Below are 451,461 nucleotides of genomic sequence, written 5' to 3'. Positions count from 1 at the left end.
TGGGCGTGCGACTCCACGGCCTCGACGATCCGGGCGATCGCCTCGGCGATCGGGACTCCGTTGTCCTGACGACCGTCACGGAACCGGAAGCTGACGGCACCGTTGGCGACGTCATCGGCACCCGCGATCAGCATGAAGGGGATCTTCTGCAGCTGTGCGTTGCGGATCTTCTTCTGGAACCGGTCGTCGGACTCGTCGACCTCGACCCGGATGCCGAGCTTCTTCAGCTGACCGGCGATCTCGTAGAGGTGGTCGGCGAAGGCGTCGGCGACCGGGATCGCCTGCACCTGGACCGGGGCGAGCCACGGAGGGAACGCCCCCGCGTAGTGCTCGACCAGCACGCCGAGGAACCGCTCGATCGAGCCGAACTTGGCCGAGTGGATCATCACCGGCTGCTGCTTGGAGCCGTCGGGGCCGACGTACTCGAGACCGAACCGGGCCGGCTGGTTGAAGTCGTACTGGACGGTGCCCATCTGCCAGGTGCGACCGATCGCGTCCTTGGCCTGGACCGAGATCTTCGGGCCGTAGAACGCAGCGCCGCCCGGGTCCGGGACGAGCTCGAGGCCGGTCTCGGCCGCCACCTGCTCCAGGACCGCCGTGGCCGTGGCCCAGTCGTCCTCGGAGCCGATGAACTTGTCCTTCTTGGCGTCGTCGCGGGTCGACAGCTCGAGGTAGAAGTCGTCGAGCCCGAAGTCACGCAGCACGGTCAGCATGAAGTTGAGCAGGTGCTTGACCTCGGCCGGAGCCTGCTCGGGCGTGCAGTAGGAGTGCGAGTCGTCCTGGGCGAAGCCGCGCACCCGGGTCAGACCGTGGATGACGCCGGACTTCTCGTAGCGGTAGACCGAGCCGAACTCGAACAGCCGCAGCGGCAGCTCGCGGTAGGACCGCCCTCGCGAGGAGAAGATCAGGTTGTGCATCGGGCAGTTCATCGCCTTGAGTTGGTAGTTCGATCCCTCGAACTCCATCGGCGGGAACATCGTGTCCGCGTAGTGCGGCAGGTGGCCCGAGGTGTGGAACAGGCCGTCCTTGGAGATGTGCGGGGTGCCGACGTAGGAGAAGCCCTCCTCGATGTGGCGCTGGCGGACGTAGTCCTCCATCTCGCGCTTGATCACACCACCCTTGGGGTGGAAGACCGGCAGGCCGGAGCCGAGCTCGTCGGGGAAGCTGAACAGGTCGAGCTCACGGCCGAGCTTGCGGTGGTCGCGACGCTCGGCCTCCTCGATCTGGTGCAGGTGCGCCTCAAGCGCCTCGGTGGTCTCCCACGCGGTGCCGTAGATCCGCTGGAGCTGTTTGTTCTTCTCATCGCCGCGCCAGTACGCCGCCGCGGACCGCATCAGCTTGAACGCGGGGATCCGCTTGGTGGTCGGCAGGTGCGGGCCCCGGCAGAGGTCCTTCCAGGCGATCTCGCCGTTGCGGTCGAGGTTGTCGTAGATGGTGAGCTCGCCGGCGCCGACCTCGGCACTGGCACCCTCGGCCGCCTCACCGGCGTTGCCCTTGAGCCCGATCAGCTCGAGCTTGTAGGGCTCGTCGGCCAGCTCGACGCGGGCGTCGTCGTCGTTGGTGACGCGGCGGGAGAACTTCTGGTTCGCCTTGATGATCTTCTTCATCGCCGACTCGATCTTGACCAGGTCCTCCGGAACGAAGGGGGTCTCGACGTCGAAGTCGTAGTAGAAGCCGTTCTCGACCGGCGGCCCGATGCCGAGCTTGGCCTCCGGGAAGAGCTGCTGGACGGCCTGAGCCATCACGTGCGCGGCGGAGTGCCGCAGGATGTCACGACCGTCGGGCGAGGAGATCTCCACCGGCTCGACGACGTCACCCTCCGTGATCTCCGTCGCGAGATCCTTCAGCTGGCCGTTGATCCTGGCCGCGATGACGTCGGGGTTGTCGGCGAATTGCTCCCATGCCTTGCTCACCCGCAGATGCTATCGAGCGAAGGGGCCGACAACGCACTCGGTTACCGGGCGACCCCGATGAACCGCTCCAGCTCGTCGCGGCTGAGGCCGGGCGAGAACAGGAACCCCTGACCACCCTGGCAACCGCGACTGCGCAGGTAGGCGGCCTGCTCCTCGGTCTCGATCCCCTCAGCCAGCAGGGCGATGCCGAGCGAGCGGGCCAGCGCGATGATGGCGTCGACGATCGCGTCGTCGGCCGGGTCGGCGCCGAGCCTGGCGATGAAGGACCGGTCGATCTTGAGGGTGTCGAAGTTGAACCGACTCAAGTAGGCCAGGCTCGAGTAGCCGGTCCCGAAGTCGTCGATGGCGACCGCGACACCGAGGGAGCGCAGCCCCTCGAGGACCTCGGCACTGCGGGTCGGATCGGTCATCAAGGTGCCCTCGGTGACCTCGATCTCCAGCCGCGAGGGGTCGAGTCCGGTCTCGGCGAGGACCTCACGGACCAGGCCGACCAGCGGCGAGATCAGGAACTGTCGGGGCGAGACGTTGATCGCGACCCGCATCCCGCCCGGCAGGTCGGCGATCTGTCGACAGCCCTCACGCAGCGTCCACGCGCCGATCGCGCCGATCAGGTTGCTCTCCTCGGCGATGGCGATGAAGTCGGTCGGTGAGACCGCCACGCCGTCGAGGTCCCAACGCACGAGTGCCTCGACGCTCACCACGCTGCCGTCGGCGAGATTGACCTGGGGCTGGAAGACCATGTGCAGATCCCCGGCCTCCAGTGCTCCGTTGAGCGCCTGCTCGAGGTCGATGCGCTGCCGCGAGGCGTAGAGCATCGCCGCTCGGAAGCGCGCCAGTCCGCCCTCGCTCGCATCGGCAACGCTGGCGGCCAGCTCGGCCTCGTGCAACAGCTCCGCCGGTTCGGTCGCATCCTCCGGGTAGACCGACATGCCGATCCCGACGTTGACCCGGAGGTCCCGTCCCTCGACCGACACCGGGTGTCCGGCGATGTTGAGCACCGCCTCGATCCGCGGGTCGAAGGTCTGGTCGTCGCCGGTCGCCGTCGTCGGGATGGCGACCGCGAAAGCCGGAGCAGCCAAACGACCCACGACGGCACCCGGGCCGGCGGCCTCCTTGACCCGTCGACCGAACTCACGCAGGATCGCGTCCCCACCGGAGGCGCCCAGTGCTTCGTTGAACCGGGCCAGACCCCGCACCCCCACACGCAGCATCGCGATCGAGCCGGCGGATTCGGTCAGGGTCTTCGTCTGCAGGAGGAAGGCCTCACGGGTGGGAAGACCGGTCAACGGGTCGTGGTTCGCGGCGTGCTCGAGTCGCCGATCGACGGCGGCCTGCAGGTCCGACTCGCGCCGCTTGCGCTCGGTGATGTCGGCGACCGCGGCGACCACCACTCGCTCACCGTCGATCACGACGGGACTGAGGCCGATCTCGACCGGGATGTCACGTCCCGAGGAGTGCCGGGCGAAGAGATCGCGGCCCGATCCCATCGGGCGTGCCGAGGGATGGGCGAGGAAACCGGCCCGGAATCCGGGATGGGAATCGCGGAACCGCTCGGGGATGAGGTCGGACAGCGCGCGGTCGACGAGGTCGCCGCGCGGGTAGCCGAACATCGCCTCGGCCTGGTGGTTCGCCACCAGGATCCGACCCGATGCGTGCACCATCAGCATCGCGATCGGGGATGCCTCGATGAGCAGATCGACATTGGTCTGCTCGACGGACATGGGAGGGAGCCTAGGACCTTTCGCCCTGGTCGTCCTCTGCTCGGGGCAGATCCGCTCTCGGGCGATCCCCTGGTCCGGGTGCGAGGCGTGAACCAGGCTCGAAGCATGACCTCCGAACCCCTCGCCCCCAGTGCGCTCGACGACCAGATCGTCGCCCGCCTCCAGCACCAACGCGTGATCGTCCTCGGCCGTGAGGTCGACGACGCGATCGCCAACCGGATCTGCGCCCAGCTGCTGCTGCTCAGTGCCGAGGACCCCCACAGCGACATTCACCTCTACATCAACTCCCCCGGCGGATCGGTGACAGCCGGGATGGCGGTCTACGACTCGATGATGCTGATCCCCAACGACGTGTCCACGCTGGGGATGGGTCTGGCCGCCAGCATGGGCCAGTTCCTGCTCACCGCCGGCACCCCGGGCAAGCGCTTCGTCCTGCCGCACACCGAGGTCCTCCTGCACCAGGGCTCGGCCGGCTTCGGTGGATCGGCGAGCGACATCGAGATCCAGGCAGCTCGTCTCGAGCGGATGAACGACCGGATGCTCACCATCACCGCCGAGCTGAGCGGGCAGGCGGTCGAGCAGGTCCGTACCGACTCGATGCGGGACAAGTGGTTCACCGCCACCGAGGCCGTCGCCTACGGTCTCGCCGACGCGGTGCTCACCGACCCCACCGTGGTGACCGGCGTCGCTCGCCCCGTCGTCGGACTGGCGGGTGTCCGATGAGCAGCTACACCATCCCCTCGGTCGTCGAGAAGACCCGCCACGGCGAGCGCGCCGTCGACATCTACAGTCGCCTGCTGAGCGATCGGATCGTCTACATCGGCACACCGATCGACGACGGCGTGGCCAACGTCGTGATCGCCCAGCTCCTTCACCTGGAGTCAGCCAACCCGGACGCGGAGATCAACCTGTACCTCAACAGCCCCGGTGGCGAGCCGACGGCGATGTTCGCGATCTACGACACGCTGCAGTTCATCCGGGCACCGATCGCCACCGCCTGTGTCGGACAGGCGGCCTCGACCGCTGCGGTCCTGCTCGCGGCCGGGAGCCCAGGCCGCCGCACCGTTCTCCCGCACGCCCGGATCGTGCTCGACCAACCCTCGGCGGGAAGCCGTGGCACCCTCCCCGATCTCCAGGTGGAGGCCAAGGAGGTGGCACGGCAACGCTCCGCCCTGGTCGACCTGTTGGCCGCTCACACCGGTCGAAGCGTGGACCAGGTCCGTGCCGACACGGAGCGGGACCTGGTCCTCAGCGCGTCCGACGCGGTGGCGTACGGCGTCGTCGACCGGGTCCTCGCGAGCAGGAAGGTGGCGACCGGTCAGGCCGCCATCGCCAGCGGACCGCTGGGAGTGACCGTGTCCTGACCGCGCAGGGTGCGGCTGACCCGTTCGGTCAGGTCGAGCAGGCCGAGCCCGAGTGCGCCGCCGATCGCCTCGACGACCTCGGAGCTCGGGTCCTTCCGGCCACGCTCGACCTCGGAGAGGTACTGGGTGGAGACTCCGGCAGCACCGGCGACGTCGGCCAGGGTGCGGTCCTGCTCGGTCCGCTCGGCGCGCAGCTCGCGGCCGATCAGCTCCCGCAGCAACGGCGCGGGCTGGCCGGGGTCAGGAATCGGTGTCGTCCGCGGAAACTGGATCAGGTCACCCATGCAGCCACCGTAGTACGCACGAAGCCCCGATCAAGTCTGATCGGGGCTCCGTGTTCGGTGGACGATACTGGGATTGAACCAGTGACCTCTTCCGTGTCAGGGAAGCGCGCTACCGCTGCGCCAATCGTCCGTGCGTATTCAGTTGTGGTCCTGCGGGTTGTGCTGTGAGGTGGGTACGGGATTTGAACCCGTGTACACGGATTTGCAGTCCGTTGCCTCGCCTCTCGGCCAACCCACCGTGGAGGCCTACCACTCACTACAAATCTGAGTGTTCCTCAGAGCGGACGACGAGACTCGAACTCGCGACCCCGACCTTGGCAAGGTCGTGCTCTACCAACTGAGCTACGTCCGCATGCTTACTTCCCCGGGGTTTCCCCCGGCTGGGCTTGCGTCGAGAACATTAGCGGATCGCCCCAGGGGCACCAAATCCGGGGTGTCGGAGGCCCGATTCACGCGTGAAACAGGGCTAACGGACTGGGAGAACTCAGTTCGACGCCGTGCCGAGGAGGTCGGCGACCAGGGCATCGAGATCGATGTGGTCGCTCTCGGTGCCGACCGGCACGGCGACGAAGGTGCGGGCGAGGAAGGACTGGATCTCGGCGGACTCGGCGTGCGCGACCAGATGGCCGTCGGGCGAGGAGAAGTCCAGGATCACGACGGCGCGACCGTCGGGCTCGACGTGCGGGTGCACCTTGAAGTCACCCTCACCGCACGAGGTGGCCAGACCCTGGAGCAGGGCGGTGCGCGAGACGATCCACTCCACGTCGCCGGCGGCGGAGTGGAAGACCATCGACAACGCGTACGGATCGTTGCTGCGGTAGCCCAGCGTCGTCGGCACCGTGACCTCGCGACCCCACGGGTCGAGGCAGGTGAGCGTGATGTTGTGAGAGAACTCGGTGTTCACGTGCGGCTCATACATGGGACTCCCCCTTGTTCAGGCGTTTCCCTTTCAACGACGGTCGAGCGATTTGGATCCGAGACTTAGGTCCCGAATTTCACTGTCGATTTGTACTGCGCTACTGTTCTGACTCGCATCACGGGTGATTGGCGCAGTGGTAGCGCGCTTCGTTCACACCGAAGAGGTCACTGGTTCGAACCCAGTATCACCCACCGTGGCAAGGACGGCCCCTGGCTCTGCAGCAGCAGATTCGGGGGCCGTTCTGTTTTCCTCCCGCCGTCGGGACCTGCTGGGGAGCAGACTGACGCCCATGCGGTTCAGCCTCGCGCTCGCCCAGCTGCGCCACCTGGGGTGGCGGTGGCTGGTCGCCGCCCTCGGAATCGCCGTGGTCGCGACCCTGCCCGTGGTCGCCGCCATCGAGGCCGATCAGGTCCGACGCGAGGTGGTCGCCCAGGCCGTCGACGCCCTGTCCCCGGCCGACCGGCTGGTCGCGGTGACCGGCGAAGCCAAGGATCCTCGACCGCTGCTGAGCGAGCTGACCCCCACTCCGGCGATCCGCCAGCTGGAGTTCCGCCAGCTGAGCAACCGGGGCGAGGCCTTCCAACCCGCCGCCGTCGACGATCTGCGCGACCGGGCCGACCTGACCGGCGGGCACTGGCCTGCGCCGTGCACCGCGACCCGCTGCGAGGTCCTCCTCGCCGGTCGCGGACTCGGCGCCGCGGCGCTGGAGCCGTTGCGCAGCGCCGTCGCCGAGCTCGGCCTCGCGGTCGTCGGAACGGCGGAGCTCACCGATCCCCGGGTCGCGACCGGCCCGTTCGACCCGGCGACCACTCCCCTGCTGCTCGGGACCGACGTCGACGGCCTCAGGTCGCTGCCCGCCCTCGCGGCGCTGACGTCGCACCTGGACTGGATCACGACCCTCGACCCGGACCGGGTGGCCGAGCTCGGCGTTCCGGACTTCCTGGACCGGGTCCGGTCCGTCAGCGCGGAGCTGGCGGCAGCCGATCCCGCAGGACAGCTCCTGATCACCACCACCTCGCTGAGCGCGGCCGATGCGCGAGCGGGCCGAGCGACCTCCACGTTCCCCCTGGTCGACGGCCTCGCGGCGGCCCTGATCATCGGTTTCGCCCTGGTCGGAGCCGCCGGCCTCGTACTTCATCTCCAGACCCTGGGCGGCGTGCTCCGGCGGCGCGGCGCCACGGAGCGGACGAGTCGCTCCGTGCTGCTGCTGACGTTGGCTCTCGTGGTGCTCGGGGGCGCGGTCGCGGGTCTGCTGGTCGCCGTCCTCGTCGCTCTGCTCCGGGGCACCCCGGCCGCGCCGCTCGGCCCCGCCGTCGCGATCGGCGTCGGCCTCGGCCTGCTCGCCCTGGTGGCCGCGGCAGCGGTCGTCGTGGTGGACCCCGGCCGTGCAGGTGGCCTCCGGCGCGGCGTGGAGACCGCGATCGTGCTGGCCCTGCCAGCCGTGGCCCTGGCCGCGGCACGGGGGAACGACTCCGGCGGAGACCCGTTGGTCTGGGTGCTGCCGGCGGCCGTCTGCCTCCTCGCCGGCCTGATCGCCGCCCGCGGCTGGGCTCTCACCCGTCCCCTGGCCCGGCGACGTCTGCCGCTCCCCCTCCGACTCTGCCTCGCTCACGGCGGTGCGCTGCGCCCAGCGGCGACAGCCGGGCTGCTCGCGGCAGCGGTGACCACGATGGTCTTCGCCGGCGGGTACGGCGCCACCCTGGCTGCGGCCGCCCAGGACCAGGCCGCCTGGCAGGTGCCGACCGGCGTCCGCCTGGACCCGGCCGGCAGCACCCCGCTCACCACCACCGTTCCCGCGCCGATCTCCGGGCTCGAGGGCGTGCTCCGCAGCGCGGGCAGCGTCGAGTCCAGTCCGGGGGTCCACGACACCGTGTCAGTCCTCGGCGTACCGAGTGACCTGGTCGCCGGGATCGACCGCTGGTCGCGCACGACGGGCTCGGACCGGTCGGCTCCCGAGGTCGCTGCGGCACTCCGCGGCTCCGGCACCCCCCGGACCTACCCGTTGACCGAGGGCGCCCTCACCCTGCCCGTCACGGGCTGGGACGCCGCCCTCCTCGGACGCCTCTTCCTCCGTGGCACCGACGGACGCGCGGGCACCGTGGCGCTCCGACCGAGCCGGACCACCGGGAACGAGCTCACCGGCCCCCTTCCGTCGGGCGGACCGTGGCGAGTGACGGCCTTCGTGGTCACCGAGCAGCCCGACCACCTCCAGCAGCGGCTGCACGCCAGCGGCGAAGGCACCACCGACGTCGCACCCCCGGCCGGCGACCTCACGTTCGGCGAGAACACGCTCGGCCTGCCGGTCCGGACGACGCCGTACCGACTCGACGGCGCGCCCCTGGTGATCACCCCGGGTCCCGCCCCGGTCGTCCCCGTCGCCGTCGATCCGGCGACCGCGGCCCTGGCGCGCAACGGCACCCTGCAGATCACCGTCGGCGCCCCCCTCGAGGTCCGCGTGGTGGCCGTGATGCCCCGGCTGCCCTCGGCCGGGCCGGCGTTCGTGCTGGCCGACCGGGACACCCTCGCCGACGCGCTGGACGCCGTCCAACCGGGCCAGCAGGTCGCTGAGCTCTGGGGGCGCACGACTCCGCCCGAGCTCGCCACCGCGCCGACCCTGCGGACCCAGCACGAGGTCGCGCAGGCGCTGCGCCAGGACCCGGCGGCCCGCGGTGGCCGGACGTTGCTGACGGTGCTCGGGTACGGCGGCCTGGCCCTGGCCGGGCTCGCCGTCATCGTGCTCGTCCTCGCCGAGCGGCGCGACGGCGCCCAGGCGCTGCTCACCTGGGAGTCCGAAGGTGCCACCCCGGCGACCCTGCGCAGGATGCTGGCCCTCCGACCGGTCCTGGTGGGCGTGATCGCCCTGCCGGTCGGCCTGGTCGCCGGACTGCTGCTGGTGCGCGGGGTGGCCGGGGTGATCGCCGTGGAGGCGTGGGGACGGGCGATGGAGCCTCCGTTGATCGCCACCAGCGGGGCCGGTGCGGCGATCGCGGTCGCGGGCACGCTGGTCGCGGTGGCGATCGCGTGCACCTGCACGGCGTTCCTGCTGCGCGAGCCGACCCCGGCGGGGGTGACCCGGCGATGATCGAGATCCACGACCTGTTCTGTCTCTACACGCTGCCCAGCGGCGACGCGGTCGCGGCGCTGCGCGGCCTGAGCCTCACCGTCGCGGCGGGTGAGGCCGTCGCCCTGGTCGGACCCAACGGCGCCGGGAAGTCCACGCTCGTCCGGGTCGTCACCGGGGAGGTGAGCGCGAGTGCCGGCGCCGTCAGCATCGACGGGCGCGCGCCCGGGACCGCGGTGCGGCGCGACCTGCTCGGCATCATCGACCAGCAGTCGCTGCGGACGCTGCGTCCCGAGCTGAGCGTGCTGGAGAACGTCGCGCTCCAGTCCCGGCTCAGCGGCGTCGGCCGGGCCGAGGCCCGCGACCGGGCGGCCGCGGTGCTGGCCGAGCTCGGGGTGAGCGAGACCGATGCGTTCGCGGACGGCGAGGTCCACCGGGTCGCGATCGCCGCCGCGCTCGCCCACGGCCCGCGGGTGATCGTCGCCGACGAACCCACCAGCGGGCTCGCCCCCGAGGCGGCCGCGGCCGTCCTCCAGCACCTGCGTCGGGCGGTCTCCGATCGGGGCGCGAGCCTGCTGCTCGTCACCCACGACCCGACGACGGCCGCGATCGCCGACCGGGTCGTGCGGATCCGCGACGGCCGGATCTCGGAGGAGTGGCGGCCCGGGCAGCCCGAGCGCAGCGTGGTCGACGACCGCGGCTGGTTGCGCCTCCCGGAGCCCGAGCGCGCCCGGATGGGACGCCTGGTCGTGAGCGAGCCCGTCCCGGACGGGGTGCGGCTGACCCCGGCCGAGGCAGCGACCGGTGCGGCTGACCCCGGCCTGGCGGTCCCCCCGACCGCAGCGTCGCCGGTCGGCCCGCTGGTCGAGGCGACCGGGCTCCGCGTGCACCGCGGCGGCCGCCCCCTGCCGCTGCCGTCGGAGCTCCGACTCGACACGGCTGGGGTCACGGTCGTCTCCGGCGCCTCCGGGGCGGGCAAGTCGACGCTGCTCGACCTGATCGCCGGCTTCGAGGACGCGGACGAGGGCGACGTCCGCGTGGCGGGAGAGTCGTGGCGGGCGCTGTCCCGGTCCGACCGGGCCGTCCTGCGACGGCGCTGGGTGGCGATCGTGCAGGACCGGACGACGGTGGCCGACGAGCTCGACGCGGCGGCCAACCTGGTGCTGGCGCGCCAGGTCCGCGGGCTCGGGCACGGCTCGGTCGACGCGGTGCGCGAGGTGCTCGACCTGCTGGATCTGACCGCACTGGCCGGCCGCCCGGCGGGGGTGCTCTCCGGCGGCGAACGTCAACGGCTGATGCTCGCCCGGGTGATCGACTCAGGGCGTCCGTTGCTGCTGCTCGACGATCCGACGTCGCAGCAGGACGAAGCGCACGCCGGGCTGGTCGCACAGGTGCTCCGGGAAGCGTCAGCGGTCGGACGGACGATCGTCGTCGCGACTCACGATCCGCTGGTGGCGGCCCTCGCCGATCAGGCGATCGTCCTGGAGAACCCCGCCCCTTCGACGTGATGCGGGTCGTCGCTGAAGTTCACGGTGCGACGGACGTTGCCCAGCGCGCTGATCGTGACCGTGCCGAAGGTGCCGCCCCGGTCGAACACCTCGGCCACCCCGGCCGCGACGCCGTCGGAGGAGACGTGGTCGATGGCGCGCATGCCGAGCTCGCCGGTGAGCGGTCGTCGGCTCAGGGTGATGACCAGATCGGTGTTGATCCACTCCACGCCCGCGTCACCCCAGTTGGTGAGCATGCTGGCCGTGTCCGCGATCGCGGCGACGGTGACGAACGGGGTCATCGGTTCACCGAGCACGGTGGGGACCGGGGTCTGCCAGGTCTCGTGCCGGCCGGCGTTCTGGTGGGCACCGAAGTCGGTCGACCAGTCGGTCGCGCTGCGCCACAGCGGCAGTCGCAGCTCGGTGCCGACGGGAGCCACGTCGAGGGACGGCGGGGTGCCACGGTCCGTGCCGGACCAGACGGGGCCGGTCGGCTGGGCACCGGGCTGCAGGAAGGTGGCGCTGCCGCGGGCCACGACCCGGTCGATCGTCTCCCCGTCGACCTCGGCGTGCTGGTGCACCTCGGCGTCGATCAGCAGGATCCGGGGACCCTCGCGCACGATCGTGGTGGTCACCCAGGTCGGGGTCATCCGGGCGGCACGGAACAGGTCGACGCGGTAGCGCGCGGGCACCATCTCCGAACGGCCCTGCGCGTCGAGCCGTTCCTCGATACCCTTGGCCAGCAGGCCACTCACCGCGACACCGTGCATCTGGTCCGAGCTCCACAGGCTGGCCGCGATCGGCAGGGGCGTGAAGGTGTCGCCGGTGCGGGTGAAATAGGCCGCCTCACTCATATCGACACCCTAACCCAATTTCTAGAACGTGTTTCAGTTCTGGGATAGGATCACCGCATGACATATGTCATCACGCGTTCCTGCTGCAACGACGCCTCCTGTGTCGAGGTCTGTCCGGTCGACTGCATCCATCCCACGCCGGACGAGCCCGGTTTCGGTACCGCCGAGATGCTCTACATCAACCCGGACGACTGCATCGACTGCGGCTCCTGCGTCGACGCCTGCCCCGCCACCGCGATCTACGCCGAGATGGAGGTCCCGCGACACCTCGCGGACTATCTCGCCGTCAACGCCGACTACTTCGAGTTCACCGGCGAGCAGCCCGCTCCCGGCTTCCCGCCGCGCTCCGGCCCGAAGGCCACCGACCAGGCCTCTCCGCTGAAGGTCGCCGTCGTCGGTTCGGGCCCCGCTGGGTGGTACGTCGCCGACGAGCTGTCCACGAACCGCCGTGCCGACGTCGAGGTCACGGTGATCGACCGGTTGCTGACCCCCGGCGGCCTGGTCCGCTTCGGTGTCGCGCCGGACCACCTCGACACCAAGGGCGTCACCGAGACGTTCGACAAGATCGCCAACCACCGCCGCACCCGAACCGCCTTCGGCCTCGAGATCGGCACCGACGTCACCCATGCCGAGCTGATGGAGCACTTCCACGCCGTCGTCTACGCGACCGGCGCCTCCCGCGGCCGCTCGCTCGGCCTGGCCGGGGAGGACCTGCCCGGTTCGGTCGCGGCTGCTGAGCTCGTCGGCTGGTACGCCGGCCACCCGGACCGTGCCGCGCTCGACCCCGACCTGTCGCACGCGCGCGCGGTCGTGATCGGCAACGGCAACGTCGCCCTCGACGTCGCCCGCCTGCTGCTCGCCGGACGCGACCACCTCGAGGCCTCCGACGTCACCGCCGCCGCCCTCGAGGCGCTCGACGCGAGCTCGATCGAGGAGGTCGTGGTGATCGCCCGGCGCGGTGCCGCCGAAGCAGCGTTCACCAGCCCCGAGTTCCGTGCCCTGGTGGACCACCCCGACTTCGACGTCGTCGTCGAGGCGTCGGAGACCGAGGGTCTGGCCGAGCTGCTCACCCCCGACGAGCGCACCCCGGCCACGTTCGCGCTCAAGGAGAAGGCCTCGCTGATCCTCCAGGCCGCCGCGTCGACCGGCAGCAAGGCCAAGCGGATCGTGTTCCGGTTCGGCCTGACCCCCGAGGCAGTCCTGGGCACCGACCACGCCACGGGACTCCAGGTCGTCCCGACGACCGGCGGTGCCGCCGAGGTGATCGAGGCAGGTCTGATCGTCCGGGCGACGGGTTACCTCTCGATCGCGGTGCCGGACGTGCCGTTCGACGAGAACCTCGGCCGTTTCGCCCACGAGGGTGGCCGCGTCCTGGACCCGGCCGAGGGTTCGCGCGTCCCGGGCACCTACGTCAGCGGCTGGGCCAAGCGCGGTCCGAGCGGCGTGATCGGGACCAACCGCGAGTGCGCCGCCGAGACCGTGCGGGCGGTGCTCGACGACTACGTCGCCGGGGAGCTGGCCGAGCCGTCGGCCAGCGCGTTCAGCGAGTTCCTCGCCGAGCGCGAGATCGCCGCGATCGCCTACCGGGACTGGAAGGTGATCGACGCCGCCGAGATCGCCGCCGGCAAGGCCGTCGGCCGTCCCCGGCTGAAGATCTCCGACCCCGAGGCCCAGCGTCTGACGTTGAACGGCTGACCCGGTTCCGTAACCTTCGGGAGTGGCCCCGACCTTCCGCATCGAGCCTGCACGCCCGCAGGACCACCACGACATCGTCGCCGTCCTCGACGGCTGGTGGGGTCGTCCGATGCGGCACCTGCTGCCGTCGCTGTTCCTCGACCACTTCCACCCGACGAGCTTCACCGCCCGGTACGCGGACGACACGCTGGCGGGCTTCCTGGTGGGGTTCCTCTCCCCCGCGCGGCCGGACGAGGCCTACGTGCACTTCATCGGCGTCGACCCGACGCTGCGAGGTTCCGGGCTGGGGCGCGAGCTGTACGGCCGGTTCTTCGAGCTGGTCCGTGCGGCCGACCGGCACGTCGTCCGCGCGGTCACCTCGCACGTCAACACGGCATCGGTGGCCTTCCACGAACGCATCGGGTTCAGCTCCGACCACGGGAGCAGCGAGGAGTACGTGCTGTTCGTCCGGCGGCTGGACTGAGACGGCTGACCGAGACGAACGAGGGGGCGGGGGTGCCGAAGCACCCCCGCCCCCTCTCACTCTCCGCGGACACCCCACCTGACGCCGTGGAGAGAGTCTGTGGCGCTCAGGAGAACGCGGCCCGCACCTGGTCCTCGGTGAGCCCGTAGTCGGCGAGCGTGTAGACGTGCGACGGCTTGGTCTTGCCGTGCTTCGACTCCTCGTCGATCAGCGTCACCTCGGCCTGCGCCTCGGCGCTCCACGTCATCCCGAACCGGTCGTAGATCGCGGCCACGGTGCCGAACGGGTCGGCGACCAGGGACTTGAAGTCGACGTCGATGAACTGCGCCTGGTCGTACTTCGCCCGCGCCGTGGTGAAGGTCTTCCACGAGCGGGAGAGCATCTCCAGCTGGGTCGACCCGATCGTCTCGCCGACGAACGTGGTCGACATCCCCACGGTCGCCTCGGCGGAGAGGGAGCAGGCCGAGGCCATCAGCGTGACCGGGTCACGCTGGCAGTTCACGATCAGCGCGTCCGGGTAGATCGCCATCAACGAGTCGAGCGCGGCCAGGTGCGACGGGTTCTTGAGCACCCAGCGCTTCTCGGGGTCGTTGAGTCCGATCAGCTGGAGGTTCTCCTTGTGCCGGGCATAGGCGTCGTTCCAGTCCTGGCCGGCGAGCCACGTCGAGTAGCGCGGCACGTTGGCCAACGACTCGAAGCTGATCGACTTGCCGGTCTGGCGCAGCAGCCGCCAGCACTCCTCCACGCTGGTGGCATCCATGTAGTGGATGCCCATGAACTCGGGGTTCTCGATGTGGTGGGACTGGAACGCCCCCTGCATCGCGTTGAAGATCGGGTCGTCCTCCCAGGTCGACCGGGGAGGTCGCGGCTGGGGGAACTCGGTGAGCCACATCTCCAGGCCCTGGTGGCCGGGGTCGGCCGCCAGGAGGCGGTGCAGGGCCGTCGTACCCGTGCGCGGCAGGCCGGTCACGAAGATCGGTCGCTCGATCGGCACGTCGGCGTGCTCCGGGAACTCCGCGAACCGGGCCTGGGTCATCAACCGCCCGACCAGGGCGCTCTTGACCTGGGCGCGGTGGAAGTAGTTCCCGATCGGGGTCAGGCCGGCCTCGGGCGAGGCGAGGTCCTCGACCAGGATCGAGAAGCCCTCCTCGAACCCCGACCCGGGCTCGATCCCGAAGTCGGTCAGCCCGGTGGTCCGGATCGCCGCTTCCTTGATGTCGTCCAGGCTGCCGACGTCCGCGCGCTGGCGGGGGCCCTCGACGGTCTCAGTTGGCATGGAACTCTCCGCAGTCCACGTTGAGCATCGTGCCCGTGATCGCGCTGGCCAGGTCGCTGGCGAGGAACAGCGTCGCCTGGGCGACCTCGTCCGGGCTCGCGAGCCGCTTGAGGTCGGTCGGTGCCGCCTTCTCCGCGTAGACCTCTTCGTGGGTCCGCCCCGACTCGGCGGCGAGCCAGTCGAAGTAGGCCTTGTTCACGTCCTCGTAGATGTACGACGGCGCGACGCTGTTGACCCTGATCCCCCGCGGCCCCAGCTCGGTGGCCAGGCTGGAGGCCAGGTGCGCGAGACCGCCCTTGGAGAGCTTGTAGCCGGCGTACTCGGGCTGGCTGGAGTACACCACGCAGGAGTTGAGCATGATGATCGAGCCGCCCGGCTTCTCCGGGGTCTCGGCCAGGGCGTCGGCGAAGAGGGCCGAGAGCCGCAGCGGCGCGAAGACGTTGGTCTCCTGGGCGATCCGGAGACTGTCCACGCTGAGGCTGGTCAGCGGGTCCATCGGCGGGATCGCGAAGGCGTTGTTGATCAGGCAGTCGACCCGGCCGAACTCGTTGAGCGCGGCCTCGACGAGGCGCTCCCGTGCCACCTCGTCCTGGATGTCGGTGGGGACGACCAGGGCGCGACGGCCCATCTCACGGACGGTGGCCGCCATCTTCTCCAGCCGCGACTCCGTGCGGCTGACCAGCACCAGGTCGGCCCCCATGGCAGCGGCCTGCTCCCCCAGTGAACGGCCCAGACCGGGTCCGACACCGGAGAGAACGATGACCTTGTCCTGCAGAAGTGGAATCAACTGAGCATCCTCCGTGCGATGGCCCGCTGGCGGGCGGTGATTCGGTCGGCCCACTGGCCGGCCGTCAGGGGTGCAGCTCCCGCAAGGTGTGCGGGGACATCGGCGAGCTTCACGACCTTGGCCGTGGGTCCGTCAGCGGCGGTGAGATCCCGCGTGAGGTGCTGCCAACGCAGCATGATCGGTCCCGTCTGGTGACCGGTGGCCTCGAGCCAGTTGGCGACCGCGCGCTCGTGCACCGGCGGGCGTTCGGAGATGACGAACCGCATCACTCCGTCGGCGTCGGTGACGGCCTGCGCCTTGGTCAGGCTGGTCTGGTGGGTCTCGTAGTCCGTCGACGCGTACCAGTCCGAGCCGATCTGGATCGCCTGGTAGGCGGCGTCGTCGCAGCGTGGGACCTCGACGATGAGTGCCTCGTCGTCGGCGAGCTTGTAGTGCCCGATCGAGGAGAACTGGCTCGCCAGCCCGCCCGGCGTGGAGGCCGGGACGGTCAGGGTGTTGGCCGGCTCCTTGTACTGGAACCAGTGCGGGAACGCGAGCCAGGTCTGGATCGACCCGGTGAGCAGGCGGGCCGCGACGTCGTACTTGCGCTCGAGCCGGCTGCGGACCAGCGCCTTGGCCGGCTTGCCGACCGTGTCGGTCCGCTCGATCCAGAGCGTGCCGCGCTCCTCGGTGTTCCAGTCGTTGAACACCTCACGGATGATCAGCGTCTTCGCGCCCTGGTCGTACGGACCGAGGTGCAGCTCGAAGGTGCCGTCGGGGGCGATCTCGAGCTCGCGGTCGTCGAACGCGGCCAGGGACGGCGGCGCACCGTTGACGTCGTACCCGCCGCCCATCACCTGGAAGGACAGGTCGGCGCTGGTGCCACGCTTGCCGCGCAGCACGTACGACGCCCCGTCGGTGATCCAGGCGTGGAAGTAGACCGCGTCGGGGTTGTCGAGGCCCTGCTTGGAGAACTGGTGCGTGGAGTTGATCAGCACCGGTCGGTCGAGGTCGTAGTCGAAGCTGAGCTGGAGCGAGGCCCGGATCCGGCCCGACAGGTAGTCGTAGCCCTCGAGCAGGTCCTGCTCGGTGTGGATGTTGGGCGCGGTCTCGATCAGTCGCTCGGCCTCGGCGATCGCGTCGATGAAGGGTTGCGTGATGCGGGCCCTGTCGACGGCCTGGTCGGCCGCCTGGTCGGCCGCGTCGTCGCTGGTGTCAGCCATCAGTTCACCTTCTCGATGATGGTTTCCGCGTACTTGTTGAGGTGACGGATCTTGGTCTCCAAGGGCTCGGTGTCGTCGCCGACGATGTAGGGCACCCGGAATCCGACGATCACGTCGGTCACGCCCTTGTCCTCGAGGCGCTTGATCCCGTCGGGCGTGTAGGCGTCGTAGGAGATGACGTGGATCTCGAACTCGTCGGGGCCACGGGTGTCGCCCTCGGCCTTCCGGATCTCGGCGAGCCGGTCGAGCATCCGGTCGAGCTCCTCGCCGTCGCCGCCGGCGTGCATCCAGCCGTCGCCCTTGCGCACCGCCCGCTTGAGGGCCGCGTCGGAGTGACCGCCGACCAGCAACGGGACCGGCTTCGTCGGAGCGGGGCACTGCTGGAGCGGAGGGAAGGAGTAGAACTCGCCGTCGAAGCCGAAGAACTCCCCTGAGTTGAGCCCACGCAGGATGTCCATGCACTCGTCCATCCGCTTCCCGCGCCGCTCCCACGGCACGCCGAGGGCGAGGAAGTCGTCGGGCCACGGGCTCAGCCCGACGCCGAGGCCGAGCCGGTTGTCGCTGATCACCGCCAGCGAGGAGACCTGCTTGGCGAAGAGCACCGGCTGTCGCACCGGGAGCTTGTAGACGAACGGCGTCAGCCGGAGCGTGCTCGTCACCGCGAAGAGCTGGGCGCAGAGCACCGTGGCCTCGATGAACTCCTTCCCCTGCAGGAACTCCCGGTCGCCGGTGTCGGTGTAGGGATAGGTCGAGTCGGACTCCTCCGGATAGAGGATCGAGTCCGCGACCGTCATCGAGGTGTAGCCGGCCGCTTCGGCGGCTTGGGCGAGAGGCACGTAGTAGGCCGAGCGCGTCATCGCCTCGGCGTAGGTGAACCGCATGACCGTCACACTAGAACGTGTTCTAGAAATGTGCCAGAGTTCACACCATGGGACTTCCAACCGCTCGCCCCGACGGCCTCGACTCCCCGGCGACGGTCACGCTGATCAAGTACGGGTCCAAGATCAACACCCGGCTGTTCAGGCTGACCAACGGTCGCGTCGGCGGGAAGTGGCGGATCGGAGCGGGCTGGAAGAAGCCGGTCCCGGTCCTGCTGCTCGACCACGTCGGCCGCAAGAGCGGCGCCACCTTCACCGCTCCGCTGCTGTTCATGGCTGACGGTCCCCGGTTCGTGATTGTCGGCTCCCAGGGCGGACTGCCGAAGGACCCGCAGTGGGTGCGCAACCTCGTCGCCCAACCCGACACCACCGTGCACGTCCCCCGCCAGGGCCGGATCGCGGTCCGGGCCCGGATCGCCGACGAGACCGAGCGCGCCGAGCTGTGGCCGCGCCTGGTCGACCTGTACGCCGACTTCGCCACCTACGAGGCCTGGACCGACCGGGTGATCCCGGTGATCGTCCTGGAGCGCAGCGACGAGACCGCACCAGACCGCCGCGACACGACTGGAGAGAACGCATGATCGACATCGAGAGCCGCACCGAGATCACCGACGCCCTGATCCGCTACACCCTGGCCGTGGACCTGGGCACCTGGGACGACCTCGACACGGTCTTCACCCCCGACGCCCAGATCGACTACACCGAGTCGGGCGGGCTGTCGGCGACCTTCGCTGAGGTGAAGCCGTGGCTGGCCGAGAACCTGCCCGCGTTCTCCACCAAGCGGATGCACACCCTGGGCCAGGTGGCCTTCCGGGTGGACGGCTGGCCGGCCGACCAGGCTCAGGTGACGGCGTACTTCCACAACCCGATGCTGATCAGCGACGGGGCCGGCGGTGAACGGCTGGTCGAGGTCGGCGGTTTCTACCACCACACCTTCATCCGCACCGGGGTCGGCTGGCGCAGCGAGAAGCTGCACGAGCAGGTCGTCTGGACCCGCGGGTTCTGAGTGCGACGCTTCGCGGTCGCATGCGGGCTGGCTCCGGCCGCTCTGGCCCTGTCCGGGCTCGCCGCCTGCGGCGAGAGCGACGGTTCCGCGGCTCGCGACCCGCTCCCGTCCGTGGGACCGGTCCCTGACTCGTACCGCTTCGTGCTGGAGTCGTCGTGCGGCGAGCGCACCCTCATCGGCCGGTTCGACGTGGTCGTGCGCGACGGACGGGTCGCGTCCGTCGAGAGCCTCGACCCGACGTCGTCGTACCGACCCGACGTCACCGACGTGCCGACGCTGGCCGGACTCGCCGAGCTGGCGGAGTCCGCCGAGCCCGGGGCCGAGGTCGACCTGCAGCTCGATGAGGCCGATCTCCCCCGGTCCTTGTCGATCGACCACGACACCCGGGCGATGGATGACGAGGAGTGCTACGAAGTCAGCGACCTGGTGATCGCGCCCGCCTAGCGGCGCCGATCAGCCACATCCCGAGGAACACGACCGCCGTCGTAGCGAGGGCAACGGGCCACGCTGAGGATCCGCAGTCGACCTCGCCTCCCACGTGGTTCCAACAGGTCGGTGGGCTGCTGTCCTGGCCGCTGGCCGGGTCGAGCAGCAGGAACAGGACGACGCCGCCGAGAGCAGCCACGGCGACATCGCGAACGCGTGGACCAGTCACATCGGCCACCCCTCCCCCGACTGCGCCCCATGCCCAGCTCGGTCACTAGTTTCTTCCCATGGACTCGCCTCGCCAAGCCTCGTGGACGGGTCCGCTGCGACACCGCGACTTCCGGTTCCTCGTTGCCGGCGCCTCGGTGAGCTCGTTCGGGAACGCGATCACCCCGATCGCGCTCGCGTTCGCCGTCCTCGACCTGGGCGGCTCGGCCACCGAGCTCGGCCTGGTGGTGGCATCGTTCGCGGCGGCCGAGGTCACCACGACCCTGATCGGCGGCGTGCTCGGGGACCGGGTCTCACGCAAGCTGATGATGGAGGGCTCGGCCGCGGCGAGCGCCGTCGTCGAGGTCGCGATGGCACTGACGTTGCTCACCGACGTCGCGACCATCCCGATGCTGGCCGGGCTCGGCATGGTGACGGGTGTCCTGTCGGCACTCAGCCAGCCGTCGGCCCAGGCGATGACCCGACTGGTCGTCCCGGCCGACGACCTGGGTGACGCGGTGGCGGTCCGGGCCCTGTCCCAGCAGCTCGGCATGGTCGTCGGAGCGGTCGCCGGCGGCGTGCTCGTCGCCGTCGCCGGGGTCGGGTGGGCGGTGCTGATCGACGCCGCCACCTTCGCCTTCGCGGCGTTCGCCTACTCCCGGCTGCGGGTCGAGCACACCCGACCGGACGGCCCGCGACCGTCGATGCTGGCCGACCTCGGCGAGGGTGCTCGCGAGGTCCTGCGGCACACCTGGCTCTGGCTCCTCATCGGCCAGGCGCTGGTCTACCACCTGTTCTACGGCGGCGCTCAGAACGTCCTCGGACCCGTCGTGGTCGGGGAGGGCATCGGCCGCGGAGCCTGGGGCCTGGCGCTCGGGGCGATGATGACCGGGTTCGTCGCGGGCGGGCTGGTCTGCCTGCGCTGGCGACCCCGCCGAGCTCTGTTCGCGGGAGCGGTGATGCTGACGTTCACCTGCCTGTTCCCGTTGGCGATGGCGCTCTCGGACCAGCTGCCCGTGATCCTCGCCGGCGCGTTCCTCCACGGCCTCGGCCTGTCGATCTTCTCGGTCTTCTGGGACCTCTCGATCCAGCAGAAAATCCCGGAGGACAAGCTCGCCCGGGTCTACTCCTTCGACCTGGTCGGGTCGTTCGTCGCCCGCCCGATCGGGCTGGCGCTCACGGGCCCCGCCGCCGCAGCGGTCGGGGCCCGCACGTGGCTGCTCGTCGTGGCCGGCGCGCTTGCAGTCGTGGAGGTGGCCGCCCTCTTCTCACGCGACGTACGGCGCCTCGAGATAGCTGCGCCGACGGTCAGCGCCTGATCAGCGGCGAACCGCGCGAGCGACCTTCTTGACCGCGTCGGCGCCAGCCCCGACCCCGCGCGGGATCAGCCGCAACGGCTTGCGGTTCGCCAGGTCGAGGACCGAGTCGGCGATCCCCCAGGGGAGCTTGCCCTCGGACAGCTCGACCAGGGTCTCCAACGGCAGGCCGAGGGTCATGTCCTCCAGCTCCTGCCGCTCCTTCTCGGTCGCGACCGGCGGGAGCTGGCGCACGATCATCGCCTTGAACCCGCGCCCGGGCAGCGTCGTGGCCAGCTCGGCCACGGTGGACTGACGCGTGAAGGGCCGGACGGGCGTCGACGGATTCTGGTCGTTGGTCATGGGGTCTCCTGTCGGGGCTTCGGACCGCGGCGCGGCATCGCCGCAACGTACCGCGGATCCTCGATCCCGGTCGGCGATCGAGATCCGGGTGTAACTTTCGTCACGTCACCAGAAGGGGATCAGGCAATGACCGACTCACCGCTCATCAGCATCGGCCTCCCGATCGCTCTGGCCATCATCATGTTCGGCCTCGGGCTCGGCCTGACGGTCGGCGACTTCAAGGCGGTGGCCCGGAGCCCGCGGGCGGTGGTGGTCGCGCTGGTCATGCAGATCCTCGTCCTGCCCGCGATCGCCTTCGTTCTCGTCCTCGCCTTCGACATCGACCCGCTGCTCGCGGTCGGCGTGATGCTGCTGGCGTCGTCGCCGGGCGGTACGACGGCCAGCCTGATGAGCCACCTCTTCAAGGGCGACGTCGCACTGAACATCACGTTGACGGCCATCAACTCGGTGATCGCGGTGGTCACCATCCCGGTCATCACGAACCTCGCGATCAACCACTTCGAGGCGGACCAGGACCTCGGACTCCAGTTCGGCAAGATCCTGCAGGTCATCGCGATCGTCCTGATCCCCGTGGTGATCGGGATGTACGTCCGCTCACGCGCACTCGGGTTCGCCGTGCGGGCCGACCGTCCGGTCCGGATCTTCTCCATCACGGTCCTCGTGGTGGTCTCGATCGGCGCCATCCTCGGCGAGAAGGAGCACCTCGGCGACTACCTCCAGCAGGTGGGACTGCTGATGGCCCTCTTCTGCGTGCTGAACCTGACCCTCGGCTATCTGGCGGCCCGCACCCTGAAGCTGAGCGAGCGGCAGTCCATCGCGACCTCGTTCGAGATCGGCATCCACAACACCACCGTGGCGCTCACGATCGCCCTCAGCGTGCTCGACAACGAGGAGGTCGCGATCCCCATCGCCGTCTACTCGATCCTCATGTACCCGATCGCCGCAGCCTTCGGGGTGGCCATCACTCGCGTTCGCACACGCAGCGACGCCCCAGCGACCGCAGCGCCCTCAGGATCGGAGAAGTAGCTCGTGATCATCGTGTCGACCAACGACGTCCCCGGTGCCCGCATCACCCACACCTTCGGGGAGGTGTTCGGGCTCACCGTCCGGTCCCGCAACGTCGGTTCCAACATCGGGGCAGGGTTCAAGGCGCTCGCCGGCGGCGAGCTCAAGGGCATCACCCAGCTCCTCCAGGACTGCCGACGGGAGGCCCTGGCTCGGCTGGCGGCAGAAGCCGAGACCCGTGGCGCCAACGCCGTGGTCGCCTTCCGCTTCGAGACCACCGAGTTCGCCGGGACCGGCATCGAGGTGTGCGCCTACGGCACCGCCGTCAGCATCGAGCCGCTGGGCTGAAGGTCGGCTAGGCCTTGGTCGCCACCACGGTGTAGTTCTCGGCCTCGAGGCTGAACGTGCTCAGCTCCGTCCTGAGGCCGACCCGGTGCAGGTCGGCCTCGAGCTCGTCGTGCCGGTAGGGCCAGCACGACAGCAGCTCCGAGCGGACCAGCACCGACCCAGGCGGATCGACCTGCGCGACGGCGATCTCGATGTGGTGCTCGTCCTCCCACTGCGGCGCGATCTCCCAGCGGTAGACCAGGACGGCATCGCGGCCGTTCCGGCGGACCAGTCGGTCGCTGATGTCCAGCCGGGACCCTCGGGCCCGCACGAGCTCCCAGGTGCGGGAAGTGAGCACGAGACGGCCGCCAGGGCGCAGGAGCAGTGCCATCGCGGCCAGAGAAGCGAGCCTGCCGCTCGCACCCTCCGCGTGGTGCAGCGAGTTGCCGACGCAGAACACCAGGTCGAAGGTGGCGTCATCGAAGTGGTCGGGCAGCTCCTGCCACGCCGCCCGCACCGTCCGGACCCCTGCCCCGAACTCCTCCGAGAGCTCCGCGGTCCGACGCACCATCGCCTCGCTGGCGTCGGTCGCGACGACCTGCAGGCCACGACCGGCGAGACCGACGGCCAGCTGTCCCGTTCCGCAGGAACAATCGATAACACGAGCCTGCGACGGCAGATCGCTGATGAACTCGTCGAAGGAGGCCGCGAAGTCGGCCGGTGCCAGCTTCGCGTCCGAGATCAGCCACTCGTACACCTCGGCCAGCTCGCCGTAGCCACTCATGGCTCAGACCGTCTCCAGGACGAAGAACAGGAAGCAGATGAACGACTGGCCAGGCTCCAGGCCCGGGGGCAGAACATCCTGGGGTGTGTCCGGCGCAGGAGGCGGTTCGCTGACGGCCGTGATGCGGAAGCCGGCCTTCGCGAAGGAGTCCGACACGGCGCTCAGGGGTCGGTGCCAGAAGGTCAGCCACGTCACCTGACCGTCGAAGACGTAGTCCTCGGAGTACTTGGTCACCGCGAAGTAGTCGGCCTCGGGGTAGTTGATCGGGTACGCACAGGGGTGGTTCACCGAGACCAGGAGGCGCCCGCCCGGTTTCAGCACACGTCGCAGCTCAGCGAGGGGACCTTCCCAGTCCTCCAGGTAGTGGAGGACGAGGGAGGCGATGACCGCATCGAACTCGCCGGCGGCGAACGGCAACGGCTCGGCGAGGTCGGCTACGTGCAGGTCGGCATCCTCGCCCAGCCGCTGGCGGGCCAGGTCGACCATCGCGGCACTGGAGTCGACGCCCGTGACCACGGCTCCCCGTGCACGGAGAGCGGCCGTCAACGGCCCGGACCCGCACCCTGCGTCGAGAACCCGCTGGCCGGTGACCTCGCCGGCCAGGTCGAGCATCGCCGGGCGCTCGTAGTAGGCGTTGAAGAGACCGGACTCGTTCTCGGCCGAGTACGCCACGGCGAACTCGTCATAGTCGCTGGCAGTCACGCTTGGACACTATCGAGCCGTCAGCGGCGGGTGAAGGTCGCGACCCCGTCGGGCCGGCAGAAATGCAACGAGCCCCGACCGCCGAAGCGGTCGGGGCTCGTCTACGCGAAATCAGATCGCGCGGACGTTCTCAGCCTGCGGACCCTTGGGGCCGGAAGCGAGGTCGAACTCGACCTTCTGGTTCTCGTCGAGCGACTTGAAGCCGTTGGTCTGGATCGCGGAGTAGTGAACGAACACGTCCTCGCCGCCGCCGTCCTGCGCGATGAAGCCGAAGCCCTTTTCAGCGTTGAACCACTTGACGGTTCCCTGAGCCATGATTGTTTCCTTTGTTCGTACCGGAGGGCACTGTGCCCTCTGGCTGCTGAAGACATCCCCGGTGCTGATGTCCAGCGAACCGAAAACCAGGAGAGTGAGATACAAACCGCGCATCTGTTGTGCGGCCAGGACGGCAACAGCCGCCCCTTCAACACCACCACGGTACGCCATCTAGGTCGACATCAACAGATCCACGCCCCGACAACCCCAGTGCAATGCGAGAGTTGAGGCGTGAGCCCGCGGATCGCCACCCCTTCCGACGCCGCCGTCGTCGCGACGCTGCTCGATTCCTTCAACCGCGAGTTCGACACACCGACGCCGGGGATCCCCGTCCTGACCGAGCGACTGAGCACCCACCTGGCCGGTCGGACGATGTTCGCCGTGCTGATCGGCGAGCCGGCCATCGGCGTCGCCCTGGTCTCGCTCCGCCCCACCGCTTGGTACGACGGCCCCGCGGCTCTGCTCGACGAGCTCTACGTCGACCCCGACCATCGCAACCGCGGACTCGGCACGATCCTGCTCGGCGCCGTCGAGGACGACGTACGGCGACGGGGCGGCGATGTCCTGGAGATCAATGTCGACGGGGAGGACGTCGATGCGCGCCGGTTCTACCTGCGACACGGCTACACCGACACCGAGCCGGGACAGAGCGAGCCGATGCTCTACTTCTTCAAGGAGTTCGGCGCGGGCACCCCCGAGTGAACCCGCTAGGTTGCCGCCCATGCCTGAGACCGGTGTCGTCGCGCTCAACCACGTCGGAGTGAGCGTCGCCGACCTCGCCCGCGCTCGTGCCTTCTGGATCGACGGCCTCGGCGCGATCGATCACGGCGGCTTCGGCTGGCCGGTCGGGACCGCTCCCGCCGACGAGTCCCTCGCCACCGAGGGCACCTCGGCCGAGGTCGTGCTGCTGCGCACCGACACCGCCTTCCTCGAGCTCTTCGCGTTCAGCACTCCCACCCCGGCCCAGCGCGCCTCGGACGCGCCCGGGGTGGCCGCGCTGACCTGGGCGGTCCCCGACGTCGCCGAGGTCCGAGCCCGACTGGGCCTCGACGACACCGCCCCGGTGATCTGCCCGGACGGGACACCGATCGAGCTGGTCACCGCCGAGCCCGGAAGCGCCGGCCTCGTCGGCGTCCGGCTCCGGGTGGCCGACGCCGGCACCCACCCGCTGCCGACGATCCCGGGCCCGGTCCGGGTCGAGCTCCAGAACGGCGGCTCTCAGGAGCCTGCCCGTCCGGTCGACCTGGGCGTCAACCACCTCTGCCTCGACGTCGCCGGGATCGCCGAGCTCCGGGCGGACCTGGACCGCGTGCGCTGGCACCACCCGGTCACCGAGTCCAGCGGCGGGATCGCCGCGGTCTGCTACGGCACCACCGACGACGGCGTCCTGGTGGAACTGCTGGAGAGCAGGAGCCCCGAGGCGTTCCTGGCCCGCTGCCGACTCACGGCGGGCACCTCTTCCACAACCGACTGAGCGGTGGCACCGTGAAGAGATGTCATTCGAGGTCTCCGGAGGTCTCTACGACCGGTTCATGGGTCGGTACACGGCCCAGCTCGCTCCCCTGCTCGCCACCGCCGCGGGGATCGCTCCCGGCATGCGGGTGGTCGACGTCGGGTGCGGGCCAGGTGGCCTGACTGCTGTCCTTGCGCAGCGGGTCGGATCGGCCGAGCTGGTGGCCGGGATCGACCCGAGCCCACCGTTCGTCGCAGCGTGCCGCGCAGCCCTCCCGGCCGCCGACGTCCGGCAGGGGTTCGCCGAGCAGCTGCCCTGGCCGGACGCCCACTTCGACGCCGCGCTGTCCTCGCTCGTGATCGGCTTCATGGACGACCCGCAGCGGGGCATGGCCGAGATGGTCCGCGTGACCGTCCCCGGCGGGACGATCGCGGCCTGCTTCTGGGACGTGCCCCGGCACGGGATGCTGGACCTGGCCGCCCGAGGGATCCGGTCGGTGCGTCCGGACGTCGAGCCGCACCCGCCGATCGTCGGGACCGCCCGGGCAGACATCCCGAACCTGATGCGCGCCGCCGGCCTGGACGTCGAGGCGTCCGGGGAGCTCGACGTCGTCGTCGACTACGCCGACGCGGACGACTTCTGGGAGCCGGTGAGCGTGGCGCCCGGGCCGATCGGGGAGGGTCTCGCCGCCCTCAGCGCCGACGAGCGGCGCCGGGTCGAGGAGTTCGTCCGCGCCGAGCTGCCCACGGGCGGGCCGTTCAGCCGTTCGGCCGTGGCGTGGTTCGCCGTCGGCCGACTCAGTGCGCCAGCTTGAGCCCGATCACGCAACCGATCAGGCCGGTGATGAGCAGGATCCGGACGAGGTTGACCGGCTCGCTCCCGCTGACCATGCCGAAACCGACGGTCAGCGCAGCACCGATCCCGACCCAGACGGCGTACGCCGTGCCGACCGGCAGGGTGCGCAGGGCATAGGCGAGGCCGCCCATGCTGAGGGCGAGTGCACCGGCGAACAGCACGGTGGGGCCGAGGCGGGAGAATCCCTCGGAACGACCGAGCGCGACGGCCCAGACGGCCTCGAGCGCTCCCGAGAGGACGAGGACGAACCAGCTCATGACGGACTCCTAGAAGGCCGTCTTGTCGCGCTCCGGGTACGGCTCCCTCGTCCGGTGAACCCGAGAATGAGTTCGCCCCCACGATCTCACCAGGGATCGCGGGGGCCAACTTCTAGTGGTACGTCGCCTTGACCGAGTCGCTGGTCGGGAGCGCCTGGCAGGCCAGCCGCAGGCCGTCGGCGAGGTCCTCCTCGTCGAGGACGTCGTTCTTCAGCATCTTGACGTCGCCGCTGAGCAGGCGGAAGGCGCAGGCACTGCACTCCCCCTCCTCGCACGAGTACGGCGCCTTGACGCCCTTGGACTCCAGGTGCCGGAGCATCGTGGTGTCGGCGGGCCAGTCGTCGAAGGTGTAGGTGGTGCCGTCCAGCTCGACCTCGAGCGCCGTCGGGCCCTGGGCCGGCCCCGGGACGGAGTCCGGCTCGGCCTCGGCCACGACGTGGTCCAACGCCTCGGCGACCGGTTCACCGAACGGGTTGCCGCCGAGGGAGACGAACTTCTCCTGGTGGCGACGTGCCCGCGGGAACTCCAGCTCCTTGAGCGCGTCCACGGTGGCCTTCATGAACGGGGCCGGACCGCAGACGAACGCGTCGAAGTCGAGGTACTGCGCGGCGAACGCCTTGAGCTGCGCCTGCGAGGGCAGGCCCTGCACGGACTCGAGCCAGTGCACCACCAGAAGCCGCTCGGGGTGCTCGGACGCCAGGGCGGTCCACTCGTCGGCGAAGATCACCGACGTCTCGTCGCGGTTGGCGTAGAAGACGACGACCCGACCGGTGCCGACCGCGAGCGCGTTGCGGGCGATCGAGATGATCGGGGTGACCCCCGAGCCGCCGCCGAAGAGCAGCAGGTCGGCGTCCAACGACGCCGGCGTGAAGATGCCGGCGGGCGGCAGGACCTGGAGCGAGTCACCGACCTTGAGCTCGGAGGTGAGCCAGCCCGAGGCGAAGCCGTCGACCGTCCGCTTGACCGTGACCGCGAGCGGGCCCGGCTCGTGCGGGCTCGACGACAGCGAGTAGCACCGAGCCGCGATACCGGTCTGGTCGCTGGGGATCCCGACGGTCAGGAACTGACCGGGGCGGTAGCCGAAGTCGGCTGCGTGCTCACCCGGATCCAGGACGATCGTGCGGGCGTCCACGGTCTCCTCGACGATGTCGAGGACGGTCAGCCGGTAGGACTGCTCAGTCAACACCTAATCCGATCGGGAGGGAGCCGTCGGCGACGGCTGCATTGATGGTTGCGGTCATTCTCGGGCAGGCCGCCTGGATGGACCGTCGGGGACCCTCGGGCACCCGCCGGGTGAGGTCGGGGCAGGCCTCCCGAGCCTCGGTCGTCCACTGCACCGAGGTCATGTGCTCGCTGTTCTTGCGGACACCGACCCGCGCCAGGCAGTCCAGGCAGGCGACCTCGGTCAGCCCGCTGGCGACGTACCGCTGCTGGTCGGCGAGTGTCTCAGCGCTCGTCGGCGCGAAGGAGGCCATGAGGGGTCACCGATCTCAGTGGCCGGAGATCTCGCCGGCCGCCGCCATCGCCTTGAGGTTCTCGGCGACCTCGGCCTGCCAGTACTCGTTGGCCTTGGTGGTGTCGACCTCGAACTCGAAGCGAGCGCCCATGTCCGGCTCCACGTCGGCGACGTCGACGTAGAACTGCTCGTACCAGCGACGCAGCTGGTAGACCGGCCCGTCCTCCTCGCACAGCAGCGGGTTCTGGACCGGCACCTTGTTCTGCCAGATGTGGACGTCCTGGAGGAACCCGGAGCCGAACATCTCGGAGTACTTCGAGGCGATGATCTCGATCGTGTCGTCGTCGAGGCCCTCGGGCTTCTTGACCGCCAGCCCGTACATCAGCGTGAACGAGTCGTTGCCGGTCGGGATGTGGCAGTTGACCAGGATGACCTCGGTGATGAAGCCCTTGTAGTCGACCTCGAGCCAGTTGATCATGTAGCTCGGGCCGTAGTACGTCGCCTCGGACTTGAGGATCAGGTCGGCCGAGCCGTAGCCGCCGGAGACGTCGGGGCGTCCCTTCGACTCCATGAACTGGGTCGCCTGGGTGCCCTCGAAGACGTTGCGGAACGACGTCGGGAACGCGCCGTGCACGTAGTAGAAGTGCGCCATGTCGACCACGTTGTCGACCAGCTCACGACAGTGCGAGCCCTCGATCGGGACGACGTGCCAGCGCCAGTCGGAGTAGAGCCCGTCGGCGATGCCGTCCAGCTCGGGCGGCAGGATGTCGTGATCGGCGGCCGAGCCCTCGGGGTCGTGCCAGATCATCAGCTGCCCGTTGCGCTCAGCGGTCTCGTAGCGCTGCGTGCGGGCACGCAGCGGGACACGCCGGGCGTACGGGATCTGCTTGCACTTGCCGTCGCCACCCCAGCGCCAGTCGTGGAAGGGGCAGCCGACCTCGTCACCCTTGACCGCGCCCTGGGTGAGGTCACCGCCCATGTGGCGGCAGTACCCGTCGAGCACGTTGAGCTTGCCCTGGGTGTCGGCCCAGACGACCAGCTTGGTGCCGAAACCCTGGACGGCGTGCGGCCTGCCGTCGCGGAAGGTCTCGGACAGGCCGAGGCAGTGCCATCCGCGGGCGAAGCGCACGGGCTGAGACCCGTGGTCGAGGCTGCGGGCCGGCGAAACTGAGACGTCGCTCATCGGATCTCCATCATGGACGGGAGGTAGAACTTGTTCTAGTTTTATCACATGCAGATCGCGTTGACACCTGCCCAGGAGAAACTCAAGGCAGAGTTGCAGGACTACTTCGCCCACCTTGTCACCCCCGAGATTCGCGCGGGATTGGCTTCCGCCACCGGCGAGTTCGGAGAGCGAGGTGTCTATCGCGATGTCATTCGCCAGATCGGGTCCGACGGCTGGCTCGGAATCGGCTGGCCGACCGAGTACGGCGGCCAGAACCGTTCCATGGTCGAGCAGCTGATCTTCACCGATGTCGCTGCCGTCGCCGGCGTGCCGATCCCCTATCTGACGCTCAACACCATTGGTCCAACGATCATGCGGTACGGGAGTGACGAGCAGAAGGAGTTCTTCCTGCCGAAGATCCTCTCCGGCGAGCTGCACTTCTCGATCGGCTACTCCGAGCCGGCCTCGGGCACCGACCTGGCCTCGCTCAAGACCCGCGCGACGCTCGACGAGGGCACCGGCGAGTGGGTGATCAACGGCCAGAAGATGTGGACCTCCCTGATCCAGTACGCCGACTGGATCTGGCTGGCCTGCCGCACCGAGCCCGACCAGCCGCGACACAAGGGCCTGTCGATGATCCTCGTCCCGGCGAACGCGGAGGGCTTCTCCTACACCCCCGTGCACACGGTGGCCGGGGTCGGCACGTCGGCGACGTACTACTCCGACATCCGGGTCCCCTACGAGAACCTGGTCGGCGAGCGCGGCGGCGGCTGGAAGCTGATGACCACCCAGCTCAACCGGGAGCGGGTCGCGCTGACCTCCTCGGCCGCGACCGTGCACTCGCTCCACCTGGTCCGCGAGTGGGCCACCGAGACCAAGCGCCCCGACGGCTCCCGCGTGATCGACGCCGAGTGGGTGCAGATCCTGCTCGGTCGCGCCCACGCCCGGGTCGAGGCCTCCACGCTGCTCAACTACAAGCTCGCCACCGAGATCGACACGATGTCGCCCGCCGACGCCTCGGCGACGAAGGTCTACGGCTCCGAGCTCAACACCGAGATCTACCGCACCCTGATGGAGATCGTCGGGCCGAACGCCCTCGGTGGCGGTCCCGCTGCCGTCCTGCACGGACGCCTGGAGCGCTACGCCCGCTCCTCGCTCGTGATGACGTTCGGCGGCGGCACCAACGAGATCCAGCGCGACATCATCGGCTACGTCGGCCTCGGCCTGCCCGCCGCGAAGCGCTGAGAAGGAGAGAGACCATGGACTTCAGCTTCAGCACCGAGGCCGACGAGGCCGCCACCCTGACCGCCGAGATCGTCACGGCGAAGGTCACGCCCGAACGCATCCGCGAGCTCGGCTCCCCCGCCACCGGCCGTTTCGACCGGGAGCTGTGGACGACGCTCGGCGAGGCCGGCCTGCTCGGCCTCAACCTGCCCGCCTCCCAGGGCGGCGCCGACCTCTCCCTGATCGAGACCGCCCGAGTGGTGGTCGAGCTCGGCCGCCTGGTCGCACCGCTGCCGGCGCCCACCCACATCGCCGCCGCAACCGTGCTCGCCGAGAGCGGGGATGCCTTCGCCGACCTGGTCACCGCCGCTGCCGACGGCGCGACGGTGCTCACCGTCGCGATCGCCGAGGAGCACGACGTCGACCCCACCTACCCCGAGACCTCGGCCACGCGAGCGGACGATGACTGGGTGCTCCAGGGTGCCAAGGTCCAGGTCCGGGCCGGACTGACGGCCGACGCCTTCCTGGTCACGGCCAGCACCGACACCGGCACCGCGGTCTTCCTGGTCCGGTCCGACGAGGCCGGCCTCAGCGTGACGGGTCAGCCGATCATGGACGGGGACGTCCTCGGCCTGCTCGACCTCGCCGGCGTCCGGATCCCGGGCGACCGCCTCGTCGGTACCGCCGACGGCGTGACCGCCGCGCGGCTGAGCCAGGTCGCCACCGCTCTGATCTGCGCCGAGCAGCTCGGCGTCTGCGAAGGCGCCCTGGCTCTCACGGCGACGTACGCGAAGGAGCGGGAGCAGTTCGACCGCCCGATCGCGACCTTCCAGGCCGTCTCCCAGCGGCTGGCCGACGGCTTCATCGACACCCTCGGGGCACGACTGACCCTGTGGCAGGCCGTCTGGCGGTTGAGCGAGGGACTGCCCGCGGCGGTCGAGGTCGCCACCGCCAAGCTCTGGGCCGCCGACGCGGGCCACCGACTGGCGCACACCACGGTCCACATCCACGGCGGCGTCGGGATCGACCTCGACGGGGTCGCGCACCGCTACTTCACGGGTGCCAAGCGGCTCGAGTTCACCGCCGGCGGCGCCACCGACCAGGCCCGCCGCATCGGTGCGGCCATCGCGAGCGGAGCGGTCCAGTGACCCAGCCGACCAGCACCCGCGCCGCGGTGGTCTCCTCCCCCGGCGGCCCGTTCACCCTGCAGGACATCCAGGTCGACGCCCCGCGCGCCGACGAGGTGCTGATCAGGATGGTCGCCACAGGGATCTGCCACACCGACCTGACGATCCGCTCCTTCCTGCCGGCCGAGATGTTCCCGAGCGTCTTCGGCCACGAGGGTGCGGGCGTCGTCGAGGCCGTCGGCGACGACGTCAACGGCATCGAGGTCGGCGACCACGTCGTGCTCAGCTACCGCTCCTGCCGGACCTGTGCCGCCTGCAAGGACGGCCGGGTGGCCTACTGCGAGAACACACTGATGCTCAACTACATGGGCATGCGCCTCGACGGCAGCACGTCACTGTCGGCCGACGGCTCGCCCGTGTTCGGCAACTTCTTCGGTCAGTCCAGCCTGGCCGGCTACGCGCTGGCGTACGCCGACAACTGCGTGGTGGTGGACAAGTCCCTGGACCTCGCTCGGATCGCGCCGTTCGGCTGCGGCTTCCAGACCGGCGCCGGGACCGTGCTCAACCTGATCCAGCCGGGTCCGGAGACGGCGCTCGCGGTCTTCGGCGTCGGTGCCGTCGGCCTGGCCGCCCTGGCGGCGGCGCAGAACAGCGGGGCCGGCACCCTGATCGCCGTCGACCCGAAGCCGGAGCGGCGCGAGCTCGCGGCCCGGTACGGCGCCATCGGGATCGACCCGATCAACGAGGACCCGGTCGCTCGGATCAAGGAGCTCACCGGCGGCGCCGGGGCGACCCACGCGATCGACACCACCGCGATCAGCGACGTGGTCCTGAACGCGCAGCGCTCGCTGCGCACCCAGGGCGAGCTGATCGCGTTGGGCCTGGGCGCGGCGGAGTACACGATCGACGCGATCGACCTGCTGCAGTCGGGCAAGACGATCCGGTCCTCGCTCGAGGGCGACTCGGACCCGAAGGTGATGGTCCCGGAGCTCCTGGCCCTCGCAGCCGCCGGGAAGTTCGACGTCGACCACCTGATCCAGACCTACTCCGTGGACCAGCTCGACGAGGCGTTCGAGGCGGCTCAGACAGGAACTGTGGTCAAACCCGTAATCCTCTGGTGATTTCGTCGTTGTCTTCTATGTGATCGCTGTCACTCATACGCTACGCTCCTCAAAACTGATACGTGTTCTAGTTTTGGAGAGTGGGATGACCCACGTCATGGGGACCAAGGCTGGCCGTCGAGGCCTCGCCGCAATGTCAATCGCCGCCGTACTGCTGCTCACAGGCTGTGGCTCCGCGCTCGATCCGAACACCGTCGCCGACGCGAACGGGAACCAGATCGGCGCCGGGACCGGGGACGGTTCGGGCGATGGCACCGGGGACGGCTCCGGCGTTCCGGGCGCGGGGACGGGTGACGGAACCGGGACCGGCACGGGAACGGGCACCGGGACCGGCACAGGTACCGGAACCGGCACGGGAACGGGCACCGGCACAGGTACCGGAACCGGTACGGGTACGGGAACGGGCACCGGGACCGGTACCGGTTCGGGCGTCAAGGGCGTCAAGGCCGGCTCCTGCGACGGGTTCAAGAACGGTCCCGGGATCACCGCGTCGACGATCACGATCAGCAACGCGAGCGACCTCTCGGGCCCGGTCCCCGGCCTCTTCCAGGCCGCGCAGGACGCGGTCCGCGCCTACATCCAGTACTTCAACTCCACCGACAACATCTGTGGCCGCAAGCTGGCTCTGGCCGGTTACGACAGCCGCACCGATGCCGGTGCGGACCAGCAGGCCTACGCCAACGCGTGCACCAGCTCCTTCGCGGCGGTCGGCTCGTTCAGCGCCTTCGACTCCGGGGGCGCCGCCACCGCCGAGAAGTGCGGCATCCCGGACATCCGAGCCACGATCATCACCGGCGCTCGGGCCAACTGCTCGAACTGCTTCGGCACCCAGGCGATCAACCCCAAGATCTTCCACAACGCGGTCTCGAACTACATCAAGTCCAAGGCTCCGGCCGGGGTGAAGAACGCGGCGATGCTCTACCTCAACGCCGGCGCCGCGGCCGAGAACGCGATCGCGCAGAAGAACGCCAACACCCGTGCCGGCATCACCTACACGGTCTTCCAGCCGATCGACGTCACCGAGTTCAACTACGCGCCCTACGTGCAGAACCTGCAGCGCAAGGGGGTCAAGGTCGTCCAGTTCCTCGGCGCCTACCAGCAGGCCGCCCGTCTCGCCGCGGCGATGAACCAGCAGGGCTACAAGCCGGACATCTACATCACCGACCTGTCGTCCTACGACCCGAAGTACGTCGAGGCGGCCGGCGCCGGTGGCGACGGGACCCGGCTGTTCACCTCGTTCGTCCCGTTCGAGGAGTCGGCGAGCAGCCCGGCCGAGAAGCTCTACCTGAAGTGGCTGAACCAGGTGAAGCCTGGCGCGACGCCCGACTTCTCCGGCATCTACGGCTGGTCCGCGGCCGAGCTCTTCGTCCAGCAGGCCAAGAAGCTCGGCGGGAACCTGACCCGAGCGAACCTGATCGCTGCGGTCAGGAAGGTGAACGGGTGGACGGGCAACGGCCTGCACTCGCCCATGCCCGTCGGGTCCAAGGGCACCGGCGACTGCTACCGCTGGCTGAAGCTCAGCGGCGGCAAGTGGGTTCCCGACGGTCCGACGAAGTACTCCTGCAGCGGATTGACCTCGGCGAAATGACCGCCTTCCTCGCCTTCACGATCGCCGGCATCATCACCGGAGCGGCGTACTCGATCGCCGCGTCGGGCCTGGTGCTCACCTACGCGACGACGCGCATCTTCAACATCGCGCACGGCGCGATGGGGATGGTGATGACGTTCGTCTACTGGGACTTCGCCTACCGCCAGGGGATTCCGACCTGGTTGTCCCTGGCTCTGGTGCTGCTCGTCGTCGCCCCCGCGATGGGCTGGTTCGTGCAGCGCTTCCTGATGCGTGGACTGGGTGAGGCACCCGTCCGGATCTCCCTGGTGGTCTCGGTCGGTCTCTTCGTCGGTCTGATCGGACTGGCACAGCAGGTCTGGCCCCCGGCGGCGCGGATCATCCAGCCGTTCTTCCCGAGCGTCTCGATCAAGCTCTTCGGCGTCGTCGTGACGGGCCACGACATGCTGATCGTCACGGTCGCCGCCCTGACGGCCGTGCTGCTCTACCTGCTGCTCGACCGCACCCGGATCGGCACCGCGATGCGGGCCTCGGTGGACAACGCCAGCCTGCTCGAGCTCTTCGGCGGGCGTCCCGAGGCGGTCGCGGCCCTGTCCTGGGCGATCGGCTCCTCCCTCGCCGCCCTGGCGGGGATCCTGATCGCTCCGACCATCGGCTCGCTCGACTACTACCAGCTGACGATGCTCGTGATCAACGCGTACGCCGCCGCCATGCTCGGCCGCCTGATCAACCTGCCGATGACCTTCGTCGGCGCGATGGCACTCGGCGTCATGCAGGCCTACGCCGTCGCCTACCTGCCGACGATCGGGTTCCTCTCGGGCCTGCGTGCCTGCGTCCCCGCGGCGTTCCTCCTGATCATCATCATCGCGCTGCCGACCGAACAGCTCCGGATCGGCCAGGTGAAGGGTCAGGTCTCGGTCAAGGTCCCGAAGCTCGGACGATCGCTGTGGGTCGGTGCCGCCGCCTGGGTGGCCACCCTGCTGGTCGTCGTCACGCTCTCCCCCGGCAACCTGTTGCTGGCCGGCGCGATGGCGACGTACGCGATCGTGATGCTCTCGATGGTGCTGCTCACCGGGTACGGCGGCTACCTCTCGCTCTCCCAGTACACGTTCGCGGGTGTCGGCGCCGTCGCCTACATCAAGCTGGACCAGCCGAACCTCGTCGGCCTCCTCGTCGCTGCCGTCCTCGCCGGGATCGTCGGGGCCCTGGTGGCGCTTCCGACGCTGCGCCTGACCGGCCTCTACCTGGCGCTGAGCACGCTCGCCTTCGCCGTGGTGATGGACAAGCTGGTCTTCCAGGCGCCGTTCGCGTTCGGCACGGCCGGCTTCCTGGACGCGCCCCGACTGACGGTGCTCGGGTCCGAGATCAGCAGCAACGTCGTCTACGTCATGCTGATGATCGGCTTCTTCCTGCTGGCGGGGATCCTCCTGCTCGCCGGTCGCCGTGGCCCCCTGGGTCGACTGCTGATCGCGATGCGCGACAGCCCGGCGGCGTGCAGCACGCTCGGCGCGGACCAGCGTTGGTTCCGGGTCGGCATCTTCGGCGCCTCGGCCGGCATCGCCGGCTTCGCCGGTGCCCTGCTCGCGGGGCTGCGCGGCAGTGTCTCGGCGGCGGAGTTCAACGTGCTGGCCAGCCTGCCCCTCCTCCTGGTCGCCGTCGTCTGCGGCGTCACCAGCGTCACCGGGGCCGCGCTCGGCGGCATCGTGCTCGCCGAGATGGGCGTCTTCGCCTCGAGCAACCCGAACCTCGCCGGCATGGTCTTCCTGGTGATCGGCTTCGGTGCGGTCGCCCTGGGTCGCAACCCCAACGGTCTGGCCAACTTCGGCTTCATCGGCGGCTCGTGGCTCTGGGGTCGGTTCGGAAGCAGGATCCCGCGACCGTTCGGGCGTGCCTACCAGGACGCGCACGAGGCTCCCGGCACTCCCCTCCCGGCCGCGGCGGACCAGGTGTCCGGCCAGGCACCGACCCACCCTGAGGCGGTGAACGTATGAGCATCCTGGACGTCGACCACGTCGTGGTCCGCTTCGGCGGCGTCACGGCGGTCAACGACTCGACCTACTCGATCGCCGAGTCGCAGATCACCGGCCTGATCGGGCCCAACGGTGCGGGCAAGACCACGTCGTTCAACGTGATCACCGGCTTGCAGAAGCCGACCCAGGGCACGGTCTGGTTCCGCGGGGAGGACATCTCGAAGCTGCCGGTGCACAAGCGGTCGCAGCTGGGCATCGCCCGCACCTTCCAACGCCTGGAGGCCTTCGGGTCTCTCACCGTGGCGGAGAACGTCAAGGTCGCCCGCGACATCCACGCCGGCTGGCGGGGCGTGTTCCGCTCCGCCGATGCCGACGTCCTCCCCGTGCTCGAGCGGGTCGGGATCGCCGGTTACGCCCAGGACCGCGCCGACTCGGTGCCGACCGGCGTGGCGCGGCTCCTGGAGCTGTCCCGGTGCCTGGTCCAGGACCCGAAGCTGCTGCTCCTGGACGAGCCCTCCTCCGGCTTGGACGAGTCCGAGACCGAGGACTTCGGCAAGCTCCTGCTGGAGCTGGCCGGTGAGGGTCGCGCCATCCTGATGGTGGAGCACGACATGGACCTGGTGATGTCGGTCTGCGACGAGATCCACGTCCTCGACTTCGGCAGCATCATCGCCACCGGCACCCCCGCCGAGATCCGGGAGAACCCCGAGGTCCAGGCGGCCTACCTTGGAGCGAGCGTCTGATGGTCCCGATCCTCGAACTCACCGACATCCACGCGGCCTACGGCCGGATCGAGGTCCTCCGTGGCGTCGACCTGACGGTCCCCCGCGGCGCCGTGATGGCGCTGCTCGGCCCCAACGGTGCGGGCAAGTCGACCCTGATCAAGGTGATCAGCGGCCAGATGAAGGCCACGGCCGGCGACGTGCACCTCGGCGGTGTCCACCTCACCAACCCGAAGCCCTCCGAGCTGGCCCGCCTCGGGCTGTGCACCGTGCCCGAGGGTCGCAGTGTCTTCCCGAACCTCACGGTCGAGGAGAACCTCGTCCTGATGTCGTACGCCGGGGTCTCGGCCGAGCTGGTCAAGGACACGGCCTTCACCTACTTCCCGCGGTTGGAGCAGCGTCGCAGCCAGCTCGCCGGGACCATGTCCGGCGGTGAGCAGCAGATGCTGGCGATGGCCCGCGCACTCGCCTCCGACCCGGCCCTGCTGCTGCTCGACGAGCTGTCGATGGGCCTGGCCCCGTTGATCGTCGAGGAGCTCTACGAGACCGTCGCCCAGATCGCGGCCACCGGCGTGGCGATCCTCTGCGTCGAGCAGTTCGCTCGGACCGCACTGGCCGTCTCCGACCACGCCGCCGTCATGGTCGGCGGTCGCATCGTTGCCACGGGTGAACCCGATGAGATCGGCCGGACCATGGCCGACGTCGTTCTAGGAGGTGCCGCATGAGGCGCTCGACAGCAGTCCTCGCCACGACCGCCGTCCTCGGCGTGTGCGTGCCCCTCGCCGCCTCGCCGACGGCCCACGCCGAGGACGCGGCCACGACCAGCGCGCCGGCGTACGGCGGCTATCAGGCCGACGCCGAGGCCACCCCGGTCCGGATCGAGATCTACGAGCCGACCATCCCGATCCCGGTCAACCCCGGTGAGCCCGAGCTCGAGCTCGACCTCTCCTACACCCGGGTGCACAGCCAGGTCGGCACCCAGCAGAGCCTCGGCAGCTGGATGTGGCCCGGCGACTCGGTCGGTCAGGGACTGGCGACGTTCGGCGGCCAGCTCGGCCTGCCGCCGGAGCTGCTCGCGGGCGGCTACCCCGTCCAGGTCAACGCCCAGTTCCCCGGGGACGTGACCGATCAGCGCCAGGAGCCGCTGCCCGGCCTCGTGATGCGGGCGCAGGCGAGCGAGAAGGAGATCCGCGCCCAGGCCGGCTTCGCCACCGACGGTGACGTCAGCGAGGGCGAGGCTCCCGCCGGGACCGCGACCCCGCCGTCGGCCACCGACCAGCTCAAGAACCTCCCGCTGCTGGGCCAGGTGCTCGGTGGCTCCTCGAAGAGCACCGCCGCCGACCCGACGGTGCCGGGCATCCCCACGCAGTTCACCGGCCTGATCAAGCTGGGCGGCGCGAGCTCGACCAGTCGGGTCACGCTCGGCGACAAGGAGGTCACCACGGTGGCCCGCAGCGCGCTCGGCGAGGTCTCGCTGCTCGGTGGCGTGATCAAGCTCGACGGTCTCACCGCCACCGCGCGGAACACCTCGAACGGCACCTCCTCGACCAGCAGCGCCTCCACCGACGTCGGTGCCGTCTACCTGATGGGCCAGAAGCTGGCCTTCAACGAGGAGGGCTTCGTCGCGGCCGGCCAGAAGTTCGCGATCCCCGGCCTGCCCGCCCAGGCCACCGACCTGCTCAAGACGCTCGGCATCACGTTGAAGCTCGTCGACGCCACCCACAGCACCAAGGGCTCCACGGCCACCGCGGAGTCCAAGGGCCTCGTGCTCGGGGTCGACGTGGGCGCGCTCAAGAAGCTGCTCCAGCTCGACCCGCTGATCGCCGCGATCCGGAACCTGACGGGCATGTTCCCCGAACAGCTCCAGCAGCTCGGCTCGCTGATCGACACCGCCACCCACCTGTCCCCGAAGATCGTGGTCCGGCTCGGCAACGCCTCGGCGTCGACCCAGACGGTGCCGCAGATGGACTTCGGTTCGGGCGGGACGCCGACCACGGCCGGCTCCGACACCTCGACCGGCACCCCGTCGGCGGTCTCCGGCCCGCCGGCCGGTGGCACGGGCGTGACCACCCTGCCGACGAGCACCGGCGGCGACCTGCCGACGTCGCCCGGCCTGACCACGGGCGGGTTGGGGCCCAACACGAAGGTCTCGGCCACGCCCGGCCTTCCCCCGTTGAACAGCGTCCCCGGCCTGATCTTCTGGGGTGGCCTGGCGGCTGCTGCGCTCGCGGGAGTCTGGCTGCGCCGGATCGGCCTGATCGCCCTGGGTGGCGGCGCCACCTGTGCCCACGGCTGCGAGAGCGGCCTCCCCGACCTTCGTGCTCTCTGAGCACATCCAGCGCGTGCTCTCTGAGCACCTTCGACTAGGAGAATCCAGTGACCACCACCCCCCTCGGTGACCCGAACCCGCTGACCCAGGAGATCCCGCCGCTGCCGCCGGTGGCTCCGCCGGCGCCGGCGCCGGAGAAGCTCACCCTGCTCCCCCGCGCCCGCACCGCCGGGAGCCGGGACGGCGCGGCACCGCTGAAGGACAACGGCTACAAGACCCTCCAGCTGGTGCTCTTCTGGGCCGGCGCGATCCTGCTTCCCACCGGCCTGGTCGTGATCCTGCTCGGTTGGTACGGCGCCGCCCACACGCCCTACCAGTACGACCAGCTCTCCTACCTGGTCTCCGGTGGCCTCCTCGGCCTCGGCCTGACCTTCTGCGGCGGGTTCCTGTACTTCGGCGCCTGGTTGGCCCGGATGACGACCGACCAGCAGATCGCCTCGCGTCGGCTCAGCGACACCCTGCTGCAGCTGGCCGAGGTCACCTCCCGCGCCGCGGCCCAGGCCGAGCCGGAGCGCCAGCTGATCGTGGTGGCCGGTGCCGGCACCACGATGCACCGCCGGGACTGCCCTCTCGTCGCGCACCGTGACGACCTGACCGCCGTCGGTGACGAGGCCGCCGCCCGGCTGGCTCCCTGCCGGATCTGCAACCCCTGACACCACCGAAGAGGGGCCCCACGCCACTGGCGTGGGGCCCCTCTTCGGTGCTGGTTCAGCCCAGCGAGTTGAGCCGCTTGACGGTGGCCTCGTACTCGGCGATCAGCTCGCGCATGACCTGCTCGACCGGCTTGACCTCGTTCATCCGGCCGACGATCTGACCGACCGGCATCGACACCACGTCGGGGTCGCCGGCGGCGTTGATCCGGTTGTGCGCGTCGGAGACGAGCAGGTTCTGCAGCGGCATCGGCAGAGCTGCGGGAGCACCTTCCTCGGCCCAGGCGTCGGACCACTTGGACTTGAGCAGGCGCGCCGGCTTGCCGGTGTAGATCTTCGCCCGGACCGTGTCCGAGGACGTCGCGCGGGTGAAGGCCGTGACCCAGCCGGCGTGCGAGTTGAGGGTCTGGTACTCCTCGGTGGACAGCCACAGCGAGCCCGTCCATGCGCCCTGGGCGCCGAGCGCGAGCGCGGCGGCCAGCTGACGACCGGAGCCGATACCGCCGGCGGCGAGGACCGGGACACCCGGTCCGACCGCGTCGACGATGTCGGGCACGAGCACCATGGTGGCGACCTCACCGGTGTGGCCACCGGCCTCGTAGCCCTGGGCGACGATGATGTCGACACCGTTGGAGACGTGCGAGGCGGCGTGCTTGGCAGCACCCGCGAGAGCGGCCACCTTCACCCCGGCGGCGTGCGCCTGCTCGATCACGTCGGCCGGCGGCGTCCCCAACGCGTTCGCGATCAGCACCGGGCGGTGCTGCAGGGCGACGTCGACGTGCGAGCGCGCCATCGAGTGCAGCCAGCCGAGGACACCCTCGCGGCCCTCACCCTCGGGAAGCGGCGGGATCCCCAGCTTGAGCAGGGTCTCGTCGACGAACTTCTTGTGCTCCTCGGGGATGTACGACGACAGGTCGGTCGAGGTGCCCTCGGTCGGGACGGTCATCGGCATCACGACGTCGACGCCGTACGGCTTGCCGTCGGTGTTGTCGTCGAGCCAGGTCAGGGTCTCGTCGAGCTCGGCGGAGTCGTTGAACCGGACGGCGCCGAGGACACCCAGGCCGCCCATCCGCGACACGGCCGCGGCGACGTGCTGGGAGGGGGTGAACGCGAAGATCGGGTATTCGATCCCGAACAGTTCGCAGATGTCGGTGCGCATCAGACGGGTGCTCCTGTCGTGGTGATCGCAGCCAGGGCGAGCTCCTTGGCGGCGGGGTACTGGGCCTTTCCGGTGGCGTTGCGCGGCACCTCGTCGACGACGGCGAGGAAACGGGGCAACTTGTAGCCGGACAGGTGGGTGCGCAGGAAGGTGCGCAGCTCGTCGAGCTCGACGGTCGTGCCCTCGCGGGGCTGGACGACGGCGGCGACGGTCTGGCCGTACTTCTCGTCGGGCAGCCCGACCACGAGCGCGTCGTAGACGTCGGGGTGGAACTTGATCGCGGCCTCGACCTCTTCGGGGTAGACCTTCTCGCCACCGGTGTTGATGCAGTTCGAACCGCGGCCGAGCAGCGTCAGGCGCCCCTCACCCTCGATCCGAGCCATGTCGCCGGGGATCGAGTAACGGACCCCGTCGATCTCGAGGAACGTCTTGGCCGACTTCGCCGGGTCCTTGTAGTAGCCGACCGGGACGTGGCCCTTGCGGGCGGTGCGACCGACCTGGCCGATGTTGGCCGGGTCGTTCAGGTCGATCGGGTGGTTGTCGTCACCGATCACCGCAGTGTCGGGTCCGGCCGTGATCACCGGGCCGTCGGTCGAGAGCGCGCTGGCGTCCTGCAGGCCGGTGCCCTGGAAGCCGGTCTCGGTCGAACCGACGGAGTCGGTGAAGACGGCGTTCGGGAAGGCGGCCATCCAACGGGCCTTGACCGGCTTGGAGAAGATCGCGGCGCTCGAGGCGATCGCGAACAGGGTCGAGCCGTCGAAGCCGTGCTCGTCGTAGGCGTCGATCAGCGGGAGGGCCATCGCGTCGCCGGTCATGAACAGCATCTGGACGCCGTACTTGTCGATCAGCTCCCAGGTCCGGACCGGGTCGAACTTGGGCTCGAGGATCGTGACCTGGCCGGCGAAGAGGTGCATCAGGAGGCTGGCCTGCGCGCCGCCGTGCATCAGCGGGCTGAGCGGCAGGGTGATGAGCTTGTCGTCGTGCGCCTTCTTGGACTGGTCGTACTCCTCCAGCGGGACACCCGTCATGAAGTCGATACCGCCGCCGAGCACGCGCCAGAAGTCCTCGTGGCGCCACATGACGCCCTTCGGGAAGCCCGTGGTGCCGCCGGTGTAGATGATGTGGATGTCATCGGCGCTGCGCGGGCCGAAGTCGCGAGCGTCGGACTGCCCCGCGACGGCGTCGGCGAGCAGCACGCCGCCGTACGACTTGATCGTGGCGAGCTCGGCCTCGCCGACCTCGTCGATCTCGTTCGGGACAGCGACGATGGTCCGGAGGCGGTCGAACTTCGGCGCCACCTCGCTCACCAGGTCGCCGTAGATCTCGTCGTGCACCAGGCCGACGAGCTCGGCGTTGTCGAAGATGTACTCCAGCTCTCCGGCGACGTAGCGGTAGTTGATGTTGATCGCCGTCGCGCGCACCTTGAAGATCGCCATCAGGGCGATCACGTGCTCGGCTGAGTTCTTGGAGTAGAGACCGACGTGGTCTCCCACACCGATGCCTTGAGCGGCGAAGTAGTGGGCCAACTTGTTGGCCTCGGCCTCCAGCTCGGCGAAGGTCACCGTGTGGTCCCCCACCTGGACGGCGGCATTGTCAGGAGCCGCGTCGACGGCGTGCTCGAAGAGATCGGCAATGTTCAGGGCCATGACCGCGAGACTAGAACACGTTTCAGTTTTTCGCTACCGTCTTGGGTATGTCCACCACTGATGTTGCTCAGCCCGAGGCCACGCCGGACCACGTTCCCCACGCCCTCGTCGAGGTCGACGGTCACAAGCTGATCGTCACCATGAACCGCCCCGAGTCCCGCAACGCCCTGTCGGGCGAGATGCTCTCGATCATGGAGTCCGCCTGGGACCGGGCCAACAGCGATCCCGAGATCCGGGTCGTCATCCTCACCGGGGCCGGCGGCTACTTCTGCGCGGGCGCCGACCTGAAGTCGATGAACAAGCGGCCGCCGTCGGAGAGCTTCGAGTCCGGCGAGTACGACCCGACCGTGATCAAGGGCCTGCTCAAGGGCTTCCGGCTGACCAAGCCGCTGATCGCGGCGGTCGAGGGTCCGGCCATCGCCGGTGGCACCGAGATCCTCCAGGGCACCGACATCCGGGTCGCCGGCGAGTCCGCGAAGTTCGGTGTCGCCGAGGCGCGCTGGTCGCTCTACCCGATGGGTGGCTCCGCGGTCCGGCTCCCCCGCCAGATCCCCTACACGGTGGCGGCTGAGCTGCTGCTGACCGGTCGCACCCTGCTCGCCCCGGAGGCGAAGGAGCTCGGCCTGATCGGCCACGTCGTTCCCGACGGCGAGGCACTCACCAAGGCGCACGAGATCGCCGACATGATCGCGGCCAACGGCCCGATCGCCGTCCAGGCCATCCTCAAGACGATGCGCGACTCCGAGGGCAAGCACGAGAACGACGCCTGGGCCGACGACGCCAAGGTCGGCGCCGCAGTGTTCAAGAGCAACGACGCCAAGGAGGGCCCCCGCGCCTTCGCGGAGAAGCGGAAGCCGAACTTCACCGCTTCCTGACCCGCCGAGGTGGCCCGTCCCGGAGCTCCGGGCGGGCCACCTCGAGGTGCTACTTGACCTTCCCGAAGCGGATCGACTTCACCTTCGGCTTGTAGCCGGCGCGACTGAAGGTGACCTTGGCGATCAGCGTGTGCCCCTTCGCGCTGGCCGGCAGCTTGTAGGCCTTCCCCGTCTTGACGACCTTGCCGTCGAGCAGCCACTGGTAGCTGACCTTGAGGCGGTACTTCGCGGCCGAGGGCTTGGCACCGGCGATCGAGACCTTCTTGCCGTGCTTGGCGGTGCCGTGCTTCTTGCCGTAGGACTTGATCCACGACTTCGGGATCGTCGCCAGGCGCGGGGTGCAGGTCGCGGGGTTGCCGACCTGCCCGATGTATCCCCGACCGGACCACGCGATGTACCCCGGCAGGGTGGCCGACATCCGCACGAAGAGGTGCTTGGCGACCAACGAGCCACCCGGGGTGTAGCTCGCCCGGGTCGCGCCCGCGATGGTGTGGACCGTCGTGCTGCTGCCGATCACGCTGCTGTCGGCCCACAACCACTGGTAGCTCAGGTGGGCGCTCGACGGACTGAACGGCGTCGGCTTCGCGGTCGTGGTGTGCCCGGCGCACGGCAGGTAGCCGACCGACCCGGTGGTGCTCTGGGTGAACCGCGCCTGGGCGTTGGTCACGGGCGGCTCCAGCGTCGGGCTGAAGGTCAGGTTGGCGGAGCCGACAGTCAGCTTGGTGGCCTCGGCGAAGCTGGTCGTCACCGTGTACTTCGATCCGTCGAGCTTGAGGTACGCCGGATCGTCGGCGAAGTCGTAGCCGGGCTGGTCCGACAGGTAGTAGACGACGACCGCGTAGGTCCCCGTCGACGCCGACATCGAGTAGCTGCCGAGACTGTCGGTGAAGTCGCTGGCGGCCGGATCCGAGGAGCTGTTGACGCAGTCCGCTGCGCACAGCAACACCTGGAGGTCGTCGGCCGCGACGACCGGTGAGCCCAGCTTGACCGTGCCGCTCACCGTCACCGTCGCCGCCTCGGCCGGTGCGACCGCGACCGCGGTCATCGCCAGAACGGCCGAGGCGGTCAGGGCCGCTGTCGTCGTACGCCGGAAGTTGATCCCCACAGGTGTGTCTCCGTTCCCGAGGACCGAGCCCGATGCCCGGTTCTTTACGTTGAGAACGAGACCACACCTGCGGGGTTATCGACCACCTTTTCAGGAGAACTGGGCGCGCAACGCCTTCTTGTCGGGCTTCCCGAGCGCGGTCATGGGGATGGCGTCGGCAGCGACGATCCGCTTGGGGACCTGGACCGAGCCCTTCTTGTCCTTGACCAGCGCCTGCAGGTCCTCGACCAGCGCGTCGCTCAGGTCCGCACCGTCACGGAGCACGACGACGGCGGTGACGGTCTCGCCCCAGTGCTCGTCCGGGGTGCCGATCACGCTGACCTGGCCGACCGCGGCATGGGTCGCGATCACGTCCTCGACCTCGCGGGGGAAGACGTTGAAGCCGCCCGTCACGATCATGTCCTTGGTCCGGTCGACGATGTACCAGAAGCCGTCGGCGTCGGCCTTGGCCACGTCACCCGTGCGCAGCCAGCCGTCGCGGAACGTCTCCGCGGTGACCTCGGGCAGGTTCCAGTAGCCGCCTGCCAGCAGGGGGCCGGCGACACAGATCTCACCGGGCTCGCCGACGCCGACCTCGTTGCCCTCGGGGTCGAGCAGGGCAGCACGGATGAACGCCGACGGCCGCCCGCAGGAGGTCAGCCGCTCGGGCGTGTGGTCGGCCTTGCCGAGGTAGGAGATCACCATCGGGGACTCCGACTGGCCGTAGTACTGGGCGAAGATCGGGCCGAACCGGTCGATCGCCTCGGCCAGTCGAACCGGGTTGATCGACGCGGCGCCGTAGTACACGGTCTCGAGCGACGACAGGTCGCGGGTGCGTGAATCGGGGTGGTCCAGCAACGCGTAGAGCATCGTCGGCACGACCATGAGCGAGTTGATCCGCTCCCCCTCGATGATCCGGAGCACGTCGGCCGGGTCGAACTTCGACTGCACGAAGAGCGTGCCGCCCTTGAGCACGACGGGCACGAAGAACGCGGCGCCGGCGTGCGAGAGCGGGGTGCACATCAGGAAGCGCGGCTCGGTCGGCCACTCCCACTCGGCGAGCTGGATCTGCGCCATCGTCGCCATCGTCTGCGCCGTGCCGATGACGCCCTTCGGCTTGCCGGTGGTGCCGCCGGTGTAGGCGATCGACACCACGTGGTCGGGGGCCAGCAGGCGGGCCTCGACCGGGGCCGGGGTGAACGTCGCGGCGAGCTCGATCAGGTCGGTTCCGACGGCCTCGAGTCCGGCCGGGACCGGACCGATGGTGAGGACCTGCTTGAGGCCGGGGCACCGCTCCAGCAGGTCGATCGCACGAGCCGCGAACACCGGGTCGACGATCAGCGCGGTGATGCCGGCGTCGTTGATCACGTAGGCGTGGTCGTCGAGGGACCCCATCGGGTGCAGGGCGCTGCGCTGGAAGCCCTGGGTCTGACCGGCGCCGAGGATGAAGAGCACCTCGGGACGGTTGGGCGCGAGCAGCGCCGAGGCCGATCCGGTGCCGACACCGTGCGCCTCGAACGCCTGGATGTACTGGCTGATCCGATCGGCGACCTGGCCGCCGGTCAGGGTGACGTCCCCGAGGTGGATGACGGGACGGTCGCGGTGACGCTTGAGGGCGGCGGCCATCAGGTGGCCGTTGTGGGTGCCCCAGCGCAGGGTGTCGTTCATCAGTTGGCTCCAGTCTCGTCGGTCTCAGCGCGGGCCCGGTAGGCATCGCGCGGAATGAAGGGGTTGGGACGGGGTTCGGGCAACGCGTCGCCGCCGACCTCGGCAGCCTGCTTGGCGGCCTCGATCTGCTCGCGCGCCCAGCGCGGAAGGATCATGATCGCCTCGGCCTCGACACAGACCTCGCGGTCCTCGCCCTCGCCGATCACCGACCAGGCCCGCACCAGCGTCTTGACCCCGACGCTCGGCTCCGCCTTCGCCTCGAACCGGATCGGACCCAACGGGGTCGGCCGGAGGTAGCGCAGGCTGAGCTTGCCGGTCATCCCGGGCGCACCGACCGCGGAGGCGGCCTCCCCGACCATCTGGTCGAGCAGCAGCGAGCTGACCCCGCCGTGCACCATCCCCGGGGGGCCCTCGAAACGGGCACCCAGCACGGTCTCGGCCCAGACCAGGCCGTCGGGCTCCTTGACCGTCACCAGCGGCGGCGACATGGCGTTGCGCAGCCCGACGACCGGGTTGCCCCAGGCACGCCCTCGGCCCTGGCTGATCCTGACGCCGAAGGCGCCGGGCAGCTGCTTGACCCGCAGCCGCTCGGTGAGCACCTCGATCTCCTTGCGGACCGACTCCATCTCCTCGGGGTCGACCTCGGAGCGGATCACCGCATCGATCAGCTCGCGCACGCTCTCAGCAAGGGGCCCGACCACGGCGGCCTGCCGGGCGACCTCCTCCGGGCTGGCGTCGTCACGGGTGTAGCCGGTCTTCATCGACGCGTAGGGATCACTCATCGGGCTACCTCCGGGCGGATCGGGATCGGGACGCCGTACACGTGGTCGGGATCGAGGTGGCAGTGCGTGCCCGGGTAGATCGTCGACATGCACACGTTGCAGTGGATGCAGGCCGAGCGCGTCCCGCGATCGGCGGCGATCCGGTTGACCAGGTCGGGCTCGCGCAGCAGGGCGCGCCCCATGGCGACGAACTCGAACCCTTCGTCCATCGCCGTCTCCATCGCCGGCAGGTCGGTGATCCCGCCGAGCAGGATGAGCGGCAGGTCGACGGCGGCGCGGAACTGGCGCGCGTACTCGAGGAAGTACAGCGGCTCCCACGGGTAGGCCTTGAAGAAGCCCTTCCCGACCGCCTTCATCCCGACCCGGATCACGCCGGGCAGCGGCATCCGCTCGGCCATCTCGGCCACCGGGGCGTCACCCCGGAAGAGGTACATCGGGTTCATCAGGCTCGACCCGCCGGTCAGCTCGATCGCGTCGAGGTGCCCGTCGCGCTCGAGGGTCTGGGCGAACGGGATCGAGTCGACCAGGTCGAACCCGCCTTTGTAGCCGTCGCGCATGTTGAGCTTGGCGGTGACAGCGATCCGGCCCTGCGCCGCCTCGTGCACGGCGGCCAGGATCCGCCGCGGGAAGTCGGCCCGGTTCACCAGCGATCCACCGAACTCGTCGCGGCGCTTGTTCAGCTTGGGGCTGAGGAACGCGCTGGCGAGGTAGTTGTGCCCGAGGTGCACCTCGACGGCATCGAAGCCGACCTCGATCGCCATCCGGGTCGCGGCACCGTGCGCGGCGACGACCCGGTCGATGTCGTCGTGCGTCGCGGCTCGGTTGAACTTGAGCGAGAGCGGGTTGAAGCTCCGGCTCGGCGCGAGTGACGGCACCCCGTTGGAGGCGGCGTTGGCCACCGGACCGGCGTGGCCGATCTGGGCGCTGACCTTGGCCCCTGCCCCGTGCATGGCGTCGGTCAGCTTCCGTAGTCCCGGGAGCGCGTCGGAGCGCCACCAGATCTGGTCGGCGTGGGTGCGCCCGTCGGGAGCGACGGCGAGGTAGGCGACCGTGGTCATCCCGACCCCGCCCTCGGCCACGGCGAGGTGGTAGTCGATCAGCCGGTCGCTGGCCAGCGCCTCGGGGCAGGCGCCTTCGAACGTGGCGGCCTTGATCACCCGGTTGCGCAGGGTGATCGGACCCAGCTGCGCGGGCGCGAGCGGATCGGGAGCTGTCACGCGAGGACCTCGGCGACCCGGCGGATCTCGTCGGCCGAGCGGAAGCTGAGCAGCAGCGTGGTCACGCCGGTCTCCTCCCACTGGGCGACCTTCTCCTTGACCTCACCGATCGTGCCGACGATGTGCATGTCGTCGACGAGCTCGGTGGGGATCAGGCCGACCGCCTCGTCCTTGCGGCCGCCGAGGTAGAGCTCCTGCACCTTGTCGGCCAGGGCGCCGTGGCCCATCCGGGTGAAGACCTCCTTGTGGAAGTTCGCGTCCTTGGCCCCCATCCCACCCATGTAGAGCGCGACGTAGTGCTTCATCGTGTCGAGCACCTGCTGCTTCTGCTCGGCGTTCTCGACGATCTGGAGGTGACAGGTCGCGGCGATCTCGAAGTCGGCGCGGGTGCGTCGGGCGCCCGGGCGGGCGAAGCCCTCGTCCAGCCACGGCTGGTACATCGCCGCACTGTTGGGGGTGTAGAAGATCGGGATCCACCCGTCGGCGATCTCGGCGGTCTGGGCCACGTTCTTGGGACCCTCGGCGCCCAGCCAGATCGGCAGGTCCGCTCGCAGCGGGTGCACGATCGGCTTGAGCGGCTTGCCGAGACCGACCGAGCCGGGGCCGTTGAACGGCAGCGGGTAGTGCGGACCGTCGTTGGTCACCTTGTCCTCGCGGGCGAGGACCTTGCGCACGATCTCGACGACCTCGCGGGTGCGGGCCAGCGGCTTGCCGAACGGCTGGCCGTACCACCCCTCGACCACCTGCGGTCCGCTGACGCCCATGCCGAGGATCGCCCGACCACCGGTGAGGTGGTCCAGGGTCAGCGCGTGCATCGCGATCGAGGTGGGCGCACGGCCCGACATCTGGACGATGGAGGTGCCGAGCCGGACCCGAGAGGTCTGGCTGCCCCACCAGGCCAGCGGGGTGAACGCGTCACTCCCCCACGCCTCGGCGGTGAAGATCGCGTCGAAGCCCGATTCCTCAGCGGCGGCCACGAGCTCGCCGACTCCGGTGGGCGGCTGCGCGCCCCAGTAACCCAGCTGTAGACCCAGTTTCACGCGAGCTCCTTTGCCACGAATGCTTGCTGGCAATACTAGAACGTGTTTCACTTTCTGTCATGGCCCGAACCTTGTCGGCACCTGTCACGGTTGCCTTCGACTACACCCGATCGGTCGGCCCCGTGCTCGGCCACTTCCTCACCGGACTCCGCGACGGCTACTTCACCGGCGCTCGTCTGGCCGATGGCCGCGTCGCCGTCCCGCCGCCGGAGTTCGACCCCGGCACGCACGCCGCGGTGACCGACTTCGTCGACCTGCCCGACACCGGCGTGGTCACGTCGTGGACCTGGGTGAGCGAGCCGGTCGACGGCCAGCCCTTCAGCCGCCCCTTCGCGTTCGCGCTGATCCAGCTCGACGGCGCCGACACCTCGCTGCTGCACGCCGTCGACGTCGCCTCGGCCGCCGAGATGAGCACCGGCATGCGGGTGCGCGCCCGTTGGAACGACGAGCGCACCGGCTCGGTCACCGACCTGGTCTTCGAGCCCAGCGACGGCAACGACCTGCCCGCGGTCAGGCTCTCCAGCGACGAGGAGCCGGTCACCCGGATCGTCACGCCGACCAGCCTGGACTACAACTACGCCGCCTCCCCCGAGGAGTCCGCCTTCTTCCGGGGCCTCGCCGAGGGCCGGATCGTCGGCCAGCGCTGCCCCACCTGCGAGAAGGTCTACGTGCCGCCGCGGCCGGCCTGCCCCGTCGACGGCGTCCCCACGGTCGAGGAGGTCGAGCTCGGCCAGACCGGCACGGTGACCACGTTCTGCATCGTCAACGTGCCGTTCCTCGGCCAGAAGCTGACGCCGCCGTACGTCTCGGCCTACATCCTGCTCGACGGCGCCGACATCGCCCTCCAGCACCTGATCCTCGGCCTGCCCGCCGACGAGGTCCGGATGGGTCTGCGGGTCAAGGCGGTCTGGAAGCCCGAGGACGAGTGGGGCACCACGATCGAGAACATCGACCACTTCGCGCCGGCCGACGAGCCGGACGCGGACTTCGACACCTACAAGCACCACCTCTGAGAAAGGGGACACAAGTCATGCGTGACGTCGCGATCGTTGGATTCTCCCAGCGACAGCAGAAGGACTACGACGGCTCCCCGACGATGGCGGAGCTGTTGGTGCCGATCTTCGGTGACATCTACGAGCAGACCGGCTGGACGAAGAAGGACGTCGGCTTCTGGTGCTCGGGCTCCTCCGACTACCTGGCCGGACGCTCGTTCTCGTTCGTCTCGGCGATCGACGCGATCGGGGTGCTGCCGCCGATCAACGAGTCCCACGTCGAGATGGACGCCGCCTGGGCGCTCTACGAGGCCTGGGTGAAGATCCAGACCGGCGAGATCGACACCGCGGTGATCTTCGGCTTCGGCAAGTCCTCGGCCGGCCAGCTCCGTCGCACCCTGACGATGCAGCTCGACCCGTACACGATGACCCCGATGTGGCCCGACACCGTCTCGTTGGCCGCGCTGCAGGCGCGTGTCGGCATCGACGCCGGGCTCTGGGACGAGGCGGCGATGGCCGCGGTCGTCGACCGCTCCCTCACCGACGCCGAGAAGAACGAGTACGCCGTCCGCGCCGGTGGGTCCTCGGTGGCCGACCTGCTCGCCCGGCCGATGTTCGCCGACCCGCTGCGCAAGCACGACTGCGCGCCCGTCACCGACGGTGCGGTCGCGATCGCGCTCGCCGCCGGCGACCGTGCCCGCGACGTCCGCGAGCGTCCCGCCTGGATCACCGGCCTCTCGCACTTCAGCGACGGCCTGCAGCTGGGCAACCGCGACCTGACCGCGTCGGTCTCCGCGGCCAACGCGGCCCGCGCCGTGGGCGGCCTCGACCACGTCGAGCTCGCCGAGCTCCACGCCCCGTTCTCGCACCAGGAGCTGATCCTGCGTCGCTCGCTCGGCCTGGCCGACGACGTCCGGATCAACCCGTCCGGCGGCGCGCTGGCCGGCAACCCGATGTTCGCCGGTGGCGCGATCCGGCTCGGCGAGGCAGCTCGCCGGGTCTGGGACGGCTCCGTCGACATCGCCCTGGGGCACACCACCAGTGGCCCCGCCCTGCAGCAGAACCTCGTCTGCCTGCTCGACTCCAACCCGAAGGGAACCCGCTGAGATGGGTAAGCAGCCTGCCGCCGTGATCGGTGTCGGTCAGACCCACCACCGCGCCCTGCGTGGTGACGTGTCGATGGCCGGCCTGTGCCGCGAGGCGATGGACCGGGCCCTGGCCGACGCCGGGATGACGATGGACGAGATCGACGCCATCGTGATCGGGAAGGCGCCCGACCTGTTCGAGGGCGTGATGATGCCCGAGCTGTTCCTCGCCGAGGCGCTCGGTGCCGCCGGGAAGCCGCTGCTGCGGGTGCACACCGCCGGCTCGGTCGGTGGTTCGACCGCGATCGTGGCGTCCTCGCTGGTGCAGTCCGGGATCCACCGCAAGGTGCTCACCGTGGCCTTCGAGAAGCAGTCCGAGTCCAACGCGATGTGGGCGCTGTCGGTGCCGGTCCCGTTCATCATGCCGGTGCACGCCGGTGCCGGTGGCTACTTCGCCCCGCACGTGCGTTCCTACATCCGCCGCTCGGGCGCGCCGAACCACATCGGTGCGATCGTGGCCGCGAAGGACCGCAACAACGCGCTTCTCAATCCCTATGCGCACCTGCACAACGAGGGCACCACGGTCGAGTCCGTGCTGGCCTCGCAGATGCTGTGGGACCCGATCCGGTACGACGAGACCTGCCCGTCCTCCGACGGTGCCTGCGCGATGGTGATCGTGTCCGAGGACATCGCGAAGTCCTCGCCCAACCCGGCCTGGATCCACGGCACCGCGATGCGCTCGGAGCCGACCACGGCCGCCGAGCGTGACCAGGTCAACCCCCAGGCCGGCCGCGACGCTGCCGCGTCGGTGTTCAAGCAGGCCGGGATCACCAACCCGATCGAGGAGATCGACTGCGCCGAGGTCTACGTGCCGTTCTCCTGGTTCGAGCCGATGTGGCTGGAGAACATCGGCTTCGCAGCAGCGGGTGAGGGCTGGAAGCTGACCGAGGCCGGCGAGACCGCGATCGGCGGCAAGATCCCGTTCAACATGTCCGGCGGCGTGCTCTCGTCCAACCCGATCGGTGCCTCCGGCATGCTGCGCTTCGCCGAGGCGGCGCTGCAGGTCCGCGGCGCCGCGGGCGAGCACCAGGTCGACGGCGCACGTCGGGCCCTCGGGCACGCGTACGGCGGCGGCTCGCAGTTCTTCGCGATGTGGGTCGTCGGCGACAAGCCGCCGGTCTGATGACCGACCAGTTCCTGATCATCGAACGACCGCGGCCCGAGGTCGCGGTCGTTCGGTTGAACCGTCCCGAGCGGATGAACTCGATGTCGTTCGACCTGATGCTGCCGCTGCGGCGCCAGCTCGAGGAGCTGTCGGACGACAACACGGTCCGGGTCGTGATCCTCACCGGCGAGGGCCGGGGCTTCTGCTCCGGCGCCGACCAGAGCGGCGAGAAGGGCACCATGCCCAACATCTCCGGGCTGACCGGTGTCACGATCGCTGTGCGGGCGATGGAGCTGCTCGAGGAGCTCGTCACCACGCTGCGCTCGATGCACCAGCCGGTGATCGCCGCGATCAACGGCGCCACCATCGGCGGTGGGCTCTGCCTGGCACTGGCGTGCGACGTGCGGATCGCCGGGGAGTCGGCGTACTTCCGGGCGGCGGGGATCAACAACGGGCTCAGCGCCTCGGAGCTGGGCCTGAGCTTCCTGCTCCCCCGCGCGATCGGCTCCTCGCGGGCCGCCGAGATCATGCTCACCGGACGCGACGTCGACGCCGTCGAGGCGTCGGCGATCGGGCTGGTGTCGCGGGTCGTGCCGGACGCCGACCTGATGGACTCCGCGCTCGAGACCGCCGACGCGATCGTCGGCTGGAGCCGTCCCGGGATCGAGCTGACCAAGCGCACCCTGATCGACGGCCAGGAGGCGACCTCGTTCGCCGGCCACATGCACAGCGAGGGCATCGGTCAGCTCCTGATCCGGCTCCTCACCGGCAACTTCGACGAGGCCATCCGGGCTCGCAAGGAGAAGCGGCGCCCGTCCTTCAAGGACTGATGGCAGCACCGGCGGCAGAAGCTGTCGCGCTGACGCACAAATGAACGATTCTGGCCGGCGAGTTGCCCGACTCGCCGGCCAGAATCGTTCATTTGTGTGCTGACACGCCAGCAGCCGAGGAACGACGACGGCCCTCCCGGTCAGACCGGGAGGGCCGTCGTACTGCGTGAGTGAGGCTGTGTCACGCGTAGGTGACAGGGAGCTCCTTGATGCCGTTGATCCAGGAGTGGCGCAGCCGCTTCGGCTCGCCGGCCTGCTTGATGTTCGGCATCTTGTCGGCGATGGCGTCGAAGACGATCTTGATCTCGAGGCGGGCGAGGTTGGCGCCGATGCAGTAGTGCGCGCCGTGACCACCGAAGGCCAGGTGCGGGTTGTCCTGACGCTCGATGTTGAACTCGCGCGGGTTCTCGAAGACGTCCTCGTCGTTGTTGCCGCTGGCGTAGAAGAGACCGACGCGCTCGCCGGCCTTGATCAGCTGGCCACCGATCTCGACGTCGTTGATCGCGGTGCGCTGGAAGACGGAGACGGGCGTGGCCCAGCGGATGACCTCGTCGATCATCGTGTCGGGGCGGTCCTTGACCCAGATGTCCCACTGCTCCGGGTTGTCGAAGAAGGCGATCATGCCGTGCGTGATCGCGTTCCGGGTGGTCTCGTTGCCGGCGACGGCGAGCAGGATCACGAAGAAGCCGAACTCGTCGTCGGTCAGGGCGCCGTGGCCGTCGAGGTCGGCGGTGACGAGCTTGGAGATGATGTCGTCGCCCGGGTTCTCCTTGCGCTCCGCGGCCAGACCCATCGCGTAGCCGAGGATCTCGGCGGCAGCGGTCTCCGGGTCACCGGGGACGTCGGGGTCGTCGTAGGAGAGCATCTGGTTGGACCAGTCGAACAGCTTGATCCGGTCCTCCTGCGGCACGCCGAGGAGCTCGGCGATCGCCTGGAGGGGCAGCTCAGCGGCGACGTCGACGACGAAGTCGCCCTCGCCCTTGGCCAGCGCCTCGGAGACGATCTTGTCGGCGCGCTCGATCAGGGCCTCGTGGAGGGCACCGATGGCGCGCGGGGTGAAGCCGCGGCTGATGATCTGGCGGAGCTTGGTGTGGTCGGGAGCGTCCTGGTTGACCATCATCACGTTCTGCAGCTCGACCTGGTCGCGGGTCATGTCCTCCGCGAACCGGATGATGACGCCGTTCTGGCCGTTGGCGAAGTCCTTGGAGTTCTTCGAGATGTCCGAGATGTCGGCGTGGCGCGTGATCGCCCAGTAGCCCTCGTCCAGGAAGCCGGCTCGACCCGCGGGGGTCTGCTTGACGAACCAGGCCGGGGCGGTCTTGCGCAGTTCTGCGAACTCGGCGAGCGTCACGCCATCCTCACGGACGCCCGGGTCAGTCGGGTCGAAGCCGATGGGGAGGTCAAGGTCAAGCGCGGTCACGGGAGCTCCTTCGCACGGGGTGGGACCGAGGTTTTCAGCGGTGAGACAGGGAATAACTGAAACACGTTCTAGTTCATCGTACACGCGTTTCGCGGCCGGACAAGCCTTGCGCAAATCGAGAACACGTTCTAGTTTTATAGATGATCTACGGGTGAGACCCGTCACGTCTGCGTGTTGATCATCTCTCTAACGAGCGAGGAGCCAATGGGAAACCCCGTAATCGTCGAAGCAGTCCGGACTCCGATCGGGAAGCGACGCGGCGCACTCGCCGGTCTCCACCCCGCCAACCTGCTCGGGGCGACCCAGGTCGAGGTGCTGAAGCGGGCCGGAATCGACCCGAACATCATCGATGAGGTCATCGGCGGCTGCGTGTCCCAGGCCGGCGAGCAGTCGAACAACATGGTTCGTCGTGCGTGGATGAACGCGGGCCTGCCGAACCACACCGCCTCGACGGTGATCGACGCCCAGTGCTCCTCCGCACAGCAGGCCACGCACCTGATCAACGCCATGATCGCCGCTGGCCAGATCAAGGCCGGTGTCGCGTGCGGCGTCGAGATGATGAGCCGGATCCCGCTGGGCTCCAACGTGCCCAAGGGCACCGGCAGCCCGCGCCCCGACGACTGGAACATCGACCTCCCCGACCAGTTCACCGGCGCCGACCGGATCGCCAAGGACCGCGGCTTCTCCCGCGCCGACGTGGACGCGTTCGGCCTCTGGTCGCAGACCAAGGCCCGCGCCGCTCAGGATGCCGGCCACTTCGCCAGCCAGATCTTCGCCGTCGAGGCCCCCGTCCTGGACGAGGAGGGCAAGCCCACCGGCGAGACCCAGGTCGTCACCGCCGACCAGGGCATCCGTGAGACGTCGCTGGAGAAGCTCGGCACGCTCAACCCCGTCCTCGAGGGTGGCACCCACACCGCCGGGACGTCGTCCCAGATCTCCGACGGCGCCTCGGCTCTGCTGCTGATGGACTCCGACCTCGCCGACGAGCTCGGCCTCAAGCCGCGCGCCCGGATCGTGGCCAGCTGTCTCGTCGGCGCCGACCCGTACTACCACCTCGACGGTCCGGTCCAGGCGACCGAGAAGCTGTTGGCCACCACCGGAATGAGCATCAGCGACATCGACATCTGCGAGGTCAACGAGGCCTTCGCGGCCGTCGTGATGTCGTGGGCCCAGTTCCACCAGGTCCCCGAGGACAAGATCAACGTCAACGGTGGCGCGATCGCGCTCGGCCACCCGGTCGGCTCGACGGGCACCCGGCTGCTGACCGCCGCGCTGCACGAGCTCGAGCGTCGTGACGCCTCCACCGCCCTGATCTCCATGTGCGCCGGTGGCGCGCAGGCGTCCGGCACCATCATCGAGAGGATCTGAGATGGCACGACCGAGCAAGAGCAACGCCGACGTTCGTTCCGGCGCCGTCGTCTCCGAGGCGGAGTACGTCGTCGTCGGCGGCGGGTCCGCCGGCTGTGCCGCGGCCGGTCGCCTGGCGGCGGCGGGCAAGCGCGTCATCCTGATCGAGGCCGGCAAGAACGACGCCAAGAACATGATGCTCAACATCCCCGGGATGATCGGCCCGATGCACGCCGAGCCGAAGCTGAAGAAGCTCGTCGACTGGGGGTACCACACCACCCCGCAGGCCAACGCCAACAACCGTGAGCTCCCCCAGCCGCGCGGCAAGGTGCTCGGTGGGTCCTCCGCGATCAACGGCGTGCTCTGGGTCCGCGGCAACCGCGCCAACTACGACTCCTGGGCCGCCGAGATGGACGCCACCGGCGCCACCTGGGGCGCCGACGGCGTCAACGACGCCTACCGCCGGATCGAGGACTTCGAGGACGGCGCCAACGACTTCCGCGGGAAGGGCGGCCCGATCAAGGTCACCCGCCACACCCAGCCGACCGAGGCCTCGATCGCGTTCAAGAACGCCGCCGCCGACACGCTCAACGTCAAGGTGCTCGACGACTACAACGCCGAGGAGCAGGAGGGTCTGTCGACCTTCCAGCAGTCGGCGTTCGACGGCCTGCGCTACTCGGCCGCTCGGGCCTACCTGCACAACCAGAACCTGCCGACCCTCACCGTGCTGGTCAACCTGCACACCTCGAAGGTGATCATCGAGAACGGCCGGGCCACCGGCGTCGAGGTGATCGACGCCAAGAAGCAGAAGCACGTGATCCGGGCCAGCGCCGAGGTCATCCTCTCGGCCGGTGTCTTCGGTTCCGCCCAGATCCTGCAGCTCTCCGGGGTCGGCCACGCCGACGAGCTCTCCGCTCTGGGGATCACCCCGGTGCACGAGCTGCCCGTCGGGGACAACCTGCACGACCACCTCTTCGTGCCGACCACGTTCGAGATGCCGAGCGCCGTCCACCACGGCACGGCGCCGTACTTCGCGAAGGGGCTGACGAAGCAGCTCACCCGCGGGCACTCGTTCCTGGAGAACACCGTCTTCGAGACCGTCGGCTTCGTCCGGACCTCGCAGGCGACCAACGTCCCCGACCTGCAGCTGCACGTGCTGCCGTGGGCCTACCCGTCGCCCAACCAGGACGCGCCGATCCGGCACGAGGTCGACAAGCGCTCGGCGCTGACGATCATGAGCTCGCTGATCTACCCGCGCTCGCGGGGGTCGTTGAAGCTGCGCAGCAACGACCCGTTCGCCGAGCCGCTGATCAACTTCAACTACCTCGCCGAGCCGGGCGACCGCCAGGTGCTGCTCGAGGGCGTCGCGATGATCCGCGACATCATGGCGAACCCGATCATCAAGCCCAAGGTGCGCTCGGAGATCCACCCCGGGCCGGCGTTCGACCTCGAGGCGATGAAGGCCGAGATCAGCAACCGGGCCACCTCGATCTACCACGGTGTCGGCACCTGCCGGATGGGCACCGACGAGCGGGCCGTGGTCGGTCCGGACCTCAAGGTTCGCGGGATCGACGGCCTCCGCGTCGCCGATGCCTCGATCATGCCGTCGATCACCGGCGGCAACACCAACGCACCGTCAGTGATGATCGGCGACCGGGTCGCCGAGTTCATCCTTGGAAAGGCGTGATCTGATGGCCGGCCTGACCCGACCGAGCACCGTCACCGATGCTCTGCTGACCTCCTTGGTCTCCCGCGTACCGTCCACGGCCGGTGGCGCCTGGAAGCTGACCGAGGTGTACACCGGTGAGGTGCTCGTCGAGCTCCCCCAGTCCACCCCGGCCGACGTCACCGAGGCCGCAACGCGGGCCCGGGCGGCGCAGAAGCAGTGGGCGGCCACCCCGTTGAAGGAACGGCTCGCCGTGTTCGAGCGGGCGCACGAGCTGATCATCGCGAACCAGCACACGATCGCCGACCTGATCCAGGCCGAGTCCGGCAAGGCTCGGCGGATGGCGTTCGAGGAGGCGTGCGACCCGGCGATGATCATCAGCCACTACCTCAAGCGCGCGCCCAAGCTGCTCAAGCCGCGCAAGCACGGTGGCCCGGTCCCGTTCCTGTCGTACTCGACCGAGATCCACCCGGCCCGGGGCCTGGTGGGGATCATCGCGCCGTGGAACTTCCCGTTCGCGACGGGACTCTCCGACGCGATCCCGGCGCTGATGGCCGGCAACGCGATCCTGCTCAAGCCGGACAACAAGACTGCCCTGTCGCCGCTCTACGGGATCAGCCTGCTCGAGCAGGCCGGTCTCCCGAAGGGTCTCTTCCAGGTCGTCTGCGGCGAGGGTCCGGACATCGGCCCGACGATGATGGACTCGATCGACTACCTGATGTTCACCGGCTCCACCGCGACCGGTCGCACGCTCGGTGAGCAGGCCGGCCGCAACCTGATCGGCGCCTGCCTCGAGCTCGGTGGCAAGAACCCGATGATCGTGCTCGACGACGCCGACCTGGACGAGACGGTCAAGGGTGCGCTCTTCGCCGTCTATGCCAACACCGGCCAGGTCTGCATGCACATCGAACGGATCTACGTGCACGACTCCTTGTACGACGCCTTCCGTGACCGGTTCGTCGCGGAGGCGGGCAAGCTCGAGCAGTACGCCGCCTACGACTTCGGCCCCGAGCTCGGTGGTCTGATCTCGATCGAGGCGATGGAGCGGGTCACGTCGCACGTCGAGGACGCGGTCGCCAAGGGCGCGAAGGTGCTCCTGGGTGGCAAGCAGCGCCCCGACCTGGGTCCGACGTTCTTCGAACCGACGATTCTCGAGGGCACCACCAAGGAGATGCTGCACGGCAACGTCGAGACCTTCGGTCCCGTGGTGTCGCTCTACAGGTACTCGACGGTCGAGGAGGCGATCGAGCTGGCCAACGACACGCCGTACGGCCTGAACGCCTCGATCTGGACCTCCGACATCGCCCGGGCGGAGCAGATCGCGCTCCGGATCGAGTCGGGCAACGTCAACATCAACGACGGCCTCGCCACGGCGTACGCCTCGAAGGGGACGCCGTCCGGTGGCATGAAGCAGTCGGGCGTCGGCGCCCGGCACGGTGACCAGGGTCTGCTCAAGTACACCGAGACCCAGAACGTCGCCGTGCTGAAGAAGCAGGTCATGGGCCCCCAGGGCAAGCAGACCTACGACGACTACGCCAAGCAGATGCAGACGTCGCTGCGCTGGATGCGCAAGCTCCGCCTGCGCTGAGCCTGATCAACGACGAAGCCCGCCCCCGTCACTGAGGGGGCGGGCTTCGTCGTTGCGTGCTGACGGTCAGCGCTTGACGAACCAGCCAGCGCGGATGGCCTTGCTCCGGTTGCCGGACGCGTCGACCGCGTAGACCCGGATGTGGTGCGTCCCCTTGGCGACGCGGACGGTGAAGCGGGCGGTCCGGGCAAACCCGGAGGTGCAGGGGTAGGCGGCTCCACCGTTGAGCTGACACACGAACCGACTGGCCTCCCCGGCGCTCACCACGATCGTCACCCGCATCTGCTTCTTTCCACGCAGGTGCTGGGTGCGCGAGGGGTTGCCGACAAAGGTCACGACCGGGGAGGTGTCGTCGACGTCGAAAGTTCGGACGGTGCGACCGACGTTGCCGAGTGCGTCCTCGGCGGACAGCTCCAGCGTGTGGCGTCCGTCGCGGAGCCCCGTGGCGACGAACCGGGTCGCACAGTCCACCCACGGACCGGCGTCGACCCGGCAGCGCTCGGCCTTGGCGGTCAGGTCCGTGCTGACCACGAACTCACGCTGGCGGAGCGCGGGCCGCGTCGGAGCCGCGATCGCGACACTCGGAGGCGTGGCGTCGTAGGTGAACTTGAAAGCCGAGGTGCCCTCGTTGCCGACGGCGTCGGTCGTCTTGACCCGGAAGTAGTAGACGCCGCTGCCAGTCGTCGGCGTGGCAGTGTAGGAGAAGAGACTGGCACACGGAGACCACGACGGAATCGCGCCGTCCAGGGCCACGCTGCATTGGGGCACCGCGTCGGTCGGGTGCGCCTCGACCTGGATGAAGCTGAACTTCAGCGGACCGCCCGCCGGGCCGACCGTGGTCTCCTTCCAACGGGTGATCAGGTAGTAGGGCGCCGTCAGGTCGGCCGAAACGCTCTGGTAGTTCGACGGCCCCTTGGAACCGTCGGGATAGACGACACGCACCTGGAACGGGTATCCGCCCGACGCGGGGTAGTGGACAGTGAGCGGGCTGGTGCAGACCGCCCAGACCAGGGCGGTGCCAGTCCGGCACTCGAAGGTCGCTCCCGCAGCGATCGAGGAGAACGTGAACTCGGCATCCGCGGCCGCCACGAGCGGTCCGGAGATCGTCGGTGCATCGGGGTGGAGGGTGTAGGTGAACGGCAGCTGGACCGACGTCTGGTTCCCCGCCGCGTCGGTGGCTGTCACGTCGAGGGTGTAGGCACCGTAGCCGTAGAAGTAGGGCGCGAAGGATCCGCCGTTGCACACCCCTCCGTCACGCTGCCCCTGCGCGTTGATGACACCGCACGACACCTTGACGTCCGTGGCGTCGGCGGAATCGACCGCCCACACCGGCGGGCGGACCTGGGCGTAGAAGACGGAGTTGTCGGCGTCCCCGTCCGCCGGCGTGACGCTGAGCGTGGGCGCCGTCCGGTCGATGACGAAGCTGGCCTGGGCCTCGTCACCGTCGACCGTCCCGTGGAGGACGTGCTGCCCCTCGGACAGACCACTCACGTCGGCTTCGAAGTCCCAGCTCGCCGATGTCTCGGGTGCCTCGTCATCGAACCAGTACGTGAGTGCGGTCATCCCGCCCGAGCGGAAGACCCTGATGTTCACCGTCGACTGGGCTGCCTGAGTGACGCCGAGGCTGAGCGGCGGGGACACCTCAGCTCGCGCGGTTCTCGGGGTGGCGACAACCATCCCGGTACCGAGAAGCGCAGGGATGACCAACGCCGCGACCACACGACCACGGCTCGAGATGCGGACCACGAACATTCCTCCAGACCCCGCCGACGCCGGATGCGCCGCTGCGCGAGGGACGCGACACGGTACCGGAGGAACCAGCCGACCGCTCAGCTCACGGAGACCACCGGTAGCGAGAGCCGCGGTTCCACGACGAAGTCGACACCCGAGCTGAACATGGTGACCGCGACCTCGTCGAACCCGGCGGCGGGCTCCTCGGTGACGACGACACCGATCGACCAGCGGCCGTCGGCTTCAGCGACCACGTCGACGCTGAAGTGCGGGTCGAGCTGGCGCACCGCGGCGTCGAGCGGGCGGAACCACTCGGGGCCGAGCAGGCTCACCCAGGCGCCGTCCTCGTCGGCCGGGCCGGCACCGACGACCAGCCGGTCGCCGACGCGCTCGAGGGCGACGTAGGCAGCCGGGTTGAACATCGGGTGCAGCTCGAGGAGCTGTAGCGCACCGGAAGGTGTGGCCTCGATCCGCAGCGTGCGAGCGATCCGCAGCGCGGCGATGCCGGCGAACCCGGTCAGCTGCTTGCGGCGCAGGTCGAGCACGCCGTCGAAGTCGGTCCGGGCCTCGATGGCGAGCACGAAGGAACGGTCCAGCAGCGCCATTTGGAGCGCGACCTCGTCGGCGATCCTGACCAGGGCCGATTGCGAGAAGGACGCGAAATTGATGTCGGTGAGCAGCGGTCCGGCGTAGTCGGCTGCCCCTTCGTCGGTCGGGTCGATCGGCGCCAGCTCCAGCGACGCGGCTCGGGAGGCCTCGTTGACCGCGAGCGCCGGGATCCCGACCGCGTCCGGGTAGGACTCGTCGATGATCACCGTCCACGCGCAGACCGGACCACCCTCGGGGTGGCCCTCGGGACGCCCCGGCGGCCGGTGGATCGGCCGGACCTGGGCCTTCGGGTTCGCCGCCACCGCGGTGGCGTCGAAGGTCGGGTCCTCGATGGTGTGGCACATCCCCTGGACGTAGCTCTCCCCCATCGGCTCCACGTCGACCAGCGCACCGCAGTGCGCCAGCGCGAACTCCCCGTGCCACGGGTCGGTCACCGTGAAGCGGAAGTCGAGGAACTGCGGCGGGGCGCCGATGTCGAGCTGCAGCCCCTTGAAGATCGTGACGATGTCGCCCTGGCCGGCCACGGCGGGCGCGTAGCCGAGCGCGTGCTGCATCCGGCGGGTGTAGATCGGGCTGGAACCCGCCCACTCCTCGATCGCGATCTGGACCATCTCGTCGCGCCCGAACGTGGAGATGCACCACGCCATCCCGGATCGGTCGATCATCTGACCGACCAGCAGCAGGTCGGGCATCAGCGTGATCAGCTGCTGACGGCTCAAGGCGGCGTAGCGGCTCACTCCGCCGCCTCCTGCTCAGCCGCACGCGCGGCCCTGCGGGCGGCCCGCTCGGCGTTGGCGATCGTGGTCTCGACCAGGCTGTTGAGCCGGGACCCGTCGGGCCAGCCGGCGTAGTGGCACAGCAGGATCACGACCTCCCGCAGCTGCACGGCATCGAGCTCACCGGCGGCGTAGGCGGCCGGGATCTGGATCTCGAGAACGTCATGAGCACCGCGGCCGGTGAGCATCCCGATCAGCAGCAGGCGACGGTCGCGGTCCGAGAGCCCGGGCCGGTTCCAGATGTCGCCGAACAGGTGGTCGGCGGTGTACCGGAAGAAGTCGCCCTCACCGTCGGTCATGTCGAAGCCGTAGACCTGCTCCATCTTGAGCAGTCCGGTGCGACGCACCTCGGGCAGGTCGGCGAACTTGTCGTCTGTCGAGTCAGTCATGCGGCAACCCCAATCCGGGTGCCAGGCCGGTCAGGGCCTGGCGGGCGAGCGGTACGTCGACACCGAGCCGGTCGGCCAGCTCGATCGCGAAGGTGAGGTCCTTCTCCCCTAGCGCGACCACGTGTCCGAAGACGCCGTACCAGAAGTCGTCGGGCTCGATCGGGGCGGTCGTGTTGCGGTAGAGGATCGCGCCGGGACCGCCGGTGAGGCTGTCGGTGTGACGGATCACGTCGCCCAGCGCCACCAGGTCGAGCCCGGCCGCCTCGGCCAGCCGCGACGCCTCGGTCGCGGCGGTGAAGGAGACGAAGTGGAGCAGGTTGCGGGCCAGCTTGAACTGCGTCCCGGCGCCGAGCTCGCCGGCGTGGATCACCTTGGCGCCCATCACCGACAGCACCGGCTCGACGGACTTGAAGCCGCCGTCGCTGGCGCCGACCATGATCGCCAGCTTCCCCTCCGCCGCCCCCATCGGGCCGCCGGAGACGGGGGCGTCGATGATCTCGACGGCGAAGCCGCAGACCTGACGCACCTCCTCCACCAACGCCCCCGGGGTCTCCGGGGAGACGGTCGAGTGGATGACGAAGGAGACGGGGACCATGTCTTCGCGCGGCTTGAGATCCACGAGTACGTCGGCCAGGACCGAGCGCACCTGGGCATCGTCGCGCACCATCACGCAGATCACGTCGGCCCAGTTGCCCAGCTCGCCGACCGAACCGGCGGCCTGCCCACCGGCGGCGACGACCTCGTCGACGGGTTCGGGCGCGAGGTCGAAGACCCGCAGGTCGATGTTCTCGGCCGCGGCGAGCTGCAGCGCCATCGGCTTGCCGATGTTGCCCAGGCCCACGAACCCGACACGGGTACGGATGCTCATGGCCGGAAGGTCTGTCCGCCGTCGACGGCGATGACCTGGCCGGTCACCCACGACGAGGAATCGGAGAGCAGGAAGGTGGCGGCACCGACCATGTCGGAGGGCTTGCCCATCCGCTTGATCGCGAGGTTCTTCACCAGGTCCTTGGCGGCGTCGCCGGCCTGGGTGCGGGTGGCCTCGGTGTCGGTCGGGCCGGGGGCGATCGCGTTGACCCGGATCTTCTGGCCGCCGAGCTCGTGGGCGAGCTGCTGGGTCAGACCGTTGACGCCCGACTTCGCCAGACCGTAGAAGCCGGAGTAGAGGTAGGCCGCGGTGGAGGACTGGTTGACGATCGAGCCCCCGCCGCGCTTGGCGATCTCGGGGTAGACCGCACGAGTCATCACCAGGGCGCCGTCCATGTTCACGCTCATGAACTTCTTGTAGTAGTCCCAGTCGACCGTGATCAGCAGGTCGAACTGCATGTTTCCGTAGATCGCGGCGTTGTTGACCAGGCCGTCGATGCCCCCGAGCTGCTCGACGGTGGTGGCGACCAGTGCCTCGGCCGACGCGGCGTCGGAGACTTCGACCGGCACGAAGATCGCGCGGCCGCCGTCGGCCTCGATCTGCTTGGCGACCTGCTCACCGAGGTCGGCGTTGAGGTCGGCGACCACCACGGCCGCACCCTCGGCGGCGAAGCCCTTGGCGTAGGCCTCCCCGATGCCCTGGGCGGCCCCGGTGACGACGATGACCTTGTTGTCCAGCTGTCCCATGATCTGTCCTTCTCTGAAGTCGTGTGCGTCTGTGTCGGACGAGCTAAGGAGCTCAGGCGAGCTCGGCGATGGTCTTGGTCTCGAGGTACTCCTCGAAGCCGGCCACCCCCATCTCGCGACCGATGCCGGAGGCCTTGTAGCCGCCGAAGGGGGCGTCGGGAGCGAACCACTGGCCGCCGTTGACGCCGAGGGTGCCGGTGCGGATCCGGCGGGCGACGGCGCGGGCGCGCTCGGGGTCGCCCGAGTCGACCGAGCCGGACAGCCCGAACGGGGAGTCGTTGGCGATCCGGACGGCGTCGTCGTCGCCGTCGTGGGCGATCACGACGAGGACGGGCCCGAAGATCTCCTCGCGCGCCACCCGGGCGGTGTTGTCCAGGCCGGCGATGACGGTCGGCTCGATCCAGAAGCCGCCGGCGAGGTCGCCCTCCTGCTCGGCGATCCGACCGCCGGTGGCGAACGTGCCGCCCTCCTCCTCGGCGAGGCGGAGGTATCCGGCGATCCGGTCGCGCTGGACCGCGCTGATCACGGGGCCGCAGACGGTGCCGCCGTCGGCCGGGTCCTTGGCACCCAGGCTCGCCATCGTGGCGGCGGCGATCTCGACGGCTTCGTCGTAGCGCTCGCGAGGCACCAGCAGTCGGGTGGTGAGGGCGCAGCCCTGGCCGGCGTGGACGCTGACCGAGAAGGCGGCCATCGAGACGGCGCCGCCCAGGTCGGCGTCGTCGAGCACGATGGCGGCGGACTTGCCGCCGAGCTCGAGGAAGACCTTCTTGAGGGTCGGAGCCGCGGCGGCCATGATCGCGCGACCGGTGTTGGTCGAGCCGGTGAAGGAGACCAGGTCGACGCGCTCGTCCGTGGTCAGGACGGCGGCCACGGTGTTGTCCAGCGGCGTGACGACGTTGAAGACACCGGCGGGGATGTCGGTGTGCTCGGCCACGATCCGGCCCAGCTCGGCGGCCAGCCACGGCGTGTCCGGGGCCGGCTTGAGCACGACGGTGCAGCCCGCGGCCAGCGCCGGGGCGACCTTGGCCAGGTTGATCTGGTTCGGGAAGTTCCACGGCGTGATCGCCGCGACGACGCCGACGGCTTCACGACGCACGGTGCGCCGCGACTCCAGGCCCATCGTGACGCCGATGCCGAGGTCGGTCTCCCAGGCGTAGGTCTCGGCCAGGTCGGTGACCCACTTCAGGCCCTCCACCGGGGAGTCGTACTGCGGCCCGGCGGTGAACATCGCGGGGGCGCCGACCTCGGCCGTGGTCAGGGCGCGCATCGAGTCGCCCGCCTCGACCAGCGCGGTGTGGAGCTGACGCAGGCAGCGCACCCGGAACTCGACGTCGGTGGACCAGTCGGTCTCGTCGAAGGCACGCCGGGCGGCAGCGATGGCGGCGTCGACGTCGGCCGCGGTCCCGGCCGGGGCGAGCCCGATCTGGACGCCGGTGGCCGGGTTGAGGATCGGGAAGGTCGCACCGTCGGAGGCACCGACGAGCTTGCCGTCGATCAGCTGCTGGGCTGGGGCGTTGTCAGGGAGACGGGCGCTCATGCGGTCACCTCGCTGGCGGGAGCCGGGGCAGCCGCCTGGGTGACGTACTCCCCCGCCTCGACCGGCGGCGGCCAGACGGTGCTGGGCAGGTCGGCGTGGTGGTAGTGGCCGGGCACGCCGTGGCCGCCGACCGACATCCGCTTGAGCAGGGTGTCGGGGGCCTTGTTGGCGCCGACGATCTCCATGAAGGTGTGCGCGGTCGAGGGCATGTCGAACCAGTCGCGCTGCCAGTCGACCTTGATCAGACCGGCGTCGGCGCCCTCGGTGACCCGCTTGAGACCGAACCAGGAGCCACCCAGGCCGAGGATCTCGTACTCCTTGCCGGTGGCGTCGTTGATGATCCCCGAGCGCTGCTTCCAGAAGCCGATCACCATCGCCTTCTGCTCGTCGATCACGGTGCAGACGTAGTCGTAGTGCCAGCCGTCGAGGCCGTCCATCTCGATCCCGATCGCCCAGTCCCGGATCTGGTCGCGGCCGACCGCCATGAAGTGCTCGTCGGGCGAGTACATCCAGCCGTAGGTGGCGTCCTCGGCGTACCACTCGGCCATCGGGCGCCAGTCGCCGGTGATCTCGACGTCCCGGTTGATCTGGAGCCAGGTGCCCCAGAACTCCTCGATCTCGGCACGGGTCAGGATGGTGTCACTCATTTCAGTCCTCCTCGACTGACAGGGCGAAAGCAGGGCAGTACTTCACGGCGGTCATCACCTCGGAGCGACGCTCCTCGGGGACCGGGTCGAGGGCGATGACGACCTGGTCGGTGTCGTCGTCGAAGTCGAAGATGTCGGAGGCCTCGGCCAGGCACATCTGGTGTCCCTGGCACAGGCCGAGGTCGGCGATGACGCGCATCAGACGCTCGCCGTACGGCGGCGGTAGCGGACCTTGCACGGCTGCTCGAGCTGGATCACCATCTTGGAGCAGTCGTCGCGGTAGGAGTCCAGCGGCTGCGCGGCTTCGAAGGTGAAGTCGCGCAGGATGACCGAGAAGATCGCCTTCATCTGCATCATCGCGAACGCGTTGCCCACGCAGCGGTGCCGGCCGGCACCGAACGGGATCCACGTCCACTTGTTCTGCATGTCCTCCTGGCGCGGGTCGAGGTACCGCTCCGGGTGGAACTCCGATGCGAGCGGGAAGTCCTCCTCGATCCGGTTGGACACCCGCGGTGACGCCGCCAGGATGGTGCCGACCGGGATGGTGTGGCCGAGGATCTCGAGCTCCTCGCGCACCAGACGCATCAGCACGATCAGCGGCGGGTGCAGGCGCAGGGTCTCCTTGAAGGTGGCCTCGAGGAGCGGGATCTCGCGCAGCGCCTGGAAGGAGACCTCCGGCACCTCACCGGAGTCGTCGGGGGCGTAGAGCGCGTCGAGCTCGGCGACGACCTCGGCCATCGTCCCGGGGTTGCGCAGCAGCTCGATCATGTTCCAGGACGCGGTGCCCGACGACGTGTGGTGACCGGCGAACATCATCGAGATGAAGATGCCCGTCACCATGTCGGCGTCGTACCCCACGGCGATCAGCACGTCGAGCAGGTCGCGGTCCTCCTTGGGGATGCTCCCTCCCAGAGACTCGGCCCGGGCGACCCGGTCGTCGATGATCCTCTGGATCTTCTCCACCAGCTCGGCGCGAGCCTGGTCGCGCATCCGGAAGTTCTCGATGTCGGCGTACTCGTCGACGTAGGCGATCGCGTCGGTGCCGTGCTCGAGGCGGTGGTAGACCTCGGCGAAGGAGCTGTCGAGCTGCTCGCGGAACGGGCGGCCGATCAGGCAGGACGACGTCGTGTAGATGGTGAGCTCGGCGAAGAAGTCGAGCAGATCGATCTCGCCCTCCTCGCCCCAGTGGGCGACCAGGTCGCGGATCTCGCGCTCGATGGTCTGAGCGTGCCCGCGCATCATGTCGCCGCGCAGCGCCTGGTTCTTCAGCATCTGCTGACGCTCCTCCGGCGAGGCGTCGAAGACGACGCCCTTGCCGAAGATCGGGGTCATGAACGGGTACGCGGCAGCCTGGTCGAGCACGTCGTCGGATGCCCGGAAGAACTCCTCGTTGGCTTCGGCACCGGTGACCAGGACGACCTCCTTGTCGGCGAGGCGCAGGCGACCGACGTCACCGCACTCCTCGCGCACCCGGGTGAGCAGGCCGATCGGGTCGACCCGCAGCTCGGGCAGGTGGCCCGTGCCTGCCAGGAACTCACGGACGTCATCGGCGATCAGGTCGGAGTTCTCGTCGACGACGATCGAGACTTCGGGGATACCGGCGAGCGCGGCCGCCAGGTCGGTGGTGATGGTCATCAGAACTCCACGGGTGCTTCGGGGTTGACGTCGATCAGGCTGATGTGGACGCCGCGCGGCGCAGTGACGATCGTGGTGATCGCCTGCGCATGGGCGCGGGCCTTGAGGAAGTGCGGGTGACGGGCGAAGCCGAACTTCACCCACTGGTTGAGCACGTCGGCGCCGAGCTCGGCGTCCCAGTCCGACCCCATCCCGGTCCAGGTCGGTCCGGGGCGAACGATCGAGGCCCGCACTCCGGTGCCCTCGAGCTCCATCTGGAGCGCGGCAACCATGCCTTCCAGCCCCCACTTGCTGGCCGAGTAGGCAGCCATAAAGGGCCGGGCTCGAACCGCGACGTCGGAGGAGACGAAGACGATGTCACCCCGCTTGCGCTCGGTCATGCCGAGGCCGAAGGTGCGCACCAAGCGGTGGGCGCCGACGATGTTGAGGTTGATCTCGCTCGCGAATCGGGTCGACTCGATGTCGACCAGCGCGCCGGGAGCCACGACGCCGGCGTTGGCGATCACGATCTCGATGTCGCCCAGCTCGGCCGTCGCCTTGGCTGCGAAGTCGGCCACCGAAGCGTCGTCGGTCAGGTCGAGCGCGATCGCCACCGCCTCGCCGCCAGCGGAGCGGATCTCGGTGGCGATCTCCTCGCACGCCTCGACCCGGCGCGCGCCGAGGGCGACGGGGAACCCAGCGGCGGCCAGCTCACGCGCTGTCTCGGCTCCGATGCCGGAGGAGGCACCGGTGACCACCGCGGGACGGCGGTCGGGGTGGACGGGCTTGGGCATCAGGCGTCCTTCGGATCGGCGACGGTGAACGAGACCGGCAGCGCGGCCAGGCCGCGCACGCTGGTGGAGTGCACGCGAACCGCGCGGTCGGCGTGCACCGCGAAGTCGTCGACCCGGGCGACCAGGCTCTCCAGCACGACGCGGGCCTCCAGGCGGGCGAGGTGGGCGCCGAGGCAGAAGTGTCGACCGTTGCCGAAGCTGAGGATCCTGGCCCACTCGGCGCGCTCGCGGTGCAGGTCGAACGTGGTCGGGTGGTCGAAGACGTCCTCGTCGCGGTTCGCCGAGCCGAGCAGGAGCACCAGCTTGGAGCCGGCGGGAACGGTGCGGCCGTGGATCTCGACGTCGTTGGCGACGTACCGGGCGACCATCTGGCTGGAGGTGTCGTGCCGCAGGGTCTCCTCGATCCACGACTCGACCAGCTCGGGGTCGGCGAACACCTGGGCGCGCTGGACCGGGTCGGCGCCGAGGTGGAGCAGCGCGTTGCCGAGCAGCTTCGTGGTGGTCTCGTTGCCCGCGACCACCATCAGGAAGAGGAACGCGATGATCTCGGAGTCGGTGAGCTTGTCGCCGTTGATCTCGGCCTGGACCAGCTCGGAGGTGAGGTCCTCGCTCGGCGTGATCCGGCGCTGGGCGACCATCGCGCTGTAGTACTCGATCAGCGCGAACGCGGCCTCCATGCCGGCGACCGGGACGTCGCGGACCCCGTCCTCGCGGTGCACCACGAGGTCGGCGAGGCGCCGTACCTCCACGCGGTCCTCGACCGGGACGCCCATCATCTCGGAGATGACGTCCATCGGAAGGAGCCCGGCGAAGTCGGCGATCCAGTCGATCTCGCCCTCGGTCTCGTTCTTGATCAGAGCCGCGTCGAGGTACTGGTCGGCCAAGCGCTGCACGGTGGGGCGCAGGTCCTGGACCCGACGCGGAGTGAAGGCGGCCGAGACCAGCTTGCGCAGCCGGGTCTGCTCGGCGCCGTCGAGGGCGAGGAAGCTCATCACCCGGTGGGCCTCGGAGTTCCACGCGCTGGCGTCGAGGGAGACGCCCATCTTGTTGGACAGGTCCACGTCGTCGCGCAGCGCCGCCAGGATGTCCTCGTGCCGCGAGAGCACCCAGAGGTCGTCGGCGGGGGCGTAGTGCAGCGGGTCCTCGTCGCGCAGGCGCGCGTACGTCGGGTACGGGTCCTCGTGGAAGTCGTAGTCGTACGGATCGAAGACCAGGCTGGACTCGTTGGTGGTCGCGGCGGTCATGCGTTGCCTCTCACGATGACCGCGACCGCTGAAGCGAGCCGGTCGGCCATCTGCTCGTAGGTGAAGATGCCCATCCCGGCCTGCAGCAGCGCACCGGAGAAGGCGAGGACAAGGGCTTCCAGCAGGTCGGGTGCGGACGCGGACCCGAGGGCGTCGTCGAAGCGGCGCAGGAACTCGGCGCCGATCACCAGGCGCAGGCGAGCCACGTCGGGGTCGGTGCTGAGCAGGGCCGGCGTCACCGCTGCCGCCAGCTCGGGCTCGGCCGCGATCCGGCTGGTGATCGCGCGGACCGCCTCCTGCACGCGAGCGGTGGCGTCGGCACCCGTCGGGGTCGGCGGATGCGGCTCGGCGGTCAGGTGGCGCCAGAAGAGCTCGGCGAAGAGGTGGTTCTTCGAGGCGAGGTAGGTGTAGGCCGTGGCCGCCGAGACACCGGCCCGCTGGGCGACGGTGCGGATCGTCAACGCCTCGTACCCGCTCTCCCGCAGCTCGACCAGGCCGGCGGCGAGGAGCCGCTCGACCGTTTCGACCTGGCGCGGGTTCAGACCCTGGCGCGGCGCAACGAACACCTGACTGGACACGTGTCCAAGTTAGAACGTGTTCCACTCCGATGCAAGCGTTTTCGCGGTGTTTTCTTCATCGCGCCCGGACGGACGGGCAGACTCGGCTCATGACCCGTCGATCGCTGCCCGCCCTCGCCGCCTCTCTCCTGGCGGCAGCCGCACTGAGCACCTCCTGCGGCGGGACGTCCGACACCTCAGCGACCGACACCGATCCCGTCGACGAGCTGGCCCAGCACGACGGGGAGTACTGCCCCGCGCAGCTTCCGCGGGCATCCGAGGCGACCGGTGGCTTCGGCACCACCACGCCCGCCACGACCGAGCCGACGTTGCCGAAGCCGGAGGAGGCATGGCTCTGCGGCTACTACTCCACCGACGTCGACTGGGTGATGCAGGGCGATCCCCTCCAGCTCGACGCCACCCAGCTCGCAGCCTTCTCGACAGCGATCACCCACCTGGCCCCGGCCGATCCCGCACGGATGTGCACCGCCGACCTCGGGCCGCGCTACCTCGTCTCCTACTCCACGGGCACCGACCTCACCGGGGTCGTCATCGACGACTTCGGATGTCGGGACATCCGCCTGTCCGACGACCCGTTCAGCACCGTTCCCGGCGAATCCACCGAACCCGGGATCGTGCCCGGTGTCTTGACCGGACCGCTCGGCCTGCTCGACCAGCTTCCTGTCGCCCGATGACGACGGCGATCGACCGCGTACTCGGCGTCATCTTCCAGGACCTCGCCGCCACCGGCGTCGCCCTGCCCCGGGTCGACCCCACGCCCTGGCAGGTGGAGCCGTCGGAGTCCCTCATGCTGTTCGCTCCCGACGGGAGCGGCACCGGCGTGTGGCTGAACCCCGGGCCGTCCGAAGCGGACGGGCTGGCGCACCTGGCCGATCAGGTCCAGGAGTGGGTGATCGAGGAGCGCGCCCGCCTCGGGCAGCCGACGAACTGGCCCGCCTGCGCCGCCCACCCGTCGAACCATCCGCTGCGAGCCGTGGTCGAGCAGGGCCGCGCCGTCTGGGCCTGTCCGGCCGGCGCCCCAACCTCGACCCCGATCGGCGAGCTGGCCTGAGCCGCGGTCACCAACCCAGCTCGTGCAGCCGGTCGTCGTCGATGCCGAAGTGGTGGCCGATCTCGTGCACGACGGTCGTGCGGACCTCGTCGACGACCTGGTCCTCGCTGGTGCAGATCCGGCAGATCGCCTGCCGGTAGATGGTGATCCGGTCGGGCAGGACGCCGGCGTAGTCCGTCGTACGACTGGTCAGCGGGATGCCCTCGTAGAGGCCGAGCAGACCCTTCGGGCCACGTTCGTGCTGGACGACGACCGCGACGTTGTCCATCAGGGCACCGAGCTCGTCCGGGATCCCGTCGAGGGCTTCGGAGACCATGGCTTCAAAGCGTTCGGGCTCGATCTCGATCACTCCACGATTGTGCGTGAGGGCTGGTGATCAGCTCCCGACGCGCTCGGCGAGCTCGCGCCGCTGCTTCTCGACGAACCCGGTGCCGGCCCTCACCAACAGTCCGGGAGCCAGGCGGCCGAAGCGCCAGACCCAGCGGGCCTGGGCAGGGGCGATCACCCAGCCACGGTTGCGACGTACGCCGTCGAGGACCGCGGCGGCGAGGTCGTCGGGGTCGACGGGACGCTTGATGCCCTGCCCCTTGAGGTAGTAGTCCCGCCCCTTGAACCCGGAGATCTCGCCCTTGTCGAGGATCGGGGTGTCCACGGCCGACGGGCAGACGACCGTGACACCGACGTTGTGCGCCGCCGCCTCCTGGCGCAGCGACATCGACAGTCCCACGACGGCGTGCTTCGTCGCGACGTACGACGCCATCAGCCCGCCCGGCACCAGGCCGCCCATCGACGCGGTGTTGACGATATGGCCGCCGCCGGCGGCGATCATCGCCGGGTAGGCGGCGGCGATGCCGTGCACGACGCCTCGGAGGTTGACGTCGATGATCTGGTTCCACTGATCGAGCGTCAGGTCCTCGGTGTTGCCGAAGAACGTGATCCCGGCGTTGTTGAACAACAGGTCGAGCCGACCGTGCTCAGCGACGATCCGGTCGACCATCGTCTGGACGGCGGCGGCATCCGTGACGTCCATCCGCTCGACACCGGGGAGGTCGTCGGTCACGTCCGTTGCCACCACGTGCACTCCGTCCGCCTTCAGCGCGCGGACCAGCGCCGCACCGATCCCCGACGCGGCGCCGGTGACGAGCGCCGTGCGCGTCACGCGAAGGCCTTGGTGATCAGGCCGGGGAGGTCGGGGTAGCGCAGCAGGTGCGCCCCGCCGTTGATGTCGAGGGTCTCCCCCGTCACCCAGGCCGCGCCGAGCAGGTACTGCACGGCCTCGGCGATCTCACTCGGCTCACCGGAGCGACCGAGCGGCGTGTTGGCGAGGTACTCCTCGCGCACACCGGGGATGTCCATCGCCGGCGCGGTCAGGGGCGTGACGACCAGACCCGGAGCGACGGCATTGACCCGGATGCCGCGCTCGGCGAGCTCGAGGGCGGAGACCTGGGTGAGCGAGATCAGACCCGCCTTCGCCGCGCAGTACGCCGACAGGCCGGCGCCGGGCTGGCGACCGTTGAGCGAGGTCAGGCTCACGATCGCGCCTCCGGGACCCAGCACGCGTCCGGCGTGCTTGATCACCAGGAACGAGCCCGTCAGGCAGACGTCGACGACGCGGCGCCACTCGGTGACGTCGTGGTCGACGACGGCGGCGAGCGTGCTGGTGCCGGCGCAGTTGACCACCGCACCGACCCCGGCCACGACCTCGGAGTCGAAGACGGCGGCGACGGACTCCTCGTCGGTGACGTCGATCGCGACACCGGCATGTTCCGGCCCCAGGCGAGCCGCGGTGGCGCGCGCCGCGTCGGCGTTCAAGTCGGCGACGACGACCCGGTCCCCCGCCGCAGCCAGGGCTTCGGCGATGGCCTCACCGATGCCCGAAGCGCCACCGATCACCAAGGAAATTCTCTGGAACATGTTCTACTCCTGACGTTTGTCTGGAACTGTTGACGCGTGTCAACTCGACACATAATGTGATGTGGACCACACGATGCGCAAGGAGTTCTGATGAATCGACCGACCGTCGCAGTGATCGGTGCAGGGATCAGCGGCCTGACCACGTCGAAGATGCTGGCCGACTACGGGGTGCCCTTCACGACCTTCGAAGCATCGGACCGGGTCGGCGGCAACTGGGCCTTCGGGAACCCGAACGGCCACTCGAGCGCCTACCGCTCGTTGCACATCGACACCTCGAAGCACCAGCTCTCGTTCCGGGACTTCCCGATGCCCGAGGACTACCCCGACTTCCCGCACCACACCCTGATCAAGGACTACCTCGACGCCTACACCGACGCGTTCGGCCTGCGCGAGAAGATCGAGTTCTCCAACGGTGTGGTGAAGGCGACCCGGCTGCCCGGCGGCGGCTGGGAGATCCTCGACCAGCGCGGCGCCACCCGGCACTTCGACCTGCTCGTCGTCGGCAACGGCCACCACTGGGACCCGCGGATGGCCGAGTTCCCCGGCGAGTTCACCGGCGAGTCGATCCACTCCCACGGCTACATCGACCCCTGGACCCCGCTGCACCTGATGGACCAGCGGATCCTCGTGGTCGGCCTGGGCAACAGCGCGGCCGACATCATCGTCGAGCTCTCCCAGCGGGCGCTGCGCAACGAAGTCACCCTCTCCACCCGCAGCAGCGCCTGGATCGTGCCGAAGCTCGTCGCCGGCAAGGCCGCCGACATGAACTACCGCACCATCCCGCAGCTCCCGCTCGGGCTGCAGCGCAAGGTCGCCCAGTGGGGTCAGCGCTTCACCTACTCCGACCCGACGCTCTACGGCCTGCCCACGCCGAACCACAAGTTCTTCGAGGCGCACCCGACCCAGTCCGGCGAGCTTCCCCTCCGCCTCAAGTCCGGCGACGTCACCCCGAAGGGGAACATCGCCCGGCTGGACGGCGAGACGGTGCACTTCGAGGACGGCACCAGCGCCGACTTCGACGTGATCATCTACGCCACCGGCTACAACCTGACCTTCCCGTTCTTCGACCCGGAGTTCCTGTCGGCTCCCGACAACCGGATCGACCTCTACAAGCGGATCTTCTCCCCCGGCATCGACGACCTGATGTTCGCCGGCTTCGCGCAGTCGACCCCGACGCTCTTCCCGTTCGTCGAGGCGCAGGCCCGCCTGATCGCCGCCTACGCGATCGGCGAGTACGTGCCGCCGTCGGTGCCGGACATGCACGCCACGATCAAGGCCGACGACCAGCTGTACATGGGCCACATGCTCGACCGCCCTCGGCACACGCACCAGCTGGACTACTTCGTCTACGAGCACGACCTGCGGACCAAGGAGATCCCGGCCGGTCGGCGGCGAGCCCGGGCCGCCCGAGGCGTGGCGTGAGCAGTCCCGTGACGAGCAGCGGGTGGGACCGGCTGGTGGATCGCCGCGGTGACGCCCGTGGCGACGCGCGCCGCTCGGCCCTGCTCGAGGCGTTGGACGAGCTCCTCATCGAGCAGTCGCTGGAGGAGATCAACGTCGCCCAGATCTCGACGCAGGCCGGCGTCACCCGGTCGGCGTTCTACTTCTACTTCGAGTCGAAGGCGATCGCGGCGATGGCCCTGCTCGCCGACCTGTACGACGCCGCCGCTGCTGCGAACGCCCTGCTGCTCGACGTCACCCAGGACCCGGAGACGCGGATCCGGACGGCGCTGGGCCTGCTCTTCGACTCCGTCGACGCCCACCCGCACCGCTACCGCGCCCTGCTCGGCGCCCGGTTCAGCAGTGCGCAGGTGCGCGACATGTGGGACGAGGGTCTGGTGGCGTTCTCCCGCGTGATCGCCGACCTGATCCGCGACGAGCGGGAGCGGGGCGCCGCAACCGCCGGGCCGCCCCCGGACGCCCTCGCGACGGTGCTGCTCGACGTCAACAACCACGCCCTCGAACGGCACGCGCTGGGCCGAGGCCCGGACCGCGACGAGCACGTCACCACCTTGACCTTCCTCTGGATGAGCAGCATCTACGGCACCAGGAGCACCTCATGACGACCGACCAGACCAGCCCCCTGATCACGACCACGACGTTCTCCGTCCCGATCGCCGGGGTCCGCCTGGCTGCGACCCACTACACCGGCACCGACGCGCTCGCCTCGCCGGCCGGGCGCCCGGTCGTCGTGCTCGCCCACGGTCTGGCCGGCACCCAGGACAGCGGCCTGGAGGCCTTCGCCGCGGGGTTCGCCGCGGCCGGGATCGACGCCGTCACCTTCGACTACCGCGGCTTCGGGCTCAGTGACGGCAGCCCGCGCCAGGTGGTCTCGTTGTCCGCTCAGCTCGAGGACCTCGCCGCCGTCGTGGACGCGGCCCGTCGCCTGCCCGGGGTCGACGCGACCCGGGTCGCCCTCTGGGGGATCTCACTCGGCGGTGGACACGTCCTGACTACGGCCGCTGCCGACCAGGACGGCGTGGCCGCGGTCGTGGCCGCCGTACCGCTGGTCGACGGACTGGCTGCGGCCAAGCACGCGCTGGCCGTGCACAGCGTCGGCTCGATGGCGCGGGCCAGCGTCACCGGGTTCGCAGGACGGATCCGGCGCTCGATCGGCCGCGACCCGCTGATGATCCCGGTGGTGGCCCGACCCGGCGAGGTCGGTGCGCTCACCGTCCCGGGGGCGTTGGAGGACTACCTCGCGATGGCGGGTCCGAGCTGGCGCAACGAGATCGCGGCCGACGTGACGCTCGAGCTCGGTGACCGCAGCGCCGCCAAGGCGGTGCAGACCCTGCGGGTGCCGACGCTGGTCCAGATCGCCGACTTCGACCGGAGCGCGCCGCCGCACGCCGCCGCCAAGGCCGCGTTCGCCGCCCGCGCCGAGGTACGGCACTACCCCGGCGACCACTTCGAGCTGTTCCCGGGCAAGGACTGGCACGAGCCGGCACTGGCCCATGCCACCCAGTTCCTGACCCGCGTCCTTGCCCCTGCTGCCGCCGAGGAGACCCTGTGAGCAACCCCGAGTCCGTCCAGGCGATCCTGCGCGGTCACGCCGAGCGCGACACCGTCGCGCTCGCCTTCGACGACCGGCGGTGGACCTGGCGCGAGTTCGTCGCCGGTGCCGCGGCCCGCGCGCACCACCTCGCCGACCTGATGAGCGGCGCGCCCGCCGACGCGCCGCGGCACGTCGGCACGCTGCTGGAGAACACCCCCGAGATGGCGTTCGCCCTCGCGTCGGGCGGCATCGGCGGACACGTCACCGTCGGGGTCAACGCCACCCGGCGGGGTGCCGGCCTGGCCTCCGACATCGCCCGCACCCACGTCCAGGTGCTGCTCACCGACACCGCCCACCTGCCGCTGCTCGACGGGCTCGACCTCGGCGCGGTGCAGGTCGTCAACACCGATGACGCAGCGTGGACCGACGCCGTCGCCGCCGCCCCGACCACGGTGGACGGGTTCCCCGAGGCCGGCATCTTCGACACCTTCATGCTGATCTTCACCTCGGGCACCAGCGGTGACCCGAAGGCGGTGCAGATCAGCAACTTCACCGTGATCATGTCGGGCTCGACCCTGGTGGAGCGCTTCGAGCTCACCCCGGCCGACGTCTGCTACTCCTCGATGCCGATGTTCCACTCCAACGCCCTGCTGGCCTGCATCGCGCCGGCCTGGTGGGCCGGTGCGGCGCTCGCCCTGGGCCGCAAGTTCAGTGCCTCGGGCTTCCTCGCCGAGATCCGCAGCTACGGCGCGACCTACATGAACTACGTCGGCAAGCCGCTGGCCTACGCCCTGGCCACTCCTGAGCAGCCCGACGACGCCGACAACCCGTTGCGGGTCGCGTTCGGCAACGAGGCCTCCGACCGCGACATCGCCGAGTTCGGCCGCCGCTTCGGCTGCACGGTGTGGGACGGCTTCGGCTCCACCGAGGCCGCGGTCATCATCATCCGTCCCGACGACACCCCCGCCGGATCGGTCGGGCAGCCCTTCGACGGGGTCGCGGTCTTCAACCGGGAGACACTCGAGGAGTGCCCGCGCGCGATCTTCGGGGAGCACGGCGTGGTGACCAACCTCGACGACGCCGTCGGCGAGCTGGTCAACACCTCCGGTGGTGGCTGGTTCGGGGGCTACTACAACGACGAGTCCTCGACCGCCGAGCGGATGCAGCACGGGATGTACTGGTCGGGCGACCTCGCGTACCGCGACGACGCCGGCTTCGTCTACCTCGCCGGCCGGACCAGCGACTGGCTCCGGGTCGACGGGGAGAACCTCGCCGCGGCGCCGATCGAGCAGATCCTGCTGCGCCACCCGGCGATCAGCCAGCCGGCGGTCTACGGCATCCCCGACCCGATGGTCGGCGACCAGCTGATGGTCGCCGTGGTGCTGCGCGACGGTGCGTCGCTCGAACCGACCGAGTTCGCCGACTTCCTCGCCAGCCAGGAGGACCTGTCGGCCAAGGCCTGGCCGCGCTACGTCCGGATCGCTGAGAAGCTGCCCTCGACCGCCACCAACAAGGTGCTCAAGCGCGACCTGGTCCGTGAGGCCACCGACGTGGGCGCCGACGTGCTCTGGGAGCGCGGCGCGCGCGACCGGGTCTACGCGGTCAGCAGCTGAGGCGTCGGGATGGGAGTGGTCAGCGTCGCCCGCTTCGACTTCCGGGCGCCTGGGGCGAAGGCTCCGAAGCGGTCCGAGCTGTTCCGCCGCGCGGTGGACCAGGTCGCCTACCTCGACGGCACCGCCCTGGGTGCGGTGATGGTCTCCGAGCACCACGCTTCCCCCGACGGCTACCTGCCGTCCCCGCTCGTGGTCGCCTCGGCGTTCGCGGCGGTGACGACGAGGCTGCCGATCACGGTCTCCGCCCTGCTCGCACCGCTGTACGACCCGATCCGGCTGGCCGAGGACATCGCCGTCCTCGACCATCTCTCGGGCGGCCGGGTCAACTACACCCTCGGGATCGGCTACCGGCCCGAGGAGTACGCGCTGCACGGTCGCGAGTGGGCCACCCGGGGCCAGCAGCTCGATGCGGTGATCGAGGCGCTGCAGGAGGCCTGGCTGCCGGACTCCGCGGTGCACCCGAAGCCGCTGAGTCGGCCGCACCCGCTGCTCTTCATCGGTGGCGGCTCGCCAGCCGCGGCGCGGCGGGCGGCGCGCTACGGCCTGCACTTCCAGCCGCAGTCCACCGATCCCTCGTTGGTCGACCTGTACCGGCAGGCGTGTCGCGACCTGGGTCGTGAGCCCGGGTTGGCGCTGGTGCCACCGCCCGGTCCGCTGAGCGTCTTCTGCACCCGCGACCCCGAGCGCTTCTGGGCGGAGTACGGCGACCACCTGCTCGCCGACGCCCAGGGCTACGAGGCCTGGCGTCCTGCAGGGATGACCCACGTCGTCGCCGACGGGTCACGGACCGTGGCCGACGTACGGGAGAGCGAGATGTACCTGGTGGCCACGCCCGAGGAGCTCAAGGACCGGATCGGGTCCGGCGACCTGGGTCTGATCTCGTTGCACCCGCTCTGCGGCGGGCTGCCGGCCGAGCCGTCGTGGGAGTCGGTCCGGCTGATCGGCGACGAGGTGCTGGTGTGACGGCCTTCAACGAGCTCGGCTTCTACGGGCTGGCCGGGCACACCACCTCCCCCGCCGACCTGCTCGACGAGTGCCGCCTGGCCGAGGAGCTCGGACTCGGGTCGGTGTTCCTCTCCGAGCGGTTCAACGTCAAGGACGCCGGCGTGCTCGCCGGTGCCGCCGCGGCTGCCACGACCCGGCTGGGCATCGGCACCGCGGCGACGAACCACTCCACCCGGCATCCCCTGGTGACCGCGACCCTGGCCACCACCGCTCACCGGCTCTCCGGCGGTCGCTACGCCCTGGGGCTCGGCCGCGGCTTCGACCTGCTGTGGGACGTGATGGGCCTGCCGCGGATCACCAGCGCACAGATGGCCGACGCGATCGGGATCTACCGCACGCTCTGGCACGGCGGCGCCGTGATGGGCCACGCCGGTCCGGCGGGTTCCTACCCCTATCTGTCCCAGGACTCCAGCTTCGACGAGGACATCCCGATCCTGATGATGGCGATCGGTGACGCGACGTTGCGGCTGGCCGGCCGGGTGGCGGACGGGGTGGTGCTGCACACCTTCTTCACCGACGCGACCCTGGCCCGCGCGGTCGACATCGTCCGGACCTCCGCCGCCGAGGCCGGCCGCGATCCTGCCTCGATCCGGATCTGGTCGGTCCTCGCCACCGTCGACGACGGCCTGCCCGAGGAGGTCAGGCTGCGCAAGCTGGTCGGCCGGCTCGCCACCTACCTCCAGGGGTACGGCGCCGCCCTGGTGCGCGCCAACGGCTGGGACGCGGTCGACCTGGAGCGGTTCCGCTCCGACCCGCTGCTGCAGGGCTATCCGGGCGCGCTCGACGCGATCGGGACGGTCGAGGAGCTGACCTACCTGCGCGACTCGGTGCTGCCCGCAGCCTGGCTGGCCGCGTCCGCCACCGGCACCCCGGTGCAGTGCGCCGAACGGATCGCCGACCAGTTCACCGCCGGCGCCGACTCGGTGATCCTGCACGGCGCGACGCCGACGGAGCTGCGCGGCGTTCTCCAGGCCTGGGCACCGCTGCGCGAGCAACGCTTCGGCACCGCCTTCGACCACCTGCCCGCCAACCCCGGATGGAGCCACCCACGATGAACGTCCGCGCCACGCGACCGATCTCGACCGCCGACGAGATCACGCCCGACTGGGTCTCCGAGGCCCTGGGGACCCCCATCACCGACCTCGTCGTCGAACGGATCGGCGCCGGGCAGATCGGCTCCTGCTACCGACTCGGGCTTCACGGTCCCGACATCGGCCCGCACGCACCGGCGAGCGTGCTGGTGAAGCTGCCCAACCCGGATCCGGCGACGCGGGCGATGGTGGCGGGGACCTACCGCACCGAGACCCGGTTCTACGGCGAGCTGCTGCCCACCCTGGCCGTCCGCACCCCGGCCTGCCTGCACGCGACCGGCGTCGCCGACGACGGGGCGTTCGCCCTGGTGCTGGAGGACCTCGCCCCTGCACGGGCCGGCGAGCAGATCGCCGGCTGCACGGTCGAGGAGGCGCAGATCGCCGCGCTCAACCTGGCCGGACTGCACGGCCCGCGCTGGTCGGACCCGACCCTGCTCGAGCTCGGCTGGATCACGGCGAGCGACGCCGAGCAGGCCGCCACCCTGGGCGAGCTCTACGGCCCGACCGTCGAGCTGTTCGTCGCCCAGCTCGGCGACCTGCTGGCACCTGAGGACGCGGCCACGCTGCGCGAGGCGGCCCCGCTGATCGCGACCTGGGAGCTCGGCCGCGGCGGCCGGTTCGCCCCGGTGCATGGCGACTACCGGCTGGACAACCTGCTCTTCACCGAGTCGCGCGATGGTTCGGGCTCAGCGGTCGACGGCGTGTTCGCGGTCGACTGGCAGACGCTCAGCATCGGCCTGCCCGCCCGCGACCTGGCCTACCTGCTGGGCACCGGCCTGTCGGTGGAGGATCGGCGGCTCCACGAGAAGGGGATCGTCGAGGCGTACCGCGCCGCGCTGGCGACACACGAGGTGGAGATCTCGGCCGAGGTGGCGTGGGACGACTACCGGTTCGCGATGCTCGCCGGGCCGTTGGTGGCGGCGTTCGGCTGCGCGTACGGCACCCGGACCGAGCGCGGAGACCGAATGTTCGCTGCGATGGCCCACCGTTCCGCGACGGCGATGCGGGACCTCGACACGCTCGCCCTCATCAGCTAGTCGCGGGTGGTGCGGTTCAGTCGGCCTGGACCACCCAGACCCAGTTGCCGTCGGGGTCGGTGAGGGAGAACATCCGCGGGACGGGGCCGTCCCCGCCCATGATCTCTCCGACCTCGACGCCGAGGGCGGACAGACGATCGCGCTCGGCCTGGACGTCGGAGGTCTCAACGCCGACCGAACCTCCCCCGGGCTCGCCGCCCATCGGAGGGTTGAGGGCGAGCACCGCCTCGGATCCGGCCGGAGCGACCTCGACCCAGCGGCCCGACTGGTCGCCGTCGCCGAAGGCGATGTCGTCGCGGAGCTCCCAGCCCAGCGTGGTGGTGTAGAAGCCGATGGCGGCGTCCTGGTCGGCGACGCTGAACATGGCCGTGGCGATCTTGGTGATGGTGGTCATTCCTCCAATCTGGCACCCGTTCCGCTGGAACGACAGCCCACCTAGAACAGGTTCCAAAAACTTCGTCGAAATGGTGGACGCCCCGACGCTCCCTTTGCCAGGCTCCAGGGATGACGCGGCCACTCACGCTGGGCGACCTCCTCGAAGCGATGGCGGACGCCGTCCCGGACCGGACAGCGGTCTTCACGATGGACCGCCGCCACACCTATGCCGAGCTCGACGAGCGTGCGACTCGGCTCGCGAACCACCTGGTGTCGCTCGGGATCGAGCCCGGGGAGCACGTGGCGGTGCACTCGAAGAACCGGATCGAGTGGGTCGAGGCGCTCTACGGCTGCCTCAAGGCGCGCGTGGTGCCGATCAACGTGAACTTCAAGTACCTCGCCGACGAGCTCGCCTATCTCTACGACAACGCCGACTGCGTCGCTGCGATCGTCGAGCCCGAGTACGTCGACGTGGTCGCCGCGCTCGACCTGCCGAAGCTGCGCGCGGTGCTGGTGCTGGGGTCCGACTACGAGGCGGCGCTGGCCGCGGCCTCGACGGACCGGGCCCTCGGCGGTCGAGCTGCCGAACGCACCGGCGACGACCCGTACATCCTCTACACCGGCGGCACCACGGGCCGACCGAAGGGCGTGGTCTGGCGCAACGCCGACATCATCCCCGCGGCGATGAACGAGGCCCGGTTCAAGGCGCCGATCACCTCGGTCGAGGACCTCGCCACCGAGGCGGTGGCGAACCAGAACCCGATGACGATGCTCGCCTGCGGCCCGATGATGCACGGCGGCAGCCAATGGATCCTCGGCAACGGGCACGTGTCGGGGCAGTCGGTGGCGCTCTACACCGAGCCGCACTTCGAGGCCACCACCCTGCTCGACCTGGTCGAGGCGGCCGGCGTGGTCTCGTTGACCTTCCTCGGCGACGCGATGGGGCGCCCCGTCGCCGATGCGATCGCGGCCGAACCCGACCGCTGGGACCTCTCGGGCCTGATGGCGATGTCGAACGGATCGGCGCCGCTCTCCGACGCGGTCCGGACGCAGCTGCGCGAGGTGCTGCCCGGCCGCTTCATCCTGGACACGATGGGCTCCTCGGAGTCCGGCGCGGCGGCGAACCGGATCGACTCCGGTGAGGACGCCGGCGCCGGAGCGCCCCGGTTCAACGCCTCGCCCGAGGTGCGTGTGATCCGGCCGGACCTGACCACCGCCGACGTCGGCGAGGAGGGGCTGCTGGCCCGGACCGGGTACCTCCCGCTCGGCTACTACAACGACCCGGTCAAGACCGCGGCCACGTTCCGCGAGATCGACGGCCAGCGCTGGTCGATCCCCGGCGACGCCGCCCGGCTCGAGGAGGACGGCACGATCACGCTGCTGGGTCGCGGGTCGGTGTGCATCAACACCGGCGGCGAGAAGGTGCACCCCGAGGAGGTCGAGGCGGTGCTGCTGCGCCACTCGTCGATCCTCGACGCGGTGGTCGTCGGCACGCCGCACGAGCGTTGGGGGCAGCAGGTGGTGGCGCTGGTCGCGGCCCGTGACGGGCACACCCTGACCACCGACGAGGTGCGCGACCACTGCCGAGCCCTGATCGCGAACTACAAGGTGCCGAAGGAGATCATCTTCGTGCCCGAGGTGCCGCGGACCGTGGTCTCCAAGGTCGACTACCCCGCCAGTGCCGCGTTGGCGCGGGAGAAGCTGGGCGTCTGAGCCAGCGGTCAGACCTTCGACCGTCGGTACCCGGCCTTCTGAGCGGCGGCCTCGGTGGCGAAGCACTCCTCGGGGTGGGTGTCGGCGTAGTACTGCTGACCCGGCAGGTGATAGATCCAGCCGTTCGAGCCGCGGTTGCCCTTGATCGGGGCACTGCTCGGGCAGTCCCAGCCCTGCGGCGAGGAGGACCCTCCACCACCCTGGGGCGCCTTCGTCGACGCTGGGGCGTTCCTGCAGCCCTTCAGCTTGTACTTCCGATCGAGGCGAACATAGGCGGACTGCTTCGGGTGGTGGTCGTAGCCGGTGCGTGAGTCGTACCGAGCACGGGCACCGCGCTTGATCTGCGCCTTCCCCACGTCGGTGCCGTCGCGGTTCACGACGTACAACAGCAGCCGCCCGTAGTCGTCCTCGTCCCGCACCGATCCTGGGTTGACGACCTTGATCATCGATCCTGCCGGCGCCAACCGCTGCGCATACTTCTTGAGTCGGGCGGCACCGCACGTGCCCATCTCCGGTGTGTCCACCCCGATCAGTCGGACCCGTCCGATCGAGGTCGTCACGGTGTCGCCATCGGCCCAGTGGTCGACCTTCACCCAGCGGGACGCGGACTCCGATCGCGCCGCGAGCGCCGTGCCCTGGGCCTCCGGGAGAGCCACCAGCACGAGAGCCAGCATCGCCAGGACACCAGGAAGTGCCATCGGTCGTCGTCGAGTCACGCGCCACACCGTAGGAGAGGACGCGTCCGCCCACACCGGATTTGGCTCAACGGCGGCCGCCGTCAGGGGCGGTGCAGACCTGCCTGAACCACCCTCACCGTGGAAGCCGGGTGCGCCTCGAGGTGAGCAGCGGGTCGAACGGGGCGACGCTCAAGCCCTCCGCCGCAGTTCGGGCAGCTGCCGCCCAGGCACCGGTCGACACACCGGGCACACCAGGTGCACTCGAAGGTGCAGATCATCGCCACGTGCGACTCGGGCGGCAGGTCGAGATCGCAGCACTCGCAACTCGGACGCAGCTCCAACATGGCGTCAGTCTCGCAGCGAGGTCGCCTTGAGACCGTCGTAGAAGGCGCGCATCCACGGCTCGATCTGCATCAGCTCCACGTACGGCGTCCCTCAGCTCGCGCCGTCGAGGTAGGCGTACCGGATCGCCCCGTCGGCCATGCTGCCGCCCTGCGCGACCGACAGCCCGGCAGCGGCGGCCCCGGCGAGGTCGACGTCCAGGTCGGCCGACTCGATCGCGACGTGGTGCAGTCCCGGTCCGCCCGCCGCGAGGAAGTCGGCATAGATCGAGGCGCCCGACGTCGGCTGGATCAGCTCCAGCTGCAGGTCCCGGGAGTAGGCCAGGCCGATGTGCGCGGCGAACTCGGCCGGCTGGCCGCCGTACTGGTTGTGCTCGGCGTCGAAGACGACGTCGCGCATCACGGTCCACGGGCCGGAGCCGAGCGCGGCCTGCGCCTCGACCGCGGCGTCGATGTCCTCGACCACCCAGCAGACCTGGATGAGCGGCCGGTCGCTCAGCACTCCGCTCATCGCGTCGGGTCCACGAGGACCTTGGTGTGCGCGGTGGCACCCGAGTGCAGCTCCCCGAGTACGTCGCCGAGCTCGGCGAGGCCGATGGTGCCGGTGTGCAGGGGCGCCACGTCGACCGACCCGTCGGCGATGAACCGCATCGCGGTGAGGAAGTCCTCGTGGTGGTAGGTCGTGGAGGCGACCACGCGGAGCTCGCGCACCACCCAGTCGGTGTAGTTGACCTCGGAGAGCCCGGTGGCCACCCCGAGCAGGGAGAGCGTCCCGCCGCGGCGGACCAGCTCGGCCGAGGGCTGCAGCAGGGCGGCGACGCCGCTGCACTCGTAGAGCACGTCGGCGCCGAGTCCCTGGGTGAGCTCGGTGAGACGCGTCCGGACCTCCGGGCCCGGCGCCAGGACGTCGGTGAACCCGAGAGCCCTGGCGACATCCCGGCGCTGCTCGTTGGGCTCGACGACCAGCACGTGGCCGGCGCCGGCGTGGCGGGCGACCTGGGAGGTGAGGAGCCCGATCGGTCCCGCACCCTGGACGACGACGACGTCACCGAGCCGCTGTCCGGTGCGCTTGACCCCGTGGACCGCGACGGCGACGGGTTCGACCATCGCCGCCGCAGCGTCAGTGAGCCCGGGCAGCACCGGCATCACCTGGCGGCGTGCCACGGTGAGCGTGCTGGCGAACGCCCCGTGGGGCGGGCTGTTCGGGGCGAAACCGATCCCTTCGTAGAAGGCGAGCTCGCAGTGCTCGGCGTGGCCCCTCACGCACGGGGCGCAGGTCCCGCAGGGCGGCCCGACACACGTGATGACCCGGTCCCCGACGGCGAGGTCGTCGACGCCGTCACCGAGCGCCGCGACGGTGCCGGTCCACTCGTGGCCGAAGATCGCGGGCGGGTAGACGTCCCCGTCGACGTAGTTGTGCACGTCGGACCCGCAGATGCCCGAGTACGTCACCGCCACCCGGACCTGGCCCGGCCCGGGTGCGGCCGCACCCTCGACGTCGTCGACCACGACGACGTCGAGGGGTGCGTGCACGCGGGCGAAGCGACCAGCTGTCGGCTGGTCAGCCAAGGATGAACTCCGCACACCGCTCGCCGATCAGGATCGACGGGGCGTTGGTGTTGCCGCTGGTCACGCTCGGCATCACCGAGGCGTCGGCGACCCGAAGACCCTCGATGCCCTTCACCTTGAGGTCGGGCGTGACCACGGCGCGCTCGTCGGTCCCCATCCGGCAGGTGCCGACGGGGTGGTAGACCGAGTGCACGATGTTGGGCAGTACCTCGCGGATCTTCGCGGGGTCGGCGTAGTCCGGACCGGGCGCGATCTCGCCCTCGCTGTCCCCGACCCCGACCATCGCCTCACGGATCCGGGCGATGCCCTCGAGCAGCACCTCGGTGTCGTCGGGGTGGGAGAGGTAGTTGGGGTCGATCAGCGGCGCGGCGAGCGGGTCGGTGCTGGCCAGCTTCACCGTGCCCCGGCTCTTGGGGTGGATCAGGGTGGGCAGGATGCACAGACCCGGCTTGGTCGTCGGCGGGCGGACCGGCTCGTCGGCGTCCTGGTTGGGGAACGGGTAGACCCAGTAGAGGACGTGCATCTGCAGGTCGGGCGACTCCGTGGCGAGCGCGGACTTGATGAAGCCGGACGCCTCGAACTGCGAGCCCGCGGCCCAGCCCTTGCGGGTGATCCGTGCCTTGAACAGGCCGCGGAGGAAGTACCCCGGCGTGGGCCGGCGCAGCGCGGAGTCCATCCGGAACGACACCGGGACGTAGAGGTGGTCGTGCAGGTTCTCCCCGACCGGCAGGTCGGCCAGCACGGGAATCCCGAGGCGCTGGAGCTCCTCGGCCGGACCGATGCCCGAGAGCATCAGCAGCTTGGGCGAGTCGAAGACACCGGCGGCGAGGACGACCTCGCGGCCGGCGCTGATGATGAGCTTCTTGCCGTCGGCGTCGAGCACCTCGACGCCCGTGGCTCGGTTGCCGTCGAGCACCAGCTTGGTGGCGCGGAGCTTGGTCAGCAGACGCAGGTTCTCCGGTGCGCCGCGGAGGTAGCCCTTCGCGGTGGAGTAGCGCCGGCCCTCGGCCGCGCTGATCTGGATGACGCCGAAGCCCTCCTGGGACTTGCCGTTGTAGTCGTCGAGCACGGGCACGCCCAAGCGTGCGGGCACGGTGTCGAGGAAGGTCTTCGCCGCGGGCGTGAGGTTGACCTGCTTGCGCACCTTGATCGGGCCGCCGGCGCCACGGAACTCGTCCTCGCCGCCCTCCCAGTCCTCGATCTTCTTGAAGGTCGGCAGCACGTCGTCGTAGCCCCAGCCGGTGGCACCGTCGGCGGCCCAGTCGTCGTAGTCGGTCCGGTTGCCGCGCACCCAGAGCATCCCGTTGATCGAGCTGGAGCCGCCGACCACCTTGCCGCGCAGCATCGGGATCTCACGGTTCAGCGCCGACTTCTGCGGAACGGAGCGGTAGCCCCAGTCGAACTGTTTCTTGAGCTGGGGCGTGGACAGCATCACCGAGACGCCGCCGGGGACCTCGAGCATGTTCTTCACGCCGAAGCGGGTGTCGGAGTCCCCCGCCTCGATGACGATGACCGAGGCGCCGGAATCGGCCAACCTCCGCGCCGTCGCCGCGCCGGCACTGCCGGCCCCCACCACCACGTAGTCCGCCTGCAAACCGGCCTGCGCCATTGCGTGCCTCCCTCAGATCCCCTGCTGATGATCGCCCGGACACGTGTCCAGCCGAAGTGTTCCCCAAACCTAGAACAGGTTCTATTGTGGCGTCCATGCGCAATGGCATCGTTCTCTTCACCTCTGACCGCGGTATTCGGCCGGCCGACCTGGCCAAGGCTGCGGAGGAGCGTGGCTTCGACACCTTCTACGTCCCCGAGCACACCCACATCCCGGTCAAGCGCGAGGCGCTGCACCCCACGGGTGGCGAGGAGCTTCCCGACGACCGCTACATGCGCACCCTCGACCCGTGGGTCACGCTCGGCACCTGTGCCGCCGTCACCTCCCGTATCGGTTTGTCGACAGCGGTCGCCCTGCCGGTCGAGTCCGACCCGATCACCCTGGCCAAGACCCTGGCCACCCTCGACTTCCTCTCCGGCGGCCGGGTCACGCTCGGTGTCGGCTTCGGGTGGAACACCGACGAGCTGACCGACCACCACGTCCCGGCCGACCGCCGCCGGACGGTGCTCAAGGAGTACCTCGAGGCCATGCGCGCCCTGTGGACGCAGGAGGAGGCGTCGTACGACGGCGAGTTCGTGAACTTCGGACCCAGCTGGGCCTACCCGAAGCCGCCGCAGGGCCGGATCCCGGTCATCGTCGGCGCCGAGCTCGGCCCGCAGACGGCCCGATGGATCGCGAAGAACGCGGACGGCTGGATGAGCACGCCGCGCTCGGACGGCATCGGCGACAAGGTGAAGTCGCTCCAGGTCGCCTGGGAGGAGGCCGGTCGCGAGGGCAAGCCCGAGATCAAGGTGCTGGTCGCCAAGAAGCCGACCCCCGAGGACTTCGTCGAGTGGGCCGTCGCCGACGAGCTGATCTGGGGCGTCCCGGACGCCGAGCCGGAGATCGTGCTGCCGTACCTGGACAAGCTGGCGGGGCGCCTCGGCCTCATCTGACCTCTGACCGAAGGAAGGGGTCGATCATGGGGACGACCACCACCTCGAAGTTCCGCGTTCTCGCGGTCGCCGCGCTCCTCGCCGGCGGCGTGATCACCGTCGGCGTGCTGGGTGTCGTCGGCAGCGGCAGCTCGGTCGCCCGCAGCTCGCTGGCCGGCGTCCCGCGCGCGGTCTGCGGACCGGGCGATCGGCCCGAGTCCGGGATGCAGGGCCGGGTGCCGAGCGCCGACTATGCGAGCGGCCGGGCCCAGCGGGGCTACACCTGCAACGCGGTCCAGGTCGGCCACACCGGCAGCTCCGGCGCGTTCAAGGTGCAGCGCTACGTCGACACCACCGGTCGGGTCTGCGCCTACTACGACCTGGCCGCGATCATCGGCACGGCTGCCAACGAGAACGGCCTCAACATCGGGGTCGCCGCCGTCGACATGACGGACCCGGCGCACCCGGTCCAGACCGCCACCCTGCTCTCCCCCGCCATGCTCAACCCGCACGAGTCGGTGCTGGTCAACCAGAAGCGCGGACTGCTGATCGGCATCCTCGGCACCGCGGCGACCGCGCCCGGGATCATGGACGTCTACGACGTCAGCGCCGACTGCCGCCACCCGGTCCTGAGGTCGACCGGGATCGCCCCCGTCCTCGGCCACGAGAGCGGCTTCTCCCCCGACGGGAAGACGGTCTGGGCCAGCGGCACCGCCGGTTTCACCCTGACCGCGATCGACGTCTCCAACCCGTCGCTGCCGGTGCCGCTGTCACTCAGCTTCCCCGGCGTCTACCACGGGCTGCGGCTCTCCGACGACGGCCGGACGATGTACGTCGCCAACATGGGCAACCCCAGCGGCAACAGCATCCTCGATCGGCCGAGTATGCGGATCCTCGACGTCTCCGACATCCAGGACCGCAAGCCCAACCCGCAGATCCGCACCCTGGGCGAGGTGACCTGGTCGGAGGCCTCGATGCCGCAGGTCGCCGAGCCGTTCACGCGCGACGGGCGGACGTACGTGCTCGAGGTCGACGAGTTCAACGACTGGTTCGGCGACAACTGGAAGATCGACTTCCAGGCCAACCAGGTCGGCGCAGCGCGGATCATCGACGTCACCGACCCGACCAAGCCGTACGTCGTCTCCCGGCTGCGGCTCGAGGTGCACGACCCCGCGAACCGCACCGGCGACGTGATGGCCGACCCCGGCGCCAACGGCGTGCTCAAGTCCTACGCCGCGCACTACTGCTCGGTGCCCACGCGCAACGAGCCGCGCCTGGCCGGCTGCTCGATGATCGCCTCGGGCCTGCGGATCTTCGACATCAGCGATCTGTCGCACCCGCGCGAGGTCGCCTACTTCAACCAGCCGGGGTCCGACGGCGCCGATGCGTTGTCCCAGCCCGCGTGGGACCTGCAGCGCGGCCAGGTCTGGTACTCCGACGGCGAGGAAGGGCTCTTCACGGTCAAGCTGACCGGCCGGGCCGGCGCGCTGTTGAAACCCGGCGCGTGTGCCGCCGACCGCCGGATCCCGACGCTGGACTCCGACGGCGACGGACTCTCCGACGCCGCCGAGGCTCGCGGAACACGTCTGGCGCAACGCGTCGGTCGTCTCGGCCGCCCCGGCCGCGCCATCGGCCTGGTCCGCACCCACGCCTGCCTGGCCGACACCGACCGTGACGGGCTCAGCGACGCCCAGGAGATCGCCGGCACCCGGATCCGGGTCCGCACCTCGGGCGGGTCGAAGGTGATCCTCCGCCGGACCGATCCGACGAAGGCCGACACCGACCGCGACGGCCGCACCGACGGCTTCGAGGTCCGCCACCACCGGGACCCCACCCGACGCTGACAACTCACGCCGAGTCCCGGGTTTTGGTGGGCCGAGTCGCGGGTTCTGGGGCGTCCAGCCCCCAGAACCCGGGACTCGAGGCCCGAAAACCCGGGATTCGGCGAAGGGGTGGTCAGCTTCCGTAGACGGGCTCTGGGGCCGGGGCCTTGGCGATCAGCTCGGTCAGGGCGGGGCCGACCTCGGCGGCGGTCCAGCGGCGGCCGAGGTCCTGGGCGGGGCCGTGGGACCAGCCGTTCTCGACCGTCAGCAGCGAGCCGTCGATCTCAATGACGCGACCGGTCACGTCGGCGGCCTCGACCGAGGCGAGCCAGGCGACGATCGGCGAGTTGTCCTCGGGCAGCGCCATGGCGGACGTGTCGAAGGCACCCTCGGTCATCCGAGTCTTGGCCACGGGAGCGATCGCGTTGACCGTGACGCCGTACCGGCCGAGCTCGGCGGCGGCGACGAGGCTCATCGCCGCGATCCCCGCCTTCGCCGCGGAGTACGTCGTCTGGCCGATCGATCCCTGCAGGCCGGCGCCCGAGGAGGTGTTGATCACGCGGGCGGCGCGGGTGCGGCCCTCCTTGGCCTCGTTGCGCCAGTAAGCGCCGGCGTGCCGCAGCGTGGCGAAGTGTCCCTTGAGGTGGACTCGGATGACGGCGTCCCACTCCTCCTCGGCGGTGTTGACCAGCATCCGGTCGCGGACGAAGCCGGCGTTGTTGACCAGGATGTCGAGGCCGCCGAACGTGTCGATCGCCTGCTGGACGAGGTCGCGGGCCTGGTCGAAGTCGGCCACGTCGGCTCGGTTGACCTCGGCCTCGCCACCCAGGGCGCGGATCTCGGCGACGACCTCATCAGCGGGCGTCTCCACGGTGGTCTCACCGTTGTTCGTGACGCCGTAGTCGTTGACGATCACCTTCGCGCCATGGCGAGCGAGCTCGAGCGCGTGCGCGCGACCGATGCCACGGCCGGCGCCGGTGACGATCGCGACGCGGCCCTCGAGGAGGCGGGGGGTGGTGGTCATGCGTTCTCCTTGGTGATGTGCGCCGCTGCCGCAGCGAGGAAGGCGGGAGACTCTCCCCCGCCGTGGAGCTCGATCGTGGAGCCGGTGGCGTAGGCCGCCAACGGGCTGGCCAGGAACGCGGCGACTCCCCCGACGTCGGACGGGGTCGCGAAGCGGCCCAGCGGCACGGTGGCCGCGACAGCGGCGACGCCCTCGGGGCCGCCGTAGTGGTCCTCGGTCTGCTCGGTGGCGACCATGCCGACGTTGATCGCGTTCACCCGGACCTGGGGCGCCCACTCGATCGCGAGGCTGCGAGTGAGTGAGTCCAGACCGGCCTTGGCGGCGCCGTAGGCGGCGGTGCCGGGCGAGGGTCGGATGGCGCTGACGCTGGAGATGTTGACGATCGACCCACCGCCGGGCTGGTCCTGCATCACCGCGTTGGCGGCCTGGCTGAGCAGCAGCGGGGCGAGCAGGTTGAGCTCGACCACCTTGGCGTGCAGCCGCGGGCTCGCCGTCGCCGCCGGGGCCGAGGGGGCGCCGCCGGCGTTGTTGACCAGCACGTCGAGGCGACCGAACTCCTCGACGATCCCCGCGACGAGCGCCGAGACGGCGTCGGGGTCACGCACGTCGCAGACCCGGTGGACGCTGCCCAGGAGCGGCTCGGCCTCGCTGCGCGAGCAGGTGACGACCTGCGCGCCGGCAGCGATGAAGGTCTCGCTGATGCCGCGTCCGATGCCGCGGGTCCCGCCGGTGACGAGCACGACGAGGCCGTCGAGATCGAGTGAGAGTGGCATGTTGTCAGGCTAGCGCCGAAACGCTATTTTTGAAACACGTTCTAGTTTTGACGGTAGGTTGGAGACAACCGAACTTTGGAGGACCTTGATGTCTGTCAGCAGCGAGATCCGGGACGACGGCATCGCCATCGTCACGATGAACGCTCCCCCGGTCAACGCCCTCACCGTCCAGGGCTGGTTCGACGTGGCCACGGCTGTCACCGAGGCCGGCCGCGTCCCGAACGTCCGGGTCGTGATCCTCCGCGCCGAGGGCAAGGGCTTCAACGCCGGGGTCGACATCAAGGAGATGCAGAACACGACCGGCTTCGACGCGCTCCTGGGCGCGAACCACGGTTGCTACGCCGCGTTCAAGGCCGTCTACGAGTGCGAGGTCCCCGTGATCGCCGCGGTCAACGGCTTCTGCGTCGGCGGTGGCGTTGGTCTGGTCGGCAACGCCGACATCGTGATCGCCTCGGACGACGCCTACTTCGGCGTGCCCGAGGTCAAGCAGGGCGCGCTCGGCGCCGCCACCCACATGGCCCGCCTCGTCCCCCAGCACCTGATGCGCACCCTCTACTTCACCGCGCGCACCATCCCGGCCCGCGACCTGGTCACCCACGGCTCCGTGGTCGAGGTCGTCCCGCGCGACCAGCTCGACGAGGCCGCCCTCGCGCTGGCTCAGGAGGTCGCCGACAAGCACCCCCGCGTGATCCGCGCCGCCAAGGCCGCGCTCAACGGGATCGACCCGATCGACGTGAACAAGTCCTACCGGTTCGAGCAGGGGTTCACCTTCGAGCTCAACCTGACCGGCGTCTCCGACGAGCTGCGAGACGACTTCGCCGGCACCGACAAGTCCGACAAGGCAGGAACCAAGTGAGTACCCGACCCGCTGACAAGACCACCTCGATCGAGGCGATCATCGACTCCCTCTCCGACGGGATGACGATCGGGATCGGCGGTTGGGGCCCGCGGCGCAAGCCGATGGCCCTGGTCCGCGCGCTGTACAACAGCGACCTCAAGGACCTGACGATCGTGGCCTGGGGCGGCGCGGACGTCGGCCTGCTCGCCCGCGCCGGCAAGATCCGCAAGCTGGTCTACGCCTTTGTCTCGCTGGACTCGATCCCGCTGGAGCCGAACTTCCAGCGCGCCCGCCAGACCAAGGCGATCCCGCAGGTCGTCGAGCTCGACGAGGGCATGTTCAACCTCGGCCTCCAGGCCGCCGCGCAGCGGGTGCCATTCCTGCCCGCCCGCGCCGGACTCGGCTCGGACGTGCTGGTGAACAACCCCGAGATCACCACGATCACCTCCCCGTACGCCGACGAGAACGGCGACTTCGAGACCCTCGTCGCCGTCCCCGCGCTGAAGCTCGACGTCGCCTTCGTGCACATGAACCGCGCCGACGTGCACGGCAACGCCGTCTACCTCGGCCCCGACCCGTACTTCGACGACCTGTTCTGCATGGCCGCCGACCGGGCCTACGTCAGCTGCGAGCAGATCGTCGACACCGCCGGCCTCACCGCGGGCACCGAGCAGTCGCCGGCCGTCGACGTCCAGCGCCTGCTGATCAGCCGTCTGCTGGTCGACGGCGTCGTCGAGACCCCGAACGGCGCCCACTTCACCACCTGCACCCCCGACTACGAGCGCGACGAGCGGTTCCAGAAGGCGTACGCCGCCGCGGCTGCCGGCTCGGACGAGGACTGGCAGGCCTTCCACGACCGGTTCCTGGCCGGCGACGAAGCCAGCTACCAAGCGGCCGTTGCGGCCTGGCGCCAGGAGATCAGCAAGGAGAACGCCCGATGAGCACCTACACCCGCGCAGACGTCTGCGCCGTCGCGATCGCCGACGCGTTCGCCGACGCCTACGCCGGCCGACGCGAGTTCTTCGCCTCCCCGATGGGCCTGCTGCCCACCGTCGGCGCTCGCCTGGCCAAGCTCACCTCGAACCCGGAGCTGGTGATCTCCGACGGCGAGTCGATCTGGCTCGGCGGCGTACCGCCGATCGGGGGCACCGACGTGGTCGAGGGCTGGATCCCGTTCCGCAAGGTCTTCGACATCGTCAACCACGGCCGCCGACACGTGATGATGGGCGCGACCCAGGTCGACCGCGACGGCAACCAGAACATCAGCGCCATCGGCGACTTCGCCCAGCCGACCCGCCAGCTGCTCGGCTCGCGCGGCGCTCCGGGCAACACCGCCAACAACCGGACGTCGTACTGGGTGCCGAAGCACTCGCCCCGCGTCTTCGTCGAGCAGGTCGACATCGTCACCGGGATCGGCGCCCAGCGTGCCGCCGCGGCCGGCGTCGGCGCGACGAAGTACCACGACCTGCACCGGATCATCAGCAACCTCGGCGTCTTCGACTTCACCGGCCCCGACGGCACGGTCGCGCTGCGCTCCGTGCACCCCGGCGTCACGGTCGACGAGGTCGTCGCCGCGACCGGCTTCGAGCTCACCCTCCCGGCGGACGTACCGGTCACGCGGGAGCCCACGTCGGAGGAGCTCACCCTGATCAACCACGTGATCGACCCCAAGGGCCTGCGCCTGCGCGAGGTTCCCGAGCCCGTCGTTGAGGCTGCTTCATGATCGACCAGCTCCTCTCCACCCCGCTCACCGAGCTGGCCGGGATCAAGCACCCGGTCGTCCAGACCGGGATGGGCTGGGTCGCCGGACCGCGCCTGGTCTCGGCGACCGCCAACGCCGGCGGTCTGGGCATCCTGGCCTCGGCCACGATGACCTTCGACGAGCTCGAGAAGGCGATCATCGAGACGAAGAGCCGGACCAACGCGCCGTTCGGCGTGAACCTGCGCGCCGACGCCGGGGACGCCGCGGATCGCTGCCTACTGCTGATCGACCACGAGGTCAAGGTGGCCTCGTTCGCCCTGGCACCCAAGCCGGAGCTGATCGCGATGCTCAAGGAGAAGGGGATCGTCGTGATCCCCTCGATCGGTGCACCGAAGCACGCCGCCAAGGTGGCCTCCTGGGGCGCCGACGCGGTGATGATCCAGGGCGGTGAGGGCGGTGGTCACACCGGCGCCGTCCCGACCACGCTGCTGCTGCCCTCCGTGCTCGACGCCGTCGACATCCCGGTGATCGCTGCCGGTGGCTTCTTCGACGGCCGCGGCCTGGCCGCCGCCCTGTCGTACGGCGCCGCCGGGATCGGCATGGGAACCCGCTTCCTGCTCACGGCCGACTCCGCGGTGCCCCAGGCGGTCAAGGAGCTCTACCTCGGCTACGGCCTGGACGGCACCGTCGTGACCGACAAGGTCGACGGCATGCCGCACCGGATGCTGCGCACGGACCTGGTCGAGTCGCTGCTCGACGCCTCGTGGGCCAAGCGCGCCATCCCGACCGCGAAGCGGACGCTGGAGTTCAAGAAGTCCTCCGGGATGACGTGGCGCCAGCTCGCCGCGGACGGCAAGGCGATGAAGCACGCCCAGGGTCGCTCGCTGGCCCAGCTCGCGCTGGCGGCGAACACCCCGACGATGCTGAAGTCCGGCCTGGTCGAGGGCGACACCTCGGCCGGCGTGCTGGCCTCGGGTCAGGTCGTGGGTCTGCTCGACGACCTGCCGACCTGCGAGGCGTTGATCGACCGCGTGGTGACCGAGGCTGCTGCGAGTCTCAAGCGCACGGCGTCGTACCTCAGCTGACGGCGGCCCGTGCGCGCCCGCGGACGAAGAAGAGCGACCCGATCCCGACCAGGATCACCAGCACCGTCGCCAGCACGGCGAGCGCTGCGGCGCCGCCGGCCTGCTCGGTGACGCCCTTGTCCAGCCCGCCGGCGGCGAGGAACGTGGTCGGGTCGGTGAACCCGTGCAGGATGATGGCCGCCCAGATCGTCCCGGTGACGCGCATCGAGAGATACATGCAGGCACCGAAGCCCAGCGTGTAGACCACGGTCGCCAGCACGGTGGTCACGGCCATCCCGGAGATCAGGTTCGTCATGTGCATCAGCGCGAAGAGCAGCGACGCGATGAAGGCGACGAACTTCTCGCCGTGGCCGGCGTCGCGCAGCATCGTCACGACGATGCCTCGGGTGGCGATCTCCTCGGTGAACCCGACCGCGGCACCGACGAGCGCCAGGCCGAGGATCTGACCGGCGCTCCAGTCGCTCCACTCCGTGCCGACCACGTGCGCCACGATCGCCAGCACCACCAGCATCGGCGCGATCCACATCCAGCGCCGTCCCTCCACGGGCTGGCGCCCGAAGATCTCCGCCGCCCACCCCTGCCACCGGGCGAACAGGAACAGCGCGGTGCCACCGATCGCGATCGGCAGGGCGAGGCCGAAGAAGAGCGTGCTGAAGTCGGCCAGCGGGTCGTCGTCGTCGATCGCGCCGGAGAAGACCCACGCGATGAGCCGACTCACGGCGACGAAGAAGACCAGGTAGCCGAGGACCAGCAGCACCGCCTTGGCGAGTGTCGGTCGGTTCCAGAAGCCTTGACGAGCACTCGTGGTGGCGGTCATGCCCGGCATGCTGCCAGGGATCGCCACCGAGCAGAAGAGGCGGTCAGTCCAGTGAGCCGATGGGGGCCCCGACGCCCTCCACGGCCCAGCGCGGCACGATGAACAGGCCGTCGGCCACGATGGCGGGCTCCGAGCCGGGCTCCCCGGGGCCGATCTGGGCGGTGACGGAGATCTTGCGCCCCTCCTCGCCGGCGATCCAGGCCTTCAGCCAGATCCGACCGAGCGGCAGCGGCTGGGAGTACCGCAGCGACAGCGTGCCGGTCACCGTCAGACGGGTGTGGGCGGCGCTCGCGGTCTCACCCATCAGGTGGTCGAGGATCAGCGCCGAGACCCCGCCGTGGACGCAGCCGGGCGGCCCTTCGTACGCCGCGCCGAGGTCCACGGTGGAGCTGACCACGCCGTCCTCGTCCCAGGCCAGGGTCACCGGCGGGGCGATCGCGTTGCGCACCCCCACCACGGCGTTCCCCCAGTTCCACGACCGGCCCTCGTGGTTGAACCGGACCCCCGCAGGCTCGGGCGAGATCCGCTCGGCCAGCAGTCCCTCGGCCTGCTGCAGCAGCTCGCGCACCTGCGCTACCCGGTCCGCGTCGGCCTCGGTCCGGATGGTGAGGTCGATCAGCCGCCGGACGTCGTCGGTGAGTCCGCCGTAGAGCCGCTCGGCCGCTTCGACCTGCTCGGTGGACCACTCGGAGGCATGGAATGAGGTGGAGAAGAGCCCTGACACGGGACCACGCTAGCGGCTGCTGGTCCAGCGCAGGCTCCGGCCGTGGCCGTGTGTCTGGGCGATGGCCTGTCCGTCGAGGCCGAGCACGAAGGTCTGCTTCTCCGGCGGGATCTCGGGTCCGGTCGCGGTGATCGACGGCAGCACGTTCTTGGCCTCGTTGCTCACCCAGTGACACCGCCCGTCGGCGACGAGCCCCCGGATCAGGGCCTCGAACCGCTCCCGGTCGGCCTGCTCCAGGTAGGCGATCACGGCGGAGTGGAAGACCACGACCTCACCGTGCTGCGCGGCCTCCTCGACCAGGCCGGGCAGCTGGTCCAGGAGGTCCCCGGCGACCAGCCGCGGCGGATCGGCTCGAGCGATCTCGATCGCCGTGGTGAGTCGCTGCCGGCGGTCCTCGTGCTCGGGCCAGACCAGCGTGGTCAGCCAGGCCATGTCGGCCTCGTCGGTGACGTCGAGCGGATTGAGGTCGATCCCGCCGCGCCACGCCACGTCGGGTACGACGCCGGGCAGCGTGCCTTCGCCCTTGACCCGCGCCTCCAGGACCGGACCTGATCCGGCCTCGACGACTCCCCCGTCGGTCGCCCACGCGTAGCTCCACCGGTCGGGGTAGAGGCACAGGCCCGCCGAGGCACCGATCTCGAGCAGCGCCAACGGTCGGTCCGTGCTCTCTGCGATCGTCGCGAACGCCGGCACCAGGGTGGCGAGCCGACCCACCTCGTTGGTCTGGGTCGCGTGCGTCAGGATCGTGTCCCGGAGGGGGCCCGGGTCCTCGAGCAGAGCCGTGCGCAGGGCGTCGTACGGGCCGGGGGCGGGGACGCCGTGGAGCCGCGCCGCGGCGAAGACCAGGTTGGGCTGGTGCTTGATCGGCGGCAGCTCGGCGAGCCACGCGAGCAGCTCGGCATCGTCGGCGGCGCGGGTGGCCCAGTCGGCGAAGCAGGGAGAGTCTCCGGCGGCGTACGCAGCGAAGTCTCGATACTCTGAGGCGATGTCGTCGAAGAGCAGCACCTCTTCATTGTGGCTCGCGGTCGCCGCGATGGTGTCGGCGGCCTTCGTCCTGGTGGCGCCGACGACCGCACCGGCCCACGCCGAGACCACAGCCACCCCACGGTCGAACCAAGTGGTGGAGAAGCGGGTGATCGGCCGCTCGGTCAAGGGTCGCCCGATCGTCGCCTACCGCAAGGGCAACCCCGACGCGCAGCGCAAGGTCGTGCTGCTGGGCTCGATGCACGGCGACGAACGCGCCGGCGTGCGGACGGCGAGGTTCGTGATCGACCACGTCGCGGTGTCGACAGCGGCGGACGTCTGGATCATCCCGACGATGAATCCCGACGGGCTGGCCAGGAACAAGCGGACCAACGCCCACGGCGTCGACCTCAACCGGAACTGGCCGATGAACTGGCGCAAGGGACCGCACGGCCGGAAGTACCCCGGGCCGCGGGCGGCCTCCGAGCCCGAGACCCGCGCGATGATGGCGTTCCTGACCGAGGTGCAGCCGGTCTTCCTGACCTCGATCCACCAGCCGTTCGCCGCCGTCGGTCTGTACCGCGACAAGCCCCGGCCCTTCCAGCGCCGCCTGGCGCGTCAGCTGAGGCTGCCGCTCCGCGCGATCCCGATCAACGGGTCCGGCAGCAGTCACGTCAGCCCCGAGAAGGCCAAGCACCTTCAGCCGCACGGCGGGGACAACGACCCCACCCTGACCGGTTGGTACAACGCGCACTTCCCCGGGACTGCCATGACCGTCGAGTACTCCGCGCACCCCAGCAGGAAGTACACGACCAAGCGGGCTGGCTTCGGGGTGATGAAGGCGTCACTCGCCCGCTAGTGACGTGCCACGCTGAGCAGGTGGACGACGACGAGTTTCTCACCCAGGTGCTCGAGGTGCTGCCCGAGTACCTGATCCCCGACGTGGTCGTGACGTCGTTGCGCCCCGTCGACGGCCGCCCCTGGTTGCGAGCGGAGGCCACCTTCGAACGCAGCTGGGCACCATCGGGCCGGCCTCGATCCCTGGCGGGATCGGTGTTCACGCCGCTCGACCCGCAGTGGCGATACGACACGGTGCACGACCTGCCTGACGACTACGCCCGACTCGTGGCGAGCACGGTTCACCGTGAGGTGCACAAGCTGACCGGCCGCCGCAGGCCCGTCGTTCACCTGACCGCCGACCACGTCGACGAGCGCTGGCAGTGGCTTCTCGAGCGCCTGGCGCTCAGCGGGTCGGTGAGCGAGATCGGGAAGGGCCAACTCCTCGTCACACCCTCCGGCGATCGACCCCCGTTCACCGTTCTCGCGACCCCCGACGAGTGGGCCTCGATCGCCGAGCCGCTCAACCACGACGCTGATGATCCGCAGGACTTCAGCCGCCTCTTCGACGACACGTTCCTCGTCTTCTACGAGGACCGGCTGGCATGGTCCATCCGAGCGGAGCTGCCCCCGGTTCGTTGGGGAGCAGAGATGCAGCGCGAATCGCGAGACGCACGACTGGAGGGTCGGGAGCCGCCGTACCGCTGGGTCCCGTCGAGCCGGAGGTGAGCCCCACAACCCGGGACTCGACGCCCCAGAACCCGGGACTCGGCTGCAGGAACCCTCAAGTCGGCTGCAGGAACCCTCAAGTCGACTGCAGGAACCCTCAAGTCGGCGGAGGGAGATCGGTCAGAGGCGCTCGATGATCGTGACGTTGGCCTGGCCGCCGCCCTCGCACATGGTCTGGAGGCCGAAGCGGCCGCCGGTGCGCTCGAGCTCGTTGAGCAGGGTGGTCATCAGGCGGGTGCCGGTGGCACCGATGGGGTGGCCGAGCGAGATGCCGCCGCCGTTGACGTTGACCTTCTCGTGCGGGACACCGAGCTCGTCCTGCCAAGCGAGCACCACGGAGGCGAACGCCTCGTTGCACTCGAACAGGTCGATGTCGTCGACCGTCATCCCGGTCTTCTCCAGCGCGTGCCGGGTGGCACGGATCGGGCCGGTGAGCATCCACACCGGGTCGTCACCGCGGACGGAGAGGTGGTGGATCCGGGCGCGCGGGGTGAGCCCGTGCTCCTTCACGGCAGCCTCGGACGCGATCAGCATCGCCGAGGCGGCGTCGGAGATCTGCGAGGCGACGGCGGCGGTGATCCGACCACCGGGAGCCAGCGGCTCGAGGCCGGCCATCTTCTCCAGCGACGTCTCGCGGACGCACTCGTCGGTCTCGAAGACCCGGCCGTCGGCCAGGGTGATCGGCGCGATCTCGTTCTTGAACCGGCCCTCGTCGATCGCGGTGCGGGCACGCTGGTGCGAGGCGAGCGCGAACTCCTCCATCCGCTCCCGGCTGATGTTCCACTTCTCGGCGATCATCTCCGCGGAGTTGAACTGCGAGACCTCGGTGTCGCCGTAGCGCGCGTTCCAGCCGGGCGACTCGGCGAACGGCGTGGTGTAGCCGTACTGCTGACCGACCAGCATCGCCGCGGAGATCGGGATGGAGCTCATGTTCTGCAGGCCGCCGGCGATGACGAGGTCCTGCGTCCCGGACATCACGCCCTGCGCGGCGAAGTGCACCGCCTGCTGCGACGAGCCGCACTGGCGGTCGATCGTCACACCGGGCACCTCGTCGGGCAGCCCCGCGACCAGCCACGCCGAGCGGGCGACGTCGCCGGCCTGCCCGCCGATGGTGTCGCAGCAACCCATGATCACGTCGTCGACGCGCACGGCGTCGATCCCGGTGCGCTCGACCAGCGAGCGCAGCACGTGCGCACCGAGGTCGGCCGGGTGGATCGCGGACAAGGAGCCGCCGCGCTTGCCGACCGGGGTGCGGACGGCGTCAACGATGTAAGCAGTACTCATCAGGTGCGGCCTTTCAGGCGTGCTGGCTGGAGACGGAGACGACCTCACCGGTCATGTACGAGGAGTAGCCGGAGGCCAGGAAGACCATCACGTTGGCGACCTCCCACGGCTCGGCGGCGCGACCGAAGGCCTCGCGCGAGGTGAGCTCGTCGAGCAGCTCGTCGGAGGTCACCTTGGCCAGGAAGGCGTGCATCGCCAGCGACGGCGAGACGGCGTTCACCCGGACGCCGTACGGCGCCAGGTCGACCGCTGCGCAGCGGGTCAGCGCCATCACGCCGGCCTTGGCGGCGGCGTAGTGGGCCTGGCCCTCCTGGGCACGCCAGCCGATCACGGAGGCGTTGTTGACGATCACGCCACCCTTGCCGGAGTCCTTCATCCGGGTGCCCGCGGCGCGGATGCAGCGCATCGTGCCGGTCAGCGAGATGTCGAGCACCCGGCCCCACTGCTCGTCGGTCATCTCGAGGATGTTCGCGGTGCCGCCGAGGCCGGCGTTGTTGATCATCACGTCGACCCCACCGAACTCGTCGGCGGCGTCGAGCAGCGCCTGGACGTCGGCCTCCGACGTCACGTCGGAGACGAGCGTGCGGACCCGGTCCTCCCCGAACTCGGCTCCGAGCTCCTCGGCCGCTTCCTTGAGTCGACGCTCGTGGGTGTCGCCGATGACGACGGCGCGGGCGCCCTCCTCGAGCGAGCGGCGGACCACGGAGGCACCGATCCCGGCCCCGGCTCCCGCGGTCACGACGACCACCTTGTCGTTCAGCAACCCGTGCCCGGGCACGTAGGTGGGAACGTTCTTGAGATCAGCGGGGTGGTTCATCAGACGCCTCTCGGCTCGCGGGGAAGGCCGAGCACACGCTCGGCCAGGATGTTGCGTTGAACTTCGTCGCTGCCGCCGTAGATCGTGTCGGCGCGGGAGAAGAGGAAGAGGCGCTGCCACCGGTCCAGCTCGTAGGGCGCCTCGGCCACGGGCAGACCGCCGGTGCCGAGGACGTCCATCGCCAGCTCGCCGAGATCCTTGTGCCAGTTGCCCCAGACCAGCTTGGCGATCGACTCGGCGGCCACGGTCGGCGCGGCGAGCGAACGCAGTGCGTTGACCCGCATCACGTCGAGCTCGATCCGCGCGCGCCGGAGCCGGTCGGCGAGGATCGGGTCCTGGTCGGCGCCGTTGGCCGCAGCGACGGCACACAGGTCGTCGAGCTCACGTGCGAACCCGACCTGCTGGCCCAGCGTGGAGACGCCGCGCTCGTAGCCGAGCAGACCCATCGCGACCCGCCAGCCGTCGCCGACCTCACCGACCACCAGGTCGGCGGCGGTGCGGGCCTCGGTGAGGAAGACCTCGTTGAACTCCGAGCCGCCGGTGAGCTGCTCGATCGGGCGGACCTCGACACCGGGCTGGTCGACCGGCACGAGCAGGAACGACAGGCCGGCCTGGCGCGCGGAGCCGGGCTCGGTGCGGGCGATGACGAAGATCCAGTCCGAGAGGTGCGCCAGCGAGGTCCAGATCTTCTGGCCGTCGATGACCCACTCGTCGCCGTCCGGCCCCGGCTCGAGGCGCGCCCTGGTGGCGACGTTGGCGAGGTCGGAGCCGGCACCGGGCTCGGAGTAGCCCTGGCACCACAGCTCCTCGACCGCGAGGATCCTCGGCAGGAAGCGGGCCTGCTGCTCCGGGGTTCCGGAGGCGATCAGGGTCGGCCCGAGCAGCTGCTCGCCGAGGTGGTTGACCGTCGCGGGAGCATCCGCACGCGCGTACTCCTCGTGGAAGATGACCTGCTGGGCCAGACTGAGACCGCGGCCGCCGTGCTCGACGGGCCAGCCGAGTCCGGTCCAGCCGTGCCGGGCGAGGTAGCGGTTCCACTCGAGCCGGGCTTCGAAGGCCTCGTGGTCACGTCCCGGGCCCCCGAGACCGCGCAGGGCAGCGAAGTCGCCGACCAGGTGGTTCTCGAGCCAGGAACGCACCTCGAGGCGGAAGTCGTCGTCGCTCACAGCAGTCACACCGCAATAGTAGAACTTGTTCTAGTTTCGCGCTAGCGTGGCCCTGTGAGTCCCGACACGATCCCCGCTGTCCTCGAGGACGCCGCCCGGCGTTTCGGTGGACGTCGCGCCTACGTCGAGGCCGGCGTCCCGACGACGTACGACGCCCTGCTCGCGCGAGTGCGTGAGACGGCGCGCCGCTACGTGGCCATCGGCGTCGAACCCGGCGACCGGATCGCGATCTGGGCACCGAACTCGGTGAACTGGGTCGTGGCCGCGCTCGCCGTCTCCTACGCCGGGGCGACCCTGGTCCCGGTCAACAGCCGCTACACCGGGCACGAGGCCGCCGAGCTGGTCGCCCGCACCGGTGCCCGCGCGATCGTCGTCGACGACGGCTTCCTCGGTCGCAGCCAGGCCGCCGACCTGGAGGCCGCGCTCGCCGCACGGTCGGACACCGCTGCCACCCGGATCGTCACCCTGCACCCGAGCGAGACCCACCTGGCGCTCGGCGCGATCGACGCCAGCCACGTCCCCGTCGACGAGGTCAGCGACCGCGCGCACGCCGTCTCTCCCGACGACGTCGCCGACATCCTCTTCACCTCCGGCACCACCGGCAGGCCCAAGGGAGCGCTGAGCGCCCACCGCCAGAGCGTCGGCGTCGCGCGGGCCTGGGGCGAGCTCGGCGGCGTCACCGCCGAGGACCGCTACCTGGTGGTCAACCCGTTCTTCCACTCCTTCGGCTACAAGGTCGGCATCATCACCGGGCTGATCACCGGCGCCACGCTCTACCCGGTCGCCACCTTCGACCTGGACGCCACCATGGAGCTGATCGACGCCGAGCGGATCACGGTCCTGCCCGGCGCCCCGACGATCTACCAGTCCCTGCTCGCCGCCCCGGGCCGGGACAAGTACGACCTGTCCTCGCTCCGGCTGGCCGTCACCGGCGCCGCCGTCGTCCCTGTGGTGCTGATCGAGCAGATGCGCGCGCCGGTCACCTCGGGCGGGCTCGGCATCGACCAGGTCGTGACCGCCTTCGGCATGACCGAGGCCGTGGTCGCGACGATGGCCCGTCAGGGAGATTCGGCCGAGCTGGTCGCCTCCACCTGCGGCCGCGCCATCCCCGGCATGGAGGTCCGGCTCGGCGACGGGGACGAGCTGCTGCTCCGCGGCGAGTTCGTCATGCTCGGCTACCTCGACGACCCGGCCGCCACCGCGGAGGCGATCGATGCCGACGGCTGGCTGCACACCGGCGACATCGCGACCCTGGACGAGGCCGGCAACCTGCGGATCACCGACCGGCTGAAGGACATGTACATCTCCGGCGGGTTCAACGTGTACCCCGCCGAGGTCGAGCAGGTCCTGCTGCGCCTGCCCGGCGTGCAGGACGCGGCCGTGGTCGGCGTACCCGACGAACGGATGGGCGAGGTCGGCAAGGCCTTCGTCGTCCTCGCCGTCGACCACCCGCCGACAGACGCCGAGATCATGGCCCACGCGCGCGAGCACCTCGCCAACTTCAAGGTGCCGCGCACGATCGAGGCGATCAGCGTCCTGCCGCGCAACCCGTCAGGCAAAGTGTTGAAGAACGAACTCAGGAAGTGACCGAATGAACCTCGATCTCTCCCCCGACGAGCTCGCGTTCCGTGAGGAGGTGCGGGCCTGGCTCGCGGCCAACGTGCCGACCACGCCGCTGCCGTCGATGGACACCGAGGCCGGCTTCAAGGCCCACCAGGAGTGGGAGGCCAAGCTCGCTGCCGAGCGGCTCTCGGTCGTGTCCTGGCCGCGCGAGGTCGGCGGCCGCGAGGCCTCGCTGATCGAGTGGGTGATCTTCGAGGAGGAGTACTACCGCGCCGGCGCGCCCGGCCGGGTCTCGCAGAACGGCATCTTCCTGCTCGCCCCGATCATCTTCGAGCACGGCACCCCCGAGCAGCAGGCCCGCTTCCTGCCGTCGATGGCGACCGGTGAGGTGATCTGGGCCCAGGGCTGGTCCGAGCCCGAGGCCGGCTCCGACCTGGCGTCCCTGCGCTCGACCGCCGTGCGCGACGAGGTCCGCGGCGGCTGGATCCTCAACGGCCAGAAGACCTGGTCCTCACGTGCCACCCACGGGCACTGGGGCTTCGGCCTGTTCCGCTCCGACCCCAGCGCCGAGCGGCACCGCGGTCTGACCTACTTCCTCTACCCGCTCGACGCGCCCGGCCTGACCGTGCGCCCGATCGCTCAGCTCGACGGCGAGGCCGGCTTCGCCGAGCTCTTCTTCGACGACGTCTTCGTGCCCGACTCCGACGTCCTCGGCGCACCCGGCGACGGCTGGCACGTCGCGATGAGCACGGCCGGCAACGAGCGCGGCCTCTCGCTGCGCTCCCCCGGCCGGTTCTGCGCGGCCGCCGATCGGTTGGTCGACCTCTACGCCACCGCACCCGACCCGCGTCTGGGTGACGGCGTCGTGGACGCCTGGATCGGCGCCGAGGCCTACCGGCTCTACACCTGGGGCACCGTCACCCAGCTCGCCGGAGGCGGCGACATCGGGGCCGCCGGGTCGATCAACAAGGTGTTCTGGTCCGAGCTCGACATGGATCTGCACGCCACCGCGCTCGACCTGCTCGGCGCCGCCGGGGAGCTGGAGTCGACCTGGAGCGACGGGTACCTGTTCTCGCTGGCCGGCCCGATCTACGCGGGCACCAACGAAGTCCAACGCAACATCATCTCGGAACGAATCCTGGGCCTGCCCCGCGAGCCGAAGGGGGCCGGACGATGAAGTTCACGTTGACCGAGGAGCAGCTCGCCTTCCGCGAGGCACTCGACGACCTGCTCGGCTCCGCCGACACCCCGGCCGCCGCACGCGCCTGGGCCGAGGGCGACCACGCCGCCGGCCTCGGCATCTGGAAGCAGCTCGCCGACCTCGGCGTGACCGCGCTGCTCGTCCCGGAGGAGTACGACGGCCTCGGCGCCTCCCACGTCGACCTGGTGGTCGCGCACGAAGCGCTGGGCCACCACGGTGTGGTCGGCCCCTGGATCGAGACCGCCGCCCTGTCCGGCCTGCTCGAGGGCGCGGCCGCGACCTCGCTGGCCGAGGGTGCGATCGCGACGCTCGCGCTGGCCCCGATCGCTCCGCTGGCCCTCGACGGCGACATCGCCGCCACGGTCTACGCGAGCACCGAGGACGGGCTGCACGTGGCCAACACCGGGCACGTCCGGACCAGCGTCGACAGCACCCGCCGACTCGTCGAGGTCGACCCGCACGACGGTGCGATCGTCCCCGCCGAGGAGCTCGGCCGGGCCGCAGACGTGGCCGCCCTGGCCTGCGCCGCCCAGCTGCTCGGTGCCGGGGAGCGGGTGCTCGCCGAGGCGGTCTCCTACGCCGGCCAGCGTCAGCAGTTCGGCCGCGCGATCGGTTCCTACCAGGCGGTCAAGCACCAGCTCGCCGACGTCCGGATCGGGCTCGACTTCGCCCGGCCACTGATCCTCGGGGCCGCCCTGGCGCTCGACGGCGACGTCGCGACCGCGAGCCGCAGCGTCAGCGCGGCCAAGGCGTTCACCAACCAAGCGGCCCTGCGCGCGGCGCGCACGGCGCTGCAGGTGCACGGTGCGATCGGCTACACCCGCGAGCTCGACCTGTCGCTCTGGCTGCTCCGGATCCAGGCGTTGCAGAGCGCGTGGGGCACGACCACGCACCACCGCCAGATCGTGCTCGACTCCCTCGTCGCGGCCGCCGAGGAGCGCGAGCGATGAGTTCCCTGGCGACCGGGATGGAGCTCGACGCCGAGCAGGAGGCGTTGGTCAGCACGATCGGTGCCCTGCTCGACAAGCGCGCCGACTCGACCGCGGTCCGCACCGCGATCGCCTCCGAGGCCGGCTTCGACACCGGCCTGTGGGAGACCCTGGTCGAGCAGATCGGCGTCGCCGCCCTGATCGTCCCCGAGGAGTACGACGGCGTCGGGGCCAGCCTCGTCGAGGCGGCGCTCGTGCTCGAGCAGCTCGGCGCGGCCCTGGCGCCGACCCCGCTGCTGTCCACCCTGATCACCACCTCGGCCCTGCTGGCGTCCGGCAACGGCGACGCCTGTGCCGAGCTGCTGCCCGAGATCGCGGCCGGCACGCTGGCTGCCGTCGTCTTCGACGGCGCCGACGATCGCGTCCTCGACGGCGACCGCGCCGAGATCGTGCTGTCCCTGGCCGACGGCGCCCTCACCCGGGTCGATCCCGTCGACGCCACCTGGGTGCCGACGATGGACCAGACGATCCGGTTGGCCCGGCTGGGATCGACGACCGGCACGGCGCTGGCCGGCGATGCCGATGCTGCCGCAGCCGCGGGACGCCGTACCGCCCTGATCGGGATCGCCGCCCTGGCGACCGGCGCCGCGCAGCGCGCCCTGGACCTGACCGTGTCCTACTCCAAGGAGCGGGTGCAGTTCGGTCGCACGATCGGTTCCTACCAGGCGCTCAAGCACCGGATGGCCGACATGCTGGTGCTGGTCGAGACGTCCCGCTCGGCGAGCTGGGCCGCGGCGCGCGGCCTGATGGACGCCGCCGACGCGGCCGCGTACTGCACCGAGTCGCTGAGCACCGTGGCCGGCGAGATGATCCAGCTGCACGGCGGGATCGCGATCACCTGGGAGCACGACGCTCACCTGGTGTTCAAGCGGGCGCACTCCTTGCGTCAGCTCGCCCGCGCCCTGTCCTGACCGACCACGACGAACGAGCCCCGGACGGTGTCCGGGGCTCGTTGCTCGTGCGTGTGGCTCAGCGGGCGAGGATGACCGACGAGCCGTGGCCGAAGAGGCCCTGGTTGGCGGTGATGCCGACCGTGGCGCCCTCGACCTGGCGGTCTCCTGCCTGGCCGCGCAGCTGCCAGGTGAGCTCGCAGACCTGTGCGATCGCCTGGGCCGGGACCGCTTCGCCGAAGCACGCCAGACCGCCGGACGGGTTGACCGGGATCCGGCCGCCGATGGTGGTGTCACCGGCACGCAGCAGCACCTCGGCCTCACCGGGCTTGCACAGACCCAGGTCCTCGATCCAGTCCAGCTCGAGCGCCGTGGAGAGGTCGTAGACCTCGGCGACGTCGACGTCCTCGGGACTGATGCCGGCCTCTTCGTAGGCCGCGTGCGCGATCGACTCCTTGAAGGTCCGCTCGGGGGTGCCGGAGACCGCGGAGCACTCGGTGGAGAGCAACGGCATGTCGATGATCGTGTTGGGGAACGTCGGCGTGACCGTCGAGACCGCCTCGACCCGGACCGGGTCGAGGAGTCCGTGCCGACGCGCGTAGTCCAGGCTGGTCAGCACGACCGCGGCGGCACCGTCGGAGGTGGCGCAGATGTCGAGCAGGTGCAGCGGGTCCGACACCATCGGCGAGGCGAGCACGTCGGCCACGCTGGACTCGGCCCGGAAGCGGGCGTTCGGGTTGTTCAGACCGTGCCGGGCGTTCTTCACCTTCACCGCCGCGAAGTCCTCGCTGGTGGCGCCGTAGAGGTCCATCCGGCGACGGGCGTAGAGCGCGAAGTAGGCCGGGTTCGTCATCCCCAGCAGGCGGAACCGCAGCCAGTCCGGATCGCTCCAACGCTCGCCCGCGTTGGGGGCCAGGAAGCCCTTGGGGGTGGTGTCGGCACCGACGACCAGCGCGACCTCGCACAGCCCGGCGAGGATCCGGGTGCGGGCGGTGTCGATGGCCTGAGCACCCGTCGCACACGCGGCGTACGACGTCGCGATCCGCGCCCCGTTCCAGCCCAACGCCTGGGCGAACGTGGACCCGGCGACGTAGCCGGCGTACCCATTGCGCACGGTCTCACCACCGACGACGAAGTCGACGTCGCGCCACGGGATGCCGGCGTCGGCCAGGGCCGCACGGGCGGCGTGGACGCCGTACTCGATGAAGTTCTTGCCCCACTTGCCCCAGGGGTGCATGCCGACACCGGCGATCGCGATCGCGTTGCTCATGCGGACACTCCTTCGCTCGCCTGGACCGGCTTCCACCGATAGATCGTGCGCTCGCCCGTCTCGTCCACGTTGAGCGTCTCGACGACCACCTCGACCGTGCACCCGACCGTGAGGTCACCGACGCCGAAGCCCTCGGCGACCTGGCCGAGGACGACCAGGCCCTCGGGCAGCTCCACTGCGGCGAGCGCGAACGGCTCGAACGGGTCGCTCTGCGGGATGTACGGCGCCGGCGGCTGGTACTGGGCGTCGGTGTAGGACCAGACGGTGCCGCGACGCGACAGCGGTACGGCGTCGTACTCGGTGCCGTCACACTCCGGGTTGCGGCAGAAGAAGGCCGGAGACCCTGCGTCCGCGGAGACGGGCGGGAAGACGACGTTGCTGCACGACGTGCACCGGGAGGCGAGGAGCCGCGGCTCCGCGTCCGTGGTGAACCAGCCGTCGATGACGGGGGTGGCGGTCATGGGACAGCCTTTCAGTTGAGTCGGGAGGCCTCTCGGGCCTCAGGACAGGGCGCGGTAGGCCGAGCGGTAGAAGACGAGCGGCTCGGCTTCCTCGTGCTCACCGACCGTGAGCGCCTCGACGCGGCCCAGGACGACGTAGTGGTCGCCGGCGTCGTGCACGGCGTGGATGGTGCAGTCGATCCAGCCCAGGCAGCCAGCGAGCTGCGGGTCGCCGAGCTTCGACGTGGTCCACTCGACACCGTCGAACTTGTCCCCGCCGGACTTGGCGAACTGGTTGGACAGTCCCTCCTGACCGGCGGCGAGCAGGTTGATCGTGAAGTGACCGGCACCGCGCATCAGCGGCCAGGCACGCGACGACTTCGCCGGCACGACGAGCACCAGCGGCGGCTCCAGCGAGACCGAGGAGAACGACTGCAAGGTCATCCCGACCAGGCCGTCGACACCGGTGGCGGTCAGGATCGTGACGCCCGAGGCGAACCGTCCCAGCACCGTCCGGAACTCCTTGGCCGCCTCGATCTCCGCCGGGGTCGGCTCGTGCACGCCGTCGCCGAGCGTGGAGAAGTCGAAGTTGCCGAGGAAGTCCGAGATCATCGCCGGCGGCGGCCAGGTGGCCGCAGCGTCGTGCGCCATCCCGTCAGGGATCTCAGCGCCGGGGAACTCGGTGTCGCGGGTGGTCATGCTGCCTGCCGTTCTTGGATCTGATCTGTTCTCAGCCCGAGAACTGGTGGCCCCAGTAGGACACGGCCGTCGATTCGCGTGCCACCCAGCGCTGGTCGTCCACCTGGAGGCCCTCAGTGCCGAACTCGATGTCGAATCCGCCCGGGGACTTCACGTAGAACGACACCATCTCATCATTCATGTGCCGACCGAGGGTGGCCGAGAGCGGCGCGCCGTTCTTGCCGACCCGCTCCAGCGCGCGGCCGACGTCGTCGAGCTTGTCGACCTCGAGCATGATGTGGACGCACTTGCCGGCGCGCGGCATCGGCAGGAACGCGAGCGAGTGGTGGCGCGGGTTGATCCCGAGGAAGCGCAGCCAGATCTTCGAGCCCGCCTCCTTGCCCACGAACTCACCCGGCATCGACATCGAGTCGCGCAGCCGGAAGCCGAGCACCTCGGTGTAGAACCGGAGCGCCTCGACGTCGTCGGTGACCGGGAGGACCACGTGGCCCAGGCCCTGGTCGCCGGTGACGAACGTCGCGCCGTACGGCGTCACGGCCGGCACCCGCTCGTAGGAGATGCCGTGGAAGAGCTCGAAGACGTTGTCGAACGGGTCGGTGAAGCGGATCAGCTCCTGGACGCGACGCTCGGCCAGCTCGGCCGGGGTGCCCTCGGTGAACTCGACCCCTGCCTTGGTGAGGTGCTCACGCGCCTCCTGCAGGGCGACGTGGTCGGCCATCTCCCAGCCGACGCAGCTGAGCTCGTCGGCCTCGCCCGGGGTGATCACCAGGCGCGCCGAGACGGCGTCGATCCGGTAGTACAGGTTGGCCGGGTCGGGCCCGCGTCCACGCATCAGTCCGAGGACCTTCTCGGCGAACTTCTCCCACGCCGCGAGGTCGGTGGAGGAGACCCGGACGTAGCCCATGGACTTGAGCTCGATGGTCATGAACGCTCCTTGTGTCGTGCCAAGAACGCCGTCGTGAGCTCCGCGAACTCCTCGGCGGCCTCGATCTGGGCCCAGTGACCGCACGACGGGAAGACGTGCAATTGTGCCTTGGGGATCGTCTTGAGCCCGACCAGGGCGCCGTCGAGCGGGTTGACCCGGTCCTCACGGCCCCAGGTGAGCAGGGTGTGCTTGCGCAGCGTGTGGGCCTCGCGCCAGAGCATGCCGTCCTCGGCCCACTCCGGGTTGTAGAAGCTCATCCCCATCGAGCGCATCGCCTCGAGCGAACCCTCGGCGGTGGCGTCGGCGAACCGCTCCTCGACCAGCTCGTCGGTGACGAGGGACTGGTTGACCACCATGGTGGAGATGAACGCCCGCAGCGCCTCACGGCTGGGGTTCATCGAGAAGTCCATCAGGCGCTGGACGCCCTCGGTCGGGTCGGCGTGGAACAGGTTGAGCGACAGCCCACCCGGCCCCATCAGGACCAGGCGACCGACCCGGTCGGGGTACTCCAGCGCGAACCGCATCGCCGTACCGCCGCCCAGGCTGTTGCCCAGCAGGTGGATCCGCTCGATGCCGAGCTCGTCGAGCGCCTTGAGGACGTACTCGGCGGAGAACCGGAAGTAGTTCGCCGTCACCGCGGGCTTGTCGGAGGCACCGAAGCCCGGCTGGTCGATCAACAGGGTGCGGAAGGTCGAGGCGAAGTGCGGCAGCGCCCTACCGAAGTTCGACCACGCCGAAGCACCGGGGCCACCACCGTGCAGCATCACCAGCGGCAGTCCGCCACCGACGAGCGACACACCGCCCTCGGGGGCCGCCTCGTAGTAGTTGAGCGTGAGGTCGCCCGCCTTGACTGAGCGGCGGACGTCTTCTTGTGCGTAGGTCATCTGTGCTCCCCTCCCGATCAGCTCAGTACATGCCCGGGTCGACCTTGTGGCCGAACTCCGAGGCACCGAACAGCTGGAGCGCGCGCTCGGGGTCGTTGGCCGCGTGCACCCGACCGGCGTGCGCGTCACGCCAGGCCCGCTGCAGCGGCGTGCCGGTGGCCAGGGCTCGCCCACCGGAGGCCTCGAAGAGGGCGTCGATGGCGTCGATCGAGCGCTGGGTGCCGAGCACCTGGTCACGCCGGACCCGCAGGCGCAGGGAGAGCGGGATCTTCTCGCCACGCGCGACGTGGGCCTGCTCCTCGCGGATGTTGTTGATCAGCAGCGCCCAGGCGGCATCGATCTCGCTGGAGGCACGGGCGATCCGGACCGCGGCGAAGGGGTCGAGCGACGCCTTCTCCCCGATGTAGGAGGCACGGACGCGCTTCTGCTGCATCTCGACGTGCTCGGCGTAGGCGCCGGTCGCCATGCCGATGATCGGCGTGGTGATGGTCGAGGTGAAGAGCGAGTGGAACGGCAGCTTGTACAGGTCGGAGGTGTTGACCGCCTGACCCGGACCGAAGCAGCGGCCGGTGTCGCTCATCGAGAGCGTGAACGCCTCCGGCACGAAGGTCTCGGCCACGACGATGTCGTTGGAGCCGGTGCCGGCCAGGCCGACGACGTTCCAGACGTCGACGATCTCGTACTTGTCCCGCGGGATGAGGAAGGTGCGGAAGTCGACGACCTGCCCCTCCTCGTTGAAGACCAGACCGCCGAGCAGCACCCACTGGGCGTGCGCGCAGCCCGAGGAGAAGCTCCAGCGACCCGAGAGGTTGAAGCCACCCTCGGTCAGGACCGCCTTGCCGGTCGGCGCGTAGGAGGAGGAGACCCGGACGCTGGTGTCGCTCCCCCAGACCGCCTGCTGGGCCTGGTCGTCGAAGAGGGCGATCTGCCAGGGGTGCACACCGAGGACGCTGGAGATCCAGCCGGTGGAGCCGCAGGCGCTCGCGATCGCGCGGACGGCGGTGTAGAAGTCGACCGGGTCGGTCTCCAGACCCTCGTAACGCTTCGGCTGGAGCATCCGGAAGAACCCGGTCTCCTCCAGCTCCTTCACCGAAGCGTCCGGGACAGCACGCAGACGCTCGGTCTCGTCGGCTCGTTCTGCGAAGGTCGGGAGCAGGTCGCGCACGCCCTCAAGCACCTTGCTGGCATCAGTCATGGGTTAAGACTAGAACACGTTCTCGTTTTGAGGGAAGAGGTTGTGGAATAGAACCTGTTCTAGTTTCATGGTCCTATGCAGCGTGAGTATGACGTGATCGTCGTCGGAGCCGGTGGTGCCGGCATGACGGCGGCCCTGGCCGCGAAGGTCCAGCACGGCCTCGACACCGTCCTGATCGAGAAGAGCCCGTACTTCGGCGGCTCGACGTCCCGCTCGGGCGGTGGTGTCTGGATCCCGGGCAACTACGCGCTCAAGTCGGCCAAGCAGGTCGACGCCGGCGACAACGAGGCCGCCAAGCTCTACCTGACGTCGATCGTCGGCGACGCCGTCCCGGCGAACCGCCGCGACACCTACATCGACCGCGGCGCCGAGGTCCTCGACTTCGTGCGCGCGAAGACCCCGGTCCGACTGCAGTGGGTCCCTGACTACGCCGACTACCACCCCGAGGCACCCGGCGGCCGACTCAAGGGACGCTCGGTGGAGCCGTCCCCGACCGACGCCCGCCTGATCGGCGACGAGCTCAAGCGGCTGCACCCGCCGTACACCAAGGCGCCGGCCAACATGGTCGTCAGCCAGGCCGACTTCCGGAAGATGGCGACCGGGTTCCGCACGATCAAGGGCCCGATCACCATGATCCGGGTGGGTCTGCGCAAGATCGTCTCCACGCTGCTGGGCAAGAAGCTCTACGGGATGGGCGCCGCGCTCGCGATCGGCCTGCGCAAGGGCCTGATGGACGCCAACGTTCCCGTGCTCTACGAACACGAGCTGGTCGACCTGATCGTCGAGAACGACCGTGTCGTCGGCGTCCGGGTCACCACCCCCGACGGTCCGGCGGAGCTGCGTGCCCGTCGCGGCGTGATCCTGGGCAGCGGTGGCTTCGAGCACAACCAGGAGCTGCGCGACAAGTGGCAGCCCGCCCCGCAGAACGTGGAGTGGTCGACCGGAGCGGCGAGCAACACTGGTGCGGGGATCCTCGCCGGGATCGCGGCCGGTGCCGACACCGACCTCCTCGACGAGGCCTGGTGGGGCCCGACGATCATGCTTCCGGGCCGCTCGTGGTTCCTGCTCTCGGAGCGCAACCTGCCCGGCTCGTTCTTCGTCAACGCTCTCGGCAAGCGCTTCATGAACGAGGCGCTCCCCTACGTCGAGGCCGTGCACGAGATCCAGAAGAACCAGGCCGCGTTCAACGCCAGCACCGGCGGTGAGCCGACCCCGACCTGGATGGTCTTCGACCAGACCTACCGCAGCCGCTACATCTTCGCTGGCATCCCCGGACAGCAGCCGATCCCCGGCCGCTGGTTCAAGGAGGGCTTCGTGATCAAGGCCGACTCGATCGAGGCGCTGGCCGAGAAGCTCGACCTGCCCGCCGACAACCTCGCCGCCACCGTGAAGCAGTTCAACGGGTACGCCGCGACCGGCAACGACGAGGACTTCCACCGCGGGGACTCCGGCTACGACAAGTACTACGGCGACCCGACGGTGAAGCCGAACGTGACGCTGGCGCCGCTGACCAAGGCGCCGTACTACGCGGTCAAGATCGTCCCCGGCGACCTCGGCACCAAGGGCGGCCTGGTCACCGACGAGGCGGCCCGCGTGCTGCGCGCCGACGGATCGGTGATCCCCGGCCTGTACGCCGCCGGCAACGTCTCCTCGGCCGTGATGGGCCGCACCTACGCCGGCCCCGGCGCGACCATCGGTCCCGCCATGGTCTTCGGCTACCTGGCCGCCGAGAACATCGCCCAGTCCGCGAAGGCCGGTGCCTGATGCCGATCGACGTCGAGAAGGCGCGCGGCGCCCAGCTCCCCGAGCAGCAGCTGTCCTGGTCCTCCTCGGACGTGATGCTCTACCACCTCGGGATCGGAGCCGGCGTCCGCACGGGTGACGCCACCAACACGGCGGCGCTGCGCTACACCAACGACTTCCCCGACGAGTCGAACCTGCAGGTGCTTCCGTCGTTCGGGATCGTGGCACCGATGCTCGGCCAGACCGAGGCGCCCAGCGTCGCGTGGCCGGGGTGCGACATCGACCTGGCCAACATCCTGCACGGCGGCCAGGCGATCCGGGTGCACGGTCCGATCCCCCCGTCGGGCTCGGGCGTGCTGCGCACCACGATCAGCGAGGTGTGGGACAAGGGCAAGGCCGCGGTGATCGTCCAGGAGGCGACCGCGACCGCCGCCGACGGCACCCTGCTGTGGACCGCCGAGTCCTCGATCTTCGTCCGCGGTGAGGGTGGTTGGGGCGGCGACCGTGGGCCCTCGACCGCCGTGGAGCTGCCGGACGGGGCGCCCGACCGCGTCGTCGACTTCGCCACCTCACCGGCCCAGGCCCTGCTGTACCGCCTCTCAGGTGACCGCAACCCGCTGCACTCCGACCCCGGCTTCGCTGCCGGCGCCGGTTTCCCGGCTCCGATCCTGCACGGCCTGTGCTCCTGGGGCATCGTGCTGCGCGAGGTCACCGACGCGCTGCTGTGCGCCGACGCCACCCGCGTGGCCGGCTTCTCGGCCCGCTTCGCCGGCGTGGTCTTCCCCGGCGAGACGATCCGGATCGAGATGTGGGAAGCACCGACCGAGATCCTGGTCCGTGCCACCATCGCCAACGGTGAGCGTGCCGGCTCGCCGGTCCTGGCCGACTGTCGCGTCACGAAGGCGAGCTGATGAGCACCGAGATCCCCGACGTCATTGATGCCGCGTCCGTCGAGTCGTGGAGCGATGAGGTCGACGTCCTGGTGATCGGCTTCGGCATCGCCGGTGGTTCGGCTGCGCTCGAAGCCGCCCGCGCGGGCGCCCGCACCCTGCTGATCGAGCGGGCCGCGACGCCGGGCGGCACCACCTCGATGGCCGGCGGCCACTTCTACCTCGGTGGCGGCACGGCCGTGCAGCAGGCCTGCGGCATCGAGGACTCCGCTGAGGAGATGGAGAAGTACCTCCTCGCGATCGCCGCCGACGGCAGCGCCGACGGAGAGGTCGATCCGGAGACGGCCGCGAAGATCCACGCCTACTGCACCGACTCGGTGGCGCACTTCGACTGGGTCGAGTCGCTCGGCGTGATCTTCGAGCGTTCCTTCTTCCCGGGCAAGGCCGTCATCCAGCCCGGCACCGAGGGCGTCATGTTCACCGGCAACGAGAAGGTGCACCCGTTCCGGGACCTGGCCAAGCCGGCTCCGCGTGGACACAAGGTGCCCAAGCCGGGCGACACCGGCGGCGCGGCGATGGTGATCGACGCGCTCGCGGAGAAGCTGGCCGAGACCTCGGCGGAGATCCGCTACGAGGTCGGCGCCACCAACCTGGTGGTCGAGGGCGACGGCCCCGATCAGCGAGTGGTCGGCGTCGCCTGGCGGCAGTACGACGACCGCGGCTTCATCCGCGCCAAGTCGGTGATCATCGCGGCCGGCGGATTCGTCGGCAACGCCGAGATGGTCGCCGAGCACGTGCCGCTGCTCGGGTCCGGCAAGCTGTTCCCGCTCGCGTCGACGTACGACGACGGGCTGGGCCTGCGGCTCGGGAAGTCCGTCGGCGCGCAGTGGCGCGGGATGGACAAGGGCTTCCAGACGGCCCCGTTCTACCCGCCGTCGATCCTGATGACGGGGATCATCGTCAACAAGCACGGGCGTCGGTTCGCACCGGAGGACTCCTACCACTCGCGGATGTCCGCGTTCGTGCTCGAGCAACCGGAGTCTGCCGCATTTCTTATCGTCGACGCCGAGCACTACGAGGCGCCGTCGATGCCGCTCACTCCCCTGCTCGACGGCTACGAGACCATCGCCGAGATGGCCGAGGGCCTCGGGGTGCCGTTCGACGCGCTCGAGCAGACGCTGACCGACTACAACAAGCACGCGGCAGGAGGCGAGGACCCCGAGTTCCACAAGTACCCCGACTGGATCGCCGCGCAGGACACCGCGCCCTGGGCCGTGCTCGACCTGCGCCTGGGCAAGGCGATGTACGCCGGCTTCACGATGGGCGGCATGCGGGTCGACCTCGAGGGCCGCGTGCAGCGCGAGGACGGCTCGGTGATCGAGGGCCTCTACGCCGGCGGCGCTTGCGCGACGAACATCGCCCAGGACGCCAAGGGCTACTGCTCCGGCATGCAGCTCGGCGAGGGCTCGTACTTCGGACGACGCGCCGGGAAGCACGCCGCCTCGGCCTAGCCCGGCCTGGCTGGGCTTAGCTCGACGTCGGGGCGAGCGACCCGATCGCCCGGACGAGCGGGGCGAGCTCGGGGATCTCCGCTGCCGCCTCGACCGCGTCGCGCAGTGCCGCGTCGTGGGTCGGGCGGGCCGCGGCGAGCAGCTTCTCCCCCGACTTGGTCAGCTCGGTGTAGATCCCGCGACGGTCATCGGCGCACAGGACGCGGGTGAGAAGTCCGCGGTTCTCCAGCCGCGTGACCAAGCGCGTGGTCGCGCTGGCCGACAGCGCCGCGGCACGGGCGAGCTGCTGCATTCGCATGTGCCACCCGTCCTGGCGGTCGAGCGCATCGAGGACGGTGTACTCCACGACGGAGAGCTCGTGCGCCGCCTGCAGCTCGCGCTCCAGGCGGGTCTCGAGGAGGCCGTGCACGGCGGCCAGCGTGCGCCATCCCTGGGCGCGGATCTCGACCGCGTCATCGGCGATACCCATCTCGCCCCTCCTCACTCGGACTCGTCCACATCGTGTTCGTCACACCCAGCATAGCCGACTTGCGCGGATATAACGCGTGTGCAATCGTTTGATTGCGCCTGCAACTACTGCACACGCCTTCTATCCGCTTTCGCATCTAGGGAGTCACGCCATGCCCGCCGCTCTGCTCGCCCTCGCTCTCGGGGGCTTCGGGATCGGCCTCACCGAGTTCGTCATCATGGGCCTCCTGCCCGAGATCGCCGACGACTTCGGAGTCAGTGAGACCTCCGCCGGTTACCTGATCTCCGGATACGCCCTCAGTGTCGCCATCGGGGCGATCCTGCTCACCCTCGCCCTGACCCGGGTCCCCCGCAAGACCGCCCTGCTCGGCCTGATGGTGCTCTTCATCGCGGGCAACCTGATCAGCGCCCTCGCGCCGTCGTACGCGATGTTGCTGACCGGTCGGATCGTCGCGGCCCTGTGCCACGGCGCCTTCTTCGGCATCGGCGCGGTCGTCGCCGCCGGCCTCGTCCCGCGTGAACGCCGCGCCCAGGCGATCGCCCTCATGTTCGGCGGGCTCACGGCGGCCAACGTGCTCGGCGTCCCGCTCGGCACCCTGCTGGGCCAGGCCGCCGGATGGCGTTCCACGTTCTGGGCGATCACCGTGATCGGTGTCATCGCCTTCGTCGGGATCACCCTGCTCGTTCCGGCGCACACCGGTCGTGACGAGGTGCCGACTCGGATCCGGCACGAGGTCGCCGCGTTCCGTGAGCCTCAGGTCTGGTTCTCGATCGCCGTGACGATCCTCGGCTACGGCGGCATGTTCGGCGCCTTCACCTACATCGCCTACACCCTCACCGAGATCGGCGGGTTCGCCGACGGGGCCGTGCCGTGGCTGCTCGTCGTCTTCGGGCTCGGCCTCTTCGGCGGCAACCTGCTCGGCGGCCGATGGGCCGACCGGAACCTGCTCCGCACGCTCAGCCTCGTGCTGGCGGCACTGGCCCTCGTCCTGGTCGTCTTCGCGCTGGTCGCGGGCAACCAGGTGCTGACCGTCATCTCGCTGCTGCTGATGGGCTTCTTCGGATTCGCCACCGTGCCCGCCCTGCAGATGCGCGTGATGGCTCACGCCGAGCAGGCGCCCACGCTTGCCTCGGGCGCCAACATCGCTGCCTTCAACCTCGGCAACGCCTTCGGCGCCTGGCTCGGCGGCCTGACCCTCGCCGCCGGACTCGGCTACACCTCCCCGCTCTGGGCCGGAGCCGCGGTCACCCTGGCCGGACTCGTCGTCCTGCTGATCGCCGCTCGCTCCCGCGGCGGCGAGCTCGCCCACCCCCACCTCCCCCAACCGATCAAGGAGTTCGCATGACCATCCCCGCCATCCCCACCGTCACTCTCAACAACGGCGTCGAGATCCCCCAGCTCGGCCTCGGCGTCTTCCAGGTCCCTGACGCCGAGACCGAAGCAGCGGTCACGGAGGCCCTCGCGGCCGGCTACCGCAGCATCGACACCGCCGCCATCTACGGCAACGAGGTCGGCGTCGGTGCAGCCCTCGCGGCGTCGGGCCTCACCCGCCAGGAGCTCTTCGTCACCACCAAGCTGTGGAACACCGACCACGGCCGCGACAGCACGGGGCCGGCGTACGAGACGAGCCTGGACCGACTCGGCCTCGAGTACGTCGACCTCTTCCTGATCCACTGGCCCGCGCCCGCGGCCGGGCGGTTCGTCGAGACCTGGGAGGCGATGGAAGCGCTGTACGCCGCTGGCCGGGTTCGCGCGATCGGCGTCTCGAACTTCCTGCCGGAGCACCTCCAGCCGATCCTCGACCTCGGCGGCACCGTGCCGGCGGTGAACCAGCTGGAGATCCACCCGCGGCTGCACCAGGCCGAGGTGACCGCGTTCGGCGAGGCCCACGGGATCGCCAGCCAGGCGTGGAGCCCGCTCGCCCAAGGCGCGATGCTGGCCGACCCGACGATCACCGCGATCGCCGACAGGCTGGGGCGCACGCCGGCTCAGGTGATCCTGCGCTGGCACCTCCAGCAGGGCCGGATCGTGATCCCCAAGTCGGTGACGCCCGCCCGGATCCAGGCGAACCTGGACGTCGTCGGGTTCGACCTCAGCGACGAGGAGCTGGCCCGGATCGATGCCCTCGCACCGCGCGACGGGAGCGGTCGGATCGGCCCGGACCCGCGCCAGTTCAACGGCTGATCGCCCGAGCAATCCGGATGCGTGCCCTTCCCCGATGACGGAGAATCCTCCGTTGTGGGACATGTGCACGTCGCTGGCGTGAGGTACGAGCTGCCGGACGGGCGGGTGCTGCTCGACGACGTCAGCTTCCGGGTCGGCGAGGGCCAGAAGGTCGCGCTCGTCGGCGCCAACGGTGCCGGCAAGACCACGCTCCTGCGGATCGTGACCGGCGACCTGGCTCCCCACGGCGGGTCGGTCACCCACTCCGGCGGGCTCGGCGTGATGCGCCAGTTCGTCGGCCACGGCAGTGGCGACGAGACCGTCCACGACCTGTTGCTCTCGGTCGCTCCGCAGCCGGTCCGTGCGGCCGCGGAAGCCGTCGATGCCGCCGAGCTGGCGCTGATGGACGTCGACGACGAACGCACCCAGATGGCCTACGCCACGGCGTTGGCCGAATACGCCGACGCCGGGGGCTACCTGACCGAGGTGGTCTGGGACGTGTGCACCATCGCATCCATGGCACTGCCCTTCGACCGTGCGCGGCACCGGCTGCTGTCGACCCTCTCCGGCGGCGAGCAGAAGCGGCTGGTGCTCGAGTACCTCCTGCGCGGCCCGGACGAGGTGCTGCTGCTCGACGAGCCCGACAACTACCTCGACGTGCCCGGCAAGATCTGGCTCGAGGAGCGGATCCGTGAGTCGGCCAAGACGATCCTGTTCATCAGCCACGACCGCGAGCTGCTCAACAACACCGCCACCCGCATCGTCACGGTCGAGCTCGGCAGCGCCGGCAACCTCGTCTGGACCCACCCGGGCGGCTTCGCGAGCTATCACGAGGCGCGCACCGACCGCTTCGAGCGCGTCGAGGAGATGCGCCGCCGTTGGGACGAGGAGCACGCCAAGATCAAGGCGCTGGTGCTCCGACTCAAGATCAAGTCCGAGTACAACGACGGCATGTCCTCGCAGTACCGAGCCGCCCAGACGCGGTTGAGGAAGTTCGAGGAGGCCGGTCCGCCGATCGAGCAGCCGCGCGAGCAGCAGGTGACGATGCGCCTGGCGGGCGGACGCACCGGCAAGCGCGCCGTCGTCGCCACCGACCTCGAGCTGACCGGGCTGATGAAGCCGTTCGACCTCGAGGTCTGGTACGGCGAGCGGGTGGCAGTGCTCGGCTCCAACGGGTCGGGCAAGTCTCACTTCCTGCGGCTCCTCGCGGCCGGAGGCAGCGATCCCGACGTCGAGCACCGTCCCGTCGGCGAGCCGCCGGCACCGGTCGCCCACACCGGCGCGGTCAAGCTCGGCGCCCGGGTGCGGCCCGGGTGGTTCGTGCAGACCCACGCCCACCCCGAGCTCGTCGGCCGCACGCTGCTCGAGATCCTGCACCGCGGAGACGACCACAGGGACGGAATGGGCCGCGAGGCGGCGAGCCGGGTGCTGGATCGCTACGAGCTCGCACACGCCGGGGAGCAGACGTTCGAGTCACTCAGCGGCGGCCAGCAGGCCCGGTTCCAGATCCTGCTGCTCGAGCTGTCGGGTGCGACCCTGCTGCTCCTCGACGAGCCGACCGACAACCTCGACGTGCAGTCGGCCGAGGCTCTGGAGGCGGGTTTGGAGGCGTTCGAGGGCACCGTGCTCGCGGTGACTCACGACCGGTGGTTCGCCCGAGGCTTCGACCGATTCCTGGTCTACGGAGCCGACGGGGAGGTCTACGAGTCGGACGGTCCGGTGTGGACCGAACGTCGGGTGAGTCGGGCACGCGACTAGGACGCCTCGCCGAGTCGTCCAGGGAGGAGCGCGCCGAGCAGGCTCGACAGGGCGTCGTTGTTGATGTCCACGCCGTGCTGGTCCGGGCGGACCAGGCACGACGCCGTCATGTCGGGCGTGACGAGGAAGACGTCGGGGCTGATCGGGTACGGCTCCTGGGCGTAGGTCTGCAGGGCGAGCCAGGCCATCCTGACCGCGGCACTCACCGCGTCCTCGTCGACCGGCACGTGCACCCAGAGCTCGAACTTCGTCGGCACGCAGACGAGCACGCCGTGTGCCGGGAAGTCGATCCGCATCCTCCGCAGCAGGTCCGGAAGCACCACGATCCGCGCCGCACCGTAGGCATCAGGGGCATCGAGGAACTCGACCCACGTGTTGCGTGCCCGCGGATCGACACGGCGACGGGTGTGGCGTGGACGTGGGAGGTCGATCATGTTGCGCAGCGCGGCGTCGTAGGCCTGATCGCGCTCGCCGACCAGGTCGAGCTGGCCGAACTCCCGGCTGCAACCGTCGCCCTTGGCGGCCAGGACCGCGACGAGTCCGGGCAGCGGGTGGAGGGCCTCGTAACGGAGCATCTCGTCAGCCCGCGCCTGCGGCCACAGCTTCACCCGCAGGTCCTCGACGGCAGGCGGCTCGTCGGGTCGGGCGGCGCACAGCGCGGTGAGCTGTTCACGGACCGCCTGCGCACGCCTTCCGCGCGGCATGCTGCTGATCGTCCGGGCGAGGTTGTCGAGGCCCACGGTCAGTCCGTCGTCGGTCTTCAGGGCGACGCCGTCCAGCACGGTCGAGCCACGGCCGAGGCAGGCAAGCACGCGTTGCGCCTCCTCGACCAGCCATCGGGTGTCGGAGGCGGAGAGTCCAGGTAGTCGTTCCTCGTCAGGTGTCATGCCTTCGATGGAAACAGGATTCTTCGAGCGCCGCTGGCGTCATCCACAGGCCTCGGTCAGCGGCCGCGGACCAGCTCTCAGGCCCACTCGAAGAGCGGACCCCAGCAGACCACGATCACGCCCGCCCAGGCGGCGTACACGGGGAGGTAGGCGGCCTGCCACGCCTCCAGCTCGGCGAAGGGTCGTTGGCGGCGGACGAACCCGATGCCGAGCCACGCCGACCCGACGAGGTTGATCAGCAGGACGAGGTTGAGCCCGAGCGCCGCCGAGCGGTTGGGGGTGAGACCGAGGTCGGTGATCCGCGCCACCATCGCCATCATCACGACCAGGTCGACCACGATCGCGGTCACCACGAGGACGACCTGCAGCCAGTCGGCGAGACCGACCGGGGTCTCGGGTGGCCGGGCGGAGACGGCGTACAGCCACAGGGCGAGGACCAGGACGAGGATCACCGTCATCAGAATGAGCAGGTCGCGGTCGACGCCGATCAGGTCGGCGCTGGTGGCGAACGCGATCAGAAGCGAGCCGAGCAGCAGGATCGTCAGCGGCGAGAAGACCCGCGCCAGAACGGGCGCGATGTTCTCGATCACGTTCTGCTTCGACTCCACCAGCCAGGCCGCGACCAGGACCGCTCCGGCGGCGCCGCACGGCAGCACCCACTCGAAGAGGAACGTCGTGACATCGATGCCCGCGGCATCGAACGTGCCGGCAGCCAGGGCGAGCAGCAGCCCACCTCCGGCGGCGATCAGGAAGTAGTAGACCGCCCACTCACCGGTGAACCGGATGAAGTCCATCCGGCGCCGCGCGGAGCGCCACTCACCCCCGACGTACGTCACGCCCATCAGGAGCCAGAGCAGGACCGGGGTGTGGATGATGACGAGGTCGAGGGTGTCGCTCTCGAACTCCGGGAACGGGTAGACGAGCAGGAGCACCAGGACCGCGACGTACCCCGTGGTGAGCACGGCCAGGGTGCGTCCCGCGAGGTCACGGCGCCAGACGAAGTACGCCGCCAGCCAGGGCAGCACCAGGGCCGAGGCTGTCCGCGCGATGACGCCCTCGTCCATCCACGCCAGCCCGGCGCGCAACGTCAGCGCCGCACCGATCCCGAGCAGGATCGCGACCCACAGGCTCCGGTCGGGCGCGCCACCGCGGGAGGGGTCGTCGGAGCTGAGGACGAGCTGCTTCCAGAGCCGCTCGGAGTGCTCGCGGGCGAACTCACGGGAGAGGTCGTCGACGCTGCCCATCCGCTTGACCGCGATCAGGAACGCCTCGTCGTCGGCCAGACCGGCGGCGACGAGGTCGTCGACCTGGCCGCGGAGGTGTTCCTCGAGCTCGGCGACGTCGTCGCTCGTGATGGTCGCGCGGCGCTGGACATAGCCGCGCCACTGCTCGATCTGCTGCTCGCTCATGCGATCACCGCCTGGGTGAGTGGCACGGATGGGACCGACTGCTGCCAGATCCGGTCGAGCGCCGAGCTCACGACCGCCCACTGACTCTGGCGTTCCTCGAGAGCCTGGCGCCCCGCGTCGGTGAGGGCGTAGTGCTTGCGCCGTCGTCCCTCCGCCGAGACCTGCCAGGAGGCCTGCACCTGGCCGAGGCGCTCGAGCCGGTGCAACAGCGGATAGAGCATCCCGTCGGTCCACTCCAGCTCGCCGGCGGAGAACTCCCGGATGCGCTTGAGGATCGCGTACCCGTAGGAGGAACCCTCCTCGGCGAGGATGCCGAGCACGAGTGGTGTGGCCGAGGCGGCCACCAGGTCCTTGTCGATCCGCATCACGTCTCCTATGCCTAGAACTGCAAGGTAACTCATGCCTAGCAGTTCTAGGTAACGAAACATTCTCCACCGCGCTCGAAGAATCCCTTGACCCGAACGTCAGTTCGAGGGACAATGGAGGCTCCAGGACGACGACCCCGGATGGCCGCAAGGCCGTACGTCGACGTGTCGCGATGCCTGGAGGTGCCTGATGAGCGTGGTCTCGTCCCCACCCCTGCACCCGAGTGTCGCCGCTGTGGCTCGCGCCCGCGAGGCGCTGTCAGAGGCCGGCGAACGCGATCCGATCTACCTCTCCCCCGCTGAGCACGGCGCACTGCTGCGCGAGCTGGTCGCGCTGAACTCGCAGGTGGCCGAGCTCCAAGCCCGCGTCACGATCGCCGCCGGCCCGGCCGGGGTGGATGACGACTCCGGTGCGCACGACGTCACCGCCTGGATCGCTGGCGGACTCGGCGTCGGGCACTCGCAAGCCCGAGCAGCGACCCGCTTCGCCGAACGTCTCGACCGGTCAGCGTCGGTGGCCGAAGCGATGCGCGAGGGCACCATCACCGTGCCGCAGGCCGACGTCGTCACCCGCGCCCTCGACGCGCTGCCGACCGACCTGGATCCCACCATCGTCCTGCAGGCCGAGCTGCAGCTGGTCGACCTCGCCTCCGCCCACGACGCGCGCGAGCTGCGGGTCCTCGGACGCCGGATCCTCGAGGTCGTCGCCCCTGAGATCGCCGAAGCCCTCGAGGCTCGTGCCCTTCAGGACGAAGAACGAACTGCCTGGGAGAAGACCCGACTCACCGCACGACGCCGCGGCGACGGGACCTCGTCGGCAACCGTCGTTGCGCCCGACCTGACCATCACCCGGCTGCTGAACTACCTGCACGCCTTCACCAACCCGCGGAAGCATCACGACGGGGCCGACGGGGCCGACGGGGCCGACCCGAACGACGACGACGTCTGGCGGAAGCTGTCTTACCCCCGCAAGCTCGGTCAGGCGTTCTGCCAGCTGATGGAACGGATCGACCCCAAGACGCTGCCCGACCACGGCTCCACCAGCACCGAGCTGATCGTCACGATGACGCTGGAGAGCCTCCGCACCGAGCTCGCGACCGCCACCGTCCTCGGCCCCGAAGGCGCGAGCCTGATCAGCGCTTCGGAGGCCCGAAGGCTCGCCTGCAACGCCGGGATCATCCCCGCCGTCCTCGGCTCCAAGGGCGAGGTCCTCGACCTCGGCCGCTCCGCCCGCCTCGGCAGCCGGGCACAGAAGCGAGCGCTGATGGTCGCCCACGCGACCTGCCAGGGCGAGCACTGCGACACCCCCGCCGCCTGGTGCGAGATGCACCACCTCAAACCCTGGGAATCAGGCGGCAAGACCGACCTCAAGGACATGGCCCTGGTCTGCAACCACGACCACCAGCGGCTCCACGACGCCCGATACACCCACGAGCTCCTCCCCCACGGGAAGATCCGGTTCACCCGAAGATGCTGACGGCTCCACGCTGGGACGGGTTGGATGAAGCCGTGGAACATGAGGAGTGGGACGTCGGCCGCAGGGTCCGCATCATGTGGGACGGCCCCGGCATGCCGCTGTGGGACGACGTGAATGGTCGAATGCCGGAAGAGATCGAGTTTTTGGCGGGGTTCCTCCTGCTGAGCCAGAACCTGATCGACGACCTGAGGTCGTGGGGCGAGGCCGAACCAGGGCTGGCCGGTTTCGACATCGAGGATTGGGACAGCCGTGCCCTCATTCTTCGAGACCGACTGCAGGGCGAGCTCGGGCCTGACTTCACCGTTGCCTACCACCCAATGACGTGGTCGAGCGAGTAGGAGGAGGGCGGGCCGGTGGCTTGTCGCTTACCGGTCAGTCGCGAACGGGCAACCACGCTTGCGCGCCCGTGTCCCAGGCGTCGAGCAGCTCCCAGCGCAGCGACAGCTCACTCCCCGGCACCTCGGCGGGAACGTCGAGGTGCATCACGAACCGCTGCTCGTCGCCGGGCGCGAGCTGACCGACGTCATCACAGGGAAGACGCCACTTCGCATCGACCAAGGGCTCCTCGTTGAGGTCCGGGTCAGCCGTCAGCTCCTGGAAGTAGCCAGGACACGGGGTGAGATCCATCGACCGGTCGCCGACGTTGCGCACCGTGACGACGTACTCAAGGACCTTCCCCGGCGTGATCGTGGCGGGCACGTCCAGCGTCGTCGCGACGCCCATCCAGCGAGCAGGCGGGTCGACGTAGCCCTCGGGATTGGTGGCCGGCGGCGGCACCCACTCCTCGTAGTCGGCCCTCACACTCCAAGGCACCGCGCCACTGGTGTCCACAACATCCACCACTGAGGGCGCCGGTGTCGCCGACTGCGCCTCAGGCTGGCCGCACCCACTGAGGAGGCTGAAGGCCGCGCCGAGGAGGATGGCTCCCACCCCCTGGCCCACGCTGAGTCTCATCCGCTACTCCTCGAGATGCACGAGCTCGCCTGGGGCTCCGATGACTGGGTCGGAGGCATTCTTGGCGAGAACCGGCCACGCTCACCGCTCTTTCAGAGAAACGGGCGCTGGCACCAGGTGGCCGTCAGTCAGGAGACGGCGCTGTCCATCGCCGCCAACGGAGCTGCCCCGGCACGGTCAGCAACGCCACGCTCGAGGACAGCGGTAGCACCGAACAGAGTCCGGTTCCCGTGACCGTCGAGTTGGTACCAGCGGATGCCCAGCAGCTCGTGCGTCGTTCGGTCGAAGACCCACGTCGTCGCGAGGTGGTACGCCGTGTCGGTGCGGCTCACGCCGATGCCCGGCCGACCGATGGCATCGGTTGCTTCCGCGGTGAGCTCGACACCCGGGATGCGGGTGGCGGCCTCGAAGAGGGCCGAGGCCGTACGAGGCGGGACGAGGTTCTCCCCGATCAGCGCCCCGACGACGTCGAACAACGCTTGCTCCGGCTCCTGCCGGTCGGCCACCACCGCCTCCCTCATGAGCACGTCGAGGAGTTCCTCGGGATCGGCCGGCAGGCTCGAGAGCCAGGCGTACGTCGGGCGGAAGGCGCCCGCCGGCGTCGGGGTGCCGCCGCCCAAGGGCCAGTCCTGACCGAACTCACGGATCACGCTGCCGTCATCGGTGACTGCGTCCGAGCGCTGGCCGAGCCAGATCTCTCGCTCGTGCACGCTGCCGAGCGTGACGCCCTCACCGAACCGCCCCTCGTTGGTGATGACCTGGCTACGTACGTAGGCGAACTGATCGGGCCGCACCCTCACGGCCGGCGTCTCCAGGGCAACGGTCGAGGCGGCGCGCAGGACCTGGACGGCACCGGGCGTGGCGGCGACGGGGTGGCTGGCGACCGGCACCGCCGGCCGCTCGCCGATGCCGATCGCGACCAGGGCGACCACCGCGGCTGCGCACGCCGTGAGCAGCGCGGTCGCCCCGATGGTGGCTTGTCGGCGCCGCCGTACGTCGTCGTGCTCGATGCGCTGGAGGATCCGGTCCTCGAGGAGCGTCTTGTGCCGTTCGGACAGCTCGATCGGTCTCGGAGCCGGCGCGAGACGGGCCAGGTCGTGGATGTCGGTGTCGTTCACTGGTGGACCTCGCAGGCTCGATCTTCGGGGGATGGCGCGTCGACGATCTCGCGTAGACGGCGACGCGCTCGGGACAGACGGGAGCGGACCGTGCCGACAGGTACGTCGAGCTCGCGAGCGGCCTCGACGTAGCTCAGGCCCGACCAGACGCACAGGCCGAGGACCTCGGCGTCCGCGCGGCTCAGACCGGCGATCGCCTCGGCCGCACGGGCCAGGGTGCGGGCATCGTCGAGCCGGCTGGCCGCCTCGTCGGCGAAGTCGTCGACCACGTCCGGTTGCGGGCGCGAGAGGAACGCCAGACGTCGTCGAACGCTCCGGCGGGAGTTGAGTGCCTGCCGTGCTGCGATGCCGAGCAGCCACGGACGCAGCGGCCTGTCGTCGTCACTGAGCTGAGCCCGCGAACGCCACGCCACCAGGAACGTCTCGGACACGACGTCTTCCGCGCTCGCCCAGTCGCCCGTCAGCCGGTGGGCCAGGGTGAAGACCGTGTCGACGTTGTCGGCGTACATCGCCGCGAACGCGCCCCGGTCTCCACTGCGCAGCTGCCGTCGCACGGCGCGCATGTCGGGAGTGGTCACACCATGTACTGTCCACGACCCCTGCCGGGTTCCACGAAGGGAAGGAACACGATCACCGGAGATCCACGTTGGCTCCCCCGGCCGCCATGACCGGCTGTCGCGCTGCGGCATGCGGTGCGGACCAGTCAGGCGAACGCGTCTCCCCATTCGACGTCTCCGTGGGCGAACACGACCGACCCGCCGTCGCCTTCCCAGAGGTCGATCCAGGTCGGGGAGCCGTGCCCCTTCACGAATCTCGGCCGTATCAGCCCCAGCTCAACCGACGTAGCCGCGTCGATCCACCGTGCCGCACAGCCGGCCCACCCACCGCAGCCACAGCCTTCGAACGCCACCGTCGCGCCGTCAGCGACCAACTCCTGGGCCTGCTTCGGGGTGACCCCACGGATGCGGGCGAGGAGGTTGCCCGAGAGGTCGAAGAAGTCACCGTGGTCGTTGAACGTGCCCGGGCGGACGACTCGCTCCTGCTGCGGCTCGGCCATGGCCTCCGCCGCGATCTCCGCGAATGTCTTGGCACGCTTCACAGCTTCATGATGACGTCGAACACCCCTCCGGGCGAGCGAGTTCCGTGACGCGACCTACGCGCTCCGCCCTGCGCGGCGCCATGGTTGGGGCAAGCGAGCCGATAGCGTTGGCGGATGCCCAGTCGCCGCTCCGCCAGCACCCGCCGCGGCGGATCCACGCGCCGGAGCGGGTCACGCGCGTCGCAGCGGCCATTGCCGGCGACCGGTCCGGGCGAACGGCTGTGGGTGCTCGACGTTCCCTACGGCACCCAGGTCGACGGCGCCGTCTGGCACCCGGCGGTCAAGACCCACCTGTACGTCGGCCGCCTACTGCCGGCGCACCTCGCGCCCTATGCGCCGGGGCCGTACACGCTGGGCCGGTTCATCGAGAACACCCTGAACCCCGGGGATCCGCGCCCCAATCCCGAGCCGACCGATGCGCTCGAGCCGCGCCGACTCCAGTTCGAGGCGGCCGATGCGATCGCGGCGCGCGCCGAAGCGGGTGGGCGGATGTTCCTGCTGGCTGACGAACCCGGGGTCGGCAAGACCATCTCCGCCGTCCTCGGCGCGACCGCCGTCGGCGACCTGCGTGGTGCGCAACGCGTGCTGGTGGTGGCCGACCGTCCCGCCGCGATCACGATCGGGCACTGGTGCCGCACGATCACGGCGTTGGGCGACGGCGGTCTGGACTGGGTCGTGATCACCTGGGACCGGTTGGAGAAGGTCAAGGACCACACCTGGGACGTGATCATCGCCGACGAGGCGCACGCGCTGCGCCGGACGACGACGAAGCGGTGGAAGCTCTGGGCGAGGATCTCGGGGCACGGGAAGCCGCACGACAAGGCCCCGTTCGTGATCGCGACCACCGCGACACCGGGGCACACCCCGCTCGAGCTCCCCTACCTCGCGCCGGCCTACGCCGAGATCCTCGGCGAGCCGATGAAGGAGTGGACCTCGGCCACGCAGCCCGGCATCGCGTTCGCGACCGCGCTCGAGCGCCATGGCGTCGAGGTCGAGCAGGGCCGGCACGGCGCCACCTGGACGACGGACGCGGCCCGACGTGCGGCCGACCTCAAGCTGGTGCGCGGCTGGCTCGCCGACGAGCGACCGGCCGCGATGCTGCACCGCGCAGCCCCGTGGGGCCCGGTGCCGATCTCGGGCATGCCGGTGGCCCTCACCCCGGCCGAGCGTGCGGCCTACGAGGCCGAGTGGGGTGAGTTCTGCCGCGAGATGGACATCGCGCGACGGGGCCGCAACACCGCGAAGGGCCGGGCCGCGCTGCTGCGGCTCCGGCAGAAGGCGGGGCTCATCCGCGTCGACTCGACAGTCGACTGGATCGCCCAGCAGGTCAGCGCCGAGCGCCAGGTGGCGTGCTCCGTCGAGTTCGTCGCGACCGCCGCCGACCCGATCGCCGACCGGTTGCGTGAGGCAGGGATCGAGGTCGCCACGATCTACGGCCGCGACCGGTTCGACGTCGAGGCCGAGCGGCTCCGGTTCCAGACCGGGCAGGCGAAGGTGTGCGTCTTCACCACCGTCGCCTCGATCAGTCTGCACGCCGGCGAGACCCTCCCGGACGGCAGCCAGGCGAGCACCGAGCCTCGGGTCGGCGTCTTCCACCAGGCTCGCTTCTCGGGGATCGCCGGCCGACAGGTGACCGGCCGCACGCACCGCGACCACCAGGTCTCGCCCTGGCACATCGCCTACGCCGAAAGCACCGTCGAGGAGCAGGTCGGGAAGGTGATGGTCGAGCGGATCGCCGCAGCCTCCGACACCGTCGGCAGTGACACCACCGGCCTCGCCGACCTCGCCCAGCTGCTGGGAGCCGACTGGCTTCCGGCGGAGTCCTTGACCGAAGGCGTTGCCTGACGTTCGGATGGGTACGTGAAGGTCGTGGGTTCACGTCGGCGGTACACGATCACCGAGGTGCGGCCGTCGCAGACCGAGCGGCTGCGTCGACGGCAACGGTGGTACTTCGTGCTGATGGGCACCTGCCTGGTGCTGATCACGGTCGCCTGGACGCTGGTCCGACTGTGGTCACCGACCGCAGCAGTCGTGATGTCCGGCGTGGCCGCCGTGCTCGCACCGATCGCTGTCATCGTCGCCAACCAAGACTGGCGATGACCGAGTCAGGAGGAAGAACGATGACCGACGCCAAGACCAAGCTGTCCGCGACCGAGGTGCTCGATGCCGACCTGGTGGACTGGCGACAGATCCTCGGACGTCTCAAGGCCCGATTCCGGACGGGTGACTTCAACACCGGCCTCAACTTCGTCGACCGGATCGGTGCGGCCGCCGAGGTCGCCGACCACCACCCCGACATCCAGCTCACCTACCCCGAGGTCATGGTCACGTTGAGCAGCCACGACGTCGGCGGCCTCACCCGTCGCGACGTGGATCTGGCACGCGAGATCAGCGCGCTGGCCGCAGACCTCGGGATCTCGTCCGATCCGAGCGGTCTCACCGAGATCGAGCTCGGGCTCGACACCTCCGACGGTTCCCGGCTCGGTCCGTTCTACGCGGCCCTGCTCGGCAGCAAGCTCGAGCACGGCGAACCCACCGACCCGACCGACCAGGTGCCGGGCGTGTGGTGGCAGGAGCCCGACGAGGGCGCCACCGCGGCCCTGCCTCCGCAGCCGTTCGAGCAGCGCTGGCACCTCGACGTCTGGGTCGCCCACGACGAGGCCGAGCAACGCCTCCAGGCGGTGCTCGACGCCGGCGGGCAGCTGATCAGCAACCGGGCGGCGCCGTCCTACTGGGTGGTCGAGGACGCCGACGGGAACCGCTCCTGCCTCTGCACCTCCAGCGAGCGCTGAGCGCGCCGACCGGAGGGTCAGACCGCGGCGAGGATCAGCCCGGACGTCGGCACGCCGGTGCCGGCCGTGACCAGCACGGGCGAGCCCGTCGCCGCAGCCGCGACCTGGTTCACGGAGGTGCCGCGGACCTGGCGGACGCCCTCGGCGATCCCGTTCATGCCGTGGATGTAGGCCTCGCCGAGCTGGCCGCCGTGGGTGTTGATCGGCAGCCGACCACCGATCTCGATCGCCCCGTCGGCGATGAAGCCCGGAGCCTCACCGCGGCCGCAGAAGCCGAGCTCCTCGAGCTGCATCAGGACGTACGGCGTGAAGTGGTCGTAGAGCACGGCCGTGGCGACGTCGGCGGGACCGACGCCGGACTGGCGCCACAGCTCGTTGCCGACCACGCCGATCTCGGGGATGCCGATGTCGTCGCGGTAGTACGACGTCATCACGAACTGGTCGCGGGCACTCCCCTGCGCCGCGGCGGTGATCAACGCCGGGGTCTGGGCGAGGTCGCGCGCGCGTTCCGGGGTGGTCACGACCAGCGCGACCGCACCGTCGGACTCCTGGCAGCAGTCGAGCAGGTGCAGCGGCTCGGCGATCCAGCGGGAGGCCTGGTGCTCCTCGAGCGTGATCGGCTTGCCGTAGAAGAAGGCGTTCGGGTTGGTCGCGGCGTGACGGCGATCGGCCACGGCGACCCGACCGAAGTCGGCCGAGGTGGCGCCGTACTCGTGCATGTAGCGGCGGGCCTGCATCGCGACCGTCGCGGCGGGCGTGGAGAGCCCGAGCGGGTAGGTCCAGGCGTTGTCGAGGCCGTTGGTGTTGACCTGGGTCGCGGCCCAGCTCTGCACCTGACCGAACCGCTGGCCCGAGCGTTCGTTGAAGCCGCGGTAGGCCACGACGACGTCGGCGACACCGGTCGCGACCGCCATCGCGGCCTGCTGGACGGTCGCGCACGCCGCGCCGCCGCCGTAGTTGATCCGGCTGAAGAAACGCAGGTCACCGATCCCCAGCTCGCGCGCGACGGCGATCTCCGAGGAGTTGTCCATCGTGAACGTGACCAGGCCGTCGACGTCGGCCGGCGTCAGACCGGCGTCGGCGAGGGCCGCCTGGACCCCCTGGACGGAGAGCTGCAGCTCGGAGCGGCCGGAGTCCTTGGAGAAGTCGGTCGCCCCGATCCCGACGATCGCGGCCTGGCGGCTCAGCGAACGGGTGCTCATGCGACCGCCCCGTCCAGCGCGACCTTGACCGTGCCGGACACGTGCGCGCCGAGGGAGACCGCGCCGGTGACCTTGATCGTCGCCACGCCGTCCTCGATCGCTTCGACGCTGCCGGAGAAGGCGAGCGTGTCGTAGGGGTACGCCGGAGCGCCGAGGCGGATCGAGATCCCCTTGATCTGCACGTCGGTGCCGGCCCAGTCCGTCACGTACCGCTCGCAGAGCGCGGTGGAGGTGAGGATGTTGACGAAGATGTCCTTGCTCCCGGCGCCCTGAGCGCGGTCGCGGTCGTGGTGGACGTCCTGGAAGTCACGCGTCGCCAACGCCGTGGAGACCACCATCGTGGGCGTGATCGGGACCTCCCAGGCGGGCAGCGTGTCGCCCACGGCGAGCGTCTTCATGCAATCCTCCAGACCGGGAGCGTGAGCTCCTCGTCGATCACGTTCCATTCCACGGCCACCCGGTCGCCGATCTTGATGTCGGAGCCGGCCACCATCTCCCCGACCATCCGGACGCCCTCGTCGAGGTCGAGCAGGGCGATCGTCAGGGGCAGCTCCTTGCCGGGCAGCTGCGGCGCGTGGTGCACCACGAACGAGAACACGGTCGCGTTGCCGGCGGCCACGACGTAGCCGCGGTCGAACGCACCGCACGCCGGGCAGGTCGGGCCGGGCGGGTGCCGCAGCACGCCGCAGGCGTTGCAGGTCTGGATCCGCAGCTCACCGGCGCGGGTCCCTTCCCAGAAGTACGTCGTGTCGCGGTTGATCACCGGCCGCACTGGCCCGCTCACGAGGCGGCTCCCTGGGGGATGAACTTGAGCACCCGGAAGAGCATCGTGGCGACGACCTCGCTGCTCCCGTCCGGAGCGTCGACGTACCAGGTGTTGCGCGAGGTGACGAAGTAGCCGACGCCCATGCCCGTGGCCTTCGGCCCGACCACGGAGTCGAGGGCCGTGGTGACCCGGACCGACTCACCGACGCGGAGGTAGCGCTCGTAGCTCTGCTCGCAGTTGGTGCCGAGCACCGCGGTGAAACCGAGGTCGGTCAGCGACCGCATCATCGAGTGCAGCGGGTCGTCGGCACCGGGCTTGCCGCCCAGGCCGTACATCGTCCAGACCTGCGCCATCGACGGCGGCGCCTCGCCCTCGGTGAACCGCGGTGAGTCCAGGCCCATCGCCTCGAGCCAGTTGTTGATCGTGGGCTGGTTGACCGGGTCACGCGAGATCCGCTCGGCGGCCTCACCCCAGCCCTTGATCTCCTCGGCGCGCGCCATCACGGCGTCGTGCACGTCGGGTGCGACCAACGCCTCGGCGTTCACGGGGGCGCTCATCGGGGCACCTTCGGCAGGCCGAGCCCGAACTGGGCGATCAGCTCGCGCTGCACCTCGTTGACGCCACCACCGAAGGTGAGCACCAGGTTGCGCTTGGCGGTGGCGTCGAGCAGCCGGTGCAGCCAGGCGGTGTCGGGGTCGGCGAGGTCACCGTAGGTGGCGACCACCCCCATCAGCTCCAGGCCGAGGCGCTGGACCTCGACCGAGGAGAACACCTTGCAGGCCGAGGCGTCGGCGACCGCGTCAGCACCGGTGGCGGGGCGGGAGGCGACCTGCCAGTTGAGCAGCTCGTTGACCCGGAACGACGCCGTGGTCCGCGCCAGGACGTCGCGCACCGCGGGGAGGTCGGCGACTCCCTGGGCCGTGGCCCAGTCGGCGACCAGGTCACGCAGTCCCTCGAGCCGGCCGGCCGGTCCGAGCATGACGCGCTCGTGGTTGAGCTGGGTCGTGATCAGGCGCCAGCCGCCGTTGACCTCGCCGACGACCATGTCGGCGGGCACGCGGACGTCGTTGAAGTAGGTCGCGTTGACGTGGTGCGAGCCGTCGACGGTGCGGATCGGGGTCCAGGAGAACCCCGGGTCGCGGGTGTCGACGATGAAGATCGTGATGCCCTTGTGCTTGGGCGCGTCCGGGTCGGTGCGGGCGGCGAGCCAGATGTAGTCGGCGGCGTGACCACCGGTGGTCCACATCTTCTGGCCGTTGATCACCCACTCGCCGGTCGACTCGTCGAGCCGCGCCGAGGTGCGCAGCGACGCCAGGTCGGTGCCGGCGTCGGCCTCGGAGTAGCCGATCGCGAAGTGCACGTCACCGGTGAGGATCCGCGCGAGGATGAGCTCCTTCTGCTTCTCCGTGCCGTAGGTCTGCAGGGTCGGTCCGACGGTCTGGAGCGTGACGGACGGCAGGTGCACGTCGGCCCGCGCGGCCTCGTTGGCGAACGCCTGCTGGTGGAGCCCGTCGAGCGCCTTGCCGCCGTACTCCACCGGCCAGCCGACGCCGAGGTAACCGTCGGCGCCCATCTGCTTGATCAGGCGGTGGTAGGCGTCGCCGTGCCGGTCGGTGAGGAGCTCCTCCCGGTCCGTGCGCGAGGCCAGGCCCTCGAAGTAATCGCGCACGGTCGCCTTGAAGGCGCGCTGGGCGTCGTCGAGCTCGCTGTTCTTGCCGGTGGTCTCCCCCGCCGGCACGGCGGCCAACGTGGTGATCAGACCGCCGAGGCGGCGACCGAGGTCGAAGACGGCCGAGGTGTAGGCGGCGAGCGGGTAGGTCTCGTCGACCCCCATCCCGCCGTGCAGGTGGTGGCAGGTCTGGAAGGCGGCGGGCACCCGGTCGGTGAGCCAGAACGCGGCGATGGCGAGGTCGTCGGCGGCCGGTTCCCCGGCGACGAGGCGGCGCACCGACTCCTCGGCGGCCAGCGTCATCATCCGGGAGGTCACGTAGACGTCGGCGATCTGCTGGGCGACGGCCTGGAACTCAGCGAGCTTGCGCCCGAACTGCTCCCGCTGGGCGATGAAACCGGCGGTCAGGTCGAGCGCACCGGCGAGCAGTCCCGCGCCGCGCACGGCGGCGGCGACCACGGCGTGCTCACGCAGGGCCCGGGCGCCGTCGAAGACACCCAGGACGGCCGCGCCCTCGAAGACGTACGTCGCCTCCGCCGTGCCTTCGGAGGTGAGCGTGCTGGTCGCGGTGACACCGTCGGCGTCCGCGGCCACGACCGCCACGGCCGGCCCCTCGGGTCCGGTGACGGAGACGAGCAGCACCGCGTCGACCGCCGGCACCGGGACGGCGACCTTGCGGCCGGAGACGCGGCCGTCGACGAGGCGGGTGGCCGGGGCCACCGGCAGGGCGGAGCCCGGCTCGTTGAGCGCGGCGACCAGGGTGGCCTCGCCGGCGATGACGCGCGGGGCGAGGTCGGCGACCAGGTCGGCGGGAGCCGAGGCGAGGAACGGGATGAGTCCTGCGACGACGACGTCGGCGAACAGCGTGGTGTCGCCGCGACGGGCGGCCTCCCGCACGATCACGGCGGCACCCTCGAGACCGAGGCCCTCACCGCCCAGTGCCTCGGGGGCGACCAGCCCGATCAGTCCGGCCTCCGCGGCGGCCCGCCAGGTCTGAGCAGGGTCGCCCGCGCCGGCCTGACCGGCACGGTCCAGGACGTCGGCGAGCACGCCCGCGATCTCGCCGGACAGCTCCTCATCGAGCATCGGTGCACCTCATCATGTCAGTTCTTCACGCTCATTTCTGTAACGTGTTCTAGTCTAGCCCAGTGACGCTGCCGACCGCACGGTTCACCGAAACCCTCCGTCGATCCGCGCAGGAGCACTCCCGCGTCCCGCAGGTCGAGATCCCCGAAGGGCGGTGGCTGGAGCTCCCCCGCCGCGGTCGCACGTGGCTCACCGACATCCCTGGTCCGACGCCTGACGCCCCGGCGATCGTGCTGCTGCACGCCGTGGGCTGCACCGGCCTGCTGACCTGGTTCCCGGCCCTGGAGGCGTTGAGCGAGCGCTACCGGGTGATCACCTTCGACCAGCGCTGGCACGGCCGCGGGATCATGTCCGAGGGCTTCTCGCTGCACGACTGCGCCGACGACGTCGCGGCGGTGATCCTGGAGCTCGACCTGGAGATGCCGATCGTGGCGGGCTACTCGATGGGTGGCGTGATCGCCCAGCGCACCTGGCGCCAGCACCCCGACCTGGTCGGCGGTCTCATCCTCGCCGCGACCAGTCCGCACTTCCGTGCCACCGGCGCCGAGGCATGGTTCATGCAGGGCATGGAGATCGGCATGGGTGCCACCCGCGCGCTGAGCCGGTCGCGGGTGGCGCGGTCGGCGGGGCGCCGTACCGCCGAGGCGTTGGCCGTCGGACCGACCGAGACCGGCCAGTGGGCACTCGCGGAGTGGCGCTCGACCAGCCCGTGGGCCGTCGCTCAGGCGCTCGCGGCGCTGGGTCGGCACAACGCCAAGCCGTGGCTGGGCCGGATCGACGTCCCGACCGCGGTCGTCCTGACCGCGCACGACCGGGTCATCCCTCCGGCGCGACAGCGCGACCTGGCGGCGCGGATCCCCGGTGCGACGGTGCACGAGGCCCCGATCGGTCATGCGGGCTGCGTGCTGGAGTCGGCCGGGTTCATCCCGGCGCTGCTCGAGGCGGCGGCGACCGTGCAGGCCCGGATCAGCTGACCCCCACGGCGGCGGCGAGCGCGGCGAGCTCCTTGTCGAAGTGCTCGGCGAGCTCGACCGGGTGCGGCATCGACTCACGGCACGCGATCACGCCGAAGTGCAGCTTGCCGTTGTTGCTCACCACGGTGATGTTGAGGCCGGCGCCGTGGAAGACGGGGCCGAGCGGGTACATGCCCTCGACCTTGGCGCCGAGGAAGTAGAGCGGCACCGGCGGGCCGGGCACGTTCGAGATCACCAGGTTGTGGATCACCGGGCCGCGCTCGGCCAGGCGCAGCCCCGAGACCACCCGGACCGCGAGACCGAACGTGCGCGGGGCGGCGAACTGCGCCCAGTCCTGCAACGTGTCGGCGGGGATGGCGTGGTGGTGCTCCTTGGCGTTGCCGTTGGCGACCGCGAGCGCCTCGAGCCGCTCGCGGGGGTCCTCGATGTCCGTGCCGAGCCGGGCGAACATGGTCGAGACCTTGTTGCGGCCGCCCTCGCGCTGCGAGGTCTCGTGCACCGAGACCGGCACCGAGGCCAGCAGCGAGGTGGTCGGCAGCTCACCGCGATCGCTGAGGTAGCGGCGCAGGGCGCCGCCGCACAGCGCCAGCACGACGTCGTTGACCGAGGCGCCGGGGACCGCCTTCTTCACCGCCCGCACGGTGTCGAGCGGCAGGTCGGCGAACGCGACGGTGCGGTGCCCGGTGATGGTGCCGTTGAACGAGGTCCGCGGAGCGGTCAGCGGTGCGGCCATCGCCACGCCCATCCGTGCCCGCTGGGCGGTGCTGGCGACCGCGGTGACGGTCGGGGTGACCATCGAGAACAGCCGGAAGGGTCGGGCCAGGGTGGAGGCGGTGCCGCGGACGAGCAGCTCGCGTCGGCCGGGCTCGCGCCCGCCCGACGGCGGCGGGAGGACGTCGAGCAGGTCGGCGTCGGGTTCGAGGCTGCACAGCACCGAGAGCGCGTTGGCGCCGTTGACCCCGTCGACGCTGGCGTGGTGCAGCTTGGCGATCACGGCGACCTGGCCGCTGGCGAGGCCCTCGACGACCCACATCTCCCACAGCGGACGGGACTGGTCGAGGCTGATCCCCGCGATGTGGCCGACGAACTCGTTGAGCTCCTCGGGGCCACCGGGCGCGGGCAGCGCGGCGCGGTGGACGTGCCGGTCGATGTCGAAGTGGGTGTCCTCGACCCAGATCGGGTGGTCCAGGCCGAGCGGGACGCGGCGGATCCGGCGGGTGAACATCTCGGTGTCGCGGACCCGGGCGCCGAGCCGGTCCCGGAAGCGGCCGAACTCGTAGCCGCCGGGGATGGTCGCAGGATCGAGCACCACCAGGGCGCACACGTGCATCAGCTGCTCGGGTGACTCCAGGTAGAGGAAGCTGGCGTCGAGTCCACTGAGTCGGTCCACGGGCGGCACTCTACGACTCGAGGTGGAACACGTTCCAGTACTGGGCGCGACTGTGTCGAACGCCATGCCTAGGATCGGTTCATGCCTTCGGCCTACGTGCTCCGCCAGGTGATGCTGGCTGCCGCCACCGCGATCGTGACCCGCCCCTCCCACCACCGACTCGGTTCGGTCGGTTCGTTCGCCGTCGGCTGGCCCGTCGGCGAGCTCGCCCCGCAGCTGATCACCGCCTCGGCCATCGATACGGCCACCGCGCTGCGGCGGGGGCGCGCCACTCCCCTCGGCGTCGCGCTGTCGGTCGCCTCGATCGCCGGCCTGGGCTGGGCCGTGCGTCAGGCGGGACGCTCCTCGGCGGTCTTGAGCCAGGCGTTGGCCGACGGCACCGGGACCGATGCGCTGGCACTCCCCCGGACCCCCGCCTCGACGTTGGCCCGGCCGTTCAACTTCCGCGACTCCCGGGTCCGGGTCGAGCGCAACGTCGCCTACGGGACGCACGGACGCCGCTCGAAGCTCGACATCTACCGCCCGGCCACCGGCGTGCTCAGCAACGCCCCGGTGCTGGTCCAGGTCCACGGCGGCGGCTGGACGATCGGGACCAAGGAGGAGCAGGGCCGGATCCTGATGAACCGGATGGCCGCCCAGGGCTGGGTCTGCGTGGCGATCAACTACCGCCTCGCCCCGAAGTTCCGCTGGCCCGCACAGATCGACGACGTCCGCGAGGCGCTGGCCTGGGTGCGGGAGAACATCGCCGGGTACGGCGGCGACCCGGATCACCTGGTGCTCACCGGCGGCTCGGCCGGCGGCCACCTGTCCTCGCTCGCGGCGCTGACCGCCGAACCCGGCACGATCGCCGGATGCGTGCCGTTCTACGGCGTCTACGACATGCTCGGCGAGGACCAGGACGTCTACACGGTCGGGCTGCGCGACGACTTCCTCGGCCCGCGCGTCTTCGGTGCCGGCGCGATCGACGAGGACTTCCGCGGGGCCTCACCGTTGTGGCAGATCACCCCGGACGCACCCGACTTCTTCGTGCTGCACGGCAGCGAGGACACGTTGGTCTCGGTCCGCCAGGCCCGAGCGTTCGTGAACCGGCTCCGTGACCTGTCGAAGCGGTCGGTGACCTACGCCGAGCTGCCCGGCGCCCAGCACGCCTTCGACATCTTCGGCTCGATCCGCGCGCACCACGCCGTCGACGCGGTCGAGCGCTGGCTGAACTGGCACTACGACCAGCGGCACCCGGTCAGCTGATCAGCTGATCTGCGGGCGGGGCAGCAGCTCCTCGACCTGGTAGCCGAGGTCGAGCAGCGTCGCCTCCTCGCCCCGACGCCCCGACAGGTGCACCGAGATCGGGATCCCGGCCTCACTGAGCGCGACGGGCATCGCCAGTCCCGGCGCTCCGGCGACGTTGTGCAGCGGCGTCGTGACGACGTACTGGGTGAGGCGGTGCAGCAGCTGGTCGAACGGTCGGTTGGGGCTCAGCCAGCCCAGCTCGGGGGCCGGGTGGCCGACCGTGGGGCTGAGCACGGCGTCGTAGTCGGCCATGGCGGCGTCGTACTGCGCCGGGACGGCCGACAGTCGACGCATCGCTCCGGGGAGTCGGTGCAGGCGACGCAGGGCGTAGCCGCGCAGTCCGCGGGTGAGCCCGTCGAGACGGCCCTGGTGGAACGGCAGCCCGAACTGCGGGGCGCCGACCGTGGTGCTTAGCACCGCCAGCAGGCCCCAGTACAGCGTGAAGTCGTCCTCGAACGAGGGCTCGACGGGGACGCCGATCAGCTCGACCCGGTGGCCCGCGCCCTCGAGCGCGGCGGCCGTGCGGTGGACGGCGGCGAGCACCTCGGGGTCGATCGGGGCGCCGTTGATCGTCTCGACCAGGAGACCGATCCGACGCGAGGTGTCGCTCGGTCCGTCGACCTGCCCGATCGGCGGCAGCGCCGGGTTGGTCCAGCCGCGTTCCATCGCCGCGTGGAAGGCGGCCTGGTCCCGGACGGACCGGGTGACCACGCCGTCGCTGACGATGTTGATCGGCAGGGTGCGTGACATCGCGGAGTCGATGTGTCGACCCCGGGTCGGCTTGAGCCCGACCAGGCCGGCGGCCGCGGCCGGGATCCGGATCGACCCGCCGCCGTCGTTGGCGTGCGCGATTGGCACGACGCCCGCCGCGACGAGGGCCGCGGAACCGCCGCTGGAGGCGCCGACCGAGTAGGCCGGGTTCCACGGGTTGTGCACGGGCTCGCCGGTGCGGAACTCGGTGCTGGCGTTGAAGCCGAACTCGGGCAGCCGGGTCTTGCCGAGCAGGGTCAGACCGGTGCCGAGGAGCTGGGTGACGTAGGGGTCGTCCTTCGTGCGCACCTTCGGGGTGAAGGCCTCCGAACCGTGCCCGGTGGGCAGTCCGGCGACGTCGACGTTGTCCTTGAGGTACGTCGGCACGCCGGCGAGCGGGGCCGGTTCTCCGGGCCCGTGCTGGGTGACCCGCGGTGCCGCCAGCGTGGCCGCGACGGCAGCGAGGTCGGTGACCGCGGTGGCGCGGGCCAGCGCGGCCGCGGCGAGCTCCTGGGCCGTGACCTCGCCCTGGGCCACCCGCCGTCCGAGCTCGACGGCGTCGACGCTCTCGTCGCCCAGCAGGTCGTCACAGAAGGCATGGATGCGGCCGCCGGGAGTACTCACCGCGCCAGCCTCCCAGAAAGAGTGCCCGGAATCAGCGAGGCAGACCGAGGATCTGCTCGGCCACGACGTTGCGCAGCACCTGGGTGGTGCCGCCCGCGATCGAGAGGCAACGGGTGAGGAGCATCTCGTGCACGTCGGCCTCGAGCACCGCGGGGTCGGCCAACAGGTCGTAGCCCTGCAGCTCGACGACCAGCTCCGAGGCGTCCTGCCGACTGCGCACGCCGAGCAGCTTGGAGACGCTGGACTCGGCGCCCGGCCCGCGGCCGGCGAGGCTGCGGCGAGTGACCCGCGCACCCAGCTGGGCACAGGTGGTCGCCAGTGCGACCGCCCGGCCGACCTGGATCAGGTCGCCCTCGCTCATCTCGGGAGCGCCGGTGGCGACCTCGACCGCGCGCTCGACGCTGGCGCCGAGCTTGGCCGAGGCCATCGCGACCCGCTCGTTCGACAACGTGGTGCGGGCCAGGGCCCAGCCGCCGTCGATCTCGCCGACGACGTACGCGTCGGGCACGAAGACCCCGTCGAGGAAGACCTCGTTGAACAGGGCGTCGCCGGTCATCTCGCGCAGCGGGCGGATGTCGAGCCCGGCCGAGGTCATGTCGACCAGGAAGTAGCTGATCCCCTTGTGCTTGGGCACGTCCGGGTTGGTCCGGGCCAGGCAGATGCCCCAGTCGGCCTGCGCGGCCAGCGAGGTCCAGACCTTCTGCCCGGTGAGCTTCCAGCCGCCCTCGACCCGCTCGGCCTTGGTGCTGAGCGAGGCCAGGTCCGACCCTGCGCCCGGCTCGCTGAAGAGCTGGCACCACTGCAGGTCGCCGACCAGGGTCAGGGTGACGAACTGCTCGCGCTGGGCATCGTTGCCGTGGGCCAGCACGGTCGGGACCGCCCAGCCGCCGATCTTGAGGTCGGGACGACTCACCCCGGCCGCGGCGAGCTCCTCGTCGATGACGAGCTGCTGCAGCGGGCTCGCGCCCAGGCCGTACGGCGCCGACCAGTGCGGCATCAGGTAGCCGGTCTCGACCAGGGCGCGGCGCTGGTCCGAGGCAGCGGCGATGGTGGCGGCGGTGGCGCGGATCTCGTCCCGGATCGCGTCGGCGCCCTCCAGGTCGACCTGGAGCTGGCGGCGGGTGCCGGCCACGGCCTGGCGCGCGAGGTCGAGGGCTGCGGCTCCCGAGGAGCCGGCCAGGGCGCGCAGGGCGGTGGCGCGACGGAGGTAGAGGTGGGCGTCGTGCTCGAAGGTGAAGCCGATCCCGCCGAGGACCTGGATCGCGGCCTGGGCGACGTGGACGGCCCGGTCGAACGCGTGCGCGGCGGCGACGCTGGTGGCGAATCGCGCCTGCACCGGGTCACCGGCCACGGTCGCGGCGGCGGCGTCCCAGGCCGAGGCGGTGATCGCCTCGACGTCCTCGGCCATCTCGGCCATCAGGTGCTTGAGGGCCTGGAACTTCCCGATCGGCTGACCGAACTGCTCGCGCACCTTGGCGTAGTCGACGGCGGTGGCCAGGCACCAGCTGGCGATCCCTGCCGCCTCGGCGGCGGCGAGGACCACGGTGAGGGCCTGCACCCGGGCCGCGGTCAGGCCGGGCAGTGCCACGACTCCGTCTGTGCCCTCAGGGCCAGCGGCGAGGTCGAGGGTGGCGACAGCGGTCCGGCGGCTCAGGTCGAGTCCGATCCGCGGGTCGAGGGTGGTCGCGGTGCCCGGCACGACGTACCAGTGCTCGGTGCCGTCGGCGTCGCGCGCGCCGGCCAGGATCCAGGACGTCGTACCGTCGGCGGGGGCGTCGTAGACCCAGGTGCTGCCGGTGAGGCGGTCGCCGCGGGTCAGGGCGGGTTGCGGGGCGAGGCCGACGGCGGCACCGGCGGCGATCGAGGCGAGCACCTCGTCCACGCCGGCCAGGTCGGCGAGCTCGGCCAGCACGGTGGCGGCAACAGCGGTGCCGAGGATCGGCCCGGGCACCAGCTCGGCGGCCGTGGCCTCGAGGGCGACGGCGAGGTCGAGCACGTCGCCACCGCCGCCTCCGACCCGGTCGGGCACGGCGATGGAGGCGATGCCCTGCTTGGCGAGCTCGGACCAGACGTCGGTGAACCCGGCCGCCGGGTCGGTCTCAGCGGCGTGGATCAGGCCCGACACGCCGAGGCCATGACCCCATTCGCGCACGCTCTCCGCGAGAGCCTGGTGGTCATCACTGATTCCAAGCGGCATACACGCATACTAGTCGGATTTTCTAGAACGTGTTTCACTTATGATCTGTAACACATTCGCAATCGAGAACGTGTTTCATGAATGCGGTTCAGGACGAACTACCCTGATGCCACATCCACTCGGAGGAGGACTGAAGCGTCGTGAGCACGACAGCAGTGACAAGCACGGAGGACGTCGACCGTGCCAAGGCGGGTTCGCCTGCGCAACGGGAGCGGCGACGCCGGATCCTGGACGCGACGATCGAGCTCGCCTCGGAAGGCGGTTTCGACGCGGTGCAGATGCGCAGCGTCGCCGAACGCGCTGACGTGGCACTGGGAACGCTCTACCGCTACTTCCCCTCCAAGATCCACCTGCTCGTGGCGGCGCTCGGTCGTGAGTTCGAGGGCACCGACGCCCGGACGTCGGTCCGCGCGGTGCCGGGCGACGACCCGCACGACCGCGTGATGTACATCCTGTCGCGGATGACGAAGGGCCTGCAGCGCCAGCCGCAGCTCACCGAGGCGATGGTGCGGGCGTTCATGTTCGCCGACGCCTCCGTCACCGACGAGATCCACGTCGTCGGCATGCGCCTGACCGCGGTGATCTCGCGCGCGATCGCCGGCACCCCGGACCACTCCGAGGCCAGCGAGGAGGAGGCGGCGCTGATCCGCGTCATCTCCGACGTCTGGCTCTCCGCCCTGGTCTCCTGGGTCACCGGCCGGATGGCCGCGAAGGACGTCGAGGCCTACCTCGACCGCGCCGTCCGCCTGATCCTGCCCTGACACAGAGAGACACCCCGCACGCCTTTCGGCGTGCGGGGTGTCTCTCTGTGTGTGTGGACGGTCAGCCGCCGAACGCGTGGGTGGCACTGGCGCCACCGTCGATCGCGATCTCAGCGCCGGTGACGAAGCTGGACTCGTCGCTGGCGAGGTAGACGTACAGCGGCGCGATGTCCTCAGGGTGCCCCACCCGCTTGAGCGCGACCCGGGACGCACCCCAGGCCATGGCACCGTCGTCGGCGCCGACGCCGCGGGTCATGCCGGTGTCGATCATGCCGGGGTGGATCGAGTTGACCCGGATGCCGCGGGCGCCGAGCTCGAGCGCGGCCGCCTTGGTCAGGCCACGGATCGCGAACTTGGTCGAGGTGTAGCCGGCCACGACCGGCATCCCGGCCAGGCCCTCGATCGAGGAGGCGTTGATGATCGACCCGCCGCCAGCGGCGGTCATCGACTCGATCACCGCCTTGATCCCGAGGAAGCAGCCCAGCGTGTTGACCCGCCAGAGCAGCTCGAACTCCTCGATCGGCTGGTTGATGATCTCGTTGAACCGCAGGATGCCAGCGTTGTTCGCCAGCACCGTCACCGCACCGAAGGCCTCGGTGGCCTGCTCGATCAGCGCGGTCCAGGAGTCGGCCGAGCTGACGTCGTGGTGGACGAACAGCGCGGCGTCGCCGAGCTCCTTGGCCAGCAGGGTGCCCGGCTCGTCGGCGACGTCGGCGATGACGACCTTGGCGCCCTCAACGACGAAGGAGCGGCTGATCGCCTCACCCTGGCCCTGTGCGCCACCGGTGACGATGGCGACCTTCCCTGCAAGACGTCCGCTCATGCCTGTGCTCCTCGTGCTGTCAGCTTGCCGATCTGGTCCGCCGCGAAGGTGATCGCGGGGTCGTTCTCCTCGAAGTAGCTCCCCACCGACTTGGCGAGGTCGTCGACGTCCCACACACTCGGACCGTCGACGTCCCAGCGGGCTGCCACGGTCGGGGCCGCGAGCAGGGCGACCATGCCGCCGTACACGACGAAGACCTGGCCGGAGACCGCCGAGGCGGCCGGGGAGGCGAGGTAGGTGACCAGCGGCGCGACGTGGTCGGGCGAGTACGGGTCGACGGCGAGGCCGGACTGGTCGGAGCCGAAGACCTCGGCCGTCATCGCGGTCCGGGCCCGGGGGCAGATCGCGTTGGCGCGCACGCCGGAGCGACCCAGCGACCGCGCGGTCGACAGCGTCAGCGCGACGATGCCGGCCTTGGCGGCGGCGTAGTTGGCCTGTCCGGGAGGCCCGAAGAGGAAGGCCTCGGAGGCGGTGTTGACCACCGCGGCGTCCACGGGAGCACCGTCGGCCTTGGCCTTGTCGCGCCAGTAGCCGCCGGCCCGCCGGGAGAGCAGCCAGTGTCCACGCAGGTGGATGTCGAGGACGAGGTCGAACTCGTCGTCGCTCATGTTGAAGAACATCTTGTCGCGGGTGATGCCCGCGTTGTTGACCACGATGTCGAGGCCACCGAAGGAGTCGAGGGCAGTGGACAGCATCAGGTCGGCGGTCGCGGCGACGGAGACGTCGCCGGGCGCGATCGCGACCTCGCCACCGAAGGCGCGGATCTCCTCGGCCGCCTCGGCGGCCGCGTCGGCGGTGAGGTCGTTGAGCACGACCCGCGCACCCGCGCGAGCCAGCGAGACCGCCTCGGAGCGCCCGAGACCCTGACCCGAGCCGGTGACGATCGCGACCTTGCCGTCCAGGTTTCCGGGGAGCGTCATCAGCCCTGCTCGACGATCCGGAGCGCGGACTTCGGGCACGAGCCGACGGCGCGCTGCACCTGGTCGCGGTTGGCGTCGGTGACCTCGGGGTCACTCACCTGGAGCATGTCGTCGTCGTCGAGCTCGAACATCTCGGGGACGAGTGCCTCGCAGATCCCGTTCGACTCGCACAGGTCCCAATCGACGGTCACCTTGCTGACCATGGTGGCTCTCCTTCGAAACGTCGCCCGGCGCACATGGCCAGTCCACGGCAGGGCGGTAGAACGTGTTCTACTTTACAGCCGTCGGCGTTCCGGGCGCCACCATCTCGTCGATCAACCATGCGTGTCCGTCGCGGACGAGCGTGACGAGCTCCCAGGTCGGGGACAGCACGGTCTGCTTCTGGCTGGTCGAGGTCGCGCTCTGGTTCACGTACAGCAGCGCGACGACCTTCTCCTCGGTCGCCGAGATCAGCGAGACCGCACACTGCTGCGGGGTGCAGGTCTCGGGCTGCTCGGTGCTGGCCGTGAGCGGCGCGATCACCGCCGTCACCTCGACCTTGTTCGCGGCCTGGGTGGGCAGCTCGTCGGCCGACGGCAGGGTGGCGTCGTACTCCTTCTGCATCGACGGCGTCATCACGGCCTTGGCCGCGGCCTGGTCGTCGGCGGCGTGCGCGGCACGCCAGGACATCGCGAGCGTGGTCAGCCGGGCCGCCTCGGCCATCACGGAGGCACGCTCCCCCGACGCGGTGATCTCCCCGTTCGGGGCGATGTCGTCGTGGTGCGCCCGGAGCCCGAGGAGTACGACGGCCGCGAGCGCGACCGCCAGCACGACCGACAGGACGGGGATCAGCACCCGGGGCTTCACCGCGTTCACGCCGCACCTGCCAGGTCGGAGAGGAGCCAGTCCGACCCGACCTTCGTCACCGAGACGATGAACCGGTACTGGTCGCACCGGGCGCCCGCGTGCGGGCAGTCCTCCGACGCCTTCAGGTCGGTGGTGTCCAGGTTGGAGACCACGTTGCTCGCGGTCACCAGCAGGATCGCGGTGTCGTCGGTGATCCGGTTGATGCCGATGTGGGAGACGCTGCCCTTCGAGACGGCCTTGGCCTGCTCGGCGGCGGCCTTGAGGTCGGTCTCCGCGGCGGCGTACTGCTCCTTGAAGGTGCCGGTCGAGAGGCTCTTCACGGTCTCGATCCGGGAGTCCATGTCGTGGTAGTCGACGTCGAGGAAGGCGAGCACGCCCGCCTCGGCGCCGGCCGTGGCGGCGTCGTAGTCGGCCACCCGGGACTCGGCCTCGGTCTGCCAGGGCAGCGCCGTGGCGCCGAGGACGGCGATCGCGCCGGCCCCCAGCACGGCGAGGACGACCAGCACGGCCAGCACCCGGACGGTCACCCGTGCGGCTCGCGACTCACCGGCCACGCTGCACCGGTCCGATCAGGATCGACTGCCACGCCGACGTACCGAGGATGGAGAGGGGGCCGGCGTTGGCGGCTGCGGCACCTGTGGGGTTGATCGTCACGGCGGACCCATCGGCTGTGGTGGCCCTCCGGTTGAGGGAGGCGTACGGCTGAACGTGGAAGAGCGGGTCGCTGTCGTCGACCGCCGGCGCCATGTTCACGCCGCGCTGCACGATCGGGTCGCTGCCCGTGTAGCCCGGCTGCGCCCGCGCGTCGGTGCACTTGGCCTGATAGGCCTCACCCTTGCTCAGGTCGCTCGGGAGCGCCCACTGGTTCGGCGGCATGTAGCCCTTCGTGCACGGCGGCGCGGTGTAGGTGAACTGCAGGTTGATGTGGCCGTAGCCGTCACCCGGGGTCCCGATCAGGCCGTTCTTGACCACGATCGGGAAGGTGACCAGCACCTGCTCGACGGCAGGGAGTCGGGCGGTCAGCACCTGGTTGGTGGTGATCAGGTTGGACATGAAGACGGGGAGCACCGGGTTGAGCCCGTCGACCAGCGACTGGACCTGCTTCACCGTGGCGGGTCCGCCCTGCAGGATCGAGCGCAACTCCGGGTCCGAGCGCTTGAGCGAGCCGGTCAGCTTCTTCAGTCCGGCGGCGAAGCTGCGGATGTCGCCGGCGTGCCGCTGCTGGGTCTTGAGCACCTGCTGACCGGTGGTGAGCAGCGCGATGGTGGCGTCCTGGTGCTCGACCGCCTCGTCGACGAACTCGCTGCCCGAGTCGACCAGGGTGCGCAGGTTCTCGGCGTTCCCGGCGAACATCGTGCCGAGCTCGCTGACCACGGTGGCGAGGTCGTCGGGGTCGACCGAGGTGGTGAAGCTGTCCAACGAGGTGAGCAGCTTGTCCGTCGACGGCGGCAGGCTGGCCTGGCTCGCCGGGATCACCGACCCGTCGGCGAGCCACGGGCCGGAGTCCTCGGCGGGCAGGAAGTTGACGTACTGCTCGCCGACGGCGGACAGGTCGGCGACCTGGACCTTCGCGTCCCTCGGCACCTCGGTGCCGTGCTGGAGGGTCATGATCACGCGGACGCCCTCGGGGGTGAGCTCCATCTCGGAGACCCGGCCCACCTTGACGCCCCGGTAGTCGACCTCGCTGCCGACGTAGAGGCCGCCGGAGGACGGCAGCTCGAGGGCGACGCTCAGGTTGCGCCCGAGGAGCTTGTCGACCACGCCGAGGTAGGTGCCGCCGATGTAGGCGATGCCGACCACGGCGAGGGTGGCGAAGAGGGCCAGTCGGAGCTTGACGTTCACTTCTTCCCCCCTGACTGCGCTCCGCCGAGCCCGCCGAGCCCACCGAGCAGCTGCCCCAGTCCCCCGGTGACGCCGCCGACCGTCTGGCCGACGATCTGGCCGAGCACGTCGGTCAGGGTGGCGGGCGTGCCGTCGGCGTTCTTGCCCTTGATCGTGATCCCGAGGCCCTTGAGCGGGCCGCCGGTGTCCTGCTTGCCGACCAGGGAGCAGACCAGGTCCTCGTGCAGCAGGTCGCACAGCGCGCCGACCAGCGGCTGGATGGCCTCGCAGCCCTGGGCGTAGGTGCGGCAGAGCTGGAGCACCTGCGGCAGACCGGTGTTCTGCCCCGTCAGGAGGCCGCTGACCACCTGGTTGAGGTCGATGTCGAGGTGGAAGAGCGCGTTGGAGTACTCGCCCCGGGCCAGGTCCTCGGCCTGCTTGGGCCAGGGGAAGCTGGCCGCCATCATCAGACCGCGGGGCAACGAGTCGCCGGCCTCGGCGAGCTTGGTCAGGGTCGGCTGGAGGTGGCGCAGTGCCGCCACGAGGTTGTCGCCGCTGGTGTCGATCACCCGGGTCGCGACCTTCGAGAGCTTGTCCAGCGAGGTCAGCATCGTCATCAGGTCGCGGTGCTGGTCGTGCAGCACCTCGAGCGCCGGGCCGAAGGAGTCGAGCGCGTTCGCGATCGTTCCGGTCTCGGCGTTCAAGGTCCTCGCCAGACGGTCGACCTGGGTCATCGCCTCGATGATCGACCCACGGTTGGAGTTGAGCGAGGTGACCAGCGTGCGCAGCTGCCCGAGGACGTCGCGCATCTGGCCCTGCCGGTCCTCCATCATCGCGTTGAGCTCGGTGCTGATCGTCTTGAGCTGACCGACACCGCCGCGGGAGAGCAGGAACGAGAGCGCGCCGAGGACCTCCTCGACCTCCGGGTTCCGGCCGGAGCGGTCCAGCCCGATGTGGGCGCCGTCCGTGAGTCGGCCGGCGGTCTCGACGGTGGAGCCGGTCGGGGCGGTGAGCGAGATGTACTTCTCCCCCAGCAGGCTGGTCTGCTTGATCGAGGCGACGGCGTCGGCCGGGAGCACGATGTCCTTGCGGATCGTCATCTCGATGCTCGCGTTCCAGCCCGTGCGCTCGACCGACTCGACCTGGCCGACGGCGACGTCGTTGGCCATCACGATGGTGCGCGGCACCACGTCGACGACGTCGGCGAACTCGGCGGTGACCCGGTAGCCGTCGGAGGCCTTCACCGGCTTGCCCGGAAGCGGCAGGTCGTAGGCCTGGATGGACCCGCACCCGCTCAGGACGGCGGCGAGCAGGAGCGCGAGAAGCGCGCCGATGGCGCTGCGCGGCCGGCTCACTTCTTCCCCTTCTTGGTCTGCGAACCGGAGACCTGGTCGGCGAGGGAGCCGATCCCGCCACTCTGCAGGCCAGGGATGCCGTGCAGGCCGAAGGCGTCGGTGACCCCGGCGCCGATGTCGTTGGTCACGGCGGCAGGGACCAACGCCTTGATCAGGGCGCACAGCTGGGTCGCGGCCGGGACCTTGTCGACGGAGATGATGTTGCACAGCACGCCGGGCAGGTCGGAGGCCAGCGGCCCGAACTGGAACCGGGCGCCCTCGGTGCCGGAGACGGTGTCGAAGCCGTCGGCCAGGTTGGCCAGCCCGAGCGGGGCCAGCTGGAGGGTCGTCCCGAGGGACTCCTTCTGCTTGGCCAGCACCTCGAGGGTGGTGCTCAGCTTGGTCAGGTTCTCGATCACGCGGCCCTTGTTGTCGGTCACGAAGCCGCGGGTGACCTGGACGGCGTCGGCGATCGCCGCCAGTGCGGTCTCGAGGTCGTCGCTCTCTCCACCCAGCTGCGTCGAGACGGTGGAGAGCTGGTCGAGGAAGGCCGACACCGTGGTGTCGTTCTCCTGGAGGGTCGCGGTCAGGGAGGAGAGTGCCTCGACGGTGGCGAAGAGGTTCTCCGAGTTGCCGCCCAACGTCTCGGCGGCTGCGGAGAGGTCACGGATCATGTCGTGGCCGACCTGGCCGTTGCCCTTGAGCGCGCCGGCGCTGTCGTGCAGCACGCTGCTCAGCGCGCCGTCCTTGTTGGCGCCGTTCGGTCCGAGGGCGTCGGTGAGCTGCTGCAGGCTGGAGTAGATCTCGTCGACCTCGACCGGCGTCACCGAGCGCTCCACCGGGATGTCGCCGTGGTCGGCCAGGGTCGGGCCGCCGCTGTAGGCCGGCACCAGCTGGACGTAGCGGTCCGAGACCAGCGTGGGCGTGACCAGGGCGGCCTTCACGTCGGCCGGCAGCTTGTACGCGTCGTCGTACGTCATGGTGACCTTGACGGTGCTGCCCTCCGGCGTCACCGAGTCGACGGTGCCGACCCGCACCCCCATGATCGTCACCTCGGATCCCGCGTAGATGCTGATCGCGTTGGAGAAGTGCGCGGTCACGGTCCGCTCCCCTCCCCCGAACGGGATCAGCAGGAACGCGACCAGGGCGAGCGGCACGCCGATGGCGGCCATCATCTTCGGGCTGACCTTGGGACTGGGCTTGCGCAGGGCCATCTCAGCGCTCCATCCCGGGACGGTAACCGGGGATGAACTCCCCGGTCGCGATGCCACCCAGGTTGGGCACGTAGGCGTCGAACCAGGGACCGGACCCGATGATGTTGGTCAGGATCGAGGCGTACGGCCCGTAGTACTTCACGGTGTCGCTGAGCTGCTGCTTGCGGGCGTTGAGGAAGTCGATCGCCTTCTCCAGCTCGTCGAGCGCCGGGCCGATGGTCTTCTCGTTGTCCTTGACCAGACCGCGCAGCTGGGTCGCCATCGCGGTGGCGGTGACGAGCAGCTGGTGGATGTCGTCGCGACGCTGGATGAGGGTGGTGAAGATCTGGTTGCCCTGCTTCATCAGGGTGACGAGCTCACCCTTGTGGTTGTTGACCAGGTCGACCACGGAGCGGGCGTTGGTCAGCAGCGTGGACAGGTCGTCGTTCTTGGCCGCGATCGTGCGGGAGAGCCGCGCGATGCCGGCGAAGCTGTCCTGGATCTCGGGCGTGGACTGCTGCAGCGTGTCACCCAGCAGCGTCAGCGAGTCGGCCAGCTGGTCGGTGTTGATCCCCTCGCTGGTCTCGGTGAGCTGGTCGAGGGTGGAGACGATGTCGTAGCTGGCGGCGGTCTGCTTGAGCGGGATCGTCGCACCCGCGGCGAGCGCCGTGGTGCCCTTCGGAGTGAGGTTGAGGAACTTCTCCCCCAGCAGGTTGAGCACCTCGATGGTGACCGTGGTGTCGGTGCCGAGCGTGGTCCCGTCGACGTCGAACGCGACCCGGACCTTGTCCCCGTCGATGCCGATCTCGTCGACCCGGCCGACGCGGATCCCGGCGACCTCGACCCGGGCACCGACGTGCAGACCGGAGGTGTCGGAGAACTCCGCGTGGTACGTCGTCCCCTGCATGCCCGGCAGGTGCTGCAGGTTGAACACGGCGATCAGCAGGACGACCAGCACACCGGCGGTGATCATCCCGACGCGTCGCATCTGGGCGGGGGTGTGGGTGGCCATCAGGGCACGCACCGTTCGGCCGTGCTGTAGATCGCGAGGTTGTTGAGCTGCTCCTGGAGGGCCTTCATCACCGGCGAGTTGTCCAGTGCGGCGCCCAGCTTGGGCAGCACGAGCTTCATGTCGAAGTCGCAGAGGTAGTAGTTGTACCAGCTGCCGTGGGTGCCGATCCGCGCCTGCGCCTTGAGCGTCTCGGGCAGGCGGTTCATCGTCTCGTCCATCACGGCCTGGTTGGCCGGCTTGTTCAGGATCGTCATGACCTTCTTCAGCTGCACGATGTCGGCCTTGGTCCACGGGCGGGCGTTGGTGAGCAGCCCGGCGAGCGAGTCGGTCAGCTCGCCGATCTGGGTGACCGAGTCACCGATCGCGCCGCGGTCGCCGGCCAGGTCGGTCATCCAGTTGCTCAGCTGGGTGATCAGCTCGCCCAGCTCGGTGCGGTGGGCGTCGACGGTGCCGAGCGTGGTCGACAGGTTGGTGATCACGCTGGAGATCAGCTGGTCGCGGTCGGCCAGGGCGCTGGTCAGCGACGCCGTCTGGGAGAGGAGCGACTCGATGGTCCCGCCCTCGCCCTGGAGCACCTTGATCAGGTTGCCGGCCAAGGTGTTGACGTCGTCGGGGTTGAGCGCCTGGAAGAGCGGCTGGAAGCCGTCGAAGAGCTCGCTGAGGTTGATCGCCGGTTGGGTCTGGCCGACCGGGATGGTGCCACCGGCAGCCAGGCTCGGTGCCCCGGCGGTGCCCTGCGTGAGCGCGAGGTAGCGGTCGCCGACGATGTTGAGGTAGCGGATCTGCGCCCCCGACCCGGTGGTCAGCGGCACCCCGGCGTCGGCGACGAAAGTGACCTCGGCCTGGTGGTCCGGGGTGATCACGATCTCCTTGACCTGCCCGACCGAGACGCCGGCGACGCGGACGTCGTCGCCGCTGCGCAGCTGGCTCGCGTTGCTGAAGATCGCGTGGTACTCGTTGCGGTCCGAGCCGCCGAGGCGACCCATGATCGCGGCCAGGGTGCCGGTGACGAGCACCGAGACGACCAGGAAGATCGCCAGCTTGATGCCGGCCGAGATGGTGCGGGCGTTGCGCGGGTCGACCACCTGGTGCGTGCTCGCGGTCGCGCTCGTCGGCGTGGGTGTGGTGGCGGTCGCGGTCATCACGGCACCCCCTGCAGGAAGTGCTGGGCCGGGTTGTCCTCGGTGCCGTCCTTGATCGCGGGGCGGCCGATGATCGGCTTGTTCGGCAGTCCGAGGCACCACGGTCCGTGACCCATCTCGCCGTAGATCGGCCGGTCCTGCGGGGTGTAGGCCGGACGCTGGGCCGCACCCAGGCTCATCGTCTGTCGCACCCGGGAGTCACGGAAGGTCTGGTTGAGGCCGTAGGTGTTGTTGTCCAGGCCGCCGAGCAGGCAGGGGTACTCCGGGGAGTAGGTGTCGAGCAGCTTGAGCAGCGGCACCGCGAGTCGGCTCTCGACCTCGATCCCCTGCTCGTTCTGCTTGAGCAGCGTGGTGGCCGAGCCGGACAGGCCGGTGACGGCGGAGAAGATCCCGGCGAGCTGGGCCTTCTGGTTCGCCACGGTGGTGGCGGTGGTGGTCGCGTTGTTGAGCACGTCGAGCAGGTCCGGCGCGGTGAGGGCGTAGGTGTGCGCCACGTCGGCGAACCGGTTCAGGTCGTCGGTCAGGGTGGGCAGGTGCACGTTCATCGTGCGCAGGTAGCCGTCGAGCTTCTCGATCGTCTGGCCGAGCTTGGCGCCGTTCCCGGACAGGGCGGTGGCGAGGGCGTGCAGGGTGATGTTGAGGTCCTGGGGGCGCACCGCCGTCAGGATCGTGTCGAGCCGGGAGAGGACGTTCTGCAGCTCGACGGTGGTGGTGACCCGCGAGGCGGGGATGACGGTGCCTTCGGCCATCCCGATCGGTCCGGTGCTGGCCCCGTCGGCCGCGGTCGGCACGACGAACTCGACGTACTTCTGGCCGAAGAGGGTGGTCGGCTTGATCGCGACGGTGACGTCGGCCGGGACCTGCTTGGCGCGCTCGGGGTCGAGGCCGAGCTTGATCACGGCCTGGCTGCCGTCCTGGGTGACGTCCCGGATCTGCCCGATCACCATGCCGTGCATCCGGACGTCGCCGAACTTCGGCAGCTGCAGGCCGGCGCGCTCGGCCTTGACCGTCACCCAGGTGACCGGGGTGAACGCCTTCTGGTAGACCGCGATGGACAGGCCGATCAGCAGCACGATCACGGCCAGGAACACGATCCCCGACACCGCCAGCCGGTTGTGCTCGGCACGGGTGTCGCGTTGGACGAACATCAACACGTCGCGACCCTCACGTTCCGCCCGTGATCCGGACCGTGGTGGTCGAGCCCCAGATCGCGAAGCTGAGGAAGAAGTCGGCCACCACGACCGTCACGATCGAGGTCCGGATGGCTCGACCGACCGCGACACCGACACCGGCCGGACCACCGGAGGCGGTGTAGCCGTAGTAGCAGTGCACCAGGATGATCGCGACCGCCAGGATGATCAGCTTGAAGAACGACCAGAGGATGTCCTGCGGCGGCAGGAAGGCCAGGAAGTAGTGGTCGTAGGTGCCGGCGGACTGGCCGTAGAGCAGCGTCGTGATCAGCCGCGGCGAGAGGTACGACGCCGTCAGCGCGACCACGTAGAGCGGGATGACGGCGAGGAAGCCGGCCAGCATCCGGGTCGTGACCAGGTACGGCAGGGACGGGATGCCCATCGACTCCAGGGCGTCGATCTCCTCGGAGATCCGCATCGCGCCGAGCCGCGCGGTGTAGCCGCAGCCGACGGTGGCGGCCAGCGCGATCGAGGCGATCAGCGGGGCGACCTCGCGGGTGTTGAAGAACGCCGAGACGAACGCGGTGAACTTGGCGACACCGATCTGGGAGAGCGAGGCGTAGCCCTGGACGCCGACCTCGGTGCCAGCGAAGAAGGCCATGAACGCGATCACGCCGGCCGTCCCGGCGATCATGGTCAGACCACCCGCCCCGAAGGCGACCTCGGCGAGGATCGCGAAGACCTCACGCCGGTGGTGCCGGATCGTGTGCGGTGCCCAGGCCAGGGCCCGGACGTAGAACAGCAGCTGGTCGCCGTACTCCTCGAGCTTGCCGCGCTGGCTCTTGACCACGCCGCTCGCGGCCGACGTCGAGGCCCGGCCGGCGGCCCGCATCAGGCTCATCAGAGGCCGTCCTGGGGGACGATCTGGAAGTAGAGCGCCGTCATCAGGGAGTTGAGGACGAAGAGCAGCATGAACGCGATGATCACCGCTTCGTTGACGGCGCGGCCGACGCCGGAGGGGCCACCGCCGGCGGAGAGGCCTTTGTAGGAGCCGACCACGGCGGCGAGGAAGCCGAAGATCCCGGCCTTGGCCATGCCGATCCAGAGGTCGTTGATCGAGGCCAGCGCGGTGAACGAGGAGAGGAAGGCGCCTGCCGATCCGCCCTGGACGATGACGGTGAAGAAGTAGGCGCCGAGGATGCCGGCGGCGACCACGATCCCGTTGATCATGATCGCGACGAAGAAGCAGGCCAGCACGCGCGGGGTGACCAGGCGGGCGACGGGGTCGACCCCGAGGACCTCCATGGCGTCGATCTCCTCGCGGATCTTGCGCGAGCCGAGGTCGGAGCAGATCGCGGAGCCGGCGGCGCCGGCGATGATCAGCGCGGCAGCGATCGGCGCTGCCTCGCGGACGACGGCGAGGACCGCGGTCGCGCCGGCGAAGGACTGGGCGCCGAGCTGGCCGGTGAGGCTGCCGACCTGGAGCGAGATGACCGCGCCGAAGGGGATCGAGACCAGGATCGAGGGCATCAGCGTGACGCTGATGATGAACCATGCCTGCTCGATGAACTCCCGGAACTGGAACCGCGTGGTGACGCTCGCCTTCGCGACCTCGGCGGTCATCAGACCGATGCCTCCGAGTCCTTCGAGGAGGGCTCCCCCACGCACCGCCATGGCCACCTCTCGTCGTCGCAGTCCGGCTGATCACCGGAAACCAAAGTAGAACACGTTCTAATTCTGTGGCGCAAGCCACGTGGGGTTTAACGACACGGCGTGTCCGAGGTGACGCACGTCTCACCTGCTCAACGGCAGGCGGAGGCCGCACATTAGGGTGTCGGCTCGTGAGCGCGAATCCGATCTCCGACCAGATGTCTGCGGACCTGCTGGCCCACGCCGTCGCCGCGAAGGGCTTCATGCCCGAGGACGAGGGCGCCATGCTCCACAGGCTCGCGCGCGAGCGTCTCCCGCACGGCCCCGTCCTCGAGGTCGGGACGTACGGCGGCAAGTCGGCGATCTACCTCGGCGCCGCGGCCCGCGCCGTCGGGGGCACCGTGTTCACGGTCGACCACCATCGCGGCTCGGAGGAGAACCAGTCCGGCTGGGAGCACCACGACACCGAGCTGATCGACGGATCAGGCCGGATGGACACGCTGCCGTTCTTCCGCCGCGCGATCGCCGGTGCCGGTCTCGAGGCCGAGGTGATCGCGATCGTCGGCGCCTCCACCACGGTCGCCCGGTTCTGGTCGACTCCCCTGTCGCTGCTCTTCATCGACGGCGGCCACGGCGAGGAGCCTGCCCGCGCCGACTACGAGGGCTGGGCCCACCACGTGATGCCCGGCGGCCTGCTGGTGATCCACGACGTCTTCACCGACCCCGCCCTCGGCGGCCAGGCCCCCTACGAGCAGATCTACCGCCCCGCGATCGCCTCCGGCGACTTCGAGGAGGTCGAGGTCACGGGTTCGATGCGCGCCCTCCGCCGCTTCTGACCCGAAGGGGGAAGGAAGGGAAGGGGAAGGGTCAGTCCTTGACCAGCTCGGTGTCGACGGTGGGGCAGCCGCACTCGAGGGCGAGCTCGGGGAAGTCGGCGGCGAGGGTGTGGCCGCGGTAGATGCCGGAGCCGGGGGTGCAGGAGCCGTAGCGCTCCCCCAGGGCGTCGGCGGCCAGGATCACGGCCGCCGCCGTGTACGTCGGCCGCTCGACCGGCCAGAAGACGTCGCGCGGCTCACCGGGAGCGCCGGTGCCGTCGTCGTACACCCAGCCGGTCCAGTACGAGCCGTCCGTGTGGCGCAGGCGCTGCACGCCCTCGAACAGGGAGAGCGCTCGGTCGTGGTCACCCAGGCCGTCGAGCGCCATCACCAGCTCGCAGGTCTCGGCACCGGTGACCCAGGGGTTGGTGTCGACGCAGCGCACCCCGAGGCCCGGGACCACGAAGTCTCCCCAGCGGGACGCGAGCAGGTCGAACGCGTCGGACCCGCGGACCGCACCACCGAGGACCGGGTAGTACCAGTCCATCGAGAAGGTCGCCTTGTCCTCGAACAGATCGCGGTGCTCCCGGACGGCGTGGGCCAACCGGCCGCCGGCCAGCTCCCACTCGGGCTGCGGCTCGCCGAGCAGGTCGGCGAGGGCGACGCCCGCGCGCAGCGAGTGGTGGATCGACGCGTTGCCGGTGAGCAGGCAGATGTCGTCGACCGGGGTCCACTGGATCCCACCGAACGGCTTCTGCAGCCCGACGACGAAGTCGAGCGCGGCGCGCACGTTCGGCCAGAGCAGGCGCACGAAGTCGAGGTCCTGACGGACCAGCCAGTGGTGCCAGAGGCCGACCGCGAGGTAGGCGCTCATGTTCACCTCGCCGCGGTCGTCGACCACGACGCCGTCGACGATCTGCTTCGGCCACGATCCGTCGGCGCGCTGGAACTGTGGCATGAAGAGGTAGGCGCGCTCAGCGGCCTCGACCTCTCCCCCGACGAGACAGGCCATCGCCGCCTCGACGTGGTTCCACATGTCGGCGTGCTCGTCCCCGATGGAGAGGAAGCCGTGCCGATCCTGGACGGCAGCGATCGACGCGGCGGTCGCCCGCACGTCGTCCTGCGTCAGGATCCCGTCGACCGACGGAAGGGTGAGCACCAGTCCTACTCCGGCTTCGTGAAGTAGAGGACCATCGACTTGCCGATCAGGGGGTCGAGCACCTTGCCGGCGGCCTGGAGCACCTTGGGCTGCTTCATGATCTCCCAGACCAGCAGCTTGTGGTATGCCTTCGCGGCCGGGTGCTCGTCGTTGTTGACGCCCACCGCGCACTTGATCCACCAGTACGGCGCATGCAGCCCGTGGGTGTACTCCTTGCCGGTGAAGATCATCGCGTCACCGTTGGTGCCGTCGTTGAACCGTCCGCCCTTGGTGACCTTGTCGATCAGCTCGTGGTCGGTGTAGATCCGGATGTGGCCGCCGGTGGCGTTGTGGTACTCGTCGGAGAGCCGCCAGTTGATCACCTCGGGCAGCCAGCGCGGCACGGAGACCGCCATCGTCCCGCCCGGGCGCAGCACCCGGATCAGCTCCTTGATCGCGTCGACGTCGGCGTGGATGTGCTCGAGCACCTCCGAGCAGACGATCCGGTCGAACTCGCCGTCGGCGAACGGGAGGAAGAGCGCGTTGCCCTCCTTGACGTCGGCCTCAGCGCCCTCGGGGACCTCGCCGGCCTCCTTCATCGCGACGAACAGGTCGCGCACGTTCGCCAGCTCGTCGGCGTCCATGTCGAAGGCGATCACGTCGCCACCGCGGCGGTAGGCCTCGAACGCGTGCCGGCCGGCGCCGGCACCCATGTCGAGGATGCGCTCGCCCGGCTGCAGGCCGAGGCGGTCGAAGTCAACGGTCAGCACGGGCGTCCTCCTGAGACGTGATGGCATCGGCGAGTACGACGGCGGTGTTCTCCGCCACGGCACTCCAACTGAACAGCTCCTGGACCCGGACGCGACCGGCGGCACCCATCCGGGCACGCCGTTCGGGGTCGTCGAGCAGTGCGGCGATCGCTCCGGCGAGCTCGCCGACGTCGCCGGGCTCGACCACGTCGGCGCACAGCCCGTCGGGGCCGACGACCTCGGGGATCGCTCCAGCGCGGGAGACGACGAGCGGGGTCTCGCAGGCCATCAGCTCCGCGGTCGGGAGCGAGAAGCCCTCGTACAGCGACGGCACGACGGCGAGCTCGGCCGAGCCCATCAGCGCGACGAGCTCGTCGTCGGTCAGCCCGCTGGCGAAGGTGACGTGGTCACCGATCCCGAACTTCTCGATCAGCGTCTCGGTGACACCGCCCTCCTTGGGCTTGGTCACGAGCACCAGCTCGAGGTCGCGCTCGGTCAGCAGCTTGGCCATCGCCTCGAGCAGGATGTGGATGCCCTTCAGCGGGGCGTCGGCGCTCGCCATCGCGAGCAGCCGGCCCTTGACCCGCGGCTCGGTGGGCGGCACGAACCGGTCGTCCACGCCGAGCAGCACGGTGGTGATCGCGTCGGGGTTCACGTCGAACTCCCGGATGATGTCGCGCCGCGAGGACTCCGACGGCACCAGCACGCTCTTGAGGTGCGGAGCGACCTGCTTCTGCCACTTCAGGAACGTGTACCAGCGCATCACGCCGAACTTCGGGAAGTTGAACGGCCAGTACCACTTGTCGGACCGCTTGACCCACGGCGCGGTCTCGAGCTCGATCCGACGGTCCATCGTGATCGGGTGGTGGATGATCGCGACCAGCGGCAGCCCGAGCTTCTCGATCTCGAGCAGCTCCGGCGTGAGCGTCTGGTTGTCGAGGACGACGTCGAAGTCGTCCTTGCGCTGGGCGAGCACCTTCAGCACCCGCTTGGAGAAGGTGAGCGGCTCCGGGAAGGCACCGGAGCGCATCCGGAGCCATTCCTCGACGTCGATCAGGTCGCGGTACTCCGAGAGCTTCGGGTTCCGGAACTCATCGCCGGGCGCGTACAGGTCCAGGCTGGGGACCTTGGTCAGCGCGACACCTTCGTCGAGCTCCGGGTACGGCTGACCCGAGAAGACCTCGACGGTGTGGCCGGCCGCAACCAGCTCCCGGCTGAGACGCCGGATGTAGATGCCTTGGCCTCCGACATGAGGCTTGCTGCGATAGGACAGCAGCGCGATCCGCATCGTTCCCCCTTGAGCACCCGGGCGTGCCCCGGGAGAGTGACTGGAGGGACAATCTAGCACCTGTTCTAGTTTTGCCCGACCCGAACAGGACGATCCTGTCACCCCGTGACCGAAGCACCCAGACCGGCCCGGGGCATCGCCACACGGGCCCGCTTCCGGAAGCGCAGGATCTGCACGACCCCGACCGCCCAGAGCACGTACTGGAACGACATCGCCCAGCGGAAGGACTCGGCGGAGTACGCCGCCCCCGAGCCGCCCGAGCGCCAGTCAAGGATCCACCCGATGGCCAGGACGAGGATCAGCGAGGCGAGGAAGCCGCCCTGGTTGGTGATCCCGCTGGCGCTGGCGTAGCGCTCGGGCGGGTTGGAGGTGCGAGCGACGTCGAAGCCGATCATCGACCCCGGGCCGCCGAGACCGACCGCGAGTGCGAGGGTGACGAGCAGCCACAACGGCGCCTCGCCCGGCCAGGCCAGCACGGCGGTCCAGGTCAGGATCGCGCCGCCGATCAGGATCAGCCCCAGGGTGGAGCGGTGCCAGGGTTCGTAGCCGACCATCCACCCGATCGCCGGACCACCGATGATGGCCGCCACCGTGATCGTGGAGATCAGCAGGCCCGCAGCGTGGTCGCTCTGCCCCTCGGCGCGGACGAAGAACGGCAACCCCCACAGCATCGCCATCGCGTTGGCGCTGAACGGCGTGGTGAAGTGCAGCCAGAACGCCAACCGGGTGCCCGGGTGGCGCCAGGAGACGGCGAGCTCGGAGAGGAGCTCCCGCGGCGGCCGCGCGACACCTCGCACCGACCGCGCTCCGGGGGCGTCGCCGAGCACGGCGATGCCGATCAGCAGCATCACGACGGCCGCGAGCGTGGAGACCAGGTAGGCCTTGGTCCAGCCGAGATGGCCCAGCGCCCACGTCATCGGCACGGCCGCCAGCACCGCGCCGAGCTGACCGATCGACCCGTTCAGGGTGGTCATCAGTCCGATCCGCCGGGGCGGGAACCAGGAGGCGGTCAGGCGGAGCAGGCAGATGAAGGTGAGGGAGTCACCGATCCCGACCACGACACGGGCCGCCAGCGCGGTCGGATAGTTGTCCGCCAACGCGAAGCCCGCCTGGCCCAGGCCCACGACCACGGCTCCGGTGAGCATGACGCTGCGCGGCCCCCACCGGTCGACGAGCAGCCCGACCGGGATCTGCATCGCGGCGTAGACCAGCAGCTGCAGCACCGTGAAGGTCGCGAGCTGGCCCGCGGTGATCCCGAACCGGTCGGTGGCGACGAGTCCCGCCACCGCGAGGGAGCTGCGGCTGAAGACCGCCAGGAAGTAGAGGGCGAGCGCCACGACCCAGACCGTGTACGCGCGCCGCATGGGGCCACGCTAGTCCCGCGGAGTCGGGCGCTCCCGGCCACCCTCGCAGGGATGTCACCTGGGTCACATCGGTCAGCTCAGGAACCGCCGGCGACCGGGTGCGACCGGTCGTCGCACTCGCCCTCCTCGCTGACGAGCCCGATGTCGAGCGGCGCGCTCACGGTGTGCTCGGCACCGCCGGCGTCGAGATAGGTGAGGGTGACCCCGGAGATCGTCGCCGATTGTTGGAGTGACACGTCCGGCAGCCAGCGCACCATGACCTCGTAGAGGGGAACCACTCCGGCCGGTGACGGCGCGAACGTCTGTCCCACCAGCGCGGTCCCTGAGCCGGCGACGAACGGCTTCTCGGTCGGCTCGACGTCCTTGATGCGATTGCCGACGTACCCGACCGTCGGCGCCTCCGGGCTTGGCACGTAGCGCACCGCACCGGTGGCCGTCAGCCGTAGCGTCGGCGATCCTTCGATGGTCGCCCCCGTCACCGTGATCGGGCCCGACACGAGCTTGAGGCCCGGGCCTCGGAAGGCAACGGTGTCGCCGTCGGCGATCGGGTAGTAGCACGCCGACAGGTGGTAGCGATCGACCTCGGCGGCCGTCAGCGGGCTCTCCGACGAGGCCGAGGACGGTCCGGGCCGGGGATCCGACTGGGACTCGGAGCTGCAGGAGCCCAGCGCCCCTGATGCCACCAACGCCCCCATGGCGATGAACACGCGCACTGTCATGGATGGGATCGTGGCAGATCTCGGACCGCTACTTCGTGGCTTCCATCATCTGCCGCAGCTCCTTCTTGAGCTCGCTGATCTCGTCACGCAGCCTCGCGGCGACCTCGAACTGCAGCTCGGCGGCGGCAGCCCGCATCTGGTCGGTGAGCTGCTGGATGAGCTCGGCCAGGTCCTGGCTCGGCATCCCGGCGACCATGGTGGCGTGCTTGGCGGCATCGCCGAGGACCGGGGTCGGCGCGACCTTGCGACCGCCGGCGCGCCCCTTCGCCTCGGTGCCGGCCCAGGTGTCGAGCAGCTCCTGGGTCGACTCCTCCTCGCGGGCGAGCATCTCGGTGATGTCGGCGATCTTCTTGCGCAGCGGCTGCGGGTCGATCCCGTGCTCGGTGTTGTAGGCGACCTGCTTGGCGCGACGCCGGTTGGTCTCCTCGATCGCCGACTCCATCGACGGCGTGATCCGGTCGGCGTACATGTGGACCTGGCCCGAGACGTTACGAGCGGCACGACCGATGGTCTGGATCAGCGACTTGTCCGAGCGCAGGAAGCCCTCCTTGTCGGCGTCGAGGATCGCGACCAACGACACCTCCGGCAGGTCGAGGCCCTCACGCAGCAGGTTGATCCCGACGAGGACGTCGTACTCCCCCAGCCGCAGGTCGCGGAGCAGCTCGATCCGCTTGAGCGTGTCGATCTCGGAGTGCAGGTACCGGGTCCGGATGCCGGCGTCGAGCAGGTAGTCGGTCAGGTCCTCCGACATCTTCTTGGTCAGCGTGGTGACCAGCACCCGCTCGCTCTTCTCGGTCCGGAGCCGGATCTCGTGGATCAGGTCGTCGATCTGCCCCTTGGTCGGCTTGACGATCACTTCGGGGTCGATCAGGCCGGTCGGGCGGATGATCTGCTCGACGACGTACGGCGGCTTGTCACCGCCCGCCTTGTCGAGCTCGTACTTCCCCGGGGTGGCGGAGAGGTAGATCGTCTGGCCGATCCGCTCGAGGAACTCGGCGAAGGTGAGCGGCCGGTTGTCCATCGCGCTGGGCAGCCGGAAACCGTGGTCGACCAGGTTGCGCTTGCGGGACATGTCGCCCTCGTACATCCCGCCGATCTGCGGGATCGCGACGTGCGACTCGTCGACGACGAGGACGAAGTCCTCCGGGAAGTAGTCGAGCAGGCAGTTCGGCGCGGTGCCCCGACCCCGACCGTCGATGTGCATCGAGTAGTTCTCGATCCCGGCGCACGACCCGACCTGACGCATCATCTCGACGTCGTACGTCGTGCGCATCCGCAGCCGCTGCGCCTCGAGCAGCTTGCCCGAGCCCTCGAACTCCGCCAGCCGCGCGGTGAGCTCGGACTCGATCCCCGCGATCGCCCGCTCCATCCGCTCCGGACCCGCGACGTAGTGGGTGGCGGGGAAGATGTAGAGCTCGTTGTCCTCCGTCAGCACCTCACCGGTGACGGGGTGCAACGTCATCAGCCGCTCGATCTCGTCGCCGAAGAACTCGATCCGGACCGCGTGCTCCTCGTAGACCGGGAACACCTCGAGGGTGTCGCCGCGCACCCGGAACGTGCCGCGGGTGAAGGCCAGGTCGTTGCGGGTGTACTGGATGTCGACCAGGCGGCGCAGGATCGAGTCGCGGTCGTGCTCCTCCCCCACCCGCAGCCGGATCATCCGGTCGACGTACTCCTGCGGGGTGCCCAGACCGTAGATGCAGGACACGGTCGAGACCACGATCACGTCACGCCGGGTGAGGAGCGAGTTGGTCGCCGAGTGCCGCAGCCGCTCGACCTCCTCGTTGATCGAGGAGTCCTTCTCGATGAAGGTGTCGGTCTGCGGGACGTACGCCTCGGGTTGGTAGTAGTCGTAGTAGGAGACGAAGTACTCCACCGCGTTGTGCGGGAACAGCTGGCGCAGCTCGTTGGCGAACTGCGCGGCCAGGGTCTTGTTGGGCTGCAGCACCAGCAGCGGACGCTGCAGCTGCTCGGCGACCCAGGCGACCGTGGCCGTCTTGCCGGTGCCGGTCGCGCCGAGCAGGACGACGTCGGACTCGCCGCCCTGGATGCGCTTGGTGATCTCCGCGATGGCGGCCGGCTGATCACCACCCGGGGAGTAGTCGGAGACCACGTCGAAGGGGGCAACCCGGCGCTCGAGATCGGTCACTGGACGCATGCGTCCAGCCTACGTGCGACCACCGACACAACAGTGGGCACCAGAACCCGGGCACCCGCCGTCTAGGGTGGAGACGTGATCGGCGGACGGCTCTGGACCTGGGTACGGCGGACCCTGCTCGTCGCCTTCGGGTTGCCCGTCGCGGTCGGCGTGGGGCTCAGCCTGGTCGACGCCTACCGCAGTCGCGGTCGCCGCGCACGCCCGTTCCCGACCCTGCCCCCGACCCACACGCGGCTCGGCGACGGTGAGCTGACGACGTACTCCTTCGGGTCCGACCTCTACGAGGACATGCTCGCCGCGATCGCCAAGGCCGAGCGTCAGATCCTGCTCGAGACCTACATCTGGAAGGGAGACGTCCTCGGGGAGCGGTTCAAGCGCGCCCTGATCGCCGCCGCCGATCGCGGGGTCGAGGTCCACGTGATCTACGACAGCCTGGCCAACCTGGTGGTGCCGCGGCGGTTCAAGCACTTCCCGGCCACGATCAAGGTGCTCCGGTTCCCGGTCTACACCGCCGGCTGGCGGTTCTGGGACCTGTCCCGCTACGGCCGCGACCACCGCAAGATCCTGGTCGTCGACGACACCGTCGGCTTCGTCGGCGGCTACAACATCGGCGGGCTCTACGCGACCGAGTGGCGCGACACCCACGTCCGGGTCACCGGCCCCGGCGTCGCCGACCTGGAGCGGGCCTTCGCCGACTTCTGGAACCTCAACCGCAAGCACCGCGGCAGCACCCGGCCGCTGCTGGTCCAGGCCAGCACCGAGTGGGAACCGCGGCTGCGCTTCCACCGCAACGTGCCCCGGTTGTGGATGTTCCCGATCCGGTCGATGTACCTCGAGGCGATCAACCGAGCCTCGAACAACATCTACCTCACCACGGCCTACTTCCTCCCGGACCAGGACTTCGTCGACGCGCTCAAGGACGCCGCCCAGCGCGGGGTCGACGTCCGACTCCTGATCCCGCTCAAGTCCAACCACGTCGTCACCGACTGGATCGCGCGCGGCTACTTCACCCAGCTGCTCGACGCCGGGGTGCGGATCTTCCGGTTCAACGGCGCGATGGTGCACGCCAAGACGTGCACGGTCGACGGCAGCTGGAGCACGGTCGGCACAGCCAACATCGACCGGGTCAGCCTGACCGGGAACTACGAGATCAACGTCGAGGTGATCGACGACGCCTTCGCCGCGGTGCTCGAGGAGATCTTCGCGACCGACCAGACCAACGCCCTGGAGCTGACCAGCTCGGAGTGGCTGGCCCGCGACCTGCACCGCAAGTTCACCGAGTTCGTGCTCTCCCCGTTGCGTCCGTTTCTCTGAGCGGTGGGGCGCGTCCGTAAGGTAAAGGAATGCTCGGACGCCTGGCCCTCCTCCTGACCGTGGTGGTCGCGACGTTCGCCCTCCCGGCCCCCGCCGAGGCGAAGGTCGTTCACCGGAAGGCGCCGACCAGCTCCCAGACCCGGCCCCTGGCGGGCGAGCCGTTCACCCTCGCCGGCAGCCTCGGGAAGTCCGTCGCCCGGACCGCGGCGCTCCAGCGCCGGTCCGGGTCGAGGTGGGTCACGACCAAGCGGGCCGCGATCGGTCGGACCGGGCACTACCGGTTCACGGTCACCCAGCAGTCCCGGTCGGTGTCGTGGCGCGTGGTGGTGGCGAAGGTCCGCAAGCACGGCCGGACCTTCGCGCGCCGCGAGAGTGCGAGGCGCTCGATCACCCTGGCCCAGCAGTCGGGCTCGGTCGCCGGCGGTTCGGGGCCGCTGAAGATCGGCCAGCGGGTCACCCTCACCGCCGCCTTCTCACCCGTACGTCGGGGCCGCCCCGTCGAGCTCCAGGTCAACGATGGCGCGGGCTGGCGCACCGCTGCGACCGCGACGCAGGGTCCCGCCGGGCGGGCCAGCTTCGCGTGGTCGAGGTCGACCAACGGCGTGTTCCAGGTGCGGGTGGCCGCCGCGGCTCGGGGAGGGGCGGCCCGCTACACCTCACCGGCGCGCAAGCTCACCGTGCTGCCCACCGAGCGGATGAAGGTCGCCGCCCACCGCGGCTTCTCCGCGTACTTCCCCGAGAACACGCTGCTCGCCTACAGCGAGGCGCTCAACGACGATGCTGACTTCGTCGAGACCGACTGGCAGCGCACCGCACCCGACGACCCGGCGGAGTTCGACCCGGTCACCGGGACGCCGTCGTGCATCCCCGACGCGGGCGTCACGGACTGGCGTTCGACCCAGTCCACCGACACCGAGAAGAACACCCACTTCATCGCGCTGCACGACGAAGGGTTCAGCCGCACCACCGACGTGCTGAAGAAGTTCCCGCCGGTCAACCGGGCGACAGGACAGACCGACCCGCGCTACAAGCTGAAGAACGGCCAGCTGATCCCGGTGGTGGAGCGCTTCACCCTGTGCGAGATCAAGCAGCTCGACGCAAGCTCGTGGAAGCGCCCGGGTTCCGCCGTCGAGCGGGTCCCGACCCTCGAGGAGGCGCTGACCCTGATCTCCGCGTCCTCCCACACCACGTCGAAGATCATGGTGGAGCCCAAGCTGGGCACGGCCGAGGAGGCCGAGCAGCTCTACGACACCATCGCCGCGTTCGACCAGGCCCACCTCGGCGACTGGGGCTACCAGCGGTTCATCACGATCGGTGACAACGACCGGGCCGTCTTCAACACGTTCAACAAGGACGTCGCCGACGCTCTGCACGCGATCGGCACCCTCCCCTACGGCGACGCCGAGATCGACATCATCGCCGACTCGGTCGACCCGATCAACGAGACCGATCCGGCGCGCGTCCCGTACGCGAACGCGCTCTTCCTCAAGGACAGCCTCGTCACCCAGGCCAGGATCAACGCGATCCACCGGGCCGGTCAGGAGGTCGTGGTCTGGACCCCGAACCAGGAGACCCGCTGGTGGGAGCTGGCCGCGATGGGGGTCGACGTGGTCGTCACCGACCGCTCCCGGGCGGCGCGCGCCGTACTTCCCGGAACCGACTGATCCAGCAACTGTTGCAACCCTGGGTTTCACGACTCGTACACTTCCGCTGTGAGCACCCGAGCCCCGGAGTCAGATGGCCGTCGATCGGCCGCTGCAGCCCGCCGCCGCGCCCGGGAGGTCGAGATCCTCGGCGCGACCCGGCGGCTCTTCGACGAGCGCGGCGTCCGCGACGCCCAGATCGAGGACATCGCCAACGCGGTCGGGATCAACCGAGCGATCGTCTACCGACACTTCACCGGCAAGGAGGAGCTCTTCGCTCTCACCCTCGTCGGCTACCTCGACGAGCTGCGCGCCGAGCTCGTCGCCGGGGCCGCCACGACCGGCACGGTCCGGGACCGACTCTCGGCCGCTGTGGTCCGGTTCGTCGACTACGGCCTCGCCCACCCCGCCTTCGCCGACTGTGCCCAGTCGTTGATGCGCCGCACCGGCCCCGAGCTGCTCGACGAGATCAGCGAGAGCGCGCTCCTGCGGCTCGGCCGCGGGATCAGCGGCTGCCTGTCGGTCCTCGTCTCCCTCTTCGAGGAGGGGAACGCCTCGGGCGAGTTCAGCGTCTCCGACCCGGTGCTGCTCGCCAACATGCTCTACGGCAGCGGCCTGGGCGCCCTTCAGCAGGCACGGGTCGGGCTGCTCGTGGCCGAGTCCGCCCCCGGCGTCCCCGAGATGAGCGCGGTCAGCACCGACCAGGTCCGCGACTACCTCGTCGCGACCGCCCTCGCCGTCACCCGCTGACCCTCGGTGAGCAGGCAGAAGTTTTCACGCGAAACGCAAACTTCCGCCCGCTCACCGGGCTGTGGGTGAGAACTTCTGCCTGCTCACCGTTCCACAATGGCCACGACACCCTGACCACCGGCGGCACAGACCGAGATCAGGCCGCGGCCCGATCCCTTCTCGTGCAGCAGCTTGGCCAGGTTGGTGATGATCCGACCGCCGGTGGCGGCGAACGGGTGACCCGCGGCGAGCGAGGAGCCCTTCACGTTGAGCTTCTCCCACGGGATCGCCCCGAGCGGCGCGTCCAGACCCAGCCGCTCGCGGCAGAACACAGGGTCCTCCCAGGCGGCGAGGGTGGAGAGCACCTGCGAGGCGAACGCCTCGTGGATCTCGAAGAAGTCGAAGTCGTCGAAGGTCAGGCCGTGCCGGGCCAGCAGCCGCGGGACCGCGTAGGCGGGCGCCATCAGCAGCCCCTCGCGACCGGTGACGTAGTCGACCGCCGCGACCTCGGAGTCGACGAAGTAGGCCAACGGCTCGAGCCCGTGCTCGGCCGCCCACTCGTCGGTGCCGAGCAGCACCGCCGAGGCGCCGTCCGTCAGCGGGGTGGAGTTGCCGGCCGTCATGGTGGCGGCCTCCCCCTTGCCGAAGGCGGGCTTGAGCTTGGCCAGCTTCTCCGCCGTGGAGTCGGCGCGCAGGTTGTTGTCGCGGTCGAGCCCGCGGAACGGCGTGATCTGGTCCTCGAACCAGCCGGCCTCGTAGGCGGCGGCCAGGTTCTGGTGGGAGCGGGCGGCGAGCTCGTCCTGCGCCTCGCGGGTGATCCGCCACTCCAGCGCGGTCAGAGCGGCGTGGTCGCCCATCGACAGCCGGGTGCGCGGCTCCACGTTGGCGGGGATGTTCGGCACGATGTCTCCGGGTCGGACCTTGAGCAGCGCCTTCACCCGAGCCCCGGTCGACTTCGCCCGGTTCGCCTCGAGCAGGATCTTGCGCAGGTTCTCCCCGAGCGCGATCGGGGCGTCGGACGTGGTGTCGGTCCCGCCCGCGATCCCGGAGTCGATCTGCCCCAGGGCGATCTTGTTCGCGATGTACGTCGCCGCCTGCAACCCGGTCCCGCAGGCCTGCTGGATGTCGACGGCGGGCGTCTCGGGGCCGAGCTTGGAGCCGAGCACCGACTCGCGGGTGAGGTTGAAGTCGCGGCTGTGCTTGAGCACCGCGCCGGCGGCGACCTCGCCGAGCCGCTCTCCTTCGAGACCGAACCGGGCGGTGAGGCCGTCGATCGCCGCAGTCAGCATCTGCTGGTTCGAGGCGGTCGCGTAGGCGCCGTTGGAGCGCGCGAACGGGATCCGGTTGCCGCCGAGAACGGCGACCTTGCGAATGGGGCCGGAGGAAGTCATGTGATGGATCCTACGAAATGTGGACACTGAGTTACACGCATAGTTACATATGTCTCATGGCCGATCAGTATCAGTCCTTCACCCACTCTGCCCTCGGCAAGCTCGCCGTCAAGAACCTGGGCCTGCCGAATCCGGCCCGGCTCGAGCGGTACGTCGACGGCGCCGCCCTGATCCAGGGCACCGTGCTGACCGGCGGACGTGGACGCGTGGTCGAGTCGCTGCCCGCGACCCTGGCGCTGCTCGGCGCCGAGGACGTGCACGCGGCGCGGCAGGACGAGGCGACGTACAAGGCGCTGGTCTTCGACGCCACCGGTCTCACCTCGCCAGCAGAGCTCATCGCGCTCCAGGAGTTCTTCACCCCGACGCTGCGGTCTCTCTCCCCCTGTGCCCGCGTCGTCGTGGTCGGAACTCCTCCGGAGAACGTCGCCGGCGAAGAGCGGATCACGCAGCGAGCCCTCGAGGGCTTCACCCGCAGCCTGGGCAAGGAGATCGGTCGCGGCTCGACGGTGCAGCTGGTCTACGTCGCCGAGGGCTTCGAGTCCTCGCTCACCTCGACGCTCGGCTTCCTGCTCTCGGCGAAGTCGGCCTACGTCAGCGGCCAGGTGGTCCGGATCGGACAGCACGGGGCGAGCCCGGCCACGTCGGCGGACGAGCAGGTCCCGGCGAAGCCGCTGGCCGGCAAGGTCGCGCTGGTGACCGGGGCGAGCCGCGGCATCGGCGAGCAGATCGCCCGGGTGCTGCACCGCGACGGCGCGACCGTCCTCGGCATCGATGTGCCCCAGGCGGCCAGCGAGCTCCAGCAGGTCACCCGCGAGATCGACGGCGACTGGCTCACGCTCGACATCACCGCGCCGGACGCACCGCAGCGGATCGCGCAGCACCTGCTCGAGCACCACGGCGGCGTCGACGTCGTGGTGCACAACGCGGGCATCACCCGGGACAAGAAGCTGGCCAACATGGACGAGTCCCGCTGGGACTCCGTGATCGCGGTCAACCTGATCGCGCCCGAGCGGATCACCGCGGAGCTGTTGGCGCAGAAGGTGATCAACGCCAACGGTCGGATCATCGGCGTGGCCTCGATCGCCGGGATCGCGGGCAACGTCGGCCAGACCAACTACGCCGCCTCGAAGGCCGGGGTGATCGGCACGGTCGACGCGCTGGCGGACGAGTTGACCGACGGCATCACGATCAACGCCGTCGCTCCCGGGTTCATCATCACGGCGATGACGGCGGCCGTCCCGCTGGCCACCCGCGAGGTCGGCCAGCGCCTCAACGCGCTGGCCCAGGGCGGCCTCCCGGTCGACGTCGCCGAGACGATCGCCTGGTTCGCCAGCCCGGCCTCGACCGCCGTCAACGGCAACGTCGTTCGGGTCTGCGGCCAGATGATGCTCGGCGCCTAGGGTTCTCCCGTGACATCTTCAGCGCGCGTCGTGTCCGGCGAGACCGGGATCGGCACCCTGGCCAAGCTCGCCCTCCCCGCGATTCCGGGGGTCAACGCCCTGCCGGGGATCCGGAAGAGGGGCGGACCCTTCGAGGGGCTGGCCTTCACCCGTCCGCCGGTCACGGTCGAGCGCGCCGCCGTCGAGGCCTACGCCGAGGTGTGCCACTTCGACGTCCGCGACACCGTCCCACTCCCCTGGCCGCACCTGCTCGCCTTCGGGCTGCACATGGCGATGATGTCCGACCCCGCCTTCCCCGCCCCGGCGATGGGGATGGTGCACCTGGAGAACTCGATCGTCCAGCACCGACCGATCGCGATCGGCGAGACCCTCGAGGTCGCCGCGAGCGTGGGCGCCGGCAGTCCGCATCCGCGGGGCACCCGGTACGACCTGCTCAGCACCGTCTCCAGCGACGGTGAGGTGGTCTGGGAGGAGACCTCGACCTACCTGCGCCGCGGCCGCGGCGACGAGTCGGCGTCGTGGGGACTCACGCTTCCCGAGGTCGCCGAGCGCGGCACCGGTTGGAAGCTCCCCGCCGACCTCGGCCGACGCTACGGCCGGGTCTCAGGTGACCTGAACCCCATCCACCTCTACCCGCTGAGCGCCAAGGCCCTGGGGTTCAAGCGCCAGATCGCGCACGGGATGTGGACCCTCGCCCGTTCCGTCGCCGCGCTGGAGAACCGGCTGCCCGACGCGGTCCGGGTCGATGTCGCGTTCCGCAAGCCGGCGTTCCTGCCGAGCACGGTGATGTTCGGCGCCCACGAGATCCCCTCCGAGACCGGCACCGGTTGGGCCTTCGCTCTCGGCAAGGCCGGCTCCGACACCGTGCACCTCAACGGCGTGACGACCGCGCTCTAGCGATCAGGACTGCCGGGGCGGACGGATGAGACCCTCCTGGGTCACCGTCGCGCCCAGCACCCCGTCCTCGGTGAACACCCGTCCGACCGCCAGCCCGCGGCCGCCCTGGGCCGAGGGCGAGATCTGGTCGTAGAGCCACCACTCATCGGCACGGAACGGCCGATGGAACCAGATCGAGTGGTCGAGCGAGGCCATCTGGATGCCGGAGTGGTCCAGCGAGTGCGCGGCCAGCGACGCCCCGAGCAGCGTGATGTCGCTCATCCAGACGAAGGCGCCGAGCTGGATCTTCGGGTCGTCGGGCAGGCGCCCGTTGAGCTTGAGCCACATCCGCTGACGCGACGGGTGGTCGGGGTCGTGCGGCAGACCGCGTTGCGAGCTGCCGATGGCGCGTGCGTCGACGACACCCCACTCCTCGGCGAGCGCCTTCCCCTCGGGGTCGGTGCGCGCCTTGAGCAGCGAGGTCAGGTCGAGCCCCATCTCGGGCGGGATGACGTCGGGCATCCGGTCCTGGTGCTCGAAGCCCTCCTCGTGCCGGTGGAAGTTCGAGGTCTGGTAGTAGATGTCGCGGCCGTGCTGGCGCGCGGCCACCCGACGGGTCGCGAACGAGCGGCCGTCCCGGATCCGCTCGACGTCGTAGATGATCGGCTGCGTCGGGTCACCCGGCAGCAGGAAGTACGAGTGCATCGAGTGCAGGTAGTACTCGTCCTCGACGGTGCCGATCGCGGCCATCACCGACTGCGCGGCGACCTGGCCACCGAAGGAGCGGCCGCGGCCGTTGTCGGCGCCGGTCCCGCGGAACAGGTTGTCGTCGAGCTGTTCCAGGGTCAGAACATCCAGGAGCGCCTTCAGCGCGGCGCCTTCCGACTCACTCGTCGACTCACTGGTCTGGGTCATGGTCCTCATCTTCGAGCCCTGCCAGGAATCGCTCAAATTCCAAGCCCAGCTCCTCGCCGGTCGGGAGCGGCTGGTTCGCCGCGAGCAGGTTCTGGCCCGACTCCTCGGCACGGGTGAAGGCGTCGTACTGCCGCTCGAGCGCCTCGACGACCTCGGCCACCTCGGGGTTCTGCTCGAGGTAGGTGCCGATCTCGGCGATCCGCGCGGTGGCCTCGACCTGCAGGTCGGCGAGGTCGAGGGTGAGGCGCGCGGCGTACTCGACCTGCTCCAGCAGGCTGACCGCCGCCGGCGGGTAGTCGAGCTGAGCGAGGTAGTGCGGGATGTGGGCGACGAACCCGAGGGCGTCGTGGCCCCACTCGCCGAGCCGGAGCTCGACCAGGACCTGCGCACTGGACGGCACCCGGAGCTCGCCCTGCCAGGGGCTCTCGGAGGTGAGCAGCTCAGGGTCGTTGGCGTGGTGGGTCAGGGTGAGCGGACGGGTGTGCGGGACCGCCATCGGCACCGAGCCGAGGCTGACCACGGTATCGACGCCGAAGTGCTCGATCACGGTGCGCACGGCACGGGCGAACGCCTCCCACCGGTTGTCGGGCTCCGGACCGCTCATCAGGAGGTACGGCGTCCCGCCGGTGTCGTGCAGCAACCGCACCACCAGGCGGGGTGCGTCGTAGTCGGTGTAGTGGTCGCGCGCGAACGTCACCGTGGGCCGGCGGGCGCGGTAGTCGTGGAACGCGTCGACGTCGAACGTCGCGACGACCGGCGCGGAGGCAGCCGATTCGACCAGGTAGCGGGCCGCCCGCGCCGAGGCGTTGCCGGCGTCGAGGAAACCGTCGAGGACCTGCAGCATCACCAGCGGGCCGTCGTAGGACTCCAGTGCGTCGACCTCATCGACGATGTGGACCAGCTTCGACTTCGCCATCTCGGCCCCCGTTCCCCGTCTGCGCAACACACCGCCCTAACCGTGCGTGAGGTAGACCCTATTCCCCGAACAAGTTACCGACGAGTAATGTAGCCGTGGTGGCTCCTTCCGGAGTCCCGTCCCCGCCCCTCTCATGCAGGAGAACTCGTGACCCGAGAACTGCGCGAAGTCGTCTTCGTCGACGGCGTACGCACTCCGTTCGGCAAGGCCAAGGGCCAGTACGCCGAGACCCGCGCCGACGACCTGGTCGTCAAGCTGATCCGCGAACTGGTGCGCCGCAACCCGTCGCTGCCGCCCGAGCGGATCGACGACGTGGCGATCGCTGCGACCACCCAGATCGGCGACCAGGGCCTGACCCTCGGCCGCACCGCCGGCCTGCTGGCCGGCCTGCCGCAGTCGGTTCCCGGCTACTCCATCGACCGGATGTGCGCGGGCGCCATGACCGCCGTCACCTCCGTCGCGGGTGGCATCGCCTTCGGTGCCTACGACATCGCGATCGCCGGTGGCGTCGAGCACATGGGCCGTCACCCCATGGGCGAGGGCGTCGACCCGAACCCCCGGATCATCTCCGAGAAGCTGGTCGACCCGTCCGCGCTCGTGATGGGCAACACCGCCGAGAACGTCCACGACCGCTACCCGGCGATCACCAAGGAGCGCGCCGACGCCTACGCCGTCGCCTCCCAGGAGAAGGCCGCCCAGGCCTACGTCGACGGCAAGATCCAGCCCGACCTCGTCCCCGTCGCCACCCGTTCGGTGGAGAAGGGCTGGGGCCTGGCCACCACCGACGAGCCGATGCGCCCGGGCACCACGCTCGAGTCGCTCGCCGGTCTCAAGACCCCGTTCCGTCCGCACGGTCGGGTCACCGCCGGCAACGCCGCGGGCATCAACGACGGTGCCACCGCGTCGCTGCTCGCCTCCGAGGAGACCGCGCTCGAGCTCGGTCTGCCGATCAAGATGAAGATGGTCACCTACGCCTACGCCGGGGTCGCCCCCGAGGTGATGGCCGTCGGCCCGATCCCGTCGACCGAGAAGGCGCTGGCCAAGGCCGGCCTGACCATCGACGACATCGACGCCTACGAGCTCAACGAGGCGTTCGCCATCCAGGTGCTCGCCTTCCTCGACCACTTCGGCATCGACCAGGACGACCCGCGGGTCAACCCGTACGGCGGCGCGATCGCGTTCGGTCACCCGCTGGCGTCGTCCGGCGTCCGTCTGATGATCCAGCTGGCCCGCCAGTTCGAGGAGGACCCGTCGATCCGCTACGGCCTGACCTCGATGTGCATCGGCCTGGGCATGGGCGGCACCGTGATCTGGGAGAACCCGAACTGGAACGGCGAGAAGAAGAAGGTTGGTGCCTGAGATGACTGACATCAAGCAGCTCCTCGTGGACATCGAGAAGGTCTACACCGACGACGAGGTCGTCACCCAGGCCCGCCTGTCCAAGGTCACGTTGCCCTCGGGCAAGGTCCTCGGTCTGGTCACCCTGGACAACGGCCTGGACCACACCCGACCCAACACCTTCGGCCCGAAGGGCCTGGTCGAGCTCAACACGGCGTACGACGCCGCGCTGGCCGACGACACCATCGACGCGATCGCGGTGACCGGCAAGCCGTTCATCCTCGCCGCGGGTGCCGACCTGAACACGTTCAAGCAGGCTCCGACCGAGGGCGTGCGCACCATCGCCGAGCTCGGTCACGCGGTGTTCCGCAAGCTCGCTGACGGCAACGGCGTAGCCAAGAAGCCGTCGTTCGGCTTCATCAACGGTCTCGCCCTCGGCGGTGGCCTCGAGGTCGCGCTGCACGCCGACTACCGCACCGTCATCGAGACCGTGCCGGCCGTCGGTCTGCCCGAGGTCATGCTCGGCCTCATCCCCGGATGGGGTGGCGCCTGGCTGCTGCCGAACCTGATCGGTCCCGAGCGGGCCGCGAAGGTGTTCATCCAGAACCCGCTCAACAACGGCACCGTGCTGCGCAACGGTGCCGAGGTGGTCGAGCTCGGCATCGCCGACGTCGCCTTCAACGGTGCCGACTACCTCGAGCAGTCGCTGATCTGGGCCGACCGGGTCCTCACCGGCGAGATCGTCGTCGAGCGGGCCCCGATCAACCGCGAGGCCGGCTGGGACGAGGCGGTCAAGAACGCCGGGTTCTTCGCCTGGGCGAAGACCGGCAACGCCTCCCCCGCCGCGGCCAAGGCCGTCGAGCTGCTCACCCTGGCCAAGACCGCGTCCAAGGACGAGGGCTTCGCCGCCGAGGACGAGGCACTCACCGCCGCCGTCTCCCAGCCGGAGACCCTGGCGAGCCTCTACTCCTTCGACCTGGTGCAGAAGCGGGCCAAGCGTCCCGCCGGCGCCCCGGACCGGTCGCTGGCCCAGCCGATCACCAAGGTCGGCATCATCGGTGCCGGTCTGATGGCCTCGCAGTTCGCGCTGCTCTTCATCCAGCGGCTCAAGGTGCCGGTCGTGCTGGTCGACCTCGACCAGGAGCGGGCCGACAAGGGCGTGGCCTACGTCCACGCCGAGCTCGACAAGCGCCTGGCCAAGGGCCGTGCCTCGCAGGACGCCACCAACCGGCTCAAGGCGCTGGTCTCGGCGACGACCGACTACGAGGTCGCCTTCTCCGACGCCGACTTCATCATCGAGGCCGTCTTCGAGGAGCTCGGTGTGAAGAAGACCGTCTTCGCGAACGCGGAGAAGGTCGCACCCGCCACGGCGGTCTTCGCGACCAACACCTCCTCGCTCTCGATCACGGAGATGGCCGCCGACCTCGAGCACCCCGAGCGGGTCGTCGGCTTCCACTTCTTCAACCCCGTCGCGGTGATGCCGCTGCTGGAGATCATCAAGGGCGAGCAGACCTCCGACGCCGCGCTGGCCACGGCGTTCGCGGCCGGCAAGGGTCTGGGCAAGACCACGATCCTGGTGCAGGACAGCCCGTCCTTCATCGTGAACCGGCTGCTCGGCCGGTTCATGGGCGAGGTCGCCAAGATCGCCGACGAGGGCACCCCGATCAACGTCGTGGACCAGGCCTTCGCCGGGGTCACCCCGATGCCGCCGTACATGTTGATCGCGCTCGTCGGACCGGCGATCGCCTACCACAACAACGAGACGCTGCACGAGGCGTTCCCGGAGCGGTTCTACCTCTCGGAGAACCTGCACAAGGTGGTCGAGGCGAAGAAGGGCTCCTTCTACGCCGCCGACGGCACGACGGTCGACCCCGAGGTCGCCGCGCTGCTCACCGTCGGTGACACCGTGCTGACCCCGGAGCAGGTGCGCCGCCAGACCCTCGAGGCCCTGGCGGACGAGACCCGGCGGATGCTCGACGAGGGCGTCGCCGCTGCTCCCGAGGACATCGACCTGGGCATGATCACGGGCGCCGGGTTCCTGTTCTGGAACGGTGGCCTCACCCAGCTGCTCGATCGCGAGGGGATCTCCGAGGCCGTCACGGGCCGCACGTTCCACTGAGCTCGGGATCTCTAGACTCCTCCGCATGACTGCGGAGGAGCTCAGCCTCGAAGCCGCCACCACTCTGATGCTCTGCTTGGGCGTCGGGGTGGTGGCGGTGGTGATTTCGGACATCGTCGGTCGCTGGATCCCGGTCCCCGCGGTCGTGCTGGAGATCCTCGGCGGGATCCTGATCGGCCCGGCTGTGCTCGGGATCGCGCACGACAACACCGTCGTGTCGGCGTTCTCCGAGCTGGGCCTGACGCTGCTGATGTTCCTGGCAGGGTACGAGATCCAGATGTCGAAGGTCGCCGGTCGGCCTCTGAAGTCGGCGCTGGCCGGGTGGACCGGTTCGCTGGTGCTCGGCCTCGGCACCGGGGTGCTGATCATGACCTCGATGCGACCCGAGGACGACCTCACCGCCGGGTTCGTGATCGGGATGCTCTTCACGACCACCGCGCTCGGCACGATCCTGCCGATCCTGCGCGACACGGGCGATGCCGACACCCGCTTCGGCGCTTTCATCCTCTCGGCCGGCGCGGTCGGCGAGTTCGGCCCCATCGTCGCGATCGCGGTCCTGCTCAGCGGTGACGCGGTCTGGTACACGCTCCTGGTGCTGGCCGCGTTCGTGCTGGTCTCGGCGACCGTGCTGCTCCTCGCCCAGCGTCGGCACCCCGACCGGTTGCGCCGCCTGATGGAGCGGACGCTCTCCTCCAGCGGGCAGCTCGGGGTGCGGACCGCGATGCTGCTGGTGCTGTTCATGGTCTGGGTCGCCGCCGAGCTCGGTCTCGACGTCCTGCTGGGCGCCTTCACCGCCGGGCTGGTGGTGCGCTACTTCCTCTCCGGGACGAGCGAGGAGACCCACGAGGGCACCGTGGCCCGGATCGAGGGCGTCGGCTTCGGCCTGCTGATCCCCATCTTCTTCGTCGTCAGCGGGATCCGTTTCGACCTCGACGCCCTCCTCTCCGACGGCCGCGCCCTGGCGCTGGTCCCCATCGCCCTCGTGCTGCTCCTGGTGATCCGGGGCGGCCCGATCTGGTTGACGCTGCACGGAAGTCTCGCCGGGAGGGACCGCCTGGGGGCGTCGGTGTACGCCGCCACGGCGCTGCCCCTGATCGTGGTGATCACCGGGCTCGGCGTCGCGGACGGCACGTTGAAGCCGGCCACGGCTGCCGCGTTCATCGGCGCCGGGATGTTGTCGGTCCTGATCTTCCCGCTGCTGGCCACCCGGATCCGCGGCGTCCACGTCGACCCGGACGTCTATCACGACGCCCCCGAGGGCCTGTAGCGTCCGTGACATGCGCCGCCTGGTCGCCGTCGTCGTCGTGGTCGTGTCGTTCGTCGGGATGCTGCTCGCCTCCCCTGCTTCGGCCGATCCATCGACCACCGTGCGCCAGACGCAGCAACGGCTGAACCAGCTGGGCTGCGACGCGGGCCCGGCCGACGGCCGTCGCGGCCGGCACACCGAGACGGCGGTCGTCCGCTTCCAGACCCGTCTGGGCCACGCTGCCACCGGTCGGCTCACCGATCGCGAGCGGTCGTCGTTGGTCGACGCGTCTGCGCCCCGCTGCGACGTCCGACCCGTCCCGGCCCACACCGGTCAGGGCCGGCGGATCGTGATCTCGCAGAAGCAGAACTGGATCTGGCTGATCGGTTCCGCGGGTCGCGTCGTCGCCCAGGCGGGGATCGTGGACAACCCCGGCGTGCTGGAGAAGGGCCGCTGGCACACCGGCTCCTACTGCGGTCGTCCGTCCCGGGTGAAGCTGAACAGCTCCGGCTCCCTGCGGATGCAGAACTTCGTCCGGTTCGCCCCCTGCGGGATCGGCTTCCACCGGATCCCCACCCGCGGCGCGACCGGCCCCCAGATCCACCCCGACTGGTACCTCGGCACCAACCTGGCCGGGAACTCCCACGGCTGCATCCGGGTCAGCAGGGCGATGAGCCAGCGGATCTGGGACTTCACCTCCGGCCGCCGCACCCTCGTCGTCGTCCGCTAGCCGACTTGAGGGTTCCGACCGCCGACTTGAGGGTTCAGGGCGCCGAGTTGAGGGTTTCCGCGGCCACCCGGCTGCGGCGGTAGCCGTAGCTGAAGTACACGACGAAGCCGATCGCCATCCACACCAGGAACCGCAGCCAGGTCTCGATGCTCAGGTTGAGCGCGAGGTAGAGGCAGATCAGCGCGGACAGGAGCGGCAGCCACGGGCTGAGCGGGACCCGGAACGGACGATGCAGGTCGGGGCGGCTGCGGCGCAGCACCGGAACCGCGATGCTGACCAGCGCGAACGCGGTCAGGGTGCCGATGTTGACCATCTCCTCGAGCTTCCCGATCGGGGTGAACCCAGCGACCACCGCGACCACGGTGCCGACCGCGAGGGTGATCCGGACGGGCGTGCCGGAGCGGGCTGAGGTCTTGCCGAACCCCGGCGGGAGCAGCCGGTCCCGGCTCATCGCGAACAGCACCCGGGAGGTGCCGATCAGGAGGGTCATCACCACCGTCGTGAGACCGGCGACAGCACCCGCCGAGATGAGGGTGGCGAACCCGTCCCTGCCGACGTCTCGGAACGCGGTCGCCAGCGCGGCCGACGTGTCGATCTCGTCGTAGGAGACCATGCCCGTGATGACCAGGGCCACGGCGACGTACAGGACGGTGCAGATCACCAGCGAGCCGATGATGCCGCGGGGCAGGTCGCGCTGCGGGTTCCTCGCCTCCTCGGCCGTGGTGGCGACGACGTCGAACCCGATGTAGGCGAAGAAGACGACCGAGGCCGCGGTCACGATCCCCAGCACGCCGTACGTCGCCGGCTCGAGGCCGAACGCCCACTGGATCAGGGGCTGGGTGATGCCGTCGACGCTGACCGGGTCGGCGCGCGGCGGCACGAACGGGTGGTAGTTGTCGGCGTTGATGTAGAAGAGTCCGGCCACGATCACGAACAGCACGACGAAGAGCTTGACCGCGACCAGGACGAGGTTGACCCGCATCGACTCCTTGATCCCGTAGGCGACGAGCGCCGTCAGGACCACCACGAGGAGCAGGGCGGGCAGGTTGAGGTGACCCCACGTGAACGCGTCGGACTCGACCGGGCCGATCCCGCTCGGCCAGGTCAGTCCGATCTGGTCGAGGAAGGTGACGAAGTAGGCGCTCCAGCCCTGCGCGACGACCGAGGCACCGAGCATCAGCTCCAGGACGAGGTCCCAGCCGATGATCCAGGCGATCAGCTCACCCAGCGTCGCGTAGGAGAACGTGTAGGCCGATCCGGAGACCGGAACCGTCGAGGCGAACTCGGCGTAGCAGAGGGCCGCGAGGCCACAGCAGATCGCCGCGATGATGAAGGAGAAGACCACCGCCGGTCCGGCGTACTGCGCCGCGGCGCGGCCGGTCAGGGTGAAGATGCCGGCGCCGATGATGACGCCGATGCCGAAGACGGTGAGGTCGAGGGCGCTCAGCCTGCGCTTGAGCTGGTACTCCGGTTCATCGGCGTCGGCCAGCGACTGCTCGATCGATTTGCGGCGCATCAGATCCATGGGCGTCTCCTTCGGCAGCGTTGCCTTCGGCCAGTTCCTCCACGATGGACAGCGCGATCGCCTGCGCCGTCAGTCCGATCCGTTCAAGGATCTTGGGTCGCTTCGCGTGGTCGAGGAACTCCTGCGGGATGCCGTGGATCCGCACCGGCGTGCCGATCCCGGCGGCCGACAGGGTCTGCAGGAAGACCGCGCCGACACCGCCGATCACCCCGTTGTCCTCGATCGTCACGACCAGGCGGTGCTCGGCAGCGAGCTCGACCAGGGCGGGGTCGACAGGCTTGACCCAGCGGGGGTCGACGACGGTGACGCCGAGGCCCTGGGCGGTGACGCGTTCGGCGACCTCGACGCCGACGCCGGCCATCGAACCGACGGCGACGACCAGCACGTCCTGGGCGCCCTCGCGGACCAGGACGTCAGCCGCGCCGACCCGTCCGATCGCCTCGAGGTCCTCGGGCGGCGGGCCCTTGGGGTACCGGACCACGGTCGGGGCGTCGTCGACGGTGACCGCCTCGCCGAGCAGCTCCCGCAGCCGGGCCGCGTCACGCGGAGCGGCGAGGCGGAGACCCGGCACGACCTGCAGCACCGACATGTCCCACATGCCGTTGTGGCTGGCGCCGTCGTCGCCGGTGACACCCGAGCGGTCCAACGCGAACGTGACACCGGTGCGGTGCAACGCGCAGTCCATCAGGACCTGGTCGAAGGCACGGTTGAGGAACGTGGCGTAGAGAGCGACGACCGGGTGCATCCCGCCCATCGCGAGGCCCGCAGCGGCGGTGGCCGCGTGCTGCTCGGCGATGCCGACGTCGAAGGTGCGCTCGGGGAAGCGCTCCTGGAACGCGTCGAGTCCAACGGGGTGCATCATCGCGGCGGTGATCGCCACCAGATCGGGGCGCTCCTCCCCCAGTCGGAGCATCTCGGAGGCGAAGACGTCGGTCCACGAGGAGGCCTTGGGGTGCTCGACACCGGTCTCGACGTCGAACGGACCCGGGGCGTGGAACTGGTCGGCCGCGTGGTTCTCCGCGGCGTCGTACCCGTTCCCCTTGCGGGTCAGGGCATGCACGATCACGGGGCCGCCGAAGCCCTTGGCCTGGCGCAGGGCCTGCTCCATCGCGGCGCGGTCGTGACCATCGACCGGGCCGACGTACTTCAGGCCGAGGTCCTCGAAGAGACCCTGGGGCGCGATCGCGTCCTTGATCCCCTTCTTGACCGCATGCAGCACCTCGTACGTCGCCCCGCCGCCGGGCACGGTCGGCAGCTTGCGCTTGACGGTGTCGAGGACGCGTTCGTAGCGCGGGTTGGTCCGCAGGCTGGTGAGGGCGTTCGCCAGACCACCGATGGTCGGCGTGTAGGAGCGACCGTTGTCGTTGACCACGATCACCAGCTTGGAGTCCCGGGCGATCGCGATGTTGTTGAGCGCCTCCCAGGCCATCCCGCCGGTGAGTGCGCCGTCGCCGATCACGGCGACCGTGTGCCGGTCCTCGCCCCGGATCGCGTAGGCCTTGGCGAGGCCGTCGGCGTACGACAGAGCGGTCGAGGCGTGCGAGTTCTCGACCAGGTCGTGCTCGGACTCGGCCTGCGACGGATAGCCCGACAGGCCACCCTCCTGGCGCAGCGTGTCGAACCGCTCGACCCGCCCGGTGAGCAGCTTGTGCACGTAGGACTGGTGGCCCGTGTCCCACACGATCCGGTCGCGCGGCGAGTCGAAGACCCGGTGCAGGGCCAGGGTGAGCTCGACGACACCGAGGTTGGGTCCGAGGTGGCCGCTGGTGCGGGCGGTGGTGCGGATCATGAGGTCTCTGATCTCGCTCGCCAGGACATCGAGATCGGCGTCGCTGAGCCGATCGAGGTCGCGCGGTGAGGAGATCCCCGTCAGAACACGCATAGCGGCCAGACTACCCGGATCGGACGGGGATCTTTACGCCGGCGAAACCTCGCCACCGCGAGTGTCGGCCAGAGTTCGGGGGCATGGAGATCCTCTCGAAGGCGTGGCAGTCCGATCTCGCTCTGCGTGCCGCTGCCGGGAGCGAGATCGAGGACCACGGCACCTGCCTCCTCGTCCGCACGCCCGAGAATCCGGGATTCGTCTGGGGCAACTTCCTGCTGCTGCGCCGCACGCCGCTGCGCCGCGACCTGACCACCTGGGAACGGGTCTTCGACGAGGCCTTCCCTGACGCGGAGCACCGCGCGTTCGGGATCGACGATCCCACCGGCAGCGTGGCAGACCTGGCGCCCTTCGCTGCTCGCGGCTACGAGGTCGAGGTCACGCACGCGATGACCGCCAGTGAGCTGACGCCGCGGCGCCGACTCGACGCCGACGTGGTGATCCGCCAGCTCAAGACCGACCAGGACTGGGAGGAGCGGATCGCGCTGTCGCGGGCCGTCGACGAGGCGACGTACGGCGCCGGGTTCGTCGAGTTCCTCATCCTCAAGGCGGCGGCGGAGAGGGCGATGGCCGAGGCAGGGACCGGAGACTGGTTCGGCGCCTTCGTCGGCGACACGATGGTGTCGGGGCTCGGGATCTTCGCCACCGGGCACGGACCGTGCACGGTTCCAGGACGTCGTGACCCGGCCCGACTGGCGCGGTCGGGGCCTGGCCTCCGCTCTGGTCGTGCACGCCGGCACCTATGCGATCGACGCGCTCGGCGCCGAGTCGCTGGTGATCGTGGCCGACCCGCGCAACCCGGCCTACCGGCTCTACCAAGCGGTCGGGTTCACCGCGGTCGAAACGCAGCTGCAGGCCACCCTCCGGGGAGGGTGACCTGCAGCCAGGTCGTGCTGGTGATGGTGCGATCAGCTGGTGGGGGCCGTGGTGTCGTTGTCGGCGATCACGACGGTCGTGGTGGCACGGCCACGCGGGCCCGCGCACCAGGCCCTGGAGGTGCCCTCGCGCTTGGAGGCCTTGCGGGCCGCGGCCTTCGTGGCCGACGTCGCCTTGAACCGGACGAAGAAGCGCTCCTTCTTCTCCACGGCGGTGTCGTCGAGGATCGGGACGGTGACGGTCGCGGTCCGGGTGCCGGCGGCGATGGTCACGGTGCCGGAGCTGGCGGTGTAGTCCTGCCCGGCGACGGCGAGGTGGTCGGACCACTTCCCGCCGGAGCGCCGCTGTGCCGGCGCGGACGGCGCGGGTGCGGGGGTCTTGTCGAAGGTGGCCCAGGTGAAGGTCGCGTCGGCCGGCGCCTTCTTGCTGAGCCGGAGGGTCACGGTCGCGGTGCCGGCGCCTTCGTCGACGACGACCCGCGAGGTCTTGATGTTGGCGTGCCCCCATGCGTGGCCACGGTGATGCCCGTGGTTGGTGTGCTCGTGCCGCGCGTCGCGTGAGTCGCCCTTGCCTCCGTGGGCCGAGGCCGCCGGAGCGGTCAGACCCAGGGCAAGTGCACCGACGGCGGTGGTAACGAGGACCCGAGTTGTTGTTTTCGTTGCCATGCCCACGACGCTAACAGGGTGGTCTAGACCAGTCCAGTCCTCCCCGAAATTGGTGAGAAATGTGAACCGGGGGGAAGTAACGCGCTCAGCGTTACTTCCCCCCGGTTCAGCAGGTTCGTGGGGTTACTTTCCCCCAGTTCACCGATCAGCCAGCGTTGACCAGGTTCCGCAGGACGTACTGCAGGATCCCGCCGTTGCGGTAGTAGTTCGCCTCACCGGGGGTGTCGATCCGGACGACCGCGTCGAACGTGATGCCGGTGTCCGTGGTGACCTTGACCGTCTTCGGCGTGGTGCCCTCGTTGAGCGCGGTGATGCCGGAGATCGAGAACGACTCCTCACCGGTCAGACCGAGCGAGTCGGCGTTCTGGCCCGCGGGGAACTGCAGCGGGATGACGCCCATGCCGATCAGGTTCGAGCGGTGGATGCGCTCGTACGACTCCGCGATGACGGCCTTGACGCCGAGCAGCGAGGTGCCCTTGGCGGCCCAGTCACGCGACGAGCCCGAGCCGTACTCCTTGCCCGCCAGGACGACGAGCGGGGTGCCGGCGGCGATGTAGTTCACCGAGGCGTCGTACACGGCGACGACCGGGGCATCGGCCTGGGTGAAGTCACGCGTGACGCCACCCTCGGTGCCCGGGGCGACCTGGTTCTTGATCCGGATGTTGGCGAAGGTGCCGCGGATCATGATCTCGTGGTTGCCGCGACGCGAGCCGTAGGAGTTGAAGTCGCGCTGGGCGACGCCGTTCTCCGCGAGGTAGCGACCGGCCGGGCTGTCGGCCTTGATGTTACCGGCCGGCGAGATGTGGTCGGTCGTGACCGAGTCACCCAGCTTGAGCAGCACCCGGGCACCGTCGATGTCGGTCACCGGCGACGGGGTCAGGCTCATCCCGTCGAAGTACGGCGCCTTGCGGACGTAGGTCGAGTCCTCGTCCCACGTGAACGTGGAACCGGTCGGGGTCGGCAGGTTCTGCCAGCGCTCGTCACCGGCGAAGACGTCGGCGTAGTCGCGGGTGAACATCTCGGTGTCGATCGCACCGGCGATGGTCGACTCGACCTCGGCCGGGGTCGGCCAGATGTCCTTGAGGTAGACCGGGTTGCCGTCGGTGTCGGTGCCGAGCGCGTCGTTGAACAGGTCGATGTCCATCGTGCCGGCGATCGCGTAGGCGATGACGAGCGGCGGGGACGCCAGGTAGTTCATCTTCACGTCGGGGTTGATCCGACCCTCGAAGTTCCGGTTGCCGGACAGGACCGAGACGACGGCGAGGTCGTGCTCGTTCACCGCGGCGGAGACCTCGGGGATGATCGGGCCGGAGTTACCGATGCAGGTGACGCAGCCGTAGCCGACGAGGTTGAAGCCGACCTTCTCCAGGTACGGCGTCAGGCCGGCCTTGTCGTAGTAGTTGGTGACGACCTTGGAGCCGGGCGCCAGCGTGGTCTTGACCCACGGCTTGCGGGTCAGGCCCTTCTCGACGGCCTTCTTCGCCAGCAGCGCCGCACCGATCATGACGCTCGGGTTGGAGGTGTTGGTGCAGGAGGTGATCGACGCGATCGTGACGGCGCCGTTCTTCAGCTCGAACGTCTCACCGTTCTCCAGGGTCACCGGGATGGTGGCCTCGGGAGCCGAGGTGTACGTCGGCAGGTGGCCGGCGAACGACGTCTTGGCGTCGGTCAGCTCGACACGGTCCTGCGGACGCTTCGGGCCGGCGATGGACGGGACCACGGTGGAGAGGTCGAGCTCGAGCTTCTCGGAGAAGCGCGGCTCGGCGGCCGGGTCGAGCCAGAGGCCCTGCTCCTTGGCGTAGGCCTCGACCAGCGCGAGCTGGTCCTCGGAGCGACCGGTCAGGCGCAGGTAGTTGATCGTCTCGTCGTCGATCGGGAACATCGCGACGGTGGAGCCGAACTCGGGGCTCATGTTGCCGATCGTGGCGCGGTTGGCCAGCGGCAGGGCCGCGACGCCGGCGCCGTAGAACTCGACGAACTTGCCGACCACGCCGTGCTTGCGGAGCAGCTCGGTGATGGTGAGCACCAGGTCGGTGGCGGTGGAGCCCTCGGGCAGGTCGCCGGTGAGCTTGAAGCCGACGACGCGCGGGATCAGCATGGAGACGGGCTGGCCGAGCAGGGCCGCCTCCGCCTCGATGCCACCGACACCGAAGCCGAGGACGCCGAGGCCGTCGACCATGGTGGTGTGCGAGTCGGTGCCGACGCAGGTGTCGGGGTAGGCCAGCAGCTCACCGTCGACGGTGCGGGTGAAGACGGTGCGGGCCAGGTGCTCGATGTTGACCTGGTGCACGATGCCGGTGCCCGGCGGGACGACCTTGAAATCGTCGAACGCGGTCTGGCCCCAGCGCAGGAACTGGTAGCGCTCCTTGTTCCGGTCGTACTCGATCTCGACGTTCTTCTCGAACGCCTCCGGCGTGCCGAAGACCTCGGCGATGACGGAGTGGTCGATGACCATCTCGGCCGGGGAGAGCGGGTTGATCTTGGTCGGGTCGCCACCGAGGTCGGCAGCGGCCTCGCGCAGGGTGGCCAGGTCGACGATGCAGGGCACGCCGGTGAAGTCCTGCATGATCACGCGCGCCGGCGTGAACTGGATCTCCTTGTCCGGCTCGGCGGTCTCGTCCCAGCCGGCCAGCGCCTTGATGTCGGCGGCGGTGATGTCCGCGCCGTCCTCGGTGCGGAGCAGGTTCTCGAGCAGGACCTTGAGCGAGTACGGCAGTGAGGCGACGTCGAGGCCCTCACCGGTGACCGCATCGAGGCGGAAGATCTGGTAGTCGGTGCCGCTCACCGACAGGGTGCTCTTGGCACCGAAGCTGTTCTTGCTGGCCAACGCCGTCATCTCCTCTTGGCACGCGGTCGCCACGACCGCACGGTGGTTGCACAGGCAGGTGGGGTCAATCCTGCCGCCTGTGTTCCCCACCCGGAAAGTAAGGCTTACCTTGCTCGCCCGGGCTGGGATCCAACCGAATATCTCTCGATATCAAGATACACGATGTCGAGGGGTTTGGCTGAACTCTCAGGCGGCGGGTCGGGTGAAGGCCCAGGAGATCTGCGCGAAGGTCCATCCCTCCGCCGGCGGGGTGTACTTCAAGGTGAAGCCGAGGTTGGAGTAGTCGAGAAGGCTCGCCGTTCCGGGGTTGTTGCCGGGGTCCGCCTTCACGTAGAAGCAGGCGACTCCCTCGGAGGCAGTCGGGCTCTGGAAGGACCCGGTGCACCGCCCGTCCCCGGAACCGGCGACACCGACGATGCTGGTGACCGGCTTCGGGAAGCTGACCGCAAGGCCGCGGACCTCAGGACCCTCGAAACCGGTGCCGTCAGCCGGATCATGGCCGGCGACGTACGCGATCGAGGCGTAGCCCGTCACGGTGCTCCCCTTCGAGATCGCGCCGGTGTCGGAGTAGTGGGTGAGCGACTCCACCGCCGCCGGGTCGAGGTTGCCGAACCCGATCGTCATGGGCGCGATGTTCTCGCCCTTGATCGTGAGCGGACCGATGTTCTCCGAGGTGATCGCGTTCTCCGCGAGGTCGAGGTTGGTGATCGTGCCGTTGGCGATGTCGGAGCTGGTGATCGAGTTGTCCCGCAGCACACGGCTGTTGACCGACCCGGTCGCCATGTTGGGATCGAAGATCTGGCCGACTCCGATGTCCTGGCTGCCGATCGAGCGGTCGGCGATGTCGATGCCGCCCAGCGAACCGTTCTTGATGTCCGCTCCTCCGAGCGATCCGTCCTGCACCTTGATGCCCGTGACCGCGTTGTTCTTGAGGTTCTTGGTGCCCACCGAGTTCGGCGCCAGCTTCTTCACCGCGCTCGCGACGGCGCTGGGTCCGCCGGCGAACCCGACGACGGCGATGAGCAGCGCGAGGGTGGCGACGACGTTGGCGTAGGTCGGCCGGAAGGACGGTCGGCTGAAGGACATGACCTCAGTCTCTCCCGGGATCTCTACTCTGATCGCATTACGTCGCGATCGTCGACCACTACAGCACCCGGAGGAACCATGTCCTGGACCATTCACGGCGACGGCAGGTCCGTCTCCCCCGGCGACGTCGTCAAGCCGGGTGAACGGCTGTCCTGGCCCCGCACCATCGGCCTCGGCGGCCAGCACGTCGTGGCGATGTTCGGCGCGACCTTCCTGGTGCCGATCATCACCGGCTTCGACCCGAGCACGACGTTGCTCTTCTCCGGTCTCGGCACGCTCCTCTTCCTGCTGCTCACCCGGAACCGGCTGCCGAGCTACCTGGGCTCCTCGTTCGCCTTCATCTCCCCCGTGCTGGCCGCGAAGAACGGCGACGACATCTCGACCGCGCTGTTCGCCATCATCGCGACGGGATTCACCCTCGCCCTGGTCGGCCTCCTGGTGATCAAGGTCGGCACCGGCTGGATCCACACCCTCATGCCGCCGGTCGTGATGGGTGGCGTGGTCGCCCTGATCGGCTTCAACCTCGCCCAGGCGTCGTGGAACAACGTGATCAACCTCGACGCAGGCGGCCTCTACCCGCCGGGCGGGAAGCCGGTCGACGACCAGCACCTGTTCCTGGCCACGGTGACCGTGCTGGCGATCGTCGTCATCGCCGCGCTCTTCCGCGGGATCCTCGGCCGGATCGCGGTCCTGCTCGGCTTCGTCGTCGGTTACCTGGTCTCGATCCCGATGGGCGTGCCGAACTTCGACGGCGTGAAGGCGGCCGACTGGTTCGGCCTCCCGAACCTGACCGCACCCTCGGCCGACTGGTCGACCCTGCCGATGTTCCTGCCGGTCGTCTTCGTCCTCATCGCCGAGAACGTCGGGCACGTCCGCGCGGTCGCCCACCTGGTCAAGGACGACTCGATCAACGACCTGACGGGCCGAGCGCTCCTGGCCGACGGTGTCGCGACCATGATCGCCGGTTCCGGTGGTGGCTCCGCCACGACGACGTACGGCGAGAACATCGGCGTCATGTCGGCCACGCGGGTCTTCTCCACGGCCGCCTACTGGGTGGCGGGCATCGTGGCGTTCGCCCTGGCGATGTCACCGAAGTTCGGCGCGCTGCTCTTCACCATCCCGAACGGTGTCATCGGCGGCGCGACCCTCGTTCTGTACGGCGTCATCGGACTGATCGGCGTCCGGATGTGGATCGACGCCCGTGTCGACTTCGGCATCCAGAAGAACCTCTTCCCGGTCGCGGCCGCGCTCATCATCGCGATGGGGATGGGCAACGACGTGATCACGTTCGGCGACTTCACCCTCGGCGGGATCGCCGTGGCGACCGCCGCCATCCTGGTGCTCTACCACCTGATGAACGGCTGGAGTCCCTGCGCGGTCAGGCCTCGGAGTCGCCGGCAGCCTGACCCAGCGGCTCGGCGAACTGGGTCCGGTACAGCTCCTCGTACCGGCCGCCGGCGGCGAGCAGCTCCACGTGGGTGCCGCGCTCGACGATGGCGCCGCCCTCGACGACGAGGATCTGGTCGGCGGCGCGCACGGTCGAGAGCCGGTGCGCGATCACCAGCGCGGTCCGTCCGGCGAGCGCCTCGGTCAGCGCCGCCTGCACCGCTGCCTCGGAGGTGGAGTCCAGCGAGGCGGTCGCCTCGTCGAGTATCACCACCCGCGGCTGCTTCATCAGCAGGCGGGCGATGGTCAGTCGCTGACGCTCACCGCCGGAGAGTCGGTAGCCGCGCTCCCCCACCACCGTGTCCAGACCGTCCGGCAGGGCGCCGACCAGATCGGCGAGGCGGGCCCGGCCGAGCGCGTCCCACAGGTCGGCCTCGGTCGCCTCGGGGCGGGCGAGCAGCAGGTTGCCGCGGATCGAGTCGTGGAAGAGGTGGCCGTCCTGGGTCACCATGCCGACCGCACCGCGGATCGACTCCGAGGTCAGGTCCCGCACGTCGGTGCCGGCGAGCCGGACCGACCCGGAATCGACGTCGTACAGGCGGGAGACGAGCTGGGCGATCGTCGACTTGCCGGCCCCCGAGGAGCCCACCAGCGCCACGACCTGGCCGGGCTCCGCGCGCAGCGAGATCCCGTGCAGCACCTCGTCGCCGCCACGCGCGTCGAGCGTCGCGACCGCCTCCAGCGAGGCGAGCGAGACCTTGTCGGCCGACGGGTAGGAGAACCGGACGTCGTCGAACTCGACGGCGACCGGGCCGTCGGGGACGGCGCGGGCCGTGGGCCGGTCCACGATGAGGGGCGCGAGGTCGAGCACCTCGAAGACCCGCTCGAAGCTGACCAGGGCACTCATCACCTCCACCCGGGCACTCGCCAGCGAGGTCAGCGGCGCGTAGAGCCGGGTGAGCAGCAAGGACAGCGCCACCACGTCGCCCGCGTCCAGGGTGCCGTCGAGCGCCAACGAGCCACCGACGCCGTACACGACCGCGACGGCCAGGGCGGAGACCAGCGTCAGCGCGGTGACGAAGGTGGTCTGCACCATCGCGGTCCGGACCCCGATCTCGGCGACCCGGCTGGCGCGGGCGGCGAACTCGACGGACTCCTGCTCGGGACGGCCGAACAGCTTGACCAGGGTGGCGCCGGGCGCGGAGAAGCGCTCGGTCATCTGGTTGCCCATGGCGGCGTTGTGGTCGGCGGCCTCGCGCTGGATGCCGGCCAGACGGCGACCCATCCGCCGCGCGGGCACGACGAACACCGGGAGCAGGATGAGCGCCAGCAGGGTGACCTGCCAGGAGATCCCGATCATCACCACCAGCGTCAGGGCGAGGGTGACCAGGTTGCCGACGACGCCGGAGAGCGTGGAGCTGAAGGCCCGCTGCGCGCCGATCACGTCGTTGTTGAGCCGGCTGACCAGGGCGCCGGTCCGGGTCCGGGCGAAGAAGGCGATCGGCATCCGCTGGACATGGTCGAACACGGCGGTGCGCAGGTGCAGGATGAGCCCCTCACCGATCCGGGCCGACAACCAGCGTGACCACAGACCGATCCCGGCATCGAGCACCGCGATCCCCGCGATCGCCAGGGCGAGCCGGACGACGACCGCCTGGCTGTCGCCGGCGACGATCGCGTTCACGACCTTCCCTGCGAGGACCGGGGTCGCCACCGCCAGGGCCGCTCCCACGACGCTGAGCAGCACGAAGCCGGTCAGGTCGCGCCACTGCGGCCGGGCGAAGGCGAGGATCCGACGGGCGGTCCGTCCGCTGAACGCGCGCCGCTCGTCCGACGAACCGTGCATGCGGTACATCTGGCTCCACGCGATCTGCTCCATGCTCATGGAACGGACAGTAGGTCCTCCAAGGCCGAAGCGACGGATCAGACGTAGATGTTGTCGTGCTCCTCGAAGAACGCCTCGAGCTCGTCGTGACTCGGTTTCCACCGCCCTTCGGCGAGCTCGACCAGCCCCTCGAAGTAGGCCTCCCGCGGCGCCCCGGGCGCGAACAGGATCAGCAACGACACCGGCTCCCCGGATCGGTTCTTGAACCCGTGCAGTCCACCCTCGGGCACGTGGTCGAAGTCCCCCACGCGGGCGTCGAACCACTCCGTGCCGCTGTACAGCTGCACCGTCCCGGACAGCACGAAGAAGGACTCGCTCATGGTGCGGTGGAAGTGCGGGTCAGCACCCGACACCTCGGGTCCCATGTCCCACCGGTAGAGCCCGAACCGACCCTTGGTCGTCGCGCCCGTGGCCAGGTAGCTCGCAGCGCCGCCGGGACGCGGGAGATCCGGGGGCGTGTCCACTGGACGGAAACGGGCTGTGACCTCACCCGTGGTGCCGAAGTACTGGGGCGGCGGGTAGCTCATCTCCCGACGGTAGCCCTGCCGCCCTCAGCCTGTCCTCTCCAACAGCGCGACGCACTCCAGGTGGTGGGTCATCGGGAAGAGGTCGAAGGCGCGCAGCGAGACCAGCTCGTAGCCCGACTCCGCGAAGAGGGCGATGTCGCGGGCCAGGGCGGCCGGGTCGCAGGCGACGTAGGCGACCGCGCGCGGCATCCGGCCGACGACCTGGTCGACGACCGCCCGCTTGGCGCCCTCGCGGGGCGGGTCGAGCACCACCAGGTCGAACCGGCCGGGGAACGCGTCGCCGAGGACGGAAGCCACGTCGCCGGCCCGCGCCTCCAGGCCCGGCACGTTGTCGAGCGAGAGCTGGCTGGCGGTGCGGTCACCCTCGATCGCGACCACCCGGCCGCTCGGGCCGACCCGGTCGGCGAGGAAGGCGCTGAACAGCCCGACGCCGGCGTACAGGTCCAGGACCGACTCCCCCGCGGCGGGCTGCAGGAGGCGCAGGACCTCACCGACGAGCGTCGTCGGCGCACCGGGATGGACCTGCCAGAACCCGCGCGCCGAGACGGCGAAGGTGTGCGTGACCCCGTCGACGGTGACGGTCTCGGTGACCGTGCCGGGCCCGGGCTCGCGGGCGCTCGGCGCCGCGATCAGGCACTCCTCGACGGCGACCAGGTCGTGCGAGCGGTACTTCCGCATCGAGCGCTGCCCGGTAGCGGGGTCGATCACGTAGCTCTGCCGGGTGCGCCAGTGCAGGCCGGCGTCGTCACCCGGCACCGCCTCGACCTCGACCGTGGCCGCGACGCCGGAGTCCAGGCGCGCGATCCGGCGCAGCTGCTCGCGCAGCACCTCCGTCTTGAGCCGGCGCTGAGCCGGTACGGCGACGTGCTGGAAGTCGCAGCCACCACAGCCGCCCGGCCCGGACACCGGGCAGGGGGCCGGTACCCGATCGGCGGAGGGGGTGAGCACCTCGATCGCGTCGGCGCGCCAGAACTTGTCGCCGTCGTTGCCGTCGGTGAGCTCGATCACGACCCGTTCACCGGGGATCGCGTGCCGCACGAAGACGACGCGCTGGTTCTCCCCGTCCGGCACCCGGGCGACGCAGTGCCCGCCGTGGGCGACCGGACCGATCTCGACCTCGAAGCGCTCGCCGATCCGGGACCGTCCGCGGGGGCGTCGGGTCCGGACCTGGCGGCTCATCGGCCGACTCGCCGGTCGGTGATGTCGCCGCCCCGGACGCTGCGCGGGCCGACCCAGTCGGTCTCGCGCAGCTCACGCGCCTTCTCCAGGCCCGACTGCAGCTGGTAGGGCACCGAGATCACCATCACGCCGGGGGTGAAGAGCAGACGACCCTTGAGCCGCAGCGCGGACTGGTTGTGCAGGAGCGACTCCCACCAGTGGCCGACGACGTACTCGGGGATGTAGACCGCCACGACGCCGCGCGGGTTGGCCTTCCGGATCGCGGTGGCGTAGTCGACGATCGGGCGGATCAGCTCGCGGTAGGGCGAGTGCAGCACCTTGAGCGGGACGTCGAGGTGTCGGTCGTCCCACTCCTCCAGCAGTCGCGAGGTGGTCGCGTCGTCGACGGAGACGGTGACGGCCTCGAGTGTGTTGGGGCGCGTGGCCTGGGCGAAGGCGAGGGCCCGCAGCGTGGGCTTGTGCACCTTGGAGACCAGCACCATCGCGTGCACCCGGGTCGGCATGACCTTGTCCTCGTCGCCGGCCTCGAGCTCCTCGGCGACGGCGTCGTAGTGGCGCCGGATCCGGCGCATCACGATGTAGAAGAAGATCATCGCCAGGATCGTGATCCAGGCGCCCTCGAGGAACTTGGTGAGCAGCACGACCACCAGCACCACGGCCGTGAAGGTCAGCCCGATGGCGTTGATCGCCCGGGACCGGATCATCTTGCCGCGACGTGCCGGGTCGGTCTCGGTGCTCAGCTCACGGGTCCAGTGCCGGATCATGCCGAGCTGGCTGAGGTTGAAGCTGACGAAGACGCCGACGATGTAGAGCTGGATCAGCCTGGTCGTCTCGGCGTCGAAGGCGAGGATGAGAACACCCGCCCCGACGGCCAGGAAGACGATGCCGTTGCTGTAGGCCAGCCGGTCACCCCGGGAGCCGAGAGCACGCGGCGCGTAGCCGTCGCGGGCCAGGATCGAGCCGAGCACCGGGAACCCGTTGAAGGCGGTGTTGGCCGCGAGGACCAGCACGAGTCCGGTGACGACCACGACGAAGTAGAACCCGGGCGGGAAGTCGCTCCAGATCGCCTTCGAGATCTGGGCGATCACCGCGTTCTGGGTGTGCGAGTCACCGAGCGGGACGCCGTTGAGGGTCAGCCGGTGCTGGTCGGCCGGATCGACGAAGCGGAGCCCCATCTGCTTGGCCAGGACGATGATCGAGAGCATCATCGTGATCGCGATCATGCCGAGCAGCAGCAGCGTCGTCGCCGCGTTCTTCGACTTCGGCCGCTGGAAGGCGGGCACCCCGTTGGAGATCGCTTCCACCCCGGTCAGCGCGGCACACCCGCTGGAGAAGGCCCGGGCGAGCAGGAAGAGCAGCGCGATGGTGTTGAGCGGCGCCTCCATCCCCGGCGCGGGCGTGATGTCGTACTGGGCGCTCTCGACCTGGGGCAGGTTGCCCGAGAACATCATGAAGAAGCCGACCACCGCCGTACCCAGGATGGCGAACATGAAGGCGTAGGTCGGCAGTGCGAACGTCGAGCCCGCCTCGCGGATGCCGCGCAGGTTCATCGCGGCGAGGAGGACGATCAGCAGGATCGCCAAGGACGCCTCGTGCCCCTGGAGGGACGGGATCGCGGCACTCGCGTAGTTGGCCCCCGACGAGATCGAGACGGCCACCGTCAGCATGTAGTCGGCCAGGAGGGCGCTCGCCACCGTCGTCCCGGCACGGGCCCCGAGGTTGACCGTGGCGACCTCGTAGTCGCCACCGCCACTGGGATAGGCGTGCACGGTCTGCCGGTACGAGGCGATCACCGCGGTCATCACGATCGCGACGGCGACGCCGATCTTCCAGGAGAACGCGTACGCCGAGACGCCCGCCATGGACAGCATGATGAAGATCTCGTCCGGGGCGTAGGCCACCGAGGAGAGCGCGTCGGAGGCGAAGATGGGTAGCGCGATGCGCTTGCTGAGAAGAGTCTCCCCCAGCTGATTGCTGCGCAGCTTCCGGCCGACCAGAATGCGCTTCGAGACGTCTCCGACACCCACGGGGCGCAACGCTATACGCTGCTGCGGTGCATGTTGTGATCATGGGCTGCGGCCGCGTCGGTTCCACGTTGGCGCGGAGCCTGGAGGACCGCAACCACACCGTGGCGATCATCGATTCCGAGCCGGATGCCTTCCGCCGGCTGGGTCCGGGATTCAACGGGGACAAGATCACCGGCATCGGTTTCGACCAGGAGGTCCTCGAGCGCGCGGGCATCCGGCGAGCCGACGCCTTCGCCGCCGTCTCCAGCGGTGACAACTCGAACATCATCGCCGCCCGCGTGGCCCGCGAGACGTTCGGCATCCAGCAGGTCGTTGCCCGGATCTACGACCCGGGCCGCGCCGAGGTCTACCAGCGGCTCGGCATCACCACCGTCGCGACGGTGAAGTGGACCGCCGACCAGGTGCTGCGCCGGCTCCTGCCTGCGGGCGCTGAGCCGGACTTCCGTGACCCCTCGGGCACGATCCGGCTGGACCAGGTGCCGGTCACCGAGGTCTGGATCGGTCAGCGCACCATCCACCTCCAGGAGCAGTCCCGGTCGCGGATCGCCTGGATCGACCGGCTCGGGGAAGGCGTCCTGCCGACCCGCGAGAGTGTCATCCAGGAGGGCGACCTGCTGCACCTGGTCATGCGCGAGGAGAACGCGCAGCACGTCTACGACACCCTCGCCCACGGGCCGCAGGAGAGCTGAACCATGCGCGTTGCCATTGCCGGAGCCGGCGCCGTCGGCCGCTCGATCGCTCGCGAGCTGATCCAGAACGGTCACGAGATCCTGCTGATCGACAAGAACCCGGACTCGATCAAGCCCGAGCGGGTGCCCGACGCGGAGTGGCTGCTGGCCGACTCCTGCGAGCTGTCCTCGTTGGAGGAGGCCCGCCTGGAGCGGTGCGACGTCGTGATCGCGGCGACCGGTGACGACAAGGTCAACCTGGTCACCTCGCTGCTGGCCAAGACCGAGTTCGGCGTCCCGCGCACCGTCGGTCGGGTCAACCACCCCAACAACGAGTGGCTGTTCACCGAGGCCTGGGGCGTCGACGTCAACGTCTCCACCCCGCGGATCATGTCCGCCCTGGTCGAGGAGGCGGTGACGGTCGGTGACCTGGTCCGTCTGTTCACGTTCCGCCAGGGCAGCGCGAACCTGGTCGAGCTGACGCTGCCGCCGGACTCGCCCTACGTCGGCAAGCAGGCGGGCCTGATCCCGTTGCCCGAGAACTGCGCGCTGGTCACGATCCTGCGCGACTCGATGGTCTACACCCCCGACCCCAAGCTTCCGCTGGAGTCGGGCGACGAGCTGCTGTTCGTCGTCCCCGCGGACCAGGAGGACGTCCTCGAGCGTCTGCTGGCCCCGGGGCGCCACCCCGGCTGAGCCGCCTGAGCGGCCTGGGCGGCCCGAGCCGGCGGGTTCAGGCCGCGGCGGGGTCGACCGGCGTGGCGTTGCGGGCCAGTAGCCAGATCATCGTGCCCCAGGCCGCGATCCGGAGCGCCCAGCCGAGGCCGTAGCGCAGCACGGTGATGATCGCGACCGCGGTCGAGGCGCTGATCACGTCGGCGTGACCGAGCAACCAGATCGGCCCCTGCAACGCGACCCCGATCGCGCCGGGGGCGAGGAAGAGCCAGGTCAACCGCTGGCACAGCCGCACGATCTGCTTGTCGTCGTGCCAGGCCAGCGCATCTCCGGTGACCGAGCCGACCATGAAGCCGACGATCGGCCACCCGAACGCGCACAGCAGTCCGAACGCGATCGTGGTGGCACCGGTCCAGAGCAGGCCGGGCAGGAAGAACGCGAGCGCCTGGTCGGTCTCGGAACCGCCGCCGTTGGCGGCCAGTCGGACGAACACGAAACCGATCGCGATCCCGACGATCGCGTTGAGCACGTACTGCGTCGTGGACCGTTGCACCAGCCGGATCACCAGGGCGCCGACCGCGATCAGCCCGGAGGAGATCAGGGCGAGCTGGAGATCCTTCGTGATCAGCCACAGCAGGGTGAAGACCAACGACGGGATCCCGGCCTCGGCCATGCCACGACGGCCGCCGAGCGAGGCAGCCATCTGACGCCGTACGACGGCCTCGACGGTGTCGACGCCGGGGTGGTGCGGATCCACCGACTCCAGGTCCGGCAGCTCGGCCTCGTTCACGGGATCAGCTCGTAACGCGGGTTGTAGAGGATGCGGGCGCCGTCGTGCACGCCGATCCGACCGACCACCTGGATCGACCGTCCGGGGACGATCCCGGCGATCCGCCGCCGTCCGAGCCAGACGACGGTGACCAGGCCGGTGCCGTCGAAGAGCTCGGCCTCCAGCGCCGGGACCCCGCCGCGGGGACGCAGCGTGACGGTGCGCAGCGAGCCGCGGAGCCGGACGACCTGACGGTCGGGGGCCGCCCCGATGTGGGAGCACCCCTGAGCCTCGTAGGCGACGCGCAGGTCGCGTGCCTCCTGCTCGTCGTGGTTGGCCCAGGAACTGAGCCTCTCGCGCCAGCTCATCGTGATCAGGCCTCGGTGGCCCCGGCGGGCATCACCAGCGGCAGTGCCTCACCGACGGGAAGGGCCTGGCTGCCCCGGCGGACGGCGCTGGCGGCGATCGCGTGCAGCCAGGTGGTGGCGTAGGGGCCGTCGACGGCCGGGCGACCGATCAGGGTGGCGCGCAGCATCCAGCGCGAGCCGTTGATCCCGATGATCCGGGAGGGCTGGATGCCCTCGGTCCCGTCGGGGAGCTGGACCTTCATCTGGGTGAGCAGGTGGGTCCCCCACGTGCCCTCGACCTCGTCGGCCTGACCGCCCCGACGGACCACGTCGGCGGCCAGCTGCGGACGGACGTCGCCCCAGAGGTCGCCGCCGCGCGGCGCGGCGAAGGCGCGCAGCTCGAGGGCGCCGTCCTCCGCCGTCAGCAGCACGGCCTGGATCTCCTGGGTGCGCTCGTCGATCTGGAGGCGCAGCTCACCGTTGGGGATCGGCGCGACCAGGATCGAGCCGAGGTCGACCCGGTCCACCCCGGCGAGCTCGGCCGGGATCGCGTCGACGTCGAACGGGCCGAGCGGAACCTCGGTGACGGCGTCCGGGGTCTCAGGAGTCTCCGGGGTGTTCTCGGACGTGGTGTCGACGGCGGACTTGCGGCGGAACTTCAACGGAGGACTCTCTGATGGATGCGGGTGGAACGGTACGGCTCACCGTCCGGTGGAACCGTACCCCCCGTCGCCACGGACCGAGTCGGGCAGTGCGTCGACCTCGCGGAAGGTCGCCCGCTCGACCCGCTGGATCACCAGCTGGGCGATCCGTTCGCCACGGGACAGCTCAATCGTTTCTCGCGGATCGTGATTGATCAACAGCACCTTGATCTCGCCCCGGTATCCGGCGTCGACCGTGCCCGGGGTGTTGACGATCGACAGCCCGTGCCGGGCGGCGAGACCCGACCGCGGGTGGATCAGCGCGACGAAGCCCTCGGGCAGCGCGATCGCGATCCCGGTCGGGACCAACGCCCGTTCTCCGGGCTCGAGGCGGACGTCGACCGTCGTGCACAGGTCGGCTCCGGCGTCGCCCGGGTGGGCGTACGACGGCAGGGGGAGCTCGGGATCGAGCCGGGTCAAGGCGATGTCAACCACGCGCGGACCCTATGGGAAACTCTCTCCTTGTGACCACTAGGGAGGGATCCGTCCACGGATTCAGCGAGCGTCTCTACGTTCCCCTGCGCTGGTGGGTGCAAGGAGTGATGCTGATCGCCACGCTGTGGCTGGCGATCGTGGTCGCCGTGCCCGGCACCTGGGCCTGGGGCATGACCGCGGCCATGCTGGGCCTGGCGGCGCTGGGGTTCCTCAGCTACGGCTCGGCCGAGATCGTGGTCGAGGACGGCCGACTCCGCGCCGGCACGGCCAGCATCGACGCGAAGTGGCTGGGCGAGGCCTTCGCCCTGACCGAGGACGAGGCCCGTCGTACCGCCGGGGTCGACGCCGATGCCCGCGCCTTCCTGCTGCTGCGCCCCTACCTGCCGCGTGCGGTCAAGGTCATGATCGAGGACCCGTCCGACCCGGCGCCGTACTGGCTGCTGGCGACCCGCCGGCCCACCGAGCTGGTCGCCGCCCTCGAGGCGTTGACCGCCCCGAGCTCCAGCACGAGCTCCGACCGCTGATCCTGCCTGCCCGGTCGTTCCCCGACGGCTAGGGTGAGGCCATGGCGAAGAAATCCCAGACCCCTGCTCCGGTGACGCCGACCGAACCGGCCATCCTGGTGGCCGTCGTGACGGCGGCGGCCCTGGCCGCAGCGGCGGGCGCGAAGTTCGCGCTGGGCAAGCTCTGGCAGCTGGCGACCGGCCGCAAGCCGCCGGCGAACGCGTCCGACCCGGCTCTGCACACGGCCGAAGCCGTGATCTGGGCCGCGATCGCGGGGGCTGCCGCAGGTCTGGCGCGGATGCTGGTCCAGCGCAAGGCGAACGCCTACTACCTCAAGTCAACGCAGGAGCCGCCGTCGAACACCCCGTGACGGGGGTCGACAGCGGCTCCGGTGACGTCTGCTGATCGCGCCTGAGCTCAGGCGCAGTCGCGGCAGATCATCCGCTTGGCGTCAGCCAGCTGGCTGCGGTGGTGCACCAGGAAGCAGCTCATGCAGGTGAACTCGTCATCCTGCTTCGGCTTCACCTCGACGGCGAGCTCCTCGTGCGAGAGGTCGGCACCGGGGAGCTCGAAGGATTCAGCCGCTTCAGCCTCGTCCTCGTCGACCTTGCCGGAGTTCTTGTCGTGCCGGCGGGCCTTGAGTTCCTCGATGCTCTCCTCGGACTGCTCTTCCTCGGTCTTGCGCGGGGCGTCGTAGTCAGTGGCCACTTGGCATCACTCCCTCTCTGTCGGGCGGTGATTGTGCACCATCAACACCCTGTTGTGCACACCGTCCCCGATTGTCGTCCGATGAACATCGGGTGACAGTTGCCTATTCCCCGGTCCCGGAATTCATTTCGGCCGCACCATACCCAGCGTTGAGGACCGCCGCGAGAACCTCGTCGAACGAGGCCTGCGGCGCGCACACGACGAGGTCCCGGCCGCCCATCCCGGGCAGCACCTGCCAGCGGGCTCCTGCGGCTTCGGCGACGAGGACACCGGCGGCGTAGTCCCACTGGTTGACCCCGACCTCGGCGTAGGCGTCGGCCTGGCCGCAGGCCACCCGGCACAGCTCCAGGGCCGCCGAGCCGTGCCGACGGATGTCGCGCACCAGCGGCAGCAGGCGGGTCAACGCCTGAGCCTGGCGCTCCCGCATGCCGGGGTCGTAGGAGAACCCGGTGATGAGCAGCTGCTGCGCCAGCGGGACCCGGGCCCGGACCCCGAGGACGGGCAGCGGGCTGAGGGCGTCAACCGGGGCCGGCCCGCCGACCTGGACGACCTCCCCGCTGACCGAGCCGTCGCCGGCCCGGACTGCGAGATATCCCACACCGGTCGCGGCGTTGAGCACGACGCCGGCGACCAGGACGCCGGCCCGCTCCGCGGCGATCGAGATCGCGAAGTCGGGGAGGCCGTAGAGGAAGTTCACGGTGCCGTCGATCGGATCGACGATCCAGCGCACGTCACTGTCCCCGACCGCGTCCTGCCCCTCCTCGCCGCGGAAGGAGTCACGCGGGCGGGCGGCCAGGATGAGCGAGCGGATCAGGGTCTCGGAGTCCCGGTCGGCCTGGGTGACGACATCGATCTCGCTGGTCTTGGTCGCCGCGACCTGGACCCCGGCGGCGGCGCGGGCCCGGACCAGCTCGGCGGCGCGGGTCGCGGCTTCGAGCGCCACCTCGAGCAGGACGTCGTTCACGCGCCGGCTCCGGTCGGGACGCCGCACAACGCCGGCCGGTCCACGCGCCCGGCGCAGCAGCCGACCGGGCACAGGTCCGGCAGCGCTCCCAGGCTCCCGACGCTCACCCGGTCCGGGGTCTCGCCCCGTTCGGCGGCGGCTCGTTCGACGAGCAGCTCCCGTACGGCGGCCACGAACCGCGGATCCGTTCCGGCCGTGGCCGATCGCCGGACCTCGAGGCCCAGGTCGGCGGCGGTCCTGGTCGCCTCGGTGTCGAGGTCGTAGACCACCTCCATGTGGTCGGAGACGAAGCCGAGCGGGATCAGCACGACCGAGCGCACGCCCGCGGCGGCCAGCTCGGTGAGCCGGTCGTTGACGTCGGGCCGCAGCCACGGCAGCCGGCCGTCGCCCGACTCGGAGCAGAACACCAGCTCCGACCTGTGCGGGTGGCCGGTCGCGGCCCGGACCTGCTCGGCCACCTGCGCGGTGAGGTCCTGGTGCTGGCGCAGGTAGACCTCCGGGCTCTCGGGCGGGCCCGAGGCCTGGTTCATCTGGTCGGGGATCGAGTGCGTGACGGCGAGCAGGACCGTCTCGGCGCGCAGCTCGGCCGGCAGGTCGGCGATCGCGGCGACCGCGCCGTCGACGACCGGGGCGACGAACCCGGGGTGGTTGAAGTAGCCGCGCAACCGGTCGAGCACCGGAGCGTCGGGCACGGCCTCGGTGGCGTCGTACAGGTTCTCGCGGTACTGCCGGCACGAGGAGTACGACGAGTAGGCGCTGGTGGTGAAGACCGCGGCCCGCCGGACGCCGTCGGCCGCCATCTGGGCCACCACGTCGGCGAGGTAGGGGTCCCAGTTCCGGTTCCCCCAGTAGACCGGCACGTCGATGCCGGCGGCGTCCAGGTCGGCCCGGATGGCCGCCAGGAAAGCTCGGTTCTGGTCGTTGATCGGGGAGCGGCCGCCGAAGCCGAAGTAGTGCTGGCCGACCTCCACCAGTCGCTCGCGCGGGATCCCGCGTCCCCGGGTGACGTTCTCCAGGAACGGCACCACGTCGTCGGGCTTCTCGGGTCCGCCGAACGAGAGAAGGAGCAGGGCGTCGTACGGGCGGACGTCGGGGGCGACCATGCTGCTCAGCCTAGTGACCGCGGGTCTGCGCGACGTGCACGCACCGGCCTGTCTAGCCTGTCCCCCATGGAGTGGAGGAACTGGTCAGGCCTGGAGTCCGCGACACCGCACCGGGTGGTCACGCCGACCTCGGTCGAGGATGTCGTCACCGCGGTCACGCAGGCCGCGGACGCGGGCCAGCGGGTGAAGATGGTCGGGACGGGGCACAGCTTCACGGCGATCTCGGCTCCGGTGGACCTGATGCTCTCCCCCACCAACATGACCGGCATCCTCGCCGTCGACCGCGAGGCGATGACGGTCACGGCCGCCGCCGGCACCCAGCTGAAGCACCTCAACGCCGCGCTGGCCGAGCTCGGCCTGTCGCTGCACAACATGGGCGACATCGCCGAGCAGACCCTGGCGGGCGCGATCTCCACCGGGACCCACGGCACCGGTGGGCGCATCGGCGGCATCGCCGGCCAGGTGGTGGGGATCGACATGGTCACCGCCGACGGCACGATCGCCCGGGTCAACGAGACCGACCCGGCCCTGCTGGACCTGGTCCGGGTGGGCCTGGGCGCCCTGGGGGTGCTGGTCTCGATCACGTTCCGGGTCGAGCCGCTCTTCGGTCTGCGTGCCACCGAGTCCTCGATGAGCTGGGACGAGTTCTCGGGCCGGTTCGAAGAGCTGATCGCCGAGGAGAACGGCGCCCCGGCGCACCTGGACAGCTACTGGTTCCCGCACACCGGGACGATCGCGACGAAGCGGAACGTCCGGGTCGGTCTCGACGAGCTCGACCCGCTGCCGCGCTGGCGGCACTGGCTCGACGACGACCTGATGCAGAACACCATCTTCGGCGGACTGTGCCAGGTGACCAACCGGATCCCCTCGGTCATCCCGCGGGTCAACCGGGTGGCGACCAAGCTGCTCTCGGACCGGACGTACGCCGACATCGCGCACCGGGTCTTCGTCGGCGAGCGTCGCGTCGTCTTCCGGGAGATGGAGTACGCCGTCCCGCTGGCCGACGGCCTCGCGGTGCTGACCGAGTGCCGCGACGCGATCGAGGCGTCCGGCCTGCAGATCAACTTCCCGGTCGAGCTGCGGACCGCCCGCGCCGACTCCCCCGCGCTGTCGACCGCCAGTGGCCGGGACTCGTTCTACCTGGCGTTCCACGTCCACCGTGACGTCGACCACCTGCCCTACTTCGGGCTGCTGGAGCCGATCCTCGCCGCCGCCGGCGGACGTCCGCACTGGGGCAAGGTGCACACCCGCACCGCCGCCGACCTCGCGGAGCTCTACCCGCGGTTCGAGGAGTTCGTCACTCTGCGCGAGAGCCTCGACCCGAACCGGATCTTCTCCAACCCCTACCTCGACCGGGTCCTCGGCGCGTAGACCAGGCGTCCGCGACGGGACGCGGCATCGGCGCGTGCCAGTCCCGCAGGAACGCCAGGATCCGCCAGGTGCCGCACACGACGCCGCCGATCACGGCCGCCCAGGCCTCGGGGGTCCCGGCGTACAGCAGACCGATCGCCAGCGCGGCACCGGCCGCGGCGGGCGTGGCGTAGAGGGTGCCTCGGAAGATCTCCGGGACACGGTCGCTGAGCAGGTCGCGGACGACGCCGCCACCGATCGCGGTGACCAGTCCCATCAGGACCGCCGAGACCGGGGAGAGGCCGTAGTCGTGGGCCTTGAACGAGCCGGAGACCGCGAACAGCGAGAGTCCGACCGCGTCGATGACCCCGATCCAGGTCTCGGCACGGGAGACGGCCGGATGGAAGTAGAAGACCAGGAGACCGGCCGCGAGGACAGCGACCAGGAACCGTTCGTCGGTCAGGGCCACCGGAGGGATCGCGCCGATCATCACGTCCCGGATCACGCCGCCGCCCAGGCCCGTGGTGGCGGCCAGGACGAGGACTCCGAAGATGTCCATCCCGAAGTTCACCGCGACCAGGGCGCCCGAGAGCCCGAAGACGAAGATGCCGACCAGATCGAAGACCTCGATGAGCAGGGTCGGATCCGCGTCCATGGGCTGAACGCTACTGGGCGTGGCACCGCGAAGCCGAAGAGCCGACGCCGTAGGCTTGCCCTCATGTCGGCCGACCCAGCAGCCCACGAGGCAGCACGAGACCTGTCCGGCCCGGTGCCGGAGCACCAGGCCTGGACGGTCGCCTCCATCAGCCGCAACGGCACCCGGATGCTGCTCGTTGATGCTGACGGAAACGAGATGTCCGTGGCGGTCGCGCCTGACGCGCTGCCCCGGCGATCGGAGAGAAGCCCTGTGAACCAACCGACGACACCGAGCCTGCGCCCGCGTGACATCCAGGCCCGTATCCGGGCCGGCGAGAGCCCCGAGTCCGTGGCCGAGGCCGCGGGCACGACCCTCGAACGGATCATGCCCTTCGCCGCGCCCGTCATGGCCGAGCGCGAGCACATCGCCGACCGCGCCCAGAAGGCGAGCGTGCGCCGTCAGGCGACCGACTCGACCGCCCGCACCCTCGGTGACGCGGTCGCCGTCCACCTCGCCCAGGCCGCGCCCGAGGAGCCGACCCTGATCGACACCGTCGAGTGGGACGCCTGGCGTCGCCACGACGGCCGCTGGTCGTTGGTCGCGCTCTACACCGCCCCGACGCGCGCGGGCGCCGCCGAGTTCACCTACGACCCGCCGGGCAGCTACGTCGCGCTCGAGAACGACGACGCCCGTTGGCTGGTGGGCGACCTGCCCGAACCGCCGGCCGCACCCGAGACAGCCGCCCCGAGCGACGACCTCGCCGCCGTCCGTGAGCGCCGTGAGGCGATCGCGGAGCCGGTGCTGCCGACGTCTCCGCCGCCCACCTGGACCCCGGCGCCTCCCGCTCCGGTCGTCGAGACCCCCGCCCCGGTCGTCGAGGAGCGCCAGCCCGCGCCTGCCGCACCCGCGGTCCCTGCTGCGCCTGCTGCGCCCGCAGCACCTGAGGCGGCCGAGCAGCCCGCTGCTGCGCGCAAGCCCAAGCGTCGTGGCCGGGCCTCGATCCCGTCGTGGGACGAGATCATGTTCGGCGGCGGGGACAGCGCCGACTCCTCGGACTCCGAGGACACCGGGAAGGGTTCGGCCTGAGCCTCTTCGCATGGCCGAGCTTCGCTTCTACACGGGCCCGATGGACTCCGGTAAGTCCACGCTAGCCCTGCAAACTGACCACAACCGTGCTGCCCGCGGCCTCTCCGGCCGCCTCTTCACGGTCCACGACCGCGCCGGCAACGCCCTGGTCTCCAGCCGTCTCGGCCTGACCCGGACCGCGATCGAGGTGCCGCCGGACTTCGACTTCTGGCACTACTGCGTCGACGCCCTGACCCATGGCGCGCGGATCGACTACCTGATCTGCGACGAGGCGCAGTTCTACACGACCCGCCAGATCGACGACCTGGCGAAGGTCGTCGACGAGCTGCAGATCGACGTCTACTGCTTCGGCATCCTGACCGACTTCAGGACGAAGCTGTTCGAGGGCAGCGCGCGGCTCGTCGAGCTGGCCGACTCGACCCAGCTGCTCCAGGTCGAGGCGCTGTGCTGGTGCGGCAAGCGAGCCACCCACCAGGCCCGCCTCGAGGACGGGATCATGGTGACCGAGGGTGACGTGATCGTGGTCGGCGACGTCGACCAGACCGTGATCGGCGAGGTCACCTACGAGGTGCTGTGCCGCCAGCACCACCGGCGCCAGCTCACCGCCGGTCGGGCGAAGGCGGTCTCGTTGACCGCCGAGCCGCTCCCCTTCGACTAGGTCAGTCGACGACCTGGATCGTCGACTCAGTCGACGAGGATCGGGATCAGCATCTCGTCGGGAGTCAGCGAGCCGTGCAGGCCCACGAGCGTGGTCTCGTAGGGGAACGAGACCGACGACATCACGGCGTGCGTCCCAGCACTGGCCACGACCACGTCGCCGAGGCGCGGCAGCACGGACCCGGCCACGGAGCCGAACCAGCCCCGCTGGACCGCGTCCTCGCGGGCGAGCACCTCGGCGTTGTCCCCGAGCACCTCGCGCCAGGTGGCGAGCACGTCCTCGACCGCACCGCCGCGGCAGTAGAGGTGACGGAACCGCGCCTCCCCACCGAGCAGGAAGACACCGTCCCGCATGCCGTCGACGGCGTCGATGTCGGTGCGGTCCTCGACGCCGGAGTCGACCATCCCGTGGTCGGCGACGACCAGGAGTCGCACCGACGACGGCAGTGCTTCGCGCAGCTGCTCGGCCTCGGCGTCGATCATCGACAGCTGCTGCAGCCAGGACATCGAGGCCACACCGTGCCGGTGGCCGGTCCAGTCCAGGTCGCCGTCGTAGAGGTAGGTGAGGGAGCCGGGCTCCGACGACGACTGCTGGGCGGCAGCGATCCGCTCCCCCGCCTTGTCGGCCCCGATGTACTCCGCGCCCCGCTGGGAGGCGACGGTCAGCCCGCTGCCGGAGAACTCACGGCGGTTGATCACGGTGGCCGAGCCGCCGGACCGTTGCAGGTGCTGGAACGCGGTGGGGTGCGGCTGCCACTCCTGCGGATCGACGTCCTTGCTCCACTGGAGCGCGTTGAGCAGGTGGTTGGTGCCGGGCACCCGGGAGGTGTAGCCGACCAACCCGTGGGTGCCCGGGGTCAGCGCGGTCCCGAGCGAGGTCAGCGAGGTCGCCGTCGTCGACGGGACACCCGCGGTGCCCGGCCTGGTCGCGAGGCTGGACAGGTACGGCGCGGCGTGGGCGTAGCGCTGCAGCAGGTTCGCGCCGAGGCCGTCGATCAGGAACAGCACGTACGCCGACGCGTCCGGGAGGTCGAGGTCGGTCGGCGTCTCCCAGCCCGACGACGGCAGCCCGAGCGCCCGACCGACCGCCGGGACGACGTCGCCGAGCGAGCGTTGGCCGTAGGCGGGCGCGACGAAGAGCTCGCTCACGCGTGCGTCAGCGTCGAGAGTGCCTCGGCGAAACCGAGCAGGCTGGTGACGGCCTCCGGCCCCTCCGCAGCGGCCGAGACCCGCAGGGAGAAGTCGTCGGAGTTCACCACGCCGGTGTAGCCGTGGTCGGCTTCGCAGTTGGGGTCCGAGCACCCGGCCGGCTCCAGGTCGATCCGGGAGACCGCACCCCAGCCGAGGGTCACGACCGCCTCGGCGACCGCCGGTCGTCCTGAGGTCGGGTTGGCGCTCATCCGGGTCACCACGACCGAGGTCAGGCTGGACAGTCGGATCGCCTCGGTCGAGGTCGACGTGTAGGGCTCGGGGAGCAGGTCGTCCCCGGGGTGCTCGTCGGTGTGGGCGAGGATCAGCCGCGACGGGGTCAGGACCAGCACCGACAGGTGCCGCCGTACCTCGTCGTGGTCGAACGTCGGCTCGTGGTGCAGGAAGAAGTCGACCACCCGCTCCCCCGCGACAGCGGTCAGCACACCGTCGGCCACGACGTCGGGGTAGTAGCCGGTCAGGTCGATGGCGTGCCGCAACTCGCTGGATCGGTCGGAGGCTCCGACACGGGTGGTGCTCATGAAGGGATTGTGTCAGACGGTGCCGAGGGCAACCGACGCACGAACCAGTCCGACCGGGTGTCCCCGGTCGCCTCCACCCGAGCGTTGGCCGTCAGCACGCTGGCGCCCTGCGGCCCGGCCAGCACGAGGTCGAGGGCGAGAGCACCGATCTGCGGGAGGTCGTTCTGCAGCTGCGCGACTCGGCGGATGAGCCGTTCGATCTCGTCGACGTCGGCGATCTCGGAGCCGCGGTAGCCGAAGAGCATCGGGGCGGCCTTGACCTCGCGGATCATCGCGGCCGCGTCACGTTGGGTCAGCGGCGGGATCCGGTAGCTGCGGTCACCGACGAGCTCGCTCAACGGTCCGGCGATCCCGAACGAGATGACCGGGCCGAACAGCGGGTCCTCGATCGAGCGGATCATGACGGGCACCCCCGGTGGCGCGACCCGCTGGACGACGAAGTCCCGGCTCCCGCCCGCGAGCCCGAGATCACCGGTGAACCCGGTCAGCGCGCGCCACGCCTCCTCCATCGTGTGGTCGTCGTCGATGTTGCGCCACACGTGCGCCATGTCGGGGCGCTCCCGCAGGTGGTCGGCGGTCGACTTGAGCACGACGTCCCAGCCGAGCCGTGCCGCAGCGTCGCGCGCCTCGGCGAGGGTGGAGACCGCGGCGGTCGGCCACACCTCGACGCCGTAGCAGCCCAGCACGGTGGCGAGCTCCTCGGCGGTCAGGTCACCGCCCAGGGGCATCCGCTCCAGGGCCCGGTTGACCACGGTCCGGGCGCCGATGACGTCGATCTCCTCGGTCTCCTCGCCGGGCCCGTCGGGGGTGCGCAGCCAGACGGCGTACTCGACCACCCGGGCCAGCGCCCGCACCGCGCTCTCCACCGAGGAGTACGACGGCACCGAGCCGCGACCGGCGGTCGACCCGGCCACGTCGGGCACCCGGAGCAGCTCCGGGACACCCTCGGCACCGAGGAAGGACGAGACCAGCGGCTTGTGCGACTGCTCCCCGACGGCGGCGAGGACGTTGGCGATCTCCTCGCCGCTGACCGACAGCGGCGGGATGTAGACCGCGACCACCGCATCGACCTCGGGGTCGTCGATCGCCTGGTCGAGGGCGTCCTCGAACTCCTCCGCGGTCGGGATCGTGGCCAGCGCGATCTGCCGGTTGACCACGAGGCCGGCCCCGGCCGCCGCGTCGGCGGCGAGCAGGCCGAGGGCGTCGGAGTTGCCGACGATCGCCACCCGACGTCCGCGCGGCAGCGGTTGGTGAGCGAGCATCTGGGCGACGTCGAACATGTCCTCGAGGGTGTCGACCTGGATCACGCCGGCCTGGCGGAACATGGCGTCGACGGCCTGGGGCGGCGCGGCGATCTTGCGCACCGCGTGCCCCATCGGGACACCCTGCGTGGTCCGGCCGGAGCGGACGACCACGATCGGCTTGCGCAGCGAGACCCGGCGCGCGATCCGGGAGAACTTGCGCGGGTTGCCCAGCGACTCGAGGTACATCATCACGACCTCGGTCGACTCGTCCTCCTCCCAGTACTGGAGGAGGTCGTTGCCGGAGACGTCGGCGCGGTTGCCGGCGCTGACGAAGGTCGACAGGCCCAGCCCGCGGCTCTGCACCTTCTCCAGGATCGCCGTGCCCAGGGCACCGGACTGGCAGAAGAACCCGGCGCGACCGCGCGGCGGCATCACCGGGGAGATGGAGGCGTTGATCCGCACCCCGGGGTCGGTGTTGATGATCCCGAGCGCGTTCGGGCCGATGACGCGCAGACCGTAGGACCGGGAGAGGCCGACCAGCCGGCGCTGCCGGGCCCGACCGTCCTCGCCGGTCTCGGCGAAGCCCGCCGAGATGATCACGAGGCCGTGCACGCCCTTGGCGGCACAGTCGAGGACGACGTCCTGGACCGCCTCGGCCGGGACCGCGACGATCGCGACGTCGACCGGGCCGTCGATGTCCTGCACCCGCTTGTAGGCGGGCATCCCGGAGACGGCCGCGGTGTTCGGGTTGACCACGTAGACCCGACCGGTGAAGTCGGCGTTGACCATGTTGCGGACCAGGATCTGTCCCAGCGTCTCCTGACGCCGGGATGCGCCGATGATCGCGACCGAGCGCGGGTTGAGGAAGCGGCTGATCGACGCCGCTTCCGCGACGTGCTCGCGGTCGAACATGACCCCGATCGCGGTCTCGGTCGACTCGATCGGGAACTCCAGCCGGATGACGCCGTCCTCGTAGCCGGACCCGACCCGGTAGCCCGCGTCGCGGAAGGTCTGGATCATCCGGACGTTGTCGGGCAGCACCTCGGCGATGAACGTCCGGATCCCGCGTTCGCGACCGGCCTGGGCCAGGTGCTCGAGCAGCAGCTGCCCGATCCCGCGCCCCTGGTGCTCGTCGCTGACCAGGAACGCGACCTCGGCCTCGCCGGGCTCGACCTCGTCGTAGCGACCGATCGCGATCATGTCACCGCCGAGGGTGAGGACGAAGGCGACCCGAGCGACGTTGTCGACGTGCGTGAACCGGGTGACGTCGCGCTGGGACAGGTGCGGCATCGGGGAGAAGAAGCGGTAGTACTTCGACTCGTCGCTGACCCGGTTGTCGTAGAAGTCGACCAGCAGCTCCTCGTCGTCGGGAGCGATCGGCCGGATGTGAGCGGTCCGACCGTCCCGCAGCACGACGTCGCCCTCCCAGTGGGCGGGGGCGACGGAGTCGACTGCTGCTTCAGCAGCTGGGTCAGCAGGATCGGCCGAGGTCACAGCCCGCAATCTACCGGCCCGTCGAGGCCCGCGGGTCGATCCCCGGCGTGCCTGCTGACTCCCACGACGCCCCGCACGAGAGAATGTCCCCCATGGCTAGGCGCACCACGGCAGAACCCCCCGAGGACTTCGAGGAGCACATCCTCGACACCGACATCAAGGACGAGATGGAGTCCTCGTTCCTGGAGTACGCCTACTCGGTCATCTACTCCCGGGCGCTGCCTGATGCGCGTGACGGCCTCAAGCCGGTCCAGCGCCGGATCCTCTACACGATGGCGGACATGGGCCTGCGGCCCGACCGCGGCCACGTGAAGTCCGCCCGTGTGGTCGGTGAGGTGATGGGTCGCCTCCACCCGCACGGTGACGGCGCGATCTACGACGCCCTGGTCCGGATGGCTCAGCCGTGGTCGATGCGGCTGCCGTTCATCGACGGTCACGGGAACTTCGGTTCGCTCGACGACGGTCCCGCCGCGATGCGGTACACCGAGTGCCGGATGGCCACCGCTGCGGTCGCGATGACCGCCGACATCGACGAGGACACCGTCGACTTCCGGCCGAACTACGACGCTCGGGAGAACGAGCCGACCGTGCTGCCGGCGGCGATCCCCAACCTGGTGGTCAACGGCACCACGGGCATCGCGGTCGGGATGGCGACCAACATGGCGCCGCACAACCTGGTCGAGGTCGTCGCCGCGCTGCGCGAGATGATCCGCCGACCGCAGATGTCGGTCGAGGACCTGATGCGGTTCATCCCCGGCCCCGACCTCCCCACCGGCGGCACCATCGTCGGGCTGGACGGCATCCGCGACGCCTACGAGACCGGCCGCGGGTCGTTCAAGATCCGGGCCACGGCACGGATCGAGCAGATCGGCCGCCGGCGCGGCATCGTGGTGACCGAGCTGCCCTACACGGTCGGCATCGAGAAGGTGATCGAGCGGATCAAGGTCCTGGTCCAGGCCAAGAAGCTCGACGGCATCGCCGCGGTCAACGACTTCACCGACAAGGACAACGGCCTGCGCCTGGTGATCGAGGTCAAGAACGGCTTCGTCCCCGAGGTCGTCCTCGAGCAGCTCTACAAGCAGACCCCGATGGAGGACTCCTTCGGGATCAACAACGTCACGCTGGTCGACGGCCAGCCCTGCACGCTGGGGCTCAAGCCGCTGCTCGAGGTCTTCCTCGAGCACCGCTACACCGTCGTCCGGCGACGCAGCCAGTTCCGCCGGGACAAGGCGGCAGCCCGGCTGCACCTGGTCGAGGGACTCCTGCTGGCGATCCTCGACATCGACGAGGTCATCCAGCTGATCCGCTCCAGCGACAACGCGGGCGAGGCGAAGGAGCGCCTGATGGGCGTCTTCGACCTCTCCGAGCTGCAGGCCGACTACATCCTCGACATGGCGCTGCGCCGGCTGACGAAGTTCTCCAAGATCGAGCTGGAGAAGGAGAAGGACGAGCTCGAGCGCACCATCGAGCAGCTCGACGCGATCCTCAACGACGGGAACCTGCTGAAGAAGGTCGTCTCCGACGAGCTGGCCGAGGTCGCCAAGACCTTCGGTACGCCGCGCCGCACCGTCCTGCTGAGCAGCGCCGGCAGCGCTGCGATCGAGGCGGCCAAGATGGCCAGCGTCTCGGCCGAGGTCCCGGACAGCCCCTGCTTCGCGCTGCTCTCCTCCACCGGTCTGCTGGCGCGCAGCGAGGGCGACGAGCCGTTCGTCACCGGAGGGCAGCGGGCCCAGCACGACGTGGTGACCTCGGTGATCGCGACCAGTGCCCGCAGCGAGATCGGTGTCCTCACCTCGCGCGGTCGGGTGCTGAAGGTGGCGGTCCACGACCTGCCCGGGATGCCGGCCACCGCCGGCGAGCCCAACCTCCAGGGCGGCGTACCGCTCTCCGCACTGCTCTCCCTTGATCCCGGCGAACGGGCGCTCGCGCTGATCCGGCTGACGGAGGAGGGGCCCGGCCTGGCGCTGGGCACCCGCCTCGGCGTCGTGAAGCGGGTCAACCCCGAGGTCCTGGGCAAGGACGAGTGGGACGTGATCAACCTGGCCGACGGCGACGAGGTCGTCGGCGCGGTCGAGCTGACCACGGGGTCCGAGGAGCTCTGCTTCATCACCTCCGACGCCCAGCTGCTGCACTTCGGCGCCGACCAGGTCCGGCCGCAGGGCCGCAACGCCGGTGGCATGGCCGGGGTGCGGGTCGCGCACGGCTCCCGGGTGCTCTTCTTCGGCGCCTTCGACCCGACGGCCGGGGACGGCGCGAGCGTGGTGACGGTGTCGGGCTCCTCCGACGCCCTGCCGGGCACCGAGACCGGATCGGCGAAGGTGACTCCGTTCGCGGAGTACCCGTCGAAGGGCCGTGCCACCGGCGGCGTCCGCTGCCACCGCTACCTCAAGGGCGAGGACACCCTGGTGTTCGCCTGGGCCGGCCGCGGCCCCGCCCGGGCGGCCGCGAACTCCGGTGCCCCGGTCGACCTGCCCGAGCCCGACCCGCGTCGCGACGGCTCGGGCATCCCGTTGAGCCAACCCGTCGATGCCTGCGCCGGCCCGGTGGGATCATGAGCCGCATGCGCACCTCCACCGCCGCCGGAATCGTCGCGGCCTCCGTCCTGCTGCTCACCGCCTGCGGAGGCGGTTCGGAGGGCTCGACCGCGACGGCTGACCCCGCCGAGGCGATGGCCGCCGCGAAGGCGACGCTGGACGAGACCAGCGGACTCACCTTCAAGCTCAGCTCGTCGGGGGTGCCCAGCTCGGTGAACGCCCTGATCGCGGGCGACGGGACGCTCACCCACGCGCCCGCCTTCGAGGGTGCGGTGACGGTCCAGGTCGCCAGCCTGACGCCGCAGGTCCCGCTGATCTCCGTGGACGGCAAGGTGTGGGCCCAGCTGCCCCTCACCACCGGCTGGCAGACCATCGATCCCGCCGAGTACGGCGCCCCCGACCCGGCAGCCCTGATGGCCACCTCCGGCGGGATGAGCGACTGGCTGACCGCGACGACCGAGCTCAAGCAGGGCGAGACCGTGCGCGGCGGCGCGGGCAACAAGGAGATCCTCACCTCCTACACCGGCGTGCTGCCGGCCGCCTCGGCGCAGGTGCTGATCCCGACCGTGGCGACCGACCTCGACGTCACCTACACGGTCACCTCGAAGGACGAGCTGCGCGAGGTCGTGCTGACGGGTGACGTGTACGGCACCGGCGACAGCGAGACCTACACCGTGAACCTCGACGACTACGGGACGACCAAGGACATCAAGGCCCCCGCATGACGGGTCGGCGTCACGGCGGGCTGTTGCTGCTGGCCGGCCTCGCCGTCTGCTTCACCGCGGCCGACACCTACGTGGTCGTGCTCGCGCTGCCCGACATCATGCACGGCGTCGGGCTCTCCGCCCAGGACCTGCAGAAGGGCGCCCCGATCATCTCGGGGTTCCTCCTCGGGTACGTCGCGATGCTCCCGCTGATCGGTCGGATCGCCGACCAGCGTGGCCGCCAGCCGGTGCTCGTCGCCGGGCTGGTCCTGTTCGCCCTCGGCTCCTTCCTCACCACGCTGTCGGTCGACCTCACCTCGATCGTGATCGGCCGCTTCGTCCAGGGCGTCGGCGCCGGCGCGTTGGTCCCGGCGACGCTCGCGCTGGTGGCCGACCTGTACCCGCTGGAACGGCGGGCGGTTCCGCTCGGCCTCGTCTCGGCCGCGCAGGAGCTCGGCGCCGTCCTCGGACCGCTGCTCGGGGCGGCGGTGCTGGCGGTCGCCGACTGGCGGGCGATCTTCGTGCTCAACCTGGTCGTCGGGGCCGGGTTGGCCCTGGCGATCCGACGTCAGAGCCCGGATCCGCTGCGCTGGCCCAGCCCGGTCGGCGTGGTGCTGCTCCTGGTCACCGCCGTCGCCGCCAGCCTGCTGGTGCTCAAGCCCGCTGCGCTGGTGCGCGACCTCACCTGGGGCCAGCTCTACGTCCCCGTGGTCGGGCTGAACGACTGGATGACGCCGCTGGGGTTGACCGTCCTGGTCGGCACCGCGCTGGTGATCGGGCAGTGCCTGGCCGGGCGTCGTCCGCTGGTCGACCTGCGGCGCTGGTGGGGCGATGCCCGGGCGGCCGACCTGCCCGGCGCCGTACTCCTCGCGATCGCGCTGGGTGGCGTGGTGCTCGCCTTCGCGAGCACCGACCCGCAGATCTCCCTCCTGACCCCGCTCGGCGGCTGGTACCTCGCGATCGCCGGCGTCGCCGGCGTCGCCTTCGGTGTCCACCTGCGGCGCACGCCGAACCCGCTCATCCCGCCGGCGGCCCTACGCGCCCGGCCCGCCTGGGGCGGGGTCCTGGTCAGTCTCTTCGTCGGCGCCGCCCTGGTCGTGGCGCTGGTCGACATCCCCCTGGTCGCCCGCACCACGGTCTACCCGGACTCGCAGCTCTCGGCGGCGCTGGTGCTGGTCAGGTTCCTGATCGCGCTGCCCGTCGGTGCCGTCGTCGGCGGCTGGCTGGTGCACCGCTGGGCGCCGTCGATCGTGGCCTCGCTCGGCCTGCTCCTCGCCGCCGTCGGTTTCGCCTGGATGGCGACCTGGGACATGAACTCGCTCTCCTCCCCCGTGGCGACGCTGCCGCTGCTGATCGGCGGGTTCGGCTTCGGCCTCGCGCTGGCCCCGATCAACCATGCGGTGCTGGGCGCGACGCCGGCCGACGTGCACGGCCTCGCCAGCGCTGCCACCGTGGTGGCCCGGATGGTCGGCATGCTGGTCGGGATCTCGGTGCTGACCGCGATCGGACTGCGTCGGTACTACGCCGAGCAGTCCGACCTCCCGCCCGTGCAGGAGGTCTGCGACGGACGATCGCGCTGCGCGGCCTTCACCGACCTGCTGCAGAACGCGGCGATCGCCCAGGAGCATACCGTCTTCGTCGGAGCAGCGATCACCGCCGTGATCGGCGCGGTCCTGGCCGCCGTCCTGCTGGGTCGGCGCACCCGCTAGGGTCCGAGGCATGCCGAACTTCGACGACCTCCTCGCCGCCAACGCGGACTTCGCCGCCGACTTCGCCTACTCCGGGTTCGATGGGATCGCCAAGGCCGGAGTCGCGATCGTCACGTGCATGGACAGCCGGATCGACCCGCTGCGGATGCTCGGCCTCCAGGCCGGCGACGCGAAGATCTTCCGCAACCCCGGCGGCCGCGTCACCCCCCAGGCCCTCGAGGCGCTGGTGATGGGCGTGCACCTGCTCAACGTCAACCGGATCCTGGTCGTGCCCCACACCCGCTGTGCCGTGGCCTCCAACTCCGAGGAGACCATCCGGGAGCGGGTCGAGGCCTCGGCCGGCGTGGATGCGTCGTGGCAGCCGTTCAACGTGGTCACCGACCAGGCGAAGGCCCTGCGCGAGGACGTCCACAAGGTCTCCAGCCACCCGCTGATCGGTGAGCGCGCTCTCGTCGGCGGATTCATCTACGACGTCGACAGCGGTCTGCTGAACCCGATCGTCTGAGTCAGCGACCCAGCAGGTCCTTCATCGCGGCGTCCAGGTGGGCGCCGTCCAGGTCCGCAGCGCGGAGCGCGTCGACCGTGCCGAGCCCCCGAAGCTGGTCGAGCAGCGCCTCCGTGGCGACGGTGACGTCGACCCGGACCGGAACGTCGAGCAGCAGCGGGCAGTCGCACGCGCCGCCCTCCGGGTCAGGTCCGGTGCCCGGCACCCAGGCGCCGACCTCGAAGGCCAGTGCTGCGTCGGGTCGGGGCGAGTCCGAACGCAGGTCGATCCACCAGGTGACCTCCTCGCCGTCGAGGCGCCAGTGCCCCTTCCGCATCGGCACCTTGTGCGTCCGGAACGCGCGGGCGACGGCAGCGCGCCGTGCCTTCTGATCCTTCATCGCCTGCCCTCGTCGTCGCTCAGAAGTCGAGCTCGGCGTCCGAGAGGTGGTTGGCGCCCGCGGTGATGAACTCCTTGCGCGGAGCCACCTCGGTGCCCATCAGGAGCTCGAAGACCCGCCCGGCGGACTCGGCGTCGTCGACCGTGAGCCGGCGCAGCGTCCGGTGCCGCGGATCCATCGTCGTCTCCGCGAGCTGGTCGGCGTCCATCTCACCGAGACCCTTGTAGCGCTGCGGCGTGCCCTTGACGTTCACGTTGCGCTTCTTGAGCTCGGCGAGCCGGCGCTGCAGCTCGTCGTCGGAGTAGGTGTAGATGTACTTCTCCATCCCCTTCTTGGGGTTGGACAGCTCGATCCGGTGCAGCGGCGGGACGGCGGTGTAGACCCGACCGGCACGCACCAGCTCGGGCATGTACTTCATGAACAGCGTGGCCAGCAGGGTGCGGATGTGGGCGCCGTCGGCATCGGCGTCGGCCATGAAGATGATCTTCCCGTAGCGGGCCGCGTCGAGGTCGAACGTGCGCCCCGACCCGGCGCCGACGACCTGGATGATCGAGGAGCACTCGTTGTTCTTCAGCATGTCCGCCACGCTGGCGCGCTGGACGTTGAGGATCTTGCCGCGGATCGGGAGCAGGGCCTGGAACTCGCTGTTCCGGGCCAGCTTGGCCGTGCCGAGCGCCGAGTCACCCTCCACGATGAACAGCTCGGTGCGCTCGTTGTCGTTCGCGCGGCAGTCGGCCAGCTTGGCGGGCAGCGCCGAGGACTCCAAGGCGTTCTTCCGCCGCTGGGTCTCCTTGTGCTGGCGGGCCGCGATCCGGGTCTTGGCGGCGCCGAGCACCTTCTCCATGACCAGCTTGGCCTGGGCCTTCTCCTTGGCCTTCGTCGAGGTGAGGAACGCCTTCAGCTCGGCGGCGACGACCTTGCGCACGACGGAGCGGGCCGCGGGCGTGCCGAGGATCTCCTTGGTCTGACCCTCGAACTGCGGCTCGGCCAGACGCACGGTGACCACGGCGGTGAGCCCCTCGAGGACGTCGTCCTTGGTCACGTCGGTGTCGTTGACCTTGAGCACCTTGGCCCCACGCATCGCGTCGTTGAAGGTCTTGGTGAGCGCGGTCTCGAAGCCGCTCACGTGGGTGCCGCCCTTGGGGGTCGCGATCACGTTGACGAACGAGCGCAGCTCGGTGTCGTACCCGTCGACCCAGCGCAGGGCGACGTCGACGCCGAGCTCGCGGACGACGTCCTGCGGAGTCATGTGGCCCTGGGCGTCGAGCATCGGCACGGTTTCGGTGAACGTGTCGGCGCCCTGCAGTCGGAGCACCTCCGTCACCGGCTGGCCGATGGAGAGGAAGTCGACGAACTCGGCGATGCCCCCGGCGTGGAGGAACTTCTCCTCGACCGGGAGGTCGCCGCGCAGGTCACGCAGGACGAGCTCGAGGCCGGGGACGATGAACGACGTCTGCCGCGCTCGGCCGACCAGCTCGTCCCAGACGAAGCCGGCGTCCTTCGTGAAGATCTGACGGTCGGGCCAGAACCGGACCAGGGTGCCGGACTTGCCCTTGGCCACCCGCGAGCCCTTGCGGCTCAGTCCGCCGCCGGGGGCGAAGGACGAGTCGGGAGCCGCCGTACCGAGATCGTCGAAGACGCCCGGGACGCCGCGCTGGAAGCTGATCCCCTGCCGGGCGGGTGAGCGGTCGACGTCGATGTCCATCCGACTCGACAGCGCGTTGACCACCGAGAGACCGACGCCGTGCAGACCACCGGTGGCGGCGTACGACGACCCGCCGAACTTGCCGCCGGCGTGCAGCTTGGTCGCGACCACCTCGACGCCGGTGAGCCCGGTCTTCGGCTCCTTGTCGGTCGGGATGCCACGACCGTTGTCGTAGACCTCGACGGAACCGTCCGCGTGCAGGGTCACCTCGACCCGGCTGGCGAAGCCCGCCAGGGCCTCGTCGACACCGTTGTCGATGATCTCCCAGACGCAGTGCATCAGACCGCGGGTGTCGGTCGATCCGATGTACATGCCGGGGCGCTTGCGCACCGCCTCGAGACCCTCGAGGACCAGCAGGTGCGCGGCGTTGTAGGTGTCGCTCATGATCGTCCCAATCTACCTGCGACACGCCGGGACGGCTGTGCCGCCACGCCTCGTCCGGCGGGGCTAGGTTGGGCGTACTTCCCGGGAACCGTGCAGGACCAGGTGTCAGCGCTGACACTGCCGAAGAATCATCGAAGTTCGCGAAGTTCATCGACCGGAATGCCGATGTAACCATCGCCAGTCCATGATTGGATGACGTGACAGGTACCACGTTTCGGAGGGAATCTTGGGTCCCCCTACTACGTTGCATCTGTCACCGAGACAGAAATGAGGCCCGACAATGAGTGCAGCGACTACTGCCCCCTTCTCGCCCGCGCTGACCGCTGCCGACCGCTGCGACCGCTGCGGAGCCCAGGCCTACCTCCGCGTTGAACTGCAGTCCGGCGGAGAGCTCCTGTTCTGCGCCCACCACGCTCGCGAGCACGGTGACAAGATCAAGGAGCTCGCGGCGAACGTCGTCGACGAGACGCACAAGCTCACCGAGAAGCGCCCGATCACCGACTGATCCGGCACCAGTCCCTGTCGCGAAGCCCCCGGTGATCCGGGGGCTTCGCGCGTTTCTGCCCCTCCTCACCACGAAGTGATCCGTGACCGTCACCTTCGCTCTGCTGTCCGCCTTCCTCTACGGCACCTCCGACTTCATCGGCGGGTTCCTCACCGCTCGGTGCTCGGTCTGGAAGGTCGCCTTCGCGACCCAGGTGGGTGGCAGTGTCGCGATGGCGGCGCTCGCACTCCTCACCAGCGGTGACCCGACCGCGACCGACCTGGCCTGGGGCGTCCTCGCCGGGCTGGGCACCGCGGTCGGCGTGGTGACCCTCTACCTCGGGCTCGCCGTGGGCCGGATGGGAGTGGTCGCTCCGCTGTCGGGCCTGACCGGCGCCGTCGTCCCGGCCGCCGTCGGTGTGCTCACCGGGGATCGCCCCACGGAGCTCGCCTGGCTCGGTCTGCTGGCGGCCCTGCCCGCGGTGATGATGGTCGCCGCCACCCCTCGCACGGCTGCGGAGTCAGGACGGGGCTCGGGCGCCCTGTACGGGCTCGTCGCGGGCGTCGGCTTCGGGATCGGCTTCGCCGCCATCGCCCAGGTCTCCCCCGACGCCGGGAACTGGCCGATCTCGCTCGAGATGATCGTCGGAGCAGCCGCCACCGCCCTGGCCGCGCAGGTGGTGCACGAGGCGTGGTGGCCCCGACGGGTCGAGGAGTGGTGGTCCGCGCCGAGCGGGGTGCTCGGTGCCGCCGCCCTGGTCCTCTTCGTCGCCGCGACCACGCACGGCATGCTCGCCGTCGCCGCCGTGATCGCCTCGCTCTACCCGGCCGCCACGGTCGCGTGGGCCGTGATCCTGCTGCACGAGAGGATCCACCGCACCCAGGCGATCGGCCTGGGCTTGTGCGCCGCGGCCGTCATCCTCGTCGCCGTCGGCTAGCGAGCGGGCTAGTCTGCGGTCCGTGCACCGCAGACCACGCAGCCGCCAGGAGACGGTCCGGCTGCTCGTCACGGTCCCCGTCGTGTACGCCCTCCTCGTGTGGCTGGACATGGCGCTGCTCGGGAAGAGCCTCGTGCAGGCCATCGTCTTCGTCACCTTCATGTTCCTGTGGGGCCTGTACTTCCCTCAGGTCCAGGACGCGTTGCTGAAGCGGCTCGATCTCGGCACCTCTGAGACCTTGGATCCGCCGGGAACGCCGGTCGGCGCTCCGCGCCAGGTGCAACCGCTGTCCGACGTGATCTCGGCCGTGGTCCGGCGGGATCCACCCCCCGCCTAGGCGCCGGCGGCACGAAATGGAAGAACCCCCGATCCGCCTGCGCGGAGTCGGGGGTTCCTTGAGCTCGTGACTCAGTCCAGGTAGTCCCGGAGGACCTGCGAGCGCGACGGGTGTCGCAGCTTCGACATCGTCTTGGACTCGATCTGGCGGATCCGCTCACGCGTCACGCCGTAGACCTTGCCGATCTCGTCGAGGGTCTTGGGCTGACCGTCGGTCAGACCGAAACGCATCGACACGACGCCGGCCTCACGCTCGGAGAGCGTGTCGAGGACCGCGTGCAGCTGCTCCTGGAGCAGGGTGAACGAGACCGCGTCGGCCGGGACGATCGCCTCGGAGTCCTCGATCAGGTCGCCGAACTCGGAGTCGCCGTCCTCACCGAGCGGGGTGTGCAGCGAGATCGGCTCGCGGCCGTACTTCTGGACCTCGATGACCTTCTCCGGGGTCATGTCGAGCTCCTTGGCCAGCTCCTCCGGAGTGGGCTCGCGGCCCAGGTCCTGAAGCATCTGGCGCTGCACACGAGCGAGCTTGTTGATCACTTCGACCATGTGCACCGGGATACGGATGGTGCGGGCCTGGTCGGCCATCGCGCGGGTGATCGCCTGGCGGATCCACCAGGTCGCGTACGTCGAGAACTTGTAGCCCTTGGTGTAGTCGAACTTCTCGACCGCGCGGATCAGACCGAGGTTGCCCTCCTGGATCAGGTCCAGGAACAGCATGCCGCGGCCGGTGTAGCGCTTGGCGAGGGAGACGACGAGTCGCAGGTTGGCCTCGAGGAGGTGGTTCTTGGCACGGCGGCCGTCCTCGGCGATCCACTCCAGCTCTTCCTCGAGCTTGGCGGTGATCTTGCCGCCCTTGCCGAGCTTCTCCTCCGCGAAGAGGCCGGCCTCGATCCGCTTGGCGAGCTCGACCTCCATCTCGGCGTTGAGCAGCGCGACCTTGCCGATCTGCTTGAGGTAGTCCTTGACCGGGTCGGCGGTCGCACCGGCGACCATGACCTGCTGCTCGGGCTCGTCGGTGTCGTCGGAGTTGGAGACCACGAAGGACTCGGACTCCTTCTCGACCTCCTTGATCTCCTCGGAGTCCTTCTCCTGCTCGAACTGCGCGTCGGAGAGGTCGGGCAGGATCTTCTTGCCGTCGGCGTCGACCTTGACCTCGGCGACCTCGATCTCGACCGCGAGGTCGACGACGGCCGCCTCGACGACGGTGGTCGAGGCGGCAGCCTTCTTGGCGGGGGCGGCCTTCTTGGCGGGCGCGGCCTTCTTCGCCGGAGCCGCCGCCTTCTTGGCAGGGCTGGTCGTCGTCTTCTTGGCCGGCGAACCGGCCGCGGCGACGCGGCCGGTGACCACGCCGAGGTCGACGGAGATGCCGAGCTCGCTGAGGTGACCCATCAGGCCCTTCAGGTGGCGCGGCTCGACGGCCGCTGCCTCACTGGCCTGGCGCACCTCCTCCGGTGTGACACGACCAGTCGGCTGAGCGCGGTCGATGAGTGACACGACGGCCGGGTGGGAGAGCACCTCGGCGGGGAGCTTGCGTGCGTTCGAGGACACGAACACCTCTCGTGAAACTGAGTTCGGGGCGCGGCGAGGCCCGCTAATGTCAAGAACCGCGTCGTCCATTGTGCCACGGCCCTCCTGAGCTTCGAGCATCCCCCGCACTCAAGGCGCGTCACGTCTCACTCGGTCGCCGCGGCGCGCTTCTTCTCCTTCTTGAAATCGCGCACCTTCTGCAGGGACTCGGCGTCGACGACGTCAGCCACGGAGCGGTAGCCCTCGAGCGCGTAGTCCCCCACCACGGTCTCCCACCCCTCCGGGCGGACACCGACCTGCTTGGCCAGCAGCGTCACGAAGATCTGCGCCTTCTGCTTGCCGAACCCGGGCAGCGCCATCACCCGCTTGAGCAGGTCCGGCCCATCGGCGGCCTCGGTCCACAGCCGGGTCACGTCACCGTCGTACGTCGTCGCGACGACCTTGGCCAGCTCCTGGAGCCGGGCCGCCATCGAGCCGCCGTACCGGTGGATCGCCGGCGGGGTGCGGCACAGCTCGGAGAACGACTCCGGGTCGGCGGCGGCGATCGCGGCCGGGTCGAGGGTGCCGAAGCGCTCGAGCACCTTGGCCGGCCCACGGAAGGCGTGCTCCATCGGGTACTGCTGATCGAGCATCATGCCCACCAGGAGGGCGAACGGGTCCTCCGAGAGCACCTGGTCGGCGGCGGGGTCCTGGGCGATCACGTAAGCCATAGGGCCATCCTGCCGCAGACCTCGGGGCCGGGATCAGCCGAGCGCCAACGCGTCGCTGGCACGGTCGATCGACTCCGGGGCCAGGACGTGACCGATCGCCAGCGCAGCGGCACCGAGGACCCCGGCCCGCTCACCGGCCTGGGACGTGACGATCCGGAGATGCTCGGTCGCGAGCGGGAGCGAACGCTGGTAGACCACCTCGCGGATTCCGGCGAGGAGGCTCTCGCCGGCACCTGCCAGTGCGCCGCCGATCACGATCACCGAGGGGTTGATCACGTTGACCAGGGTGGCGACGACATCACCGAGATCGCGCCCGGCCTGGCGCACCACCTGGGCGGCGACGACGTCGCCGCACCGCACCAGGTCGACGACATCCTGGCCGTTCTCGGCCTCGATGCCCGCCTCCTGCAGGGCCCGGGCCAGAGCGGGACCCGCGGCGATCGCCTCCAGGCAGCCCTCGTTCCCGCACCGGCAGCGGACGTCCGCAGCCCGAACCACTCGGACATGGCCGAGATCACCGGCGGTCCCCTGGGCGCCGCGCTGCAGCTCACCTCCGGAGATGAGCCCTGCTCCGATGCCCGTCGAGACCTTGATGAAGACCAGGTCCTGGACGTCCGACAGGTGCGCGTGCCGCTCGCCGAGCGCCATGATGTTCACGTCGTTGTCGATGAGGACCGGCACCGGAAAGGCGCGCTGCACGTGCGCCGGCACATCGAAGTGGTCCCATCCCGGCATGATCGGCGGGTTGATCGCGCGGCCGGTCGAGTGCTCGACCGGCCCGGGCAGGCCGATTCCGATCGCCGCCAGCTCGACCACGTCCCGTCCGGCCTGGCGAAGGAGATCGTCGATCACCCGCTCCACCCAGCCGAGGACGAACTCCGGCCCGGACGCCACGTCCAGGTCGGCACGGCGCTCGACGAGGATCGTCCCGGCGAGGTCCGCCAGGCAGGCGGTCGCGTGCGAGGCCCCGACGTCGATGCCCGCGACGACCCACGCCTTGGCGTTCATCGCGAGCAGGGAGGGCGGGCGACCACCCGTCGAGACACCACCGCCGTACGGTGCGACCAGGCCGAGGCGGAGGAGCAGGTCGATCCGGGCTGCGATCGTCGAGCGAGCGAGTCCTGACGCCTCCGCGAGCTGCGCCCGGGTACGCGGAGTCCCGTCCCGCAGAAGCTCGAACACGTCGCTGGTCCGCATGGTCGAAAAGTGAACCACCTGGAGTTCCGTGCGTCCAGCAACGAACTTCTGCCGACCTATCGACAAAAGAATGTGACGGGTGTCACAGTGACTAGGTGCCCCACCCGCAACCTCTCCTCCGCGTCCGCGGACTGAGCAAGAGCTTCATCGGCCACCGCGTGCTCGACGACGTGAGCCTCGACCTGCACCCGGGCCAGGTCCTGGGCCTGGTCGGCGAGAACGGTGCGGGCAAGTCGACGCTCATGAAGATCCTCGCCGGCGTCCACCAGGCCGACGCGGGCACCGTGGAGCTCGGCGCGGACCAGGTCTCGTTCAGCCACCCGGTCCAGGCCCAGCAGGCCGGACTCTCCACGGTCTTCCAGGAGTTCAACCTGCTCCCCGAACGGACCATCGCCGAGAACGTCTACCTCGGCCGCGAGCCCCGGCGTCGCGGGTTCGTGGACACCGGCCAGATGCAGCGCGACACCGATGCCCTGCTCGCGGAGCTCGGGGTCACCGGCCTCCGAGCCGGCCAACGGGTGCGCGCGTTGAGCGTCGCCGAGCAGCAGATCGTCGAGATCGCCAAGGCCGTGAGCTACGACTCGCGCATCATCCAGATGGACGAACCGACCGCTGCGCTGGCCGAGCACGAGGTCGACCTGCTCTACACGATCATCCGCCGGCTGACCGCGCGCGGCGTGGGGATCCTCTACGTCTCGCACCGCCTCAAGGAGATCTTCGACCTCTGCGACACCATCACGGTGCTCAAGGACGGCACCCAGGTGACGACCCGACCCGCCGCTGAGCTCGACGATGCCGAGCTGGTCCGGCTGATGGTCGGCCGCTCCATCTCCTCCTTCTTCCCCGACAAGGTCGCCGGCACCGAGGTCGGAGAACCGCGGCTCGAGCTCCGCGGGGCCGGCAACGGCTACGTCGACGGGATCGACCTCACGCTACGAGCAGGCGAGATCGTGGGCGTCTCCGGACTTCAGGGTTCCGGTCGGACCGAGCTGCTCGAGGCGGTCTTCGGTGCGAACGGATTCAGTCGGGGCGAGATGGTGCTCGACGGGAAGCCACTGCGCACGCGTTCACCACGGGAGGCGATCCGGTCCGGCATCGCGATGATCACCGAGGACCGCAAGGCCACGGGCCTGGCACTGAACCAGTCGATCCTCGACAACGCCCTCGGCGTCGTCAGCAGCGTCTTCCCGAGGCGGACAGGGCCTGCCCGCCGCGCGGTTCCCGGACTGCTCTCCTCCCTCGAGGTCTCCGCCCGAGCGCTGGACCAGGAGGTCCAGTTCCTCTCCGGCGGAAACCAGCAGAAGGTGGTCCTCGGCCGGTGGCTGGCCGCTGACCCGCGGGTGGTGCTGATGGACGAGCCCACCCGGGGCATCGACGTCGGCGCGAAGCACTCCATCTACGAGCTGATGCGCACGCTGGCCGCCCAGGGCGTGGCGGTGCTGATGGTCTCCAGCGAACTGCCTGAGGTGATCGGCATGTCCGACCGGATCCTGGTCATGCGTGACGGTCGCCTGGCCGGGGAGCTTCCCGCCGGAAGCTCGGAGGAGACCGTCCTCCAGCTCGCTACCGGAGTCGCTCCGCGGGAGGTGGCATGAAGCGCCGCCCGCTCACGTCGACCGGGATCGTCTACCTGGTCCTGCTCGCGGCGATCGTGATCGGCGCGGTCCTCGTGACCCTCCACGATCGGACCTTCTTCAGCACCGGCAACATCCAGGCGATCCTCACGTTCACCAGCGTGCTCGGCTTCATCGCGATCGGGCAGACCCTGGTGATCCTGGTCGGCAGCCTGGACCTCTCGGTCTCCTTCGTGGCCAGCCTGAGCAGCGTGGTCGCCGGCGGGATCATGGCCGGGCAGTCCGGCAACATCGCGCAGGCAGTCGTCGTCACGGTGCTGATCGCGGCCGGGATCGGGTTGGCCAACGGCCTGATCGTCAGCCTGCTCAAGGTGCACGGCTTCGTCGCCACGCTCGGCACCGGCCTGATCATCAGCGGCTACCTGGCGACCAACTACCAGGGCAGCTACGGCTCTGCCCCGCGGGCGTTCCGGGCCATCGGCTCCAACGAGATCGGTCCGATCCCGGTGTCCACGATGATCATGCTCGGCTGTGCCGCGTTGGCGATCGTGCTGCTGCGTCGCACTCGGGTCGGACACCACCTCTACGCCGTGGGCGGCAACCGTGAGGTCGCCCGACTCTCCGGGATCCGTACGTCGGTTCCGGTGGTCGTCGCGCACGTGCTCTGCTCGGTCCTGGCTGCCCTGGCCGGCCTCCTGCTGCTCGCCCGGCTCAGCGTGGGCAGCCCGACGATCGGCTCCCAAGGTGGCTACGACCTGATGTCGATCGCCGCGGTGGTGCTCGGCGGCACCCTGCTCTCGGGCGGGAAGGGCACCATCGTCGGCACCCTCGGCGGAGTCGCGATCTTCGCCGTGATGGACCAGGTGATGAGCGTCATCGAGGTGGAGTCGTTCCTGCAGGACGTCGTCCGCGGCCTCGTCATCGTGCTCGCCGTCGCGGTCTACGCCCGTCGCGAAGTGGTCCGCAGACCCGCACCGTTCGAACGCCCGACCGGCCTCGACGCCGCGCTGGAGGGGGCCCGATGACCGACCTGACCCTGAGCGACGTGGGCCCCGGCCGAGCGCGCACGGCGATCCCCCTGCACGAGCGGGCGCTCCCGCGGCGGGTCCTCGCGGCGCTGATCACACCCGGCGGCGCGATCTACCTGCTCGCGCTCGCCCTGCTGATCGCCACCATCGTGGCCAACCCGAACTTCGGGGACCCCGGCGTGCTGATGCGCTTCATCGGTCGGACCGCACCGATCGCGATCGCCGCCATCGGCCAGTACTACGTCATCGTCTCCGGCGAGTTCGACCTCTCGATGGCCGCCGTCATCGCGATGCAGGTCGTGCTGGCCGGCAACTTCATCGGCGAGGACACCAGCCGGATCGTCCCCGGCATCGTGCTGATGCTGCTCCTCGGCGCCGCGATCGGGGTGATGAACGGGCTGGCCACCACCGTGCTGAAGGTGCCGAGCTTCATCGTCACGCTGGGCATGATGCTGGCCCTGTCCGGCATCGTCGACTACGCCACCGGCGGTGCGGCCAAGGGGAACCCGGCTGACGAGTTCCGTGAGATCGGTCGTGGCGCGATCGACAACGTCCCCGTCGTCGAACTCATCCCCTACCCGCTGCTGATCCTGCTGGCGATCGCGACGGCCGCAGCCTGGCTGATGCGCCGACCGTTCGGGCGCAACCTGATCGCTGCCGGCGACAACCCCGAGGCGACCCATCTCGCTGGAAGCTCGCTCGTCTGGCTCAAGACCCGGGCGTTCGTGCTCTCGTCCTTGTCGGCGACCGTCGCCGGGATCCTGCTGGTCGGCTACGCCGGGGTGCACCCCTCGGTCGGCGAAGGCTACGAGTTCACCGCGATCACCGCGGTGGTCCTCGGCGGTGTCGTCCTCGGTGGAGGTCGGGGCTGGGTCCTGTCGGCCGCAGCCGGCGCCTTCACCCTCGAGCTGCTCTTCGTCTTCCTCACCGTTCAAGGCGTCGAGTCCACCTGGAGGCCAGCGGTCCAGGGCGTGATCATCATCCTCGCCGTCGCCGTCTCGAGCCGTGCCTGGGCCGTCGGCAGGCGCCCGTCACGCCGGGGACGCAATCGCGCCGGTCGCGGTTCCGACGACCCCCACGAACCCACCACACCCCCAACCGCCCACCCGGGCACGACAACAGGAGAAGCTGATGCGTAGAACCAGGCTCATCGCCGGGCTCGGGGCCGCCGTACTGGTGGCCACCATGACGGCGTGCGGATCCGACGGATCCGACGGTGACAGTGCGGAACCCACCGACAACGAACCGACCAGCGAGTTCTTCAACCAGGCCGACATGGACGAGCAGGACGCCCAGCGCACGGCGACGTTCGAGGGCGACCCCGAGACCCCCTGGCTGCAGTACATCGCCGGCGACATGACCGACACGGCGAAGTTCAAGACCCAGGAGTCCCAGAAGGCCTGCTTCGCCAACGCCTCGATCAGCAACCCCTGGCGACAGACCGGTTGGATCACCATGAACCAGCAGCTCAAGGTCCTCCAGCAGAGCAAGGTCATCTCGCAGATGGAGACCCGCGACGCCAAGGACGACGACAACAAGCAGATCGCCGACATCGACTACTTCATCGCCGATGGCGACTGCGACGTCTTCATCATCTCGCCCAACTCCACGGCCGCGATGACCCCGGCGGTCGAACGTGCCTGTGCGACCGGCAAGCCGGTGATCGTCTTCGACCGCGGCGTCCAGACCGAGTGCCCGACCACCTTCATCCACCCGATCGGCGGCTACGCCTGGGGCATCGACACTGCCGAGTTCCTCGTCGACAAGCTCGACAAGGGCGACAAGGTCGTCGCTCTCCGGATCCTGCCCGGCGTCGACGTGCTGGAGACCCGGTGGGCCGCGGCGGAGAAGATCTTCAAGGAGAACGGCATCGAGGCGGTGGACTACTTCACCGGTGCCGACCCGACCAAGATCAAGTCGATCATCACCGACGAGCTCACCAAGGGTGACGTCCAGGGCGTCTGGATGGATGCGGGCGACGGAGCGGTCGCCGCGATCGAGGCCTTCGAGGACCAGGGCGTCGACCTCCCGGTGATGACAGGTGAGGACGAGATGTCCTTCCTCCGCAAGTGGGAGGAGACCAAGCTGACCGGCCTGGCCCCGGTGTACTCGAACTTCCAGTGGCGGACGCCGCTCCTGGCGATCGAGAAGATCGTCAAGGGTGAGGCCATCCCGAAGGAATGGGTGCTCCCGCAGGTCCCGATCACCGAGGAGGAACGCGGTGACTACCTCGAGGCCAACGAGGGCATGCCCAACGGCCACTACGCCAAGTTCGGCGGCGAGGACCTGCCCGGCTACCCGACCGTGTGGCAGGAGCGGCAGATCCCCTGACCGATCGCTGAACCAGGACCGGTGAACGTCCGGTCGGGCACATCGACTCCCGTGCCCGACCGGGCCACCCGCCGCGCTCTCACCACTGCAGGAAGGCAGGCTCGTGCGCGCCATCGGGATCAACACGTGGGTCTGGACCTCGCCGCTGACCGCGGCCAACGCCCCAGATCTGTTCGCAACCATCGCCGACCTCGGCTACGACGGCGTCGAGCTGCCGCTGGAGAACCCCGGCGACCTCGACCCGGAGAGGACGGCGGCACAGCTCGCCGGGCTCGGGCTGAGCGCATGGGTGGTCGGAGCGATGGCGCCCGGTCGCGACCTCGTCGCCGCCGATCCGGGCACGGTCGCCTCCACCCAGGCCTACCTCCGGTCCTGCATCGACCTCGCCCGAGCCGTCGGCGCCACGACAGTCTGCGGCCCCTTCTACGCCCAGACCGGCCGGGTCTGGCGGATGGACGCCGAGGAACGCCGCGCCGCGTACGCCGAGTGGCGCGAGAACCTGTCCCCCGTCGCGGCCTACGCCGGGGAACACGGGATCACGATCGGCATCGAACCCCTCAACCGCTACGAGACCTCGCTGATCAACACGGTGGACCAGTGCCTCACCGGCCTCGGCTCGCTCCTCGAGGACGGCGTCGGCCTGGCCCTGGACACCTACCACCTCAACATCGAGGAGCGCAGCAGCGCGGACGCGATCCGGGCTGCCGGCCCACACCTGGTCCACCTCCAGGTCTGCGGCAACGACCGCGGCGCACCGGGGGGCGACCAGACCGACTGGAACGAGGTCGTCCAGGCACTCGACGAGATCGGGTACGACGGCGCGCTCACCATCGAGAGCTTCACCCCTGACAACGCTTCGATCGCCGTGGCGGCCTCGATCTGGCGGCCGCTCGCCGACTCCCCCCTCGACCTGGCCCGAGACGGCCTGGCCTTCCTGCGCTCGCTGGACGGAGAATCCCATGACGACTGAGAGCAGCACACCCCCGACGCCCCAGGCGCTCGAACGCCCCCTGGGAGTGGCTGTCATCGGCTACTCGTTCATGGGGAAGGCGCACTCGAACGCCTGGCGCAACGTCAACGCGTTCCGGCCGGACACCCCGTGGGTCAGCCAGCAGGTGCTCGTCGGTCGCGACGACACCGCGGTCAAGGCAGCCGCCGCCCACTACGGCTGGGCCGAGTCCGCGACGGACTGGGCGTCCGTGATCGACCGCGACGACATCGATGTGGTCGACATCTGCACACCGGGCGAGACCCATGCCGAGATCGCCCTCGCCGCGCTCGCCGCAGGCAAGCACGTCCTGGTCGAGAAGCCACTGGCGAACTCGGTCGCCGAGTCCGAGCAGATGGTCGCCGCCGCCGCGGCCGCAGCCGTCGGTGGCACCCGGTCGATGATCGGCTTCAACTACCGCCGTGTTCCTGCCTTGGCCCTCGCCCGCGACCTGATCGCCGAGGGCCGGATCGGCACCGTGCGGCAGGTGCGCGCGGCGTACCTCCAGGACTGGCTCGTCGACGCCGACGCACCGATGACCTGGCGCCTTCGGAAGGAGAGCGCCGGCAGCGGCGTCCTCGGCGACCTCGGATCACACGTGGTCGATCAGCTGCACTTCCTGCTCGGGGAGCCCGTGACCAGCGCGTCCGGGCGTCTGCACACCTTCGTCACCGAGCGCACCGGACCCGACGGCACCGAACCGGTCACGGTCGACGATGCGGCCTGGGCGACGCTGGAGACGGCCTCAGGCGTCCTCGCGAGTGTCGAGGTGAGCCGGATGGCGACGGGCCGGAAGAACCGACTCACCCTGGAGGTGTACGGCGACCGGGGGTCGATCGCCTTCGACCTCGAGCGGCTCAACGAGCTCGACGTGCTGGACGGCGCCACCGCGGAACGCGCCTCCGGGCCGCGCCGGGTCCTGGTCACCGAGCCCGACCATCCCTACCTCGACCAATGGTGGCCACCGGGGCACATCCTGGGGTGGGACACCACCTTCACCTCCCAGGCCGCCGACTTCCTGGCCGCGATCGCCGCCGGAACGGATCCGGCGCCCTCCTTCGCCGACGGACTCGCGGTCCAAGAGGTACTCGCCGCGGTCGAGCGGAGTGCGGCAGGCTCAGGGGCACGCGTCGATGTCGGCGCTCCCGGACGGAAGGACTGACATGGGCAAGCAGTTCACCCTCTTCACCGGCCAATGGGCCGACCTGACCCTCGATGAGGTCGCCGGCCTGGCCGCAGGCTGGGGGTACGACGGGCTCGAGATCGCGGTCTCCGGTGAGCACCTCGACGCCTGGCGGGTCGACGAGCCCGGATACGTCGAGGAGCGCCTGGCGCTGTTGGAACGACACGGGCTGAAGGTGTTCGCGATCAGCAACCACCTCACCGGACAGGCCGTCTGCGACGACCCGATCGACGAGCGGCACCGGGCGATCGTCCGGGAGCGGGTCTGGGGCGACGGCGACGCCGAAGGTGTCCGCGAGCGGGCAGCCGAGGAGATGAAGCTGACCGCCCGACTGGCCCGGAAGCTGGGGGTGGACACCGTGGTCGGGTTCACCGGCTCCTCGATCTGGCAGTACGTGGCCATGTTCCCGCCGGTCCCGGCCGACCGGATCGCTGCCGGCTACGAGGACTTCGCCCGACGATGGAACCCGATCCTCGACGTCTTCGACGAGCACGGTGTCAGGTTCGCCCACGAGGTGCACCCCTCAGAGATCGCCTACGACTACTGGTCGACGGCCCGCACCCTCGAGACGATCGGTCACCGGCCGGCGTTCGGACTCAACTGGGACCCGAGCCACATGATGTGGCAGGGCCTCGATCCGGTCGCCTTCATCACCGACTTCGCCGATCGGATCTACCACGTCGACTGCAAGGACACCCGGATGCGGATGGGCGGCGGCCGCAACGGCATCCTCTCCTCACACCTTCCCTGGGGCGACCCTCATCGCGGCTGGGACTTCGTCTCCACCGGGCGCGGGGACGTGCCCTGGGAGGACTGCTTCCGGGCCCTCGCCGCCATCGGGTACGACGGACCGATCTCCGTCGAGTGGGAGGACGCCGGCATGGACCGCCTGCACGGCGCCCCCGAGGCACTGGACTTCCTCCGCCGCTTCGACTTCGAGCCACCTGCGGCTGCCTTCGACGCCGCATTCGCGAGCGATCGGCCGACCCCGCCCGATTGAGCCCAGTCCTGGGCGCTCCCGTCTGCGATCCGGTGCGACTTCAAACGACCGGTGGATGAGCCCCGTGAAGGCGCCGATGGAGCCACGGCCACCAACTCGGCCAGGCCCGCTCCCACTCCTGCCTGAAGACCTGGTTCGCGACGTCTCGCGGCTCCTCAGGTTCACCTTCGTATCCCCGGGTCCTGGCGAAGGCATCAAGGCGATCACGGAGATGGTCGAGGTCGGCCGCCTCACCGTTCGACTGGAGTTGAACCTCCCCGGACCGGACATCCACCACCACCGCATTCAGTCTCGTGCCATCGAGACCGATGAACGCGTCGTACTCCCCGCCGGCAACGTCGAGGGCTTCGACCCAGCCGGCAGCCAACTCGTGCGACTTGAACAGGTGGACGTATCCGTCGCGGTCGAAGACGAACACGGGACGCAGCGTCTGATCCATGGCTGACGGCCGCTCTACTCGGCCACGAGCCGGGGCGTGCAGGTGACCGTGAAGCGCGAGCCGACCTCCTGCTGCAACCGATCGACGAGCACTGCCGCGCGTTGCTTGAGCTCGCCGTAGGTCGCTTGATCGACCTCCTGGGACGAATCACCGTGGAGCTCGCTCATGGCATCCCCCCATGCGACGAGGTCCCGGATCAGCGGGTCGCTCAACCCGAGGGCGTCGCGCAGCCACGGCGGATCCTCGGGAACCAGGCGATGGTCGATCCACAGGGGCACCACCACGCCGTAGTCCCACATGAACAGCAGAGCATCACCCGTGATGCAGTGATGCCGCCGCGGCTCCTGGCTTCCCGCTTCGTTCATGGCGCCATCCGACCACACGCGACCTGTGGATGACGGGCACGTGGGAGGAGCGAGCTGGGGCAGGCTGCGGTCATGGCGCCACCGGAACCGACTCGCGACCTCGACCGCGCCTTGCGGCTGGCCGTGTTCGACCATGCCGCGACCGAATCGCGGCGGGTCTTCCCTGCCCGCCTCCACGTCGGGGAGCCCGGCGGAGCCACGATGGTGCGGGCGATCAGCGGGACCGACGAGGACCACGGTCTGCGGGCCGACCTCGTGGCGGCGATGGTGGTGCGGTGCGGCGTGCAGCGCCCGCTGGTCTGGCTCACCCGCACCGGCGATCTGCACGAGGCGCAGGACATCGACCAGGTGTGGCTGGCGGCGGCGGTCGCCGCGTTCGCGGAGGCGGAGCTCCCGTTGGTCTTCGTGCTCGTCAATCGGCACGGCTGGTGGGATCCCCGCACCGGCGCCGAGCGGACCTGGGTCCGGGCGCGGGAGCGCCAGCGCTGAGCGTCAGCAGGCGAACCCCTCCAAGGCATCCCAGTCCTCCGGTCCCGGCGGAGGCGCTCCACGCTCGAGCATGATCCGGACCAGCCCGACCAACGAGTGCTGGGCCGGGGTCCCGTTGGCGTCGGCGCGGTCGATCGCGCACCACGCCAGGGCGCCGTCCCCCGTCAGCCAGGCCACCATCGCCGTCACTCCGGCGACGTGGAACAGGTCGCACTCCGGGGTGCGGCGCAGCAGGTCGCACCACAGGTCGAGTCGTTCCTGAGCCTCCCCCGAGGTGAGCCGCCACCAGCAGGAGTCGCGCACCTCGGGGTCGGTGACCGAGGCGATCAGCCAGGCCGCTTCGTCGTCGTCGAGCAGACCCCGAGCCCCCGACCGGCCCTCGACCAGGGCTCGCGCCTCCTCGATGTCGAGGAACGACCCGACCGGCCCGACCGCTTCGACCCGCGCGGCGCCCTCGGGGTCGGGTGCCACCCGAGCCGCGACCGCCGCACGCGAGCCGAGGGTCACCTTGCCAGCGGCGACGGCCTCGGCCAGGAAGGGATGACTGTCGACGAGATAGGGATGGCCGGGCGCACTCGCCGGAGCACCGACGGACCACCAGCACCCGTCGTCGACCCGCAGCGTGTGCAGGACCCGGATCTCACTGCGCCGGCAGGCCGCGGTCAGGATCCGGTGGACCCGTCGACAGGTCACCCGGTCGTCGCTGTAGAAGACGAACAGGGCAGCGTCGGCCCGCTGCGCGATCGCCGGACCGACCAGCATCTCGGTGAGGAGACCGAGGTCGCGGTCGGTGGTCCCGGCAGGCGGGAGGTCGATCCGCGCGTTGACGCCACGGGCTCCGCCGAAGGTCATCATCACCAGCGAGTCGGACGGATGGAACCCGAGCATGATCGGGACGGCGGCCAGTGCGTCGACCGGCGAGCGGACGGTGAACGTGGTCAGCGGGGCGAGCGCGCCCGAGGAAGGGTGAGGAATGGACATGGGTCGACGCTCGCCCACTCCACGCCCGGTCGGCTCGGCTCGACCAGGTCGCGGTGCACATCGTGCGTCGGCGCGCGACCGGTGGATGACTGGTGGCCCCGATCCCGTCGGCCGCACGCACTAGGGTCGTCCCGTGCGCCGGCACGCCAGCATCCTTCACCTCGACCTCGACGCGTTCTTCGCCTCGGTCGAGCAGCGGGACAAACCCTCCCTGCGCGGCAAGCCCGTGATCGTCGGCGGGACCGGTGGACGCGGGGTGGTGGCGGCGGCGAGCTACGAGGCGCGGGCGTTCGGCGTGCGGTCGGCGATGTCGACCCGCGAGGCCCGGTCGCGGTGCTCCAACGCCGCCTTCCTCTCCCCGCGATTCGAGGCCTACCGGTCGACCTCGGAGCGGGTGATGGCGGTGCTGCACGAGGTCTCACCCCTGGTCGAGCCACTGTCGTTGGACGAGGCGTTCGTCGACCTCGCCGCTTCGCCGGTCGACCTCGACCTCTCCGAGGAGGGCGTCCGGGCGTTCGCCGAGGAGCTGCGCGGGCGGGTCCGCGAGGTGACCGGTGGCCTCACCGCGAGCGTCGGCGCCGGGTCGAGCAAGTTCATCGCCAAGATCGCCAGCGACCTCGACAAGCCCGACGGCCTGGTGGTCGTGCCGCCGGGGACGGAGCTCGAGCTGCTGCGCCCGATGTCGGTGCGCGTCATCCCCGGCGTCGGGCCGCAGACCGAGGAACGTCTTCGCCGCGCCGGCATCCACCGGGTCGAGGACCTGGAGGTGGTCAGCCTGGAGGAGCTGGTCGGGCTGCTCGGGAAGGCGCACGGCACCGGCCTGTTCCACCTGGCCCGCGCGGAGGACGACCGCCCGGTCGTGGCGGAACGGGAGACCAAGTCGGTCAGTGTCGAGGCGACGTACGACTCCGATCTGACCGACCGCACGCTGATGGACAGCCTGGTCTCCCGGCAGGCCCGCGAGGTCGGCGAACGGCTGCGCCGGCACGGGCTCTCGGGGCGCACGGTGACGCTGAAGGTGCGGCGCCACGACTTCAGCACGCTGAGCCGTTCCGCGACGCTGCCCGAGCCCACCGATGCCGACGCGACCATCATGCGATTGGCCCGCACCCTGCTCACCGACCTGATCGAGTCGGGCGAGACCGCCGGCGGCGTGCGTCTCCTCGGCGTCGGCGTGAGCGGCCTCGCCGACTGGATCCAGGACGATCTGCTGTCGGTGCTGGAGGCCGACACCGCCGCTGCGGCCGCCGCCGACGAGGGCGAGGCGCCCGCGCCGGAGGTCCAGCCCGTGCCGGACCGATCGGGCCGACGCGTCGGTTCCTGGTGGCCCGGGGCCGACGTCGTCCACACCGTCCACGGTCAGGGGTGGGTGTGGGGCGCCGGGCGGGGCGTGGTCACGGTCCGGTTCGAGACCGCGGAGAGCGGTCCAGGGCCGGTGCGGTCGTTCGCGGCCGACGATCCCGAGCTCAGCCGCTGGACGCCGGAACGAACCGCAGAGTCTCCCCCGGCCTGACCTGGGCGCACTGCCACAGGTCGTCCGGGTGGACCACCGCGATCACCGGGTAGCCGCCCGTCGGGCCGTGGTCCGCCAGCAGGATCACGGGCTGCCCGTCCGGGGGCACCTGGATCGCGCCGAGCACCATCCCCTCGCTCGGCAGCTCACTGCCGTCCCGGTGGAGCGGCTCGCCGTCGAGGCGCAGCCCGATCCGGTCGGACGTGCTCGAAACCTGCCACGCCGTCCCGGCCAGTCGCTCGATCCCGTCATGACCGAACCAGTCGGAGTGAGGTCCGGGCAGCAGCCGGAGCGGGCCGGCCCGAGGTGGCCGAGGGGCATCGAGGAACGCAGGCACGCCCGCCGGTACGCCGACGGGCACCCGGTCCCCGGCAGCGACCCGGGCCGGACCGACCCCTGCCAAGGTGTCGGTGGACCGGGAGCCGAGGACGGCCGGGATGTCGACACCCCCGCCGATGGCGACGTAGGACCGCATGGCCGTGGCCGGTGTGGCGAGCGCGAGCGTCTCCCCGGCGTCGAGCCGGACCGGCTCCCCCAGCGCGACCGGGCGACCGTCGACGGTGGCCGGCGTCGGTGCGCCGGTGACGGCGATCCAACGCGCGACGTCGGTGCGTACGGCGAGTCCGCCGAGCAGCACCTCCAGGACGGCCGACCCTTCCGGGTTGCCGACAAGCCGGTTGGCGAGGGTCGCCGCCGGCGCATCGAGCCATCCTGCGCGCGGAACGCCGAGGTGGGCGTACCCGACCCGGCCCCCGTCCTGGACCAGGACCTGCGGTCCGACCGCGAGGACGGTCAGCATGCGCGGAACACCACCCGGGTGCCGGGCACGAGCAGGGCCGGTGGCTCCGACTCGACGTCCCACAGCACGGTCTCGGTCCGACCGACGATCTGCCAGCCGCCCGGGGACGCGGAAGGGTAGATCCCGCACCAGGCACCGGCCAGGGCGACCGAACCCGGCTCCACCCGAGCGCGCGGACTCGCCAGGCGCGGCACCGACCAGGCCGGCTCCAGCCCCGCGAGGTAGGCGAACCCCGGGGCGAAGCCGCAGAAGGCGGCGACCAGCTCGACCGACGTGAGGCGCGCGACGGCCTCGTCCTCCGTGACCGACCAGTGCGCGGCGACGATGCCGAGATCGGGGCCGTCGAAGCACACCGGGATCTCCACGGAGTCCGCGGCCGGCGGGACCGCCTGCGACTCCCATCCGGCCAACAGGCCCGGCAGCGCGGCGACGTCGACACCGTCGAAGAGCACCGTGACGAACGCCGGCACGACCTCCTCGGCCGGCACCCCGGCGGCACGCGCCCAGGTGGCGAGCTCGGCGGCCTCGACCGGTGAGCCGACGTCGACGAGCGCTGCCCGCAGCCCGACCGGGCGGACGTGCAGGGTCACAGGTCCAGCTCCCCGGCCCACCGCTCGAGCAGCGCGGCCAGCTGCATGCGCTCGGACGCGCTGAAGCCCGCAAGCAGACGGTCCTCGTTGGCCAGGTGGTCGGTGAAGGCCGCATCGATCAGCTTCCGCCCGGATCTCGTCAGGGCGATCACCCGCCCACGCCCGTCCGCCTCGCTCGGCACCCGGGTGACCCACCCGGCGGCGAGGCACCGATCGACCCGCTTGGTGATCGCTCCCGAGGTCACCATCGTCTGGGAGGCCAGCTCCCCCGCACTCAGCGCGTACGGCGCCCCGGTCCTGCGCAACGTCGCCAGGATGTCGAACTCGCCCTCGCCCAGTCCGTGCTCGGCGTAGACGGCCACCAGCTCCTCGGTCAGCCGGCCGGCGATCCGGTGCAGGCGCCCGATCACTCCCTGCGGCGAGGGATCGAGGTCGGGCCGCTCCTGGCGCCACTGCGCCATCACCCGGGCCACGTGGTCGGTCATGACTGGAATATATCTTCCCTGGAAGGAATTATGTCTTCCATGGAAATCAAATGGGTGGCGGCGACAGCGATCGCGCCGATCGCCTGGGGCTCGGGCTACTACGTCACCGCGACCTACCTCCCACCCGATCGGCCGCTCTTCGGCGCCGCCGTCCGGGCGCTCCCGTTCGGCCTGCTCCTGCTGGCCCTCCGCCCGGCGTGGCTCAGCGGCTCCTGGTGGTGGCGCACGGCGCTCCTCGGAGCGCTCAACTTCGCCGCGTTCTTCACCCTGATCTTCGTCGCCGCCGAGCGCCTCCCGGGCGGTGTGGCCGCGACCCTGACCGCGACGTCGCCGCTGATGATCATGCTCGCCGCCTGGGCGCTGGCCGGCGAGCGACCGCGGACCGCCTCGCTGGTCGCCGGCGTCGTCGGCCTGCTCGGGGTCGCGCTCCTGGTCGGCGGCACCGGCAGCCTCGACCCGATCGGCGTGCTCGCCTCCCTCGGGGCGGTCGCGGTCTCCTCGCTCGGCGTGATCCTGGTCAAGACCTGGAAGCCGCCGGTGGACCTGCTCCCCTTCACCGCCTGGCAGCTGGTCTTCGGCGGGCTCCTGCTCACCCCGATCGCGTTCACCGTCGAGGGCCCCGCGCCGCACCTCGACGCCGCTGCCTGGGCGGCCTTCGCCTACCTCGGCCTGATCGGCACGGTGCTCGCCTACATCGTGTGGTTCCAGGGGATCCGCCGCCTGCCCGCGGCCGCGGTCTCGCTGGTCGGGCTGCTCAACCCGGTGACCGGCTCGATCATCGGCGTCGCCCTGGCCAGCGAGGCCTTCACCTCCAGCACTGCGGCGGGAATGGCGCTCGTGCTGGGCAGCATCGTGCTGGGCCAACCGCGCTCACGCGCACGGACCGAGCGCCCACCCCGCACGCTCGAGGGCAGCACGGACGGCGCGCGCGTGCTGGACCGCGCCAGCTGAATCGCCGTGCAGGCAGAGTGAGTCGACACCGGCCGCGAGGGTGAGCGCGTTCGCGACGATGTCGGCCTCGTCCTCGACCAGCGCCCCGGGTGCGGTCCTCGGCAGCAACCGTCCGTCGGCGCCGTACCCGCGGTCGGGGAATCCCTCCAGACGCACGCCGCGGCCGGCTCCGACGGCCAGGTCCCACAACACGCCCGGCATCCCGAGGACCGGGAGTCCCGGGGAGCCGTCGAGCACCGCCCGCGCCTGGTCGAGGTCGTCCATCGTGCGGTGGTAGAGCGCCCCGTGCGGCTTCACGTACGTCACCGCGACCCCCTCCTCGACCGCGATCGAGGTCAGGGTGCCGACCTGGTCCTCGACCTGGTCACGCAGCGTCGTGTAGTCGACGTCGAGGGCGACCCGACCGAAGTTCTCCCGGTCCGCGTAGGAGACCTGAGCCCCGACCGCGACCCCGAGCCGTGCGGCCTCGGCACAGACCGACCGCATGATCGCCGCGGTCCCCGCGTGGTAGCCGCAGGCGACGTTGGCGGACGTCACCACGGCCAGCAGCCCGGCGTCGTCGGTGATCTCCTCCCCGAGGTCGGCGTTGAGGTCGACGCGGAGGTCGACACGTCGGAGAACGGCCATGCCCCGAGGATAGGGTCGACCGCATGCAACCCCCCGTCGTCGAGGCGCGCCCCGTCACCACCACTCACCACGGCCGGACCCGGACCGACGACTTCGGGTGGCTCAAGGAGAAGGACGACCCGGAGGTCGTGGCGTGGCTCGAGGCCAACAACGCCTACACCGACGAGCGCACCGCACACCTCGCCGAGACCCGGCAGCGCCTGTTCGACGAGATCAAGGCCCGCACCCTGGAGACCGACCTCTCCCTGCCCGTCCGACGCCGTGGCTACTGGTACTACGGCCGCAGCTTCGAGGGGCGCGAGTACGGCGCCAGCTGCCGTGTCCCTGTGACGGACCCGGACGACTGGACCCCGCCGACGCCCGACACCTCCCTCTCCCCCGAGCAGCCGGCGCTGCCGGGCGAGGAGACCCTGCTCGACCTCGACGCCCTGGCCGAGGGTCACGACTTCTTCAGCCTCGGCGGGGCCGCGGTCTCGCCCACCACGACGCTGCTGGCCTGGGCGACCGACGTCGTCGGCGACGAGCGCTACACGATCCGGGTCAAGGACCTCACCACCGGCGAGGCGCTGCCCGACGTGATCACCGGCAGCATGGGCGGGGCGACCTGGGACCACGACGGCACCTCGTTCTTCTACTCGACGGTCGACGAGTCGTGGCGGCCGGACAAGATCTGGCGGCACCGCCTCGGCACCGAGCAGGCCGAGGACGAGCTCGTCTTCCACGAGCCCGACGAGCGCTTCTGGACCGGGCTGGGCCGTAGCCGCAGCGACCGCTTCCTGATCATCGAGTCGGCCGCCAAGGTGACCTCGGAGGTCCGTTACCTCGACCTCGACGACCCGGACGCGACCTGGCAGGTCTTCCACCCCCGGACCGAGGGCCTGGAGTACTCCCTCGAGCACGCCGTCCTCCCCGGGACCGACGGTCCCGACGACGTCTTCCTGGTGCTGCACAACGGCACGGGCGCCGACTTCGAGATCGGTCGCGCCCCGATCGCCCCGACCGCGCCGGAAGCCTGGGAGCCGCTGATCCCGTTCGACCCGACGGTGCGCCTGGAGGGTGTCGACGCGTTCGCGACCCACCTCGTCGTGCACCAGCGCAGTGGTGGTCTGACCCAGCTCCGGATCCTCGACCTCGGCGCCGAGGGCACCGGCGGCGTCACCGACGACTACCTGGTGAAGTTCGCCGACCCGCTCTACACGATCGGAGCCGGCGGCAACCCGGACTTCCACCAGCCGACGGTGCGGATCGGCTACACCACGATGCGGACGCCGAGCTCGGTCTACGACTACGACGTCGCGACCCGCACCCTCACCCTGCGCAAGTCCCAGCCGGTGCTGCCGCTCGACGGGCTCGACTACGACCGCGACGCCTACGAGGAGCACCGGCTCTGGGCCACGGCTCCCGACGGCGAGCAGGTCCCGATCTCCCTCGTGGTGCGCCGCGACGCCCGCATCGGCGGCGGTCCGGTCCCGGTGCACCTGTACGCCTACGGCTCGTACGAGGCGTCGATGGACCCGGGGTTCTCGATCGCCCGGCTCTCCCTCCTCGACCGCGGCGGTGCCTTCGCGATCGCGCACGTCCGCGGCGGCGGTGAGCTGGGTCGCCGCTGGTACGACGAGGGCAAGCAGCTGACGAAGCGGAACACGTTCACCGACTTCATCGCCTGCGCCGAGCACCTGGTCACGACCGGCTGGACCGAGCCGGGACGGATCGTGGCCGAGGGCGGCAGCGCCGGTGGCCTGTTGATGGGCGCGGTGGCCAACCTGGCGCCCGCCGGGCTCCTGGGCGGGATCGCCGCCGGGGTGCCCTTCGTCGACAACCTGACCACCATGCTGGATGCCTCGCTCCCCCTGACCGTCGTGGAGTACGACGAGTGGGGCAACCCCGAGGCCGATGCTGAGGTCTACGACTACCTGGCCTCCTATGCGCCGTACGACAACGTCGCCGACCAGCCCTACCCGCCGATCCTGGCCGAGACCAGCCTCAACGACACCCGGGTGCTCTACACCGAGCCGGCCAAGTGGGTGGCTCGGCTGCGCCAGGTCGCGGGCGCCGACGTCCTGCTGCGCACCGAGATGGCGGCCGGTCACGGCGGCGTCTCCGGGAGGTACAAGAGCTGGCACGAGCGTGCCTTCACCCTGGCCTGGATCCTCGACCGGCTCGACCTGGCCTGAGCCGGTGCTCGAGGCGACGGTCGCGCGGGCCGGGCTGTCCCCGATCAAGGGCACCCGGCACCTGGACCTGGCCTCGATCACCTTCGATGACGACGGCGTCGCCGGTGACCGTCGGTACTGCCTCGTCGACGTCGAGCGCCGCCGGGTGCTGCGCACCGTCCAGCACCCCGGACTGGTCGCTGTCGAGGCGGTGGAGCAGGCCGGCGAGCTGCGCCTGACGGTGCCCGGCCACGGATCGCTGGTCGCCCGACCCGAGCCGTCCGGCACCACGATCGCGTGCGACTACTGGGGTCGCACGGTCGAGCTCGAGCTCCTCGACGGTCCCCACGCCGAGCTGCTGTCGGCCTACCTCGACATGTCGGTGAGCCTGGCTGCGGCACCGCCCGGCGGCGTGATCTACGGCGCGGGAGTCTCCCTGATCACCCGGGCGTCGATCGACGAGCTGGCGCACTTGTGCGGCCACCCGGTCGATCCGGCCCGGTTCCGAGCGAGCCTGCTGCTCGAGGGCGGTGCCGACGAGAGCGAGTGGCAGGGCCGCGAGCTCAGGGTCGGCGACGCCGTACTCCGGGTCGAAGGCCCGATCGGCCGGTGCGCCGTGGTCGACATCGATCCCGTCACCGGGGATCGCGGGACCGCGATACTCCGGACCCTGGCTGGGTACCGACCCCGTAACGAGGCTGACGAGCCGTGCTTCGGCCTGTACGCCACGGTGGTGCGCCCGGGAGTCCTGAGAGTTATCTGAGATTCCGAAATCTCGGAAACCTCCGCGGCACGCGACGCGTCTTTACTTTCAAGAGACGCCACGGAGCCTGGGGAATCCCGCAGGCCCACGGCGTGTTTGAACTCAGTGCAGGAGAACCCTGCATCGAAGGAGGGGTCCCATGGCTACACGTAGTGCCTCCCGCGAGATCGAGGGCCGCGATGGCGTCGGTCTGTATCTCGACGAGATCTCCCGTACTCAGCTCTTGGACGCGGCCCAGGAGGTCGAGCTGTCCAAGACGATCGAAGCCGGTCTGATGGCGCAGTCACTGCTCGACCAGGGTCTGGTCGGAGCGAAGGCCCCGGGCCGCGCCTCCCGTGCCGAGCTGGAGTGGGTCGCCGAGGAGGGCGAGCGCGCCACCCGGCTGTTCATCCAGGCGAACCTCCGTCTGGTGGTCTCGATCGCCCGGAAGTACGGCCGTGCCCAGATGCCGATGCTGGACCTGATCCAGGAGGGCAACACCGGCCTGATCCGCGCCGTGGAGAAGTTCGACTACACCAAGGGATACAAGTTCTCGACCTACGCCACCTGGTGGGTGCGTCAGGCGATCACGCGTGGCATCGCGCAGCAGGCTCGCGTGGTGCGCCTGCCCGTCCACGTGGTCGAGGAGCTGAACCAGATCGGCGGAGCCCGCCGCGGGCTGGAGCGCAAGCTCGGTCGCGACCCGGAGCCCGCCGAGATCGCCGCCGAGCTCGGCATGGACCTGGAGCGGGTGCTCGACCTGATGGCCTGGGGCCGGGAGCACGTCAGCCTTGACGCCCCGGTCGATGAGGACGGCGACACCTCGCTCGGTGACCTGATGGCCCTCGAGTCCGGGCCGGGCCCCGACCTGGAGGTGCTCGACAGCGAGTCGCGCCGGCTTCTCGACGAGCTGGTGGACAAGCTCGATCCCCGCGCGGCCGACATCATCCGCTCGCGCTACGGGCTCTCCGACGGGCGTCAGCACAAGCTGGCCGACATCGGCGTCAAGCACGGGATCAGTGCGGAGCGCGTCCGCCAGCTCGAGCGCGAGGCCCTGCAGAAGCTGCGCCGCCTCGGCGATCCCGAGATCGCGGCCTGATCCGCCTCAGGAGCCGATGAGCTCCGCGACGACCTCCGCCACCCGCCGGCGGAGGTCGTCGAGATTTCCGGTGTTGTCGATCACGTGGGTGGCCGCGGCCAACCGCTGCTCCCGGTCGATCTGGGCCGACAGCCGGGACTCGGCCTCCTCCAGGCTCATCCCCCGGTCCTGGACCATCCGGTCGATCTGGACCTGACGGGGCACGTCGACCACGAGGACCGCCTCGAACGTCGTCTGCTGCCCGGTCTCGACCAGCAGCGGGATGTCGTGCACCACCAGAGCATCGGCCGGCGCGGCGGCGAGGAGCTCAGCCGACCGGGCTGCGACCCGCGGCCACACGATGCCCTCGAGGACCTGGCGCCGGGCCGGGTCGGCGAAGACCACGGCGCCCAGCGCCGGACGGTCGAGCGAGCCGTCGGCGGCCAGGATCTCGGGCCCGAACGCCGCGACCACCTCGGCCAGGCCGTCGGTGCCGACCGCGACCACGTCACGGGCGATCTGGTCGGAGTCGATGATCACCGCCCCGTGCTCGGCCAGCATCCGCCCCACCGTCGACTTGCCCGCGGCGATGCCGCCGGTCAGACCCACTCGCATGGGGAGCACCCTAGTGGCGGCTCACCCGCGGTCGGCGTCGAGCAGGCGTCGCAGCAACCGGTCCAGCTCGGCGCGGTCGGGCTCGGAGAGGACCGAGACGTAGTCGTCGGCCAGCTGGCGGCGGGCACCGTCCAAGGTCTCGTCGAGCGCGAGGCCCGCCTCGGTGATCGTCACCGTGACGGCCCGCCGGTCGTCGGGGTCGACCGACCGACTGACCAGACCCTTCGCCTCCAGGGCGTCGACCACCTCGGTCGCCGAGCGTGGCACGATCCCCAGCGCGTCAGCGACGGCGGAGAGCCGCAGGCCCGGGCGATGCCGGATCACCCGGAGTGCCCGCGCCTTCCCTGGACTCAGGTCGTACGGCGCGGTGAGATCGATGTAGCGCCAGCGCAGCCGCCGGGACGCGGCCATCAGCAGGTCGCCGGTGGTCTCGTGCTGCGTCGCGTTCACGGGAACAAGACTAACGAACCAGGTGTTAGCCTCATAGTGAGTTAACCTCAGCATTCTTGGAGGTGTGTGAGTGAGCACGATGCAGACTCTCGGCCCCGGTCACGGAGGCGGTCGACCGACCGCTGGCCCCGGTGACCGCGACGGCCGCAACCCGAACAACCGCCGCAAGGACCGCGCCCAGCTGAACGAGCATCCCGTTCAGCTCCGCCGGATCGGCGCCCTCTTCGCTCCCCACCGGCGCCAGCTGGCCGTCGTGATCGCCCTGATCGTGGTGAGCTCGGTGGTCTCGTTGACCCAGCCGTTCCTGGTCCGGCACATCATCGACGTCGCCCTGCCGCAGCAGGACCTGGCGCTGCTGACCTGGTGCGTGGTCGGCATGGTCGCCGCGTCCGTCGTCGCCGCCGGGCTCGGCGTGGGCCAGACCCTGATCTCGACCCGCGTCGGCCAACGGGTCATGCACCGCCTCCGCAGCGACCTCTTCACCCACCTGCAGCGGCAGAGCGTCGAGTTCTTCACCCGCACCCGGGGCGGCGAGGTCCAGTCACGGATGGTCAACGACATCGGTTCGATGCAGAGCGTCGTCACCAGTACGGCGACCTCGATCGCGGCCAACGTCACCGTCGTGATCGGGACGATCGTGGCGATGTTCGCCCTGAACTGGCAGCTCGCCCTGGTCTCCCTGGTCGTCCTTCCCCCGGCCGTGCTCACCACCCGCCAGGTGGCGCGGACCCGCTACAAGATCACCAACGAACGCCAGCGCCGCTTCGCCGACCTGCACGTCCAGGTCGAGGAGGGCCTCTCGGTGAGCGGCATCCTGCTGGCCAAGACGATGGGGGCCGGGCCGGCGCTCGCCTCCCGGTTCAGCGACACCTCCGAGGACCTGGTCGACCTGGAGGTGCGCAGCCAGCTGGCCGGACGCTGGCGGATGGCGACGATGCAGGTCATCTTCGCCGCCGTACCCGCCGCCCTGTACCTCGCCGCCGGCCTGCCCGCGACCCGCGACAGCGTCACGATCGGCACCCTGGTGGCGTTCATCTCGCTGCAGGGCTCCCTGTTCCGCCCGATGATGGGCCTGCTCAACGTCGGCGTCGACGTGACCGCCTCGCTGGCGCTGTTCAGCCGGATCTTCGAGTACCTCGACCTCCCGGTCGCGATCGACGACCCGGCCGACCCGGTCGACCTCTCGCACCCGCGGGGCCACCTGCGGTTCGAACACGTCTCGTTCGGCTTCGACCCGAACCGGCCGGTGCTCGCCGACGTCAGCCTGGACGTCCCCGCCGGATCCTCGCTCGCCCTCGTCGGTGCAACGGGGTCGGGCAAGACGACCCTGGCCGGTCTCGCCGCGCGGCTGCACGATCCCGACCACGGAGCCGTGACGCTGGACGGCGTCGACCTGCGGGACCTGCGGCTGGCCGATCTGGCCGCCGTGGTCGGCGTCGTCACCCAGGAGACCTACCTGCTGCACGCGACCGTGCGGGAAAACCTGCGCTACGCCAAGCCTGAGGCGAGCGACACCGAGATCGAGCAGGCCGCCCGGGCCGCCCAGATCCACGACCTGATCGCCGGCCTGCCCGACGGGTACGACACGGTGGTGGGTTCACGGGGCCATCGCTTCTCGGGCGGCGAGAAGCAGCGCCTGGCGATCGCTCGCACGTTGCTCCGCGACCCGCAGGTCCTCGTCCTGGACGAGGCCACGAGCGCGTTGGACACCAGCACCGAGCTCGAGGTGCAGCGGGCCCTGGACGAGCTGGCTCGAGGGCGCACGACCATCACGATCGCGCACCGCCTCTCCACGGTTCGCAACGCGGACCAGATCGCCGTGCTCGACCACGGCCGGGTGGTCGAGCTCGGCACCCACGAGGAGCTCCTGCTGGCCGGCGGCGCCTACGCCGACCTGGTCAGGGCGGGTCTGCCGGAGCCGGCGTCAGCCTGATCAGCGGACGCGGAGACAGGTGGCCGATCGCGCGGCGGTCGCTCCGGGAACCCCGCCACGGACGGCGACCCAGCGCACCCAGACCGCTGTCGACGTGGTCCGGAAGGCGAGCGACGGGCGCGCGACGGCGGCCCCTGCCCGCCGGAAGGCGGTGTCGCGAGGCAGCGTCCGACAGGCCCGGACCGGAGCGATCTCGAGCCGGTACGCGGTCGCGAACCTCACGGCTGCGGCCGTGGTCCGTACCTTGTCCCGCCGGGGCGATGTGGCCGACACCCGCTGCACCGCGCCGACGACGGGGACCGTGAAACGGACCACCGACGAGGTCGCCCCGAGGATCGGGCCGTGGTCCGCCCGGACTCGGAGCTCATAGCTGCGACCGGAGACCAGGTCCCCGGCCGACCAGCTCGGCTTCGCCACCGACCACTCCTTCGACGATCCCCGGGCGAGGTCACGCAGCGTCACCACGTAGCCCGTGGCATCGGCGACGGCCGGCCAGGCCAGGTTCGCCCGGCCACCGGCGTCGACCTGGGGGCCTGCCGGACGCGGGGCCGTCGGACGCGGTCCGGGGATCACCTCGACCTCGGCCGAGGTCAGCACGGCGGAGGTCGCCTCCCCCTTTCCGGGGCGGAGACGGAACTGGTACCGATGCCCGTCCGCCAGTCCCCCAGCGGCCCAGGTGCCGGCACCCACACCGAAGGCGATCGGGAACCTCTCCCACCGTCCGCCGGCGTTCAGGTCGCGCTGTTCCACCCAGATCTGGTTCACGCCCGGGACGTCTCCCCAGCGGAGCTCCGCCTTCCCGATGCCGGCCACCACCTGGAGGGCCGGGACCTGGGTCGGACCGTTGGCGACGACGGGCAGCATCCCCGACGGTCGCCCGATCCCGGCCCGGGCCAGTGCGTCGTCGACCACGCGGGCGATCTTGACCTCCCCGCTCGCCGCGGGATGGGTGCCGTCCCAGGTGTCCGCGGCGCGGTCGAGCCGGGCGAGCTCGGTCGTGACGACCCGAGAGTCGGGGGTGTCGAGCTCGTCGCTCAGCTCCAGCAGTCGTTGGTTGTACTCCGCCACGTGGTCGTACCAGGTCCCCGGCACCTGGACCAGGACCAGGTCGATGCCCGGCCGCTGCTGCCGGGCCGCGGCGATCTTCTGCCGCCAGACGTCGGCGAGCTCGTCCGGGCTGCGCTGCAGGAAGCCCAGGTCGTTCTGACCGATCAGCGCGACCACGACGTCGGGCGTGTAGTCGGTGACCAGGTCCGGCTCGTAGGTCGTGTTGGCCAGGTCGTAGGTCGGCCAGGTCAGGGCCTGCCCCCAGACCGCGCCCGAGTCGGAGTCGAAGTCGGGATCGGCATAGGCCAGGTCGTCCGGGAGGCCGGCGTCCCCGCCGGGGTCACTGAGCGGGTGCAGCCCGCGACGCGGCCCGACGAAGTCGACGTTCGAGCCCGCCTCACGCAGGTGCTCGGCCACGAAGTAGCGCCAGGTCCAGTCCCCGCTGGAGCCCTGGGTCATGGAGTCGCCGTAGATCAGGATCCTGAGCGGCGCGGTCGCGTCGGACCGGCTGACCGTGAGCGCGGGGGCGAGGAGACACAGCAGCGCCACCGCGAACCGCACCCACCTGCGCAACGAACCGTCCCTCTGGTCGAACGAACCCCAGAAGAGTAAAGGAATATACGATCAGTCGCAGGAGAATCGACTCCAGGTGCAACAAATGGTCCGAAGAGTGCCGGCACCTAGGCCGTTCGACCCAGCTCCCCCGTCACCGACGTCAGGTCGGCACAGGCGAAGCGCTTCCGGTAGGCCGCCGGACTCAGCCCGCGCGCCCGGAGGAAGTGGTGCCGCAAGGTGGCTGAGTTCCCGAACCCGACCTCGCCGGCGATCCGCTCGATCGGCACGTCGGTGGTCTCCAACATCTGCTCGGCCCGCAGGAGGCGCTGCCGCGTGATCCACGCGTGCGGCGTCGCCCCGGTCTCGGCCCGGAACCGCCGGGCGAAGGTGCGCGGCGACATCAGCGCCCGCTTCGCCAGGCCCGGCACGTCGAGCTCGTCGTGGAGGTTCTCCGCGATCCAGGCAAGCAGCGGACCGAAGGACTCGGTGGCCGTCTCCACCACGGGTCGGGAGATGAACTGCGCCTGTCCCCCGTCACGCTGCGGCGGAATCACCATCCGCCGGGCGATCTGAGCAGCAACGGCGGCGCCGTACTCCTGACGCCAGATGTGCAGGCTCGCGTCCAGCCCGGCCGCGGTCCCGGCACTGGTGACGATCTGTCCGGCATCGACGTAGAGCACCTCCGGCACCACCGTCGCCTCCGGGAACCGACGCTGCAGCTCGTCGGTGTGCTTCCAGTGCGTGGTGCACTCGATCCCCTCGAGCAGGCCCGCCTCACCGAGCGTGAAGGCGCCAGAGCAAAGCGTCATCAGCCGGGCGCCACGCTGGTGCGCCTCCTGCAGCGCGTCGGCCACTCCCGGCGGCAGCGGGTCGCCGTGACGGCCGTAGCTCAGTGCCGGCACGACCACCAGGTCGGCCTCGCGCAGCCGACCGAGGTCATGGGTCGCACCGACCGTGAATCCCATCGAGGTCGTCACCGGGCCGACCCTCGGAGCACAGACGGCGAAGTCGAGGACCGGGATGCCGTCGTCGCTGCGATCGAGCCCGAAGGCCTCGCACGCGACCCCGAACTCGAACGGGTTCAGGCCGTCGTAGACGAGCGTGGCGACGTTGGTGAGCATGGCACCACTGTAGGTGGCAGGAATTCATCGAACAATGGCTATCCTGCCAATGGCGGCAGGATCTTGCGGTGACGAGACTTACTGCCATGAACATCGTCGACCGCGTGATCCACCACCTGAACCGCCCGTTGCACGGCAACGGCCCGCGCCCCGCAGCGCACCAGCCCGACAGCTCCACCTGGGGCCTCTTCCGTTGAGACAGACACCAGCCTCTCCCCTGCGTCCAGCACAGAAATGCAGATCAGCCCCGGCCGAGGCCGGGGCTGATCTGTTGTTCAGGTCTGACTAGCTCAGTTGCCGGTCAGCTTCTCGCGCAGGGCCTGGAGAGCCTCGTCGCTCGCGAGCGAACCCGCGGTCTCGGTGGTCTCGCTGCTGTACGACGTACCCTCGGCAGCCTCGGCGTCGGCAGCCTTGGCGTCGGCCTGCTGCTTGACGTGAGCCTCCCAGCGAGCGTGAGCCTGAGCGTACTGCTCCTCCCACGCGGCCTTCTGGGTCTCGAAGCCCTCGAGCCACTCGCCGGTCTCCGGGTCGAAGCCCTCGGGGTAGATGTAGTTGCCCTGGTCGTCGTAGGTCGCGGCCATACCGTAGAGGGTCGGGTCGAACTCTTCGATGTCGCTCGCGGTGGCCGTCTCGTTGGCCTGCTTGAGGGACAGCGAGATCCGGCGACGCTCGAGGTCGATGTCGATGATCTTGACCATCGCGTCGTCGTTGACCTGGACGACCTGCTCCGGGATCTCCACGTGGCGCTCGGCCAGCTCGGAGATGTGGACCAGGCCCTCGATGCCCTCCTCGACGCGCACGAACGCACCGAACGGGACGAGCTTGGTGACCTTACCGGGAACGATCTGGCCGATCTGGTGGGTCCGGGCGAAGTGCTGCCACGGGTCCTCCTGCGTCGCCTTGAGCGACAGGGACACGCGCTCGCGGTCCATGTCGACGTCAAGAACCTCGACGGTGACCTCGTCACCGACGGCGACGACCTCGGACGGGTGGTCGATGTGCTTCCAGGAGAGCTCGGAGACGTGGACGAGACCGTCGACGCCACCCAGGTCCACGAACGCACCGAAGTTGACGATCGAGGACACGACACCCTTGCGGATCTGGCCCTTCTGGAGCTGGGTCAGGAAGCCGTGGCGAACCTCGGACTGGGTCTGCTCGAGCCAGGCACGGCGCGACAGGACCACGTTGTTGCGGTTCTTGTCGAGCTCGATGATCTTGGCCTCGAGCGTCTGACCGACGTAGGGCTGCAGGTCGCGGACGCGACGCATCTCCACCAGCGAGGCGGGCAGGAAGCCGCGCAGGCCGATGTCGATGATGAGACCGCCCTTGACGACCTCGATGACGGTGCCCTCGACGACGCCGTCCTCTTCCTTGACCTTCTCGATGGTGCCCCAGGCACGCTCGTACTGAGCGCGCTTCTTGGACAGGATCAGGCGACCTTCCTTGTCCTCCTTCTGGAGGACCAGGGCCTCGACCTCGTCGCCCACGGAAACGACCTCGTTGGGGTCGACGTCGTGCTTGATGGAGAGCTCGCGGGAGGGGATGACACCCTCGGTCTTGTAACCGATGTCGAGGAGGACCTCGTCCCGGTCGACCTTGACGATGGTCCCGGAGACCAGATCGCCGTCGTTGAAGTACTTGATCGTCGCGTCGATTGCCGCGAGGAAGTCGTCCTCGGACCCGATGTCGTTGATCGCCACCTGGGGGGCGTCGTAGTCCGGAAGAACAGAAAGAGTCGTCATGGAGTAGTAGGAACCTTGAGTGTTGGGTGAGCCTCCGAAGAAGCAGGACAGTCAAGAGTACGTCGCCCCCACCGCGAGAGTCCAACCGGGAGTGACCGACGTAACCCCGGGGTATCCCCATCGTTGGGGATGACAAGCGCCGGCACCCCGAGCCCGGCACAGCCCCGCCAGGAGCATTCATGTCACTTCGCCCCTCGATCGCTGCTGCGGTCGGCTTGAGCGCCTTCGCGCTCTCGAGCATCATCACGCCAGGTCTCGCCGAGGCCGCCGTCACGCCGGTCACGCCGACCCCCGCTCCCCCCGCGACGTCGACCCACACGGCGCTCGCCCAGGCCGACGTCCTCCAACTCAAGGCGCTCGCCTTCGGTCCGCTCTCCCTGCTCGACGCCGCCGTCGGGCAGGCCAAGGGAACCGTGGACAGCAACGGCGCCAAGGACAGCAAGGGCAACATCGTGAAGTCCAAGGCGTACGGCGCCTCGGTCTCGCTCAAGGTCGGCGGCGCCCCCGCCTACGCCCTGCAGACCGCGCCCGAGCCCGGCGACGCGCTGCCCAACTACGGCACCTCCGTCGACCTCACCGCGCTCTCCCCGGTGGCGTCGGTCAAGTTGATCGACACGATGGCCCACGCCGAGTGGAACGCCAAGGCCGCCTGCGCCCCGACCTCCTTGGTGCCGACCACGTCGAGTGCCGAGGTGGCCGGCCTGACCGTCCTCGGTGGCACGCTCCCGATCCCGGGCGCCCCGGCCCTCCCGTCGCTCCTCTCCCTCAACGGCACCGCCCACGTGGACGAGACGATCACCCAGGTCGAGGACACCACCACGGCCGATGACGACCGCAAGCTGGTCGCCACCACCAAGGGCACCGTCGCCGGCCTGGAGCTGCTCGGCGGCGCGATCAAGATCAGCGTCTCGAAGCAGCCCCAGCTCGTCGCCACCGCCACCGGCAAGCCCGGCGGCGCCTCGGTGACCTACACCTCGCCGGTCCTCACCGTCCAGGTGGCTGGCGCCCCCGCCCAGACCCTCAACGCCACCAACAGCTCGTTCAGCCTGGCGAACATCCCCGGTCTGAGCTCCCTGGTCGGCGTCGAGCTGAGCCTCGGCCAGCTCGGCGACGACAACAAGACGGTCAAGGCCGACGGCACCCACGCCGCCGCCGACGTCTCGCTGCTGCACGTGAAGATCAGCCTGGCCCCGGCCGTCGCCGGTGGCGTCACCGTCCTCGAGACCGACCTCGTCCGGCTGCAGTCCGAGGCCACCGTGGCCGCCGGCGGGATCAACTGCACCACCGACCCCGACGGTGACGGCCTGCCGACCGCCGTCGAGACCAGCCTGGGCCTGAAGCCCTACGACCCCGACACCGACGGGGACAAGCTCGCCGACGGCGCCGAGGACTACGACGGCGACGGGCTCACCAACCTCGCCGAGATCACCCGCGTTCCCCCGACCGACCCGAAGAAGTCGGACACCGACGGCGACGGGCTCAGCGACAAGCAGGAGGTCGTCGCCGGCACCGACCCGACGAACCCCCTCGACCCCGGCCTGACCCTCGACACCGACGGCGGCGGCACGCCCGACTGGTGGGAGATCAAGCTCGGCACCGACCGGACCAACAAGGCCGACGACGACCACGACTTCGACGGTGACGGCGTGCCCAACAACGCCGAGATCCAGGGCCAGCCGCCGACCGACCCGACCAAGGCCGACACCGACGGCGACGGCCTCTCGGACAAGATCGAGAAGTCGCTCGGGACCGACCCGACCAAGAAGGACACCGACGCCGACGGCATCGCCGACGGTGACGAGGACTTCGACGGCGACACCTTGGGCAACCTGGCCGAGATCAACGGCAAGCCGGCCACCGACCCGACCAAGAAGGACACCGACGGCGACGGCCTGCCCGACAACACCGAGTTCGCGATCGGCACCGACCCGCACGAGGTCGACTCCGACGGCGACGGGATGGACGACGGCAAGGAGGTGCGTTGGCACCTCGACCCGACCGACAACGACCAGGACAACCTGAACGGTTCGGACGGCGACGACGACTTCGACAAGGACGGCCTGAGCAACAAGGCCGAGGTCGACGCGGTCCCGCCGACCGACCCGCTGGACAAGAACTCCCCCGGGACGCCCCCGACCGGCCCGGTCGACACCGACGGTGACGGCCTGACCGACACCTACGAGGTGACCATCACCAGGACCGACCCGACCAAGAAGGACTCCGACAACGGCGGGGTCGACGACGGCAAGGAGGTCGCGAACGGGACCAACCCGCTCGACCCGACCGACGACGCCAACGTGGTCGACACGGACAAGGACGGTCTCAGCGACAAGACCGAGGCCCAGCTCGGCACCGACAAGACCAAGCCGGACACCGACAACGACGGCCTGACCGACTTCGAAGAGGTCACCACCTACAACACGAGTCCGAAGGTGAAGGACACCGACGGCGGCACGGTCAGCGACGGTGACGAGGTCAAGAAGACCCACACCAACCCGCTGCTCGGCTCCGACGACGTTCCGGCTCCCAACCAGGACCCCGACGGCGACGGACTCTCCAACGCCACCGAGGCGACCGTCGGGACGGACCCGGCCAAGGCCGACACCGACGGCGACGGCCTCAAGGACGGTGCCGAGCTCCTCACCCACCGGACCGACCCGCTCAACCCCGACAGTGACGCCGACGGCCTCACCGACGGTGCTGAGGTGAACACCCACCACTCCAACCCGGTCGCCTCCGACACCGACGGCGACAGCCTGAAGGACGGCGCCGAGGTCAAGACGTACCTGACCTCGCCGATCCGTCGCGACACCGACGCCGACGGTCTCACCGACGGCTCCGAGGTCAAGGGGTTCCGGATCGTCTCCAAGCTGCGGCTCAAGGGGACGAAGGCGAAGGACGGGAAGAAGGTGGTCTGGGTGGTCAAGACCAACCCGCGCAGCCGCGACACCGACGCCGACGGGCTCAGCGACCGCGCCGAGGTCATCGGCTCGTCCAACCGGTTCAAGGCACGGCCGAGCAACCCGCTCGTGGCCGACACCGACAAGGACGGCCTCAAGGACGGCCAGGAGGAGCTGCGTTACAACACCAACGCACTCAACTGGGACACCGACCGCGGGGGTGTGAGCGACGGGACCGAGATCCGTCGCGGCACCAACCCGCTGCGCAGCGCGAAGGCCACCCGGAAGGCCTGAGCGCACCTAGACCGCACCTTGGCGGGGCGGGGCAGGCGCGGATCCCAGTGATGGGGTCCGCGCCTGTTGCATCTCCGGCTGACTAGCCTGAACCCATGAGCGAGCCCGAGGGACCGATCGTCTACTCCGAACGACGGACGATCGACGAAGCAGCGTCTCGCCGGGCCAACGGGGCCGACTGGGACCGGTACGCCGACGAGTACCAGGCCACCCACGGCCCGTTCCTGGGTGACGTCGGTTTCGTCTGGGGGCCGGAAGGGTTCACCGAGGCCGAGGCCGGGATCCTCGGCTCGCTCGACGGACGAACCGTGCTCGAGCTGGGCTCCGGAGCCGGCCAGTGTTCCCGATGGGTCGCGACCCAGGGCGGCCACCCGGTGGGGCTCGATCTCTCCCACCGCCAGCTGCAGCACTCGCGCCGCCTGGACGCTGCCACCGGGATCCGGGTGCCGTCGGTGCGTGGCACCGCCACGGCACTCCCGTTCCGGTCGGCGTCGTTCGACGTCGTGTTCTGCTCGTTCGGCGCCCTGCAGTTCGTCGCCGACATCGAGGAGACCGTCCGTGACGTCGCCCGGGTCCTGCGCCCCGGGGGCCGCTTCGCCTTCTCGATCACCCACCCGACGCGGTGGATGTTCCCCGACGACCCCGGCGTCGAGGGGCTGACGGCGAGCCAGTCCTACTGGGACCGCACGCCCTACGTCGAGGTGGACGTGGAGACGAGCGAACCGTCCTACGTGGAGCACCACCGCACCCTGGGCGACTGGGTCGGCCTCCTGGCCGGCACCGGCTTCCGGATCACCGATCTGCTCGAGCCGGAGTGGCCCGAAGGACACGAACGCATCTGGGGCGGATGGAGCCGTGCCCGGGGCGTCATCGCCCCGGGCACGGCCATCTTCGGTGCGGACCTCGCAAGGTCCTAGCGTCTGATCAGACGGTCGTGAGCTCGCGCTCGTTGTCGCTGGTGTCCTGCTTGCGCGGCTTGCGCAGGACCACGATGCCCACGACGATCAGCACGATCCCGATGACCGGCGCGATCCACTTCATGAAGACGTCGAGGATCCAGAGCAGACGGATGTTGCCCTTGGCGTCATCGGCGTTCGCGGTGACCGTGTCAGCGGTGTAACGCAGGTCGGCGTCGAAGACGACGGTGCCGTCCGGCAGGCCGACGGCCTGCTTGACCGACTGGTCGATGTAGGCGCCGGTCTTGGGCTCCACCCAGAGAGTCTGGTGGCTCTCGTAGGTGCCCTGCGTCCCCTCGGAGATCTCAGCCGTCGTCTTCGGGACGTCGACGTCGAACTGGTAGGTCTCGACGCCCTGGATCTCCTTCGTGGCGACGTACGTGGCGGTGACCGTGGTCTGCAGCGTGCCGTCCCAGTACTGGTAGTCCTTCTTCTGGGTGTCGAAGGGGAACTTGGTCACCAGGCCCTCGTAGGGCTGGATCGCGTCCGGGTCCTTGATGTACTTCGCCTGGTCCTCGACCGGGTATCCGGTGGAGCGGTCCAGGGCGTACTTCTCGTCGCTGATGCTGACGATCCGCTCGTCACCCTCAGGGAAGATGACGTTCCCCTTCTTGTCGAGGCAGAACTCGGTCCCGGTGGCGACGCAGCCGAACTGCGACATCGCGACGACGTCGTTGGTCGAGGCCTCCGGGTCGGCCCGGGTCAGCGTCGCGTTGGTGACGTCGACGGCCGTGTCCGACTTGGCCAGCAGGCCCGAGCCGGTGCCGGTCAGATAGGTGAAGTTGTCCACACCGATCGGGATCCGATGCGCTGCATCGCTCCCCCAGAAGACCACGACTCCACTAGCAACAAGCGTGAACGCACCCAGCAACAGCGCCAGGCGTCCCCAAATAGCACGCATTACTTCACCCCTCCCAAGGCTCCATGAAACGCAGGAACCGTAGCAGCAGTTCCCCGTTCATTGTGCATCACATCACATTCCGATGCGATCACGACGGAATCCGCATGCCATAGTTCGCGCGTGTCCGAACCGCGTTCCACCACTGTGGAGACCCTCGACAAGGGCCAGCTGGTGCTGCTGACGGGGGTCGGTCTCATCGTCGCGCACCTCCTCTTCCGCGGCTGGGCGTCGCTGAACGGTTGGTTCTACACCGACGACCTGCACTTCCTCGCCGACTTCACCGATCGACCGCTCTCGTTCGCGTTGCTCTGGGAGCCGCACGACAGCCAGTTCATGCCGGGCGGACTGCTGGACGCCTGGCTGGTGGCGCACGCCGGGACCTACCAGTGGGCGGCGGCCGCGGTGTCGATGACGCTCTTCCAGCTGGTCGCCGACGTCGCCTGCCTGTGGATGCTGCTCAGCCTCTTCGGGCGACGTTGGTCGAGCATCGTGCTGCTCGGCTTCTATCTGTTCTGCACGATGACGCTGACCGCCTTCATGTGGTGGGCGGCGGGGCTGAACCAGGTCCCGACCCATGCGGCGTTCTTCGCCTGCGTGGCACTGCACGTGCGCTACCTGCGCACCGGCCGGGTGCGGTGGCTGGCGGCCGCGATGCTCGCGATCGTCATCGGTGAGTGCTTCTACGTGAAGGCGGCCCTCTTCGTCCTGCCGCTGGCCGTGCTGACGCTGGTCTGGTTCGTCCCGACCGGGAAGGGGTGGCTGCGCCGCGCTGCCCGGCTGCACGGTCGGGCGGCACTGGCCTATGCCGCACTCACGGTGGCCTTCGGGATCCTCTACGTCCGGCACGTGCCGAACCCGCTGAGCTCGGGCGACATCCACTGGGTCGATCTCGCCGAGGCGATGTTCGGCCGGTCCCTGTCCGCGGTGCTGCTCGGTGGTCCGTGGCACTGGACGTGGGCGGTCGACCCCGCCGGCCAGGTCGGCACGCCACCGGTGGTGTCGGCGCTGTGCTGGGTCCTGATCATCGGCGTGGTGGTCTGGCTGCGGGTGCGCCGTCGCGCGACGCTCTGGGCGATCGCGGTCGTGCTGCCCTACGTCGCCGTCACCTACTACCTCACCGCACGCGGCCGCGGCATGCTCGGTGGGTTCGTCGGCGTGGAGCTGCGCTACCTCGCCGACGCTGCGCCGGTCTTCACCCTGGCGGCCGGGCTGCTCGTCCTCCCGCTGATCGGCGCGACCCGCCAGCCGCTCGGTGCCAGCCAAGGCCCGCCGCTCCCCCGGACGCGAGGCGGCCGAATCGCGCTGACGGGTGTCGCCCTCCTCGCCGCGGCCGGCTGTGCCTGGTCGAACGCGACGTACGTCGTCGGCTGGCACGAGTTCCCCCAACGGAGCTACATGGCCCACGCCATCAGTGCCGCCGAACGGAGTCCGCTGCGGCTGCTCGACATCGCCGCCCCGGAATCGGTGTTCCCAGCGGTGGACCACCCATACAACCTGCCTGGGGAGTTCCTGCGGCCGCTGGGCGAACGGGCGCAGGTGCTGACCGCCGGCACCGACCTGCAGGTCCTGCGTGAGGACGGCCGTCCCGGCACCCTGATCACCGCCGCCGACGGCGCCGCGAGCACCCCGGGGCCGGTGGCCGGCTGCGGGCACCCGGTGAGCGGCACCGAGCTGGCCATCGACACCACGGGCTCGCCGCAGGACTTCTTCTGGCACGCCGTCGTCCGCTACCTCGCGAAGGCCGACGGCACGGTCTCGCTGACGATCGGCGACGACCACGTCGAGATGCCCGTGCTCGAGGGCGCCCACACCTACGTCTTCGACGGAAGCGGAGCCTTCGCTGGTGTCACCGCGACCGGGACGGCGGACAATGTCGTATGCATCGACGCCATCACCGTCGGTGACGTCGCAGCCCTGGAGGACCAATGACCAGCACGCCGACCGCCGTGAGTGGTCGACTCGCCCGCCCGAGCACCATCCCCGCGCTCGACACGATGCGCTTCCTCGGAGTGCTCGCCGTGATGGGTACCCACGTCGGGTTCCACGCCGGCATCTACACCAGCACCGGGGTGCTCGGCTTCCTCGCCAGCCGCCTCAGCGTCGGCGTGGCGATCTTCTTCGTGCTCTCCGGATTCCTGCTCTCCCGTGAGTGGCTGGTCCGAGCCTCCGCCGACCAGCCGGCCCCCTCGGCGCGGGAGTACTACCGCAAGCGTTTCTGGCGGATCTACCCCGCCTACCTCGTCGTCGCGCTGATCGTGCTCTCGGCCACCGCCGAGAACCGGGCTCGGTGGCCCGAGGGCTGGATCTCGACGTTGCTGATGGTCGACCCGTACACCACCAACGGTCTGCCCGAGGGATTCACCCAGACCTGGAGCCTGAGCACCGAGGTGGCGTTCTACGCCGTCCTGCCGCTGCTGATGTGGCTGTTGCTGGGTCTGTCCCGGAGCTTCTCCCCCACCCGGATCGTCGCGGTGCTGGCGGGCTGTGCGGTGCTCACCGTGGCGTGGCTCGGGTTCATCGGCGGTCAGCTGTCGCTGGACGGTGTCCCGGTGTACGAGTGGTTGCCGGCGTACCTGTCCTGGTTCGCCGCGGGGATCGGGCTGGCCGTGCTGCACACCGCCCCCGAGGTCTTCCCCCGCACCACCGCCCTGGTGCGCTCCCTGGCCGCCAGCCCCGGCGTGTGCGGGGTGCTGGCGCTGGTGTTCCTGCTGATCTCCAGCACGCCGGTGGCGGGTCCGTGGCTGCTGGAGCCGATGACCCGCGACGAGGAGATCACGCGCCACGTGCTGTTCCTCGCCGTCGGCGTGCTGCTGATCATCCCGGCGGCGTTCAACGACTCGGGTGAGTCGGCCTGGATCCGGATGCTCGCGCACCCGGTCGGACGGCACGTCGGACACATCTCCTACAGCGTGTTCCTGACCCACATGGCCGTGATCCAGGTGATCGCCCACGTCTTCGACTACCCGCTGTTCGGCGGGAACTTCGTGCCGTTGTTCGCGCTCACCCTGGTGGTCTCGATCCTCGTCTCCGAGGTCCTCTACTACGCGGTCGAGCGCCCCTTCACCCGCTTGGGTCGCCGCCAGAGGACCGCGCCGACGGTCACCCCGAGCGCGGCCACCGTCAGGTAGGACGGCCACCCCCAGTCGCCGGCCCAGCCGTTGACCGACAACCACGGCCGCAGGGCGTAGCCGAGTCCGACGGCACCGATCAGCGCGGTGATCGCAGCGAACGCCGGCTCGTCGGCCCGGTAGCGGGCCATCAGGGCCGTGCCGCCCATGGTCACGGCGACCAGGGCCACCCCCAGCCAGCCGGTCATCAGGCCGGCGGCGAGCAGCGCTGCCCCGATCAACGCCACCCGGCTCGGGCGTTCGGACAACCCGGCCATCGACTCACCGCCCCAGCGGCGACGCAGCGCGGCCAACCAGACCAGGCCGAGCCCGATCAGGCCACCGAGCAGGACCAGGCGGTACGTCGGGTCGGGCGCGTACCGGACGGTGATCGGGTCCTCGCCCTCGCTCAGCCAGCCCTGGCGCCACCCGTCCAACGTGACCGGGGTGGCAGCGGCGCCCGCCTGCGTGGCCCGCCAGCCGGCGTTGGTGTTCTCCCGCTGGTCGGCGATCGCGACGCCGGAACCGAAGTCGCTGAGCGTCCGGGTCACCTTGTCGGGGTCGGTCCGGGTGATGGTGCCGGCTGAGCTCGCCGCGATCGCGGAGTCGCTGCGCTGCAGCAGCAGTCGAACGGGGGTGAGGGCGTCGGTCGCGTCCACGGCCACGGTCTGGGTCCCCGGGTGGAGGTCGACGGGACCGCACAGGGTGGCGGGCACGGCCTTCATCGCCGCCAGGTCGGCCGGAGCGGCGACGAGGCGGGTCTGGACCCGTCGGCTGCCGACGCTGACCGTCGGCCCGGAGCCGCAGCCCCAGTCCCGGACCTGCGTGGACGGGGCGAGCAGCCGTCCGGGGAGCCCGCGGAGGCGGAGCCGGCTGATCCCGATCGGGAGGTCGTGCCACGTCCCGGCCTCGTCGGACCACATCGCGGTCCGCGCCTCCGAGACGGTGATCAGCAGCTGGTCGGTGACGATCGGGGTGGTCAGCTTCACGAATCCGGAGGCGTCGAGCCGGACGATCCTGCTCCCTCCGGGCCAGGTCAGCGTGAGCTCGGTCGGTGCGCTGGCCGGCGCCGTGGCGACGACCTTCGCCGTGACCGCCGTGATCGGGCGGGCCTCGAGCCAGTGCATCTCGATCGAGGGCGCGGTGTCCTCGGCGTCGGCGATCCAGGTGGTCCCGTTCTGGCCGTCGAGCGCGGCGATCACCGAGGCACGCGTGTCCGGGACACCGGCCGACGAGGCGGTCGCACCGGTCAGGTAGTCCTGCGTCAGCAACGCGTCGATGGCCGCGCCCGGGCGCGCTCGGACCAGCAGGTCGCCCTGCCAGGTCGACGCGGTCGGCAGGGTGAGCACCCGTTCGAACCCGGCGGGCTCCTCGGCGGGACGCGCCCGCTCGGCGAGACAGGAGACCGAGTCCCGGATGTCGACGCAGCCGGCGCGCGCGTCCGTCAGTGCGCGGAGCAGGATCGCGTCCGGCGGGAGCTGGTCGTCCAGGGTGGGCAGCACCAGCTGGCGGCGTACGGCGACTCCGTCGACGGCGACCTCGGCGAGCGCGATCTGCTCCCCGTCGAGGCCCTCGACCCGGAGCCAGTCGGTGGTGCCGTCGGGCAGCTCGAGGGTGGTGCTCGCCCCGGGCGTCACCGCCACCCAGGGTCCGGTCCCTCCGGCGGTGCGGACGCGGACCTGGACCGCGGTCGCGGGCAGGGCGGTGCGGTCGCTCACCGTGACCTTGACGGTGCTCGCGGGGATCTTCCGGCCGAGCTCGAGCCGCCACCACGGTGCGCCTCCGGCGCCGACCCCGGAGACCCAGGCCGTGGCCGGGTCACCGTCGAGGGCGGCCAACGGCAGGTCGCCCGGGACGGCACCGCCGAACGCGTTGGCGTCCGACATCGACGACGAGGCGGTCACCGACTCCGCCCCCGTCAGTCGGGTCGTCGTACGCCACCGGTCGTCGGTGATCTCGTACCCCTGGACCCGGTTCCCGGTCCGGCGTACGTCGCCGGGCGAGCGCACCGCCGAGGCTGCGTCGTGGACGCGGCCGAAGGTCTGCTCCCGGTCCAGCATGCCGTCGGTCAGGAGGACGGGGCCGGTCGGGATCTTCGCCGCCTGCTTGCTGTTCGCGCCGGAGTCGAGGTCGCTGGCGAGCACCGTCGGCTGGTCGCCGATCAGGCCGGCGTCGGTGAGGTCGAGCAGGTCCTCGGGACCTCCGACCACGACGGGCGCAGCGGCGGTGGAGACCGACCGGGAAGCGTCGGCGCCGTCGACGGCGTAGATCTCCAGCGCGGGCCGGTGCCGCTGCCATCCGCCGTCGGGGAGCAGCCGGCCCTGGTCGGTGGCGAGCACCGGGTCACCGCCGACGTCGGGCCCGAAGCTCTGCACCAGCCTCAGGCCGGGCGAGCCGGTGAGGGCCTGTCGGACGAGGGCGTCGGCGGGAGCCTCGACGGACAGGGCGAGGTCGTTGCGCACCACGAGCAGGCCGACGCCCGCGCGACGCAGGTAGCGCGCCAGCCCGGCCGAGGGCTCACCCTGGGCGAGCCGGTCCTCGATCGCGTTCAGCATTCGGATGTTGCCGGCCGGAGCCAGCGGGACGGCACCACGGACGGCCCAGGAGTCGGCGTCGAGGTACTGCATCGGCTCGTCGTCGGGCGAGCCCCACAGGTAGTGACCGAAGGAGGAGCCGGGAAGGAGCAGGGCGACACCGCGGTCCTGCCGGTCGACCCAGTCGACGGCCTGCGACCAGTACCCGGGGGTGGAGAGCACCGGCGAGGTGGGGGTCATCCGGCCCGCCCAGGCAGGCAGGGCCCCGGCGAAGACCACGAGGCAGGCCAGTCCTGCGATGGCGGCGCCCGGTCGCCACTGCACGGTCCTGCTCCCGAACCGGGCCTCGACCCGGTGCCGGGCGTGGACGGCGACGTCGACCGCCCAGGCGAAGCCGATGATCAGCGGCAGCCGGATGATCGGATCGAACTTGTGCAGGTTGCGGATCGGAGCCAGTGCGGCGTCGAGCGAGTCGTTGATCGATCCGGCGAACCACCCGCTCACGGCCCCCTGGTGCCCCAGCGAGGTGAGCACGAGGCCCACCAGGACGCTGCTGATCAGGAAGACGCGGTGCGGCTGGCCCCGGTGGGCGATGCCGATCAGACCGAGCCCGATCACCACGGCGAAGTCGAGGGCGAGGAAGCCGGTCGTGAGCAGCTCGCGTCCCGCCTGCCAGCTGCCGTCGAGGTAGGGCACCCAGTGCGTGGTGCCCCGCAGTGCGTCGGCGGCGTTGTTGGCGAACGTGGTGGTGTCGGCACTCTCGATGAAGTCGAGGAACGGCGGTGAGTACGCACCCAGCAGGAGCAGCGGGCCGGCCCACCAGAGCGTGCCGAGCACCGTCGCCAACACCCACCACCCGAACAGCGACCAGCGTCGACGGCCGCCGGTGCGGGTCAGGAGCCAGACCACGCCGAGCGGCAGCACGGCGGCGGTCGCGACGGCGTTGATCCCGCCGGCCATCGAGACGGCAACGCCGGCGAGGATCCCGGCCCGTCGCGGCGAGGTCCCTTCGCGGGAACCGAGCACCAGCGGAAGCAGCACCCACGGCGCCATCGCGATCGTCCAGGCCTCGCTGGAGATCGGGCCGATCTTGGTCAGCAGCGCGGGCGAGAGGGCGTAGGCGAACCCGGCCACGATGACGGCGAGGTCGCTGCGCACCCCGAGGGCACGAGCCACCTTGGCGGTGCCGACGAACGCGGCCGACAGCACCAGCCCGAACCAGAGTCGTTGGATGATCCAGGCCGGGATGCCGAGCACGTTGCCGAGGACGAAGAACGGTCCGGTCGGCCAGAGGTAGCCGTAGGACTGGTCCTGGACCTGGCCGAACGACGCCGTCGGATCCCACAGGTGCAGAGCACGGGCGAGGAACTCGGCGGGGGTCACGGCCAGGTCGAACTTGGTGTCGGCCACCATGAATCCGGGCACCTGGATGAAGGCGATGCCCACCAGGAGGGCGACGCCGGCGATCAACCGGAGCCGGAAGCGGCCCGGGGTCTCGTCGTGCACCGGCGCACCATACCCGACGCCCGGGCGGCTCCGCGTATGTGCGACAACTCACATCGTCCCGTACGCTGTGGTAATGGGTCTCTGGGGAGGGACGACCATGTCAGGCATTTCAGGCCGGCATGTCGTGATGACGTCGTGGCGGGATTCGGGCAACCCTGAAGGTGGTGGCGCCGAGCTCTATCTGACGCGCATCGCCGAAGGGCTGCGCGACGAGGGAGCGCGGGTCACCATCGTGACCGCCGCCTATGAGGGCGCCCCCGAGCGCGAGGTGGTCGACGGGATCACCTACCGCCGCCGCGGGGCCAAGTTCTCCGTCTACCTGTTCGCCATGCTCTCCCTGCTGACGGCTCGACTGCCCGGCGGGATCGGCAGGTTCGACATCGTGGTCGACGTGCAGAACGGTCTGCCGTTCTTCACCCGCATGGTCACCCGCAAGCCGGTGGTGGTCCTCGTGCACCACCTGCACCGCGAGCAGTGGCCGGTCGTGTACCCGGGACGGATGGGGCAGATCGGCTGGTGGATCGAGTCCTGGTTCGCGCCGCGGCTCTACCGGCACTGCCACTACGTGACCGTCTCCGAGGCGACGAAGGTCGAGCTGGTCGCCCTGGGGATCGAGGGTGAGCGGATCGACGTGGTGCACAACGGCACCGACTCCGCCGTCGAGACGCCGCCGGAGCTGTCCGCGCACCCGAGCATCTGCGTGGTCGGACGACTCGTCCCGCACAAGCGGGTCGAGCTCGCGATCGACGCCGTCGCCGAGCTGCTCCCCGACATGCCTGACCTGCGGCTGACCGTGGTCGGGTCGGGGTGGTGGGACAAGGAGCTCGACGCCTACGCCGCCCGCAGCAGCGCCTCGCACGCGGTCGAGTTCACCGGCTTCGTCGAGGACGACGTGCGCGCCTCGATCTACGAGCGTTCCTGGGTGATGGCGCTGCCGTCCCTCAAGGAGGGGTGGGGACTGGTGGTCTCCGAGGCCGCCCGGTTCGGCACCCCGACGGTGGCCTTCCGCGCCGCCGGCGGCACCCAGGAGTCGGTGGCGCACGGCGTCTCCGGCCTGCTCGCCGAGGACTACGCCGAGTTCGTCGACTACCTCCGTCTGGTGCTGACCGACGACGTCGAGCGCAAGGAGCTCTCCCAGGGCGCCGTGGCCCATGCCGGCGAGTACACCTGGGGACGCTCCGTCGCCGCGTTCACGACGGTGCTGAGCAACCAGCTCCGCTGACTCCACCGAGTCCGAAATGACAGAAGTCCCCGCCCCGAAGGGCGAGGACTTCTGCTGTTGAGTGCCGTTGCGGAACTCTCAGCGGGTGGAACCGTAGACGGGCGTCGTCGCCTGAGAAACGTTGCCCACGTTGGCTCCGGGCGTCTCCACCGAGTTGTTCACCACGCCGACGACCGTAGCCGTGGCAATGGCGCCACCAGCGATCACGCTGGCAGCCGTTGCAAAGAAACTGAAACCAAACACAGGGTTCTCCCTCCCAATATCCCTACCAGCCTAGCAGCGCGAAGGCGTTGTGTGGCTATCGTCACAACTTCGTCGGAGCGCGCCCGCGGATCCTGCGGTAGACCCAGGTCGATGGACCGGCCAGCAGCGCCAGCAGCGCCGCGATCCAGGCAGCGCCCTGGGCGACTCGGCGCAGGGCCGAGACCTCGGCCACCACGACCGTGCCGTCCAAGCGAGTGACGGTGATGGACTCCTGGGTGAGGACCACGGTCCCCGCCACCTCGACGGCGCGGGTACCGCCCAGCGCCTCCGCCTCGACGACGACCCAACCGATCCCCTCCGCACGCAACGCCGCAGCCCGCGCCGCCGGCGTCGGTAGCGCGAGCGCCGCCCGGGTCGACCGCACTCTCGGGTCCTCCCCGGGCACGACGAGGTCGTCGACGATCAGGTCGTCGTCGATCACCGTGGGGACGCGGAGCAGTCGACCCATCGGGTCGATCACGGGCCTGAAGCCGTTCCACGACGGGGCCCGGTAGTTCGCGGCCGGCAGCACGATCGCGTCGCCGTGGTCGGTCCCGACCACGGCCCGTGCCGCCAACCAGGAGGCGGGGTAGGGCACCGGCTCCAACTGTCGTCCCAGCCCCCAGGCCGCATCGGGCATCAACGCGACCGGCACCAGGACCAGCGCGACCAGCGAGGGCAGCCGTGCCGGACGAGGCAGGACGTCGAGCAGCCGCTCGCTGCCACGGGCGGCGAGGCCGACGAGGAGCGGCAACGCCAGGGCCAACGACCGGCTGCCGTCGCGGAAGAGACCGACGCCCGGGACCACCTCGGCGATCGCGGCGAGCGCCTGCGGAGCCGCAGCGCTGAGGATCGCCAGCCCGATGCCCACGTCCCAGAGCAGCAGGTGGGCGATCATCTGCCGCCGGCCGAGGCTCTCGGCCCACCGGCGGGCCCCGAGCACGGTGAGCAGGATCAGGAAGGCGAGGCCGCACCAGGCGGCCAGGGTCTCCCGGGAGTCGGGCACCACGGTGGTGTTCCAGATCCCACCGAGGGTGAGCACCGACAGCGGCGCCGGGAGCGCGTCACCCCCGGTGCGGAAGAGCTCGAAACCGGATCGGTCCGTCGCCGCGACACCGTGGGCCAGTCCGGCCACGATCCACGGCGCGTTCAGGGCGAGGACGACCGCGACCACGGTCGCGAGGCGCCGTACCGACGGGCGGGCTGCCGCCACCGTGACCAGCAGGGTCAGGGCGCTGACGATGCCGGCGTTCGCGCTCAGGCTTCCCGCGGCCAGGACCGGGACGACCCACCACTCCCAGCGGCGGCCGGCGCCGAGCCGGCGTCCGGCCAGCGCCAGCCACGGGACCGCGGCGTAGCCGAGCAGGATCGGCCAGTGGCCGATTCCCAGGCGTTCCGCCACGAACGGGCTCCAGACCGCCACGCTCGCGGCGACCAGCCGCCCGCTGAGTCGACCTCCGACCAGGGCGGCCGCACCGGCACCGGCACCGATCAGGGCGGCGAGCAGGACGAGGATCGCCAGCCAGTGCCCGCCGAGCACCTCGTCGAGCGCCGCGACGACGGCGTCCGACGGCACCGCGCGGGGCAGCGCGCTCCCCCAGCCCAGCACGTCGGCGCGCCCCAGAGTGAGGTCGGGGACCCACACCATGTCGCGAACCAGCAGGTAGCCGGGGCCGAGCGCGGGGCCGAGCATCAGCACGGCGAGGGCGGCGCTCCAGAGCGTCGGGGCCCAGGCACGCCAGTCGCGGAACGCGCTGCGCCCGACCGGTCCGCTCGATGCCTCCACGCAGCGCACTGTAGCCAGAGCGCGGCTTGGAGTGGGCGGCGTCGCCCGGGGTGAGCTGTGTCATAGGCTCGTCCACCGTGACGATCACCCGAGTCGAGCCGAGCCGGTTGCGGCGCCTGATGGAGAGCGGCGGCATCATCGCCGTCGCCGTGGTCGTGATGAACCTGTCGACCTACGGGTTCCAGATGGTCGCCGCCCGTCTGGTCGGCCCGACCGCTTACGGCAGCATCGCCAGTCTGCTGGCGATCCAGTTCGTCTGCTCGGTGCTGGCGCTCGGGCTGCAGACCACCGCCGCACGCCGGATCGCCGCCTCCCCCGAGGGTGTCGGCGACGTCGAGCACGGGATCCTGACGCTGGGGTGGCGCAGCTCGCTGGCCCTGGCGCTGGTGCTGCTGGCCGCCTCGCCGCTGATCGAGCACCTGCTCCAGCTGCAGAGCGTGATCCCGGCGATCCTTCTCGCCGTCGGCACGTTCCCGATGAACATGATGGGTGCCCAGGCCGGAGTGCTGCAGGGTGAGCGCCGGTGGCGAGCCCTCGCGGCCGTCTACCTGGCCGCCGGCGTCCCCCGGCTCGTGATCGGCGCCGTCGCGCTGAGCATCCGGCCGACCGAGGGCGCAGCGATGGCCGCGGTCGCGCTGGGCTGGATCGCCCCCTGCGTGGTCGGCTGGTGGTACCTCACCCGGGGCAGCGAGGCCCGCGCGCGTCGCACCGGCCGCCCGGTCGCGCTCCGCACGCTGACGGTCGAGGTCGCCCACGCCTCGTTCGCCCTGCTGGCCTTCTTCGCCCTGTGCAACGTCGACATCGTGATGTCGCGCCACATCCTGACGCCGCACGAGTCCGGCCTGTACGCCGGTGGTCTGATCCTGACCAAGGCGGTGCTGTTCCTACCGCAGTTCGTCTCGATCATCGCCTTCCCCGCGATGTCGACGCCTCGCCAGCGCCGCACGGTGATGCTGCGTTCCCTGGCCATGATCGGCGTGGTCGGCGTCGGCTGCGTCCTGGGCGCGATCGTCCTGGACGACCTGGCGATGATCTTCGTCGGCGGGTCCGCCTACGAGGCGATCAAGCCCTACCTGTGGCAGTTCGCCCTGCTCGGCACGTTCCTGGCGGCCCTGCAGCTGCTGGTCTACTCGGTCCTGGCCCGGCAGAGCCGTCGGTCGTCGTGGCTGCTGTGGGGCGCGGTGGTCTTCGTCGTGGTGGTCGGCTGGTGGGGAGTGTCGACGATGTCGCAGCTGCTCACCCTGATGACCGTCACCGATGCCGTGCTGTTCGGCCTGTTGTTCGGCTTCAGCCTGTGGACGATGCGCGGCGACCGGACGATGGAGGACCCCGACGACTCAGTGGGCGGCGTCGTGCCAGCTGCGGCCGGTGCCGACGCTGACGTCGAGCGGGACGCGTAGGTCGGCCGCACCGCCCATCTCCCGGCGGACCAGCTGCTCGAGCTGCTCCCGCTCCCCCGCGGCGACCTCGAGGACGAGCTCGTCGTGGACCTGGAGCAGCAGTCGCGAACGCAGCCCCTCGGCCTCGATGGCCGCCTGGGTGCGGAGCATCGCGACCTTGATCAGGTCAGCGGCCGAGCCCTGGATCGGCGCGTTGAGCGCCATCCGCTCGGCCATCTCGCGGCGCTGACGGTTGTCGCTGGTCAGCTCGGGCAGGTAGCGACGGCGCCCCATGATCGTCTCGGTGAAGCCGGAACGTCGGGCCTCGTCGACCACGGAGGCGAGGTAGTCGCGCACCCCACCGAAGGTGAGGAAGTAGTCGTCCATCAGCCCGCGGGCCTCGGACGGCTCGATCCCCAGCTGCTGGGAGAGCCCGAACGCCGACAGGCCGTAGGCCAGGCCGTAGTTCATCGCCTTGATCTTCGCCCGCTGCTCCGTGGAGACCTCGACGTCGTCCGGGACGCCGAAGACCCGGCGGGCGGTGATGGTGTGGAAGTCCTGACCGGAGCGGAACGCCTCGATCAGCTGCTCGTCACCCGAGAGGTGGGCCATGATCCGCATCTCGATCTGGCTGTAGTCGGCGGTCATCAAGGACTCGAAGTCCTCACCGGCCGCTGAACCCACGACGAAGCCGGCCCGGATCCGCCGGCCCTCCTCGGTCCGCACCGGGATGTTCTGCAGGTTGGGCTCGGTGCTGGACAGCCGCCCGGTCGCGGCGATCGTCTGGTTGAAGGTGGTGTGGATCCGACCGTCCGGCTGCACCGTCTTGAGCAGTCCCTCGATGGTGACCCGGAGCTTGCCGGCCTCGCGGTGGCGCAGCAGGTGCAGCATGAACGGGTGCTCGGTGGCCTCGTAGAGCCACTGCAACGCGTCGGCGTCGGTGGTGTACCCGGTCTTGGTCTTCTTGGTCTTGGGCATGTCGAGCTCGTCGAAGAGGACCACCTGCAGCTGCTTGGGCGAACCGAGGTTGATCTCCTTGCCGATCACGTCGTACGCCGCCTCGGCGGCGGTCCGGACCTCGCCCGCGAAGTGCGTCTGGAGCTCCTCGAGGTAGTCGGCGTCGACCGCGATGCCGGTGCGCTCGACCTGCGCCAGCAGGTGGAGCAACGGCTGCTCGATGTCGGTCAGCAGCGCGGTGCCGCCGGCTCGCTCGACCTCACCGGCCAACGCGTCGGCCAGATCGAGGACGGCGCGGGCGTGCACCATCGCCGCCTGCGCCTCGTCCGTGCCCGGCTCGTCGAAGAGGGCCCCCTGGTCGGGGGTCTCGTCGCGGCGCAGCTCCCGCTTGAGGTAGCGCAGGCTGAGGTCGCCGAGGTCGTAGGAACGCTGGTCCGGGGCCACCAGGTACGCCGCCAGCGCGGTGTCGGTCTGCAGCCCGGCGAGCGGCCACTCCCCCTGGCCCCACAGCGCCAGCAGCGGGCCCTTGGCGTCGTGCAGCACCTTGGGCCGGGTGGCGTCGGCGAGCCACGCGCCGAGGGCCTCGAGGTCCTCCGCACCGAGGTCGGCGAGCGGCAGGTATCCGGCCGTCTCGGCCGACGCGAGCGCGATCCCCTCGACCGACCCGGTGCCGGCACCCCAGGCGCCACGCAGGTGCAGCGCGACCGGAGCGGTGCCGAGATCGGCGAGGAAGCCACCGACCTCGCCGGCGGCCAGGGTGGCGCCGTTGACCTCGAACCCTTCCGCGGCACCGGCGGGCTCCTCCGCACTTCCGCCACCGACGACGTCGAGGATCCGGGTGCGGAGCTCGCCGCGGAACTCCATCTCGTCGAGGAACTCCAGGGCACCGGCCCGGTCCCACTCGGTCCGCGCCATCTCGGTCGGGCCGAGCGCGAGCGGCAGGTCGCGGACCAGCGCGTTGAGCCGACGGTTGCGCAGCACGTCGCCCAGGTGGGCGCGCAGGGACTCGCCGGCCTTGCCGGTGACCTGGTCGACGTGGGTGATCAGGTTCTCCAGGCCGTCGAAGGTCGAGATCCACTTCGCCGCCGTCTTGGGACCCACCCCGGGGACACCGGGGAGGTTGTCACTGTCCTCGCCGACGAGGGCGGCCAGCTCGGGGTAGCGCGCCGGCGGGACGCCGTACTTCTCCTCGACCGCGGTCGGAGTCATCCGAGCGAGGTCGGAGACACCGCGCATGGGGTAGAGCACCGTGGAGTTCTCGGTGACCAGCTGCAGGCTGTCCCGGTCACCGGTGAGGACGAGCACCTCCATGCCGGCGTCCAGCGCCTGGGTGGTGAGGGTCGCGATGATGTCGTCAGCCTCGAAGCCGTCGACCTTGAGGAACGGGATCCGCCACGACTCCAGCAGCCGCTCGATCAGCGGCAGCTGGGACTTGAACTCGTCGGGGGTCTTGTTCCGCTTGGCCTTGTACTCGCCGTACTCCGCGAGCCGGAAGGTCTGCCGGGAGACGTCGAAGGCGACGGCGACGTGGGTCGGCTTCTCGTCGCGCAGCACGTTGGTGAGCATCGAGGTGAATCCGTAGACCGCGTTCGTGTTCTGACCGGTCGCGGTGGTGAAGTTCTCCACCGGGAGGGCGAAGAACGCCCGGTACGCCAGCGAGTGGCCGTCGAGGAGCAGGAGGCGGGGGCGCACATCAGACACCCCGAAAGCCTAGCGTTGACCGCCGACAGGAGAATGGGCCCATGACCCAGCCCTCGGCCGACCACCCGACCGCGAACCTCTCGATCGAGGAGTTCCTCGCCGCTCTCCCCGAGGGCGCCGGTCGCCTGAACGAGAAGATGGGGGTGGAGATCCTCGAGATCTCCCCCGAGCGCGTCGTCGCCACGATGCCGGTCGAGGGCAACACCCAGCCCTACGGCCTGCTGCACGGCGGCGCCTCGGTGGTCCTCGCCGAGACGCTCGGCTCGATCGGCTCCGGCCTGCACGGGATGACGCTCGGCAAGATCGCCGTCGGGGTCGACATCAACGCGACGCACCACCGTTCGGCCACCGCGGGGATCGTGACGGGAGTCGCGACCGCGATCCACCTCGGTCGTTCCTCGGCCGCCTACGAGGTCGTGATCAGCAACGAGCAGGGCAAGCGGATCTGCACCTCGCGGATCACCTGCGCCCTGATCGACCGGGGCTAGCCGGCGTTCTGCGCCCGGCGGACCCGCCGGGCCGCAAGTACCCGCTGCGGGCGGTAGCCCGGAACCCGCTGGCTGACCGGGATCTGCTCGGTGAGCCGGTCGCGGACGACCTGCGCCGCCCCGATCCGGTACGTCGCCGTCCCGCTGAGGCCCAGCCGCGCGAACCAACGGTTCGCGTCGCGGGAGCCGGTGGTGGCGGCACCGCAGATGTGCCCGATCCCGTTCTCCTCCGCCCAGGTGACCCCGGCGTCGACCAGGGCGTGCCCGATCCCCTTGCGCCGGAAGCCCGGGATCACGTACGGCGCGGTGACCAGGACGGCGGGGGTCAGGTTGATCGCGGAGACCGTGATGATCTGGAGGTGGACGGCACCGACGGCCCGGCCGTCGTACTCGGCCACCACCAGTCGCTTGGTGTCCGAGCCCGCCATCGCGGCCAGGACGGCCTCCATGTCGCTGACGTGATCGGTCCGCTCACCCCGCCGCATCATGTCGGCCCACATCCCGGCGAGGAAGCCCGCATCCGCCGAGGTCGCCTCTCTCAAGGTCACCGCCGAGCGCATCGCGCGGGAATTCATCGGTACTTACCCTCCCAGGTAGGCCTTGGTGATCTCCGGATCGTTGCGGAGATCCTTGGCCGCGCCGGTCAGTTTAAGCCGACCGGACTCCAGGACGTACGCGCGGTCCGCGATGCTGAGCGCGGCACGGGCGTTCTGCTCCACCACGAGCACCGTCGTGCCGGACTCCCGGATCCGCCGGATGGTGGCGAAGATCAGGTCGACCAGCACCGGCGCCAGACCCATCGACGGCTCGTCGAGGAGCAGCAGCTTCGGTCGGGTCATCTGCGCCCGAGCGACGGCGAGCATCTGCTGCTCGCCCCCGGACAGGGTGCCCGCCTTCTGGTTGAGCCGCTCGCGCAGGCGAGGGAAGAGCTCGAGCATCGCCTCCATGTCGGAGGCGATCTCCGCCTTGTCGTCACGCAGGAAGGCACCGAGGTCGAGGTTCTCGGCCACCGTCATCCGCGGGAAGATCCGGCGCCCCTCGGGCGACTGGGCGATCCCGAGGGTGACGATCTTCTCGGCCGGAACGCCGTCGATCCGCTTCCCCTCGAAGCTGATGTGCCCCCTCTTGGGACGCAGCAGGCCCGAGATGGTGCGCAGGGTCGTGGACTTGCCGGCACCGTTGGCCCCGATCAGGGTCACGATCTCGCGCTCGTTGACCTCCATCGAGAGGCCCTTCACCGCAGCGATGTTGCCGTAGGAGACGTGGACGTCTTCGAGTTGCAGCATGGTTGGTCTCTCAGTCACTCGTCGTCGGCGATGGTGATGTGGTCGTCCCCGGCTGCCGAACCGAGGTAGGCCTCGACCACCCGCGGGTTGGTCCGGACCTCCTCCGGCGTGCCTTCGGCGATCTTCTCGCCGCGGTCGAGGACCGTGATCCGCTCCGAGACGCGCATCACCACCGACATGTCGTGCTCGATCAGCAGGACCGAGACCCCCCGCTCGTCACGCACCCGGTGGACGAAGCGGACGAAGTCGGCCGACTCGTTCGGGTTCATGCCGGCGGTCGGCTCGTCGAGCAGGAGCACCTTGGGCTTGAGCGCCAACGCCCGTGCGACCTCCAGCCGGCGCTGGTCGCCGTACGACAGGTTGCGGGCGTAGTCGTGCGCGGACCGGCCGATCCCGACGAAGTCGAGCAGCTCGAGGGCGAAGTCGTGTGCCTCGACCTCCTCGCGGCGCTGCCGCGGCAGCTTGAAGACGGTGCTGAAGACCCCCGAGCGCAGGTGGGAGTGCATCGCCACCTTGACGTTCTCCTCGGCCGTCATCAGACCGAAGAGACGGATGTTCTGGAACGTCCGCGCCAAGCCGAGCGAGGCGATCCGGTGCGGCTTGAGCCCGGTCACGTCCTTGCTCCCCAGCACCACCCGACCACCGGGGTCGGGCTGGTAGAGACCGGTCAGGGCGTTGAAGAACGTCGTCTTGCCAGCACCGTTGGGACCGATCAGGGAGACGACCGACTTGTCGGGGACGACGAAGTCGACCTTGTTCACGGCGACCAGGCCACCGAAGGTGACACTGACGTTGCTGGCGACCAGCGCAGGCTGTGCGTCGGTCGCGGGGGCCGACGGGGTCGGCATGGTCTCGGCGCTCACGGGGTCTCGTCCTTGCTGATCTCGACGATCTCATCGGAAGGGGTCTCGGCGAACGGGTCGTCGGCCTCCCCCTCGTGCATCACCGCACGGGTGCGGCTCTCCGGGAAGAAGCCCTCCCGACGGAACAGCATCATCAGGACGAGCGAGCCACCGAAGATCAGGAACGTGTACGACGAGAAGTCGATCGAGGTCCCGAACGAGTCGTTGACCGTGGAGCCGATCTCGCCCAGGCCGGTGCTGTTGAACCAGGACAGGAAGAGCGCACCGATCAGGACGCCCCAGACGTTGCCCATGCCACCGAGCACGACCATCGCCAGCAGGGTGATCGAGACCGAGAAGCTGAACGGGTCCGGCAGCAGCCGGCCCAGCTGGAGGGCGTAGGCGACACCGCAGAGACCACCGGCGGCGGCGCCGACGGCGTACGCCGACAGCTTGGCCTTGACCAGGGAGACCCCCATCGCGCTGGCGGCGAGCTCGTCCTCACGGATCGCGAGCCAGGCCCGGCCGAGACGGCCGCGCCGGATCCGCAGCGAGACGAAGATGATGATCGCGATCAGGATCGCGAAGATCACGAACCGTCCGATGTGGTCGAAGGCGAGCAGTGGCCCCCAGGTGACCTCACCGTCGCTGACCTTGATCCCGTTGATGTTGTCGATCGGCCCGATGCCCTGGGCACCGTTGCTGATGTTGTGGCCGGCGATGTCGTCGCCGTTGAGGAAGAACTGGGCCGTGATCTCACCGAAGCCGAGGGTGACCAGGGCCAGGTAGTCGCCGCGCAGTCGCAACGTCGGGGTGCCGATCAGGATGCCGATGAAGGCACAGACCACCGCCGCGGCGATGATCACCAGGACGACGTTCATGTGGACGCCCTGGGTCGCTCCTGCCGGCACGTTGCCACCGAGGTCGATCGGCTTCGACGTCGGGATGAACGAGGACATCAACCAGGCCGTGGTGTACCCACCGAAGGCCCAGAAGGCGACGTACCCGAGGTCGAGGAGGCCGGCGTAGCCGACCACGATGTTGAGCCCCAGCGCGCTCATCGCCCAGATCAGCGCGAGGTTGATCTGGTCGAGCGGGAGCCAGTTCCGGAAGACGTCCTGGATGGACTCCCCCAGGTTCGGCAGGATGAAGCCGTAGAAGACGAAGACGACGACGGCGGCGATCGCGAATCCGATCGGCCAGCGCAGGTTGGTGCGATCGACGGAGCCGCCGATCGTCTTGGGTGTCTTCGGCGCTCGCGGCGCCGCGGTTGCGGAGGCCATCGCTATACCTTTTCTTTCACGTTGACACCGAGCAGTCCGGCCGGTCTGAAGACCATCATCAGGATCAGCACGCCGAAGACGACGCTCTGTGTCCAGCGCTGTCCGGCCCCGTAGGCGGCGCCCTCGTTGAGCGCCTGGATGATGCCGATCAGGAAGCCGCCGAGCACGGCGCCCGAGAGCGATCCGATCCCACCGAGGACCGCCGCGGTGAAGGCGATCAGACCCAGCTGGAGGCCGAGGCTGTAGCGCACGGTGCCGATGGTCTGGGCGTACATCACGGCCGCCACCCCGGCGAGCGCTCCACCGAGGGCGAAGGTCAGGGAGATGATCCGGTTGACGTTGATCCCCATCAGGCGCGCGGCTTCAGGGTCCTGGGCGGTGGCGCGCATGGCCTTGCCCATCCGGGTCTTGGTGACCAGCCAGCTGACCGCCAGCAGGACCGGGATCGTGAGCAGGAACGCGATCGTGTACGACCAGTAGAAGTCGATGCCGGCGATGGTGAAGCCGCCCGAGGGAAGCACGGAGGCGACCGACTTCGGCGAGGAGCCGTTCCACTTCAGGCCGACGAACTGGAGCACGAAGCTCATCCCGACGGCGGTGATGAGGGGCGCCAGCTTGGGCGCGTGCCGCAACCGGCGGTAGGCCAGGAACTCGATCGCGACGTTGATCAGCGCACAGAAAGCGGCGCAGAGCACGAGTGCCGCTACCAACGCGAGCCAGCCGGTCAGGCTGGTACCTCCGGTCTGGTCGAAGAGCGTGCCGATCACGAAGGCGCTGAACAACGTGCCCAGCATGAACAGGTCGCCGTGGGCGAAGTTGATCAGCTCGATGATCCCGTAGACCAGCGAGTAGCCCAGGGCGAGGAGCGCGTACAGCGCCCCGTTGCTGATGCCGAAGACGATCGCCGAGGCGAACGTCGACGGGCTCTTGAACGCGTTGGCGAGAAGCCAGACCACGATGGCGGTGATCACTGCGTAGGCCGAGGCCCGCTCCAGGATCACGCCGACGCGGAGGGGCGCCTTGGGCAAGGCGGGTGCGGCGGATTGGGCCACAGGAACTCTCCCTCGAAGACTCATAGGTGCAGGACGGAGGCGCTGAGCCGATCATCGTCCGCGGTGGTGGCAAAGGGAAGGGGGAGCCGGCGCTCGCGCGCGAATGCCGGCTCCCCCGTCACTTCAGTGTCAGGACACGGGCCAGGGCTTGACCGTCGCAGCCTTTCCACCGGTGATCTGCTGGATGGTGATGTCGATCTGGTTGACGTCACCGCTCGCGGGGTCGATCTTGATCTCCTTGCCGAGGATGGCCTCAGCAGCGGGGATGGTGACATCGGCACCGTCACCGAGGACCGCCGCGTTGACGCCCTTGCGGGTGCCGTCGGAGTCCGCGATACCGGCCATGATCACCTGCAGCGCCTGGACGCCGTACAGCGCGTAGGGGCTGGCCGGCGGGCCGCCGTACTCCGCCGCGTAGTCGGTCAGGAACTTGCCCGTGACCTCGGTCTTGGCCAGGTCGTCGAGACCCAGGCCCGGGAAGGTCTGGTAGACGCCCTCGGACTCGGGGAGCGCCTCGAAGTCCGGGTAACCGACGAAGCCGTCAGGGGTGATGACCTTGACCTTGGCGTTGTCGCCCATGATCTTGACCTTGTCCTTGATCAGCTGGGCACCGTTGTTGTCCTCGATGCCGCCGAAGTAGACGCAGTCGACGCCGTCAGCCTTGGCCTTGTTGAACAGGGCGTTGTAGTTGGCGGCCTTGCCGTCCCAGGCCTCCTCGGTCACCTTGATGCCGAGGTCCTTGGCGGTCTTGGAGAACTGACGGGCGACACCCTTGCCGTAGACCTCAGCGTCGTCGAGGACGAGGCAGTTGGTCACCTTGAGGTCCTGGACGGCCATCTGGGCGCCAGCGGTGCCCTGGTAGTCGTCGGTCGCGACGACGCGGGCGTAGTTGCGCACGCCGGTCGGGTAGTACTTGTCCGGGTCACCCGTGTCCCACGCCTTCGTCAGGCCGGGGTTGGTGTTGGCCTCGGAGACCATGAGCAGCGGACCGTCGGGGTCCTGGTTGAGGATCGGGACCTCGACCTGGGCACAACCGGAGTTGTAGGTACCCATGACGGCGACGAGGTCCTTGGTGCCGACGGCCTCGTTGGCGTTCTTGGCGCACTGCGCCGCGTCCCACTTGCCGGCGGCAGCGGTGGCGTCGTCGAACTTCTGCAGCTTGATGGTGTAGTCGCCGGCCTTCGGGTGGCTCTTGAGGTAGAGCTCCATGGCGTTCCAGATGGAATCGGCAGCGTCCTTCGAGGCGCCGGTGAAGGGCTGGTCAACACCCACGATGAGGGTCTTGCCGCCGTCGCTCGAACTGGAGTCGTCCGAGCCGCACGCCGAGACCGTGGCAGCGGTCGCGGCCGCGGTGGCCAGAAGGGCTACCGCCTTGATGCGCGTGTTCATGCGTTTCCTCTCAAACTGCTTCAGAAGCGGGGCGCAGGAGGAACCAAGAACCGTCCCCCGTTGCACTGGTGACGGCGAACTTAGAAGTTGCTGAGGGGGGTGTCAACGACCGTTGCCGGACCGTTACGCGACGAAATCAAGTGTTAATAGCGCCACTCAGACGCGAAATTCAGCCTCAAATGACGCAGGGACCACGGTCCCCGCGTGGTGCGGAGGCCGTGGTCCCGTGCGAAGGAATTTAACTTCCGGAAGCGATCTCCGGGCCGTGCTCGATCACGCCGTCGGCGACCTGGCGCATCGAGAGACGCAGGTCCATGGCCGTCTTCTGGATCCAGCGGAAGGCCTCGGGCTCGGAGAGCTCGAGGCGTTCCTGCAGCACGCCCTTGGCCCGGTCGACCGCCTTGCGGGTCTCGAGCCGTTCGGTCAGCCCGGCCACCTCGGCCTCGAGCTGGGACAGCTCGGTGAACCGGCTGACCGCCAGCTCGATGGCCGGCACCAGGTCCGAGGCGTTGAACGGCTTGATCAGGTACGCCATCGCCCCGGCGTCACGCGCCCGCTCGACCAGCTCCCGTTGGGAGAACGCGGTCAGCATGACCACCGGCGCGATCCGCTGGCGGGCGATCACCTCGGCCGCCGCGATCCCGTCCAGGACCGGCATCTTGACGTCGAGGATCACCAGATCGGGGCGGTGCTCGGTGGCCAGGTCGATCGCTGCCTGCCCGTCACCTGCCTGTCCGACGACCGTGTAGCCCTCCTCGGCGAGCATCTCGGCGAGGTCCATCCGGATGAGGACCTCGTCCTCAGCGATGACGACCGTACGGCTGATGGGGGGCTGACTCACGAGCACAGGCTATCGGCTAGGGTGATCCGGCTACAGCGCCCCGGTAGTCCAACGGCAGAGACAATGTGCTCAAACCACATCCAGTGTCGGTTCGAATCCGACCCGGGGTACCCGCCGAATCCACCCCGCGGTCATGTCGGTGCCGCATGGCAGCCTGCGAATTGTGTACTCGTGGGCGGTACGGCAAGACGTCTTGGAACTGAGCGAACGGGGCTTTTCCGTCGCGGCGGTCGCCGAGCTCACGGGCGTGAGTCGCACCTCGATTCGGCGCTGGCAAACGACGCCCTCGAGACCGCACCCCGCCGAGTGCCCTCGGTGTGAGTCCGTCCCCCTCGACGAGGCTGCGTACGCAGCCCTGCTGGGCTACTACCTCGGGGACGGGCACATTTCTCGGGCGCCCAGGTTCTACGCTCTCCGGATCACCTGTGACCTGAAGTGGCCCGCGATCATTCTCGATGTCGAGGACATCTTGCGACGTGTCCGACCAGGGATGCGCGTCTTCCGCGTCCGGAAGACTGGGGGCATCGACCTCCAGGCGCATTGGCAGCACTGGCCGTGCCTGTTCCCTCAACACGGACCAGGCAGGAAGCATCTGCGTCCGATCGTGCTTGACGACTGGCAGCGCCGGATCGTGTTTCGTCATCCGGCTGCGTTCCTCCGCGGACTCTTTCACTCCGATGGAGCGCGGTCGAAGAACTGGGCAAGCAGAATCGTCGCGGGCGAGAGAAGGCGCTACGACTACCCTCGTTGGCAGTTCACCAATGTCTCCGAGGACATCCTGAACCTTTGTTGCTGGGCTCTCGACCTGGCCGAGATCGAGTGGAAGCGCTCGAACGCGAAGACGATCAGCGTGAACCGTCGAGAACACGTCCAACGGCTTGACCTTCTGATCGGGCCGAAGGGCTGAGTATCTCTCCCGCCCGACTCGTGGTCAGTCCCGCTTGTAGGCGGGGCTGACCTCGTTGATCGCGTCGCCCATCCGGTGGATCCGCAGGGCGTTGGTGGAGCCGGGGATGCCCGGAGGCGCACCGGCGATGATCACCACCAGGTCGCCCTCCTCCACGCGCCCGATCTGCAGCAGCGCCTCGTCGACCTGGCGGACCATGTCGTCGGTGTGCTGGACCTCGTCGACGCGGAACGACTCGATCCCCCAGGCCAGAGCCAGCTGGGAGCGCACGATGACGTGCGGGGTGAAGGCGAGGATCGGGATCGGTCCGCGGAGGCGGGAGAGCCGCTTGGCGGAGTCCCCGGTGGTGGTGAACGCGACCAGGTACTTCGCGCCGACCCGCTCGGCGACCTCCTCGGCGGCCTTGGCGATCACGCCACCGCGGGTGTGGGGGTCCCACTCGATCGAGGCGAGGTGGCCGATGTTGCCCGAGTCGAAGGCGTGCGCCTCGGTGGCGGAGATGATCCGCGCCATCGTCTCGACGGTGTGCACCGGGTAGTCGCCGACCGAGGTCTCGGCCGAGAGCATCACCGCGTCGGCACCGTCGAGGACGGCGTTGGCGACGTCATTGGCCTCGGCGCGGGTCGGCGCCGGGCTGGAGATCATCGAGTCCAGCATCTGGGTGGCGACGATCACCGGCTTGGCGTTGAGCCGGGCCTTGTTGATGATCTTCTTCTGCAGGAACGGGACCTCTTCGAGCGGGCACTCCACACCGAGGTCACCACGGGCGACCATGAACGCGTCGAACGCGTCGATCACCTCGTCGAGGTTGTCGATCGCCTGCGGCTTCTCGATCTTGGCGATCACCGGGACCATCCGGCCCTCCTCACGCATGATCGCGCGGACGTCCTCGGCGTCGGCGGCGTTGCGGACGAAGGAGAGCGCGATGTAGTCCACGCCGAGGGCGAGCGCGAAGCGCAGGTCGTCGATGTCCTTCTCCGACAGCGCCGGGACGGAGACCGCGACGCCGGGGAGGTTGATCCCCTTGTGGTCGCTGACCGGTCCCCCGACGAGGACCTCGACGTGGACGTCGGTGCCATCGGTGACGCCGGTGACGCGGAGCCGCAGGCGACCGTCGTCGACGAGCAGCATGTCGCCGACCTTCACATCGCCCGGGAGGCCCTTGTACGTCGTCCCGGAGATGGTGTCGTCGCCGTCGATGTCACGGGTCGTGATCGTCCAGGCCTGGCCACGGCGGAGCTGCCACTTCGAACCGTCCGGGGTCGGCTTGAACCGCTCGAGGCGGATCTTCGGCCCCTGCAGGTCGGCGAGGATGCCGACCGCCTTGCCGCTGGCGTCAGCGGCCTCCCGGACGACGCGGTACTGCTCGGCGTGGTCCTCGTGCGCCCCGTGGCTCATGTTGAGCCGGGCGATGTCCATGCCGGCGTAGACCAGCTCCTTGATCCGCCGTTCCGAAGCCGTTGCCGGCCCGAGGGTACATACGATCTTCGCTCGCCTCACGAACCCACCCTAGCGGGTGTGATCGATCAAATGACCAGCGCCCCGGGGGTCTCCCGGGGCGCTGGTTCGGTGCTGAGTCGGTGCTGACCGGCTGGGGTCAGACGACGAGCGGCCGGTCGGTCGGCTTGATCGGCGTCGGCAGCGCCGAGGAGCCCGTGAGGAAGGTGTCGACGGCGGCTGCGGTCGAGCGTCCCTCGGCGATCGCCCAGACGATCAGCGACTGGCCGCGGCCAGCGTCACCGGCGACGAAGACGCCGGGGACGGTGGTCGCGAAGGCGCCGTCGCGGACGATGTTCCCGCGGGCGTCCAGCTCGACGCCGAGCTGCTCGAGCAGGCCCGGCTTCTCCACCCCGACGAAGCCCATCGCGAACAGGACCAGGTCGGCCATGATCTCGCGCTCGGTGCCCTCGACCTCGGTGAGCTTGCCCTCGACGAACTCGACCTCGACGAGCTTGAGCGCCCGGACGTTGCCGTCGGCATCGCCGAGGAACGCCTTGGTGCTGACGGCGTAGACCCGCTCGCCGCCCTCCTCGTGAGCCGAGGAGACGCGGTAGATCATCGGGTACGTCGGCCACGGCTGGCTGCCCGGCCGGTCGTCGGCACGACCGGTGGAGTCCGCCGGTCGGGGCATGATCTCGAGCTGGGTCACCGAGGCGGCGCCCTGGCGCAGCGAGGTGCCGAGGCAGTCCGCACCCGTGTCACCGCCACCGATGATCACGACGTGCTTGCCGGTGGCGAGGATCTGCTCGCTGCCGTCGGTCGTGGCCGGCTTGCCGACCGCGACCCGGTTGGCCTGCGGCAGGAACTCCATCGCCTGGTGGATGCCCTTGAGCTCACGGCCGGTGGCCGGCAGGTCGCGGGCCTCGCTGGCGCCGATGGCGAGCACGACGGCGTCGTACCGCTCACGCAGGTCGGTGCCGGTGACGTCCTCACCGACGTGGACGCCGGTCCGGAAGACCGTGCCCTCCCGCTGCATCTGGTCCAGACGCCGGTCGACGTGGGCCTTCTCCATCTTGAACTCGGGGATGCCGTACCGCATCAGCCCACCGATGGCGTCGGCCCGCTCGTAGACGGCCACGGTGTGGCCGGCCCGGGTGAGCTGCTGCGCCGCGGCGAGGCCGGCCGGGCCGGACCCGATCACGGCCACGGTCTTGCCCGAGAGCCACTCGGGCGCCTGGGGACGGACGAATCCGGAGTCCCAGGCCTTGTCGATGATCGAGACCTCGATGTTCTTGATCGTCACCGGGTCCTGGTTGATCCCGAGCACGCACGCGGTCTCGCACGGCGCGGGGCAGAGCCGACCGGTGAACTCCGGGAAGTTGTTGGTCGCGTGCAGGCGCTCCATCGCGCCTTCCCAGTCACCGCGCCAGGTGAGGTCGTTCCACTCCGGGATGATGTTGCCCAGCGGGCAGCCCGAGTGGCAGAACGGGATCCCGCAGTCCATGCAGCGGCTGGCCTGCAGGTTGATGATCGGCAGCAGGTTGCGACCGATCCCACCGTCGGCGTAGACCTCGTTCCAGTCCCCCAGTCGCTCCTCGACGGGACGACGGGTACCGACCTGGCGGCCTTCCTTGAGAAAGCCCTTCGGGTCAGCCATGCAGCACCTCCATGATGCGGGCAGCGGCCTCGTCCTCGGACAGGCCCTCCTCGCGGGCCTCCTCCTGGGCTTCGATGACGCGCTTGTAGTCAGACGGCATGATCAGCGAGAAGCGACCCACGGACGCCTCCCAGTCGGCGAGAAGGTCGCGAGCGACCTCGGAGTCGGTCTCGTCGAGGTGGCGCTGGACGAGCTCGTGGAGCTCCTCGGCACGCTTGCCCTCGACGGGCCCGACCTCGACCAGCTCGCCGTTGAGCCGGATCTGCTTGAAGTCGAGGATGAACGCGTAGCCACCGGACATGCCGGCAGCGAAGTTGCGGCCGGTCTTGCCCAGGACGACCACTCGCCCACCGGTCATGTACTCGCACCCGTGGTCGCCGACACCCTCGGTGACGACGGTGGCACCCGAGTTGCGCACCGCGGCACGCTCGCCGACGCCACCGCGGACGAAGATCTCGCCCGAGGTCGCACCGAAGGCGATCGTGTTGCCCGCGATGATGTGCTCGTCGGCCTTGATCGTGGCGGCGCGGTCCGGCCGCACCACGATCCGGCCACCGGAGAGCCCCTTGCCGACGTAGTCGTTGGCGTCGCCCTCGAGGCGCAGCGTCATGCCGCGCGGGATGAAGGCGCCGAAGGACTGACCGGCGGCACCGATGAAGGTGAGGTCGATCGTGTTCTCGGGCAGACCGGCACCGCGGTAACGCTTGGTCACCTCGTGGCCGGTCATCGTGCCGACCGTGCGGTTGATGTTGCGGATCGCGAGCTGGGCGCGCACGGGCTCGCCGGACTCGAGGGCCGGCTGCACCAGCGGCAGGATCGTGGTGACGTCGAGCGACTTCTCCAACGCGTGGTCCTGGCCCTGGGTGTGGCGCAGGTCCTGGTCGGCGAACTGCTCGGGGAGCTCGACCTGGTGGAAGATCGGCGCCAGGTCGAGACCCGAGGCCTTCCAGTGGTCGATGGCGTCACGCGCGTCGAGCACGTTGACCTGGCCGATCGCCTCGTCGAGCGAGCGGAAGCCCAGCGACGCCAGGATCTCGCGCACCTCCTCGGCGAGGTAGGTGAAGAAGTTGACCACGTACTCGGCCTGGCCGCTGAACCGCTCGCGCAGCACCGGGTTCTGGGTGGCGACACCCACCGGGCAGGTGTCGAGGTGACAGACCCGCATCAGGATGCAGCCCGAGACGACGAGCGGAGCGGTGGCGAAGCCGTACTCCTCCGCGCCGAGCAGCGCGGCGATGACGACGTCCCGACCGGTCTTGAGCTGGCCGTCGGTCTGGACCACGATCCGGTCGCGCAGGCCGTTGAGCAGCAGGGTCTGCTGGGCCTCGGCGAGGCCGAGCTCCCAGGGACCACCGGCGTGCTTGAGCGACGTCAGCGGCGACGCCCCGGTACCACCGTCGTGGCCGGAGATCAGGACGACGTCGGCGTGCGCCTTCGAGACACCCGCAGCGACCGTGCCGACCCCGACCTCGGCGACCAGCTTCACGTGGACCCGAGCCGCCGGGTTGGCGTTCTTCAGGTCGTGGATCAGCTGCGCCAGGTCCTCGATCGAGTAGATGTCGTGGTGCGGCGGCGGCGAGATCAGACCGACACCCGGGGTGGAGTGACGGGTCTTGGCGACCCACGGGTAGACCTTGTGGCCGGGCAGCTGGCCACCCTCGCCGGGCTTGGCGCCCTGCGCCATCTTGATCTGGATGTCGTCGGCGTTGGTCAGGTACTCGCTCGTGACGCCGAAGCGTCCGGAGGCGACCTGCTTGATCGAGCTGCGACGCTCCGGGTCGTAGAGCCGCTCCGGGTCCTCGCCGCCCTCACCGGTGTTGGACTTGGCGCCCAACCGGTTCATCGCGATCGCGAGGGTCTCGTGCGCCTCCTTGGAGATGGAGCCGTAGGACATCGCACCGGTGGAGAAGCGCTTGACGATCGTCTCGACCGGCTCGACCTCGTCGATGGAGATCGGCGCCCGGCCGGTCGTGTCGGCGTCCTTGAACTTGAACAACCCACGCAACGTCATCAGGCGCTCGGACTGCTCGTCCACGCGCGAGGTGTACTGCTTGAAGATGTCGTAACGACCCTGCCGGGTGGCGTGCTGGAGACGGAAGACCGTCTCCGGGTCGAAGAGGTGCGGCTCGCCCTCGCGACGCCACTGGTACTCGCCACCGATCTCGAGCTCGCGGTGCGCCGGGGCCACGCCGTCACGGGGGTAGGCCTGGGCGTGGCGCAGGGCGACCTCCTCGGCGATGACGTCGAGCTCGACGCCGCCGAGCTTGGACGACGTGCCGGCGAAGTACTTGTCGACGACGGACTGCGACAGACCGACGCACTCAAAGAGCTGGGCGCCGGTGTAGGAGGCCAGCGTGGAGACGCCCATCTTGGACATCACCTTGAGCACGCCCTTGCCGAGCCCCTTGATCAGGTGCTTGACGGCGACCTCGGGGGCGACGGTGACGTAGTGACCCTCGCGGGCGAGGTCCTCGACGGACTCCATCGCGAGGTAGGGGTTGACCGCGGCGGCGCCGTAACCGATCAGCAGCGCGACGTGGTGCACCTCGCGGACGTCGCCCGCCTCGATCAGCAGACCGACCTGGGTGCGGGTCTTCTCCCGGACCAGGTGGTGGTGGACCGCGGCGGTGAGCAGCAGCGACGGGATCGGCGCCAGCTCGGCCGTCGAGTGACGGTCGGAGAGCACGACGATGCGGGCACCCTCGGCGATCGCTGCGCTGACCTCGGCGCAGATCTCCTCCAGGCGCTCGGCCATCGCAGCCCCACCGCCGGCGACCTCGTAGAGGCCGCGCGAGACGTGGGTGATGAAGCCGGCGTGGTCGCCCTCACGGTTGATGTGCCGGATCTTGGTCAGGTCGTCGTTGGAGATGACCGGGAACGGCAGCACGATCTGGCGGCACGAGGCCGGACCCGGCTCGAGCAGGTTCGACTCCGGGCCGATCGATCCGGCCAGGCTCGTGACGAGCTCCTCGCGGATCGCGTCCAGCGGCGGGTTGGTCACCTGGGCGAAGAGCTGGGCGAAGTAGTCGAAGATCAGGCGCGGCTTCGACGACAGCGCCGCGATCGGCGAGTCCGTCCCCATCGACCCCAGCGCCTCGGCGCCGGTGTTGGCCATCGGGGTGAGCAGGATGCGGAGCTCCTCCTCGGTGTAGCCGAAGACCTGCTGGCGACGGGTGACCGAGGCGTGCGAGTGGATGATGTGCTCGCGCTCGGGGATGTCGGAGAGCTTGATCACGCCGGCGTGCAGCCACTCGGCGTAGGGCTGCTCCGAGGCGAGCTGGTCCTTGATCTCGTCGTCCTCGATGATCCGGTGCTGCTCGGTGTCGATCAGCAGCATCTTGCCCGGCTGGGTGCGACCCTTGCGGACGATCCGGGCGGGGTCGATGTCGTCGAGGACACCGGCCTCCGAGGCGTAGATGACCAGACCCTCGTCGGTCTCCCAGAAGCGGCCGGGGCGCAGACCGTTGCGGTCCAGGACGGCACCGATCTGGGTGCCGTCGGTGAAGACGACGTTGGCCGGGCCGTCCCACGGCTCCATCAGGGTGGAGTGGAACTCGTAGAAGGAGCGGCGCTTGGCGTCCATCTCGGCGTGGTTCTCCCACGCCTCGGGGATCATCATCAGCACCGCGTGCGGGAGGCTGCGTCCACCGAGGTGGAGCAGCTCCAGGACCTCGTCGAAGGAGGCCGAGTCCGAGGCACCGGGAGTGCAGATCGGGAAGAGCCGCTCGAGGTCGCCGGGGATGACGTCGGAGTCCAGCAGCGCCTCACGGGCGCGCATCCAGTTCCGGTTGCCCATCACCGTGTTGATCTCACCGTTGTGCGCGATGTAGCGGAACGGGTGCGACAGCGGCCAGCTCGGGAACGTGTTGGTCGAGAACCGGGAGTGGACCACCGCGATCGCGGAGGCCATCCGCTCGTCGCGCAGGTCGGGGAAGACGTCGGCGAGCTGGCTCGTGGTGAGCATGCCCTTGTAGACCATGGTGCGGCTCGACAGCGACGGGAAGTAGGCGTCGGTCTCGCCCTCGACCCGGCGGCGCAGGCAGAACGCGAGCCGCTCCAGCGCGAGGCCGGTCTGGCGGGCGCCGGCGGCGGCGACGAAGAGCTGCTCGAAGGCCGGCATCACCGCGAGCGCGGTCTGTCCCAGCGTCTCGGGCTCGACCGGCACCGTGCGCCAGCCGAGGACGTCGAGTCCCTCCTCGGCGGCGATCGTCTCGATCAGCGCCTTGGTCTTCGCGACGTGGGTCTCCTCGCCCGGGAGGAACGCCGTGCCGACGGCGTACGCCCCGGCCGCGGGGAGGTCGAACCCGGCGACGGCCCGGAGGAACGCGTCGGGGACCTGGATCAGGATGCCCGCACCGTCGCCCGAGTTCACCTCGGCGCCGGCGGCGCCACGGTGATCGAGGTTCTCCAGGGCGGTGATGCCCTGGGCGACGATCTGGTGGGTGGGAACTCCGGTCAGGGTCGCGACGAAGGCGACGCCACAGGCGTCACGCTCGAAACGCGGGTCGTACAAGCCCTGCGGAGCCGGGAACGAGTGCTGATAGGGCACAGGAATGCTCTCCTGTTCGGTCGTCCATCTATTGCGCTATTGCTGCACGGGACGGCGTTGGCCCAGCGAGGCGTTACGTTACCACTGTGTGAACTGGCGTCGCACGCTAGTTCCCGGGGAGATCCGATTCGACACCGTGTGCCGCGTCACGTCCCGCACGCTCGCCCCGGTAGACGCTCTCCTGCCGCCCGGGATGCCGGCTCTGGCTCACCAGGAAGTAGGTGAGGGCGGCGACGAAGAGCACGATCGAGGTCCACACGTTGAACCTCAGACCGAGCACGTGGTCGAGCTCGACGGTGTCGATCCGGAGCATCTCGATCCAGCCGCGTCCGGCGGTGTAGAACATCACGTACAGCGCACCCACCCGACCGAAGCCGATCCGGTAGCGCTTCTCCAGCCACAGGATGATCCCGAAGGCGGCCAGGTTCCACAGGCACTCGTAGAGGAACGTCGGGTGGAAGGTGGTGAAGTTCTCGTACCCCGGGACGCGGTGCTCCAGGTCGATCTCCAGCCCCCACGGCAGCGTGGTCGGGCGGCCGTAGAGCTCCTGGTTGAACCAGTTGCCCCAGCGCCCGATCGCCTGCGCGACGAGCAGGGTCGGCATCACCACGTCGGCGAGCGCGGAGAAGGAGATGTTCTTGCCGCGGGCGCCGAGCCAGGCGCCCAGCGCACCCCCGGCCACGCCACCCCAGATCCCGAGCCCACCGTGCCAGATGTAGAGCATGTTCCAGGCGCTCGCGCCGGCCCCGAAGTACAGGTCGTGGTCGGTGGCGACGTGGTAGAGCCGGGCTCCGATGATGCCGAACGGCACCGCCCACAGGGCGATGTCGGTGATCTCCCCCGCTGTCCCGCCGCGCGCCGCCCAGCGTCGCTCGGAGAGCCAGACCGCCACGACGATGCCCAGCACGATGCACAGCGCGTAGCCGCGGACCGGGAGCGGACCGAGGTGCCAGACCCCGTTGTCGGGACTCGGGATGTTGCTGGCGAGGAGCGGCAGCAGGGTGCTGGACGGGATCATGAGGCGGCGGGAGCCTTTCCGTGCAGGATCGCAGTGATGTCGGCCGCGAACTCGGCCGACGAGGTCGACATGGTCCACAGGATGGAGGACGTTCCGTCCGCTGCCAAGGCCGAGACGGTCGTGCTGTGCGAGGTGAGGTCGTAGCCGCCGTCGGGCAGCTTGGTGCCGTCGTCGACGGAGACGGCCAGCGACTTGGCGACCGTGACGATGTCGTCGAGGTCGCCGGTCAGACCGATGAAGTCCTCGCCGTACCGGCCGAGGTACTTCTCCAGCACCGGACCGGTGTCGCGGGCCGGGTCGCTGGTGACGAACGCCAGGTCGACCTTCTTGCGGTCGGCGTCGTCGAGCCGGGTCAGCGCCACCGAGAGGTTGTTCATCACCAGCGGGCAGTAGTCCTCGCAGTGGGTGTAGCCGAAGAAGACCAGGGTGAGGGGCTTGCTCGTCGCGTCGAGCGACATCGGCTCCCCGTCGGTGTCGGTCAGCGGCGTCGCGGCCACGGTGTAGGGCGCGTGCACGACCCCGGTGAAGGCAGTGGGCTCGGAGCCACCGCAGGCGGTGAGGGTCGCGACGAGCACAGCCACCAGCGCCGCGGCGCCGCCCTTAACGGGCCCGAACACCGGTGGCGAGCTCGTCGGTGAGGGCGCTCAGCGCGGCCAGACCGGCACGACGGTCGTCGAGGTTGTCCAGCAGGGTGCGCACGAACGCGCTGCCCACGATCACCCCGTCGGCGAAGGCGCCGATCTCGGCGGCCTGGCGACCGGTGCTGACACCGACACCGACCCCGACCGGAAGGCCGGTGGTGGCCTTGGTCCGGGCGATCAGCGGGGCGACCAGGTCGGCCGAGGCCTGCTTGCCGCCCGTCACGCCCATCACGCCGGTGGCGTAGACGAAGCCCCGGCTGGCCGCCGTGGTCAGCGCGATCCGCTCGTCGGTGCTCGACGGGGCGACCAGGAAGACCTTGTCCAGCCCGTGCGCATCCGCGGCAGCGATCCAGGCGTCGGCGTAGTCGGGGGTGATGTCGGGCGTGATCAGGCCCGCTCCCCCGGCGTTGGCCAGGTCTTTCGCGAACCGCTCCACCCCACTGAGTCCATCGCTACGTCGGCTGGCGCCTCCGTAGTGCTCCACCGGGTTCCAGTAGGTCATCACCAGCGTGGGCGTGCCGGTGGCGGCGACCGCCTCGACCGTGCGCAGCACGTCAGCGGTCCGGACGCCGCCGTCCAGCGCCATCTGGGCGGCTGCCTGGATCGTCGGGCCGTCCATCACCGGGTCGCTGTAGGGCAGCCCGATCTCGATCACGTCGCAGCCGGCGTCGACCATCGCCTTCAGTGCGTCGATGCTGCCCGCCACGTCGGGGAAGCCCGCCGGCAGGTAACCGACCAACGCGGCACGGTTCTCCGACGCCGCCTTCTCGAAGGCGGCCTTCGTCGTGTTGCTCACAGTTCGAACCACTCCATCGCCGTGCCCATGTCCTTGTCGCCGCGGCCGCTGAGGCTGACCAGGATCGTCGATCCCTCGGGCAGCGTCGGGGCGATCCGCAGTGCTCCGGCGACCGCGTGCGCGGACTCGATCGCCGGGATGATGCCTTCGGTGCGGGCCAGGAGCGCGAACGCGTCCATCGCCTCGGTGTCCGTCACCGGCTCGTACGTCGCCCGGCCGGCCTTCGCCAACCAGGAGTGCTGCGGTCCGACCCCGGGATAGTCCAGGCCGGCACTGATCGAGTGCGACTCGATCGTCTGGCCGTCGTCGTCCTGGAGCACGTAGGTGCGCGACCCGTGCAGCACGCCCTCGTCGTTCTGCGTGATCGTGGCGGCGTGCCGGCCGGTCTCGAAGCCGTCACCGCCGGCCTCGAAGCCGTAGATCTTCACGCTCGGGTCCTCGAGGAACGCGGTGAACAGTCCGATCGCGTTCGAACCGCCGCCGATGCAGGCCGCGATCGCATCCGGCAGGGCGCCGTACTGCTCGAGGACCTGGGCCCGGGCCTCGTCACCGATGCCGCGGGTGAGGTCGCGGACCAGGGTCGGGAACGGGTGCGGGCCGGCAGCCGTGCCGAAGAGGTAGGCGGTGTGGTCGACGTTGGCGACCCAGTCGCGGAACGCCTCGTTGATCGCGTCCTTGAGGGTGGCGCTGCCGGTGTCGACCGGGATCACCTCGGCGCCGAGCAGGCGCATCCGGGCGACGTTGAGCGCCTGTCGCTCGGTGTCGACCTTGCCCATGTAGACGGTGCACTCGAGACCGAAGTAGGCCGCGGCGGTGGCGGTGGCGACCCCGTGCTGACCGGCGCCGGTCTCGGCGATCACGCGGCTCTTGCCCATCCGCTTGGTCAGCAGGGCCTGGCCGAGGACGTTGCGGATCTTGTGCGCGCCGGTGTGGTTGAGGTCCTCCCGCTTGAGCAGGATCCGGCGGCCCCCGGTCAGCTGGGTCTCGCTGAGTCGCTTGGCCTCGTAGAGCGGGCTGGGCAGGTTGGCGTACTCGCGCAGGATCTGGTTGAACTCGGCGACGAACGCCGGGTCGGCCTTGGCCTCGGTCCAGGCGACGTCGATCTCGTCGAGGGCCTTCATCAGGGCCTCGGGCATGAACTTGCCGCCGAAGCCGTCGGCCGCCCCACCGAAGAAGCCGCGCGCGTCGGCGTCGAAGCTGGTGGTCTCGTGCAGGTGCGTGGTCATGCTTCGATTCCTGTCATCGCGCGGACGGCCGCCTCGGGGTCGCCGTCCTTCACCAGTGCCTCGCCGACGAGCACCGCGCGGGCGCCTTCGCCGACGAAGCGCTTCACGTCCACCGGGCTGAAGATCCCGGACTCGGCGACCTTCACCCGGTCCGCCGGGATCAGCGGGGCGAGCCGGCCGAAGACGGTGTCGTCGATCTCGAGGGTCTTGAGGTTGCGGGCGTTCACCCCGATCAGCTCCGCGCCGATCGCGATCGCCCGTTCGGTCTCCGCCTCGTCGTGCACCTCGACCAGCGGCGTGAGTCCGAGCTCGCGGGCGTAGTCGTGCAGGTCGCGGAGCTGCGCGTCGCCGTCGTGGCCGGGGTCAGGGAAGTTGGCCACCATCAGGAGGGCCAGGTCGGCGCCGTGGGCACGTGCCTCGAGCAGCTGGTAGCGCTCGACGATGAAGTCCTTGCGCAGGATCGGGATGTCGACGGCGGCACGGACGGCGGCCAGGTCGGCGATGGACCCGCCGAAGCGGCGCTCCTCGGTCAGCACGGAGATCGCCCCGGCACCGCCGCGTGCGTAGGCCTGCGCCAGCACGGCCGGGTCGGGGATGTCGGCCAGGGCACCCTTGCTGGGGCTGCGCCGCTTGACCTCGCTGATCACGCTGGAGCCGGCAGTCCGGAAGTGCGGCATCGGGTCGAGGGCGGGCGCGACGTCGGCCGACCGTGCCCGCAGCTCAGCCTCACCGACCTGCTCCCGGCGGCCGGCCAGGTCCTCACGAACCCCGGCGAGGATCCCGTCGAGCACAGTTCCAGACATGGGCTCCAGTCTGCCATTAGGGTCGTGACACCCGCTGGTCGGCACTGACCGGTGAGACCCGCCGAAAGGACGTCATGAGCTACGGAACGACCCCGCCCCCGCCCCCGTACGGCGCGCCGCAGCCGTACGGCGGCATGCCGGTGCCGCACCCCAAGGGGACGTTGATCCTGGTCTTCGGGATCCTCGGCCTGCTCTGCTGCGTGCCGTTCGGCATCGCCGCGTGGGTGATGGGCAACGGCGCGCTGCGCGACATCGACGCCAACCCTGCGGCCTACAACAACCGCGGCACGGTCAGTGCCGGGAAGATCTGCGGCATCGTCTCGGTCGCCCTGTGGGTGGCCAGCGTCGTGGTCGGCGTCGGTCTGATCGCGCTGAGCATGGCCTTCAGCACCAGTCCCTGACGGATCCCCGTCGAGGGGTGTGGTTCGGCCGGCTCAGGGCGCAAGCCAGGAGCCGGCCGGCGTGTTTCTGAGGACCGTGAAGCCGAACGCGACCACGGCGAGCGCGGACCAGGCCAGGGTGGCGACCCGGGCGGGCAGCCGCGGTCGGGGCCGGTCGTACCAGGCGCTCCACAGCCCCAGGCCGAGCACCAGGATCGCGATCGGGATGCCAAGGGTGACCAGCAGGTTGCTCGACAGTGCGGCACCGACCTCGCCCTGGGTGAGGTCGTTGACCGCACGCAGACCGCCACATCCCGGGCAGTAGATCCCGGTGACGGCCTGGAGGGGGCAGTAGCCCCAGGAGCCCGAGTGGTGCGGGTCGCGCAGCCGCAGCGCCAGCGTGGCGGCACCGAGCGCGGCGATCGTGAGGACCGGGCCCTTGAGCCGCGCAGTCCGCTCGGACCGGTCGCTCTGCGTCACCGTGGCCATCGCGGCACGGTCAGTGCGACTCGACGTTGTAGCCCAGCTTGTTGAGCACGACGAACGCGACACCGGCGAGGGCGACCAGGGCGACACCGATCCAGAAGATGAGCATGTCGATCGGGTCGAGCATGAGGCCGACGCTGCCGACGATGAAACCGAGCAGCGCGATCACGACGGCGGTCCAGGCGGCGGGGGTATTTCCGTGATTGTCAGCCATGGCCGAGATCTTAGTGGCTGCCCGGTGCCGGCGGCTCGTCGGTCGGGTCCCGACCCTCGTCGAGGGCCTTCCACACGTCCAACGGCGTCTCGGGGGCGGCCGGCAGCGGCGCGGCGGCGGCCTCACCGACCGGGGCGTCGTACTTGCGTCCCATCTCGGGCCAGCTGCGCACCGAGCGGACGGCGATCACTCCGGCGAGGGTGGCGAGCAGGGCGCCGGCGAGGGCGACCCAGCCCCAGAACGTGCGGGTGAGCTCCTGGGGCCCGTCGGCGCTGAAGGACGTCCAGTCGAACCCGCCCTCGATCTCGGTGGCGTGGATCAGTCCGATCACGGCTGCGGCCAACGTCGCTGCGCCGGCGAGCGCGGCCAGCACGGCGATCACACGGCGGAACCACCCGCGGGTGACCAGCAGGACCCCCCAGCAGGCCAGTGCGACCAGGGCGAACGCGGTCACTTCCGGCCGCTCGCCCACCGGAGCGCCGTTGATGCCGGAGAGGGCACCGTCACCGGCAGTGACCCAGGAGCGGTTGCCGGCGACGGCTGCCGTTCCGGCCCCGACCAGGCCGACGATGACGGTGGGCCAGAAGCCGCGTCTCACGCCGGTCCCGCGATGACGTCGGAGCCGCTGTCGAGCCGGTCGGCGTCGAAGCAGGTCCGGTCGCCGGTGTGGCAGGCACCGTCGACCTGGTCGACCTTGACCAGGAGCGTGTCGCCGTCGCAGTCCAGGCGCACCTCCGTGACCGCCTGGGTGTGGCCCGAGGTGGCGCCCTTGACCCACAGCTCGTTGCGGCTGCGGCTCCAGTAGGTGGCCTGTCCGGTGGTGAGGGTGAGGGCGAGCGCCTCGTCGTTCATCCAGGCCAGCATCAGCACCTCGCCCGTGTCGTGCTGCTGCACCACGGCGGGCACGAGACCGTCACCGGTCCTCTTGAGGCGGGCGGCGATGGCGGGATCGAGCTGAACAGGCACGACGGCCATTATCCCTGCCGCCCCTCGGGCTGCGCGCGGTGTGCGACCCAGGACCGGTACAGCCGCTCGTACGGCGTCCCGGCCTGCCCCACCAGCTCGGTGTGCGGCCCCCGTTGGGCGATCCGGCCCCGGTCGACGACGATCACCTCGTCGGCGGCCTCGGCGGTGCTCAACCGGTGGGCGATCGTGATCGAGGTCCGTCCCGTCATCAGCCGTTCCAGTGCCCGGTTGATCCGCATCTCGAGGTGCGGGTCGACCGCGCTGGTGGCTTCGTCCAGGACGAGCAGGTCGGGATCGGCGAGCTGGGCGCGGAGCAGCGCGACCAGCTGGCGCTCGCCCGCGCTGAGCGCCTCACCGCGTTGCCCGACCCGGGTGCCGAGACCGGCGGGGAGCCCGGCGAGCCAGTCCCCCAGGCCGAGTGCCTCGGCGGCCTCGCGCATCCTGTCCTCGGTGGCCACCAGGTCGCCGTAGCGCAGGTTGTCGGCCAGGGTCGCGTCGAAGAGGAAGCCCTCCTGCGGCACCAGCACGACGCTGCGGCGCAGGCTGGCGACCCTGATCTCGCGCAGGTCGATGTCGTCGAGCAGCACCGTGCCGCGGGTCGGGTCGACGAGTCGGGTGACCAGCTTGGCGATGGTCGACTTCCCGGAGCCGGTCTCCCCCACCACCGCGACCCGGGTGCCGGGTGCGAGCCGGAGGTTGAGGTCGTGCAGCACCGGCGCCCCGCCGGGGTAGGCGAAGGTGGTGCCCCGGAGCTCGACGCTCAACGGGCCGCGCGGCAGGGTCGCACCACCGTCGCCGGCGTCGACCAGGTCGGCCGGGGTGTCCAGGACACCGATCACCCGACGCCAGCTGGCGATCGCGTTCTGCGCGTCGGTGAGGATCTGGGTGCCCATCTGGACCGGGTTGACGAAGAGGCTCACCAGGAACGCGAAGGCGAGGATCGTGCCCGCCGTCATCGACATGTCCGTCTGCTCGGCCAACCAGACGCCGCCGAGCACGACGGCCGCGTTGGCCAGGCCGCCGCTGATCCCACCCAGGCTGAAGCTGACCACCGTGTATCCCTGGGCGGCGGTCTGGGTGGCCTTGTTGGCGGCGATCGCGGCATCGATCCGTCGCTGGGTGCGCTCCTCGATCGCGTACGCGCGCACCACGCCGGCGCCGACGACGGGTTCGCTGATCGCCGACAGCATCACCGCGACGGTGCCGCGGACCCGGGTGTAGGCGTCGCTCAGCTTGCGCTGGAACCACCGGATCGAGCCGAACACCGGGGCGAAGCAGAGCCAGACCGCGATCGTCAGCGGCCAGTTGTAGAACGCCATCACGACGGTGGCGACGAGGATCTGGCCGGTGCTGATCACCAGCATCAGGCCGCCGAAGACCAGGAACTGACTGATCTGGTCGACGTCGCTGGTCACGCGGGCGACCAGCGCTCCGCGGCGCTCGGTGTTCTGGGTGAGCATCGGCAGGTCGTGGATGTGCCGGAACGCCTTCGTGCGCAGGGTGGCCAGGCCACGTTCGCTGGAGGTGAAGAGACGGCGGGTCATGGCGTAGGAGGCGAACCCGGTGAGGACGACCGCGAGCAGGCCGAGCAGGGCCGCGGTGACGGTGAATCCGATGTCGGGGCCACCGGCGGCGTTGATCCCCCGGTCCAACGTCTGCTGCACCGCGATCGGGACGACCACCTGCCCGGCACTGGCGATCAGGGCGAACACCACCGTCAGCCCGAGGCCCTGCGTGATCTCGGGGCTGTGCCGCAGCCCGTGCCGGATGGTCTGGATCGCGCCGAGGTTCTCGCCGGTCCCGACCCCGGTCGACGCGGCCCGGATCTCGCTCATCGGGTCGCCTCCACGGTCTCGTCGGTGTCGTCGGTCTCGTAGGCGTTGACCAGGCGGGCGTACGCCGGGGACCGCCTCAGCAGGTCCTGGTGGGTGCCGCGGTCGGCGATCCGGCCGTCGACGAGGTGGACGACCTCGTCGGCCAGGCCGATCGTCGCCTTGCGGTAGGCGACGAGCACCATTGTCGGGCGGCTCCCACCCGCAGTGCCGATCGCTGACAGGATCCGTTGCTCCACCTCGGGATCGACCGCGCTGGTGGCGTCGTCGAGGATCAGCAGCCGGGGCCGGCGGACCAGGGCCCGCGCCAGCGCGAGCCGCTGCCGTTGCCCACCCGAGAGGCTGGCGCCGCGTTCCCCCAGGCGGGTGTCGAGGCCGTCGGGCAGGGCGGAGACGAATGCGGCGGCCTGGGCGACCTCGAGGGCCTGCCAGATCTCGGCGTCGCTGAGGTCGGCACCGAGGTCGACGTTCCCGCGCACGGTGTCGTCGAAGAGGAACGCGTGCTGGGGCACCAGCGCGACGGTGCGGGCGAGGTCCCCCTCGGCCAGGTCGCGCAGGTCGACACCGTCGAGCAGCACCGCCCCGCTCGCCGGGTCGACGAGGCGGGTGAGCAGGGTGGTGAGGGTCGACTTGCCCGACGCGGTGGCGCCGACGACCGCGGTGGTCCGGCCCGGGGCGACCTCGAAGCTCATCCCGTCGAGGATCGGGCGGGAGGTGCCGCCGTCCGTGGCGTCGTACCCGAAACCGACCCGGTCGAGCTCGAGCGAGGCGGGCTCCGTGCCGGCCAGCTGCCTCGTCCCGTACGTCGTCCTGCCCGGTGCGTCCAGCACCGCCCGGACCCGACGCCACCCGACGACGCTGCGCGGGAACTCCCCGAGCAGCCAGCCGATCGAGCGGATCGGGAAGCTCACGATGGTCAGCAGGTAGGCCACGGTGACCACGTCGCCGGCCTCGATCGCACCGGAGCGCACCCGGATCGCGCCGACGACGAGCACGACCAGCACGCCGATGCTGGGCAGCGCGGCCAGGGCAGGATCGAAGGCTGCGCGGATCCGTCCCGCGCGGATGTTGAGGTCGCGGAGCCGGTCGGCCGTGTCGGAGAAACGGGCGGTCTCCTCGACCTCACGCCCCAGGGTCTTGACCACGAGCGCGCCCTCGAACGATTCGTGCGCCACCTCGGAGAGCTCGGCCCGGAGCTGCTGGGCCTGCGTGATCAGGGGGCTGCTGGCCCGCTGGTAGGCGAGGTTCGCCGCGATCACCGCGGGGAAGACGAGCAGTCCGACGCACGCCAGGACGGTGTCGGCCAGGAACATCTGGACGACCGCGATCACCATCATCACGATCGTGCCGACCGCCATCGGCAGCGGTGCGATCGGCGCCCACGCCGCTTCGACGTCCGCATTGGCGTTGGAGAGCAGCTCACCGGTGGGGTGGCGCTGGTGCCAGGCCATCGGCAGCTCGAGGTAGCGCCGGGTGACGGCGCGGCGGGTGCTGGCCTGGAGCCGGAACTGCATGATGCCGGCGCCGAGGCGACGGGCGACGATGGCGACCGCGCGCAGCAGCGCCACACCGATGAAGAGGGCGGCGACGGCGAGGTAGAGGCCGGCACCGACGTCATCGCCGTCGAAGTAGGGCACCAGCACGTGGTCGGTGGCCCAGCCGAGCACCCAGGCGTCGGCGACGGTGAGCAGACCGAAGAGGGCCGCACCGAGGGTGGAGACGGTGAACAACCAGGGCTCGCGCTTGATCCCGACCCAGAGCACGGCCAGACCGTCACGCATGGTGGCTCGGCTTCCCGGATCGACTGCCGTCCCGGATGCCTCAGTGCCACTCACGTCGGTCCACCCTACGGGCGAGTCGGGGCGAATCCTGAATGCAGGCTGAGGAAGTCCGTAGGGTGTGACCCGGCGCGCATGGGGGCGCGCCCCGGCGATGGGTGCGCCGTGGACGAAGAGGTTCGACATGATCCGTAACGACCGACCGAAGATCTCCGGCCTGCGGCTCGCGCTGCCGGCGGGACTGGCGCTGGCCACCGTGCTCGCTGCGCTCACCCTGCCCGACGGCCGGGGAACCCCGGCCGAGGTCGAGGCCGACACCGCCCGGGTGAGCATGGCCGGCTCCGTCGAGCAGGCGAAGGCGGACCTGGGCCTCCCCCACGACGACACCCTGCTCCCCGTGCACCGGCACGACGACCCGCGGACCAAGAACGCGATCTCCCGCGATCTCACCGCCTCGGCCGCTGCCCGCGACACCACCACGGCCACCCAACGGGTCAGCGCGACCTCGGCGGTCGAGCGGCAGCGTCGGCTGCGCGCCCCGAAGCTCACCACCGTGTCCGCCTACCCGAAGCGGGCGGCGTACCCCGCCACCAAGTACGCGATGGCGGGCGGCTGCTACTCCCTGACGGCGCCGAACGGTCGCTCCTCGGGCACCTTCTACTTCAAGGCCACCCGTCTGGGGCGGTACCTGCTGCACACCGCCACCGGCGAGGTGACCGCGGCACGCAACGGATCGGTCACGCTGGCCGGAGCCAGCCAGGACGCGAACTGGGCGGTCGCCCAGGCGGGCCGACGCTTCACGTTCGCCGTGGCTGCGGGTCGGTCCCTGGTCGCGACCCCCAGCGGCGGGCTCGCCGTCGGGTCGAACCCGACCCCGTTCCTGCTGCGCTCGGTGCGCACCTGCCCCGCCTACCCCGAGGCCGGGGTCGACGTGACCGGTGAGCCGTTCGCCGGGGTGAGCCCGTTCCAGGAGGTCCGAGGCTTCGTCGACGCCCACACCCACGGGATGGCGTTCGAGTTCCTCGGCGGCCAGGTGCACTGCGGGCGCCCGTGGCACGAGTTCGGGGCACCGTCGGCGCTCGTCGACTGCCCCGACCACCGCCTCACCGGCGGGAACGGTGCCCTACTGGAGACGCTCCTGTCCGGGAAGCCGTCGCACGACCCGGTCGGCTGGCCGACGTTCAAGGACTGGCCCGCTCCGCACTCGCTCACCCACGAGGGCACCTACTGGCGTTGGCTGGAGCGCTCGTGGCGCGGCGGCCAGCGGCTCTTCGTGAACCTGCTGGTGGAGAACAACAAGCTCTGCCAGGTCTATCCGCTCAAGCGGAACTCGTGCGACGACATGGACTCCATCCGGCTGCAGGCCAAGGACATGTACGCGATGCAGGACTACATCGACGCCCAGTTCGGTGGCCCCGGCCAGGGCTTCTACCGGATCGTGCGGAGCCCCCAGGAGGCCCGCCGGGTGATCAACGCCGGCAAGCTGGCCGTGGTGATGGGGATCGAGACCTCGATCCCGTTCGGCTGCACGTTCAAGGCCATCGCCGGCACCGACCGGCCGGCCTGCTCGGCCGCCGAGATCGACGCCAACCTGGACGAGATGCACCGGCTCGGCGTCCGCCAGATGGAGCTGGTCAACAAGTTCGACAACGCCCTGGCCGGCGTGGCCGGTGACGGTGGGGCGATCGGCCCGATCATCAACGGCGCGAACTTCCTCGAGACCGGCACGTTCTGGGCGATGGAGCACTGCGACCCCGCCGACGGCGAGTCGCACGACAACGACCAGATCACGGTCCCCGACGTCTCCGGGGGCCAGCAGGACGCCCTCTTCGGCGCGATCGGCCAGCTCGGCGGGCTGGTTCCGGCCCTGCCGGTCTACCCGCAGCCGCACCACTGCAACCGGCGCGGCCTGAGCGCGCTGGGTGCGCACACGATCAAGGCGATGGCGAAGCGGTCGATGATCTTCGACCCTGACCACCTCTCGGTGAAGGCCCGGTCGGCGTCGATGGACGTGATCGAGGCGATCCGCTACCCCGGCGTGGTGTCGAGCCACTCCTGGTCGACGCCGGACACCTACCCCCGGATCTACAAGGCCGGTGGCTTCATCACGCCGTACGCCGGCGACTCGACCGGGTTCGTCGACAAGTGGCGTCGTCACCTCGGCTGGGCCGACCCGCGCTACTACTTCGGATTCGGGTACGGCGCCGACATCAACGGTCTCGGCGCCCAGGGCGATCCGCGCGGGACCACGGTGAAGAATCCCGTCCGCTACCCGTTCAAGGGCCTGGGTGGGGTCACCGTCAACAAGCAGCGAGCCGGCCAGCGGGTCTGGGACATCAACGCCGACGGCGTCGCCCAGTACGGCCTGTACCCGGACTGGATCGAGGATCTGCGCAAGGTCGCGGACGCGAAGCACGTCGGCGACGGGGGCCGGATCGTCAGCGACATGGCGCGCGGCGCCGAGGCCTACCTGCAGATGTGGGAACGGGCCACCGGCATCAGGCCCGACTCCTGCCGCAACGCGAACCTGCGTCGCGGCCCCGGGAAGTTCCGGCACCTGGTCCGGCGCGGGATGAGCACCGACGCCGTCATGCGCACCGTCGGGCAGCCCTACGAGCGGCTCGGCCGGACCTACGTCTTCTGCACCAGGACGCCGAAGCGCGCCTCGGTGCGGACGACGGTCACGTTCACGAAGGTGGGCAAGGTGAAGAAGGTGGCGTTCGCCCGCCGCTCCTGAGCGCCGACAGTCAGCGTCAGTCGCGTCAGTCGCGTCCGCGCAGGAAGGAGACCCGCATCTCGCGGAGCTCGCCGGTCATCATGCCGGAGGCGACCGCGGGGTCGGCCTGCATGATCGCGGTCGCGGCTGCCTCGTCCTCGGCCTCGATGATGGCGACGCCGTCGTTCATCGGCTGTCCCCAGGTCGGGCCGGCCAGGACGAGGGTCCCCTCCTCGAAGAGGCGGGTCAGGTAGTCGGAGTGCGCTCCGGCCATGATCGCGCCCTCCTCGGGCGTGATCGTGGCGATGAAGTCGGGGCGCGGCGGGTGCACGAGATACATCCAGGTCCTCACCCCTCCGACCTTAGGGCGTGCGGAACTCCGGGTGGTAGGGCCGAGCGGCGGCGAGCACGGCCGCGAAGACCTGCTCCGGGACGGCAGCGCCCTCACGCCGTACGTCGGCCTCGGGAAGCAGCAGCAGCCGGTCGAGCCGGACCTCGGAGGGGCGACGCTCGCGGTCCCAGCCGCCGGTCCCGATGTCCATCCAGTGCCGCCCCGCCCGCGTCTCCTGGGCGGCGTCGCGGTCGTGGTCCTTCGAGGTCAGGTACAGCCCGAGGAGCTGGGAGCCCTGTCGTCCGATCAGCAGCACCGGACGGTCCTTGCCCTGGCTCGGGTCGTCCTCGAACGGGACCCACGCCCACACCACCTCGCCCGGGTCGGGGCGACCGTCGTGCTTCGGCGCGTAGGTGATCTGCACACCCGACGGCGCGGGGGTCTCCGAGCTCCGTCCTCCGAAGAGGGTCTTGAGTCGAGCGGTCCAACCTCGTGGCGTCACGTGGCCAGACACTACCCAGGCGGTGATGCGTTCAGGCGGCGTTGGCGAGCGCGCGGGTGCCGGTGGCGTCGACGAGGTAGACCTGGCCGCCCGGGTCGCGCCACAGGAAGATGCCCACGAACGGCTGCTTGACGTCCCATCTGCCGTGGGTCTTGAGCAGGTGATGCTGGATCGAGAGGGGGCCGAGGTTGCCGATCCCGGTCTGGCCCGGCGGTCCCCCGAGGGGCCGGATCGCGCCAAGGGACGGTGTGGTCGATCTGTGCGCTCGGGCCCGCACGGTTGCCCCAGGGGAACAGATCCGCCGGCATCGTCAGCGCGACCGCACGGCGGTGTCGTGCGGGGATCTCGTAGGAGTCGACCGGGGCGAGACCCTCGATGTCGAGCACCGGCCGAATCGTGATCCGGGCGGCCGGGTCGGCCCCGAAGACCTCGTTGACCCAGCTGTTGGTCACCATCGCGGCATGGTCGATCCGGGAGAACCCCGCTTCCTCGGGGTGCGCCGGGCAGGCGGCGTACGCGTGCAGGTGCACAGTGGTGTCCGAGCCCGAGGACTCCCCCGTGACCATCGCGAGTGCGACTGCGACACATCGGTCGTCGTGGGAGAGGTCGGGACGCCCCGCCTCCAGGTCCTTGGCCCCGCGGGTGACCGCGGCCTCGATCCGGTCGATCACGTTCACGCTGGCACGGATCAGGAACGACGCCATCCCGGACTGCACTCCGGGCAGCCGCCTGGCGAACGGTGCCTTCCGACGTCGCAGCTCGGCCTCCCGTGCTCGGGCCAGATCACAGGTGGTGATCGCTGCCTCGACCAGGTCCGCGTACCGGCTCCACGGGATCCGGCCGTCGGCCGACTCGGCGACCGTGCGGTCGACCTGGGCCATCTGTGTCCGGTCGAGGTCGGCGGCACGGCAGGACTTCACCGCATGCCGCGCGTAGGAGGCCTTCACCTCGAGCCGCTTCACCCGTCCCCACAGCTCCGGGAAGAACCGGGCCAGGTCGACGGCGTCAGCCATCAGCTCTCGCGCGGCGTGGGTCGTCATGCCGAGCCGTGCACCCAGGGCCGCGGGAGAGAACTCGCCGACCGTCTCTGACGCACCCTCACCCCCGTCGGCACCGAGACCGAGGATGCGTTCCCTCCGGACGTCGGTGACGTCGCGCAATGGGACGGGAGGGCGTTGTGAACGGACGGCCCAGGCATGGGCGACCTCAAGGATCCGGACGTCGATCTCGCGCTGAGCGTGTCCGAGCGCACCGACATGGTCGAGGAACAGACCCTCGCCCATGTCGTCGATCGGGAGGTCCAGGAGACCAGCCAATCCATCGCCCGAGTACATGCAACAGACGCTAGACGGAGCCACCGACATTTCTGACGGATGGAGGACCAGAGCGCTGTGGATCAGCGAACGGGGTAACCGGCTCCGGAAAGTGCTGCCTTCGCCTCGGCGATCCTGACCTTGCCGAAGTGGAAGATCGTAGCGGCGAGGACCGCGTCGGCGCCGGCCTCGACGGCCGGCGGGAAGTGCGCCGCTGAACCAGCGCCACCGGAGGCGATCACCGGGATCGACACCTCGCGGCGCACGGCGCGGATGATGTCGAGGTCGAAGCCGTCCTCGGTGCCGTCGGCGTCCATCGCGTTGAGCAGGATCTCCCCCGCACCGAGCTCGGCGGCCCGGGCGGCCCAGGCGATCGCGTCGAGGCCGGCGGACTGGCGGCCGCCGTGGGTGGTGACCTCGAACCCGGAGTCGGTGCCGGGAGCACGACGGGCGTCGACGGAGAGCACCAGCACCTGGTTGCCGAACCGGTCAGCGACCTCGGCGATCAGCTCGGGGCGACGGATCGCCGCGGTGTTCATCGCGACCTTGTCGGCCCCGGCCCGCAGGAGGCGGTCGACGTCCTCGACCGAGGAGACTCCCCCACCGACCGTGAGCGGGATGAAGACCTGCTCGGCGGTGCGGGAGACGATCTCCATCGTGGTGGCTCGGCCCTCGTGCGAGGCCGAGATGTCGAGGAAGGTCAGCTCGTCGGCGCCCTCGGCGTCGTAGACCTTGGCCAGCTCGACCGGGTCCCCGGCGTCACGCAGGTCCTGGAAGTTGATCCCCTTGACCACCCGGCCGCCGTCGACGTCCAGGCACGGGATCACCCGCACCGAGAGGCTCACGCCTGACCCTTGGTGACGGCCAGTGCTTCCTCGAGGGAGAGCGACCCGGTGTAGAGCGCGGTCCCGGCGATGGCGCCCTCGACACCGATCTCGACCAGCTCCATCAGCGCGCGGATGTCGTCGATCGTGGTCACGCCACCGGACGCGACGAGCGGGCGGTCGGTGAGCGCGGCGACGTCGCGGAGCAGCTGCAGGTTCGGGCCCTGGAGCATGCCGTCCTTGTTGACGTCGGTGACGACGTACCGGGCGCAGCCCTCCGCGTCGAGCCGGGCCAGGGTCTCGTAGAGGTCGCCGCCGTCCTTGGTCCATCCGCGGGCTGCCAGGGTGGTGCCGCGGACGTCGAGCCCGATCGCCACCCGGTCGCCGTACTCGGCGATCGCGCGGGCGCACCACTCGGGGTTCTCCAGCGCGGCGGTGCCGATGTTGACCCGGCGGCAGCCGGAGTCCATCGCGGCCTTGAGCGAGGCGTCGTCGCGGATGCCACCGGAGCGCTCGATCTTGATGTCGACCGCGCGGGTCACCTCGGCGAGCAGGTCGGCGTTCGAGCCGTGCCCGAAGGCGGCGTCGAGGTCGACCAGATGGATCCACTCCGCGCCCATCTCCTGCCAGCGCAGCGCGGCCTCGATCGGGTCACCGAAGACCTTCTCGGAGCCGTCGACGCCCTGGACGAGCTGGACGGCGCTGCCGCCCTTGATGTCGACGGCGGGAAGCAGTTCGAGGTAAGAGCTCACAGCGTGTTGATCCAGTTCTTCAGGAGTTGGGCTCCGGCGTCGCCGGACTTCTCGGGGTGGAACTGGGTCGCCCAGAGCGGCCCGTTCTCGACGGCGGCGACGAAACGATCGCTGCCGTGCTCGGCCCAGGTCACCAGCGGTGCCTTGGTGCGGTCGTTGGTCTTCAGGGTCCAGTCGCGCACGCCGTAGGAGTGCACGAAGTAGAACCGCTCGTCCTCGATCCCGGCGAACGCCTGCGTGCCGGGCACCGCCTCGACGGTGTTCCAGCCCATGTGCGGGACGACGGGCGCCTGCAGGCGCTCGACGACGCCGGGCCACTCGCCGCAGCCCTCGGTGTCGACGCCGTGCTCGATGCCGTGCTCGAACAGGATCTGCATCCCGACGCAGATGCCGAGCACCGGGCGTCCGCCCGAGAGTCGGCGGGCGATGATCCGCTCGCCACGGATCGCGCGCAGCCCCGCCATGCAGGCGGCGTAGGCACCGACGCCGGGCACGAGCAGGCCGTCGGCCTCCATCGCGGCGTCCATGTCACCCGTGAGCTCGACCTGCGCACCCGCGCGCTCGATCGCCCGGACCGCGGACCGGAGGTTCCCCGATCCGTAGTCCAGGACGACGACGCGCGGCTGAGCGCTCAGAGCGCACCCTTGGTCGAGGGGATGCCGGACTCACGCGGGTCGGGCTCGATCGCCTGACGCAGTGCGCGGGCGAACGCCTTGAACTGGGTCTCGACGATGTGGTGCGGCTCGCGTCCGTCCAGCACCCGGATGTGGGTGGTGATGTAGGCGTGGTGCGCGATCGACTCGAAGACGTGCCGGGTCAGCGACCCGAGGTAGGGCACGCCGGAGCCGTAGATCAGGACGTGCTCCTGGCCGGCCGGCTCACCGGAGTGGACCAGGTAGGGACGGCCGGAGACGTCGACGACGGCCTGGACCAGCGCGTCGTCGAGCGGCACGGTGGCGTCGCCGTACCGGCGGATGCCCTTCTTGTCCCCCAGAGCCTGGCGGATGGCCTGCCCGATCACGATCGCGGTGTCCTCGACGGTGTGGTGCGCGTCGATGTGCAGGTCGCCCTCGGACTTCACCGTCAGGTTGATCAGGGAGTGTCGCGCCAGCGCGGTCAGCATGTGGTCGTAGAAGCCGACACCGGTGTCGATGTCGTGCTGGCCCGTGCCGTCGAGGTCGACCTCGACGATGACGGTGGACTCGCTGGTGACGCGCTCGATGCGAGCAGTTCGACTCATGACTTCGTGACCTCTGTCAGTGCGGTGCGGAAAGCGGACATCTCATCCGGGGTGCCGACGGAGACCCGGAGCCATCCGTCGGGGCCAGTCTCGCGGATCAGCACACCGCGATCCAGCAACCCCCGCCACACGGCATGGCGGTCGGCGAAGGTGCCGAAGAAGACGTAGTTGGCGTCGGAGTCGGCGACCTCGTGGCCCGCCTCGCGCAGCCAGACGACGAGCGCGTCGCGCTCGAGGCGAAGCTCGTCGACCTTGCCGAGCAGCTCGTCCTGGTGCCGTAGCGCGGCCAGCGCGGTCGCCTGGGTGACGGCGGAGAGGTGGTACGGCAGCCGCACCACCCGGATCGCGTCGGTGATCGCCGGGTGCGCGGCGAGGTAGCCGAGCCGCAGCCCCGCGCCGGCGAACGCCTTGCTCATCGTGCGGGACACGACCAGGTTCGGGTACGTCGGCAGCAGCTCGAGCGCGCTCGGGACCCCGGCGCGGCGGAACTCGCCGTACGCCTCGTCGACGACCAGGACGCCGGACTCGCCCAGCGCCTCGGCGAGCGCACCGACCGCCTCGGGCGGCAGCGCCGTCCCGGTCGGGTTGTTCGGGCTGGGCAGCAGCACGACGCTGGGGCGGACCTCGCCGATCAGGGCGACGGCCTTCTCGAGGTCAAGGCTGAAGTCGCTCTCGCGGTGCCCGGTGACCCACTCGGTCATCGTGTCCCGGGCGTACTCCGGATACATCGAGTACGTCGGCGCGAAGCTGAGCGCGGTCCGGCCCGGACCACCGAAGGCCTGCAGCAGCTGCAGCATGACCTCGTTGGACCCGTTGGCGGCCCAGACCATCTCCGGCGTCACCGGCGTGGGGCCGGAGTCGCGGGTCAGGTACGTCGCCAGCTCGGTGCGCAGCTCGGTGAACTCCCGGTCGGGGTACCGGTTGAGGCTGGCAGCGGCCTGCGCCACCGACGCCGCGATGTCCGCGATGCAGGCGGCGCTGGGGCCGTACGGGTTCTCGTTGACGTTGAGCTGGACGGGGACGTCGAGCTGCGGCGCGCCGTAGGGCTCGATCCCGGCCAGCTCCGGGCGGATGGGTGCGGTGTAGCTCAGCGCGTCACTCATGGCGGGCCCGCTCACTCGTCGGCGAAGCGGACGGAGACAGCCGCACCGTGGCCCGGCAGGTCCTCGGCGTTCGCCAGCCGGACGACGTGGACCTTGACCTCGGCCAGACCGTCGCGGCTGTAGTCGATCACGTGGATCGACTTGGTGAAGGCGCGCACCGACAGCCCCGAGCTGTGGCAGGCGCATCCGCCGGTGGGCAGTACGTGGTTGGAGCCGGCGCAGTAGTCGCCGAGGCTGACGGGTGCGAAGCTCCCGACGAAGATGGCGCCCGCGTTGCGGATCCGCCCGGCGACCGCAGCGGCGTCGCGGGTGTGGATCTCGAGGTGTTCGGCGGCGTAGGCGTCGACCACGCGGATGCCCTGCTCGACGTCGTCGACCAGGACGATGCCGGACTGGGAGCCACCCAGCGAGGTGCGGATCCGGTCGACGTGCTTGGTCACCGAGACCTGCTTGTCCAGCTCGGCCTCGACCTCGTCGGCCAGCGCGACCGAGTCGGTGACCAGGACCGCGGCGGCGAGCGGGTCGTGCTCGGCCTGGCTGATCAGGTCGGCGGCGACGTACGCCGCCTCAGCGGTCTCGTCGGCCAGGATCGCGATCTCGGTCGGACCGGCCTCGGAGTCGATCCCGACCGTGCCCTTGACCAACCGCTTGGCGGTGACGACGTAGATGTTGCCCGGGCCGGTGATCAGGTCGACCGGCTCGACGACCGGCCCCTCGGCGTCACGGACCCCGTAGGCGAACATCGCGATCGCCTGGGCGCCGCCGACGGCGTAGACCTCGTCGACCCCGAGCAGAGCACAGGCGGCCATGATCGTCGGGTGCGGGAGACCGTTGAACTCCTTCTGCGCGGGCGAGGCCAGCGCGATCGAGCGCACACCGGCGATCTGGGCCGGGACGGTGTTCATCAGCACGCTGGAGACCAGCGGGGCCAGGCCGCCGGGGACGTAGAGACCGACGCGGCCGACGGGGACCTTGCGGTGCGTGACCCGGGCGCCGAGTCCGAGGTCGGTGACGGCGTCGACCTCGAGCTCGTTCGCGCAGGTCGCACGCAACCGACGGATCGACTCCTCCAGGCCGGCGCGGATCTCGGGGTCGAGCTCGGCCAAGGCCCGGGCGAGCGTCTCGACGGGGACCCGGATGTCGGTCTGCTCGACGCCGTCGAAGCGGGCGTTGAAGTCGAGGATCGCGGCCAGACCGCGCTCGCGGACCTCGTCCAGGATGGGCTGCACCACATGCGTGGCCCGCTCGATGTCGAACTCCGCGCGCGGCACGGCCGCGCGGTAGTCGAGGGTGCGTTCGGCACCACGGAGGTCGATTCGGCGGATCATGCCCTCAGTCTAGGTAGGGTCGATCCCGATGAGCGACGCGGTTAGTGGGCCTGAGACGTCCACCCTCCCGATGTTCCCGTTGAACACGGTGGTGTTCCCCGGGGTGAGCATCCCCCTGAACGTGTTCGAGGACCGTTATCGGGCCCTCGTCCACCACCTGCTCCGGACCGAGGACCCTGCGGAGCGGGTCTTCGGGATCGTCGGGATCCGGGAGGGGTACGAGGTCGGCGAGCGTGGGGCCCAGTCGCTGTACCGGATCGGGACCCGGCTGCAGCTCACCGACGCCGTCCCCCGACCGGACGGAACCTTCGCGATCACCGCGGTGGGGCGCGACCGGTTCCGGCTGGAACGGCTCGACACCTCCGGCGACTTCCCGCGCGGCACGGTGACCACGCTCCCCGCCGACTCGGCGCCCGTGTCCGAGGAGGTCGACATGATCGCCCGGGCCACGTTCACGGCCTTCCGCTCGATCGTCAGCCAGTGGCGGGAGGACCCCTTCCCGGGTGACCTCCCCCGCGACAGCGCCTACCTGTCGTGGACGCTCGCCGCGGTGACGCCGCTCCCGATGGCGGAACGGCAGTCCCTGCTGGAGGCCGACGATGCTTCCGAGCGGTTGGCGCTGATCATCGACTACCTCCGCTCGGAGGTCGAGGCGATGAACGTGATCCCGTCCCTGCCGGCCACCGAGGTGGCTCGGACCGGCTGGTCCCCGAACTGACCGGTCCGCGCGCCTACTTGGCGCGCAGCACCAGCTGTCCGTGGGCGATCTCGTCCTCGGTCCAGCCGGAAGCACCGAGCGCGGCCAGCTCGTCGAGGTCGTGCTCCAGGTCGGATCCGCCGAGCAGGGTGCCGAGGGCTCCCTTGATCGCCGCGATGTCGACGTAGAAGACCGCGGAGGCGTCGTCGGCATGCGGGACGACGTCGCGGAAGGTGTCGTTGCGACCCAGCCGGCCGCCTGCGGCCACCTCGGAACGCCACGCCTCCTGGAACCCGACGGTGACGGAGTCGTCGCCCGCCTCGGTCTCGAAGAAGGGGGCACCCGGCGCCAGGGCGCCGAGCTTGTCGATCACCGGCTCGAGCTCGGCCGGGTCGCCCATGATCCGCAGCGCCAACGGGAGCGAGTCCGCCGACGACGAGTTGAGCATCGCCTCGACGTCGAGGTCGGGGCCGAGGGCCAGCTGAGCCGAGCGCTGGGTGAGGGTCTCCAGGTCGTCGGGGACGTCCAGCCCGGTGAAGGCACTGACCATCGCGAAGATCGTGGACGGGTCGAAGCCCTCCCCACAGGTCTCCTCGAGGCCGCTGAGGAGGCCGTCGACCCAGCCGTCCGCGAATCCGACACCGATCGCGGCACCGACATCGTCGGGCAGCGAGGTGACGTCGGCTGTCTGGGTGGTCTTCGCGCGCTTGCCGGCGTCGGAGGCGAACTCGAACTCCAGTCCGGCGTCGTTGAACCGGAGCGTCGCCCCGGCGCCGCCGAAGTCGCCCAGCGCCGAGGAGTCCTGGCTGTCGGAGTCGGTCAGCCCCGGGCAGAACGCCGAGGCGCCCAGTCCGAGACCCATCCCGAGTCCCGGCCCGAGGCTCGAGCCCATGCCGGCCTCGTCGCCCAGCTCGGCACCGAGGTCGGCACCGAGCCCGGACCCGAGGTCGGTCAGGCCGCCGACCGCGTCGAACAGGGCCGCGGCCGAACCGGGGGCGGCGTAGGCGGTCAGGATGCCGGGGTCGCCGGCCGCCTTCGTCCAGTGGGTGTAGTCGTCGGAGGTCGCCAACGGCTTGTCCTGGGCACCCGCGAGGACCCGGGCGGCCTCCTTGTCGTCGGAGGCCACGACGAGCCAGTCGTTCGCGACGACGATGCCGGGCGACGGAGCCTTCAGCCCCACCTGGGACCAGTTGTCGGCGAGGCACTTCTCCAGGAGCTTCGCCGCGGCGCGAGCCTTGGTCTCGTCGGTGACGGCCAGCGCCAGCACCGGCTTCGGGTCGGTCCGGCCCACCACGCCGACACCGGCCGAGGAACCGATCCACGGCTCGACGTCGTCGTCGTAGTCGAGGTCGCACTCGCTGTCGATCAACCCGTCGAAGAGCTTGCGGCGCAGGTCGTCGCCGCTGTGCAGACCGAGGTCGTCCTTGAGGCTCGGAACCCGGTTGGCCAGCTTGAAGGCCGCGACCTTCTGGCTCGCGCTCGGGTCGAGGTCGATCGAGACCAGCGCGAGGGTGTCGGCGGGGAACGCCTCCGCCGCCTGCGGACCGCTGTTGAAGAACGAGAAGGCAGCCCAGGTGGTCGCTCCCGCCCCGACCACGACCGCTGCCACGCCGGCCCCCACGATCCAACCCTTCACAGCTGTTCCTCCTGCACGTCGAGCGAATGGACGTCACCCGCTGCGGGACGGGAGAGCATCAAGTACCAGATGACGAAGATGATCGCCGCCCCCAAGGGCAGACAGGCTCGCGCAGACCAGCCAGGGACCGCAAGGGTCCCGAGCAGCGCGGTGCCGTCGGCGGCGGTCTTGGCGGCGGCCGCCGGATCCGGCGGAGCGACCGCGATCCCGTAGCCGAGCATCAGGGCGGAGGCCAGGCAGGTGCCGACGATGACGGCGCCGAGGGTCACCAGCTCCCCGACCCGCGTGACCGCGATCGCGAGGATCGCGGTGATCATGCCCGCGGCGATCGCGATCAGGACGAACCATCCGGTGGCCGCGAAGTCGTCCTTGCTGCCCGCCTCCCACGGCACGGGGTACCAGGCCTGCTGGTAGGCCTGCCCGGACGCCGGCTCCCACACCGCCATCCAGAGCCATCCGCAGAGGAGGCCCAGCAGGGCGCACCAGACCAGGATCCCGGCCACCCAGGCCACGTTCGTGCGAGTCATCCTCACCCTCCCAAGCATCCGGGACCGAGCAGCTGCTTCAGATCCGCGAAGAGCGCACCGCTCGGCGTCACCCGCAGCTTCTCATCCAGCCGCAGGACCCGGGTCTCGGACCGGGTCAGCAGCCGCAGCCGGACCTCGGTCATGCCGGGGTGGGTGGCCAGCACGTCCCGCAGCTGCTGGACCACGGGCGGGGTGCAGCGCGTCGACGGCATGCTGATCACGACCGGACCTCCGGTGGAGCTCTCGGTGAGATCGGGGACGCTCACCTCGAGACCACGCAGCTGGACGGTCTCCCGCTCCTTGTCCACGCCGGCCTTCACCCGGATGATCGCGTCCTGGGCGAGCACCGAGCTGACCTGGACGTAGATGCTCGGCCAGAGCAGCACCTCGACCTCACCCTCGAGGTCCTCGACGGTGATCGTGGCCCAGGGGTCGCCCTTCTTGGTGATCCGTCGGTTCACGTTGGTGATCAGGCCCGCGATCGTCACGTGGTGGCCGTGCGCGACGGACTCGTCGGAGAGCAGACGGCCGATCGTCATGTCGGTGCCGTTGGCGAGCACGTGCTCGAGACCGAGCAGCGGGTGGTCGGAGACGTAGAGCCCGAGCATGTCGCGCTCGTGGGCGAGCAGGGTCATCTTGTCCCACTCGTCGAGATCGGGGATGGTGACCGAGATGCCGAAGCCGGCACCCCCGTCCTCGCCGCCGAGGTCGGCGAACAGCGAGTCCTGGCCGATCGCCTCGTTCTTCTTGATGTCGACGAACTGGTCGACGGCCGTCTCGTGCACCGCGATCAGGGCCCGGCGGCGGTGCTTGAGGTCGTCGAACGCGCCGGCCTTGACCAGCGACTCGATCACCCGCTTGTTGCACACCACGGCGGGGACCTTGTCGAGGAAGTCGTTGAAGTCGGCGTAGCGGCCCTTCTCGGTCCGCCCCGCCACGATGCCTTCGACCACGTTCAGGCCGACGTTGCGCACGGCGGTGAGACCGAACCGGATGTCGGCCCCGACGGCGGCGAAGTCGACGACCGACTCGTTGACGTCGGGCGGCAGCACGTTGATCTTCATCCGGCGACACTCGTTGAGGTAGATCGCCATCTTGTCCTTGTCGTTCTTCACCGAGGTGAGGAGCGCCGCCATGTACTCGGTCGGGTAGTTCGCCTTGAGGTACGCCGTCCAGTAGGTGACGACGCCGTAGGCGGCCGAGTGGGACTTGTTGAAGGCGTAGTCGGCGAAGGGGACGAGGATCTCCCACAGCACCTTGACCGAGTCCTTGGGATACCCGCGCTCGAGCATGCCGGCCTCGAAGCCGGCGTACTGCTTGTCGAGCTCCTCCTTCTTCTTCTTGCCCATGGCGCGACGCATGTTGTCGGCCGCACCGAGGGAGAAGCCGGCGAGCACCTGGGCGATCGCCATCACCTGCTCCTGGTAGACGATCAGGCCGTAGGTCTCCCCCAGCACCGGCTCGAGTGCCTCGGCCAGCGCGGGGTGGATCGGCTCGATCGGCTGGCGACCGTTCTTCCGGTGGGCGTACTTGTTGTGCGAGTCCGCACCCATCGGGCCTGGCCGGTAGAGCGCGGAGACAGCCGTGATGTCGGCGAACTGGTCGGGCTGCATCGAGCGCAGCAGGGCACGCATGCCGCCGCCATCGAGCTGGAAGACGCCGAGCGTGTCACCGCGTCCCATCAGCTCGTACGTCGCCCGGTCGTTGAACGGCACGTCCTCCAGGACGACGGTCTCGCCGCGGTTCGCCTTGATGTTGGCGACCGCGTCCTCGAGCGTGTGCAGGTTGGACAGTCCGAGGAAGTCCATCTTGACCAGGCCGAGCTCCTCGCACTTCGGATACTCGAACTGCGTGATGATCTGGCCGTCCTGCTTCGGATCCATCAGCGGGACGATGTCGATCAACGGCTCGCTCGACATGATCACGCCGGCCGCGTGCACACCGGTCTGCCGGATCTGGCCCTCGAGGCCGATCGCGGTCTCGTAGATCCGTCGGACCTCGGGGTCGGAGTCGTGCAGCGCCCGGAACTCCGCGCCCTCGCCGTACCGCTTGGAGGTGGTGTCGAAGAGCTCCTTGAGCTTGACCGACTTGCCCATCACGTCGGGCGGCAACGCCTTGGTGATCCGGTCACCGATGGCGAACCCGTGGTCGAGGATCCGCGCGGCGTCCTTGATCGCGGCCTTGGCCTTGATCCGGCCGAAGGTGGCGATCTGGGCGACCCGCTCGCTGCCGTACTTCTGGGTGACGTACTGGATGACCTCGCCGCGACGGTGGTCGTCGAAGTCGATGTCGAAGTCGGGCATCGAGGGACGTTCCGGGTTGAGGAACCGCTCGAAGTAGAGGCCGTGCTCGAGCGGGCACAGGTCGGTGATCTTCAGCGCGTACGCCGCGATCGAGCCCGCACCCGAACCACGACCGGGGCCGACCCGGATGCCGTTGTCCTTGGACCACTGGATGAAGTCGGCGACCACGAGGAAGTATCCGCAGTAGCCCTTCTGCGAGATGACGTCGAGCTCGAAGTCGGCCCGGTCGAGGACCTCCTGGGTGAGGCGTTCCCCGGGATAGCGGAACTCGAGACCGCGCCGGACCTCCTTGCGCAGCCACGACTCCTCGGTCTCGCCGGCGGGGATGTCGGCGCGGGCCATGTAGCCGCCGGTGGACTCGGTGAACTCGACGTTGCAGCGCTCCGCGATCAGCAGCGTGTTGTCGCACGCCTCCATCAGGTCCTGCCGGCCCCAGAGCTCGCGCATCTCGGCGGCGGACTTGATGTAGTAGCCGGCACCCTCGAAGGCGAACCGCTTCCCGCCCTGGGAGTACGGCGGCTCGGCCATGCGGCTGCCCGACTGGACGCAGAGCAGCGCCTCGTGGGCGCCGGCGTCCTCGGGGTTGTTGTAGTGCGAGTCGTTGGTGGCGATCGGCTTGATGCCCATCGTCTTCCCGAGCTTGAGCAGGTCGTCGCGGACCCGCTTCTCGATCGAGATGCCGTGGTCCATCAGCTCGAGGAAGACCGAGTCGTGGCCGTAGATGTCCTGCAGCTCGCCGGCCTCGCGGAGCGCCTCGTCCCACTGGCCCAACCGCAGTCGGGTCTGGATCGCGCCGGACGGGCAGCCCGTGGAGACGATGATCCCCTTGCTGTGCTCGGCGAGGATCTCCTTGTCCATCCGGGGCTTGTAGAAGTACCCCTCCATGGACGCGCGGGAGGAGAGCCGGAACAGGTTGTGCATGCCCTCGGTGGTCTCGGACCACATCGTCATGTGGGTGTAGGCGCCACCACCCGAGACGTCGTCGCCGCCCTCCTGGGCGCTCTCGCCGCGACCCCACCGCACCCGCTTGCGCTCTCCACGGGGAGTGCCCGGGGTGACGTAGGCCTCGATCCCGATGATCGGCTTGACGCCGTACTTCTTCGCCTTGGAGTAGAAGTCGTAGGCACCGTGCAGGTTGCCGTGGTCGCTCATCGCGATGCTGGACATCCCCAGCTCGCTCACCCGGGAGAAGAGCCCGTCCAAGAGGCTGGCGCCATCGAGCATCGAGTACTCGGTGTGCACATGGAGGTGAGCGAAATCGGCGTTCGTCACGGCTGGGCCAGCCCTCCTCAGGGGTCGGTGGAACGGTCGATCAGTATCCCGGGGAAGGAGACCCCAGCGTACGCGAAGCGACCGGGAGAATCCTCCCCGACACCACCGACAGATCCACCACCGGCACCCCGTCCGCGGACTCAGGGCCCCGACCTACACTCGGCCACGTGAGCATCACCGCACCCGGCCGTCCGACGCCCGCCCTGGACGTACTCCGCGACGGGATCGTCGTCCTCGACGGCGGCCTGTCCAACGCGCTCGAGGGCCGCGGACACACGCTCGGCGGGGACCTGTGGACCGCCCGTCTGCTGCGCGACGAGCCCGAGGAGATCGCCGCGGTGCACCGGGCGTACTTCGAGGCCGGCGCCCAGGTGGCGACCACGGCCAGCTACCAGGCGAGCATCCCCGGCCTGGTCGCCGCCGGTGCCGACGAGCGGGAGGCCGAGCGCCTGATCCGGCTCAGCGTCCGGCTGGCGAAGGAGGTCGCCGCCGAGGGCTCCGACCGTCTGGTCGCGGCCTCGGTCGGCCCCTACGGGGCGATGCTCGCCGACGGTTCGGAGTACCGCGGCTACGAGGGCCGGGTCCCGGCGCAGGTCCTGCGCGAGTTCCACGGGCCGCGCCTGGACCTGCTGCTCGAGGAGGAGCCGGACCTGATCGCGGTCGAGACGGTCCCGGACCTGATCGAGGCCGAGGTGCTGGCCGAGCTCCTGCTGGGCGTCGACGTGCCCACCTGGGTGAGCTTCTCGGTCGCGGACGGCCGGACTCGCGCCGGCCAGCCCTGGGACGAGGCGTTCAGCGCCGTCGCCGGGGTCGACAGCGTGGTGGCGGTCGGGGTGAACTGCTGCGATCCGCGGGAGGCCGCGGCGGCCCTCGCGGCAGCGTCCGCTGCGACCGGAAAGCCCGGCGTCTGCTACCCCAACACCGGCCAGGACTGGCAGAGCGGCGACGGCGACGCGGCCGGCACCTGGACGGGTGAGGTGTCGTGGTCGGTCGATGCCGCCGCTTCCTGGGTGGCTGCGGGCGCCGGGATGATCGGCGGCTGCTGCGGGGTCGGCCCGGATCAGATCAGGGCCGTGGCCGGGTCCCTGTCGCGCTGACCAGTCCGCCGCCACGCGCCGCCAACGCCTGGTTGATCCGGATCGGGTCCAACCGGGTGGCGGCCGCCAGCCGGTGGATCACGGTGAGCGCGTAGGCGTAGTCGGCGGTCGGCCAGTCGGCCCCGGCGATCGGCGATCCGGGAAGCATCTCGTTCAACGCCTGGGCGACACTGGGGTCCAGGACGATCGCCTGCCCGGAATCATCGGCGGCTGCGAGGAACCGGGTGAAGTGGCTCGGACCCCAGCCGTGCAGGTGCCCCTCGTTGTTGAGCAGGTAGTACGCAGCGATCGGGCCGGCCGAGTCGAGTGCGTTGATCGCCGCACGCAGCCGGAACCGGGCCTCAGGGATCGCCGCGGTCCGCGACGTCCGCCACGCACCGAACGAGCTCTCCCCGAACCCGGCCGCATTGGCGTGGACCAGCAGCGGGAGCCAGTCCGCCGACGCGCGTCCGATCCGGGCGGCAGCGGTCAGGTCGTCGGGGCCGATCGCGAGGCTGGCCCGCAGTGGAGCGGGCAGCAGCGGTTCCGCCCGCCAACCGGGATGGAGTCGTACGACGCCGTCAGGGCCGTCGGCTCCGTCCGGGCGCGCGGTGACGAGGTCGAGGACCGCACCCTCGATCTCCACCGCTTCAGCGCGCTGCCGAGCGCGCGCGACGTCGCCGTCGACCTCCAGACCCATCAGGTCTCCCTCCCCAGGAAACGACTCCGACGGCGCCCTCACACCGTCGTGTCGATGGGACGAGCGTAGTGGTCCGGAGCAACGGGGACCGGCGGAGGAGCGATCTCGGTTCAGAGAAGGTCGCGGACGACCTCGAGCGCGTGCGCCAGGTCGTCCGGGTACGGCGAGCTGTACTCGACGTACTCCCCCGTCTCGGGGTGCTCGAAGCCCAGCCGGACGGCGTGCAGCCACTGCCGCTCCAGACCGACCCGCTTGGCCAGGGTGGGGTCGGCGCCGTACTGGTGGTCGCCGACGCACGGATGGTGGGTCGCACTCATGTGGACTCGGATCTGGTGGGTGCGTCCGGTCTCGAGGTGGATCTCGAGGAGGCTGGCGAACCGGTGCGCCTCGAGGGTCTCGTAGTGGGTGATGCTCGGCCGGCCGTCGGCGATCACGGCCATCTTGTAGTCGGCCTTGGGGTGACGGCCGATCGGCGCATCGATCGTGCCCACGTGCGGGTCGGGGTGGCCCTGGACGAGGGCGTGGTAGACCTTCGTCGGTGTCCGGTCCCGGAAGGCCTGCTTGAGCACGCTGTAGGCGTGCTCGGACTTCGCGATCACCATCACGCCGGTCGTGCCGACGTCGAGCCTCTGCACGATGCCTTCGCGCTCCTTGGCGCCCGACGTCGAGATCCGCACGCCGGCGGCTCGCAGGTGGCCGACGATCGTCGGTCCGGTCCATCCCGGGCTGGGGTGGACCGCGACGCCGACCGGCTTGTCGATCACGACGATGGCATCGTCCTCGTGGATGATTCGGATGCCTTCGACGATCTCCTCGTGGATCTCGAGGGGATCGGCCAGGACCGGGATGGTCACGTCCAGCATCGCGCCGGAGTGCACCCGGTCGGACTTGCCGACCTGCTTGCCGTCGAGCATCACCAGGCCGTCGGCGGCGAGCTCGGCCGCTCGGGTCCGGGAGAGGCCGAACAGGCGGGCGATCGCCGCGTCGACGCGCTCGCCCTCGAGACCGTCGGGGACGAACAGGGTGCGCTGCTCCGAGCTGGTCACGCCGAAGCGACCTCGTCGCGGACCTCGCGGGTGCCGTCGAGGCGGATCCCCCGCCACGACAGGATCACGATCAGGACGGCGGCCGCCGAGATGCAGATGTCGGCGACGTTGAAGATCGGCCAGTGCGGCAGCTCCAGGAAGTCGACGACGTGTCCACGCAGGGGTCCGGGCGCGCGGAACAGTCGGTCGGTGACGTTGCCGAGGATCCCCGCACCGAGCAGACCGAGGGCGATCGCCCAGGTGAGCGAGCGGACCTTGGTCACGACCACCCAGCCGACGACGCACGCGGCAGCGATCGCGAAGACGGAGAGCGCCATCGTCAGGCCCGTCCCGGTGCTGAAGGCAGCGCCCGGGTTGCGGGTCAGGTGCAGCCGGAGCAGCGACCCGATGAGCTGCTGGGGGTCGCTCGGATCGAGCCGCGCGACGGCGATGGACTTGGTGATCTGGTCCAGCGTCACGCCGGCCAGGGCGACCAGGCCCGCGACGGTCGCGGCCCGGGCAGCACTGAGCGATCGATCCGCGGTGGCCATTGCAGGGGCGGCCGGCTCACCGGTCACGTCGTTGTCGTCCATGTCGTTGCCAAGGTTCTCATGCACGGCCCGAGCGACGAACTCGACGGACGGATCAGCGGCGCTCTTCACGGGTCTTGCAGGCCATGCAGAGCGTGGCGCGCGGGAACGCCATCAGGCGCAGCTTCCCGATCGGCTCGCCGCAGGACTCGCAGACGCCGTAGGTGCCGTCGTCGATGCGGCCGAAGGCACGCTCGATCTGGGCGAGCTTGTCCTTCTCGGAGTTGACGACGCTGAGCTCCTGGTCGCGCTCGAAGCTGGTGGCGCCCATGTCGGCCTGGTCCTGGCCGGCGCCGTCGCCGCTGTCCTTCATCAGCCCGGAGAGCTCGATCTCCTGGGCCTCGAGGAGGGCGAGCGCGTGGGTGCGCTGCTCGGTGAGCTCGGCGACGATCTCCGCCAGCTCGGCCTTGGTCCAGGCCCCTTCGCCGTCCTTGACCACCAGGGCGGCGGGGGTGTTTCCAGTCGAAGCCTTCTTCGTCACGGGAGAATTCTGCACCGTCGCCTTCTTCGCCGCCCGAGCGGGGGCTGCCTTCGTGGCGGGCACTGCGGCCTTCTTGGCAGGGGCTGCGGCCTTCTTCGCAGGGGCTGCGGCCTTCTTGGCGGGAGCAGCCGCCTTCTTGGCGGGTGCAGCCGTCTTCTTCGCGGGTGCCGGGGCCTTCTTCGCGGGCGCTGCGGCCTTCTTCGCGGGCGCTGCGGCCTTCTTCGCGGGCGCTGCAGCCTTCTTCGCAGGTGCAGCCGCCTTCTTCGCAGGGGCTGCGGCCTTCTTGGCGGGAGCAGCCGCCTTCTTCGCAGGGGCTGCAGCCTTCTTGGCGGGTGCCGGGGCCTTCTTCGCGGGCGCTGCGGCCTTCTTCGCTGGCGCTGCAGCCTTCTTGGCAGGCGCTGCGGCCTTCTTCGCTGGCGCGGCCTTCTTCGCAGGCGCGGCGGCCTTCTTCGCGGGCGCTGCGGCGGGGCGCGCGCGTCCCGTTGCCTTCTTGACCGCCGTAGCGACCCGTCCGAGCGGAGTCCGAGCCATCTCTGCCTCCTCAGTGGCAACGAGCCCGTCCCCCATGGATGAGGCCGTTGCGCCTTGGTTCGCCGGGACTGTAGTCCCTTGTTGCACCGCGCTTCAATGCACCACACCGCAACGGAGGGTGCCGAAATGCCCGGAGCCAGCACCGCCCGAGGGCGGTACTGGCTCCGACGTGGACCGAACGAACCGGTCTCAGACCGGGCTTTCGTCCTCACCGAGGATCGAGCGGAGACGCTTCGGCGCGCTCGGCGCCTCGTCGTTGCCGGCCTCGCCGCCGAAGCTGTTGAGGGACTCGAGCTGCTGGGTGAAGTAGCCCTTGAGCCGCGAGCGGTACTCGCGCTCGAACGAGCGCAGGTTCGCGACGTCGAGGTCGAGCTTGTCCTTCTCCCGCTCCAGGTCACCGAAGAGCTGGGTACGACGCTCCGCGGTCTCCTGGTCGAGCATCTGCGCGCGCTGGCGGGCGTCGGACTCGAGCCGGTCGGCCTTCGACTTCGACTCGGACTCGAGGCGCTCGGCCTTGGTCCGGGCCTCGCCGATGATCTTGTCGGCGTCGTCCTTGGCGGACTCGACCAGCTCGTCGGCGTTGCGGGTGGCGATCTCGAGCAGCTTGGCCGCAGCGTTGGACGCCTCGGGCACCGTCTCGACGCGCAGCGTCTGGACGGGCGCAGCGACGGCAGCGACCTCGGGCTCGGGGGCCTTGACCGGCTCCGGGGTGGGGGCAGGAGCCTCGACCACCGGCTCGGGCTCGACGACCGGTGCCGGAGCGGCGGCAACGGGCTCACCGGACTGGGCGGCGGCGACCTTGGCTCGGAGGTCGTCGTTCTCCTTGTTGAGACGGGCCAGCTCGGCCTCGACCTCGTCGAGGAACTGGTCCACCTCTCCCATGTCGTAGCCCTCGCGGAGACGGACGGGAGTGAACCTCTTGTTGCTCACGTCCTCTGGCGTCAGTGGCATGACCCCACCTATTCGTAGTCGCAGTTTCGTGCGGTTTTTGGGAAGAACAACCTGTCACCAGGCTGAATGTTGCTGTTGGTAATACTGAGACGAAACCATAGCGCGTGTCGAGACACAGCACCGGGCTCGTCCTAGAACCCCTCTCGCGGGACCTGGCTCAGAGCAGCGTCGAGGCGACGACGCGAAGCAGGATGTAGGCCGCGAGCAGGACGATCAGGAAGCTGAGATCGAGCGCGATGCCGCCGATCCGCAGCGGCGGGATCACCCGGCGCAGCGCCTTGATCGGCGGATCGGTGGCGGTGTAGACCCCCTCCAGCAGGACCAGCAGGACTCCACGAGGAGACCACTGCCGGGCGAAGACCTGGACCCAGTCCACGATGAACCGAACCCAGAGGAGCCCGATGAAGGCATACAGGAGGATGTAGAGAACCTCCCCGACGATCTGCATGGTGCTGAACCCTACGGGGTGCGCCTAGGACTGGTTGAAGAACCCGCCCTGAGCGATCCGCGCCTTCGCCTCTGCCGCCACCGTGACGTTCGCCGGGGAGAGCAGGAAGACCTTGCTGGTGACCCGCTCGATCTCGCCGCGGGTGGCGAAGATCAGACCGGCGGCGAAGTCGACGAGACGCTTGGCGTCGGCGTCGTCCATCTCGTTGAGGTTCATGATCACCGGGATGCCCTCCCGGTAGTTCTCGCCGATGGTGCGGGCGTCGTTGTACGTCCGCGGCTGCACCGTGACGATCTTCGACAGCTCCACGTCGGGGGCCGGAGCCGGCACCGGACGGGGACGTCGACGCTCGGAGAGGTCGGCGACGGGAGCGGTCTCGCCCGCGTCGTACGCCGGCACTTCGTCGGTGTAGTCGTCGTATCGACCGGTGTCCTCGAGCAGGCCGAGGTATTCACCGATCCTGCGCATTCCGCCGCTCATGAGATCTGACCTTCCGGTTGTTCGTTGGACATGACACTAAGGGACCTGGGGACGTGATCCGAGGACCGCGGAGCCGACACGCACGTGTGTCGCGCCGGCGGCGACCGCCTCCTCGAGATCGCCGCTCATCCCGGCTGACAGCACGTCCGCGTCGGGGTGCTGGGCCAGGAAGTCGGCACGGATGAGAGCGAGCCGGTCGAAGGCTTCGCGGGGGTCTCCCCCGAGCGGCGCGACGGCCATCAGGCCGCGCAGTCGGAGGTGCTCGGTGCCGGCGACGAGCCCGGCCAGGGCGTCGAGCCCGGCGGGCTCGATGCCGCTCCGGGCACCGGGATGATCCGGCGGGTCGAGACTGACCTGCAGGAGTACGTCGACGTCGCGCTGCGCCTCGGCGGCACCGCGCGCGAGCGGGGCGACGAGCTTGGCCCGGTCGACCGACTCGACCACGTCGGCGTAGGCCGCCACGGCTGCGGCCTTGTTCGACTGGAGGCCACCGATGAAGTGCCAGCGCAGGGCGAGGTCGGCGCAGTCCGCGGCCTTGGCCTCGGCATCCTGGTGCCGGTTCTCCCCCACGTCGGTCACGCCGAGACCGGCGAGCAGCCGCACGTCGGAGGCGGGGAAGAACTTGGTGACCACGACCAGGTGGACGTCGCCCGGGGCGCGGCCGGCTGCCGCCTCGGCAGCGTGGATCCGTGCCTGGACGGTCTCCAGGTTGGCGGCCAGCTCGGCCCGGCGCGACTCGGCGTTCGACGTGCTCATGCGGCATCACCGCGGAGTCGGATCAGGCCGGCGTGGCGCCCGGCGCCTTCGCCGTCGCGTCGGAACGAGTAGAGCTCGGTGTGCTCGCGGGTGCAGACCCCGGCCTCGACGACGGCGACGTCGATCCGCTCCAGCTGCGCCCGCACGCCGGCCACGACGTCGATCGCGGGGGTGCCCCACCGCGTCGTCGCGGCGCTGGCCGGCTCCTGGTCGGCGACGGCCTCACGCAGGTCGGCCGGAACCTCGTAGCACCCGCCGCAGATGGCCGGGCCGATCCAGGCGGTGACCCGCTCCGCGCCGCGCGCGCGCATCCGCGCCACCGCGGCGGGAACGACGCCGGAGGCCATCCCGGCGCGTCCGGCGTGCGCAGCCCCGATCACGCCCCGGTCAGGGTCGGCGAGCAGCACCGGAACGCAGTCGGCGGCACGGATCATCAGCACCACGCCGCTGGCGTCGGTGACGATGCCGTCGGCTTCGGGGCGGGTGCCGGGCTCGGCGTCGACGACCGTGGCTCCGTGCACCTGCACCAGGTCGGCCAGGTCGGCGCCGGGGGCGAAGTCGGCGAGCAGCAGCTCGTGGTTGCGTGCCACGGCCTCACGGTCGTCCCCGCCGGCGAGCGCCAGGTTGAGGGAGTCCCAGGGCGCACCGCTGACCCCGCCGATCCGGTCCGTGAAGGCCAGATCGACGGGGCCGAGCGAGGTGCGGAAGTGGTACACGGACCTACTTCAGGAAGTCCGGGACGTCGAGGTCGTCGTCGGCGAAGGTGACCGAGGGAGCAGCGGCCGGAGCAGCGGTGGGCTGCGCGGCCAGGGTCTCCGGACGGGTCGCGACCGCGGCGGCGACCGCGGCGCGGGTCTCCTCCTGGGTCTGGACCGGGCGACGCAGCGCCTCGGACTCGACCTTCTTCTTCGGCTCGCCGCCGTCGAAGCCGGCCGCGATCACGGTCACCCGGACCTCGTCGCCGAGGGCGTCGTCGATGGTCGCGCCGAAGATGATGTTGGCGTCGGGGTGGACCGCTTCGGCCACCAGCGCGGCGGCCTCGTTGATCTCGAAGAGGCCGAGGTCGGAACCGCCGGAGATCGAGAGCAGCACGCCGTGGGCGCCGTCGATGCTCTCCTCCAGCAGCGGGCTGGAGACGGCCGACTGGGCCGCGACGACGGTGCGGTCCTCGCCCCGGGCCGAGCCGATGCCCATGATCGCCGAGCCGGCGTTGGACATCACGGACTTCACGTCGGCGAAGTCGAGGTTGATCAGGCCGGGGGTGGTGATCAGGTCGGTGATGCCGGCCACACCCTGCAGCAGCACCTGGTCGGCCTGGCGGAAGGCGTCCATCACGGAGACGTTGCGGTCGGAGATGGAGAGCAACCGGTCGTTCGGGATGACGATGAGGGTGTCGACCTCGGCGCGCAGTGCCTCGATGCCGTCCTCGGCGGACTTGGAGCGTCGCTTGCCCTCGAAGGCGAACGGACGGGTGACCACACCGATGGTGAGGGCGCCCAGCGAACGGGCGAGCTTGGCCACGACGGGTGCGCCGCCGGTGCCGGTGCCGCCACCCTCGCCGGCGGTCACGAAGACCATGTCGGCGCCCTTGATGACCTCTTCGATCTCCTCGGCGTGGTCCTCGGCGGCCTGCTTGCCGACGTCGGGGTTCGCGCCGGCACCCAGACCGCGGGTGAGCTCACGCCCGATGTCGAGCTTCACGTCGGCGTCGCTCATCAGCAGCGCCTGGGCGTCGGTGTTGATGGCGATGAACTCCACGCCCTTGAGACCGACCTCGATCATGCGGTTGATGGCGTTCACGCCGCCACCACCGATGCCGACGACCTTGATGATCGCCAGGTAGTTCTGTGCTGCTCCCACGGCTGCGCCCCGTTTCGTACGTCGTCTGGAGGATTCCCTCAACCATGACCCTCATCCTGAGGGTTATAGTTATGTCAACCTGTTGTTGTGGAAGACAGTAGGCAGCGCGATGGGTGATTCCGGGCCGACACGCGGGTGTGTCGCGAATGTGTCGCTAAATAAGGTCAGCGGGTGGTCGGCTGACCGGGCACGGAGACGTCGTACACCGTGGCCTTGTGCCGCAGGAGGGCCAGGAGGACCTCGGCCTTCTGCGCCGAGTCCGCGGAGCTCCCCCACTCGACGGTCCGTCCCTTGGACAGGTCGAGCGAGATCTCGTCGGCCGTCCGGACGGCGACGTGGTCGGTGATCCGTGCGATCACGGGCGGCAGCGCGGCGACCACCCGGGCGGCTTCGCGCAGCGCCTTGGCATCGGTGCCGGCGGGGCTGACCACGGTCGGCAGCGCGGCCGGCGCCTTCCGGTAGGAGTCGAAGACGACGCCGTCGCGGTCGAGGGCGCGCAGCTGCCCACCCAGGTCGATCACGGCGATCGGGGTGCGCTCGACGATCTTGATCGAGAGCTGGTCGGGCCAGGCACGCGAGACGCTCACCGACTCGACCGCCGCGAGGGCGGCGACCCGGTCACGGACGTTGCCGACGTCGACGCGTACCAGCTGCGTTCCCGGGGTGACCGCGGCCGCGGCCCGGACCTGGGCGGGGTTCAGCCGCGCCGTACCGGTGACCACGACCGACTGCACGGCGAGGTAGGAGGAGAACCAGATCGTCCACACGGCCGCGCCGATCCCGGCCAGGACGACCAGGGTGATCAGGATGGGCTTGAGCCGCAGCCATCGGCGTCGCCACTGCCGGCGGGCGAAGCGGCGTTGGGTGCGCCGGGCGGTCCGCTCGGCACGGTCCGGCTTCGGCTCCGGCGGCGCGGTGATCGCTTCAGGCACCGGTGCCTCGCAGGGCCTCGAGGACGAGCGGGCCGACCTGGGTGATCGTGCCCGCCCCCAGGGTGAGGACCAGGTCGTCGGGGCGGGCCCGGGTCGCGAGCGCGGCGGCCGCCTCGGGCAGCCCGGAGACGGAACCGACGAGCGCGGGCGGCAACCCGACGGCGTCGGCGACCAGCGCCGAGGTCACCTCCGGATCGGGCTCCTCCCGGGCCAGGTAGATGTCCAGCACGACGACCTCGTCGGCCGCGCCGAGGGCGCGTCCCATCTCTGCGCCGAAGATCCGGGTGCGGGAGACCAGGTGCGGCTGGAAGGCGACCAGGACCCGCCCCTCCCCTGCCAGCGACCGCGCCGCTTCCAGGTCACCGGTGATCTCGGAGGGGTGGTGGGCGTAGGAGTCGTAGACCCGGATCGACCCGCCCGCGACCGGGGCCTCGCCCTTGAACTCCATCCGGCGGCGGGTGCCTCCGAAGGACTCCAGGCCGCGGGCGAGAGCGTCGAAGGCGTAGCCGAGTCGCAGTCCGAGGGTGAGCGCGGCGAGCGCGTCGAGCACGTAGTGGCGGCCGGGGATCTGGAGGGTGACGCGGCCGAGCTCGATCCCGCCGTCGATCACCGTGAACGCGGAGGTGGAACCCTCCAGGACCACGTCGACGGCCCGGACGTCGGCCGACTCGAGGGTGCCCACGCCGACGAAGGTGCGGCCGGTCGCGGCGGCGACCGTGCGCAGCTCGGCGGCGCCCGGGTCGTCGATGCAGGCGACCAGGACGCCCCCGGCCTCGGCCGGGTCGATCCGCTCGACGAACTCGGCGAACGCCTGCTGGTAGGCGGCCTCGGTGCCCCAGGAGTCGAGGTGGTCGGCCTCGACGTTCGTCACGATCGCGGCGTGGGGCCGGTAGACCAGGAAGGCCCCGTCGCTCTCGTCGGCCTCGGCCACGAAGAGGTCTCCGGAGCCCTCGCCGGCGTTCGTCCCCGTGGTGGTGAGCTCGCCGCCGATGGCGTACGTCGGGTCGGCACCTGCGGCCTGGAGGGCGACGGTGAGCAGTGACGTGGTGGTGGTCTTGCCATGGGTGCCGGCCACGGCGAGGACCCGCCGGTCGGCCATCACCGAGGCGAGTCCGGCGCTGCGCGGCCAGATCCGCAAGCCCCGCCGCTGCGCCTCGACGACCTCGGCGTTGTCCTCCCGGACGGCCGTGGACACGATCACGGTCTCCGCCGCTGCGACCTGCTCGGCGGCGTGGCCGACGTGCACGGTCGCGCCGAGCTCGCGCAGGGCCTCGAGCACCGGTGAGTCGGTGCCGTCGCTCCCCGAGACGGCGATGCCGCGGGCCAGCATGATCCGGGCGATCGCCGACAGGCCGGCACCGCCGATGCCGATGAAGTGGACGTGGCCGAGCCCGTCCGCCGCAGGGATCACCTCGGGCACGGGAACGCGCATCAGGCGCCCGCCTCGAGCAGGATCGTGGCGAGCCGCTCGTCGGCGTCACGGGGCACCAGGGCGGCGGCCTTCGCCCCCATCGCGGAAAGCCGGGCCGGGTCGCCGAGCAGCGCCGGGACGGTCCGCTCGACCCAGGACGAGGTGAAGGCCGCGTCGGCGACCAGCAGGGCGCCCCCGGCGTCGACGACGGGACGGGCGTTGAGCTCCTGCTCGCCGTTGCCGTGCGGGAGGGGGACGAAGACGGCCGGTACGCCGACGGCGGCGGCCTCGACGACGCTCGAGGCTCCGGAGCGGCAGACCATCAGGTCGGCGGCGGCCAGCGCGAGGTCCATCCGGTCCACGTAGGGCAGGACGTGATAGCGGTCGCCGGGTGAGGCGAGCTCGTTCTTCGGGCCGATCACGTGCAGCACCTGGATCCCGGCCGCGTCGAGGGTCGGCCAGGCGGCCACGACCGACTCGTTCAACCGGCGTGCCCCCTGGGAGCCTCCGGTGATGACGAGGGTGGGTCGGTCGGGATCGAGGCCGAACTCGGCGCGGGCCCGGTCCCGCAGGGCGGCCCGGTCCAGGGTGGAGATCATCCGGCGGATCGGCAGGCCGACGTACTCGGCCCGTGGCAGCGGGGTGTCGGGGAAGGAGACCGCGACCCGGGTGCCGTGACCGCCGAGGCGGGCGCCGACCTTGTTCGCCAGGCCGGGGACGGCGTTCTGCTCGTGGATGACGATCGGCAGCTTGCGCCGCTTGGCCGCGAAGTAGACCGGCAGGCTGACGTAGCCGCCGTAGCCGCAGACCACGTCGGGGCGGACCCGGTCGAGGATCTCCCCCGCCGCGGCGACCGCGCCGCGCAGGCGACCGGGAACGCCGAGGAGCTCCTTGTTCAGGGAGCGGGGCAGCGGCACCGGCGGGATCAGCTCGAGCGGGTAGCCGGCCTCCGGGACGAGCCGGGTCTCCAGCCCCCGAGCGGTGCCGACGCAGGTCACCTCGGCCTCAGGAGCGAGGCGTCGTACGGCGTCGGCGGTGGCGAGCAGGGGGGACGTGTGGCCGGCGGTGCCGCCACCCGCAAGAAGGACCTTCATGGTGAGACTCAATCTAGCCGGGCTCAGCGGGTGACCGAGAGCCCGGCGGAACGGCGCTGCTGACGGGCGGCGAGGGCTGCCGCGGCCTCGGGCTCGCGACGGGCGAAGCCGATCACGAGTCCGATCGCGACCAGCGAGGGAACCAGCGCGGAGCCGCCGTAGGAGACCAGCGGCAGCGGGATCCCGATGACGGGGAGGACGGCGAGCACCATCCCGATGTTGATCAGGGTCTGGCCGAGCAGCCACACCACGATGCCGAACGTCATGTACCGCACGAACGGGTCCGTGGTCTGCCGGGCGACCCGGACGGCGGCGAAGGCGATGGTCAGGAAGAGCCCGAGGACCAGCAGCGTGCCGACCAGCCCGAGCTCCTCGCCGAGAACGCCGAAGATGAAGTCGGTGTGGGCCTCGGGGAGGCTCCCCCACTTCTCCTTGGAGGCGCCGATGCCCTCCCCGATCCACCCGCCCGAGCTGAGCGCGTAGAGCCCGTGCACGGCCTGGTAGCCGTCGCCCAGCGGGTCCTTGAACGGGTCGGTGAAGTTCGCCAGTCGTGCGAGCCGGTGCGGGCTGGCCACGGCCAGCGCTCCGACACCGACGGCCATCAGCGCGGCCAGGGCGCCGAAGACCCGCAGCGGCAGGCCGACCACCCACAGCAGCCCGGCCGCGATCACCGCGAAGACCAGGCCGGTGCCGAGGTCGTTGCCGGCCATCACCAGGAAGAACGCGAGCAGCATGCCGGGGCCGAAGGGGACGAGCATGGCGTGCGTCGCGTCCTTGGTGTTCGGCGAGGAGAGCCGGCGCTCCTTGTTCGCGAAGATGTTCGCCGCCCAGAGGACGAGGCCGAGCTTGGCGATCTCCGAGGGCTGGATCTGGAAGGAACCGACCCCCAGCCAGTTCTGGTTGCCGTTGACCGCGTGACCGAGGAAGACGGTGGCGCCGAGCAGGGCGAGGGAGACGGCGAAGGCGGGGTAGGCCATGCCGCGCACCAGGCGCAGCGGCAGTCGGCTCGCGAGCCAGGCCGCCGGCAGTCCGATCGCCACCCACATCAGCTGTCGCTCGACCACCGAGTAGGAGTTCCCGGTGTACTTGAGGCTGTAGATGCTGGAGGCGCTGAGCACCATGATCAGGCCGATCGTGAGCAGCAGCGCGGCCGAGACCAGCAGCAGGTAGTAGTTGGTCAGCGGCCGGTCGAGGGCCTCGCCGAGGGCGCGGAACCAGGGCAGGCGACGCAGGCTCCGGGCGGGTCGCGCCAGGTCGAGCGGGGGCCGGACGGCGGTGTCGTCACTGCTGACCGTCGTCATCGGCGACCCCGCTTCCATCCGACCCGTGGCTAGGCCTTGCTGACGTACTCCTGAACCGCCTGGGCGAACGCGTCGCCCCGGTCGGCGTAGTCACGGAACTGGTCCATCGAGGCGCATCCAGGGGCGAGCAACACCGTGTCTCCGGGTTGGGCGAACCTGGCGGCGGCCTCGACGACCGCACGCATGACTGCCACACCAGTCTCACCGGTCCCAGCCTCGACCACCGGAACATCCGGCGCGTGTCGCGCAAGTGCCCCGGCGATCACGTCCCGGTCGGCGCCGGTGAGGACGACCGCCCGCAGGCGCTCCCGCACGGCGGGGACGAGCTCCTCGAACCGGGCGCCCTTGGCCAGCCCGCCGGCGACCCACACGACCGAGTCGTAGGCCATCAGGCTGGAGCGGGCCGCGTGCGGGTTGGTCGCCTTGGAGTCGTCGACCCAGGTGACGCCGCCCGCCTCGGTGACGGTCTCGATCCGGTGACCGCCCGGCCGGAAGTCCCGCAGGCCGTCGCGAACCGCCTGCTGGCTGACGCCGTGTGCGCGGGCCAGCGCCGCGGCGGCGAGCGCGTTGGCGACCACGTGCGGCGCGGGCGACCCGAGGTCGGCGACGGTGCAGAGCTCGGCGGCGCTGGTGGAGCGCTCCGGGATGAAGGCCCGGTCGACGAGGATGTCCTCGACCAGGCCGACCATGCCCACGGACGGCATCCCGAGGGTGAAGCCGATCCCCCGGGCACCGTCGGCCACGTCGGCCTCCTCGACCAGGGTGCGGGTCGCGGCGTCCTCGACGTTGTAGACGCAGGCGCGGCTCACGCCGGAGTAGATCCGGCCCTTGTCGGCCGCGTAGCCGGTCATCCCACCGAGCTCGGAGTACCAGTCCAGGTGGTCCTCGGCCAGGTTGAGCACGACGGCCGACTCGGCCTGCATCGACGAGGTGTAGTGCAGCTGGAAGCTGGAGAGCTCGACCGCCAGGACGTCGTACGGCGTCGGGTCCATCACCACCTCGACGATCGGCCGACCCAGGTTGCCGACGGCCGCCGAGCGCAGGCCGGCGGTGCGCAGGATCGCGTCCAGCATCTCGGTCGTCGTGGTCTTGCCGTTGGTGCCGGTGACGGCGAGCCAGGGGGCGGGATGGTTCGGGTCGCGCAGCCGCCAGGCCAGCTCGACCTCGCCCCACACCGGGATGCCCCGGGCCGCGGCCTCGGCCAGCAGGGGGGCGTCGGGGCGCCAGCCGGGGCTGGCGATGAGCAGGTCCACGTCCTCGGGCAGCCGCGCGGTCGAGCCCGGCTCGAGCCGGATCTTCGCGCCGAGCTGCTCGAGCAGACCGGCCCGTTCGGCCCGCTCGCCCTCGCCGGGGCGCTCGTCGAGCGCGGTGACGTCGGCCCCGAGGAAGAGCAGGTTGTCAGCGGCAGCGATCCCGGAGACACCGAAGCCGGCGACGACCGCCTTCACGCCGTCCCACGAGTCGTGGCGACCCAGCGCGTCGGGCGCCGTCAATTCGCCACCACCCATTCGGCGTAGAAGATCCCGACGCCGACGGCGACGAAGAGGGCGGTGATGATCCAGAACCGGATCACGACCGTGACCTGCTCCCAGCCGAGCATCTCGAAGTGGTGGTGGATGGGGGCCATCCGGAAGATCCGCTTGCCCTTGGAGAGCTTGAAGAAGCCGACCTGGAGGATCACCGACAGGGTCTCGATCACGAAGATGCCCCCGAGCACGACGACGAGGAGCTCGGTCCGGCTGAGCACCGCGAAGCCGGCCAGGGCCGAGCCGAGGGCGAGCGAACCGGTGTCGCCCATGAAGATCTGGGCCGGTGAGGCGTTCCACCAGAGGAACCCGATGCAGGCGCCCATGATGCAGGCGGCGATCACGGCGAGGTCGAGCGGATCGCGGACGAGGTAGCAGTTCGCGTTGCTGGTGTTGCCGCAGGACTGGTTGGACTGCCAGATGCTCACCACGACGTACGCGGCGAAGACCAGCGCACTGGCGCCGGTGGCGAGGCCGTCGAGGCCGTCGGTGAGGTTGACCGCGTTGCTGAACCCGGTGACCAGGAACCAGATCACCGCGATCGCCACGATCGTCGGCAGCGTCCAGCTCCAGTCGCGGAGGAAGGAGATGCTGTGACTGGCCGGGTCGCGGCCGCGGTCGTCGTCGAGGCCGTCCCACAGCGCGAGCACACCGAAGATCACCGCGACGACGGTCTGACCGATGAACTTCGCCCGCGAGCGCAGGCCGAGGTTGCGCTGCCGGAAGATCTTGATGAAGTCGTCGAGGAAGCCGACCAGGGCCGTGCCGACGAAGAGGAAGAGGAGCAGCCACGCGCTCGCGCTGGGCGCGATCCCGGTGAAGAGCCGGGCGCCGAAGTACCCGAGCACGGTGGCCAGCACGATCACGACGCCACCCATGGTGGGCGTCCCGCGCTTGGACAGGTGCGTGGTGGGTCCGTCTTCGCGGATCTCCTGGCCGTAGCCGAGCTTGGTGAACTGGGCGATGGCCACACGTGTCCCCAGGAGGGAGATGATCAGGGCCAGACCGCCGCCGAGGAGGATCGCTCTCATAGCGGGACCATCTTGTCAGGCCGGAGCGCTCAGGTCCCCATCCGACGTGCCGACGCGCGCCGCGAGCATCTCGCGCAGCGTCTGCCGGGCGACGTCGCGGTCGTCGAAGGGGTGCACCTCACCGGCGATCTCCTGACCGGTCTCGTGTCCCTTGCCGGCGATCAGGACGATGTCGCCGGTCCGGGCGGCCTCGACCGCGGTGGTGATCGCGGCGCGCCGGTCACCGATCTCGAGGACCTCGGCACTCCCCCGCCGGGCGCCGGCGATGACGGCGGCACGGATCGTGGCCGGGTCCTCGGTGCGCGGGTTGTCGTCGGTGACGACGACCAGGTCGGCGAGTCGACCGGCCAGCTCCCCCATCACGGGGCGCTTGCCCTGGTCCCGGTCGCCGCCGGCGCCGAGGACGACGATCACACGGCCCGAGGTGAGCGGTCGCAGGGTGCGTACGGCGGCCTCGACCGCGTCCGGCTTGTGGGCGTAGTCGACGACGACGGTGAAGTCCTGGCCGACGGCGATCCGCTCCAGCCGCCCCGGGACGCCGGAGGTGGCGCCGATCCCGGTGGCCACGCGGCGCTCGTCCAGCCCCGCCTCGGCGGCCGCGGCGATCGCGGCGAGGGAGTTGGCGACGTTGAAGTCACCGGCCAACGGGCTGCGCGCCTCGAACCGGCGTCCGTCGGGTCCGAGCACGGTGAACGTGGAGCCGTCGGGTCCGAGCACGACGTCGTGGGCCTCCCAGTCGGCCTCGCCGTGGGTGGACATGGTGACGATCGGGATCCGGGCCTCGGCGGCGAGCCGACGGCCGTGCTCGTCGTCGATGTTGACCAGTCCGCGACGGGCCCGCTCGGGGGTGAACAGCGACGCCTTGGCGGCGTAGTACTCGGCCAGGTCGTGGTGGAAGTCGAGGTGGTCGCGGCCGAGGTTGAGGAAGACCGCGACGTCGAACCGGACGCCGTCGACCCGGCCGAGGACGAGCGCGTGGCTCGAGACCTCCATCGCGCACGCCTTGACCTTCTTCTCCCGCATCTGCGCGAAGATCGCCTGCAGGTCGGGGGCCTCGGGCGTGGTGAGGCTGGTCTTGACGTCCCGGCCGGCGATCCGGGTGCCGACGGTCCCGATCACCCCGGCGGTGATCCCGCCGGACTGCAGGCCCGCCTCGAGCAACCGGGTGGTGGTGGTCTTCCCCTGGGTGCCGGTGACACCGATCATGGTCAGCGCCTCGGCGGGCCGGCCGTAGATCTGCGCGCTGAGCCCGCCCAGGAGGGCCCGCGGATCGTCGGTGACCAGGACCGGGGTGCCGGCCAGGTGCGGGGACCCGGGCCGGATCCGACCCGCGCCGACCTCGTCGGTCAGGATCGCGACGGCGCCCGCGTCGAGGGCGTCGACGACGAAGTCGATCCCGTGCACCCGCTGGCCGGGCAACGCCGCGTAGAGGTCGCCGGGCAGGAGCCGCTGGGAGCTGAGCGAGACCCCGGAGACCCGGACGTCCGGGTCGCCGACGAGACGGATCTCGGGGGCGAGGAGGTCACCGATCCGGGTCTGGCCCGGGCGTTGCGGGCGAGTCGCGGCGACGGCGGCGCGATCGACGGGAACCATTGACGCAGGCTAGTACCGGAGCGCGCCCTTGCCCCATTCCACCGGCAGGTGGGAGGGCGTGGTCTCGGTCGGGGGGACGCCGTACTTGCGCAGCAGGAAGCTCATGATCCGGGAGAACACCGGGCCGGCGTTGGAGCCACCGCCCTGGTTGGACTTCGGGTCCTGGACGGCGACGTACACGGTGAACCGGGGGTCGTCGGCCGGGGCGAACCCGGCGAAGGAGACCGTCAGGCTGCCGTCGTAGCACTTGCACTTCGGGTTGGCGCGCTGCGCGGTCCCGGTCTTGCCCGCCACCCGGTAGCCGGGCACCTGAGCCTTGGGTGCGGTCCCCGTCTTCGGGTCCACGACACGTTCCATCATCTGCATCATCTGGGTGGCGGCCTCGGCGCTGACCACCCGCTGGGACGTCGTGTGGTCGGTGCCCACGGCCTGGCCGTCGTCGTTGGTGACCGAGCCCTTGATCAGGCTCGGTGAGACCCGGACGCCCCCGTTGGCGACCGTGTTGACCGCCGCGGCCATCTGGAGGGCGTTGACCGAGAGGGACTGACCGAAGTCGATCCGGTCCTCGATCTGGGAGTTCCACTGCGTGGTGCTGGGCAGGATCCCCGGGGACTCCCCGGAGACGCCGATGCCGGTGCGGACGCCGAGACCGAACTGGACCAGGTAGTTGCGCAGTTGGCCGGGCTCGAAGTGGTCGGCGGCGAGCACGGTGCCGATGTTGGAGGACTGGGCGATGACGCCGGCCAGCGTCCACTTCTTCGTCGGGTGGTCGAACCAGTCGTGGATCACGCGGTCCTGACGGGCCAAGGTGTTCGGCACGGTCAGCTTGGTCCGGTTGGTCACCTTGCCGGCGTCGATCAGGGCGGAGAGGGTGAGCACCTTCTGCACCGACCCGGGTTCGTAGACGTCGGAGAGCGAGCGGGCGCCGAGGTCCGCCTTCGGGAAGGCCGTCGGGTTGTTGGCGTCGAAGGTCGGGTAGTCCGAGAGCGCGAGGATCTCCCCGGTGCGGGTGTCCTGCGCGATCGCAACGCCGGACTCGGCACCGGAGCTGGCCACCGCCTCGGCCAGCGCCTTGTCGGCGTACCACTGCACGTCGCGGTCGATGGTGGTGGTGATGTTCTGCCCGTTGACGGCCTTGACGGTGGAGGACTCCCCCAGCGGGACGCGGACACCGCCGGCCATCTCGTAGGTCTCCGAGCCGTCCTTGCCTGCGAGTACGTGGTCGAAGGAGCGCTCGAGGCCGCCGAGGGACTCGTCGGTGCCGACGAACCCGACGATGTTGGCCGCGAGGTCGCCGCCCGGGTAGTCCCGGATCGGGTCGCGCTGGGTGCTCAGTCCCTTGAACCCGAGCTGGTCGGCCTGCTCGACCGCCTTGGTCGCGACCGTGGCGGGGATCCGGCGCGCGACGTAGGCGAACCGGGAGATGTCGTCGCCCTCACCCTTGCCCCGCAGCGCCTTCAGCGCGTCGAAGTAGTCGACGTCGAGCTTGTTGGAGAGGAACTTGGCCAGCTGGGGGGCCTGGGCCCGGGTCAGCTTGGGGTCGGCGATCACCATCAGGCCGTCGACCGAGTCGGCCAGCGGCTCGCCGTTGCGGTCCAGGATGTCGCCGCGTTCGGCGGGCAGCACGATCGGCACCAGGTCGGCCTCACGGGCCGCGGCGGCGTACGCGTGCGGGTCGATGCCCTGGAGCTGGATCAGCCGGGCGGCGAAGAAGGAGACGATCATCGCGATCACCAGGAACCCGATCCGCAGACGGACCTGGGGTGCCCCGCGCTGCGACCCTCGCTTGACCTTGCCCTGACCCACTCGCACAGTCTGGTGGACGTCCATCGCTCTGCCCGGTTGCTCGACCGCGTGTCGTCAGCGGAAGGACGGCTTGCGGACCTTCACCCACAGCGGCGGGGTGTACGCCCCGTCGGCGGGTGCGGTCACACCGGAGACGGCACCGCTGCCGAGCTGGAGCATCGCGACGTTGGACGGGATCACCATGCCCAGGTGACGCGCCGCCTCGGCGACCTGCTGCGGGTCACGCAACGACTCGAGCTGCATCTGCAGGGTCTGCTCCCGGGCGTCGAGGGTGGTGGCCTGCTTCTCAAGGCGGGACTCGGTAAACGAGGCGGCCTGCATCGAGGTGTTGAACATCAGCAGCGCGACGACGCCACCGACCAGGATCGCGCTGACCAGCAGCACGAACGGCAGCTCGGAGGAGCGGACACGGCGGCGCGGGACCACCTGCAGCCGGGCACGTTCGAGGAGCTCCGGCTCCAGCCAGGCGCGACGACGGGTCGAAGGAGCGACGTTGCTCATCGGGCAGTCCTCATCGGGTGGGGCTCATCTCGGATCGGGGAAGACGTTCAACGGCTCGGAGGCGGACCGAGGCGGCTCGGGGGTTGTGAGCGCTCTCGGCCTCGTCGGCCTGCTCGGCGCCCCGGGTGACGAGGCGGTACTCGGGCTCCATCCCCGGCGGGACGAAGGGCAGGTCCGGCGGGACGTCGAGCTTGGTCACCTTCGTGAAGGACTGCTTGACCAGCCGGTCCTCGAGGGAGTGGTACGACTCGACGACGACCCGACCGCCGACGCCGATGACCTCCAGCGCGGCCGGCATCGCCCGACGGAGCACGGCGAGCTCGTCGTTGACCTCCATCCGCAACGCTTGGAAGGTCCGCTTGCCGGGGTGCCCCCCGGTCCGGCGGGCCGGAGCGGGGATCACGTCGTAGAGGAGCTCCACCAACGGTCCGCTCGTCGTCCACGGGGTGGTCTCCCGGCGGGCGACGATCGCGCGGGCGATCTGGCGGGCGAACTTCTCCTCGCCGTACTCGCGCAGCACGCGGGTCAGCTCGGGGACGTCGTAGGTGTTGAGGATCTCCGCGGCCGTCAGGCCGGCGGTGTCGTCCATCCGCATGTCGAGCGGTGCGTCGTCGGCGTACATGAAGCCGCGCTCGCGCAGGTCGAGCTGCATGCTCGAGACGCCGAGGTCGAAGAGCACCGCGTCGACGTGGTCGAGGCCCTGGTCGGCGACCACGTCGGCGATCTCGTCGTAGACGGCGTGCACGCCGGTGAACCGGTCACCGAAGGGTGCCAGCCGGTTCCGGGACATGCCGAGCGCGTTGAGGTCGCGGTCGATCCCGATCACGCGGGCCTCGGGGAGACGCTGCAGGACGGCCTCGGTGTGACCGCCGAGGCCGAGGGTGCAGTCGACCATCACCGATCCCGGCGCCTGGAGGGCGGGCGCGAGGAGCTCCACGCAGCGGTCGAGGAGGACGGGAACGTGGCGGGGGTTCTCCCCCGCGGCGCTCGACCCTGCGCTCATCTCGACCCTCATCCGTGACGGTTACTGCTCGTGGTGGTGCTCAGAAAATGCGGTGCGGCTCCATAAAGCGGGGACTCATGCCCGCTCCCGGGGAAGTGCCACCTGGAACCGGGGAAGTGACCCCAGCTGGCAAGGGAGCGGGTCTGAGACCTCGTCCTACGGAGCCGCTGTTCAGTTGCGTTAGGTGTTCGGGTTCTCGTCCAGCTCGGCGAACTTCGCCTGCGCCGCCGAGTTGTACTCGTGCCACTTCTGCGGATCCCAGATCTCGACCCGGTCCATGACGCCGATGACGACCACGTCCTTGTCGAGGCCTGCGTAGGCCCGCAACAACGGGGAGAGACCGATCCGACCCTGCTTGTCCGGCGTCCCCTGCTCGGCTCCGCCGAACAGGACACGGGCGTAATCGCGTGCCCCCCGATTGGTCATCGGGGTCTGCTGCGCGCGCTGCGCCTCGGCCATGAAGACGTCCTCGGGCCACACGACCAGGCAGTTCTCCTGGCCTTGCGTCACGACGACTCCTTCACTCAGTCGCTCCCTGAACTTCGCTGGGAGGAAGAGGCGTCCTTTGTCATCGAGCTTCGGCGTGTAGGTGCCCATGAAGAACATCTCCGGGCACCTCCTGCCTCCACATCAGTGGCCTCGTCCTCCACTTTGCCCCACGCTACCCCACTTTCCTCCACCGTCAACCACCATTCCCCCCTTTGCACCCTTTTTCTCCCCCCATACCTCGACTTCGGCAGGCTGGACCGGACTTGCCGCGGCCACGACCGCCTTCCGGGTAGGTTTCGACACGTGACGGATGTGGAGTCCCGCGTCGACATCGCGGCCATCGCCCAGCGACTGCGGAGCAACATCACCCAGGTCATCGAGGGCAAGCCCGAGGTGGTCGAGACCGCCCTGGTCGTCCTGCTGGCCGAGGGGCACCTGCTGCTGCAGGACGTGCCCGGGGTGGGCAAGACCCAGCTGGCCAAGGCACTGGCCCGTTCCATCGGGGGGACGGCGCGTCGGATCCAGTTCACGCCCGACCTGCTGCCGTCGGACATCACCGGGGTGTCGGTCTTCAACCAGGAGACCCGCGAGTTCGAGTTCCGCCCCGGGGGTGTCTTCGCGCACGTCGTGATCGGCGACGAGATCAACCGGGCCTCGCCCAAGACCCAGTCCGCCCTGCTCGAGTGCCTCGAGGAGCGCCAGGTCACCGTCGACTCGCACACCTATGTCCTGGAGTCGCCGTTCATCGTGATCGCCACCCAGAACCCGGTGGAGATGGACGGGACCTATCCCCTCCCCGAGGCCCAGCGCGACCGCTTCATGGCCCGGGTCTCGATCGGCTATCCCGCCGTCGAGGCCGAGCTGGCGATGCTGACCCGGCACGCGGCGAACAATCCGCTCGACTCCCTGGTGCCCGTCACCACGGTCGAGGAGATCCGGGCCGCGATCACCGGAGTCTCCGAGGTGCACGTCTCCGACGCCGTCCAGCGGTACGCCGTCCTGATCACGTCCGGGACCCGGACCCACCCCGACCTCGCTCTCGGAGCATCCCCCCGGGCGACGCTCCACCTGGTCCGGGCCTCGAAGGCGCGGGCCGCGTTGGCCGGTCGCGACTACGTCATCCCCGACGACATCGCGAACCTCGCCACCAGCGTGCTCGCGCACCGCCTCGTCCCGACCGTGCAGTCCTCGCTGGCGGGCCGGACGCCGGAACAGGCTCTCGGCCGGATCATCGGCTCGACGACGGTCCCCCGGACCTGACCATGGCTGACCGGCGTCGGCTGAGCCCGCGTGGCACCGGCATCACCGCCGGCGCGGCGACCTGCCTGGTCACCGCCCTCGCCACCGGTCAGGCGCTGCTGCTCGCCGCGGCGACCATGGGTCTGGCGCTCGTCCTGCTCGCGTTCCTCGCCATGCGGACCCGGCCGACCACCCCGGTCACCGCGGTCAGCCGGTCGCTGGCGAGCCCGGTGGTGCCGATCGGGACGGTGCTGGCCGTCGAGCTGGGCGTGACCGCCAGCGAGCTCTCCGGCCTGACCACGCTGCGCTGCTCCGAGGAGCTCCCGGAGGCACTGGGTCTGGAGAACCCGAGCTGGATGGTGCCCGGCTCCCACCACGTCGCGTTGACCTACCAGGTGACGCTGCCGCACCGCGGTCGCTTCGAGCTCGGCCCCCTCGCCCTGCGCCAGACCGACCCGTTCGGCCTGGTCGCGCGCACCTCGACCGTCGGTTCGACCGCACCGATCCTGGTCACCCCGCGGGTGGTCGGCCTCCCCCGGATCACGATCGCCGGCGCCTCGGCCGCCTCGGGCGAGCAGCGACCGCGCAGCTTCTCCTCCGGCAGCGCCGAGGACGTCACCGTGCGCGAGTACCGACGCGGTGACGACCTGCGCCGGGTGCACTGGCGCAGCACCGCGCGGGTCGGTGACCTGATGGTCCGTCGCGAGGAGCAGCCCTGGCAGGCCCGGGCCACCGTGCTGATCGACAACCGCACCGGCGCCCACACCGGGACCGGCCCCGACTCCCCGTTCGAGCTCGCGGTCAGCGCTGCGGCGTCGGTCGCCTGCCACCTGCTCGAGCAGGGCTTCACCGTGCGGCTGGTCTCCGCCGCCGGCGTCCTGGTCGCGAGCACCCAGGTCAACGACGCCCTGCTCGAGGCGTTCGCCGAGATCGAACCCACTCCGGCCCGGGTGATCGACCCGACCGCGGTCGCGGAGCCGACGGCCGTCACCTTCGCGATCGTCGGTGGGGCGACCTCCGAGGGGCTCGATGCGCTGCGCCGCGCCCGACTCGGCTCCAACACCGCGCTCTCGATCGTGGTCGACGACCGCGCCTCGGTCGCCGGGATCCTGCACGACGGCGGTTGGCGGACCACGGACCTGGCCGAACCGGCGGGCCTCATCCCCGCCTGGCTCGGGTTGGGAAGCGGTCGCGGATGAGTCCCCGGGTGCGGAGCGAGATCTGGTGGCCGCTGCTGCTCAGCGCCGTCAGCGCCTGGACCGCGGTGACGGCGGCCAGCGCCTGGTCGGTGCTGACGCTGCAGGACCTGGCCTGGCTGTGGCGGGCCGCGGTCATCGGCCTCGTCGTCGCGCTGGTCGGCGCCGGGAGCCGGATCGCCTCGGGCCCGGCCTGGCGGCCGTGGCAGGCGGCAACGACCGTCGTGGCTCAGGTCGGGCTCGGTCTGGTGGCCGGGTGGTGGCTGGTCGCCGGCACCGCACTGCCGTGGGGCGCTCCCCCGTCGCAGGTCCTCGACCGGGTCGGCGACGCGATCCAGGTCAGCCTGCACAACCGTCCCCCGGTGCCCTCGGCGGACGTGCTGCCGGTGCTGCTGGCCGGGGTGCTGGCCGCGGCGGTGGTGATGGACCTGGTCGCGGTCGGCCTGCGCCGCCCCGCACTCGGCGGGCTGGTCGTGGTCGCGATCTGGGTCGCCACCTTCTTCGACGCCCCGGTCGACCCCACCGCCTGGATGGTCGCGCTGCCCGCCGCCGGCTGGTGCGCTCTCCTGCTCGCCTCCGGTCCCGCGGGCGGCGGTCCCCGGGGCCAGTCCACCGAGACCTGGGCGGGTGACGCCCTGCGGCGCGCCTGGCTCGGCGCCGCCGGTCTGGCGGCGGGCGCCATCACCGCCTCGGTGGTGCTGACCTCGATGGTGCCGGTCGGCCAGCTCAAGGTGATCGACCTGACGGGCGGCGAGGGTACCGGCGGGAACGGCCTGCGGGTGACCAACCCGATGGTCGACATGCGCAATCAGCTGGTCCAGGGACGGGACACCACCCTGCTCTCGCTCCAGACCGACGACCCCGACCCGAGCTACCTCCGGCTCACCGTGCTGACCACGTTCCAGGACCTGCAGTGGACCCCGGGCACCCGGACGGTGCCGTCGACGAACCGGCCGGGCGACACCCTCCCGCCGCTGCAGGGCGTGAGCCAGGAGATCCCCCGCACGACGTACCACTACGTCGTCACGGGTCTGCGCGGCTTCGACGCGCGGTGGCTGCCGACGGCGGCACCGATCAGCTCGATCGAGGCCCGCGGCGACTGGCGCTACGACACCAGCACGATGGACTTCCTCGCCGCCGACGGCGGGTTGACGGTGCAGGGTCAGCGCTGGGAGATGGAGGCCGTCGATCTCGACCTGCGCGAGGCTCGGCTGGAGTCGCTCTCCCCGTCCGCGCTCGTCGGGGTCCGTTACAGCGAGCTGCCGAAGTCGTTCCCGCAGAGCGTGCGGAAGCTGGCGCGTGCCATCACCGCCGACGCCTCCTCCCCGTTCGGTCGGGCGGTCGCCCTGCAGTCCTGGTTCCGGACCAACGGCGGCTTCACCTACGACACCTCGGTGTCGCTCGGCGACGGCACCGACGCGCTCGAGGAGTTCCTGACGGTGGGCAACCGTCGGGGCTTCTGCCAGCAGTTCGCCTCGGCGATGGCGGCGATGGCCCGCGCCCTGAACATCCCGTCCCGGGTCGTGGTCGGGTTCCTCAAGCCGGACAAGCTGACCGACACCGGCACCGCGACCGACACCTGGGTCTACTCCGCGCACGACCTGCACGCCTGGCCGGAGCTGTACTTCCAGGGTGCCGGGTGGGTCCGGTTCGAACCGACCCCGAGCGTTCGCGCCGCCACCGTGCCCAACTACACCCGCAACGTCACCGAGGTGCCCGCGGCCGAGCCGACCGAGGCGCCGAGCGCGTCCTCGTCGGCCCAACCGCAGGGCCCCTCGCCGCGTCCTGCCGATCAGGACGGGACGTCGCAGTCGTCGGGGAGCTCCTCAATCGGACGGGTGGCCTGGATCACCGTCGGCGTCGTCCTGCTGCTCCTGCTCGGCGCCGTGCTGCCGTGGGCGGTCCGGTCGTGGCGACGTCGCGGCCGGCTGCGGCTCGCCGGTCCGGAGGACCTGTGGCAGGAGCTGCGGGACACGGCGGTCGATCTCGACGTGGCCTGGCCAGATCACGCCTCGGTACGGCGCCAGGCCGACTCGCTGCCCCCATCGGCTGCGGGCTCGCCGGGGGTCGGTGACTCGTTGACCCGACTGCGCACCGCGGTCGAGGTGGAGCGCTACGCCCGGCCCTCGGGCACGGCCACCCTGGAGGCGACCCGGGACGGGGCACGGCAGGACCTGGATGCGGTCACCTCGGCGTTGTGGGAGTCGGCGGGACCGCGCACCCGTCGGCGGGCGCGGTGGTGGCCGGCTTCCCTGCGGATCCGGCGCTGATCAGCTGACGGCCGGAGGCCGGTCACCAGTCGCGGCGACGACGCTCCCAGCGCATCTCCATGCGCTGCATGAACGTGCCGGTGCGCTGCTGCTTCGTGCGACCGAAGACCCGGTGCGAGGACTTGCCGCCCTGGATGAGGGTGAAGCCCTCGGGCTGCTCGGGCGTTGCGGCCGGCAGGTTCGGTCGGGCGCGCAGGACGCTGAGACCGATCGTGCCTGCACCGAGCATCACGACGAAGCCCAGCACGCTCACGAACGGGAGCTGGGTGATGACGCCCGTCATCAGCAGAGCGATGCCCGCGACGAAGGCGACCCCGGCGATGATGGCGCGACGACGAGCGGATCGACGAAGGTTCGTGCCCCTCAACGTCGAGGCGAACTTCGGATCCTCCTGCAGGAGGGCGCGCTCCATCTGCTCGAGCAGTCGCAACTCCTCTTCAGAGAGTGGCACCTGTTCCTCCCACCACCGAAACCAACGTGTTCTCCAGTGTAGGCAGGCACACCCGCCCCACGGTAGGGAGCGGCAGAAAATCAGCCCTGAACCGGGACATCGAGCCCGACCGGAGTAGCCATCAGGTGGAGCTGGGTCGCCAGCGCGAGGAACTCCGGCCGCGCCGCGACGGCGCGTTCCAGCTCGAGCAGCGCCAGCGTGGCGTGGTGGTCGGCGTCCTGGAGCGACCCCGGAACCAGGTCGGCGAAGACCCGGACGCCGTGCAGGGAGGTGAGCTCGAACCCGGCAGCGAGGACCAGGTCGGTGACCTCCTCGGCGGTGAAGCGGCGACCCACCCGTCCCTGGGGGCCGGCCGAGTCGAGCAGGGCGAGGGCGTCGTCGAGGTGGCCGGCCATCGCACGGGCCACCACGGCGGCGTACCGCTGGGCGACGACCAGGCTGAGGATCCCGTCGGGGCGGAGCACCTCGGCCAGCGAGGCCAGGGCGACGGCCGGGTCGCTGACCACCTCGAGCACGCCGTGGCAGAGCACCACGTCCACGCTCGCCGGCCCGAGTCCGAGGCGGGCCAGGTCGCTGAGGTCGCCCTGGTGGGCGGTGACCGTGACACCGATCTCGCGGGCGCGCCGGTCCAGGGCGGAGAGCGCATCGGGACTGGGGTCGACCACGGTCACCCGGTGACCGGCCTCGGCGATCCGGACGGCGAAGCCTCCGGTCCCGCCGCCGATGTCGAGCACGTCCCGCGGCGCTGCTCCCAGCAGGGGCTCGAGGGTCTCCCACACAACGCTGGCACGGGTCCGGCTGGCCGACATGTCTGGCAGCCTAGCGGGCCTGCGGGGACGGGTCGGGGTCAGCCGGCGTCTCGGATGCGCGCGCCGGTGGAGAGGTCCAGCGGCGGGTGCGCGACCACGCCGAGGGACTCCTCGACGACCGCCAGGAATCGATCGGCGGCTTCGAGGAGGGTGATCGCCTCGTGCTCGCTGACGGCACCGGTGGCACCGGCCTCGGCGGCCGCACGCTGCGCAGCCCCCGAGGCGAAGTAGCTCGCCCAGGACGCCATCTCCTCCGACGTGTCGGCGAGCAGCACCCAGGCGTTGCGCTGGCGGCGCGAGCCCGGCGTGGGCTTGGCCCGGGCGGCGAGCCAGGCCGCAGCCGCCCGGAGCGCGGCGACGTGGGCGGCGGAGAACCGGCGGGCCGGGTCGGAGGCGTCGAGCGCCTCCGCCAACGAGTCCGCGGAGCGGGCCAGGTAGACGTGGGTCGTCGCCGGGAGGAAGCCGGTCTTCGAAGCGTCAGCGGTCATGGATCGGAGTCTGGGCCGACCCACCGACATTTCTGCGAGCTCGCCTGCTACCGCTCGAGCGGATCGGGTTCGCGCGGGTGGATGTAGGCGGTCGTCAGCGGGTGCCACAGCGGCACCATCAGCGCGATCGCCAGCACCAGCATGCCGACGGCACAGACGGTGAACACGCCCGGCTGACCCACCCGGAAACCGGCGATGCCGGCCACGGCGGCGAAGAAGAGCAGCAGGGTGATCCCGATCCGCGCCCACTCGAAACCGTTGCGAAGGAAGACGGCCAGGATGCCGGTCAGGCCCGCGAGCACGATGAACTCGGTGATCCCGACGGGGATGAACCGCGGCGGCGGGATGGAGCCGTCCTTGACCGCCTGCAGACCCCGGGTCTCGAGGATCTCCCGGACCGCGGGGTTGCCCTGGGCCCAGACGGTGATCAGGTCGTCGTGGCGGATGATCAGCAGCACCAGGGTGAACGCCCCGGCGATGATCATCACGACGATCAGCCGGATCGCGAGGTTGAGGGTCCAGGGACGCTCGTCGTCGGCGAAGTCGGTCTGGTCGTGTGCGGTCACCTCGGTCATGGCGCGGCCATCCTACCGGCGCACTCGCTAGAGTCGCCGCCGTGGCACGGGTCGTGGTGGTCGGCGGAGGTCTGGGTGGCATGGCGAGCGCCGCTCGGCTGGCCAAGCAGGGGCACGAGGTCGTGGTGGTCTCACCGGACCTGGGCGGCGCCCTGGTCCCCTTCGAGGCCGACGGGTTCTCCTGGGACTTGCAGTCGGTGACGCTGCTGCCGGCCGTGATCCGCGACCTGGCCCGCAAGTCCGGGCGACCGCTGGAGCGTGAGCTCGATCTCGAGCCGGTCGACATCGTCCGTGAGCACCGCTGGCGCGACGGCACGGTGCACCAAGTGCCCGGTGGGTCACGGGCGGCCCAGCTGGAGTCGCTCGGCCAGCCGTGGGTCGATCACGTGGCGCCGTACGGGGAGACGTGGGAGCTCACCCGGCGCCACCTCTTCGAGACCCGGTCGAGCATCCTTCCGCAGGACCTGGTGAAGCTGCTGCGTCGGCGCGAGTCCTTCCAAGGACGGTTGCGGCGCGACTTCCGGGACAAGAAGCTGCGCGAGGTCGCGGCCACCCCCTTCCTCCTCGCAGGGCACCTCCCCCGCGACATGCCGGCCTGGGCCGGGCAGTCGGCCTACCTGGAGCAGCGGTTCGGCGCCTGGCGCCCCGTGGGCGGGATGGCGGCGCTGCGCGAGGTCCTGGTCCGCAGGCTCGAGACCCGCAAGGTCACCCACGTCGCCGAACCGGTCCTCGACCTGGTCCTGCAGGGCGACCGGGCGGTCGCCGTCCGGACCGCGACGGGCGACGTCGACGCCGACCACGTGGTGGTCGCCATCGACCCGCGCGGGCTTGGTTCCCTGGCTCCGTTGACGACGGCCACCCTGCCCGCGATACCGGCCACCGTGATCCACCTCGGCCTGACCGGTGACGTGCCCGAGCTCACCCACGACGTGGTGCTGCACGGCGACCCGATGATGATCGTCCGCCCGGCCGGTCGCGGCCCGGAGGGGACGACGGCCTGGACCGTGCTCGTCCGCGGTCAGCTGCTCGAGGACATCGACCTGGCGCTGTGGCGGCACAAGATCAAGCTGAAGCCCGAGCAGATCCTGAGCCAGCACCGTCGCTCCCCCGCGGCCCTGGTGGCGCAGTGGCACGGCTCCCCCAACGGCGTGGCGTGGCGCGGGCGGTCGACGGTCCAGCACCGGATCGGACCGCGCACCCCGTTCTCGAACGTGTACGCCGCCGGGGCGGCGAGCATCTCCGGCGACGGGCTGCCGTTCGTCGGGCTCTCAGCGGCGCTGGTGGCCGCCGCGATCGGCGAGGCCTGACTCAGGCCCGGACGTTGAGCCGGTCGAAGATCTCGAGCGTCGCGGTGCTGCGGTTGAGCGTGTAGAAGTGCAGGCCCGGTGCGCCGCCGGCGAGCAGCTCCTCGCAGAGCTCGGCCGCGATCGCGATGCCCTCGGCCCGCACCGCCGCCTTGTCCTCGGCGAGCGCTTCCAGCCGGGCGACGATGTCGGCCGGCACCGAGGTGCCGATCAGCTCGCCCTGGCGACGGATCGCGGCCAGGTTCAGGATCGGCATGATGCCGGGCAGGATCGGGATCTCGACGCCACGAGCGCGGACCCGCTCGACCAGCCCGAAGTAGTCGGCGGCCCGGAAGAACATCTGGGTCACCGCGAACGTCGCACCGGCCCGTGCCTTGGCGACGAGGACGTCGGCGTCGGCGTCCAGGGACGCGGCCGACGGGTGGCCCTCGGGGAAGGCGGCCACGCCGATGTCGAAGCCACCGCGGCGCTGGACTCGCTCGACGAGCTCCTGGGCATAGGTGAATCCGCCCGACGTCGAGACCCACGCTGCGCGCGGGCCCTCGGCCGGATCTCCGCGCAGCGCCAGCACGTTGGCTACGCCCGCGGCGGCGTACTGGTCGAGCAGCGCATCGATCTCAGCGGTGGACAGCCCGACGCACGTCACGTGGGCCAGCGGAACCATCGAGGTCTCACGAGCGATCCGCTCGGTGACCCGGACGGTGCCCTGCTCCCCCACACCCGTCCGCGTCACGGAGACGAAGGTCGGGCGGTAGGGCTCGAGGGCCTCGATCGCGGCCCAGAGCTGGGCCTCGCCGGCCTCGTCCTTGGGCGGGAAGAACTCGAACGAGAAGGACGGTCCGCCCGTGCGGATCAGCTGGCCGATGGGGGCCGCACTCGCCTGAGACATGCGCCCATCCTAGGGTTGCCGGGTGACCCGCTGGGACGACGTGACATTCCGTGGACAGGTCCAGAGCGAGCTCGACTCGTTCCTCGATCGTCAGGCCCAGGTCCTGGCTCCGCTCGGGGCCGACGCCGCGCTCCTGGTCGACCGCGCCCGGGTGAGCGTCAGCGGCGGCAAGCGGTTCCGTGCCGCCTTCTGCCTCTGGGGGTACGGCGCCGTCGCCGGCGTGGACGCGGCCCTGGAACCGAGCGCCGAGCTGGTCCGTGCCTGTGCGGCCCTGGAGATCCTGCACGCCTCGGCACTCGTGCACGACGACTACATGGACGGCTCCGACACGCGTCGCGGTGAGCCGTCGAGCCACCGGTTCTTCGAGCGCGAGCACGCCCGCGCCGGCTGGAACGGTCCCTCGACGACGTACGGCGCGGCCGGCGCGATCCTGCTCGGCGACCTGCTGCTCGCCTGGGCCGACGAGATGCTGCGCACCTCGGGCTTCGGCTGGGAGGTGCTCGGGCCCGGCCTCGAGGTGCTCGACGTGTGTCGCACCGAGGTGATCGCGGGCCAGTTCCTCGACGTGTCGGTCCAGGCCCGGGCCGCGGCCGACGTCCGGACCGCGATGACGGTGCTGCGGTTCAAGTCGGCGAAGTACTCCGTCGAGCGTCCACTGCACCTGGGGGCCGCGCTCGCCGGTGCGAGCGCCGACCAGCTGGGGGCGCTGACCTCGTTCGGGCTGCCGATCGGGGAGGCGTTCCAGCTGCGCGACGACGTCCTCGGCGTGTTCGGCGACCCGAGCACGACCGGGAAGCCGGCCGGCGACGACCTGGTCGAGGGCAAGCGGACGGTGCTGGTCGCGCACGCGCTCGACCTCGCCGAGGCGGCCGACGCCGAGCTGCTCGACTCCTCGCTCGGCACCGAACTCGAGGCCGAGCAGGTCGACCGGCTGCGCCGGATCATCGAGTCCAGCGGGGCGCTCGCGGCCACCGAGACCGCGATCACCGAGCTCACCGCGAGCGGCCTGAGCAGCCTGGCCGGCTCAGGTCTGGACGCGGGCGCGCAGGAGGTCCTGGTCGGACTGGCCGACGCCGCGACCCAGCGTCAGGTGTGACTCAGAACGCCATCGACTGCGCGCGACGCTTGGCCTCGGAGCCGCGGTTCTCCTGCAGGGCGTCGATCGGGCGGCCCGGGAGGTTGGCGTCGAGGAAGAGCCACGCGATGCACTCGCGGTCGTCGTACCCGCCGTCGTGCAGCACGGTGAGCAGACCCGGAAGACCCTTGACGATCTCGTGGCCGTCCAGGAAGAGCGCAGGGATCCGCTGACCGGCGCCCTTGACGCCCGGGGTGGGGACGGCCTGGGCGAGCTGGTGCTCGCGCACCATGGTGCGGACCTTGCCCACGGTGACCCCGAGGGCCTCGGCGACCTCGCTCCAGTCGAGCCAGTCCTCGACCAGCGTGGCCAGGTCGTAATCGGCCAGCAGCGGCGCGTCCTCACTCATGGGGACGATCCTACGGCCGCGGGACGGGCGCGTCGGAAGTGGCGAGCACGGCCAGGCTCCGTACGATGGCATGACCCGTCCCTTCCCCGCGGGTATCAGGAGGTCTCATGTCGCGCGACAAGTACGTCACGGGCGTTGATGCACACGCCCGTACGTCGTCGGGCGATGCGGCTCACGCCGAGGTGAACGACCCGATGCTCGGGGAGATCATCGACGGTCGCTACCTGATCACGGCGCGGATCGCGCGCGGCGGGATGGCGACGGTCTACGAGGCGCACGACCGCCGGCTCGACCGGATCGTCGCGCTCAAGGTGATGCGTCCCGGGATGGGTGACGACCAGGCCTACGCCGCCCGCTTCGTCGGTGAGGCGCGAGCAGCAGCCCGGCTGGACCACCCCAACGTGGTGAAGGTCTTCGACCAAGGTCCGGCCGAGTCCCCCGACGGCGTGCTCTACCTGGTGATGGAGCTGGTCCGGGGCAGCACGCTGCGAGACCAGATGCGCCCCGGGGTGCCGATGGCGCCCGAGCAGGCGCTGAACGTGCTCGAGCCGGTGCTGGCCGCGCTCGCCGCCGCGCACCGGGCCGGCCTGGTGCACCGCGACATCAAGCCCGAGAACGTGCTGATCGCGCGGGACGCGGCGCCCGGCACCAGCAGGATCAAGGTCGCCGACTTCGGTCTGGCGCGGGCTGTGACTGCGCAGACCCAGCACACCTCGACCGGTGTCCTGATCGGCACCGTCTCCTACGTCGCGCCCGAGATCGTGATGCACGGCCGGGCCGACCAGCGCAGCGACGTCTACTCCGCCGGCGTGATGCTCTACGAGCTGCTCACCGGCGCGAAGCCGCACGCGGGCGAGTCGCCGATCCAGGTCGCCTACAAGCACGTGCACGAGGACGTGCCGGCACCGTCCGCGGTGGTGCCGTCGCTGCCGCCGTACGTCGACGCGCTGGTGCAGCGCGCCACGGCTCGTGACCCCCTGCTGCGGCCCACCGATGCCGGCGTCATGCTGCGTCAGGTCCAGCGGGTGATGCAGGCGCTGCGGCACGGTGTCGCCGAGGACGTGGACCTGACCGCGGACCTGGCGATCCCGACCCGCACCATCGACCCCGAGCCGGGTGAGCCCGAGCCGACCGCGATTCAGCACCTGATGGAGGCCGAGGCCACCGCGATCAGGTCCCGGCAACAGCCGACGCGGACGACCGACCTGTCCGACCTGTCCGACGTCTCCGGGCTGCCGCCGGCGCGGAAGCGTCGTCGCCGTGGGCCGTTCTGGGTGTTCCTCGCCGTGCTCCTGATCGCCGCCATCGGTGCTGGCGCCTGGTGGTTCGGCTTCGCCCGCTACACCACCGTCCCCGGAGTGATCGGGCTCGACCAGGCCGCCGCGACCGCGAAGCTCGACGCCGTCGGCCTCGATGTCGCGGTCGGCGAGCCGGAGTGGTCCGACACGGTCAAGGCCGGTCTCGTGATGGGGACCGACCCGTCCGGCGGCGGTCGCGCGATCGACGGCAGCGAGGTGACGATCTTCCTGTCGAAGGGGCCGGAGGTCTACGCGCTGCCCGACCTGTCCGGGCAGTCGCTCGACGGCGCCCAGGGCGCGATCGACGAGCTCGGGATGAGCTTCGGCAAGTCCATCGAGGCCTGGTCGGAGACGGTGCCCAAGGACCAGGTGATCCGGACCGTGCCCAAGGCCGGCACCGAGCTCCGCCCCGGCAGCAACGTCGATGTCGTGGTGAGCAAGGGCCGCCAGCCGATCAAGGTCGCCGACTGGACCGGCAAGAAGGCCTCCACCGCTGATGCGGCCCTGACGAAGTCCGGCCTGAAAGTCGACCAGGAGAAGGTCTACGACGACACCGTCCCCGCTGGACGCGTGATCTCGCAGAGCCCCGACGCCGGCACGTTGTACAAGGGCGACACCGTCACCCTGCTGGTCTCCAAGGGCCCCGAGCTGATCGCGGTGCCCCAGGTCCGAGGCAACGGCATCGACGCCGCCACCGAGAAGCTCGAGGCGCTCGGGTTCAAGGTCAAGACCAAGCAGGCCTCGGTCTACCTCGGTCTCGGGTACGTCGCCTCCAGTGACCCCGGCGCCGGGACCAAGGTGCCCAAGGGGTCGACGATCACGCTGTCGCTGGTCTGACCGGCCGTGGCGTCTCGGCGCCTGGCTAACGCTGGGCGGTTCATCTTCTGGCTCGTCGTGTACGCGACCGCCTACTTCGGCGTTTTCCTGATCGCGGTGGCCTTCGTGCCGGCGCTTCGGTGGCTCTTCCTCCTGCCCGGATACCTGACCGGAGCTCACCTGAATCGCCGGTTGAGGCGCCCCCGGAGGACGGTCGCCGAGGCGACTCGTGGGTAGCCACGCTTCGAACTCCCCTGCACCCGTCCCGGTGGCGATGAAGATCGTGATTGCCGTGTGCGTGCTCCTCGCAGCGGGAATGGTGGCCACCCTCTGGCTGCCGTCGGACGAGGTGGACTACCTCCGTGTGTGCCGCCACGAGCCTTCAGGGATCCGCATGGTTGCGATCCACTGTGAGTCGAGCTCATCAACGTCCGACGGGAGCTACACCTGGTGGTTCCTCGCAGGAACCTCGTCGGTCCCAGAGATCGGTGCCGTCATCCCCGGCGGACAATCGCAAGTCCCGCGTGGTGCCACGGTGACGACCGTCGGCGATGCGAGCACGGAGATGCTGAGCCGTCTTGCGCGGTGACCGCTCAGGTCAACGAGACCGTCTGCCGGCACCAGCCCGTCGAGCCTGCGGCGGCGTCGAGACGAGATCAGCGCCCGCGCACTTCTCGATCGATGCACCGGGCTCGACCTTCGAGTAGAAGCCGGGGTTCGCCTCCAGGTAGGAGCCCGTCGCGTCTCGCACGACGTGCGTCGCCCACACGCCTGCCAGCGCCAACGCAGTGCCGCCTGCAGAGCCGACAACGCCAGCGAGGCCTACGTGCCATCCCCTGATCGCAACGCCGAAAGCGCACGGATCTGCGGGTCCGCCGTTCAGAAGTTCGCCAGACTGCCTGCATGAACCCCTCGGCCCCCTCGAAGCCTCGTCGGCGCATCAGCACGAGTTCGATCCTGATCGCTGTGCTCGCTGCGACCACCGTGGTCGCCTCGACCGGCTGGCTGCTCGCCGCCCGAGACGGTCGCGGCATTCCGGTCGACTGCTACACGCTCGAGGGTGGGAACGTCATCACGTTCGACGCTCCACACGGAAACGCGACCCACCGTTCGAGGTTCACCGTCGCCGAGACCGACGACACGGTCATGCTCGGTCACTGGGAGGAGTCGGAGGGTGGCACGCACACCATGGAGGCCCACGCAGCATCCGTTCGCTTCCTCCTCGTGAAGCCACTAGGAGAGCGGGAAGTGGTGGATCCAGCTGGGGAGAGCATTCCTTCCTGCTGAGACCGAGACGATCGCAGATCTCGATGGCCCTAGGCTCCGGCACCATGACCTGGTTCTTCCGCGCCGTTGCCGGACTCGGCCTCGCGATCGTCGTCTGGGCCCTGACGACCGCGTTCCCCGCCGTCGTCCATGGCCACCCGGCGTACGCCGTCCTCCTGCTGCTGACGGTGCTCGGGTGCGCCTTCGCCCTGTGGCGCCACCGCACGCGGCGGCCGTGGGTCACGGGATGGCGCCGGTTCGGATCCGTCCTGCTGGTCGTCGGGTCGGTGGTGTGGCTCCTGGCGGTGGCCTGGCTGCGTCCCTACTGCGCTGAGGAGCCGGCGATCAGCGCCATGACGTCCGACGCCCGCGTCCAGGTCGAGGAGTCCCTCACCCGGATCGTCCTCAAGCCCACCGGGACGGTCTCGAAGACCGGCGTGCTGTTCCAGCCGGGGGCCAAGGTCGAAGCGCGGGCGTACGCCGCCGTCCTGCGTCCGCTGGCCGAAGCCGGTTACCAGGTCGTGATCGTCAAGCAACCACTCTCGATCGCGTTCCTCTCCCTCGGCGCGTTCGGCTCCGCGCAGGACGACTACCCGTCGATCACCTCGTGGATCGTCGGCGGGCACAGCCTCGGCGGCGTGGCGGCGGCGATGGAGGCGGACGACCATGACTCTGACGCGGAGTCGGCGGTCCGCGGACTGCTGCTCTACGCGGCGTATCCCGCCGACGACATCAGCGGAAGCCTGACGGCGAGCGTGCTGAGCATCTCCGGATCCAACGACGGGCTGGCCACTCCGGAGAAGATCGAGGACTCCAAGGAGAACCTCCCGGAGGGTAGCCAGTTCACCGTCGTCGAAGGCGGCGTGCACGCGTTCTTCGGTGACTACGGCCCGCAGAGCGGCGACGGCAGTCCGACGATCAGCCACGACGAGGCACGGACGCAGATCTCCGGGGCCAGCGTCACGTTCGCCGACCTGCTGGCGGCGCAGTCGGCGCGCTGAGTGCGCCGGGGATCTCGATGGCCGGCCTCGCGACCGGCCATCGAGGCAGCCCCTGCCGATGTGGTCGTACCACTGTTTACGGATCACGGTCGCAGCACAGGATGAACCTGCGGAGCCCGTCCGCCTCAGGGGCGAGGCGAGACAGCGAGGCTAACCCGAGTGCGAGCATCCAGCACCTGAAATATCGCGCGCTGCCTCCGACCTCACACCCTCAGCACGGCCGACTCGTGGTTCGATGACCCGCGTGATGCGTGGCGACCACACCTACCAATTGGCGAGGAAGGCGAAGCGTGGCCAGATCAGCATCTCAGCGCCCCTAGTACCCCTTGCCGACCGCATCGAGAGTCGGTTCGGGGTGCGACCCCTGTGGATCAGCGTCGACGCGATTCCTCGCGCCGGCACCACCGGCGCAGTACGGCCGAGGCTGAACGTCGTGTTCGAACGCACCCGCGACTTCAGGGAGTTCGAGTCGTCCCCCTACTCATTCGATCCCGTCAAGCAGGCAGCAATTGCCGCCGACTTCTTCGCGCTCGTCAGCGAGAAGGCGCGGTCACGCATGCTCCGCAGCATCACGGGAGCTCGTGATGGGGATGATCTCTTCGTCTGCTTCTCCGCTTTTGAACCGGCTGCGATCGAAGACGCGCATCTGAGCGTGCCCACAGCTGACATCTCCGAGATCGCGAGGCGGGCATTCGGGGATCAGTTCTGGGAGGTGTCACGAGCCTTCGGCGCGCCGGTCGTCTTCCTCCACACCGAGGCGCAGGTCGCATCCCACCAGGCGCAACCGGTTCTCGCCCGCCTGGACGACGAGTACCGCGACCTCGTGGCCCCACGAGACGAGTTCGGCTACCTCGAGCGCAGGACGACCTTCGTACCGCTCGACAGCAAGGAGAACTTCGACGAGAACTACGCCGGCAACTGGTACTACTACTGGAAGTAGACGCAGTCGAACTACGCCGCAGTGACGTAGTCGTCGGCGATCTCGAGCTTCGCTGCACTCCGATAGATCTCGATGGGGACGAATCTGATCGTCTCTCGAGGTGGATGCAAGGGCGGTGGGCTGCCGGGCTCGGGATCGAGGTCGGGGTTCTGTTTGGCCCAGTTGCACTGGCGGCAGGTGCCGCGGCCGTTGCTTGCCGACGTTGCGCCGCCGCTCCCCCATTCGTCGGTGTGGTCGATGTGGGCGATCGAGGCGCCGCAGTGGGGCGTCCGGCAGAGCTGGTCGCGGAGCTTGATGAACTCAGCCAGGGCAGGTGGGAAGCGGCGGGCTTTGGATTCCATCGCGACCAGCTGTCCGGTGGCGGGGTCGGTGTAGAGCCGACGGAGCGTTGTCGCCATCCCGGCCGCGCTCGCCTGCAGCAGGAGTTCCTTCGCTAGGTGGGCGGGGATGGGCCCCATCCCGGCCAGCCAGGCAGGTTCGGCGCCTGCCTTGGATCCGCCGAGGAGGGCGGTGTCGGTCATGATCAGGTTGAGCCGGACACCGTGCTTGGGGGTGTCGAGACCCAACGCATCGGAGCCGGTGACCCGCGCGATGAGGGTGTCGGCTCGGACTTGGCCGCGGCTGGTCGCGACCCCGGCTGCGACGGCGGTGTCGGCGGCGGCGTCGAGGGCGCCTTTGACGGCGTAGAGCTGTTCGATGGGCAGGAGCGCGTGGAGCCAGCCCATCCCGTCTCCGCGGTCGGTGGGTCGGCATGAGGTGTGGCGGTCTTCGATGGCGTGGGCGCGGCGGGCTTCGACGGTGGCGCCGTCAAGCTCCGTCGCGATGGCACGGGTGGCGTGGGCGATCTTCTTCGGTGCGAGCTCCCCGAGGTCGGGCTTGGCTGCGATTCGGGTGTCGAGCTCGGCGACGTCGTCGGGGTCGAGGTCGGCTGCTTCGCGCAGGATCGTGAGGACGCGGTACTCGTTGAGCTCCCCGGTCTCCCACAGGTCACTGACCTGGGGCAGGGACTGCACCCGCTTCGCCGCAGCCAACACGACCCGGCCTTGGGTCGGTGTGATCCGGCGTGCGGCGGCGATGATCTCGGCGGCTCCCCGACCCTGGCGTGCTGGCGGCTCCCCACGATCTGTGGCGCGGGCACGCACCTGTCGGTCGAGCTCGAGCGCGAGATGCGCCTGGCGGGCTTCGATGCCGGCCTTCTGGGTTTCGAGGGCACGCAGTTCGTCGACGAGGGTGTCGATGAGCTGGTTCATGCTGTCTCCCGAGTTCGGCGATGTGATAAAGCCGATGCGCCGAGTGTACTCCGGGCCGCAAACGGAGGTCAAGAGCCGTGGGTGGATCTGGGGACAACCGGAGCCGAAGGAGGCGATTCTGCAGCGCGCGCCCGCTCCCCCTACCCTGGCTCTCGTGTCGATCAGCAGTACTGAATCCCGTCCCATCGGAACCCACGTCAAGGTCGGCAAGGGGCTCGTCGCCGGGGCGCTCGCCAACGCCGACGAGTTCGGCTGCGAGACCATCCAGATCTTCGTCGGCAACCCGCGTGGCTGGGCGCTGAGCGCCGGCAAGCCTGCCGAGGACAAGGCGTTCCGCGCTGAGCTCGAGCGCCGGCAGATGCGGGCCTTCGTGCACGCGCCGTACCTGGTCAACCTGGGCTCGCCGACCCCGGCGACGTACGAGAAGAGCGTCGCCTCGATGGCGCACAACCTCAAGCGCGCAGCGGAGATCGGTGCCGAGGGCGTCGTGATGCACACCGGTTCCTTTGTCGCCTCCGCGACCAGCGCCGACGAGGCGGCCGAGAAGTTCGCCGCCGCGATGGGGCAGGTCCGCGAAGCCCTGCTGCCGCTGCTCGACACGCTCGACACCGACGAGGCGCCGTACCTCCTGCTCGAGCCGACCGCCGGGCAGGGCCGCTCGCTGTGCGGCGTGGTCGATGACCTGGAGACCTACCTCGGCGCGCTCGACTTCCACCCCAAGGCGGGCGTCTGCCTCGACACCTGCCACGTCTTTGCCGCCGGCGACCCGCTCGACGAGGTCGGCGGCACCACCCGCACCCTGGACCGCCTGGTCGAGATCGGCGGCCAGGACCGGCTCCGCCTGATCCACGCCAACGACTCCAAGGACGTCCGCGGCGCCAACCTCGACCGGCACGAGCAGATAGGCATCGGCCACATCGGGCTGGGCGCGTTCCGCGAGCTCTTCGCCCACCCGGCGACCGAGGGCGTGCCCTTCATCCTCGAGACCCCCGGCTCGGCCGAGGGCGACACCCCGGACTTCGACGTCCTCAAGACCCTCCGCGCCGAGGTCGAGGCGACCACCGCGACGGCTGGCGCGTGAAGCGCGGAGCACTCCTCCCCACCCTCGCCCTCCTCCTGGTCACGGCGAGCTGGGGTTCGACGTTCCCGCTGACCAAGGACCTGGTCACCCGCGTCCCGGTGGCGGACTACCTCGGCGTCCGGTTCATGATCGCCGGGATCGTGCTCTGCCTGATCGCCCCGCGCTCGGTCACCCGACTCCCCCGCCACCTGTTCTGGCAGGCCGCCGGCCTGGGCCTGCTCTACGGCATCGCCCAGATCGTGCAGACGGTCGGCCTGCAGCACACCTCGGCCACGGTCTCGGGCTTCCTGACGGGCCTGTACGTCGTCCTCACCCCGGTCCTGATGTGGGCGATGTTCCGCACCTGGATCGGCAGTGTGACCTGGGTGGCCGTCGCCCTCGCGACCGTCGGTCTCGCCCTGCTCTCGCTCAACGGTTTCGCCATCGGGCTCGGCGAGGGCCTGACCGTGATCTCGGCGGTGCTCTACGCGTTGCACATCATCGGCCTCGGGATGTGGAGCAAGCCCGAGCACGCGATCGGTGCCTCGGCGGTGCAGCTGGTGATGGTCGGCATCTTCTGCCTGATCTGTGCCTCGTTCGACGGGATCACGCTGCCCTCGAACCAGCACGACTGGACGGCGCTGATCTACCTGGCGCTCGTCGCCGGCCTGCTCGGCATGGTCGGTCAGACCTGGGCCCAGGCACACCTGCCCGCCACCCGGGCGGCGATCATCATGACGATGGAGCCCGTCTTCGCAGCCATCTTCGGCATCGGGTTCGGCGACGAGGAGCTCACCACCCGGATGGCGATCGGCTGTGTGATCGTGCTCGCCGCGATGCTGCTGGCCGAGCTCGGCCCGCGCCGCCACCCCGAGGTCGAGGTCCCGCACCTCGCCGGTTGAACCGGCCGTGCGTGCAGTGGCTGAGTAGCCTGACCGCGTGCCCCGTATCTCCGTCACCGTCGCCAGCAGCGCTGCCGACGTCGACGTGGCGATGGAGATCTGGGCGGCCGCGAACCGAACCGGGCGTCGCCCGGCCGGGCCGGTGCGCTCCGAACGGGTCCGGGACAAGGTCACCCACGGCGAGGTCGTGCTGCTCGCGCACTACGGCGAGCGCGCCGCTGGGATGGCGCTGGCCGAGACCTTCGACGACGGCACCGCCGACACCGGCACCGGCCACGTCTCGATGGTCTACGTCGACCCCGCGCTGTGGGGCTCGGGCGTCGGCGGCCGGCTGCTGCGCGACCTGCAGTCGCGCTGGCCGCGACTCTCGGTCTGGATCCGGCCGGACAACCGCCGGGTCGGACGTCTCTTCGCGAGCAGCGGTTTCGCCGACGTCGGCAACGTCAGCCATCTCCAGGACGGCGAGGAGATCCGCCAGCTGATCTGGACGTCGGAGCCCGGCTCAGAGTCCGGCGAGGATCGACGCGGCAGCCGCAGCGTCGGCGGCTGACACGTCGAGGTGCGTCACGGCCCGGACCGTCCGCGGCCCGACGGCGCTGACCGCCACCCCCGCTTCCCGCGCCCGAGCGACGAACGCCGGCGCATCGGGACGCTCGGCCACGACGATGTTCGTCGGCACCGACGCCGGGTCGGTGCCCAGCGCCTCGGCGATCACGCGCGCGTTGGCGTGGTCGTCGGCGAGCCGCTCGACGTGGTGGTCCAACGCGTGCACACCGGCTGCAGCGAGGATGCCGACCTGCCGCATCCCACCGCCCATCCGCTTGCGCCACACCCGGGTCTCGGCCATCGCGTCGGCCGAGCCGACGACGAGCGAACCGACCGGAGCGCCGAGACCCTTGGACAGGCAGACGGCGAGGACGTCGGCGATCTCGCCGTACGACGCCAGGGAGGTGCCGGTGGCGACGTGCGCGTTCCACAGTCGAGCGCCGTCGAGGTGGATCCCGATCCCCTTCTCGTCGGCGAAGCCGCGCAGCTCACGCAGCGTCTCGATCGGGGCGACGGTGCCGCCGGCGAAGTTGTGCGTGTTCTCCACCGAGACCGCGGCGGTCGGGACGAAGTAGACGCCCATGTCGGGGGCGAACAGCTCCCGGATCTGGTCCAGGTCGATGCCACCGGTCGGGTGGATCCAGGTGCGCGAGGTCAGCCCGGTGAAGGCACCGTGCGCGCCGAGCTCGGCACGGACGATGTGCGCCCGGGACTCGCACAGCACCTCCTGGCCCACGCCCACGAGCGTGCGGACAGCCAGGACGTTGGCCATCGACCCCGTCGGGGTGAAGACCGCGTCCTCCTTGCCGAACAGCTCCGCGACCCGTGCCTCCAGGGCACGGACGGTCGGGTCCTCCCCGTACACGTCGTCCCCGACCTCAGCCGCGGCCATCGCTGCCCGCATCGCCTCGGTCGGCTTGGTCAGGGTGTCTGACCGGAGGTCGATCATGCCTTGCGAAGCATGTCCGCGACGAGGAACGCCATCTCGAGCGACTGCACCCGGTTGAGCCGCGGGTCGCAGACCGACTCGTAGCGGGTGGCCAGGTCCTCGGCGACGAGCTGCTCGCCACCGCCGACGCACTCGGTGACGTTGTCACCGGTGAGCTCGACGTGCAGGCCGCCGGGCCAGGTGCCGAGCGCGCGGTGCACGTCGAAGAAGCCCTGGACCTCGTCGAGCACGTCGTCGAAGCTGCGGGTCTTGTAGCCGTTGGCCGCCTCGAACGTGTTGCCGTGCATCGGGTCGGTGATCCACGCGACCTGGAGGCCCTCGGCGGTCACCTTCTCGATGATCGGCGGCAGACCGTCGCGGATCTTGCCGGAGCCGAAGCGGGTGATGAAGGTCAGGCGACCCGCCTCGTTCTTCGGGTTCAGCTTGGCGGCCAGCGCGATCGCGTCGTCCGGGCTCGTGGTCGGGCCGAGCTTCACGCCGATCGGGTTCTTGATCCTCGACAGCAGCTCCACGTGGGCGCCGTCGAGCTGGCGGGTGCGCTCGCCGATCCAGACGAAGTGTCCGGAGACGTCGTACGGCTGGTCGGTGCGCGAGTCGATCCGGGTCAGCGCGTGCTCGTACTCGAGCACGAGGGCCTCGTGCGAGGAGTGGAAGTCGGCGCGGTGGAACTCGTCGGCGTCGGCCACACCGATCGCCTGCATGAACGCCATCGCCCGGTCGATCTCACCGGCCAGCGCCTCGTAGCGCGAGGTGAACGGCGAGTCCTTGATGAAGTCCTGGTTCCAGGTGTGGACCTGGCGCAGGTCGGCGTACCCGCCGGTGACGAAGGCCCGAGCGAGGTTCAGCGTGGACGCCGACGCGTGGTAGATGTCGAGCAGCCGCTGCGGGTCCGGGATCCGGGACTCGGGGGTGAACTCGAAGCCGTTGACCGCGTCACCGCGGTACGCCGGCAGGGTGACGTCTCCGCGCGTCTCGGTGTCCTTCGACCGCGGCTTGGCGTACTGCCCGGCGAGGCGGCCGATCTTCACCACCGGCACGCTGGAGGCGTAGGTCAGGACGACGGCCATCTGCAGCAGCACGCGCAGCTTGGCGCGGACGTTGTCGGCGGTCGCACCCTCGAGGGTCTCGGCGCAGTCGCCGCCCTGGAGGATGAACGCCTCACCGCGGGCGACCGCGGCGATCTTGTCGGTCAGCTCGTCGCACTCGCCCGCAAAAACCAGCGGCGGGGCCGTCCGGAGCTTGGCGACGACCGACTCAAGGGCAGCTGCGTCCGGGTAGGTGGGCTGCTGCGCGGCGCCGAGGGCATGCAGGTCCTCAAGGCTCGGGATGGTGCTCACCGGACAAGGGTACGGTGAAGCGCGTGACGACGCGCACCGTGACCGCCATCCGGGCCCATGAGCTCGGCGAACCCGAGGTCCTGCAGACCGAGACGATCGAGCTGGCGGCCCCCGGCCCCGGCCAGGTCCAGATCGAGACGCGGGCGATCGGGGTCAACCCGATCGACCTCAAGATGCGCTCCGGATTCCCCTACTCCGAGGCCGCGGTGCTGCCGTACACGCCCGGTTCTGAGGTCGCCGGCGTGATCGCCGCCGTCGGTCCGGACGTCGAAGGGTTCGCGGTCGGCGACGAGGTGCTGGCCTTTCGGGTCTCCGGCGGATACGCCACCGCGCTCAACGTCCCCGCCGGCGACGTCTTCCTCAAGCCCGCGGCACTGGCGTGGGAGGAGGCCGCCGGGCTGCTGCTCGTCGGCGTCACCGCGGTGCACGCGCTGACCAAGGTCGGCGTCGCGTCCGGCGAGACGATCCTGGTGCACGGCGCCTCCGGCAGCGTCGGCCAGCTCCTCGTCCAGCTCGCCGCGGCCGACGGCGTCACCGTCGTCGGCACCGCCTCGGAACGCAACCACGACCTCCTGCGCTCCCTCGGCGCCGTCCCGATCGCGTACGGCGACGGGCTGGCCGACCGCGCGGCCGCGGCCGCCGAGTCCTACGACGCGGCGATCGACCTGGTCGGCACCGCCGAGGCGTTCGACGTCAGCCTCGCCCTGGTGGCGGACCGGGCTCGGATCACGACCATCATCGGTGGGCCGAACGCGATCGCGGCCGGGGTGCAGAAGATCGGCGGCGGACCCGGATCCGACCTGGGCACCGAGATCCGCGCCGCGGCCCGCGGCCGCCTGGTCGACCTGGCCGGCGAGGGCGCCCTGCACGTCCCGGTGGTGAGGACGTTCCCGCTGACCGAGGCCGTGGCCGCGCACCACTTCGTCGGCGAAGGACATGCGGCGGGCAAGGTCATTCTCCTGCCCTGAGGTTCTCGCTACTGTCGGCGCATGACGTTCTCAGTAGTCGCGAGATCAGCTGACGGCGAGTCCTGGGGCGTCGCGGTCGCGTCCCGCTTCCTGGCGGTCGGGAACGCCGTCCCCGCCGCCGTGGCGGGCGTCGGCGCGATCGCCACCCAGGCCCACGCCAACGTCGCCTTCAAGGGTCTGGGCCTGGCCCACCTCGACGACGGTGCCAACGCGTCCGTCGCGATCGCGCGCCTGCTCGAGGAGGACGACGACCCCGAGCTGCGCCAGGTCGGCATCGTCGACGCCGGCGGCAACGCGGCCTCCCACACCGGCACCGGCTGCCTGGAGTGGGCGGGATCGCGCACCGGCGACGGCTACGCGATCCAGGGCAACATCCTCACCGGACCCGAGGTGGTCGAGGCGATGGAGGCGGCCTTCCTCAGCAGTGACCCCGACGCTCCGCTGGCCCGCCGGCTCCTGGCGGCCCTGCGAGCCGGGGACGAGGCCGGCGGCGACAGCCGTGGGCGACAGAGCGCCGCCCTGCTGGTGGTGCGCGACGAAGCCGGTTACGGCGGTGGCGACGACGTCGCGGTCGACCTCCGCGTCGACGACCACACCGAGCCGGTCACCGAGCTGGCCCGCCTCCTCGAGCTCAACGACCTCTACCTGACCGCGTCGACCGAGTCCGAGCGGATCGCCGTCGACGAGGCGCTCCGCGCCGAGCTGGAGGCCTTCGCCACCGCCGCCGGCGCGCGCGACTTCCTGGCCTGGGTCGGCACCGAGAACTACGAGATGCGGGTCGCCCCGGACCTGGCATGGATCGACCGACGCGTCCTCGCCATCGTGCGGGGCGAGGGAACGGAGCACTGATGAGCATCCTCGCCATCGACGGCGGCACCACCGGCATGACCGCCCTGATCGTGGCCCCGTCGGGCGCGATCGTCGCCAAGGGCTACCAGGAGTTCCCCCAGCACTTCCCCCAGCCCGGCTGGGTGGAGCACGCCCCGGACGAGATCTGGGCGGCGACGTTGGCAGCGGTGGCCGGCGCGGTCAAGGCGTACGACGCCGACCAGCACGGTCCGCTCACGGCGATCGGGGTCACCAACCAGCGCGAGACGATCGTGCTGTGGGACCGCGAGACCCTCGGCGCACCGCGGCGCGCGATCGTGTGGCAGGACCGACGCAGCTCCCCCATCTGTGACCGGCTCAAGGCGGACGGCCACGAGGAGCGGGTCACCGAGCTGACCGGACTGCGGCTCGACCCCTACTTCTCCGCCACCAAGCTGGTCTGGCTCGCCGAGAACGAACCGCACACCTGGGCGCTGGTGAAGTCCGGCCGCTACGCGATCGGCACCGTCGACTCCTACCTGATCGCCCGGATGACCCGCGGGCTGCACCACGTCACCGACGTCTCGAACGCGTCCCGGACGCTGCTCTTCGACCTCACCACCGGTGACTGGTCCGACGAGCTGTGCGCGCTCTTCGGCGTGCCGCGCGACGCCCTGCCGGAGATCGTGCCGAGCTGGGGCGCCGACCTCACCTCCGACGCCCGCACGTTCCTCGGACTCTCGCTGCCGATCTGCGGCATCGCCGGCGACCAGCAGTCGGCGCTCTTCGGGCAGACCTGCTTCGACGTCGGGGACTCCAAGTGCACCTACGGCACGGGCTCGTTCATCCTCACCAACACCGGCTCGGAGATCGTCCGCTCCGACGCCGGACTGCTCTCCACCGCGGCGTGGCGCTCACCGGCGGGCGAGATGACGTACGCCCTGGAGGGGTCGATCTTCATCACCGGCGCGGCCATCCAGTGGTTACGCGACGGGATCGGGATCATCGGTTCGGCCGCCGAGACCGGAGCGATGGCCGCCTCGGTGCCCGACAGTGGTGGCGTGGTCTTCGTCCCGGCGTTGACCGGTCTCGGGGCGCCGTACTGGGATCCGCATGCGCGCGGCACGATCGTCGGCCTGACCCGGGGCACCACCCGGGCCCACCTGGTCCGCGCCACCCTGGAGGCGATCGCGTTCGAGGTGCGCGACGTCCTCGAGACCCTGCCGGCCACCGCGTCCCTGGCCGCGCTCCAGGTCGACGGCGGGGCTGCGGCCAACGACGTGCTGTGCCAGATGCAGGCCGACCAGGTCGGCGTGCCGGTCTCGCGCCCGACCCAGGTGGAGACGACCGGTCTCGGTGCCGCGTTCCTCGCCGGCCTGGGCTCGGGCGTGTGGGACTCGCTCGAGGACCTCAAGCACACCTGGGCGGTGGACAAGACCTTCGCCCCCCGCGCCTCACGCGAGGACGCCGACGCCGCCTGGCGGATCTGGAAGGACGCCGTCGGTCGGTCCCGCGACTGGGCCCGCTAGGCCGCGGCGTCGTTGGGCTTGTCGCCCTGCTTCTTGGCCTCGGAGGCGTACATGTCGACGTACTCCTGGTCCGAGAGCTTGAGGATCTCGTACATGATCTCGTCGGTGATCGCGCGCAGGATGAAGCGGTCGTTCTCCATGCCCTCGTAGCGGGAGAAGTCGAGCGGGGTCCCGAACCGGACGACGGGCTTGGCGAACTTGCCGAACGCCTTGCCGGGCGGGGCGACGATGTCGGTCCCGATCACGGCGACCGGGATCACCGGTGCCTTGGTCTCGAGCGCGAGCCGGGCCACGCCCGTGCGGCCGCGGTAGAGCCGACCGTCGTGCGAACGGGTGCCCTCCGGGTAGATCCCGAACAGCTCCCCCTCGGCCAGCACCTTCTTGGCGGCCAGCAGCGCACCCTCGGCGGCCGAGGCGCCGGAGCGGTCGATCGGCACGTTGCCGGTGCCCGCGAAGAACGTCTTCTTGAACCAGCCGCCGATGCCGGGCTCGGTGAAGTACTCGGCCTTGGCGACGAAGCGGACCATCCGGGGCAGGCCGAGCGGCATGAACAGCCAGTCGGAGTACGACAGGTGGTTGCTCGCCATGATCGCGGGCCCCTCGGTCGGGACGTTCTCGACGCCCTCCCAGGTGGGTCGGAAGGTCAGCCGAAGCACGGGGCCGATCCAGACCCACTTCAATGAGGAGTAGAAGAGTCGCGCGAACACCCCCCGATCCTTGCAGAATGGTGGTGTGACCTCCACCTCCGGCACTTCCACGATCAAGCCGACCGCTCTCCCGCTGTCCGTGCCCGCCCGGCCCGAGCTGACCAGCGGCACCAAGGTCGGCGTCCTGCTCTCCCACGGATTCACCGGCTCGCCCGGCTCGATGCGCGCCTGGGGCGAGCACCTGGCCGACCTCGGTTTCGGGGTCGAGGTGCCGCGCCTGCCCGGCCACGGCACCACCTGGCAGGAGATGAACACCACCGGGTGGGACGACTGGTACGGCGAGATCAAGGCGACCTTCGCCCGGCTCAAGGCCGAGAACGATGTCGTCGTTGCGGCAGGGCTGTCGATGGGAGGTGCCCTGGTGCTGCGCCTCGCCGAGGAGCACGACGGCCAGCTCGCGGGCGTGGTCGTGGTCAACCCGGCGGTCGCGACCAAGCGGCTCGACGTCAAGCTGCTGCCGGTGCTCAAGCACCTGGTCGGCTCGTTCCCGGGGATCGGGTCGGACATCAAGAAGGAGGGCGTCGTCGAGGACGCCTACCCGCAGACGCCGTTGAAGGCGGCGCACGCGATGTTCCGGGCGTGGCCCACGATCGTGCGGGACCTGGGCAAGATCCACGCCCCGGTGCTGTACCTGCGCTCCAGCATCGACCACGTCGTCGACGAGAAGAGTGAGCCGATCATCCTCGCCGGGATCTCGTCGACGGACGTCACGTTCACCCGGCTGACCAACAGCTACCACGTCGCCACCGTCGACAACGACGCCCCGCAGATCTTCGCCGAGTCCGTCGAGTTCATCCGTCGGGTGTGCGCGCTGGACTGATATCGGCCCGCGACTAGGCTTGGACCCATGGCCACGTCCGACCCGCACCGACCCGGCGATGGGGCCTCCCCCGATGACGCGTGGGCGGACATCGTGGCGAACTTCGGCGAGCGGGCCGTGCTGGAACCCGAGTCGGCGCCTGCACCCGCTCCGCCGACGCCGGAGCCCGTGGTCTCGCACGTCTTCGGCGACGACGTCGACGAGGAGCCCGACTGGGAGGACGACGACATCCTGCTTCCCGGCAGCTTCGTCGCTCCCGAGCCGGAGCCGATCGGTTGGCACGGCTGGCGCTCGATGGCGTGGGTCGGCGTCCTGGGCGCGCCGGCTCTCGCCCTGCTCTGGACGCTGGTCGTGAACCTCACCGACTGGCGGGCGCCCGACCTCTTCGGGTACGCCCTGGTCGGGATCTTCCTGGGTTCCTTCGGCTACCTCGTGGCGACCATGCCCAAGGAGAAGGACGACCCCTGGGACGACGGGGCGCGGGTCTAGCGCGTATCGAGGAAGCGCCGCAGCCGCTCGCGACGGCGAGCGCGACGCACGAGCTCGCCACGTCGGCGCTGGAAGATCGGCCGCACCGCCTCCGCGCGTGCCAGGTCGGCGGCGCCGATCACCCCGGCGTCGTTGAGGAACCGGGCCTTCACCACCGTGGGCAGGTCACGGTGCCCGGCACCGACCACCGACTCGGCGAGCACGGTCCGGGCGGGGCCGAGGAGCAGCTCGTCGGCGGCGCTCACTCCGCCGCCGATCACCACCAGCTCGGGGTCGAAGGCCGCGGTCAGGTTCGCCAACCCGAGTCCGAGCCAGCGGCCGACGGTGTCGAAGGCGGCCAGGGCCAGCGGGTCGCCCGCCTGAGCCAGCGCGGTGATCTCCGGCCCGGTCAGGGGGGCGGCGCCAGGCTCCTGCCGGGCCTTGACGTAGCGGACGAGGGCGTTGCCGGAGCAGTACTGCTCCCAGCAGCCACGACGGCCGCACTCGCAGTCCAGACCGTCGGGGACGACCTGCATGTGGCCGAACTCCCCCGCCATGCCGTGGTGCCCCCGCATCAGGGTGCCGCCGATGATGATCCCGCCGCCGATCCCGGTGCCGAGGTTGACCATCACGACGTCCGTCTGACCCCGAGCGACGCCGAACGAGAACTCCGCACGGGCGGCGCAGTTGGCGTCGTTGTCGAGGGCGACCGGAACCCCCCACCGTTCCTCGAGCCGGGCGCGGGCCGGGTCGAGTCGCCACGGCAGGTGGGGCGCGAACATGACACGCTCACCCGCAGCGTCGACGAACCCCGCCGCCGCCAGCCCGACCGCGTGGATCCGACGACCTCGAGCGACCTCCAGGACCGCCTCGGTCAGGGCGTCCTCGACCTGGGCGACCGGGACGCTCCGACCGGGGGTGGAGCGTCGGGCGATCCGCCGGACCCGACCGTCGAGGTCGACCTCGGCGGCGAGCACCTTCGTGCCCCCGATGTCGACACCGATGGTCACCGCCATGTCGTGTCCTCAGAGACTCTCGGCGATCCTCAGCGGTGACGGGCCAGGTCGGCGGCACCGATCAGGCCGGCGTCGTTGCCCAGGGTGGCGAGCCTGATCTCGGCCTCCGGCCGGAAGTCACGAGCGGTCAGCTGCGAGCGGAACGACTCACGGACCGGGTCGAGCAGCAGCGCGCCGGCCTCGGAGACTCCACCCCCGAGCACGATCATCGCCGGGTCGAGCACGTCGACCAGGGAGGCGATCCCCTCACCGAGCCACTGTCCGAGCTCGGCGAACGCGGCCCGGGCGGCGATGTCTCCGGCCTGGGCGGCCTCGGTCACCAGCGGTCCGTTGATCCCCTCGAGCGAACCGCCGGCGCGCGCCAGCAGCTCCGACGCGTGGCCGGCGATCGCAGCCTCGCGGGCGATCCGGACCAGGGCCGAGCCGCTCCCGTAGGACTCCAGGCAGCCGCGCTTGCCGCACCCGCAGGGCAGCCCGCCGGGGACGACCCGGACGTGGCCGATCTCAGCGGCGATCCCGTAGGCACCGCGCTGAAGCTCACCGTCGGAGACGATGCCACCACCGACGCCGGTCCCGACGGTCACCATCAGCGAGCTCTCCACGTCGCTCGCGGCGCCGAAGGCGAACTCGCCCCAGGCGGCCGCGTTGGCGTCGTTCTCGATCACCGTGGCCAGCCCGGTGGCCGCCTCGATCGGTGCCTTGAGGTTCACGTCGCGCCACGCGATGTTGGGCGCGAACATGACGGTCGAGCGGTCGCGGTCAACGTACCCGGCAGCGCCGACACCGACCGCCTCGATCTGGTGCCGGGTGCCGAGGTCGCTGACCAGGCCGATGATCGCGGCCGTGATGGCGGCGTCGTCGGTGGCGGGCGAGGTCACCCGGACCCGCTCGAGGATGGTGCCGGACTCGTCGACGACGCCGGCAAGGATCTTGGTGCCACCGACGTCGACGCCGCAGGTCAGGGTGGAGGTGCTCATGGGTCGGGCCATTCCGTGTCGAGGTTGTCGAGATCGATGTGCTCAACCGTAGGGCCACGGTCGTGTTCACGCGAAGGGGCATGGGTCGCCATCAGTCCGGCGGCCGCCTGCATCAGCGACGAAGCAGCCGCGACGAAGTGGTCGCGGACCTCCGGGCTGACCTCGCGGGCCAGGTGGACGGTGCGGCAGATCGGGCAGTAGGTGCACTCCGCGGCGCCGGTGGCGACATGGTCGGTGACCTCGCCGACGTGGCTCTGGGCCCAGCCCGCGAGCGCGGCGAAGAGCCGCGCGGCCTCCTCGGCCGCCGAGCCGATCGGCTCCGGTCCGGCCTTCTCCGACCCAGCGTCGTCTGACCCCATGTTCACGCCTGGTCCTCCTGACCGTTCGATTCAGCACTGGTCGATTCGACGAATCGCACCTGCAGCTCGCCCTGCTCCACCCGGGCACCGGCGATCCGAAGTCGCGCGAGCCCGGCGGGCAGGGTCAGCAGGCGACGATACGACCCGACTGTTACGACCAGGTCATCGCCGTTGCGTCCCAGGTTGACCTGGTCCCGGGTGGCACCCGGAAGCGCCAGTCGCACCAGGGCCCCGGACTCGTCGCGGGTCACCCGGAACGGGCCGTCCCCGACGGGCGGGGCGAACGGATCGGCGCCCGTGAAGATCTCCTCGGCGACGCCGAGCAGCGCGGGTACGCCGACGGGCTCGCGCGGCTGGTAGAGCGAGCGCCACACCGGCAGGCCGGCGAACGACGCGTCGACCTCGGCCAGCACGCCGTCCTGGGCGAGCACCCACCCGGCCCGCCAGTCGTCGGAGCCACCGGCCGGGAAGATCCGGTTCGCCACGACCCCGTCGACCCGGTAGCCGTAGAGCGAGAGCATCGTCCAGGAGCGTCGCGCCTCGGCCACGACCACCGTCTCGGGGGTGAGCACGATCCGGACGCTGGCCTCGGGACCGGTCAGCAGGTCCCGCACCTCGAGCAGGTCGTCGTGCAGGTGCTGGAGGGCGTCGAAGACCGTGTCACCGGGCATCGGGACGCCGGCGGCCTTGGAGAGCACTGGCTTGAGCGCCTTCACGATCCGCCGCTGCATCGGGAAGATCCGCTCCATGTACCAGCCCAGAGCCTCCGGCAGGGCGAGCAGCCGCAGCGTCTCGGCGGTCGGAGCACAGTCGACCACGATCACGTCCCACTCCCCCGAACGCGCCCGGAGCCGCAGCTCCAGCAGCGCCAGCACCTCCTCGGCGCCGGGGATGACGGTGAGCTCCTCCGCGGCGACCGGGTCCATGCCGGCCACGTCGAGGACCGAGAGCAGGTAGCGCTGGATGTCGGACCAGGACTGCTCGAAGCGCAGCTGGGCATCGACCTGCTCGACGTACAGGTTCGGGGCGACCTCGGTCGGCTCCGACCCGACGACGGCGCCGAAGGCGTCGCCGAGCGAGTGCGCCGCGTCGGTGGACAGCACCAACGTGCGGGCGCCGCGGGAGGCGGCGAGGGTCGCGGTCGCGGCAGCGACGGTGGACTTGCCGACGCCGCCCTTGCCGGTGAAGAGGAGGATCCGCACAGGAAGAAGGGTCAGAACGCGTTCAGGAGAGGGTCTCGACGCGGGTCTTGAGACCCTTGAGCGCGGTCTCGATCAGGATCCGCTCGCCCTTGCGCTTGAGCATCCCGATGATCGGCACGGCGAGGTCGAGCTTCAGCTCGTAGGTGACCTCGGTCGACCCGTTGCCCAGGTCCCGCAGCCGGTAGACGCCGTCGAGGGAGCGCAGCAGCGTCGCCTCGACCAGGCCCCACGAGACCTCGAGGTCGGAGTGCCACACGTAGCCGAGGGTGTACTTGTCCCGGATCGGGGGCACGTCGAGAGCGAACCGGACGCGCTCGGCACGACCGTCCTCGCCCATCGCGGTGATCTCGGCCGACTGCATGCCCTTGATCCACGACGGATAGGACTCGAAGTCGGCGATCACGGCCATGACGGCGGCAGGAGCCGCCGCAACAACGATCGTCGAGCTGGTCTGGTCGGCCACCTTCTCGACACTACCGGATCCGGGTGGGCGGTCGGCGGCCGGTGACGGAGCGGTACGCTGCCTCGATGATGGATCGGCCATCGCACTGCTCGACTTCAGGGGGATTTCGTGCGTGAGTTCTCGACGCCGTTGACGATCGACCTTCCGGCGGCCGGCAATCTGACCGACGACCTGCTGCGCAACGCGGCCGAGGCACCCGACGACGTCGCGCTCGCGCGGCGTGACGCTGCGGGTGCCTGGGAGGACGTCACGACGACCCGGTTCCTCGCCGAGGTCCGCGCCGCCGCCAAGGGGCTGATCGCGGCCGGGATCGAGGCCGGCGACCGCGTCGCCCTGTTCTCGAAGACCCGCTACGAGTGGACCCTGATGGACTACGCCATCTGGTACGCCGGCGCGATCACCGTGCCGATCTACGAGACCTCCTCGGCCGAGCAGGTGCACTGGATCCTGGCCGACTCCGAGGCCCGCGCCGTGGTGGCCGAGGGCCCCGACCACGTCAGCCGGGTCGCCGAGAACCGGGACGCGCTCCCGGAGCTGCGTCAGGTCTGGTCCTTCGCCGACAACGGCGTCGACGTGCTCAACCGCCTGGGTGCCGACGTCGACGACGCCGTCCTGGAGGCGCGTCGCGACGCCGTGACGATCGACTCGGTCGCCACCCTGATCTACACCTCGGGGACCACGGGTCGCCCGAAGGGCTGCGTGCTCACGCACGGCAACTTCATGTTCGAGCTCGGGGTCGCGGTCGGCGAGCTCGACCGGCTCTTCGCCCAGGAGGGGCGCAGCACGCTGCTGTTCCTGCCGCTGGCGCACGTCTTCGCCCGGATCATCCAGGTCGGCTGCATCAAGTCGCGCACCCGGATGGGTCACACCCCGGACATCAAGAACCTGCTGCCCGACCTGGCCGAGTTCCAGCCGACCTTCCTGCTGGCCGTCCCGCGTGTGTTCGAGAAGGTGTTCAACACCGCGTCGCAGAAGGCGCACGCCGACGGCAAGGGCGCGATCTTCGACAAGGCCGCCGAGATCGCGATCGCCTACAGCCGTGCGATCGAGGAGCCCCCGGGCCGGCTCGCCGCACTGCGGATCAAGGCCCTGCACACCGTCTTCGACCGGCTGGTCTACGCCAAGCTCCGCACCGCTCTCGGCGGTCGCTGCGAGTACGCGATCAGTGGCGGCGCCCCGCTGGGCGAGCGCCTCGGTCACTTCTACCGCGGGATCGGCCTGATCGTCCTCGAGGGCTACGGCCTCACCGAGACGACCGCCGCCCTGAGCGCGAACATGCCCGACGCGGTGAAGATCGGCACGGTCGGGCGGCCCTTCCAGGGCACCAGCGTGCGGGTCGCCGACGACGGTGAGCTGCTGTTCAAGGGCGGCCAGGTGCTGCACTCGTACTGGAAGAACCAGGCCGCGACCGACGAGGCGATCACCGACGGCTGGTTCCACTCGGGTGACCTCGGCGAGGTCGACGAGGACGGATTCATCCGGATCACCGGGCGCAAGAAGGAGATCATCGTGACCGCGGGCGGCAAGAACGTCGCCCCCGCCGTCCTCGAGGACCGTCTCCGTGCCCACGCCCTGGTCGACCAGTGCATCGTCGTCGGCGACGGCGAGCCCTTCATCGGCGCGCTGGTCACCTTGGACGTGGAGGCCCTGCCCGCCTGGGCCCAGGCGAACGGGAAGACCTTCGACGTGGCCGCCCTGGCGCAGGACCCCGACGTGATCGCGGCCGTGCAGAGCGCCGTCGACGACGCCAACCGCGCGGTCTCGAAGGCCGAGTCCATCCGGAAGTTCACCGTCCTCGCCGACGCCTGGACCGAGGAGGGTGGCCAGCTCACCCCGAGCCTGAAGCTCAAGCGCACCGTGGTGATGAAGGAGTTCCGCGACCAGGTCGAGGCGCTCTACCACAGCTGATCCGCTTGGCTGGTTCCGTTCCATGGGGACGACGGGACTAGTCAATCTGTCCGTTCGGAGGATGTGGATCCGGCGGCCAGGTGCAGGACTGGTGACTCCAGCCAACTCGCCTCGAATTGGCTGGGCATTTCGCCACTGAGTCCCCCTTTCATCCCTACAGTTCTCGCTGTGGAGCACCACACATGGGGGTGTTCCGGAGAGAAGGGTCAGGCGCGGGTGCCCGGCCCTGATGTGAAAGGTCCTCGATGGAACGTCGCAGAGTCCTGGTCGTCGCCGCAGCATTGCTCGCCGTGGTCGGTGCCGTCTTCATCTTCTTCTACGTGCGCGGAGCAGACACCCGCGCCGAGGACCAGTTCGAGACCACCGACGTCCTGGTCGCCACCGCGCAGATCAACCCCGGTGAGTCGATCGAGGCTGCCACCGGTGCCGGGAAGATCGTCACCAAGCCGGTCACGAACAACATGCTGCTCCCCGACTACCAGACCGACCCCCAGGCCCTGGCCGGCCAGGTCGCGCTGACCACGATCTACCCGAGCGAGCAGATCATCGCCTCGAAGTTCGGGACGACGTCGGCGCCGGCGAGCTCGCTGCAGATCCCGAAGAACCAGGTCGCTGTCTCGGTGAACCTCACCGACCCGGCCCGCGTGGCCGGTTTCGTGAACCCGGGCTCCCAGGTCGGCATCTACGTGAGCGGCACGGACCAGAAGACGGGCCTGGCCTTCTCCCAGATCCTGCTGCCCAAGATCACGGTGATCGGGGTCGGCTCCACGACGCCCGTCTCGACCACGACGACCGACGAGTCCACCGGCAACCAGACCACCGAGCAGCTCCCCCGCACGCTGCTCACCCTGGCCGTCTCCCCGCCGGACGCACAGAAGATCCTGTTCGCCCAGAACAACGGCGAGCTCGCCTTCGCGTTGCTCCCGGCCGACGGCAGCACCGTGATCAAGCCCGGCGACCCCACCTTTGCGGGCAACCTGTTCGGGGGCAAGTGATGCCGGTTGTCGTCGAACCCGACCACGATGCGGTCAACGCCCTGCTCCGTGCCCTCCCGGCCGGGTCGCAGGGCGTGGCCAACGTCGAGCGGGCCCGCGCCTGGCTCGACCAGCACGGCGACGAGTACGTCGTCGTGCTCGGTCCGCAGGTCCCGCTGGCCGATGCGCTGACGCTGTGCGAGTTCGTCCGGACCTCACGTCCGACGGTCAGCACCGTCCTCGTGCGCGACGAGATCACCACCGAGGTGCTCAGCGCGGCGATGCAGTCGGGAGCCCGGGACGTCATCCCGAGCGGTTCGCTCGAGGCGATCAACTCCGCCGTCACCCGCGCCTACCAGCTCTACTCCGCCCTGCGCGGTCCGGGCGGGGTCAACCAGCCCGGCAAGGTGATCACGATCTGGTCGCCCAAGGGCGGTGTCGGCAAGACCACGATGTCGGTCAACCTGGCGCTCGCCCTCACCGAGGGCGGTGCCCGCAAGGTCTGCCTGGTCGACCTCGACCTCGCCTTCGGCGACGTCGCGATCACGATGCAGCTCTTCCCGACCCACTCGATCGAGCACGCGATCGGCTCCGAGGGCAACGTGGACGCCGAGCTGCTCAACGGCCTGCTCACCCGGCACCAGGACGCGCTGATGATCCTGGCCGCGCCCTCGCACCCCGACGTCCGGGACCGGGTGTCGCCGACCCTGGTCTCCCAGATCATCCGGACGCTGTCGGCGACGTACGACTACGTCGTCATCGACACCGCACCGGCGTTCGACGAGCAGACCCTGACCGCGCTCGACGAGACCGACGAGATCGTCATCGTGGCGACCCTCGACGTCCCGACGCTGAAGAACGTCAAGGTCGCCCTCGAGACGTTGGACATGCTCAACATCGCGCCCGGCCACCGGCACCTGCTGCTCAACCGGGCCGACGACGAGGTCGGGATCAGCCCGGACCGGGTCGAGGGGATCCTCGGTCTCGGCCCGGCCGCCCTGGTCGCGACCTCGATCGAGGTCGCTGCCTCGACCAACGCGGGCAACCCGATCGTGGTGAAGAACCCGTACCACCCGTCCAGCACGGCGATCGTCCAGCTCGCCTCCTTGCTGGCCGGCCAGGAGATCGCGGCACCGACCCTGGGGACGGCCGACGCGATGCCCGCGTCCGAGCCCTCGGGAGGGCTGTTCAGCCGACGACGTAAGCGCAGGTGAGACCGATGTCCCTGGCAGACCGCATCGCCGCAGCCCGCACCGGTGACCCCGTCGAGGAGGTCGTCGCAGCGGTGCCCGAGGAGGGCGAGGAGAGCTCGAGCGTGCACGCGCACGTCGGACCTCCGACCACGGAGACGCCTGACGTCGGAGAGCCGGTCGGCAAGCGCCGCGCCGACCTGCCCGGCGGCGCGACCATCGCCACGATGTCCTCGCTGACCTCCACCGGCACCTTTCCGGCCGTGCCGGCGGCCCCGGTGGCCGAGGCCCCTCGCCGCACCCTCGGTGGGCCCCAGGTCGAGCGGATCGAGGCGATCAAGTCCAGCGTGCACGAGCAGCTCCTGCGCCAGCTCGGGCCTCAGCTGTACGACGCCGACATCGACGCCAAGGACCTGGACCAGAAGGTCCGCGCGGTGCTGGTCGAGGTGCTCGCCACCCAGGAGCGGCCGCTCTCCAACGCCGATCGCCAGCGCGTCACCCAGGAGATCTCCGACGACATCCTCGGGCTCGGTCCGATCGAGCCCTACCTGCGCGACCCCGACGTCTCCGAGGTCATGGTCAACGGGGCCAACGACATCTGGCTGGAGCGGAAGGGCCGGCTGACCCGGGCCGACGCCCACTTCGCCGACGAGGCCCACCTGCGGCGCACGATCGACAAGATCGTGTCCCGGATCGGTCGCCGGGTCGACGAGTCCAGCCCGATGGTGGACGCACGGTTGCAGGACGGCTCCCGCGTCAACGCGGTCGTCCCGCCGCTCGCCCTGGACGGGTCGGCGCTGACGATCCGGAAGTTCTCCGCCGACCCGCTGACCGCCGACGACCTGGAGCGGTTCGGGTCGCTGACCCCGGCCGGGCGCCGCTTCCTGGAGGCGTGTGTCCTCGGGCGGCTCAACATCGTCGTCTCCGGCGGCACCGGTGCCGGCAAGACCACGACGCTCAACGTGCTCTCCTCCTTCATCCCCGACGACGAGCGGATCGTCACGATCGAGGACGCAGCCGAGCTGCAGCTCAAGCAGGACCACGTGGTCCGGCTCGAGTCCCGCCCGTCCAACATCGAGGGCAAGGGTGCGGTCACCATCCGTGACCTGGTCCGCAACTCGCTGCGCATGCGGCCGGACCGGATCATCGTCGGTGAGGTGCGCGACGCCTCGGCCCTGGACATGCTGCAGGCGATGAACACCGGCCACGACGGCTCGATCTGCACCCTGCACAGCAACGGTCCGCGCGACACGCTCGCCCGGATGGAGACGATGGTGCTGATGGCGGGCATGGACCTGCCGGTGCGCGCCATCCGCGAGCAGGTCGCCTCCGCGGTCGACCTGATCGTCCACCAGGCCCGGCTCAAGGACGGCACCCGCCGGATCACGCACATGACCGAGGTGGAGCGGATGGAGGGCGACATCATCACCCTCCAGGACATCTTCGTCTTCGACAACAGCGCCGGCTTCGACGCCGACGGCCGCGCACTGGGTCGGCTCCGCGCCACCGGGCTGCGACCGAAGTTCCTGGAGAAGATGGCCGACTCGAACGTCCGGGTCGACCCGATGACCTTCGTGGACCGGTAATGGCGATGATGGACCTGATCGCCTACGTCGCCATCGCAGCGGTCGCCGTCGGACTCTTCGGTGTGCTCGCGATCCTGCTGGTGCCCTCCCGTCCTGCCCCGTCGATGGCGGACCGCGTCACGGAGTACACCTCCGCGACCAGCCGCGCCGGTGCGAGCACCGCATCGCGCGGCGGGCTGGAGTCCAGCGAGGTGGCGACCGTCGCCAAGGACGTCGCCGCTGACCTGCTCAAGCGCAACCAGGGGCTGGAACGCTCGATCGCCGGACGCCTCGACGCGGCCGGGAGCGAGCTCAAGCCGGCCGAGTGGCTGCTGATCCACACCGCGTTCGCGGTGCTGGTCACCGTCGTCGGCCTGCTGATCGGACAGGGCAACCTGATCTTCGGGTTCGCCTTCCTCGCGGTCGGCCTGATCGCCCCCTGGGTCTACCTCGGCATCCGACGCTCGAGGCGGCGCACCGCCTTCCACCGGGCGCTGCCCGACACCCTGCAGCTGATCTCGGGGTCGTTGGCGGCGGGCCTGTCGCTGCAGCAGTCGATCGACGTCGTGGTCAACGACGGGATCGAGCCCATCTCCAGCGAGTTCCGCCGCGTCCTGGTCGAGACCCGGCTCGGGGTCTCGGTGGAGGACGCGATGGAGGGCGTGGGTCGGCGGTTCGAGAGCCAGGACTTCCACTGGGTCGTGATGGCGATCCGGATCCAGCGCCAGGTCGGCGGCAACCTCGCCGAGCTGCTCGACACCGTCGCCGCGACGATGCGCGAGCGCGAGTACCTGCGCCGCCAGGTCAACGCCCTGGCCGCCGAGGGCAAGCTCTCCGCGATCGTGCTCGGCCTGCTGCCGCCGGTCTTCCTGCTCTACCTGTGCCTGACCAACTGGGACTACGTCAGCCCGCTGTTCACCGACGCGCGCGGACTCGTGATGCTGATCGGCGGGGCGCTGTGGCTGGGCGTCGGCGTGTTCTGGATGACCCGGCTCGTGAAGGTCGAGGTCTGAGATGGTCGTCCTCCTCGTCCTCGGCGCGATCCTCGTCATCATCGCCATCGTCATCCTCGGGATGGCCCTGCGGAAGGACGACGACGCCACCTCGGTGGACAAGTCGCTCGCCGTCCTGCGTGCCATGACCGATGCCCCCAAAGAACTCACCCGTGACCTGGACAAGCCCTTCGCCGACCGGGTGATCGCCCCCCTCCAGGCCCAGGCGCTGACCGTCGGCCGCCGGATGACCGGCGCCGACTCGGCCGAGCGGTTCCGCGCCAAGCTCGACCTCGCCGGCAACCCGAGCGGGTGGACGGTCGACCGGATCACGGCGGGGAAGGTGCTCAGCGCCGCCGTCGGGTTCCTGGTCGGACTGGCGGCCTCGCTGCTGGTCGCCGACGCGTTCACGATGCGCCTGCTGATCACCGGTGCCGGGCTGGTGCTGGGCTTCTTCGGCCCGAACCTGTACCTGTACCAGCTCGGCTACGACCGCTCGCAGAAGCTCCAGCGTGACCTGCCCGACGCGATCGACCTGATGACGATCAGCGTCGAGTCCGGGCTCGGCTTCGACGCGGCCGTCCAGCAGGTGGCGACCAACACCGACGGCCCGCTGGCCGACGAGTTCGCCCGGATGCTGCGCGAGATGCAGCTCGGCATGGGTCGTGGCGAGGCGCTGCGCTCGCTCGGCGACCGCACCAACGTCCCCGACATCCGCTCGTTCGTCTCGGCGATGGTGCAGGCCGACTCGTTCGGCATCCCCGTCGCCCAGGTGCTGCGGATCCAGTCCGGCGAGATGCGCACGAAGCGGCGTCAGCGCGCCGAGGAACGGGCCCAGCAGGTGCCGGTCAAGATCACGATCCCGTTGATCTTCTGCATCCTTCCCGCCCTGTTTGTTGCCGTGATGGGTCCCGCAGTGATCAACATTCTGGATAACTTCATCTAGTGGACCTCCGCGTCGTCGACCGACTCCCCCTGCGGGTCGCTGTCGTCGTCCGCCTGGTCACCCTTCTGGCACTCGGTGCTCCGGTCCTCTGGACGCGCAGCACGGCCGGGATCGTCGTCCTGGTCGCGGTCGGCGCGGTCTGGCTGCTGGTCACGGTCCTGCAGATCGCCTGGCACCGTTCGCCGTCGATCCCGATCCTGCTCGACGGGCTGCTGATCGGCACGATCTGCGGGATCTCGCTGGACCACACCCCGATCGCCCTCGGCACGCTGGCCGTCCCGCCGTTCACCGCCGCACTCTTCCGGGGCGCCGGGGGCGTGCTGCGGGCGCTGGTGGCCGAGTGCGCCACGCTGGTGCTGTTCGGCACCGTGACCGGTCAGCACCTCACCGGCGAGGCGGTCTACTCCGGGTTCAGCTGGCTGGTCCTCGGTCTCGGCCTCGGCCTGGTCGGCACGTTCATCTACAACTCCGACGACGAGCGGCGTTCGTCGTTGGCGCCGTACCACTACGCCCAGGGCCTGCTGCGCCAGCTGATCGACATCTCCGACGGTCTCGACCGCGGACTCAACGCGGTCACGCTGGCGGGCCAGCTGCTCTGGGTGGTCCGCGAACGGATGCCGTGCAGCGCCATCGCCCTCTACGTGCCCCGCGGCGACGGCCTCACCCCCCTGGTCGCCAAGAGCCCGGACGGCGAGCTCCACCAGCTCGAGGACCTGGCCGCACGCTGCCTGCTGCAGGGCCAGCAGGTGCGTGACTTCCCGGCCTTCGCGCTGCCGCTGGAGGCGGGCAGCGGCGTGACCGCGATCATGGTCGCCCAGCTCACCGAGGGCGACGCCGTGCGCAGCCTGATGACCGAACCGCGCCTCGAGGAGCTCGCCGAGCTCCTCCGGCCGGCGATCGTCCAGCTCGACACCGCTCTGCTCTTCGCCTCGTTCCGCGAACGGGCGAGCACCGAGGAACGACGCCGGCTGGCCCGCGAGATGCACGACGGGGTCGCGCAGGACATCGCCTCGCTCGGCTACCTGGTCGACGCGATCGCGGGCGACGCGACCGTGGACCGGCAGCAGGAGCGGATCGCGATCCTGCGCGACCGGATCACCGCGATCGTCGCGGAGATCCGCCGTTCGCTGGTCAACCTCCGCACCGACATCGGGGAGAGCGAGAGCCTGGGCGCGGCGATCGCCGCGATCGCCCGCAACCTCTCCGAGTCCTCGTCGGTGACGATCAACGTCACCACCGACGAGACCACGCACCGGCTGCGACCCGAGGTCGAGGCCGAGCTCTTCCGGATCGCCCAGGAGGCGATGAACAACGCGCTCAAGCACGCCGAGGCGACCGTGATCGAGGTGCACTGCCAGGTCCGCTCCCCCGCCGCGACGATCACCGTGGCCGACAACGGCCGCGGCATGGGGACCCCGCGCGAGGACTCGCACGGGGTCAAGATCATGCGCGAGCGCGCCGCCCTGGTCGGCGGCGTGCTCGCGTTCACAGCCACCCCGAGCGGAGGTGTCACGGTCACCGTCTCGGTGGCCGATGACAGCGACGGCGGGGCCGAGGAGGTCACCGTGATCGGTGCCTCGTTTGACAGCGATACGAGAGTGGGAGCATGAGCAACGCAGACGCCCCGGTGCGGGTCCTCCTGGTGGACGACCACGAACTGATCCGCGACGGTCTCGCGGGTGTGATCGACCTCGAGGACGACATGACCGTCGTCGGCCAGGCCGGCACCGTCGCCCAGGCCCTCGCGGCCGCCGCGGCCCTCTCCCCGCACGTGGTGATCACCGACCTCCAGCTGCCGGACGGCACCGGTCTCGACGTCGTGCGGCACCTGCGCAAGGCCAGCGACACGATCGGGCTCGTCGTGCTGACCATGCACGCCGGCGACGAGCAGATCTTCGCGGCGATGGAGGCCGGCGCCTCCGGTTTCGTCGGCAAGGACGCCCCGTCGGGCGAGGTCGTCCGGGCCGCGCGGCACTCCGCCGTCTCCCCGCGCTCGTTCGTCTGCGCAGGGCTGGCCCAGGCGATGATGCGCCGGGTGACCTCGGAGTCCACCCGGCTCTCCGACCGGGAGCACGAGGTGCTGCTGCTGCTCGCCGAGGGCCTGGGTGCCAAGGAGATCGGCGACAAGCTGTACCTGAGCGAGTCGACCGCCAAGTCGCACATCGCGAAGATCTACCAGAAGCTCGGCGCGGCCAACCGTGCGCAGGCGTTGGTGACCGCGATGCGGATCGGACTGCTGTCGACCGTCCAGCGTCCCGTGTGACTGAGGACCCTAGTCCCGTAGTCAGAAGTGACTACACCGGTCGGTTCGCTCCGCTGATCCGCTGCTCCGGTCAGGTCCAGCAGGATTACGGCCATGGGGAGCATGGGGCTCCGCAGACAAGAGAGATCAGTCTCTCGGAACTGAACTGACAGGGGTTTCACCATGGTCGACTACCTTCGCATTCTGCTCAACGCTCGCCTCTCCCAGATGGAGGAGCGCGGTGCCTCCGCCGTCGAGTACGGCCTGCTGATCGCCGGTATCGCCGCGGTCGTCGTCGTGGCCGTGGTCGCCCTCGGCCCCGTGATCAAGGACGCCTTCTCCAAGACCTGCAGCTCGGTCAAGGGTGCCGCCACCCTCGCCGGGTCCTGCGCCTGAGAAAGGAAGCATCACCATGCTCGACTACCTCCGCATCGTGTTCAACGCTCGCCTCTCCCAGATGGAGGAGCGCGGCGCCTCGGCCGTCGAGTACGGCCTGCTGATCGCCGGTATCGCAGCAGTGGTGGTGGTCGCCGTGGTCGCCCTCGGTCCCGTGATCAAGGACGCCTTCAGCAAGACCTGCACCGCGGTTCAGGGAGCGGCGACCCTCGCCGGGTCCTGCGCCTGATCCAGAGTCACCGAGGAGGGGCACCGCGCGAGCGGTGCCCCTCCTCTGATTTCACGACCCGGAGCGGACCAGCGCGGCGAGGTCGGCACGCCAGCGGCGGGTGAGCTCGGCGGTGTTCTCACCGATCGTGGTCCGCATCGCCCGGTCCACGGGGGTTCCCTCCCCCACCAGGTCGTAGAACGCGACCAGACCCGCGACGCCGCCGTCCTTCGCCAACCGGACGTTGGCCAGCCAGGCGGCCTCGTACTCGGCGCCGAACCGGTCCGAGGAGGCATCGAAGTCGACGCCGTCGGGGAGATGCTTCGGCACCCCGTCGGCGCGTACGACGTCCGCGATCTGCCCCGCGCTCACCGCGAGCGGCACCTCCACGTCGCGCAGCGCCACGAAGTCGGCGAACCCCTCGGTCAGCCAGATCGGTCGGTGAGTGTCCAGGGCGGCGCCGGTGAGGGCGTGCGTCGCCTCGTGGCTGAGCACCACCTGGGCGCTGGAGTCCTCCAGCCGGCCCATCACCTCGGGGTTGACGAAGACGTGGACCGGGGCGCCGGCACGGGTCGAACCGTCGACCGAGGCGGTGACGGCGGCGACGTTGGCGTAGGTGCCGGGGACGGCGCCCAGCACCCGCTCGAGGTCGGCCGCGGTGGCGGGAACCTCGACGACGAGCGGCCCCCGCGCCTGCGGGAGCGTGTGTCGCACCACGGCGACGGCGCGGTCGGACCACTGCTGGTAGTCGGTGTGGTCGATCCCGGCTGCGGTCACGACGAGGGCGTCGGCCGAGCGGGACGCGGTGACGTCACCCGCCAGCCAGAGCGGCACCCGGCCGGGAGCGGTGAGCCCGGTGACCTCGACCCGGTCGTCGACGGTGCGCAGCTTGACGGTGACGTCCACCGCCGCCGGACGCGGGTCCACGCCGCCGTACGCCCACTGCAGCCGGGCGTTCGCGGCCCAGGTGCCGTCCGGGTGCATGGCACCGCTCTGTGTGACGACCTCGCCGGAGACGTCGGTGAGCTCGAGGCTCGAGGTGTCGGGCGCGGCGCTGCGCTCGGACAGCCAGGCGGTCAGGGCGTCCTGGGCGAGGTCGGTCCGCGCTTCAGGCAGCGAGGTGGTGCGAGGGGTGGCCGTGTGGCTGTTCGGCCGCATCCACCAGGAGGCGCCGATCGCCAGCGCCAGCACGCCGGCGAGCGCGATCCACCACCAGCGGAACTTGCCGCTCACGACCGGAGGGGGCCGGATCAGCCGGGTCGGACGGCCCCGACGTAGGGCATCGAGTACAGGCCGGAGACCTTGACGCCCTCACCGGGACGGGCGGCGTGCACGATCATGCCGTTGCCGATGTACATGCCGACGTGGCTGATCGGCGAGTAGTAGAAGACCAGGTCGCCGGGGCGCAGGTCGCTGGTCGCGACGTGCGGGCCCGAGCTGTACTGCGCGCGCGAGGAGTGCGGCAGCGCGACCCCGGCCGCGGCCCAGGCCATCATCGTCAGGCCGGAGCAGTCGTAGGCGTTGGGCCCGGTGGCACCCCAGACGTAGGCGTCACCCAGCTGGGCGGTCGCATAGGCGATCGCCGCGGCGGCGCGGCCCTCGGCCGGGATGTCGGTGGGCAGGCGCATGTCACCGCGGGAGAGGATCGCCTCGCGCTCGGCGGCCTGCAGCTTGCCGAGCAGCTCCTTGGCCTGGGCCAGCTTGGACTCGACGGTCTTCTTGGTCGCGGCGAGCTTCTGCTCGGTCGCGGCGACCTCGTCGGCGCGGTCCTGGGTGGCCTCGTGGCGCAGGTCGAGCGCCTTCGCCTGGGTGGCGTAGTCGTCGTACAGGCTGGTCTGGAGGTCCTCGAAGGAGGACATCGTGGTCAGCTGGCCGAGGAACCCGTTCGGGTCGTCGGAGAGCACGACCTGGCCGACGGCCGAGAGGTTCGAGCCCTCGAAGGACTGGAGCATCGACTCGCGCAGCTGCTCCTTGGCATCGGCGAGGACCGCGCCCTGGCGGGCCTCGTCGGCCTTGAGGCTGACCAGCTCGCGCTTGAGCGCGCTCAGCCGGAGCTGCGCCTCGGCGTGGCTCTCACCGGCCTGCTCGGCCTGCTGGTTGAGGGCGTCGACGCGCGCCTGGACGTCCTTGACGTCCGGCTTGGCCTCCGCCGGGGTCGTGGAAACGAGGCCGAGCGTCGTAGCGAGTGCCAGACCCGCTACCGCTGCGACCGCGCGTGAACGGCTCCGAACGACAACCACCCGGGCACCCTACCCAGGGGTGCTGGGCGATCCAAACGGGCGGTCGGGCGTGTCCGTCGACACCGGTGTCACTTGCGACACACCAGCCACTGGAACCCCAGTGGCCTCAGGTGTCACACGGGACCGTCCCCGGGCTAGGCGGACTCGATCACAGGCCCCGGTTCGGGCCTGACCATCCGCAGCGGAGGCACCAGGCCGCCGACGGCCAGCACGTCGAGGGCGCGCTGCTCGTCGTCGTCGAAGGCCAGCTCGGGAGGCGGCCCGAGCAGCACCGTGACGACGCAGTCGTCGCACGCCAGTCCACGCACCACGCAGGTCCCGCAGTCGATCCGAAGGTTCATGCGGCGACCATCACACCGACCACCGACAGAACCGGAGACAGAACCGGCCGGCACCGCGCGCCGGTCCCGGTTCTGTCGGCGGCGCGACCTAGCGTCTTCCCCATGGCACGGGCAGGGACCGCCGACCAGGCAGTGGTCGATCAGGCGGGGCGGTGGGAGGCGCAGCGCAGCTTCGACGAGCTCGGCCGACCGCTGCGCGACCTCACCTTCACCGTGGTCGACCTCGAGACCACGGGCGGGTCGGCGGCGGCCGGGTCGATGATCACCGAGATCGGCGCGGTCAAGGTCCGCGGGGGCGAGATCCTCGGGGAGTTCCAGACCCTGGTCAACCCGCAGACCGCGATCCCGGCCTTCATCGCGGTGCTGACCGGGATCAGCGACCCGATGGTCGCCGACGCCCCGATGATCGAGTCCGCCCTGCCGGCCTTCCTCGAGTTCGCCGCCGGCACCGTCCTGGTCGCGCACAACGCTCCGTTCGACGTCGGCTTCCTGCGCCACTTCGCCGACCGGCAGGGCATCGCCTGGCCCGACTTCGAGGTCCTGGACACCGCCCGGCTCGCTCGGCGGGTGATCACCCGCGACGACGCCCCCAACTGCAAGCTGTCCTCGCTGGCGGTGCTGTTCAACGCCACCACGACCCCCAACCACCGCGCGCTCTCCGACGCCCGGGCGACCGTCGACGTCCTGCACGGCCTGATGGAGCGGCTCGGCAACCTCGGCGTGCACACCATCGAGGAGCTGCAGACCTTCTCGGGCAAGGTCTCGGCCGCTCAGCGACGCAAGCGCCACCTGGCCGACGGCCTCCCCCACGCTCCGGGCGTCTACCTGTTCCGCGACGACGGCGAGGATGTGCTGTACGTCGGCACCTCCCGGGACCTGCGCAGCCGGGTGCGGACCTACTTCACCGCTTCGGAGACCCGCTCCCGGATGGGCGACATGGTCAATCTCGCCACCCGGGTCGAGGCGATCACGTGTGCCACCGCGCTCGAGGCGCAGGTGCGCGAGATCCGTCTCATCGGGCACCACAAGCCGCGCTTCAACCGGCGGTCCCGCTTCCCGGAGAAGGCGCACTACCTGAAGCTGACCGTCGAGCCCTGGCCGCGGCTCTCCATCGTCAAGAAGGTGCTCGCCGACGACGCCGACTACCTCGGCCCGTTCGGCTCCCGGCGCACGGCCGAGGGAGTGCTCGAGGCGTTGCACGAGACGTTCCCGATCCGGCAGTGCCGCGACCGGCTGCCCCGCGAACCCTCCCGGTCGGCCTGCGTCCTGGCCGAGATGGGCCGCTGCGTCTCACCGTGCGACGGCACCGTGAGCACCGCCGGGTACAACGCACTGATCGACCAGGTCCGGGCGGCGATGCGCTTCGACGCCGACCCGGTCGTCGACCACTTCGCCCGCCGGATGGTGACGCTCGCGACCGAGGAGCGTTTCGAGGAGGCGAGCGTGCAGCGCGACCGTCTCGCCACGTTCGTCCGGAGCACCGCCAAGGACCAGCGCCGCAGCGCGTTGGTCGGGTGCGACGAGCTGATCGCGACCCGGCGCGAGGACGACGGCCGCTGGCACGTCCACGTGGTCCGGTTCGGCCGGCTCGCCGCGGCCGGGGTGATCCCGTCCGGAGGCGATGCGCACGTCTTCGTCGACCAGCTCCGCCGCGAGGCCGAGACCGTCGGTGGCGGGCTCGGCCCGACGCCCGCCGCCTCGGCGGAGGAGAGTGACCTGATCCTGCGCTGGCTCGAGCTGCCGGGGGTCCGGCTGGTCGACGTGGCCGGTGAGTGGACCTGCCCGGTCCGGGGCGCGGGACGTCACCTCGCGGTCCATGATGCGGTCGAGTCGTCCCGCCGGGACCTCGTACCCTTCGACGACCGGAGGACCCTCACGCCGCTCGCGCACGCGCTACGGTGATCGCGTGATCACCGCCATCGTCTTCGTCAAGGCCGACACCGCCCGGATCCCCGAGGTCGCGCAGGCGATCGCGGACCTGGACGGCGTGAGCGAGGTCTACTCGACGACCGGCCAGATCGACCTGATCGTGATGGTCCGGGTGCGCAACCACGACGAGATCGCCGGCGTGGTCGCCGACCGGCTGAACAAGGTCCCCGGGATCCTCGACACCGAGACCCACATCGCCTTCCGTGCCTACTCGCGCCACGACCTGGAGTCGACCTTCTCCCTCGGACTGGACTGAGTGGCGAGCACTGACCGGAGTCTCGTCACCACGGTGGTGCGGCGAGTCCTCCCGCTCACCCTGCTGGCCGTCACCTGCCTGGCACTCCTGCGTCGTGCGTACGACCCGCTGATCAACCCCGACACCCTGTTCCACCTGCGGTTCGGGGCCGAGTTCCTCAGCGGCGCGTGGCGACCCTGGTCGACCGGCCACATCGGCACCTTCGAGCACGGAGCCTGGGTGCCGACCCAGTGGCTCTCCCAGATCACGATGGCCTGGTCGGAGGAGCACTTCGGGCTGGCCGGGGTCACCTGGCTGCAGGGGCTGCTGTTCGTGCTGATCGTCGCCGCGATGTTCGTCTCGGCCCGACGCCGGGCCAGCCTGCTGGTCTCGGCGGCGCTCGTCCCCCTCGCGGTGCTCGCGATGCTGCCGAACTTCGCGATGCGTCCTCAGCTGGTCTCGTTCGGCTTCATGGCACTCACCGTCATCGCCTGGCAGCGGGCCGGCGAGACCCGGCGCCCGCCGTGGCTGCTGATCCCGCTGGCCTGGGTGTGGGCGATGTGCCACGGCATGTGGGTGCTCGGGGTGGCCTACGGCCTCGTCGCCGCACTCGGTATCGCTCTCGACTCGACCGCCGGCGAGCGTCTCCGGACCGTGCTCCGGCTGGGCCTCGTGCCCGTGCTCGCGGCCGTCGCCGCACTGTGCACCCCGGTCGGCCCGCGACTGCTCAGCGGCGTGCTGCTGGTCAACGACCGCGGCCACTACTTCTCCGAGTGGGCGCCGCCCGACTTCACCCAGGCACCGCAGCTGTGCCTGCTGGCGATGCTCGCGATCGTGGTCCTCGCCCGGATGCGCTCGGGAGTCTCGACGTGGTTCGACTCGTTGATGCTGCTGACCGCGATCGGGTTCAGCGTCTACTCCTCACGCACCGTGCCGATCGCGGCGATCTGCCTGGTCCCGCTCGCGGCCACCTCGCTCGCCCCGTTCGTCGAACCGGCGACCCGACCGACCCGGCGCGAGCTGCTGGCGGTGGGCGGGACGTTCCTGGGCACGATCGCCGCGTTCACGCTGTTCCTGGTCGCCCGCGGCGTGCCCGCGCTGAGCAACCCGGCCTGGGCCGACCGTGAGCTCGCCGCCCTCCCGTCCGGGACGACGGTGCTCGACGACATGGGGTACGGCGGGTACCTGATGTGGAAGTACCCGGACCTGGACGTGGCGGTGCACGGCTATGCGGACGTGTACACCGACGACGAGCTGCGCGACGTCGTCGCGATGGGCAAGGTCGAGCCCGGCTGGGACGACACCGTCGAGGAGACCGGCGCGACGGTGGCGTTCCTGAGCCCGAGGGCCCCGCTCACCTACGCGCTGACCCACTCGCTCGGCTGGACGGTCGTGCACTCCTCGCCGTCCCTGGTGATGCTCCGGGCACCGCACCCCTGATCCCGCCGGCGGCGTGCCAGGCGGCGACACCGAACAGCACCACGAGCGCGACGTTGCGGCCGACCAGCGGGACCACGATCAGCGCCTGGGCCCACCAGCGTTCGTCTCCGGTGAGGGTGTAGCCGAGCGGGAACACCAGGTGCGTGAGCAGCGCCGCCACGCCGAGACCGACGGTCCAGCGACGCAGCGCCGCTCGTTCCACCGGATCGCCCATCATCACCAGCGCCACACAGGTCGGGGCCAACAGCCACATCACGTACTGCGGGCTGAGCACCTTGCCGGCGACGACGTACCCCGCGATCGAGGCCAGCAGGAACCAGATCGCGCGGTCCCGGCGCCGTTCGATCGGCTCGGGGCGCACCCGCCGCCAGGCGATCACCGCGAGACCGACCACCACGAGCAGCAGGCAGGCGGTGGAGACGGTGGCGAGCGTCGCGGCGCCGGGTCCCGCGATCTCGACCGACATCGAGGAGTCGCGGAAGGCGACGACGTACCGGTGATCGCCGAGGGCGCCGAGGAGCACGAGCGGGGTGGCCCACACCGACTCGTACTGCAGCCCCCGGTCGGTCTGGTAGCGCCAGGGGGACCACAGGTGGCTGGGACCGCCGAGGAGCGCCGAGGCCACCAGCAGGACGGCACCGCTGATCGCCGCCCACACCACGACCTGTCGGCGTTGCCTGCCCTCGCTGACCAGGGCCAGCGCCGGGGCGGTGATCAGCGGCCAGTACTTGAGCGCGACCGCCACGGCCCACGCCTGGCCGGCCCGTCGCCCCTCGTGCACCGACCAGAACAGGGCGACCGCGGTCAGCACGGCCGGAAGGAGGTCGAGCCGGAGAAGCGCGGTCGCGCCGAGAGCCGGGACGCCGAGCAGCCAGGCCCACGCCGCCCAGCCGTCGGCGCCGTCCGGGTGCCCGGCCCGTCGTCCCCACCGGTCGAGCCGGGAGAGGAACCACACGTCGACGCAGAGCATCAGCGCGAACAGGGTGAGACCGAAGACCGTCGCCGACGACGCCGAACCCCCGCTGGCCGCCCGCACGACCCAGCACAGGGCCAGCACGAGCGGCGGGTACTCCCGCAGGACCTCGTCGGTGCCGAGGTCACCGACCCGATCGACGCTCTGGGCGAAGTAGGCGAAGTCGGAGGTCGCGTTCCACTCGACGGTCAGGAAGGCGACGACGATCGCCAACCGGGTGACGAACCAGGCGACCAGGACGTTCCGGGACACCGGCGGCGTCCTCAGGCCGTCGCGGCGACCCAGCGCTCGAGGACGGCCTGCGCCGCGCCCGAGTCGATGGCCTCGGCGGCTCGGGCGACGCCCGCAGCGAGGACGTCAACCAGCTCACCCGACTCGCCCGCGTGCACGGCGAGGCCGGCACCGGCGTTGAGCACGACCGCGTCGCGCACCGGTCCGGGCTTGCCGGCGAGGAGGTCGCGCACCACCTGGGCGTTGAACGCCGCGTCCCCGCCGCGGAGGTCCTCGGCGCTGGCCCGGGCGATCCCGAGGTCGGCCGGGTCGATGGCGGAGACCGTGATCTCGCCGCCGCTGACGCGCCAGACCGTCGAGGCGGCGGTGGTGGTCAGCTCGTCCAGGCCGTCGTCACCGCGGAAGACCCAGGCGTCGACGCCGCGCCCGGCGAAGACGCCCGCCATCACGGGGGCCGCCTTGACGTCGGCGCAGCCGATCGCGCTGGCCGACGGGCGAGCGGGGTTGGTCAGGGGGCCGAGCAGGTTGAACGAGGTGCCGATGCCGAGCTCGCGCCGCGGCACGGCGGCGTGCCGCATGGCGGGGTGGAACGCGGCGGAGAACAGGAAGGTGATGCCGACCTCGTCGGCGACCGCAGCGACCCGGTCGATGGGCAGGTCGAGCCGGATGCCGAGGGCCTCGAGGACGTCGGCCGACCCGGACTGCGAGGAGGCCGAGCGGGCGCCGTGCTTGACCACCTTGGCGCCGGCACCGGCAGCGACGAGCGCGGACATGGTGGAGATGTTGACCGACATCGAGCGGTCTCCCCCGGTGCCGACGATGTCGAGCAGCCGGCCGGGGACGGAGATCTGGTTGGCGTTCGCCAGCATCGCCGCGGCCAGGCCGGTGAGCTCGTCGACGCTCTCCCCCTTGGCCCGGAGCGCGACGGCGAAGGCAGCGATCTGGGCGGGAGTCGCCTCGCCGGCGAGGATCTCGCCCATCGCCCACTGGGCCTGTCCGACGCTCAGATCGGCGCGGGCCACCAGCGGCCCGAGGACATCGGGCCACGTCATCTTCGTGCTCATGCTGTCGCGGGAACGCTCTCGTGAAGGACCGCGATCACGGTCTTGGCCAGGACGAGGGGATCGATCGGCTGCGGTACGGCGGCGTCAGCACGCGCCCAGCTCGCCAACCAGGAGTCCTGCGGGCGTCCGGTGAGGACGATCACGGGCGGGCACGAGGCGAGCTCGTCCTTGAGCTGCTTGGCGATGCCGAGACCGCCGGCCGGGACGGCCTCGCCGTCAAGGATGAGCAGGTCGACGCCGGCGTCGGCGTGCTGGATGACGACCGGCTCGGTAGCCACCTCGAGGTACTCGAACTCGGCGAGGTCGGGGTGCGGTCGGACCCCGAGCGCCCGGATGACCTGCTGGCGCGTGTCGATGTCGTCGCTGTAGACGACGACCTTCAGCGGCTTCGCGGCGCTCACGGCCCGGACTCTACTCCCGCGGGACCGGCTCCGGCAGCGGTTGCGGCGGCTCGTTCGCGGGCCTCGAGCAGATCGAGGCGGCGGTCCTCCCGCTGCGCCTCCTTCATCGAGGCGCGCACCCACTGGGCGAAGAGCACGATGAAGAAGACCACGCCGACCAGGTCACCGGCGCCCCACAGGATGCCTCCGGCGGTCTGCTGGTCGGCCATCGGGTCCGGCAGCCAGGCACCCATCGGGCCGTCGTGCAGCGCGGGGTACCAGTCGCCGCCCAGGAGGGTCGACTGGCCCATGATCGTGATCCCCAGGAAGGCATGGAACGGCAGGGTGAGCACCACCAGCAGCACCCGGAAGGGGTAGCCGACCCGACCCGGGATCGGGTCGATCCCCATGATCGGCCAGAAGAACAGCGCGCCGACGAGGACGAGGTGCAGGTGCATCATCTCGTGCACGAAGTCGGAGTGCAGCGAGGCGGCGTACCAGCCGGAGAAGTAGAGCGCCCACGGCGAGATCACGTAGAGCGCGAAGGTGAGCGGCGGGAAGCTGAGCACCTTGACCACGCGGGAGTGCAGCACGCTCAGCAGCAGCCCGCGCGGCGTGCCCGGCAGGGTCCGGAGCGCGAGCGTCACCGGCGCACCGAGTGCCAGCGCGAGCGGGACCAGCATCGAGAGCATCATGTGCTGGCCCATGTGGACGCTGATCAGCGTGGTGTCGTAGGCCGCCCAGCCGGAGGAGGTGGCCAGGTAGAACGCGCCGAGGCCGACCCCGACGAACATGAACGTCCGCCCGATCGGCCAGGCGTCGCCCCGGCGACGCAGCACGTGGACGCCGTACAGGTAGAGACCACCGGCCCAGACGGTCACGATGAACGGGATCGGGGCGATCCCCCACTGCGAGATGAACGCCGACCAGCCGAACGGGGGCAGGTCGAGCGTCGAATCGAGTGCAAGCGTGACCACCCAGCCACTTTAGAACGCCTCCCTGAGCCTCAATCGGGGGGTCGGGGTGCCGATGCCGAGCAGTACCGACATAATGAGCGCGTGGCGACTGCAGCTTCAGCACTTCCAGCATCCCGATTGCACGGGCAGCACGACCGACCGAGCATGGTCCAGGTCGGGACCATCATCTGGCTCGCGAGCGAGTTGATGTTCTTCGCGGCCCTGTTCGCGGCCTACTTCACGATCCGTTCGGTGAGCCCCGAGTTGTGGCCCCAGAACACCGAGAAGCTGAACGTCCCGTTCGCGCTCACGAACACCATCATCCTGGTGCTCTCCTCGGTGACCTGCCAGATGGGCGTGTTCAAGGCCGAGGCCGGCAAGGTCGGCCGCAGCGGCTCGGTCCTCAACCCGCTGACCTGGGGTCTGCGTGAGTGGTTCATCCTCACGTACATCATGGGTGCGATCTTCATCGCGGGTCAGGCCACCGAGTATGCCGCCCTGATCCAAGAGGGTGTGACGATCCCGGACTCGGCCTACGGCACGATGTTCTACCTCACGACCGGCTTCCACGGGATCCACGTGACCGGCGGTCTGATCGCGTTCCTGCTCGTGCTGGGGCGTACCTACGTCGCCAAGCGCTTCACCTACGAGCAGGCGGTCAGCGCGATCGTCGTCTCCTACTACTGGCACTTCGTCGACGTGGTGTGGATCGGGCTGTTCGCCTCGATCTACATCATCAAGTGACGCTTGGATAGCCGAGAAGAAGTAAGGACTTTCACGTTGCGATTCCTGAACCGCTCCGCAGGCCGACTGTCGCGGCACCGTCGCGGCCCCGTGGCCGGACTGGTGCTCCTCCTGGCGGCACTGTTCCTCTCCGGCGGGCTCTACGCCGCCTTCTCCCCGTCGTCGTCGGCCGACGACGCAGCCAGCACCGAGCAGGTGGCGAAGGGCCGTGAGCTCTTCCTCGTCGGCTGTGCCTTCTGCCACGGCCAGAACGGCCAGGGGATCACCGACATCAACGGCGACTGGCTCGGCCCGAGCCTCGCCGGCGTCGGCGCTGCCGCTGTCGACTTCCAGATGGGCACCGGCCGGATGCCGCTGGCCAACCCGGGCCAGCAGGGCCCGGCCAAGGACCAGAACGCCTACACCGACGAGGAGATCGCCGACATCGCGGCGTTCGTCGCCTCGCTCGCGCCCGGCCCGGCGATCCCGACGTCCGAGGACTACTCGACCGAGGGCATGACGGACGAGGAGCGCGAAGCCGCGATCGTCCGCGGTGGTCAGATCTTCCTGACCAACTGCACCGCCTGCCACAACTTCACCGGTGAGGGTGGCGCCATGCCGCGCGGCGGCTACGCCCCCAACATCCTCAACACCAGCGAGCGTCACATCTTCGAGGCCATGCTGACCGGCCCCGGACCGATGGACACCTTCTCCAACGGCAACCTCTCCCCCGAGGAGAAGCGTGACGTCATCGCCTACGTCAAGTCGATGAACGAGCAGCCCGGCTTCGGCGGCTTCGGTCTCGGCAGCCTCGGTCCGGTGAGCGAGGGCCTCTTCGCCTGGCTCGTCGGTATCGGCGGCCTGGTGGGCTTCGCGATCTGGATCGCGGCCCACACGACCCGTACCAACAAGAAGAAGAAGGGCGCTGCAGCGTGAGCACCGACCAGCACACCCCGTCGAACACCGGGTCGCACGCGGAGTCGCACGCAGAACTGAACGTCTCCTCGGACGCACTCCTGCCTGACCCCGGCCTGCACGAGCACACCTGGCGACCGACCGACGTCGACCCGCGCGCCGAGCGTCGCGCCGAGCGTCAGGTCGCCGCGTTCTTCGGCCTCTCGGCCGTCGCCACGGTCCTCTTCGTGGTCTCCTACTTCGCGATCAAGGCCGGCTTCGACGGCGACACGTTCATCGGCCTCGGTGCCTCGAACGTCGCCCTCGGCGTCACCCTCGGTCTCGCACTCCTGTTCATCGGGATCGGCATCATCCAGTGGGCCCGCAAGCTCATGGCGGACGTCGAGCTGAGCGAGGACCGGCACCCGGCCTCGTCCTCCGAGGAGGACCGCTCCGCCACGCTGGCCGCACTCAACGCCGGTCTCGAGGAGGCGGGCATCGGGCGTCGTCCGCTCGTGCGCAACTCCCTCCTCGGCGCGGTCGCCCTGCTGGCCGCCCCGGCCGTCGTGATGCTGCGCGACCTCGGTCCGCTCCCCGACGAGGTCGTCGGCGAGTACCCGGGCGCGGGCCTGGAGCACACCGTGTGGACCAAGGGCATGCGCGTCGTCCGCGACGTCGTCGGTACCCCGGTCAAGATCTCCGACATCGAGATCGGCGACCTGTTCAACGCCCAGCCCGAGGCGATCTTCCCCACTGAGGAGAACGGACTGCCGCCGCTGCACGGCGTCGAGCTCCAGATCGCCAAGTCCAAGGCCGCGATCGTCATGCTCCGGATGGACCCCGACGACATCGTCAGCAACACGACCCGCAACTGGTCGGTCGAGGGCATCGTCGCCTACAGCAAGATCTGCACCCACGTCGGTTGCCCGATCTCGCTCAACGAGCGCACCACCCACCACCTGCTCTGCCCGTGCCACCAGTCGACCTTCGACCTCGCCGACTCCGGTCGCGTCGTCTTCGGTCCGGCCGGCCGGCACCTCCCCCAGCTGCCGCTGGGCGTCGACGACGACGGCTACCTGATCGCGCTCAGCGACTTCGCCGAGCCCGTCGGCCCGTCCTACTGGCAGCGCAACAGCCAATCGCCTGAAGAGGTCCAGAAGAAGGCGGACATCTGATGACCACGACGTCACCTGCCCCCACCACCAAGGTCGGCAAGGCCGCCGAGTGGGCCGACGAGCGCCTCGGCCTCGCCGCGATGGGCAAGAAGAACCTCCGCAAGATCTTCCCCGACCACTGGTCGTTCATGCTCGGCGAGATCGCTCTGTGGAGCTTCGTCGTCCTGCTCCTGTCGGGTGTCTTCCTGACGCTGTGGTTCCAGCCCTCGATGGCGGAGATCACCTACCAGGGCTCCTACGAGCAGCTCCGCGGCGTCAGCATGTCGCAGGCGTACGCGTCGTCGCTGCAGATCAGCTTCGACGTCCGCGGCGGTCTGCTGATGCGCCAGATGCACCACTGGTCGGCGATGCTCTTCATCGGCGCGATGATGATCCACCTGCTGCGGGTCGCCTTCACCGGCGCCTACCGCAAGCCGCGTGAGCTCAACTGGGTGATCGGTTCGCTGCTGCTCCTGCTGGGCACGCTCGAGGGCTTCACCGGCTACTCGCTCCCCGACGACCTGCTCTCGGGCACCGGTATCCGCGCGGCGGACGGCTTCATGAAGGCCACCCCGATCGTCGGCACCTACATGTCGTTCTTCCTCTTCGGAGGAGAGTTCCCGGGTGAGTCGATCATCCCGCGGCTCTACACGATCCACGTGCTGCTCATCCCCGGCCTGCTGCTGGCGCTGATCGCAGCCCACATGCTGCTGCTCGTCTACCACAAGCACACCCAGTGGCCCGGGCCCGGCCGCACCGAGAGCAACGTCGTCGGCTACCCGATGCTGCCGGTGTACGCCGCCAAGGCCGGTGGCTTCTTCTTCGTCGTGTTCGGTGTCACCGCCCTGATGGGTGGCCTGCTGTCGATCAACCCGGTGTGGAAGTTCGGTCCGTACGACCCGACCAAGGTCACGGCCGGCTCGCAGCCTGACTGGTACATGGGGTGGCCCGACGGTCTGCTCCGGATCATGCCCGGCTGGGAGTCCCACTTCTGGGGCACGACCTGGTCCTGGAACGTCTTCATCCCGGTCATCGTGATGCCGATGGTGATGTTCACGATCGTCCTGCTGATCCCGTTCCTCGAGGCCTGGATCACCGGCGACAAGCGTGAGCACCACCTGCTGGAGCGCCCGCGCAACGCGCCGACCCGGACCGCCTTCATGGTCTCGCTGATGGTCTTCTACGCGATGGCCTGGATCGCCGGTGGTAACGACCTGATCGCGATCAAGCTGCACTTCTCGATCAACCAGATCACCTACTACCTCCGGGTGCTGGTGTTCGTCGCTCCGCTGATCGCGTTCTTCGTCACCCGTCGGATCTGCATCTCGCTGCAGCGTCACGACAACGAGATGCTGCTGCACGGCTACGAGTCGGGGGTCCTGATGCGGACCGCCGAGGGTCGCTTCTACGAGAAGCACCTCCCGCTCAACGAGGCCACGGCCTACGCGATGACCGTGCGCGACAACAGCGCCGACGCCCTGGCCGAGGACCCGGGCGAGGGGCTGCGCGGCAAGGCTCGCACGCTGTACTACGCCGACGACGTCGACAAGCCGTCGCTGGAGGAGTACACCGAGGCCCAGGAGCACCTGGCCCACGAGCTGCACGGCTCGGAGAACCACGCCGAGCTCGAGGGTGGCGACAGCCACCACTGAGCCCGCTGAGGAGGGCCCCGTCGGATCTGATCCGGCGGGGCCCTCCTTCGATTTCAGGGAGCCGGCACACCCCACAGGGCGGCGACGTGGCGGGCGTCGGTCCCGCAGCATCCTCCGAGCACGGCGAGACCGGGCAGGAATGCCGACAGCTCGTCGGTGGAGCGGACGAGGAGGCCGAGGTCTCCGATGTCGAGCTCCTCCATGGCGTCGAGCTCCTCGTGGGAGCGACGGGAGGCGTTGGGCCGGAAGAACGTCACCGACTCCTGCCACGCTCCCCCGTCGAGGCCGTGCAGCACGTGCAGCGGGTGGGCGCAGTTGATCCCGTAGAAGTCCGCGGCGGCCGCGGACTCGACCGCGTCGATGGCCTCGCCCAAGGTCGATCCGTCGGGCAGCCGACCGTCGGTCTCGACGGTGAAGGAGACGGCGACCGCCACCGCACTCGTGCGCGCGGCCCGAACCACGCCGATCGCCTCCTCGGCGCCCGTCAGGGTCATCGCGTGGACCAGGTCCGCTCCCCCGGCGGCGAGGGCGCGGACCTGAGGCAGGTGGTACTCCGCCGCTTCGTCGGGGTCGACTCCGTCGCTGGCGAGGTAGCCGTCGCCGCGGGGGCCGACCGAGCCCGAGACCAGGAACGTCGGGAGGCCGAGGGCCTCGAGCTCACCGCGAACGACCTCGGGGGCCGCCCGGTTGATCCGGTCGAGGGCGTCCCGGTCGTAGCCGATGGTTCGTCCCCAGTCCGGGTTCGCGCGCCAGGTCGGCGTCTCCACCAGCAGTCCGGCGTCGGCCGCCACGGCGATCGCGGCGTAGCCCGCGTAGTACTCCTGCAGTGTCCGCCGTCCGGCGGGGTCGTCGAGCAGGGGGAAGCTCGCGAACTCGTCCAACGGCACTCCGCGGTTGAAGATCAGGTCGGTCTCGAGGCCACCGTCCGTCACCCATCGGTTCTCTCCGAGCTCCATGGAGCGCTCCTCAGCCAGGTCAAGGAATCTTCGGGCGGGATCACGTGTTCCGCTATCGTGACTGAGATGAACGTTCAATCCTTGGAGTTCGGCCTCGACACGTTCGGTGATGTGACCCTCGATCCGAACGGTACTCCGCTCCCGCACGCCGCGGTCCTGCGCAACATCGTCGCGGAGGGCGTGCTGGCCGACCAGGTCGGGATCGACGTGTTCAACGTCGGCGAGCACCACCGTGCCGACTTCGCGGTCAGCGCTCCCGAGCTCGTGCTCGCGACCATCGCCGGACGCACCGATCGGATCCGGCTCGGCACGGCCGTGACCGTGCTGAGCTCCGACGACCCGGTGCGGGTCTACGAGAAGACCGCCACGCTGGACGGGCTCTCGGACGGCCGGGCCGAGGTCACCCTGGGCCGTGGCTCCTTCACCGAGTCCTTCCCGCTCTACGGGCTCGACCTGAACGACTACGAGCGGCTCTTCGAGGAGAAGCTGGACCTGTTCGCCCAGCTGCGCACCGAGGCCGCCTCCACCTGGAGCGGGACCGTACGCGGTCCGTTCACCGGCGAGGTCTTCCCCAAGACCGCGGCCGGGTTCCCCGCCTGGATCGGCGTCGGTGGCTCCCCCGAATCGGTGGTGCGGGCCGCTCGCTACGGCTTCCCGCTGATGCTCGCCATCATCGGCGGTGACTCCGCTCGGTTCGCCCCGTACGCGGACCTGTACCGGCGGGCGCTGAGCGAGCTCAACCCGGACGCCGGCAGCCTGCCGATCGGTGTGCACTCCCCTGGCTTCGTCGCCGCCACCGACGCCGAGGCGGCCGAGCTGCTCTTCGAGCACTTCAAGGCCAACCGGGACCGGATCGGTGCCGAGCGCGGCTGGCCGCCGGTGAGCCGGCGCGAGTACGACGCCGAGATCACCGGCGGTGCCCTCTACGTCGGCTCCCCCGACACGGTCGCGGCGAAGATCGCCCGGACGATCGAGGTGCTCGGCGCCCAGCGGTTCGACCTGAAGTACTCCAACGGCACGATGCCGCACGAGCTGCTGATGGAGTCGATCCGGCTCTACGGCACCGAGGTCATCCCACGGGTGCGCCGCCTGCTGGAAGCCTGAGAACGACGAAGCCCCGACTCATCCGAGTCGGGGCTTCGTCGTTCAGTCAGAGGACTGAGGGTTCTGACGCCCGTAGCTGCAAGGCGGAGGCTCGAAGCTGGCCTTGGAGCGAAGCGGCCAGCGAGGGGCCGACAACGCAGCAGATGCGGGTGGCAGGACTCTCAGTGGGCGTGTTCGCCGCGGTAGTACTCGTAGATCCAGCCGGAGACGGCCAGGGCGCCGAGGACGCCGCCGATGATCATCATCCACCACGCGAGCACCGCCGCGCCGTAGACGATGATCGCCAGGGTCATCGCGGCCCACAGCGGCCACCAGGAGTACGGCGGGAAGAAGCCGAGCTCGCCGGCGCCGTCCGCGATCTCCGCGTCCGGCAGGTCCTCCGGCCGGGCCGGGTCCTTGATCGCGTGGAAGCCGAGGTAGAAGGAGATCATCGCGACCAGCAGCGTGCACATGGTCAGGGCCGACGTACCGGTCCAGTCACCACCGTGCTCGGAGTTGGAGGTCACGATCCAGTAGGCCGGGGTCACCAGCACGAGGAAGATCGTGCAGGAGATGAAGATCCAGGTCTCGCCCTTCATGTTCTTCATCAGTGGGCGTCCTTTCCGGTCAGGGCGTTGTCGTCATCCGTGTCGTCGAGCTCGAGCGCGGCGATCTCCGGGTGGTGGAGATCGAAGGCGGGAGATTCCGAACGGATCCGCGGCAGCGTGTTGAAGTTGTGTCGCGGCGGCGGGCAACTGGTCGCCCACTCGAGCGAACGGCCCCAGCCCCACGGGTCGTCGACCTCGACCTTGGGCGACTTGCGCGTGATCCAGACGTTGTAGAGGAACGGCAGCACCGACAGGCTCAGCAGGAAGGCGCCGACGGTGGAGATCTGGTTGAGCGTGTCGAAGCCGTCGGTGGGCAGGTAGTCGGCGTAGCGACGCGGCATGCCCTCCACACCCAGCCAGTGCTGGACGAGGAACGTGGTGTGGAAGCCGATGAACAGCAGCCAGAACTGGATCTTGCCCAGACGCTCGTTGAGCATCTTGCCGGTGAACTTCGGCCACCAGAAGTAGAAGCCGGCGAACATCGCGAACACGACGGTTCCGAAGACGACGTAGTGGAAGTGCGCCACCACGAAGTAGGAGTCGGAGACGTGGAAGTCGAGCGGCGGGCTAGCCAGGATGACGCCCGTCAGACCACCGAAGAGGAAGGTGGTCAGGAAGCCGAGGGTGTAGAGCATCGCGGAGTCGAAGCTGATCGACCCGCCCCACATTGTGGCGATCCAGTTGAAGAACTTCACACCGGTCGGAACGGCGATCAGGAACGTCATGCCGGAGAAGAACGGCAGGTCGACGGCACCGGTGACGAACATGTGGTGCGCCCACACGGCGACGGAGAGGATCGCGATACCGAGCGTGGCGCCGACGAGGCCGACGTACCCGAAGATCGGCTTGCGGCTGAAGACCGGGAGGATCTCGGAGACGATGCCGAAGAACGGCAAGGCGATGATGTACACCTCTGGGTGTCCGAAGAACCAGAACAGGTGTTGCCACAGCACGGCGCCACCATGGGAGGCGTCGAAGACATGGGCCCCGAGTTGTCGGTCGGCCTCCAGGGAGAGCAGCGCGCCGGCCAGGACCGGGAACGCGATCAGGACGAGCAGCGACGTGATCAGCGTGTTCCAGGTGAAGATCGGCATCCGGAACATGGTCATGCCGGGGGCACGCATGCAGATGATCGTGGTGATGAAGTTGACCGCGCCGAGGATGGTGCCCAGACCGGCCATCCACAGACCCATGATCCACAGGTCGCCACCCACTCCGGGCGAGCGGACGCCGTTGGAGAGCGGGGTGTAGGCGAACCAGCCGAAGTCGGCGGCACCGTCACGGGTCAGGAACCCGGAGGCGGCGATCAGACCACCGAACAGGAACAGCCAGTAGCTGAACATGTTCAGACGCGGGAACGCGACGTCGGGCGCACCGATCTGGAGCGGCATGATCGCGTTGCCGAACGCGAAGAACAGCGGGGTCGCGAAGAGCAGCAGCATGATCGTGCCGTGCATCGTGAAGAGCTGGTTGTACAGCTCGTCGTTGACGACCTGGCTGCCCGGGAAGGCGAGCTCGGCGCGGATCAGCAGGGCCATCAGGCCACCGATGAGGAACCACGCGAACGCGGTGACGAAGTACAGCTTGCCGATCAGCTTGTGATCGGTGGTGGTCAGGATCCGGAAGATCTGCTGACCGAGCGGACGGCGGCCGCTAGGGGTCGCCGTTCCCGGTGTCGCGGTCGCGGTCACTCTGAATCTCCCTCCAGGCCAGCCTGGGTGCTTGCATCGGAGCCACCGAGCAGCGGGGTGTCGCGGACAGCGCCCTGCTCCTCGAGCTCCTTGAGGTGGTTGTCGTAGTCAGCCTGGCTGACCACCTTGACGTTGAAGAGCATGCGCGAGTGCGAGACACCGCAGAGCTCGTAGCACTTGCCGACGTAGTCACCGATCACCGTCGGGGTGACCGCGTAGTGGTTGACCCGGCCGGGGACGACGTCCATGCGCATGTGGAAGGACGGGACACCGAAGTTGTGGATGACATCGGGGCTGTGCAGGTTGAACCGCGTCGAGACGTCGACGGGCAGCCAGATGGTCGGGATGTACGACGCCGTGCCGGTCTCGAACACGTAGCGGTCGTAGGGGAACTCCTCCTGCTGCGAGGCGAAGTCGTCAGCCTCGGCGTCGCGCTCACCCAGGCCGTAGTTGAAGGTCCACGACCACTGCTGGCCGGTGACCTCGATCGTGTTGGTCACGTTCGACTGGTCGAGCATCACGTCCTGGCTCTTCACCGTGTGGGTGAAGAAGACGATGCACATCAGCACCGGCGCGATCGTGTAGAAGATCTCGAGCGGCAGGTTGTACCGGGTCTGCACCGGGATGTCGTCGGCGCTGCGACGACGGAAGCGCCAGATCGCGTAGAAGATCAGGCCCCACGTGATGACACCGGTCACCATGGCGGCGATCCAGGCGCCCTGCCAGAGCGCGAGGTTGCTCTCGCCCTCGACGGTGACGGTGGGCGGCATTGCGATCCGCTTCCACTCGTCCTTCGTCCCGAACGAACATCCCGACAGCGAAATCACAGCCAGCCCGAGCATTCCTGCCCCGACTAGACGGCGACGCGCTCCATGGCGCACAGCACTCCATTCCACGACTCGCACACTAGCGGAACTGGCCGGGCCCTGACCCACCGGGTCGCCCATCTAGGCTGCGGTTTGTGGCCAATCCGCCGGTGTATCTCGACTCGGCCTCCTCCGAACCGCTCCACCCGGCCGCCCGGGAGGTGCTGCTGGCGGCGTACGAGCGCGGTTTCGCCGATCCGCGACGCCGCCACGGGCCGGCTCGGGACGCCCGCCTGCTGCTCGACAACGCCCGCGAGGTGGTCGCCGAGGCGCTCGGCGTCCGCCGTGACGAGGTGAGCTTCACCGCGTCGGGGACCGAGGCGGTCCACCGGGGCCTGCTGGGGCTGGCCCAGGCGCGTCGGGCCGCCGGACGGACCGTCGTGCACACCGCGGTGGAGCACCAGGCCGTCTTCCACGCCACCGCGTGGTGGGGTGAGTCCTCGGCGGTCGCCGTCGACGAGCTGGGCCGGGTCGATCCCGCCCGGGTACGTCGTCGGGCGAGCGATCCGGCCGTCCGTGCCGCGGTCGCGGCGATCCAGTCGGCCAACCACGAGGTCGGCACCGTCCAGCCGATCGGCGACCTCGACCTGCCGATCCCGCTCTTCGTCGACGCCTGTGCCTCGATGGGGCGTCTCCCGCTCCCCGAGGGATGGGACGCGGCCGCCGGATCGGCGCACAAGTGGGGCGGCCCCGGCGGCGTCGGCGTGCTGCTGGTCCGCGCTCGGGTGCCCTGGGAGTCGCCGTTCCCCCACGACGACCGGGTCGACGAGCGCACCGTCGGGTTCGAGAACGTGCCCGCCGCCCTCGCCGCCGCGGCTGCGCTGCAGGCGGTCGTGGCCGAACGTGCCGAGGTGAACGCCCGGCAGCACGGTCAGGTCGACCGCCTCAGGGCCGCGATCGCGGCGATGCCGGGAGCCACGGTGCTGGGCGACCCCGAGGACCGTCTCCCCCACCTCGTCACGGTCGCCTTCGACGGCGTCGACGGTGAGGCACTGATCGACGCCCTGGCCACGGCGGGCGTCGGCGCGGCGAGCGGGTCCGCGTGCGGTGCCAGCGCGCTCGAGCCGTCCCGGATCGTGGCTGCTCTGGGTGCTCTGGACGCCGCCACGCACGGGAACCTGCGTCTCTCGGTCGCCCGGGAGACGACGGACGCCCAGGTCGACGAGGTGATCTCCGTCCTGCCGACGGTGGTCGCTGCGTTGCGGAGCGCTCTGCCCCAGTAGGGTCGGCGGCATGTCCTCCGCCCTGCTGATCGCCGGTTCCGTCGCGACCGACCACCTGATGTCCTTCACCGGGGGACGGTTCGCCGACTCGATCGTCGCGGACAAGCTGGACAAGATCTCGCTCAGCTTCCTGGTCGACGACCTCGAGATCCGGCGCGGCGGCGTGGCCGCCAACATCGCCTTCGGGCTCGGCAGCCTCGGTCTCGCTCCCGTGCTGGTGGCAGCGGTCGGTGAGGACTTCGCCGAGTACCGCTCCTGGCTGGTCCGACACGGGGTGAACTGCGACCACGTGCACGTCTCCGAGACCCGGCACACCGCCCGGTTCGTCTGCACCACCGACCCGACGATGGCCCAGATCGCCAGCTTCTACCCCGGCGCGATGAGCGAGGCCCGTCAGATCGAGCTCGAGCCGATCGTGGCCGCGGTCGGCACGCCGTCGTACGTCCTGATCGGGGCCGACGACCCCGAGGGCATGCTCCGTCACACCGAGGAGTGCCGCCAGCGCGGCTACCGGTTCATCGCCGACCCGAGCCAGCAGCTCGCCTTCGGCGACGGCGACCTGATCCGCCAGCTCGTCGACGGCGCGGCGATCCTGTTCAGCAACGAGTACGAGGCCGGCCTGATCGAGTCCAAGACGGGCTGGAGCGCCGCCGAGGTGCTCTCCCGGGTCGGCGTCCAGATCACCACCCTCGGCGCCGACGGCGTCCGGATCACCCAGCGGGACGGGGAGACGATCACGCTCCCGGCGTGCAGCGACGTGAACGCGGTCGAGCCGACCGGCGTCGGTGACGCGTTCCGCTCCGCGTTCCTGGCCGCGATCACCTGGCGCCTGTCCTACGAGCGCGCCGCCCAGGTCGGCTGCACGCTCGCGGCGTACGTCGTCGAGACGGTCGGCACCCAGGAGTACCACTTCTCCAGCGACGCGTTCGCGGCCCGGCTCGCGGCGTCGTACGGCGAGGAAGCGGCCGCCGAGGTGCGGCCGCACCTGCCCTGATCCTGTTACTGATTCTGTTACCGACGAGTGTTACTGCTCGGTACTCGTAGGACTACCGAGCAGTAATGCTTAGCGTCGAGGTATGAGCCTGCCGACGACCCTGACTCGCACCGCATGGGACGAGATGTCGACCCCTGCCGAGTTCTCCGCCGACTGCCGCGCCGCCGAGGCGCACCTGGCCACCCCGACGCCGCGTCTGGCGGCGGTGACGAACGCACCGGAGCACCGCTTCGAGGACCTGCGTGCCCTCGCCGCGAGCGTCTCCTACGAGCTCGACTGAACGCTCCCTCCACGAGCGGACACAACGCGAAGGGCCCCAGCCGATCGGCTGGGGCCCTTCGCGTCGTTCGTGGTGCGACCGCTCAGTGGAAGCTGTCTCCACACGCGCACGAGCCGGTGGCGTTGGGGTTGTCGATGGTGAAGCCCTGCTTCTCGATGGTGTCGACGAAGTCGATCACGGCACCGTTGAGGTAGGGGGCGCTCATCCGGTCGACGACCACGCCGACGCCGTTGAAGTCGGTGACGACGTCACCGTCGAGGCTGCGCTCGTCGAAGAAGAGCTGGTAGCGCAGGCCCGAGCAGCCGCCCGGCTGCACGGAGATCCGGAGCGCGAGGTCGTCACGACCCTCCTGCTCCAGGAGGCTCTTCACCTTGCCAGCCGCACCTTCGGTGATGTTGATCTGGTCTTCGCGGTGCTCGTAGGTGGTGTCGCTCATCGTGGACTCCCGTCAAGTCGATAGGTCGGCGCCGATGTTCCTCGTGCCTGCCGGCACAGATTTCCTGGTGCCTACGGTGTACAAGTCTGACACAGGCGCGGCTATTCCACGCCTTCCGTCCGCGCCTCAGCCAGCGCTTCAGTCGACGCTGGTGCGGCCCGGCAGGTCCAGCATCCGCTCCAGGGCGACCTTGGCCCAGTGCTCGGTCTCGGCGTCGACCTCGATCACGTTCGGGACGGCACCGTCGACGAGCGACTCCAGCGCCCAGACCAGGTGCGGGAGATCGATCCGGTTCATCGTCGAGCAGTAGCAGACGTTGCGGTCGAGGAAGACGATCCGCTTGTCGGGGTGAGCCTTGGCCAGGCGCTGGACCAGGTTGAGCTCGGTGCCGATCGCCCAGGCGCTGCCCGCGGGCGCGGCCTCGATGGTGTTGATGATGAACTCGGTCGACCCGACCAGGTCCGCCTTGAGCACGACCTCGTGCTGGCACTCGGGGTGGACGATCACGTTGAGGTCCGGGATCTGGGCGCGCAGCGCGTCGATCGTGTCCGCCTCGAACCGGCCGTGGACGGAGCAGTGCCCCCGCCACAGGATCATGGTGGCGTCCTCGAGCTCGGCCTGGGTGAGCCCGCCGTTCTCCTTCAGCGGGTTCCACACGACGTTCTTCTCGAGGCCGATGCCGAGCTTGAGGACCGCGGTGTTGCGGCCCAGGTGCTGGTCGGGCAGGAAGAAGATCTTGGCGTCGGGGCCCTTCTGCTCGAAGGCCCACTCCAGCACGGTCTGGGCGTTGGAGGAGGTGCAGACCACTCCCCCGTGACGGCCGCAGAAGGCCTTGATGTCGGCCGAGGAGTTCATGTAGGTCACCGGGACGACCTGGTCGGCGATCCCGGCGGCCTCCATCGCCGCCCAGGCACGCTCGACCTGGGCGAGACGGGCCATGTCGGCCATCGAGCATCCTGCGGCGAGGTCCGGCAGGATCACCTGCTGGTCGGGGCCGGTGAGGATGTCGGCCGACTCGGCCATGAAGTGCACGCCGCAGAAGACGATGAACTCGGCGTCCGGCCGCGCCGCGGCGTCGCGGGCGAGCTTGAACGAGTCGCCGGTGACGTCGGCGAACTGGATGACCTCGTCGCGCTGGTAGTGGTGACCCAGCACGAAGACCCGGTCCCCGAGGGCCGCCTTCGCGGCCTGCGCTCGCGCGACCAGGGTCGGGTCCGAGGCGGCCGGGAGGTCCCCCGGACACTCGACGCCGCGCTCGGAGTCGAGGTCGATGCCACGACCGAGCGGGAGCAGCGGGAGGTCGACGGTTGTCATGGCTCCAGTTTAGTGGCGGGCAGTTCGACCACGACCGCGGTGTCACCCGGAGCGCTGCCCAGGCTCACCGTGCCGCCGTGGGAGACCACGATCGCCTTCACCAGGGCCAGTCCGAGGCCGGCTCCGGAGTCGGCGTCGTGGAGCCGGGCGGCGTCTCCCCGGGCGAACCGTTCGAACGGGTCGAGTCCTGCCGGGAAGCCGGGGCCGGTGTCGTGCACGGTGAAGCCCGTCGCGGTGACGGTGACCGTGACCCGGGTGCCCGCCGGGGTGTACCGGCGTGCGTTGGTGAGCAGGTTGCTGATCACCTGGTGGAGCCGCAGCTCGTCCCCGACGACCTCCACGGGAACGTCAGGGGCCACCACGACCCAGGCGTGGTCGGGGGCCAGCACCCGAGCGTCGGTGACCGCCTCGAGCACGAGCCGGGTCAGGTCGACGGGGTCGGAGGCGAGCGGACGGCCGGCGTCGAGACGAGCCAGCAGCAGCAGGTCCTCCACCAGGGCGGTCATCCGGGTCGACTCCTCGTCGACCTTGGCCAGCGCCGTCGGGATGGTCTCGGGCCGCACCCGGGCGAGCTCGGTGTATCCCCGGATCGTGGTCAGCGGCGTGCGCAGCTCGTGCGAGGCGTCGGCGACGAACTGGCGGACCTGCTGCTCGCTGCGGTGGCGCGCGACCAGGGACGTCTCGACGTGCTCGACCAGCGTGTTCAGCGCCGCCCCGACCTGACCGACCTCGGTGTGGTCGTCGGTGAGGTCGGCCGGGACCCGTTCCAGCCGCCCGATCTCTCCCTCGGCCAGCGGGGCCGCCGCCACCGCGTGCGCGGTGGCAGCCACGTCGCGCAAGGGCCGGAGCTGGCGACGTACGACGACGAGGCCCGCGCCCAGCGCGGCGAGCACGCCGAGCAGGACCAGCAGGATCTCCCACTTGAACAGGGACCGGACGGCGTCGTCGACCTCCGTGGTCGGCATCCCGGTGACCAGGGTCCCCTCGACCGTGCCCGCGGGCGTGGTCAGCTCGATCGGACGGGTCGCGACCCGGAAGGAACCGTGCCCGGGGACGTCGACCCCGGAGACGGTGCCGTCGTCGGGCAGGTCGGCGAGCTCGTCGAGGGTCTCGTCGGAGAGCGGCGTCCCCGTCCCGGGGGTGTCCCCCAGCACGATCCCGGACTGCTGGTCGCCGGCGATCACCGCGTTCAGCGTCCCGGGCGGCTGGTAGCGGCCGCCGAACCCGGGCCCGCCCGGAGGGCGCTCCGCCTGCGGTGGCGCGTCCTCGCCCCGGGGTGCCTGGGCGGCGAAGATCCTGACCGAGCGTTGGACGTCCTCGTCGAGCCGCGAGGTGAGGTAGCCCCGCATCGCCACGGTGGTCAGGACGGCGATCAGGCCCGAGACCACGGCCACCAGCACGACCGCGGTCACGACCAGCCGGGTGCTCAGGGTGGTCCGGGGTGTCCTCATGGGACTGCAGGCTTGAGCACGTACCCCGATCCGCGCAAGGTGTGGATCATCGGATCGCGTCCGACGTCGACCTTCTTGCGCAGGTAGGAGATGTAGAGCTCGACCACGTTGGCCTGGCCACCGAAGTCGTAGTTCCAGACCCGGTCGAGGATCTGGGCCTTGGACAGCACCCGCCGCGGGTTGCGCATCAGGTAGCGCAGCAGCTCGAACTCGGTCGCGGTGAGCGTGATCTCGTCCCCGCCCCGCCAGACCTCGTGGCTGTCCTCGTCGAGGGTCAGGTCACCGACGGTGAGGACTGCTGCGGCGGTGCTGCGCCGCGCCTTGGTGCGCCGCATCAGGCCGCGCAGCCGCGCGACCACCTCCTCCAGGGAGAACGGCTTGACCACGTAGTCGTCACCGCCAGCGGTGAGACCGGCGACCCGGTCCTCGATCGCGTCCTTCGCGGTCAGGAACAGCACTGGCAGGTCCGGGTCGAAGGCGCGGAGCTTGCGCAGGGTCTCCAGGCCGGTCATGTCCGGCAGCATGATGTCGAGCACCACCGCGTCGGGCCCCACCCGACGGGCTGCCGCGACCGCGTCGGCACCGGTGTGGGCGACCGTGGCCTCCCACCCCTCGTAACGCAGCGACATCGCCACCAGCTCGGCGATGTTGACCTCGTCGTCGACGACGAGGACACGCACCGGTGTCCCGTCCTGGCGCACGATCTGACCCTGGCTCACCCGACCATCCTGCCTGTTGATGCTGTGGATCGACTGTGGGGCGACTGAGCGCTACCGGCCACCTCCACCGATGCCTCCTCCGGTGACGCCGCTCCGGGAGAACGCGGCCGGGCCGCCCGTCCCGCCGCCGAAGCCCGTGCGCGAGTTGCTGCTGGTGCTGCTGGTGGGCAGCTCCGCGTCGAGATCGGCGAGGACGACCTGGTCTCCCGCGTCGAGTCCGTCGGTGATCTGGGTCCGGCTCGCGCCGACCAGGCCGGTGGTCACCTTCGTCCGGGTCACGGCTCCGTCCTTGAGCACCTGGACGGTGCCGGACGAGACCGCGCTGGTGGGCACCGTGAGGACGTCGGCGGCGGTACCGACGACCACGTCGACGGCGGCCGTGCCGCCTTGCGGCAGAGTGAGGTCGGACGCGTCGAGGGTGATCAGGACGGGGTACGTCGAGCTGCCGGTGGAGTCGGCGGAGGCGACGTGGCTGACCCGGGTCACATGGGCGTCGAGCGCCTCCTCGGCGCCGGCCGGCAGCACGTGGGCGACCTGGTCGGCGGCGAGCTCGGCCGCCTGGGTGGCGCTGACCCCGATGGTCAGCGTGACGGTCCCCGAGCCGAGCAGCGTCCCGAGCGACGTACCGGCGCTGACGGTGTCGCCCTTCGCGACGTCCAGGGCACCGATCGTGCCGGCGGTCGGCGCGGTGATCACGGCGCCGTCGAGGTTCTGCTGCGCCGTGATCAGGTCCGCCTCGGCCTGGTCGATCGAGGCCTGGTCGGAGGCGAGGGTCGCGGCGGTGACCTCCCGGGACCCCATCCCCGATCCGCCGCCGGTCGAGGTGCTGGACCCCGAGGAACCGGCTGACCCGCCCTGCGAACCGCCCTGGGTGGCCGTTCCGCCGCTGGTCGACGAGCCGCTGCCCTTGAGCGAGGTGGTCAGGGTGGCCAGTGCCTTCTGCAGCGCCTGCTGGGCCTTCTGCGCCGTGCCCTGAGCGTCGTCGACCGCGGTGAGTGCGTCGGTGCACGCAGCCGTGGCGGCACTGTCGATGCTGCTGGCGTCGGCCGGATCGGTCGGGGTGAACGCCGTCGCGCAGGCGGTCTGCTGGGCCTCCAGGGCCGACGAGGCGGCAGCCAGGGCCTTCGACGCGTCGGTCTGGGCCGAGGTGACCGCCTGCTGCTGCTGGCGGAGCTTCGCCGCAGCGGCGGCAGCAGCAGCCGCCTGCTTCTTCGCCGCAGCTGCGGCCTGCTTCTTCGCCCTGGCCGCGCTCGCCTGGGCCGCGGCCTCGGCCGCCTCGGCGTCGTCCTCCGCCGTCGCCGCGTCGACCTGGGCCTGCTGGTCGCTGGCCAGCGTGGCCTTGGCGTTGGCGACCTTGGCCTCGGCTGCCGAGACACTCGCGGTGAGGTCGGTGGTGTCGAGACGGGCGATCACCTGACCGCGCTTGACCGCGTCACCGACGCTGACCTTGACCGAGGAGACGGTCCCGGAGGCGCCGAAGGCGAGAGCCGACGACGAGGACCGGTCCAGCGTCCCTGACAGGGCGATCGTCTGCTGGACGTCACCGGTCGCGACGGAGGCGAACCGGTAGCTCGGGTCCCCGCCGGAACCGGCCGCGTAGGCCCATCCCGCCCCGCCGAGGACGAGGGCACCGGTCACGGCAGCCCCGGCCAGGGAACGTGCACGGAGCGACCTCACGACGTCGACCCGCCGCCCTGGCCACCCGCCTGGCCGCCGGCCGGGCCGCGGCCACCGAAGCCGGTGGTGCACTGGCCGTCGACGGCCTGGCTGATCGCGATCCGCTCGGCCGCGACCGTGCCGGTGCTGTCGGTGGTGCCGTTCGCAGAGACGCACACGCCCGTCTGGAGGGCCTTCGCGGTCGAGCTCTGGGTGACGGTGTAGCTGGTGTCGCCGCTGACCGTGACGGTGACCGTGGTCGGGGTGGACGAGCTGGACGAGGAGGAGTCCTCACCGGGAGCGGACGGCGTCTGGGACTCGACGGTGAAGCCGGACGCCGAGACGGCGGTGACCTTGCCGATCGCTCCGAAACCACCCCGGCCGCCGCCGGGGCCGCCGTTGCCGTCAGGGGCTCCGCTGGGCACGTCGGTGGGCATGTCGGACGGGGCGCCCGAGGGCCGCTGCCCGTTCCCTGCGCCACCGCCGCCGAAGCCGAGCGAGCAGGTGCCGTCCGAGGAGACGGGACGGACGGTCACCCGGGTGGCGGCGACGGCGCTGGAGTCGCTGTCGCTGCTGCTGCCGTCGCTCGAACCGGTGTCGGCGCTGCGGTCGCGGGTCGCCACGACACAGCTGCCCACCGTGACCGACGCCAGCGTGCCCGCGACCTCGTTGGTGAACGTGGTGGCGTCGGAGTAGGTCACCGCGACCTGCTCGGAGGTGCCCTGGACCTGGAGGGTGGTGCCGTCGATCGCGGCGACCAGGCCGTTCGCGCCGGGGAAGCCGGCCTGCTGGCCGTTCTGGCTGTTCTGGCCCTGGGCACCCTGGGCGCCCTGGCTGTTCGTCCCGGACGAGGCGGCCGTTCCGTCGCTGCCGCCGCAGGCGGCCAGGGTGGCGAGCGCGAGGGCGCTCAGGCCGATCGCGGCCGTGCGGACGAGGCGGGTCGTGGAGGTCGTGGTCATGGTGTTCTTCCTATTCGCTGCGGAGTGCGTCGATGGGGGTGAGGCGGGCGGCCCGGCTGGCCGGGTAGACGCCGAAGCCGACGCCGAGGGCGAGCGAGGTGCCGAGAGCGGCGACGGTCGCGATCGCGGAGAGCGAGACCGGTTGGTCGATCAGGCTGGGCAGCACCCACGAGCCGACGTACCCGATCAGAACGCCGAGGAGGCCGCCGCACAGGCCGAGCAGGGAGGCTTCGACGAGGAACTGTCGACGGATCACGGCCGGGGTCGCCCCGAGCGCCTTGCGCAGGCCGATCTCGCGGATCCGCTCGGTGACGGAGACGAGCATGATGTTCATGACGCCGATGCCGCCGACCAGGAGCGAGATCGCCGCGATCCCGGCCAGGAGCACCGTCATCGTCCGGTTGGTCGCGTTGGCCGTGGTGACCAGCGACTCCTGGCTGGAGATGGTGAAGTCGGCGTCGCTGGCGGCGACGCCGTGGGTGGCGAGCAGCAGGGCGTTGATCTCCTGGTAGGCCGCGCTGAGCGTGTCCTGGGACTTCCCCTCGACGTAGATCGTCGAGACGCTCGCCGACGTCGAGCCGACGAGGCGCTTCTCGGTCGAGAGCGGCATCACGGCCTGGTCGTCCTCGCTCGTGCCGGACGAGGAGGCGCCGCTGGCCTCGAGGACGCCGATCACGGTCAGCTCGGCGCCGTCGACGGTCACGGTCTGGCCGACCGGGCTGATCGGGCCCGAGAAGAGCTCGCTCGCGGTGTCGGAGCCCAGCACCACCACGTCGGCGCCGGAGGCGGCCTCGTCGGCGGTGAAGAACCGTCCCGAGCTGATCGTCCGGGCGCGGACGTCGAGCCAGGACTGGGTGGTGCCGACCAGCGAGGTGGTCCAGTTGGTCTCCCCCGCGGTCAGTGCGGCGTTGGTGCTGCTCACCGCGGCGACCTGGGCCACGTCGGGAGCGACCGTGTCGTCGGCGATCGCGTTGGCGTCCTGCAGCGTGAGCGTGGTCGCCGAGCCGAACCCGCCGCGCACGCCGGAGGTGTTGGTCGAGGAGCCGGGGCTGACGATCAGCAGGTGGGAGCCGAGCGCGCTGATCTGGTCCTTCACCTTGTCCTGCGCGCCCTGGCCGAGGCCGACGGTCAGGATGACCGAGGAGATCCCGATCACGATGCCGAGCATCGTCAGCAGGCTGCGCAGCCGGTGGGAGCGGATCGCGTCGAGGGCGGTCCGGAAGGTCTCGATGCCGTTCATGCGGTCCTCGCACCACCGGTGAGGACGTCGTCGGTGATCAGGCCGTCGCGGATGACGAGGTTGCGGCTGGCGCGGGCGGCGACGTCGTGCTCGTGGGTGATCAGCACGATGGTGCGGCCCGCGGCGTGCAGCTCGTCGAGCAGGCCCAGGACGGCGTCGGTCGAGGCCGAGTCGAGGTTTCCGGTCGGTTCGTCGGCGAGGATGATGTCCGGCTCCGTGACCAGGGCACGGGCCACGGCGACGCGCTGCTGCTGGCCACCGGAGAGCTCACCGGGTCGGTTCTCGACCCGGTCACCGAGACCCACCTTGGTCAGCGCCGCGATCGCACGCTCCCGGCGCTCGGCGCGCGGGACGCCGGCGTAGAGCAGCGGGAGCTCGACGTTGCGCCAGGCGGGCAGCGTCGAGAGCAGGTGGAACTGCTGGAAGACGAAGCCGATCCGACGGTTGCGGACGTGGGCGAGCTGGGTCTCGGTCATCGTCGAGACGTCCTCCCCGCCGAGCCGGTAGGTGCCCTGGGTCGGGACGTCGAGACAGCCCAGCAGGTTCATCAGGGTCGACTTGCCGGAACCGGACGGACCGACCACGGCGACGTACTCCCCCTCCTCGATCCCGATGTCGATGCCGCAAAGGGCCTCGAACTCGATCGAGCCGGAGCGGTAGGTCTTGCGGACGCCGGCCAGCGAGACGACCGGCGCGAGGGACTCCCCCACTGCCGGGCTCACTGGGGCGCTCCGAAGTTGCCGCCGCTCGGCGGCGTGAAGCCCTCGGGCGGGGTGAAGTCGCCCCCGCCGAAGCCGCCGCGGTCCGTGCCCGAGCCACCGGAGCCCGAGCCGGTCGGGCGGGTGAAGCCGGGGATCTGGACGACGTCGCCCACGCTGAGACCGTCGGTGATCTCGGTGGTCGCGCCGTAGGCCTCGCCGACGGTGACGGTCTGCTTGACCTCCTTGCCGTCGACGATCTTCGTCACGTAGGTGGTGTCGCCGTCCGTCTTGAGTGCGCGGCTGCTCACCGCGATCACGTTCTCGGTCTGCTTGACCACGATCGAGGCGGTGACGCTGGTGCCGGAGTAGAGGTCGTCGCGGGTTCCGGTCACGGCGATGGTGACGGGGAAGACGGCGGCGCCGCTGCTGTTCGTCTCGGCGACCAGACCGACCGAGGAGACGGTCCCGAAGACGGTGTCGGTCATCCCCGTCACGGTGAGCTGGGCCTGCATGCCTTCCTTGACCTGGCCGATCTCGGAGCTGGCGACGGTGGCGTCGACGAGCCACCGTCCGTTGCTGACGATGCTGACGGCGCTGGTCGTCGTCGAGGTGGCGGCATTGGTCGCGGTCGAGCCGTTCCCGCCCGAGGAGCCGACCCGGTCACCGACCGCGAGGTCGAGCGCCGTGACGGTGCCGTTGATCGTGGCCCGCAGGGTCGCGTCCTCGACCGCCTGGTCGGCGGAGTCGACGTTCGCCTCGGCGGAGACGATGTTCGCCTTGTCGGAGGCGATCTGGACGGCGCTGGCATCGGCGTCGTAGTCGTCGGAGAGCTGGGTCTTGGCCGCGGTGAGCGAGGCCTTCGCGGCCGTCTGCGCCGCGACCAGAGCGGTGTCGTCGACCTCGGCGAGCGCCTGGCCCTTGGAGACCTTGTCGCCCTCCTCGACGAGGACCGCGGTCACGGTTCCGGAGACGTCGAAGTCGAGGTCCGCGGTCTTGTACGGCGCCATCGTGCCGCTCGCGGAGACGGTCTGCTTCACCGTCGTGGCCGCCACGGTCTCCGTGGTCGCGCTGACCGTCGCGGCGCTGTCGTCACCCCGCAGCCACCACCAGCCGAGGCCGCCGATGACGACGAGGAGCACCGCTCCACCGATCCACCATTTCGTTCGTATCCGTTGCACACGACGACTGTGTCGGGACGGACTGAGAATGCGATCGGGGAAAGTCTGAGATCCCTCTGTGAGCCACCCGGCAGGTAGTCTGGAGACTCAGTCGTCCCGCTGGTCACCACAGCATTCAGGTCAGGAAGAACCCGCCGTGTTTGGTCGCAAGTCCGCCACCCCCACTGCCCCCGCAGCCGACGAGACGTCGACCATGCAGGCCGAGTCCGTCGGGAAGGGCCGGCCGACGCCGACCCGCAAGGAGGCCGAGGCGGCGCGCCTGGCGAAGGCCCGCACGCCCCGCACCCGCAAGGAGGCCGCCGCGGCCGACCGGGCCCGTCGCGCCGAGGCCGGCGACAAGATGCGCCAGGCGATGAAGACCGGCGACGACCGCTACCTGCCCACCCGGGACAAGGGCCCGGTGCGGCGCTTCGTCCGCGACTACGTGGACTCGAAGTTCACGATCGCCGAGTTCATCCTGCCGCTGCTGGTCGTCACCCTGCTGATGGGGTGGAGCGGGCAGCGCTCTCTGGTCACCTTCGCGAACACCTTCATGATGCTGCTCCTGCTCGCCACCGCGGGCAACCTGGTGATCGTCTACGTCGGCCTGCGCCGCCAGATCAAGAAGCGCTGGCCCGACATGACGATGCGCGGCCTGGGCTACTACGCCTGCATCCGCGCCCTGCAGATGCGCATCCTGCGGATGCCCAAGACCCAGGTCAAGATCGGCGACAAGCTGAGCGACACCTACCACTGACGCATGAGGTGAGCAGGCAGACCTTGGTCAGAGGCCGAGGAAGTGCTCCAGGCCCACGGTGAGGCCGGGGTGCTGCTGAACACCGGTGATGCCGGCGATGACGCCGGGGACGAAGCTGGACCGGTCCATGCTGTCGTGCCGGATCGTCAGGGTCTCCCCGGCGGCGCCGAGGATCACCTCCTGGTGCGCGATCAGGCCGCGCACCCGCAGGCCGTGCACGTGGATGCCGTCCACCACGGCGCCACGAGCTCCGGGGAGCTCCTGCGTGGTCGCGTCGGGCACCGGGCCGAGACCGCCCTCGCGGCGGGCCGCAGCGATCAGCTCGGCGGTCCGGCGGGCGGTGCCGCTGGGTGCGTCGGCCTTGGTCGGGTGGTGCAGCTCCACGATCTCGACCGACTCGAAGTGCGGCGCGGCCAGCGCGGCGAAGCGCATCATCAGCAGGGCGCCGATGGAGAAGTTCGGGGCGATCACGACGCCGACCCCCGGCGCGGCCGCCAGCTGGCCCTGCAGGGTTGCGAGCCGCTCGTCGTCGAATCCGGTGGTGCCGACCACCGCGTGGATCCCGTGCTCGATCGCGAAGGCCAGGTTCCCCATCACCGCGTCCGGGTTGGTCACGTCGACGATGACCTCGACCCCCGCGTCGACGAGCCGACGCAGGTCGTCACCCCGCCCGATCCGGGCCACGAGGTCGACCCCGTCGGCCGCCTCGAGACCGGCCACGATCGCCGAGCCGAGCTTGCCACTTGCGCCTAGTACTGCCACGTTCGTCACAGCGTGAGGCTACCGGTCGCAGCACCGGTCCCGAGGATCTGGCAGTCTTGCCCTCATGCCGGTTCAGACAATTCCCGCGAGGATCCGTTGGGCGGTGGACTTCATGGACGTCCGCCCCAACGATCACATCCTCGAGGTCGGGTGCGGTCCGGGTGCCGGGGCGGAGCTCATCTGCAGCCGCCTCGAGACCGGAAAGCTCTTCGCCATCGACCGTTCCGAGTCCGGCGTGGACCGCACGAAGCGCCGTTGCGCTCCCTACGTCGACGCCGGTCGCCTGACGGTCCGACAGATCGACCTGGCCACCCTGCGCGTGCCGGTGAAGCGGCTGCACAAGGTGTTCGCCTTCAACGTGAACCTGTTCTGGGTCCGCGAGGCGCCGGAGGAGTTCGCCCTGCTGCACGAGCGCCTGCTGCCCGGTGGCGCGGTCTTCCTGTTCTACGAATCGACGCACCGCGAGCAGGTCCCGACGATCGTCGAGAACGCCTCGCGCCAGATGCAGGAGGCCGGCTTCCGGGTCAGCGTCGTCGACCAGAAGCAGCCGGCCGTGATCGGCCTGATCGGCAAGAAGTAGGACATGCGAAAGCCCGCCTCCCGACGTGTCGGGAGGCGGGCTTTCGCGTGTCAGGGAGTGACGAGCGCGAGCACCTCGGGGCGGGAGAAGATCTCCGCCGCGACGGCGTTGGCCTCCTCCAGGGTGACCCCGGCGATCCGGTCGAGGACCGCGTCGATGCTGAGCGTCTCGGCATGGGTGAGCTCGGCCTTCCCGAGGCGCGACATCCGAGACCCGGAGTCCTCCAGACCCAGCACCAGGCCACCACGGAGCTGCCCGATGCACATCGCCAGCTCCTCGGCGGTGATGCCGTCGGCGGCGAGCCGCGCCAGCTCCTCGCGTACGACGGCCAAGGACTCCTCCCGCTTGGACGGCAGGCATCCCAGCGCGACGGCGACGACCCCGGTCTCGGCCTGCGAGGACGCGAACGCGTACACGCTGTAGGCCAGGCCGCGTCGCTCCCGGACCTCCTGGAACAGGCGTGAGCTGGTGCCACCGCCGAGGGCGGTGGTCACGACCGAGAGTGCGAACCGTCGATCGTCGTCGCGCGGCAGCCCCTCCATGCCGAGGACCAGGTTGACCTGCTCGAAGGGGCGGGAGACGCTGCTGGAGCCCGGGAACACGGGCGCAGCCTCCAGGTCGGTGCGGAAGGCGAGCGGGCTGGCCTCCCCGGCCAGGAACCCGTTGCCGGCGAACGCCCGCTGGACCTCGGCGACGACGTCCTCGTGCCGCACGTTGCCGGCCGCCGCGACGACCATCCGTTCCGGGACGTAGTGCTCCCGGTAGAACGTGTCGACCTGGTCCCGGGTCAGCGCGGTGATGGAGCCCTCGGTGCCGGCGATCCCGCGACCGAGCGGGGTGTCGGCACCCCAGGCCTGGGCGGCGAAGAGGTTGTGCACCACGTCGTCGGGATCGTCGTCGTGCATCGCGATCTCGTCGAGGATGACCTCACGCTCGGCCTCGACGTCCTCCGCGGTGAGCACGGAGGAGGTGATCATGTCGCCCAGGACGTCGATCACCATCGGCAGGTCCTCGTCGAGGACCCGCGCGTGGAAGACCGTGTACTCCTTGGCGGTGTAGGCGTTGAACTCACCGCCGACCGCATCGAGCGCGGTGGAGATCTCCAACGCCGACCGGGTCGGGGTGCCCTTGAAGAGCAGGTGCTCCAGGAAGTGCGAGCAGCCGTGCAGGTCGGCGCTCTCGTCGCGCGAGCCGACACCGACCCATACACCGACAGACGCCGAGCGCACGCCGGCCATCTCTTCCGTCACGACCCGAAGGCCGCTGGGAAGGATGGTCCGGCGCACGCCCGGCGACAGTTCGATGCTGGGTGTGCTCGCGCTAGATGCGCTCGTCACTCCTCGGTCGAGGCAGCAGCCTCGTCAGAGTCAGCAGCGTCCTCGGAACCCTCGACGACGGGGGCCAGCGAGAGCTTGCCGCGGTCGTCGATCTCGACGATCTCGACCTGGATCTTCTGGCCGACCTCGACGACGTCGTCCACGGACTCCACACGCTTGCCGTCGTTGAGCACGCGCAGCTTGGTGATGTGGAGCAGGCCGTCCTTGCCCGGGAGCAGGGAGACGAAGGCACCGAAGTTGGTCGTCTTGACGACCGTACCCAGGTACTTCTCGCCGATCTCCGGCATGGTCGGGTTGGCGATCGCGTTGACCGCGGCCCGAGCGGCCTCGGCGGAGGCACCATCGGTGGCACCGATGTAGACCGTGCCGTCGTCCTCGATCGAGATCGTGGCGCCGGTGTCCTCCTGGATCTGGTTGATCACCTTGCCCTTCGGCCCGATGACCTCGCCGATCTTGTCGACCGGGACCTTGACCGAGATGATCCGCGGAGCGAACTCGCTCATCTCCTCGGGGCCGGCGATGGCCTCGTTCATCACGTCCAGGATCGCGAGACGCGCGTCCTTGGCCTGGTTCAGCGCGCTGGCCAGGACCGAGGCGGGGATGCCGTCGAGCTTGGTGTCGAGCTGCAGGGCCGTGACGAACTCACGGGTACCGGCGACCTTGAAGTCCATGTCACCGAACGCGTCCTCGGCACCGAGGATGTCGGTCAGCGCGACGTACTTCGTCTCGCCGTCGACCTCCCCGGAGATGAGGCCCATCGCGATACCGGCGACGGGGGCCTTCAGCGGGACGCCGGCCTGGAGCAGGGACAGGGTCGAGGCGCAGACCGAGCCCATCGAGGTGGAGCCGTTGGAGCCCATCGCCTCGGAGAGCTGACGGATCGCGTAGGGGAACTCCTCACGCGTCGGCAGCACGGGCAGGAGGGCGCGGCGCGCGAGCGCACCGTGACCGACCTCGCGGCGCTTCGGCGAACCGACGCGACCGGTCTCACCGGTGGAGAACGGCGGGAAGATGTACTTGTGCATGTAGCGCCGGTGCTTCTCCGGCGACAACGTGTCGAGCTGCTGCTCGAGCTTGAGCATGTCCAGCGTGGTGACGCCCAGGATCTGGGTCTCGCCACGCTCGAACAGCGCCGAACCGTGGACCCGCGGAAGGACCTCGACCTCGGCGTGCAGCGGACGGATGTCAGCCAGGCCACGACCGTCGATGCGGACCTTGTCGCGGAGCACCTGGGTGCGGATCGCGCTCTTGGTGACGGAGCGGAAGGCCGCGCCGATCTCGCCCTCGCGACCCTCGAAGTCGGCACCGATCTGGTCGAGCAGGGCGACCTTGATCTCGTCGTTCTTCTCGTCGCGCTCGGCCTTGGTGAGGTCACCGGCCTTGGCGGAGTACAGGTCGACGACCTGCTGGCCCACGGCAGCCTCGACGGCGGCGTAGACGTCGTCCTGGTAGTCCAGGAAGACCGGGTAGTCCGCGACGGGCTTGGCGGCCAGCTTCGCGAGCTCGACCTGCGCCTCGCAGAGCTGCTTGATGAACGGCTTGGCGGCGTCCAGACCGGCGGCGACGATGGCCTCGTTCGGCGCACCCGCACCGTTCTGGATGAGCTCCCAGGCCTGCTCGGGCGCCTCGGCCTCGACCATCATGATGGCGACGTCACCGGTGTCGGTGACGCGGCCGGCGACGACCATGTCGAAGACGGCGTTCTCGAGCTGGCTGTGGGTCGGGAACGCGACCCACTGGCCCTCGATCAGGGCGACGCGCGTGCCGCCGACGGGGCCGGCGAACGGCAGGCCGGAGAGCTGGGTCGACATCGACGCGGCGTTGATCGCGAGCACGTCGTAGGGAGCGTCGGGGTTGAGCGCCATCACGGTGATGACGACCTGGACCTCGTTGCGCAGACCCTTCTTGAAGGTCGGGCGCAGCGGACGGTCGATCAGGCGGCAGGCCAGGATGGCGTCCTCGCCGGGACGACCCTCGGAACGGAAGAAGGAGCCGGGGATCTTGCCCGCGGCGTACATCCGCTCCTCGACGTCGATCGTGAGGGGGAAGAAGTCGAAGTGGTCCTTCGGCTGCTTGGAGACGGTGGTGGCAGACAGCAGCATCGTGTCGTCGTCGAGGTAGGCGGTCACCGAGCCGGCGGCCTGGCGGGCGAGGAGCCCGGTCTCGAACTTGACGGTGCGCTTGCCGAACTTGCCGTTGTCGAGAACAGTCTCGACGGCGGAGATGACGGGTTCAGTCACAGTGTTCTCTTGTTCGTACGTGTGGGGCGCGTTCGCCCCACGGGAAATGGGATCTTGAATCTCTCGGATTGTATCCACCGCGTGAGGAAATGACGAAAGCCCCCGGACCGAGTCCGGGGGCTCCCGCCGAAGCGTGAGATCAGAAGATCAACGACGCAGGCCGAGACGCTCAATGATGCTGCGGTAACGGTTGATCTCCGTCTTCTGCAGGTAGTTGAGCAAACGACGACGCTGGCCCACGAGCAGCAGCAGACCACGACGGCTGTGGTGGTCGTGCTTGTGCTGCTTGAGGTGGTCGGTGAGGTGCGAGATGCGGTGCGAGAGCAGCGCGATCTGAACCTCGGGCGAACCGGTGTCGCCCTCGTTGACGGCGTATTCCGCGATGATCTTCTTCTTGGTCTCCGCGTCGGTACCGATCGACATAATGGCGACTCCTTCTCTCCCCAGCGGGGCATCCGTTGCACGGCGCGCCCGGGCCTGTTCACCGGGGCACTCTTCATCCGTGGCCGTTAGACGGCACGCCACCCCTTGCGGGGCAACCGGAGAACTCTAACGCGGAGTCGAGCCGGTCGGCGAATCAGCGCTCAGCCGACCGAGGTCACACCATCGGCGGGGCGTCGTCCCGCTCCTGGACGGTGCGGGTGCCGTCACGATGCGTGACCACGCTCGAGGAGCGTCGACGGCTTGCGGTGGTCGCCGCGGTCAGGACAATGGCGAGGGCTCCGACGGCGGCGAGGATCCACCCGACCATGGTCAGGTCGACGTTGGCGATCGTGTCGGTCACCGCGAGCGCCAGGACCAGCCCGACACCCAGCAGGAAGATTCCGAGTCCGTAACCCATCAGCGTTGCTCCTTGTCTCGTCGCGCCCGGGTTCGGGCGCCTCGGTGGACAGTGCCCACCGGGTCGACATCCGAAACCACGGGCGCGACGGGACAGCGAGACCTACTTCGACTTCTCGGGTGCGGCGGCGGTGTCGGTCGTCGTCGCCACGCCCGGCAGCGAGACCGTCGGGACCGACGCGAACGGGAGCGGACCGACCACCGGCGGGGTCTGCTCGGCGAACGCGGTCGGCGACAGCGCCGGGTCGGCCTGCGGGCGGCTGGTCAGCGGGAAGACGTTGTAGAGCTGCGCCGCACCGTTGGTCCAGGGGTAGAAGATCCGGGCCTGCAGCGCCTGCCCCGTCTCCGGGTCCTGGCAGGTGTAGTTCAGCTCGCCGTCAGCCGTCGGCTCCTCCGGCGGCAGCGGGTTCGCCGCCGTCGAGGTGCAGTCGGGCTGGGTGACCACGTGGATCGGCTGCCCGGTCTGGTCGAAGAGCTGCACGCCCGTCAGCGGCTTCCCCGCGGCGTCGTACGGGAAGATCTGCGAGACCCAGTGCCCGTCGGAGTAGATCCCTGCCTGGTCGGCGTAGTAGGGCTCCCCCGAGTTGTCGTACTGGACCTGCTCGTTCATCGCCTGGTTGTAACCGGACCAGAAGTACCGGTCGCGAGCGTCGTTGATGGTGGAGATCGTCATCACCACGGTGATCACCGCAGCGAGGTTGAGCCCCAGCACCACCAGGCGCGCGAGCAGGCCGCGCTGCCCTCCGGGCCAGAGCTTCCCGCGTCCCACCTGGACGCTGACCAGGGCGGCGACCGCGCTCAAGAGGAGCGGGGCAACGCCCAGGCTGGTGTTGAGCGCGAGCCAGGCTCCGCCGAGCGAGGCACCGCGGGCCAGCCACCAGGCGGGCCGCAGCCACGCCAGCAGGGGACGCGTGTCGCCGGGCAGCCGGTCGATCTGGCGGTCGGCGAAGGCGTGCGACCGGTCGAGCAGGCCCGTGACCCGGTCAGCGAGACCGGTCCGCTTCGTCGATCCGCCCGAGGTCGGCAGTCCGGCGGCGAGACGGAGCTCGTCGGCGTACTCCACGGGGTCGCCCAGGCTGGCCGGTCCGCGCTCGGCGACGAGCTCGCCGAGGTCGGCCTCCAGGCCGTCGGTGATCTCGCGGACCTCGTCCGGATCGAGATCGGCGAGCTCGGCCCGGACCTTGGCGAGGAAGAGGCGGACCTCGGGGGCGATGGAGGTGGTGGAGGTGCTCATGCCGGGACTCCCTGCAGACTCTGCTTACTCAGAAGCTTCGTGACGGTGGCGGAAAAGATCGTCCAGTCGTCGCTCTGCTGCTTGAGCTGATCGCGACCGACCGGGGTGATGCCGTAGTACTTGCGGTGCGGGCCCGACTCCGAGGGCACGACGTACGACGTCAGCGCTCCCGCCGAGTAGAGCCGGCGCAGGGTGCCGTAGACGGAGGCGTCGCCGACATCGTTGAGTCCGCCATCGCGCAGCCGTCGCACGATGTCGTACCCGTACGCGTCCTCGTGCTCGACCACGGCCAGGACCGTCAGGTCGAGCACGCCTTTGAGGAGCTGGGTGCTATCCATGCATCGCACACTACTACGCAAACCGCAGTACTGCGGTGAGCGCGGGTGCTGCGTGTCGGTAACCCCGGTCACGTCGCCTCGTTGGTGGGGCATGTCCCGCCCCCGGTTCCACCGCGCGCTGACCTCGGCCCTCGCCGTCGTCCTGTCCCTCGGCCTCGTCACGGCAGCCTCCCCGTCGGCGGACGCGGCGAAGAGGAAGGCGCCCCACTACCGGGCGACGGTGACCGTGACCGAGCACGGGATCCCGCACGTCGTGGCCAAGGACTGGGGTTCCTTGGGCTACGGCAGCGGGTGGGCGTTGGCCCAGGCCCAGCCGTGCAACGGGCTCGACGTGATCGTGACCGGTCGTGGGCAGCGCTCACGCTGGTTCGGCCCGTCGGCCCGGTTCGACGACCAGGTCTCGATGAAGGGGACCAACCTCGAGATCGACACGCTCGTCACCGACCTGCACAACCGCAAGGTCGTGGAGAACCTGCTCGTCTCGAAGGCCGGCCCGACCAGCCGGACCCGGACGATGGTGCGGGGTTACGCCGCCGGCATCACGGCCTGGCTGCGCAGCCACACCGTCACCGACCCGGCCTGCCGGGGAGCGGGCTACCTGACGTCGACCGTCACCGAGCTCGACGTCTGGTACGGCGTCTACCTGGCCAACATCCTGGCCTCGACGGGCGTCTTCGTGCACGAGATCGTCACCGCCTCCCCGCCCAGCCCGACCGACCCCGGGCTGCCCGACGTCAGCGGCCTGCTCCCCGAGCTCCCCGGCGTCGGCTCACCGGAGGCGAAGAAGCTCCGGGAGTCGTTCGGCCAGGACTCCGACTTCGGCTCCAACGCCACCGCGATCGGCGGATCACGCAGCACCACCGGGCGCGGCATGATCCTCGGCAACCCGCACTTCCCGTGGCGCGGGCGCTACCGGTTCACCCAGCAGCACCTGACCATCCCGGGCAGGTACGACGTCGCCGGCGCGTCGCTGATCGGCTCCCCCGCGGTCAACATCGGCTGGAACAAGAACGTCGCCTGGTCGCACACGGTCTCCACGGCGTACCGCTTCACGCCGTACGAGTACCTCACGCTCGGCCCCGGCACCAGCTACCTGAGCGGCACCACCGTCAAGCAGGCCGAACGCCGCCCGGTGAAGGTCGTGGTCAAGGGAGCCGACGGCCGACTGAGCACGGTGACCGAGGACGTCTACCGCACCGCCCAGGGCTACGTGATCGACTCCCCCAGCCAGTTCATGCCCTGGGGCGTGACCAGCTTCTGGGCGATCCGCGACGCCAACGCCGAGCACCTCCGCACGCTCGACACGTTCCTCGACCTCGGCGCCGCCTCCTCGGTCCGCGACCTGCTCCGGCGCCAGGACGCCGGCGGGGGCATCCCGTGGGTCAACACGATCGCCGCCGACCGCGGCGGCGAGGTGCTGTACGCCGACCACTCGGTGGTCCCGAACGTCTCCGACGCCCTCGCGAACACCTGCATGACCGTCGTGGGTCGGCTGCTCAAGGCGGTCGCCGGGCTGCCCGGCCTCAACGGCAACCTCGCCGACAGCAGCTGCGCATGGGGCACCGACCCCGACGCTCAGCGACCTGGGATCTTCGGCACCAGGAACCTCCCGGCCACGATCCGCAAGGACTGGGTCTTCAACGCCAACGACTCCTACTGGACCCCGAACACCACCGCCCGGCTGGAGGGCTACGCCAGCATCATCGGCTGCGAACGGTGCGAGCGGACCAAGCGGTCGGCGATGGTCGCTCGCTACGTCACCGACCAGCTCGCCCGTGCCGGGAAGGAGTCCCCCGCCACGCTGCGCTCCCACGAGCACGCCAACCGGGTCCGTGCCGGCGAGGTGATGCGGGCCGGCGGGCGGCTCGACCAGGTCTGCGACGCCACCGGCGAGACCGCGGCGTGCGCGGTGCTGAGGCGCTGGGACGGACACTCCGACACGACCTCGGTGGGCTACCACCTCTTCGAGGAGTTCGTCACCCGCGCCCCCACCGGCACCGACCTGTGGGAGACCCCGTTCAACGCCGCCGACCCGTTCAACACCCCCCGCGGGCTCAAGACCACCCCGGCGGTCGTGACCGCGATGCGGGAGGCGATCGCCGCCCTGCGCAGCGCCAAGATCCCCGTCAACGCGACCTGGGGAAGCCTGCACGTCGCCGGTGACCGGGGAGCCCCGGCGTACCCGGTCGGCGGCGGGGACGGCGACCTGGCCGGCAACGCGAACGCCACTGCGTCGCGTGCGCCGGTCCAGAACGCCTCCCGGTTCTCCGCGGTGACCTACGGCTCCTCCCACATCCAGGCCGTCGCGTTCGGCCCGCGAGGCTCCGTCGACGCCCGGACGATCCTGACCTACAGCCAGTTCGAGGACCCGCGCTCGCGCTGGTCCGCGGACCAGACCCGGCTCTTCTCCCAGGAGAAGTGGGTGACCTTCCCGTGGACGGCGAAGCAGATCAAACGCCAGACGGTGCGGCGGTACGTGCTGAAGGGTCGGTGACCAGCACCCCGCGCGGGCTCCGGACCGGACCCGGCCACCACACCCGGTCCCCCAGCACCACCAGGGCGGCGGGCAGCAGCACCAGCCGGATCAGGGTGGCGTCCAGGGCGATCGCCACGGCGAGCCCGACCCCCATCGTCTTCATCTCGATCATGCTGAGCGTCGCGAAGATGGCGAAGACCGAGACCATCACCGCCGCGGCGCTGGTGACGACACCGGCGGTCTCGGTGATCCCGCGCTCGACCGCGAGCCGGGTCGGGAGGCCCGCATCGACGTGCTCACGCACCCGGCTCAGCACGAAGACGTGGTAGTCCATCGAGAGTCCGACCAGGACCACCATCACGAAGAGCGGGAGCCAGTCCACCACGAACCCCGGCGAGGTGAACCCCAACGCCCCGGAGGCGAACCCGTGCTGGAAGACGAGGGTCATCACCCCGAAGGCGACGCCCACCGAGGCCAGGTTGAGGACGCAGGTCAGCAGCGCCAGCACCAGGCTGCGGAAGGCGAGCCCCATCATCACCACCGTCAGGAGCAGCACCACCGCGATCACCCAGGGCAGGCGGTCGTGCAGCTGGCCGGTGGAGTCGTGGGCCTCAGCGATGTCGCCGCCGACGTACGCCGACGACGAGCCGAGCACGCTCGGGACCAGGTCCTCGCGCAGCTCGACCACCGCCCGGTCGGCGCGCTCGTCGTCCCCGGCGTACCGGGTGGTCAGGTGCAGCAGCGCGACGCTGCCGTCGTCGGAGAACCGCAGGTCGGGTGCCGCGTCCGAGAAGTCCGGGGCGGCAGCGGCCGCGGCGTGCAGGGCGAGCAGGTCGGCGCGGACCTGGTCCTGGGCGCCGGGTTCGACCGGCACCACCACGTCGACCCCGGCGAGCTGGCTCGGGAAGGCGTCCTCGATCGCCCGGAAGGTCTGCACCTCGGGGATCGACTGGGGCAGCGAGGCGAGGTTGCCCTCGTGCAGCTTCATCCCCACTGCGGGCGCGGACAGGCCCAGCACGACGACGGTTCCCAGGACCAGCGCGGCGACGGGGTGACGCAGCACCGGACGGAGGAGCCGGGAGCTCAGACCGTTGCGCCGCGGACCGTTGGTCAACCGCCACAGCACCGGGATCCGCGGCCGGTCGACCCACCGTCCCAACCCGGCCAGCAGCGCCGGCAGCACGGTGATCGAGCCGAGCACGGCGACGGCGACCACGACGATCGCGCCGGTGGCCAGCGAGGAGAAGGTGACGTTGCCGACCAGGTAGAGACCGGCCATCGAGGCGATCACCGCTCCACCGGAGACGAGGATCGAGTGCCCCGACGTCGCAGCGGCGATCTCGACCGCGTCGAGATGGCTCCTTCCGGCAGCCCGTTCGGCCCGTTCCCGCTTGAGGTAGAAGAGCGAGTAGTCCACCCCGACGGCCATGCCGATCAGCACGATCATGCTGCTCACCGACTCGTCGGCGTGGATTAGGTGGGAGATCGGCGCGATCAGGCCGATGGTCGCCGCGACGCTGGTCAGCGCGACCAGCACCGGGATGCCGGCGGCGATCAGGGCGCCGAAGGCGAGCAGCATCAGCACCAGGGTGACCGGGAGGCTGGTCATCTCCGCCGAGGAGAGATCATCGGCGACGCGCTCGCCGATCGCAGCGTCGACCGAGACGTCCCCGGCCTCCCGGACGACGACCTGCGGGAAGTCGTCGGCGACCGAGGACGTCGCGGCCTGGAGCGCACTGACGTCGTCGGTGTCGGGGGACAGCTGGACGGTGATCAGCACCGCGTCACCGTCGGGGCTGGTCACGGGCTCGGCGACCTGGTCGACCCCCTCGGTGGCGGCCGCGCGCTGGCCGACCGCCGCGGCGGCAGCATCGCGCTCGGCGACCGAGCCACCGGTGATCAGGACCTGCTCGGTGTCGGGGCTGCCGAGGCCGGAGTCGCGCACCAGCGCGGCGGCGCGCCCGGAGTCGCCGGTGTCGTAGTCGGCGTCGCTGGTCTGGGTGGTCGGGATCAGGACGGCCAGGCCGACCGCCAGGACGACGAACGCGAACCAGGCACCGACGGCGCGCCAGGGGTGGGTCGCGCTCCAACGCGCGATACGCAGGGGGACGCCTGCGCGGGTGGATGAGCTCATCGAGGGCTCCTTTCGAGAGGTGTCTCGAGCCTCCCGGTCAGCGGCCGCCCCGTCGGTGGTGCGCACGCCCGAACCGACAGTGGTGCCTGCACCACTGCGCCCTCGGCCCTGGCAGGCCAGGATGGCGGCGTGACCACCGTGCCCCTGCCTCTCGAGCCGCTCCCCACGGCGCCACCGCCCGGGCGGTTCAAGCTCACCCTGTACGCCGGCGGGCAGCTGCTGATGTGGGCGCCGACGCTGGTGCTCCTCATCCTCACCGTGGTCGGCGGCGCCCTGGCGGTCGCAGTCGTCGGGCTGCTGATCGTGATCTGGTCCTACCCTGCGCTGCGCTGGCTCGCCGACCGGCACCGCTGGATGGCGGCCAGGACGCTCGGGATCACCGTCCCCGCCGACCGGGTGCCGGTCCCCGAGGGCACCGACCTCGTCCGGCGGATCGTGATCTGGGCCCGGGACCCGATGACCTGGCGCGAGTTCGCCTGGGCCGTCGCGTCGCTGACCCTCGGCTTCGTGCTGGCCCTGCTGGAGGTCCTGCTCCTCGTCCTCGTCGTCACCGGGGTGCTGTGGTGGTTCGGCACCGAGCCGATCATGCGGGCACGTGCCCGGATGGACTGCTTCTTCCTCACCTACGGCCGCACCGACCTCCTCGAGCAGCGGGTCGCCGTGCTCACCGAGAGCCGGGCGGACGTGGTCGACCACTCCGCGACGGAGCTGCGCCGGATCGAGCGCGACCTGCACGACGGTGCCCAGGCCCGGCTGGTCGCCCTGTCGATGAGCCTCGGGATGGCGGAGGAGGCCTTCTCCACCGATCCCGATCGCGCTCAGGTCCTGGTCCGGGAGGCACGGTCGACGGCGACCGCCGCGCTGAGCGACCTGCGCAGCGTGGTGCGCGGAATCCACCCGCCGGTGCTCGCCGACCGCGGACTGTCGGGGGCGGTCGACGCACTGGCCCTCGATCTCGCGATCCCGGTCGAGGTGACCGCCCGTCTGACCGGTCGGCCACCGGCCCCGGTCGAGTCGGCGCTCTACTTCGCCATCGCGGAGTGCCTGACCAACGTCTCGCGGCACTCCGGAGCCGAGCACGCCTGGGTCGTGCTGCAGCACGAGGACGGGGTGCTGCGCGGGATCGTGGGCGATGACGGGCGCGGGGGTGCCGATCCCGCCCGCGGAACCGGCATGCTGGGGGTGATGCGCCGGCTGGCTGCGTTCGACGGCGCCCTGTCCGTCTCCAGCCCCGCCGGCGGGCCGACGATCGTGACTCTGGAGGTCCCGTGCGCCTTGTCCTCGCCGAAGACAACGCCCTCCTCCGCGCTGGGCTGATCCAGCTTCTCGAGGGTCACGGCTTCACCATCCTGCATGCGGTGGACAACGCCGAGGACCTCACAGGCGCCCTGGCCGATCCCCTGGCCGAGGCGGCGGTGCTCGACGTGCGGATGCCGCCGACGTTCACCGACGAGGGACTGCGGGCGGCGATCGCAGCCCGCACCGCCCGACCCGGCTTCCCGGTGCTGGTCCTCTCCCAGTACGTCGAGGCCCTCTACGCCCGCGAGCTGCTGGCCACCGGCGCCGACGCCGTGGGATACCTGCTCAAGGACCGGGTCGCGGACGTGGCCGAGTTCGTCGACGGGCTCCGCCGGGTCGCCGCCGGCGGCACCGTCCTGGATCCCGAGGTGGTCGCGTCGACGCTCTCGCGTCGCCGGGAGGAGCCGGTCGAACGCCTGACGCCCCGCGAGCGCGAGGTGCTCGCCCTGATGGCGGAGGGACGTTCCAACGCGGCGATCGCTCAGCGTCTCGTCGTGACCGACAAGGCGGTCGCCAAGCACATCAACTCGATCTTCACCAAGCTCGACCTGCCGGTCGGCGAGGAGGACCACCGCAGGGTGCGCGCGGTGCTGACCTGGCTCGGGCTGTGACCCTGGCCGAGGATCAGGGGCCGAGGATCAGAGGCCGAGGATCTGGCGGGTCTGCACGACGTCCGCGGTCATCTGCTCGATCAACGGCTCGATGCCGGTGAAGGCGACCATGCCGCGCAGACGATCGGCGAACTCCACCTGCACCTCGACGCCGTACAGGTCGAGGTCGGTGCGGTCCAGGACGTAGGACTCGACCCGGCGGCCGATCACGCCCTCGAAGGTCGGGTTGGTGCCGACACTGATCGCCGCGGGGAACCGCTCGTTGGTGTCGAACCGGGTGAGCCAGCCGGCGTAGACGCCGTCCGGCGGGACCGCGTCGAGGGCCTCGGTGGGGACGTTGGCGGTCGGGAACCCGAGCTCGCGACCACGCTGGTCACCCTTGACCACGATCCCGCGGACCGCGTAGGGACGCCCGAGCGCCTCGGCCGCACCGGAGACGTCACCGGCGGCGAGGCAGGTCCGGACGTAGGTGGAGGACCACACCTGCGGTCCGCCGTCGAGGGCGACCGCGGTGACCGCGAAGTCGTGGCCCGCACCGAAGTCGGCCAGGCAGGCGACGTCACCCGAAGCCTTGTGGCCGTAGCGGAAGTTCGCACCGACGATCACCTGGCGGGCGCCCAGCGCCTCGACCAGCACGGTCCGCGCGAAGTCGTCGGCCGACCACCCCGCGACGTCGCGGGTGAACGGGACGGCCAGCACCGCGTCGGCGCCGTAGTGCTCGAGGAGCTCGGCGCGGTGGTCGAGCGAGGTGAGCGTCGTGGGGGCGTGCTCGGGCCTCAGCACCGCCATCGGGTGCGGGTCGAAGGTGACGGCGACCAGCGTCAGTCCGTCGGCATCGGCGAGCGCGCGCGCCGTCGACAGCACCTGCTGGTGACCTCGATGCACACCATCGAAGTTCCCGATGACGACCGCGGTCCGGCCCAGGTCGGCCGGCACGTCGTCGAGCGACCTCCACAAAACCACGACGGTCACCCTATCGGCTCGCGCGCCGTGCAGGACGCCCGGTTGTCCAGCAGGTCATCCCACGAACACCGCGGAGGGCTTCGCCAGGCCTCCCGAGCCGGGTTCGTAGAGCGCGAGGAACTCGCCGTCCGGCGCGAACACGGCGGTCAGGACGTCGATGTCGAGCGCGAGCTTGCGGCCGTACCGGACCTCGCGCTCGGCCTCAGCGTCGAGGTCGAGCGAGGGGAACGCTGCCCGTGCTGCGGCGCTGATCGGGACGAAGGTGAACTCCTCGTTGAGCTCCGCGATCGTGCGGGCCAGGTCGAGGGTGTAGGGACCGACGGCGGTGCGGCGCAGCGCGGTCAGGTGACCGCCGACGCCGAGCATGCGGCCGACGTCCCGGGCGATCGCCCGGATGTAGGTGCCCGAGCTGCACCGCACCCGGATGTCGACGTCGACGTGTCCGTCACCGCTGCGGACGTCGAGAACGGTGAGCTCGTGGATCGTCACCGGTCGTGCCTTGAGCTCGACCTCGACGCCGTCGCGCGCCAGGGCGTAGGCGCGCTTGCCGTCGACCTTGATCGCCGAGACCGTGGTGGGCACCTGCTCGATGTCGCCCCGCTGGGTGGCGAACGCGTCGCGCACCTGCTCCTCGGTCAGGGCCGCGACGTCGTCGGCGGAGGCGGTCGACGTGACCTCACCCTCGGCGTCGTCGGTGGTCGTCGCCTGTCCGAGACGGACGGTGGCGTCGTACCCCTTCTCGGTGAGCATGAGGTGTCCGAGCAGCCGGGTGGCGCGCTCGACCCCGACGACCAGCACGCCGGTCGCCATCGGGTCCAGGGTGCCGGCGTGGCCGACCTTCCGGGTGCCGGCGAGACGACGGACGCGGGCCACCACGTCGTGTGACGTGAGGCCCGCGTCCTTGTCGATGATGACGAGACCTGACTCAGCCATGCGGCCGGTCACTCCTCTTCGTCATCATCCTCGTCGTCGTCCTCGTCGAAGTCCTCGTCGTCCTCGTCATCGAGGTCGCGCGGCTTCTTGTAGGGGTCCTCCTCGCCGGCGTACTCCGAGCCGCGGGCAGCGGCGACGGCGTCGTCGAGGGCCTTGGCCTTGGCCAGGACCTCGTCGAGGTGACGCGCCTCCTCGGGAAGCGCGTCGTGGATGAACTCGAGCGACGGCGCGTGCCGCATGCCGAGCTGCTTGGCGACCTCGGACCGGATCAGCCCCTTCGCCGACTCGAGCGCCGCCGCGGTGGCGGCGAGCTCGGTCGGGTCAGAGCTGAACGCGGTGTAGAAGACGGTCGCCTGCTGCGTGTCCCCGGAGACCCGCACATCGGTCACGGTGACGAAACCGAGGCGCGGATCCTTGATCCGGCGCTCCAACATCTGGGCGACGATCACCTGAATGCGATCGGCGACCTTGCGGACGCGTGCACTGCTCATCTGTGAAGCTCCACTCAGCCGCGGGGGATCTCGACAAGCTCGAAGCCCTCGATGATGTCGCCTTCCTTGATGTCCTGGAAGTTGCGCACCACCAGACCACACTCGAAGCCCTCGCGGACCTCCGACGCGTCGTCCTTCTCCCGCTTGAGCGAGGCCAGGTCGGCGTTGTCGTAGACCACGGCGCCGTCGCGCAGGACGCGCACCTTGGCGTTGCGGCGCAGCGACCCGTCGGTGACGTAGCAACCGGCGATGTTGCCGATCTTGGAGCTGCGGAAGATCGCGCGGATCTCGGCGTGACCGAGAACCTTCTCCTCGTACTCCGGCTTGAGCATGCCCTTGAGCGCGGCCTCGATCTCCTCGATGGCCTGGTAGATGACGGTGTAGTACCGGATCTCCACGCCCTCCTTGTCGGCCATCTCGGTCGCCTTGCCCTGCGGGCGGACGTTGAAACCGATGATGATCGCGTCGGAGGCGGCAGCCAGGTCGACGTTGGTCTCGGTGATCGCACCGACACCACGGTCGATGACGCGGATGCCAACGTCGTCGCCGACATCGATCTGCGCCAGGGCGTCCTCGAGAGCCTCGACGGAACCGGACACATCGCCCTTGAGGATGAGGTTGAGGGTCTGGCTCTCGCCCGACTCCATCGACTTCATGAAGTCCTCGAGCGAGCGGCGGACGCTGCGCTTGGCCAGCTGGGCCGCACGCTCACGGGCCTCACGCTGCTCGGCGATCTGGCGAGCCATCCGGTCGTCCTCGACGACCAGGAAGTTCTGACCAGCACCGGGCACCGCGGAGAGACCGAGCACCATCGCGGGACGGGCCGGGGTGGCCTCCTCCAGCTCGTTGCCGTACTCGTCGAGCATGGCGCGGACACGACCGTGGGCCGGACCGGCAACGATCGAGTCGCCGACGCGGAGCGTTCCGCGCTGGACCAGGATCGTCGCGACCGGACCGCGACCGCGGTCGAGGTGCGCCTCGATGACCAGACCCTGGGCGTCCTGGGTCGGGTTGGCCCGCAGGTCGAGCGACGCGTCGGCGGTCAGCACGATCGCCTCGAGCAGCTTGTCCAGGTTGAGGTTGGACTTCGCCGAGACGTCGACGAACATCGCGTCGCCGCCGTACTCCTCGGGAACGAGGCCGTACTCGGAGAGCTGGCCACGGACCTTGGTCGGGTCGGCCGACTCCTTGTCGATCTTGTTGACCGCGACCACGATCGGCACACCGGCCGCCTTGGCGTGGTTGAGCGCCTCGATCGTCTGCGGCATCACACCGTCGTCGGCCGCGACCACGAGGACCGCGATGTCGGACGACTTCGAACCACGGGCACGCATGGCGGTGAACGCCTCGTGACCCGGGGTGTCGATGAAGGTGATGCGACGGTCCTCGCCGTTGACCTCGGTGGAGGTCTGGTAGGCACCGATGTGCTGGGTGATGCCACCGGCCTCACCCGCGACGACGTTGGCGTTGCGGAGCGCGTCGAGGAGCTTCGTCTTACCGTGGTCGACGTGACCCATGACGGTCACGACCGGCGGACGGACGACCAGGTCGTCCTCGTCGCCCTCGTCACCGAACTCGAGGTCGAAGCGGCCGAGCAGCTCGCGGTCCTCGTCCTCCGGAGAGATGATCTGGACCTCGTAGTTGAGCTCCTGACCGAGCAGCTCCAGCACCTCGTCGGCGACGGACTGCGTGGCCGTGACCATCTCGCCGAGGCTGAAGAGCATCTGGACGAGCTTGGCGGGGTCGACGCTGATCTTCTCAGCGAAGTCGGTCAGCGAGGCGCCGCGAGCGAGGCGAACGACCTCGCCGCTGCCCTTGCGGACGCGGATGTCACCGATCGTCGGGGCCTCCATGGCCTCGAACTCCTGGCGCTTGGCCCGCTTCGACTTCTTGCCGCGACGCGAGGGGCCGCCGGCCTTGCCGAAGGCTCCACCGACGTTGCCGCGCTGACCGGGACGGTTGGGACCGCCACCGCCGGGACGACCGGGGGCACCAGCAGGACCGCTGAAGCCGCCGGGGCGGGCTCCAGCACCGGCACCAGCACCACCGGGACGGCCGGGAGCACCGGGACGACCAGCACCACCGGGGCCGGGGCGACCAGCGCCACCGGGGCCGGGACGACCGCCGGGGCCGGGACGACCGGCACCGGGACCGAAGGCGCCGGGCGACTTCGGCATCATCGCCGGGTTGGGGCGCGGCATGCCCGGGCGCGGAGCCGAGCCGTCACGAGCGGCCGGCGGACGCGGCGGACGCTGCTGGCCGTCGGCCGGAGCGGTGTCACGCGGAGCCGGGGCGGGCTTGCGACCCATGCCCTGGCTCGAGGCGAACGGGTTGTTGCCCGGACGCGGAGCGCCGGGACGGGGGGCCGGACGCGGAGCTGCCGCAGCAGCCAGCGCCTCGGGGGACGGACCGGACGCCGCGGGGGCGGCCGGAGCCTCGGGGGCCTCGGGCGCAGCAGCAGCGGCGGGCGCTGCGGGAGCGGCCGGAGCCTCGGCGACGGGGGCCGGCTCGGCGGGTGCCGGCTTCGGGGCGGCAGCCTTCTTCGGGCCCGGAAGCGGCGCCGACGACTTGGCCGGGGCCTCAGCGGCGGGCGCAGCCTCGGCCGGAGCCTCAGCGGCCGCGGCGGGTGCCTTGGGTGCAGCCGCCTTCTTGGCGGGTGCGGGGGCGGCGTCGCCAGCGGCGGGCGCCTTCTTGGCAAGCAGTTCGGCGCCGTAGGTCGCTTCGAACTTCTTCTCGGCGGGCAGCTCGATGCTCGACGAGGCGGTCTTGACGAACTCGCCGATCGCGTTGAGCTTCTCGACGGCTTCCTTGCTCGGAATGCCGTACTTCTTGGCGAGTTCGGAAACTCGGGTCTTGGCCACAATGCTCCTTGTGTGGGCGGCCACAGACCCGGGATGGGATTGTGACCGTTAGGGGGTGAACACGCTCATCGCGAAGAACTCTTCATCGCGAAGTACTCATCGAGTGCTCATGAGCTGATGCTCCGATTCAGTCGGGTGGTCAACGGTCGACGTGAGTGGCGACGTACTCCCCCACCGGTCCACTGGACAGCCCTGGGTCACCCTGCCAACGCAGGGCCCGCCCGAAGGCCTTCCGGCGAACCGCGAGGTCGTAGCACTCGGTCGTGGGGTGCAGATACGCCCCGCGCCCGATTGCGGTGGCCTCAGGATCGGGCCGGACCACCGCTCGGTCGTCCGACTCGAGTCCCACGGTCACCCGCAACAACTCGCGCTTGGTGGCCCGTTTCCGGCACCCGACACAGGTCCGGACAGGGCCGTCGTCGGGGTTGTTGTCGGAGTGGGTCACCAATGGACAACCCTACCGCCTGCAGTCACAAGATCACGAACCGGGAGTGGATGACTCCTCGTCCGAGCGGATGTCGATCCGCCACCCGGTCAGACGGGCCGCCAGACGGGCGTTCTGGCCTTCCTTGCCGATCGCCAGGGAGAGCTGGTAGTCCGGCACGATCACCCGGGCGGCCCGAGCGGACTCGTCGAGGATCTCGACGGAGGTGACCCGCGCCGGGGAGAGCGCGTTGGCCACCAGCGTCGCCGGGTCGTCGCTCCAGTCGACGATGTCGATCTTCTCGCCGTGCAGCTCCGCCATCACGTTGCGCACCCGCTGGCCCATCGGGCCGATGCAGGCACCCTTGGCGTTGACGCCCGGGGCCGAGGAACGGACCGCGATCTTGGTCCGGTGACCGGCCTCGCGGGCGATCGCCGAGAGCTCGACGGTGCCGTCGGCGATCTCGGGGACCTCCAACGCGAAGAGCTTGCGGACCAGGTTGGGGTGCGAGCGGGACAGGGTGACCTGCGGTCCGCGCATGCCCTTGCGGACGCTGGTCACCAGCGCCTTGATCCGGGTCCCGTGCTGGTAGTCCTCACCCGGCACGCGCTCGGCCAGCGGCAGCACGGCCTCGAGCTTGCCGAGGTCGACCAGGACGTCGTCGGGGTTGCGGCCCTGCTGGATGACGCCGCTGATCAGGTCGCCCTCGCGACCGGAGAACTCGCCGAACTTCACGTCGTCCTCGGCGTCGCGCAGACGCTGCAGCATGATCTGCTTCGCCGTCGTGGCAGCGATCCGGCCGAAGTCGGCCGGGGTGTCGTCGTACTCGCCGATCTTGGTGCCCTCGGAGTCGAACTCCGTGGCCAGCACCACCACGTGACCGGTCTTGCGGTCCAGGGACACCCGCGCACGGTCCTGGGCGCCCGGCGTCTTGTGGTACGCCGTGAGGAGGGACTGCTCGATCGCCTCGACCAGGACGTCGAAGGAGATCTCCTTCTCCCGCTCCAGCATCCGCAGGATGCTCATATCGATGTCCATGTCAGTCCTCCATCTCGCTCGCGTCGACACCATCGTCGTCGCTGTCCTCGGGTCCGAGATCGGCCGCGGCCGCTCGGTTGAATTCGATCTGCACCAGGCCCTTGTCGATGGCGCTCAGCGCGACGACGCGCGAACGGCCCTTGACCTCGAACGTGGCGTCGGTCTCGGTGGCGGCGGTCAGCCGGCCGGTGAAGACGGCACCCTCGATCGGGGTGACCTTGACCAGGCGTCCGACGTTGCGGCGCCAGTGGCGCGGCAGGGTCAGGGGCCGGTCGACGCCGCGCGAAGTGACCTCGAGGGTGTAGGCCTGCTCCCCCATCACGTCGGACTCGTCGAGGATCCGGCCGATCTCCCGGGTCGCGTCAGCGACGTCGTCGAGGGTGATCCCACCGTCCTGGTCGACGGCGATCCGCAGCACTCGCCGGTTGCCGGCAGGACTCAGCTCGACGGCCTCGACATCCAGGCCGAGCGACGCCAGCGGCGCCTCCAGGGTCTCGGCGATCCGCTGCTTGGTGGTGTCGATTCCCGTCATCGGGGTGACCCCTCCCTCTCGTCGTGCTGTCCAGTTGTGCGGTGCAGTTGTGCCCGCAACCTTAGCCGGTCTTCCGTTGCCGACGAATCCCTCGCGGCTCGGTAGGGTCCCGGTGTGCCACCAGTCACCCGTCGCGCGTTCGGCGCCGCCGCAGGGCTCGCCGGAACCCTTGCGCTGGTCGGCGTGGCGAGCAGCGGGTGCGAGGCCGGATCCGAGCCGATCCCGACGCCGCCGACCCCCGACGAGGTGCTCGTCGACACGCTGATCGCGGCCATCCGGACCGTCCGGGACACCGCGCGGGCCGCGGGTGAGGACGAGATCGTGGCGATGCACACCGACCACCTGGCCGCGTTGGGCGACCGGGCCGGTCAAGCCTCGCCCTCCCCCTCGTCCCCCTCGTCCTCGCCGTCCGCTGCGGTGACGGACGCGACGGCGGCGGTGCTGACGACGCAGGAGGAGCAGCTGCGGGCGCAGCTGGCGGCGGCGGCGATCAGTGCCGACGCCGGCTCGCTGGCGCGGGTGTGCGCCTCGCTGTCGGCAGCAGTGGCGCAACGACTGGTGGTGCTCCGTGGTTGACGCGACCACCGAGGACCCGCGCAACGAGGCGCTGGCCGCCGAGCATGCCGCCGTGTGGACGTACGGCGTCCTGGCTGCCCGCACCAGCGCCAGTGAGCAGCGCGCCTTGCTCCGGCTCCTCCGCCGACATCACACGGCGCACACCGTCGCGCGTGACGCCCTGCTGAGCGCGATCGCGTCGGACGGCGCTGTGCCGGCGGTCGCCCTGGCGTCGTACCCGGTGCCGGCCCGGCTGGGATCGGCCGCCGCCCTCCGCGCCGTGGCCATCGAGGTCGAGGCCGCCTGCACGGTCGCGGCCGCGTGGGTGGTCGCCCAGCTCAGCGGGACCGATCGGAAACCCTTCGTGGACAGCCTTGCCGCCGGAGCGCTCCGGTCGCTCGCCCTGGGTGCCGCCCCGGAGACGTTCCCCGGAGCCGACGACCTCGCGCCGTCGACCACGCCCGGTTCGGCCACTCCGAACGCATAACGCCGGCGCACCGCGGGTACCCACCCGATGGCGCGGGACGTCTCGAACGAGCGTCGGATCGCCATCAACTCGAGGAGGCCCGACATGCTCAACCTGGGAAACAAGATGACCTTCCTGGCCGGCGCCGGCGTCGGCTACGTGCTCGGTGCCCGAGCCGGGCGCGAGCGCTACCGCCAGATCGTCGACACCGCGGGCAAGGTGTGGCACGACCCGCGGGTGCAGCAGAAGGCCGACGAGGTGCAGCACCTGGCGAAGGACGCTGGCGCCGCGGCCGGGTCCGCCGCCGCCTCCGCAGCCGCCTCGGTGGCCGAGACCGCGAAGGACAAGGTGCAGTCAGCGACCCACTCGAACGGCACCGACCCGCTGACCGACGCGAAGCTGACCGACCCGAAGCCGGGCGAACCGAAGCTGGGCGACCTGACGTAGCCCGAAATGGGGGCGGTCCGCGAGCCGGCGGTCCGAGGAACTCCCGAGATGTTCCCCGGATCCGCCGAACTCGCGGACCGGATGGCCTTGGACACTGGGCCGTGAGGGATTCGCCGTGTGCGGTGGGGACCTGTGGCGCTTTCTCCCTCGTGCATAAGTCTGCAACGAGGTCGGCCCACTACCTAGCGGATGCGTCCCCCATGTCTGTGCATTGCACAAACCTGCAGAAGTTTGCAGAAACGTGCAAGAACCCTCAGGAGCCGGCGAGCTCGGCCAAGGCAGCGGCCGCATCGGCGACGGCGACGTCGCGCCGTTCCCCGGTGGCACGGTCCTTGATCTCGACCACGCCGTCCGCCAGACCGCGGCCGACCGTGACGATGGTCGGCACGCCGATCAGCTCGGCGTCCTTGAACTTCACGCCGGGGCTGAGCTTGCCGCCGCGGTCGTCGAGCAGCACGTCGAGCCCGGCTGCCCGGATCTCCCCGGCGAGCTTCTCGCCGGCCGTGAAGAGCTCGGGGTCCTTCCCCGCGACCACCACGTGGACGTCGTACGGCGCCACGTTGCGCGGCCAGCACAGACCGCTCTCGTCGAGCGTCCCCTCGGCCACCGCGGCGACGGCGCGGGTGACCCCGACGCCGTAGGAGCCCATCGTGACGGTGACCAGCTTGCCGTTCTCGTCGAGGACCTGGAGGCCGAGCGCCTCCGCGTACTTGCGGCCGAGCTGGAAGACGTGACCCATCTCGATGCCCTTGGCCGCGGCGAGGGTGCCCTCGGCACAGTTGGGGCAGAGGTCGCCGTCGCGGACCTCGGCGGCCTCGATGGTGCCGTCAGGGGTGAAGTCGCGACCGGCGACCAGGTCGAGGACGTGGTGGCCGTCCTGGTCCGCGCCGGTGACCCAAGCGGTCCCGGTCGAGACCCGCGGGTCGACCAGGTAACGGATGCCGGTGGCCGACTCCTCGCCGAGGACGCCGGGGCCGATGTAGCCCTTGACCAGGTCGGGGAACTTGGCGAACGTCGCCTCGTTCATCGCGTCGACCTCGATCGGCTCGAGCTGACCCTCGAGACGCTTCTGGTCGACCTCGCGGTCGCCCGGGACGCCGACGGCGAGGTACTCGATGGTGCCGTCGGGGTGGCGCAGCGTGAGGAGCACGTTCTTGAGCGTGTCGCCCGCCTCCCAGGAACGGTCCGCGCGCGGGTGGTTCGCGTTGAGCGAGTCGACCAGGGTCGCGATCGTCGGGGTGTCGGGCGTCGACTCGACGTGGGACGCCGGGAGGGCGTCGTACGGCTGGGGCGCGGGCGGACGGACCGCGACGGCCTCGACGTTGGCGGCGTAGTCGCAGTGCGTGCAGCTGACGAAGGTGTCCTCGCCGACGTCGGTGCGGGCCAGGAACTCCTCCGACGCCGAGCCGCCCATGGCGCCCGAGGTCGCCTTGACCACCGCGTAGTCGAAGCCGAGACGGTCGAAGATCTTCACGTAGGCGGCCCGGTGGTCGTCGTACGACTTCTGCAGGCCCTCATCGGTGTAGTCGAAGGAGTAGGAGTCCTTCATGATGAACTCGCGGCCGCGCAGCAGACCGGCGCGGGGGCGGGCCTCGTCGCGGTACTTCGTCTGGATCTGGAACAGGCTCACCGGCAGGTCCTTGTAGGAGCCGTAGAGGTCCTTGACCAGGAGCGTGAACATCTCCTCGTGCGTGGGCCCGAGCAGGTAGTCGGCGTCCTTGCGGTCCTTGAGCCGGAAGATGCCGTCGCCGTACTCGGTCCAGCGGTTCGTCGCCTCGTAGGGCTCGCGCGGCAGCAGCGCCGGGAAGTGCACCTCCTGGGCGCCGATCGCGTGCATCTCCTCACGGATGATGCCCTCGACCTTGGCCAGCACCCGCAGTCCCAGCGGCAGCCAGGAGTAGATGCCGGGGGCGGCGCGGCGGATGTAACCCGCGCGGACGAGCAGCCGGTGGCTGGGCACCTCGGCGTCGTTCGGGTCCTCGCGAAGCGTGCGCAGGAAGAGGTGGGACATGCGGTCCAGCTGAGCCATGGCGCACAGGCTACGGCTCCGGGACGCTGCGGCTCCAACCGGATACGGCGCCCCGGGCCGCGTTCAGGAGCGGGCGGCGCGCAGGGCCGAGCGGATCAGGGGGATCTGGAGCGGCAGCCGGGCGAGGGTGGCGGCCTTCAGACCGGTGTTGTCGGTCTTGGCGGCGTCGATCGCCATCTGCACGTTGGCCGGGTAGATGCCGAGCAGCAGCGCCGCGCTCGCCCAGCCCGCCAGGCGCCGGGTCGCCGGGACGTTGAGGCCGACCGCGCAGGCCAGCTCGGCCACGCCGCTGATCAGGATCGCTTCGCGGTGGGCCGGCACCCACGCCGGCATCGCCGGTTCGAAGGTCTTCGGCCGGACCAGGTGGATCACGCCACTGACGGCGAAGGCGATGCTGACGGCACGGGTCCCGCTGGCAAGAGGCATGCCTGCGACCTTAGGCGCAGCCGCAAGCGCTCGGGGCGGAATCAGATCCCGTCGATGATCGCGGTGCGTCGCTGGTCGAACTCCACCTGGGTGATCAGGCCCTGGTCCAGCAGGCCCTGGAGCTCCCGCAGCCGGGTCTCCGCGCTGGGAGCCGGCGGGGCCGTGATCCCGGCATCACGCAGCTGCGCGGCGAGGTAGGTGGTCTGCAGGCCGCCCTCGGTCATCGCAACGGCCATGGCGGCATCGACGTCCATGCCTGCGTTGCGGGCCATCTCGGCCGCTTTCCGACGCTGCCACACGACCCCGATGACACCGAGGGCGATCACCGCGCCGAACATGAGGAGCGTGACGAGGATGAAGGCGCCGACCCCGAGGCCGATGAACTTCTCGGCGTCTGACGGAACGAGCGACGGCGGGTTGTCACACTGGATCACCTGATCCCCGTCGAGGCAGAAGTCATCCGCGGCCCGCAGCATCCCCATGATCATGGGCGAACGCTAGAACATGACGGTGGAGAAGCTGGTGGTTTGGACGAATCCCACCCGCTCGTAGGCCCGGCGGGCCGGGGTGTTCCACTCGTTGACGTAGAGACTCACGGTCGGTGCGATCTCGGCGCGGACGATCTCGGCCACGGCAGCCATCCCGGCGATGGCGAGCCCTTCCCCGCGACGGTCGGGGACGACGTACACGCCCTGGATCTGCGCGGCCGCGGGCGAGGCGCAGGCGACCTCGGCCTTGAAGATCACCCGCCCGTCCTCGTCGAAGCGGGCGAACGACCAGCCTCGGGAGATCAGCTGACGCACCCGGGCGCGGTAGAGCTCGGCACCGCCACCGGCCTCCGGGGAGATCCCGACCTCTTCGGTGTACATCGCCACGCAGGCGGGGTGGACCGCGTCGAGGTCCTCGCGGTGGGTCCGCCGGACCTCGAGGTCGGGCGCCACCGCGGGCGGCTGGGCCAGCACCAGGTGCGGCTGCCGCCAGCGGATCTCCCGCGGCCTCCCCCACGCGCCGGCGACGGTCTCCCACAGCGGCTCGACCGCGTCGTGCGGTCCGACGATCGTGCTGATCGTGCGCCCCCGGGCGAGAGCTCGCTCGCCGAAGGCGACCGCGTCCTCGGGGGTGCACTGGATCGGGACCAGGTTGGCGCCGACGTGGCAGGCCGCGACCAGCTCGCCCGCGTCGAACCGGCCCCAGACCTCCCCGCCGAGCCAGCGCGGCTCGAGGCTCGTCGAGCGCGCCCGGTAGTCGGCGAAGACGTTCACCACCGGGTCGACGGCGATCAGGTCCATGAACGCGCCCAGGTCCGTCGGCCCGAGCACGCGGATCCCCTGACGCATCGCGAGCATGGCGTCACCCTAGTGCGAGCGATGGTCCGCAGCGACCGCCCGTCCACCGGTGCGGGATCGAGGTCAAGGTCAGGTAACGAAAATCACGTTCCCCGTTGACATCGATTAGTTAGTCCGCTGTACTAACAAACATGTCGAGCCAACCGCCCCTTCAGGGACAGCTCCGCCCGAGCGGCAAGCTGCTCCAGGAGGATGCCCGCAAGCACCACCGCACGGTGCTGCTGCAGCATCTGTTCCGCGAAGGGTCCGCGAGCCGCGCCGACCTCGCCCGCGCCAGCGGTCTGACCCGGGTCACGGTCTCCGACCTGATCGCCGAGCTCCTCACCGACGGCCTCGTCACCGAGCTCGGCGCTCCCGCCGAGAGCCGGGTCGGCAAGCCGCCCGTCCTGGTCGGGATCGACGTCGACTCGTTCCACGTGGTCTCGATCGACCTCTCCGCCGACCGGGTGATCCGCGGCGCCGTGCTCAACCTGCGCGGCGACGTGCTGGGCCGGCGCGAGCTCGACCTGGGCGAGCGTCGCGGGAGCGATGCCGCCGACCTGGTCCTCGACCTCGCCCACGCCCTGATCGCCCAGGCCGACCGTCCGGTCCTCGGCATCGGTGTGGCCTCCCCCGGTGTCATCGACCCCGCCGGCGTCGTGATCGCGGCCCCGAACCTCGGTTGGGTCGACCTCGACCTGGCCGGCCTGCTCAGCACGGCGACCGGCCGGCCGGCGTACGTGGCCAACGACGCCAACGTCGCCGCCCTGGGCGAGCACACCTTCGGCGGCGGCAGCACCGGCGGGCTGATGGTGCTCCGGATCGGGACCGGTGTCGGTGCCGGTCTGATCGTCGGCGGCCAGCTCCTCACCGGACACCTGTTCGCCGCCGGCGAGGTCGGCCACGTCGTGATCGATCCCGACGGCGACGTCTGCGCCTGCGGCCGCACCGGCTGCCTGGAGACGGTGGTCAGCGCTCCGGCACTGCGCCGCCGTACCGACGGAGTCGCCGACCCCGACGCGGTGCTCGCCGCGACCGGCGAACGGTTGGGTGCCGCGCTGGCCCCGATCGTGGCCGCGCTCAACCTCCACGAACTCATCCTCAGTGGCCCCGCCGACCTGCTCGACGGCGCCCTGAGGGAGGCGACGGCTCTCACGATCCGTCGTAACACCATGCCCGTCATCGGTGACGAGCTGGTCGTCCGCACGTCCGCACTCGACGAGGACGTCGTCCTCGCCGGCGCGGCGGTCCTCGTCCTGGCCGCAGAGCTAGGCGTCTCGTAACACCTCTGGAGAGGGAACCCCCATGAAGAAGAAGTACCTTGCTGGCGGCGTAGCAGCTCTTGCTCTCGCCCTCACGGTGTCTGCGTGTGGCAGCAGCGACTCGGACTCCGACAGCTCGAGCTCCTCAGCCAAGGAGATCCGCGTCTGGCTGAACGGCGCTGACACGCCCCAGGACGCCCGCGACTACCTGAAGACGACCTTCGAGAAGGAGCACCCCGGCACCAAGCTCGTCATCGAGGAGCAGGTCTGGGACGGTCTCGTCGCCAAGCTGACCACCTCGCTCTCGAGCGAGTCCGAGACCCCCGACGTCGTCGAGGTCGGCAACACCCAGGCCCCGACCTTCACCACGGCCGGCGCCTTCTCCGACCTGACCGGCGAGCTCGCGGAGCTCGGCGGCGACGACCTGCTCCCCGGCTTCGTCGAGGGCGCGACCATCGACGGCAAGACCTACGCGGTCCCTTACTACGCGGGTTCGACCTACGTCTTCTACCGCAAGGACCTCTTCCAGGCCGCTGGCATCACCAGCATCCCGAAGACGACCGACGAGTTCCTCGCCGACGCGGTCAAGCTGAAGAAGGCTGCCAAGGACCCGAAGTTCTCCGGCTTCTGGCTGCCCGGCCAGGACTGGCGTGACGCTGCGGCGTTCCTGTGGAACGACGGAGGCGACTTCGCTGCCGCCGACGGCGACCAGTGGGCGGGCACCCTCTCCTCGGCCGAGTCCCAGAAGGGTCTCAAGACCGTCCAGAACATCTTCAAGAGCGCCAGCGGTGCTCCGGCCGACGCCACCGAGGCCGACCCGGTGACCCCGTTCTGCGCCAACCAGATCGGCATGATGGTCCGTCCCGGCTGGGTGCGCGGCATGCTCGAGGACGCCAAGACCGGCTGCCCCGACATCGCCAAGAACATCGGGATCTTCCCGCTGCCGGGCAACGACGGGAAGCCGGCTCCGGTCCTCCTGGGTGGTTCGGACATCGCCGTCGCCGCCAAGTCCAAGAACCAGGACCTGGCCAAGGACGCCGTCGCGATCATGCTGAGCGAGGGCTACCAGACGATCCTGGCCGAGCACGGTCTCACCCCGGCCAAGGTCTCGCTCGCGCCGAAGCTGGGCGAGGACGAGGGCGCGCTGGCGACCATCGCCGCCGCGTCCAACGCCAAGCTGACCCCGGCTGCCGCCAACTGGGCGCTCGTCGAGGGTGACCACACCCTCGAGGACTTCTTCTCCCAGGTGGCTCAGGGTGGCGACCTCGCTACCCTGGCGAAGGCGACCGACGCCCACATCACCGAGGTCCTCAACAAGTGATTCAGCGCCGGCGGGGACAGGTCCAGGGTGGGGAGGCTGTCATGACGACCGCTTCACGCCCCGGCCTGTCCCCGCGCAACGGCCGGCGGCGGTTCACGCTGCTGGCCTATGGACTCCTGCTTCCGGCGACGATCGCCCTCGTCGCTGCGCTGGCCTACCCGTTGGGCCGCCAGGTGCTGCTCAGCTTCCAGAACTTCGGTCTGGCCCAGCAGTTCGGGGCCGCCCCGGAGTGGGTGGGTCTGGACAACTACTCGACCCTGGTCCGCGACCCGTACCTGTGGACCGTGGTCGGTCGATCCCTGCTGTTCTGCTTCGTCAACGCGATCCTCACGATCACCTTCGGTGGTGCGATCGCCCTGCTGATGACGCGGATGTCCACGGCGATCAGGATCGCCGTCCAGGTGGCCATGCTGCTGGCCTGGGCGATGCCGGTCGTCGCCGCGATGACGGTCTTCCAGTTCCTGTTCGACACCCAGTACGGCGTCGTCAACTGGACGCTGACCGCGCTCGGCTTCGACTTCGACAACCACGCCTGGCTGCTGCACCCGCTCTCCTTCTTCGGCGTCGCCTCGGCGGTCGTGGTGTGGATGAGCATCCCGTTCGTCGCGTTCACGCTCTACGCCGCGCTGACCCAGGTGCCCGAGGAGATCCTCGAGGCCGCCGAGCTCGACGGCACGACGGGGTGGCAGCGTCTGCGGCACGTGATCATCCCGCTGGTCCGCCCTGTGCTGGTGGTCGTGCTGCTGCTCCAGATCATCTGGGACCTGCGGGTCTTCACCCAGATCTACACGCTCCAACGTGCCGGCGGTGTCGCCAGCGAGACCAACCTGCTCGGCACCTACATCTATCGACTCGGCATCGGCGGAGGTGACTTCGGGATGGCTGCCGCGATCGCCATGTTCATGCTCCTGCTGACCGTGATCCTGACCGCCCCGTACGTCCGCATGATGCTCGCCCAGGAGGAGGACTGAGATGGCACACGTCTCCCGTCCGGCCCGGACGGTCGCCAATCTCGTCGGGATCGTCGTCCTGCTCGTGATGGTGTTCCCCGTCTATTGGATGATCAACAGCGCATTCCTGCCGCGCAACAAGATCCGTGCGGAGGACCCGACCTGGTTCCCCTTCGGTGGAACGGTGGACAACTTCCAGCGGGTGCTCGACGGCCGCGGGTTCTCCCAGGCCCTCCTGATGAGCCTCGGAGTGACGATCTCCACCGTGCTGATCGTGATCGTGTTCGCGTTCTTCGCGGCCCTGGCGGTCAGCCGGTTCCGCTTCCGTGGTCGCAAGAGCTTCATCCTGACGCTGCTGCTCATCCAGATGATCCCGGTCGAGGCCCTGTTCATCTCGCAGTACAAGGTGCTCGAGACGGTCGGCCTGCTCAACACGGTCGCCGGTCTCACCATCATGTACGTCGCCGCCGTCCTGCCCTTCACGATCTGGACGCTGCGCGGGTTCGCCGACGGTGTCCCGGCCGAGCTGGAGGAGGCCGCGATGATCGACGGCTGCTCCCGGATGAGCGCGTTCATGCGGGTCACGTTCCCGCTGCTCGCCCCCGGCCTGGTCGCCACGGGTGTCTTCGGGTTCATCCAGGCCTGGAACGAGTTCACCCTCGCGGTGGTCGTGATGACCCGCCAGGGCAAGCAGACCCTGCCGGTGTGGCTCGCCCAGTTCACCGACGCCCAGCGCGGCGTCGACTGGGGCGCCATCATGGCCGCCTCCTGCCTGATCGCGGTCCCGGTCGTGATCTTCTTCCTCATCGTGCAGGGCCGGATGACCAGCGGCCTGACCTCCGGGGCGGTCAAGGGATGACCGACCTGCACACCCTCGCGCTCGAGGTGCAGATGCCCGGGTTCGAGGGCACCACCGTGCGGGAGGACGAGGCGGCGCTGCTCGCCGAGGGCCTGGGCGGGCTGTGCCTGTTCGGCTCCAACCTCCCCTTCGGTCCGTACGTCGACCAGCTCCGCGCCCACGCACCGGCGCTGATCGTCTCGACCGACGAGGAGGGCGGCGACGTCACCCGGCTGCACTACCGCGACGGCTCCCCCGCCCTCTCGGCCGCGGCTCTCGGCGCGCTCGACGACGTCGAGCTCACCCGGGCGACCCATGCCGGGATCGGCACCGCCCTGCGTGACGTCGGCATCACCCTCGACTTCGGCCCCATCGCCGACGTCAACACCAACCCGGACAACCCGGTGATCGGGGTGCGCAGCTTCTCCTCCGACCCGTCGGTGGCCGCACGACACGTCGCCGCCGCGGTGGAGGGGTTGCGCGACGCCGGCGCGCAGGCCTGCGTCAAGCACTACCCCGGCCACGGCGACACCCACGAGGACAGCCACCTGGCACTCCCCTCGGTCGACGCCGTCCCGGATCCCGCACCGTTCATCGCGGCGATCGAGGCGGGCGCCGAGTCGATCATGACCTCCCACATCGTGGTCAGGTCGATCGATCCCGACCTGCCCGCCACGCTGTCGCCGGCGGTGCTGCGGATGCTGCGCGACGACCTCGGCTTCGAGGGCGTGATCGTCTCCGACGCGCTCGACATGGCCGGCGCCTCCGCGACCCGGGGCATCCCGGCCGCGGCGGTGCTCGCGCTGGCCGCCGGCTGCGACCTGCTCTGCATCGGACCGGACAAGCCGGCCTCGCTGGTGCGCGAGGTGCAGCAGGCGATCGTCGAAGCGGTCGAGACCGGCGCCTTGGACCGCGACCGCCTTGAGCAGGCCGCCGCACGGGTCCGCCGACTCGCGGCCGCCGGCACCACCGACCCGGTCCGCTCGCCCTTGGACGAGGCGGCCCAGCTGTCCGCCGCCGCTCGCGCGATCCGGGTCGACGGCGACCTGCCGGACCTGACCGACGCGATCACCGTCCGGGTCGAGACCGCCCCCTCCCCCGCGATCGGCGAGGTGCCGTGGTCGTTGCCCTCGACCGCGATCGACCCTGCGACCTTCAGCTACGACGGCCCGGTGGTCGTGCAGGTCCGCGACGGACACCGGCACCCGGAGATCGGTGCTCTCCTGGAGCGCCTCCCTCAGGCGGTGCTGGTCGAGCTCGGCCTGCCTGCCCCGTGGACCGGCGGCTACCCCCGCATCACGACCCTGGGTGCTTCGCGCGCCGCCCTCGCTGCGGTGACCGAGCTCCTGCACACGAAAGGATGGCGGGCATGAGCGCCCCCCACGGGCTCCGGCTCGGATTCGACGTCGGCGGCACCAAGACCCACGGGGTGCTGCTCGACGCTGACGGCACGATCCTGGCCGACCGACGGCTGCCGACCCGCCGCGGCGGGGAGGGCGTCGTCGCCACGGTCCTCGAGATCGCCCACGCGTTGGGCGGCGCCGCCGAGCAGGCTCCGATCACCCACGTCGGGATCGGTATCCCCGGGCTGATCGACCCCGGCACCGGCACGGTCGGTCACGCCGTCAACCTGGGCATCAGCGAGCCGTTCGCCCTGGCCGCCCGGCTGCGGGACGAGCTCGCCGCCCGCGGTGTCGAGGCCGAGGTCGCGATCGAGAACGACGTCAACGCCGCGACGCTGGGCGCCTCGGCGGTCCTCGAGGTCGACGACCTCGCCCTGATCAGCATCGGCACCGGTGTCGCCGCCGGCCTGCTGCTCGACGGCACCCTGCGGCGAGGACCTCGCGGCGCTGCCGGCGAGATCGGCCACCTCACCCTCGATCCCTCCGGGCCGCGGTGCGAGTGCGGTCAGCGCGGCTGCCTCGAGCTGTACGCCGCCGGGTCGACGCTCTCGACCGCACTGACCACGATCCTGGACGACCCGGCGCACGCCGCGGAGCGGACCCGGTTCCTGTCCGCGGTCGCCACCGCGGTCCGGGTGCTGATCCAGACCGTCGAACCGGCGATCGTGGTCCTCGCCGGCGGGGTCGCCAGCGTCGGTGAGCCGCTGCTGAATGCCGTCCGGGACGAGCTCGCCGCCCAGGCCGCGGTGTCGCCGTTCCTCGCTTCGCTGCACCTGCCGGAGCGGCTCCGTCTGGTCCCGGGCGACGCGCCCGTCGGCGCCGTCGGCGCGGCCCTGCTGGGAGCGAACCGATGAGCGGGAGCCTGCTGATCGACGCCGCCGAGCCGGTCGTGATCGTCGACGGGGTCGTCGTGGACGCCGACACGACCGCCGCCGAGGGGCTGCCGGTGCTGAGCGCCCGGGGTCTGATCGTCTCCCCCGGCCTGATCGACCTCCAGGTCAACGGCGCCGTCGGGATCGACATCACCGACGCACCCGAACGGTTGTGGGAGGTGGCCGCTGCCCTGCCCCGCTGGGGAGTCACGGCCTGGCTGCCGACGGTGATCACGTCCTCCCCCGAGGCGCGCGCCCGGGCACAGACGGCCCTGCTGGCCGGCCGGCCCGACGACGTACCGCTGGGGGCGACGCCTCTCGGGCTGCACTTCGAGGGCCCGATGATCGCTGCGTCGCACAAGGGAGCCCATCCCGAGCACTGGCTGCGCGACCCGTCGCTCGACCTGATCGCCGACTGGCGCCCCGAGACCGGCGTGGTGATGGTGACCATCGCCCCCGAGCTGCCGGGCGCGCTCGAGGTGATCGAGACCCTGGTCGGCCGCGGCGTGATCGTCTCGGTCGGGCACACCGCAGCGGTCGACATCGGCGCGGCTCTCGACGCCGGCGCGACCGCGATGACGCACCTGTTCAACGCGATGCCGGCGCTGCACCACCGTCGTCCCGGCCCGATCGGCGCTGCTTTCGACGACGCTCGGGTGGCCGCCGGCGTGATCGTGGACGGCCACCACCTCGACCCGGCGATCGTGCGCACGATCTGGCGCCAGCTCGGCGCGGAGCGCTTCCTCACCGTCACCGACACCACCGCCGGCCTGGGTCTGCCCGACGGCGCGAACCGGCTCGGTGACCAGGAGGTGTTCATCGCCGACGGGGCCGTCCGACTCGCCGACGGCACGCTCGCCGGTTCGGCCGCCTCCCTCGACGCCTGCCTGCGCGGGGTGCGCGACACCACCGGCGCGCCGCTGCACGAGGTGCTCGCCACCGCGACCAGCACCCCGGCGCGCCTGATGGGCGACCGCAGCCGCGGCATCGTGGAGGTCGGCGCCCGCGGCGACCTCACCCTGCTCACCCCGGACCTCGAGGTCGCGGTCACGATCGTGGCGGGCGTCGTGGTCTACGACCGCCGGAAGGCCTCCTGATGGAACTCGTCTGCCTGGACTCGGCGGCCGCGCTCGCCGAGATCGCCGCCGACGCGATCGAACAGCTCGTCCGCACGCGTCCCGACGCGGTGCTGGGGTTGGCGACCGGGTCGTCGCCGCTGCCGATCTATGCCGAGCTGATCCGGCACCACCGGGCCGGGACGGGGCCGTCGTACGCCGACGTCACCTGGTTCACCCTCGACGAGTACGTCGGTCTGCCGGTCGGTCACGAGCAGTCCTACCGGGCGACGATCCGGCGCGAGCTGACCGACGCCCTCGGCGTGGCTGCAGAGCGGCTGCACACCCCCGACGCGTCGCCGGAGGGTCTGCACGACGCCGGTGAGCGCTACGAGGCCGCCATCGTCGCTGCCGGCGGGATCGACCTGCAGATCCTGGGGATCGGCTCGAACGGGCACCTGGCGTTCAACGAGCAGGGCTCCTCGCTCGCCTCGCGCACCCGGCTCAAGACCCTCACCCGGCAGACCCGCGAGGACAACGCCCGGTTCTTCGACTCCTTCGACGAGGTGCCGGTGCACTGCCTCACCCAGGGCGTCGGCACGATCCGCGAGTCCCGGCACCTGGTGCTGATCGCGACCGGTGCCGGCAAGGCGGGCGCCGTGGCTGCTGCCGTGGAGGGGCCGCTCACCGCGTCGTGCCCCGCCTCCGTGCTGCAGCTGCACCCGCACGCGACCGTGCTGGTCGACCCGGCCGCCGCCTCGGCGCTGGAGCGGCTCGACTACTACCGCGACACCTGGGACAACCGACCCGCGTGGCAGCCCCTCTGAGGGTGAGCAGGCAGAAGTTTTCAGCTGCACCAACGTGAACAGGCAGAGGTTTGCGCGTCTCGCGCAAACTTCTGCCTGTTCAGCGTTGCTGGGGTGAAAACTTCTGCCTGCTCAGCTGTCCGGTCAGCCGACCGTGACGGAGGGCGCAGCGCCCTCGGCGGCCTCCATCGACTCGGCGATCTTCATCGCCTCCTCGATCAGGGTCTCGACGATCGCGTGCTCGGGGACGGTCTTGATCACCTCACCCTTGACGAAGATCTGACCCTTGCCGTTGCCCGACGCGACACCGAGGTCGGCCTCACGGGCCTCACCCGGACCGTTGACGACGCAGCCCATCACGGCGACACGGAGCGGGACCTCGAGGCCGTCGAGGCCGGCGGTGACCTGCTCGGCCAGCGTGTAGACGTCGACCTGGGCGCGACCGCAGGAGGGGCAGGAGACGATCTCGAGCTTGCGCGGGCGCAGGTTGAGCGACTGCAGGATCTGGATGCCGACCTTGACCTCCTCCACCGGCGGCGCGGAGAGGCTGACCCGGATCGTGTCGCCGATGCCCTTGGACAGCAGCGACCCGAACGCGACGGAGGACTTGATCGTGCCCTGGAACGCGGGGCCGGCCTCGGTGACACCGAGGTGGAGCGGCCAGTCGCCGGCCTCGGCGAGCAGCTCGTAGGCGCGCACCATCACGACCGGGTCGTTGTGCTTGACCGAGATCTTGAAGTCGTGGAAGCCGTGCTCCTCGAACAGGCTCGCCTCCCAGACCGCGGACTCGACCAGCGCCTCGGGGGTGGCCTTGCCGTACTTCTCCAGCAGCCGCTTGTCGAGGGAGCCGGCGTTGACGCCGATCCGGATCGAGGTGCCGTGGTCCTTGGCGGCCGCGGCGATCTGCTTGACCTGGTCGTCGAAGGCCCGGATGTTGCCCGGGTTGACGCGAACCGCGGCGCAGCCGGCCTCGATCGCGGCGTAGACGTACTTCGGCTGGAAGTGGATGTCGGCGATGACCGGGATCTGCGCCTTGCGCGCGATGTCGCCCAACGCGTCGGCGTCGTCCTGGGACGGGCACGCCACGCGGACGATGTCGCAGCCCGAGGCGGTGAGCTCCGCGATCTGCTGGAGGGTGGAGTTGACGTCGGAGGTCAGCGTGGTCGTCATCGACTGCACCGAGATCGGCGATTCACTGCCCACCCCGACCTTGCCGACCTTGATCTGCCGGGTCTGGCGGCGGGGGGCGAGCACCGGCGGCGGAGCCTCCGGCATACCGAGCGAAATTCCAGTCACGGACCGATCCTACGGCTCAGCCCGCAGGGAGATGCACCGGGACGACCAGGTCGCCGACGATGAGGACGAGCCCCATCACGAGCATCGCTGAGGCGACGACGTACGCGATCGGGAGCAGCTTCGCGGCGTCGACGTAGCCGGGGTCGGGCCGCCCGGTGAGCCGGGCCCACCCGCGTCGGATCCCCTCCCACAATGCCGAGGCGATGTGCCCGCCGTCGAGCGGAAGCAGGGGGATGAAGTTGAACAGGCCGATGAAAAGGTTGAAGCCCCCGATGAGCCCGATCATGAAGACCATCTTGTCGACGATCGGGAAGCCCTCCTCGGAGACCGTCTCGCCGGCGATGCGGCCGCCGCCGACGATCGAGACCGGGCCGTTGGGGTCACGCTCCTGGACCCCGACGATCGCCTTGGCCACGCCCCACACCTTGGCGGGCAGGTGCACGAACGACTCGACGGACTGGCGGGTCATCGCTCCCATCTCGCGCAGCGTGAACCACGGCCCGCCGTGGGTGACCGCGATGTGGGTGGTCGGGGTGACGCCGAGGAAGCCGACCTGGGTCAGGGTGTCGCTGCCGGTCGCAGTCGGGCGGGCCTGAACGGTGGTGTTGGTCTCGACCGTGCGCACCTCGCCGTCGCGGACGAACGTGATCGTGGCGGCGCCGTCGTCGTTGGTCCGCACCAGCGCGCGCAGCTCGTTCCAGGAGCCGACCGGGGTGCCGTTGAAGCCGGTGATCTCGTCACCGGGCTGCAGGCCCGCGATCGCGGCGGGCGACTTCGGGTCCGAGGCGACACAGTCGGCGCGCTGGTCGGCGTACGGGATGACGCACTGCGTCACCGTGTCCAGGACCGGGGTCCCGGAATCGGCCACCTGCTCACGGACGCCGTACGTGGAGAAGATGAGGAGGTAGCAGAAGAAGGCGATCAGCAGGTTCACCGTGGGGCCGCCGGCCATCACGATGACCTTCTTCCACCAGGCCATCTTGTAGAACAGCCGCGGCTCGTCCTCCGGCTTGACCAAGTCCCACTCGGCCTGCCGGGCGTCGCTGATCAGCTGGGTGAAGAAGCCGGTGTTGGAGTCGCGCTGCTCGCCGTCCTTGCCGGGCGGCAGCATTCCGATGATCTTGACGTAGCCGCCGAGCGGGAAGGCCTTGAGGCCGACCTCGGTCTCGCCGCGCTGCTTGGACCACACGGTGGGGCCGAACCCGATGAAGTACTGGGTGACCTTGCCACCGAACTTCTTGGCCGGGATGAGGTGACCGAGCTCGTGCAGGCCGATCGAGGCCAGGATCGCGGCGAAGAAGACGACGATCCCGAGCGTGTAGAGCAGTGCGGTCACGAGGTCACCGCCTGAGGAAACGAGCGCCAGCGAGGCCCGGAGGGCGGTGTGCCGAGGGGCAAATTCAAGGCGGTCAACGTGGGTGTCTCAGTCCTGGATCAGTGCGGTGGCGGTCTCTCGTGCCCAAGCGTCAGCGGCGAGGATGTCGTCCACGCTCAAGCCTTCCGAGCGTACGTCGTCCGCCTGAGCGATCACTGAATCGACGGTGTCCACGATGCCGGTGAAGCGCAGCCGTCCGGTGCGGAACGCATCCACGGCGACCTCGTTGGCGGCGTTGTAGATCGCCGGGATGGTGCCGCCCCGCTTCCCCGCCTCCCGAGCCAGCGCGACCGCCGGGAACGCCTCGTCGTCGAGCGGGAAGAACTCCCAGGTGTTCGCCGTCGTCCAGTCCACCGCCGGAGCGGCGTCCGGCACACGGTCGGGCCAGTCCAGGCCCAACGCGATCGGGATCAGCATCGTCGGGGGGCTCGCCTGCACCAGCGTCGAGCCGTCGATGAACTCGACCATCGAGTGCACCACGCTGGTCGGGTGCACGACGACCTCGATCCGGTCGAAGTCGATGCCGAAGAGCAGGTGCGCCTCGATCACCTCCAGCCCCTTGTTGACCAAGGTGGCGGAGTTGATCGTGATCACCGGCCCCATGTCCCAGGTGGGGTGGTTGCCGGCCTGCTCCGGGGTGACGTCCTCGAGGCTCGCACGGCTGCGGCCGCGGAACGGGCCGCCCGATGCCGTCAGGACCAGCTTGCGGACCTCGCTCGGCGCTCCCCCGCGCAGGCACTGAGCGATCGCGGAGTGCTCGGAGTCGACGGGCACGATCTGGCCGGGCTTGGCGCGCTCGAGGACCAGCGGACCGCCCATGATCAGACTCTCCTTGTTGGCCAGTGCCAACGTCGTCCCCGCGTCGAGGGCGGCCAACGTCGGGAGCAGACCGACCGCGCCGGTGATCCCGTTGAGCACCACGTCGGCTGACTGGGCGGCCGCTTCGATCGACGCCTGCTCCCCCAACCCGGAGAACGCCGGCCTGAACTCGTCGACCTGAGCGGCGAAGAGGTCCGGGTTCGAACCGCCGGCGGTCAGCCCCACCACCCGGAACCGGTCCGGGTTGGCCCGGACCAGGTCGAGGGCCTGGGTTCCGATGGAACCGGTCGAGCCGAGGATCACCACATCACGCATGGCGATAGTCTTCCAGGCATGAGCGGCGGCCCCTCGATCCCCCAGAAGCGCGTTCTCGTCACCGAGATCCCCGGCCCCGAGTCGCGGGCGCGACTGGAGCGGAAGAAGGCGTTCGTCTCCGACGGTGTCGGGGTCGGCCTGCCGGTCTTCATCGAGTCCGCCGGCGGCGGCATCCTGCGCGACGTCGACGGCAACGCGCTGATCGACCTCGGCTCCGGCATCGCCGTGACCACGGTCGGCAACTCCGCCGAACGTGTCGTGGCCCGCGCCAGCGAGCAGCTCGCCGCGTTCACCCACACCTGCTTCACCGTCACCCCGTACGACGCCTACGTCGACGTGGCCGCCAAGCTGGCCGAGCTCACCCCGGGTGACCACGCCAAGAAGTCGGCGCTGTTCAACTCCGGCGCCGAGGCGGTCGAGAACGCGATCAAGATCGCCCGCCGCGCGACCGGTCGCAACGCGGTCGTCGTCTTCGACCACGCCTACCACGGGCGCACGAACCTGACGATGGCGATGACGGCGAAGAACCTGCCCTACAAGGACGGCTTCGGTCCGTTCGCCGGTGACGTCTACCGGGTGCCGATGTCCTACCCGTACCGCGACGGCCTCTCCGGCGCCGACGCGGCTGCCCGCGCGATCGACGTGATCCACGCCCAGGTCGGCGAGGACCGGGTCGCGGCGATCATCATCGAGCCGATCCAGGGCGAGGGCGGCTTCGTCGTCCCGGCCCCGGGCTTCCTGCCGGCTCTGGCTGCCTACGCCCAGGAGCACGGCATCGTCTTCATCGCCGACGAGATCCAGTCCGGGTTCGTCCGCACGGGCGACTGGTTCGCCGTCGACCACGAGGGTGTCGTGCCCGACATGATCACCACCGCCAAGGGCATCGCCGGCGGTCTGCCGCTGTCCGCGGTCACCGGGCGAGCCGAGATCATGGACGCCGTCCACGCCGGTGGGCTGGGCGGCACCTACGGCGGCAACCCGGTCGCCTGCGCCGGCGCGCTCGGTGCGATCGAGGAGATGGAGACCCACGACCTCGCCGCCCGCGCCCGCGAGATCGGCGCCATCCTCACCTCACGTCTCGAGGCGATGCAGGTCGCTCACCCCGTGATCGGGGACATCCGTGGCCGCGGCGCCATGATCGCGATCGAGCTGACCAAGCCCGGCACCCTGGAGCCCGACGCCGCCCGGACCGGGGCCGTGGCGTCGTACTGCCACAAGAACGGCGTGATGGTGCTGACCGCCGGCACCTGGGGCAACGTCTTCCGCTTCCTGCCGCCGCTGTCGATCAGCGACGAGCTGCTCCACGAGGCGCTCGACGTGGTCGCGGAGGCGTTCACCGCCACCGCCTGACGCGGTTCGCCCGGTCAGCGGACCGGGTCGTCGCTCCCGGACAGCCGCTGGGCGAGCCAGATCGGGATGATCGAGACGATCACCAGGAACGCCGCGACCGCGTTGACGATCGGCGCCTGGTTGGGCCGGAACAGGTTCGCGAAGATCCAGATCGGGAGTGTCTGATCGGTCGCGCTGGCGGTGAAGGTGGTCACCACGATCTCGTCGAAGGACAGCGCGAAGGCGAGCAGCGCACCCGCGAGCAGCGCCGAGCGCATCAACGGGAACGTGACCAACCAGAAGGTCGTCCACCCGGACGCCCCCAGGTCCGCCGACGCCTCGGTCAGCGAGCCGGCGGTGCGCCGCAGCCGGGCCTGGACGTTGTTGAACACGGTGACGATGCAGAACGTCGCGTGCGCCACGGTGATCGTGAAGATGCTCAGGTGCAGCCCGAGCGTCGAGGTGAACATGGTGTTGAGCGCGATACCGGTGACCACACCGGGCAGGGCGATCGGCAGGATGATCAGCAGCGAGACCACGTTGCGACCGAAGAACTTCGTCCGCTGCAGACCCAACGCCGCCAGCGTGCCGAGGACGAGCGCGATCACGGTCGCCATCAGACCGACCTGGACCGAGACCCACAGCGCGTTCCGGGCTCCCTCGGAGTGGAAGGCCTTCTCCCACCACTCGGTGGTGAATCCCGTCGGGGGCCAGGCGAAGGTCTTGGAGGTGTTGAACGAGTTGAGCACCACCAGCGCCAGCGGCACGTAGATGAAGAGCAGGACCAGCCCGGTCGCGACCCCGTAGAAGGCCTTCGACCGAGGCGTGACCATCGCGTTCGCTGGGGTGGTCATAGGTTCTCCAAGGCGCCGGTGCGGCGGACCGCCCACAAGTAGACGAGCATGACGACGATCGGGATGAAGGAAAGCGCCGCGGCGAAGGGCAGGTCGTTGGCCGTCCCGAAGGACTGGTAGATCACGCCACCGAGCACCTGGGTCGGACCACCCACGATCTTGACCGCGACGTAGTCACCCAGCGTCAGCGAGAAGGTGAAGATCGAGCCTGCGACCAGCGCGGGGAAGACCGACGGCACGATCACCCGGCGGAAGGTGGTCGCCGGGGTCGCCCCCAGGTCGGCGGAGGCCTCGATCAGCGAGCTCGGGAGCCGCTGGAAGCCGGCGTACACCGGCAGGATCATGAACGGCAGCCAGAGGTAGGCCATCGTGATGACGAGCGCCGGCAGGCCGTACCCGATGTGGATGCCGATCGAGCTCAGCGGCCCGGACTCGGAGAACATCGCACGCCAGGCATACGCCTTGACCAGGTACGACGCCCACAGCGGCGTCAGGATCGCGATGACCAGGATCCGCTGCCACCGCGCACTGACCATCTTGGCCATGAAGAACGCGATCGGCAGGGCCAGCAGGCCGTCGATCAGGGTGACCACCGCGGCGATCGCGATCGTGCGGAACGCAATGGTGCGGTAGACCGGCTCGGTGAGGATCGTCTGGAAGTTCTCCAGCGTGAACTCTTTGATGACTTCCGGTGTGTACTCACCGACGGACCAGAACGCGGTGAGGAGCAGCACAGCCAGGGATCCGAGGTAGAAGACCCCGAGCCACAGCATCGGTGGGGTCAGGAACCCCACGGTGGACAGGGCCCCTCGGACCCCTGGCTTGCTACTCATCGTTCAGCGTTCTCCCACTCAGTTCTTGAGCTCAGCCCTTGAGCTCAGCCCTTGATCTCGGTCCAGGCCTTGGCCCACTCCGAGTACGGCACGCACGTCACGTCACGACCGTCGAGGCAGTCCGAGATCGGCGTGGTCCAGTACCAGACCTTCTTGGCGTAGGCCTCGTCGTTGGCGTGGAACGTGTCGCAGAACGTCGCGTCGTCGTACTTCGTCGCGACGGTGTCGCACGCCTTGGCGTTGGCCGGAGCCTCACCGAAGTAGTACGCCGACTCGGCGTTGCCGTCAGGCCCGCCGATGTAGTCGAGCCAGGCGTAGGCGCAGTTCGGGTGCTGCGACTTCGCGTTGACCATCCAGGTGTCCGACCAGCCGGTCGCACCCTCGGCCGGGACGGAGGCCTCGACGGGCTTCTTGTCGGCCTCGATCAGGTTGACGATGACCTGCCACGAGGTGCCGAGGACGTCGTCGCCCTTCTCGAAGGCCTGCTGCTGCGCGGCGTAGTCGCTCCAGTACTCCCCGACCACCTTGCGCTGGCCCTTGAGCAGCTCGACGGCGGCGTCGAACTGCTTCTGGTCCAGGGCGTAGGGGTTGGTGATCTTGAGGTCGGGCTCGGTCTGCATCAGCACCAGCGCCGCGTCGGCGATGTAGATCGGGCTGTCGTAGGCCGAGATCTTGCCGGCGTACGGCGAGCTCGGGTCGAACATGTCGGCCCAGCTGGTCGGCGCCGGCTTCACCACGTCGGGGTTGTAGGTGAGCAGGTTGGCGCCCCAGCCCTGCGGCATGCCGTACATCTGGCCGTCGACCGAGTTGTAGGCCGTGTCCTTCAGGAACGACTGGATGTCGGCGTAGTTCTTGAGCAGGTCGGTGTTGACCGGCTGGACGTAGCCGCCCGCGATCAGGCGGAGGGAGGCGTCACCCGAGGCCGAGACGACGTCGTACTCGTCGGTCTTCATCAGGTTGAGCGCCTCGTCGGAGGAGCCGAAGTACTTGACCGTGGCCTCGCAGCCGGTGGCCTTCTCGAAGGGGGTCACCCAGTCGTACTCCGGAGCGGTGCTGCCGTCCTCGGCGTAACCGGGCCAGGCGAGGATGTTGACCGCACCCTCCCCGTCCCCGAGCGACTTCACCATCGGGATGTCCGGGGCCTTGAAACCGCCGTCGGACGCGCTGTCCGAGTCCGAGCCGCCGCACGCGGACAGGGCGAGTGCCCCGACCGAGAGCAGCGCACCGGCCCGCAGGGCGAGTGACTTCTTCATCTCTTCTCCTTGATGTTGCGGTGGTTCGCAGGATGCGACGTGGGTGGGGCTCAGGACTGGCCGAGGACGACCAGGTCCTCCGGACGCCAGCTGACGGTCACGGCCGCGCCGCGCTCGGCGAGCGGAGCAAGGCCCTTGTTGGGTTCGGAGACGGTGACCGTGGTGCCGTCGCCGAGCGTGACGA

433 protein-coding genes, 5 tRNA genes, 2 pseudogenes and 1 riboswitch (2 of these 441 cut by a window edge) are annotated in these 451,461 nt (G+C 70.2%); of the genes and pseudogenes, 179 read left to right on the top strand and 261 right to left on the bottom strand.

Annotated elements, in window-relative coordinates; translation table 11 throughout:
* Positions 1-1,913: the 5' portion of a threonine--tRNA ligase gene (gene thrS, locus ACZ5J1_RS06255; protein WP_464563552.1), read on the bottom strand. It extends 7 nt beyond the left edge of the window; the window shows 1,913 of its 1,920 coding nt (coding positions 1-1,913); the start codon lies at positions 1,911-1,913; its stop codon lies off the left edge, out of view.
* Positions 1,914-1,954: 41 nt separating this feature from the next.
* Positions 1,955-3,634 (bottom strand): putative bifunctional diguanylate cyclase/phosphodiesterase, encoded by a 1,680-nt coding sequence (locus ACZ5J1_RS06250; protein ID WP_464563550.1) that lies wholly within the window; start codon positions 3,632-3,634, stop codon positions 1,955-1,957.
* A gap of 105 nt (positions 3,635-3,739) precedes the next feature.
* Between ACZ5J1_RS06250 and ACZ5J1_RS06245 the strand changes: the two genes are divergently transcribed.
* Positions 3,740-4,357, top strand: coding sequence for a ClpP family protease (locus ACZ5J1_RS06245; RefSeq protein WP_464563548.1), 618 nt, complete (start codon positions 3,740-3,742; stop codon positions 4,355-4,357).
* On the top strand, positions 4,354-4,998 hold the full coding sequence (locus ACZ5J1_RS06240) for a ClpP family protease (RefSeq protein ID WP_464563546.1): 645 nt from the start codon (positions 4,354-4,356) through the stop codon (positions 4,996-4,998). Before ACZ5J1_RS06245 ends, ACZ5J1_RS06240 begins: the two co-directional genes overlap by 4 nt.
* Here ACZ5J1_RS06240 and ACZ5J1_RS06235 read toward each other — a convergent pair.
* The 5 genes from ACZ5J1_RS06235 to ACZ5J1_RS06215 all read right to left on the bottom strand — a co-directional run bounded on the left by ACZ5J1_RS06235 (position 4,953) and on the right by ACZ5J1_RS06215 (position 6,201).
* Positions 4,953-5,282, bottom strand: coding sequence for a helix-turn-helix domain-containing protein (locus tag ACZ5J1_RS06235; RefSeq protein ID WP_464563544.1), 330 nt, complete (start codon positions 5,280-5,282; stop codon positions 4,953-4,955). The two genes, ACZ5J1_RS06240 and ACZ5J1_RS06235, sit on opposite strands and share 46 nt — an antisense overlap.
* Before the next feature lie 58 nt (positions 5,283-5,340).
* Positions 5,341-5,412 (bottom strand) — tRNA-Val (locus tag ACZ5J1_RS06230).
* 37 nt (positions 5,413-5,449) lie between these two features.
* A tRNA-Cys gene (locus ACZ5J1_RS06225) sits at positions 5,450-5,520 on the bottom strand.
* 41 nt (positions 5,521-5,561) lie between these two features.
* Positions 5,562-5,634, bottom strand: a tRNA-Gly gene (locus ACZ5J1_RS06220).
* A gap of 132 nt (positions 5,635-5,766) precedes the next feature.
* Entirely contained in the window at positions 5,767-6,201 is a 435-nt protein-coding gene (locus tag ACZ5J1_RS06215) for an SsgA family sporulation/cell division regulator (RefSeq protein WP_464563542.1), read from the bottom strand.
* Positions 6,202-6,320: 119 nt separating this feature from the next.
* Here ACZ5J1_RS06215 and ACZ5J1_RS06210 point away from each other — a divergent pair.
* The 3 genes from ACZ5J1_RS06210 to ACZ5J1_RS06200 all read left to right on the top strand — a co-directional run bounded on the left by ACZ5J1_RS06210 (position 6,321) and on the right by ACZ5J1_RS06200 (position 10,770).
* Positions 6,321-6,392, top strand: a tRNA-Val gene (locus ACZ5J1_RS06210).
* A 98-nt stretch (positions 6,393-6,490) separates the two neighbouring features.
* On the top strand, positions 6,491-9,283 hold the full coding sequence (locus ACZ5J1_RS06205; protein ID WP_464563540.1) for a hypothetical protein: 2,793 nt from the start codon (positions 6,491-6,493) through the stop codon (positions 9,281-9,283).
* Complete coding sequence (locus ACZ5J1_RS06200) at positions 9,280-10,770, top strand: ATP-binding cassette domain-containing protein (RefSeq protein WP_464563538.1); 1,491 nt, start codon at positions 9,280-9,282, stop codon at positions 10,768-10,770. The genes ACZ5J1_RS06205 and ACZ5J1_RS06200 overlap by 4 nt, the downstream gene beginning before the upstream one ends.
* On the opposite strand, the gene ACZ5J1_RS06195 is transcribed toward ACZ5J1_RS06200, so the two are convergent.
* On the bottom strand, positions 10,731-11,603 hold the full coding sequence (locus tag ACZ5J1_RS06195; protein ID WP_464563536.1) for an acyl-CoA thioesterase domain-containing protein: 873 nt from the start codon (positions 11,601-11,603) through the stop codon (positions 10,731-10,733). The two genes, ACZ5J1_RS06200 and ACZ5J1_RS06195, sit on opposite strands and share 40 nt — an antisense overlap.
* Positions 11,604-11,660: 57 nt before the next feature.
* On the opposite strand from ACZ5J1_RS06195, the gene ACZ5J1_RS06190 reads away from it, so the two are divergent.
* Complete coding sequence (locus ACZ5J1_RS06190; RefSeq protein WP_464563534.1) at positions 11,661-13,298, top strand: FAD-dependent oxidoreductase; 1,638 nt, start codon at positions 11,661-11,663, stop codon at positions 13,296-13,298.
* A 22-nt stretch (positions 13,299-13,320) separates the two neighbouring features.
* Positions 13,321-13,761, top strand: a complete 441-nt coding sequence (locus tag ACZ5J1_RS06185; RefSeq protein ID WP_464563532.1) for an N-acetyltransferase family protein — start codon at positions 13,321-13,323, stop codon at positions 13,759-13,761.
* 106 nt (positions 13,762-13,867) lie between these two features.
* Here ACZ5J1_RS06185 and ACZ5J1_RS06180 read toward each other — a convergent pair whose 3' ends face one another.
* Genes ACZ5J1_RS06180 through ACZ5J1_RS06165 form a run of 4 tightly spaced genes read right to left on the bottom strand, consistent with a single transcriptional unit; the run spans position 13,868 to position 17,907 of the window.
* A complete protein-coding gene (locus tag ACZ5J1_RS06180; RefSeq protein WP_464563530.1) occupies positions 13,868-15,037 on the bottom strand; it encodes a sulfotransferase family protein in 1,170 nt (389 codons plus the stop codon).
* The gene (locus tag ACZ5J1_RS06175; RefSeq protein ID WP_464563528.1) at positions 15,027-15,824 is read right to left on the bottom strand and encodes an SDR family oxidoreductase; all 798 of its coding nucleotides are present in this window, start codon (positions 15,822-15,824) and stop codon (positions 15,027-15,029) included. Before ACZ5J1_RS06175 ends, ACZ5J1_RS06180 begins: the two co-directional genes overlap by 11 nt.
* Positions 15,821-17,026, bottom strand: coding sequence for a hypothetical protein (locus tag ACZ5J1_RS06170; RefSeq protein ID WP_464563526.1), 1,206 nt, complete (start codon positions 17,024-17,026; stop codon positions 15,821-15,823). Before ACZ5J1_RS06170 ends, ACZ5J1_RS06175 begins: the two co-directional genes overlap by 4 nt.
* Positions 17,026-17,907 carry a TIGR03619 family F420-dependent LLM class oxidoreductase gene (locus ACZ5J1_RS06165; RefSeq protein ID WP_464563524.1) on the bottom strand — a complete coding sequence of 294 codons (882 nt, stop codon included), beginning with the start codon at positions 17,905-17,907 and terminating at the stop codon, positions 17,026-17,028. The genes ACZ5J1_RS06170 and ACZ5J1_RS06165 overlap by 1 nt, the downstream gene beginning before the upstream one ends.
* Positions 17,908-17,954: 47 nt before the next feature.
* On the opposite strand from ACZ5J1_RS06165, the gene ACZ5J1_RS06160 reads away from it, so the two are divergent.
* The 4 genes from ACZ5J1_RS06160 (at position 17,955) to ACZ5J1_RS06145 (ending at position 20,862) form a co-directional block, all read left to right on the top strand.
* Positions 17,955-18,485, top strand: coding sequence for a nitroreductase/quinone reductase family protein (locus ACZ5J1_RS06160; protein ID WP_464563522.1), 531 nt, complete (start codon positions 17,955-17,957; stop codon positions 18,483-18,485).
* Entirely contained in the window at positions 18,482-18,910 is a 429-nt protein-coding gene (locus tag ACZ5J1_RS06155; protein WP_464563520.1) for a nuclear transport factor 2 family protein, read from the top strand. The genes ACZ5J1_RS06160 and ACZ5J1_RS06155 overlap by 4 nt, the downstream gene beginning before the upstream one ends.
* Positions 18,911-19,354, top strand: coding sequence for a DUF6174 domain-containing protein (locus tag ACZ5J1_RS06150; RefSeq protein WP_464563518.1), 444 nt, complete (start codon positions 18,911-18,913; stop codon positions 19,352-19,354).
* Positions 19,355-19,623: 269 nt separating this feature from the next.
* On the top strand, positions 19,624-20,862 hold the full coding sequence (locus ACZ5J1_RS06145) for an MFS transporter (protein ID WP_464563516.1): 1,239 nt from the start codon (positions 19,624-19,626) through the stop codon (positions 20,860-20,862).
* Here the strand turns inward: ACZ5J1_RS06145 and ACZ5J1_RS06140 are convergent, their stop codons facing one another.
* A complete protein-coding gene (locus ACZ5J1_RS06140; protein WP_464563514.1) occupies positions 20,863-21,201 on the bottom strand; it encodes a hypothetical protein in 339 nt (112 codons plus the stop codon).
* A gap of 126 nt (positions 21,202-21,327) precedes the next feature.
* Here ACZ5J1_RS06140 and ACZ5J1_RS06135 point away from each other — a divergent pair, with 126 nt between their 5' ends.
* Together ACZ5J1_RS06135 and ACZ5J1_RS06130 are read left to right on the top strand one after the other, a co-directional pair.
* Positions 21,328-22,227 carry a bile acid:sodium symporter family protein gene (locus tag ACZ5J1_RS06135; protein ID WP_464563512.1) on the top strand — a complete coding sequence of 300 codons (900 nt, stop codon included), beginning with the start codon at positions 21,328-21,330 and terminating at the stop codon, positions 22,225-22,227.
* Positions 22,228-22,230: 3 nt separating this feature from the next.
* Complete coding sequence (locus ACZ5J1_RS06130; RefSeq protein WP_464563510.1) at positions 22,231-22,554, top strand: YbjQ family protein; 324 nt, start codon at positions 22,231-22,233, stop codon at positions 22,552-22,554.
* A gap of 7 nt (positions 22,555-22,561) precedes the next feature.
* Here the strand turns inward: ACZ5J1_RS06130 and ACZ5J1_RS06125 are convergent, their stop codons facing one another.
* The 3 genes from ACZ5J1_RS06125 to ACZ5J1_RS06115 form a co-directional block, all read right to left on the bottom strand.
* On the bottom strand, positions 22,562-23,317 hold the full coding sequence (locus tag ACZ5J1_RS06125; RefSeq protein ID WP_464563508.1) for a class I SAM-dependent methyltransferase: 756 nt from the start codon (positions 23,315-23,317) through the stop codon (positions 22,562-22,564).
* 3 nt (positions 23,318-23,320) lie between these two features.
* Positions 23,321-24,019 (bottom strand): class I SAM-dependent methyltransferase, encoded by a 699-nt coding sequence (locus ACZ5J1_RS06120; protein ID WP_464563506.1) that lies wholly within the window; start codon positions 24,017-24,019, stop codon positions 23,321-23,323.
* Between the two features lie 111 nt (positions 24,020-24,130).
* Entirely contained in the window at positions 24,131-24,334 is a 204-nt protein-coding gene (locus ACZ5J1_RS06115) for a cold-shock protein (protein WP_464563504.1), read from the bottom strand.
* 231 nt (positions 24,335-24,565) lie between these two features.
* On the opposite strand from ACZ5J1_RS06115, the gene ACZ5J1_RS06110 reads away from it, so the two are divergent.
* From ACZ5J1_RS06110 to ACZ5J1_RS06100, 3 genes are read left to right on the top strand one after another with little or no spacing between them, the layout of a single operon-like run.
* Positions 24,566-25,036, top strand: a complete 471-nt coding sequence (locus ACZ5J1_RS06110) for a GNAT family N-acetyltransferase (RefSeq protein ID WP_464563502.1) — start codon at positions 24,566-24,568, stop codon at positions 25,034-25,036.
* Between the two features lie 19 nt (positions 25,037-25,055).
* Positions 25,056-25,808, top strand: coding sequence for a VOC family protein (locus tag ACZ5J1_RS06105; RefSeq protein WP_464563500.1), 753 nt, complete (start codon positions 25,056-25,058; stop codon positions 25,806-25,808).
* Positions 25,809-25,827: 19 nt separating this feature from the next.
* On the top strand, positions 25,828-26,601 hold the full coding sequence (locus tag ACZ5J1_RS06100) for a class I SAM-dependent methyltransferase (RefSeq protein ID WP_464563499.1): 774 nt from the start codon (positions 25,828-25,830) through the stop codon (positions 26,599-26,601).
* On the opposite strand, the gene ACZ5J1_RS06095 is transcribed toward ACZ5J1_RS06100, so the two are convergent.
* From ACZ5J1_RS06095 to ACZ5J1_RS06080, 4 genes are all read right to left on the bottom strand, one after another.
* The gene (locus ACZ5J1_RS06095; RefSeq protein ID WP_464563497.1) at positions 26,585-26,899 is read right to left on the bottom strand and encodes a DMT family transporter; all 315 of its coding nucleotides are present in this window, start codon (positions 26,897-26,899) and stop codon (positions 26,585-26,587) included. The genes ACZ5J1_RS06100 and ACZ5J1_RS06095 overlap by 17 nt on opposite strands.
* An 11-nt stretch (positions 26,900-26,910) precedes the next feature.
* Positions 26,911-26,977: riboswitch (guanidine-III (ykkC-III) riboswitch) on the bottom strand.
* Between the two features lie 34 nt (positions 26,978-27,011).
* Positions 27,012-28,082, bottom strand: coding sequence for a 2Fe-2S iron-sulfur cluster-binding protein (locus tag ACZ5J1_RS06090; RefSeq protein WP_464563495.1), 1,071 nt, complete (start codon positions 28,080-28,082; stop codon positions 27,012-27,014).
* Positions 28,075-28,374 (bottom strand): hypothetical protein, encoded by a 300-nt coding sequence (locus ACZ5J1_RS06085; RefSeq protein WP_464563493.1) that lies wholly within the window; start codon positions 28,372-28,374, stop codon positions 28,075-28,077. The genes ACZ5J1_RS06090 and ACZ5J1_RS06085 overlap by 8 nt, the downstream gene beginning before the upstream one ends.
* 15 nt (positions 28,375-28,389) lie before the next feature.
* Positions 28,390-29,538 carry a Rieske 2Fe-2S domain-containing protein gene (locus ACZ5J1_RS06080; protein WP_464563491.1) on the bottom strand — a complete coding sequence of 383 codons (1,149 nt, stop codon included), beginning with the start codon at positions 29,536-29,538 and terminating at the stop codon, positions 28,390-28,392.
* Positions 29,539-29,586: 48 nt separating this feature from the next.
* Between ACZ5J1_RS06080 and ACZ5J1_RS06075 the strand changes: the two genes are divergently transcribed.
* From ACZ5J1_RS06075 to ACZ5J1_RS06035, 9 genes are all read left to right on the top strand, one after another.
* A complete protein-coding gene (locus ACZ5J1_RS06075; RefSeq protein WP_464563489.1) occupies positions 29,587-30,765 on the top strand; it encodes an acyl-CoA dehydrogenase family protein in 1,179 nt (392 codons plus the stop codon).
* Between the two features lie 14 nt (positions 30,766-30,779).
* Entirely contained in the window at positions 30,780-31,892 is a 1,113-nt protein-coding gene (locus tag ACZ5J1_RS06070; protein ID WP_464563487.1) for an acyl-CoA dehydrogenase family protein, read from the top strand.
* Positions 31,889-32,992, top strand: coding sequence for an NAD(P)-dependent alcohol dehydrogenase (locus ACZ5J1_RS06065; protein WP_464563486.1), 1,104 nt, complete (start codon positions 31,889-31,891; stop codon positions 32,990-32,992). Before ACZ5J1_RS06070 ends, ACZ5J1_RS06065 begins: the two co-directional genes overlap by 4 nt.
* 85 nt (positions 32,993-33,077) lie before the next feature.
* Entirely contained in the window at positions 33,078-34,580 is a 1,503-nt protein-coding gene (locus ACZ5J1_RS06060; RefSeq protein WP_464563484.1) for an ABC transporter substrate-binding protein, read from the top strand.
* Positions 34,577-36,550 (top strand): ABC transporter permease, encoded by a 1,974-nt coding sequence (locus ACZ5J1_RS06055; protein ID WP_464563482.1) that lies wholly within the window; start codon positions 34,577-34,579, stop codon positions 36,548-36,550. The genes ACZ5J1_RS06060 and ACZ5J1_RS06055 overlap by 4 nt, the downstream gene beginning before the upstream one ends.
* The gene (locus tag ACZ5J1_RS06050; protein WP_464563480.1) at positions 36,547-37,272 is read left to right on the top strand and encodes an ABC transporter ATP-binding protein; all 726 of its coding nucleotides are present in this window, start codon (positions 36,547-36,549) and stop codon (positions 37,270-37,272) included. Before ACZ5J1_RS06055 ends, ACZ5J1_RS06050 begins: the two co-directional genes overlap by 4 nt.
* A complete protein-coding gene (locus ACZ5J1_RS06045; RefSeq protein WP_464563479.1) occupies positions 37,272-37,976 on the top strand; it encodes an ABC transporter ATP-binding protein in 705 nt (234 codons plus the stop codon). Before ACZ5J1_RS06050 ends, ACZ5J1_RS06045 begins: the two co-directional genes overlap by 1 nt.
* Complete coding sequence (locus ACZ5J1_RS06040) at positions 37,973-39,580, top strand: choice-of-anchor P family protein (RefSeq protein ID WP_464563478.1); 1,608 nt, start codon at positions 37,973-37,975, stop codon at positions 39,578-39,580. Before ACZ5J1_RS06045 ends, ACZ5J1_RS06040 begins: the two co-directional genes overlap by 4 nt.
* A gap of 47 nt (positions 39,581-39,627) precedes the next feature.
* Positions 39,628-40,233 carry a hypothetical protein gene (locus ACZ5J1_RS06035; protein WP_464563476.1) on the top strand — a complete coding sequence of 202 codons (606 nt, stop codon included), beginning with the start codon at positions 39,628-39,630 and terminating at the stop codon, positions 40,231-40,233.
* Between the two features lie 55 nt (positions 40,234-40,288).
* Here ACZ5J1_RS06035 and ACZ5J1_RS06030 read toward each other — a convergent pair whose 3' ends face one another.
* Both ACZ5J1_RS06030 and ACZ5J1_RS06025 read right to left on the bottom strand, forming a co-directional pair.
* The gene (locus ACZ5J1_RS06030; protein WP_464563474.1) at positions 40,289-41,389 is read right to left on the bottom strand and encodes an NAD(P)H-dependent flavin oxidoreductase; all 1,101 of its coding nucleotides are present in this window, start codon (positions 41,387-41,389) and stop codon (positions 40,289-40,291) included.
* The gene (locus ACZ5J1_RS06025; RefSeq protein WP_464563472.1) at positions 41,389-43,035 is read right to left on the bottom strand and encodes an acyl-CoA synthetase; all 1,647 of its coding nucleotides are present in this window, start codon (positions 43,033-43,035) and stop codon (positions 41,389-41,391) included. The genes ACZ5J1_RS06030 and ACZ5J1_RS06025 overlap by 1 nt, the downstream gene beginning before the upstream one ends.
* 47 nt (positions 43,036-43,082) lie before the next feature.
* Between ACZ5J1_RS06025 and ACZ5J1_RS06020 the strand changes: the two genes are divergently transcribed.
* The gene (locus tag ACZ5J1_RS06020) at positions 43,083-43,910 is read left to right on the top strand and encodes a crotonase/enoyl-CoA hydratase family protein (protein ID WP_464563470.1); all 828 of its coding nucleotides are present in this window, start codon (positions 43,083-43,085) and stop codon (positions 43,908-43,910) included.
* A 49-nt stretch (positions 43,911-43,959) separates the two neighbouring features.
* On the opposite strand, the gene ACZ5J1_RS06015 is transcribed toward ACZ5J1_RS06020, so the two are convergent.
* The 5 genes from ACZ5J1_RS06015 to ACZ5J1_RS05995 form a co-directional block, all read right to left on the bottom strand.
* Positions 43,960-45,015 carry a hypothetical protein gene (locus tag ACZ5J1_RS06015; RefSeq protein ID WP_464563468.1) on the bottom strand — a complete coding sequence of 352 codons (1,056 nt, stop codon included), beginning with the start codon at positions 45,013-45,015 and terminating at the stop codon, positions 43,960-43,962.
* A gap of 90 nt (positions 45,016-45,105) precedes the next feature.
* Positions 45,106-46,662 carry a fatty-acid--CoA ligase FadD8 gene (gene fadD8 / locus ACZ5J1_RS06010; protein ID WP_464563467.1) on the bottom strand — a complete coding sequence of 519 codons (1,557 nt, stop codon included), beginning with the start codon at positions 46,660-46,662 and terminating at the stop codon, positions 45,106-45,108.
* Positions 46,662-47,444 (bottom strand): PaaI family thioesterase, encoded by a 783-nt coding sequence (locus ACZ5J1_RS06005; protein ID WP_464563465.1) that lies wholly within the window; start codon positions 47,442-47,444, stop codon positions 46,662-46,664. Before ACZ5J1_RS06005 ends, fadD8 begins: the two co-directional genes overlap by 1 nt.
* A complete protein-coding gene (locus ACZ5J1_RS06000) occupies positions 47,441-48,661 on the bottom strand; it encodes an NADH:flavin oxidoreductase (protein ID WP_464563463.1) in 1,221 nt (406 codons plus the stop codon). The genes ACZ5J1_RS06005 and ACZ5J1_RS06000 overlap by 4 nt, the downstream gene beginning before the upstream one ends.
* The gene (locus tag ACZ5J1_RS05995) at positions 48,658-49,701 is read right to left on the bottom strand and encodes an LLM class F420-dependent oxidoreductase (protein WP_464563461.1); all 1,044 of its coding nucleotides are present in this window, start codon (positions 49,699-49,701) and stop codon (positions 48,658-48,660) included. The genes ACZ5J1_RS06000 and ACZ5J1_RS05995 overlap by 4 nt, the downstream gene beginning before the upstream one ends.
* A 59-nt stretch (positions 49,702-49,760) precedes the next feature.
* Between ACZ5J1_RS05995 and ACZ5J1_RS05990 the strand changes: the two genes are divergently transcribed.
* The 4 genes from ACZ5J1_RS05990 to ACZ5J1_RS05975 are packed head-to-tail and all read left to right on the top strand — an operon-like array spanning position 49,761 to position 53,773.
* The gene (locus tag ACZ5J1_RS05990) at positions 49,761-50,714 is read left to right on the top strand and encodes a Zn-ribbon domain-containing OB-fold protein (protein WP_464563459.1); all 954 of its coding nucleotides are present in this window, start codon (positions 49,761-49,763) and stop codon (positions 50,712-50,714) included.
* A 17-nt stretch (positions 50,715-50,731) separates the two neighbouring features.
* On the top strand, positions 50,732-51,799 hold the full coding sequence (locus ACZ5J1_RS05985; protein WP_464563458.1) for a thiolase domain-containing protein: 1,068 nt from the start codon (positions 50,732-50,734) through the stop codon (positions 51,797-51,799).
* A gap of 1 nt (position 51,800) precedes the next feature.
* Positions 51,801-52,961, top strand: a complete 1,161-nt coding sequence (locus ACZ5J1_RS05980) for a thiolase domain-containing protein (RefSeq protein ID WP_464563456.1) — start codon at positions 51,801-51,803, stop codon at positions 52,959-52,961.
* Positions 52,961-53,773 carry an enoyl-CoA hydratase gene (locus tag ACZ5J1_RS05975; protein WP_464563454.1) on the top strand — a complete coding sequence of 271 codons (813 nt, stop codon included), beginning with the start codon at positions 52,961-52,963 and terminating at the stop codon, positions 53,771-53,773. The genes ACZ5J1_RS05980 and ACZ5J1_RS05975 overlap by 1 nt, the downstream gene beginning before the upstream one ends.
* 181 nt (positions 53,774-53,954) lie before the next feature.
* On the opposite strand, the gene ACZ5J1_RS05970 is transcribed toward ACZ5J1_RS05975, so the two are convergent.
* On the bottom strand, positions 53,955-55,193 hold the full coding sequence (locus ACZ5J1_RS05970) for a cytochrome P450 (protein WP_464563452.1): 1,239 nt from the start codon (positions 55,191-55,193) through the stop codon (positions 53,955-53,957).
* Between the two features lie 204 nt (positions 55,194-55,397).
* On the opposite strand from ACZ5J1_RS05970, the gene ACZ5J1_RS05965 reads away from it, so the two are divergent.
* The 3 genes from ACZ5J1_RS05965 to ACZ5J1_RS05955 are packed head-to-tail and all read left to right on the top strand — an operon-like array spanning position 55,398 to position 59,794.
* Positions 55,398-56,561: a steroid 3-ketoacyl-CoA thiolase gene (locus tag ACZ5J1_RS05965; protein WP_464563450.1), complete on the top strand. Its 1,164-nt coding sequence runs from the start codon at positions 55,398-55,400 to the stop codon at positions 56,559-56,561.
* Between the two features lies 1 nt (position 56,562).
* The gene (locus tag ACZ5J1_RS05960; RefSeq protein WP_464563448.1) at positions 56,563-58,227 is read left to right on the top strand and encodes a GMC family oxidoreductase; all 1,665 of its coding nucleotides are present in this window, start codon (positions 56,563-56,565) and stop codon (positions 58,225-58,227) included.
* 4 nt (positions 58,228-58,231) lie between these two features.
* Positions 58,232-59,794 carry a succinic semialdehyde dehydrogenase gene (locus ACZ5J1_RS05955; RefSeq protein WP_464563446.1) on the top strand — a complete coding sequence of 521 codons (1,563 nt, stop codon included), beginning with the start codon at positions 58,232-58,234 and terminating at the stop codon, positions 59,792-59,794.
* 66 nt (positions 59,795-59,860) lie between these two features.
* Here ACZ5J1_RS05955 and ACZ5J1_RS05950 read toward each other — a convergent pair whose 3' ends face one another.
* The 12 genes from ACZ5J1_RS05950 to ACZ5J1_RS05895 form a co-directional block, all read right to left on the bottom strand.
* The gene (locus tag ACZ5J1_RS05950) at positions 59,861-61,357 is read right to left on the bottom strand and encodes a hypothetical protein (protein WP_464563444.1); all 1,497 of its coding nucleotides are present in this window, start codon (positions 61,355-61,357) and stop codon (positions 59,861-59,863) included.
* A gap of 266 nt (positions 61,358-61,623) precedes the next feature.
* Positions 61,624-62,871, bottom strand: coding sequence for a hypothetical protein (locus tag ACZ5J1_RS05945; RefSeq protein ID WP_464563442.1), 1,248 nt, complete (start codon positions 62,869-62,871; stop codon positions 61,624-61,626).
* Positions 62,868-63,299 carry a carboxymuconolactone decarboxylase family protein gene (locus ACZ5J1_RS05940; protein WP_464563440.1) on the bottom strand — a complete coding sequence of 144 codons (432 nt, stop codon included), beginning with the start codon at positions 63,297-63,299 and terminating at the stop codon, positions 62,868-62,870. Before ACZ5J1_RS05940 ends, ACZ5J1_RS05945 begins: the two co-directional genes overlap by 4 nt.
* Positions 63,292-64,167: an NAD(P)-dependent oxidoreductase gene (locus tag ACZ5J1_RS05935; RefSeq protein ID WP_464563438.1), complete on the bottom strand. Its 876-nt coding sequence runs from the start codon at positions 64,165-64,167 to the stop codon at positions 63,292-63,294. Before ACZ5J1_RS05935 ends, ACZ5J1_RS05940 begins: the two co-directional genes overlap by 8 nt.
* Positions 64,164-64,913, bottom strand: a complete 750-nt coding sequence (locus ACZ5J1_RS05930) for an SDR family oxidoreductase (RefSeq protein WP_464563437.1) — start codon at positions 64,911-64,913, stop codon at positions 64,164-64,166. Before ACZ5J1_RS05930 ends, ACZ5J1_RS05935 begins: the two co-directional genes overlap by 4 nt.
* A 52-nt stretch (positions 64,914-64,965) precedes the next feature.
* A complete protein-coding gene (locus ACZ5J1_RS05925; protein WP_464563435.1) occupies positions 64,966-66,450 on the bottom strand; it encodes an aldehyde dehydrogenase in 1,485 nt (494 codons plus the stop codon).
* The gene (locus ACZ5J1_RS05920; protein WP_464563433.1) at positions 66,447-67,097 is read right to left on the bottom strand and encodes a nuclear transport factor 2-like protein; all 651 of its coding nucleotides are present in this window, start codon (positions 67,095-67,097) and stop codon (positions 66,447-66,449) included. Before ACZ5J1_RS05920 ends, ACZ5J1_RS05925 begins: the two co-directional genes overlap by 4 nt.
* Position 67,098: 1 nt before the next feature.
* A complete protein-coding gene (locus tag ACZ5J1_RS05915) occupies positions 67,099-67,296 on the bottom strand; it encodes a ferredoxin (protein WP_464563431.1) in 198 nt (65 codons plus the stop codon).
* Positions 67,296-68,732: a cytochrome P450 gene (locus tag ACZ5J1_RS05910; protein ID WP_464563429.1), complete on the bottom strand. Its 1,437-nt coding sequence runs from the start codon at positions 68,730-68,732 to the stop codon at positions 67,296-67,298. The genes ACZ5J1_RS05915 and ACZ5J1_RS05910 overlap by 1 nt, the downstream gene beginning before the upstream one ends.
* On the bottom strand, positions 68,732-69,505 hold the full coding sequence (locus ACZ5J1_RS05905) for an SDR family oxidoreductase (protein ID WP_464563427.1): 774 nt from the start codon (positions 69,503-69,505) through the stop codon (positions 68,732-68,734). The genes ACZ5J1_RS05910 and ACZ5J1_RS05905 overlap by 1 nt, the downstream gene beginning before the upstream one ends.
* Positions 69,505-70,749, bottom strand: coding sequence for a cytochrome P450 (locus ACZ5J1_RS05900; RefSeq protein ID WP_464563425.1), 1,245 nt, complete (start codon positions 70,747-70,749; stop codon positions 69,505-69,507). The genes ACZ5J1_RS05905 and ACZ5J1_RS05900 overlap by 1 nt, the downstream gene beginning before the upstream one ends.
* Positions 70,746-71,327 (bottom strand): TetR/AcrR family transcriptional regulator, encoded by a 582-nt coding sequence (locus tag ACZ5J1_RS05895; protein ID WP_464563423.1) that lies wholly within the window; start codon positions 71,325-71,327, stop codon positions 70,746-70,748. The genes ACZ5J1_RS05900 and ACZ5J1_RS05895 overlap by 4 nt, the downstream gene beginning before the upstream one ends.
* Positions 71,328-71,416: 89 nt before the next feature.
* Between ACZ5J1_RS05895 and ACZ5J1_RS05890 the strand changes: the two genes are divergently transcribed.
* Positions 71,417-72,001: a hypothetical protein gene (locus ACZ5J1_RS05890; RefSeq protein ID WP_464563421.1), complete on the top strand. Its 585-nt coding sequence runs from the start codon at positions 71,417-71,419 to the stop codon at positions 71,999-72,001.
* On the top strand, positions 71,998-72,378 hold the full coding sequence (locus tag ACZ5J1_RS05885) for a hypothetical protein (RefSeq protein ID WP_464563419.1): 381 nt from the start codon (positions 71,998-72,000) through the stop codon (positions 72,376-72,378). The genes ACZ5J1_RS05890 and ACZ5J1_RS05885 overlap by 4 nt, the downstream gene beginning before the upstream one ends.
* A gap of 7 nt (positions 72,379-72,385) precedes the next feature.
* Here the strand turns inward: ACZ5J1_RS05885 and ACZ5J1_RS05880 are convergent, their stop codons facing one another.
* From ACZ5J1_RS05880 to ACZ5J1_RS05870, 3 genes are read right to left on the bottom strand one after another with little or no spacing between them, the layout of a single operon-like run.
* Positions 72,386-72,727 carry a metallopeptidase family protein gene (locus tag ACZ5J1_RS05880; protein WP_464563417.1) on the bottom strand — a complete coding sequence of 114 codons (342 nt, stop codon included), beginning with the start codon at positions 72,725-72,727 and terminating at the stop codon, positions 72,386-72,388.
* 27 nt (positions 72,728-72,754) lie between these two features.
* A complete protein-coding gene (locus ACZ5J1_RS05875) occupies positions 72,755-73,537 on the bottom strand; it encodes an SDR family NAD(P)-dependent oxidoreductase (RefSeq protein WP_464563415.1) in 783 nt (260 codons plus the stop codon).
* Positions 73,534-74,292, bottom strand: coding sequence for an SDR family NAD(P)-dependent oxidoreductase (locus ACZ5J1_RS05870; protein WP_464563413.1), 759 nt, complete (start codon positions 74,290-74,292; stop codon positions 73,534-73,536). The genes ACZ5J1_RS05875 and ACZ5J1_RS05870 overlap by 4 nt, the downstream gene beginning before the upstream one ends.
* 90 nt (positions 74,293-74,382) lie before the next feature.
* Here ACZ5J1_RS05870 and ACZ5J1_RS05865 point away from each other — a divergent pair, with 90 nt between their 5' ends.
* Genes ACZ5J1_RS05865 through ACZ5J1_RS05835 form a run of 7 tightly spaced genes read left to right on the top strand, consistent with a single transcriptional unit; the run spans position 74,383 to position 82,033 of the window.
* Positions 74,383-75,714, top strand: a complete 1,332-nt coding sequence (locus tag ACZ5J1_RS05865) for a flavin-containing monooxygenase (protein WP_464563411.1) — start codon at positions 74,383-74,385, stop codon at positions 75,712-75,714.
* Entirely contained in the window at positions 75,711-76,355 is a 645-nt protein-coding gene (locus ACZ5J1_RS05860) for a TetR/AcrR family transcriptional regulator (RefSeq protein ID WP_464563409.1), read from the top strand. The genes ACZ5J1_RS05865 and ACZ5J1_RS05860 overlap by 4 nt, the downstream gene beginning before the upstream one ends.
* Entirely contained in the window at positions 76,352-77,305 is a 954-nt protein-coding gene (locus ACZ5J1_RS05855; RefSeq protein ID WP_464563407.1) for an alpha/beta hydrolase, read from the top strand. The genes ACZ5J1_RS05860 and ACZ5J1_RS05855 overlap by 4 nt, the downstream gene beginning before the upstream one ends.
* A complete protein-coding gene (locus tag ACZ5J1_RS05850) occupies positions 77,302-78,900 on the top strand; it encodes an AMP-binding protein (protein WP_464563405.1) in 1,599 nt (532 codons plus the stop codon). The genes ACZ5J1_RS05855 and ACZ5J1_RS05850 overlap by 4 nt, the downstream gene beginning before the upstream one ends.
* A gap of 9 nt (positions 78,901-78,909) precedes the next feature.
* Positions 78,910-79,863 (top strand): LLM class flavin-dependent oxidoreductase, encoded by a 954-nt coding sequence (locus ACZ5J1_RS05845; protein WP_464563403.1) that lies wholly within the window; start codon positions 78,910-78,912, stop codon positions 79,861-79,863.
* The gene (locus ACZ5J1_RS05840) at positions 79,860-80,960 is read left to right on the top strand and encodes a TIGR03857 family LLM class F420-dependent oxidoreductase (protein ID WP_464563401.1); all 1,101 of its coding nucleotides are present in this window, start codon (positions 79,860-79,862) and stop codon (positions 80,958-80,960) included. Before ACZ5J1_RS05845 ends, ACZ5J1_RS05840 begins: the two co-directional genes overlap by 4 nt.
* Positions 80,957-82,033 (top strand): phosphotransferase, encoded by a 1,077-nt coding sequence (locus ACZ5J1_RS05835; protein WP_464563400.1) that lies wholly within the window; start codon positions 80,957-80,959, stop codon positions 82,031-82,033. The genes ACZ5J1_RS05840 and ACZ5J1_RS05835 overlap by 4 nt, the downstream gene beginning before the upstream one ends.
* A gap of 16 nt (positions 82,034-82,049) precedes the next feature.
* Here the strand turns inward: ACZ5J1_RS05835 and ACZ5J1_RS05830 are convergent, their stop codons facing one another.
* On the bottom strand, positions 82,050-82,427 hold the full coding sequence (locus ACZ5J1_RS05830) for a VOC family protein (RefSeq protein ID WP_464563398.1): 378 nt from the start codon (positions 82,425-82,427) through the stop codon (positions 82,050-82,052).
* Between the two features lie 110 nt (positions 82,428-82,537).
* On the opposite strand from ACZ5J1_RS05830, the gene ACZ5J1_RS05825 reads away from it, so the two are divergent.
* Positions 82,538-84,121: an AMP-binding protein gene (locus ACZ5J1_RS05825; RefSeq protein ID WP_464563396.1), complete on the top strand. Its 1,584-nt coding sequence runs from the start codon at positions 82,538-82,540 to the stop codon at positions 84,119-84,121.
* An 8-nt stretch (positions 84,122-84,129) separates the two neighbouring features.
* Here ACZ5J1_RS05825 and ACZ5J1_RS05820 read toward each other — a convergent pair whose 3' ends face one another.
* The 5 genes from ACZ5J1_RS05820 to ACZ5J1_RS05800 all read right to left on the bottom strand — a co-directional run bounded on the left by ACZ5J1_RS05820 (position 84,130) and on the right by ACZ5J1_RS05800 (position 88,317).
* Positions 84,130-84,837, bottom strand: coding sequence for a thermonuclease family protein (locus ACZ5J1_RS05820; RefSeq protein ID WP_464563394.1), 708 nt, complete (start codon positions 84,835-84,837; stop codon positions 84,130-84,132).
* Between the two features lie 62 nt (positions 84,838-84,899).
* Entirely contained in the window at positions 84,900-85,142 is a 243-nt protein-coding gene (locus tag ACZ5J1_RS05815) for a DUF1272 domain-containing protein (RefSeq protein ID WP_464563392.1), read from the bottom strand.
* 91 nt (positions 85,143-85,233) lie between these two features.
* Complete coding sequence (locus ACZ5J1_RS05810) at positions 85,234-85,650, bottom strand: VOC family protein (protein WP_464563390.1); 417 nt, start codon at positions 85,648-85,650, stop codon at positions 85,234-85,236.
* A complete protein-coding gene (locus tag ACZ5J1_RS05805) occupies positions 85,647-86,672 on the bottom strand; it encodes a zinc-dependent alcohol dehydrogenase (RefSeq protein WP_464563388.1) in 1,026 nt (341 codons plus the stop codon). Before ACZ5J1_RS05805 ends, ACZ5J1_RS05810 begins: the two co-directional genes overlap by 4 nt.
* 28 nt (positions 86,673-86,700) lie before the next feature.
* Positions 86,701-88,317: a GMC family oxidoreductase gene (locus tag ACZ5J1_RS05800; protein ID WP_464563386.1), complete on the bottom strand. Its 1,617-nt coding sequence runs from the start codon at positions 88,315-88,317 to the stop codon at positions 86,701-86,703.
* Between the two features lie 95 nt (positions 88,318-88,412).
* Between ACZ5J1_RS05800 and ACZ5J1_RS05795 the strand changes: the two genes are divergently transcribed.
* Positions 88,413-89,252 (top strand): LLM class F420-dependent oxidoreductase, encoded by an 840-nt coding sequence (locus ACZ5J1_RS05795; protein ID WP_464563384.1) that lies wholly within the window; start codon positions 88,413-88,415, stop codon positions 89,250-89,252.
* Positions 89,253-89,278: 26 nt separating this feature from the next.
* Positions 89,279-91,075, top strand: a complete 1,797-nt coding sequence (locus ACZ5J1_RS05790) for an LVIVD repeat-containing protein (RefSeq protein ID WP_464563382.1) — start codon at positions 89,279-89,281, stop codon at positions 91,073-91,075.
* Positions 91,076-91,187: 112 nt separating this feature from the next.
* Here ACZ5J1_RS05790 and ACZ5J1_RS05785 read toward each other — a convergent pair whose 3' ends face one another.
* Both ACZ5J1_RS05785 and ACZ5J1_RS05780 read right to left on the bottom strand, forming a co-directional pair.
* Positions 91,188-92,078, bottom strand: coding sequence for an SDR family oxidoreductase (locus tag ACZ5J1_RS05785; RefSeq protein ID WP_464563380.1), 891 nt, complete (start codon positions 92,076-92,078; stop codon positions 91,188-91,190).
* Positions 92,075-92,851, bottom strand: a complete 777-nt coding sequence (locus tag ACZ5J1_RS05780; protein ID WP_464563378.1) for an SDR family oxidoreductase — start codon at positions 92,849-92,851, stop codon at positions 92,075-92,077. The genes ACZ5J1_RS05785 and ACZ5J1_RS05780 overlap by 4 nt, the downstream gene beginning before the upstream one ends.
* An 88-nt stretch (positions 92,852-92,939) precedes the next feature.
* On the opposite strand from ACZ5J1_RS05780, the gene ACZ5J1_RS05775 reads away from it, so the two are divergent.
* From ACZ5J1_RS05775 to ACZ5J1_RS05760, 4 genes are read left to right on the top strand one after another with little or no spacing between them, the layout of a single operon-like run.
* Positions 92,940-93,707, top strand: a complete 768-nt coding sequence (locus ACZ5J1_RS05775; protein ID WP_464563376.1) for an enoyl-CoA hydratase family protein — start codon at positions 92,940-92,942, stop codon at positions 93,705-93,707.
* Entirely contained in the window at positions 93,704-94,630 is a 927-nt protein-coding gene (locus ACZ5J1_RS05770; protein ID WP_464563374.1) for a CoA transferase subunit A, read from the top strand. The genes ACZ5J1_RS05775 and ACZ5J1_RS05770 overlap by 4 nt, the downstream gene beginning before the upstream one ends.
* Positions 94,627-95,412, top strand: coding sequence for a CoA-transferase subunit beta (locus tag ACZ5J1_RS05765; RefSeq protein WP_464563372.1), 786 nt, complete (start codon positions 94,627-94,629; stop codon positions 95,410-95,412). Before ACZ5J1_RS05770 ends, ACZ5J1_RS05765 begins: the two co-directional genes overlap by 4 nt.
* Positions 95,409-96,476, top strand: a complete 1,068-nt coding sequence (locus ACZ5J1_RS05760; RefSeq protein ID WP_464563370.1) for an NAD(P)H-dependent flavin oxidoreductase — start codon at positions 95,409-95,411, stop codon at positions 96,474-96,476. The genes ACZ5J1_RS05765 and ACZ5J1_RS05760 overlap by 4 nt, the downstream gene beginning before the upstream one ends.
* Here the strand turns inward: ACZ5J1_RS05760 and ACZ5J1_RS05755 are convergent.
* From ACZ5J1_RS05755 to ACZ5J1_RS05745, 3 genes are read right to left on the bottom strand one after another with little or no spacing between them, the layout of a single operon-like run.
* Complete coding sequence (locus ACZ5J1_RS05755) at positions 96,469-97,293, bottom strand: CPBP family intramembrane glutamic endopeptidase (protein ID WP_464563369.1); 825 nt, start codon at positions 97,291-97,293, stop codon at positions 96,469-96,471. The two genes, ACZ5J1_RS05760 and ACZ5J1_RS05755, sit on opposite strands and share 8 nt — an antisense overlap.
* A 43-nt stretch (positions 97,294-97,336) precedes the next feature.
* The gene (locus ACZ5J1_RS05750) at positions 97,337-98,017 is read right to left on the bottom strand and encodes a PaaI family thioesterase (protein ID WP_464563368.1); all 681 of its coding nucleotides are present in this window, start codon (positions 98,015-98,017) and stop codon (positions 97,337-97,339) included.
* 9 nt (positions 98,018-98,026) lie between these two features.
* On the bottom strand, positions 98,027-99,022 hold the full coding sequence (locus ACZ5J1_RS05745) for a DUF2332 domain-containing protein (protein ID WP_464563367.1): 996 nt from the start codon (positions 99,020-99,022) through the stop codon (positions 98,027-98,029).
* On the opposite strand from ACZ5J1_RS05745, the gene ACZ5J1_RS05740 reads away from it, so the two are divergent.
* Together ACZ5J1_RS05740 and ACZ5J1_RS05735 are read left to right on the top strand one after the other, a co-directional pair.
* On the top strand, positions 99,003-99,839 hold the full coding sequence (locus ACZ5J1_RS05740; protein WP_464563366.1) for a M14 family zinc carboxypeptidase: 837 nt from the start codon (positions 99,003-99,005) through the stop codon (positions 99,837-99,839). The genes ACZ5J1_RS05745 and ACZ5J1_RS05740 overlap by 20 nt on opposite strands.
* Positions 99,840-99,859: 20 nt before the next feature.
* A complete protein-coding gene (locus ACZ5J1_RS05735) occupies positions 99,860-100,546 on the top strand; it encodes a hypothetical protein (RefSeq protein ID WP_464563364.1) in 687 nt (228 codons plus the stop codon).
* Positions 100,547-100,666: 120 nt separating this feature from the next.
* On the opposite strand, the gene ACZ5J1_RS05730 is transcribed toward ACZ5J1_RS05735, so the two are convergent.
* Genes ACZ5J1_RS05730 through ACZ5J1_RS05720 form a run of 3 tightly spaced genes read right to left on the bottom strand, consistent with a single transcriptional unit; the run spans position 100,667 to position 103,822 of the window.
* Positions 100,667-101,830 (bottom strand): acetyl-CoA C-acetyltransferase, encoded by a 1,164-nt coding sequence (locus ACZ5J1_RS05730; protein WP_464563362.1) that lies wholly within the window; start codon positions 101,828-101,830, stop codon positions 100,667-100,669.
* Between the two features lie 13 nt (positions 101,831-101,843).
* Complete coding sequence (locus tag ACZ5J1_RS05725) at positions 101,844-102,647, bottom strand: SDR family oxidoreductase (protein ID WP_464563360.1); 804 nt, start codon at positions 102,645-102,647, stop codon at positions 101,844-101,846.
* Complete coding sequence (locus tag ACZ5J1_RS05720) at positions 102,647-103,822, bottom strand: acyl-CoA dehydrogenase family protein (RefSeq protein WP_464563358.1); 1,176 nt, start codon at positions 103,820-103,822, stop codon at positions 102,647-102,649. Before ACZ5J1_RS05720 ends, ACZ5J1_RS05725 begins: the two co-directional genes overlap by 1 nt.
* Before the next feature lie 45 nt (positions 103,823-103,867).
* Here ACZ5J1_RS05720 and ACZ5J1_RS05715 point away from each other — a divergent pair, with 45 nt between their 5' ends.
* The 4 genes from ACZ5J1_RS05715 to ACZ5J1_RS05700 are packed head-to-tail and all read left to right on the top strand — an operon-like array spanning position 103,868 to position 108,477.
* Entirely contained in the window at positions 103,868-105,400 is a 1,533-nt protein-coding gene (locus ACZ5J1_RS05715; RefSeq protein ID WP_464563356.1) for a FadD3 family acyl-CoA ligase, read from the top strand.
* Between the two features lie 4 nt (positions 105,401-105,404).
* On the top strand, positions 105,405-106,553 hold the full coding sequence (locus ACZ5J1_RS05710; protein ID WP_464563354.1) for an acyl-CoA dehydrogenase family protein: 1,149 nt from the start codon (positions 105,405-105,407) through the stop codon (positions 106,551-106,553).
* Positions 106,550-107,527 carry an acyl-CoA dehydrogenase family protein gene (locus ACZ5J1_RS05705; protein WP_464563352.1) on the top strand — a complete coding sequence of 326 codons (978 nt, stop codon included), beginning with the start codon at positions 106,550-106,552 and terminating at the stop codon, positions 107,525-107,527. The genes ACZ5J1_RS05710 and ACZ5J1_RS05705 overlap by 4 nt, the downstream gene beginning before the upstream one ends.
* Complete coding sequence (locus tag ACZ5J1_RS05700; protein ID WP_464563350.1) at positions 107,524-108,477, top strand: acyl-CoA dehydrogenase family protein; 954 nt, start codon at positions 107,524-107,526, stop codon at positions 108,475-108,477. The genes ACZ5J1_RS05705 and ACZ5J1_RS05700 overlap by 4 nt, the downstream gene beginning before the upstream one ends.
* A 58-nt stretch (positions 108,478-108,535) precedes the next feature.
* Here ACZ5J1_RS05700 and ACZ5J1_RS05695 read toward each other — a convergent pair whose 3' ends face one another.
* From ACZ5J1_RS05695 to hsaA, 6 genes are read right to left on the bottom strand one after another with little or no spacing between them, the layout of a single operon-like run.
* Positions 108,536-109,726 (bottom strand): lipid-transfer protein, encoded by a 1,191-nt coding sequence (locus tag ACZ5J1_RS05695; RefSeq protein WP_464563348.1) that lies wholly within the window; start codon positions 109,724-109,726, stop codon positions 108,536-108,538.
* The gene (locus tag ACZ5J1_RS05690; protein ID WP_464563346.1) at positions 109,723-110,187 is read right to left on the bottom strand and encodes a Zn-ribbon domain-containing OB-fold protein; all 465 of its coding nucleotides are present in this window, start codon (positions 110,185-110,187) and stop codon (positions 109,723-109,725) included. The genes ACZ5J1_RS05695 and ACZ5J1_RS05690 overlap by 4 nt, the downstream gene beginning before the upstream one ends.
* Positions 110,188-110,226: 39 nt before the next feature.
* Positions 110,227-110,865 carry a flavin reductase family protein gene (locus ACZ5J1_RS05685; RefSeq protein WP_464563344.1) on the bottom strand — a complete coding sequence of 213 codons (639 nt, stop codon included), beginning with the start codon at positions 110,863-110,865 and terminating at the stop codon, positions 110,227-110,229.
* Between the two features lie 31 nt (positions 110,866-110,896).
* A complete protein-coding gene (gene hsaC / locus ACZ5J1_RS05680; protein WP_464563343.1) occupies positions 110,897-111,790 on the bottom strand; it encodes an iron-dependent extradiol dioxygenase HsaC in 894 nt (297 codons plus the stop codon).
* Complete coding sequence (gene hsaD / locus ACZ5J1_RS05675; protein ID WP_464563342.1) at positions 111,787-112,674, bottom strand: 4,5:9,10-diseco-3-hydroxy-5,9,17-trioxoandrosta-1(10),2-diene-4-oate hydrolase; 888 nt, start codon at positions 112,672-112,674, stop codon at positions 111,787-111,789. The genes hsaC and hsaD overlap by 4 nt, the downstream gene beginning before the upstream one ends.
* 22 nt (positions 112,675-112,696) lie before the next feature.
* A complete protein-coding gene (gene hsaA / locus ACZ5J1_RS05670; protein WP_464563340.1) occupies positions 112,697-113,869 on the bottom strand; it encodes a 3-hydroxy-9,10-secoandrosta-1,3,5(10)-triene-9,17-dione monooxygenase oxygenase subunit in 1,173 nt (390 codons plus the stop codon).
* Between the two features lie 75 nt (positions 113,870-113,944).
* Between hsaA and kstD the strand changes: the two genes are divergently transcribed.
* Genes kstD through ACZ5J1_RS05655 form a run of 3 tightly spaced genes read left to right on the top strand, consistent with a single transcriptional unit; the run spans position 113,945 to position 118,013 of the window.
* Positions 113,945-115,633, top strand: coding sequence for a 3-oxosteroid 1-dehydrogenase (kstD, locus tag ACZ5J1_RS05665; RefSeq protein ID WP_464563338.1), 1,689 nt, complete (start codon positions 113,945-113,947; stop codon positions 115,631-115,633).
* Positions 115,633-116,523, top strand: a complete 891-nt coding sequence (locus tag ACZ5J1_RS05660) for a MaoC/PaaZ C-terminal domain-containing protein (RefSeq protein WP_464563336.1) — start codon at positions 115,633-115,635, stop codon at positions 116,521-116,523. Before kstD ends, ACZ5J1_RS05660 begins: the two co-directional genes overlap by 1 nt.
* On the top strand, positions 116,523-118,013 hold the full coding sequence (locus tag ACZ5J1_RS05655; protein ID WP_464563334.1) for an FAD-binding protein: 1,491 nt from the start codon (positions 116,523-116,525) through the stop codon (positions 118,011-118,013). The genes ACZ5J1_RS05660 and ACZ5J1_RS05655 overlap by 1 nt, the downstream gene beginning before the upstream one ends.
* 16 nt (positions 118,014-118,029) lie before the next feature.
* On the opposite strand, the gene ACZ5J1_RS05650 is transcribed toward ACZ5J1_RS05655, so the two are convergent.
* Complete coding sequence (locus ACZ5J1_RS05650) at positions 118,030-118,482, bottom strand: MarR family winged helix-turn-helix transcriptional regulator (RefSeq protein ID WP_464563332.1); 453 nt, start codon at positions 118,480-118,482, stop codon at positions 118,030-118,032.
* A gap of 151 nt (positions 118,483-118,633) precedes the next feature.
* On the opposite strand from ACZ5J1_RS05650, the gene ACZ5J1_RS05645 reads away from it, so the two are divergent.
* Genes ACZ5J1_RS05645 through ACZ5J1_RS05635 form a run of 3 tightly spaced genes read left to right on the top strand, consistent with a single transcriptional unit; the run spans position 118,634 to position 122,403 of the window.
* Complete coding sequence (locus tag ACZ5J1_RS05645; RefSeq protein WP_464563330.1) at positions 118,634-119,827, top strand: MFS transporter; 1,194 nt, start codon at positions 118,634-118,636, stop codon at positions 119,825-119,827.
* A complete protein-coding gene (locus ACZ5J1_RS05640; RefSeq protein ID WP_464563329.1) occupies positions 119,824-120,666 on the top strand; it encodes an aldo/keto reductase in 843 nt (280 codons plus the stop codon). The genes ACZ5J1_RS05645 and ACZ5J1_RS05640 overlap by 4 nt, the downstream gene beginning before the upstream one ends.
* A gap of 54 nt (positions 120,667-120,720) precedes the next feature.
* Complete coding sequence (locus ACZ5J1_RS05635) at positions 120,721-122,403, top strand: ABC-F family ATP-binding cassette domain-containing protein (RefSeq protein WP_464563327.1); 1,683 nt, start codon at positions 120,721-120,723, stop codon at positions 122,401-122,403.
* Here the strand turns inward: ACZ5J1_RS05635 and ACZ5J1_RS05630 are convergent.
* The 3 genes from ACZ5J1_RS05630 to ACZ5J1_RS05620 form a co-directional block, all read right to left on the bottom strand.
* On the bottom strand, positions 122,400-123,290 hold the full coding sequence (locus ACZ5J1_RS05630) for a DUF1444 domain-containing protein (RefSeq protein WP_464563325.1): 891 nt from the start codon (positions 123,288-123,290) through the stop codon (positions 122,400-122,402). The genes ACZ5J1_RS05635 and ACZ5J1_RS05630 overlap by 4 nt on opposite strands.
* Positions 123,291-123,367: 77 nt before the next feature.
* Entirely contained in the window at positions 123,368-124,699 is a 1,332-nt protein-coding gene (locus tag ACZ5J1_RS05625; RefSeq protein ID WP_464563323.1) for a permease prefix domain 1-containing protein, read from the bottom strand.
* Positions 124,696-125,064 carry a PadR family transcriptional regulator gene (locus tag ACZ5J1_RS05620; RefSeq protein ID WP_464563321.1) on the bottom strand — a complete coding sequence of 123 codons (369 nt, stop codon included), beginning with the start codon at positions 125,062-125,064 and terminating at the stop codon, positions 124,696-124,698. The genes ACZ5J1_RS05625 and ACZ5J1_RS05620 overlap by 4 nt, the downstream gene beginning before the upstream one ends.
* Before the next feature lie 235 nt (positions 125,065-125,299).
* Between ACZ5J1_RS05620 and ACZ5J1_RS05615 the strand changes: the two genes are divergently transcribed.
* A complete protein-coding gene (locus ACZ5J1_RS05615) occupies positions 125,300-126,541 on the top strand; it encodes an HNH endonuclease signature motif containing protein (RefSeq protein WP_464563319.1) in 1,242 nt (413 codons plus the stop codon).
* A 32-nt stretch (positions 126,542-126,573) separates the two neighbouring features.
* The gene (locus tag ACZ5J1_RS05610) at positions 126,574-126,879 is read left to right on the top strand and encodes a hypothetical protein (RefSeq protein WP_464563317.1); all 306 of its coding nucleotides are present in this window, start codon (positions 126,574-126,576) and stop codon (positions 126,877-126,879) included.
* Positions 126,880-126,913: 34 nt separating this feature from the next.
* On the opposite strand, the gene ACZ5J1_RS05605 is transcribed toward ACZ5J1_RS05610, so the two are convergent.
* From ACZ5J1_RS05605 to ACZ5J1_RS05590, 4 genes are all read right to left on the bottom strand, one after another.
* Positions 126,914-127,495: a hypothetical protein gene (locus ACZ5J1_RS05605; RefSeq protein WP_464563315.1), complete on the bottom strand. Its 582-nt coding sequence runs from the start codon at positions 127,493-127,495 to the stop codon at positions 126,914-126,916.
* Between the two features lie 128 nt (positions 127,496-127,623).
* The gene (locus ACZ5J1_RS05600) at positions 127,624-128,613 is read right to left on the bottom strand and encodes a CU044_5270 family protein (RefSeq protein WP_464563313.1); all 990 of its coding nucleotides are present in this window, start codon (positions 128,611-128,613) and stop codon (positions 127,624-127,626) included.
* Complete coding sequence (locus ACZ5J1_RS05595) at positions 128,610-129,191, bottom strand: RNA polymerase sigma factor (RefSeq protein ID WP_464563311.1); 582 nt, start codon at positions 129,189-129,191, stop codon at positions 128,610-128,612. The genes ACZ5J1_RS05600 and ACZ5J1_RS05595 overlap by 4 nt, the downstream gene beginning before the upstream one ends.
* Positions 129,192-129,316: 125 nt before the next feature.
* Positions 129,317-129,712 (bottom strand): hypothetical protein, encoded by a 396-nt coding sequence (locus tag ACZ5J1_RS05590; RefSeq protein WP_464563309.1) that lies wholly within the window; start codon positions 129,710-129,712, stop codon positions 129,317-129,319.
* Between the two features lie 114 nt (positions 129,713-129,826).
* Here ACZ5J1_RS05590 and ACZ5J1_RS05585 point away from each other — a divergent pair, with 114 nt between their 5' ends.
* The 3 genes from ACZ5J1_RS05585 to ACZ5J1_RS05575 are packed head-to-tail and all read left to right on the top strand — an operon-like array spanning position 129,827 to position 132,504.
* Positions 129,827-131,557 (top strand): DEAD/DEAH box helicase, encoded by a 1,731-nt coding sequence (locus tag ACZ5J1_RS05585; protein ID WP_464563307.1) that lies wholly within the window; start codon positions 129,827-129,829, stop codon positions 131,555-131,557.
* Between the two features lie 15 nt (positions 131,558-131,572).
* Positions 131,573-131,812 (top strand): DUF3099 domain-containing protein, encoded by a 240-nt coding sequence (locus ACZ5J1_RS05580; RefSeq protein WP_464563305.1) that lies wholly within the window; start codon positions 131,573-131,575, stop codon positions 131,810-131,812.
* A 20-nt stretch (positions 131,813-131,832) separates the two neighbouring features.
* A complete protein-coding gene (locus tag ACZ5J1_RS05575; protein WP_464563303.1) occupies positions 131,833-132,504 on the top strand; it encodes a 4a-hydroxytetrahydrobiopterin dehydratase in 672 nt (223 codons plus the stop codon).
* 17 nt (positions 132,505-132,521) lie between these two features.
* Here ACZ5J1_RS05575 and ACZ5J1_RS05570 read toward each other — a convergent pair whose 3' ends face one another.
* The 5 genes from ACZ5J1_RS05570 to ACZ5J1_RS05550 are packed head-to-tail and all read right to left on the bottom strand — an operon-like array spanning position 132,522 to position 137,227.
* Positions 132,522-133,706 (bottom strand): lipid-transfer protein, encoded by a 1,185-nt coding sequence (locus tag ACZ5J1_RS05570; RefSeq protein ID WP_464563301.1) that lies wholly within the window; start codon positions 133,704-133,706, stop codon positions 132,522-132,524.
* On the bottom strand, positions 133,703-134,104 hold the full coding sequence (locus ACZ5J1_RS05565) for a MaoC family dehydratase (RefSeq protein WP_464563299.1): 402 nt from the start codon (positions 134,102-134,104) through the stop codon (positions 133,703-133,705). The genes ACZ5J1_RS05570 and ACZ5J1_RS05565 overlap by 4 nt, the downstream gene beginning before the upstream one ends.
* On the bottom strand, positions 134,101-134,490 hold the full coding sequence (locus tag ACZ5J1_RS05560) for a Zn-ribbon domain-containing OB-fold protein (protein WP_464563297.1): 390 nt from the start codon (positions 134,488-134,490) through the stop codon (positions 134,101-134,103). The genes ACZ5J1_RS05565 and ACZ5J1_RS05560 overlap by 4 nt, the downstream gene beginning before the upstream one ends.
* Entirely contained in the window at positions 134,487-135,029 is a 543-nt protein-coding gene (locus ACZ5J1_RS05555; RefSeq protein ID WP_464563295.1) for an FAS1-like dehydratase domain-containing protein, read from the bottom strand. The genes ACZ5J1_RS05560 and ACZ5J1_RS05555 overlap by 4 nt, the downstream gene beginning before the upstream one ends.
* Positions 135,026-137,227: an acyl-CoA dehydrogenase family protein gene (locus ACZ5J1_RS05550; RefSeq protein WP_464563293.1), complete on the bottom strand. Its 2,202-nt coding sequence runs from the start codon at positions 137,225-137,227 to the stop codon at positions 135,026-135,028. The genes ACZ5J1_RS05555 and ACZ5J1_RS05550 overlap by 4 nt, the downstream gene beginning before the upstream one ends.
* A 62-nt stretch (positions 137,228-137,289) precedes the next feature.
* On the opposite strand from ACZ5J1_RS05550, the gene ACZ5J1_RS05545 reads away from it, so the two are divergent.
* Positions 137,290-138,201: an alpha/beta fold hydrolase gene (locus tag ACZ5J1_RS05545; RefSeq protein WP_464563291.1), complete on the top strand. Its 912-nt coding sequence runs from the start codon at positions 137,290-137,292 to the stop codon at positions 138,199-138,201.
* On the opposite strand, the gene ACZ5J1_RS05540 is transcribed toward ACZ5J1_RS05545, so the two are convergent.
* On the bottom strand, positions 138,194-139,591 hold the full coding sequence (locus tag ACZ5J1_RS05540; protein WP_464563289.1) for a WS/DGAT/MGAT family O-acyltransferase: 1,398 nt from the start codon (positions 139,589-139,591) through the stop codon (positions 138,194-138,196). The two genes, ACZ5J1_RS05545 and ACZ5J1_RS05540, sit on opposite strands and share 8 nt — an antisense overlap.
* Positions 139,592-139,672: 81 nt before the next feature.
* On the opposite strand from ACZ5J1_RS05540, the gene ACZ5J1_RS05535 reads away from it, so the two are divergent.
* Positions 139,673-140,836 (top strand): alpha/beta hydrolase, encoded by a 1,164-nt coding sequence (locus tag ACZ5J1_RS05535; protein WP_464563287.1) that lies wholly within the window; start codon positions 139,673-139,675, stop codon positions 140,834-140,836.
* Here the strand turns inward: ACZ5J1_RS05535 and ACZ5J1_RS05530 are convergent, their stop codons facing one another.
* Both ACZ5J1_RS05530 and ACZ5J1_RS05525 read right to left on the bottom strand, forming a co-directional pair.
* On the bottom strand, positions 140,837-142,252 hold the full coding sequence (locus ACZ5J1_RS05530; RefSeq protein WP_464563285.1) for an amidase: 1,416 nt from the start codon (positions 142,250-142,252) through the stop codon (positions 140,837-140,839).
* 31 nt (positions 142,253-142,283) lie between these two features.
* Positions 142,284-144,449 (bottom strand): acyl-CoA dehydrogenase family protein, encoded by a 2,166-nt coding sequence (locus ACZ5J1_RS05525; protein WP_464563283.1) that lies wholly within the window; start codon positions 144,447-144,449, stop codon positions 142,284-142,286.
* A 155-nt stretch (positions 144,450-144,604) separates the two neighbouring features.
* On the opposite strand from ACZ5J1_RS05525, the gene ACZ5J1_RS05520 reads away from it, so the two are divergent.
* Entirely contained in the window at positions 144,605-145,210 is a 606-nt protein-coding gene (locus ACZ5J1_RS05520) for a TetR family transcriptional regulator (protein WP_464563281.1), read from the top strand.
* Between the two features lie 61 nt (positions 145,211-145,271).
* Here ACZ5J1_RS05520 and ACZ5J1_RS05515 read toward each other — a convergent pair whose 3' ends face one another.
* The 13 genes from ACZ5J1_RS05515 to ACZ5J1_RS05455 all read right to left on the bottom strand — a co-directional run bounded on the left by ACZ5J1_RS05515 (position 145,272) and on the right by ACZ5J1_RS05455 (position 157,105).
* Positions 145,272-146,033, bottom strand: coding sequence for a glucose 1-dehydrogenase (locus tag ACZ5J1_RS05515; protein ID WP_464563279.1), 762 nt, complete (start codon positions 146,031-146,033; stop codon positions 145,272-145,274).
* Positions 146,030-146,953 carry an SDR family oxidoreductase gene (locus tag ACZ5J1_RS05510; protein ID WP_464563277.1) on the bottom strand — a complete coding sequence of 308 codons (924 nt, stop codon included), beginning with the start codon at positions 146,951-146,953 and terminating at the stop codon, positions 146,030-146,032. Before ACZ5J1_RS05510 ends, ACZ5J1_RS05515 begins: the two co-directional genes overlap by 4 nt.
* Complete coding sequence (locus ACZ5J1_RS05505; RefSeq protein ID WP_464563275.1) at positions 146,953-147,156, bottom strand: ferredoxin; 204 nt, start codon at positions 147,154-147,156, stop codon at positions 146,953-146,955. Before ACZ5J1_RS05505 ends, ACZ5J1_RS05510 begins: the two co-directional genes overlap by 1 nt.
* Before the next feature lie 67 nt (positions 147,157-147,223).
* The gene (locus ACZ5J1_RS05500) at positions 147,224-147,808 is read right to left on the bottom strand and encodes a hypothetical protein (protein WP_464563273.1); all 585 of its coding nucleotides are present in this window, start codon (positions 147,806-147,808) and stop codon (positions 147,224-147,226) included.
* Complete coding sequence (locus tag ACZ5J1_RS05495; protein ID WP_464563271.1) at positions 147,805-148,353, bottom strand: hypothetical protein; 549 nt, start codon at positions 148,351-148,353, stop codon at positions 147,805-147,807. The genes ACZ5J1_RS05500 and ACZ5J1_RS05495 overlap by 4 nt, the downstream gene beginning before the upstream one ends.
* Complete coding sequence (locus tag ACZ5J1_RS05490; protein ID WP_464563269.1) at positions 148,343-149,641, bottom strand: MlaD family protein; 1,299 nt, start codon at positions 149,639-149,641, stop codon at positions 148,343-148,345. The genes ACZ5J1_RS05495 and ACZ5J1_RS05490 overlap by 11 nt, the downstream gene beginning before the upstream one ends.
* On the bottom strand, positions 149,638-150,975 hold the full coding sequence (locus tag ACZ5J1_RS05485; RefSeq protein WP_464563267.1) for an MCE family protein: 1,338 nt from the start codon (positions 150,973-150,975) through the stop codon (positions 149,638-149,640). Before ACZ5J1_RS05485 ends, ACZ5J1_RS05490 begins: the two co-directional genes overlap by 4 nt.
* Positions 150,972-152,168 (bottom strand): MCE family protein, encoded by a 1,197-nt coding sequence (locus ACZ5J1_RS05480; RefSeq protein WP_464563265.1) that lies wholly within the window; start codon positions 152,166-152,168, stop codon positions 150,972-150,974. The genes ACZ5J1_RS05485 and ACZ5J1_RS05480 overlap by 4 nt, the downstream gene beginning before the upstream one ends.
* Position 152,169: 1 nt before the next feature.
* A complete protein-coding gene (locus ACZ5J1_RS05475) occupies positions 152,170-153,159 on the bottom strand; it encodes an MCE family protein (RefSeq protein ID WP_464563263.1) in 990 nt (329 codons plus the stop codon).
* A complete protein-coding gene (locus tag ACZ5J1_RS05470; protein ID WP_464563261.1) occupies positions 153,159-154,301 on the bottom strand; it encodes an MCE family protein in 1,143 nt (380 codons plus the stop codon). Before ACZ5J1_RS05470 ends, ACZ5J1_RS05475 begins: the two co-directional genes overlap by 1 nt.
* Entirely contained in the window at positions 154,301-155,449 is a 1,149-nt protein-coding gene (locus ACZ5J1_RS05465; RefSeq protein WP_464564720.1) for an MCE family protein, read from the bottom strand. Before ACZ5J1_RS05465 ends, ACZ5J1_RS05470 begins: the two co-directional genes overlap by 1 nt.
* A gap of 16 nt (positions 155,450-155,465) precedes the next feature.
* Positions 155,466-156,332, bottom strand: a complete 867-nt coding sequence (locus tag ACZ5J1_RS05460) for an MlaE family ABC transporter permease (RefSeq protein WP_464563259.1) — start codon at positions 156,330-156,332, stop codon at positions 155,466-155,468.
* A complete protein-coding gene (locus ACZ5J1_RS05455; protein ID WP_464563257.1) occupies positions 156,332-157,105 on the bottom strand; it encodes an MlaE family ABC transporter permease in 774 nt (257 codons plus the stop codon). Before ACZ5J1_RS05455 ends, ACZ5J1_RS05460 begins: the two co-directional genes overlap by 1 nt.
* 167 nt (positions 157,106-157,272) lie before the next feature.
* Between ACZ5J1_RS05455 and ACZ5J1_RS05450 the strand changes: the two genes are divergently transcribed.
* Positions 157,273-157,917 (top strand): class I SAM-dependent methyltransferase, encoded by a 645-nt coding sequence (locus ACZ5J1_RS05450; RefSeq protein WP_464563255.1) that lies wholly within the window; start codon positions 157,273-157,275, stop codon positions 157,915-157,917.
* 31 nt (positions 157,918-157,948) lie between these two features.
* On the opposite strand, the gene ACZ5J1_RS05445 is transcribed toward ACZ5J1_RS05450, so the two are convergent.
* From ACZ5J1_RS05445 to uvrB, 6 genes are all read right to left on the bottom strand, one after another.
* A complete protein-coding gene (locus tag ACZ5J1_RS05445; RefSeq protein WP_464563253.1) occupies positions 157,949-159,055 on the bottom strand; it encodes a prenyltransferase in 1,107 nt (368 codons plus the stop codon).
* A gap of 5 nt (positions 159,056-159,060) precedes the next feature.
* Positions 159,061-159,804 (bottom strand): methyltransferase domain-containing protein, encoded by a 744-nt coding sequence (locus tag ACZ5J1_RS05440; protein WP_464563251.1) that lies wholly within the window; start codon positions 159,802-159,804, stop codon positions 159,061-159,063.
* Entirely contained in the window at positions 159,791-161,071 is a 1,281-nt protein-coding gene (locus tag ACZ5J1_RS05435; protein WP_464563249.1) for a glycosyltransferase family 4 protein, read from the bottom strand. The genes ACZ5J1_RS05440 and ACZ5J1_RS05435 overlap by 14 nt, the downstream gene beginning before the upstream one ends.
* Before the next feature lie 98 nt (positions 161,072-161,169).
* Positions 161,170-162,435: an MFS transporter gene (locus ACZ5J1_RS05430; RefSeq protein WP_464563247.1), complete on the bottom strand. Its 1,266-nt coding sequence runs from the start codon at positions 162,433-162,435 to the stop codon at positions 161,170-161,172.
* Positions 162,436-162,512: 77 nt separating this feature from the next.
* Entirely contained in the window at positions 162,513-163,154 is a 642-nt protein-coding gene (locus tag ACZ5J1_RS05425) for a hypothetical protein (RefSeq protein WP_464563245.1), read from the bottom strand.
* Between the two features lie 28 nt (positions 163,155-163,182).
* Positions 163,183-165,312, bottom strand: a complete 2,130-nt coding sequence (gene uvrB / locus ACZ5J1_RS05420; RefSeq protein ID WP_464563243.1) for an excinuclease ABC subunit UvrB — start codon at positions 165,310-165,312, stop codon at positions 163,183-163,185.
* A gap of 78 nt (positions 165,313-165,390) precedes the next feature.
* Here uvrB and ACZ5J1_RS05415 point away from each other — a divergent pair, with 78 nt between their 5' ends.
* The 3 genes from ACZ5J1_RS05415 to ACZ5J1_RS05405 are packed head-to-tail and all read left to right on the top strand — an operon-like array spanning position 165,391 to position 169,019.
* Positions 165,391-166,626, top strand: a complete 1,236-nt coding sequence (locus ACZ5J1_RS05415) for a phospholipase D-like domain-containing protein (RefSeq protein WP_464564719.1) — start codon at positions 165,391-165,393, stop codon at positions 166,624-166,626.
* Between the two features lie 29 nt (positions 166,627-166,655).
* Positions 166,656-168,290 (top strand): glycerophosphodiester phosphodiesterase, encoded by a 1,635-nt coding sequence (locus tag ACZ5J1_RS05410; RefSeq protein WP_464563241.1) that lies wholly within the window; start codon positions 166,656-166,658, stop codon positions 168,288-168,290.
* 48 nt (positions 168,291-168,338) lie between these two features.
* Positions 168,339-169,019 carry a TetR/AcrR family transcriptional regulator gene (locus tag ACZ5J1_RS05405; RefSeq protein ID WP_464563239.1) on the top strand — a complete coding sequence of 227 codons (681 nt, stop codon included), beginning with the start codon at positions 168,339-168,341 and terminating at the stop codon, positions 169,017-169,019.
* Positions 169,020-169,102: 83 nt separating this feature from the next.
* Here the strand turns inward: ACZ5J1_RS05405 and ACZ5J1_RS05400 are convergent, their stop codons facing one another.
* A complete protein-coding gene (locus ACZ5J1_RS05400; RefSeq protein WP_464563237.1) occupies positions 169,103-170,389 on the bottom strand; it encodes an acetyl-CoA C-acetyltransferase in 1,287 nt (428 codons plus the stop codon).
* Positions 170,390-170,445: 56 nt separating this feature from the next.
* Here ACZ5J1_RS05400 and ACZ5J1_RS05395 point away from each other — a divergent pair, with 56 nt between their 5' ends.
* Both ACZ5J1_RS05395 and ACZ5J1_RS05390 read left to right on the top strand, forming a co-directional pair.
* On the top strand, positions 170,446-171,789 hold the full coding sequence (locus tag ACZ5J1_RS05395) for a 3-oxoacyl-ACP reductase (protein WP_464563235.1): 1,344 nt from the start codon (positions 170,446-170,448) through the stop codon (positions 171,787-171,789).
* 9 nt (positions 171,790-171,798) lie between these two features.
* The gene (locus ACZ5J1_RS05390; RefSeq protein WP_464563233.1) at positions 171,799-172,686 is read left to right on the top strand and encodes a MaoC/PaaZ C-terminal domain-containing protein; all 888 of its coding nucleotides are present in this window, start codon (positions 171,799-171,801) and stop codon (positions 172,684-172,686) included.
* Between the two features lie 3 nt (positions 172,687-172,689).
* Here the strand turns inward: ACZ5J1_RS05390 and ACZ5J1_RS05385 are convergent, their stop codons facing one another.
* Both ACZ5J1_RS05385 and ACZ5J1_RS05380 read right to left on the bottom strand, forming a co-directional pair.
* Entirely contained in the window at positions 172,690-173,580 is an 891-nt protein-coding gene (locus ACZ5J1_RS05385) for an acyl-CoA thioesterase (protein ID WP_464563231.1), read from the bottom strand.
* Positions 173,564-174,496: a PAC2 family protein gene (locus ACZ5J1_RS05380; RefSeq protein WP_464563229.1), complete on the bottom strand. Its 933-nt coding sequence runs from the start codon at positions 174,494-174,496 to the stop codon at positions 173,564-173,566. Before ACZ5J1_RS05380 ends, ACZ5J1_RS05385 begins: the two co-directional genes overlap by 17 nt.
* 147 nt (positions 174,497-174,643) lie before the next feature.
* Here ACZ5J1_RS05380 and ACZ5J1_RS05375 point away from each other — a divergent pair, with 147 nt between their 5' ends.
* From ACZ5J1_RS05375 to ACZ5J1_RS05360, 4 genes are read left to right on the top strand one after another with little or no spacing between them, the layout of a single operon-like run.
* Positions 174,644-175,855 (top strand): thiolase family protein, encoded by a 1,212-nt coding sequence (locus ACZ5J1_RS05375; protein WP_464563227.1) that lies wholly within the window; start codon positions 174,644-174,646, stop codon positions 175,853-175,855.
* Between the two features lies 1 nt (position 175,856).
* Positions 175,857-177,953, top strand: coding sequence for a 3-hydroxyacyl-CoA dehydrogenase NAD-binding domain-containing protein (locus tag ACZ5J1_RS05370; protein WP_464564717.1), 2,097 nt, complete (start codon positions 175,857-175,859; stop codon positions 177,951-177,953).
* A gap of 25 nt (positions 177,954-177,978) precedes the next feature.
* Positions 177,979-179,220, top strand: coding sequence for a cation:proton antiporter (locus ACZ5J1_RS05365; protein ID WP_464563225.1), 1,242 nt, complete (start codon positions 177,979-177,981; stop codon positions 179,218-179,220).
* Positions 179,221-179,230: 10 nt separating this feature from the next.
* Complete coding sequence (locus ACZ5J1_RS05360; RefSeq protein ID WP_464563223.1) at positions 179,231-179,929, top strand: L,D-transpeptidase family protein; 699 nt, start codon at positions 179,231-179,233, stop codon at positions 179,927-179,929.
* 34 nt (positions 179,930-179,963) lie between these two features.
* Here ACZ5J1_RS05360 and ACZ5J1_RS05355 read toward each other — a convergent pair whose 3' ends face one another.
* From ACZ5J1_RS05355 to ACZ5J1_RS05340, 4 genes are read right to left on the bottom strand one after another with little or no spacing between them, the layout of a single operon-like run.
* A complete protein-coding gene (locus tag ACZ5J1_RS05355) occupies positions 179,964-181,454 on the bottom strand; it encodes an APC family permease (protein ID WP_464563221.1) in 1,491 nt (496 codons plus the stop codon).
* Entirely contained in the window at positions 181,402-183,336 is a 1,935-nt protein-coding gene (gene dxs, locus ACZ5J1_RS05350) for a 1-deoxy-D-xylulose-5-phosphate synthase (RefSeq protein ID WP_464563219.1), read from the bottom strand. The genes ACZ5J1_RS05355 and dxs overlap by 53 nt, the downstream gene beginning before the upstream one ends.
* Positions 183,324-183,722, bottom strand: a complete 399-nt coding sequence (locus tag ACZ5J1_RS05345; protein WP_464563217.1) for a hypothetical protein — start codon at positions 183,720-183,722, stop codon at positions 183,324-183,326. The genes dxs and ACZ5J1_RS05345 overlap by 13 nt, the downstream gene beginning before the upstream one ends.
* A complete protein-coding gene (locus tag ACZ5J1_RS05340; protein WP_464563215.1) occupies positions 183,701-183,982 on the bottom strand; it encodes a hypothetical protein in 282 nt (93 codons plus the stop codon). The genes ACZ5J1_RS05345 and ACZ5J1_RS05340 overlap by 22 nt, the downstream gene beginning before the upstream one ends.
* Positions 183,983-184,014: 32 nt before the next feature.
* Here ACZ5J1_RS05340 and ACZ5J1_RS05335 point away from each other — a divergent pair, with 32 nt between their 5' ends.
* Positions 184,015-184,212 (top strand): GNAT family N-acetyltransferase, encoded by a 198-nt coding sequence (locus tag ACZ5J1_RS05335; RefSeq protein ID WP_464563213.1) that lies wholly within the window; start codon positions 184,015-184,017, stop codon positions 184,210-184,212.
* A 32-nt stretch (positions 184,213-184,244) separates the two neighbouring features.
* On the opposite strand, the gene ACZ5J1_RS05330 is transcribed toward ACZ5J1_RS05335, so the two are convergent.
* The 4 genes from ACZ5J1_RS05330 to ACZ5J1_RS05315 all read right to left on the bottom strand — a co-directional run bounded on the left by ACZ5J1_RS05330 (position 184,245) and on the right by ACZ5J1_RS05315 (position 189,065).
* A complete protein-coding gene (locus ACZ5J1_RS05330; RefSeq protein WP_464563211.1) occupies positions 184,245-184,877 on the bottom strand; it encodes a Calx-beta domain-containing protein in 633 nt (210 codons plus the stop codon).
* 145 nt (positions 184,878-185,022) lie between these two features.
* The gene (gene acnA, locus ACZ5J1_RS05325; RefSeq protein WP_464564715.1) at positions 185,023-187,713 is read right to left on the bottom strand and encodes an aconitate hydratase AcnA; all 2,691 of its coding nucleotides are present in this window, start codon (positions 187,711-187,713) and stop codon (positions 185,023-185,025) included.
* Between the two features lie 177 nt (positions 187,714-187,890).
* A complete protein-coding gene (locus tag ACZ5J1_RS05320; protein WP_464563209.1) occupies positions 187,891-188,790 on the bottom strand; it encodes a hypothetical protein in 900 nt (299 codons plus the stop codon).
* Between the two features lie 92 nt (positions 188,791-188,882).
* A complete protein-coding gene (locus ACZ5J1_RS05315; RefSeq protein WP_464563207.1) occupies positions 188,883-189,065 on the bottom strand; it encodes a hypothetical protein in 183 nt (60 codons plus the stop codon).
* On the opposite strand from ACZ5J1_RS05315, the pseudogene ACZ5J1_RS05310 reads away from it, so the two are divergent.
* Positions 188,986-190,074, top strand: a pseudogene (locus tag ACZ5J1_RS05310) (uracil-xanthine permease family protein); the annotation flags it as partial. The gene ACZ5J1_RS05315 and the pseudogene ACZ5J1_RS05310 overlap by 80 nt on opposite strands.
* Positions 190,075-190,168: 94 nt before the next feature.
* On the opposite strand, the gene ACZ5J1_RS05305 reads toward ACZ5J1_RS05310, so the two are convergent.
* From ACZ5J1_RS05305 to ACZ5J1_RS05290, 4 genes are read right to left on the bottom strand one after another with little or no spacing between them, the layout of a single operon-like run.
* On the bottom strand, positions 190,169-192,061 hold the full coding sequence (locus tag ACZ5J1_RS05305) for an ABC transporter ATP-binding protein (RefSeq protein ID WP_464563205.1): 1,893 nt from the start codon (positions 192,059-192,061) through the stop codon (positions 190,169-190,171).
* Between the two features lie 38 nt (positions 192,062-192,099).
* Positions 192,100-192,588 carry a cupin domain-containing protein gene (locus ACZ5J1_RS05300; RefSeq protein ID WP_464563203.1) on the bottom strand — a complete coding sequence of 163 codons (489 nt, stop codon included), beginning with the start codon at positions 192,586-192,588 and terminating at the stop codon, positions 192,100-192,102.
* 24 nt (positions 192,589-192,612) lie between these two features.
* A complete protein-coding gene (locus tag ACZ5J1_RS05295) occupies positions 192,613-193,767 on the bottom strand; it encodes a class I SAM-dependent RNA methyltransferase (protein WP_464563201.1) in 1,155 nt (384 codons plus the stop codon).
* On the bottom strand, positions 193,764-195,794 hold the full coding sequence (locus tag ACZ5J1_RS05290; protein ID WP_464563199.1) for an APC family permease: 2,031 nt from the start codon (positions 195,792-195,794) through the stop codon (positions 193,764-193,766). The genes ACZ5J1_RS05295 and ACZ5J1_RS05290 overlap by 4 nt, the downstream gene beginning before the upstream one ends.
* 26 nt (positions 195,795-195,820) lie before the next feature.
* Here ACZ5J1_RS05290 and ACZ5J1_RS05285 point away from each other — a divergent pair, with 26 nt between their 5' ends.
* Together ACZ5J1_RS05285 and ACZ5J1_RS05280 are read left to right on the top strand one after the other, a co-directional pair.
* Positions 195,821-196,483: a potassium channel family protein gene (locus ACZ5J1_RS05285; protein ID WP_464563197.1), complete on the top strand. Its 663-nt coding sequence runs from the start codon at positions 195,821-195,823 to the stop codon at positions 196,481-196,483.
* 3 nt (positions 196,484-196,486) lie between these two features.
* Positions 196,487-197,158, top strand: coding sequence for a potassium channel family protein (locus ACZ5J1_RS05280; RefSeq protein WP_464563195.1), 672 nt, complete (start codon positions 196,487-196,489; stop codon positions 197,156-197,158).
* A 37-nt stretch (positions 197,159-197,195) separates the two neighbouring features.
* Here the strand turns inward: ACZ5J1_RS05280 and ACZ5J1_RS05275 are convergent, their stop codons facing one another.
* From ACZ5J1_RS05275 to dut, 4 genes are read right to left on the bottom strand one after another with little or no spacing between them, the layout of a single operon-like run.
* The gene (locus ACZ5J1_RS05275; protein ID WP_464563193.1) at positions 197,196-197,927 is read right to left on the bottom strand and encodes a DUF3159 domain-containing protein; all 732 of its coding nucleotides are present in this window, start codon (positions 197,925-197,927) and stop codon (positions 197,196-197,198) included.
* Positions 197,924-198,274: an OB-fold nucleic acid binding domain-containing protein gene (locus ACZ5J1_RS05270; protein WP_464563192.1), complete on the bottom strand. Its 351-nt coding sequence runs from the start codon at positions 198,272-198,274 to the stop codon at positions 197,924-197,926. The genes ACZ5J1_RS05275 and ACZ5J1_RS05270 overlap by 4 nt, the downstream gene beginning before the upstream one ends.
* 5 nt (positions 198,275-198,279) lie before the next feature.
* Positions 198,280-198,915 (bottom strand): DUF3710 domain-containing protein, encoded by a 636-nt coding sequence (locus ACZ5J1_RS05265; RefSeq protein WP_464563190.1) that lies wholly within the window; start codon positions 198,913-198,915, stop codon positions 198,280-198,282.
* A gap of 39 nt (positions 198,916-198,954) precedes the next feature.
* Positions 198,955-199,389, bottom strand: coding sequence for a dUTP diphosphatase (dut, locus tag ACZ5J1_RS05260; protein ID WP_464563188.1), 435 nt, complete (start codon positions 199,387-199,389; stop codon positions 198,955-198,957).
* Positions 199,390-199,418: 29 nt separating this feature from the next.
* Between dut and ACZ5J1_RS05255 the strand changes: the two genes are divergently transcribed.
* On the top strand, positions 199,419-199,913 hold the full coding sequence (locus tag ACZ5J1_RS05255; RefSeq protein ID WP_464563186.1) for a DUF3093 domain-containing protein: 495 nt from the start codon (positions 199,419-199,421) through the stop codon (positions 199,911-199,913).
* Between the two features lie 41 nt (positions 199,914-199,954).
* Positions 199,955-200,263, top strand: coding sequence for a DUF4235 domain-containing protein (locus ACZ5J1_RS05250; protein ID WP_464563184.1), 309 nt, complete (start codon positions 199,955-199,957; stop codon positions 200,261-200,263).
* Positions 200,264-200,310: 47 nt separating this feature from the next.
* Here the strand turns inward: ACZ5J1_RS05250 and ACZ5J1_RS05245 are convergent, their stop codons facing one another.
* The 3 genes from ACZ5J1_RS05245 to ACZ5J1_RS05235 form a co-directional block, all read right to left on the bottom strand.
* A complete protein-coding gene (locus ACZ5J1_RS05245; RefSeq protein ID WP_464563182.1) occupies positions 200,311-200,601 on the bottom strand; it encodes a DUF4193 domain-containing protein in 291 nt (96 codons plus the stop codon).
* Positions 200,602-200,704: 103 nt separating this feature from the next.
* The gene (locus ACZ5J1_RS05240; RefSeq protein WP_464563181.1) at positions 200,705-201,565 is read right to left on the bottom strand and encodes an inositol monophosphatase family protein; all 861 of its coding nucleotides are present in this window, start codon (positions 201,563-201,565) and stop codon (positions 200,705-200,707) included.
* Positions 201,562-202,668 carry a ferrochelatase gene (locus ACZ5J1_RS05235; RefSeq protein ID WP_464563179.1) on the bottom strand — a complete coding sequence of 369 codons (1,107 nt, stop codon included), beginning with the start codon at positions 202,666-202,668 and terminating at the stop codon, positions 201,562-201,564. Before ACZ5J1_RS05235 ends, ACZ5J1_RS05240 begins: the two co-directional genes overlap by 4 nt.
* Before the next feature lie 66 nt (positions 202,669-202,734).
* Here ACZ5J1_RS05235 and ACZ5J1_RS05230 point away from each other — a divergent pair, with 66 nt between their 5' ends.
* Positions 202,735-204,039, top strand: coding sequence for a D-arabinono-1,4-lactone oxidase (locus ACZ5J1_RS05230; protein ID WP_464563177.1), 1,305 nt, complete (start codon positions 202,735-202,737; stop codon positions 204,037-204,039).
* Here the strand turns inward: ACZ5J1_RS05230 and ACZ5J1_RS05225 are convergent.
* Positions 203,966-204,673 (bottom strand): trimeric intracellular cation channel family protein, encoded by a 708-nt coding sequence (locus tag ACZ5J1_RS05225; protein ID WP_464563175.1) that lies wholly within the window; start codon positions 204,671-204,673, stop codon positions 203,966-203,968. The two genes, ACZ5J1_RS05230 and ACZ5J1_RS05225, sit on opposite strands and share 74 nt — an antisense overlap.
* 63 nt (positions 204,674-204,736) lie before the next feature.
* Here ACZ5J1_RS05225 and sepH point away from each other — a divergent pair, with 63 nt between their 5' ends.
* Together sepH and ACZ5J1_RS05215 are read left to right on the top strand one after the other, a co-directional pair.
* A complete protein-coding gene (gene sepH / locus ACZ5J1_RS05220; RefSeq protein WP_464563173.1) occupies positions 204,737-205,741 on the top strand; it encodes a septation protein SepH in 1,005 nt (334 codons plus the stop codon).
* 10 nt (positions 205,742-205,751) lie between these two features.
* Positions 205,752-206,399 (top strand): thymidine kinase, encoded by a 648-nt coding sequence (locus ACZ5J1_RS05215; protein WP_464563171.1) that lies wholly within the window; start codon positions 205,752-205,754, stop codon positions 206,397-206,399.
* 26 nt (positions 206,400-206,425) lie between these two features.
* On the opposite strand, the gene ACZ5J1_RS05210 is transcribed toward ACZ5J1_RS05215, so the two are convergent.
* From ACZ5J1_RS05210 to ACZ5J1_RS05200, 3 genes are read right to left on the bottom strand one after another with little or no spacing between them, the layout of a single operon-like run.
* Positions 206,426-207,547, bottom strand: a complete 1,122-nt coding sequence (locus tag ACZ5J1_RS05210) for an alkaline phosphatase family protein (RefSeq protein WP_464563169.1) — start codon at positions 207,545-207,547, stop codon at positions 206,426-206,428.
* Positions 207,544-208,128, bottom strand: coding sequence for a DUF5998 family protein (locus ACZ5J1_RS05205; RefSeq protein ID WP_464563167.1), 585 nt, complete (start codon positions 208,126-208,128; stop codon positions 207,544-207,546). The genes ACZ5J1_RS05210 and ACZ5J1_RS05205 overlap by 4 nt, the downstream gene beginning before the upstream one ends.
* Positions 208,125-210,866 carry a bifunctional acetate--CoA ligase family protein/GNAT family N-acetyltransferase gene (locus tag ACZ5J1_RS05200; protein ID WP_464563165.1) on the bottom strand — a complete coding sequence of 914 codons (2,742 nt, stop codon included), beginning with the start codon at positions 210,864-210,866 and terminating at the stop codon, positions 208,125-208,127. Before ACZ5J1_RS05200 ends, ACZ5J1_RS05205 begins: the two co-directional genes overlap by 4 nt.
* 92 nt (positions 210,867-210,958) lie before the next feature.
* Between ACZ5J1_RS05200 and ACZ5J1_RS05195 the strand changes: the two genes are divergently transcribed.
* From ACZ5J1_RS05195 to ACZ5J1_RS05180, 4 genes are read left to right on the top strand one after another with little or no spacing between them, the layout of a single operon-like run.
* Positions 210,959-213,421, top strand: a complete 2,463-nt coding sequence (locus tag ACZ5J1_RS05195; RefSeq protein WP_464563163.1) for a DNA gyrase/topoisomerase IV subunit A — start codon at positions 210,959-210,961, stop codon at positions 213,419-213,421.
* Positions 213,422-213,426: 5 nt separating this feature from the next.
* Positions 213,427-214,125, top strand: coding sequence for an LppX_LprAFG lipoprotein (locus ACZ5J1_RS05190; RefSeq protein ID WP_464563162.1), 699 nt, complete (start codon positions 213,427-213,429; stop codon positions 214,123-214,125).
* A complete protein-coding gene (locus ACZ5J1_RS05185) occupies positions 214,122-215,813 on the top strand; it encodes an MFS transporter (RefSeq protein WP_464563160.1) in 1,692 nt (563 codons plus the stop codon). Before ACZ5J1_RS05190 ends, ACZ5J1_RS05185 begins: the two co-directional genes overlap by 4 nt.
* 10 nt (positions 215,814-215,823) lie before the next feature.
* Entirely contained in the window at positions 215,824-216,318 is a 495-nt protein-coding gene (locus tag ACZ5J1_RS05180) for a beta-class carbonic anhydrase (RefSeq protein WP_464563158.1), read from the top strand.
* Between the two features lies 1 nt (position 216,319).
* On the opposite strand, the gene ACZ5J1_RS05175 is transcribed toward ACZ5J1_RS05180, so the two are convergent.
* Positions 216,320-216,697 carry a hypothetical protein gene (locus tag ACZ5J1_RS05175; protein ID WP_464563156.1) on the bottom strand — a complete coding sequence of 126 codons (378 nt, stop codon included), beginning with the start codon at positions 216,695-216,697 and terminating at the stop codon, positions 216,320-216,322.
* Between the two features lie 19 nt (positions 216,698-216,716).
* Complete coding sequence (locus ACZ5J1_RS05170; protein WP_464563154.1) at positions 216,717-218,786, bottom strand: DNA gyrase/topoisomerase IV subunit B; 2,070 nt, start codon at positions 218,784-218,786, stop codon at positions 216,717-216,719.
* A gap of 280 nt (positions 218,787-219,066) precedes the next feature.
* Between ACZ5J1_RS05170 and ACZ5J1_RS05165 the strand changes: the two genes are divergently transcribed.
* The 3 genes from ACZ5J1_RS05165 (at position 219,067) to ACZ5J1_RS05155 (ending at position 220,544) form a co-directional block, all read left to right on the top strand.
* Entirely contained in the window at positions 219,067-219,291 is a 225-nt protein-coding gene (locus ACZ5J1_RS05165; protein WP_464563152.1) for a DUF7455 domain-containing protein, read from the top strand.
* Between the two features lie 82 nt (positions 219,292-219,373).
* The gene (locus ACZ5J1_RS05160) at positions 219,374-220,207 is read left to right on the top strand and encodes an EamA family transporter (RefSeq protein WP_464563150.1); all 834 of its coding nucleotides are present in this window, start codon (positions 219,374-219,376) and stop codon (positions 220,205-220,207) included.
* 22 nt (positions 220,208-220,229) lie between these two features.
* Positions 220,230-220,544, top strand: a complete 315-nt coding sequence (locus ACZ5J1_RS05155; RefSeq protein WP_464563148.1) for a hypothetical protein — start codon at positions 220,230-220,232, stop codon at positions 220,542-220,544.
* 71 nt (positions 220,545-220,615) lie between these two features.
* Here ACZ5J1_RS05155 and ACZ5J1_RS05150 read toward each other — a convergent pair whose 3' ends face one another.
* The 3 genes from ACZ5J1_RS05150 to ACZ5J1_RS05140 all read right to left on the bottom strand — a co-directional run bounded on the left by ACZ5J1_RS05150 (position 220,616) and on the right by ACZ5J1_RS05140 (position 223,977).
* The gene (locus ACZ5J1_RS05150) at positions 220,616-222,097 is read right to left on the bottom strand and encodes an RNA polymerase sigma factor (RefSeq protein ID WP_464563146.1); all 1,482 of its coding nucleotides are present in this window, start codon (positions 222,095-222,097) and stop codon (positions 220,616-220,618) included.
* Positions 222,098-222,216: 119 nt separating this feature from the next.
* Positions 222,217-222,780: an HhH-GPD-type base excision DNA repair protein gene (locus tag ACZ5J1_RS05145; RefSeq protein ID WP_464563144.1), complete on the bottom strand. Its 564-nt coding sequence runs from the start codon at positions 222,778-222,780 to the stop codon at positions 222,217-222,219.
* Between the two features lie 33 nt (positions 222,781-222,813).
* Complete coding sequence (locus ACZ5J1_RS05140) at positions 222,814-223,977, bottom strand: ROK family protein (protein WP_464563142.1); 1,164 nt, start codon at positions 223,975-223,977, stop codon at positions 222,814-222,816.
* Between the two features lie 95 nt (positions 223,978-224,072).
* On the opposite strand from ACZ5J1_RS05140, the gene ACZ5J1_RS05135 reads away from it, so the two are divergent.
* The 7 genes from ACZ5J1_RS05135 (at position 224,073) to ACZ5J1_RS05105 (ending at position 232,081) form a co-directional block, all read left to right on the top strand.
* Positions 224,073-225,572 carry a sugar ABC transporter ATP-binding protein gene (locus ACZ5J1_RS05135; RefSeq protein WP_464563140.1) on the top strand — a complete coding sequence of 500 codons (1,500 nt, stop codon included), beginning with the start codon at positions 224,073-224,075 and terminating at the stop codon, positions 225,570-225,572.
* The gene (locus tag ACZ5J1_RS05130) at positions 225,569-226,576 is read left to right on the top strand and encodes an ABC transporter permease (protein ID WP_464563138.1); all 1,008 of its coding nucleotides are present in this window, start codon (positions 225,569-225,571) and stop codon (positions 226,574-226,576) included. The genes ACZ5J1_RS05135 and ACZ5J1_RS05130 overlap by 4 nt, the downstream gene beginning before the upstream one ends.
* Complete coding sequence (locus ACZ5J1_RS05125) at positions 226,573-227,718, top strand: ABC transporter permease (protein ID WP_464563136.1); 1,146 nt, start codon at positions 226,573-226,575, stop codon at positions 227,716-227,718. Before ACZ5J1_RS05130 ends, ACZ5J1_RS05125 begins: the two co-directional genes overlap by 4 nt.
* Complete coding sequence (locus tag ACZ5J1_RS05120; RefSeq protein WP_464563134.1) at positions 227,711-228,910, top strand: substrate-binding domain-containing protein; 1,200 nt, start codon at positions 227,711-227,713, stop codon at positions 228,908-228,910. The genes ACZ5J1_RS05125 and ACZ5J1_RS05120 overlap by 8 nt, the downstream gene beginning before the upstream one ends.
* Positions 228,911-229,013: 103 nt before the next feature.
* On the top strand, positions 229,014-229,880 hold the full coding sequence (locus ACZ5J1_RS05115; RefSeq protein ID WP_464563132.1) for a sugar phosphate isomerase/epimerase family protein: 867 nt from the start codon (positions 229,014-229,016) through the stop codon (positions 229,878-229,880).
* Positions 229,870-231,060 carry a Gfo/Idh/MocA family protein gene (locus ACZ5J1_RS05110; RefSeq protein WP_464563130.1) on the top strand — a complete coding sequence of 397 codons (1,191 nt, stop codon included), beginning with the start codon at positions 229,870-229,872 and terminating at the stop codon, positions 231,058-231,060. The genes ACZ5J1_RS05115 and ACZ5J1_RS05110 overlap by 11 nt, the downstream gene beginning before the upstream one ends.
* 1 nt (position 231,061) lies before the next feature.
* Positions 231,062-232,081 carry a sugar phosphate isomerase/epimerase family protein gene (locus ACZ5J1_RS05105; protein WP_464563128.1) on the top strand — a complete coding sequence of 340 codons (1,020 nt, stop codon included), beginning with the start codon at positions 231,062-231,064 and terminating at the stop codon, positions 232,079-232,081.
* Positions 232,082-232,121: 40 nt separating this feature from the next.
* Here ACZ5J1_RS05105 and ACZ5J1_RS05100 read toward each other — a convergent pair whose 3' ends face one another.
* Together ACZ5J1_RS05100 and ACZ5J1_RS05095 are read right to left on the bottom strand one after the other, a co-directional pair.
* The gene (locus tag ACZ5J1_RS05100) at positions 232,122-232,499 is read right to left on the bottom strand and encodes a hypothetical protein (protein ID WP_464563126.1); all 378 of its coding nucleotides are present in this window, start codon (positions 232,497-232,499) and stop codon (positions 232,122-232,124) included.
* Between the two features lie 35 nt (positions 232,500-232,534).
* Complete coding sequence (locus ACZ5J1_RS05095; RefSeq protein WP_464563124.1) at positions 232,535-232,885, bottom strand: hypothetical protein; 351 nt, start codon at positions 232,883-232,885, stop codon at positions 232,535-232,537.
* Between the two features lie 72 nt (positions 232,886-232,957).
* Here ACZ5J1_RS05095 and ACZ5J1_RS05090 point away from each other — a divergent pair, with 72 nt between their 5' ends.
* Entirely contained in the window at positions 232,958-233,374 is a 417-nt protein-coding gene (locus ACZ5J1_RS05090) for a hypothetical protein (RefSeq protein ID WP_464563122.1), read from the top strand.
* A gap of 3 nt (positions 233,375-233,377) precedes the next feature.
* On the opposite strand, the gene ACZ5J1_RS05085 is transcribed toward ACZ5J1_RS05090, so the two are convergent.
* On the bottom strand, positions 233,378-234,355 hold the full coding sequence (locus tag ACZ5J1_RS05085; protein ID WP_464563121.1) for a DUF4192 domain-containing protein: 978 nt from the start codon (positions 234,353-234,355) through the stop codon (positions 233,378-233,380).
* A gap of 133 nt (positions 234,356-234,488) precedes the next feature.
* Between ACZ5J1_RS05085 and ACZ5J1_RS05080 the strand changes: the two genes are divergently transcribed.
* The gene (locus ACZ5J1_RS05080) at positions 234,489-235,868 is read left to right on the top strand and encodes a DNA polymerase IV (RefSeq protein ID WP_464563119.1); all 1,380 of its coding nucleotides are present in this window, start codon (positions 234,489-234,491) and stop codon (positions 235,866-235,868) included.
* On the opposite strand, the gene ACZ5J1_RS05075 is transcribed toward ACZ5J1_RS05080, so the two are convergent.
* The 3 genes from ACZ5J1_RS05075 to ACZ5J1_RS05065 are packed head-to-tail and all read right to left on the bottom strand — an operon-like array spanning position 235,822 to position 237,742.
* The gene (locus tag ACZ5J1_RS05075; protein WP_464563117.1) at positions 235,822-236,667 is read right to left on the bottom strand and encodes a 5-oxoprolinase subunit C family protein; all 846 of its coding nucleotides are present in this window, start codon (positions 236,665-236,667) and stop codon (positions 235,822-235,824) included. The genes ACZ5J1_RS05080 and ACZ5J1_RS05075 overlap by 47 nt on opposite strands.
* Positions 236,661-237,257 carry a 5-oxoprolinase subunit B family protein gene (locus ACZ5J1_RS05070; RefSeq protein WP_464563115.1) on the bottom strand — a complete coding sequence of 199 codons (597 nt, stop codon included), beginning with the start codon at positions 237,255-237,257 and terminating at the stop codon, positions 236,661-236,663. Before ACZ5J1_RS05070 ends, ACZ5J1_RS05075 begins: the two co-directional genes overlap by 7 nt.
* On the bottom strand, positions 237,254-237,742 hold the full coding sequence (locus ACZ5J1_RS05065) for a MarR family winged helix-turn-helix transcriptional regulator (protein WP_464563113.1): 489 nt from the start codon (positions 237,740-237,742) through the stop codon (positions 237,254-237,256). Before ACZ5J1_RS05065 ends, ACZ5J1_RS05070 begins: the two co-directional genes overlap by 4 nt.
* A 39-nt stretch (positions 237,743-237,781) precedes the next feature.
* Here ACZ5J1_RS05065 and ACZ5J1_RS05060 point away from each other — a divergent pair, with 39 nt between their 5' ends.
* The gene (locus ACZ5J1_RS05060) at positions 237,782-238,693 is read left to right on the top strand and encodes an EamA family transporter (protein WP_464563111.1); all 912 of its coding nucleotides are present in this window, start codon (positions 237,782-237,784) and stop codon (positions 238,691-238,693) included.
* Here the strand turns inward: ACZ5J1_RS05060 and ACZ5J1_RS05055 are convergent.
* Complete coding sequence (locus tag ACZ5J1_RS05055; RefSeq protein ID WP_464563109.1) at positions 238,613-239,320, bottom strand: 5-oxoprolinase subunit PxpA; 708 nt, start codon at positions 239,318-239,320, stop codon at positions 238,613-238,615. The genes ACZ5J1_RS05060 and ACZ5J1_RS05055 overlap by 81 nt on opposite strands.
* A 23-nt stretch (positions 239,321-239,343) precedes the next feature.
* Between ACZ5J1_RS05055 and ACZ5J1_RS05050 the strand changes: the two genes are divergently transcribed.
* The 3 genes from ACZ5J1_RS05050 to ACZ5J1_RS05040 all read left to right on the top strand — a co-directional run bounded on the left by ACZ5J1_RS05050 (position 239,344) and on the right by ACZ5J1_RS05040 (position 243,314).
* Complete coding sequence (locus ACZ5J1_RS05050) at positions 239,344-241,494, top strand: S9 family peptidase (RefSeq protein WP_464563107.1); 2,151 nt, start codon at positions 239,344-239,346, stop codon at positions 241,492-241,494.
* 4 nt (positions 241,495-241,498) lie between these two features.
* Positions 241,499-242,236: an MOSC domain-containing protein gene (locus ACZ5J1_RS05045; protein WP_464563105.1), complete on the top strand. Its 738-nt coding sequence runs from the start codon at positions 241,499-241,501 to the stop codon at positions 242,234-242,236.
* Positions 242,237-242,375: 139 nt separating this feature from the next.
* Positions 242,376-243,314, top strand: coding sequence for a sigma-70 family RNA polymerase sigma factor (locus tag ACZ5J1_RS05040; protein WP_464563103.1), 939 nt, complete (start codon positions 242,376-242,378; stop codon positions 243,312-243,314).
* Between the two features lie 6 nt (positions 243,315-243,320).
* Here the strand turns inward: ACZ5J1_RS05040 and coaE are convergent, their stop codons facing one another.
* On the bottom strand, positions 243,321-243,908 hold the full coding sequence (coaE, locus tag ACZ5J1_RS05035) for a dephospho-CoA kinase (protein ID WP_464563101.1): 588 nt from the start codon (positions 243,906-243,908) through the stop codon (positions 243,321-243,323).
* Between the two features lie 21 nt (positions 243,909-243,929).
* Positions 243,930-244,358 (bottom strand): MarR family winged helix-turn-helix transcriptional regulator, encoded by a 429-nt coding sequence (locus ACZ5J1_RS05030; protein WP_464563099.1) that lies wholly within the window; start codon positions 244,356-244,358, stop codon positions 243,930-243,932.
* 79 nt (positions 244,359-244,437) lie between these two features.
* Here ACZ5J1_RS05030 and ACZ5J1_RS05025 point away from each other — a divergent pair, with 79 nt between their 5' ends.
* Positions 244,438-246,291 (top strand): ABC transporter ATP-binding protein, encoded by a 1,854-nt coding sequence (locus ACZ5J1_RS05025; RefSeq protein ID WP_464564713.1) that lies wholly within the window; start codon positions 244,438-244,440, stop codon positions 246,289-246,291.
* Here ACZ5J1_RS05025 and ACZ5J1_RS05020 read toward each other — a convergent pair whose 3' ends face one another.
* The 3 genes from ACZ5J1_RS05020 to rpsA all read right to left on the bottom strand — a co-directional run bounded on the left by ACZ5J1_RS05020 (position 246,292) and on the right by rpsA (position 250,756).
* Positions 246,292-247,911: a hypothetical protein gene (locus tag ACZ5J1_RS05020; protein WP_464563097.1), complete on the bottom strand. Its 1,620-nt coding sequence runs from the start codon at positions 247,909-247,911 to the stop codon at positions 246,292-246,294.
* A gap of 107 nt (positions 247,912-248,018) precedes the next feature.
* Positions 248,019-249,014: a helix-turn-helix domain-containing protein gene (locus ACZ5J1_RS05015; protein ID WP_464563095.1), complete on the bottom strand. Its 996-nt coding sequence runs from the start codon at positions 249,012-249,014 to the stop codon at positions 248,019-248,021.
* A gap of 290 nt (positions 249,015-249,304) precedes the next feature.
* Positions 249,305-250,756 carry a 30S ribosomal protein S1 gene (gene rpsA, locus ACZ5J1_RS05010; RefSeq protein ID WP_464563093.1) on the bottom strand — a complete coding sequence of 484 codons (1,452 nt, stop codon included), beginning with the start codon at positions 250,754-250,756 and terminating at the stop codon, positions 249,305-249,307.
* A 179-nt stretch (positions 250,757-250,935) separates the two neighbouring features.
* Between rpsA and ACZ5J1_RS05005 the strand changes: the two genes are divergently transcribed.
* Both ACZ5J1_RS05005 and ACZ5J1_RS05000 read left to right on the top strand, forming a co-directional pair.
* Positions 250,936-253,950: a hypothetical protein gene (locus ACZ5J1_RS05005; protein WP_464563091.1), complete on the top strand. Its 3,015-nt coding sequence runs from the start codon at positions 250,936-250,938 to the stop codon at positions 253,948-253,950.
* A 95-nt stretch (positions 253,951-254,045) separates the two neighbouring features.
* Positions 254,046-254,867 (top strand): class I SAM-dependent methyltransferase, encoded by an 822-nt coding sequence (locus tag ACZ5J1_RS05000; protein ID WP_464563089.1) that lies wholly within the window; start codon positions 254,046-254,048, stop codon positions 254,865-254,867.
* A gap of 7 nt (positions 254,868-254,874) precedes the next feature.
* On the opposite strand, the gene ACZ5J1_RS04995 is transcribed toward ACZ5J1_RS05000, so the two are convergent.
* Complete coding sequence (locus ACZ5J1_RS04995) at positions 254,875-255,807, bottom strand: porin PorA family protein (protein WP_464563087.1); 933 nt, start codon at positions 255,805-255,807, stop codon at positions 254,875-254,877.
* A gap of 120 nt (positions 255,808-255,927) precedes the next feature.
* Here ACZ5J1_RS04995 and ACZ5J1_RS04990 point away from each other — a divergent pair, with 120 nt between their 5' ends.
* Positions 255,928-257,736, top strand: coding sequence for a hypothetical protein (locus ACZ5J1_RS04990; protein ID WP_464563085.1), 1,809 nt, complete (start codon positions 255,928-255,930; stop codon positions 257,734-257,736).
* Positions 257,733-258,935 (top strand): acyltransferase family protein, encoded by a 1,203-nt coding sequence (locus tag ACZ5J1_RS04985; protein WP_464563083.1) that lies wholly within the window; start codon positions 257,733-257,735, stop codon positions 258,933-258,935. The genes ACZ5J1_RS04990 and ACZ5J1_RS04985 overlap by 4 nt, the downstream gene beginning before the upstream one ends.
* Here ACZ5J1_RS04985 and ACZ5J1_RS04980 read toward each other — a convergent pair.
* The gene (locus tag ACZ5J1_RS04980; protein ID WP_464563081.1) at positions 258,848-262,954 is read right to left on the bottom strand and encodes an alpha-(1->3)-arabinofuranosyltransferase domain-containing protein; all 4,107 of its coding nucleotides are present in this window, start codon (positions 262,952-262,954) and stop codon (positions 258,848-258,850) included. The two genes, ACZ5J1_RS04985 and ACZ5J1_RS04980, sit on opposite strands and share 88 nt — an antisense overlap.
* A gap of 97 nt (positions 262,955-263,051) precedes the next feature.
* Between ACZ5J1_RS04980 and ACZ5J1_RS04975 the strand changes: the two genes are divergently transcribed.
* A complete protein-coding gene (locus ACZ5J1_RS04975; RefSeq protein ID WP_464563079.1) occupies positions 263,052-264,176 on the top strand; it encodes a glycosyltransferase family 4 protein in 1,125 nt (374 codons plus the stop codon).
* 78 nt (positions 264,177-264,254) lie between these two features.
* Here ACZ5J1_RS04975 and ACZ5J1_RS04970 read toward each other — a convergent pair whose 3' ends face one another.
* Together ACZ5J1_RS04970 and ACZ5J1_RS04965 are read right to left on the bottom strand one after the other, a co-directional pair.
* The gene (locus ACZ5J1_RS04970; protein ID WP_464563078.1) at positions 264,255-264,419 is read right to left on the bottom strand and encodes a hypothetical protein; all 165 of its coding nucleotides are present in this window, start codon (positions 264,417-264,419) and stop codon (positions 264,255-264,257) included.
* A gap of 61 nt (positions 264,420-264,480) precedes the next feature.
* Positions 264,481-266,205, bottom strand: coding sequence for an MmpA family trehalose lipid delivery protein (locus ACZ5J1_RS04965; RefSeq protein ID WP_464563076.1), 1,725 nt, complete (start codon positions 266,203-266,205; stop codon positions 264,481-264,483).
* Positions 266,206-266,282: 77 nt separating this feature from the next.
* On the opposite strand from ACZ5J1_RS04965, the gene ACZ5J1_RS04960 reads away from it, so the two are divergent.
* A complete protein-coding gene (locus ACZ5J1_RS04960) occupies positions 266,283-267,605 on the top strand; it encodes a lipopolysaccharide biosynthesis protein (protein WP_464563074.1) in 1,323 nt (440 codons plus the stop codon).
* Here ACZ5J1_RS04960 and polA read toward each other — a convergent pair.
* Complete coding sequence (gene polA, locus ACZ5J1_RS04955; RefSeq protein ID WP_464563073.1) at positions 267,543-270,242, bottom strand: DNA polymerase I; 2,700 nt, start codon at positions 270,240-270,242, stop codon at positions 267,543-267,545. The genes ACZ5J1_RS04960 and polA overlap by 63 nt on opposite strands.
* Before the next feature lie 41 nt (positions 270,243-270,283).
* Here polA and ACZ5J1_RS04950 point away from each other — a divergent pair, with 41 nt between their 5' ends.
* Complete coding sequence (locus ACZ5J1_RS04950) at positions 270,284-270,730, top strand: hotdog fold thioesterase (RefSeq protein WP_464563071.1); 447 nt, start codon at positions 270,284-270,286, stop codon at positions 270,728-270,730.
* Here the strand turns inward: ACZ5J1_RS04950 and ACZ5J1_RS04945 are convergent.
* The 7 genes from ACZ5J1_RS04945 to ACZ5J1_RS04915 form a co-directional block, all read right to left on the bottom strand.
* On the bottom strand, positions 270,727-271,305 hold the full coding sequence (locus ACZ5J1_RS04945) for a GNAT family N-acetyltransferase (protein WP_464563070.1): 579 nt from the start codon (positions 271,303-271,305) through the stop codon (positions 270,727-270,729). The two genes, ACZ5J1_RS04950 and ACZ5J1_RS04945, sit on opposite strands and share 4 nt — an antisense overlap.
* Before the next feature lie 6 nt (positions 271,306-271,311).
* Positions 271,312-272,016, bottom strand: coding sequence for an ABC transporter ATP-binding protein (locus ACZ5J1_RS04940; RefSeq protein WP_464563069.1), 705 nt, complete (start codon positions 272,014-272,016; stop codon positions 271,312-271,314).
* Positions 272,017-272,030: 14 nt separating this feature from the next.
* Positions 272,031-272,879, bottom strand: a complete 849-nt coding sequence (locus tag ACZ5J1_RS04935; RefSeq protein ID WP_464563067.1) for an ABC transporter ATP-binding protein — start codon at positions 272,877-272,879, stop codon at positions 272,031-272,033.
* Entirely contained in the window at positions 272,876-274,141 is a 1,266-nt protein-coding gene (locus tag ACZ5J1_RS04930; RefSeq protein WP_464563066.1) for a branched-chain amino acid ABC transporter permease, read from the bottom strand. The genes ACZ5J1_RS04935 and ACZ5J1_RS04930 overlap by 4 nt, the downstream gene beginning before the upstream one ends.
* A 2-nt stretch (positions 274,142-274,143) precedes the next feature.
* Positions 274,144-275,193, bottom strand: a complete 1,050-nt coding sequence (locus ACZ5J1_RS04925; protein WP_464563064.1) for a branched-chain amino acid ABC transporter permease — start codon at positions 275,191-275,193, stop codon at positions 274,144-274,146.
* Between the two features lie 129 nt (positions 275,194-275,322).
* Positions 275,323-276,582 carry a branched-chain amino acid ABC transporter substrate-binding protein gene (locus ACZ5J1_RS04920; protein ID WP_464563062.1) on the bottom strand — a complete coding sequence of 420 codons (1,260 nt, stop codon included), beginning with the start codon at positions 276,580-276,582 and terminating at the stop codon, positions 275,323-275,325.
* Between the two features lie 238 nt (positions 276,583-276,820).
* Positions 276,821-277,363, bottom strand: coding sequence for an ANTAR domain-containing response regulator (locus ACZ5J1_RS04915; RefSeq protein WP_464564711.1), 543 nt, complete (start codon positions 277,361-277,363; stop codon positions 276,821-276,823).
* A 97-nt stretch (positions 277,364-277,460) separates the two neighbouring features.
* Between ACZ5J1_RS04915 and ACZ5J1_RS04910 the strand changes: the two genes are divergently transcribed.
* The 3 genes and pseudogenes from ACZ5J1_RS04910 (at position 277,461) to ACZ5J1_RS04900 (ending at position 278,330) form a co-directional block, all read left to right on the top strand.
* Positions 277,461-277,533, top strand: a tRNA-Leu gene (locus tag ACZ5J1_RS04910).
* Positions 277,534-277,556: 23 nt separating this feature from the next.
* Positions 277,557-277,652: pseudogene (locus tag ACZ5J1_RS04905) on the top strand (hypothetical protein); the annotation flags it as partial.
* Between the two features lie 375 nt (positions 277,653-278,027).
* A complete protein-coding gene (locus ACZ5J1_RS04900; protein ID WP_464564834.1) occupies positions 278,028-278,330 on the top strand; it encodes a hypothetical protein in 303 nt (100 codons plus the stop codon).
* Positions 278,331-278,354: 24 nt separating this feature from the next.
* Here the strand turns inward: ACZ5J1_RS04900 and pyk are convergent, their stop codons facing one another.
* From pyk to trpC, 8 genes are all read right to left on the bottom strand, one after another.
* Entirely contained in the window at positions 278,355-279,830 is a 1,476-nt protein-coding gene (gene pyk, locus ACZ5J1_RS04895; RefSeq protein WP_464563060.1) for a pyruvate kinase, read from the bottom strand.
* 97 nt (positions 279,831-279,927) lie between these two features.
* Positions 279,928-281,427, bottom strand: coding sequence for a glutamate synthase subunit beta (locus ACZ5J1_RS04890; protein WP_464563059.1), 1,500 nt, complete (start codon positions 281,425-281,427; stop codon positions 279,928-279,930).
* A complete protein-coding gene (gene gltB / locus ACZ5J1_RS04885; RefSeq protein ID WP_464563057.1) occupies positions 281,420-285,976 on the bottom strand; it encodes a glutamate synthase large subunit in 4,557 nt (1,518 codons plus the stop codon). Before gltB ends, ACZ5J1_RS04890 begins: the two co-directional genes overlap by 8 nt.
* Positions 285,977-286,082: 106 nt before the next feature.
* Positions 286,083-286,994: a prolipoprotein diacylglyceryl transferase gene (gene lgt, locus ACZ5J1_RS04880; RefSeq protein ID WP_464563055.1), complete on the bottom strand. Its 912-nt coding sequence runs from the start codon at positions 286,992-286,994 to the stop codon at positions 286,083-286,085.
* Entirely contained in the window at positions 286,991-287,611 is a 621-nt protein-coding gene (locus ACZ5J1_RS04875; protein ID WP_464563053.1) for an SCO family protein, read from the bottom strand. Before ACZ5J1_RS04875 ends, lgt begins: the two co-directional genes overlap by 4 nt.
* Positions 287,595-288,431 carry a tryptophan synthase subunit alpha gene (gene trpA / locus ACZ5J1_RS04870; protein ID WP_464563052.1) on the bottom strand — a complete coding sequence of 279 codons (837 nt, stop codon included), beginning with the start codon at positions 288,429-288,431 and terminating at the stop codon, positions 287,595-287,597. Before trpA ends, ACZ5J1_RS04875 begins: the two co-directional genes overlap by 17 nt.
* The gene (gene trpB, locus ACZ5J1_RS04865; RefSeq protein WP_464563050.1) at positions 288,428-289,657 is read right to left on the bottom strand and encodes a tryptophan synthase subunit beta; all 1,230 of its coding nucleotides are present in this window, start codon (positions 289,655-289,657) and stop codon (positions 288,428-288,430) included. The genes trpA and trpB overlap by 4 nt, the downstream gene beginning before the upstream one ends.
* Entirely contained in the window at positions 289,654-290,460 is an 807-nt protein-coding gene (trpC, locus tag ACZ5J1_RS04860; protein ID WP_464563049.1) for an indole-3-glycerol phosphate synthase TrpC, read from the bottom strand. The genes trpB and trpC overlap by 4 nt, the downstream gene beginning before the upstream one ends.
* A 74-nt stretch (positions 290,461-290,534) precedes the next feature.
* On the opposite strand from trpC, the gene ACZ5J1_RS04855 reads away from it, so the two are divergent.
* Positions 290,535-290,861: a DUF4190 domain-containing protein gene (locus ACZ5J1_RS04855; RefSeq protein WP_464563047.1), complete on the top strand. Its 327-nt coding sequence runs from the start codon at positions 290,535-290,537 to the stop codon at positions 290,859-290,861.
* 33 nt (positions 290,862-290,894) lie between these two features.
* On the opposite strand, the gene ACZ5J1_RS04850 is transcribed toward ACZ5J1_RS04855, so the two are convergent.
* From ACZ5J1_RS04850 to ACZ5J1_RS04825, 6 genes are read right to left on the bottom strand one after another with little or no spacing between them, the layout of a single operon-like run.
* Positions 290,895-291,329: a DUF2752 domain-containing protein gene (locus ACZ5J1_RS04850; protein WP_464563046.1), complete on the bottom strand. Its 435-nt coding sequence runs from the start codon at positions 291,327-291,329 to the stop codon at positions 290,895-290,897.
* Positions 291,330-291,339: 10 nt separating this feature from the next.
* Positions 291,340-291,540, bottom strand: coding sequence for an HGxxPAAW family protein (locus ACZ5J1_RS04845; protein ID WP_464563044.1), 201 nt, complete (start codon positions 291,538-291,540; stop codon positions 291,340-291,342).
* 10 nt (positions 291,541-291,550) lie between these two features.
* Entirely contained in the window at positions 291,551-292,138 is a 588-nt protein-coding gene (locus ACZ5J1_RS04840) for a Trp biosynthesis-associated membrane protein (protein ID WP_464563042.1), read from the bottom strand.
* Positions 292,135-292,506, bottom strand: coding sequence for a phosphoribosyl-AMP cyclohydrolase (gene hisI, locus ACZ5J1_RS04835; RefSeq protein ID WP_464563040.1), 372 nt, complete (start codon positions 292,504-292,506; stop codon positions 292,135-292,137). Before hisI ends, ACZ5J1_RS04840 begins: the two co-directional genes overlap by 4 nt.
* A gap of 8 nt (positions 292,507-292,514) precedes the next feature.
* On the bottom strand, positions 292,515-294,341 hold the full coding sequence (locus ACZ5J1_RS04830; RefSeq protein ID WP_464563038.1) for an ABC transporter ATP-binding protein: 1,827 nt from the start codon (positions 294,339-294,341) through the stop codon (positions 292,515-292,517).
* The gene (locus ACZ5J1_RS04825) at positions 294,338-296,119 is read right to left on the bottom strand and encodes an ABC transporter ATP-binding protein (protein ID WP_464563036.1); all 1,782 of its coding nucleotides are present in this window, start codon (positions 296,117-296,119) and stop codon (positions 294,338-294,340) included. The genes ACZ5J1_RS04830 and ACZ5J1_RS04825 overlap by 4 nt, the downstream gene beginning before the upstream one ends.
* A 118-nt stretch (positions 296,120-296,237) precedes the next feature.
* On the opposite strand from ACZ5J1_RS04825, the gene ACZ5J1_RS04820 reads away from it, so the two are divergent.
* Positions 296,238-298,853: a hypothetical protein gene (locus ACZ5J1_RS04820; RefSeq protein WP_464563034.1), complete on the top strand. Its 2,616-nt coding sequence runs from the start codon at positions 296,238-296,240 to the stop codon at positions 298,851-298,853.
* Positions 298,854-298,878: 25 nt separating this feature from the next.
* Here the strand turns inward: ACZ5J1_RS04820 and ACZ5J1_RS04815 are convergent, their stop codons facing one another.
* The 9 genes from ACZ5J1_RS04815 to hisD form a co-directional block, all read right to left on the bottom strand.
* Positions 298,879-299,184, bottom strand: a complete 306-nt coding sequence (locus ACZ5J1_RS04815; protein ID WP_464563033.1) for a YciI family protein — start codon at positions 299,182-299,184, stop codon at positions 298,879-298,881.
* Positions 299,185-299,194: 10 nt separating this feature from the next.
* Positions 299,195-299,665, bottom strand: a complete 471-nt coding sequence (locus ACZ5J1_RS04810) for a type II toxin-antitoxin system PemK/MazF family toxin (RefSeq protein ID WP_464563031.1) — start codon at positions 299,663-299,665, stop codon at positions 299,195-299,197.
* An 11-nt stretch (positions 299,666-299,676) separates the two neighbouring features.
* Positions 299,677-300,999, bottom strand: coding sequence for a DUF222 domain-containing protein (locus tag ACZ5J1_RS04805; RefSeq protein ID WP_464563029.1), 1,323 nt, complete (start codon positions 300,997-300,999; stop codon positions 299,677-299,679).
* Positions 301,000-301,061: 62 nt separating this feature from the next.
* Positions 301,062-301,823 carry an imidazole glycerol phosphate synthase subunit HisF gene (hisF, locus tag ACZ5J1_RS04800; protein ID WP_464563028.1) on the bottom strand — a complete coding sequence of 254 codons (762 nt, stop codon included), beginning with the start codon at positions 301,821-301,823 and terminating at the stop codon, positions 301,062-301,064.
* The gene (gene priA / locus ACZ5J1_RS04795; RefSeq protein WP_464563027.1) at positions 301,820-302,554 is read right to left on the bottom strand and encodes a bifunctional 1-(5-phosphoribosyl)-5-((5-phosphoribosylamino)methylideneamino)imidazole-4-carboxamide isomerase/phosphoribosylanthranilate isomerase PriA; all 735 of its coding nucleotides are present in this window, start codon (positions 302,552-302,554) and stop codon (positions 301,820-301,822) included. Before priA ends, hisF begins: the two co-directional genes overlap by 4 nt.
* Complete coding sequence (gene hisH, locus ACZ5J1_RS04790; protein WP_464564709.1) at positions 302,551-303,189, bottom strand: imidazole glycerol phosphate synthase subunit HisH; 639 nt, start codon at positions 303,187-303,189, stop codon at positions 302,551-302,553. The genes priA and hisH overlap by 4 nt, the downstream gene beginning before the upstream one ends.
* Positions 303,186-303,794, bottom strand: a complete 609-nt coding sequence (gene hisB / locus ACZ5J1_RS04785; protein ID WP_464563025.1) for an imidazoleglycerol-phosphate dehydratase HisB — start codon at positions 303,792-303,794, stop codon at positions 303,186-303,188. Before hisB ends, hisH begins: the two co-directional genes overlap by 4 nt.
* Entirely contained in the window at positions 303,791-304,897 is a 1,107-nt protein-coding gene (locus ACZ5J1_RS04780; RefSeq protein WP_464563023.1) for a histidinol-phosphate transaminase, read from the bottom strand. Before ACZ5J1_RS04780 ends, hisB begins: the two co-directional genes overlap by 4 nt.
* A gap of 11 nt (positions 304,898-304,908) precedes the next feature.
* On the bottom strand, positions 304,909-306,225 hold the full coding sequence (gene hisD / locus ACZ5J1_RS04775; protein ID WP_464563021.1) for a histidinol dehydrogenase: 1,317 nt from the start codon (positions 306,223-306,225) through the stop codon (positions 304,909-304,911).
* A 28-nt stretch (positions 306,226-306,253) separates the two neighbouring features.
* Here hisD and ACZ5J1_RS04770 point away from each other — a divergent pair, with 28 nt between their 5' ends.
* Positions 306,254-306,943: an LON peptidase substrate-binding domain-containing protein gene (locus ACZ5J1_RS04770; RefSeq protein WP_464563019.1), complete on the top strand. Its 690-nt coding sequence runs from the start codon at positions 306,254-306,256 to the stop codon at positions 306,941-306,943.
* A 13-nt stretch (positions 306,944-306,956) separates the two neighbouring features.
* Here the strand turns inward: ACZ5J1_RS04770 and ACZ5J1_RS04765 are convergent, their stop codons facing one another.
* From ACZ5J1_RS04765 to dnaE, 3 genes are read right to left on the bottom strand one after another with little or no spacing between them, the layout of a single operon-like run.
* Positions 306,957-308,558 carry a DUF3352 domain-containing protein gene (locus tag ACZ5J1_RS04765; protein ID WP_464563018.1) on the bottom strand — a complete coding sequence of 534 codons (1,602 nt, stop codon included), beginning with the start codon at positions 308,556-308,558 and terminating at the stop codon, positions 306,957-306,959.
* Positions 308,555-309,085, bottom strand: coding sequence for a hypothetical protein (locus ACZ5J1_RS04760; RefSeq protein WP_464563016.1), 531 nt, complete (start codon positions 309,083-309,085; stop codon positions 308,555-308,557). Before ACZ5J1_RS04760 ends, ACZ5J1_RS04765 begins: the two co-directional genes overlap by 4 nt.
* 2 nt (positions 309,086-309,087) lie before the next feature.
* Entirely contained in the window at positions 309,088-312,612 is a 3,525-nt protein-coding gene (dnaE, locus tag ACZ5J1_RS04755) for a DNA polymerase III subunit alpha (protein ID WP_464564707.1), read from the bottom strand.
* A gap of 215 nt (positions 312,613-312,827) precedes the next feature.
* On the opposite strand from dnaE, the gene mmuM reads away from it, so the two are divergent.
* A complete protein-coding gene (mmuM, locus tag ACZ5J1_RS04750) occupies positions 312,828-313,757 on the top strand; it encodes a homocysteine S-methyltransferase (protein ID WP_464563014.1) in 930 nt (309 codons plus the stop codon).
* Here the strand turns inward: mmuM and ACZ5J1_RS04745 are convergent.
* The 21 genes from ACZ5J1_RS04745 to mraZ form a co-directional block, all read right to left on the bottom strand.
* Entirely contained in the window at positions 313,726-314,436 is a 711-nt protein-coding gene (locus ACZ5J1_RS04745) for an 8-oxoguanine DNA glycosylase OGG fold protein (RefSeq protein WP_464563012.1), read from the bottom strand. The genes mmuM and ACZ5J1_RS04745 overlap by 32 nt on opposite strands.
* A gap of 110 nt (positions 314,437-314,546) precedes the next feature.
* The gene (locus ACZ5J1_RS04740) at positions 314,547-315,482 is read right to left on the bottom strand and encodes an RluA family pseudouridine synthase (RefSeq protein WP_464563010.1); all 936 of its coding nucleotides are present in this window, start codon (positions 315,480-315,482) and stop codon (positions 314,547-314,549) included.
* Entirely contained in the window at positions 315,479-316,078 is a 600-nt protein-coding gene (locus tag ACZ5J1_RS04735) for a signal peptidase II (RefSeq protein ID WP_464563009.1), read from the bottom strand. The genes ACZ5J1_RS04740 and ACZ5J1_RS04735 overlap by 4 nt, the downstream gene beginning before the upstream one ends.
* A 28-nt stretch (positions 316,079-316,106) precedes the next feature.
* Complete coding sequence (locus tag ACZ5J1_RS04730; RefSeq protein WP_464563007.1) at positions 316,107-317,063, bottom strand: TraR/DksA family transcriptional regulator; 957 nt, start codon at positions 317,061-317,063, stop codon at positions 316,107-316,109.
* Between the two features lie 189 nt (positions 317,064-317,252).
* Positions 317,253-318,014: a DivIVA domain-containing protein gene (locus tag ACZ5J1_RS04725; RefSeq protein WP_464563005.1), complete on the bottom strand. Its 762-nt coding sequence runs from the start codon at positions 318,012-318,014 to the stop codon at positions 317,253-317,255.
* A 157-nt stretch (positions 318,015-318,171) separates the two neighbouring features.
* Complete coding sequence (locus tag ACZ5J1_RS04720) at positions 318,172-318,462, bottom strand: YggT family protein (RefSeq protein WP_464563004.1); 291 nt, start codon at positions 318,460-318,462, stop codon at positions 318,172-318,174.
* A gap of 24 nt (positions 318,463-318,486) precedes the next feature.
* Entirely contained in the window at positions 318,487-318,942 is a 456-nt protein-coding gene (locus ACZ5J1_RS04715) for a cell division protein SepF (RefSeq protein ID WP_464563002.1), read from the bottom strand.
* A 36-nt stretch (positions 318,943-318,978) separates the two neighbouring features.
* The gene (locus ACZ5J1_RS04710) at positions 318,979-319,698 is read right to left on the bottom strand and encodes a YggS family pyridoxal phosphate-dependent enzyme (protein ID WP_464563000.1); all 720 of its coding nucleotides are present in this window, start codon (positions 319,696-319,698) and stop codon (positions 318,979-318,981) included.
* Positions 319,695-320,414, bottom strand: a complete 720-nt coding sequence (gene pgeF, locus ACZ5J1_RS04705) for a peptidoglycan editing factor PgeF (protein ID WP_464562999.1) — start codon at positions 320,412-320,414, stop codon at positions 319,695-319,697. The genes ACZ5J1_RS04710 and pgeF overlap by 4 nt, the downstream gene beginning before the upstream one ends.
* A 4-nt stretch (positions 320,415-320,418) precedes the next feature.
* Positions 320,419-321,558, bottom strand: a complete 1,140-nt coding sequence (gene ftsZ, locus ACZ5J1_RS04700; RefSeq protein ID WP_464562997.1) for a cell division protein FtsZ — start codon at positions 321,556-321,558, stop codon at positions 320,419-320,421.
* Positions 321,559-321,722: 164 nt separating this feature from the next.
* Positions 321,723-322,490 (bottom strand): cell division protein FtsQ/DivIB, encoded by a 768-nt coding sequence (locus ACZ5J1_RS04695; protein WP_464562995.1) that lies wholly within the window; start codon positions 322,488-322,490, stop codon positions 321,723-321,725.
* Positions 322,483-323,922, bottom strand: coding sequence for a UDP-N-acetylmuramate--L-alanine ligase (gene murC, locus ACZ5J1_RS04690; protein ID WP_464562993.1), 1,440 nt, complete (start codon positions 323,920-323,922; stop codon positions 322,483-322,485). Before murC ends, ACZ5J1_RS04695 begins: the two co-directional genes overlap by 8 nt.
* On the bottom strand, positions 323,922-324,995 hold the full coding sequence (gene murG / locus ACZ5J1_RS04685; protein WP_464562991.1) for an undecaprenyldiphospho-muramoylpentapeptide beta-N-acetylglucosaminyltransferase: 1,074 nt from the start codon (positions 324,993-324,995) through the stop codon (positions 323,922-323,924). The genes murC and murG overlap by 1 nt, the downstream gene beginning before the upstream one ends.
* A gap of 23 nt (positions 324,996-325,018) precedes the next feature.
* On the bottom strand, positions 325,019-326,296 hold the full coding sequence (ftsW, locus tag ACZ5J1_RS04680) for a putative lipid II flippase FtsW (RefSeq protein WP_464562989.1): 1,278 nt from the start codon (positions 326,294-326,296) through the stop codon (positions 325,019-325,021).
* 29 nt (positions 326,297-326,325) lie between these two features.
* Complete coding sequence (murD, locus tag ACZ5J1_RS04675; RefSeq protein WP_464562987.1) at positions 326,326-327,804, bottom strand: UDP-N-acetylmuramoyl-L-alanine--D-glutamate ligase; 1,479 nt, start codon at positions 327,802-327,804, stop codon at positions 326,326-326,328.
* Positions 327,786-328,853, bottom strand: coding sequence for a phospho-N-acetylmuramoyl-pentapeptide-transferase (gene mraY, locus ACZ5J1_RS04670; protein ID WP_464562985.1), 1,068 nt, complete (start codon positions 328,851-328,853; stop codon positions 327,786-327,788). The genes murD and mraY overlap by 19 nt, the downstream gene beginning before the upstream one ends.
* Before the next feature lie 15 nt (positions 328,854-328,868).
* On the bottom strand, positions 328,869-330,446 hold the full coding sequence (locus ACZ5J1_RS04665; RefSeq protein ID WP_464562983.1) for a UDP-N-acetylmuramoyl-L-alanyl-D-glutamate--2,6-diaminopimelate ligase: 1,578 nt from the start codon (positions 330,444-330,446) through the stop codon (positions 328,869-328,871).
* Between the two features lie 9 nt (positions 330,447-330,455).
* The gene (locus tag ACZ5J1_RS04660; protein ID WP_464562981.1) at positions 330,456-332,252 is read right to left on the bottom strand and encodes a peptidoglycan D,D-transpeptidase FtsI family protein; all 1,797 of its coding nucleotides are present in this window, start codon (positions 332,250-332,252) and stop codon (positions 330,456-330,458) included.
* Between the two features lie 54 nt (positions 332,253-332,306).
* Positions 332,307-332,753 carry a cell division protein FtsL gene (gene ftsL / locus ACZ5J1_RS04655; RefSeq protein ID WP_464562979.1) on the bottom strand — a complete coding sequence of 149 codons (447 nt, stop codon included), beginning with the start codon at positions 332,751-332,753 and terminating at the stop codon, positions 332,307-332,309.
* A gap of 10 nt (positions 332,754-332,763) precedes the next feature.
* On the bottom strand, positions 332,764-333,756 hold the full coding sequence (gene rsmH / locus ACZ5J1_RS04650; protein ID WP_464562977.1) for a 16S rRNA (cytosine(1402)-N(4))-methyltransferase RsmH: 993 nt from the start codon (positions 333,754-333,756) through the stop codon (positions 332,764-332,766).
* A 180-nt stretch (positions 333,757-333,936) separates the two neighbouring features.
* Positions 333,937-334,353 carry a division/cell wall cluster transcriptional repressor MraZ gene (gene mraZ / locus ACZ5J1_RS04645; RefSeq protein WP_464564705.1) on the bottom strand — a complete coding sequence of 139 codons (417 nt, stop codon included), beginning with the start codon at positions 334,351-334,353 and terminating at the stop codon, positions 333,937-333,939.
* Between the two features lie 195 nt (positions 334,354-334,548).
* On the opposite strand from mraZ, the gene ACZ5J1_RS04640 reads away from it, so the two are divergent.
* The 3 genes from ACZ5J1_RS04640 to ACZ5J1_RS04630 are packed head-to-tail and all read left to right on the top strand — an operon-like array spanning position 334,549 to position 338,950.
* Complete coding sequence (locus ACZ5J1_RS04640) at positions 334,549-335,505, top strand: AAA family ATPase (RefSeq protein WP_464562976.1); 957 nt, start codon at positions 334,549-334,551, stop codon at positions 335,503-335,505.
* Between the two features lie 2 nt (positions 335,506-335,507).
* Entirely contained in the window at positions 335,508-336,683 is a 1,176-nt protein-coding gene (locus ACZ5J1_RS04635; protein WP_464562974.1) for a DUF58 domain-containing protein, read from the top strand.
* 8 nt (positions 336,684-336,691) lie between these two features.
* Complete coding sequence (locus ACZ5J1_RS04630) at positions 336,692-338,950, top strand: transglutaminase TgpA family protein (protein WP_464562972.1); 2,259 nt, start codon at positions 336,692-336,694, stop codon at positions 338,948-338,950.
* Positions 338,951-338,972: 22 nt separating this feature from the next.
* Here the strand turns inward: ACZ5J1_RS04630 and ACZ5J1_RS04625 are convergent, their stop codons facing one another.
* The 4 genes from ACZ5J1_RS04625 to ACZ5J1_RS04610 form a co-directional block, all read right to left on the bottom strand.
* Entirely contained in the window at positions 338,973-339,401 is a 429-nt protein-coding gene (locus tag ACZ5J1_RS04625; RefSeq protein ID WP_464562970.1) for a DUF3040 domain-containing protein, read from the bottom strand.
* 80 nt (positions 339,402-339,481) lie between these two features.
* Positions 339,482-340,210 (bottom strand): methyltransferase domain-containing protein, encoded by a 729-nt coding sequence (locus ACZ5J1_RS04620; RefSeq protein WP_464562968.1) that lies wholly within the window; start codon positions 340,208-340,210, stop codon positions 339,482-339,484.
* Between the two features lie 38 nt (positions 340,211-340,248).
* On the bottom strand, positions 340,249-340,698 hold the full coding sequence (locus tag ACZ5J1_RS04615; RefSeq protein ID WP_464562966.1) for an SAV_6107 family HEPN domain-containing protein: 450 nt from the start codon (positions 340,696-340,698) through the stop codon (positions 340,249-340,251).
* 47 nt (positions 340,699-340,745) lie between these two features.
* Positions 340,746-341,273 carry a hypothetical protein gene (locus ACZ5J1_RS04610; protein WP_464562964.1) on the bottom strand — a complete coding sequence of 176 codons (528 nt, stop codon included), beginning with the start codon at positions 341,271-341,273 and terminating at the stop codon, positions 340,746-340,748.
* A 41-nt stretch (positions 341,274-341,314) separates the two neighbouring features.
* Here ACZ5J1_RS04610 and ACZ5J1_RS04605 point away from each other — a divergent pair, with 41 nt between their 5' ends.
* Positions 341,315-342,580, top strand: coding sequence for a phytoene desaturase family protein (locus ACZ5J1_RS04605; protein ID WP_464562962.1), 1,266 nt, complete (start codon positions 341,315-341,317; stop codon positions 342,578-342,580).
* Position 342,581: 1 nt separating this feature from the next.
* Here the strand turns inward: ACZ5J1_RS04605 and metF are convergent, their stop codons facing one another.
* The gene (gene metF / locus ACZ5J1_RS04600; RefSeq protein ID WP_464562960.1) at positions 342,582-343,466 is read right to left on the bottom strand and encodes a methylenetetrahydrofolate reductase [NAD(P)H]; all 885 of its coding nucleotides are present in this window, start codon (positions 343,464-343,466) and stop codon (positions 342,582-342,584) included.
* Positions 343,467-343,488: 22 nt separating this feature from the next.
* Here metF and ACZ5J1_RS04595 point away from each other — a divergent pair, with 22 nt between their 5' ends.
* A complete protein-coding gene (locus tag ACZ5J1_RS04595) occupies positions 343,489-344,562 on the top strand; it encodes a polyprenyl synthetase family protein (RefSeq protein WP_464562958.1) in 1,074 nt (357 codons plus the stop codon).
* Position 344,563: 1 nt separating this feature from the next.
* Here ACZ5J1_RS04595 and ACZ5J1_RS04590 read toward each other — a convergent pair whose 3' ends face one another.
* A complete protein-coding gene (locus ACZ5J1_RS04590; RefSeq protein WP_464562956.1) occupies positions 344,564-344,950 on the bottom strand; it encodes an Rv2175c family DNA-binding protein in 387 nt (128 codons plus the stop codon).
* Positions 344,951-345,057: 107 nt separating this feature from the next.
* Between ACZ5J1_RS04590 and pknB the strand changes: the two genes are divergently transcribed.
* From pknB to ACZ5J1_RS04565, 5 genes are all read left to right on the top strand, one after another.
* A complete protein-coding gene (gene pknB / locus ACZ5J1_RS04585; protein ID WP_464562954.1) occupies positions 345,058-347,085 on the top strand; it encodes a Stk1 family PASTA domain-containing Ser/Thr kinase in 2,028 nt (675 codons plus the stop codon).
* Between the two features lie 247 nt (positions 347,086-347,332).
* Positions 347,333-347,653: a hypothetical protein gene (locus ACZ5J1_RS04580; RefSeq protein ID WP_464562953.1), complete on the top strand. Its 321-nt coding sequence runs from the start codon at positions 347,333-347,335 to the stop codon at positions 347,651-347,653.
* Between the two features lie 395 nt (positions 347,654-348,048).
* Positions 348,049-348,351 (top strand): hypothetical protein, encoded by a 303-nt coding sequence (locus ACZ5J1_RS04575; RefSeq protein ID WP_464562951.1) that lies wholly within the window; start codon positions 348,049-348,051, stop codon positions 348,349-348,351.
* Positions 348,352-348,395: 44 nt separating this feature from the next.
* The gene (locus tag ACZ5J1_RS04570; RefSeq protein ID WP_464562949.1) at positions 348,396-349,331 is read left to right on the top strand and encodes an alpha/beta hydrolase; all 936 of its coding nucleotides are present in this window, start codon (positions 348,396-348,398) and stop codon (positions 349,329-349,331) included.
* A 235-nt stretch (positions 349,332-349,566) separates the two neighbouring features.
* Positions 349,567-350,271 (top strand): hypothetical protein, encoded by a 705-nt coding sequence (locus ACZ5J1_RS04565; protein ID WP_464562948.1) that lies wholly within the window; start codon positions 349,567-349,569, stop codon positions 350,269-350,271.
* 11 nt (positions 350,272-350,282) lie between these two features.
* Here ACZ5J1_RS04565 and ACZ5J1_RS04560 read toward each other — a convergent pair whose 3' ends face one another.
* Positions 350,283-351,521 (bottom strand): HNH endonuclease, encoded by a 1,239-nt coding sequence (locus ACZ5J1_RS04560; protein WP_464562946.1) that lies wholly within the window; start codon positions 351,519-351,521, stop codon positions 350,283-350,285.
* Between the two features lie 154 nt (positions 351,522-351,675).
* Here ACZ5J1_RS04560 and ACZ5J1_RS04555 point away from each other — a divergent pair, with 154 nt between their 5' ends.
* The 3 genes from ACZ5J1_RS04555 to ACZ5J1_RS04545 are packed head-to-tail and all read left to right on the top strand — an operon-like array spanning position 351,676 to position 354,033.
* On the top strand, positions 351,676-352,602 hold the full coding sequence (locus tag ACZ5J1_RS04555; protein WP_464562945.1) for a deoxyribonuclease IV: 927 nt from the start codon (positions 351,676-351,678) through the stop codon (positions 352,600-352,602).
* Entirely contained in the window at positions 352,599-353,483 is an 885-nt protein-coding gene (locus ACZ5J1_RS04550; RefSeq protein ID WP_464562943.1) for a DMT family transporter, read from the top strand. Before ACZ5J1_RS04555 ends, ACZ5J1_RS04550 begins: the two co-directional genes overlap by 4 nt.
* A gap of 37 nt (positions 353,484-353,520) precedes the next feature.
* The gene (locus ACZ5J1_RS04545) at positions 353,521-354,033 is read left to right on the top strand and encodes an N-acetyltransferase family protein (RefSeq protein WP_464562941.1); all 513 of its coding nucleotides are present in this window, start codon (positions 353,521-353,523) and stop codon (positions 354,031-354,033) included.
* On the opposite strand, the gene ACZ5J1_RS04540 is transcribed toward ACZ5J1_RS04545, so the two are convergent.
* Both ACZ5J1_RS04540 and ACZ5J1_RS04535 read right to left on the bottom strand, forming a co-directional pair.
* Positions 353,986-354,978: a threonine aldolase family protein gene (locus ACZ5J1_RS04540; protein ID WP_464562939.1), complete on the bottom strand. Its 993-nt coding sequence runs from the start codon at positions 354,976-354,978 to the stop codon at positions 353,986-353,988. The two genes, ACZ5J1_RS04545 and ACZ5J1_RS04540, sit on opposite strands and share 48 nt — an antisense overlap.
* The gene (locus ACZ5J1_RS04535) at positions 354,975-356,315 is read right to left on the bottom strand and encodes a class II 3-deoxy-7-phosphoheptulonate synthase (protein WP_464562937.1); all 1,341 of its coding nucleotides are present in this window, start codon (positions 356,313-356,315) and stop codon (positions 354,975-354,977) included. Before ACZ5J1_RS04535 ends, ACZ5J1_RS04540 begins: the two co-directional genes overlap by 4 nt.
* Before the next feature lie 23 nt (positions 356,316-356,338).
* On the opposite strand from ACZ5J1_RS04535, the gene ACZ5J1_RS04530 reads away from it, so the two are divergent.
* The 3 genes from ACZ5J1_RS04530 to glpK are packed head-to-tail and all read left to right on the top strand — an operon-like array spanning position 356,339 to position 359,619.
* Positions 356,339-357,283, top strand: a complete 945-nt coding sequence (locus tag ACZ5J1_RS04530) for an NADP-dependent oxidoreductase (RefSeq protein WP_464562936.1) — start codon at positions 356,339-356,341, stop codon at positions 357,281-357,283.
* A 21-nt stretch (positions 357,284-357,304) separates the two neighbouring features.
* Positions 357,305-358,132, top strand: coding sequence for a DUF1028 domain-containing protein (locus ACZ5J1_RS04525; protein WP_464562934.1), 828 nt, complete (start codon positions 357,305-357,307; stop codon positions 358,130-358,132).
* Positions 358,132-359,619, top strand: coding sequence for a glycerol kinase GlpK (gene glpK, locus ACZ5J1_RS04520; protein ID WP_464562932.1), 1,488 nt, complete (start codon positions 358,132-358,134; stop codon positions 359,617-359,619). The genes ACZ5J1_RS04525 and glpK overlap by 1 nt, the downstream gene beginning before the upstream one ends.
* On the opposite strand, the gene ACZ5J1_RS04515 is transcribed toward glpK, so the two are convergent.
* Positions 359,616-360,326: a lysophospholipid acyltransferase family protein gene (locus ACZ5J1_RS04515; RefSeq protein ID WP_464562930.1), complete on the bottom strand. Its 711-nt coding sequence runs from the start codon at positions 360,324-360,326 to the stop codon at positions 359,616-359,618. The genes glpK and ACZ5J1_RS04515 overlap by 4 nt on opposite strands.
* 25 nt (positions 360,327-360,351) lie before the next feature.
* Between ACZ5J1_RS04515 and ACZ5J1_RS04510 the strand changes: the two genes are divergently transcribed.
* Together ACZ5J1_RS04510 and ACZ5J1_RS04505 are read left to right on the top strand one after the other, a co-directional pair.
* Positions 360,352-361,146, top strand: a complete 795-nt coding sequence (locus ACZ5J1_RS04510; protein WP_464562929.1) for an alpha/beta hydrolase — start codon at positions 360,352-360,354, stop codon at positions 361,144-361,146.
* A 27-nt stretch (positions 361,147-361,173) separates the two neighbouring features.
* Complete coding sequence (locus tag ACZ5J1_RS04505; RefSeq protein WP_464562927.1) at positions 361,174-361,635, top strand: hypothetical protein; 462 nt, start codon at positions 361,174-361,176, stop codon at positions 361,633-361,635.
* Here ACZ5J1_RS04505 and ACZ5J1_RS04500 read toward each other — a convergent pair.
* Genes ACZ5J1_RS04500 through ACZ5J1_RS04480 form a run of 5 tightly spaced genes read right to left on the bottom strand, consistent with a single transcriptional unit; the run spans position 361,632 to position 365,631 of the window.
* Entirely contained in the window at positions 361,632-362,630 is a 999-nt protein-coding gene (locus ACZ5J1_RS04500; protein WP_464562925.1) for an ROK family protein, read from the bottom strand. The two genes, ACZ5J1_RS04505 and ACZ5J1_RS04500, sit on opposite strands and share 4 nt — an antisense overlap.
* Positions 362,631-362,659: 29 nt before the next feature.
* Entirely contained in the window at positions 362,660-363,607 is a 948-nt protein-coding gene (locus ACZ5J1_RS04495; protein WP_464562924.1) for an ROK family glucokinase, read from the bottom strand.
* The gene (locus ACZ5J1_RS04490) at positions 363,604-363,972 is read right to left on the bottom strand and encodes a hypothetical protein (RefSeq protein WP_464562923.1); all 369 of its coding nucleotides are present in this window, start codon (positions 363,970-363,972) and stop codon (positions 363,604-363,606) included. Before ACZ5J1_RS04490 ends, ACZ5J1_RS04495 begins: the two co-directional genes overlap by 4 nt.
* Positions 363,969-365,168: an ArsA family ATPase gene (locus ACZ5J1_RS04485; RefSeq protein WP_464562921.1), complete on the bottom strand. Its 1,200-nt coding sequence runs from the start codon at positions 365,166-365,168 to the stop codon at positions 363,969-363,971. Before ACZ5J1_RS04485 ends, ACZ5J1_RS04490 begins: the two co-directional genes overlap by 4 nt.
* A 22-nt stretch (positions 365,169-365,190) precedes the next feature.
* Positions 365,191-365,631 (bottom strand): SRPBCC family protein, encoded by a 441-nt coding sequence (locus ACZ5J1_RS04480; protein ID WP_464562919.1) that lies wholly within the window; start codon positions 365,629-365,631, stop codon positions 365,191-365,193.
* 108 nt (positions 365,632-365,739) lie between these two features.
* Here ACZ5J1_RS04480 and ACZ5J1_RS04475 point away from each other — a divergent pair, with 108 nt between their 5' ends.
* From ACZ5J1_RS04475 to ACZ5J1_RS04430, 10 genes are all read left to right on the top strand, one after another.
* Positions 365,740-367,539: an AMP-dependent synthetase/ligase gene (locus tag ACZ5J1_RS04475; protein ID WP_464562918.1), complete on the top strand. Its 1,800-nt coding sequence runs from the start codon at positions 365,740-365,742 to the stop codon at positions 367,537-367,539.
* A 245-nt stretch (positions 367,540-367,784) separates the two neighbouring features.
* Positions 367,785-368,534 (top strand): Flp pilus assembly protein CpaB, encoded by a 750-nt coding sequence (gene cpaB / locus ACZ5J1_RS04470; protein WP_464562916.1) that lies wholly within the window; start codon positions 367,785-367,787, stop codon positions 368,532-368,534.
* Positions 368,534-369,727 carry an AAA family ATPase gene (locus tag ACZ5J1_RS04465; RefSeq protein WP_464562914.1) on the top strand — a complete coding sequence of 398 codons (1,194 nt, stop codon included), beginning with the start codon at positions 368,534-368,536 and terminating at the stop codon, positions 369,725-369,727. Before cpaB ends, ACZ5J1_RS04465 begins: the two co-directional genes overlap by 1 nt.
* A 5-nt stretch (positions 369,728-369,732) precedes the next feature.
* Entirely contained in the window at positions 369,733-371,289 is a 1,557-nt protein-coding gene (locus tag ACZ5J1_RS04460; protein ID WP_464562912.1) for a CpaF family protein, read from the top strand.
* On the top strand, positions 371,289-372,281 hold the full coding sequence (locus ACZ5J1_RS04455; RefSeq protein WP_464562910.1) for a type II secretion system F family protein: 993 nt from the start codon (positions 371,289-371,291) through the stop codon (positions 372,279-372,281). The genes ACZ5J1_RS04460 and ACZ5J1_RS04455 overlap by 1 nt, the downstream gene beginning before the upstream one ends.
* Position 372,282: 1 nt before the next feature.
* The gene (locus tag ACZ5J1_RS04450; protein ID WP_464562909.1) at positions 372,283-373,206 is read left to right on the top strand and encodes a type II secretion system F family protein; all 924 of its coding nucleotides are present in this window, start codon (positions 372,283-372,285) and stop codon (positions 373,204-373,206) included.
* Positions 373,206-374,816: a sensor histidine kinase gene (locus tag ACZ5J1_RS04445; RefSeq protein WP_464562907.1), complete on the top strand. Its 1,611-nt coding sequence runs from the start codon at positions 373,206-373,208 to the stop codon at positions 374,814-374,816. Before ACZ5J1_RS04450 ends, ACZ5J1_RS04445 begins: the two co-directional genes overlap by 1 nt.
* Positions 374,813-375,469, top strand: coding sequence for a response regulator (locus ACZ5J1_RS04440; RefSeq protein WP_464562906.1), 657 nt, complete (start codon positions 374,813-374,815; stop codon positions 375,467-375,469). The genes ACZ5J1_RS04445 and ACZ5J1_RS04440 overlap by 4 nt, the downstream gene beginning before the upstream one ends.
* A gap of 162 nt (positions 375,470-375,631) precedes the next feature.
* Positions 375,632-375,844, top strand: a complete 213-nt coding sequence (locus ACZ5J1_RS04435) for a Flp family type IVb pilin (RefSeq protein ID WP_464562904.1) — start codon at positions 375,632-375,634, stop codon at positions 375,842-375,844.
* Between the two features lie 16 nt (positions 375,845-375,860).
* Positions 375,861-376,073, top strand: a complete 213-nt coding sequence (locus ACZ5J1_RS04430) for a Flp family type IVb pilin (protein WP_464562902.1) — start codon at positions 375,861-375,863, stop codon at positions 376,071-376,073.
* A gap of 51 nt (positions 376,074-376,124) precedes the next feature.
* Here ACZ5J1_RS04430 and ACZ5J1_RS04425 read toward each other — a convergent pair whose 3' ends face one another.
* The 3 genes from ACZ5J1_RS04425 to ACZ5J1_RS04415 form a co-directional block, all read right to left on the bottom strand.
* Positions 376,125-377,285, bottom strand: coding sequence for a hypothetical protein (locus ACZ5J1_RS04425; protein WP_464562900.1), 1,161 nt, complete (start codon positions 377,283-377,285; stop codon positions 376,125-376,127).
* Between the two features lie 17 nt (positions 377,286-377,302).
* Positions 377,303-378,292 carry a C40 family peptidase gene (locus tag ACZ5J1_RS04420; RefSeq protein WP_464562898.1) on the bottom strand — a complete coding sequence of 330 codons (990 nt, stop codon included), beginning with the start codon at positions 378,290-378,292 and terminating at the stop codon, positions 377,303-377,305.
* A 134-nt stretch (positions 378,293-378,426) separates the two neighbouring features.
* On the bottom strand, positions 378,427-378,633 hold the full coding sequence (locus tag ACZ5J1_RS04415) for a hypothetical protein (protein WP_464562896.1): 207 nt from the start codon (positions 378,631-378,633) through the stop codon (positions 378,427-378,429).
* Positions 378,634-378,735: 102 nt separating this feature from the next.
* On the opposite strand from ACZ5J1_RS04415, the gene ACZ5J1_RS04410 reads away from it, so the two are divergent.
* Genes ACZ5J1_RS04410 through ACZ5J1_RS04400 form a run of 3 tightly spaced genes read left to right on the top strand, consistent with a single transcriptional unit; the run spans position 378,736 to position 382,237 of the window.
* The gene (locus ACZ5J1_RS04410) at positions 378,736-380,535 is read left to right on the top strand and encodes a DEDD exonuclease domain-containing protein (protein WP_464562894.1); all 1,800 of its coding nucleotides are present in this window, start codon (positions 378,736-378,738) and stop codon (positions 380,533-380,535) included.
* A gap of 4 nt (positions 380,536-380,539) precedes the next feature.
* The gene (locus ACZ5J1_RS04405) at positions 380,540-380,818 is read left to right on the top strand and encodes an Lrp/AsnC family transcriptional regulator (RefSeq protein ID WP_464562892.1); all 279 of its coding nucleotides are present in this window, start codon (positions 380,540-380,542) and stop codon (positions 380,816-380,818) included.
* Complete coding sequence (locus tag ACZ5J1_RS04400) at positions 380,819-382,237, top strand: hypothetical protein (protein WP_464562890.1); 1,419 nt, start codon at positions 380,819-380,821, stop codon at positions 382,235-382,237.
* Here ACZ5J1_RS04400 and ACZ5J1_RS04395 read toward each other — a convergent pair.
* Genes ACZ5J1_RS04395 through ACZ5J1_RS04380 form a run of 4 tightly spaced genes read right to left on the bottom strand, consistent with a single transcriptional unit; the run spans position 382,152 to position 385,862 of the window.
* On the bottom strand, positions 382,152-383,462 hold the full coding sequence (locus ACZ5J1_RS04395) for a hypothetical protein (protein WP_464562888.1): 1,311 nt from the start codon (positions 383,460-383,462) through the stop codon (positions 382,152-382,154). The genes ACZ5J1_RS04400 and ACZ5J1_RS04395 overlap by 86 nt on opposite strands.
* An 11-nt stretch (positions 383,463-383,473) precedes the next feature.
* Positions 383,474-384,505 carry an anthranilate phosphoribosyltransferase gene (trpD, locus tag ACZ5J1_RS04390; RefSeq protein ID WP_464562886.1) on the bottom strand — a complete coding sequence of 344 codons (1,032 nt, stop codon included), beginning with the start codon at positions 384,503-384,505 and terminating at the stop codon, positions 383,474-383,476.
* Positions 384,502-384,906, bottom strand: coding sequence for a hypothetical protein (locus ACZ5J1_RS04385; protein WP_464562884.1), 405 nt, complete (start codon positions 384,904-384,906; stop codon positions 384,502-384,504). The genes trpD and ACZ5J1_RS04385 overlap by 4 nt, the downstream gene beginning before the upstream one ends.
* Positions 384,903-385,862, bottom strand: coding sequence for a cytochrome c oxidase assembly protein (locus tag ACZ5J1_RS04380; protein WP_464562882.1), 960 nt, complete (start codon positions 385,860-385,862; stop codon positions 384,903-384,905). The genes ACZ5J1_RS04385 and ACZ5J1_RS04380 overlap by 4 nt, the downstream gene beginning before the upstream one ends.
* Positions 385,863-386,006: 144 nt before the next feature.
* On the opposite strand from ACZ5J1_RS04380, the gene ctaE reads away from it, so the two are divergent.
* Genes ctaE through qcrB form a run of 4 tightly spaced genes read left to right on the top strand, consistent with a single transcriptional unit; the run spans position 386,007 to position 390,264 of the window.
* Positions 386,007-386,585: an aa3-type cytochrome oxidase subunit III gene (gene ctaE, locus ACZ5J1_RS04375; protein WP_464562880.1), complete on the top strand. Its 579-nt coding sequence runs from the start codon at positions 386,007-386,009 to the stop codon at positions 386,583-386,585.
* 36 nt (positions 386,586-386,621) lie between these two features.
* On the top strand, positions 386,622-387,500 hold the full coding sequence (gene qcrC, locus ACZ5J1_RS04370) for a cytochrome bc1 complex diheme cytochrome c subunit (RefSeq protein WP_464562878.1): 879 nt from the start codon (positions 386,622-386,624) through the stop codon (positions 387,498-387,500).
* A 56-nt stretch (positions 387,501-387,556) separates the two neighbouring features.
* Positions 387,557-388,633, top strand: coding sequence for a cytochrome bc1 complex Rieske iron-sulfur subunit (gene qcrA, locus ACZ5J1_RS04365; protein ID WP_464564704.1), 1,077 nt, complete (start codon positions 387,557-387,559; stop codon positions 388,631-388,633).
* Positions 388,633-390,264, top strand: coding sequence for a cytochrome bc1 complex cytochrome b subunit (qcrB, locus tag ACZ5J1_RS04360; RefSeq protein WP_464562876.1), 1,632 nt, complete (start codon positions 388,633-388,635; stop codon positions 390,262-390,264). Before qcrA ends, qcrB begins: the two co-directional genes overlap by 1 nt.
* Positions 390,265-390,317: 53 nt before the next feature.
* On the opposite strand, the gene ACZ5J1_RS04355 is transcribed toward qcrB, so the two are convergent.
* Positions 390,318-391,220, bottom strand: coding sequence for a homocysteine S-methyltransferase family protein (locus ACZ5J1_RS04355; RefSeq protein ID WP_464562874.1), 903 nt, complete (start codon positions 391,218-391,220; stop codon positions 390,318-390,320).
* A 66-nt stretch (positions 391,221-391,286) separates the two neighbouring features.
* Between ACZ5J1_RS04355 and ACZ5J1_RS04350 the strand changes: the two genes are divergently transcribed.
* On the top strand, positions 391,287-392,324 hold the full coding sequence (locus ACZ5J1_RS04350) for an LLM class flavin-dependent oxidoreductase (protein WP_464562872.1): 1,038 nt from the start codon (positions 391,287-391,289) through the stop codon (positions 392,322-392,324).
* A gap of 161 nt (positions 392,325-392,485) precedes the next feature.
* Here the strand turns inward: ACZ5J1_RS04350 and ACZ5J1_RS04345 are convergent, their stop codons facing one another.
* The 3 genes from ACZ5J1_RS04345 to ctaC are packed head-to-tail and all read right to left on the bottom strand — an operon-like array spanning position 392,486 to position 395,549.
* Complete coding sequence (locus ACZ5J1_RS04345; protein ID WP_464562870.1) at positions 392,486-392,911, bottom strand: cytochrome c oxidase subunit 4; 426 nt, start codon at positions 392,909-392,911, stop codon at positions 392,486-392,488.
* Positions 392,911-394,602, bottom strand: a complete 1,692-nt coding sequence (ctaD, locus tag ACZ5J1_RS04340) for an aa3-type cytochrome oxidase subunit I (protein WP_464562868.1) — start codon at positions 394,600-394,602, stop codon at positions 392,911-392,913. The genes ACZ5J1_RS04345 and ctaD overlap by 1 nt, the downstream gene beginning before the upstream one ends.
* Positions 394,599-395,549 (bottom strand): aa3-type cytochrome oxidase subunit II, encoded by a 951-nt coding sequence (gene ctaC, locus ACZ5J1_RS04335; RefSeq protein ID WP_464562852.1) that lies wholly within the window; start codon positions 395,547-395,549, stop codon positions 394,599-394,601. Before ctaC ends, ctaD begins: the two co-directional genes overlap by 4 nt.
* Before the next feature lie 14 nt (positions 395,550-395,563).
* On the opposite strand from ctaC, the gene ACZ5J1_RS04330 reads away from it, so the two are divergent.
* The 3 genes from ACZ5J1_RS04330 (at position 395,564) to ACZ5J1_RS04320 (ending at position 397,965) form a co-directional block, all read left to right on the top strand.
* Positions 395,564-396,691, top strand: a complete 1,128-nt coding sequence (locus ACZ5J1_RS04330) for a cysteine desulfurase family protein (RefSeq protein ID WP_464562850.1) — start codon at positions 395,564-395,566, stop codon at positions 396,689-396,691.
* Positions 396,692-396,701: 10 nt separating this feature from the next.
* Positions 396,702-397,685, top strand: a complete 984-nt coding sequence (locus ACZ5J1_RS04325) for a carbohydrate kinase family protein (protein ID WP_464562848.1) — start codon at positions 396,702-396,704, stop codon at positions 397,683-397,685.
* Between the two features lie 82 nt (positions 397,686-397,767).
* Positions 397,768-397,965, top strand: a complete 198-nt coding sequence (locus ACZ5J1_RS04320) for a hypothetical protein (RefSeq protein WP_464562846.1) — start codon at positions 397,768-397,770, stop codon at positions 397,963-397,965.
* An 82-nt stretch (positions 397,966-398,047) separates the two neighbouring features.
* On the opposite strand, the gene erpA is transcribed toward ACZ5J1_RS04320, so the two are convergent.
* The 9 genes from erpA to ACZ5J1_RS04275 all read right to left on the bottom strand — a co-directional run bounded on the left by erpA (position 398,048) and on the right by ACZ5J1_RS04275 (position 407,619).
* On the bottom strand, positions 398,048-398,401 hold the full coding sequence (erpA, locus tag ACZ5J1_RS04315) for an iron-sulfur cluster insertion protein ErpA (protein WP_464562844.1): 354 nt from the start codon (positions 398,399-398,401) through the stop codon (positions 398,048-398,050).
* Between the two features lie 138 nt (positions 398,402-398,539).
* Positions 398,540-399,715, bottom strand: a complete 1,176-nt coding sequence (gene nadA, locus ACZ5J1_RS04310; RefSeq protein WP_464562842.1) for a quinolinate synthase NadA — start codon at positions 399,713-399,715, stop codon at positions 398,540-398,542.
* Positions 399,712-401,166, bottom strand: a complete 1,455-nt coding sequence (locus tag ACZ5J1_RS04305) for a sensor histidine kinase (RefSeq protein WP_464562840.1) — start codon at positions 401,164-401,166, stop codon at positions 399,712-399,714. The genes nadA and ACZ5J1_RS04305 overlap by 4 nt, the downstream gene beginning before the upstream one ends.
* Positions 401,163-401,885 (bottom strand): response regulator transcription factor, encoded by a 723-nt coding sequence (locus ACZ5J1_RS04300; protein ID WP_464562838.1) that lies wholly within the window; start codon positions 401,883-401,885, stop codon positions 401,163-401,165. Before ACZ5J1_RS04300 ends, ACZ5J1_RS04305 begins: the two co-directional genes overlap by 4 nt.
* Before the next feature lie 51 nt (positions 401,886-401,936).
* Positions 401,937-403,562, bottom strand: coding sequence for an efflux RND transporter periplasmic adaptor subunit (locus tag ACZ5J1_RS04295; RefSeq protein WP_464562836.1), 1,626 nt, complete (start codon positions 403,560-403,562; stop codon positions 401,937-401,939).
* Positions 403,559-404,500, bottom strand: a complete 942-nt coding sequence (locus tag ACZ5J1_RS04290) for a DUF5666 domain-containing protein (RefSeq protein ID WP_464562834.1) — start codon at positions 404,498-404,500, stop codon at positions 403,559-403,561. The genes ACZ5J1_RS04295 and ACZ5J1_RS04290 overlap by 4 nt, the downstream gene beginning before the upstream one ends.
* Before the next feature lie 10 nt (positions 404,501-404,510).
* A complete protein-coding gene (locus ACZ5J1_RS04285; protein WP_464562832.1) occupies positions 404,511-405,740 on the bottom strand; it encodes an ABC transporter permease in 1,230 nt (409 codons plus the stop codon).
* The gene (locus ACZ5J1_RS04280) at positions 405,737-406,462 is read right to left on the bottom strand and encodes an ABC transporter ATP-binding protein (protein ID WP_464562830.1); all 726 of its coding nucleotides are present in this window, start codon (positions 406,460-406,462) and stop codon (positions 405,737-405,739) included. The genes ACZ5J1_RS04285 and ACZ5J1_RS04280 overlap by 4 nt, the downstream gene beginning before the upstream one ends.
* Positions 406,459-407,619, bottom strand: a complete 1,161-nt coding sequence (locus tag ACZ5J1_RS04275; protein WP_464562828.1) for an efflux RND transporter periplasmic adaptor subunit — start codon at positions 407,617-407,619, stop codon at positions 406,459-406,461. The genes ACZ5J1_RS04280 and ACZ5J1_RS04275 overlap by 4 nt, the downstream gene beginning before the upstream one ends.
* Positions 407,620-407,755: 136 nt before the next feature.
* On the opposite strand from ACZ5J1_RS04275, the gene ACZ5J1_RS04270 reads away from it, so the two are divergent.
* Positions 407,756-408,355: a DUF3043 domain-containing protein gene (locus ACZ5J1_RS04270; protein ID WP_464562826.1), complete on the top strand. Its 600-nt coding sequence runs from the start codon at positions 407,756-407,758 to the stop codon at positions 408,353-408,355.
* A 27-nt stretch (positions 408,356-408,382) separates the two neighbouring features.
* On the opposite strand, the gene dapB is transcribed toward ACZ5J1_RS04270, so the two are convergent.
* Positions 408,383-409,126: a 4-hydroxy-tetrahydrodipicolinate reductase gene (dapB, locus tag ACZ5J1_RS04265; RefSeq protein ID WP_464562824.1), complete on the bottom strand. Its 744-nt coding sequence runs from the start codon at positions 409,124-409,126 to the stop codon at positions 408,383-408,385.
* Between the two features lie 103 nt (positions 409,127-409,229).
* Here dapB and ACZ5J1_RS04260 point away from each other — a divergent pair, with 103 nt between their 5' ends.
* Positions 409,230-409,697: a class I SAM-dependent methyltransferase gene (locus tag ACZ5J1_RS04260; protein ID WP_464564702.1), complete on the top strand. Its 468-nt coding sequence runs from the start codon at positions 409,230-409,232 to the stop codon at positions 409,695-409,697.
* Between the two features lie 50 nt (positions 409,698-409,747).
* On the opposite strand, the gene ACZ5J1_RS04255 is transcribed toward ACZ5J1_RS04260, so the two are convergent.
* From ACZ5J1_RS04255 to ACZ5J1_RS04230, 6 genes are all read right to left on the bottom strand, one after another.
* Positions 409,748-410,947, bottom strand: a complete 1,200-nt coding sequence (locus ACZ5J1_RS04255; protein ID WP_464562822.1) for a M16 family metallopeptidase — start codon at positions 410,945-410,947, stop codon at positions 409,748-409,750.
* Between the two features lie 83 nt (positions 410,948-411,030).
* On the bottom strand, positions 411,031-413,274 hold the full coding sequence (locus ACZ5J1_RS04250; protein WP_464562820.1) for a polyribonucleotide nucleotidyltransferase: 2,244 nt from the start codon (positions 413,272-413,274) through the stop codon (positions 411,031-411,033).
* A gap of 147 nt (positions 413,275-413,421) precedes the next feature.
* Positions 413,422-413,697, bottom strand: coding sequence for a 30S ribosomal protein S15 (gene rpsO / locus ACZ5J1_RS04245; protein WP_464562818.1), 276 nt, complete (start codon positions 413,695-413,697; stop codon positions 413,422-413,424).
* Positions 413,698-413,872: 175 nt separating this feature from the next.
* Positions 413,873-414,115: a DUF6458 family protein gene (locus ACZ5J1_RS04240; protein WP_464562816.1), complete on the bottom strand. Its 243-nt coding sequence runs from the start codon at positions 414,113-414,115 to the stop codon at positions 413,873-413,875.
* 102 nt (positions 414,116-414,217) lie between these two features.
* Positions 414,218-415,348 (bottom strand): HAAS signaling domain-containing protein, encoded by a 1,131-nt coding sequence (locus tag ACZ5J1_RS04235; protein ID WP_464562814.1) that lies wholly within the window; start codon positions 415,346-415,348, stop codon positions 414,218-414,220.
* A complete protein-coding gene (locus tag ACZ5J1_RS04230) occupies positions 415,345-415,686 on the bottom strand; it encodes a PadR family transcriptional regulator (RefSeq protein ID WP_464562813.1) in 342 nt (113 codons plus the stop codon). Before ACZ5J1_RS04230 ends, ACZ5J1_RS04235 begins: the two co-directional genes overlap by 4 nt.
* 91 nt (positions 415,687-415,777) lie before the next feature.
* Between ACZ5J1_RS04230 and ACZ5J1_RS04225 the strand changes: the two genes are divergently transcribed.
* Positions 415,778-418,180 (top strand): penicillin acylase family protein, encoded by a 2,403-nt coding sequence (locus ACZ5J1_RS04225; RefSeq protein ID WP_464562812.1) that lies wholly within the window; start codon positions 415,778-415,780, stop codon positions 418,178-418,180.
* On the opposite strand, the gene ACZ5J1_RS04220 is transcribed toward ACZ5J1_RS04225, so the two are convergent.
* Complete coding sequence (locus tag ACZ5J1_RS04220; protein ID WP_464562810.1) at positions 418,137-420,296, bottom strand: MMPL family transporter; 2,160 nt, start codon at positions 420,294-420,296, stop codon at positions 418,137-418,139. The genes ACZ5J1_RS04225 and ACZ5J1_RS04220 overlap by 44 nt on opposite strands.
* A gap of 129 nt (positions 420,297-420,425) precedes the next feature.
* Between ACZ5J1_RS04220 and ACZ5J1_RS04215 the strand changes: the two genes are divergently transcribed.
* On the top strand, positions 420,426-421,613 hold the full coding sequence (locus ACZ5J1_RS04215; RefSeq protein ID WP_464562808.1) for a sensor histidine kinase: 1,188 nt from the start codon (positions 420,426-420,428) through the stop codon (positions 421,611-421,613).
* A complete protein-coding gene (locus ACZ5J1_RS04210; protein ID WP_464562806.1) occupies positions 421,565-422,206 on the top strand; it encodes a LuxR C-terminal-related transcriptional regulator in 642 nt (213 codons plus the stop codon). Before ACZ5J1_RS04215 ends, ACZ5J1_RS04210 begins: the two co-directional genes overlap by 49 nt.
* A 27-nt stretch (positions 422,207-422,233) precedes the next feature.
* Here the strand turns inward: ACZ5J1_RS04210 and ACZ5J1_RS04205 are convergent, their stop codons facing one another.
* From ACZ5J1_RS04205 to rimP, 7 genes are all read right to left on the bottom strand, one after another.
* Entirely contained in the window at positions 422,234-423,169 is a 936-nt protein-coding gene (locus ACZ5J1_RS04205) for a bifunctional riboflavin kinase/FAD synthetase (protein WP_464562804.1), read from the bottom strand.
* 54 nt (positions 423,170-423,223) lie between these two features.
* Entirely contained in the window at positions 423,224-424,102 is an 879-nt protein-coding gene (gene truB, locus ACZ5J1_RS04200; RefSeq protein ID WP_464562802.1) for a tRNA pseudouridine(55) synthase TruB, read from the bottom strand.
* Between the two features lie 8 nt (positions 424,103-424,110).
* Positions 424,111-424,593, bottom strand: a complete 483-nt coding sequence (rbfA, locus tag ACZ5J1_RS04195; protein WP_464562800.1) for a 30S ribosome-binding factor RbfA — start codon at positions 424,591-424,593, stop codon at positions 424,111-424,113.
* Between the two features lie 14 nt (positions 424,594-424,607).
* Positions 424,608-427,454, bottom strand: coding sequence for a translation initiation factor IF-2 (infB, locus tag ACZ5J1_RS04190; protein WP_464562798.1), 2,847 nt, complete (start codon positions 427,452-427,454; stop codon positions 424,608-424,610).
* Between the two features lie 139 nt (positions 427,455-427,593).
* The gene (locus tag ACZ5J1_RS04185) at positions 427,594-427,899 is read right to left on the bottom strand and encodes a YlxR family protein (protein WP_464562796.1); all 306 of its coding nucleotides are present in this window, start codon (positions 427,897-427,899) and stop codon (positions 427,594-427,596) included.
* 33 nt (positions 427,900-427,932) lie between these two features.
* On the bottom strand, positions 427,933-428,916 hold the full coding sequence (gene nusA, locus ACZ5J1_RS04180) for a transcription termination factor NusA (protein ID WP_464562794.1): 984 nt from the start codon (positions 428,914-428,916) through the stop codon (positions 427,933-427,935).
* A gap of 1 nt (position 428,917) precedes the next feature.
* Positions 428,918-429,448, bottom strand: coding sequence for a ribosome maturation factor RimP (rimP, locus tag ACZ5J1_RS04175; protein ID WP_464562792.1), 531 nt, complete (start codon positions 429,446-429,448; stop codon positions 428,918-428,920).
* A gap of 114 nt (positions 429,449-429,562) precedes the next feature.
* Between rimP and ACZ5J1_RS04170 the strand changes: the two genes are divergently transcribed.
* The 3 genes from ACZ5J1_RS04170 to ACZ5J1_RS04160 all read left to right on the top strand — a co-directional run bounded on the left by ACZ5J1_RS04170 (position 429,563) and on the right by ACZ5J1_RS04160 (position 430,916).
* Positions 429,563-430,024, top strand: coding sequence for a hypothetical protein (locus ACZ5J1_RS04170; RefSeq protein WP_464562790.1), 462 nt, complete (start codon positions 429,563-429,565; stop codon positions 430,022-430,024).
* Complete coding sequence (locus ACZ5J1_RS04165) at positions 430,017-430,490, top strand: DUF4439 domain-containing protein (RefSeq protein ID WP_464562788.1); 474 nt, start codon at positions 430,017-430,019, stop codon at positions 430,488-430,490. Before ACZ5J1_RS04170 ends, ACZ5J1_RS04165 begins: the two co-directional genes overlap by 8 nt.
* Before the next feature lie 84 nt (positions 430,491-430,574).
* Positions 430,575-430,916 carry a hypothetical protein gene (locus tag ACZ5J1_RS04160; protein ID WP_464562787.1) on the top strand — a complete coding sequence of 114 codons (342 nt, stop codon included), beginning with the start codon at positions 430,575-430,577 and terminating at the stop codon, positions 430,914-430,916.
* Positions 430,917-431,169: 253 nt separating this feature from the next.
* On the opposite strand, the gene ACZ5J1_RS04155 is transcribed toward ACZ5J1_RS04160, so the two are convergent.
* The 4 genes from ACZ5J1_RS04155 to ACZ5J1_RS04140 form a co-directional block, all read right to left on the bottom strand.
* Complete coding sequence (locus ACZ5J1_RS04155) at positions 431,170-432,945, bottom strand: proline--tRNA ligase (protein WP_464562785.1); 1,776 nt, start codon at positions 432,943-432,945, stop codon at positions 431,170-431,172.
* 63 nt (positions 432,946-433,008) lie between these two features.
* Positions 433,009-433,371, bottom strand: coding sequence for a DoxX family protein (locus ACZ5J1_RS04150; RefSeq protein WP_464562783.1), 363 nt, complete (start codon positions 433,369-433,371; stop codon positions 433,009-433,011).
* A gap of 41 nt (positions 433,372-433,412) precedes the next feature.
* A complete protein-coding gene (locus tag ACZ5J1_RS04145; RefSeq protein ID WP_464562781.1) occupies positions 433,413-433,859 on the bottom strand; it encodes an SHOCT domain-containing protein in 447 nt (148 codons plus the stop codon).
* A gap of 9 nt (positions 433,860-433,868) precedes the next feature.
* Complete coding sequence (locus ACZ5J1_RS04140; protein WP_464562779.1) at positions 433,869-434,717, bottom strand: GNAT family N-acetyltransferase; 849 nt, start codon at positions 434,715-434,717, stop codon at positions 433,869-433,871.
* A 131-nt stretch (positions 434,718-434,848) separates the two neighbouring features.
* On the opposite strand from ACZ5J1_RS04140, the gene ACZ5J1_RS04135 reads away from it, so the two are divergent.
* The 8 genes from ACZ5J1_RS04135 to ACZ5J1_RS04100 are packed head-to-tail and all read left to right on the top strand — an operon-like array spanning position 434,849 to position 443,224.
* Entirely contained in the window at positions 434,849-435,979 is a 1,131-nt protein-coding gene (locus ACZ5J1_RS04135) for an ROK family transcriptional regulator (protein WP_464562777.1), read from the top strand.
* A gap of 22 nt (positions 435,980-436,001) precedes the next feature.
* Complete coding sequence (locus ACZ5J1_RS04130; RefSeq protein ID WP_464562775.1) at positions 436,002-437,279, top strand: extracellular solute-binding protein; 1,278 nt, start codon at positions 436,002-436,004, stop codon at positions 437,277-437,279.
* A 41-nt stretch (positions 437,280-437,320) separates the two neighbouring features.
* Positions 437,321-438,250, top strand: coding sequence for a carbohydrate ABC transporter permease (locus ACZ5J1_RS04125; protein ID WP_464562773.1), 930 nt, complete (start codon positions 437,321-437,323; stop codon positions 438,248-438,250).
* Between the two features lies 1 nt (position 438,251).
* Positions 438,252-439,088: a carbohydrate ABC transporter permease gene (locus tag ACZ5J1_RS04120; RefSeq protein WP_464562771.1), complete on the top strand. Its 837-nt coding sequence runs from the start codon at positions 438,252-438,254 to the stop codon at positions 439,086-439,088.
* The gene (locus ACZ5J1_RS04115) at positions 439,085-440,440 is read left to right on the top strand and encodes a glycoside hydrolase family 3 N-terminal domain-containing protein (RefSeq protein ID WP_464562769.1); all 1,356 of its coding nucleotides are present in this window, start codon (positions 439,085-439,087) and stop codon (positions 440,438-440,440) included. The genes ACZ5J1_RS04120 and ACZ5J1_RS04115 overlap by 4 nt, the downstream gene beginning before the upstream one ends.
* Positions 440,437-441,324 carry an ROK family protein gene (locus ACZ5J1_RS04110; protein WP_464562767.1) on the top strand — a complete coding sequence of 296 codons (888 nt, stop codon included), beginning with the start codon at positions 440,437-440,439 and terminating at the stop codon, positions 441,322-441,324. The genes ACZ5J1_RS04115 and ACZ5J1_RS04110 overlap by 4 nt, the downstream gene beginning before the upstream one ends.
* The gene (nagA, locus tag ACZ5J1_RS04105; protein ID WP_464562766.1) at positions 441,321-442,439 is read left to right on the top strand and encodes an N-acetylglucosamine-6-phosphate deacetylase; all 1,119 of its coding nucleotides are present in this window, start codon (positions 441,321-441,323) and stop codon (positions 442,437-442,439) included. Before ACZ5J1_RS04110 ends, nagA begins: the two co-directional genes overlap by 4 nt.
* Entirely contained in the window at positions 442,439-443,224 is a 786-nt protein-coding gene (locus ACZ5J1_RS04100; RefSeq protein ID WP_464562764.1) for a glucosamine-6-phosphate deaminase, read from the top strand. Before nagA ends, ACZ5J1_RS04100 begins: the two co-directional genes overlap by 1 nt.
* A gap of 123 nt (positions 443,225-443,347) precedes the next feature.
* Here ACZ5J1_RS04100 and ispG read toward each other — a convergent pair whose 3' ends face one another.
* From ispG to dxr, 3 genes are all read right to left on the bottom strand, one after another.
* On the bottom strand, positions 443,348-444,478 hold the full coding sequence (ispG, locus tag ACZ5J1_RS04095; RefSeq protein WP_464564700.1) for a flavodoxin-dependent (E)-4-hydroxy-3-methylbut-2-enyl-diphosphate synthase: 1,131 nt from the start codon (positions 444,476-444,478) through the stop codon (positions 443,348-443,350).
* Positions 444,479-444,515: 37 nt separating this feature from the next.
* Complete coding sequence (locus ACZ5J1_RS04090) at positions 444,516-445,835, bottom strand: M50 family metallopeptidase (protein WP_464562762.1); 1,320 nt, start codon at positions 445,833-445,835, stop codon at positions 444,516-444,518.
* 87 nt (positions 445,836-445,922) lie between these two features.
* Positions 445,923-447,008, bottom strand: coding sequence for a 1-deoxy-D-xylulose-5-phosphate reductoisomerase (gene dxr / locus ACZ5J1_RS04085; RefSeq protein WP_464562760.1), 1,086 nt, complete (start codon positions 447,006-447,008; stop codon positions 445,923-445,925).
* A gap of 18 nt (positions 447,009-447,026) precedes the next feature.
* Here dxr and gabT point away from each other — a divergent pair, with 18 nt between their 5' ends.
* Positions 447,027-448,358, top strand: coding sequence for a 4-aminobutyrate--2-oxoglutarate transaminase (gene gabT / locus ACZ5J1_RS04080; protein ID WP_464562758.1), 1,332 nt, complete (start codon positions 447,027-447,029; stop codon positions 448,356-448,358).
* 14 nt (positions 448,359-448,372) lie between these two features.
* Here the strand turns inward: gabT and ACZ5J1_RS04075 are convergent, their stop codons facing one another.
* The 4 genes in view from ACZ5J1_RS04075 to ACZ5J1_RS04060 are tightly spaced (at most 50 nt apart) and all read right to left on the bottom strand, a layout consistent with a single transcriptional unit that may run on beyond the window.
* Positions 448,373-449,191: an ABC transporter permease gene (locus tag ACZ5J1_RS04075; RefSeq protein ID WP_464562756.1), complete on the bottom strand. Its 819-nt coding sequence runs from the start codon at positions 449,189-449,191 to the stop codon at positions 448,373-448,375.
* The gene (locus tag ACZ5J1_RS04070) at positions 449,188-450,024 is read right to left on the bottom strand and encodes an ABC transporter permease (RefSeq protein WP_464562754.1); all 837 of its coding nucleotides are present in this window, start codon (positions 450,022-450,024) and stop codon (positions 449,188-449,190) included. The genes ACZ5J1_RS04075 and ACZ5J1_RS04070 overlap by 4 nt, the downstream gene beginning before the upstream one ends.
* Before the next feature lie 44 nt (positions 450,025-450,068).
* Positions 450,069-451,277, bottom strand: a complete 1,209-nt coding sequence (locus tag ACZ5J1_RS04065) for an ABC transporter substrate-binding protein (protein ID WP_464562752.1) — start codon at positions 451,275-451,277, stop codon at positions 450,069-450,071.
* Between the two features lie 50 nt (positions 451,278-451,327).
* Positions 451,328-451,461, bottom strand: the end of a protein-coding gene (locus tag ACZ5J1_RS04060) for an ABC transporter ATP-binding protein (protein WP_464562750.1). It continues 865 nt past the right edge of the window; the window shows 134 of its 999 coding nt (coding positions 866-999); its start codon lies beyond the right edge, outside the window; its stop codon occupies positions 451,328-451,330.

This window comes from Nocardioides sp. JCM 18999, assembly GCF_055391175.1.
The sequence above is the reverse complement of the archived record's forward strand: the minus strand, read 5'-3'. Positions and strand labels throughout refer to the sequence as shown.

Coding starts and splice junctions, on each gene's coding strand:
- ACZ5J1_RS06250 (WP_464563550.1), bottom strand. CDS start 3,634: ATGTCCGTCGAGCAGACCAATGTCGATCTGCTCATCGAGGCATCCCCG.
- ACZ5J1_RS06245 (WP_464563548.1), top strand. CDS start 3,740: ATGACCTCCGAACCCCTCGCCCCCAGTGCGCTCGACGACCAGATCGTC.
- ACZ5J1_RS06240 (WP_464563546.1), top strand. CDS start 4,354: ATGAGCAGCTACACCATCCCCTCGGTCGTCGAGAAGACCCGCCACGGC.
- ACZ5J1_RS06235 (WP_464563544.1), bottom strand. CDS start 5,282: ATGGGTGACCTGATCCAGTTTCCGCGGACGACACCGATTCCTGACCCC.
- ACZ5J1_RS06215 (WP_464563542.1), bottom strand. CDS start 6,201: ATGTATGAGCCGCACGTGAACACCGAGTTCTCTCACAACATCACGCTC.
- ACZ5J1_RS06205 (WP_464563540.1), top strand. CDS start 6,491: ATGCGGTTCAGCCTCGCGCTCGCCCAGCTGCGCCACCTGGGGTGGCGG.
- ACZ5J1_RS06200 (WP_464563538.1), top strand. CDS start 9,280: ATGATCGAGATCCACGACCTGTTCTGTCTCTACACGCTGCCCAGCGGC.
- ACZ5J1_RS06195 (WP_464563536.1), bottom strand. CDS start 11,603: ATGAGTGAGGCGGCCTATTTCACCCGCACCGGCGACACCTTCACGCCC.
- ACZ5J1_RS06190 (WP_464563534.1), top strand. CDS start 11,661: ATGACATATGTCATCACGCGTTCCTGCTGCAACGACGCCTCCTGTGTC.
- ACZ5J1_RS06180 (WP_464563530.1), bottom strand. CDS start 15,037: ATGCCAACTGAGACCGTCGAGGGCCCCCGCCAGCGCGCGGACGTCGGC.
- ACZ5J1_RS06170 (WP_464563526.1), bottom strand. CDS start 17,026: ATGGCTGACACCAGCGACGACGCGGCCGACCAGGCGGCCGACCAGGCC.
- ACZ5J1_RS06165 (WP_464563524.1), bottom strand. CDS start 17,907: ATGCGGTTCACCTACGCCGAGGCGATGACGCGCTCGGCCTACTACGTG.
- ACZ5J1_RS06160 (WP_464563522.1), top strand. CDS start 17,955: ATGGGACTTCCAACCGCTCGCCCCGACGGCCTCGACTCCCCGGCGACG.
- ACZ5J1_RS06155 (WP_464563520.1), top strand. CDS start 18,482: ATGATCGACATCGAGAGCCGCACCGAGATCACCGACGCCCTGATCCGC.
- ACZ5J1_RS06145 (WP_464563516.1), top strand. CDS start 19,624: ATGGACTCGCCTCGCCAAGCCTCGTGGACGGGTCCGCTGCGACACCGC.
- ACZ5J1_RS06140 (WP_464563514.1), bottom strand. CDS start 21,201: ATGACCAACGACCAGAATCCGTCGACGCCCGTCCGGCCCTTCACGCGT.
- ACZ5J1_RS06135 (WP_464563512.1), top strand. CDS start 21,328: ATGACCGACTCACCGCTCATCAGCATCGGCCTCCCGATCGCTCTGGCC.
- ACZ5J1_RS06125 (WP_464563508.1), bottom strand. CDS start 23,317: ATGAGTGGCTACGGCGAGCTGGCCGAGGTGTACGAGTGGCTGATCTCG.
- ACZ5J1_RS06115 (WP_464563504.1), bottom strand. CDS start 24,334: ATGGCTCAGGGAACCGTCAAGTGGTTCAACGCTGAAAAGGGCTTCGGC.
- ACZ5J1_RS06105 (WP_464563500.1), top strand. CDS start 25,056: ATGCCTGAGACCGGTGTCGTCGCGCTCAACCACGTCGGAGTGAGCGTC.
- ACZ5J1_RS06100 (WP_464563499.1), top strand. CDS start 25,828: ATGTCATTCGAGGTCTCCGGAGGTCTCTACGACCGGTTCATGGGTCGG.
- ACZ5J1_RS06095 (WP_464563497.1), bottom strand. CDS start 26,899: ATGAGCTGGTTCGTCCTCGTCCTCTCGGGAGCGCTCGAGGCCGTCTGG.
- ACZ5J1_RS06085 (WP_464563493.1), bottom strand. CDS start 28,374: ATGGCCTCCTTCGCGCCGACGAGCGCTGAGACACTCGCCGACCAGCAG.
- ACZ5J1_RS06080 (WP_464563491.1), bottom strand. CDS start 29,538: ATGAGCGACGTCTCAGTTTCGCCGGCCCGCAGCCTCGACCACGGGTCT.
- ACZ5J1_RS06075 (WP_464563489.1), top strand. CDS start 29,587: ATGCAGATCGCGTTGACACCTGCCCAGGAGAAACTCAAGGCAGAGTTG.
- ACZ5J1_RS06070 (WP_464563487.1), top strand. CDS start 30,780: ATGGACTTCAGCTTCAGCACCGAGGCCGACGAGGCCGCCACCCTGACC.
- ACZ5J1_RS06060 (WP_464563484.1), top strand. CDS start 33,078: ATGACCCACGTCATGGGGACCAAGGCTGGCCGTCGAGGCCTCGCCGCA.
- ACZ5J1_RS06055 (WP_464563482.1), top strand. CDS start 34,577: ATGACCGCCTTCCTCGCCTTCACGATCGCCGGCATCATCACCGGAGCG.
- ACZ5J1_RS06050 (WP_464563480.1), top strand. CDS start 36,547: ATGAGCATCCTGGACGTCGACCACGTCGTGGTCCGCTTCGGCGGCGTC.
- ACZ5J1_RS06045 (WP_464563479.1), top strand. CDS start 37,272: ATGGTCCCGATCCTCGAACTCACCGACATCCACGCGGCCTACGGCCGG.
- ACZ5J1_RS06040 (WP_464563478.1), top strand. CDS start 37,973: ATGAGGCGCTCGACAGCAGTCCTCGCCACGACCGCCGTCCTCGGCGTG.
- ACZ5J1_RS06030 (WP_464563474.1), bottom strand. CDS start 41,389: ATGCGCACCGACATCTGCGAACTGTTCGGGATCGAATACCCGATCTTC.
- ACZ5J1_RS06025 (WP_464563472.1), bottom strand. CDS start 43,035: ATGGCCCTGAACATTGCCGATCTCTTCGAGCACGCCGTCGACGCGGCT.
- ACZ5J1_RS06020 (WP_464563470.1), top strand. CDS start 43,083: ATGTCCACCACTGATGTTGCTCAGCCCGAGGCCACGCCGGACCACGTT.
- fadD8 (WP_464563467.1), bottom strand. CDS start 46,662: ATGAACGACACCCTGCGCTGGGGCACCCACAACGGCCACCTGATGGCC.
- ACZ5J1_RS06005 (WP_464563465.1), bottom strand. CDS start 47,444: ATGAGTGATCCCTACGCGTCGATGAAGACCGGCTACACCCGTGACGAC.
- ACZ5J1_RS05990 (WP_464563459.1), top strand. CDS start 49,761: ATGGCCCGAACCTTGTCGGCACCTGTCACGGTTGCCTTCGACTACACC.
- ACZ5J1_RS05985 (WP_464563458.1), top strand. CDS start 50,732: ATGCGTGACGTCGCGATCGTTGGATTCTCCCAGCGACAGCAGAAGGAC.
- ACZ5J1_RS05980 (WP_464563456.1), top strand. CDS start 51,801: ATGGGTAAGCAGCCTGCCGCCGTGATCGGTGTCGGTCAGACCCACCAC.
- ACZ5J1_RS05975 (WP_464563454.1), top strand. CDS start 52,961: ATGACCGACCAGTTCCTGATCATCGAACGACCGCGGCCCGAGGTCGCG.
- ACZ5J1_RS05965 (WP_464563450.1), top strand. CDS start 55,398: ATGGGAAACCCCGTAATCGTCGAAGCAGTCCGGACTCCGATCGGGAAG.
- ACZ5J1_RS05960 (WP_464563448.1), top strand. CDS start 56,563: ATGGCACGACCGAGCAAGAGCAACGCCGACGTTCGTTCCGGCGCCGTC.
- ACZ5J1_RS05955 (WP_464563446.1), top strand. CDS start 58,232: ATGGCCGGCCTGACCCGACCGAGCACCGTCACCGATGCTCTGCTGACC.
- ACZ5J1_RS05950 (WP_464563444.1), bottom strand. CDS start 61,357: ATGACCGCACTCACGTACTGGTTCGATGACGAGGCACCCGAGACATCG.
- ACZ5J1_RS05940 (WP_464563440.1), bottom strand. CDS start 63,299: ATGACTGACTCGACAGACGACAAGTTCGCCGACCTGCCCGAGGTGCGT.
- ACZ5J1_RS05935 (WP_464563438.1), bottom strand. CDS start 64,167: ATGAGCATCCGTACCCGTGTCGGGTTCGTGGGCCTGGGCAACATCGGC.
- ACZ5J1_RS05930 (WP_464563437.1), bottom strand. CDS start 64,913: ATGGGACAGCTGGACAACAAGGTCATCGTCGTCACCGGGGCCGCCCAG.
- ACZ5J1_RS05925 (WP_464563435.1), bottom strand. CDS start 66,450: ATGAGCGCCCGTCTCCCTGACAACGCCCCAGCCCAGCAGCTGATCGAC.
- ACZ5J1_RS05920 (WP_464563433.1), bottom strand. CDS start 67,097: ATGAGTGACACCATCCTGACCCGTGCCGAGATCGAGGAGTTCTGGGGC.
- ACZ5J1_RS05915 (WP_464563431.1), bottom strand. CDS start 67,296: ATGCGCGTCATCGCCGACCTCGGCCTGTGCCAGGGACACCAGATGTGC.
- ACZ5J1_RS05910 (WP_464563429.1), bottom strand. CDS start 68,732: ATGACCATCACCACCGACCTGGCGGCCGCGCTCGCCGGTATCCCCGAA.
- ACZ5J1_RS05905 (WP_464563427.1), bottom strand. CDS start 69,505: ATGCCCAAGCCCGTCCACCCCGACCGCCGTCCCGCGGTGGTCACCGGT.
- ACZ5J1_RS05900 (WP_464563425.1), bottom strand. CDS start 70,749: ATGACCGCCGCGACCACCAACGAGTCCAGCCTGGTCTTCGATCCGTAC.
- ACZ5J1_RS05890 (WP_464563421.1), top strand. CDS start 71,417: ATGACCCGTCGATCGCTGCCCGCCCTCGCCGCCTCTCTCCTGGCGGCA.
- ACZ5J1_RS05885 (WP_464563419.1), top strand. CDS start 71,998: ATGACGACGGCGATCGACCGCGTACTCGGCGTCATCTTCCAGGACCTC.
- ACZ5J1_RS05870 (WP_464563413.1), bottom strand. CDS start 74,292: ATGTTCCAGAGAATTTCCTTGGTGATCGGTGGCGCTTCGGGCATCGGT.
- ACZ5J1_RS05865 (WP_464563411.1), top strand. CDS start 74,383: ATGAATCGACCGACCGTCGCAGTGATCGGTGCAGGGATCAGCGGCCTG.
- ACZ5J1_RS05855 (WP_464563407.1), top strand. CDS start 76,352: ATGACGACCGACCAGACCAGCCCCCTGATCACGACCACGACGTTCTCC.
- ACZ5J1_RS05845 (WP_464563403.1), top strand. CDS start 78,910: ATGGGAGTGGTCAGCGTCGCCCGCTTCGACTTCCGGGCGCCTGGGGCG.
- ACZ5J1_RS05835 (WP_464563400.1), top strand. CDS start 80,957: ATGAACGTCCGCGCCACGCGACCGATCTCGACCGCCGACGAGATCACG.
- ACZ5J1_RS05830 (WP_464563398.1), bottom strand. CDS start 82,427: ATGACCACCATCACCAAGATCGCCACGGCCATGTTCAGCGTCGCCGAC.
- ACZ5J1_RS05825 (WP_464563396.1), top strand. CDS start 82,538: ATGACGCGGCCACTCACGCTGGGCGACCTCCTCGAAGCGATGGCGGAC.
- ACZ5J1_RS05815 (WP_464563392.1), bottom strand. CDS start 85,142: ATGTTGGAGCTGCGTCCGAGTTGCGAGTGCTGCGATCTCGACCTGCCG.
- ACZ5J1_RS05810 (WP_464563390.1), bottom strand. CDS start 85,650: ATGAGCGGAGTGCTGAGCGACCGGCCGCTCATCCAGGTCTGCTGGGTG.
- ACZ5J1_RS05800 (WP_464563386.1), bottom strand. CDS start 88,317: ATGGCGCAGGCCGGTTTGCAGGCGGACTACGTGGTGGTGGGGGCCGGC.
- ACZ5J1_RS05795 (WP_464563384.1), top strand. CDS start 88,413: ATGCGCAATGGCATCGTTCTCTTCACCTCTGACCGCGGTATTCGGCCG.
- ACZ5J1_RS05790 (WP_464563382.1), top strand. CDS start 89,279: ATGGGGACGACCACCACCTCGAAGTTCCGCGTTCTCGCGGTCGCCGCG.
- ACZ5J1_RS05785 (WP_464563380.1), bottom strand. CDS start 92,078: ATGACCACCACCCCCCGCCTCCTCGAGGGCCGCGTCGCGATCGTCACC.
- ACZ5J1_RS05780 (WP_464563378.1), bottom strand. CDS start 92,851: ATGCCACTCTCACTCGATCTCGACGGCCTCGTCGTGCTCGTCACCGGC.
- ACZ5J1_RS05775 (WP_464563376.1), top strand. CDS start 92,940: ATGTCTGTCAGCAGCGAGATCCGGGACGACGGCATCGCCATCGTCACG.
- ACZ5J1_RS05765 (WP_464563372.1), top strand. CDS start 94,627: ATGAGCACCTACACCCGCGCAGACGTCTGCGCCGTCGCGATCGCCGAC.
- ACZ5J1_RS05760 (WP_464563370.1), top strand. CDS start 95,409: ATGATCGACCAGCTCCTCTCCACCCCGCTCACCGAGCTGGCCGGGATC.
- ACZ5J1_RS05755 (WP_464563369.1), bottom strand. CDS start 97,293: ATGACCGCCACCACGAGTGCTCGTCAAGGCTTCTGGAACCGACCGACA.
- ACZ5J1_RS05740 (WP_464563366.1), top strand. CDS start 99,003: ATGTCGTCGAAGAGCAGCACCTCTTCATTGTGGCTCGCGGTCGCCGCG.
- ACZ5J1_RS05730 (WP_464563362.1), bottom strand. CDS start 101,830: ATGAGTACTGCTTACATCGTTGACGCCGTCCGCACCCCGGTCGGCAAG.
- ACZ5J1_RS05725 (WP_464563360.1), bottom strand. CDS start 102,647: ATGAACCACCCCGCTGATCTCAAGAACGTTCCCACCTACGTGCCCGGG.
- ACZ5J1_RS05710 (WP_464563354.1), top strand. CDS start 105,405: ATGAACCTCGATCTCTCCCCCGACGAGCTCGCGTTCCGTGAGGAGGTG.
- ACZ5J1_RS05705 (WP_464563352.1), top strand. CDS start 106,550: ATGAAGTTCACGTTGACCGAGGAGCAGCTCGCCTTCCGCGAGGCACTC.
- ACZ5J1_RS05700 (WP_464563350.1), top strand. CDS start 107,524: ATGAGTTCCCTGGCGACCGGGATGGAGCTCGACGCCGAGCAGGAGGCG.
- ACZ5J1_RS05695 (WP_464563348.1), bottom strand. CDS start 109,726: ATGAGCAACGCGATCGCGATCGCCGGTGTCGGCATGCACCCCTGGGGC.
- ACZ5J1_RS05690 (WP_464563346.1), bottom strand. CDS start 110,187: ATGACCGCCACCCCCGTCATCGACGGCTGGTTCACCACGGACGCGGAG.
- ACZ5J1_RS05685 (WP_464563344.1), bottom strand. CDS start 110,865: ATGACCACCCGCGACACCGAGTTCCCCGGCGCTGAGATCCCTGACGGG.
- hsaC (WP_464563343.1), bottom strand. CDS start 111,790: ATGACCATCGAGCTCAAGTCCATGGGCTACGTCCGGGTCTCCTCCACC.
- hsaD (WP_464563342.1), bottom strand. CDS start 112,674: ATGACCTACGCACAAGAAGACGTCCGCCGCTCAGTCAAGGCGGGCGAC.
- hsaA (WP_464563340.1), bottom strand. CDS start 113,869: ATGACTGATGCCAGCAAGGTGCTTGAGGGCGTGCGCGACCTGCTCCCG.
- kstD (WP_464563338.1), top strand. CDS start 113,945: ATGCAGCGTGAGTATGACGTGATCGTCGTCGGAGCCGGTGGTGCCGGC.
- ACZ5J1_RS05660 (WP_464563336.1), top strand. CDS start 115,633: ATGCCGATCGACGTCGAGAAGGCGCGCGGCGCCCAGCTCCCCGAGCAG.
- ACZ5J1_RS05655 (WP_464563334.1), top strand. CDS start 116,523: ATGAGCACCGAGATCCCCGACGTCATTGATGCCGCGTCCGTCGAGTCG.
- ACZ5J1_RS05650 (WP_464563332.1), bottom strand. CDS start 118,482: ATGGGTATCGCCGATGACGCGGTCGAGATCCGCGCCCAGGGATGGCGC.
- ACZ5J1_RS05645 (WP_464563330.1), top strand. CDS start 118,634: ATGCCCGCCGCTCTGCTCGCCCTCGCTCTCGGGGGCTTCGGGATCGGC.
- ACZ5J1_RS05640 (WP_464563329.1), top strand. CDS start 119,824: ATGACCATCCCCGCCATCCCCACCGTCACTCTCAACAACGGCGTCGAG.
- ACZ5J1_RS05630 (WP_464563325.1), bottom strand. CDS start 123,290: ATGACACCTGACGAGGAACGACTACCTGGACTCTCCGCCTCCGACACC.
- ACZ5J1_RS05625 (WP_464563323.1), bottom strand. CDS start 124,699: ATGAGCGAGCAGCAGATCGAGCAGTGGCGCGGCTATGTCCAGCGCCGC.
- ACZ5J1_RS05620 (WP_464563321.1), bottom strand. CDS start 125,064: ATGCGGATCGACAAGGACCTGGTGGCCGCCTCGGCCACACCACTCGTG.
- ACZ5J1_RS05605 (WP_464563315.1), bottom strand. CDS start 127,495: ATGAGACTCAGCGTGGGCCAGGGGGTGGGAGCCATCCTCCTCGGCGCG.
- ACZ5J1_RS05585 (WP_464563307.1), top strand. CDS start 129,827: ATGCCCAGTCGCCGCTCCGCCAGCACCCGCCGCGGCGGATCCACGCGC.
- ACZ5J1_RS05575 (WP_464563303.1), top strand. CDS start 131,833: ATGACCGACGCCAAGACCAAGCTGTCCGCGACCGAGGTGCTCGATGCC.
- ACZ5J1_RS05570 (WP_464563301.1), bottom strand. CDS start 133,706: ATGAGCACCCGTTCGCTGAGCCGCCAGGCCGCGATCGTCGGGATCGGG.
- ACZ5J1_RS05565 (WP_464563299.1), bottom strand. CDS start 134,104: ATGAAGACGCTCGCCGTGGGCGACACGCTGCCCGCCTGGGAGGTCCCG.
- ACZ5J1_RS05555 (WP_464563295.1), bottom strand. CDS start 135,029: ATGAGCGCCCCCGTGAACGCCGAGGCGTTGGTCGCACCCGACGTGCAC.
- ACZ5J1_RS05550 (WP_464563293.1), bottom strand. CDS start 137,227: ATGCTCGATGAGGAGCTGTCCGGCGAGATCGCGGGCGTGCTCGCCGAC.
- ACZ5J1_RS05535 (WP_464563287.1), top strand. CDS start 139,673: ATGCCTTCGGCCTACGTGCTCCGCCAGGTGATGCTGGCTGCCGCCACC.
- ACZ5J1_RS05525 (WP_464563283.1), bottom strand. CDS start 144,449: ATGCCGCTTGGAATCAGTGATGACCACCAGGCTCTCGCGGAGAGCGTG.
- ACZ5J1_RS05515 (WP_464563279.1), bottom strand. CDS start 146,033: ATGAGCGGACGTCTTGCAGGGAAGGTCGCCATCGTCACCGGTGGCGCA.
- ACZ5J1_RS05510 (WP_464563277.1), bottom strand. CDS start 146,953: ATGACGCTCCCCGGAAACCTGGACGGCAAGGTCGCGATCGTCACCGGC.
- ACZ5J1_RS05505 (WP_464563275.1), bottom strand. CDS start 147,156: ATGGTCAGCAAGGTGACCGTCGATTGGGACCTGTGCGAGTCGAACGGG.
- ACZ5J1_RS05480 (WP_464563265.1), bottom strand. CDS start 152,168: ATGGCCCTGCGCAAGCCCAGTCCCAAGGTCAGCCCGAAGATGATGGCC.
- ACZ5J1_RS05475 (WP_464563263.1), bottom strand. CDS start 153,159: ATGGCCACCCACACCCCCGCCCAGATGCGACGCGTCGGGATGATCACC.
- ACZ5J1_RS05470 (WP_464563261.1), bottom strand. CDS start 154,301: ATGACCGCGACCGCCACCACACCCACGCCGACGAGCGCGACCGCGAGC.
- ACZ5J1_RS05465 (WP_464564720.1), bottom strand. CDS start 155,449: ATGTTCGTCCAACGCGACACCCGTGCCGAGCACAACCGGCTGGCGGTG.
- ACZ5J1_RS05460 (WP_464563259.1), bottom strand. CDS start 156,332: ATGAGCCTGATGCGGGCCGCCGGCCGGGCCTCGACGTCGGCCGCGAGC.
- ACZ5J1_RS05455 (WP_464563257.1), bottom strand. CDS start 157,105: ATGGCGGTGCGTGGGGGAGCCCTCCTCGAAGGACTCGGAGGCATCGGT.
- ACZ5J1_RS05435 (WP_464563249.1), bottom strand. CDS start 161,071: ATGCGGATCGCGCTGCTGTCCTATCGCAGCAAGCCTCATGTCGGAGGC.
- ACZ5J1_RS05430 (WP_464563247.1), bottom strand. CDS start 162,435: ATGCGGCGCGCGTACACGGTCTGGGTCGTGGCGCTCGCCCTCTACTTC.
- ACZ5J1_RS05425 (WP_464563245.1), bottom strand. CDS start 163,154: ATGACAGTGCGCGTGTTCATCGCCATGGGGGCGTTGGTGGCATCAGGG.
- uvrB (WP_464563243.1), bottom strand. CDS start 165,312: ATGCGTCCAGTGACCGATCTCGAGCGCCGGGTTGCCCCCTTCGACGTG.
- ACZ5J1_RS05410 (WP_464563241.1), top strand. CDS start 166,656: ATGCTCGGACGCCTGGCCCTCCTCCTGACCGTGGTGGTCGCGACGTTC.
- ACZ5J1_RS05400 (WP_464563237.1), bottom strand. CDS start 170,389: ATGACTTCCTCCGGCCCCATTCGCAAGGTCGCCGTTCTCGGCGGCAAC.
- ACZ5J1_RS05395 (WP_464563235.1), top strand. CDS start 170,446: ATGGCCGATCAGTATCAGTCCTTCACCCACTCTGCCCTCGGCAAGCTC.
- ACZ5J1_RS05385 (WP_464563231.1), bottom strand. CDS start 173,580: ATGACCCAGACCAGTGAGTCGACGAGTGAGTCGGAAGGCGCCGCGCTG.
- ACZ5J1_RS05380 (WP_464563229.1), bottom strand. CDS start 174,496: ATGGCGAAGTCGAAGCTGGTCCACATCGTCGATGAGGTCGACGCACTG.
- ACZ5J1_RS05370 (WP_464564717.1), top strand. CDS start 175,857: ATGACTGACATCAAGCAGCTCCTCGTGGACATCGAGAAGGTCTACACC.
- ACZ5J1_RS05365 (WP_464563225.1), top strand. CDS start 177,979: ATGACTGCGGAGGAGCTCAGCCTCGAAGCCGCCACCACTCTGATGCTC.
- ACZ5J1_RS05360 (WP_464563223.1), top strand. CDS start 179,231: ATGCGCCGCCTGGTCGCCGTCGTCGTCGTGGTCGTGTCGTTCGTCGGG.
- ACZ5J1_RS05355 (WP_464563221.1), bottom strand. CDS start 181,454: ATGGATCTGATGCGCCGCAAATCGATCGAGCAGTCGCTGGCCGACGCC.
- dxs (WP_464563219.1), bottom strand. CDS start 183,336: ATGCGTGTTCTGACGGGGATCTCCTCACCGCGCGACCTCGATCGGCTC.
- ACZ5J1_RS05330 (WP_464563211.1), bottom strand. CDS start 184,877: ATGGCAACGAAAACAACAACTCGGGTCCTCGTTACCACCGCCGTCGGT.
- acnA (WP_464564715.1), bottom strand. CDS start 187,713: ATGACGGCGTTGGCCAGCAAGAACAGCTTCGGTGCCAAGAGCACCCTG.
- ACZ5J1_RS05320 (WP_464563209.1), bottom strand. CDS start 188,790: ATGTCCTTCAGCCGACCGTCCTTCCGGCCGACCTACGCCAACGTCGTC.
- ACZ5J1_RS05305 (WP_464563205.1), bottom strand. CDS start 192,061: ATGAGCATGGAGCAGATCGCGTGGAGCCAGATGTACCGCATGCACGGT.
- ACZ5J1_RS05300 (WP_464563203.1), bottom strand. CDS start 192,588: ATGAGCTACCCGCCGCCCCAGTACTTCGGCACCACGGGTGAGGTCACA.
- ACZ5J1_RS05295 (WP_464563201.1), bottom strand. CDS start 193,767: ATGAGCCGCCAGGTCCGGACCCGACGCCCCCGCGGACGGTCCCGGATC.
- ACZ5J1_RS05280 (WP_464563195.1), top strand. CDS start 196,487: ATGCGCGTTGCCATTGCCGGAGCCGGCGCCGTCGGCCGCTCGATCGCT.
- ACZ5J1_RS05270 (WP_464563192.1), bottom strand. CDS start 198,274: ATGAGCTGGCGCGAGAGGCTCAGTTCCTGGGCCAACCACGACGAGCAG.
- ACZ5J1_RS05250 (WP_464563184.1), top strand. CDS start 199,955: ATGGCGAAGAAATCCCAGACCCCTGCTCCGGTGACGCCGACCGAACCG.
- ACZ5J1_RS05235 (WP_464563179.1), bottom strand. CDS start 202,668: ATGGTCGCCCCCGACGTCCGCCCGTACGACGCCCTGCTCCTTCTCTCG.
- ACZ5J1_RS05230 (WP_464563177.1), top strand. CDS start 202,735: ATGGAGTGGAGGAACTGGTCAGGCCTGGAGTCCGCGACACCGCACCGG.
- ACZ5J1_RS05225 (WP_464563175.1), bottom strand. CDS start 204,673: ATGGACGCGGATCCGACCCTGCTCATCGAGGTCTTCGATCTGGTCGGC.
- sepH (WP_464563173.1), top strand. CDS start 204,737: ATGTCGGCCGACCCAGCAGCCCACGAGGCAGCACGAGACCTGTCCGGC.
- ACZ5J1_RS05215 (WP_464563171.1), top strand. CDS start 205,752: ATGGCCGAGCTTCGCTTCTACACGGGCCCGATGGACTCCGGTAAGTCC.
- ACZ5J1_RS05205 (WP_464563167.1), bottom strand. CDS start 208,128: ATGAGCACCACCCGTGTCGGAGCCTCCGACCGATCCAGCGAGTTGCGG.
- ACZ5J1_RS05195 (WP_464563163.1), top strand. CDS start 210,959: ATGGCTAGGCGCACCACGGCAGAACCCCCCGAGGACTTCGAGGAGCAC.
- ACZ5J1_RS05190 (WP_464563162.1), top strand. CDS start 213,427: ATGCGCACCTCCACCGCCGCCGGAATCGTCGCGGCCTCCGTCCTGCTG.
- ACZ5J1_RS05185 (WP_464563160.1), top strand. CDS start 214,122: ATGACGGGTCGGCGTCACGGCGGGCTGTTGCTGCTGGCCGGCCTCGCC.
- ACZ5J1_RS05180 (WP_464563158.1), top strand. CDS start 215,824: ATGCCGAACTTCGACGACCTCCTCGCCGCCAACGCGGACTTCGCCGCC.
- ACZ5J1_RS05175 (WP_464563156.1), bottom strand. CDS start 216,697: ATGAAGGATCAGAAGGCACGGCGCGCTGCCGTCGCCCGCGCGTTCCGG.
- ACZ5J1_RS05170 (WP_464563154.1), bottom strand. CDS start 218,786: ATGAGCGACACCTACAACGCCGCGCACCTGCTGGTCCTCGAGGGTCTC.
- ACZ5J1_RS05165 (WP_464563152.1), top strand. CDS start 219,067: ATGAGTGCAGCGACTACTGCCCCCTTCTCGCCCGCGCTGACCGCTGCC.
- ACZ5J1_RS05145 (WP_464563144.1), bottom strand. CDS start 222,780: ATGGCTTACGTGATCGCCCAGGACCCCGCCGCCGACCAGGTGCTCTCG.
- ACZ5J1_RS05140 (WP_464563142.1), bottom strand. CDS start 223,977: ATGCGGACCAGCGACGTGTTCGAGCTTCTGCGGGACGGGACTCCGCGT.
- ACZ5J1_RS05130 (WP_464563138.1), top strand. CDS start 225,569: ATGAAGCGCCGCCCGCTCACGTCGACCGGGATCGTCTACCTGGTCCTG.
- ACZ5J1_RS05125 (WP_464563136.1), top strand. CDS start 226,573: ATGACCGACCTGACCCTGAGCGACGTGGGCCCCGGCCGAGCGCGCACG.
- ACZ5J1_RS05120 (WP_464563134.1), top strand. CDS start 227,711: ATGCGTAGAACCAGGCTCATCGCCGGGCTCGGGGCCGCCGTACTGGTG.
- ACZ5J1_RS05110 (WP_464563130.1), top strand. CDS start 229,870: ATGACGACTGAGAGCAGCACACCCCCGACGCCCCAGGCGCTCGAACGC.
- ACZ5J1_RS05105 (WP_464563128.1), top strand. CDS start 231,062: ATGGGCAAGCAGTTCACCCTCTTCACCGGCCAATGGGCCGACCTGACC.
- ACZ5J1_RS05095 (WP_464563124.1), bottom strand. CDS start 232,885: ATGAACGAAGCGGGAAGCCAGGAGCCGCGGCGGCATCACTGCATCACG.
- ACZ5J1_RS05090 (WP_464563122.1), top strand. CDS start 232,958: ATGGCGCCACCGGAACCGACTCGCGACCTCGACCGCGCCTTGCGGCTG.
- ACZ5J1_RS05085 (WP_464563121.1), bottom strand. CDS start 234,355: ATGTCCATTCCTCACCCTTCCTCGGGCGCGCTCGCCCCGCTGACCACG.
- ACZ5J1_RS05075 (WP_464563117.1), bottom strand. CDS start 236,667: ATGCTGACCGTCCTCGCGGTCGGACCGCAGGTCCTGGTCCAGGACGGG.
- ACZ5J1_RS05065 (WP_464563113.1), bottom strand. CDS start 237,742: ATGACCGACCACGTGGCCCGGGTGATGGCGCAGTGGCGCCAGGAGCGG.
- ACZ5J1_RS05060 (WP_464563111.1), top strand. CDS start 237,782: ATGGAAATCAAATGGGTGGCGGCGACAGCGATCGCGCCGATCGCCTGG.
- ACZ5J1_RS05055 (WP_464563109.1), bottom strand. CDS start 239,320: ATGGCCGTTCTCCGACGTGTCGACCTCCGCGTCGACCTCAACGCCGAC.
- ACZ5J1_RS05050 (WP_464563107.1), top strand. CDS start 239,344: ATGCAACCCCCCGTCGTCGAGGCGCGCCCCGTCACCACCACTCACCAC.
- ACZ5J1_RS05040 (WP_464563103.1), top strand. CDS start 242,376: ATGGCTACACGTAGTGCCTCCCGCGAGATCGAGGGCCGCGATGGCGTC.
- coaE (WP_464563101.1), bottom strand. CDS start 243,908: ATGCGAGTGGGTCTGACCGGCGGCATCGCCGCGGGCAAGTCGACGGTG.
- ACZ5J1_RS05025 (WP_464564713.1), top strand. CDS start 244,438: ATGCAGACTCTCGGCCCCGGTCACGGAGGCGGTCGACCGACCGCTGGC.
- ACZ5J1_RS05015 (WP_464563095.1), bottom strand. CDS start 249,014: ATGCTCACCAACGTCGCCACGCTCGTCTACGACGGCCTGAACCCGTTC.
- rpsA (WP_464563093.1), bottom strand. CDS start 250,756: ATGACGACTCTTTCTGTTCTTCCGGACTACGACGCCCCCCAGGTGGCG.
- ACZ5J1_RS05005 (WP_464563091.1), top strand. CDS start 250,936: ATGTCACTTCGCCCCTCGATCGCTGCTGCGGTCGGCTTGAGCGCCTTC.
- ACZ5J1_RS05000 (WP_464563089.1), top strand. CDS start 254,046: ATGAGCGAGCCCGAGGGACCGATCGTCTACTCCGAACGACGGACGATC.
- ACZ5J1_RS04995 (WP_464563087.1), bottom strand. CDS start 255,807: ATGCGTGCTATTTGGGGACGCCTGGCGCTGTTGCTGGGTGCGTTCACG.
- ACZ5J1_RS04985 (WP_464563083.1), top strand. CDS start 257,733: ATGACCAGCACGCCGACCGCCGTGAGTGGTCGACTCGCCCGCCCGAGC.
- ACZ5J1_RS04975 (WP_464563079.1), top strand. CDS start 263,052: ATGTCAGGCATTTCAGGCCGGCATGTCGTGATGACGTCGTGGCGGGAT.
- ACZ5J1_RS04950 (WP_464563071.1), top strand. CDS start 270,284: ATGACCCAGCCCTCGGCCGACCACCCGACCGCGAACCTCTCGATCGAG.
- ACZ5J1_RS04945 (WP_464563070.1), bottom strand. CDS start 271,305: ATGAATTCCCGCGCGATGCGCTCGGCGGTGACCTTGAGAGAGGCGACC.
- ACZ5J1_RS04940 (WP_464563069.1), bottom strand. CDS start 272,016: ATGCTGCAACTCGAAGACGTCCACGTCTCCTACGGCAACATCGCTGCG.
- ACZ5J1_RS04930 (WP_464563066.1), bottom strand. CDS start 274,141: ATGGCCTCCGCAACCGCGGCGCCGCGAGCGCCGAAGACACCCAAGACG.
- ACZ5J1_RS04920 (WP_464563062.1), bottom strand. CDS start 276,582: ATGAACACGCGCATCAAGGCGGTAGCCCTTCTGGCCACCGCGGCCGCG.
- ACZ5J1_RS04915 (WP_464564711.1), bottom strand. CDS start 277,363: ATGGACCTCGCCGAGATGCTCGCCGAGGAGGGCTACACGGTCGTCGGA.
- ACZ5J1_RS04890 (WP_464563059.1), bottom strand. CDS start 281,427: ATGGCTGACCCGAAGGGCTTTCTCAAGGAAGGCCGCCAGGTCGGTACC.
- lgt (WP_464563055.1), bottom strand. CDS start 286,994: ATGATCCCGTCCAGCACCCTGCTGCCGCTCCTCGCCAGCAACATCCCG.
- trpB (WP_464563050.1), bottom strand. CDS start 289,657: ATGACCACGCACCTGCACGAGACCACCAGCTTCGACGCCGACGCGCGC.
- trpC (WP_464563049.1), bottom strand. CDS start 290,460: ATGTCTGGAACTGTGCTCGACGGGATCCTCGCCGGGGTTCGTGAGGAC.
- ACZ5J1_RS04855 (WP_464563047.1), top strand. CDS start 290,535: ATGAGCTACGGAACGACCCCGCCCCCGCCCCCGTACGGCGCGCCGCAG.
- ACZ5J1_RS04850 (WP_464563046.1), bottom strand. CDS start 291,329: ATGGCCACGGTGACGCAGAGCGACCGGTCCGAGCGGACTGCGCGGCTC.
- ACZ5J1_RS04845 (WP_464563044.1), bottom strand. CDS start 291,540: ATGGCTGACAATCACGGAAATACCCCCGCCGCCTGGACCGCCGTCGTG.
- ACZ5J1_RS04830 (WP_464563038.1), bottom strand. CDS start 294,341: ATGAGCGAGATCCGGGCCGCGTCGACCGGGGTCGGGACCGGCGAGAAC.
- ACZ5J1_RS04825 (WP_464563036.1), bottom strand. CDS start 296,119: ATGCGTGACGGTCTGGCCGTGCTCTGGGTCGGGATCAAGCGCGAGCCC.
- ACZ5J1_RS04805 (WP_464563029.1), bottom strand. CDS start 300,999: ATGTACTCGGGCGATGGATTGGCTGGTCTCCTGGACCTCCCGATCGAC.
- hisB (WP_464563025.1), bottom strand. CDS start 303,794: ATGAGTCGAACTGCTCGCATCGAGCGCGTCACCAGCGAGTCCACCGTC.
- ACZ5J1_RS04780 (WP_464563023.1), bottom strand. CDS start 304,897: ATGAGTGACGCGCTGAGCTACACCGCACCCATCCGCCCGGAGCTGGCC.
- hisD (WP_464563021.1), bottom strand. CDS start 306,225: ATGATCCGCCGAATCGACCTCCGTGGTGCCGAACGCACCCTCGACTAC.
- ACZ5J1_RS04770 (WP_464563019.1), top strand. CDS start 306,254: ATGAGCGACGCGGTTAGTGGGCCTGAGACGTCCACCCTCCCGATGTTC.
- ACZ5J1_RS04760 (WP_464563016.1), bottom strand. CDS start 309,085: ATGACTCGCACGAACGTGGCCTGGGTGGCCGGGATCCTGGTCTGGTGC.
- dnaE (WP_464564707.1), bottom strand. CDS start 312,612: ATGCTCGATGGCGCCAGCCTCTTGGACGGGCTCTTCTCCCGGGTGAGC.
- ACZ5J1_RS04745 (WP_464563012.1), bottom strand. CDS start 314,436: ATGGGTCTGGAGGTCGACGGCGACGTCGCGCGCGCTCGGCAGCGCGCT.
- ACZ5J1_RS04730 (WP_464563007.1), bottom strand. CDS start 317,063: ATGGCTCGGACTCCGCTCGGACGGGTCGCTACGGCGGTCAAGAAGGCA.
- ACZ5J1_RS04725 (WP_464563005.1), bottom strand. CDS start 318,014: ATGCCACTGACGCCAGAGGACGTGAGCAACAAGAGGTTCACTCCCGTC.
- ACZ5J1_RS04720 (WP_464563004.1), bottom strand. CDS start 318,462: ATGCAGATCGTCGGGGAGGTTCTCTACATCCTCCTGTATGCCTTCATC.
- ACZ5J1_RS04715 (WP_464563002.1), bottom strand. CDS start 318,942: ATGAGCGGCGGAATGCGCAGGATCGGTGAATACCTCGGCCTGCTCGAG.
- ACZ5J1_RS04710 (WP_464563000.1), bottom strand. CDS start 319,698: ATGAGCACGTCGAACGCCGAGTCGCGCCGGGCCGAGCTGGCCGCCAAC.
- murC (WP_464562993.1), bottom strand. CDS start 323,922: ATGCGCGTTCCCGTGCCCGAGGTGATCCCTGCGGCGGACGGGCTCGGC.
- murG (WP_464562991.1), bottom strand. CDS start 324,995: ATGAAGGTCCTTCTTGCGGGTGGCGGCACCGCCGGCCACACGTCCCCC.
- ftsW (WP_464562989.1), bottom strand. CDS start 326,296: ATGACGACGGTCAGCAGTGACGACACCGCCGTCCGGCCCCCGCTCGAC.
- murD (WP_464562987.1), bottom strand. CDS start 327,804: ATGGGTGGTGGCGAATTGACGGCGCCCGACGCGCTGGGTCGCCACGAC.
- mraY (WP_464562985.1), bottom strand. CDS start 328,853: ATGAGAGCGATCCTCCTCGGCGGCGGTCTGGCCCTGATCATCTCCCTC.
- ACZ5J1_RS04665 (WP_464562983.1), bottom strand. CDS start 330,446: ATGGTTCCCGTCGATCGCGCCGCCGTCGCCGCGACTCGCCCGCAACGC.
- ftsL (WP_464562979.1), bottom strand. CDS start 332,753: ATGAGCAACGTCGCTCCTTCGACCCGTCGTCGCGCCTGGCTGGAGCCG.
- rsmH (WP_464562977.1), bottom strand. CDS start 333,756: ATGAGCGCAGGGTCGAGCGCCGCGGGGGAGAACCCCCGCCACGTTCCC.
- mraZ (WP_464564705.1), bottom strand. CDS start 334,353: ATGGGCACCTACACGCCGAAGCTCGATGACAAAGGACGCCTCTTCCTC.
- ACZ5J1_RS04635 (WP_464562974.1), top strand. CDS start 335,508: ATGGCTGACCGGCGTCGGCTGAGCCCGCGTGGCACCGGCATCACCGCC.
- ACZ5J1_RS04620 (WP_464562968.1), bottom strand. CDS start 340,210: ATGTCGGCCAGCCGGACCCGTGCCAGCGTTGTGTGGGAGACCCTCGAG.
- ACZ5J1_RS04615 (WP_464562966.1), bottom strand. CDS start 340,698: ATGACCGCTGACGCTTCGAAGACCGGCTTCCTCCCGGCGACGACCCAC.
- ACZ5J1_RS04610 (WP_464562964.1), bottom strand. CDS start 341,273: ATGACCGAGGTGACCGCACACGACCAGACCGACTTCGCCGACGACGAG.
- metF (WP_464562960.1), bottom strand. CDS start 343,466: ATGTCTCAGGCGAGTGCGGCCCCCATCGGCCAGCTGATCCGCACGGGC.
- ACZ5J1_RS04590 (WP_464562956.1), bottom strand. CDS start 344,950: ATGAGTGAGGACGCGCCGCTGCTGGCCGATTACGACCTGGCCACGCTG.
- pknB (WP_464562954.1), top strand. CDS start 345,058: ATGTCGCGCGACAAGTACGTCACGGGCGTTGATGCACACGCCCGTACG.
- ACZ5J1_RS04570 (WP_464562949.1), top strand. CDS start 348,396: ATGACCTGGTTCTTCCGCGCCGTTGCCGGACTCGGCCTCGCGATCGTC.
- ACZ5J1_RS04565 (WP_464562948.1), top strand. CDS start 349,567: ATGACCCGCGTGATGCGTGGCGACCACACCTACCAATTGGCGAGGAAG.
- ACZ5J1_RS04560 (WP_464562946.1), bottom strand. CDS start 351,521: ATGAACCAGCTCATCGACACCCTCGTCGACGAACTGCGTGCCCTCGAA.
- ACZ5J1_RS04540 (WP_464562939.1), bottom strand. CDS start 354,978: ATGATCGACCTCCGGTCAGACACCCTGACCAAGCCGACCGAGGCGATG.
- ACZ5J1_RS04525 (WP_464562934.1), top strand. CDS start 357,305: ATGACGTTCTCAGTAGTCGCGAGATCAGCTGACGGCGAGTCCTGGGGC.
- glpK (WP_464562932.1), top strand. CDS start 358,132: ATGAGCATCCTCGCCATCGACGGCGGCACCACCGGCATGACCGCCCTG.
- ACZ5J1_RS04505 (WP_464562927.1), top strand. CDS start 361,174: ATGGCCACGTCCGACCCGCACCGACCCGGCGATGGGGCCTCCCCCGAT.
- ACZ5J1_RS04500 (WP_464562925.1), bottom strand. CDS start 362,630: ATGGCGGTGACCATCGGTGTCGACATCGGGGGCACGAAGGTGCTCGCC.
- ACZ5J1_RS04495 (WP_464562924.1), bottom strand. CDS start 363,607: ATGAGCACCTCCACCCTGACCTGCGGCGTCGACGTCGGTGGCACCAAG.
- cpaB (WP_464562916.1), top strand. CDS start 367,785: ATGGAACGTCGCAGAGTCCTGGTCGTCGCCGCAGCATTGCTCGCCGTG.
- ACZ5J1_RS04465 (WP_464562914.1), top strand. CDS start 368,534: ATGCCGGTTGTCGTCGAACCCGACCACGATGCGGTCAACGCCCTGCTC.
- ACZ5J1_RS04460 (WP_464562912.1), top strand. CDS start 369,733: ATGTCCCTGGCAGACCGCATCGCCGCAGCCCGCACCGGTGACCCCGTC.
- ACZ5J1_RS04455 (WP_464562910.1), top strand. CDS start 371,289: ATGGCGATGATGGACCTGATCGCCTACGTCGCCATCGCAGCGGTCGCC.
- ACZ5J1_RS04450 (WP_464562909.1), top strand. CDS start 372,283: ATGGTCGTCCTCCTCGTCCTCGGCGCGATCCTCGTCATCATCGCCATC.
- ACZ5J1_RS04440 (WP_464562906.1), top strand. CDS start 374,813: ATGAGCAACGCAGACGCCCCGGTGCGGGTCCTCCTGGTGGACGACCAC.
- ACZ5J1_RS04435 (WP_464562904.1), top strand. CDS start 375,632: ATGGTCGACTACCTTCGCATTCTGCTCAACGCTCGCCTCTCCCAGATG.
- ACZ5J1_RS04430 (WP_464562902.1), top strand. CDS start 375,861: ATGCTCGACTACCTCCGCATCGTGTTCAACGCTCGCCTCTCCCAGATG.
- ACZ5J1_RS04415 (WP_464562896.1), bottom strand. CDS start 378,633: ATGAACCTTCGGATCGACTGCGGGACCTGCGTGGTGCGTGGACTGGCG.
- ACZ5J1_RS04410 (WP_464562894.1), top strand. CDS start 378,736: ATGGCACGGGCAGGGACCGCCGACCAGGCAGTGGTCGATCAGGCGGGG.
- trpD (WP_464562886.1), bottom strand. CDS start 384,505: ATGAGCACGAAGATGACGTGGCCCGATGTCCTCGGGCCGCTGGTGGCC.
- ctaE (WP_464562880.1), top strand. CDS start 386,007: ATGGTCCAGGTCGGGACCATCATCTGGCTCGCGAGCGAGTTGATGTTC.
- qcrB (WP_464562876.1), top strand. CDS start 388,633: ATGACCACGACGTCACCTGCCCCCACCACCAAGGTCGGCAAGGCCGCC.
- ACZ5J1_RS04355 (WP_464562874.1), bottom strand. CDS start 391,220: ATGGAGCTCGGAGAGAACCGATGGGTGACGGACGGTGGCCTCGAGACC.
- ACZ5J1_RS04350 (WP_464562872.1), top strand. CDS start 391,287: ATGAACGTTCAATCCTTGGAGTTCGGCCTCGACACGTTCGGTGATGTG.
- ACZ5J1_RS04345 (WP_464562870.1), bottom strand. CDS start 392,911: ATGAAGAACATGAAGGGCGAGACCTGGATCTTCATCTCCTGCACGATC.
- ctaC (WP_464562852.1), bottom strand. CDS start 395,549: ATGGGCGACCCGGTGGGTCAGGGCCCGGCCAGTTCCGCTAGTGTGCGA.
- ACZ5J1_RS04325 (WP_464562848.1), top strand. CDS start 396,702: ATGTCCTCCGCCCTGCTGATCGCCGGTTCCGTCGCGACCGACCACCTG.
- ACZ5J1_RS04320 (WP_464562846.1), top strand. CDS start 397,768: ATGAGCCTGCCGACGACCCTGACTCGCACCGCATGGGACGAGATGTCG.
- erpA (WP_464562844.1), bottom strand. CDS start 398,401: ATGAGCGACACCACCTACGAGCACCGCGAAGACCAGATCAACATCACC.
- nadA (WP_464562842.1), bottom strand. CDS start 399,715: ATGACAACCGTCGACCTCCCGCTGCTCCCGCTCGGTCGTGGCATCGAC.
- ACZ5J1_RS04305 (WP_464562840.1), bottom strand. CDS start 401,166: ATGAGGACACCCCGGACCACCCTGAGCACCCGGCTGGTCGTGACCGCG.
- ACZ5J1_RS04290 (WP_464562834.1), bottom strand. CDS start 404,500: ATGACCACGACCTCCACGACCCGCCTCGTCCGCACGGCCGCGATCGGC.
- ACZ5J1_RS04285 (WP_464562832.1), bottom strand. CDS start 405,740: ATGAACGGCATCGAGACCTTCCGGACCGCCCTCGACGCGATCCGCTCC.
- ACZ5J1_RS04260 (WP_464564702.1), top strand. CDS start 409,230: ATGGACGTCCGCCCCAACGATCACATCCTCGAGGTCGGGTGCGGTCCG.
- rpsO (WP_464562818.1), bottom strand. CDS start 413,697: ATGTCGATCGGTACCGACGCGGAGACCAAGAAGAAGATCATCGCGGAA.
- ACZ5J1_RS04240 (WP_464562816.1), bottom strand. CDS start 414,115: ATGGGTTACGGACTCGGAATCTTCCTGCTGGGTGTCGGGCTGGTCCTG.
- ACZ5J1_RS04235 (WP_464562814.1), bottom strand. CDS start 415,348: ATGAGCACCTCCACCACCTCCATCGCCCCCGAGGTCCGCCTCTTCCTC.
- ACZ5J1_RS04230 (WP_464562813.1), bottom strand. CDS start 415,686: ATGGATAGCACCCAGCTCCTCAAAGGCGTGCTCGACCTGACGGTCCTG.
- ACZ5J1_RS04225 (WP_464562812.1), top strand. CDS start 415,778: ATGTCCCGCCCCCGGTTCCACCGCGCGCTGACCTCGGCCCTCGCCGTC.
- ACZ5J1_RS04220 (WP_464562810.1), bottom strand. CDS start 420,296: ATGAGCTCATCCACCCGCGCAGGCGTCCCCCTGCGTATCGCGCGTTGG.
- truB (WP_464562802.1), bottom strand. CDS start 424,102: ATGGCTGAGTCAGGTCTCGTCATCATCGACAAGGACGCGGGCCTCACG.
- rbfA (WP_464562800.1), bottom strand. CDS start 424,593: ATGAGCAGTGCACGCGTCCGCAAGGTCGCCGATCGCATTCAGGTGATC.
- nusA (WP_464562794.1), bottom strand. CDS start 428,916: ATGGACATCGATATGAGCATCCTGCGGATGCTGGAGCGGGAGAAGGAG.
- rimP (WP_464562792.1), bottom strand. CDS start 429,448: ATGACGGGAATCGACACCACCAAGCAGCGGATCGCCGAGACCCTGGAG.
- ACZ5J1_RS04160 (WP_464562787.1), top strand. CDS start 430,575: ATGCTCAACCTGGGAAACAAGATGACCTTCCTGGCCGGCGCCGGCGTC.
- ACZ5J1_RS04155 (WP_464562785.1), bottom strand. CDS start 432,945: ATGGCTCAGCTGGACCGCATGTCCCACCTCTTCCTGCGCACGCTTCGC.
- ACZ5J1_RS04150 (WP_464562783.1), bottom strand. CDS start 433,371: ATGCCTCTTGCCAGCGGGACCCGTGCCGTCAGCATCGCCTTCGCCGTC.
- ACZ5J1_RS04145 (WP_464562781.1), bottom strand. CDS start 433,859: ATGATCATGGGGATGCTGCGGGCCGCGGATGACTTCTGCCTCGACGGG.
- ACZ5J1_RS04140 (WP_464562779.1), bottom strand. CDS start 434,717: ATGCTCGCGATGCGTCAGGGGATCCGCGTGCTCGGGCCGACGGACCTG.
- ACZ5J1_RS04135 (WP_464562777.1), top strand. CDS start 434,849: ATGTCGAGCCAACCGCCCCTTCAGGGACAGCTCCGCCCGAGCGGCAAG.
- ACZ5J1_RS04130 (WP_464562775.1), top strand. CDS start 436,002: ATGAAGAAGAAGTACCTTGCTGGCGGCGTAGCAGCTCTTGCTCTCGCC.
- ACZ5J1_RS04125 (WP_464562773.1), top strand. CDS start 437,321: ATGACGACCGCTTCACGCCCCGGCCTGTCCCCGCGCAACGGCCGGCGG.
- ACZ5J1_RS04120 (WP_464562771.1), top strand. CDS start 438,252: ATGGCACACGTCTCCCGTCCGGCCCGGACGGTCGCCAATCTCGTCGGG.
- ACZ5J1_RS04115 (WP_464562769.1), top strand. CDS start 439,085: ATGACCGACCTGCACACCCTCGCGCTCGAGGTGCAGATGCCCGGGTTC.
- ACZ5J1_RS04110 (WP_464562767.1), top strand. CDS start 440,437: ATGAGCGCCCCCCACGGGCTCCGGCTCGGATTCGACGTCGGCGGCACC.
- nagA (WP_464562766.1), top strand. CDS start 441,321: ATGAGCGGGAGCCTGCTGATCGACGCCGCCGAGCCGGTCGTGATCGTC.
- ACZ5J1_RS04100 (WP_464562764.1), top strand. CDS start 442,439: ATGGAACTCGTCTGCCTGGACTCGGCGGCCGCGCTCGCCGAGATCGCC.
- ispG (WP_464564700.1), bottom strand. CDS start 444,478: ATGCCGGAGGCTCCGCCGCCGGTGCTCGCCCCCCGCCGCCAGACCCGG.
- dxr (WP_464562760.1), bottom strand. CDS start 447,008: ATGCGTGATGTGGTGATCCTCGGCTCGACCGGTTCCATCGGAACCCAG.
- gabT (WP_464562758.1), top strand. CDS start 447,027: ATGAGCGGCGGCCCCTCGATCCCCCAGAAGCGCGTTCTCGTCACCGAG.
- ACZ5J1_RS04075 (WP_464562756.1), bottom strand. CDS start 449,191: ATGACCACCCCAGCGAACGCGATGGTCACGCCTCGGTCGAAGGCCTTC.
- ACZ5J1_RS04070 (WP_464562754.1), bottom strand. CDS start 450,024: ATGAGTAGCAAGCCAGGGGTCCGAGGGGCCCTGTCCACCGTGGGGTTC.
- ACZ5J1_RS04065 (WP_464562752.1), bottom strand. CDS start 451,277: ATGAAGAAGTCACTCGCCCTGCGGGCCGGTGCGCTGCTCTCGGTCGGG.